The sequence below is a fragment of the Paenibacillus sp. JCM 10914 genome (assembly GCF_001315105.1).
GTDB lineage: Bacteria > Bacillota > Bacilli > Paenibacillales > Paenibacillaceae > Paenibacillus_AQ.
The window spans coordinates 57,672-390,695 of the sequence record NZ_BAZR01000003.1 but is presented as its reverse complement, the minus strand read 5'-3'; the positions used below and the strand labels follow the sequence as shown (position 1 = coordinate 390,695).

281 protein-coding genes, 25 pseudogenes and 1 other annotated feature (1 of these 307 cut by a window edge) are annotated in these 333,024 nt (G+C 47.7%); of the genes and pseudogenes, 74 read left to right on the top strand and 232 right to left on the bottom strand.

The features are described from left to right. Position 1 precedes the first annotated feature (1 nt). The 28 genes and pseudogenes from JCM10914_RS07240 to JCM10914_RS31705 all read right to left on the bottom strand — a co-directional run. Positions 2-1,204, bottom strand: a complete 1,203-nt coding sequence (locus JCM10914_RS07240) for a sugar MFS transporter (RefSeq protein ID WP_023959054.1) — start codon at positions 1,202-1,204, stop codon at positions 2-4. A gap of 25 nt (positions 1,205-1,229) precedes the next feature. Further along, positions 1,230-2,090: an ROK family protein gene (locus tag JCM10914_RS07235; protein ID WP_023959052.1), complete on the bottom strand. Its 861-nt coding sequence runs from the start codon at positions 2,088-2,090 to the stop codon at positions 1,230-1,232. A 369-nt stretch (positions 2,091-2,459) separates the two neighbouring features. Further along, complete coding sequence (locus JCM10914_RS07230) at positions 2,460-2,795, bottom strand: thioredoxin family protein (protein WP_036717290.1); 336 nt, start codon at positions 2,793-2,795, stop codon at positions 2,460-2,462. A gap of 52 nt (positions 2,796-2,847) precedes the next feature. Beyond that, positions 2,848-3,186 carry a bacillithiol system redox-active protein YtxJ gene (gene ytxJ / locus JCM10914_RS07225; RefSeq protein WP_023959048.1) on the bottom strand — a complete coding sequence of 113 codons (339 nt, stop codon included), beginning with the start codon at positions 3,184-3,186 and terminating at the stop codon, positions 2,848-2,850. A gap of 188 nt (positions 3,187-3,374) precedes the next feature. Then, a complete protein-coding gene (locus tag JCM10914_RS07220) occupies positions 3,375-4,124 on the bottom strand; it encodes a class I SAM-dependent methyltransferase (RefSeq protein ID WP_023959047.1) in 750 nt (249 codons plus the stop codon). Beyond that, complete coding sequence (locus tag JCM10914_RS07215; protein ID WP_052019670.1) at positions 4,093-4,608, bottom strand: hypothetical protein; 516 nt, start codon at positions 4,606-4,608, stop codon at positions 4,093-4,095. Before JCM10914_RS07215 ends, JCM10914_RS07220 begins: the two co-directional genes overlap by 32 nt. A gap of 52 nt (positions 4,609-4,660) precedes the next feature. Continuing rightward, positions 4,661-5,146: a hypothetical protein gene (locus tag JCM10914_RS07210; RefSeq protein WP_023959045.1), complete on the bottom strand. Its 486-nt coding sequence runs from the start codon at positions 5,144-5,146 to the stop codon at positions 4,661-4,663. Between the two features lie 221 nt (positions 5,147-5,367). Further along, positions 5,368-7,659, bottom strand: a complete 2,292-nt coding sequence (metE, locus tag JCM10914_RS07205; protein ID WP_023959044.1) for a 5-methyltetrahydropteroyltriglutamate--homocysteine S-methyltransferase — start codon at positions 7,657-7,659, stop codon at positions 5,368-5,370. 135 nt (positions 7,660-7,794) lie between these two features. Continuing rightward, positions 7,795-9,831: a glycoside hydrolase N-terminal domain-containing protein gene (locus JCM10914_RS07200; protein WP_023959043.1), complete on the bottom strand. Its 2,037-nt coding sequence runs from the start codon at positions 9,829-9,831 to the stop codon at positions 7,795-7,797. Then, complete coding sequence (locus tag JCM10914_RS31270; RefSeq protein ID WP_023959042.1) at positions 9,810-10,181, bottom strand: glycoside hydrolase N-terminal domain-containing protein; 372 nt, start codon at positions 10,179-10,181, stop codon at positions 9,810-9,812. Before JCM10914_RS31270 ends, JCM10914_RS07200 begins: the two co-directional genes overlap by 22 nt. Positions 10,182-10,210: 29 nt before the next feature. Next, positions 10,211-11,995, bottom strand: coding sequence for a sensor histidine kinase (locus tag JCM10914_RS07195; RefSeq protein ID WP_023959041.1), 1,785 nt, complete (start codon positions 11,993-11,995; stop codon positions 10,211-10,213). Then, positions 11,988-13,625 (bottom strand): response regulator, encoded by a 1,638-nt coding sequence (locus JCM10914_RS07190; protein ID WP_023959040.1) that lies wholly within the window; start codon positions 13,623-13,625, stop codon positions 11,988-11,990. Before JCM10914_RS07190 ends, JCM10914_RS07195 begins: the two co-directional genes overlap by 8 nt. Before the next feature lie 19 nt (positions 13,626-13,644). Further along, complete coding sequence (locus JCM10914_RS07185) at positions 13,645-15,108, bottom strand: extracellular solute-binding protein (RefSeq protein ID WP_158442463.1); 1,464 nt, start codon at positions 15,106-15,108, stop codon at positions 13,645-13,647. 336 nt (positions 15,109-15,444) lie between these two features. Further along, positions 15,445-16,488, bottom strand: a complete 1,044-nt coding sequence (locus JCM10914_RS07180; RefSeq protein WP_023959037.1) for a LacI family DNA-binding transcriptional regulator — start codon at positions 16,486-16,488, stop codon at positions 15,445-15,447. 109 nt (positions 16,489-16,597) lie between these two features. Further along, entirely contained in the window at positions 16,598-17,635 is a 1,038-nt protein-coding gene (locus tag JCM10914_RS07175; protein ID WP_023959035.1) for an ABC transporter ATP-binding protein, read from the bottom strand. Beyond that, complete coding sequence (locus tag JCM10914_RS07170) at positions 17,632-18,693, bottom strand: ABC transporter ATP-binding protein (RefSeq protein WP_023959033.1); 1,062 nt, start codon at positions 18,691-18,693, stop codon at positions 17,632-17,634. The genes JCM10914_RS07175 and JCM10914_RS07170 overlap by 4 nt, the downstream gene beginning before the upstream one ends. Before the next feature lie 21 nt (positions 18,694-18,714). After that, positions 18,715-19,845 carry an ABC transporter permease gene (locus tag JCM10914_RS07165; protein ID WP_036717220.1) on the bottom strand — a complete coding sequence of 377 codons (1,131 nt, stop codon included), beginning with the start codon at positions 19,843-19,845 and terminating at the stop codon, positions 18,715-18,717. Positions 19,846-19,862: 17 nt separating this feature from the next. Next, positions 19,863-20,861: an ABC transporter permease gene (locus JCM10914_RS07160; protein WP_023959029.1), complete on the bottom strand. Its 999-nt coding sequence runs from the start codon at positions 20,859-20,861 to the stop codon at positions 19,863-19,865. A 93-nt stretch (positions 20,862-20,954) separates the two neighbouring features. Next, on the bottom strand, positions 20,955-22,904 hold the full coding sequence (locus JCM10914_RS07155) for an ABC transporter substrate-binding protein (RefSeq protein WP_023959027.1): 1,950 nt from the start codon (positions 22,902-22,904) through the stop codon (positions 20,955-20,957). Between the two features lie 550 nt (positions 22,905-23,454). Then, positions 23,455-23,991: an HAD family hydrolase gene (locus tag JCM10914_RS07150; RefSeq protein WP_023959025.1), complete on the bottom strand. Its 537-nt coding sequence runs from the start codon at positions 23,989-23,991 to the stop codon at positions 23,455-23,457. 33 nt (positions 23,992-24,024) lie between these two features. Further along, a complete protein-coding gene (locus JCM10914_RS07145) occupies positions 24,025-25,029 on the bottom strand; it encodes a LacI family DNA-binding transcriptional regulator (protein ID WP_023959023.1) in 1,005 nt (334 codons plus the stop codon). A 120-nt stretch (positions 25,030-25,149) separates the two neighbouring features. After that, positions 25,150-25,959: a 5-deoxy-glucuronate isomerase gene (gene iolB / locus JCM10914_RS07140; protein ID WP_023959021.1), complete on the bottom strand. Its 810-nt coding sequence runs from the start codon at positions 25,957-25,959 to the stop codon at positions 25,150-25,152. Positions 25,960-25,974: 15 nt separating this feature from the next. Further along, the gene (iolG, locus tag JCM10914_RS07135; RefSeq protein WP_023959018.1) at positions 25,975-26,994 is read right to left on the bottom strand and encodes an inositol 2-dehydrogenase; all 1,020 of its coding nucleotides are present in this window, start codon (positions 26,992-26,994) and stop codon (positions 25,975-25,977) included. A 61-nt stretch (positions 26,995-27,055) separates the two neighbouring features. After that, positions 27,056-28,501: a CoA-acylating methylmalonate-semialdehyde dehydrogenase gene (locus JCM10914_RS07130; RefSeq protein ID WP_023959017.1), complete on the bottom strand. Its 1,446-nt coding sequence runs from the start codon at positions 28,499-28,501 to the stop codon at positions 27,056-27,058. Between the two features lie 38 nt (positions 28,502-28,539). Beyond that, positions 28,540-29,549: pseudogene (gene iolC / locus JCM10914_RS07125) on the bottom strand (5-dehydro-2-deoxygluconokinase). Next, positions 29,524-30,326 (bottom strand): annotated as a pseudogene (locus JCM10914_RS07120) (TIM barrel protein). Before JCM10914_RS07120 ends, iolC begins: the two co-directional pseudogenes overlap by 26 nt. Before the next feature lie 147 nt (positions 30,327-30,473). Next, the gene (locus tag JCM10914_RS31710) at positions 30,474-31,220 is read right to left on the bottom strand and encodes a thiamine pyrophosphate-dependent enzyme (protein ID WP_023959007.1); all 747 of its coding nucleotides are present in this window, start codon (positions 31,218-31,220) and stop codon (positions 30,474-30,476) included. Further along, positions 31,217-31,618 (bottom strand): annotated as a pseudogene (locus JCM10914_RS31705) (3D-(3,5/4)-trihydroxycyclohexane-1,2-dione acylhydrolase (decyclizing)); the annotation flags it as partial. The pseudogene JCM10914_RS31705 and the gene JCM10914_RS31710, both read right to left, overlap by 4 nt. Before the next feature lie 104 nt (positions 31,619-31,722). On the opposite strand from JCM10914_RS31705, the pseudogene JCM10914_RS31700 reads away from it, so the two are divergent. Then, positions 31,723-31,791 (top strand): annotated as a pseudogene (locus tag JCM10914_RS31700) (hypothetical protein); the annotation flags it as partial. A gap of 211 nt (positions 31,792-32,002) precedes the next feature. Here JCM10914_RS31700 and JCM10914_RS31695 read toward each other — a convergent pair. Beyond that, positions 32,003-32,314, bottom strand: a pseudogene (locus JCM10914_RS31695) (thiamine pyrophosphate-binding protein); the annotation flags it as partial. 171 nt (positions 32,315-32,485) lie between these two features. On the opposite strand from JCM10914_RS31695, the gene JCM10914_RS07110 reads away from it, so the two are divergent. Then, positions 32,486-33,160, top strand: coding sequence for a hypothetical protein (locus tag JCM10914_RS07110; RefSeq protein ID WP_023959003.1), 675 nt, complete (start codon positions 32,486-32,488; stop codon positions 33,158-33,160). 114 nt (positions 33,161-33,274) lie between these two features. Here JCM10914_RS07110 and JCM10914_RS07105 read toward each other — a convergent pair whose 3' ends face one another. Further along, complete coding sequence (locus JCM10914_RS07105; protein ID WP_023959001.1) at positions 33,275-34,246, bottom strand: alpha-L-fucosidase; 972 nt, start codon at positions 34,244-34,246, stop codon at positions 33,275-33,277. A gap of 128 nt (positions 34,247-34,374) precedes the next feature. On the opposite strand from JCM10914_RS07105, the gene JCM10914_RS07100 reads away from it, so the two are divergent. Continuing rightward, the gene (locus JCM10914_RS07100; protein WP_036717217.1) at positions 34,375-35,253 is read left to right on the top strand and encodes an AraC family transcriptional regulator; all 879 of its coding nucleotides are present in this window, start codon (positions 34,375-34,377) and stop codon (positions 35,251-35,253) included. Between the two features lie 30 nt (positions 35,254-35,283). Here JCM10914_RS07100 and JCM10914_RS07095 read toward each other — a convergent pair whose 3' ends face one another. The 13 genes from JCM10914_RS07095 to JCM10914_RS07035 form a co-directional block, all read right to left on the bottom strand. After that, entirely contained in the window at positions 35,284-38,379 is a 3,096-nt protein-coding gene (locus JCM10914_RS07095) for a glycoside hydrolase family 38 C-terminal domain-containing protein (protein WP_023958997.1), read from the bottom strand. A gap of 104 nt (positions 38,380-38,483) precedes the next feature. After that, the gene (locus JCM10914_RS07090) at positions 38,484-39,848 is read right to left on the bottom strand and encodes an ABC transporter substrate-binding protein (protein ID WP_023958995.1); all 1,365 of its coding nucleotides are present in this window, start codon (positions 39,846-39,848) and stop codon (positions 38,484-38,486) included. Between the two features lie 141 nt (positions 39,849-39,989). Beyond that, complete coding sequence (locus tag JCM10914_RS28270; protein ID WP_231638550.1) at positions 39,990-40,337, bottom strand: ABC transporter permease subunit; 348 nt, start codon at positions 40,335-40,337, stop codon at positions 39,990-39,992. Between the two features lie 625 nt (positions 40,338-40,962). After that, positions 40,963-41,859 (bottom strand): carbohydrate ABC transporter permease, encoded by an 897-nt coding sequence (locus JCM10914_RS07080; RefSeq protein ID WP_023958989.1) that lies wholly within the window; start codon positions 41,857-41,859, stop codon positions 40,963-40,965. Further along, entirely contained in the window at positions 41,856-44,027 is a 2,172-nt protein-coding gene (locus tag JCM10914_RS07075) for a DUF5696 domain-containing protein (protein WP_023958987.1), read from the bottom strand. Before JCM10914_RS07075 ends, JCM10914_RS07080 begins: the two co-directional genes overlap by 4 nt. 46 nt (positions 44,028-44,073) lie before the next feature. Then, complete coding sequence (locus JCM10914_RS07070; protein ID WP_023958985.1) at positions 44,074-46,089, bottom strand: YIP1 family protein; 2,016 nt, start codon at positions 46,087-46,089, stop codon at positions 44,074-44,076. Between the two features lie 28 nt (positions 46,090-46,117). Beyond that, a complete protein-coding gene (locus tag JCM10914_RS07065) occupies positions 46,118-46,984 on the bottom strand; it encodes a carbohydrate ABC transporter permease (protein ID WP_023958983.1) in 867 nt (288 codons plus the stop codon). Between the two features lie 2 nt (positions 46,985-46,986). Continuing rightward, entirely contained in the window at positions 46,987-47,850 is an 864-nt protein-coding gene (locus tag JCM10914_RS07060; protein ID WP_231638544.1) for a carbohydrate ABC transporter permease, read from the bottom strand. Positions 47,851-47,953: 103 nt separating this feature from the next. After that, entirely contained in the window at positions 47,954-50,908 is a 2,955-nt protein-coding gene (locus tag JCM10914_RS07055; RefSeq protein WP_036717214.1) for an extracellular solute-binding protein, read from the bottom strand. Then, on the bottom strand, positions 50,905-52,026 hold the full coding sequence (locus tag JCM10914_RS07050; RefSeq protein ID WP_023958977.1) for an ABC transporter ATP-binding protein: 1,122 nt from the start codon (positions 52,024-52,026) through the stop codon (positions 50,905-50,907). Before JCM10914_RS07050 ends, JCM10914_RS07055 begins: the two co-directional genes overlap by 4 nt. Positions 52,027-52,238: 212 nt before the next feature. Then, positions 52,239-52,577, bottom strand: a complete 339-nt coding sequence (locus JCM10914_RS07045) for a hypothetical protein (protein ID WP_023958975.1) — start codon at positions 52,575-52,577, stop codon at positions 52,239-52,241. 23 nt (positions 52,578-52,600) lie between these two features. Beyond that, on the bottom strand, positions 52,601-53,572 hold the full coding sequence (locus tag JCM10914_RS07040) for a family 43 glycosylhydrolase (protein ID WP_023958973.1): 972 nt from the start codon (positions 53,570-53,572) through the stop codon (positions 52,601-52,603). A gap of 77 nt (positions 53,573-53,649) precedes the next feature. After that, positions 53,650-55,332, bottom strand: a complete 1,683-nt coding sequence (locus JCM10914_RS07035) for a carbohydrate-binding protein (protein ID WP_023958971.1) — start codon at positions 55,330-55,332, stop codon at positions 53,650-53,652. 338 nt (positions 55,333-55,670) lie between these two features. Here JCM10914_RS07035 and JCM10914_RS07030 point away from each other — a divergent pair, with 338 nt between their 5' ends. Beyond that, the gene (locus tag JCM10914_RS07030; protein WP_023958969.1) at positions 55,671-56,453 is read left to right on the top strand and encodes a copper amine oxidase N-terminal domain-containing protein; all 783 of its coding nucleotides are present in this window, start codon (positions 55,671-55,673) and stop codon (positions 56,451-56,453) included. A gap of 551 nt (positions 56,454-57,004) precedes the next feature. Here the strand turns inward: JCM10914_RS07030 and JCM10914_RS07025 are convergent. The 6 genes and pseudogenes from JCM10914_RS07025 to eis form a co-directional block, all read right to left on the bottom strand. Beyond that, positions 57,005-57,445 (bottom strand): hypothetical protein, encoded by a 441-nt coding sequence (locus tag JCM10914_RS07025; RefSeq protein WP_036717211.1) that lies wholly within the window; start codon positions 57,443-57,445, stop codon positions 57,005-57,007. A 16-nt stretch (positions 57,446-57,461) separates the two neighbouring features. Further along, on the bottom strand, positions 57,462-59,369 hold the full coding sequence (gene thrS / locus JCM10914_RS07020; RefSeq protein WP_023958965.1) for a threonine--tRNA ligase: 1,908 nt from the start codon (positions 59,367-59,369) through the stop codon (positions 57,462-57,464). A 350-nt stretch (positions 59,370-59,719) separates the two neighbouring features. Beyond that, on the bottom strand, positions 59,720-60,484 hold the full coding sequence (locus JCM10914_RS07015) for a MerR family transcriptional regulator (protein WP_023958963.1): 765 nt from the start codon (positions 60,482-60,484) through the stop codon (positions 59,720-59,722). Between the two features lie 290 nt (positions 60,485-60,774). After that, the gene (locus JCM10914_RS07010) at positions 60,775-61,557 is read right to left on the bottom strand and encodes a GNAT family N-acetyltransferase (protein ID WP_023958961.1); all 783 of its coding nucleotides are present in this window, start codon (positions 61,555-61,557) and stop codon (positions 60,775-60,777) included. Positions 61,558-61,589: 32 nt separating this feature from the next. Continuing rightward, complete coding sequence (locus JCM10914_RS07005; protein WP_023958959.1) at positions 61,590-62,045, bottom strand: GNAT family N-acetyltransferase; 456 nt, start codon at positions 62,043-62,045, stop codon at positions 61,590-61,592. A gap of 20 nt (positions 62,046-62,065) precedes the next feature. Beyond that, positions 62,066-63,237 (bottom strand): annotated as a pseudogene (eis, locus tag JCM10914_RS07000) (enhanced intracellular survival protein Eis). 243 nt (positions 63,238-63,480) lie between these two features. Here eis and JCM10914_RS06995 point away from each other — a divergent pair. Beyond that, positions 63,481-64,023, top strand: coding sequence for an NADPH-dependent FMN reductase (locus JCM10914_RS06995; RefSeq protein WP_023958955.1), 543 nt, complete (start codon positions 63,481-63,483; stop codon positions 64,021-64,023). A 73-nt stretch (positions 64,024-64,096) separates the two neighbouring features. Here the strand turns inward: JCM10914_RS06995 and JCM10914_RS06990 are convergent, their stop codons facing one another. Together JCM10914_RS06990 and JCM10914_RS06985 are read right to left on the bottom strand one after the other, a co-directional pair. Further along, positions 64,097-64,978, bottom strand: a complete 882-nt coding sequence (locus tag JCM10914_RS06990) for a YegS/Rv2252/BmrU family lipid kinase (RefSeq protein ID WP_023958953.1) — start codon at positions 64,976-64,978, stop codon at positions 64,097-64,099. Between the two features lie 90 nt (positions 64,979-65,068). Further along, positions 65,069-65,938 carry a LysR family transcriptional regulator gene (locus JCM10914_RS06985; protein ID WP_023958951.1) on the bottom strand — a complete coding sequence of 290 codons (870 nt, stop codon included), beginning with the start codon at positions 65,936-65,938 and terminating at the stop codon, positions 65,069-65,071. 127 nt (positions 65,939-66,065) lie between these two features. Here JCM10914_RS06985 and JCM10914_RS06980 point away from each other — a divergent pair, with 127 nt between their 5' ends. Further along, positions 66,066-66,956 carry a DMT family transporter gene (locus JCM10914_RS06980; protein ID WP_023958949.1) on the top strand — a complete coding sequence of 297 codons (891 nt, stop codon included), beginning with the start codon at positions 66,066-66,068 and terminating at the stop codon, positions 66,954-66,956. A 305-nt stretch (positions 66,957-67,261) separates the two neighbouring features. Then, positions 67,262-68,080, top strand: a complete 819-nt coding sequence (locus JCM10914_RS06975) for a TerC family protein (RefSeq protein WP_023958948.1) — start codon at positions 67,262-67,264, stop codon at positions 68,078-68,080. A gap of 67 nt (positions 68,081-68,147) precedes the next feature. Here the strand turns inward: JCM10914_RS06975 and JCM10914_RS06970 are convergent. From JCM10914_RS06970 to JCM10914_RS06955, 4 genes and pseudogenes are all read right to left on the bottom strand, one after another. Continuing rightward, a pseudogene (locus JCM10914_RS06970) lies at positions 68,148-69,883 on the bottom strand (ABC transporter ATP-binding protein). A gap of 243 nt (positions 69,884-70,126) precedes the next feature. After that, positions 70,127-71,047 carry an NAD(P)/FAD-dependent oxidoreductase gene (locus JCM10914_RS06965; RefSeq protein ID WP_023958939.1) on the bottom strand — a complete coding sequence of 307 codons (921 nt, stop codon included), beginning with the start codon at positions 71,045-71,047 and terminating at the stop codon, positions 70,127-70,129. A gap of 56 nt (positions 71,048-71,103) precedes the next feature. Continuing rightward, positions 71,104-71,597 (bottom strand): annotated as a pseudogene (locus JCM10914_RS06960) (Rrf2 family transcriptional regulator). A 330-nt stretch (positions 71,598-71,927) separates the two neighbouring features. Next, on the bottom strand, positions 71,928-72,284 hold the full coding sequence (locus tag JCM10914_RS06955; protein ID WP_023958936.1) for a hypothetical protein: 357 nt from the start codon (positions 72,282-72,284) through the stop codon (positions 71,928-71,930). 370 nt (positions 72,285-72,654) lie between these two features. On the opposite strand from JCM10914_RS06955, the gene JCM10914_RS06950 reads away from it, so the two are divergent. Next, entirely contained in the window at positions 72,655-73,572 is a 918-nt protein-coding gene (locus JCM10914_RS06950; protein ID WP_023958934.1) for an aldo/keto reductase family oxidoreductase, read from the top strand. A gap of 69 nt (positions 73,573-73,641) precedes the next feature. Here the strand turns inward: JCM10914_RS06950 and JCM10914_RS06945 are convergent, their stop codons facing one another. The 6 genes from JCM10914_RS06945 to JCM10914_RS06925 form a co-directional block, all read right to left on the bottom strand. After that, positions 73,642-75,291, bottom strand: coding sequence for an FAD-binding dehydrogenase (locus JCM10914_RS06945; RefSeq protein WP_023958932.1), 1,650 nt, complete (start codon positions 75,289-75,291; stop codon positions 73,642-73,644). 194 nt (positions 75,292-75,485) lie between these two features. Further along, on the bottom strand, positions 75,486-75,614 hold the full coding sequence (locus JCM10914_RS29195) for a sporulation protein YjcZ (protein ID WP_197286832.1): 129 nt from the start codon (positions 75,612-75,614) through the stop codon (positions 75,486-75,488). 106 nt (positions 75,615-75,720) lie between these two features. Next, complete coding sequence (locus JCM10914_RS06940; RefSeq protein ID WP_023958930.1) at positions 75,721-76,479, bottom strand: hypothetical protein; 759 nt, start codon at positions 76,477-76,479, stop codon at positions 75,721-75,723. A gap of 20 nt (positions 76,480-76,499) precedes the next feature. Next, the gene (locus JCM10914_RS06935) at positions 76,500-77,243 is read right to left on the bottom strand and encodes a DUF4367 domain-containing protein (protein ID WP_023958928.1); all 744 of its coding nucleotides are present in this window, start codon (positions 77,241-77,243) and stop codon (positions 76,500-76,502) included. Next, positions 77,240-77,791 carry a sigma-70 family RNA polymerase sigma factor gene (locus JCM10914_RS06930; protein WP_052019668.1) on the bottom strand — a complete coding sequence of 184 codons (552 nt, stop codon included), beginning with the start codon at positions 77,789-77,791 and terminating at the stop codon, positions 77,240-77,242. Before JCM10914_RS06930 ends, JCM10914_RS06935 begins: the two co-directional genes overlap by 4 nt. Positions 77,792-77,970: 179 nt before the next feature. Beyond that, on the bottom strand, positions 77,971-79,338 hold the full coding sequence (locus tag JCM10914_RS06925) for a helix-turn-helix transcriptional regulator (protein ID WP_023958924.1): 1,368 nt from the start codon (positions 79,336-79,338) through the stop codon (positions 77,971-77,973). A gap of 324 nt (positions 79,339-79,662) precedes the next feature. Here JCM10914_RS06925 and JCM10914_RS06920 point away from each other — a divergent pair, with 324 nt between their 5' ends. The 3 genes from JCM10914_RS06920 to JCM10914_RS06910 are packed head-to-tail and all read left to right on the top strand — an operon-like array spanning position 79,663 to position 83,166. Further along, the gene (locus JCM10914_RS06920) at positions 79,663-80,997 is read left to right on the top strand and encodes a spore germination protein (RefSeq protein WP_023958922.1); all 1,335 of its coding nucleotides are present in this window, start codon (positions 79,663-79,665) and stop codon (positions 80,995-80,997) included. After that, positions 80,990-82,069, top strand: coding sequence for a GerAB/ArcD/ProY family transporter (locus tag JCM10914_RS06915; RefSeq protein ID WP_023958920.1), 1,080 nt, complete (start codon positions 80,990-80,992; stop codon positions 82,067-82,069). Before JCM10914_RS06920 ends, JCM10914_RS06915 begins: the two co-directional genes overlap by 8 nt. Positions 82,070-82,077: 8 nt before the next feature. Next, entirely contained in the window at positions 82,078-83,166 is a 1,089-nt protein-coding gene (locus tag JCM10914_RS06910; protein WP_023958918.1) for a Ger(x)C family spore germination protein, read from the top strand. A 106-nt stretch (positions 83,167-83,272) separates the two neighbouring features. On the opposite strand, the gene JCM10914_RS06905 is transcribed toward JCM10914_RS06910, so the two are convergent. The 4 genes from JCM10914_RS06905 to JCM10914_RS06895 form a co-directional block, all read right to left on the bottom strand. Beyond that, the gene (locus tag JCM10914_RS06905; RefSeq protein WP_023958916.1) at positions 83,273-83,506 is read right to left on the bottom strand and encodes a DUF2798 domain-containing protein; all 234 of its coding nucleotides are present in this window, start codon (positions 83,504-83,506) and stop codon (positions 83,273-83,275) included. 122 nt (positions 83,507-83,628) lie between these two features. Beyond that, positions 83,629-84,153 (bottom strand): RsiV family protein, encoded by a 525-nt coding sequence (locus JCM10914_RS31690; protein ID WP_023958914.1) that lies wholly within the window; start codon positions 84,151-84,153, stop codon positions 83,629-83,631. Next, positions 84,147-86,117: a WG repeat-containing protein gene (locus tag JCM10914_RS06900; protein ID WP_023958912.1), complete on the bottom strand. Its 1,971-nt coding sequence runs from the start codon at positions 86,115-86,117 to the stop codon at positions 84,147-84,149. Before JCM10914_RS06900 ends, JCM10914_RS31690 begins: the two co-directional genes overlap by 7 nt. Positions 86,118-86,288: 171 nt before the next feature. Next, the gene (locus JCM10914_RS06895) at positions 86,289-87,038 is read right to left on the bottom strand and encodes a phytanoyl-CoA dioxygenase family protein (protein WP_023958910.1); all 750 of its coding nucleotides are present in this window, start codon (positions 87,036-87,038) and stop codon (positions 86,289-86,291) included. A gap of 160 nt (positions 87,039-87,198) precedes the next feature. Between JCM10914_RS06895 and JCM10914_RS06890 the strand changes: the two genes are divergently transcribed. Beyond that, entirely contained in the window at positions 87,199-88,008 is an 810-nt protein-coding gene (locus tag JCM10914_RS06890) for an AraC family transcriptional regulator (protein ID WP_023958908.1), read from the top strand. A gap of 18 nt (positions 88,009-88,026) precedes the next feature. On the opposite strand, the gene JCM10914_RS06885 is transcribed toward JCM10914_RS06890, so the two are convergent. The 7 genes from JCM10914_RS06885 to JCM10914_RS06855 all read right to left on the bottom strand — a co-directional run bounded on the left by JCM10914_RS06885 (position 88,027) and on the right by JCM10914_RS06855 (position 92,874). Then, entirely contained in the window at positions 88,027-88,476 is a 450-nt protein-coding gene (locus JCM10914_RS06885; protein WP_231638549.1) for a DUF2269 domain-containing protein, read from the bottom strand. Continuing rightward, a complete protein-coding gene (locus tag JCM10914_RS06880; protein WP_023958904.1) occupies positions 88,361-89,113 on the bottom strand; it encodes a TetR/AcrR family transcriptional regulator in 753 nt (250 codons plus the stop codon). The genes JCM10914_RS06885 and JCM10914_RS06880 overlap by 116 nt, the downstream gene beginning before the upstream one ends. A 136-nt stretch (positions 89,114-89,249) precedes the next feature. Then, complete coding sequence (locus JCM10914_RS06875) at positions 89,250-90,485, bottom strand: MFS transporter (protein ID WP_023958902.1); 1,236 nt, start codon at positions 90,483-90,485, stop codon at positions 89,250-89,252. Between the two features lie 309 nt (positions 90,486-90,794). Continuing rightward, a complete protein-coding gene (locus tag JCM10914_RS06870) occupies positions 90,795-91,199 on the bottom strand; it encodes an NUDIX domain-containing protein (RefSeq protein ID WP_023958900.1) in 405 nt (134 codons plus the stop codon). A 1-nt stretch (position 91,200) separates the two neighbouring features. Next, positions 91,201-91,680 (bottom strand): DMT family transporter, encoded by a 480-nt coding sequence (locus JCM10914_RS06865; protein ID WP_023958898.1) that lies wholly within the window; start codon positions 91,678-91,680, stop codon positions 91,201-91,203. Positions 91,681-91,693: 13 nt separating this feature from the next. Then, positions 91,694-92,395, bottom strand: a complete 702-nt coding sequence (locus tag JCM10914_RS06860; protein WP_023958896.1) for a Crp/Fnr family transcriptional regulator — start codon at positions 92,393-92,395, stop codon at positions 91,694-91,696. Positions 92,396-92,448: 53 nt separating this feature from the next. Beyond that, the gene (locus JCM10914_RS06855) at positions 92,449-92,874 is read right to left on the bottom strand and encodes a DMT family transporter (protein WP_023958894.1); all 426 of its coding nucleotides are present in this window, start codon (positions 92,872-92,874) and stop codon (positions 92,449-92,451) included. A 222-nt stretch (positions 92,875-93,096) separates the two neighbouring features. On the opposite strand from JCM10914_RS06855, the gene JCM10914_RS06850 reads away from it, so the two are divergent. Next, positions 93,097-93,972 carry a pentapeptide repeat-containing protein gene (locus tag JCM10914_RS06850; protein WP_023958892.1) on the top strand — a complete coding sequence of 292 codons (876 nt, stop codon included), beginning with the start codon at positions 93,097-93,099 and terminating at the stop codon, positions 93,970-93,972. A gap of 25 nt (positions 93,973-93,997) precedes the next feature. On the opposite strand, the pseudogene JCM10914_RS06845 reads toward JCM10914_RS06850, so the two are convergent. The 3 genes and pseudogenes from JCM10914_RS06845 to JCM10914_RS06835 form a co-directional block, all read right to left on the bottom strand. Continuing rightward, positions 93,998-95,694 (bottom strand): annotated as a pseudogene (locus tag JCM10914_RS06845) (glutamine--tRNA ligase/YqeY domain fusion protein). A gap of 63 nt (positions 95,695-95,757) precedes the next feature. Then, positions 95,758-96,024, bottom strand: a binding site (T-box leader). A 100-nt stretch (positions 96,025-96,124) separates the two neighbouring features. Further along, positions 96,125-96,621, bottom strand: a pseudogene (gene infC / locus JCM10914_RS06840) (translation initiation factor IF-3). Positions 96,622-96,697: 76 nt separating this feature from the next. Continuing rightward, positions 96,698-97,450, bottom strand: coding sequence for a metallophosphoesterase family protein (locus JCM10914_RS06835; RefSeq protein ID WP_370570223.1), 753 nt, complete (start codon positions 97,448-97,450; stop codon positions 96,698-96,700). Between the two features lie 488 nt (positions 97,451-97,938). Between JCM10914_RS06835 and JCM10914_RS06830 the strand changes: the two genes are divergently transcribed. Further along, positions 97,939-99,891 carry a translation factor GTPase family protein gene (locus JCM10914_RS06830; RefSeq protein WP_023958886.1) on the top strand — a complete coding sequence of 651 codons (1,953 nt, stop codon included), beginning with the start codon at positions 97,939-97,941 and terminating at the stop codon, positions 99,889-99,891. A gap of 474 nt (positions 99,892-100,365) precedes the next feature. On the opposite strand, the gene JCM10914_RS06825 is transcribed toward JCM10914_RS06830, so the two are convergent. From JCM10914_RS06825 to JCM10914_RS06800, 6 genes are all read right to left on the bottom strand, one after another. Then, a complete protein-coding gene (locus tag JCM10914_RS06825) occupies positions 100,366-101,238 on the bottom strand; it encodes an NAD(P)-dependent oxidoreductase (protein ID WP_023958885.1) in 873 nt (290 codons plus the stop codon). Between the two features lie 29 nt (positions 101,239-101,267). After that, positions 101,268-102,479, bottom strand: a complete 1,212-nt coding sequence (locus JCM10914_RS06820) for an enolase C-terminal domain-like protein (RefSeq protein ID WP_023958884.1) — start codon at positions 102,477-102,479, stop codon at positions 101,268-101,270. Positions 102,480-102,506: 27 nt separating this feature from the next. Beyond that, positions 102,507-105,278, bottom strand: coding sequence for an alpha-mannosidase (locus JCM10914_RS06815; RefSeq protein ID WP_036717203.1), 2,772 nt, complete (start codon positions 105,276-105,278; stop codon positions 102,507-102,509). Between the two features lie 46 nt (positions 105,279-105,324). After that, positions 105,325-106,143 carry a carbohydrate ABC transporter permease gene (locus JCM10914_RS06810; RefSeq protein WP_023958882.1) on the bottom strand — a complete coding sequence of 273 codons (819 nt, stop codon included), beginning with the start codon at positions 106,141-106,143 and terminating at the stop codon, positions 105,325-105,327. A gap of 15 nt (positions 106,144-106,158) precedes the next feature. Further along, on the bottom strand, positions 106,159-107,052 hold the full coding sequence (locus JCM10914_RS06805) for a carbohydrate ABC transporter permease (protein WP_023958881.1): 894 nt from the start codon (positions 107,050-107,052) through the stop codon (positions 106,159-106,161). Between the two features lie 76 nt (positions 107,053-107,128). Next, positions 107,129-108,382: an ABC transporter substrate-binding protein gene (locus JCM10914_RS06800; RefSeq protein ID WP_231638548.1), complete on the bottom strand. Its 1,254-nt coding sequence runs from the start codon at positions 108,380-108,382 to the stop codon at positions 107,129-107,131. Positions 108,383-108,784: 402 nt separating this feature from the next. Here JCM10914_RS06800 and JCM10914_RS06795 point away from each other — a divergent pair, with 402 nt between their 5' ends. The 3 genes from JCM10914_RS06795 (at position 108,785) to JCM10914_RS06785 (ending at position 112,176) form a co-directional block, all read left to right on the top strand. Next, positions 108,785-109,897, top strand: a complete 1,113-nt coding sequence (locus tag JCM10914_RS06795) for a GntR family transcriptional regulator (RefSeq protein ID WP_023958877.1) — start codon at positions 108,785-108,787, stop codon at positions 109,895-109,897. 261 nt (positions 109,898-110,158) lie between these two features. Next, complete coding sequence (locus JCM10914_RS06790; RefSeq protein WP_023958875.1) at positions 110,159-111,028, top strand: cation diffusion facilitator family transporter; 870 nt, start codon at positions 110,159-110,161, stop codon at positions 111,026-111,028. 281 nt (positions 111,029-111,309) lie between these two features. Next, positions 111,310-112,176: a phospho-N-acetylmuramoyl-pentapeptide-transferase gene (locus JCM10914_RS06785; RefSeq protein WP_023958873.1), complete on the top strand. Its 867-nt coding sequence runs from the start codon at positions 111,310-111,312 to the stop codon at positions 112,174-112,176. Between the two features lie 59 nt (positions 112,177-112,235). Here the strand turns inward: JCM10914_RS06785 and JCM10914_RS06780 are convergent, their stop codons facing one another. Beyond that, entirely contained in the window at positions 112,236-112,550 is a 315-nt protein-coding gene (locus JCM10914_RS06780) for a DUF1904 family protein (protein WP_023958871.1), read from the bottom strand. Between the two features lie 178 nt (positions 112,551-112,728). On the opposite strand from JCM10914_RS06780, the gene JCM10914_RS06775 reads away from it, so the two are divergent. Continuing rightward, on the top strand, positions 112,729-113,643 hold the full coding sequence (locus JCM10914_RS06775; RefSeq protein ID WP_023958869.1) for a phosphotransferase: 915 nt from the start codon (positions 112,729-112,731) through the stop codon (positions 113,641-113,643). Positions 113,644-113,707: 64 nt separating this feature from the next. Here JCM10914_RS06775 and JCM10914_RS06770 read toward each other — a convergent pair whose 3' ends face one another. Continuing rightward, positions 113,708-114,106, bottom strand: coding sequence for a hypothetical protein (locus tag JCM10914_RS06770; protein WP_023958867.1), 399 nt, complete (start codon positions 114,104-114,106; stop codon positions 113,708-113,710). A gap of 293 nt (positions 114,107-114,399) precedes the next feature. Here JCM10914_RS06770 and JCM10914_RS06765 point away from each other — a divergent pair, with 293 nt between their 5' ends. Together JCM10914_RS06765 and JCM10914_RS06760 are read left to right on the top strand one after the other, a co-directional pair. Further along, a complete protein-coding gene (locus JCM10914_RS06765; RefSeq protein ID WP_023958865.1) occupies positions 114,400-115,644 on the top strand; it encodes an MFS transporter in 1,245 nt (414 codons plus the stop codon). Between the two features lie 479 nt (positions 115,645-116,123). Then, entirely contained in the window at positions 116,124-117,341 is a 1,218-nt protein-coding gene (locus tag JCM10914_RS06760; RefSeq protein WP_023958863.1) for an RNA polymerase sigma factor, read from the top strand. A 30-nt stretch (positions 117,342-117,371) separates the two neighbouring features. Here the strand turns inward: JCM10914_RS06760 and JCM10914_RS06755 are convergent, their stop codons facing one another. The 7 genes and pseudogenes from JCM10914_RS06755 to JCM10914_RS06725 form a co-directional block, all read right to left on the bottom strand. Next, positions 117,372-117,884 (bottom strand): VanZ family protein, encoded by a 513-nt coding sequence (locus tag JCM10914_RS06755; RefSeq protein WP_023958861.1) that lies wholly within the window; start codon positions 117,882-117,884, stop codon positions 117,372-117,374. 170 nt (positions 117,885-118,054) lie between these two features. Beyond that, a pseudogene (locus tag JCM10914_RS31685) lies at positions 118,055-118,504 on the bottom strand (D-alanyl-D-alanine carboxypeptidase family protein); the annotation flags it as partial. Positions 118,505-119,114: 610 nt separating this feature from the next. Next, a complete protein-coding gene (locus JCM10914_RS06745; protein WP_023958855.1) occupies positions 119,115-120,218 on the bottom strand; it encodes an ABC transporter permease in 1,104 nt (367 codons plus the stop codon). Then, a complete protein-coding gene (locus tag JCM10914_RS06740; RefSeq protein ID WP_023958853.1) occupies positions 120,218-121,501 on the bottom strand; it encodes an ABC transporter permease in 1,284 nt (427 codons plus the stop codon). The genes JCM10914_RS06745 and JCM10914_RS06740 overlap by 1 nt, the downstream gene beginning before the upstream one ends. A 14-nt stretch (positions 121,502-121,515) precedes the next feature. Next, entirely contained in the window at positions 121,516-122,448 is a 933-nt protein-coding gene (locus tag JCM10914_RS06735) for a daunorubicin resistance protein DrrA family ABC transporter ATP-binding protein (protein ID WP_023958850.1), read from the bottom strand. Between the two features lie 187 nt (positions 122,449-122,635). Continuing rightward, positions 122,636-123,268, bottom strand: a complete 633-nt coding sequence (locus tag JCM10914_RS06730; RefSeq protein ID WP_023958849.1) for a response regulator transcription factor — start codon at positions 123,266-123,268, stop codon at positions 122,636-122,638. A 15-nt stretch (positions 123,269-123,283) separates the two neighbouring features. Beyond that, entirely contained in the window at positions 123,284-124,420 is a 1,137-nt protein-coding gene (locus tag JCM10914_RS06725) for a sensor histidine kinase (protein ID WP_023958848.1), read from the bottom strand. Positions 124,421-124,886: 466 nt separating this feature from the next. Between JCM10914_RS06725 and qoxA the strand changes: the two genes are divergently transcribed. From qoxA to qoxD, 4 genes and pseudogenes are all read left to right on the top strand, one after another. Beyond that, positions 124,887-125,885, top strand: coding sequence for a cytochrome aa3 quinol oxidase subunit II (gene qoxA / locus JCM10914_RS06720; RefSeq protein ID WP_023958846.1), 999 nt, complete (start codon positions 124,887-124,889; stop codon positions 125,883-125,885). Positions 125,886-125,958: 73 nt separating this feature from the next. Next, positions 125,959-127,900: pseudogene (qoxB, locus tag JCM10914_RS06715) on the top strand (cytochrome aa3 quinol oxidase subunit I). Further along, on the top strand, positions 127,897-128,493 hold the full coding sequence (qoxC, locus tag JCM10914_RS06710) for a cytochrome aa3 quinol oxidase subunit III (RefSeq protein ID WP_023958843.1): 597 nt from the start codon (positions 127,897-127,899) through the stop codon (positions 128,491-128,493). The pseudogene qoxB and the gene qoxC overlap by 4 nt, the downstream one beginning before the upstream one ends. A 1-nt stretch (position 128,494) precedes the next feature. Next, complete coding sequence (gene qoxD / locus JCM10914_RS06705; RefSeq protein WP_023958842.1) at positions 128,495-128,782, top strand: cytochrome aa3 quinol oxidase subunit IV; 288 nt, start codon at positions 128,495-128,497, stop codon at positions 128,780-128,782. Positions 128,783-128,898: 116 nt separating this feature from the next. On the opposite strand, the gene JCM10914_RS06700 is transcribed toward qoxD, so the two are convergent. From JCM10914_RS06700 to JCM10914_RS06685, 4 genes are all read right to left on the bottom strand, one after another. Further along, positions 128,899-130,086, bottom strand: a complete 1,188-nt coding sequence (locus tag JCM10914_RS06700) for a cell wall-binding repeat-containing protein (protein ID WP_023958840.1) — start codon at positions 130,084-130,086, stop codon at positions 128,899-128,901. 165 nt (positions 130,087-130,251) lie between these two features. Continuing rightward, positions 130,252-130,590, bottom strand: coding sequence for an antibiotic biosynthesis monooxygenase (locus tag JCM10914_RS06695; RefSeq protein ID WP_023958838.1), 339 nt, complete (start codon positions 130,588-130,590; stop codon positions 130,252-130,254). A 116-nt stretch (positions 130,591-130,706) separates the two neighbouring features. Beyond that, entirely contained in the window at positions 130,707-131,099 is a 393-nt protein-coding gene (locus JCM10914_RS06690) for a rhodanese-like domain-containing protein (RefSeq protein ID WP_023958836.1), read from the bottom strand. Positions 131,100-131,245: 146 nt separating this feature from the next. Next, positions 131,246-133,165, bottom strand: coding sequence for an LTA synthase family protein (locus JCM10914_RS06685; RefSeq protein WP_023958834.1), 1,920 nt, complete (start codon positions 133,163-133,165; stop codon positions 131,246-131,248). Positions 133,166-133,354: 189 nt separating this feature from the next. Between JCM10914_RS06685 and JCM10914_RS06680 the strand changes: the two genes are divergently transcribed. Beyond that, positions 133,355-134,272, top strand: a complete 918-nt coding sequence (locus JCM10914_RS06680; RefSeq protein WP_023958832.1) for an NAD-dependent epimerase/dehydratase family protein — start codon at positions 133,355-133,357, stop codon at positions 134,270-134,272. Positions 134,273-134,362: 90 nt separating this feature from the next. On the opposite strand, the gene JCM10914_RS06675 is transcribed toward JCM10914_RS06680, so the two are convergent. Together JCM10914_RS06675 and JCM10914_RS06670 are read right to left on the bottom strand one after the other, a co-directional pair. Continuing rightward, entirely contained in the window at positions 134,363-135,424 is a 1,062-nt protein-coding gene (locus tag JCM10914_RS06675; protein ID WP_023958829.1) for a glycosyltransferase family 4 protein, read from the bottom strand. Between the two features lie 15 nt (positions 135,425-135,439). After that, entirely contained in the window at positions 135,440-135,775 is a 336-nt protein-coding gene (locus tag JCM10914_RS06670; RefSeq protein WP_023958828.1) for a hypothetical protein, read from the bottom strand. A gap of 193 nt (positions 135,776-135,968) precedes the next feature. Between JCM10914_RS06670 and JCM10914_RS06665 the strand changes: the two genes are divergently transcribed. Next, positions 135,969-136,598 (top strand): DUF1796 family putative cysteine peptidase, encoded by a 630-nt coding sequence (locus JCM10914_RS06665; RefSeq protein WP_023958826.1) that lies wholly within the window; start codon positions 135,969-135,971, stop codon positions 136,596-136,598. A gap of 90 nt (positions 136,599-136,688) precedes the next feature. On the opposite strand, the gene JCM10914_RS29190 is transcribed toward JCM10914_RS06665, so the two are convergent. The 6 genes and pseudogenes from JCM10914_RS29190 to JCM10914_RS06645 form a co-directional block, all read right to left on the bottom strand. Beyond that, complete coding sequence (locus JCM10914_RS29190) at positions 136,689-136,853, bottom strand: hypothetical protein (RefSeq protein WP_023958824.1); 165 nt, start codon at positions 136,851-136,853, stop codon at positions 136,689-136,691. Positions 136,854-136,870: 17 nt separating this feature from the next. After that, positions 136,871-137,890, bottom strand: coding sequence for a glycosyltransferase family 4 protein (locus tag JCM10914_RS06660; protein ID WP_023958822.1), 1,020 nt, complete (start codon positions 137,888-137,890; stop codon positions 136,871-136,873). After that, the gene (locus JCM10914_RS29855) at positions 137,841-138,098 is read right to left on the bottom strand and encodes a hypothetical protein (RefSeq protein WP_231638543.1); all 258 of its coding nucleotides are present in this window, start codon (positions 138,096-138,098) and stop codon (positions 137,841-137,843) included. Before JCM10914_RS29855 ends, JCM10914_RS06660 begins: the two co-directional genes overlap by 50 nt. 11 nt (positions 138,099-138,109) lie before the next feature. Next, a complete protein-coding gene (locus tag JCM10914_RS06655) occupies positions 138,110-138,826 on the bottom strand; it encodes a glycosyltransferase (RefSeq protein ID WP_023958818.1) in 717 nt (238 codons plus the stop codon). Between the two features lie 218 nt (positions 138,827-139,044). Beyond that, a pseudogene (locus tag JCM10914_RS06650) lies at positions 139,045-140,180 on the bottom strand (alcohol dehydrogenase catalytic domain-containing protein). A 106-nt stretch (positions 140,181-140,286) separates the two neighbouring features. After that, on the bottom strand, positions 140,287-141,204 hold the full coding sequence (locus tag JCM10914_RS06645) for a DMT family transporter (protein ID WP_023958814.1): 918 nt from the start codon (positions 141,202-141,204) through the stop codon (positions 140,287-140,289). Positions 141,205-141,284: 80 nt separating this feature from the next. On the opposite strand from JCM10914_RS06645, the gene JCM10914_RS06640 reads away from it, so the two are divergent. After that, entirely contained in the window at positions 141,285-142,637 is a 1,353-nt protein-coding gene (locus JCM10914_RS06640) for a TrkH family potassium uptake protein (RefSeq protein ID WP_023958812.1), read from the top strand. A 114-nt stretch (positions 142,638-142,751) separates the two neighbouring features. Here the strand turns inward: JCM10914_RS06640 and JCM10914_RS06635 are convergent, their stop codons facing one another. Next, positions 142,752-143,000, bottom strand: a complete 249-nt coding sequence (locus JCM10914_RS06635; protein ID WP_023958810.1) for a hypothetical protein — start codon at positions 142,998-143,000, stop codon at positions 142,752-142,754. A 129-nt stretch (positions 143,001-143,129) separates the two neighbouring features. On the opposite strand from JCM10914_RS06635, the gene JCM10914_RS06630 reads away from it, so the two are divergent. The 8 genes from JCM10914_RS06630 to JCM10914_RS06595 all read left to right on the top strand — a co-directional run bounded on the left by JCM10914_RS06630 (position 143,130) and on the right by JCM10914_RS06595 (position 149,565). Continuing rightward, positions 143,130-144,362: an aminopeptidase gene (locus JCM10914_RS06630; protein ID WP_023958808.1), complete on the top strand. Its 1,233-nt coding sequence runs from the start codon at positions 143,130-143,132 to the stop codon at positions 144,360-144,362. A gap of 168 nt (positions 144,363-144,530) precedes the next feature. After that, entirely contained in the window at positions 144,531-145,760 is a 1,230-nt protein-coding gene (locus tag JCM10914_RS06625) for an aminopeptidase (RefSeq protein ID WP_023958806.1), read from the top strand. A gap of 280 nt (positions 145,761-146,040) precedes the next feature. Then, positions 146,041-146,631, top strand: a complete 591-nt coding sequence (locus JCM10914_RS06620) for an RNA polymerase sigma factor (RefSeq protein ID WP_036717195.1) — start codon at positions 146,041-146,043, stop codon at positions 146,629-146,631. Next, positions 146,609-147,475, top strand: coding sequence for a DUF4367 domain-containing protein (locus JCM10914_RS06615; RefSeq protein ID WP_023958802.1), 867 nt, complete (start codon positions 146,609-146,611; stop codon positions 147,473-147,475). The genes JCM10914_RS06620 and JCM10914_RS06615 overlap by 23 nt, the downstream gene beginning before the upstream one ends. 16 nt (positions 147,476-147,491) lie before the next feature. After that, positions 147,492-148,055: a hypothetical protein gene (locus JCM10914_RS06610; RefSeq protein ID WP_023958800.1), complete on the top strand. Its 564-nt coding sequence runs from the start codon at positions 147,492-147,494 to the stop codon at positions 148,053-148,055. A 16-nt stretch (positions 148,056-148,071) separates the two neighbouring features. After that, complete coding sequence (locus JCM10914_RS06605; protein WP_052019661.1) at positions 148,072-148,317, top strand: DUF4367 domain-containing protein; 246 nt, start codon at positions 148,072-148,074, stop codon at positions 148,315-148,317. 60 nt (positions 148,318-148,377) lie between these two features. Beyond that, on the top strand, positions 148,378-149,211 hold the full coding sequence (locus tag JCM10914_RS06600; RefSeq protein ID WP_023958797.1) for a hypothetical protein: 834 nt from the start codon (positions 148,378-148,380) through the stop codon (positions 149,209-149,211). A gap of 153 nt (positions 149,212-149,364) precedes the next feature. Beyond that, on the top strand, positions 149,365-149,565 hold the full coding sequence (locus tag JCM10914_RS06595) for a hypothetical protein (RefSeq protein WP_023958795.1): 201 nt from the start codon (positions 149,365-149,367) through the stop codon (positions 149,563-149,565). A gap of 331 nt (positions 149,566-149,896) precedes the next feature. On the opposite strand, the gene JCM10914_RS06590 is transcribed toward JCM10914_RS06595, so the two are convergent. The 6 genes from JCM10914_RS06590 to JCM10914_RS31680 form a co-directional block, all read right to left on the bottom strand. Beyond that, positions 149,897-150,394 (bottom strand): hypothetical protein, encoded by a 498-nt coding sequence (locus JCM10914_RS06590; protein ID WP_036717193.1) that lies wholly within the window; start codon positions 150,392-150,394, stop codon positions 149,897-149,899. A 167-nt stretch (positions 150,395-150,561) separates the two neighbouring features. After that, the gene (locus JCM10914_RS06585) at positions 150,562-151,890 is read right to left on the bottom strand and encodes a hemolysin family protein (RefSeq protein WP_023958791.1); all 1,329 of its coding nucleotides are present in this window, start codon (positions 151,888-151,890) and stop codon (positions 150,562-150,564) included. A 415-nt stretch (positions 151,891-152,305) separates the two neighbouring features. Continuing rightward, complete coding sequence (gerQ, locus tag JCM10914_RS06580) at positions 152,306-152,740, bottom strand: spore coat protein GerQ (RefSeq protein ID WP_023958789.1); 435 nt, start codon at positions 152,738-152,740, stop codon at positions 152,306-152,308. A 60-nt stretch (positions 152,741-152,800) separates the two neighbouring features. Continuing rightward, on the bottom strand, positions 152,801-153,226 hold the full coding sequence (locus tag JCM10914_RS06575; protein ID WP_023958787.1) for a cell wall hydrolase: 426 nt from the start codon (positions 153,224-153,226) through the stop codon (positions 152,801-152,803). 217 nt (positions 153,227-153,443) lie between these two features. Continuing rightward, a complete protein-coding gene (locus tag JCM10914_RS06570; protein WP_023958785.1) occupies positions 153,444-155,633 on the bottom strand; it encodes an alpha-L-rhamnosidase in 2,190 nt (729 codons plus the stop codon). Further along, positions 155,620-156,123, bottom strand: a complete 504-nt coding sequence (locus JCM10914_RS31680; RefSeq protein ID WP_023958783.1) for an alpha-L-rhamnosidase N-terminal domain-containing protein — start codon at positions 156,121-156,123, stop codon at positions 155,620-155,622. The genes JCM10914_RS06570 and JCM10914_RS31680 overlap by 14 nt, the downstream gene beginning before the upstream one ends. Positions 156,124-156,286: 163 nt before the next feature. Here JCM10914_RS31680 and JCM10914_RS06565 point away from each other — a divergent pair, with 163 nt between their 5' ends. Then, positions 156,287-157,183, top strand: a complete 897-nt coding sequence (locus tag JCM10914_RS06565) for an AraC family transcriptional regulator (protein WP_231638542.1) — start codon at positions 156,287-156,289, stop codon at positions 157,181-157,183. A gap of 93 nt (positions 157,184-157,276) precedes the next feature. On the opposite strand, the gene JCM10914_RS06560 is transcribed toward JCM10914_RS06565, so the two are convergent. Together JCM10914_RS06560 and JCM10914_RS06555 are read right to left on the bottom strand one after the other, a co-directional pair. Further along, positions 157,277-159,838 (bottom strand): FtsX-like permease family protein, encoded by a 2,562-nt coding sequence (locus JCM10914_RS06560; RefSeq protein ID WP_023958779.1) that lies wholly within the window; start codon positions 159,836-159,838, stop codon positions 157,277-157,279. Further along, positions 159,835-160,587 carry an ABC transporter ATP-binding protein gene (locus tag JCM10914_RS06555; RefSeq protein WP_023958777.1) on the bottom strand — a complete coding sequence of 251 codons (753 nt, stop codon included), beginning with the start codon at positions 160,585-160,587 and terminating at the stop codon, positions 159,835-159,837. The genes JCM10914_RS06560 and JCM10914_RS06555 overlap by 4 nt, the downstream gene beginning before the upstream one ends. Positions 160,588-160,817: 230 nt before the next feature. On the opposite strand from JCM10914_RS06555, the gene JCM10914_RS06550 reads away from it, so the two are divergent. Together JCM10914_RS06550 and JCM10914_RS06545 are read left to right on the top strand one after the other, a co-directional pair. Next, positions 160,818-161,510, top strand: a complete 693-nt coding sequence (locus JCM10914_RS06550) for a response regulator transcription factor (RefSeq protein WP_023958775.1) — start codon at positions 160,818-160,820, stop codon at positions 161,508-161,510. A gap of 40 nt (positions 161,511-161,550) precedes the next feature. Continuing rightward, on the top strand, positions 161,551-162,852 hold the full coding sequence (locus tag JCM10914_RS06545; protein WP_158442461.1) for a cell wall metabolism sensor histidine kinase WalK: 1,302 nt from the start codon (positions 161,551-161,553) through the stop codon (positions 162,850-162,852). A gap of 154 nt (positions 162,853-163,006) precedes the next feature. Here JCM10914_RS06545 and JCM10914_RS06540 read toward each other — a convergent pair whose 3' ends face one another. The 4 genes from JCM10914_RS06540 to JCM10914_RS06525 all read right to left on the bottom strand — a co-directional run bounded on the left by JCM10914_RS06540 (position 163,007) and on the right by JCM10914_RS06525 (position 168,884). Beyond that, the gene (locus JCM10914_RS06540; protein WP_023958771.1) at positions 163,007-164,671 is read right to left on the bottom strand and encodes an ABC transporter substrate-binding protein; all 1,665 of its coding nucleotides are present in this window, start codon (positions 164,669-164,671) and stop codon (positions 163,007-163,009) included. Positions 164,672-164,702: 31 nt separating this feature from the next. Then, positions 164,703-165,599 carry a carbohydrate ABC transporter permease gene (locus JCM10914_RS06535; protein ID WP_023958769.1) on the bottom strand — a complete coding sequence of 299 codons (897 nt, stop codon included), beginning with the start codon at positions 165,597-165,599 and terminating at the stop codon, positions 164,703-164,705. Between the two features lie 15 nt (positions 165,600-165,614). Then, positions 165,615-166,526, bottom strand: coding sequence for a sugar ABC transporter permease (locus JCM10914_RS06530; RefSeq protein WP_023958767.1), 912 nt, complete (start codon positions 166,524-166,526; stop codon positions 165,615-165,617). Positions 166,527-166,679: 153 nt separating this feature from the next. Further along, positions 166,680-168,884 (bottom strand): helix-turn-helix domain-containing protein, encoded by a 2,205-nt coding sequence (locus JCM10914_RS06525; RefSeq protein ID WP_023958765.1) that lies wholly within the window; start codon positions 168,882-168,884, stop codon positions 166,680-166,682. Positions 168,885-169,253: 369 nt separating this feature from the next. Here JCM10914_RS06525 and JCM10914_RS06520 point away from each other — a divergent pair, with 369 nt between their 5' ends. Together JCM10914_RS06520 and JCM10914_RS06515 are read left to right on the top strand one after the other, a co-directional pair. Beyond that, on the top strand, positions 169,254-169,415 hold the full coding sequence (locus JCM10914_RS06520) for a hypothetical protein (RefSeq protein ID WP_023958763.1): 162 nt from the start codon (positions 169,254-169,256) through the stop codon (positions 169,413-169,415). 8 nt (positions 169,416-169,423) lie between these two features. After that, entirely contained in the window at positions 169,424-169,915 is a 492-nt protein-coding gene (locus JCM10914_RS06515; protein ID WP_036717187.1) for a hypothetical protein, read from the top strand. Between the two features lie 279 nt (positions 169,916-170,194). On the opposite strand, the gene JCM10914_RS06510 is transcribed toward JCM10914_RS06515, so the two are convergent. The 8 genes from JCM10914_RS06510 to JCM10914_RS06475 all read right to left on the bottom strand — a co-directional run bounded on the left by JCM10914_RS06510 (position 170,195) and on the right by JCM10914_RS06475 (position 179,781). After that, a complete protein-coding gene (locus tag JCM10914_RS06510) occupies positions 170,195-170,569 on the bottom strand; it encodes a GNAT family N-acetyltransferase (protein ID WP_231638537.1) in 375 nt (124 codons plus the stop codon). A gap of 128 nt (positions 170,570-170,697) precedes the next feature. Then, positions 170,698-171,783 carry a copper resistance D family protein gene (locus JCM10914_RS06505; protein ID WP_023958761.1) on the bottom strand — a complete coding sequence of 362 codons (1,086 nt, stop codon included), beginning with the start codon at positions 171,781-171,783 and terminating at the stop codon, positions 170,698-170,700. Continuing rightward, positions 171,783-172,397, bottom strand: a complete 615-nt coding sequence (locus tag JCM10914_RS06500) for a copper resistance CopC family protein (protein ID WP_231638546.1) — start codon at positions 172,395-172,397, stop codon at positions 171,783-171,785. The genes JCM10914_RS06505 and JCM10914_RS06500 overlap by 1 nt, the downstream gene beginning before the upstream one ends. A 195-nt stretch (positions 172,398-172,592) precedes the next feature. Continuing rightward, on the bottom strand, positions 172,593-173,720 hold the full coding sequence (locus tag JCM10914_RS06495; protein ID WP_197286833.1) for a glycoside hydrolase family 88 protein: 1,128 nt from the start codon (positions 173,718-173,720) through the stop codon (positions 172,593-172,595). Positions 173,721-173,722: 2 nt separating this feature from the next. Then, on the bottom strand, positions 173,723-174,619 hold the full coding sequence (locus JCM10914_RS06490) for a carbohydrate ABC transporter permease (protein WP_023958755.1): 897 nt from the start codon (positions 174,617-174,619) through the stop codon (positions 173,723-173,725). A 13-nt stretch (positions 174,620-174,632) separates the two neighbouring features. Further along, positions 174,633-175,595, bottom strand: coding sequence for a sugar ABC transporter permease (locus JCM10914_RS06485; RefSeq protein ID WP_023958753.1), 963 nt, complete (start codon positions 175,593-175,595; stop codon positions 174,633-174,635). An 84-nt stretch (positions 175,596-175,679) separates the two neighbouring features. Beyond that, positions 175,680-177,311, bottom strand: a complete 1,632-nt coding sequence (locus tag JCM10914_RS06480; RefSeq protein ID WP_036717182.1) for an extracellular solute-binding protein — start codon at positions 177,309-177,311, stop codon at positions 175,680-175,682. 160 nt (positions 177,312-177,471) lie between these two features. After that, positions 177,472-179,781 (bottom strand): AraC family transcriptional regulator, encoded by a 2,310-nt coding sequence (locus JCM10914_RS06475; protein WP_023958751.1) that lies wholly within the window; start codon positions 179,779-179,781, stop codon positions 177,472-177,474. Positions 179,782-179,989: 208 nt separating this feature from the next. Between JCM10914_RS06475 and JCM10914_RS29850 the strand changes: the two genes are divergently transcribed. Both JCM10914_RS29850 and JCM10914_RS06470 read left to right on the top strand, forming a co-directional pair. Continuing rightward, entirely contained in the window at positions 179,990-181,252 is a 1,263-nt protein-coding gene (locus JCM10914_RS29850) for a carbohydrate binding domain-containing protein (RefSeq protein ID WP_023958750.1), read from the top strand. Further along, entirely contained in the window at positions 181,138-184,161 is a 3,024-nt protein-coding gene (locus tag JCM10914_RS06470; RefSeq protein WP_231638545.1) for a discoidin domain-containing protein, read from the top strand. Before JCM10914_RS29850 ends, JCM10914_RS06470 begins: the two co-directional genes overlap by 115 nt. Before the next feature lie 66 nt (positions 184,162-184,227). Here the strand turns inward: JCM10914_RS06470 and JCM10914_RS06465 are convergent. The 7 genes and pseudogenes from JCM10914_RS06465 to JCM10914_RS29840 all read right to left on the bottom strand — a co-directional run bounded on the left by JCM10914_RS06465 (position 184,228) and on the right by JCM10914_RS29840 (position 190,831). Further along, positions 184,228-184,976, bottom strand: a pseudogene (locus tag JCM10914_RS06465) (SDR family NAD(P)-dependent oxidoreductase). Between the two features lie 72 nt (positions 184,977-185,048). Continuing rightward, a complete protein-coding gene (locus JCM10914_RS06460) occupies positions 185,049-185,450 on the bottom strand; it encodes a DUF2500 domain-containing protein (protein WP_023958747.1) in 402 nt (133 codons plus the stop codon). 175 nt (positions 185,451-185,625) lie between these two features. Then, the gene (locus JCM10914_RS06455) at positions 185,626-186,942 is read right to left on the bottom strand and encodes a hypothetical protein (protein WP_231638536.1); all 1,317 of its coding nucleotides are present in this window, start codon (positions 186,940-186,942) and stop codon (positions 185,626-185,628) included. Positions 186,943-187,614: 672 nt separating this feature from the next. Then, positions 187,615-188,487 carry a carbohydrate ABC transporter permease gene (locus JCM10914_RS06450; protein WP_023958745.1) on the bottom strand — a complete coding sequence of 291 codons (873 nt, stop codon included), beginning with the start codon at positions 188,485-188,487 and terminating at the stop codon, positions 187,615-187,617. Positions 188,488-188,506: 19 nt separating this feature from the next. Beyond that, a complete protein-coding gene (locus tag JCM10914_RS06445) occupies positions 188,507-189,364 on the bottom strand; it encodes a carbohydrate ABC transporter permease (RefSeq protein ID WP_023958744.1) in 858 nt (285 codons plus the stop codon). 118 nt (positions 189,365-189,482) lie between these two features. Then, positions 189,483-189,959 (bottom strand): hypothetical protein, encoded by a 477-nt coding sequence (locus JCM10914_RS29845; protein WP_023958743.1) that lies wholly within the window; start codon positions 189,957-189,959, stop codon positions 189,483-189,485. Beyond that, positions 189,956-190,831, bottom strand: a complete 876-nt coding sequence (locus JCM10914_RS29840; protein WP_023958742.1) for an ABC transporter substrate-binding protein — start codon at positions 190,829-190,831, stop codon at positions 189,956-189,958. Before JCM10914_RS29840 ends, JCM10914_RS29845 begins: the two co-directional genes overlap by 4 nt. Before the next feature lie 193 nt (positions 190,832-191,024). Here JCM10914_RS29840 and JCM10914_RS06435 point away from each other — a divergent pair, with 193 nt between their 5' ends. Continuing rightward, on the top strand, positions 191,025-191,357 hold the full coding sequence (locus JCM10914_RS06435; protein WP_023958741.1) for a hypothetical protein: 333 nt from the start codon (positions 191,025-191,027) through the stop codon (positions 191,355-191,357). A 93-nt stretch (positions 191,358-191,450) separates the two neighbouring features. Here JCM10914_RS06435 and JCM10914_RS06430 read toward each other — a convergent pair whose 3' ends face one another. After that, positions 191,451-192,338 carry an aldo/keto reductase gene (locus tag JCM10914_RS06430; RefSeq protein WP_036717244.1) on the bottom strand — a complete coding sequence of 296 codons (888 nt, stop codon included), beginning with the start codon at positions 192,336-192,338 and terminating at the stop codon, positions 191,451-191,453. Positions 192,339-192,527: 189 nt separating this feature from the next. Beyond that, positions 192,528-193,028 (bottom strand): GNAT family N-acetyltransferase, encoded by a 501-nt coding sequence (locus JCM10914_RS06425; protein ID WP_023958739.1) that lies wholly within the window; start codon positions 193,026-193,028, stop codon positions 192,528-192,530. Between the two features lie 164 nt (positions 193,029-193,192). Between JCM10914_RS06425 and xerS the strand changes: the two genes are divergently transcribed. After that, positions 193,193-194,275: a tyrosine recombinase XerS gene (gene xerS / locus JCM10914_RS06420; RefSeq protein WP_023958738.1), complete on the top strand. Its 1,083-nt coding sequence runs from the start codon at positions 193,193-193,195 to the stop codon at positions 194,273-194,275. A gap of 1 nt (position 194,276) precedes the next feature. Here the strand turns inward: xerS and mobB are convergent, their stop codons facing one another. The 8 genes and pseudogenes from mobB to JCM10914_RS06380 form a co-directional block, all read right to left on the bottom strand. Continuing rightward, entirely contained in the window at positions 194,277-194,777 is a 501-nt protein-coding gene (gene mobB, locus JCM10914_RS06415) for a molybdopterin-guanine dinucleotide biosynthesis protein B (RefSeq protein ID WP_231638535.1), read from the bottom strand. An 11-nt stretch (positions 194,778-194,788) separates the two neighbouring features. After that, a complete protein-coding gene (gene glp / locus JCM10914_RS06410) occupies positions 194,789-196,075 on the bottom strand; it encodes a gephyrin-like molybdotransferase Glp (protein ID WP_023958736.1) in 1,287 nt (428 codons plus the stop codon). Between the two features lie 195 nt (positions 196,076-196,270). Continuing rightward, positions 196,271-198,754, bottom strand: a complete 2,484-nt coding sequence (locus tag JCM10914_RS06405; RefSeq protein ID WP_023958735.1) for a DUF11 domain-containing protein — start codon at positions 198,752-198,754, stop codon at positions 196,271-196,273. A 145-nt stretch (positions 198,755-198,899) separates the two neighbouring features. Continuing rightward, a pseudogene (locus JCM10914_RS06400) lies at positions 198,900-199,648 on the bottom strand (DUF4247 domain-containing protein). A 10-nt stretch (positions 199,649-199,658) separates the two neighbouring features. Continuing rightward, a complete protein-coding gene (locus tag JCM10914_RS06395; protein WP_023958732.1) occupies positions 199,659-200,165 on the bottom strand; it encodes a DUF4178 domain-containing protein in 507 nt (168 codons plus the stop codon). A 29-nt stretch (positions 200,166-200,194) separates the two neighbouring features. Further along, positions 200,195-200,599, bottom strand: a complete 405-nt coding sequence (locus JCM10914_RS06390; RefSeq protein WP_023958730.1) for a DUF350 domain-containing protein — start codon at positions 200,597-200,599, stop codon at positions 200,195-200,197. A gap of 138 nt (positions 200,600-200,737) precedes the next feature. After that, positions 200,738-201,412 (bottom strand): PspA/IM30 family protein, encoded by a 675-nt coding sequence (locus tag JCM10914_RS06385; RefSeq protein ID WP_023958729.1) that lies wholly within the window; start codon positions 201,410-201,412, stop codon positions 200,738-200,740. An 84-nt stretch (positions 201,413-201,496) separates the two neighbouring features. Then, positions 201,497-202,525, bottom strand: coding sequence for an NADH:flavin oxidoreductase/NADH oxidase (locus tag JCM10914_RS06380; RefSeq protein WP_023958727.1), 1,029 nt, complete (start codon positions 202,523-202,525; stop codon positions 201,497-201,499). A 204-nt stretch (positions 202,526-202,729) separates the two neighbouring features. Between JCM10914_RS06380 and JCM10914_RS06375 the strand changes: the two are divergent. Next, positions 202,730-203,538 (top strand): annotated as a pseudogene (locus JCM10914_RS06375) (polysaccharide deacetylase family protein). A 74-nt stretch (positions 203,539-203,612) separates the two neighbouring features. On the opposite strand, the gene JCM10914_RS06370 reads toward JCM10914_RS06375, so the two are convergent. The 3 genes from JCM10914_RS06370 to JCM10914_RS06360 all read right to left on the bottom strand — a co-directional run bounded on the left by JCM10914_RS06370 (position 203,613) and on the right by JCM10914_RS06360 (position 206,676). Then, positions 203,613-204,341 (bottom strand): 3D domain-containing protein, encoded by a 729-nt coding sequence (locus tag JCM10914_RS06370; RefSeq protein ID WP_023958722.1) that lies wholly within the window; start codon positions 204,339-204,341, stop codon positions 203,613-203,615. A gap of 183 nt (positions 204,342-204,524) precedes the next feature. Then, on the bottom strand, positions 204,525-205,247 hold the full coding sequence (locus tag JCM10914_RS06365) for an amino acid ABC transporter ATP-binding protein (RefSeq protein WP_023958721.1): 723 nt from the start codon (positions 205,245-205,247) through the stop codon (positions 204,525-204,527). Continuing rightward, positions 205,234-206,676: an ABC transporter substrate-binding protein/permease gene (locus JCM10914_RS06360; protein ID WP_023958719.1), complete on the bottom strand. Its 1,443-nt coding sequence runs from the start codon at positions 206,674-206,676 to the stop codon at positions 205,234-205,236. Before JCM10914_RS06360 ends, JCM10914_RS06365 begins: the two co-directional genes overlap by 14 nt. A 224-nt stretch (positions 206,677-206,900) precedes the next feature. On the opposite strand from JCM10914_RS06360, the pseudogene JCM10914_RS06355 reads away from it, so the two are divergent. Then, a pseudogene (locus tag JCM10914_RS06355) lies at positions 206,901-208,642 on the top strand (alpha-glycosidase). A gap of 249 nt (positions 208,643-208,891) precedes the next feature. On the opposite strand, the gene glgA reads toward JCM10914_RS06355, so the two are convergent. Next, complete coding sequence (gene glgA, locus JCM10914_RS06350) at positions 208,892-210,322, bottom strand: glycogen synthase GlgA (protein ID WP_023958714.1); 1,431 nt, start codon at positions 210,320-210,322, stop codon at positions 208,892-208,894. Continuing rightward, positions 210,319-212,192, bottom strand: a pseudogene (glgB, locus tag JCM10914_RS06345) (1,4-alpha-glucan branching protein GlgB). The gene glgA and the pseudogene glgB overlap by 4 nt, the downstream one beginning before the upstream one ends. Positions 212,193-212,478: 286 nt before the next feature. On the opposite strand from glgB, the gene JCM10914_RS06340 reads away from it, so the two are divergent. Then, positions 212,479-213,690 (top strand): glucose-1-phosphate adenylyltransferase, encoded by a 1,212-nt coding sequence (locus JCM10914_RS06340; RefSeq protein ID WP_023958708.1) that lies wholly within the window; start codon positions 212,479-212,481, stop codon positions 213,688-213,690. Positions 213,691-213,726: 36 nt separating this feature from the next. Here JCM10914_RS06340 and JCM10914_RS06335 read toward each other — a convergent pair whose 3' ends face one another. The 6 genes from JCM10914_RS06335 to JCM10914_RS06310 form a co-directional block, all read right to left on the bottom strand. Next, positions 213,727-214,254, bottom strand: coding sequence for a GNAT family N-acetyltransferase (locus tag JCM10914_RS06335; protein ID WP_036717241.1), 528 nt, complete (start codon positions 214,252-214,254; stop codon positions 213,727-213,729). Between the two features lie 23 nt (positions 214,255-214,277). Continuing rightward, a complete protein-coding gene (locus tag JCM10914_RS06330) occupies positions 214,278-215,723 on the bottom strand; it encodes a cell wall metabolism sensor histidine kinase WalK (RefSeq protein ID WP_023958704.1) in 1,446 nt (481 codons plus the stop codon). Further along, positions 215,723-216,418: a response regulator transcription factor gene (locus JCM10914_RS06325; protein ID WP_023958702.1), complete on the bottom strand. Its 696-nt coding sequence runs from the start codon at positions 216,416-216,418 to the stop codon at positions 215,723-215,725. The genes JCM10914_RS06330 and JCM10914_RS06325 overlap by 1 nt, the downstream gene beginning before the upstream one ends. A 72-nt stretch (positions 216,419-216,490) precedes the next feature. Continuing rightward, entirely contained in the window at positions 216,491-217,756 is a 1,266-nt protein-coding gene (locus JCM10914_RS06320; protein WP_023958701.1) for a hypothetical protein, read from the bottom strand. A 53-nt stretch (positions 217,757-217,809) separates the two neighbouring features. Then, positions 217,810-218,529: a phosphonate ABC transporter ATP-binding protein gene (locus tag JCM10914_RS06315; RefSeq protein WP_023958699.1), complete on the bottom strand. Its 720-nt coding sequence runs from the start codon at positions 218,527-218,529 to the stop codon at positions 217,810-217,812. A gap of 84 nt (positions 218,530-218,613) precedes the next feature. Then, positions 218,614-219,900 (bottom strand): MFS transporter, encoded by a 1,287-nt coding sequence (locus JCM10914_RS06310; RefSeq protein ID WP_081739753.1) that lies wholly within the window; start codon positions 219,898-219,900, stop codon positions 218,614-218,616. 22 nt (positions 219,901-219,922) lie between these two features. On the opposite strand from JCM10914_RS06310, the gene JCM10914_RS06305 reads away from it, so the two are divergent. Then, positions 219,923-220,840 carry a helix-turn-helix transcriptional regulator gene (locus tag JCM10914_RS06305; RefSeq protein ID WP_023958695.1) on the top strand — a complete coding sequence of 306 codons (918 nt, stop codon included), beginning with the start codon at positions 219,923-219,925 and terminating at the stop codon, positions 220,838-220,840. Between the two features lie 21 nt (positions 220,841-220,861). Continuing rightward, positions 220,862-221,599: an HAD family hydrolase gene (locus tag JCM10914_RS06300; RefSeq protein ID WP_023958693.1), complete on the top strand. Its 738-nt coding sequence runs from the start codon at positions 220,862-220,864 to the stop codon at positions 221,597-221,599. A gap of 65 nt (positions 221,600-221,664) precedes the next feature. On the opposite strand, the gene JCM10914_RS06295 is transcribed toward JCM10914_RS06300, so the two are convergent. The 8 genes from JCM10914_RS06295 to pdhA form a co-directional block, all read right to left on the bottom strand. Then, the gene (locus JCM10914_RS06295) at positions 221,665-223,917 is read right to left on the bottom strand and encodes a type IA DNA topoisomerase (protein ID WP_023958691.1); all 2,253 of its coding nucleotides are present in this window, start codon (positions 223,915-223,917) and stop codon (positions 221,665-221,667) included. 93 nt (positions 223,918-224,010) lie between these two features. Continuing rightward, on the bottom strand, positions 224,011-225,498 hold the full coding sequence (locus tag JCM10914_RS06290; protein WP_023958689.1) for a glutamate synthase subunit beta: 1,488 nt from the start codon (positions 225,496-225,498) through the stop codon (positions 224,011-224,013). Positions 225,499-225,832: 334 nt separating this feature from the next. Beyond that, positions 225,833-226,330: a dihydrofolate reductase gene (locus JCM10914_RS06285; protein ID WP_023958687.1), complete on the bottom strand. Its 498-nt coding sequence runs from the start codon at positions 226,328-226,330 to the stop codon at positions 225,833-225,835. Positions 226,331-226,378: 48 nt separating this feature from the next. Continuing rightward, positions 226,379-227,173, bottom strand: coding sequence for a thymidylate synthase (locus tag JCM10914_RS06280; RefSeq protein ID WP_023958685.1), 795 nt, complete (start codon positions 227,171-227,173; stop codon positions 226,379-226,381). A 161-nt stretch (positions 227,174-227,334) separates the two neighbouring features. After that, positions 227,335-228,750, bottom strand: coding sequence for a dihydrolipoyl dehydrogenase (lpdA, locus tag JCM10914_RS06275; protein WP_023958683.1), 1,416 nt, complete (start codon positions 228,748-228,750; stop codon positions 227,335-227,337). Positions 228,751-228,754: 4 nt separating this feature from the next. Next, on the bottom strand, positions 228,755-230,077 hold the full coding sequence (locus JCM10914_RS06270) for a dihydrolipoamide acetyltransferase family protein (RefSeq protein ID WP_023958681.1): 1,323 nt from the start codon (positions 230,075-230,077) through the stop codon (positions 228,755-228,757). A gap of 29 nt (positions 230,078-230,106) precedes the next feature. Further along, positions 230,107-231,084, bottom strand: a complete 978-nt coding sequence (locus tag JCM10914_RS06265; protein ID WP_023958679.1) for an alpha-ketoacid dehydrogenase subunit beta — start codon at positions 231,082-231,084, stop codon at positions 230,107-230,109. Positions 231,085-231,171: 87 nt separating this feature from the next. After that, on the bottom strand, positions 231,172-232,239 hold the full coding sequence (gene pdhA, locus JCM10914_RS06260; protein WP_036717234.1) for a pyruvate dehydrogenase (acetyl-transferring) E1 component subunit alpha: 1,068 nt from the start codon (positions 232,237-232,239) through the stop codon (positions 231,172-231,174). Between the two features lie 255 nt (positions 232,240-232,494). On the opposite strand from pdhA, the gene JCM10914_RS06255 reads away from it, so the two are divergent. Continuing rightward, complete coding sequence (locus JCM10914_RS06255) at positions 232,495-233,226, top strand: esterase family protein (protein ID WP_023958675.1); 732 nt, start codon at positions 232,495-232,497, stop codon at positions 233,224-233,226. A 147-nt stretch (positions 233,227-233,373) separates the two neighbouring features. Here the strand turns inward: JCM10914_RS06255 and JCM10914_RS06250 are convergent, their stop codons facing one another. Further along, a complete protein-coding gene (locus JCM10914_RS06250) occupies positions 233,374-233,838 on the bottom strand; it encodes a low molecular weight protein-tyrosine-phosphatase (RefSeq protein ID WP_023958673.1) in 465 nt (154 codons plus the stop codon). Positions 233,839-233,882: 44 nt separating this feature from the next. Continuing rightward, positions 233,883-234,524, bottom strand: a complete 642-nt coding sequence (locus JCM10914_RS06245; RefSeq protein WP_023958671.1) for a trimeric intracellular cation channel family protein — start codon at positions 234,522-234,524, stop codon at positions 233,883-233,885. Positions 234,525-234,672: 148 nt separating this feature from the next. Between JCM10914_RS06245 and JCM10914_RS06240 the strand changes: the two are divergent. After that, positions 234,673-235,316, top strand: a pseudogene (locus JCM10914_RS06240) (thiamine diphosphokinase). A 267-nt stretch (positions 235,317-235,583) separates the two neighbouring features. Then, positions 235,584-236,081 (top strand): C40 family peptidase, encoded by a 498-nt coding sequence (locus tag JCM10914_RS06235; protein ID WP_023958667.1) that lies wholly within the window; start codon positions 235,584-235,586, stop codon positions 236,079-236,081. Between the two features lie 57 nt (positions 236,082-236,138). Here the strand turns inward: JCM10914_RS06235 and JCM10914_RS06230 are convergent, their stop codons facing one another. Further along, entirely contained in the window at positions 236,139-236,861 is a 723-nt protein-coding gene (locus tag JCM10914_RS06230; RefSeq protein ID WP_023958665.1) for a response regulator transcription factor, read from the bottom strand. Positions 236,862-237,088: 227 nt separating this feature from the next. On the opposite strand from JCM10914_RS06230, the gene JCM10914_RS06225 reads away from it, so the two are divergent. After that, on the top strand, positions 237,089-240,448 hold the full coding sequence (locus JCM10914_RS06225) for a discoidin domain-containing protein (RefSeq protein ID WP_023958663.1): 3,360 nt from the start codon (positions 237,089-237,091) through the stop codon (positions 240,446-240,448). 37 nt (positions 240,449-240,485) lie between these two features. Here the strand turns inward: JCM10914_RS06225 and JCM10914_RS06220 are convergent, their stop codons facing one another. The 21 genes and pseudogenes from JCM10914_RS06220 to metH form a co-directional block, all read right to left on the bottom strand. Next, a complete protein-coding gene (locus tag JCM10914_RS06220) occupies positions 240,486-241,535 on the bottom strand; it encodes a ThiF family adenylyltransferase (protein ID WP_023958661.1) in 1,050 nt (349 codons plus the stop codon). A gap of 102 nt (positions 241,536-241,637) precedes the next feature. Next, positions 241,638-243,191 (bottom strand): ABC-F family ATP-binding cassette domain-containing protein, encoded by a 1,554-nt coding sequence (locus JCM10914_RS06215; RefSeq protein ID WP_023958659.1) that lies wholly within the window; start codon positions 243,189-243,191, stop codon positions 241,638-241,640. Positions 243,192-243,314: 123 nt separating this feature from the next. Beyond that, entirely contained in the window at positions 243,315-244,304 is a 990-nt protein-coding gene (locus JCM10914_RS06210) for a hypothetical protein (RefSeq protein WP_023958657.1), read from the bottom strand. Further along, positions 244,291-244,845 carry a hypothetical protein gene (locus JCM10914_RS06205; protein WP_023958655.1) on the bottom strand — a complete coding sequence of 185 codons (555 nt, stop codon included), beginning with the start codon at positions 244,843-244,845 and terminating at the stop codon, positions 244,291-244,293. The genes JCM10914_RS06210 and JCM10914_RS06205 overlap by 14 nt, the downstream gene beginning before the upstream one ends. Before the next feature lie 5 nt (positions 244,846-244,850). Then, entirely contained in the window at positions 244,851-245,246 is a 396-nt protein-coding gene (locus JCM10914_RS06200; RefSeq protein ID WP_023958653.1) for a hypothetical protein, read from the bottom strand. 27 nt (positions 245,247-245,273) lie between these two features. Beyond that, a complete protein-coding gene (locus JCM10914_RS06195) occupies positions 245,274-245,732 on the bottom strand; it encodes a hypothetical protein (RefSeq protein ID WP_023958651.1) in 459 nt (152 codons plus the stop codon). Positions 245,733-245,759: 27 nt separating this feature from the next. Then, complete coding sequence (locus JCM10914_RS06190) at positions 245,760-247,838, bottom strand: hypothetical protein (protein ID WP_036717174.1); 2,079 nt, start codon at positions 247,836-247,838, stop codon at positions 245,760-245,762. After that, positions 247,828-249,663: an ATPase, T2SS/T4P/T4SS family gene (locus JCM10914_RS06185; RefSeq protein WP_023958647.1), complete on the bottom strand. Its 1,836-nt coding sequence runs from the start codon at positions 249,661-249,663 to the stop codon at positions 247,828-247,830. Before JCM10914_RS06185 ends, JCM10914_RS06190 begins: the two co-directional genes overlap by 11 nt. Beyond that, a complete protein-coding gene (locus tag JCM10914_RS06180) occupies positions 249,650-250,522 on the bottom strand; it encodes a hypothetical protein (RefSeq protein WP_023958645.1) in 873 nt (290 codons plus the stop codon). Before JCM10914_RS06180 ends, JCM10914_RS06185 begins: the two co-directional genes overlap by 14 nt. Then, the gene (locus JCM10914_RS06175) at positions 250,519-251,226 is read right to left on the bottom strand and encodes a hypothetical protein (protein ID WP_023958643.1); all 708 of its coding nucleotides are present in this window, start codon (positions 251,224-251,226) and stop codon (positions 250,519-250,521) included. Before JCM10914_RS06175 ends, JCM10914_RS06180 begins: the two co-directional genes overlap by 4 nt. Before the next feature lie 25 nt (positions 251,227-251,251). After that, a complete protein-coding gene (locus JCM10914_RS06170) occupies positions 251,252-252,352 on the bottom strand; it encodes an SAF domain-containing protein (RefSeq protein WP_023958640.1) in 1,101 nt (366 codons plus the stop codon). Positions 252,353-252,405: 53 nt separating this feature from the next. Continuing rightward, positions 252,406-253,862, bottom strand: a pseudogene (locus tag JCM10914_RS31675) (serine/threonine protein kinase). 159 nt (positions 253,863-254,021) lie between these two features. After that, a complete protein-coding gene (locus JCM10914_RS06160; RefSeq protein WP_023958635.1) occupies positions 254,022-255,098 on the bottom strand; it encodes an SAM-dependent methyltransferase in 1,077 nt (358 codons plus the stop codon). Between the two features lie 6 nt (positions 255,099-255,104). After that, positions 255,105-255,878, bottom strand: a complete 774-nt coding sequence (locus JCM10914_RS06155) for an ABC transporter ATP-binding protein (RefSeq protein WP_023958633.1) — start codon at positions 255,876-255,878, stop codon at positions 255,105-255,107. Then, positions 255,875-256,228: a thioredoxin gene (locus JCM10914_RS06150; RefSeq protein WP_023958631.1), complete on the bottom strand. Its 354-nt coding sequence runs from the start codon at positions 256,226-256,228 to the stop codon at positions 255,875-255,877. The genes JCM10914_RS06155 and JCM10914_RS06150 overlap by 4 nt, the downstream gene beginning before the upstream one ends. After that, positions 256,225-256,563 (bottom strand): cyclic-phosphate processing receiver domain-containing protein, encoded by a 339-nt coding sequence (locus JCM10914_RS06145; protein WP_023958629.1) that lies wholly within the window; start codon positions 256,561-256,563, stop codon positions 256,225-256,227. The genes JCM10914_RS06150 and JCM10914_RS06145 overlap by 4 nt, the downstream gene beginning before the upstream one ends. 19 nt (positions 256,564-256,582) lie before the next feature. Continuing rightward, positions 256,583-257,431, bottom strand: a complete 849-nt coding sequence (locus JCM10914_RS06140) for a deoxyribonuclease IV (RefSeq protein WP_023958627.1) — start codon at positions 257,429-257,431, stop codon at positions 256,583-256,585. Beyond that, a complete protein-coding gene (gene mutM, locus JCM10914_RS06135; RefSeq protein ID WP_023958624.1) occupies positions 257,421-258,239 on the bottom strand; it encodes a DNA-formamidopyrimidine glycosylase in 819 nt (272 codons plus the stop codon). The genes JCM10914_RS06140 and mutM overlap by 11 nt, the downstream gene beginning before the upstream one ends. Before the next feature lie 57 nt (positions 258,240-258,296). Further along, complete coding sequence (locus JCM10914_RS06130) at positions 258,297-259,088, bottom strand: TIGR01457 family HAD-type hydrolase (RefSeq protein WP_023958622.1); 792 nt, start codon at positions 259,086-259,088, stop codon at positions 258,297-258,299. A 293-nt stretch (positions 259,089-259,381) separates the two neighbouring features. Further along, positions 259,382-260,308, bottom strand: coding sequence for a ribonuclease Z (gene rnz / locus JCM10914_RS06125; RefSeq protein WP_023958620.1), 927 nt, complete (start codon positions 260,306-260,308; stop codon positions 259,382-259,384). An 85-nt stretch (positions 260,309-260,393) separates the two neighbouring features. Further along, positions 260,394-263,834 (bottom strand): methionine synthase, encoded by a 3,441-nt coding sequence (metH, locus tag JCM10914_RS06120; RefSeq protein ID WP_023958618.1) that lies wholly within the window; start codon positions 263,832-263,834, stop codon positions 260,394-260,396. 169 nt (positions 263,835-264,003) lie between these two features. Between metH and JCM10914_RS06115 the strand changes: the two genes are divergently transcribed. Continuing rightward, a complete protein-coding gene (locus JCM10914_RS06115; protein WP_023958616.1) occupies positions 264,004-264,540 on the top strand; it encodes a 1,2-dihydroxy-3-keto-5-methylthiopentene dioxygenase in 537 nt (178 codons plus the stop codon). Positions 264,541-264,759: 219 nt separating this feature from the next. Here the strand turns inward: JCM10914_RS06115 and JCM10914_RS06110 are convergent, their stop codons facing one another. The 5 genes from JCM10914_RS06110 to JCM10914_RS06090 form a co-directional block, all read right to left on the bottom strand. Beyond that, on the bottom strand, positions 264,760-265,164 hold the full coding sequence (locus JCM10914_RS06110) for a FixH family protein (protein ID WP_023958614.1): 405 nt from the start codon (positions 265,162-265,164) through the stop codon (positions 264,760-264,762). A 211-nt stretch (positions 265,165-265,375) separates the two neighbouring features. Beyond that, positions 265,376-266,167, bottom strand: coding sequence for an HAD family hydrolase (locus JCM10914_RS06105; protein ID WP_023958612.1), 792 nt, complete (start codon positions 266,165-266,167; stop codon positions 265,376-265,378). Between the two features lie 78 nt (positions 266,168-266,245). Then, a complete protein-coding gene (locus JCM10914_RS06100; protein ID WP_023958610.1) occupies positions 266,246-266,770 on the bottom strand; it encodes a hypothetical protein in 525 nt (174 codons plus the stop codon). A 148-nt stretch (positions 266,771-266,918) separates the two neighbouring features. Next, a complete protein-coding gene (locus JCM10914_RS06095; protein WP_023958608.1) occupies positions 266,919-267,128 on the bottom strand; it encodes a DUF896 domain-containing protein in 210 nt (69 codons plus the stop codon). A gap of 168 nt (positions 267,129-267,296) precedes the next feature. Beyond that, positions 267,297-267,683 carry a LysM peptidoglycan-binding domain-containing protein gene (locus tag JCM10914_RS06090; RefSeq protein WP_231638534.1) on the bottom strand — a complete coding sequence of 129 codons (387 nt, stop codon included), beginning with the start codon at positions 267,681-267,683 and terminating at the stop codon, positions 267,297-267,299. 157 nt (positions 267,684-267,840) lie between these two features. Here JCM10914_RS06090 and lexA point away from each other — a divergent pair, with 157 nt between their 5' ends. Then, the gene (lexA, locus tag JCM10914_RS06085) at positions 267,841-268,467 is read left to right on the top strand and encodes a transcriptional repressor LexA (protein ID WP_023958604.1); all 627 of its coding nucleotides are present in this window, start codon (positions 267,841-267,843) and stop codon (positions 268,465-268,467) included. 320 nt (positions 268,468-268,787) lie between these two features. Here the strand turns inward: lexA and glnA are convergent, their stop codons facing one another. The 4 genes from glnA to hflX all read right to left on the bottom strand — a co-directional run bounded on the left by glnA (position 268,788) and on the right by hflX (position 273,401). Next, positions 268,788-270,116, bottom strand: coding sequence for a type I glutamate--ammonia ligase (glnA, locus tag JCM10914_RS06075; RefSeq protein WP_036717170.1), 1,329 nt, complete (start codon positions 270,114-270,116; stop codon positions 268,788-268,790). 66 nt (positions 270,117-270,182) lie between these two features. Beyond that, positions 270,183-270,593 carry a MerR family transcriptional regulator gene (locus JCM10914_RS06070; RefSeq protein WP_036717169.1) on the bottom strand — a complete coding sequence of 137 codons (411 nt, stop codon included), beginning with the start codon at positions 270,591-270,593 and terminating at the stop codon, positions 270,183-270,185. 82 nt (positions 270,594-270,675) lie between these two features. Further along, positions 270,676-271,929: a methionine gamma-lyase family protein gene (locus JCM10914_RS06065; RefSeq protein WP_023958599.1), complete on the bottom strand. Its 1,254-nt coding sequence runs from the start codon at positions 271,927-271,929 to the stop codon at positions 270,676-270,678. 185 nt (positions 271,930-272,114) lie between these two features. Next, on the bottom strand, positions 272,115-273,401 hold the full coding sequence (hflX, locus tag JCM10914_RS06060; protein ID WP_023958597.1) for a GTPase HflX: 1,287 nt from the start codon (positions 273,399-273,401) through the stop codon (positions 272,115-272,117). Positions 273,402-273,852: 451 nt separating this feature from the next. Between hflX and JCM10914_RS06055 the strand changes: the two genes are divergently transcribed. Further along, complete coding sequence (locus tag JCM10914_RS06055) at positions 273,853-274,305, top strand: hypothetical protein (RefSeq protein ID WP_036717167.1); 453 nt, start codon at positions 273,853-273,855, stop codon at positions 274,303-274,305. Between the two features lie 50 nt (positions 274,306-274,355). Here the strand turns inward: JCM10914_RS06055 and JCM10914_RS06050 are convergent, their stop codons facing one another. The 17 genes and pseudogenes from JCM10914_RS06050 to JCM10914_RS05975 all read right to left on the bottom strand — a co-directional run bounded on the left by JCM10914_RS06050 (position 274,356) and on the right by JCM10914_RS05975 (position 294,261). Continuing rightward, positions 274,356-275,288, bottom strand: coding sequence for an AAA family ATPase (locus tag JCM10914_RS06050; protein WP_052019672.1), 933 nt, complete (start codon positions 275,286-275,288; stop codon positions 274,356-274,358). A 428-nt stretch (positions 275,289-275,716) separates the two neighbouring features. Next, positions 275,717-276,376, bottom strand: coding sequence for a YdcF family protein (locus JCM10914_RS06045; RefSeq protein ID WP_023958591.1), 660 nt, complete (start codon positions 276,374-276,376; stop codon positions 275,717-275,719). Then, positions 276,376-276,933, bottom strand: coding sequence for a DUF402 domain-containing protein (locus JCM10914_RS06040; protein ID WP_023958589.1), 558 nt, complete (start codon positions 276,931-276,933; stop codon positions 276,376-276,378). The genes JCM10914_RS06045 and JCM10914_RS06040 overlap by 1 nt, the downstream gene beginning before the upstream one ends. Positions 276,934-277,056: 123 nt before the next feature. Then, a complete protein-coding gene (locus tag JCM10914_RS29825; RefSeq protein ID WP_023958587.1) occupies positions 277,057-277,437 on the bottom strand; it encodes a hypothetical protein in 381 nt (126 codons plus the stop codon). Next, a complete protein-coding gene (locus tag JCM10914_RS06035) occupies positions 277,391-279,685 on the bottom strand; it encodes a transglycosylase domain-containing protein (protein WP_023958585.1) in 2,295 nt (764 codons plus the stop codon). The genes JCM10914_RS29825 and JCM10914_RS06035 overlap by 47 nt, the downstream gene beginning before the upstream one ends. Positions 279,686-279,874: 189 nt before the next feature. Further along, the gene (gene hfq, locus JCM10914_RS06030; RefSeq protein WP_023958583.1) at positions 279,875-280,114 is read right to left on the bottom strand and encodes an RNA chaperone Hfq; all 240 of its coding nucleotides are present in this window, start codon (positions 280,112-280,114) and stop codon (positions 279,875-279,877) included. A 52-nt stretch (positions 280,115-280,166) separates the two neighbouring features. Beyond that, complete coding sequence (gene miaA, locus JCM10914_RS06025) at positions 280,167-281,117, bottom strand: tRNA (adenosine(37)-N6)-dimethylallyltransferase MiaA (protein ID WP_023958581.1); 951 nt, start codon at positions 281,115-281,117, stop codon at positions 280,167-280,169. Then, positions 281,107-281,886, bottom strand: coding sequence for a class I SAM-dependent methyltransferase (locus JCM10914_RS06020; protein ID WP_023958579.1), 780 nt, complete (start codon positions 281,884-281,886; stop codon positions 281,107-281,109). Before JCM10914_RS06020 ends, miaA begins: the two co-directional genes overlap by 11 nt. Before the next feature lie 17 nt (positions 281,887-281,903). Further along, the gene (gene mutL, locus JCM10914_RS06015) at positions 281,904-283,889 is read right to left on the bottom strand and encodes a DNA mismatch repair endonuclease MutL (RefSeq protein ID WP_023958577.1); all 1,986 of its coding nucleotides are present in this window, start codon (positions 283,887-283,889) and stop codon (positions 281,904-281,906) included. Between the two features lie 44 nt (positions 283,890-283,933). Beyond that, positions 283,934-286,678, bottom strand: a complete 2,745-nt coding sequence (gene mutS / locus JCM10914_RS06010) for a DNA mismatch repair protein MutS (protein WP_023958575.1) — start codon at positions 286,676-286,678, stop codon at positions 283,934-283,936. 69 nt (positions 286,679-286,747) lie between these two features. After that, positions 286,748-287,992 (bottom strand): hypothetical protein, encoded by a 1,245-nt coding sequence (locus tag JCM10914_RS06005; RefSeq protein ID WP_036717165.1) that lies wholly within the window; start codon positions 287,990-287,992, stop codon positions 286,748-286,750. A 111-nt stretch (positions 287,993-288,103) separates the two neighbouring features. Further along, on the bottom strand, positions 288,104-288,670 hold the full coding sequence (locus tag JCM10914_RS06000) for an outer spore coat protein CotE (protein ID WP_023958571.1): 567 nt from the start codon (positions 288,668-288,670) through the stop codon (positions 288,104-288,106). Positions 288,671-288,811: 141 nt separating this feature from the next. After that, positions 288,812-289,780, bottom strand: coding sequence for an aromatic acid exporter family protein (locus tag JCM10914_RS05995; RefSeq protein WP_023958569.1), 969 nt, complete (start codon positions 289,778-289,780; stop codon positions 288,812-288,814). Between the two features lie 123 nt (positions 289,781-289,903). After that, positions 289,904-290,740 (bottom strand): ABC transporter permease, encoded by an 837-nt coding sequence (locus JCM10914_RS05990; protein ID WP_023958567.1) that lies wholly within the window; start codon positions 290,738-290,740, stop codon positions 289,904-289,906. A 5-nt stretch (positions 290,741-290,745) separates the two neighbouring features. After that, positions 290,746-291,519 carry an ABC transporter ATP-binding protein gene (locus JCM10914_RS05985; RefSeq protein WP_023958565.1) on the bottom strand — a complete coding sequence of 258 codons (774 nt, stop codon included), beginning with the start codon at positions 291,517-291,519 and terminating at the stop codon, positions 290,746-290,748. Positions 291,520-291,562: 43 nt separating this feature from the next. Then, positions 291,563-292,566: pseudogene (locus tag JCM10914_RS05980) on the bottom strand (ABC transporter substrate-binding protein). Between the two features lie 183 nt (positions 292,567-292,749). Then, the gene (locus JCM10914_RS05975) at positions 292,750-294,261 is read right to left on the bottom strand and encodes a carboxypeptidase M32 (protein WP_023958559.1); all 1,512 of its coding nucleotides are present in this window, start codon (positions 294,259-294,261) and stop codon (positions 292,750-292,752) included. A 126-nt stretch (positions 294,262-294,387) separates the two neighbouring features. Here JCM10914_RS05975 and JCM10914_RS05970 point away from each other — a divergent pair, with 126 nt between their 5' ends. From JCM10914_RS05970 to JCM10914_RS05950, 5 genes are all read left to right on the top strand, one after another. Next, a complete protein-coding gene (locus JCM10914_RS05970; protein ID WP_023958557.1) occupies positions 294,388-294,714 on the top strand; it encodes an iron-sulfur cluster biosynthesis family protein in 327 nt (108 codons plus the stop codon). A 58-nt stretch (positions 294,715-294,772) separates the two neighbouring features. Continuing rightward, positions 294,773-295,339, top strand: coding sequence for a carbonic anhydrase (locus JCM10914_RS05965; RefSeq protein ID WP_023958555.1), 567 nt, complete (start codon positions 294,773-294,775; stop codon positions 295,337-295,339). 210 nt (positions 295,340-295,549) lie between these two features. Beyond that, positions 295,550-296,095, top strand: coding sequence for a PadR family transcriptional regulator (locus tag JCM10914_RS05960; RefSeq protein WP_023958553.1), 546 nt, complete (start codon positions 295,550-295,552; stop codon positions 296,093-296,095). Positions 296,096-296,187: 92 nt separating this feature from the next. Next, positions 296,188-296,640 carry a hypothetical protein gene (locus JCM10914_RS05955; RefSeq protein ID WP_023958551.1) on the top strand — a complete coding sequence of 151 codons (453 nt, stop codon included), beginning with the start codon at positions 296,188-296,190 and terminating at the stop codon, positions 296,638-296,640. Positions 296,641-296,643: 3 nt separating this feature from the next. Beyond that, positions 296,644-296,922, top strand: coding sequence for a YxcD family protein (locus tag JCM10914_RS05950; protein WP_023958549.1), 279 nt, complete (start codon positions 296,644-296,646; stop codon positions 296,920-296,922). 304 nt (positions 296,923-297,226) lie between these two features. Here JCM10914_RS05950 and JCM10914_RS05945 read toward each other — a convergent pair whose 3' ends face one another. Beyond that, positions 297,227-297,463 carry a hypothetical protein gene (locus tag JCM10914_RS05945; RefSeq protein ID WP_023958547.1) on the bottom strand — a complete coding sequence of 79 codons (237 nt, stop codon included), beginning with the start codon at positions 297,461-297,463 and terminating at the stop codon, positions 297,227-297,229. A gap of 135 nt (positions 297,464-297,598) precedes the next feature. On the opposite strand from JCM10914_RS05945, the pseudogene JCM10914_RS05940 reads away from it, so the two are divergent. Then, positions 297,599-299,573: pseudogene (locus JCM10914_RS05940) on the top strand (beta-galactosidase trimerization domain-containing protein). A gap of 64 nt (positions 299,574-299,637) precedes the next feature. Here the strand turns inward: JCM10914_RS05940 and JCM10914_RS05935 are convergent. Next, positions 299,638-299,826, bottom strand: a complete 189-nt coding sequence (locus JCM10914_RS05935; RefSeq protein ID WP_036717162.1) for a hypothetical protein — start codon at positions 299,824-299,826, stop codon at positions 299,638-299,640. Further along, entirely contained in the window at positions 299,826-300,431 is a 606-nt protein-coding gene (locus tag JCM10914_RS05930) for a TetR/AcrR family transcriptional regulator (protein ID WP_023958537.1), read from the bottom strand. Before JCM10914_RS05930 ends, JCM10914_RS05935 begins: the two co-directional genes overlap by 1 nt. 163 nt (positions 300,432-300,594) lie before the next feature. Here JCM10914_RS05930 and JCM10914_RS05925 point away from each other — a divergent pair. From JCM10914_RS05925 to JCM10914_RS05905, 5 genes and pseudogenes are all read left to right on the top strand, one after another. Continuing rightward, positions 300,595-301,151 (top strand): annotated as a pseudogene (locus JCM10914_RS05925) (hypothetical protein). A 159-nt stretch (positions 301,152-301,310) separates the two neighbouring features. Beyond that, positions 301,311-302,702 carry a TraB/GumN family protein gene (locus JCM10914_RS05920; RefSeq protein ID WP_023958533.1) on the top strand — a complete coding sequence of 464 codons (1,392 nt, stop codon included), beginning with the start codon at positions 301,311-301,313 and terminating at the stop codon, positions 302,700-302,702. A 183-nt stretch (positions 302,703-302,885) separates the two neighbouring features. Continuing rightward, positions 302,886-304,724, top strand: a complete 1,839-nt coding sequence (locus JCM10914_RS05915; RefSeq protein ID WP_023958531.1) for a UbiD family decarboxylase — start codon at positions 302,886-302,888, stop codon at positions 304,722-304,724. A 49-nt stretch (positions 304,725-304,773) separates the two neighbouring features. Further along, positions 304,774-305,306, top strand: a pseudogene (locus JCM10914_RS05910) (GNAT family N-acetyltransferase). A 249-nt stretch (positions 305,307-305,555) separates the two neighbouring features. Next, a complete protein-coding gene (locus JCM10914_RS05905; RefSeq protein WP_023958525.1) occupies positions 305,556-306,155 on the top strand; it encodes a YjgB family protein in 600 nt (199 codons plus the stop codon). A 78-nt stretch (positions 306,156-306,233) separates the two neighbouring features. Here JCM10914_RS05905 and JCM10914_RS05900 read toward each other — a convergent pair whose 3' ends face one another. The 6 genes from JCM10914_RS05900 to JCM10914_RS05875 form a co-directional block, all read right to left on the bottom strand. Beyond that, positions 306,234-307,235, bottom strand: coding sequence for a phosphotransferase (locus tag JCM10914_RS05900; RefSeq protein WP_023958523.1), 1,002 nt, complete (start codon positions 307,233-307,235; stop codon positions 306,234-306,236). 21 nt (positions 307,236-307,256) lie between these two features. After that, positions 307,257-307,874 (bottom strand): TetR/AcrR family transcriptional regulator, encoded by a 618-nt coding sequence (locus JCM10914_RS05895; RefSeq protein WP_052019659.1) that lies wholly within the window; start codon positions 307,872-307,874, stop codon positions 307,257-307,259. Positions 307,875-307,910: 36 nt separating this feature from the next. Next, entirely contained in the window at positions 307,911-309,098 is a 1,188-nt protein-coding gene (locus JCM10914_RS05890) for a pectin acetylesterase-family hydrolase (RefSeq protein WP_023958521.1), read from the bottom strand. A 170-nt stretch (positions 309,099-309,268) separates the two neighbouring features. Further along, the gene (locus JCM10914_RS05885) at positions 309,269-309,709 is read right to left on the bottom strand and encodes a hypothetical protein (protein ID WP_148300183.1); all 441 of its coding nucleotides are present in this window, start codon (positions 309,707-309,709) and stop codon (positions 309,269-309,271) included. A 35-nt stretch (positions 309,710-309,744) separates the two neighbouring features. After that, complete coding sequence (locus tag JCM10914_RS05880) at positions 309,745-310,374, bottom strand: copper amine oxidase N-terminal domain-containing protein (RefSeq protein WP_023958516.1); 630 nt, start codon at positions 310,372-310,374, stop codon at positions 309,745-309,747. Positions 310,375-310,831: 457 nt separating this feature from the next. Continuing rightward, positions 310,832-312,292, bottom strand: coding sequence for a sulfatase (locus JCM10914_RS05875; RefSeq protein ID WP_023958514.1), 1,461 nt, complete (start codon positions 312,290-312,292; stop codon positions 310,832-310,834). 247 nt (positions 312,293-312,539) lie between these two features. On the opposite strand from JCM10914_RS05875, the gene JCM10914_RS05870 reads away from it, so the two are divergent. Continuing rightward, complete coding sequence (locus tag JCM10914_RS05870; RefSeq protein WP_023958512.1) at positions 312,540-313,331, top strand: AraC family transcriptional regulator; 792 nt, start codon at positions 312,540-312,542, stop codon at positions 313,329-313,331. Positions 313,332-313,362: 31 nt separating this feature from the next. Here JCM10914_RS05870 and JCM10914_RS05865 read toward each other — a convergent pair whose 3' ends face one another. The 14 genes and pseudogenes from JCM10914_RS05865 to JCM10914_RS05800 form a co-directional block, all read right to left on the bottom strand. Continuing rightward, entirely contained in the window at positions 313,363-313,959 is a 597-nt protein-coding gene (locus JCM10914_RS05865; RefSeq protein WP_023958510.1) for a bifunctional 2-polyprenyl-6-hydroxyphenol methylase/3-demethylubiquinol 3-O-methyltransferase UbiG, read from the bottom strand. Next, a complete protein-coding gene (gene shc / locus JCM10914_RS05860) occupies positions 313,956-315,872 on the bottom strand; it encodes a squalene--hopene cyclase (protein ID WP_023958508.1) in 1,917 nt (638 codons plus the stop codon). Before shc ends, JCM10914_RS05865 begins: the two co-directional genes overlap by 4 nt. A gap of 81 nt (positions 315,873-315,953) precedes the next feature. Then, complete coding sequence (locus JCM10914_RS05855; RefSeq protein WP_023958506.1) at positions 315,954-316,736, bottom strand: sulfite exporter TauE/SafE family protein; 783 nt, start codon at positions 316,734-316,736, stop codon at positions 315,954-315,956. A 20-nt stretch (positions 316,737-316,756) separates the two neighbouring features. After that, positions 316,757-317,883: pseudogene (locus tag JCM10914_RS05850) on the bottom strand (MBL fold metallo-hydrolase). Positions 317,884-317,941: 58 nt separating this feature from the next. Continuing rightward, positions 317,942-318,517, bottom strand: coding sequence for a sulfurtransferase TusA family protein (locus JCM10914_RS05845; RefSeq protein ID WP_023958500.1), 576 nt, complete (start codon positions 318,515-318,517; stop codon positions 317,942-317,944). 76 nt (positions 318,518-318,593) lie between these two features. Then, positions 318,594-319,079 (bottom strand): DsrE/DsrF/DrsH-like family protein, encoded by a 486-nt coding sequence (locus JCM10914_RS05840; RefSeq protein ID WP_023958498.1) that lies wholly within the window; start codon positions 319,077-319,079, stop codon positions 318,594-318,596. Positions 319,080-319,148: 69 nt separating this feature from the next. Continuing rightward, positions 319,149-319,379, bottom strand: coding sequence for a sulfurtransferase TusA family protein (locus tag JCM10914_RS05835; RefSeq protein ID WP_023958496.1), 231 nt, complete (start codon positions 319,377-319,379; stop codon positions 319,149-319,151). A 32-nt stretch (positions 319,380-319,411) separates the two neighbouring features. Further along, on the bottom strand, positions 319,412-319,672 hold the full coding sequence (locus tag JCM10914_RS05830; RefSeq protein ID WP_023958494.1) for a metal-sensitive transcriptional regulator: 261 nt from the start codon (positions 319,670-319,672) through the stop codon (positions 319,412-319,414). A 276-nt stretch (positions 319,673-319,948) separates the two neighbouring features. Then, positions 319,949-321,334 carry an MATE family efflux transporter gene (locus JCM10914_RS05825; RefSeq protein WP_023958492.1) on the bottom strand — a complete coding sequence of 462 codons (1,386 nt, stop codon included), beginning with the start codon at positions 321,332-321,334 and terminating at the stop codon, positions 319,949-319,951. Positions 321,335-321,651: 317 nt separating this feature from the next. Further along, positions 321,652-321,876 carry a hypothetical protein gene (locus JCM10914_RS05820; RefSeq protein WP_023958490.1) on the bottom strand — a complete coding sequence of 75 codons (225 nt, stop codon included), beginning with the start codon at positions 321,874-321,876 and terminating at the stop codon, positions 321,652-321,654. Between the two features lie 160 nt (positions 321,877-322,036). Further along, the gene (locus JCM10914_RS05815) at positions 322,037-322,411 is read right to left on the bottom strand and encodes a hypothetical protein (protein ID WP_023958488.1); all 375 of its coding nucleotides are present in this window, start codon (positions 322,409-322,411) and stop codon (positions 322,037-322,039) included. 272 nt (positions 322,412-322,683) lie between these two features. Then, on the bottom strand, positions 322,684-323,046 hold the full coding sequence (locus JCM10914_RS05810) for a hypothetical protein (RefSeq protein ID WP_023958486.1): 363 nt from the start codon (positions 323,044-323,046) through the stop codon (positions 322,684-322,686). Between the two features lie 139 nt (positions 323,047-323,185). Continuing rightward, positions 323,186-324,190, bottom strand: a complete 1,005-nt coding sequence (locus JCM10914_RS05805; protein ID WP_023958484.1) for a hypothetical protein — start codon at positions 324,188-324,190, stop codon at positions 323,186-323,188. Between the two features lie 31 nt (positions 324,191-324,221). Beyond that, positions 324,222-325,514 carry a DNA sulfur modification protein DndB gene (locus JCM10914_RS05800; protein ID WP_023958482.1) on the bottom strand — a complete coding sequence of 431 codons (1,293 nt, stop codon included), beginning with the start codon at positions 325,512-325,514 and terminating at the stop codon, positions 324,222-324,224. A gap of 446 nt (positions 325,515-325,960) precedes the next feature. Here JCM10914_RS05800 and JCM10914_RS05795 point away from each other — a divergent pair, with 446 nt between their 5' ends. The 6 genes from JCM10914_RS05795 to JCM10914_RS05770 form a co-directional block, all read left to right on the top strand. Continuing rightward, entirely contained in the window at positions 325,961-328,564 is a 2,604-nt protein-coding gene (locus JCM10914_RS05795; RefSeq protein ID WP_023958480.1) for a hydrolase, read from the top strand. A 236-nt stretch (positions 328,565-328,800) separates the two neighbouring features. Next, positions 328,801-329,073: an HU family DNA-binding protein gene (locus JCM10914_RS05790; protein ID WP_023958478.1), complete on the top strand. Its 273-nt coding sequence runs from the start codon at positions 328,801-328,803 to the stop codon at positions 329,071-329,073. A gap of 43 nt (positions 329,074-329,116) precedes the next feature. Beyond that, entirely contained in the window at positions 329,117-329,830 is a 714-nt protein-coding gene (locus JCM10914_RS05785) for a hypothetical protein (RefSeq protein WP_023958476.1), read from the top strand. A 39-nt stretch (positions 329,831-329,869) separates the two neighbouring features. After that, positions 329,870-330,640 carry a hypothetical protein gene (locus tag JCM10914_RS05780; protein ID WP_023958474.1) on the top strand — a complete coding sequence of 257 codons (771 nt, stop codon included), beginning with the start codon at positions 329,870-329,872 and terminating at the stop codon, positions 330,638-330,640. A 140-nt stretch (positions 330,641-330,780) separates the two neighbouring features. Beyond that, complete coding sequence (locus tag JCM10914_RS05775) at positions 330,781-331,248, top strand: hypothetical protein (RefSeq protein ID WP_023958472.1); 468 nt, start codon at positions 330,781-330,783, stop codon at positions 331,246-331,248. 42 nt (positions 331,249-331,290) lie between these two features. Continuing rightward, positions 331,291-333,024: the 5' portion of a phage tail tape measure protein gene (locus tag JCM10914_RS05770; RefSeq protein WP_036717158.1), read on the top strand. The gene runs 4,290 nt beyond the window's last position; only the first 1,734 of its 6,024 coding nucleotides appear in the window; its start codon is at positions 331,291-331,293; its stop codon lies off the right edge, out of view.

Sequence of the window (333,024 nt, the reverse complement as noted above, 5' to 3'; positions counted from 1 at the left end):
TTTAGACATGACGGCTTTTTCGTTGCTGCAAGATGTGGTTGACTCTCTCCGTGGATAGCATCATGATAAACACGAATATAAGAATAACGACCGGGAACCAGCCGATGCTCGTCTGCGAAGCAAGAACGCCGAATAGCGGCGGCAGCAGTGTCGTTCCAGTATACGCCACGGCCATTTGGTAGCCCATTAGTTTGGCCGAATGCTCCTTCCCGAATCGATCGGGAGTCTCATGAAGCAGCGCTGGATAGATAGGTGCGAGGCCTAAACCGATCAGGATCAAACCTGACATCAACAACCCATTCGGAACGGGAAGGAACAAGATAAGTCCCCCCATGATCGCCAAGAGCTGTCCGATTCGAATGATTGTACGATTACTCATCTTGAACGTGACAAACCCTGCAACAAACCGCCCGAGTGTAATTCCGCCAAAGTAGAGCGAGATCCAGCCTGCGGCCATTTCGGGCGTGATGGCCCTGGCTCCGACGAGGAAGCTTGCTCCCCATAACCCTACGGTGGTTTCAACGCCGCAATAGAACAGGAAGGCTGCCAGTGAGAACTTAACCCCTCGCAGGCGGAGCAGCTTGGTTGGCTTCGCATCTGTAATTAAGTCAGCCACATTGGCCGGTTCCGTCTCTTCTGTGGAAGGATGCTCTTTGGCTACTCGTTTCCATAGTGGCAGCGTAAGCAATAAAACCACTACAAGACTGAACTGAATGATCGCAACGGTTGTATATCCACTTCTCCATGAATTGTGATTGGCGATGAAAAAAGACATAATGATTGGACTCATCGTCGCTCCTACGCCCCAGAAACAATGCAGCCAGCTCATATGATGTGCCTTATAATGATTGGCAACATAATGATTAAGCGCGGCATCCACGGCTCCTGCGCCGAGTCCCAGGGGAATAGCCATTACGATCAGCCAGGCGAGGGAGGGAGACAAGGAAAACCCAAGCAAAGCCCCGGCAGTCAAAAAGCAGCTGATCAGTGTAATGTTGCCTGTTCCGATCTTCTTGACCAAACTTCCGCTGGCCAGACTTGAAACAATCGTTCCTCCTGCAATCACCATGGCCACAAGACCCGCCGAACCGATGGAAGCCCCCACATCGAAGCGCATGACAGGCCACGCTGATCCCAGAAGTGCATCGGGGAGCCCCAGACTAATAAAAGCCAAGTAAATAATAATTAGGAACCATGTTGCCATTCTTGCACATTCCTTCCGTGTTAATCTAATTTCCGCTGTTAACATTAGGGAGCGGGTCCAGTTGCTTCAGCGTAAGCCACCTCATCCCCATCTCGAAATCGTCATCTAAAGTGTGCGATACATGAATATCCGGGAGAGTTGGCATGGGATGCTGGGATATGTAAGCTTTCCATGCTTGGTGCAACTGCTCCACCTTCAGATTCTCACGATAAATAACGATTTTATCCGGTGCGAGAATCGCGTTCAACGTCTGTAGGACGGGACAAACCGTAGCTATGAACCGTTTGGGATCAAGCGGCTGGCTCCAATCGATGTTGAGTGGTAAGAACTTAATCTCACCAGCCATTCCTCTCCTGCCGCGAAATACTTCGCCATTCAGGAAGATGCCCGTACCCGGCGGATACTTCTCCGGAAAATAAACACCCAGTACGCAAGTATTCTGCCCTTCTTCTGCACGATGACAATACCCGCTAATCGCAGCGTTCACATCATTCTCCACAATGACCGGCAATTCAAAACGAGATGCTATCTCCTCATCCAATCGCAGTCCGATTAGTTCGTGATGACTGCTGACTGTAATTTCACCATCAACAGATTGGCCTGGAATGCCCAAACCAATCACCTTGATGTTTGGAAATTGAGTTATGATGTCTTCAATTAATGGATAGAGATGATCCGGACTAAACCGATCTAGGGGATGCTCTTCCCTCCAGCGTATCTCATCGCGCAAATTGACGACCGTGAAGAAAAGAACATCCTGTCCCTTCTTCTCGTTCATATGAATGACCAAAGCAAGGCTGTAGTCATAATAATAGCGGTAAGCCAGCGCTGGCCGTCCTCCGTTAGATGGAATGACCTGATCCTCACTGATCTCTCCTGATTCCATCAGTTCCCTTATTAACGAGGTGATAGTGACTACACTCAGCCAGTTAGCCCTGCCAGCTGAGGTTTGGTAGCAACCCCCAATCTTTTCATAACCCGACGCACATGATTCAGATTGATTTCTTTCATCAGATGTCCGTCTGCTCTCGTGGTATCCAATTAGATCACCTCCAAGACATGTAATCAACACTTTATAAAGACACTTTACTAAGTAAACAATACGTATCGATTTCTGTCAATGCTTTGCAAATAACTTTATTTCTGTACCATGATCCCGATAAATGAACCTGACAGAAATGCACACGGAGGATATATGAAGGATTCGTCATTTTAAAATAAAAGACAGGCCAGCATGATTGCTAGCCTGTCTAATCTATGATCGATATTCTTGGTACACACGAGTGAGCCTATCTTCCAGTTGCCGGAGTTGTACGAACCGATCTTCTCTTACATATTCTTTCCCATTCACAAACAGCATCATGATCGGAACGGTAAAAACAAGAAATCTTGATGCTACCTCGGCAACGTCTTCCGCATCGATATGTCCAAGACGAATGTCGGGAAACTTCTCCAACAGCTCACGCAGCTTAGGTAACACTGCATGACATACACTGCAACTCTCCCTAGATACGTAGAGAAAGGCAAGCGCGTGGTCATTGATAAAAGCTTCGATCGCATCAAGGGAATGGAGTGAATGCAGCTCTTTCAACAAGTTCACCCGCCTTTCCTTCCATCATGAAATTCATGAACCTCGGCTCAGCTTAGTCCAATACGGCTGTAATATGCGCCTGAGTAACCGACCAGTGCGAGGTTGTCCAATACTTGGCCTTGTCTTTCACATAGATGATCTGAGGCGACTCGTGCTTCACGTTCAAATCCTCTGCAATCTGATTGGATACGGGGCGGGATTCAATGACTTTAACCAGCGTGTAATCGATATCTGCATTGGGCGATTTGTCTAAGTATTGATCGAACTCGCTCAGCGCATTCGCACTAACCGGACAGGTGGTGCTGTGCTTCAAAATAACTTGTCCTCGCTCCGCCGACTTCTCCAAAATCTCGTTCCACTCTTCGATTGTTGTAATCTCTCTCCATTGCATATCTATTCTCTCCTTCTGTGTTCATGTTGGTTTGATATAATTCAGGTACATTCCATTATAACAGATTATGGAGTCTAAGCTCATGACGATTATCCTTATGCGTCGGTTACTGCTTGAAGTGCACGTTAGTGAGCCTTTTCGATCACTTGAACAACCATATGGGAATATGTCGCCAAGAGTTCGGCATCTCAATCCGCTGCTCTCTGGCCGTCAGATTTCTCCGCCAACATTATCAAAAAGTGCGGGTTCTGCATTAAATAATCGTACCATTTGTCTCTCCATATCGAAGAGGATGCTGACTCCACTTGAGCTAAGTTGGGTTGGGGTTCAACAAGCTTACAGACCTTAAATTCGGCCGCAGTTACACTTACAATCTCCTGCATCGGTCTACGATAGAAACTGACCTCGACAGGCCCTGCCTCTTGTTTGTTCCATATCTCACTTAGTAACTCGCGCGCGAAATAATCCGGTCTGTCAAAATGCTTAAAATCCATAAAGGGGTGATGAACGGAAAATAACAACCGCCCGCCTGGCTTCAATACGCGGGAGAACTCCTTAAACGTAGCCGTCCAATTCTCGATATAATGCAGTGTTAGTGAACTCACAATATAATGAAATGATGCATCCTCAAACGGCAATTCGTCTGTTAGATCGCAGGCGAGCAATCTCGCACGCTCCCCTACTCGCCTCCTGCATGCTTCCACCATCTCCGGACTCAGATCGATCGCCGTCACTTGAGCATTTCGGCGGATCATCTGCTCGGTATACCACCCTGCCGCACAACCGGCATCGAGTACGGACAATCCCTCCATCTGATCTGGTAAGAGCCTCATCATGGCCGGTCGTTCGTAGTAAGCATTAAATCCGCTTTGAGTATCCACGTGAAGCTCATAATCCTTAGCCAGTTTATTGTAGGTCTCCGTCAGTTTCTCCTTCACGTTGAACCTCCCTTTCTGCGATATGCTGCTGGATCAATTCATCAATCAGGGTGTTGTCATAACCATTGATAATCCGAAAGGTTTTTTCATATTTTCTGGGCATGCCTGACCCGCCCCAAATTTGAATGATATCGGGTTTGGTATAAGCAATGCTGAAGTTAGGGCCGTATTGAACGCCAATGTATATTCTGTACCATTCCCCACTCCCTCTTGACGTCGTAGCCCATAATTGAATATCCGAGAAATTGTTGATAATCTGGTCAATCGTAGCTGGATCGGTTATAACCAGTTGATCCTCCAAAGGTATATAATGAGCCTCTTGATGATCTATGTATATCCGCTCAATTGGTCGATCCGGCATCTGATCCAACACCAGCTCTTTGAATGAAGATTTCGACTGAATCAGATTCGTAATAAATCCAATCGCTAAGATCAGACCAACAATCGCGCCGAATATGTACCATCTTCGTGTCGTCATAATCATATGATGATCTCGCATCTCCTCTCATCACAGATCTAGTTAACATAATATATATTTAGTCGATAAGATATTCCTTTACATGTGGATCGGCTAAACTCTCAATCATCGTCTTGTCGTAACCACTTGTAATCTGATACGTTTTTGAATACTTCTTATTTACGCCATGACTGTTATTCACTCTCATCATATTGGGCTCGTAAAGATGTACAATGAAAGTCGCACCGTATTGAACTTTGAATATAACTGAAGTCATGTTCTCAAAGCTCCCTTTATCGTTCGTGCTCTTTAGCTTGACGTCAGAGAATTGGTCCATAATGCTTGCAATCATGGCTGTATTCGTAATCATAATATGGGTCTCATCTGGCTGCATGTAATGGTGCTGGATCCGAATCATTTCAACTGGGCGATTGTCCGGCAGATGGTCCAGCACAAGTGCTCTAAATGACGTCCTGGATTGCGTATAGGCCGTAAATAAGCTGAATAGCAGAAACAATCCGATAATGCCACCAAATATGCACCACCTTCGCTTCGTCATGATCATTTTCAGCGAACCTCCTTCATGACATGGGAGCAGCGTGAACTTCGACCGCCATCTATTGTAGCATAATACCATCATGAATTGACCTATATTATGGAAAAGACATGATAACATCTCTCACTATTAACAGTCGGAAGTCGCCAGCTTATATTAAAAAAAATGGCAGACACCGAAGTGTCTGCCTCATAACAATTCCCCTTGAATTAATGGAAAATCAATCTAATTTATACTTGAACCGCATGCGCATCGCGAGCAATTCTAGTCGCTTGAACCATATTGCGAAGGGCTGCCACGGTCTCATCCATTCCACGCGTCTTCAATCCGCAATCCGGGTTGATCCAGAACAATTTCGGATCGAGGACTCGCAGTGCGCGTTCGATCATGCTAGTCATCTCTTCCACTCTCGGAACACGTGGACTATGGATATCGTACACACCCAGGCCAATGCCGAGCGGATACGTATGAACCTCGAAGCTGTGAATCAGTTCGCCGTGACTGCGGGAAGTCTCGATCGATATCACGTCGGCATCCATCGCTTGGATAGAAATGATCATATCATGGAACTCGCAATAACACATGTGGGTATGAATTTGAGTTGTATCTTTCACCGTGCATGTGGTCATTCGGAAAGCCTTCACCGCCCAGTCCAGATACTCCGCCTGCTCTTTAAGTTTCAGCGGCAAACCTTCCCGTACAGCCGGCTCATCCACCTGAATCATGCCAATGCCGGCGCCTTCAAGTGCTTCGACTTCTTGACGCAATGCATAAGCCAACTGATAGGCAATCTTCTCACGTGGAATATCCTCACGAACGAACGACCAGTTCATGATCGTAATCGGACCGGTCAGCATACCCTTGACTGGACGATTCGTTTTGGATTGGGCGTAACTCGTTTCTTTGACGGTCATAGCTTCTTCGAATTCTACATCGCCATAGATGACCGGCGGCTTTACGCATCTTGAGCCATACGACTGCACCCATCCAAATTTCGTAAAGGCAAAGCCTGCCAGTTTCTCTCCGAAGAACTCAACCATATCGGTTCTCTCAAATTCTCCGTGTACAAGCACATCCAGTCCGATCTCTTCCTGAAGCTGAATCCAGACATCAATTTGTTCCCGGATGAAAGCTTCATACTGAGCTTGGTTCCACTCGCCTTTGCGCCAGCGCTGACGGGCTTTACGAACGTCCACCGACTGAGGGAAGCTACCGATTGTTGTCGTTGGCAACAATGGTAATTGCCATCTCTGTTGTTGCAAAGGATGCCGTTCAACGAACGGGAGATTCCGCGATGGATTCTGCGCGCTGACAGCCGCTACCGCTTGCAGCGTTTCCAGTCGATTACGTGCATCCGAACGCTGAAGATTTTGCAGCGCCTGCTCGCAGCGATCCAGCTCTACTGCAATTGCGTTAGCTCCACCAGATGTAACAGCTTTCTTCAGTAGGGTTAATTCCTCCAGCTTCTCATCGGCAAATGCGAGTGCTGCTTGAAGCTCGGATGGCAATTTGTCCTCTTGTTGTACAGTCACAGGCACATGCAGCAAGCTGCAAGAGGTCTGGATGATCAGCTTGTCATCGGCAACAATCTGACTAAGCTGCTCAAGCAGCGATACCTTCGCCTGAAGAGATGATCTCCATATTCCTCTTCCATCGACAACTCCGGCACCGAGCACTTTATCCTGGGGAAATCCATAACTACGAATAGCCTCTATGTTCCCCGCATAGCCATGAACAAGATCAAGTCCAATACCAGCAACCGGTAGTTGAATAATCTCTTCATACCGCTCAACCGACTCAAAGTAGGTTTGCAGCATCAGTTTAAGGCCAGGAACTTGTTTGGCGAAGGTCGAATAAATCGTCTGCAGCCGCTGAATATCGGCTTCATCTAACGAAGTCACCAAAGCAGGTTCATCGACTTGGACCCACTTAACGCCCTCCTCCTCTAATTCACGAAGGATATGTACATATAAAGGAAGTAAACGTGCCAGCCAATGATCCACTTCGGAAGGCTCATATCCCTTGGATAGCTTCAGGAACGTTAGCGGACCAATGATGACCGGTCTGCCTTCAATTCCAAGCTCGGCTTTCGCCTCACGGTATGCCGCAAGCGGTTTATTCTCGGTAATGACAGGCTCTACGCCTTGAAGCTCAGGTACGATGTAATGGTAATTCGTGTTGAACCACTTGGTCATTTCACTTGCAGCCGCATCGGTTGTGCCGCGTGCAATTCCGTAATAGAGTGACAGTGGAACACGTCCACCTTCATATTGAAATCGCTTCGGTATGATACCGAACATCGTAGCTGTATCGAGCACCTGGTCATAGTAACTGAAATCATTGACCGGAATGACATCGATGCCCGCTTCCAGTTGTTTACGCCAATGCTGGACACGTATTTCCTTCAATTCTTGCTGGAGATCATGTTCTTCCAGCTTTCCCGCCCAGAAAGCCTCGAGCGCTTTTTTCCACTCTCGGTTTGCCCCAATTCTCGGATATCCCAGTACGCTGCTTTGAGCCATCTCTATCAACACTCCCATGCAAATTGTTATTCACAAGATAGCACGGAACGATAGGTATCGTATAACTGGATTAAACTATATCTAGTTATAGCTAAAAGCTATATCGAGGATTTCCGTTCCTACATCGTCTCTATCTCACTCCGCGCGCAAGGAATAACAGCCACCGACAACCGTGTGCCAGTAAATATATCCATGATCTGTAACATCATAGTTTAACGGCCTTTCATTCTCCTCATTATCTAGAGAATACAGAACCAAACGATCACGCTGATGCTTATCATCCATACGTATCCGAATCTCACCTTCACGGGTCGCCTGGATATCTGCCTGCAGCAGCTTTCCCTCCTGCCAATGCAGATCGACCACATATCCTCCTCGAGCACGCAATCCCGTCACCCTGCCTTCACACCATGTAGACGGCAGGGCGGGTAGAAGATGTACGCACCCTGCATGGCTCTGCAGCAGCATCTCGCTGATCCCGGCAGAACCACCGAAATTGCCGTCAATCTGAAACGGAGGATGATTATCCAGCAGATTTGGCAACGTGGAATGGGCTAACAGCGATACCACATTCGTCAAGGCCTGCTCTCCATCTTCCAGTCGTGCCCAGAAATTAATAATCCAAGCACGACTCCATCCGGTATGTCCACCCCCACTGGCTAACCGCCGTTCCAGCGTTATTCGTGCCGCTTGTGCCCATTCAGGCGTCTCTTGCACAGTAAAGCGCTTTCCAGGATGTAAGGCGAACAGATGGGAAATATGCCGATGACCCGGCTCTGCTTCTTCATAATCATGCAGCCACTCCTGAATGCCGCCATGACTTCCGATCTCCGGCTCTGGCAAGCGTTCCCTTAGACTACGCCATTTGACTTGTTCCTCATCGTCAACACCCAGCACGCATGCTGCCTGTATACATGCCCCGAACAGCTCGTACAGGATCTGACTATCCATGGACGGTCCCATGCATAACACCCCAGACTCACCGCTAGGCAGAATATAAGTGTTCTCTGGTGAAACAGACGGGTTGGTCACCAACTGCCCATCTCCAGTCTCCGTCAAAAAATCATTAAAGAAAGCTGCCGCTTCCTTCAAAGTCGGATAAGCTTGAGTCAGGAACCTACGGTCTTGACTATATTCGAAATGTTCCCATAGATGCAGACTTAGCCAAGCTGCACCCATTGGCCAATACGTTGCAGGAACATAATGGTCCTGTGGCGCTGTATCTGCCCATATGTCCGTATTATGATGGGCAACAAAGCCACTTGCCCCGTACATGCGAGCGGCAGTAATCCGTCCCGGTTCACGCATCCGTTCGAGCAGGTCGAATAACGGTTGATGGCATTCTGCCAGATTACCGCTTTCAGCTCCCCAATAGTTCATCTGTGTATTGATATTGATCGTATATTTGCTGTCCCAGGGCGGCAGCATATGTTCATTCCATATACCCTGCAGGTTTGCGGGTAAAGACCCCGGACGACTTGATGAGATAAGCAAATAACGTCCGTACTGATAATAGAGTGCAATGAGTCCCGTGTCAGAATTTCCATCTTGTACCTCTTTCAGACGTTCATCTGTCGGCAATGTCTCCTTTCCATCATTCGCATCGCCAAGCTGGAGCTGTACCCGATCTGCCAAGTTCCGAAAATCGGCGACATGCCTGGTGAGCAGATCACCGCCAGTCGTAGCCTTATCCAGCCTCTCTATAACATACATCCGAGGTTCGGCCTGTCGGAACGTGGTTCCTGCTGACAGCAATAAGGTTGCCGAATCGGCCCCCTCTACAACGAGAAATTCCCCGATTACCTTGCAAGACCCTCCGTGAATCACAGCACGAAGCCCAATCGCAAACGCTGATCCGCCTTCACCTCCACACTGTCCGAACGCCCCTAGTGTACAGTCATCAATCCGTTCGATCCGATCCAAGTAACGATTATCCCCACGTTTCAGCCTGGCCTTGAAACTGATGCTTCCCGGTTGATCAGCCGTTATCTCCGTAACCAGCACCTCGTCTGGATAGCTTGCATAACTGACCCTTTCATACCGGGTGCCATTCACATGGTAAGCTACGGAGGACGTACCCTCCATTAGATTAAGATCACGCCGATACGAGGTTACCTCCCCATTGCCCGGATCCGCATAACGATAATCGATCAACAAATCACCAAGCGGCACATAATGACGCTGCTTTCCGGTACGCCAGACATAGCCATCACGGCTAACGCCTGCGCTTCTTGCAATCTGCCCTCCCTAAGCAATTGTTGAAGCTTAGGCAGGTTCGGAAGCGCATCCAAATTGTTGCGATCCCTTGGACCACCATACCACATGCTGTCTTCATTAAGCGCGATCCGTTCGTGATGCGTCCCGCCAAACACCATTCCGCCCAGCTTCCCATTGCCAATGGGCAGCGCCTCCTCCCATACGGAAGCAGGGCTGCGATACCACAGCATAGGATCGGTTGAATTTCCTGCTGCAGGCTGCTTGCTTATCGTCTTAGCGTGCTTTTCTTCAAGGTTCTGTATCATCGTTCATTGCCCCCATCGTTTGATCAATTTTATGGTTCTTGTTCCAGCTTCTCTTTCAGAATCGGATGCCGAATCGTAATCCGGGTTCCCTTGCCTTCCTCTGTCTCAATCTGCAGTTTATACTCTGCACCAAAATAGATCTTAAGTCGCTCGTTCACGTTACGCAGCCCAACCCCGGAGCGACCATTCGGCGCTGAATCTGCAGACTCGTATTCAAGCCCCTGAATGACACTCTCGGGAATGCCTTTTCCGTTGTCCGTAATATCGATCACCAAATCCTGATCTTCCATCCGTCCCGACAGAATCACCTTCCCATGTTCAAAGTTCCCGCGAATGCTGTGCTGGATCGCATTCTCAACCAATGGCTGCAGAAGCAGGCGCATGAAGGTCATATCGAGCATATCATCATCAAAAAAATACATGACTCGCACCGGCATTCCAATTCGGGCTTGTTCGATCTGAACATAGGCTTTCACTTGATCGATTTCCCGGCCAACCGTCGTAATATCCTTGCCCTGATTCAAGCTGAGACGCAGCAAATTACCCAGCGCAGACACCATCTCGCCAATATCATTACGGCCATGATTCTCCGCTTTCCATCGAATCGATTCCAGCGTGTTGTACAGGAAATGTGGATTGATCTGATGACTAAGCACCTGAAACTCCAGCTCTTTCTTGCTTCGTTCCGCACGCGTAGATTGCGCAATCAGATCCTCAATTTTGCGAACAATGCTGCCGAATCCGCGGAACAGCCACCCAATCTCATCCTTTCGGCTTTGATGCGGAATATGCATATCGAACTCGCCTTCCTCCAGCTTACGCATTAAACGTACCAAATGAAATACGGGTTGGGTAAAATTGCGGGTAAGATAGATGACAACCCCGATGGATACCAGCAAATACACAATAATAATGTAGACCAGCAGCTGATTCATCTCCGTTACCGGTTCCATTAAGGCAGCCATCGGCGTTAAACTGATAATCGTCCATGGCAGACTATCCATCCGGATAAACGTAATCAGATGCTCCTGATCATAGATGGATAACTGCTCCACACCTTCGTTCTGCATATTTCGCTTGGTCAGCAGCTGTGGGGAGGGCAGCACTTCCCCCGTCCATTCATTGCCAGCCGAGTCAAACAAAATGCTTCCTTCTTCATTAACGATCAGGAATTTCTGACCTTGCAGCCGCTTCGTCGGCGTAAAGAAGCGGCTCAGATGATTGTCCGCTAAATCGGTGATCATGATACCGCGAGGGGTCCGGCTATGCAGACTTGTAAACGTCTTGATATAAGACAACAACGGTCCGCGATTCGGGCCATCGCTCACGGACAATGTCCAGTACGGCACCGTGCTCTCCGCTGCATGGATGAACCATTCTTCCTTGCTCACCGACACGGATTCTTCCATGGCCCTCATATAGGTAGGATAGGCGCTTGGAATCAATGGATACACGCGCAACTGCAGAGCGTCCATCTGTTTCTTCTTCTGATAGACGATGCTAAGCATATCGACCGATACAGCTTCTTCTTCCATCGTGGTAAGCGGAGGCCGTTCTAGCAAATATTGCAGTGATTTATTGCCAATCAGGCTATTCATGTCATCGTTAAGCTGAGCTAAATAAGCTTCCACATTGATCTTGGCCTGTTCGAGATAACTCATCGAGAACGTCATGTTCGCCTGCTCGATTCCTTCCACCGATTTGGTATGGGCATAAGCCGAGAAGAGAATGAACGGTACAATCGTAATCGATAAGAAGATCAGGATCATGCGATTGCGGAAGGAAGAAGCGAGTCGAAAAAATGCTTTAATCATCCATGATTCCCCGTAATCTTCGGAATTCCTTAGGCGTTACCCCAACCAGTTTCTTGAATAGCTTGGAGAAGTGCACCGGATCTTTATATCCAACTTCGTATGACACTTGATAGATTTTGTACTTCATGTCCCCCAGCATATCCTTGGCCCGCATCATCCGGACGCCTGTCAAATCTTCCAGAAACGTCCGTCCTTTCTCCTTTTTATACAATTTGCTGAGCCAGATAGGGGTCACATGTACCATGGAAGCTACATATTGAAGGGAAAGATTCTCGTTATAACGCGTACGAATCAGCTTTTCCGCCTCCTGTACAATCTGACTGGAAGAGGTTTGCATCGCGCGAAAATTACCCGCCAATACAAGCAGACTCTCCTGAACATGCCTTTGAAGTGATTGGAGTGTATCGTATTGCTCCAACCGCTCCCAGAGGCCGATGGGATCACGCTCCCATGAACGATCTGGCCATCCGGAAGCTGCCGCCGCCCGGTAGATCTCCATCAGCCATTTAAATATCTGCTGCTGAATATCTTTCAAGCTCAGCAGCTCCCAGGACTTTACCATATCCTCGAAGCCTTTCATCGATTCGATAATGTCCGTTTCCGTCCCATAGCGGACCAAGTCAAGAACAGCATCCGGCTCCCGGATCGACATCTGTTCGTATTCACAATCCTGTCCATCCACAGACTCCGTAAATACGCGATTACCTCCATATATAACCTTTTGCTCTAACGAATCACCACATTCTACATATAAAGTATGAAGATGCTTGAGCTCCTTCGGAACAGGGCTTACGGCAATGCTCGCCTTGACCTTCACGAATTGATTGATCCGCTGCAAACAGATCTCAGCAACGGATAAGCACATCTTCATAATTTCTTGATCCAGACATTGGATCACGGCAACCCAGCGCTCGGTCGAATCCCTGAACAAGGCTGAAGGTACGCTTAGCTCTTCCGAGAGCGTCTGGCTAACGACATTGCCAATTCCGAATAAGACAAGTTCTTTCTCAGCTGTCAGCACCTGGCGGTTGGCAAGAGCCTTCAAATCGTCCCCTTCTACGACCATTAAGAGTAACGAGGATTCCTTCAACCATTCCAGATTTAAAGACTTCAGCCGATGCGCAATGCGCGACTCTCGGTACGGATCGTACTCATTCTCAACCATCTCTTTCAACAGCTCTTCTCTGAGCTTGGGCACGGCGAATTGAACTTGATAGACGATATTGGCTTTATTTTGCTGCTCCAGGCGCTCTTGCCTGATCTGATCTGTCGCCTTCCTTACGATTCTGTGCATCTCATCCATATTGATGGGCTTCAAAATATAATCAATTGCACCAAGATGGATGGCCTGCTTCACAAGCGAGAAATCATCATAGCCACTTATTAGTATCGCTTTCCAACCATTCGGCTCCATCATTTGCAGTTCATGCAGCATCTCAAGACCAGACATCCGGTTCATCTTGATATCCGTGATGATGAGATCCGGCTTTAACTCTTGCGCCATCTGCAGCGCTTCATCCCCATCCGATGCGGAATACACCGTATCGATACCATATTCACCCCATGGAAAACGCTTCCGCAGACCTTCACGGATTTCATATTCATCATCTACAATTAACACCTTCATCATGAAGCAAGCCTCCCGGAAGTTATTCAGATTGGGTAGACGCCAAATATAGATTGACTTGCCGCTGTATTTCGCCAATGACGACATCAAGCCCACTATCCTGCTGCTTGATTCGATAGGCGGTTATTTCTTTTTCCACGTCTGACACGAGTCCGTACTCGATGGAGCGCCCCAGATTCTCATATAGCTGGGCACGCTTCTCGACTTCCTTGCTTATCGCATAATCACTTAGCAGCAAGCCTTCTAAAGGTGAATCGATATTCATGGGCAGCTCGGCAAATCGAGCCTCTTCTCCCCAGAAATCACCCGGATATGTCTCTGTCGAACGTATGAATCGCGGATTCCAGAGCGCCCATTGACCACCCCAATCCATATAATTACTTGTTGATAAACTTAAATTGTCAGGATAAATGACCTGCTCCCCGTCCTTTTCATAGGTCTTACCCTCGATCCCATAAATGACCAGATCATATAACTTGCGATCGGTCTCCATCATATCGAGAAATCGCAGTACCAGCTCTGGATGCTCCGAGTTGCGGTTGATGGCCAGAACGTTTGAGATGGGACTGCGGTTCATCTGTTTCTTATCCGGATACAGAAGAGACATCTGCTGACGATAATTCGGATCAACGAAACCGAGATCGGCGGCATACGCCCATTCATGGGAAGTCAGCGTGAACAACACCTTGCCATTTCGCCATTGTTCCGCACTGTCACCTCTGTCGATAAGAGAATCCGGACTTAATATCTTGTTCTCATACCATTTCTTGCTCATTTGCGCCGCCTCAATGTAGAATAGCTGCTGCTCTATCGCCTGTACTTTGAATTCAGGATCATTCATATCGATGCCAAGTCCGTGAAAGCCCAGATCAAGCCATTCCTCTCTTACAACATAGAAAGGCAGCGCAGTTATACGGGATACTTTACTGTCCGGATAAGCATCCTTCAGTTCTTGAAGGAGAACATCTACATCCTCAACCGTCTTCACCGAATCCGGTGCCCGGTAAATACCAGCCTTCTCCGCAAGATCTACGCGCCATCCGGCGTAAGGGCGTTGATTCATCTTTATCGACCAGGGCAGACCTACGATATCGCCATTCATGGTTGTCGAACGTAAGTTGCCGTCCATTTGATATTTTCGATAAAGGCTCGGTGCATATTCCGGCAGCAATTTATCCAGCGCCATGTAGGAACCTCTGGAGGCCATCTGCCGGAAAGACCCCTCTGAATCAAAATTCAAATCCCAGCGGTCTCCCGCCGCGGCCATCACGAGCAGTTTCTCGTAATACTCTGGCCAAGGAATGAACTGGATGGAGAACTTCACGTTAAGTCCCTTGCCTTTGACATATTCGCTGACAGCTGCCCACACCTCGTCGGTTGCCGCTTTCTTCTCCCCGCCAAAATAAAACTTCAGGGTTGCTTCAGGTTCGTCCGTGGGTGTGACGGAAGTGAAGGAATCATGGATATCTGCACTGCGGTTCCCCAAACATCCGGACAATCCCCAAGCCATAACAAGACATGAAAGCCCAAGTACGAACCACCTCTGGAAATGGAAAAAGGACATGTTCCTTTCAAACCCCTTCTGCTGAAAATATTAATATTACCAGTATCTCAAGACTTGTCCGTTCCAACTGTCCGATTTCATTATTTAAATATACCCCCTCTCCGAAGGTCGAACAATGGATGATATATAATAAACACGGGATATCTTATCCTCTTTATTACGCAAAGAGAAATAACCGTTAGTCCTATGACCAACGGTTATTTGATGCTTGAATCAAGCGAGTCGTATGAACTTCGAGTTACATGAAATCTTGTCGGTTCAATCCGTGCAAAGTCTTGGGACGACCTGACAAGAACTCCTCTCAATCATATTGCTCTTTATAATCAAGTTGTGCGAAAATTCGCCCTCCAGCACGCCAAGTTTGTGCATGAGCAGCCTGACCGACTGCGCCCCAAGTTCCGAAGGCTGCAGATCCATGCCGGTCAACGATGGTGTCATTTGATGCATAATCGATAAATCGCCGCAGATGACGAACAGCGAGATATCTTCCGGCACGCTTAAGCCAAGATCCTTAATGGCATTCAGAGCGCTTAATGCCGTACGGTCATCATCGGCAATAATCGCCGTAACCTGCCTTTTCATTGTGCCTATTACGCGGAAGATTTCGTCGTAACCGTACGTCATATACTTTTCCGATTGTAGCTCCGGTTTGTAATGGATCATATAAGGTTTAACATCAATACCGTTCTCTTCCAATATATGGACAAATGATTCGGTACGCTCAATGGATACCGTCATTCTCTTGCCGGCATTCAGAAATACCATGTGACGGTGGCCCAGTTCGATGAGATATTCGCAAATGTCTCGTATGATCTGCTTGTTATCGTTGTTGACGGTGAGTTCATTTGGTAATCCATCGCTCATGATCTTGCCAACGGTAACGAACGGCAGTTGGTTCTGGTGGAGCATCTGAATCCGTTTATCTTCCACCGTAGGACCGAGCACGATCGCTCCGTCGATTGGATAACTAGCCAGTGACGGCGTTTTCACTTCCTCTGCTGCGATCATGTCAAGCAGCACCCGGTAGCCGTAGATCGAGGCCTCCAGTACAACGCCGTTGATGAACTGGTTATGGAAGACGCTGAAGAAAAAGTGACCGTGTGGAATCGTCAACCCGATGGCCATGGTCTTTTTCGTGACTAAGCTTCTGGCTATATGATTAGGGACATAATTTAATTCCTTCGAAGCGTTCAGCACCCTCTCTGTTACCTTTTTGCTCGTAGGGCGCTTCTGGCTGAATACATTCGACACCGTTCCTTTCGAAACACCCGCTAGCCGGGCCACATCATCAATCTTTGCCATAATACGGTCAACCTCTCCTAAATAACCAAATCCGTGCAACAATGCTGTGCCTCGCGGCTGCTTATCATATATCCGGTGAAGAAGAACTGAACATAAGTTTCAGATCGTGTTACTGAACGGCTGCTCTTCGTTCTTGCACACCCCTCAGGGTCAATTCCTCAGCATGATGGCAGGCCGTAAAATGATTATACCCTACCTCACGAAGCTCGGGAACTTCCTGGATGCACTTCTCCGTACGGTACATGCAGCGCGGGTGGAAGTGACAACCACTCGGCGGATTCGCCGGGTTAGGCACCTCTCCCTCCAGAATGATCCTTTCTTTTTTGTGACTCGGATCCGGTTGCGGGACAGCGGACATAAGAGCTTCGGTATAGGGGTGCTTGGGATGGGCAAACATCGAATCACTGGATGCCAGCTCAACGATCCTGCCCAAATGCATCACCGCCACGCGATCAGAAATGTTCTGAACGATGGAGAGATCATGCGATATGAAAATGTATGTGATCTTGAACTGCTCCTGCAAATCTTTTAACAGATTAATGATCTGTGCTTGGATCGATACGTCCAGTGCCGAAACAGCTTCATCGCAAATGATCAGTCTGGGCTGGGTAATCAGCGCTCTAGCAATCGCGATGCGCTGTCTTTGTCCCCCGGAGAAAGCATGCGGATAGCGGTTCAGGTACCCGACATTCAACCCCGTTTTACCTGCGATCTCCACTACTTTGGCTTCAATCTCCGCTCGACTGAGCTTAAAGTTAGCGATCAAAGGTTCCGCAATGATGTCGAATACGCTCATTCGCGGGCTAAGCGAAGAGTATGGATCTTGGAAGATCATCTGGATATCCTTGCGATACGTCTTTGCCTCTTTCCTGTTCAGGTGAAGAAAATCGATATCCTTGCCGTCTTCCGCATGATAAATCACTTGTCCGGATGATGCATCCATGCCTCTAACAATGCAGCGACCAAGCGTAGTCTTGCCACATCCGGATTCGCCTACAATACTGAGGGTTTCCCCCTCCAACAGTTCGAAGGAAATGTCGTTTAATACATGTACAGGGTTCGGCTTCTTGAACAGCGTCTTCTTCGACTTCACCTGAAAGCTCTTGTTCATGTTCACGACTTCCAATATGGGCATGAGCTTACTCATTGCACTTCACCTCCGCTTTGCTCGGAATACAAGAAGCATCGCACCGAGTGGTCATCGCTGATTTGCGTGTTTGGCACGGATTTGCTATTACACACTCCCTCAATGCGCTCGCTGCAGCGCTCGTAGAACCCGCACATTGGCGGCATATTGATCGGCATGGGGACGGAGCCTTCGATCGAATCAAGACGCTGGGTCTTGCTGCCGCCAAGTCGAGGCATCGACTTCATCAGGCCCCGCGTATACGGATGCTTAGGATTATCGAATATTTCCTTAACGGGTGCCTGCTCGACAATCTTGCCCAAGTACATGACCGCCACTTCATCGCACATTTCCGCAATGATGCCCAGATCATGCGTGACGAGCAGAATCGCCATGCCGAATTCAGCCTGCAAACTCTTCATTAGCTCCAGCACCTGTGCCTGAATCGTCACGTCCAGCGCTGTCGTTGGTTCGTCGGCGATTAATATTTCCGGATTACAGGATAGTGCCATCGAGATCATCGCCCGCTGCCTCATCCCGCCTGAGAACTCATGCGGATATTGGTCGAAGCGTTTCTCTTGATCGGAGATGCCCACCTTCGCCAACATCTCGAGCGTTAATTTCTTCGCTGCCTTCTTGTTTCTCGTCTGATGGATGCGGATAGCCTCCATGATTTGGTTACCGATCGTATACATCGGCGAGAAAGCCGTCATTGGTTCTTGAAAAATCATCGATATTTTACGGCCCCGAATGGAGCGGATCTGCTTGCCTGTCGGTTTCAGCGCCAACAGATTGGTACCGTTCAGATCCTTATCGGACGGAGAGTGGTAGACGATGCTTCCTGTCGTCTCACACTCCTTCGGATTAATGCTGATAATGGAACGGCTCGTCAAGCTCTTCCCGCATCCTGATTCACCGACGAGTCCAAGCGTTTTTCCTTTATAAATATTAAAATCCACCCCGTCTACGGCATTCATGACGCCACTATCCATCTTGATCTCGATTTTGAGGTCACGAACGGACAGGATGGGCTGCTCCGTTTGAGCAGCTTGTATTGTTGCTTTTGCTTGCGCTGTCATGTTATCCCCTCGCTTGCTTCATTATTTCTTGTACGGATCCGCGGCGTCGCGCATGCCATCACCAAGGAAGTTGTAAGTCAGCACTGTCAATACGACCGCACCGAGCGGGATCAGCTTCCAAGGATACAATGCGACATTCTCGATTTTCTGCGCTTCCTGGAGCAGTACGCCCCAGCTCGTAGCTGGTGAACGAACACCGAGTCCAAGAAAGCTCATAGCCGTTTCACCTAAAATCATGCCTGGAACTGCCAGCGTGGTCGCAACAACGAGATAGCTGATAAATCCCGGAAGCAGATGCTTCATAATGATTTTGGCGTTGCCCACCCCTGCGATTTTCGCCGCAACCACATAATCCTCGTTCTTGAGCGAGATAAATTTGCCTCGAACCACCCGCGCAAGATCAGTCCATCCGATAAACGCAAATATAATGACGATATACAAGTACATCGTAACCACCGGAATTCGCGGCGGTATGGCGGCGGATAGAGCCATCCACAGCGGCAAGGTTGGGAATGAACGGATGATTTCGATAATACGTTGAATAAGCGAGTCCACCCATCCGCCGAAATAGCCGGATATTCCGCCAAGGATAAGGCCGATCACGAAGCTGATCGCTACGCCGACCAGCGGAATGCTGAGTGAAATCTGACTGCCGAGCACGATCCGGGAGAACATATCCCGTCCCATGCCGTCTGTTCCGAGTAAGAACAGACGCCCCGGCTCTTCCACACCGAACAGATGGATGTTAGATGGGATGAGGCCCAGGAATTTGTATTCTTCGCCTTTGACGAAAAATTGAAGCGCATACTTCTGCTCCGTGTCCGGAACGAACACTTTGCGCATCGTTTCCGGGTCGCGCTCGGATTTCAGTTCATACACGAAAGGCCGAATGTGGAACTTCCCTTGCTCATCAATGAAACGTAATCCCATCGGTGAAGCATTGACATATTTGCTGTCATAGCTTTGCAGACTGTAAGGCGCGATGAACTGGGCAAACAGGGCGACAAAATATAGGAAGCCCAATATATACATGCTGATCCGAGCCAGCTTATGTTTCTTGAACCTGCGGTAGATTAGCTTCCACTGCGAGCTGTAATCTGCATCTTTGTTAGGTGGGGCTGAGTCACTGTCGTCTTGGGTTGTTTTAGAAATGGTATTGTTCTCATAGATTACGATCCCCTGAACTCTGTGCGGATTTTTGGATCAAGCCATGCCAGCAAGATGTCGGATATGAGTGTGCCGAGCACGGTAAGCAAGGCCATGAACAGCAGCCATGAGCCTGCCAAGTACATGTCCTGCCCTAATAAGGCGTTGTGCATGACTGGCCCTTGAATCGGAAGATTCAAGACGATCGCCGTAATGGTCGCTCCGGTAAAAATGGACGACAGTGACCAGCCAAACGTACTGACGATCGGATTGAGCGCGGCGCGTGTCGGGTATTTGAACAAAATCCGCATTTCCGATAGCCCCTTAGCTCTTGCCGTCACGACATTGGGGCGGTTCAGCTCGTCTAACATTTGTCCACGCATAATGCGGATCAGATCGGCTGTGCCGGACAGCCCGATGACAATCACCGGGATGATCATGTGCTGCATTAAATCCTTTACGCGGTCCCAGGACCATGGGGCATTGACGTATTCCGGTGAGAACAGCCCCAGCAGCGGATTTCCGAACCACTTATAGGACAGAAACATCAGAATGATCGCCAACAGAAAGTTAGGTGTAGCCATTCCGATAAAACTCAAACCGGAGAAAAAATAGTCCCCCGCGGAATATTGCTTCACAGCCGTGTAAATGCCGACCGGGATAGCGATGACATAATGGAACAGCATGGTGACGATGGAGACGACAAGCGTTAATCCCATATACTGCTGCACAACATCCAGAACCGGCTTGTTATAGTTAAACGAAAAACCGAAATCCCCGTGAAGTAAAATCTTTTTCATCCATACGTAATATTGCTCGTACACAGGACGGTCAAGTCCGAGATTTGCCCGCATTTCGTCCATTTCCGCTTGCGTCATGATGTCGCCGGATGCCGACATCTTCGCTGAATAGGACGAAACATAATCGCCTGGCGGCAACTGGATGATGTAGAAGACGATAAAGGAGATTATGAAGACAACGGGTATGGCCAGGATAATGCGCTTGATAATGTATTGAAGCATCTATTTCCTCTCCTCTGCAAACCGCTTGAATCGTGAAAGGAGGCATTAGCGGGAACCTCGATTCCCGCTAATCGCCTCTCTTGAAACTGTCGCCTATTTCTTGATAAAGAATTGGGCCGGATGTGCATGACCGAGTGAACGGTATTCATCGGACCAGATGCGGTCGTTCGGAATATTGCGTATGCTGTTAGAGGCTGTGACGAGTACAGGTGTAGGACCCGCATACCCGATGACCCATTGGTTCTTCTGATGAATCTTCACGATTTCGTTGCCAAGTTCATTGATTTCGTCAAACGAATTACTAGCTTTGAGTCGGTTCCATATCTCCATGATTTTCGCGACATCGCCTTCAGGCTCCACGCCTTCTTTACCGCCGGATTGTGAATGCAGCCCATAATGGCCGAACCAAGGCGTTAAGACGCGGAGTGGCACGAGCGCATCCGGACGAAATGCCACGTTGACGACTGAAATGTTCTCCGTTGTCATCGGTATTTTATTGGCGTACTTCATGTCAAAGTGCGTGCCGCCGTCAACGATCTTTACGTTCGTTTTCAGACCTAAGTCCTCATAGTATTTCTTGAGCAATTCAAGGAATGGGCCCGTATCCGTCGTTGACTCGATAATGGTGAGTGTCAAGTCGGTGCCGTCCGCATTCATTCGGAAATTGTCTTTATCCCTCTTCGTGAGACCAAGCTCGTCCAGGAGCTGATTAGCGCGTTCCGGATTGAATTCGGCCCATTGCTCAGCCCAGCCTTCTTGAAAGCCCTGGACCCCTTCTGGCACCGCAGCCTGAATCGGTTCGGCCAATCCGTTGGAGACGATCTCGGAGACCTGCCCGCGATCCACCCCAATTGAAAGCGCTTCCCTGAAACGCGCGTCTTGGAACAGCTTGCGCAGATTCGGATCCTCCGTCGTCTGGTTCAACTGAACGCCGGCACTCGACCATGCAGGCTGCGTCCATGGAATGATGCGGTAATCGCCTTTTTTCTCATTTTCCTTTAGAACGACGAATTCTTTGGCGTCGAAGATAACAAGATTATAGTCGCCCGCTAGCGTACCGAGCGTCTTCTGGCTAGGGTCCTGGATTTTCGTAGCTACGATTCGATCCATATAAGGAAGCTGTTTGCCCTCGGCATCCGTTTTCCAGTAGTACGGATTGCGGGCCATGACGAATTGATCGCCGTTCGGGTCATTGGTCGGCATCCATGCGCGGAGCGTTGGAATTTGGTAATGTAACCAATCCGTATAGCCAGTCTCCATTAGGAATACTTTCGGGTCTTCGTAGCCCCATTCTTTCGTAATTTCAAGCGTTTTAGCATCTCCAACGAACTCGGGAAGTATTGTTTTATGAAAATGCGCCGGTGCAAAAAACCATTTGTTGTCAATCGCTACGCGTTCGAGAAACAGGACGCTAGGGTATTTATGGGTTACCGTAAAGGTATAGTCGTCCACTTTATTTACCTCGGCAAGTGCTCTGTCGCCCGTTACGGGATCGACCGAGTAGTATGCGTCGTAAATCTTCTTGCCGAACGTTTCCTTGGTCAGCATGTGTTCCCAATAGAACAGAACATCGTCAGCTGTGAACGGCATGCCGTCCGACCATTTCATCCCTTCACGAAGATGGATCGTGAATTCGGTTGAATCTGCATTGACCTCGTAGCTTTTCGCAACGTTCGGTTCCACCTTGTTCCCCTCTTTGTTGAAGCGGAACAGCGCTTCTTCTGTCGGCTGACCTATGCCCCATTTGTCGGGAACGCCCGTCCAGGGCATGGTCCAATCGCCGCCGAACTGACCGATCTCTTCGACGACAGGTTCAATCATGATATCCTCTTTCTTCGGCAGACGCTCCTCAAGCGGCGGAAGTGCACCTTCGCTTACCTGTTTGGCCAGCATCGGCGCTTCCTTCGCTCCATCGTCAACCACGGTTACGTCCGGTGTATCATTTGGATTGTCCTCGGGCTTGTCCTGTCCCGACTTGGTGCAGCCTGACACGATAACGGAGATGAGAAGAACTAGAATGAGCAATAGCTTGGATCCCTTCAAAATTAACCCCTCCAAAATTGTAATTACGTACTTCTGCAAATCTGGCTGCTTTGTCCTGCGACGTAACCATCACCTCCTCGGTTGTTAAACCGGTTTAATCACGGGTTACAATAATATTCTCAATTTGAACCCGTGTGTTGTTTCAATGAATTAAACCGATTTAACAAATTATCAGGTTAAGCGCTTAATGAAAACGCTTTATTTGATAATACATGGCTTATCTTCCTTCTGCAACAACTATTTCACAAACTTGAATAAAATATTATGTACTGCCCTGCTCTTACTTAAACCGGTTTAAAGAATGTGCCCATCGGTTTCTTAAATGTTCGACCTATCTTCATCATAGAATATCTGTGTTATGTACGTATTAAAAAAATGATGGTATTCCGTAAACTTTCATGCGCTCTCTTATTCAAGGACGTGCTGCACATTACTATTCGGTTGTCATGGATCAAATAAAAGACCCTCCGGCATTCTAGCCGAAAGGTCTGATCATGATGGAGAAGACAGTCGTTCCGTTATGAAGCGTCTATATAGGTAACGAAACGGGCTATACGAGTTCCAGCTCCGCATTTAACCGACCAACCAGCTCGACGAGCTGCATCGGTTCTGCAATGGTGTAAACCGGACTTTCGGATTCGTCTGCCGGTTTATGAGGATAACGTGTCGTCCAGCTTAGAAAGACGCTTGTTATACCCAATGCGTTCGCGCCTTTGATGTCCCTGCTTAAATTGTTGCCGACCATAACCGTTCTCGCGAAATCCGCATCGGACAAATCCAGAGCACCGATCGCCGCTTTAAACATCCGCGGACTTGGCTTAGTCGCTTTAATCTGTTCGGATATAATTAACGCATCGAAATAATCGTGCAAACCGTGTTGATTAAACACATTTTTGAAGGATTGTGCGTCCCCGTCCGCTACAAGCGCAAGCGTATAACCAAGCCTATGCAACGTACTTACCATTTCGGCGGCACCCGGGATGAGGTCCGCACTCACCACGATTCCATCTTCATCCCGGATCTCCGACGATTCGTCGACCAGTGTATCCCCGCTATCCAAAAAAACGATCAGTTTCTTCTCATCCATGGTTTTTCATCTCCCTATTCATTAGAAATTCCACTATTGGAGAGTGCCGGTCGATTCCCTAATAACCAGCTCCGGCTGCATGATGATCCGCTGCTTGATCTCACTGCTTTCCGGTGGGTTCATCAGCAGATTAAAGGCCAATTGAGCCATCTGATCCATCGGCTGGGAAATCGTCGTCAGCGAAGGATTCGTAACCGTAGACAAAATCGTATCGTCAAATCCGACTACCGACAGATCCTCCGGCACGCGAACACCAGCTTCCTTAGCGGCTTGAAGCGCGCCGATGGCAAGCAGATCGTTACAGCAAAAGATCGCCGTCGGACGATCCTTGGACCGAAGCAGCTCCACCGTTGCCCGTTTCCCATCTTTAATGCCTGATCCGCAAGTTTCGATGTGTTCCTCGCCGAGCGTAATCCCCGCCTCGAAAAGGCCGAATCGGAACCCACGCACCCGTTCCAGACTACTCGTCACTCTCATATCCTCCGCCAACACGGCCATCCGAGTGTGTCCATGGCCCAGCAAATGCTCCGCCGCAAGCGTCCCACCCCGAAAATCATTAGTAACGACACTGTGCACCGCAATAGACGAAGCTTCCCTTGCGATCATGACGATGGCGAGATCCTTTTCCGCCAATTGCGCCAATATCTCGCTATTCTCCATGCCGGTACCGATTAAGATACCGTCCACATTTTTCTGCTCCAACAGCCTGATGTACTTCTCCACGCGCTCATCGCGGTTATCCGTGCTGCAGACGATCACGCTATACCCTTCGGAGTGCGCCAAGTCTTCCACTGTTCTGGCAATTTCCGCAAAGAAGGGGTTGGATACATCAGGTATGAGCAGTCCGATGGTATACGTCTTCTTTCCCATTAATGCTGAAGCGATGACGCTAGGCTGATATTTCAGCCGCTCCATCACCTTGAAGATTTCATCTTTCCTCTTCTTACTGACTTTGCCTTTACCGTTTATGGCGTTGGATACGGTAGCGATGGATACGCCCGCTTCTTTAGCCACATCATATATTGTTGTTGATTTCATAGACAAACCCCATCAATTCCGGATAGTTAAGGGATTAACCTGGACTTCCCTTATGATGTAATTATCCGCTGATTCCGTTGACTTTGCAACACGGTATCCGCTGTGAAGGATGGACTTGTCTTAGACCGGCTTGACGATCCATGCATGGTCCGGGTCGTTACAGAACTTCCATGCGCGTCTCGGCCCGGCCATGACATTCAAATAATAGACATGGTAGCCCGGGGGTGCCGATACAGGATGATAGCCTTTGGGCACAAGCACCGCCTCGCCGTTCCTAACGGACAGCGTCTCGTCAATCTCCCGATCATCCGTATACACACGCTGCACAGCAAATCCCTGCTCGGGCTGTACGCGGTAATAATACGTTTCTTCCAGAAGCGATTCTTCAGGCAATTGGTCCCGATCATGCTTATGCGGCGGGTAGCTGGACCAATGCCCCTGCGGCGTGAAGACTTCGACAACGAGCAAGCTGTCGGCAGGTTGATCTTCCGGCAAAATATTATGAATCTGTCGCTGTGTGACCCCTGCTCCCCTCGTTTCGACGCCTACATCACCTGGGGCGATAAGCCGGGAAGCGTGGTTTCCGTCACCCGGTGCTTTGCAAACGGCCAATTCCAGATCCGTTAATGCATTCACCTCGTATTGGTTCTCGCTGGGCACATAGATGGAATACGGCGGCGTCTGCTCGAATACACTCATGCGCTGCCCGATCTCGCTCCAGCTTCCGTCAGCCGTCGTTACATCGGCTATGCCGCTTAGAAGAACTAGACACACCTCTTGGTCTTCGGTTAGCTGACTTAGTGACTCGCCAGCTTGCAGAAGATATACTTCGAAGCCGACGTAGGTCCAACCAGCAGACTCCGGCGTTACCGAGATGACAGGCACTCCGCAGTCTGCCGATTTAACTGGGCTTACAATAAGATTCTTCATGTGTTACCACCCTTTCTAGCCGCTGCCGATAGGAGGCAGCTTCACTGGCCGTCCCTCTTGCAATGATAGCTTAGCAGCACGGGCTATTCGCTCTGCCTGCCAGCCGTCCAGTCCGTTCACAGGTACAGGTTCTCCGTTCAGCAAGCAATGGATGAACCTCTGAGTTTCCTCCACATAAGCCGCTTGATACCGCTCCAGGAAAAAGTGCAGCGGCTTATCGCTGATCACGCCTTCCTCCGTGCATAGTGCGGCCGTACTCGGAAAGTCGTTGGCAGCTGATGCGGAGCCTTTGGAGCCGAACACTTCGACACGCTGATCGTAACCGTAAACCGCTTTGCGACTGCAATCGATCACACCGAGCGCCCCGTTCGCGAAGCGAAGCGTCACGACAGACGTATCCACATCGCCGTACGCGGCAAACACGGGATCGATTAACACGCTGCCCTGCGCATATACTTCTTCTACTTCACTGCCTGTTAGAAACCTTGCCATGTCGAAATCGTGGATCATCATATCCATGAAAATACCGCCGGACACCTCGATATACGACGCTGGCGGCGGTCCGGGATCGCGCGAAGTAATCTTGATCACGTGCGTATCGCCGATTGCGCCTGTCTGTACATGCTCCCGCACTCGCTTGAAGTTATGGTCGAAGCGACGATTGAATCCAACCTGCAGCTGTACACCCGCTCGGTTTACCGCTGCGATAGCCTCCTGCGTCTGTTCGATATCCATGCTGAGCGGCTTCTCGCAAAAAATATGCTTCCCCTGTCCGGCTGCTATCTTAATGAGTTCTACGTGTGAATCCGTCGATGAACAGATGTACACCGCGTCGATGTCGTTACGGCTGAGTATCTCACCGCTGTCCCTTGTTACGTTAAGAATACCTCGTTGGTGCGCCCAAGACTCCAGACTCGGGTTTGCAAATAAATCGCTGATGGCAACCACTTCTGCTTGAGGATGCCTGATTAAGTTGTCGGCATGAATTTTGCCGATTCGGCCGGCGCCGATAATGCCGACTCTCACTTTATTCATGGTCGTCCGCCTCTCTATATTCCGATGCTGCTCAAAAAGCCTTTCCATTCGCGCGGCAACTCTACCAGCGGGAAGTTACCATTTTTTTGCGCGTATAGAATTCCACCCCGTCTCCGCCGTTAGCATGCAGATCACCATAGAACGATTTCTTAAAGCCCGAAAACGGGAAGAAGGCCATTGGTGCAGGGACGCCGAGGTTAATGCCCAGCATGCCGGCATCAATCGTTTCACGGAATTGACGCGCGCTGCTGCCGCTGTTCGTGAACAGGCATGCACCGTTTGCGTATTCGGAACGGTTCGCGATGGCAATGGCCTCATCGAGCGTATCCGCGCGCATGACGGAGAGGACCGGGGCGAATATTTCGTCCTTCCAAATCTTCATCTCGCTGATGACCTGATCGAATATCGTCGGACCCAAGAAGTACCCGACCGAGTGGGTCGCATCATCTTTGCGTCCGTCTCGCACCAACAAGGCTCCCTCCGCCTCACCGGCTTCGATATAACCGATTGTCTTTTCCTTATGAGTGTCGCGTATGACTGGACCTAGAAACGTTCCTTCTACTAGCCCGTTCCCGATCTTTAAGCTATCGGCCGCGGCGGCTAAGCGGGAGATCAGTTCATCCCCGATGTCTCCGACCGCGATGACAACAGCGCAGGCCATGCAGCGCTCACCAGCCGAGCCGAAAGCGGCATTGACAATTTCTTTGACCGTGAGATCCAGATCGGCATCCTCCAGGACGATGGAATGGTTCTTGGCACCGGCAAGAGCTTGAACCCTCTTACCATGAGCCGTTCCCGTCGTATAGACATACTCCGCGACCGGCTGCGATCCAACAAAGGATATCGCTTGGATGTCAGGATGCGCAAGCAATCCATTCACCACCTCATGGGCACCGTGAACGATGTTCAGCACGCCAGCCGGCAAGCCTGCTTCATGGAACAGTTCTACCAGGCGATTAGCCAAGAGCGGCGTGCGCTCGGAGGGTTTCAGTATGAACGTATTGCCGCAAGCGATCGCAAGCGGAAACATCCAGCAGGGAACCATCATGGGAAAATTAAATGGCGTAATACCGCCGATCACGCCGACCGGATACCGATACATGCCAGACTCCAGTCGCGATGCGATATCGGGCAATTGCTTGCCCATCATGAGCGAAGGCGCCCCGGCAGCGTATTCCACACATTCAATGCCTCGCTGCACCTCTCCGTAAGCCTCGCCGTAACTTTTGCCGTTCTCAATCGTAATGAGTCTCGCCAACTCTTCCCAATGTTCGACCAGCAGCTGCTGGTATTTGAACATGATCCGAGCTCGCCGCGGCACCGGCGTGCTGCTCCAGGCCGTAAAAGCTTCACGGGCGGTACCGGCTGCCAAGTTGACATCATCTGCCGTGGAAAGCGGCACCTGGGCAATGATTTCTTCAGTTGCCGGATTATAGACCGGGGTGTATTCGGCCGCGGTAGATGATACCCATTGTCCACCGATCCAGTTTTTCAATGTTACCGTCATTTAGGTCTCCCTCATTTCTGCTTCTAAGATGCCGGCGCTTAGCCGGCCGTAATTTCGCCGCGATTGCAGCGCTCCATATAATCTTCCACCTGCTGCCTTGTCGGCATTGCATCGGAGCAGCTGTGGCTGGAGATGACAATGCTCGCAGCCCCGCTGCCGAATTCCATGCTTTTCTCGATGGTCAGACCTGACATGATGCCGCTGATGAACCCGGCGGCATAAGAATCCCCGCCCCGAACGTCTTCACCACTTTCGCAGGAAACGATTTTGCACGATGCTCCTCCCCGTCGGCAGTGTAGGCAATCGATCCATCCTTGCCATGCTTGATAATGACGATGCGTGCACCGTGGCTGAACCATTTCGATGCGGTAAACGCGTCGCTGTGCTCCGAATTGTTATCAAAGCGCTCCATATTGTCAAACTCTTCGCGGGTGCCGATAATGATATCGCTCTTCTCAGCGGCAAGGTTACAGTACACGGCAGTCTCCTCCGCGGACTTCCAAGTATACGGGCGGTAATCGATATCGAGAATCACACGTGTACCGTGTTTGCGGGCATATTCTAGAGCCAGCAGAACGGCTTCGCGCGACGGGCTTGCGGCAAGTGCGGTACCCGAGACAAGCAGCGCTTTACTGTCCGCAATCAGTTCCTCGCTTACTTCAAGCGGGCTGAGCAATAGATCAGCGACATGGTCACGATACATCAGAATACTGCAATCCGTCGGGCTCTTGATCTCGGTAAAGGCAAGACCGGTCACTGCTCCCGTGTAATCGGTTATCACATTACGCGTCTCAATGCCTTCCTTCACCAAGTAATCTCGAATAAAGCGGCCCATCTGGTCGTCGGCGATTTTGCCGATGAATGCCGTTTTTTTACCTAGCCTGCTCATACCAATCGCAATGTTCGCGGGTGACCCGCCTACGTATTTCGTAAAGGTCATCGTCTGCTCCATTGGACGATGAATCTCATTTGCATTCAGATCAATGCACAGGCGGCCGATCGCCGTCATATCGAACGTCCTATCAACGGGAAACAGTGTTTTGGTCATCCGATCTACGCTCCTTTCGTTCGATAATGTCGCTTAGATAGCGAACCGCTCTCTCCGCATATTCCCGAGCTGGGTGCTCCTCGGGATCCTGCTCGCCTTCAAGCAAGGCCCAACCGCTGTAATTCCGTTCAACCAGTTCGCCGATGATCGGTTCGAAATCGATGCATCCGTCCCCCGGAACGGTGAATACACCTTTCCGGATGCAGGTGACGAAGTCCGAGCCTACGACCCGTTCTTCCGCAAGCCGATCAGGACGGACGTCCTTTAAATGGACGTAAGCGATCCTGTCGTAATGCTTGCGCAGCAAGCTTAGCGGGTCGGCACCTCCATACAGCGCGTGGCCAGAATCGTACAGAAGGTGGACGGCGTCCGGATCGGTCAGTTCCATCAGTTTATCGATTTCTTCAGGCTTTCTATAACCGTCCCGCCATGATGATGATAGGTCAGTTTCATACCATATTCGTTGGCAATCCGTCCGGCCTCGTTCAGCCCAGTCACCAAGCTTGACCAGCCTTCGTTATCGAGCGGTATGACGTCCTGCTCGTTCGGGGTGCGCCTTGGATCGAAATGCAGTGATCCGCCAACCTCGCATGTGCTGATTACCTTGCTGCCCATTTGCTGTAAAAACTCCGCATGGTTGCGAAAGGCTTCCAATTCCTGCTCACGGTACGCCGGATCAGAGAATAGTACCGACTTCCACTGCGACACAAGCTGGATATTGCGTTTGGATAGCTCTTCCTTCAACACCTTGGTGTCGACAGGAAATTTCCGCCCCATCTCCGTGCCCGTCAAACCCAGCGACTGGATTTCGTCGAAAATTTGCTCGTACGTCGTATGTTCACCATGCTCCTTGACGTCTTCTCCTACCCAATTGATGGGATGGACGCCAAGCTGAAAAGGAAAGTTCGGCATCGTTTCAACCTCCTAATAGACTCTGGCTTGGGCTAGCTTATTACGCATCTCTTGATGCGCCGCGTTGACCTTGTTACTCACGGATATTTCAGGCACGCCCACGTTCCACCACGATTCATATCCGTCCGTATTCGTTCCTGCCAAGACTGATATCTCGATTAGCGTCGTACGGGTTTCGGTCTTTGCGGCGAGCAAAGCCTCTCGCAATTCCTCGGCATTGCCGGCTTTATAGGAAGCGGCGCCGAGGCTTCTTGCATGGGCAGCGAAGTCAATCGTCAGTGCCTCTCCGGTGTAACGTCCGGTCTGCTCTTCAAGATAACGAAACTCGTTGCCGAAGCCGTCACTGCCATTAGCACGTTGCAGGTTATGAATGCATTGGAATCCGTGGTTATCGAACAACAAGATCGTAAACTTCCGGCCTTCCTGCAGGCTCGTGACCAGCTCGGAATGCAGCATCAAATAACTCCCGTCGCCTACAACGGCATAAACATCGCGTTTCGGCTCAGCCAGAGCGACCCCGAAGGCGCCGCTGACTTCGTAACCCATGCACGAGAAACCATATTCCATGTGGTACGTATTCGTCCCACCAGCCCTCCAGAGGCGGTGAAGATCGCCCGGCAGGCTGCCCGCTGCGCATACGATAACGGCCTCCTCGCCTATCGTCTCGTTAATCACGCCAAGCGCGTGCGTCTGGGCGAAACCGTCTTCCCTGTCCAGCGCGTACAGCCGATCAACCTCGCGCTTCCACTCCGCAGTCAAGGAACGGATCTCGTCTTCTTTGTATGAGGCTGTATAGCTCCATCTTTCAGGATGTTCTCTAACATCCGAATCGCTTCTCTTGCATCGCCAGCCAACGGAACACCCTCCAGCTTGGCACAATCCATCCGATTTACGTTCAAATTCAAAAATTGCGCATCCGTGCCGAACGCCGATTTAGAAGATGTCGTGAAATCCGAATATCTTGTGCCGATGCCAATCACCAAGTCGGCAGATTTGGCGAGCTTGTTAGCGGCCAGAGATCCCGTAACGCCAACCCCCCCAACATTTAGCGGGTGATCCCAAGGGAGCGCACCTTTGCCCGCTTGCGTTTCCGCAACCGGAATACCGAATGTTTTCGCGAATCTCGCTAAATCGACGGCTGCCTCGGCGTATTTCACACCTCCGCCAGCGATAATCAGCGGCCTGTGTTTTGATCGAATGAGTTCAACCGCTCTATGTAGCGCATCAGCAGACGGCTGCTGACGCTCGATGTAATGGACCCGCTTCTCGAAGAAGGAAGCCGGGTAATCGTAAGCCTCTGCCTGCACATCTTGCGGCAGTGCCAGCGTAACCGTTCCCGTATTCGCCGGATCGGTTAGAATCTGCATCGCATGCAGCAAAGAGCTCAATAGTTGCTCGGGCCGTACGATGCGATCCCAGAACTTGCTCACCGGTTTGAAGCAGTCCGTGGCCGACACGGTATAATCATGGCCGACTTCCAGCTGCTGCAGAACCGGATCCGGCTGTCTCGACGCGAAGTTATCGCCCGGCAGCAGCAGCAGCGGAATCCGATTAACCGTCGCGGTACCCGCAGCGGTGACCATGTTGAGTGCCCCGGGTCCGATTGAAGTCGTACAGGCATAGATCTGCCTCCGGTTCAACTGTTTGGCATAAGCCGTTGCCGCATGCGTCATCCCTTGCTCGTTCTTTCCCTGCACGAACGTCAAGGAGCCGGGTGTGCGCTCAAGCGCTTCCCCGATTCCAGTCACGTTCCCGTGACCGAAAATCCCCATTACTCCCTTGACGAACTTTGTTTCAATGCCGTCATAGGAAACGTACTGCCGATCCAGGAATTTCAGTAAGGCCTGTGCCATCGTTAAACGAATGGTATCCATCGTAACCTCCCGACGATTAGAGTGAAGCGCTTCTAGTAATATCGCTTTCATATTTGATATAATCGTTTTATAATAATAGGTAAAGCGCTTAATCAAATACTACAACGAACATCTTCGTAAATCAATCATTATTTCGAGGAGGAATCATGGATGTCTGCATTGGACCCACAGCACAACCTTTGGAACACCGCCCTTCGCATTGCGCCAATCCTGTATATAGACCGGTTGGAGCCGTTTCTACCTGTACGCGTTGGCCTAACCATAATGGCAGAGCCCGGCCCTTCCCCTTCATTCGACCGAGTAATCGATTTCGAGCCGGAACAAGTTGCACTCGTCATTGAATACGCGATTTATTGGGACTACGATATCCAGCATATCTATGATCTGGAACATGTATGGATTTATTTGAACCATCGGGGAGAGATTGCGAATTGTGAAGCCAGCTTCCACGGCCAATATCATGACGGTCTTCTTCGTGACCGGAGTAATCTGACCGAAGACGGTCGCGTCAAGCTATTTGTCCAACCAGGCAAACACGCCATGTCTCCACTGGAGGAGAACTTACGTCTACTCCCCAACGCTGTGAGCTGCTGCCAGGAGGAAGCCGGCAAGGACGGCGTGCTGGAGAATGAAATGTTTCGAGGACAGTTCAAGTTCGGTGAACAGGTCGATCAACTTGCGGAAGCCCATCTCCGTACATTTTGTTTCCGTCCTAGCTTCGACTACGTCCCGTATACATGGGCTGATGATACGTTTGTTCCTTGGGAGGAACTGCGTTCAGAAATTCCTGCACGGTTGAAGGCTTTGCTTGCTGAGTTGTCATGAAGCACAAAGAAGAGGTATAGGTTGCTGTTTAGAGCATGCCTATACCTCTTTTGCTATTTTCATCTTAACTTTCTCGTAGTTCTTGTAATTCCGTGGTTATCCTATAGCGAGTTACTACGATCTGGACAACCAGTTTGGAGGAATGATATCCAAATCAGCTGGTTTCTGGTATCGCTCACCGATTTCTCTGAAGCGTTCCAATACATTATCATCTAACAATCCGTGTTGATTCGGTGCCCCGTTCAATAAGAAGGTGACGTTGTGATCATTAGATTCCCGTATTTTATCCAAAGCCCAGTCGGCCGTGCGCAGCTTCATCGTTGTATCGGAAGTTCTCCAGAACCAAGTATTGGTCAGGACATTGCAGCTTGCACCAGGTCCCTCGAAGGTTTCTTCCACTTCCTGGCCCGCAGCATTCTCGTAGAATACAATATCCGTATGATCCAGATTGGATTCACAGCTTATATTCATTAATAAACAGTGCGGCTGCAGTTGTTTCACCCATCCATCGACTTCTTCGAAAGGAAGATCTTCATAGCTGGGGCCGCCCCAATGAGCGTTCCATCCGTCTATGATCAGAAATGGCAGTTCACCGTAACCTGTGAGCAATTCCTCAAGCTGATTTTTGATAAATTGTTTATCTTCCGGCGTACATTTCTTCCGTCCGATCTGATGGTGCAAATCCAGCATGGAGAAATATAACCCTGCTTCGATACCTTCCTGACGGAACGCATCAAGGTATTCCCGGACGACGTCCCGCTGCGAAGTAGCATTCCGTACGCAATGCTCCGTGTATTTCGTTGGCCACAGGCTGAAGCCCTCGTGATGCTTTGCCGTTAGTGCTGCAAAGGTCATGCCTGCAGATTTCGCTGCTTGGACCCATTGCGAGCAGTTGAGCCGGTCTGGGTTCCAATCCTTCGGATCAAAGACGAATCTGCGAGGTTCATCATTATTCTCATGTCCGTATTCCCAATCCTCGATTTCCGAATCGGCAAACTGGAACGTCGCGCTATTAAAGTGTATGAACATCCCTAACCGTTGATTGACAAACCACTGCTGTCTCACGACCAACTCTTTGTGATCCATTTATAAAACCTCCCCATATTGCTGTAATCATATGATATCTACCACTCTACTCAATAATCTTCCTTGGCACAGCTGACAATCCCGACTTCATATAGTACAATTTCTACATCTTGAAGGATGGTGATGAGATGCTTGTACTAGAATTCACTGTACCTCCGTTTCCGCTGACAGCCACGATCGGCCACACTGTATGGCAGGCGGGTGTCGTGCACGCAAGGCGACAATTTGACGCTTTCGATATGATCATTTGCGTCAAAGGAACATTGTATATGGAGGAAGATGGCGTTACATACGATTTGAAGGAAGGCATGGTACTCGTGCTGGAACCCGGCAAACTACATCAAGGCTACCGTCCGACAGAGAACGAAACCGAGGTGTATTGGATACATTTTCAATATCCATACTCCTCGCCGTCGATGCTGGTAGAGAAACACAATTGGCAGCAGCCTCTGCTGAATCGCACGGATCAGGATACGGAACCGCATCCTGCCTCCATCGATATTCCGAAATTTGCTACCGTGGATCTACGGATGATACTGCCGTTACTAACAGAAATGTTGTTGCTGCACAACGTGCTGACCCCATACCGTTCGTTCGAATTGCATATTCTGTTCGGTGAACTTCTCCGACAACTGCAGCTTGGCATGAGAAAAAGCAGTCCGCAAGCTCGATCGTATTTCCTTGGGGAGCAAGTAGCTGCCTACTTGGCGGAACGACTCGAGTTGCCCTTCGATTCCAAACAATTGGAGAACGACCTACATTATCATTTTGATTATTTAGCGCGCTGTCTAAAGCAATATTCCGGTATGAGTCCGTTACAATACAGACATCATCTGCAGGTAGACCGTGCCAAACGGCTGCTGTCACATACGGAACTCCCTCTATCCAAGATTGGTGAACAATGCGGGTTCCACGATAACAACTATTTCATACGTCTGTTCAAACGCCTAACTTCATTTACGCCTGGCGAATATCGAAAGCGATATCAGGTGTTTCGGATGGACTAGCATAGCTATGTTCATATACACCAACCTATACTAATAGAGTACCTTAATCGTCTTGATCTCAAATGGCTTGAATACAAGCTCCATATCAGCATCCATGCTGTCGATTGTCTCTTCCAGCATATTCGTTAGCTCCACTTCATTGGCGGAAACATTTAACTTCCACGATGTAATGGTATACGCGCCTTCAGCTTCATACATGCGAATGACAAAGCCTTTTTCATTACTTTCTAACGGTTTGATCGTTTCAACGAGAATATTATCAGCTTCTATCGATAACAGCCCGCTCTCCTGAAACTCCCCTTCAAATATTAGCGGCTTGATATTGAATTGATAAGCGGGTTGTATAACATTCTTGGCATTAAAGCTGCCCTCATGAGGCAAGAAGGAATAACTGCATTCATGTAAGCCTTTATCGCCGCGAGGGTCCGGTCGATTACCACCTTTATGCAGCGAGAGTTGCATGCTGGAATTCTCCACGCTGATTCCATATTTGCAATCATTCAATAAGGCGGCCCCATACCGTGCTTCGGACAAATCGGTGTATTTATGATTCACAACTTCGAACTTTGCCTTTTCTATAGAATTGTTTCTTGTTGTTGGACGTTCAATATAACCGAACTGGATTTCCTGTTTGGCTGTATTCGTAAAAAGCGATGTGTCAAATGCCGTTTTCAAGAAACGGTGTTCATTCTGCCAATCTATAAGGGTATCGAATCTCACTTCAGGACTGTGATGGTAGAACACCATATCTTGAACGATGGTGGTCTGCTCCGTTATTTGATAATTGCTGCGGATACGCAGTTCAACAGGACCGTTCGCGATCGCTTCCCTGGAAATCAGTTTGGCGGTATCTGCGAATTTGTACTGGCTGTCTACGTCCAAATCCCAATTGTCCCATGCGGTCGGAACATCCTCGGCTATAAGGAACGTATTGAATGCGTAGCCTTCACCGCGCAGCTCCCGCTTGGCTTTCTTGTCAAAGAATGATTCGATGTAACCCTTCTCATTAAAGCTGACTTTGACTAAAGGCGTTTCCAATTGATTTTCCTTCAGAGTAAATTCTGATGCACCTGCAGGTGTGCCTTCTTCCAGTGTCAACACGATGCTGGAGAACGCGGGTACGGTGACATATACGGCTAGTTTCTTGTTGCCATGTATGTCGGTCGTTACTTGCTGGCGATAGTCGCCTTGAACCTTCATGCCGTCAACATCATCCAGATAAACCACTTCACTCCGGTCAAAGGATAAGGTGTTCATAATCGTTCGGGATTGCGATATCTTATCTGTATTGATCAATTCACGGATATATTGCGCCGATTGTTCGATAATCGCCGTTGTCTCGGCCAGAGACTCATCATGCACCCTGGCTATGCTCGTGCCCGGCAAAATATCATGGAATTGGTTAACCAGCATGTCTTCCATAAGCGGACGGATTTTCTCGTCACTGGCTATGGTATGGTTTCGAATAGCTTCACGTACCGTCACATATTCCAAGTTTCTTAAAGCGATTTCGGCCAGCCTGTTATTCCTTTTAATATTATGCTGATTGGTCAATGTGCCGCGATGCAATTCCAGATAGAGCTCACCACTGAATGTGGATGGATCCGCTGCTGATGCTTCGAGCTCTCTCATAAACTCACTCACCGTAGTATGCTTCGCTTTGGGAATCCCTTCTAAATCCCTGACGCGGCGTGCCATTTCAATCATTTCGAATTGCGGACCACCACCACCATCGCCAAAACCGTATGCTAATAGCCTTTTGTTGGTGACCGATTTCTCCTTGATTGCCCTATGGTCTCCACCGGCAACATAATCCACCAAGCTTGCAGCATCTGGCCAGATATGTGTTCGATTAAAATGAACGAAGACTTTGGAACCGTCTAATCCTTTCCAAATAAACGTGTCATACGGGAATACGTTCGTGTCATTCCAGTCCATTTTCGTTGTCAGGAAATACTTGATCCCGCATCCCTTCATGATCTGAGGCAAAGAAGCGCTATAGCCGAACGTATCCGGTAACCAAAAACAATCCGATCGGTAATTAAAATGCTCCTGTGTGTATCGTTGTCCCCAGATAAATTGGCGTATTAAGTATTCGCCATTAGGTAAATTGCAATCGCTCTCGATCCATACCCCGCCATTGGGTTCATAGCGTCCTTTTGCCACCTGCTCTTTAATCCCTTCGAACACTTCCGGGTAATGTCTCTGTACCAAGGCCGTATGGTAGGCGGAGCTTTGAACGAATTTATATTCATCGTACTGTTTCATGAGATTTAATTGATTGGCATAGGTGCGTGTACATTTCTTCAATGTCTCGTCTTTATGCCACAACCACGCCGTATCCATGTGAGAATGTCCAATGATTCCGGCACTTGGCGCGGAAACGGAGTTCTGGTTTTTTAGTAGATCTTTTAGAATGGGTTGTGCTGTTCGTATGGCATTCATGAAGGTATCGTGATCCACATTATCGTAATCGTAATACAGCACTTTATGGACTTCGACGAGCCTTGCAATCATATTGCTTCGCACAAAGCTGTTGGCGTCCAATTTATGAACCACTTGATTGAGCGTTTTTAAATCAAAATAGAATTCGCATATTTCATCGTTCTTCGTGCAAATATCAACGCCTTCATAGATGTAAGTAAAGTTGCCTTGACTCTCCGTTTCCAGAGGCGCTACACCCGGGAAATCATGATGAGCATAAACTTCCAAAGCAATCTCGATGTTCTCTTCACCAGTGACATCTTGTTTCAGCATGTCACAGTAATGGTTACCATGGCTGTTCACAATGATTTTGGAGCAGAAAATGCCAGAGGGTACACCATCGACCCACATCATCATTTCATATCCGCCGATGTGAGGATACAAATATAAATGTTGACCGGCCAGATGAGGAGCTACTTGATAGCTTCCTTTAAACCAGCAGTAGGTTTTTTCTCCTGCCCATACATCCCCCTTCTTGCAATCCGTAAATTGCGAATCTTCAGGAATCGAATACAGGGATTCGGTAGTATGGAATTTTCGCATGGACACTTCATCCACTTTACTGAACATCAGGGGTTCAATCGTCTTGGTAAAGCGAACTAACTTCCCTAGCATTCGCTCCAACTGTATATCTGGCATCATATGAGGGTTCCTCCTAAAAATATGATTGTATGCATGAATCGTACTCAATACCAACAAGAACAACCGTTGATCCCAGGACCAACGGTTGTTCTTCGAACTTCAGATTACTTCAGTGCCTCACGCATCTCGTTTGCATTCTTGTTCCACGCTTCGGTTTCCGGGATGATATCGTTAATATCTCGGTCTCCGAATACGATATCATTTATGATGTTGTTGTAGTTATAATCTCCCCATCCCACAACGGTCAGACCAGACTGAATTCTGGCGTTCTGTTGGGCAATTTTTACCGCATCAATGTTCTTGCCTTCCCAGATTGGAGCATCATCGTAATAGGAGAGAATTTCCGGATCCATCACGGACGCATTCGCTCCTTGGTCGATCTTCCATTTCTGGGCTTCCGGCGTGAATTGGAAGCTGAGCCACAGGAATGCAGCCTCTTTTTGCTGGGAGCCGGAGAGCATGGCGAGCGGTCCATAGATGGAATAGCCCGGCTGGCTTACTTTCCCTTTAGGGAACGGAAGCACATCCCATTCAAACGGCGCTTTTTCCTTCAATGTTGGAAGGACCCAGTCCCCGCCTATCGCAAAGCCTGTCTTGCCGTTGATGAAATCCTTGCTTACATTGCCATCTGCTTCTGCAGCCGCTTCGCTCTGCATCGATCCGTCCTTGGTGACCAGTTCCTGGAACCATCTCACTTCGTTCATAATCTCCGGCGTGCTTAGCAAACTATGTGTCATATCTTCATTCATGTATTGGTGGTTCGCGGCATAACCATCGGCGATGGCTTTACTGGAGAGCATCCGCATTTGAATTTCCGGTTGCGTGGTTATTCCGTACTCTCCCGCATTCGGATCTGTGATTTGCTTGGCAACATTCCGGAAATCATCATAAGTCCAATCATTGGATGGCATATCAACGCCATGCTTCGCCAGCAAATCTTTGTTCACCAAGACCCACATAGGCACATCGACCATAGGTATGGCTAATCTCTTCCCGTTGAACGACATGGTGTCCAAAAAGCCGTCAGGAAACTGCGCATTCTGGAAGATGTCGCTGCTATCGATGTAAGGCGTAAGATCCTCGATGAGACCGCCTTGCTCAAACACAACCAGATCACTATCGATTTCGGTCACATCAGCAGGGGTTCCGGCCGCTTCAAGCGATGCTATGATTTCCATAATCGGCTGTGAATTGACCGGAATTTGCTCAATGGTAATCCAAGGGTATTTTTGGTGGAACAACTCATATAATTCATCGTACGAGCCATCTTTCCAGGAAATGAATTTCAGTGTAACCGGATCCCGGTTCTCATCTGCACCTGGCTCCGTCACCGCCGTGTCCGAATTCCCTGCTGGCGGTGGATTATCCGTGTTACCGCTCGTCCCCGAATTTCCGCTGCAGCCCGCCAACATAAATGTCAGTGACAGAATGATTGCCATGATAGATGTCGCAAAACGCTTCTTTTTCAAGCTACTTCCTCCCCAATTTGAACTTATTTTTGATATACCACAAGAAATACAGACCACCCGGGCAGCCGCCTCCGGCCGACATTCCCCCTTTCCAGTAAAATCCATCGATCTTCTGTATCAAGTATGATTCCATCCCAGGGTCTACTCCACGATTCCTGTACGCTCAATTCCGGTAATGAACCAACGTTGCAGGAACATAAAGATGAGCATTGGCGGAAATATAATCAGAAATGCGGCTGCCATCTTCGTCCCTTCCGTTACCGGATTCTGAACCGATTCCCTGTTGCCAAGCAGCGATGGATTCAGCACGGATTCCAGATTGTCAAGACGGATCGATAACGGTGTAAACCCTTTGGCCAAGAACATGGACGGCTCATAGTACATGTTCCAATACCAGATGAATGAGAAGAGAAAGACAACCAGACAGGCGGATTGAGCCAGCGGCAGCATAATACGGAAATAAAGTCTGCCTGCGGACGCACCGTCCAGCTTCGCTGCCTCTTCCAGGCTCGGCGCTGCGATTTGAAGAATTGACGGAAGATGAGTATAAATAACGCACCCTTCAACCCTTGCCCGAAGATCGCTGGAATCAGGAATACGAATAGTGTATTCAGCAGTCCCAGCTTACTGAAAATGACGTACAACGGAATGATGATCACCTGAGGCGGTATGAGAAATGTCAACAATACCAGTGCCGTAATCAATCCTTTGAACGGTACAGCCAGCCGTGCAAGCGCGTATCCGGTCATGGAACAGACCATTACCTGAACAATGGAACATGTAAGCGCTATGACGGCCGTATTTCGCAGTGCTTCCGGGTATTGCAGTCCTTCATAAGCTTTGGTCAGGTTCTCCCAGGTAACGACGCGGGGAATCCATTTAACGGCAGGGTCAAGCAGATCGCTAACCGTCTTTAACATGGTGGACACCATATAGAGCAGCGGCTGCAGATATAGATAAGCGACGATGGACAGCAATAAATAAATTACCAGTTTAGCCAGCAGCCCATCCGACAGGTTCCTGCCGAGCAGGGCAACCTTAACTCGCTGAGACTGTCTGCGCCATATCAGTTCCCTTGCATAATCTTTGGCTCGGTCCAGCCATATCTCTACTTTCATGCTCTTCTCCTCCTCTGACGCATGCTGCGACTGAACATTCCGAGTACGATGGCAATCAGAACAAAGATGAACCCGAAGTAGATCCATGCCAATGCACTGGCATAACCATACCCGGTATCTACTTTGAACATGTTGTCACGAATATGCTGCAGCACCGGATTGAGCGGGAAGGTAAAGAGGTCGATGATGGTATACAGAACATTTAAGCTAATGAACGGCACGCTGGCCGGAAGCGTAATCTTCCAGAAGCTGTCCCATGGCGATGCTCCATCAATCCGTACAGCTTCGTATATGGACGGTGAAATCGTCTGGAATCCAGCGATAAAGATCAAGATCTGAACCCCGGAATACCAGAGAATCAGAACTACCCTGCCGAGCACCTCCATAACGGTCTTGGCCATTTCGCCTCCGACATACTGCCTGACGATCGGTTCCAGATTGTATTGATCCAGAAATGGAATGTCGCCAGCTCCCTGCGTAAACAACTCGGACAGCACTTGGCCGGTGGCAAAGATAACAGGCAGAAAGAATAAAGCACGATAAATAAATCTGCCGGGGAACTTCTGATTGAGCAGCAGCGATATCAGCAGGGCAAAAATGACGATGATCGGGACCATCAGCAGCATTTGCTGGAAATAGGTGATCATCTCAATCGGAAACACGTTGTCTTTCAGGAACGCATCCCGATAGTTCTTCATGCCGATCCAATCATACTTGAACCCGCCAGGTACCACGGCCACTTTATGTAGCGACATGAACATGGACCAACCGATGGGGATCGCTACGAACACGCAAAAGCCAATCATCCAGGGCAGCATGAACAGCATGCCGATGCCATAGCGCTTGATGTGGTACTGAATCGCCTTCTTCTTGTGTTCCTGCAACTGGCTCATTGCGCTGCTCCCTTCTCCACTTTGAAGCTTCTGGCCGCATAATCCACCATCACGCGAGTACCATCCTCATATGTGGTCACATAACGTTGGTCACTCAGACGTTCATGATTAACGATTCGAAGCGAGTACAGATCACTTAAACTGTCAAAGTATTTGTACTCTTCAATGATCCGACTTTCCCACTTGTCGAACCTGCTGCTATACAGGCCGCGAACAGGGGTGTTTTTGAGCTTTCGGGAATCATCGTGAGTAACGAAGAACGAGGGAAGAGCACCATACTCGATCGCTTTCAAGAACTCCATGTCTTCATCATCACGCAGATTGCCTTCGCCGAAGGTGTATGGGACATAACCGTGCAGGGCAATCGGATAAAAGGGCACGGTTTCATCGATCATGAAATCGTAACTGGATGTAGAAGGCATTCTGTCAATGAAATCAGAGTTGCCCAGCACATAAGCATTGCCTCGCTCGACGCTGGCTTTCCCCATCTCATTGCGCGTATAGTCTAACAATCCGTTGTATACGGTCTTCGTATATTCCCTTGTTCGGATGCCATTGATCTCGTAATCATGAACTAATATCTCACCGAGCCCGCTATAATGGATCCCTTCCACGCCTACGTCTTTCAGTTTGGCGATGGTATTAGCCGCACTTGCAGCAGTATGCTTCGGCTTGGCTAAATACCACCCCTCCTCGTAATATGCTGTTCCGTCTATCCCGCGAATCGCATCGGTCTTGCCGGAAAAAGCGGAATTGCTGTCCACCCAGAGGAAGTCTTCATGAAACATCACTCCGCTTCCGGATTCCTTCATCGCGCTGACAAATGATTTGGCGCCGCTCTCGCCCCCAAGAGACTTCTCGATCGGGAAGCGTTTCCCCATGTTGTAATCCCCTTGATCCTGCCAGCCATAGAATATCGTTTGAAGCGAAGCGATCCCCTGTTGTTGCAGTCGCTCAACGATTTCGGTCGCCTGATCAAACGTCGTTGTAGCAACGTATTGAACTCGGCCGAAGGCATTTTCGTAATTACCGCCCATCAATTTCAGATAGAGGGGGATATGCTCCACCGGTTGCAAAGCCTCACCCAATTGTCCGGTTTCATGGAGGTAATCCCGATAAGCATTTGCCATGCCCACGTAGGAAGCTTGCACTCCACTCAGGAAGCGATACTCTACCTCACGGTCCATGTCCAGTATTCGCTTCTGAACTGCCCTGCTCGGTGTAGCCAGCCTACTCATTCGATAAAGATACTCTTCACGGTAGATCTGACTTGAGTACACATTAAAAAAAGAGGATCGTTGGCCCGGAGCCAAGGCGACCACATTCGCGGAATCCTCGCCTTTACTCATAACCGCCACAAATGCTTGATCTCCACGCTTCAGCCCGAATACCGGATAGGCGATATTTTCCCTGTTCATACCAAGCAAGTTATAATTACCAGCGTTCGTTAGCTCCTTGCCGTACACCTGATGCGTATACCCTCTTGACAGATTAGCGTGCGTCGTGTCATACCGGATCAATCCGCCGGGACCATCGGGTACAAATAGATATCCGTCCTCACTCGCCTGTGCGGAGCCGAAATGCGGCAGGACATCCAAAGTGAACATCACATGCTCTCCTTCTTCGCGGATGCCTGCAGCCGGCACTTTGACCTTCAAGCCATCTGTCGTCAATTCATACTGAATCGCAAAGCCGAGCTGTTTATCAGAGAACCAGTAATCAATCTGCACTCCATTCTCTTGACGGATCAGCGTGGTCTCCATGCTGGGTGATTTACTGTTCAATGACTCCCTTACGGTCTGATCCGCCCCTTGCGTGCGGACATGAGTCAATACGAACGGCGATTGCAAGTTATCAAGCAGCTGTCCCTTGACGGTCTCGCCGGCAAGTTCTTCATCCGTCGGATTACTGTTCCAACGGTAGCCGCTACCCTTATCCTGTACGAAGATTTGGGTCGTGATCGGATCGACATACAATGCATAATGATCATTCTCAACAGCGATCGCATATCCGTCCTGCCCGGGTGACGGGGACCAGGGTGCACTTGCGTAAAGCGGATCTTTCTCCGGTAACGCATCGCTGATGCCCGTGGCGGCAAAAGTTTCGGCCGTACTCTGCTGCCACGGCTTTACCACAAGCATGATCAGCATCAAGACAAGTACAAGCACAACAACGACGACCCATCCGGCTCTGCTCCATTTTCGTTTGTGTGTGTTATTGATAGATGTTCACCTCTTTGTAAAGCTCATAGAAAAAGTCGTACAGATTATAGGACAAACCGAAAATAATGAAACCGAACATCCAAATGGTCAGAATCGCCAAGACGGATAAGGTCGAGTTTTTGATCGTTTCCACAAATTCGAAGTTGTGGATGACCTGTGTCATTACAAAGAACATGGAGAGCATCCATAGCATCATCACCATATTGATCGCATGAATCAGGACCGCTTCATCCAGTGAGACAATATTGGACAGAATCAGCAATGGAATCGAGAAGAATACGTAAGGTGAGAGCGCATACACGCTTCCTTGGACAACTTCCCGGAATTTACCCTCACCGTCCTTGACGCTGCAGACCAGGTAATTGGCAATAATCCAGGTGACCCAAGGCAGTGCGAACAATCCCAATTCCTTCAATAAATGAATTTCCGATAACTCCACGGGGTGGAAGAGAAATCCCGTCCAATAAACTCTGCATATCTTAATCACGATGACGAGCAGCAGCAGTGCGATCGTAATCCATGGCGCGATTCTGGCTTCCTTGATTCGGTAGAACCCTTCGTATGGATGGAACATCACATATTTGAAATTCTGCAAATCTGCTAAAGGCTGCTTCCAGCTATCCGGAAGCGTTCGCTTTCGCAGGAACGCTTGGATGGCCCGTTTACCGAAGTGGAGTAACAGTACAACTCCGATCAAACTGAACACCAAGACGATAAAATGATTCTGGAGCCACTCCAATCGGAGTTGCCAGAAGGCTTTCGAATAACCGTCTGTATCAATGGCAGCCTTCATGAAGATCAGTGCCTCATCGTTACGCCCTTCATGCAGGAACACCTTGCCCAGGCCTTGAAAAGTACCGTTATACATATCATTTCGTGCATACACGGCTTCCCAATAGGGCTTGCTCTGTTCGTATTTTCCTTCCGCATACAGCGCCAACGCTTTCAGTACGTCCTGCCCAAAATCAGTTCGGACATACTTATGCACGGTATTGGTACCACTGTCCGATATCCAAATCGCGTGATCACTGTCTACTCCGATGCCTGTTGGATACCCTAATATCCCATACTGCTGTGTATCCTTACTGACAAGTCCAAAGGCAAACATCGCCTCTCCATTACGGTCGTACATATTGATGCGCATGGAATCCAGATCAATATTGTAGATAAAAGCATCCGGGTCGACGGCAACATCGACGATGCCGTGACCATTCTCCAGCGTCATGTTCTTGAACCTGTCGACGCCGCCGGCATTCAGCTTACGAATGGCGCCTTTACCTTCGCCGCCCGCAGTCGACGTATAGATGAAGCCGTCTTGATCCAGTGACACGTTCGTAATCGGTTTAGGCAGCGCTGCCTTCTCTTTGGCTAATTGTTCTTTATTCAGAACCAGCTTCTTTAACCAGTTGAGCATCGATTGATCCGCTTTATTGGCACCGAAGTACCCCATGAATTCACCCTGCGGATTTAAACGAACAAGTCCCTGATAGGATGAATTCAATTGAATGTACATCACGCCACGACGATCAACGACCAGTTTGACCGGTACAAAGTGTTCAGAAGCCATTAATGCGGTATCCGGCTTCTTGAATTCACGCTGAAACACGCCATGTTGATCAAATACGGCGATTCGTTGATTGCCTGAATCAGCAACATATACTTCATGTTCTGATGTCACGAATACACCCTCCGGAGAGGATAACTGACCTGTACCTTCCTCTTCGCCGATGGTACGGAGCAGGGAGCCTTCTTTATTCAGTACCACGATCCGGTTCTGCTTCTTATCCGCTACGTAGATGCGGTCGTCTGAAGCGACATGTAGGTCAACCGGTTCGCCAAAATCCGCTGAATAAGCGCCTGCCGGGCTGTAAATTGGCTGAATCCAGAACCAGTCTGCCTGGTTGCTGTCATAATACGCCGTTCGGTACGGAAGACTCGCCGAAGCTGGCTGCGGTAGAACACTTAATGCGATCAAGCCTATGAGTGCTATGCATAACCATTTTTTCATCGCGCTTCTACTTCCTTTGCTGATGACTTTACTTGATTCCGGAATGGACCATCGTCTCCAACACTTTGCGCTGGAAGAGCAGGAAGATGATCAAATTCGGGATAAATATGAGCAATCCGGCTGCGGCGGCCATGTTCTGTCCTGCTACATTGTTCTGCAGTCCGCTAAGCAAACTGTTCACATAGAACGGTAACGTACGCATCGCTTCCTTCTGCATAAACAACGTTGAAGTTTCGACATCGCCCCATACCCCTTGAAAGGTCAGGATGGATATGGTCGCTATAGCCGGAACGGATAACGGCAGAATGATTCGCCTGAATATACCGAAATGACTGGCCCCATCGATTTTAGCCGCTTCCAACAGATCATTCGGGATCTGCGAGATAAATCCAACCAACATGAACACGGCTACCGGCGATGCGAGCGACGGCAGAATATGCCCGAAGTACGTATTATTCAATCCAAGGCCACTGATAACGAGATAGCGCGGAATTGAAACGGTCTCCGGTGCAAACATCAGGGAAAGTGTAATCAATCCCATGATGAGCTGTTTGAAATGGAATTGATATTTGGCCAGCACATACCCTGCCATCGTGCTGACCATGATGACACTGATCAACGTAAGCGATACAACGACCATACTGTTAAACAAATAGCGCGTGAACGGAACCATCGCATTGGAAGCGTGCAGAAACAGTGTCTCAAAGTTATGCAATGTCGGCTGCTGAACGAAAAATTGTGGTGGAAACAAGAACAGTTCATTCTGCGGTTTAAAGGCATGGTTGAAAATAAATACAATGGGCAGCGACATAAATACAGCCAGACATGTAAACAACGAGATCAGAATAACGTCAAAGGATGATACATTTCGGAGCTTGCGCAATTTGGTGACCATGATTACTGCTCCTCCTTTGAGTTAAACAATCGATAAGCAAACCGCATGACAAAGTAGCTGAACAACAACAGCATGACGGACACCGCTGAGGCATAACCCAGTTCAAAGCGGATAAAGGCATAATCATCAACATGATTAATTATCAGATGACCCGCATACTGCGGAGTCACCGGCATGCCTGTTAGCTGCGTCGAAATGCTGCCAGCTTTGAGTGTTCCTACGATTGTCATCACGGCACTAAACAACATCTGCGGCTTCATGGAAGGAATGGTGATATAGAACACTTCCTGCAAGCGGTTGGAAATGCCGTCGATGCGGCCGGCTTCGTAAAGCTCGCGATTGACGGTCTGAAGCCCGGCAAGCATGGCGAGAAACCCGACGCTGAAGCTCATCCATAACGAGACGAGAATCATAATGGGAAGTAGATATTTAGGATCCTGCAGCCACGTAATCTGGGAATCAATCCAGCCCATGCTCAATAAGAAGTTATTAAGATAACCGACGCGATCTCCGCTGAATGCTGCTATCCATACCACCGTTAGTGCTATGCCGCCAGCCATGGAGGGGGCATAGAACACCAGTGTGTAGTAGTCCCGGACTCGAAGCGGCAGTTGGTGAATGAGCCAAGCGAAGAAGAACGACAGAATGTAGCCGCCTGGACCAACAATTAATGCAAACAAAAAGGTATTCGGCAGGGCTTTCGTCAGAAAGACGATATCCTGCGTAAATAAGGCAATAAAGTTGTCAAACCCGATAAAGTTCAAACTGCCGAACCCATCATAAGATGTAAAGCTGAGCGTCGCTGCCATGACGACAGGTATGACAATGAACACGAGAAAGCAGAGCAGGAAAGGCGCCAGGAACAAGTAGCAGAAGCGTCCTTTCTTAGGTCTTTCAGAAACCGTGTCCATCTCGTCGCCACAGGTGATGTGTTCTTGGGTGGTTGTACTGCGGGAACAAGCTCTGTTTTCACGATTCTGTTTCCTCCCATACGTACGGTTCTGTTATCTGCGGAACGTTTAAACTCCGTCCATTGATGCCGAAATTCCGCTGTCTGCGATCCATCTCTCTTTGTAGGGACAGATGTGCTTCTTCCAATGATTCGTCCGCAGGGATACCGTCAAACACGGTGCGATTCCAGGCAAATTCCATCTCACGTGCCAGGAAGTAATAACCTGGCACGTTCGGCATGTTCACGGCCCAACTCGCTTGTTCCCGAATCGCTTTCAAATCTTCCGATGGCCAGCTCAGGCTTTTCATCGCCTCCACATTAGCCGTGTTCCAGCGGTATTCGATCCCGTAATAAGATTCCATGTCCTCGGCATATCTTGCTTGCACGTCCCCGGAGGTCCACCATTTCAGGAATTCCCATGCTTTGTCTTTCTGCTCACTCTTCTTCATGATCATGGCAGCCGATAGACCTTGCGGAGACCAGCGCACAACCTCTCCGTCGTCCTGTTCGATTCCTGGCAGAGGCGCAACCTTCCAATGGCCCGTAATCTCCGGCGCAGCAACCTGTAATTGAACGTAGGTATTGAAGTCTGATATCCCGATCGGAATATCGCCGTCCCGGAAATGCTGGAAGAACGCCGGGATGTCGATCGGCAAATTATGCTTAGTAAACATCTCGGTCCATAATGTAAACGCTTGTTGAGCTTCTTCGCTGAACAGATTGGATTGCAATCCGTCTTCCGTATAAGGATCGGCTCCGTGCTCCAGGAACAACGTAGAGAAATCAGCCTTCGGCACATTCATCGTCATGCCGTTCTCTTGAAGCGTAGGCAGAATATCAAATACATCCTCCCAGGTGTCAGGAACCTTAAGGTTCAAACTCTCCAGAATGTCCGACCGATAGAATAGCAGTTGGAAATTCTGCACTTCCGGCAAGCCGTACGTGCCGCCATCATAAATCATGGCTCTCGTCACCCCGGGGATGAATTGACCCATCACCTCATCAAAGTCTGGATACTCGGATAAATCTTCAACTGCATTCCGCATCGCGTAATCAGCAGGTATCGATTCTCCTACGCCAAGCGCAATATCAGGAACTTCCCCTGCGGCATTACCTAGAATAAGCATGTTCGGATTCGGCATCAGATTGATGTTGACTTCAATGCCGGTCTTCGGGGTGAAATCTTGACTCACTAACTCCCGCAGCAGATCAACATAGTCACGACCGCGTCCTACCCAGATCGTTAGCGCCCCTTCCTCTTCCGGACCTCCAAGATCATAATCCATGTAGAAGGAACGGGAGAAATCGGCTAAGGAGTACGGTATCCGTGAGAGTGCAGTCGGTTCCTTGAGCCCGGTCTTGGCATCTGGTGCACGCACGACGATATAATCCAGCAGCAGCGGCTGCTGGGTCAGCGTTGACATCCAGGTGCCGATATTGGCCTGAATCGTAGAGAACTCATTCACCTTGCTCGGAATTTCATTCACGTCGGCCAGCATATCCTCGAGAATAGTAACCGATGCCTTGATGGCCTGGGATAAATCCGATTCCCTTTCATTCACAGAATTGGTGTAATCCCGAATCATGTTCAAGCGCTCCGTTATCGCTTGGAGCTTGGTCTCAACTTCGGGATCATATTTCTTCATCTCCCATGTTCGAGTCGAATCGATATTGGCATCGGACGCTTTCTTGCTGTAGTTCCCTGTGATGAGTCTCATCTCACGGTCAAAGGCAGCAATCTGAGATAGCGTATCCTTCAGAGCAATCAGTATTGGCTGCATAGACGATGAGTCCGCCACCATTCGAACCGTGTGTTTGCCTTGCTCCAGAAAGAATTGATAAGGCTCGCCCGCTTCATCAGCAAGCGTCGTAATTTCAAATTCCTTATGATAATCGATGCCGTAACTCAGCATCTCTTGGAAAGGGACTACACCGTCAATGGATAACGTGCGGTATGCCTTAAATCCGGAACGATAATTCTGAAAATTCTTCAGGTCAATCTCATAAAAGCCGTCCGTCGGCACCTCGATCTCCCACTCGACCCATTCTCCCGGTGACTTCCAACGGTTGCCACCGAGTACATTGTAGGTAATCCGTCCCTTGGGATCTGGAGATATGTATGGCTCTGCCCAACGATCAGTCTGAATCGAGAGATGTGATTTGCGAGCAAATTCCTCCGCTTCCCGGAACTGCACCCCCTCCGATTTTCCTGGTACAGCTGCATATTCTGCTTGATAATCCTTATAGGATGGCAAGGCCTCTGGCATGCGGAAGGTGATTTGGTGCAGCGCAAGTCCACCACGCTCACCATGTAGCCTGAGCGTGTGTTCTCCCTGCTCCAACTTGTATAACAAAGGGCGTGAGGAGGCCGAATAATCCGTTACGGCTTTACTTGTCCACTCGTTCAATTCCACCTGTTGCGGGCGAACTTCCATGCCGAGCTCATTGCGATCATACGGATATTTCGCATCCTTCCACATGCGTTCGAGCTCAATTCGCTCCGATTCTTCAAACGGATATGCTCCATCGATCATGACACCTCGGATAACGGAACTATTGCTGCCGGGAAGCGGTCTATAATCAAGATGCAATTCATACAGTCCCGTCTGCTCGACTTCAAACGTCCAGTCCACATAACCAGATTCGTTGTGCCAGTTCAACACAGAACGTCCGTCTTCATTCGATTCGCTAAGCTTGGCATCTGTTGAGGTTCCCGTATATTGCAAAGCTGGAATGGATAGCTCACTACCTGCTTGACCGTAACGTTCATCATCACTCACTTCTTGCATCATTATTGAATACGGAATTTTGCCTCCGGCCGGTTGAAATTGGAGCAATTCCTCGGCTGTTACTTGTCCGTATACAACGGGCTCCTCGGATGCCATCCACCGGATCGCACCGAAGAGCAAACCAACAATGATCACTATTTGAAGAGGTATCCGAAGATAGCGGGGAAATCGACGCTTCTTCATGCACCATCTCTCCCAATTACAACTTCCGTCTGCTCGTCAAAAAAATGCACCTTGTTCATTTGAAGCTCAACGGATACGATCTCGTCCGTATCGTATCTCGACACGGGCTCGGTTCTGGCGATCAAGCGAAAGGACCCAAGTTGGACATAGACGTAAGAGTCCGCTCCGGTCTCCTCCGTCATCTGCACAATACCCGGAATGAGCGACGGAGCTTCATCGATACGACCCCGATGAAGTGTGACATGCTCCGGACGCACCCCAAGAATAACGTTCTTCGTGGATACGGTTGTGCTTTGAAAGCGGGCTGCGCAGTAATCCGGCAGCAGTAACCTCATTCGTTTATTGGAGAAATAATAACTTCCCTCGCTTACCTCAATCGTCCCTTTCATGAAATTCATCTGCGGTGATCCGATGAAACCTGCCACGAATACGTTCGCCGGTTCATCGTACAGCTTCCTGGGAGCAGCGACCTGTTGGATAACGCCATCCTTCATCACAACGATGCGTGATCCCATGGTCATCGCTTCAACCTGATCATGCGTAACATATACCGTTGTTCGCTTCAAATCCTGCTGCAGCTTGATCAGCTCGGCCCGTGTCTGAGCCCTCAACTTGGCATCCAAATTCGAGAGCGGCTCATCCATCAGGAATACTTGCGGTTCTCGGGCGATGGCTCTGCCGAGTGCTACCCGCTGCTTCTGGCCACCAGATAGCTGACTTGGCTTGCGTTCCAGCAAATGTGATATCTCTAATATCGTGGCGACTCGCTTCACACGAGAATCGATCTCGTGCTTCGCCGTTTTACGCAATTTGAGGCCGAGCGCAATATTCTCGAGCACGGACAAATTCGGATACAGCGCGTAGTTTTGAAACACCATCGCGATGTCCCGATCTTTAGGAGATACATAGTTCATGAATTTTCCGTCCAGATACAACTCCCCGCTGCTGATTTCCTCCAAGCCAGCCAGCATGCGCAGTGTCGTTGATTTACCACATCCTGACGGTCCGACCAGCACCAGAAACTCGCCTTCATCAATCGTTAGATGAAAGTCATTGACTGCAGGGCGGGATTCGCCTTTATACCGTTTAAATACATGATCAAAAGTAATGCTTCCCACCTAATCTCACCTCTCGCTTTACTCATCTGCCGTTCTCTTCATAATGGTAGCGCATTCAAGTAGCGTCCTAAATGAGGGGGAATTAACCTTTGTAGTTCATTATTAATCTCTATCCCGCTGGGAATGGACATATGAACCGACCAAATCAAAAGCCCGCGCGATTACCATGATTACACAGTAATTCGCACGGGCTATAGAATGATTTCTTAAGCTCAGTCCACCAAGTATTTAATTTGCAATTCCTCGATGGCCACTTCCCCGTATCCACCCGTTAAGGTGATGACGTTCTCATTGCCCGGCTTCAACGTTACGGTAATGCCGGTATATCCTTCTCTGTTGTGTGTGCCTCCGGTGTTCAATGCATTCACGAAGGAATAATCCACGCCATTCACGGCGAATCTAATCTTGGCCAGAGGCTCTGCCGTTCCGTAAATGATCCCCACCTCTGCTCGGCCGCCTGTACTCCTGCCGTTCACGCCCTCGAATACACAAGCCGAATCTTCTGCACCCATCCCGACGACGACGGTTGTCCCATCTTCCTGCCGCTTCAACTTCGCTCCACCTTTAACTTCACCTACCGCTGCTCGGTAGATTTCAGTGAGGAATGAAGGGGGATTTGAGCCTTGTACTGGCTTAACGCTTCAAGGGTTTGCTGCACCGTTTGTATCGTGCCATCTTCATTGAAATGAAGCTCGTCAATACATACGCTTCTCAGGTTGCCTTCACCTGATATCGCCTGGTTGTGATAGAACAAATACCACTGTCCCTTAAACTCTGCTACCGATCCATGGCTCGTCGAACAGCCAGTAGGTTCCAGGAAGACGCCTTGATAGGTCCAAGGACCAAACGGCTGCTGACTGGTTGCATAACACATCCGATTCAGCCCCTCCAGATTATCCGAATAAGTCAGGTAATACAACCCATTGCGTTTGAATACCCATGTAGCCTCATGAAAATCCTCAAGGCCAACCATCTCCTGGACCTCGCCCTTGACCGTGACCATATCCTCGCCAAGTTCAACGGCCGCGCATACGCCTCCGCCCCCATAGTACATATAGGCCCGGTTGTCATCATCAATGAATACCGCCGGATCAATCATAGCGAAACCGCCAAGCCCCTCGATATATCCCTGATCCTTAAATCCACTGGTTGGCTTATCACTGGACGCTACCCCAATCTTCCACGTATCGTTCCAGTTCGACCCGCTCGGGTGCGGATAGTAGAAATAATAGGTTCCGTTACGGTAGGCACAATCCGGAGCCCACATGAATCCACCCTCAGGTCTGCCCCAGCTAACATCATCCGAGCTCAAGATCTCGCCTTCGTCTTGCCAGTGCACCATGTCCTCTGACGAGAATACGTGATAACGGTCCATCAGATCACACCCTCTGGCCGGATCTACATCATGCGATGCGTATATGTAGATTTTGCCGTCATCCCATACATGTGCAGAAGGATCCGCTGTGTAGATGCTGGTTATGACTGGGTTCATGGATGTTTTCTTGTTTAGACGATTCATAATTTGCAGGTTGCTCTTTTGATTCATGTTAGGTAGTCTCCTTCTCATTTCATTATAAAAGCCTTCGGAAGTCGGCTGACTTGCACGAAGGCTTGGCATTCGCATTACTGATGGCTGGTTGGATGGTTCACCGTTAATGGAATCTGTCCTTTGAATAGCCGGTTAATATCTCCGGCCAGTCGCAGATAGAAATCCGATGAGACCGCAACGCCGTCCGCGTCAAGTGTCAGGAAGTAATGATTCGTCGGAATCATGGAGCTATTTTCGGCTGCTTTGGCAATCGCCGTGCCTTCGTCATACTCGTCGAACATTGCAATGTATCCTGTCTGGATTCCAAGGCTCTTAATGTTATATGCCTGTCTCCACATAAAGTCGCCATGAAGACGGGGAACCTCATTTTTGGGCCCGCCATGTAGATTGGACCATGCAAATCCCGGGAACATAACGGGTTGGTATGCGATACCGTTCTGCTGTGTGTAAGTCAAGTCCGGTTGTAACACATTATTCTTGAAATCATCCGCCCCTTGCAGTGTACCAAAGCGTGCGATCGTCCAAGGGGATATCATATCCAGCTCTTTGTATGCGTTCATGAAATTCGGTTTGGAATCGTTAATCCCCGTTCTCCAATAAGTCGGAACGCCACCGATCACATAGACGCCTTGGTTCTTGAACCATTGAATCAGTTCAATGGATTCCGATAAGGTTCCGGGACGATCCGTGAAACCGATCCCCCAGATACAAACGACGAGTTTGCCATTTTGCTTGGCGTAGGCGGAAGACGTCGTAAGATTCATCGTATTTTTCACATTTTGAGTCCAATCATACTTCACGGCGTTCACCCAGTTGCTTGGATTCATACCGGTAATGTCATACATCACATAGAATTTACGATTGTACGATTCAGCTGCATTCTTCACTTTCACTGCCACGCTATCGCGGTTGGTCTTCCAGCCATTAGGCGTGTTGTTATCTTCTGCCCCAAATCGCTGCAATGCGGCTCCGTCGATATTATAAGCCTGCATCCATTCAAAATGTTTGTTCACCGTTTCCTGGTCATACGAGGAGAACAGTTTGGCAGGCGTTCCGTTGCCCAAGTTTGCGAGATTGGTCTGATACAGCTTCGAATACTCGCGAAGATCAGGGTACATCTCGAAGTTGACATTTCCACTCGTGGACGGTGCACTGCTATTCTTGGACCAATGGATCCAGCCGCCGTTCGGCGATCCGTCTCCGGCTGCGTTAAACCATCCCTGGTAGCCCGCGTAGAGCTTTCCGATCACATCCCCGCCCCCAGATGAAGCAGCGTTAAATTTGAACCAGAGCAGATTAAATAAATTGCCTGCACCGCCTGTAAATTTCAGATATACGGTATGAACGCCCGTCACAGACTGAACCGGGGCTGATTTCGTCTGCCACGTCTGCCATCCGCCCGTCCCCGGAACGGCAACGGTGCCGATTAAGGTTCCGTTCTGGCTGCCGAGACGTACCTCGATATTTCCGCCGCTAGTGTTACTGGCTACTCTGACATCAATCGAAGCAGCACCACTTCCAAAGTCTACATTGTTAAACACAATATAGTCTCCGTTATCGATAAAGGCTACGTTCTGACCACCTTCGCTGGCATTCTCCAACTGAACACCGAATTGACTGCTGTAACTGGAAGCCGAAGTCTGAACAAAAGCTGATGCGGCAGAGACATCTGCAGGAAATAACGGAATCACGAGCAGAAACATCATAAGTACAGCCAGCGCTCTGGCGAGATTCTTTTTCCACTTTGAAATGTACATAATACCCTCCTTCATCATTCAGCCGTTCTTAAAATTGTGGCTGCCTTGCTTGTATTCGTTCACGATGAGGACAGTCATGTTGTCAATTTCATTGCTATGTTGTCTAGAATCTTGGCGGCCATTTCAGGGTTTCGGAAACGTCCTACCTCCTTTCAATATTTGCGCAGAGTTCTTCCTACTTATGTAGCATACCGTGACCCCCGATCGACCTGCCATGAGTCATTCTTAAATTATGCAGGGTAAATTGGCTGAAAATGTCGGCAGGTGCAACAATGTAGCCTGATAGACCTTCTATCCATAAGAAGACTTATTCTAGCTGGTAATCAAGGAGGTTACACATGGTGAAGCGTATGACAGTAGCGATGACAACAGCCCTGCTCGCAGCGAGCTTGATTCAACCCTATATCGGATTTGCTGAGCAAGCCGCAGATCCATCCCCGTTCGTCGTCGATGGTCAAATCGTTGAAGGGCGTACATTGATACCTGTTCGTCACGTCGCCACTGGACTGGGCGCCGATGTGAATTGGAACCAAGCATCGCAGACCGTGACGATCCATCATCAAGGAACGACCGTGCAGTTCAAGATCAACTCCAATAAAGTTCAAGTCGGTTCCAACGAGATTACGATCGATGTACCCGCCCGGGTTGAGCGCGGTGTCACCTACGTGCCTGTCCGTTTTGTAAGTCAGGCGCTCGGAGGGAATCTCGGCTGGAATTCCGAGAATAAGACAACCACGATCTCTCTGAATAATAAACAAGTAATTGTTACGACAGAGGCCAGTTTTAATTATTCACAAATTCCCCAACAGCGTGTAAACACAATCATTCAACAAGCAAATATAGCAACGAACGTCTCAGGGATATCTCAAATTCGCGCACATTTCAAACCTTATTTCACCGATAAATTGATTAATCAAATCATTCGCGATGGCGGATTCTCCTACCGACATCAATTCATGAATCAAGCCTATACGCACGCGAACCAAAATACAGGCACAATAACACAAATCAGCACAGAAGCTTCGTCGACCGTATATGCCGTAGAACGGATGTTGAAGTTAGTCAAAGTGCAAGGACAATGGCTCGTTGATGATATTCATTTTGTGAACTTATACCCTTAAGAAAAAAATGCTTCCTAATTGGGTACCAGTCAGACCTATGTTCGTGACCGACTCGCGTGGACATAGGGTGGAATCGTGGTGGATGATCAGTAGATCGTCAGCAGATCTCTGACAATAGACCAGCAGAACGCCAGAAGACTACCAGTAAATCTCCAGGAGAGCGTCGGCAAAATGAAGGCAGAAAAAAATTCCTGCATATCTGCAGGAATTTATGACCTTAAGCGGTTATATTCAACAAAAGCTTGCAATACTGCAGGCTTTTAACATAAATCAGGCTAAATCGGAAAAATTGAGGATAAAAAGATGCACTTACGCATCTTTTTCCGCTAAAGGGATGAATTTGAATGGGAAAGCGTGCACATATGCATCCTTTAAGTTTTGACAGTGTGTTCACATATCAAAGTAGCGATGCCCGCATGATCTTCCCGGCACCGCCACTCTTTGTATTCGTTAATCTATTGGTCCAGTTCATGAAATGTTGACGTTGCTGCTACAATCTCATCATGTTGCTTCCAGCCGCCAGGTAGTAATACGCCTCATACGCCTCCTCTTTAATTCGCTTTCTGCTTCGGCAAGTAGTTGCGCAGGAAAATACCTAAAAGATATCCAGCCATGCTCATGGCATAGGCTATGAACAAGCTTACATACGCAAAGTGATCATAGGCTAGTTCCGGCAGAAATATTCTGAGTCCATACAAGGGACCTAAGAATATCATCATGACTGGAATACCAAGCAGCAGCTCTTCGGACATGTACCCGATAAAAGTCAGTAACAACGCTGTCAACCAATACAGAGTGGAGAATCGTAGAAATGTTGGTTTGCCGCATCTTCGATAAGATTCATTTCCTGCCCAAATCAACCAGAGCAACAGGAAGAAGATCGTACACCCTACTTGAATAGGTGTAGGTGCGGTTCCCTTCAAATAACTACCGAAGTTAATAAACGAGATCGGTATATTCATTATCAACGCTATCAGCAGCCTCACTAACATCCCGAATCGCCACCCCTCATTTTTTCATGGATATTTCCCGTCCCAACACTGCAAGCATTTCTTCGACCGTCCTTACGCCTACATCACCTTCACCACGTTTGCGCACAGCCACTCGGTCCGCGTCTCTTTCCTGCTCTCCCAGGACGAATGTGTAAGGAATTCGGTTAAGTCCAGCCTCGCGTATCTTGTATCCAAGCTTCTCAGTCCGAATATCCATATCAACTCTCATTCCGGCCTGCGCCAGAAGCTGCTTCACCTTTAACGAGTAATCCAGATCTTGATCCGAGACCGGAATGATCATGACCTGGGTCGGAGCTAACCACAGCGGGAAGGAGCCGCCATAATGCTCTGTCAGAATGCCAATGAACCGTTCCATGGAACCGAATATGGCCCGATGGATCACGACCGGCCGATGTTTCTGGCCGTCTTCACCGATATAAGAAAGATCGAATTTCTCGGGAAATTGAAAGTCCAATTGAATCGTGCCGCACTGCCAACTGCGCTTCAACGAATCGCGAATGTGAAAATCGATTTTGGGACCGTAGAATGCCCCATCTCCTTCGTTCAATCGGTACGAAAGACTCATTTGCTCCAGAACCTGCTTGAGCGATGACTCGGCCTGCTCCCACAGCTCATCAGAGCCCATGGAATCCTCCGGCCTTGTCGACAGTTCAATCGAGTACTCAAAACCGAAGACCTTATACACCTCACCAATCAGTTCGATCACTTGCTGAATCTCTTCCAGAATCTGATCGGGCCGTACAAAGATATGCGCATCATCCTGACATAATGACCGGACCCGCATCATACCGTTCAATGCGCCGGAGAACTCATGACGATGCACTTGACCGAATTCGGAAATTCGAATCGGCAGCTCCCGGTAGGAGTGCAGTGCATTTTTATAGATTAACATATGTCCGGGACAGTTCATGGGTTTTAACGCATACGCTGTCTCATCCACTTGTGTAAAGTACATATTATCCTTGTAATGATCCCAATGGCCGGATATTTCCCATAATCGCTGATTCATCATCAGCGGCGTGCGCACCTCATCATATTCGCGCTGGAATTGCAATCCTCTTGTGAATTGCTCCAATTCTGTCCGGATGATCATTCCCTTAGGCAGAAAGAAAGGCATTCCCGGTGCATCATCGGAGAACATAAACAATTCCAGCTCTTTGCCGAGTTTGCGGTGATCCCGTTTCTTCGCTTCTTCTAGCAGATGGAGATGCTCATCCAGCTGGCTTTTCTTCGGAAAAGCAGTACCATAGATGCGTTGCAGCATCTTACGGTCCGAGTTCCCCCGCCAGTATGCTCCCGCTACGCTCATCAGCTTAAATACCTTTAACTTGCCAGTGGAAGGTACATGCGGACCCCGGCATAAATCAACGAACTCGCCTTGCTCATAGATCGAGATGACTTCGTCTTGAGGCAATTCCCGAATCAGCTCCAACTTATACGGATCCTCTCGAAAGATCCGCTCTGCTTCGGCTCGGCTAACTTCCTTCCGAACGATAGGCCAATCCTCTTGAACGATCTTCGTCATCTCCCGCTCAATTGCGCTTAAATCATCAATCGTAATGGATTGCCCCAAATCCATGTCGTAATAAAATCCAGCCTCGATCACGGGACCTACCCCGAGCGACACGTAATCGCTGCCGTAAATACGCTTGACCGCTTGCGCCAACAAATGGGCTGTGCTATGACGATAGATGTGCAATCCTTCCTCGGATTCACGCGTAATGATGCTGATCTCAGCGTCCGCACACAACTTCGAATTCAAATCAACCAGCCTTCCATCGACCTTTGCGGCAATTGCCTGTTTCCTCAGCCCTGAATGGATAGCGTCCGCGATTTGATACATCGTCGTCTGTGCGGGATACTCCTTCTTACTTCCGTCTGGTAATGTAACTACGATAGACATTGATTATCCCTCCATCAAATTTTGGATTGAACGCAAAAAAACACACTGTCCCTAAGGGACGAGTGCGTTCAGCTCGTGGTTCCACCCTAATTTGACCCAGACTTGCCGACACTATCATCAGCGCGCTCACCCGGATCCTCATTCAGACATCCTGTAACGGGGATGAATCGGTGCTCTCTAATACCTCCAATGTCCAGAGGATTCAAGACCACAGCTACAAAGGGGTAATCACGGAATCCACTACTGAAGAAGCTCACACCACTCACTTCTCTCTCTGACAGGCCGATTCGATGATCATGTCTTTGATCGTTGCTGATTGCTATGTATCTTAAGACAGTTTTTTCTAATTGTCAACACGATCTATCCTCGGGGTCGTCCATAGCAGAAAGATAGGTATCGTAAGCTTGCTCTAACAAATCCAGCAATTCCTTATCCATCGGGTACATGCTCATCTGCGCAGATTGTTCAGGCGACCGCCTGATATCCCACAGCTTGTTAACGAATGATGCCTCATCCCCGAATTGTTCTATTCGCTTCTCATCCATTCGCCGTACGATCCTCTGAATCACGGGAGAATCCGGACTCGAATCCTTGTGGCGATTCAATTGTCCGACCAATGCAATCCATTCCAGCGAATCGGGGTCATCACGATTCATATTGGGAAGCTGCTGCAGCAGTTCCATCTCCCGCTCTTCAAACATATGTTGCCGAAACCCTTGTTTTATGGCGTGATTCTTACCCGATAACTGGATCAACTTCTGCATCACTTCCATGCTCGTTTCGCCTTCCAACACCATGCTGTGAAGCACGCCGCGTAAGGTGGATTCCATCTGTCTTAGTTTCTCTTGCTCTTGCTTTACATAGGCTAATTGATTCTTCAAACTAAGCGTCCAATTCCAATCTGGATTCGAGAGCATTTCCGAAATTTCCTGAAGGCTAAAGCCTAGCCCTTTCAAAAATTGAATCTGCTGCAGCTTCATGAGCTGCTTTTCGCTGTAGAGCCGGTGATTCCCTTCGGTCTTGGCCGATGGGATGAGCAACCCAATCTGATCATAATATCGCAGCGTTCTTACGGTTATGCCAGTCTGTCTCGATAATTGTTGAATGGGGATCATTCAACCACCTCTTTTCTTGGATTATGATCATGAGCATTATGAGTTCCTTATGCTTATAGTTCTGTCTTCGGAAATTTTCGATTAGATGATCAAAGAACTCTGGACGATTGGTACACGTGATAATAGATACACCCTCTGGTGTTTTCTGACTGCGCACTTGATCTCCTCTTTTCTCCCCAGCGTTGTCCACTATTGTATGAAATTGATAGAGAAGAGGTGATGGCTATTAGCGGATAGACCAAAAACCCGACTTCTCATCCAGAAGTCGGGTTGCCGGTAATTAACACACCTTACAGGTTGAATTTCACGATATACTGTTTGCATATTCGATCATATCCAATTGCGGAATATAATCTAATCGCGCGCTCATTCTCCTCTAAGACATTGAGATAGACGTAGGGCGACTGCGCCAAACCTTGGCGAGTAAGTGCAGCACTCACTTCTTTTCCATACCCAAGCCCTCTCCAAGACACACCCGCTACAATGTTACCAAGCTCTACATAATCGTCGCTATACACGTGATACCCGCCGACAGCAACTAACTGCTGATCCTGTATAACGCCATAAAAAGGGTACTGCAATTCTTCTTTAGCAAAAGCCATCGTGTTCCACTCGATCATTCTCGACTCAATCTGTTCCTTGTACGATTCGTCTAATAATAAGGCATGTCCACCTGCCAGAGGCAGCATATGCCGGTGAACATGCTTCATCAGAAGTAAGGCCTGCGGACTCTCCACCATCGAAATTCCAGGTCCGATTCGAGCAAGTTCGTCCTCGCTCACAATGAAGCTTCCAACAGTACCATCAAGCGGCAACCGCAGCTCGTGTTTCAAGACAGCCAAGATCGAGGGGAGCTGGAAGTCCTCTTTTATGGGATAGACAGAGAAAGCATGGAACGGGAGACCGCTCATATAGGCCAGCACGCCTACAAGATCCCCGCGCTCCGAGAACTGTCCGAAATGCACCGTATTCTTCTGACGGCACGTGAGATAAGAATAATATAAAAAATGCTGTTCTCTTTGAATGTGACTGCGAATAGAATCCATCTCGGTGGATGTTAATCTGCGAATCATGTGCGTACTCCCATGGATGATGTGATATTCGTTCACAGTACCTTAGTCATGAACGTACTGTTCGGATCTTCTTTGTAGTCCGCGAATGGCTGGCATTCTTCAAATCCAAACCGAGCGTACAGACTTCGGGCAGCTTCAAAAGCAGCCATCGACCCCGTCTCCAGACTCAGGCGTAGATACCCGCGGTGCTTAGCCTCCTCCAGGATGTGCTCCATCAGCCTTCCGGCAACTCCTTTTCTCAGGTGAGGGGTTGCCGTGCGCATCGACTTTATCTCTGCATGGTCCGCATCCAGCTCCTTCAGAGCACCGCAGCCCAACAAGATATCGCCATCCCACACACTCCAGAACGTAATCTCAGGCTGTCGCAGCTTCTCCAGACCGAGAGCGTGTATACTCTCAGGCGGAGAATGCAGCGTCATGCCGTGAAGGTGCTCGTAGATGAGCTGTGTTATTTCTGGACCGGTCAAATCATCAATCTTAATCTGCATTTGACATTGCCTCCTCCCTATTAGAAAAAGTCCATCAGATGAGTCTGCCCATCTGGAACAGCAGACTCTAACTGATCTACTTTGGCAGTATCACCAAGAATACGCTGCATCCGATATAACGCCTTGGGTCTTTTGTATCCCATAAAGAGTGCGGAGAGTGTCTGAATATCCGTCGTCAGATCAGAAACACCCTCTTCAGAATCCGCCAGTTTCTCAATATTCGCACCACCCGCTTCGTTAATGGCAAGCAACCATTGACCGTTATTCCATGGCGCAGCAGAATCTTCCACCCGAATGGTTAACTCCATCTGGCGATTCACTTCGAACGTGTATTGCGATATGAAGGCCTTCAGATCAACGATGCGCGCCATGAAATAAGGGACTTTCTCCTGTGTAAATCGTGGATCTTTAAGCATAAACGGCAGTTCATCATCACTTGGCACCATGGTCAACACGACTCGTTCGATTCGAGAATCGTGGTTCGCAAAGAACGTCCATAGCGCGCCTCGTGCCTCCTCGTTCAGATAGACGAACTCCCGACACACAAGTTCGCTATCCTTCAACTCGTACAATACATATCCTTGCGGAACGCCGTCTGCCGAGTAATACACCGCATTGAATCCATTCTGGCGAAGCACTGACTGTGACCACCAGGATTCATCTCGAATCAACGTACCGTTATATTGACTAGCATAAGCTTCATACATCGTATCCAATATGGAAATATCCTTCACATCTCGAATCACCCTTCCCGGAGATTCTAGCTTCGCCGGGAATTTAGACACAGGAATTATGTATTTCTTATATTCGGCATATAGCTCCCATCCAAACTTACGATAGAACGGTATTGAAAATGGGTGCAAAAAAGAAACGCTTTGCCCGTAATCCTTCATCTCTTGCAGCGCATGCTTGAGAAGTATCGTTACATGGCCTTGTCTGCGATTCTCCGGCCAGGTAGCAACACCGGCGATCCCCCCATATCAAGCTTGCGGCCTTGCAAATAGATTCGCAGCGGAAGAATCGTCAGCTTCGCTTGCAATTCTTCCTCGTCAAAGATCCCCCAGTATTGTTCGGGTTTAAAATTCGCTCGGCTCGCCTCTTTTTGCTCAGGCGTCATTGTATACTGAAAGGCATACTCGGATAGCGCTGTGCTGGCATCGAACTCGTCATTTCTAAGTTGCCTGATGTCCATGTTTCCACCTCATTGTTCGTCAAATTTAGTAATCCATATTCAGCTATAGTATAGCATCCTCAATGGCTTTAAGGTACTTGCCGTAGCATGTTATACACGATAATTAATGTGGTGAAATAAATAATTTAACAAACTTTTTGTAAGCTACTTGACATAACACACCTACGAATATTATGATAAGCACAGACATTTTACATCAGTCAGAACATAAATGAAGTCCAGATAAATTGGGAGGGAATTACCATGTCAAACTTGAATATCGGAATTATCTTAGGAAGCACGCGTCAAGGACGCCTGAGTCCACAAGTCGGGGATTGGGTGAAGAGCGTTGCAGATCAACGTGGGGATGCCAACTACGAAATCGTCGATATTGCAGACTTTAAGCTTCCACTGTTAGGTGAAGCGGATGCAACCGAGCAGGCTACTGCTTGGAACGCCAAGCTTGCTGAATTGGACGGTTTCGTGTTTATCGTTCAAGAGTACAACCACAGTATTTCGGGAGCCTTGAAGAATGCTTTGGATTTCGCTCGTGACCCATGGGCGAACAAAGCTGCGGGTATCGTAAGTTATGGCTCTGTTGGCGGTGCTCGCGCAGCTGAGCATTTACGCGGCATTCTTGGAGAATTGTCTGTTGCGGACGTTCGCGTTCACGCAGCGCTCTCCTTGTTCACCGATTTCGAGAACGGTGCCGTATTCAAACCAGCTGATTTGCACCTGGTGAACGTGAACGGTATGCTGGATCAAGTACTTGCATGGAGTGGAGCACTCAAGACTCTCCGCGCCTAAACATTCCATAAGATTACAAAAAGAACTGTACTTCGCAGATCATCCAGGATCTGATCGAGTGCAGTTCTTTTTCTCATGGCGTGAATACCTTCAGATGCCTTGGCAGAACCCGGAGATATAACGGCAATGGATCCCCTTCATCGCCATCCACGTTCGTGGTCAACTTGCTATTGGACGTGATTTCAAGCGTCCTGGTACTAATATATTCCACACCCGAATCCTCAATATGTTCTCCTCGAAGTACAGCCGCTGATATTTTAGCCAAATGAATAAAGGAGACGTCCTTGATAATGATGCATTTCAATTGTCCATCATCGATCTCCGCATCCGGGGCAATCTTCTCGAAGCCTCCAACCGAATTGGTTAACGTTGATAGAATGAGAATGGCATCGCCCTGCCACTCGCCTTGATCGTGAAGGATCCGGGTCTCGAAAGGATTGTTCGAAGCTAACGTCTTAATCCCTTCCATCAGATAAGCCAACGGCCCCAGATAAGTCTTCGCTTTAGGGGAAACAGAGAACGTGGCTTCCGCAATCTTGCCGACAGCCGCAATATTCATGAAATAGGATTCGTTAATCTTACCGATATCCACATCCCGTACGTTCCCGCTCGCAAGCAACTGAATCGCTTCCTTCCCATCCAGCGGAATCTGTAGCGCTCGTGCAAAATCATTGACCGTGCCCATCGGGATAATGCCAAGCTTTGGTCGATGTTCTTGTTCGGCAAGACCGTTCACAATTTCGTTCAGTGTACCGTCACCACCCATGGAGATGACCGCATCATATTGCTGCTCACAAGTCGTCCTGGCGAACAACGCGGCATCCCACTCCTTCTCCGTGTTGCGTATATGAACTTCATACCCTTTTCGCTGCAACAGCTCTTCAACTTCGAGAGATTGATTCTGAGCCAATTCTTTACCTGAACTCGGATTGACAATAATCATCGCTTTCTTCATATTTGATGTCCGCCCCCATGTTATAAATGATGTCTATAACAGTTAATAAACCCTGGTGATCTTTAAGAATCAAATACCTTTCTAACCTGCTTACAATTTAGGATAACTGTTAACGTAGTTCAGGAAGCGTTTGGTAGCTGGAGACACTTCTCGCATTGAACTAACTGCAATCCCGAGAGAACGATTTGACGGTTCTTTCAATTGGGCCAGCCGTATATTACGCTGTTGCCCGCGCAGTACAAGCTCTGGCAAAATACTAATTCCCAGCCCCTTCTCAACCATAGCCATAATGGCATAATCATCGCCCACCGTATACTTAATATCTGGTTTGGCGGCTACTCTCTCGAGCACCCGGTTTACATCATCATCCGAGCCTTTGCTCGGCATGATAAACGGTTCATTCTCTAGCTGGGACAATGTGATGAAGTCCTGACTAGCTAACGGATGGTCCAGCGGCAGCAACACCAGCATCGGCTCCTGATGGAGCGGTATGACATCAAATGTATCCCAGGTTGGCAACGAGAGGAATCCGCAATCGATTCTCCCTTCTGATATCCAATCCTCAATTTCACGATAATCCCCCTCGACTAGCCGAATCTCGATATTCGGATAATCTCGCTGGAAGTCCTTAATAATTCCTGGCAACCAGTGTACGGCAACACTCGTGAAAGTGCCGATATGAATAATACCGAGTTCAATCCCGTGTATAGCGGCAATTTCTTGTTCGAGATGCGCATTCCACTTCAATATTTCACGGATCGTCTTCAGTAGCTCCTCTCCGTTCGTTGTCAATCGAACGCCTGAGCGACTGCGGATCAATAAAGTTAAATTAAATTCATCTTCTAGACTGTTGATGATATGGCTGACACCGGATTGCGTAAAACCCATCTCTTCCGCTGCTCGGGTTAGACTGCCGAGTTCAACCACCCTCAGAAATACCTTGAATTTGTTGATGCTCATGCCGATTCCTCCTGATATTATTTACATTAATTTTCCTCATGTTAATTATAAGAAACATTTGTTTTACTTGTGTTAACTCCCTCAGTATACTGGATTCTGGGTCATGAATTGAAGGAGGAAATTGAAATTGAAACCGCTGAAAGCCGATCTGCTTATTTTGTTTGTCACCTTGTGCTGGGGCTCGTCATATTTGTTTATGAAAATGGGACTCAGCTCTATTGGAGAGTTTAATCTCATCGCCCTCCGCTTCGGATTGGCCTTTCTCCTTGCCGCCGTTATCCTGTATCCAAAATTACGTCAAATCGATGCAACAACGATTCGCTACGCCATGGTCGTCGGCGTGATCCTTTTCATCATGTTCACGGCGCTCACGTTCGGCCTGAAGACGACATCGACATCGAACGCTGGATTCCTGGTAAGCCTAACCGTGGTGTTCGTCCCGCTGCTACATACCTTCCTGTTCAAGAAAAGAATGGAGAAGAAAACCATGTTCAGCATTAGCCTCGCGCTTATCGGTATCATGCTGTTAACCGTTAAGCTGCCGTTGACGTTCAATGCCGGTGATCTGCTCTGTATCATCGCGGCTTTATGTTATGCGCTCCACATCAATGTGGTTAGCGTCGCAGCCCGCAAAGTGGACGCGCTGAATCTGGGAATCATGCAACTAGGATTCGCGGGACTCTATGCCCTCATCTTCTCACTCATCTTCGAGAATCCGACGCTGCCATCCACAAGCGACGGTTGGATCGCGATCCTGTTCCTTAGCCTGATCTGCAGTGGACTAGGATTTATCCTGCAGACCATTGCTCAGAAATATACAACTCCTGCACGTACGGGTCTTGTATTCTCGCTTGAGCCTGTATTTGCTGCGATATGCGGATACTGGTTCATGCAAGAAGTCATGAATTCCAGGGAGTTCCTTGGCGCAGCCGTGGTTCTGCTGAGCGTTGTGATTTCTTCGATCAATATAGAATTCAAAAAGCCTGCACCCGCTAAACAGCCCGCAGGTCACACCTGACGAAGATGGTGCATATCCACGATTAAAAAAAGCTTGACTTCCTGATCAAAACTATATATCTTTATATCACGGCGTAACCGATGACGATATCGGTTATGAGGAAGTGATTAAAGGGGAGTAGCTTTTACAGCAAAGTCGTCATTTCGGGATTATGGATTGATCCCCGGCTTTGTTGGCAACCTTCGGTTGTTTGCGAGACCTTTACCACACACTGTGGTGAAGGTCTCTTTATTTTTAGGGAGACCTTCACCGGCCGGTGAAGGTCTTTTTTTGGTACGTTCATAACTCAACTAGGAGGATGTTACATGGAATTATTGCTAGAGTACGGATGGGTACTGCTCGTACTCATCGCACTGGAGGGCTTGCTTGCAGCAGATAACGCGCTGGTCCTCGCCATCATGGTTAAGCATTTGCCAGAAGAACAACGAAAAAAAGCGCTGTTCTACGGCTTGCTCGGTGCCTTTGTATTCCGGATCGGATCACTCTTTCTTATCTCATTCCTGGTGGACGTATGGCAAGTGCAGGCAATCGGTGCGTTATACCTCCTGTACATTTCGGTCAATCACACCCTAAAGCACTTCATCAAAGGCAGGAAACCTACGGAAGATGCTGTATCGAAACCTGCTAAACCGAAGAAGCAATCCGGATTCTGGATGACGGTATTCAAGGTCGAAGTGGCCGACATCGCATTTGCGGTTGACTCGATTCTGGCTGCTGTTGCGCTGGCAGTTGCCTTGCCTGCCAGCGGTTTGCCGAACATCGGGGGATTGGACGGCGGTCAGTTCATCGTCATTTTCCTCGGCGGATTCATCGGGCTTATCATCATGCGATTTGCAGCCTCCTACTTCGTGAAGCTGCTGCAACAACGCCCTGGACTTGAAGTTGCTGCCTTCTTGATCGTAGGATGGGTCGGAGTCAAACTGGCCGTGCTAACATTGGCACATCCGGACGTAGCGATTATCGACCACCACTTCCCAGAGAGTTCTGCCTGGAAAGCCAGCTTCTATATCGTGCTCGTACTCATCGCTCTAATCGGATGGTTCGGTTCAACTAAGCAAGAGATCCCTGAAGAGGATAACGCCATCAAAGAGGTGGAGGAGCAACAACCAGGTAGTACAAATTAAGCAGCTAAACGTACAGAAGGCGATCCGTTTACCAGTGGAAACACCGGTTAACAGATCGCCTTCTTAATTAAATCTCTGACTGTACGTTATAGAGTCTTGCGTAACTGCCGTTATGAGCCATCAACTGCTCGTGCGTCCCCTGCTCTTCAATCCCGTCATCCGACAGAACGATAATTCGCTGGGCGTTTCGAACCGTGGTAAGCCGATGTGCGATCACGATCGTCGTACGCTTCCGACTTAACCGCTCAAGCGATTCCTGTACAGCCTTCTCGCTCTCATTATCCAGTGAGCTTGTCGCTTCATCAAAAATAATAATGGGCGGATTCTTCAAGAACACGCGAGCTATGCTCAACCGTTGCTTCTGCCCGCCGGATAATTTGACACCTCGCTGGCCGATATCGGTATCATAGCCATCCGGAAGTGTCATGATGAAATCATGAGCATTCGCTTGCCGTGCGGCCGCAATGATCTCCTCCATGTCCGCATTCATCTTCCCGTAACGAATATTCTCGGCAACGGTTCCCGCGAACAAATACACGTCCTGCTGCACCATGCCGATCTGCTGTCGTAATGACCGCTGAGTCACTTCACGAATATTATGACCATCAATCATGATGCTCCCCTCACTCGTTTCATAGAAACGGGGAATGAGCGAGCACAGCGTTGTTTTACCGACGCCCGATGGTCCGACAAGTGCAATGTATTCACCGGCTTGAATGTCAAGCGATACATTCCTCAGTACGTAATCGTAATTCTCTTTGTATTTAAAACCAACCTCACAAAAAGTCACACTTCCCCGCACTTGCCCGAGTTCCCGTGCATCCTTATCATCCTCGATAGCAGGCTCCACTTCCAGAATGTCCATGAATCGATCAAATCCCGTGATGCCTTCCTGATACAACCTGGCAAAATTCGCCGCTCGCTTGATCGGCTCGATCAAAATTCCGACGCACAGAAAGAATGTCAGCAGGTCAGCCAAGACGAGTGAAGATCCCACAATGGCAGCGCCACCGAACACAATCACCGCGATCGTAATCAGTTGGGTAAAGCCGACTAGCCCCTCGTGAAAATATGTCTCGCTCCTGTACCCATCCCGTCTACTGTCCACAAAACGCTGATTGGCGTAAACGAACTTGCTCTTCTCGACCTGCTCATTCGTAAAGGATTTCACTACGCGTATCCCGGCAAGAGAATCTTCGACTTGTGCGTTAATATCGCCGATTCGATCCTTACTCACTCGGAGTGCAACATTCATCTTCTGATTGAAGTAAAGTGCGAATATCACCATAATCGGCAGGAACAGAAAGACGATCAAGGTTAACTTTACATCTATATACATTAAGATGATAAAAGCACCCAAGAACTTCATGAGTGAAATCAGGATGTCCTCCGGCCCATGATGATACAACTCCGTCATAGCCAATATATCATTGGTGGTGCGGGTCATTAATTGCCCGGTCTTGTTCTCATCGTAAAAGCTGAACGACAGCTTCTGCAGATGATCAAACATTTCACTTCTCATGTCACTTTCCATGTAGCACCCATCATATGCCCTTTATAGGAAATAAAGATGTCACACACCGTATGAATGATGACCAGTGCTAGCATGACAGCACCCATGACATAGATTTGGCTTCGTGCATCAGGAGCGTTCTGCTCCAGGATATGAATCGTGATATAACGGATACACAACGGCAGAGCTAGCGTAATCGCCGATACGATAAATGCACATATCAGATCGGCCGTAAGAAGCCCGATATAGGGTCGATAATAAGAAAAAAACTTCCTCGTTCTTGAATTCAAATATCATTCTCCTCCGTAATATGGAGGGATCTATCTAAATGCTATATCCCTCCAACTAAATTGAGATGGGACATTCCACATTGTTCTCATTCCAAACACCCTTCCTGTTCGTTGTTGTTTCCATCATAGCCCAGTCTTTGGTGCGGCGTGTGTGTAAGATTCATTTATAATTAAAAAATCCCCCTGATCATGTAGATCGAGGGATTTTAATATGGTTGGATAACAACCCCAACCTGCTACGCTTTATTTACGATTCCAATTCTCCATGAGCAGTTCACTATTTAGTCCAGCAGCGGCCATAGAACCCATTGAAGCAGCCACAATAGCTTGGTACATCTCCGTAGCAGCATCCCCGGCACTATATACGCCTGGTACGTTGGTTTTGCCAAAGGAATCCACGATCACACTCCCAGCTTCGTTCAATTGACAGCCGATGGATGCCGGAAGATCGGAACCGGTAACGAGCTGCGGTGCAAAAAATATACCTGTACACGGCAAGCGAGTTCCATCCTCCAACACCACTTGCTGAACCAGACCATTGCTCGAATCGATAAGACGAATGGGGGTGTCGTATACCGGAATGTTATGCCGCTTGAGATCTTCCCGCTGCTCTGCCGTCATTTCGTCAGGACCGTTCGTGCAAATTGTATATCGATCACTCCAGCCAGCAATCACTTTCGCAAAATGCACCGCCCCCTCGCCCTTGGCTATGACGACCAGCGGCTGATCCCTGAGCTCCCATCCATCGCAATAGGGGCAGACAAACGCGCTTTTCCCGTACACGTCCCCTAAGCCCTCGATGACCGGCAGACGATCTTTCTTGCCTACTGCGAAGAGCAGCTTCTTCGCACGGTACACCTTCCCTTGACTTGTTGTTACTTGAAAATCCCCGTCAGAACCTGCAACGCTCACTGCTGATTCCTCCACAAAACGAACGGAAGGATACGCCTGTATCTGCTCCCTGGCAATACTCCGAAACTCAGCCGGACTAACTCCATCCCGCGTTAGAAAACCATGCGTCTCCCGAGTAACGTGATTCCGCGGACGTCCCTCATCCATAATCACGACATGCTTCCTTGCTCTTCCCAAGACTAGTCCCGCGCTTAACCCCGCAGGTCCTCCACCGATGATCATCGCATCATGGAGTTGTGTGTGTTTTGTCATGTTTAATATACCACCTTTACGGATCTTTTATATCTATAATCAGAACACAAGAAGGGTTACTTCTTGTTGGTTTCGTGGTACGCGCATTCGAAGGAAGCCGCGTCCAATACCGACTGAATCGTATGACGCTTTAAATAATCCGTCATTTGTTGCTCAGCGCCGTCCATCACCTTTTTGACCAAACATTGCTTGCTGTGTACGGAGTATCCTTGAGCTCTGTATCGCCAGACTTCGCTTCAAAAAATAACTGATGACGCTCCTCATCCATACTAAAACAATCATACAACCTCTGCCGGCCTTCAATAATCTGAATCACCTCAAGGAAGGTAATCTGGTCGGCCGACCGCGCCAGCTCGTAACCACCATTGACTCCCGTCACGGCTTTCACAATACCATCCTGCCGCAGCTTGGACATAATTTTGGATAAATAGCTCTCCGAAACACCAAGCAGCGCGGATAATTCCTTGATCCCCACGTTCTGACCACGCTCGGAACGCGCGAGATGAATCAATGCATGCAATGCGTACCCCGTGCTTTTGGAGAATTGCACAAGAATACCTCCTTTGTGCTTTACATCTGATGTCTTATTGCAGACTCTTCATATCCATTATAGATAAACAAAGTCTATAATTCAAGCGTTTAACTTTTAAGCATACTGGATGTGTCATTCATACCTTAAAATGGACTTCATAAAACCGCTCCAATATCATATGATTTTCCTTATTGTATTATTTTAAATAAACACCATAATCGAGCACCACGTTCCCCTTCTCATCTGCCGATGTGAAACGAGTTTCATGATATCGCTCAAAAAACCACGCGTTCTCATCCATCTGCCATCCTTGTTCATCGAACTTGGCCATGCATTGATTGTGCGGCTCTAGCCCGTAGAGTTCACCTGAGTCGCATTGCCATATATCCAGCAAATTCCCACATCAGCATCCGCCAAATCTGCGTGACGGAATCCTGCGGGAACTTCCGTGTCCTGCGGGAATAGCATACCGATCCAATATTCGAACTGATTCCCGGTCATCCGCATCATCCCAAAGGACGAACGCTGTACTTCCTGCAAAGTTCCCAGCTTCGCTATCTCCTCAAACCAATCATTCGCAAACCATGTTTGCCATTGATCTGCAAAGCTCCCCATTGCATTCCGGTCTTCCTCCGTATATCGCTTGCCAATCAGACGGGCAGGTGGAACATGCTCCTTGTACACCTTGATGATCTCTACTGTCATTACGAATAGCCTCCTCAACTTTTAGATATCAGACTTCCTGCTTCTTATGATTTCACATAGCATTGCTAATCCCCTTCTTTTTCCTTATAATAAATCCGAACATCAAGAACATAAGTTCTCATTCGCGATCTGTTAATGATCGGGCTGTGCAATAGTATTACATCATCATTCTGTAGCAGTACCTTCTTGTTTGAAGTCAGCCATATTCAGAATGAGCGGTTTATGCCGCGCAGGTTACATTATCAGCACGGTCGATTTCTTGGCAGTTCTGTATTCCTGACAAATTAAAGCTTGAACACCAACTGCCTGCATGTCACAATAAACAATGTAGTCGCATCATCAACCTATTATGAATGGGAGGCCTTTCATCATGAAAACGATCAAACTTGGAAGCAGTTCACTCGAAGTACCTGTTGTAGCCGTGGGTTGCATGCGCATAAATTCATTGGAAAAAGCGGAAGCGGAGCGCTTCGTACAGACCGCGCTGGAGGAAGGAGCTAACTTCTTCGATCATGCCGATATTTATGGCGGAGGTGCTTGCGAAGAGATTTTTGCAGATGCTATACATATGAACGCCGAGATACGCGAGAAAATTATTCTTCAATCCAAATGCGGCATTCGCCAGGGCATGTTCGATTTCTCGAAAGAGCATATCTTGAATTCCGTAGACGGCATCTTGAAAAGACTGAGCACCGATTACCTTGATGTCCTACTCCTGCACCGTCCGGATACGTTGGTTGAACCTGAAGAGGTTGCCGAAGCCTTTGATAAACTCGAAAGTTCCGGTAAAGTACGCCACTTTGGAGTATCCAACCAGAACCCGATGCAAATTCAACTCTTGAAAAAAGCCGTGAAACAACCACTCGTGGCAAACCAACTGCAACTGAGCATCACGAACTCAACTATGATACAGAGCGGGATCAACGTCAACATGGAGAATGACGCCGCCGTCAATCGTGATGGCAGCATTTTGGATTTCTGTCGACTCCATGATATTACGATTCAACCGTGGTCACCATTCCAATACGGTTTCTTCGAAGGGGTATTCCTCGGAAGCGATAAGTTCCCTGAACTTAATCAGAAGATCGATGAAATTGCGGAAAAATACAACGTTACCAACACCACGGTAGCGATTGCCTGGCTCCTCCGCCACCCTGCACAGATGCAACCTGTCATCGGAACGATGAATATCGACCGCTTGAAGGACTGCATTACAGCCGGTGATATAACGCTGACACGCGAAGAATGGTATGCCATTTACCGTGCAGCCGGCAACATCCTGCCATAAATCAAGTTAACGGGACCGTCCATGAGGGCGGTCCCTTCTCATATGAAACTGAATGAGCATCCCTTAAACCTACAACCGCGCAATCGACCTTCCGGCTTGCCTGCCCGTAAAAAGACAGCCGCCGAGAAACGTGCCCTCCAGCGCCCGGTATCCATGAACGCCACCCCCGCCGAAGCCAGCTGCTTCGCCCACGGCATAGAGTCCTGGCACAGGCTCCCCGGATTCATTCAACACTCGACCGGATAGATCCGTTTGAAGTCCACCCAATGTTTTGCGACTTAGTATGTTCAAGCGGACCGCGATCAACGGGCCGTTCGCCGGATCGAGAAATTTGTGCGGTTTAGCTACGCGCACCAGTCGGTCCCCTATGTAGTTTCTTGCTCCCCGAAGGGCCGTAATTTGCAAGTCCTTCGTAAACTTGTTATCCATCTCGCGATCTCTTGCCAACACCTGTCTTTCCAGATCCGCGAATTGTATAAGTTCTTGACCTGTAAGCTGGTTCATCTTCTTTGCAAGCTCCGCTAACGAGGCTGCCTGCACAAAATCCGCGCCTTGATCGAGAAAAGCCTGAACAGGTCCTGGAATACCAGCTCCAACCCTGGACAACACGCCGCGTATGCTTTTACCCGTCAAATCGGGATTCTGCTCTGACCCGGACAAGGCGAATTCCTTCTCAATGACTTTACGCGTCAAGATGAACCAGGAGTATTCAAACCCTGTATCCTGTATGGCCTTTAGTGTTCCCAATGTATCGAAACCCGGGAAATTCGGCGCAGAGAAGCGCTGTCCCCTTGCATCCAACCAAAGCGAAGAAGGTCCAGGCAATATCCGAATCCCGTGTAATGACCAGGCCGGATTCCAGTTCTCTATCCCTTCGGTATAGTGCCACATCCGATCCCGGTTAACGATCCTTCCCCCTGCACGCTCGGTAATGCCCAGCATGCGTCCATCCACATGATCAGGAACACCGGATAGCATCTTCTCTGGAGCTTTGCCAAGTCGTGACGGCCATTGCTGCCGGATTAACTCATGATTCGCGCCAATGCCTCCACTGGATACGACAACCGTCTCGGCATAATACTCATAGTCTCCGATCACCTCTCGCGAACTTCGTTCGCCACGTTGCACCGAGCTCGGGGTCAAGATGGACCCTTTCACACCAATTACGGCACCACTCTGAGTGATCAGCTCATCCACTTGATGTCTGGGGCGATAATCAACGCGGCCTGAATGGATCGCCTCTCGGACCCTCGTCTCAAATGGCTTGACGATTCCTGGTCCTGTCCCCCACACGATATGGAATCGCGGCACGGAATTCCCATGCCCTTCCGCGAGATAACCGCCTCGTTCAGCCCAGCCGACAACGGGAAAGAAGCGGATCCCCTGAGCGTGGAGCCATGACCGCTTCTCGCCTGCCGCAAAATCAACGTAGGCTTCGGCCCATTTTCTTCCCCATACATCCTCATCATCTTGCCTGTCAAACCCAGCCGAACCGAGCCAATCCTGCCAGGCAAGATCGCGTGAATCCCGTATGCCGAGTCTGCGCTGCTCGGGCGAATCAACAAGAAATAATCCACCGAATGACCACCATGCCTGTCCGCCGAGCGAGCTTTCCGGCTCCTGATCGAGCAGAAGAACGTTCTTCCCAGCATCGGCCAGTTCTGCGGTTGCCACCAAACCTGATAAGCCTGCCCCCACTACTATAACGTCATATTTCATACCGCTCCCCCAATCCAATTACGTTTTTCAAGTGTCTAATAAGATCATATTCGCCAGCCTGTAAACGTTTTCCTTCGGGAAAACAAATCTCTGGGTCTCAACATGATGTTTGGTTAGCAAGCAACAAGGCTGCCTCCCGGGTCGCAAATGACCCGAATGAGACAGCCTTGAATTTCTTAATTCATGTCAGAAAATTATACGCCAAATCCGAAACCAAATGCAGACACGATGATTACCAAAAGAATAAAGAGAACGAGTATTGCACCAATACCCTGGCCACCGCCGTAGCCGCCGTAGCCGCCGTAACCAGCAACTTCACCCATTCAGCATACCTCCTTTATATTTCCGACACATCACATTATATGTGGCTGGTTACAATGCGCTTAGACTCTTGGAAAAAAGTTTGTCAGAGAAGGCCTCCTTTCTTCCTTATTTCTTAATGAACCGCTTCCGCGAAGCGATCAGGATTCCGGCAATGATCGCGAGTGCTGCTGCAATACTGATCCATAGCGCAGCGTTTGATTGCGGAACCGTGCCAGCAACCGGTTCAACAGCAGCCTCTGCACCGTACAGAATCGCCTGCTCCCCTTCAACGACTTCAACCAGGTCACGCCCGAACTTGTCGTATAAGAAATTCGCGTGCTGTTCATTAAATGGTGTAATACCCACCTCAACCTTGTCTCCGACTACGCCCGTATGCGTAACCGAGAAACCCTCAGCTTCCATCTCGGCTTTTCCTTCACCAGCGACATAAGCATCAATTTCGCCTTGTTTAGCTGACCGTTGGTCCTCACTAGAGACAGGATCCTCGGTGGCACCAGTCGCCTGCAAAAGTACGGCTTGCTCTCCTTCTACAACAAGCATCTCTTCTTCACCTAACTGTTGATACAAGAAATCGGCGAACGACTCGTTGTAGGGAGTTATGCCAACTTCCACCTTATCACCAACTACTCCCGTGTGTGTGACAGAGAAACCTTGCTCTGCCATTTCATTTTTTCCTGCACCGGCAACATAGTCATCAATTTCCTTTTGTTTGTTTAGCAAAGCCTGATCCTCTGCCGCGATTTGAATCGTTACCCATTCCGCGTCCTCCGGCGCTGCCATCGCAGCGCCTGCAGCCATAACCATCATGCAGCTACCAATCATCAGTACCTTAACCCAACGTGTATTCCATACTTGATTCAACATGTGTGAATAACCTCCTATTATTAATCGTTATGGGTCTCGCTTCTCATCGAGCGAGCTATCCGAATGGCCTGCTCACCATCAATCAAACCGTTAATCATGTAATACGTCCCCTCCTCATACCAATGCAGTTCTACGTTTGGTATGAGGAGCTCCTCGCTTGTTATCGGCTCACCACCGATTAGAAATCCCGTAACACCGCTAAGATCAACAGCTTCACCTGTTTGCTGAATGGGGGCGCTTGATACGTGCTTCGTGAAAATACCAAACGAGCGATCATCTGCAACATAACTGAAGGCAGCCTCCACGGCTTTGCCGTTACGCGGACCTGTTACACTAATCTCATTCAGTGCGAACCCTTCCGGAAGCCAGCCTGGAATCTTCAGAGTAGAGCCAAACGCCTCGGCTGCTTCCTCATACCCCTTGAGCACCTGCAGTTCGTTATCTGATCCAGACGGCGACGGTGCTATTGGATCATCCGGCCCTACCAGAATCCCCGGAGGTGGATCTCCCGGAGATGTGATGACACCGTCTTGTGAGAACAAGAGGACTAGACCCGTCAAAGCAGCTGCAACTGTAATCCCGGCCCCGGCCAACCATCGCCTTTGCTGACTTCGCCTGCGACTCCTGCGGGATCGCTCACGATCCAGCTCCGCAAGCTCCCTCACGTTGCGCTGCATCTCGGCGTCAAAATGCATTCCTTCAAACAGGAGTTCATCGGCCTCATGCTTGATACGTTCCCGCAAATCTTCGTCTCGGGTTGTCATCGTGCGAGTCCCTCCTTTGTTAAATATTCGCCCAGAATTTCCCGGGCCCGATGCAACCTACCGCGTACCGTTCCTTCCGGCGCTCCAGTCGCTTCGGCAATCTCCCTCGTACCCAAATCCATGTAATAGTACAGGTAGATCACTTCATGGTAATGCACAGGCAGTTGTGCAATATATTTTAGAATCGTGGATTGATCCAGTCGCTCCATCGCTTCTTCCTCCACGCTGCGCAAGGCAGACTGCTTCATCAGCACGGGATCGGTTGGCTGTTCTTGTGACATTTTTAAGCCCAATCTATCTCGGCAAGCGTTAATTGCTATTTGGGTTAGCCATGTCTTGACACTACTATCCCCCCGAAAGGATTCCCAGTTCCGATAAGCCCGCAAGAATACTTCTTGACTGACGTCCTCTGCCATGTGCCGATCATTCAAATAAAAGTAAGCTGTACGCAGAATCGAATTCCCGTATTCGCTCATGACTTGTTCTAATGCCAGGGAAGGTTCTGGTGGATAGTTTGATTTATGATTAGGGCCGGCCGGCCTTGCCATCGGTTAACCACCTCCATACACTTTAGACGGGTCACCGCTGCGTTTCGCTACATGATATTTAAAAAAATATGCTTTTCATACAAATCACAAAAAAACCCCGGAGCCATTCGCTCCGAGGATGTTTATATGATAATTAATGAGTTGTGGATGTTCGAATCCTGTGCTGTCAACGTGAATCTTCACATGGCGAATTGTCCCTTTAGTCTCTGTGCTTGTTCGCTTAACCGTTCGAAAGCATTCCGAGATTCGGTATCAAACGAATGTTGATTTTGGGCAAATAATCTGGAGCATCTTAAAATGCCTGTGGAACTCAATATATGAATAGACTTTTCCATGCTTTGCAGAATATATTTGACACCTCGGTCAAATCGTCCTGAGTTTATATAATATTGCGCTAGTTCGTACCATAGACGAGCATAGCGTTCATTACTAACTTGATTGCTTATCTCACCAATTCTGCTTCTTTGTTGTCGATCGGAAATGTAATCATGATACTTATCAAGGATATCGTCAACCTGGAGCTGAAACCGGTTAGCCGCAATCATGATGTGATATAGTGCCGGGAGCATTTCATATGTCTTATCCGCAACGTATGCAATGTAGTCGTTAACTTTATCTGTTTGGCCGGACATCATCTGATATAAGAATCGATTAGCAATTGCCCACTCATGGAATTGGTCCACGATGAGTAGCTCTTCTTCGTCAGGCTCGATAACCCAATCTGGTGCTTCATATAAAGTTACATAGTAAAGAGCGCGATCATATTCATTTCGCTTATAAAATACATCTGCCAATACTAATTTGCTGAAAAGCAAATAAAACAGCAACGGCCTATCGTATTTCGGCCTTTTTTTTGTTGAAGGACCAGTGTGATACGCATGATATGCTTTTTTCTCCAGGCTGTTAGCCAGTTCTTCAACTTTGTCCCAACGGTGAAGTGAGGTATTGATATTAATTAAATGTCGTAAGGCATCAAATTGATATTGTTCGTCCAGTCGTTCAACAAACATCTCAAAATGAATTGCTTTCTGCAAATTAACTTCCTCGTCATCGCATAAACCGGATAAGAATAATCGATATTGACATAATGCTAGTCGTTCAGAATGTTGAAATCGTTCTGATTCCGCAATATTCTGATAAATTATTCTGGCTGCAGCGTACTGATTGTCATGATATAAGACTTCAGCTAAGTCGAACAACTGTGGTATATATGACAAAGAATCCATTGCTCTTTGAACTGCCGACTGTAAACAATTCAACTTGTCCAGCTCGGCACAACGGCGGATAAAGGCGCCCAATCTTCGCCAATCCGGCTTGGTATGAAAAATACACTCGTCAATGTATTGCTCATAATAAGAGCCTTCCGGGAGTTCCATCCCCATTGTGATCTGATCTAGCTGGTGCATGGATATCGGACGAACTCCATTAATAATAGCACTTAACGTTCCGCTATTCAGACCGGAATGCTGCGCAAACTGATTGATTGTCATCCCGTGATCCAACAAATATCGTTCCAATTGCTCATGAATTGTAACTTTCCTTAACAAATATACACCACCTCTATCCGAGCCTCGATCACCCATATTTTAGGATATATACGTATATTATCGATTGAAATCAGGAAGGTCAACACTTAATTAAGTCATTCACCATTCGAATAACCACCAATCTCATCATTCCCGGTTGAACTTCCATCTCGCATCAATGACTTAAATACGCGTAAATACATTTTGACACTCTAGTCTATTCGTTAAACTATCACCCAAGGGAAAACATAACTTCTCCAGCTCACGTCGGAGAGGAACTGTGCATAATTTCCAGTAATCATTGGACATGATAACGAAATCAGTGTTAATCCTGGAGGTGTTTAGGTGGGGTTAGTCGAGGACTTACGAGCGTATTTCAGTAACCATTCCGATTATACGAATATGGAGATTCATCTGCTTGGATATAACCTGCAGTTATTTGCACTGGACACATTGGTCGATATTCCGCAGACGATCTCGATGCTCAACACGCAAGTTCAGGACTTGAAGGGTCAGGCATCATACGTCGGAGCCCTTCTTCCGAAGATTGGTGATGCCATGAATGCGGATGTTTCAGCCATCGCGGCAGAAGTGTTACAGGGAAATCTTGTTTTGTTCGAACCAAGTTCTGAATATTGCTGTACACTGCAGCCCTTGCGAATTCACTTAACAAGGACCATTGGCATACCCCAGACCGAGAATGTGTTATACGGTTCAAGCAGCTCTTTTCTCGAAGATGTACAGACGAATATCGGCATCCTTCGCAAACACAGTACAGGCATTTCTTTGAAAACAGAGGCGTATACAGTCGGAGATCAACATCCCAAGACACTGCTGCTGTTCTATCTGGAAGATCAGGTTCATCCGCAGTTGCTCAATAACACAAGACAGCGCATTGAATCGGGTAAACATCAAGACATCAGCCATCTTCAGCATCTGGAGAAGTTATTGCAAGAGAGCCGGTGGTCTTTCTTAAGCAAATTTAATGTAACCGAACTGCCGCAGAATGCGGCCCACGCTCTTCAGCAAGGCAAAATTGTGCTGATGATCGATCAATTCCCGTTTGCCGTCATTTTGCCAAGCTTGGCGGTGGATATGTTCTGTATGAAAGACGATCATAATTATCCGCTGCCGATCATGTATCTCATTCGATTCTTGAGAATCATCGGCATCTTGTCTGCCACCATCATTCCAGGGCTGTATGTAGCACTCGTCTCTGTCAATCCGGAAGTCTTGAGACTGCAGCTTGCACTGTCGATTGCCCATAGCCGCTATGATGTACCCTACCCGGCGCTAGTTGAGACGATTCTCCTATTGATTGTGCTTGAACTCGTGCTTGAGGCGAGCGTTCGATTGCCCAAAAGCGTCGGTCCCACGATTACGATGGTAGGTGGAATAATTCTAGGTCAAGCAGCCGTCGCCGCCAAACTCGTCAGCAGTCTGTTAATCATCGTACTTGCAGGAACAACCATTGCTTCATCGGCCGTCGTCGGTTTTCAAAATTCGGTATCCATCAAAGTATTTAAATATGTCCTGATCATACTGTCAGCTATCTATGGACTGCTGGGCTTACTCACCGGCATCGTCGTCATCTGTGCCTACATGGCTTATCAACATAGTCTGGGCATCCCTTATCTGTCATGGCCAAGATTAAATCAGAAGGATGGACAGAATGGCTAATAACGGTCTGCAAGCAACAAACATCTATGTCGTATCTCATCTTGGACTCGTCTTCTTTCTATATCCGGCTAATCTGTTTGCAGGTATGGAGACGGGACACTGGATTGGCATCATCATCAGTTATGCGGTGCACTTTGCCATCCTATTTTTATATCTCAAGGGACTGCGGTTGGCGGGGAATATAACGGTAATCGATATCTTTCAGAATTTAAGCAAGGTCGCTGCCTGGATCTTGTTACTGCCTGCATTTGTCTACTTAATCGTCGCCTTCGTGACCACGGTCAGGGCCTATTCCGAAATGCTTACGTTAGTGTTCCTCTCTACTACCCCGCTATGGGCGATTATGATTCTCTTAAGTGTCGTCGCATTTCTTATAACTCTGCCCGGGGTGGCAAACATAGCCAGAACTTCCGTGCTGCTCACAATTCTGTTCACGCTCCCGATGCTGTTTGTCTTAGCCCTGGCCTTTCAGAATGTGGATTGGTACTACCTGCTGCCCATCGTAGATCCCGAGCAGACGTTTGCATTTTTAACCGATACGAATTTTCAGATCAGTCTGTTTGTATTTGCCGGCGGTTACTTTTATCTCGGACTGCTACCCAAGAGCATAACAGTCAACATGAAGCAAATATTGCTAAGCAGCCTCCTGCTGCTTCCGCTGTACATGCTTGCTGCATACCTGCCTCTCCTAACCTTCGGTCATGCAACCGCGCGATTATATGAGTTTCCGTTTCTAATGACGATTGATACCGTAAACGTGACGTGGCTCATGTTCGACCGGATTACGATTTTCTTCCTGCTCAGTTTGATGGCCTTTGCTTTGGTATATCTCGCGGTGACTCTTTGGGTTCTAACAACCTTGTCGAAACGGGCGATTCCCGCCATTCCTGGTCCGTATATGCTCATCGGTTTAACTCTTGGCTTATTTCTGATATCGCTGTATATACCGAATTGGGATTTTCTCAAGAACGTCCAGAAGTTGATCATTCCACTGCGTTTATATATCTTTCTGGTCATACCTCTCCTTGTATTTGTGCTCGGTTGGCGTCATCATCATGTTAAAACGAGGTGAAGGAAAAGATGTTCTTGAACCGTACCGCCGGAATCTATATGCGCTTCTGCTTGCTGCTGATCTTATGGATGGTGCTGATTCCACTCCTGAGCGGCTGCTGGGACAATAAAGATATCAATCACCGTTCCCTCCCTATCATCATGGGTGTGTCCTTAACGGACGATGACCGCTATAAGTTGTATCTGAACATCCCGGCCACGCATGATTCCAACACCATTACCGTCGTTTCCGACACCGGAGACACGATCAATGAGATCATCGACCATATGAGCATGAATATGGAATCCCAAGTGGATCTGCTGCATCTCAAAATTGTCATTGTAGACAAAGCATTCGCGCAACAAGGCATGGATGATCTCATCTCTTCGTTCAACCGCTCAAGAGACATCTCCAACAAGACCCTGATTGCCATCAGTGATCAGGATATGCAGCATTTTTTTGATGAGATGAAGGCTAAAACCGAGCGCAGTGGTCGCGTACTATACGATTTTTCGAAAAATGCGGGGTGGAACCCCCAGCTCGCAGATACGCGCATCTGGCAGATGTTCAGGAGCATACATTCCTACACCCATGACGTCATTGTTCCGATCATACGATCCGGCCAATCCACTAACATAGAATGCATGGGTGCAGCAATCATTAAGAACGGAAGAATGACGGGCCGCATCAGCCCGGGAGAGACGCTGGTGGCGAACGCTTTTTACGGAAGAAGTGCAAACGGCAAGATTGAGGTTATGGATATTGCAACCGTGCAGATTATTGGCAACAAACTTACGCACCGAAGTTGGGTGCAGAACAATCGTGCCTACCTGCGCAGTCATCTGAAATTGAAAGTAACGATTCTCGATGCCAAAGGCCATCCAAGCCAGAAAGAAATAACGGATAATCTCGATAAACTTATTACGGCCCGTTACCAGCAACTGATCAAAGAGACTCAGTCGGAACAGGCCGATATATTGGCGCTCGGTCAATACTTTCGCAATCACCTGACCCGCGACCAGTTGGAAGTATGGCGATCCGAGTACTACCCGAACATGGATTTCGATCTCAAAATCACGACCATCATTGAGAACAGAGGGAATCTGAAGAATCTTTAACGCGATACCTTCGGCCATTATAGCTCGATTCTCCGCGGGTAACAGCGCCATAAAATGCTGCAAGCATACAAAAAGACGACCCATGGCTTGCCAAGGGTCGTCTTGATTATTCAACAAATTGGATGCGCTTCATGATCTTGCGAATGGCTCGAGGCAGGTAGTAAGCAATCGGGAATGCCAGCATAAAGCCAATCAGCCATGAACGGAGCCACACCATCAGGAACATTTCCCGAAATCCGTAGTTAATGGAGATCATTACGAATGACATGAGTAACGACATGCCCACCGCCATAAAAAAAGTGAACACTACATGTTCATACTTCTTGTTCAGTTTCAACATTTTGTCTATCCATCTTCTTTCTCTAGGTATATGAATAACTTATTGTTACTATATAATATATAGTGAACGGTTAATCGTCAACCATAAGAATATGACATCAGCACATTGAGCGCGGATCATCATCAATGGAAAGATTGCCAGAACTCCCCTTCGGTATTCACGATATTCATGATGTCATCAAACGGGATAGTGAATTCCGGAAAGCCCACCGCATATGGGCCGATATCATACGGAGCAAATACGAGATGCAGCGCTTCATTCGTCACATAGAACAATTGATCCGCTTTGATCCCCGTATAACTCCCCGGGAATACGTAAGCGTACTGAGGGTCATTCTTTATCTGCTGCCCGACAAGCCGGCTTAATTCCTCGAGATATCGACTACCGGGCTTGAAGAGTTCCTGTAACGAGTACATATGTCCGTTACTCAGGTTGATGATAGCATACATTCGGGATGGCATGCCGTGTGCAGCACCAAACGGATAGTTGTAACCATTAAGTTCAAGTTCCAATAACGTCTTGTGGAAGAATACAACTTCATAATCTCCCGTATAGGTGTAATCTAGCGGCTGCTCGGGTAAGCGCTTGACCTGTGACATCTCCATTAACTTAGCGTTAACGATGCGTTCTGCAGCCTGGTTCACCATGCCATCACTTGCGGGTAATAGACCAAATAATTCGGAGACGGGTCATATTTCCCTTCTCGAACCATATAAGGAGGCCGGAGCGGTATCACTGTATTTTGCTGCCAAATAACCTCCCCTTGTTTCGTGATGTACATAAGTCTTAAATCCACCATTGCTTGAATCAGACCACCTGGCATCAGCCGTAATGACCCGCTACCCTTCACTTGCGGATAGCCGGCCGCAGCTTTACCAAAGCGATCAACAAAATACGTATACTGCCCGTCATAGACTGAAGCCAGACCATCGTGATAATCAGAGATATCATCGTATAGGAAATCCGTTAATCGCCCCCCATCCCAATTTGCGATCGCATAGATGGAGCCGATGTAGGGCTGATCTGCGTTTTTCGCCCGCCCAAGCGCGAAACGACCCTCACCGAGATCCCGGATGTCGTTATATTCCGGCTGCACGATGTATTGGCCCTGCCTATTAATCACTCCGTATTGGGACTTGAAATCTTCAGCGGTATTTACAATCGCCCTTCCGTCATGGAACGGGAAAGCCGATGTGTAAGCAGGTTCAATCACCGCCTTACCTCGCTCATCGATATACCCATATTTGCCGTCCGAAGTTTCTTGAAAAGCCAATAGCCCATCTCCTTGTGGTCCTACAAACGGATAAGGGTATGTGATGAGCTGCTGTCCCTGAAGTCCAATTAACGCATACTCTCTGTCGTTCATCTTCACGACCGCTTTTCCGTTCTTGTCAAAATCGTTAGCTTCTGCATATTGCGCCGGAATCGCTACACGCCCTTGCGCATCCAAATAACCATAACGACTGCTGCCACTATCCGTTGTCGAGGCAATATTGAATACGGCTCTGCCGTGCTGAACACTCGAGATATAGGGATATGCTTGCCGGGTCAAGACGTGCCCTTTCTCATCAATCAGTCGAAATCCTTCCGCATCCAATACCGCAGCACGATGTTCAGAGTAAGGACTAATGGATTGATAGATCGGTTCAACCACGTAACGCCCCGTACGATCGATGATGCCATACTTTCCCATCGTAGAAACGATGGCCAACCCGTTGGCTTGATAATCGTTAGCCTCCTCAAATTGAGGAGCGATGATCCATTGGCCCGCTTGATTGATATAACCCCATTTTGTGCCGCCGATGATCTTTACAGATGCAGGGAACAAATCGATGGATCTCCCGGATCTCGTCAGTTCGATAGCCTTTATGATTCGCGATTCCAATTCAAGCAAGGTCTCACGGGAAGGATAAGTTCCTTCAAGATGGATAGCGTTACGTACTGAGACGAGCCCTGCCACAGGGTCACCTGCACGAAGCTGGGCATCCGCAAGATAATACCAGTAATAAGCATAATCAGGGTGCTGCCGGGTCAGCCGTTCATAATACTTTACAACTACTGGATAATATGATTGATACGCGTCCGGAGCAGCTACAAACCTTCCATCCAGATAACGTAATACGTCCACACGGTATGCATCCCCTGTATCGTGAATCCATATTGCAATCGGGGTCTGGCCGCCCCCAGGTCCTGGTACATGAACAAAATCAATATAGCTGTAACTCATATCGACGGGGGTAGCATCCTGCAACCCCTCTGGCGTCCATGCATATACGGACAATTTGGACCAGATCGCACCGATTTGCCAGCCCACTACCAGATTATTCAGTCCGGCATGAATGATCGGGACTGCCGTCATTGAAGTAACTCCATATCCCTGTCCCCTCAGGTTGGCCGCAACCGTCCAGACACCGTGCCGACACATCAAGACGATCAGATATAACTCATCGTTCATGCGATAAATAGCTGTTAGCTCAGCGACCTGATCCCCGGTAATATCAGCCGCAAATACGGCTTTGTGCGGTTCTGGATCGAGGATCTGTATAAGTACAGCACCCGTTGGAAGATAGGATTTCAAGACCCGTTCAAGCGGTTGAATGTACGAACTCATCGCAACACCTCCCTTATTGCCCCACCTTATTCGCCTAAGCCTATGCATCGTCCCCACGGATATGCTATATTCAGCAATTCTCTATACAAAAAAAACTTCCCCATCGGCCTTGCTCAATAGGGAAGCCTTTGTTAAATTCCTGCCTATACGCATCGACGTTGTGTGAGCGACTTAATACAAGGGATATTTCTGACGCAGATCTTCACGATGAAGCACATTGGAATCCTCTCTAATATAATGGCAGACATACGAGCGGCGCCAACGATCCTTGCTCCGATTTTTGTTCGAAGAGTGAATCAAGAGCTCGCTAAAGAACAAGATATCCCCCTTCTCCATAATTACGGGAATTTGCTTGCTCGTATCAATCCCTTCCGTCTCCTCCGTCCAGTGCTCATGCTCCTCGACATTCCGAACAGCACCGTGCGGCAATAAGCCCAGCTTGTGCGTTCCTGGCATGACCCACAGACAACCATTCTCTTCATCGACCCGATCTTCCATGGCGGTCCAAGCCGCGATCATCGTCATCGGATCATTCTGAATATAATAATAATCTTGATGCGAGGCTTGCCCGGGCGAACCCGGTTCTTTATAAAAATACATGCTCTGCACGCAGACAGCCTCATTCCCCATCAATTGTCTAAGAGCGCCGCGTATGAACGCATGCTTCATGAGCTGCCTTGAGAAGCCATCATGCTGATGTGGATTGAATAAGCGAAGTGAATATTTCCTGGACTCGTCGCATGCTGCCCATTCCGGCATTGGAGATTGGTTACGGATATCATAGATGTGTCCGTTAAAGGCATCAATAAGATCAGATGTCATTCCTTGCTTCAAGAGAAAGAACCCGTTCTCTTTGAAAAAATCCAAGTCCTCCGCGGTAAGCGGTTGGCTTAACTCAGCTTTAACCTTATTCATTTCCATGTCATACACTCCTTCATCGATTGAGTGATTAATTAACTAATACAAGAGTACTTCAACCAACCATGACCCTCAATGGCTGCAGTTTACTATCCTGTATCTCTAATTGACATTTCATGAATTCAGCTTCACAATACACCTTAATCGCAAGGAGGGGAAGATCATGATTCATCTACTCAGCAAGCTATCGTTCGATTCCATCCTCAGCACAACAGCAGGGTCTATTGTATATCCTCCCGGGGGGAAGTTCGGACCGCGTATTCAGCAGGATATTCAACTCGTCCTGCTTTATACCGGAGAGATGGAGGTGACAATCGGTAACAGAATACTCCGCGTACAACCGGGGCATGTTGTCATTCTAAAGCCTGGACACGAAGAGTTCTTCACATTCTCCAGAACAGTTGAAACCTGGCATCGGTGGATTGCCATACATGTTCAGGGGCTGGATGAACACTCGCCGACTCTGCTGAACGCTCTGCCTGAATTTCTCCCATTAACCGAAGAAATGAACCGACTAACGGATTTGATCCTCCAGGTTCAGGAACATAATGCAGCCGAATCAGATCTGCTTCGCCATCTTGGCATGGCTGCCCTTCATCTCTATCCAGCGGAATGCACTCGCTCCCAAAGTCGACAGGAGAAGCACCCTGCCTTGTACGCAGCGCAATCCTGGATTCGCGAGCATTACATGGAACATGTTGACCTGGCCGCGATCGCACGTCACGCAGGTGTCTCTCCGGAGCATGTGGTGCGATTATTCAAACGACACTTGGAGTCCACGCCCATGCAGTATGTATGGAGCTATCGGGTCAATAAGGCTGCTGAGCTGCTAGCACATACAGGTCTTACCGTGACGGAGATTGCTTACCGCTGTGGATTCAAGACCTCCCATCATCTAGCAAGGCAAATGAAGAAATTCAAGGGTAGAACTGCATCTGAGATCCGTCAGAATTCATGGGAAGGCATACGTTAATGAGATATTATTTTGTCGCTAAAACGGCTTGCTGATCATGAAATACAATATGACAAGCGGCAGTAACGAAGCCGCTGTTCCAAAAATGGCCCAGTATTTAGAAGCCTTCTTGTAGGCATCTGAAATGATTCCACTTTCGATTGACTGCCGACTATGGCGGATCATCGCTTTTTGTAAAGGAATCAATACCCCGAGCCACAACAATCCGGTGGCGGCGAAGAGCAGCAGCGAAGCTGTCAGCCAGCTCATTCCTCCTAATGCATAGCCACCCTTGGCTGCCATAACAACACCTGAAATAATGAGCAGAAATAGGCCAGGCAAGGTAAATACATAATCGGCCAGCATGACATTTTTAGCCGCGCGATGAATGACTTCGGCATTGCCGCTCATATCGGCGCGTGCTTTCCAGAACGCTGCAGTGATAATATTGCCGAGGAATATTACGCTCCCGGTTATATGTAAGAACAACCATAATGTCATTGCGGTTAACCTCCTTTCTGATCGCGTTGCGGCTGTAGAATATCAGCAATGAAGCGAGCATACGCTTGTGAATCAAAACTTGGGCTGTCGATGCCAATAACGCTTCGTATTCGTATGCCCAGCGATAACAGTTCCAGCATCTCAGCGGTACGGTCTGCATGGACCGATGACGGGATGACGCCGGCATCCTGACCCGCCACAATCCATTTCTTAGAGGTGGCTGTAGCTTCCCTGTAATAACGGGCAATAATCTCGCAATCTCCGGTTGGTCGCTTCGGCCAATCAGATACATAAGGATCAGATTACTTACGTCAACTTGATTCTCCAGCGAAGGCAAAGCACCGGCAACAACGTTCATCGGTCCATCAAAATGCTTGTCAGTATGCTTCTGCTTACTAACCTCAGCCATGAACAACTCATGCTTCTGTGCAAGCTTGGCTTCCATGACCAGCACGTACAGCTCATCTTTACTTGATACATAATGAAAGATGGCACCCTTCGACATTCCTGTTCGCTTCATAATATCCTGAATGGTAGTCTTACTGCAGCCTTTCTCCTTGATCAACGCCTCCGTTGCTTCCAGCAGCTGTCGCTTCGAATACTCTCTTCGCTCTTCTTGCTTCATCTTGTCATCCTCCTTTGTTCATCATTTATTATATAAACCGACCAGCGGTTTGTAAATAAAAATGAAAGAAAACCATCTATATCGCTTAAGATTCGATGGTTTTCTTTTAGAATTGCATTTCTTAACAGCAATTCCCTCAGGATTCCTTATACATTCGGAATAACAGTACATAGAATACGATACTGATAAGTGCAGAGAGTAAAATGATACTGAAGATGCCGATTGGTGCGATCCAAGTGGATAGAAATACTGTCATCGGGGCCAGAAACCTGCCGATCGTAAACTGAAGGCTGTCTGCTCCCATATACTGCCCTCTTGCCTTCTCAGGCGCATAACGACTTATGAAGCTCTGCTGTACTGGTGATCGAACAATCTCTCCGAAAGTAAAGATAACGGTCACCAGGAGTAAGAACCAAATATTCGTGCTAAAGCCGAGTGCGAACGTACCGACACCTGATAACAACGAAGACAAGATGAACACGTTCCGTTCTTTCCAATTCCGGAACCATTTCGTGACGGGAAGAATCAAGAGCACGAACATAAGGCCGTTCAATCCGAGTACCCAGCCTAGAATTTCGGTACTTGTCAGCATCCACTGCTGCCCACCCCAGCTAAACAATGGTTGGGCTGGCACATAGTCAATAACATAGACGGCCAAGTAAAGATCTAGCTGCATAATCGTAATCAGCGCAAAGACGCCAGCCAATATGTAGACCAGAAATACTTTATCTCTAACAATGATGCCGTATCCTTGCCACTGCTCTCTAAACACAGAACCCACTGACTGAACGGGTCTTGTCTCCTTCCCTGTGGAAGGCAGCGTTTCGTGAACGATGAAATACATGGCAATCAAATACAACAACATGACCGAGGCACAAGCCCAGAGCAATTCTTGGCGATATTGGAAGAAGAAGATCGCCCCCAGTGCTGGCCCAAGAACAGCCCCCAAATTGTTCGCTGTTGCAAACGTAGCGAACACCTGTCGCCGATCCTGCAGCGGTACGAGATCGGCTACCATGGCGGAACTGGCCGGCCGATAGATGGCGCCTCCCAGACCGATACCGATGAACGCCACATAGTCAACCCAATGTGAAGGAGATACGGCAAAAACAGCGAACATGATGGTCTGCAGAGCAGCGCCCACCAGCATAACCGACCGTCTACCCCAGCGGTCAGCCAGAGCGCCTCCCAATAAGCTTCCCAGCATGCTGAATATCGGCGGAACGGCCATGATGATGCCGGCAATATGCGTACCAAGTGTTGCTCCAAAATAAACCGTGATAAACGGGAAGTACATCCAGAACAGCATATTGAATAATGCTTCCCCAGTTAGCCTTACTTTCAGATTAATGTCCCATAATCGAATCTGCACCTTGATCCCTCTTTCTTGTCAGAACACACGACTCGACTCGTCAGCCGTTCTATGGTCAAACACGAATCCCCGGCCGGGTACATCAAACTATAGAATATAATCCTGCCAAAATATAGACTTATATTATCAGCTGAATTATACTAATAATATGAAAATCGAATATACGTGTATTTAATTTGGATGACACAGAAATCGAACATTTGTTCCGATAAATCTAAGATATATATAAGATTCGCCTACATAGAGCACATTAAGAAGCCCTGCCATTGTTATAGATGGCAGGGCTTCTCCTATAAGATTCATGTTTAATTAATCACTCAATTTCTTGTTCACGTACAAATGATCGAAGATTTTCTGGCTTACTGCGGACACGCGCTCCCGGTCTTTATAAGTTAACCATACGACCTCTTCAATCTCGGAAGCGGGTTTCAGCTCGCCTTCGAATTCCCCGGTATAACAGGACATCGTCACAATGGTACCCTCTGACTTACCATGGGCCTTCGCTTCGAACGTTCCGAAGTGCTCTGCGGTACCCGGTAAGATCTGTACGGATAATTCCTCTTTTACTTCCCGCTTTAACGTCTCCAGATCCGACTCACCCGGCTCTCGCTTCCCTCCGGGCAAGTAATACATATCCTTCCCTTTCGAGCGAGCCCCCAAGATCCGCCCATCGAGTAAATACAACCAGGCAATTTTGTCGATATTCGCACTCATGTTATTTCCCCCTCGTGTTGTTTACGGCAACTTGCTGGTAGGCACGTCTTCCACCCAGCTTAAATATCACTATACCACCTACGATAATCACAACGCCAAGCAATTGATTGATCGTAAAAGGAACCTTCTCTAACCCCAGCCAGCCAAGAGAATCCCATAATAATGCGGTGCCCAATTGAGAGGCCATAACCACAGAGATAGCGAACGTTGGGCCAAGCAGCTTCGTTGCTCGTACCAGACAGATTACCACACCGACGCCGATCATGCCGCTGATCCAGTACCACGGCTTCATTTGATCGAAATGAAAAGCGCCTATTCCTTCCACAATCAGACAGATCGTCAGAGAAGCGATGAATCCCATACCTAATACCAGCGTAGTGGTAGACCACGATCCGGTTTTCACATTCACGCGATTATTAAATATATTTTGCAGGCTGACAAGCGAGCCTGCGATAAAAGCTAATAGCAACCCGGCAATCATGGGCCCTCTCCTCTCATTTCTCGTAAATATTACTGCCTGCGACATCGATTAAACCGTCTCGATTTAGAATCGTTAACCGTCCACGATGTCGTTTGATTAATCCATCCGCGCAGAACTTCTGAATGACGCGGTTCAAATGCCGATAACTTGTCCCAAGCAGGTTCGCAATATCCGTCAGATTAGAGCTCTCCATCGGATCTGTCTGGAGCGATTCGAGATCGTTCGATGACACGGACAACAGATAGCTTGCCAATCTGACCTCTACGGGATGCATCAGATTAAAACTCATGAAGTCGGATTTAGCATGAAATTTCTTGGTAATGATATGCAGCAAAAATCGCAGCAACGGCGGATATTCATTCCCATACAATCGAAGCCAGCGATATGGAATAGCTATCATGTATGTTGGCAGGATCGCTTGCACCGTATTAATTAACGGATTGCCTTGGATGTACTCGATATCCCCTATAACTTCTAGCGGTGTTTTAAAAGATATAATTAGCGCCTTACCTTCTGGAGAGGTAGTATAAATTTTGATCTTCCCGCTAACGAGTACGTACAACGTATCTGCTCTCTCCCCTTGCTTGCAGATCATGTCGCCTTGATTGTAGTGCATCAGTTGAACATAGGGCATCAAAGGATCGGGGAACACACCATCCAGCTCATACTCCTTCATATAGCTGGCAAACAAAGCTGAATCATGGATTTCTCTCATATCTGTCGTTCAACTCCCAGGGTTCCTGTTATTTCCTTATAGTATATCCCGAATCATAATTTTAGGACGATCACGCCGATAATCATCATGCCGATCCCAACAAATTGAATGGCGTTCATCTTTTTCTTGACGACGCCAAACCAGCCACGAATATCAATCAGAAGCGTCAGGGCGAGCTGAGCTATCAGCAGGGTCGCGATCATTAGCGTGACTCCTATCTCCTGGATCGCCGTTACCTCGCTGAAGATAATCGGCGCCGCGAGCGCCCCACCGAACAGATAGAGCGGCTTGACTTCCTTGATGCCCTGCAGATTGCTATCACGTACAAACATCAAAATAAGTAGCGCCAGCACAAATCCGGTAAACTGCGTAATCGTCGTTGCCTGCCATGTTCCCATATCTTGACTAATCCTTGCATTCGCAACGCCTTGCAACGTAATACAAGCACCGCCTAGGATGGCAAATAAAATCCCTCTCATTGTCCGTATTCTCCCTTTGCTCTCTATTTGGCCTGTTATTATTAAAAAGGATAAGGATGATACGAGAAAAGGACATATGTCCTAAACGAGAAATATGATTTTTCACAATGGTAGAAAACACTTAAATTCATGTTGGCATCTAGGTTCGTCGGTCCATATATTTTAAACTTGTTATATATCCATCTTATGTTTACGTTAGATATGAAAGGAGATTGTATTAGAATGTCAGATAGACAAGAACATGACCCGGTTACTTATGACAAGTTAGAACTGCAATCAGACTGCGAACGCTGCTTTGGACTATGCTGTGTAGCACTCCCCTTCGCGGCTTCAGCTGATTTTGCCATAGATAAAGATGGTGGAACGCCTTGCCCTCAACTGCAAACAGATTTTCGCTGTAGCATCCATAACGAACTTAGACAACAGGGCATGCGCGGCTGCACCGTATACGATTGCTTTGGAGCAGGACAAGCGGTATCGCAAATTACTTACGGCGGACGTGACTGGCGAGAGTACCCGCACACCGCACATGAAATGTTTAATGTATTACCGATTATGCGACAGCTGCATGAGCTGTTATGGTACTTACACGAAGCGTTAGCGATGCCAGCCGCCCGCAGCGTTCATTCCGAATTAAAAGAAGCTCTCGCCTGGACGAAATCGTTGACCTTGCTCTCACCCGAATCACTGTTACAGTTGGATGTTGATTCTCATCGCGCGGGAGTGAACGAACTGCTCCTGCGAACGAGTGAGTTCGTTCGAGATGCAGCAAGACGGAATCAGAGTGGCGGACATACTCGCCAGAAGATTGGTGGGCGCGGTGCTGACCTTATAGGCGCTAAGCTTAAAGGGGCCGACTTGCGATTCGCCAATCTAAGGGGTGCATATCTGATTGCCGCTGACCTTCGTAATGCTGACCTGCGTTCAGCAGATCTGATCGGCGCGGATTTCCGCGACACGGATGTGCGTGGCGCCAATCTGACCGACTGCCTCTTCCTGACTCAAGCCCAGCTCAACGCTGCCAGAGGAGATGCCAGCACCGTGCTTCCGCCCGGATTATCCTATCCGTCGCACTGGATCCACAACGACGAACGATAGGCATTCGATGCCTGTATGATTATCATCAAGATCCATCTGGCTCCCGTTCCGGCTGCTTCCATGAATCCTTCAACGATACGATGCGGTTAAACACCGGGCGGCTGTGCATCGAAAATTTCGAATCTACGCAGAAGTAACCGTGTCGGATGAATTGATACGTCCTATCCGGTACCGCATCGCGCATGGAAGGCTCCAGGATCGCCCCTTCTATGGTAATCAGGGAATTCGGGTTCGCAAGCTCCGTCCAGTCGTTATCCGATTCCAGCAATACGGCAGAAGCCTTCAACAATGGTTGATAAAGATGAAGTTCTGCCTTAATTCCATGCTCAGCCGATACCCAGTGCAGCGTCGACTTTACTTTTCTTGCATTAAATCCGCTCCCGCTCTTGGTCAGAGGATCATACGTGCAGTGGATCTCCAGGATATCTCCTGTCGTCTCGTCCTTAAAGACATGATCGCAGCGGATGAAGTATGCTCCCTTCAACCGCACTTCCTTGCCTGGCGACAGACGATGGAAGCTCGGAACCGGCTCTTCCATGAAATCCTCCCGTTCGATGAACAATTCTCGTGTAAAAGGAACCTCTCTCACACCCATTGCTTCATCACCTTCACGATGGGGCAGAAGTAACCTCTCCTCCTCATCAGGGTAATTGGTAAGGACCACCTTCAGCGGGTGCAGTACCGCCATTACGTTGTAACACCGTTCCTTCAAATCCTGGCGAATATAATGGTCCATCATCGCGGAATCGACCAGACTGTTATTGCGGAAGACGTCGAGCTCTCGCAGAAATCGCAGCAATCCTTGCGGAGTAACGCCTCTGCGCCGCAATCCCCGTAAGGTCGGGAGACGCGGATCATCCCATCCGTCCACGTAGCCAAGCTCAACGAGTTCCCTCAGATACCGTTTGCTTGTTACCATCCCGGAAATGTTCAAACGCCCAAACTCCCTTTGTTTCGGTGGTTCCACTGCACCTAGCTCGTGCAGTACCCACTCGTATAACGGCCGATGGCCCTTGAATTCAGCAGAGCACAATGAATGCGTGATGCCTTCGATCATGTCCTGAATCGGATGAGCAAAGTCATACATGGGATAGATACACCACGCATTTCCTGTACGATAGTGCTCAGCGTGAATGATGCGGTACAGAACAGGGTCTCTCAGATTGATGTTCGGCGAGCCCATGTCGATCTTCGCTCGCAGAACCCGGGATGAAGTGGCGAACTCTCCGGCTTCCATTCTTCTGAACAACGACAGATTCTCTTCAATCGTTCGTTCCCGATAAGGACTGCTTCTTCCCGGCTCCGTTAAGGTTCCCCGATATGCCGTAATTTGTTCGGGGGTTAGATCGCATACATATGCTTTTCCCTTACGAATCAGGTTAGTCGCTGCCTCCAAAATTTCAGCAGCATAATCCGAACCAAAGTAGATCTCCGGCTGCAATCCAAGCCATTCTATATCTTCCTTAATGGCATCCACATACTTCTGATCTTCCTTGAGCGGGTTCGTGTCGTCAAATCGCAGGTTAAAGGTTCCCCCGAACCGAAGGGCCATCGTGTGATTCACATGGATCGCGTACGCGCTCCCAATATGCAAGTACCGTTGGGTTCAGGCGGAAATCGCGTTGCAACGGGTCGCGTATACACCCCGCTCTCCATGTCCTCCTTAATCACTCTGCTTAAAAAATGCTCAGCTTCTCCCTTGCTCGTTCCTTCGTAATTCATGCAAATTCCCTCCTGAATTCAATATTAACAACGCAAAAAAATCCCGTCTCCAAGACCTTAGGTCTTGGGGACGAGATTGGTTCTCGTGATTGCCACCCCTTATTCGCCAATAGCTCGCACTATCAGCCTCATCAGGTACGGCCACCGCGATGCGGATGGATGATACCCTAGCTCTGTAACAGGAGCACCCGTCACACCATCCCTGATCATGCAGTTCCGATGTGCCGCTCAGAGGCTTGGTTCAATGAATGGTTTCCTGCTCCTTCTCAGCGTACCAGAGCTCTCTGTTCAAGAATCCTGTTCATCTACTCTTCTCGTCATCGCGTTTATAATTTGATCTATAGTATCATCCATTATCGAAAAAGTAAATCGGCTGATATTAACATTCTCTACGGGTTAACCCTGTTCACCTGTACATGTATAAACTAATTCACGCTTTGGACAACGGCAAGATTTTCACCGTGGCCTGTTTGCCGCTCACCTGTAGCCCTGTCTCCTTTTTCCCATATGTTGATAGATCGGCTACTAGGCGATCCAGCAGCTTCCGGGCAGCTTCCCCTTCCTTGCCTGGATGCGAATGACTGGCTGTACGGCTTTGCCCGCGGATAGAAGCTTTTGCATCTGCGAGAACTTCGTGTCGTAATCGTGCTCCTCTATGTGAACCGACAAACGGAATTCTTTTACCTTCACCGGCCCGGCAGTTGGCTTCTGTCCCTTCTTCTCCTGTGCCGCCTCCTGCTTCGCCATACCGCGACGAACCAGCTTGCACGGCGGCGGACTGCTGAATAACGAGGTACACACCAGATCCGCCTTGCTGCTCTTGGCAAGCGCTAGCGCTTCATCTCTCGTAACTATGCCCAGCTCCTCGCCATCGAAACCCGTGAGTTCGACTTCCTTTGCCTTGATCTTCTCATTCATGATGATCATATTAGCGTTTCCCCCTGTCCCTGTTGCGCTAAAATAAACGACGACCTCGAAAGATCGCCGCTTGCTGCTATGTAAATCATGTATTCGTATGTACATCATCTTCCGACTCATCCTGCAGCTTGCGTTTCACATAATACGCCTGATACGACTGATCATCAGACATCTCCAGGCAATTCAACTGCTTGCCATAGACACAAGCGCCGTCGATACCGATCTTGTCGCCTTCAGGACTGATCCAGATATGCTCTGTCTCATGGAGATTCAAGGTCGGCGTGTGCCCGAATACAACCGTCTTCGCCAGCCCCGTGGGATATAGGAAGAAAGGTTCGCGAATCCAGATGAAATCATCCTCCGGCTGTCGCTTCCAGTCCGGTACACCCGGATTGAGACCCGCGTGCACGAAAATATGTGACTCCGTCTCATAGTAAAAGTCCAAGACATCCAGGAATGCCAGATGGTGCGCATAATGCTCCATAATATAGGCTTTGCCTTCGGCATATTTCTCTGGCGTCATCTCGCCGCTCAGGAAATCTGAACCTGTATAACTTTCGATCGTGAGGCGAGCACCGTTACGAAGCCAACGTGAGTTGTGCTCAGGCGTATCCAGCAAAATCGCATCCAGCATCATCTGATCGTGATTTCCTCGCAGCGTAATTACCCCATAATTCGCCTTTAAGGCCATGACCTGCTCTACGACTTCCTTGCTCTTCATCCCACGGTCCACATAGTCTCCGAGCAGGATGAGTTTATCCGTGGACGGATCATACTTCACTTTGTCCAACAATTGGTTAAATTCATCGTAACAACCGTGAATATCGCTTATTGCCAATGTTCGAATGGATGATTCCTCCCATCATGATGGAATGACAATGTTCCCTGCTCTCCAGTTCTCCGTGGCAACTCTGTCGAATTAGATGATTCTAGTTAGACATTTTAGCACAAATCGCTCGACTTGATATAGACCTAAAAGATATTAATCTTGTCAATTGAAAATCAAATTAGCACATGAAAAGAGCATCCTAAACGCCATGTCGCAGATAGAATGCTCATCGTCATTTGGTATTCAATTAGTTTACCTTCCGATATAACTTCTGACTGACATCCATTTCTTCATAACCGTCTGTAAAAATAGCACAGATCAACGATCACATATAGAGAAAGTTTGCTTATAGCTATTCATTCCATATCCGACAACCCAGCCAGAACCATATAATGAGATGAGACGAAATGAATCGGAGGCGAACAACATGCGAAGAAATCTATCGAATATCTCAGTGAAAGGACAAAATCTGATGAATATAACGAGGCATCTAATATATGAAGAATATCGTAAATATCGGAGTGCTGGCCCATGTTGATGCCGGCAAGACCACATTAACCGAGCAGATTCTATATCGTGCGGGCATTCTGAAACAAGTTGGTTCTGTCGATCAAGGCAATACTACCACCGACTCGCTCGATATGGAGCGCCGCCGCGGGATTACGATCAAAGCAGCAGCGGTATCGTTCATGATCGGCGCGCTTAAGGTCAACCTCATTGATACCCCCGGACATGCGGATTTCATTTCAGAGGTCGAACACTCGCTGAGTGTACTTGATGGCGTCATTCTCGTCATCTCTGCTGTGGAGGGTGTACAAGCCCAAACGCGGGTATTGATGCAAACCTTAAAAAACCAAGGAATTCCCACCCTATTGTTCTTGAATAAAATCGATCGCATCGGTGCGGATTACGACAGAGTCTGCACCATGATTCGTCGTCAATTAGACGAACATATCTGTGAGATAGCTATCCCTTCAAATGAAGGAACAACTTCGGCTTCCGTTCGCATGGCAGACCCGATCGAGGCGAACTGGATCGACACACTTGCACTGCATGACGAAGATTTGCTGCAAGACTATGTACAGGACATCCCCATTAACAGCAATCGACTGAAGGATATATTGCATCAACAAACGAAGCTTGCTCACGTGTTTCCACTGTTCGTAGGCTCCGCCGCAAAGGGAGTCGGGGTGGAGCCCGTCATTCAGGCGTTGGCTGATTTATTTCCCGTTCAATCTGTGGAGGTGTTAACCCCCCTCCCTTTATCCGGGCTTGTCTTCAAAGTCGTGCGGCAGGAAAACGGGGAGTTAAGTGCATATGCCAGAATATTTGCGGGCAGCCTCCATACCCGCGAAGAGATTGTCGTACATGCTCAGGATGGAGAGACATCGTGGCTCAAAGTAAAACAACTGCATCGCCTTCACCTTGGACGGACGGTACCCGCTCCTGTGATAGAGGGTGGCGACATCGCGATTATAACCTCCACAGTGCTGAAAGTTGGAGACGTGCTTGGTTCCCCTTCAGAGAAGATTCGGGTAGTCCGGTTCCATAAACCGCCACTCCAAGTGAGGGTAATGACAGAGCGAGATGATGTTGATATGGTGCTGCACCAAGCATTAAGCACACTCACGATAGAGGATCCATTCCTTCAATATCATTACGACGCGGGAGCAAACGAACATATGATTCATGTCTTCGGCCGCGTACAACAGGAAGTACTGATGGAGACGGTTCAGACGTTATATGGGATTGAGATTCAATTCTCGCCCCCAACCGTGATGTGTATAGAAAAGGTAGTAGCCATAGGAGAAGCCACAGAGTCCATAAATGAAACCCAGAACCCGTTCCATGCAACGGTGGGGCTCCGGGTGGAGCCCGGTGCTGCGGGAAGCGGTGTAGAATACCGCCTGGAAGTCGAATTGGGTTCGCTGCCTTTATCTTTTCACAAAGCGATCAAGGAAACGGTCTATGAGAATTTGCAAGAAGGCTTATATGGTTGGCCTGTTACCGATATCCTGATCACATTGACGCACACGGGTTATTCAAGTCCGGTATCCACAGCGGGAGACTTCCGCAGCCTGACGCCCCTTGTATTCATGAAGGCACTGGATCAAGCAAGGACCGAAGTATATGAGCCTGTGAACAAGCTTTACTTCGCCATGCCTGAATCCAGCTTGAGCAAGGTGATGTCTCGATTGTCGACGCTGGAGGGTGCGTTTGCGGAACCACAATACCGTAACGGTCTGGTTCACCTTGAAGGCAGCATTCCTGTCCGCACCACAGATATACTGCAAGCCGAAGTCCATTCCTTGACCAGCGGCGAAGGCATATTGACGGTCCGGCCTGGAGGATATGCGAAAGTGCTCACCCGCTTCCCTGTCCATACACGCAGGCAAGTTAACGCACTTCATCGCAGCGAGTATATGATGCATCTGAACAAGATCATGTAATACCGGTTTGGTAGACGACTAAAGAACCATTCCAAGCAATGAGGGGGGCCGCTAGATGGGAGGAACCGTTCGAGCACGAAGCGCCTTCAAACAGCAAGAAGGGCATCTCGCTAGATCCTGGATCCTTTGAGATACCCCCCTCTTCTACTATTCATCCAGACCTTCGGCAGCAATCACCTGAACCGGCGTTAGCCCGAATCCAGAACAGAGCATCACCGTCATGATCGTGATCGATACAAATTGCCTGATAATTACCATTGCCGAACAATTTATTAATCATTCCTCCTATGCTTGATAGATGTTCAAGCTGCTAGAAAGCAAAGAAAGCAAACAGGAAGTTTAGACATCCTCATGTATGTATTCGCTTACAATCGGCAGCAAGCAAGAAGCGGACCATGATTAGGTCAGCTTCATTGAGCGGAACGTCAAGGCATCAGTCTAATTAACTCGGCCTTTCCCTCCGCCAGTAAACCACTATGATCCAGACTTTACGTCCACCTGCTTCCAAGAATATTGAGGCTTCCAATTAAGCCTTGCTTGGGCTCGTTCATTCGAGACGAAGGCCGTTAGCTTGTCGAGTATACCTTCCGCAATCTGCACCCCGGGGTAATGCTTGGCAGTAAGCTCCGCTATGCTGACATTACTGATAATATCGCTGGCGGTAATGTTCAGGCGGCATGCCACGCGATCATCGTTGCCTTCGGCTTCCAGCGCCAATCTGCAGGCAACGGCAGCGTCACGTGCATCAATGTAACTCCATAACGAGCGGTGATGCCTGGCTGTATGCTCAAATGCCGCGATTTCACGTTCGTACTCATTCGGTGCTACGACCATGGAGAATCGCATGGCGAAGACCTCCATATCTACCCGGCGAACAAACATATCACCCGTCTGCTCATTGACCTGCTTCGATAACCCATAGCTTTCTTGTGGCAGCAGATCATGATCCTCATTCACGGGCAGATAATCGGGCGCGAACGGATGCTTCGCCCAGCAGAACCCATATGCTGATTCGCTTGATCCGAATATCACACGCTTTATGCCCAGATTGGAGGCGGCCTCCATGATGTTGTAGGTACTCATCACGTTATTTGTAAATATCCTCTCCGGTGTATAACTAACGGGATTGGGTATCGCCGCCAAATGAATAACCGCATCCGCATCTGCCAGCAGTCCATATACCTCGCCTAATTGATTCAAATCCGCTTGGACATACCGGGCATAACCGTGACGTCCTGAAGCAGGACGACTGTCGGTGCCAAATACGGTGTATCCCGCTTGATTCAGCTCCTGAACCACATAGTGGCCCAGTTTACCTTCCGAACCCGTGACGATGACCTTGTTCATGATGTATCCTCCTCATTCAATAACCTATCTTATGGACGAATCAATGTTCCGTCCGGTTTGCGATCCAGCTTATACGGATTGTGATATGACTTCAATCCTTCGGGATCACGCAGCAACGCAGCCGCCTTGACCTCATCGATATCGATGCCAAGTCCCGGTTTATCGTTGACGTGCAGATGTCCTGCAACCAATTCCGCTAGTCCCGGAAACGCTTCTTGCTCCGGTGCACGGAAGTGATTGATCTCTTGTACGCCAAAACTCATGATCGCCATGTCGAGATGTACCGCAGCAAGTTGATTAACAGGATCGTTCTCTCCGCCCTCTTGCCAGGCTGTTCGTACACCGAAAGCCTCGCATACAGCTGCGATTTTCCGACAAGGTGTAATACCGCCCGCCTTCGATACCCGCATACGTACAAAATCAATGAGGCGTCCCTGCACCAGCGGCAGCCATTCCTGCGGATGAACGAATAACTCACCAACCGCTTGCGGCGTCGTGCTCGTCTCCTTCACCCGTCGATACCAATCCGTATGCTCCGCTTGCAATAAATCTTCCAGGAAAAACAAACGGTACGGATCAAGCAATCGGGATAATGTAACCGCCCCAGACGGTGTCAAGTGTTCATGCACATCATGAGTGAAAGCCAGATTCATACCAAATCGGACGCGCAGCTTCTCGAACATATCAGGAATCGCCGTTATATAGCTGGCTTCATCAAACCGGTTCGCCGGTGGAAATCGGGAGTCGTCCCTGGCAGGTACAAATCCTCCCCCTCCATAACCTCCGAGCTGACACCGAATAACGCCAAAGCCCTGTTCTTGAAAAGTTGCTACTTCCTCTTCCAGTTCTTCGTAAGTGTGCCCGTTAGCATGCGCGTAACAAGGAACGGCAGAACGGACGGCGCCGCCGAGAAGCTGATACACCGGCATGCCCGCCTCCTTGCCCTTGATATCCCAGAGCGCCATGTCGATGCCACTCATCGCTGTATGCAGCGTCGATCCGTTACGCCAGTAACCGCTCGTATACATCGTCTGCCAGATATCTTCGATCTGGCTGACATCACGACCGATCAAGAGCGGTGTGAGCAGTTCCTCCAGGATACTGACAACCGCCCCAGGCTGGTAGACATCGCTGGCCGAGCCAATACCATACAACCCGTCTTGATCCGTCAACACCTTCACAATAACCCAGCTTCCATCATGCCGGGTTCGGATACACCGAACCCCCGTTATTCTGGTCATTCATATTCCCTCCCTCAGCTAGCTCGTTCACACAGTTGTCGCTGCAGCCGCTACCTGAATCCCGATCGTCTGGATTTTGGCCGGTCCGACCTTAACTTCTCCACGCTGTGGATCTTCAGCCACCACCATCGGTTCGCCAGCATCCTCAACAATCGAACTTGCATACATGTGCTCACAGGCAAAGGATGGCGCAATGCACAACACGGTTTGATCGTTCGCTGACACATTGAAGACTCGGAAGAACAGATCATCGCTTGCTTCGCCCATCTTCAAAGCACTAAATGCCAAGTGATCACCTTCCCATGCCAGCAGTTCGTGTCTTGGCGGCAGTGTCCCGGCATGAATTCCGGTTTGCTGAACCGTCCAAGGCACTGGAAATTGATAGGCTTGCTTATAAGCCCCGGATTGGATGACATCATCGTCATGCACGATCAGTTCCATATCGAGCACATGCTGGCCCAGGCATTGGGCTTCAGGCGTTGCGAATACGCCCCAATCACCGAGTTCACGTACACCGCGCACCAGCGTGACCGCAAGGGTATTGTGCTCGGGCAGAACTTCATACTCATTCAGACCGATATTCGCGATGGTGAGTCCTTTGTGACCGTCACTGAGACTGATAAAAGCGTTCTGATGCTGCGTATTGCTCGGGTTGCTCCATTCACTTTCCGGTTGAACCGGCCGCTTCGCCAACTCATAGATGGAGTCTGCGATTACATGCTCGGCCTCAAGCCCGGTCTTGAACAGCATCCGCACGCGATGATCTTCGACGGTATTATCGATGACACTTCGGATACCCACGGATCGACTGCCGTGTTCAAGTGTCAGCTCGGTTACGATCTGAACTTCTCTCCGTTCAGTCACACGCTTGGATTTGCGATACCTGAATGGAACCATGGACCTTACTTCCTCATCCAAGAGCTCATCTGCCCGAATCGGTAATGCCCAGCGATGCTTGATCCGGTATACGACTTTCAATGGGCTCTGATGTATTCGGGTGATCTCTGCATTCAGCCCTTGAGTTGTGAGCGTCTCTTCATCGACAGGCTGTCGATACATATACTCGTTACCGATATCGCCGGTATCTTCATAGATGCCAAGTCCATCGTATTGATGCTCGGTCACTTTATCTGTCACACGGAATGATCCATCCGGAGCAATTTCGATTCTCAGATATTCATTCTCCATCTCATGCATGCCTTCAGACCTGAGAGTTGCGGATGAAGTTGATTCCGGAATAGGATTCAGATCATCTTTGCGCACCAGGGCAAAGGTATGGAAACCGATGCCTGGAATATCTTGAACGTACAGTTCTACCTGAACCTGGTATGACCAGTAAGGCTGTCTGAAGCGATCATCGGGCAGATCATAACCGAATACCGGACCCATACTCGTAACGACGGCAGTCACCACATGGCCATTATCGTCGGTTACGAGCCATTCATCCGGATTGAAATCGGCGTAATCCCGCTTCATCGCCTGAAATTTCGCATCCGGAGCTTCGTGATCGAAGTAACGACGCTCGATCTCGACCGTAGCCGTTACAACGCCGGAACGAAGATTCCCCGTCGTGTTGAATACGACGAAAGGCAGCGCTGATTCCGGATCGAAGCCTGTAGTGTCGATAGCATTAGCAACGAACCTTCCGCTCTCTTCGGCGATGACGCCTGCTACTTGTTGCGATTTGGCAAAGCGCGTCATCATCTCCCGATGGACTTCATCCACACTGCATCCGCAGATGCTATCATGCGGATGGTTCTGCAAGAGCGTCTTCCACGCATACAACAGTTCGTGACGCGGGTACGACTTGCCTGACAGACGGGCCATGACAGCCAGCGGTTCCGCTACCTTTTCCAGAAGAGTCTGGCTGATGACATTCTGCTGTTTCAGGTACACTCTGGCCGATGCCGTGTTGACAAGCGTAATCCAGCCGTCCGTCCACTGACTTCTTAATTCGCCGCGAATGACATCAAGCGTGTCTGGCTTTTGCTTGGTTAACGCCTCAATGTATTCAGGGAAGCTGGAAAGACGAAATGTAATATCCGGCTTGATCTCGCCCGCGATGTTCAGAGCTGCCGTCAAATCCTTCTGCAGCGGCTGATGATCACATCCGTTCATGAACAGCAATTCGGAGCTGGAGGCATATTCTTCGGCTGCGGCCAGCTTGTGCTTCCAATACACTTCAGCTTGCTTCGCATCCGTCGGAATTTCCATTCCGTTGTTGTACCAATTCGCGAAGAGAATGGCCAGCACACGCGATCCGTCCGGCGCTTCCCAGTACATCTCGGAGTATTTGGATGTGTGCGCATTCCCCGATTGGATCTCATTGTTGAAGCCTACCGGCTTAACACCTCGGCCATATACCGCCACATCGATGCCCGCTTGGGTGATTAATTGCGGGGCTTGCCCCATATTCCCAAAGGAATCGGGGAAATAACCAATAGCCGCGTATCCTCCCATCTGTTTGGATGCCTGTATGCCGATCAGCAGATTTCTTGCATTAGCTTCACTGCTGACGAGGAATTCATCCTGCAGAATATACCACGGACCTACGATAAGCTTCCCCGCTCTAACCAGAGCCTCAACTTGCTCCCGGCGATGCGGCATGATCTCCAGATAATCTTCCAGTACGATGAATTGGCCATCGAGATGAAAGCTTGTGAATTCAGGGTCTTTCTCGAATACCTCGATCAAATCTTCCATCAGCTGAACCAACTTCAGCCGATGTGTTTCATATGGTAAATACCACTCTCTATCCCAGTGTGAATGCGCAATCACGTGCGCTGTTTTTGTAGTCATCGATTTCATTCCAATCTTGTATGGTTTGTTTCGTATTCAGTTAGTACTACATTTTGACCGAGCCGACCGTCATCCCCTTGACGTACATTTTCTGCATGAACGGGAATGCCACCAGTATCGGAATGACCGTAATTAGAGCTCCCGCCATCAATTCATTCCACTTCTTGAAAGAGGACGAATCCAGGTACATGAGACCCATAGGCAAGGTGAACATATCTTGGCTGTCGATGATGATCATCGGCCATAGGATATTGTTCCAGCTTCCGATGAAATTCAGAATGGCGATGGTACCGATAGCAGGCAAGGCCAGAGGCAGATAAATTCGGTAATAGATTTTGAAGTTATCGCAACCGTCCAGCACGGCGCTTTCGTACAACTCATGGGATATGGTTCTGAAATAACTGGTGAATAAGAAAATGGCAAATGGTGCCGCCCCGTTGATCATTGGCAGGATCATGCCGATGTACGAATTCTGAAGTCCCAGATTCGTCATATTGATATAGAGCGGGATCAAGGTTGTCACACCTGGCACAAGCAGCAAGGCGATGAACATATAATAGATGAATTTTTTGCCGCGATAGATAAATTTGGCGAACGAATAGGCCATCATGGTATAGATGACAATTACGCCAATGATGACAAACGCACTTACAACTACGCTGTTAACAAAAAACTGATAGAAATTAAGTTTGTTCCATACTTCCCCAAAGGTCGACCATTCCGGTGCAGCCTGTGGAAATGGACTTTGCGGGTTTGCTAAAGCATCCTGTGATGTCTTAAGTGACGTGCCGATCATCCAGAGAAAAGGATACAGGCAGGTCAATCCATACAGGATTAGAACGATATGCTTGATAATTTTGACCATGGGTTCCCCTCCTCGTTAGATGTCAGCCTTGAATGAACGGATACTGAAGATGGCAATCGCGCCGGTGATCAGGAACGATACCCATCCAATCGCGCTGGCTAAGCCGTAATCATTATTTAAGAACGCGGTGCGATAGACAAGTGTACCGATTACCTCAGAGCTGCCGGCCGGACCGCCGCCTGTCATAATGAATACATTCTCGAACGCCTGAAACGCACCGTTTACCATCTGAATGACTGCTATCAAGGTGATCGGCTTCAGCAGCGGCCAAGTAATCTTGGCAATCATCGTTGATTTCTTGGCTCCGTCCACACTGGCAGCTTCGTACAACGTTGGATCAATCGAGGTTAACCCTGCGTAATACAGAATCAACGTGCCCGGTAAGCCACCCCATATGGAGGTCAAGATAATGCCTAGGAGAGAGGTCGAAGAACTTCCGAGCATCCCGCCAGGAACGGCAAGGAAATCGAGTCCGAGCCACAGGAAGAGCGAATTAAACGCGCCACTCGGCTCAAACAATCCTTTCCATACATAAAAAATAGCTACGCCGGAAGCGATCATCGGCAGGAAGTAAATCGTTCTATACCACGAGGCGGCCTTCGTATTCTGAAGAACGAACGCCAACACCAGGGCGGTAGGCACAACGACGGCGACCTGTGATACCGCTATGATCAGATTGTGCAGCAAGGCATTATAGAAATTACGGGTGACGATCGGATCGTCGCCTAATAAGAATTTCCGGAAGTTAGCGAGTCCTTCGAATCTGGCGGTGGAGAAATCAATCCCTGACCAGTTGAAGAAGCTCAGCATAATCGAAAAGCCGACCGAATACACGCCGATGGCTAGAAAAAGAAGTACACCGGGTAGTAAAAATAAATATGGCACCCACTTGTTTCTACTCTTTATCATGTACATTCACCTTTTTGCTTTTTAGTTTTGGCGATTGGCCGATCTATGGGACCTGCCAATCGCCTTATTCATATTCTTAGTTGCCGCTCGCTTTAAGGCTTTCCATCGTATCGTCAAACTTTTTCGCTACTTCTTCGGCAGACATCTTCTTCTCCATCATCGATTGCATCGATTGGGCGTAGACTTCCCATTCCTTATGCTTGCCGCGGAACGTATTGATCGCAGGGGATGCCTGGCTGTATGGTCCCGGCTCGGTGGAAAATGCGTCTGAAATCGCCTTCAAACTTGGTTCCAATTCTGCGGAACGGTCTCCCAGATTCAGTGCTGGAACGGTATATGCCGCATTCGCAAACGCAATCGCCGCATCCGGATCGGCTGTCAGGAATTTAATGAAATCAAGTGCATCTTCCTTGTTCTTCGAATCCTTGTTCACCGACATCATTGTTAAAGTAAATGGATCTGTCGTCCAGCTTGTGATCTTCGAGCCTTCAAGCGGCGGTACCGGGAATGCAATGATATCCTCCGGATTCATGCCCATCGCAAGCAGTGTTGACATGGTAAAGGATCCGCCAAGATCAAATGCAGCTTTGCCAGCTGCGAACGCTTGATCCGCACCATCGATATCCGTTGACAAGATCCCTGGCATAAGCAGATCCTTATCTGCCAGTGTCTCCATCGCTTTTACAACAGGCAAATTCGCAGGATCGCTGAGTTTGGAGTTACGTTCTAACAGATCGATATAACCTTGCGGCTCATTTAACATGATCGAAAGTGCTGAACCTGCCCAGTTCTCCCACAAATCCGGAAGCTTCGCACCGAATACCAATCCCGGTGTACCGGTCTTCTCTTTAATCGTCTCCATCATCGATACGAATTCTTCCCAGGTTTGCGGCGCCTCAGCGCTCAGTCCCGCTTCTTCGATAATCTTCTTATTGCCGTAGAAGGTAAAGAACCCTCCGATATCAAGCGGCAAACCGTAGAATTGGCCGGCCTTCAACGATTTCTGAATATTGGTTGCGTTCTTGTCTGCTTGCCATGAATCAACTTGACTTTGCGTGACAATAATCGGGTCCATGGCTGCACTGTAATACGTGCTCAGAATGTCATCACCGATCTCGCCAGACAGTTCAACGACTGAATTTTCGATCGAATCCCCTGCAGCTGCCCACCAGTTCATTACATCCGGTAGATTCTTCGAGTTAGCAGCGGCTTGGAATTTCTGACGGTACGTATCATCAGGGGTGAACGTCTCTACCTTCACTTTGATTCCTGTTTTCTCTTCATACAACTTGGCCGCGGCTCGATACCCGGCGTGTATGCCACTTTCCATGTCCACATCGTGAGCTCCTTATTTCCACCTGGATCTGAGCCTTCGGATTGACCACCACCGCAAGCGCTTACAATCAGTGAAAATGCAATGAACAGAGACATCATCATGCTTGCTTTTCTTTTCATCTGCTACCACCCTTTTCTTCAATTTGAATACCAAACTTTAGTAACAATATAAACAACATACTTTTTGATGTAAATGTTTATTTTTTGATACAACTTAATTGCAACTTACTTGTTTTAGCCCTATTATTAGTAATAAAATATATTACACGTTGATATAATTTCATCTTTTTTTATATTTCAACTTCAGCTGAACTTGTTCTGAACTTTTAATACTTGTATAAGTTGTATCGTTATAATATATTTATATACGGATTACCAATGGATTGGAGATAAGGCCATGACGAAGAAATTCATACCCATGTACAAGAAAATAGAAGCACATATTATCGAGCAAATCCGCAGCGGGAATTGGAGCCCGCGCACTCGCATTCCTTCCGAGAACGAACTCGCTGAGCAGTTCAGCGTCAGCCGCATCACCGTGAAGAACGCACTTACAGCCCTTGTAGATAAGGGCGTTGTTCACCGACTACAAGGCAAGGGAACATTTGTCTCCGATCATAATGCCGAGGATATCGAGGATATAACCTTATACGATAGAGAACATGAGAATCTGCCCACGATCGGCTTTCTCCTCCCACGTCTCGACAATCGATTTACGGCTAATCTATTAAGCGGAATCGAGGATGCTTTATCCAAGAACGGCTATCGTCTCTTGTTTGCCAAGACGAATGATTCTCAAGATGAAGAAATCTTGAAGATCCAAGAGATGAAACAGGCCGGCGTGAAGGGGCTCATCATTTATCCAGTAGAGGGCGAGCACTACAATAACGAGATATTGTCGCTGACGCTCAACCGCTTTCCCTTGGTTCTGCTCGATCGAAAGTTAAAGGGGGTTGAGACGAATTCGGTCAGTTCGGATAACTATGGCGCAGCTATCCAGGCCGTGAAGCATCTGCATGAACTGGGACATAGTCAGATCGGATTTATCTCTACTGTAGTCGAAGGAACCTCGAGCATCGAGGATCGTCTTGACGGTTACGAGCAAGCATTGGAGGATCATCATATCCTGATCGATCGGAGTTTGCAGATGACGCGTCTGATGATGAACAGTACCGATGAAGAAGTGATCAGCTTGATCCAACAATTCATACAAACTAATCCACATATGACTGCATTAATGTCCTCCAACTTCAGCCCACATGTGATTCAGGCAGCCCTCGGATTGGGCATGTCGGTGCCGGAGGACCTCTCTGTCATCTTCTTTGATGACGTTGAATTTCCCGATTTCTGCATGGTTCCTCCGACGGCGGTGGTTCAGCAGGAACTGGAACTCGGCCATGAAGCCGGCCAATTAATGATTCAACAGATCGAGAACCCAAGCAGCGAATATCACCAGATCAAGCTGCCTACTCTCCTGATACCGCGTCAATCAACCGCAAGCGTCCGATAAAATACAAATAGGGTAACCGGTAAGATCTTAAACGATCCTACCGGTTACCCTATTTTCTTTCCCCTTACTCTACTATTCACGTTCCTCGTTTGACCGAAGGAAGAAATGCAGAGTTCGACCACCATTCTTTGACCAGCGCAACTCTTTTAGCTACTAGTCACTTAGTAAGAGACAGGAAAAAACGTTGCTCTAGACCCACCCATATTGAGCTTGTTACTATAGTCAAGTACATTGTGGGGGATACGGAAGGAGTCGCTGGAATTGGAACAGGAACGCTATAATAATTTAAAATTAGGTGAAAAAGGTGCGATCATCAGCATCATCGCATATATATGTTTATCCGCTATTAAACTATGGATCGGAAATACCGCCAATTCCGAGGCTTTACGAGCCGATGGACTAAACAACGCAACCGATATTGTGGCTTCTATCGCCGTTCTGATCGGGCTTCGCTTATCGCAGAAGCCTGCGGATAGGGATCATCCTTACGGGCATTGGAAGGCAGAGACCGTCGCTTCGCTCATTGCCTCTTTCATTATGATGGCGGTCGGCATCCAGGTTCTGATCGGCGCGATCTCCTCCGTATTTTCCGGACAACATGAATCGCCTGACTTAATCTCCGCCTGGACCGGGATATTCTGTGCAATCGTTATGTACTTCGTCTATCGTTACAATAAACGGTTAGCTGTGCGAATCAATAGCCAAGCAGTAATGGCAACGGCCAAAGATAATCTCTCCGATGCTTGGGTAAGTGTTGGAGCCGTGATCGGTATCGTAGGGGCGCAGTTCGGATTACCTTGGCTGGATCCGCTGACTGCCGTTCTGGTCGGTTTCCTAATCTGCAAGACAGCTTGGGACATTTTCCGCGACGCTTCTCATCACTTAACCGACGGCTTCGATGAAGATACGATACGTGCTTATCGAACGACCGTGCAGCAAGTATATGGCGTCAAGGGTGTGAAAGACATCCGTGCCAGGAATTACGGCAGCAATACGGTTGTCGATATCGTCATCCTCGTCAAATCCAACCTGGATATCCGATTAGCTCATGACATATCCGATCAGGTGGAGCACGAATTGAAGCAGGTTCATGGCGTTTACGATGTTCATGTTCATATAGAACCGAATTAGCTGGACATGGTGGATGCGAGCGGGATATCCTTATCGTGTTGCCGAGATGACCGAGATGGCATTCAAAATGTCCATTAACGGAGCGTAAAAAATGAAACTCAGTTTATGAAATAAGAATATTTGTCCATTTCAATGAAATATATTATATTGAAGACGTTATCATATTTGCCGATTAATTCAGAAAGTGAAGTGGTAGAAATGAATGGTATACTCGGTGTTTCCGGACTTTCCTTCTCCTAGTCACCATGTTTACACCACTCCTCATATGGGGACTTCGAACATTGAAGCTCACTCAGCCGATCCGCACCGAGCTGCCTGCCGATCATCAGGCAAAGCGCGGAACACCGCTAATGGCGGGACTCATCCTGCTCATCGGGGTTGCCGTTTCACTGCAGTTCCATCCAGCACCGCTTACCGTCTTTCTATGCGCGACCTTCTTATTGTTCAGTTCGATCGGGTTCATGGATGATTTCAAAAAAGCCGCATGGCAGGATCCTTCCGGCATATCTGGGAAGATGAAGCTGGTTTTTCAATTCCTATTTACGGGTGCCTTGCTGCTCGTGCTGTTCCGATACTTCTCGCTAACCAGTGACATTGCGCTATTTCATGGATTTCAATTGAATCTACCGCTCAGCGTTTATGTTATTATCATGCTATTGTTTATCGTCGGCTCCGCCAATGCGATCAACTTCACGGACGGACTGGACGGGCTGTTAATCAATGTGGCTATACCTACATACTTTTTCTTCTTCCTCATCTCCGATCGACCTGAAGTTCAGACGTTCTCGCTGGTGATGATCGGTTGTTTACTTGGACTCCTGCTGTATAATATTTATCCTGCCAGAGCGTTTATGGGGGATACGGGTTCACTTGCGATTGGCGGCTCCCTCTCCTTCCTGGCCGTGATTGAGAAGGTTGAGATTCTGATTCCTCTGCTCTTCTTCATTTACTTAGCCGAGCAGCTCTCCGTCATTCTTCAAGTATGGTATTACAAGCGAACGAAGCTGCGATTATTCAAGATGGCACCAATCCATTACCATTTCAGTCTCAAATATGGCTGGAGCGAGAACAAGATTGTGATGATATTCGGTTTTGTCTCGTGGTTCATGGCTCTTGCTAGCTGGATAATCGCCAAATACGTTATGTAAATGACGAAAGCCTGTAAGCGAATGTCGCTACAGGCTTTCGTATCTCTTAACATGGCGGGTCATTCCAATGGCTTGCCTTCTTTGTAATATAACTTACGCTGCAATATAACGAAAAAGATATGTACGTTCGGGTACCCCTTCTCTAACAGCAAGCGGTGAATGCTGTCAGCCACCGCGTCATGTATCTCTTGCGGCCGCTCGAACATAAGTATCTCCACGGATAATGGTGTATTCGTAATAATCTGATAAGGAAGCAGCTCGATCTTCACGATTTCTTTAGGTACTTGAACAACCTTGGCAAATTCATCAACAATCCTTGGTGTGAGTTCTTCCAGAAAAACGTTCGAAAAACCTTTAAAACGCAAATATGGCACTTGAATCCCTTCTCTTCTTTTTTGTCTGTTGTGTATGGATAATAGCTGTAAATCAATCACCTCTTCATACTATACAATATTATAATTGTGAAAGGAATCACTATGAAGCAATTGGACGATTGGATACATCTCTGATATAGTAATAATCCACAAACGCACGAAAGGAGCGACTGATGAGATGGCTAAGCAACAGTGGGACGCGGATTGGACGATTAACGACAAATTGGTCGAGCATCTTATTTCAACACAATTCCCCCGGCTTACTTCACTTCCGGTCTGCTTGATAGGAAGCGGCTGGGACAACATGGTTTATCAAGTTGGCGATGACTATGTTTTTCGCTTTCCCCGAAGGAAGGCAGCCATTCCGCTGCTGGAGAAGGAGTCGCTGATCCTGCCTAAGCTGGATGCCTTTATTACACTACCATACGCCAAGCCGCTGTTCTTCGGTAACGAAACAGCCGATTATCCCTCTCCCTTCCTCGGATACACCTATTTATCCGGCACGTTCCCTATCGGTTTAAGCGATGAGGTCCGAGTTCGCTCAACTGGGAAACTCGCACATTTTCTGAAAACGTTACATACCTATCCTACTAATACCGCAGCTCAAGCCGGGTTATTGCATGACCAACGCAACCTCTTGGATCTGACCCGTCGCAAAGAACGAATGTATGGTTTTCTGACTAGTCTTGGCTCCTGCCTCTCAGCTGCAGACCGGTTGGAGATCGAGAGCTTCTTGGAGGAAATCACGCTAGACCGAGTCAACCCCAAGCACGTTCTGCTGCACGGTGATCTTCATTTCAAGAACATATTGGTTGATCATGATGGTATCATATATGGCGTCATCGACTGGGGAGATGTTCAAATTGGACACCCTGCTTGTGATCTGAGTATCGCGTACAGCTTCCTGCCGCCTGCAGCTCGGCAGCAATTCTTCGATACCTATGGAACTGTCGATGCACAGACCCATTTGCTTGCCCGAATGATGGCTGTCTATATCCCAATGCTCATAGGTTTGCAAGCGAAGGATACAGGCGATGAGCATACCCTGAATGAAACGCTCTCGATTATCCGCCGCGCGCTGGCGAATGAATAGTCCCGCTTGGCTAGAGCAACAAAGAAGCTTGAGCTGACTGCTCAAGCTTCTATCTCAATCATTATCAAATCTTGAACATGCTCATCAAGGGCATGATTGTTTTAATAACCTTCATCCCCATTGTAATATGCGGCATCATCTGGCCAATAAACCCAAATGCACCGCCGCCACCTGCCGCGCTTTGACCTTCTGCTCCTGCTTCACCCGCCGGGGCGTTGGAAGCCCCGCCGAACAGGAAATCGAAGAACCCTGAGATTTGAGCACGATCTCCGCTGTCGGCAATAGCCGTCGGCATTTTTTGATGTACCCTATATCCAGAGATCGTGACTTCCTGACCCTGTATGCCATTCAGCTCACCGATGTAACTGCTTCCGTCTTTGAGGATGATAACTACCGGCTGGCCAACCCACTGCTGTACGTCAGCATGCTTCGACTTTCTGACACGCCGTCTTCTAGAAGGCATCGACATCATCACCTCTCTTTCTCTTCATGTGATTGTCATATTATATGCAATCTGTACTATCTTTCTTGTGCGTTTATAAGGTAAGGTATATAAGATACTGAAATAATAGATGAACAACCAAATCAACAGAACTCATGATTTATCCCTCTAATCCAACATGTCAATCGTTTCACTGGCCACTTTACTTCACGATACTATGCATAAATAAGCCGCTTCACATTATAGGGAGGGATTAGCCCGTTGTAATACATATCTCTTATAAATCAAATTACATTTATAAAGAGGTATAAATCATGAAATCTACTCTCATATACAAGAACACGGACTTTCTCAAAATTTGGCTTGGCAAAATCATTCTGTTAACCGGTAATCAATTCAGCGCGCTTGTCATTCCGTGGATTGTGCTTCACCAGACGCATTCCCCGCTAACTACGGCGCTGATTACGATATGTTCCCAGATCGCTCCGGTGATATTCGCATTACCTGCGGGAACCTTCATCGAACGAAGAAATAAAAAACAAGTCGTCATATTATCCGATGCTGTCCGTGTGCTGACGATGCTCGTTATGATCTTCCTGGCCTATCACGATTGGCTTAGTATAACGGCATTGGCTGTCCTGATGTCCGTTCTCGGATTTGCGGGCCTGACTCAGCGGATCTCCTTTAATTCCATGATCCCCGCGCTCGTCGGACGAAAGAACTTATTAAATGCTCATAATTACTTGGAAGGAGCCGATGCAGTCAGCCTGCTGATTGGTCCCGTTCTGGCTGGATTGGTACTCACCCATTACGGTATCGTCTATACGTTATCGATTGAGATGGTGGCGATCACGCTATCGCTTCTCTCGGTCCTCTTGATTACGAATACAGCCCAGTACGATCCCCCTGCTGAGCTTCGGTTGATGACGAGGGGGATTAGAGGCTTTATACAAGATATCCATGAAGGATTCGGGTACATACTTAACCATCCAATCCAGCGGTTAATGACGATGTACCACTTCTCCTTGAATTTCACAGCCGTCTTCATATCACTGATGATCGTCATCTATTCGCAACAACAACTGAAGCTGGATGTGGTTCAAGCAGGGTTACTGATGACTGGGATGGGCATTGGCAATCTAATCGGGGTGTTCCTGCTATCCCGTATTCAACATTGGAACTGGCACCTGCTGCTTAGCTTAACGCTTGCGATATCCGGAATCGGTATAACACTCATTATGGTATCCCAACAATTTGCTGTTGCCTTTATCGGCGCCATGTTATTCGATGGCGGGCTGTCGATGGCCTTTGTTGTGCATGGCAGCCTTTCTCAGGCGATTACTTCAGATCGGTACCTGGCACGCATCAGCAGTACGCGGTACGTCATCTCCAGCATTGCTTCTGTCATCGGAACCGCAATTGCCGGACTCATCTCCGAATATGTCAGCAGTACGTTTGCCATGCTATTCAGCATCGTGCTTATTATGTTGACCGTGCTTCTCATCATGTTTAACCGGTTGAACAAGCAAGCTATTTCGGCACTAAAGCCGATTGACTAAATGAAGGCTTAAAAGGCTTAGGCAGCGTTATCGTGGCGTGTTTACGGAATACCTGCAATAGTGCAGGCTTTAGCAGAGCAAACATCACATTTCTACGAAATACCTGCAAAAGTGCAGGCTTTTAAGCCGGGTTAGGGCAAACTGGACGATATGAATGATAAAAACCTGCATATTTGCCTCTTTTTCCTCTAACGGGGTCAATTCCAACGTAAAAGCCTGCACATACGCATCCTTTCGCAAATTGAGCACCCCTTCATCGAGATTTACACCAAATAGAAGCCATCGTGGCGAAGGAATAACATCCTGAGACCGCTATGGCTTCTATTTCGTACACGAGCTGATACCAATACTCGCAGCGCAATTTCATATATGCCCAACCGACAATCAAACGCTAAATCGATGCTTATGAAATATCGTTGTGGCTTTTCTCCCCTCTCCGGTGTCTAATTAAGTGTAAGGTCAAGAGGAGGTTCTTACTGATGTCACGAGCTCATGACAAACTCCCTGAATATCCGGATGCTCAGGGAACCATTCACGATTTTGAACACACTTACCATCATTATCGAATGCGAATTCGCCACTACTTTGCACTGAAGGTCAATGAAGCCGCAGCCGAAGATCTGACACAACAGGTATTCCTCAAGGCGATGGAGAATCTTCATCGATTTCGAGGTAAGTCCAGCCTGTTCACCTGGATTTTTCGGATCGCTCAAAATGTGATGAAGAATGAATATCGGAGCAACTCTCGGAAGAGCGAGACGACGTATGACTTCATGGAATATGAAACACAGTCGATATCCGTTGATTTTGCCCGATATATCGATATTCGCATTGATATCAGTGTTGCTATGCAGCAGTTAAGCGAGTTGGATCAGCAAATTATTTCATTACGGTTCTTCGCGGATTGTACGCTAAATGAAGTATCCAAGATCGTGGGTATGCGGGAAAGCGCCGTGAAGAATCGATTGTATCGTGCGTTGGAGAAATTACGAGTAAATCTTAAAGAATGGGGTGCGCTAGCCATGAAGTCAATTCAAGATCTAGTAACGATTGAAAGCAAGAATATAACCGAAGATCAACATTCCCAGGTACATCGGGATATACTAAATGAACTGAAAAATAACGTGGAGCAGCTTGCAGCCAAGTATAATCACAAGCCTTCCAAGATTACAATCGAGATTTATCCTGACCTTCCAGCATTTCATCAAGCCGTGGGCGAAGACGATGCTCCATCTTGGTTCATGGGAACTTACAGTAACAACACGCTGCAAATCGTCTCTCCACTCAGCCCGGGTCCAGAGCATACGTATCATTCCATTCTACGGTCTACCCTTCATCTGTATGCGATGTGGTTGGTTAACGACATTAATCCAAATGCTCCGAAGTGGTTGTGTCAAGGCATCGGTGGTTATGAGGCACAGCAAATGACGCCGGATTTCATTCGGAATACTACCGCTGACGCGATAAAGAGCGGTTCGGTCCCCACATTACAAGAACTTAACGATGACAGTTGGCAGTTCGGGGAGCAAGGTTTTCAATTCGCTTATTTGCTGACGGCGTACATCCTTGAACAGTACGGACTGGAATCATTAAACAAGCTCATACGTCGTCCAGATGACTTCACCGGTATCTTCCAATGTACAGAAACGGAATTTCATGCCCGGTGGGTAAAAGCACTCTCGAATAAATATTCATAATCAAACAAGAGCGCGCGCAGGAACATTAACTCAGTTCCTCACGCGCTCTTTCTCTTGATGGATATGCTGCTCCCTCGTATAAATCCCGTCCAACACTATGAATATCACGTATCCTAAGATACCCCCAGCTGTATTTAGAATGAGATCATCTACATCAAAGCTGCCCATAGCAAAGAAAATCTGTGAACACTCCAGACCCAGGCTAAGCATGAACGAGCTCAGAAAAGCGGCGATGAAGCGATACTGCCGGAACATGAACCCCATGAAGACACCGTTTGGGATAAATATAGCGATGTTCCCGAAGAAATGCATCATGTGATGCGTATCCGATAGCCGACTCACATTCACTCTTATGGACTTGAATGGCGTGAAGTTTGCGCGATCCAGCCGATTATAAACGGAATCTGGATTGTCCAGCGCTTGGAACCATTGCTGCCACAGAAAGGATATATCCACTGCTCCGAACTTGAACAGAATCACTTTAATTAATACGTAGAGATACAATAGATACGTTGTCCACAGTAATCCTTTTAATAATCTCATTATTTCCCGTCAGTGCCCATTGGAAGAGTTATAATCAGTCCGCCTACATTATCGCCGGATACTTCATACTCTAGGCCGGATGGAACATCAACTCGGAGATCTGCACCCGTTGCCGGAATATATCGAATCTCATATGGCATACCTTTGACTTCTGTCGTATAAACCCCTTCTTGTCTCAAAAAGTCCAGATACTCCTCCAACGTGTAGTCAAGCTCATGCATAATCAGACTGTGAGGCAATCCAACATAGCGGAAATGCCATGGTTCGAATTGAATGCCGGTGATAGCCGTCTTATCTTCAGGATATCTCAGAATAAATCCGTATTCCCATGCATGACGTCGCAGCCATTTTCCTTCGGGTGATCGATCAATAGCCTTCTGCGTAGATCCTATATCCAATGACAAGCCAAGATTATGTTCGCTATGGCCGGCCGGCAGTGCGTAATCCGATCCTTTATCGCGATACAACTCCTCTTGCTCTTCATTATCCCGGTACCCGCTACTAATCATGAAATGGTTAACTCCATCTTGATCTGCCGCCTGAATCATGAGCTTAAACTGCTCGACCACATACCTGGACAGGCGAATCCTATTATCGAGCAGCACATAACCTTCGGTCATCTCTGGATAGTCATATAGATTAAGGATATCGTTAGGAACCGCCACAGGATCTATTGGATAATCCTTGTTGACCAGTACCAGGTTTCCGCGCGTTACTTGTTCCGAAGACAGCGATACCGTATCGTAATTTCCCGCTTCCTCTGACGGATTCGGAGCATCGGGTTCAACCTCTGAGGCTTGTCCCTCACCGCCTCCGCTCATCCCTTGATCGCGTGATATCAGCCCCGGGGCCGATTCGCAGCCAATCAACAGAACAATGACGAGTAATATCAAACATTTTTTCAACTACAACATCTCCCTCTCTCTTTGTATTCCAGTGTAACCACAAAAACTTAAGGAATATTAGGGATAATCTAAAGTTTTTCTTAAGCTGATTCTGCAATCCGGACTGCGGATGCCCTGAATTATTCCTCCATTGCTTCCCAACGGAGCAGAAAAAAGCCGCTCTCCTCTGGTACGGAAAGCGGCTGATGCCATAATGCAATTCTATTACGCGCTACGAATTCGGATCCAGTAGAATAACTGGACACGTCTGAAGCGAGGTATAGTACGAGATTGGCAACTTCATCCGATATCAAGTCCGAATCTAGCCCTGGCTTGCTTTGGTCATCTACACATGTTGACGCTCCATTAAATTGATACCGACCCCCATACACAGTACAGCAATGAGCATGAGCTTGGAGATCGGAATCCACACCTCTGACCATCCTGCACCGTACATAGAGACTGTAGTCAAAGCTTCCATCGCATGCGTCAACGGAATGATCTCTGCAATACTGAGCAGAATCGGATTCGTAATCAGTCCCGGTGGCATATAGACCCCGCTAATGAGCGGCATGATTGGAATAATGGAAGGGAACAACATGTTGAATTGTTCTGGTGACTGAAGGATACCCACAAGAAGCATCGACATCGCTACGATTGTCAAGATATATATTGCGATGATGAACAGCAATAGTCCATATCGATCACCGAAATGAAATCCAAAGCCAAACCGGAAGATCAACAATACAATAATCACCTGGCTCATCCCGATCAGAGTACTATAGATCAAATGACCTAGATACATCTCCGCCTTTCTCACGGGCGAAAGAATCAACCGATTCCAGATTCCCGACGTCTTATCCTTGGTAATCGTATTCACCTTGAAGCCAACCGTGAACATGACCAGAAACAGAGAGAAACCATAGAGCAGTTGCAAAGACATGTCATACTGGACGAGTTCTTCTCCTTCCGGTGTCAGCACATGCATTCTTAGAGGCGGAGTCTCCATGAAAGACTCCACGCTCTCACGAAAGTTCTTCTCATCCCCTGACATTACCGATAGGGCACGCAGTTGTATTTCTTTGGCAAAGACAGACTGAATATGCTGCTCTACTAAATGGACGTTCGAATTGTCGACTGCGACAATCATCCGATAATCATTTTCCATTAGCTTCACGGCTAAATCCGCACGGCCTTCCCGGACCTTTGTTCGTGCAGTTTGTTCATTCTGAATGTTGAATTCGAGCGTATCGCTCTCATTTAACAATTCGATCCACCTGGATTGCGATTCATTGAACGCTCCGCCTTCTCCAAAAACATCAATCTTCATTTTATTGTTTATGTTGCCACCGAACATCAAGGTCGCCACAATACTAAGACCAATAAACAGCAGGACCATCGACGGATTACGCTTGTCTTTCATCCACTGTGACAGCAATATGGGAAACATTAGATGTGCCCCCTTCTCGGGAAAATCCACAGGCTTGCTGCCATAACGACAACAAAGAAGGTGCCTAAGTATAGGATGGAGTTCCACATATCCTGGAAAGTACCTCCTTGAATCCATTGAATCAGGGATGTTAATGTTATGCCATTAGGCGTGACTCTGCCCACATTCATAACCCAATCCGGTAGTATATACATCGGCACTAGATTGCCGCCTACCACGCCTAACACAACCAGCAGAACGAATGCAAAGCCGATCGCTACATCCGCATCGTTCATTCGGAATAATAACGCCGTGAATAACGCGGAAAGTGCCGACACCGCGAAACATAACAATATGAGGATAATCGCCATTCCTACCCAAAAGGATAGCGAGCGACCCGGAAACAAACGAAAAATAAAATGCGAACAGACGATGATAACACTCAGTTGCATCAACGACATGCAGAACGTTGAGATGACCTTGCCCGTCAGGTAACGGTATGGGCGCATTCCGGCCAGCAGCATGCGCATGAACACTTGTTCCCGCTTTTCCGTAATAGATTTGGAAGCGGTCGTAGTCGATATGGATAAAGCAAAGAAAATACTGATTGCAATGGTGTAATATTGAAACGAGGTGATCATCTGCACCCCTTCGATCTCTTCAAGTCCGCCCCTCGGACTTTGCGTGATCGTCTCCGTAAATTCCGTTTGCGATGCACCGGATTGGCTTCCCATTGCATTCGTCACAGCCGCATGAAAGTTGACTTGATTCAGGTAACCGCTCAGTATATTGTGCAGAACGCTCACCTTTATGGAATCTTCTTGCGCGGTAATAGTTAATGCTGCGCCATCCCCTTCGTTTAGAAAAAGCTTATCGAGAGCAGCCAGAGTATAACCTTCTGGTATCGTAATAACGGCCGTCACCTTCTCAATATCGAGTGCTTCCATCGCAGTTGCTTCTTCCATCACAGAAACCTCGAGAAACCCTTTGACTTCCTCATCTTCAAACAATTGCATCAAGTGTGTTTTCGGATCGAATTCGGAAGCTGCCGGCCGTATACTCGCCATTTGTTCTTGGGACACTCGGCCCTCGAGGCTTTTCTGAAATGCTGTTAGTCCAGCACCATGTTCGTTGCTGTCCACTAGCGCAACCTTCATGTCCAGAGACTCGTTAGCATTCTCCACCCAATTTGGCATCGTGAATCCAAGGGTCAGGATGAGTGCGATCGGCAGGAGCAGCGCAATCAACATCTCTTTGCGGTCTCTCCAGTACACCAGAAAGTCTTTTTTGAAAAATACACTCAAAGTCGCGCGCCCCCTTAATCCCGTAACGTTCGGCCAGTCAAATGAAGAAATACATCTTCGAGACTAGGCGATTGGACATGAATGTTCAATATTTGTACATGATGGCGCTCTGCGGCCTGTACAATTCTTGACATGATCGGACTGTTCTTGATCACGATCAGCTTTAATCCCTGTTCAGTCTCTTCCACTTGTCGAATACTTTCAAATGACTCTAGCTCCTGCGTCAAGCCAAACTCTTTATGACTCAATTGAATGATGATGGTATCTTCGCCTGCGAGTATGTGCTGCAGTTCCTCACGGGTACCCGCGGCGATGATTTGTCCATGGTCCATGATGTACATTCTTTGGCACAGTTGCTCCACTTCTTCCATATAGTGACTTGTATATAACACCGTTGTGCCTTGCACCCGATTGAGCAACCTTACCGTCTCCAAGATATGGTTGCGAGACTGTGGATCAATCCCTACGGTAGGTTCATCCATGATGACGATCTGAGGTTCATGCAGAAGAGCTGCAACAATATTAATCCTCCGCTTCATGCCGCCAGAATACGTCTTGATCAGCTCTTTCTGTCGATCTCGCAAACCTACCATCTCCAGCAGCTCTTGAATTTTCTGTTCAAGCTCCTTTCCTTTCAAACCATATACCCGACCAAAAAACTTAAGATTCTCATACGCTGTCAATTCCTCATACAGCGCAATTTCTTGTGGGACCACCCCAAGCACTTTACGGATCGCTTGCGGTTGTTGGATCACGCTCTTTCCATGCAAGCGGACATCGCCGCTTGTCGGTTTAAGCAGCGAAGAAATCATGGAAATCGTCGTCGACTTCCCGGCACCATTAGGACCTATCAATCCGACGGACTCCCCTTGGTCCAAATACAGACTAACCTCTTGTACCGCTATTTTCCCCTTATACACTTTACGCAGTTCCACCGTTTCCAGCATATTACACGCTCCTATCCTACTCTGTTCAGGAATGCAGCCTTGCCCACTCCTCGGACTAAATATCCGTCACTGCCATTTAATATATATAGAAAAAGACAGTGTCATCACTGTCCTCAGTCATCCGTTATGAAGTAAACCATGACTTCCGTCATGTTAAATCGATATGTACGCTGCTTGAAGCAATTGTTCACACGACATTGTGCCTGATTGCATAAATCGCTAACTGCGTCCGGTCGCGAAGTTCCAGCTTATCCATGACCTGACTGACGTGATTTTTTACCGTGCCGATAGATAAACCCAATTCGAGGGCGATCTCGCGATTACTGCGACCTTCACCGATCAGTCGGATGATCGATAATTCTCGTGGCGTTATGGAAGGATCCACACTTATCTGTTTCTTCTCCTCAAGAAGTCTCGGAATGACTTTCGCCGCAACATGCTCCTGCAATGACAATCCGCCGTTCAAACAACTGCGAATGGAACGGATTAACGCATCCGGTTCCGCCTCTTTCAGCATATAGCCGCTAGCTCCGCTTCGCAATGCGTCCACCGCGTATTGATCATCGTTAAATGTGGTAAGGATTAGCACTTTGGTCTGCGGCCACCGAGCGCGGATGATACGAGCCGCTTCAAGTCCATCCATCTCCGGCATGCGGATGTCGAGGACAACCACATCGTATATATGCGATTCGCACAAGGCAATTGCCTCTCTACCGTTACAAGCTTCACCGGATACTTTCATTTCCGCGTCGCTCTCAATCATCATCCTCAACCCTTGACGAACCATGGACTGATCTTCTGCAAGCAATATGCGTATCATAGATTTCTCTCCTTATCATGGTTTCGACATGTTCAGTGTTCCACGTATGATAAACTGGCTGTCGAATTGTGCAATCTCCAATTGGCCGCCAGCTCCCTCCATCCGCTCGCGCATAGACTTTAATCCGAACCCTTCGGCATATGCCCCTCTGCTTCGGTTGCAGGGGTTCGTAACCTCAAAACGGAACAAACCGCCGCCTGGTGCTTCAAACAAGATATGCACTTCACGCGCACTTCCATGCTTCATCGCGTTAGTCATCGCTTCCTGGACTGCCCGGTATACGGCGATTGATTGCTTGTTGTGGAGCGGAGCCGTTAACGCACCATGCCGCGCGGTCAGGGTTACTCGTATCAGACTTTCGGATTCCAGTCGACGCAACAACCCCATGATCGCAGGTAGCCCGCCTGTTTCCTGTTGCTTTAGCGATCTGACCGCGTCCCTGGTGTCCTCCAGGCTTTCATTGGCCAATACTTTGAGTCCTTGCATAACTTCAGCCGTGCGATCGTCGCTCTGCATCCGGTGCATCTCCAATTGCATTAAGAGTGCCGTTAACTTATGTCCGACTGAATCATGAATATCCCGCCCGACCTGTGCCCGCTCCTCTTGGCGAGCATGCTGTTCTTCCGTGATGAGACGACGTTTCATATTACGATATTCGCTGAGAAGCGTTTCATTGCGAGCCGTGGTTTCTTCATACCGTGATGCGATGAATTTAAACAGAGTTAGCGCGAATCCGAGCATAAGCGAGTATACTCCGACGTACAGCCAAGGGAACCCTGTTAAACCTAACATGCCGGGCAGCATCGCCCCCATCGTGAGTACAACGCCAATCATAGCGGCATAGACTGGCGATAGTCGATAAACCGCTTTTCCTGCAAGAATGGAATATACAAGCAGTGCGTAAGGATTCAGATCACTCGAGCTCGATGGCCAAAGCGATATGATGGAACAGATCGAGGCGACCAATATAGTGACAAATAGCATAGCGGGACTCCCCCGGAATAATGGTACGATAAAGAAAGCTGCGAAGAAGGCAGCGCTGCTGCCAAGCCTCCAAGGCAGCTCACCTGGACTCGCACCACCCACCTCAGGAAGAAATGCACAGAGCCAACTAGCCATTAGAAATACGAGCCATATCCAGAATAAACGCACTCCCGTCGCCCTCACCTTCCGTAATCTTGCTCATTATTACCATCATATCATAAGAAGGAATAGGCAACTTATGAACCAGTGAAAATGGAAATGATTTTAGCCATAACATAATTTGTGAATTTATGTACATCCCCATTAATTCCTTGTCATTACTGGGCTTAGTCGCTCTCTTTAATCGAGATTCCACATAAAAAACAGCCCGAACTTGTGACGAAACTGGTAACTCTCGTGAATGTTTGAACAATGTATGAACTGCCTTAAAACCGCGTCACTACAATGATCTGCCTCACAATCGAACAACTTTGTAACAAATTGCACACATAAAGTTACGCACATCGTCATGAATATGGATTTAACTGTTATTTATGTTATCTTATGTGTTTTGCAAAGCGATTCGGAAATTTCTACTATAGAGGTGTCAAGTACACGGAATCGAAACAAGCCGTTTCAAGGAAAGGGGTACATCATGAACAGAAGAGGGCCGTTATTTGCAATTCTTATGAGCTTCACATTGCTTTTATCGGGCTGCAGCTCACTCACCGTATTAGATCCGAAAGGACCGGCTGCCAGAACCCTATCCGATACAATCATTTTCTCCATTCTAATGATGGTCGGGATATTAGTTGTCGTTTATGCGCTTTACATCTTCATGCTCACCAAGTACCGAGCCAGGAAATCCAACGAGGGTTATGAGCCTCCACACGAGGAAGGCAGTAAATGGCTGGAGATTCTATGGACGGCGATCCCGATTGTTATTGTCGCCATTCTTTCGGTCGTGACGGTCAAGACCACGGTGGCGGTAGAGAATGTTCCTGCCGGCTATGAGGATCAAAAGCCGCTCGTTATTTATGCTTCTTCTTCCAACTGGAAATGGCACTTTAGCTATCCGGAAGAAGGCATCGAAACCGTCAATTACGTGAATATTCCGACAAACCGCCCGATCGAGTTTAATCTTTACTCCTTCGGTACCATCTCAAGCTTCTGGATTCCTCAACTGCACGGTCAGAAGTACGCGATGAGCGATATGATCACGAAGCTGAACATGGTCGCAGAAGAGTCCGCATCGATGATGGGACGTAACGCGAACTTTAACGGTGAGGGATTTGCACATATGGAGTTCGAAGCACTCTCCATGCCGCCAGCTGAGTTTGAGAAGTGGGTCAAGGATGTCAAAGAGACAGCCCCGCCACTTACGGAGGAAGAATTCAATAAACTGCTGGACACCGCACATGTCGGCAGAATGAGCTTCTCGAATCATCATTTGGATTTCAGTCCTCCACCTGAAGAAGGTCATCATCATGGCGGTAGCAGCAACGAAGACCATGAGGAACATCAGGAGCATTACCCGGACCCGTCAACTACGGAAGAGTCGGAATTGGACAGCGAGACGAACGTGAATCCGAACGAGCCGCTGCCAAACTCCCCTGCCGAGGAGAGCCCGGCCCATGAACACGATGGACATTAAATGGGAGACCGCACACATCAGTGAATGCTCAATCCCGATCTATTTCATACATCCAGAAAGGAGCTAGGCCTTTATGAAATGGGACGAATTTTTCGTTACCGGCGATCCGTTGATCTACGGCGCCATGGTAAGTATCGTTCTCGTCTCGCTCGCGATTCTCTTCGGGTTAACTTACTACAAGAAGTGGGGTTATCTCTGGCGGGAATGGTTGACGACCGTTGATCATAAGAAAATCGGTGTCATGTACGTCATCGCGGCCTTGATTATGTTATTCCGCGGCGGTGTCGATGCACTGATGATGCGTGCACAAACAGCAGCCCCTGAAATGGAGTTTCTAACAGGGCAGCACTATAATGAGGTATTTACGACGCATGGCGTCATCATGATCCTGTTTATGGCGATGCCATTTATCTTCGGTCTGATGAATGTCATCATTCCGCTGCAGATTGGCGCGCGCGACGTCGCATTCCCTAAATTAAACGCGATCAGCTTCTGGCTTTTCTTTGCCGGTGCCATGCTGTTCAACATTTCATTTGTTATCGGAGGTTCGCCGGACGCAGGCTGGTCTGCCTACTTCCCGCTGGCTAGCATTGAATTTAGTCCGACCGTCGGTAACAACTACTACTCGCTGTCGCTTCAGATATCCGGTATAGGTACTCTTCTCACCGGTCTGAACTTCATTGTCACGATCCTGAAGATGCGTGCGCCGGGCATGACCTTGATGCGTATGCCGATGTTCACTTGGTCGATTCTGATCACGTGCGTCATCATCATTTTTGCCTTCCCGGTGCTTACGATTGCCCTGCTGCTTATGATGTTTGACCGCGTGTTCGGCTCGCAGTTCTTCACGATGACGAACGGCGGGATGGATATGCTCTGGGCCAACCTGTTCTGGGTATGGGGACACCCCGAAGTATACATCGTCGTGTTGCCAGCGTTCGGCATATTCAGTGAGATCATATCGACCTTCGCCAGAAAGAATCTGTACGGGTATACGTCGATGGTCATGAGTATGCTCGTCATTTCAGCGCTTTCCTTCTTGGTATGGGCTCACCATTTCTACACGATGGGTCAAGGCGCTATGGTCAACGGTTTCTTCTCCATCACTACGATGGCGATCGCTGTGCCAACAGGAGTCAAGATATTTAACTGGCTATTCACGCTCCATAAAGGCCGAATAAGTTTCACCACACCGATGCTCTACTCCCTGGCATTCATCCCGATCTTTACGATCGGCGGCGTGACGGGGGTTATGCTTGCGATGGCTAGTGCGGACTACCAGTACCATAATACGATGTTCCTGGTTGCGCATTTCCACTACGTCCTGATTCCAGGCGTTGTGTTCGGTGTCATTGCCGGATTCCATTACTGGTTCCCGAAAGTATTCGGTTTCCGTCTGAACGAGAAGCTCGGCAAGCTGGCTTTCTGGTTCATCGCGATCTCGTTCAACGTTACCTTCTTCCCGATGTTCTTCCTCGCTGATGGGAATGACGCGTCGTACGTACACCTATTCGGAAGAGACCGGCTTCGGGCCGCTCAATATGTTATCCATGGTCGGTGCCGTAGGTCTCGCTATCGGTTTCGTTATTCTGGTATACAATATCTATTGGAGTACCCGCTACGAGCCGCGAGACAAGACGGGAGATCCTTGGGATGCTCGTTCGCTTGAATGGGCGACGCCAAGTCCGGTGCCTGTATACAACTTTGCGGTAACACCTACAATCAAGGGCCGTGACGCCTTCTGGTTCTCCAAGAAGAACAAAGAACCGCTCATGGATGATAAGATCAAGAAGATTCATATGCCTAGCAATTCCGGCAAACCGTTTATTCTAGGTATCGCCTTCTTCTTCCTTGGCTTCTTCCTCGTCTTCAGTTGGTGGACGCCATCCATTATTGCAGGGATCGCCGTTCTGCTCGTCTTGGCATCCATGTCCTTTGATCGAGATGACGGCTATTACATTCCGGTCGAAGAAGTCGTTCAGACAGAACAAAAATTGCGGGGTGATACGGTATGAAAATAGATGCCACTCAGCCGCTTGAATACGGAACCGAGGAGAACCGCAATCGCATCTTTGGCTTCTGGCTCTTCCTCGGAGCGGAAATCGCGCTATTCGCCACATTGTTTACGGTCTACTTCGTACTCGTAAACCGCTTTGCCAGCGGTCCAAGTGGACCAGAAGTATTCGAGATCGCGCCTGTGCTCGTGGAGACATTCTTGCTCTTAACGAGCAGCTTCACCATCGGACTTGCCATCCATGCGATGCGGCTTGGTCTGAAGAAGCAGATGATGATCTTTATGATCATTACCCTGCTGCTTGGCGCAGGATTCCTGGCCGTTGAAATTTATGAGTTCTTTACCTATGTTCATGAAGGGCTGACACTCTCCACCAGCGCATTCGCATCCAGTTTGTTCACGCTTCTGGGTACGCATGGTGCTCACGTTGCCTTCGGTCTACTGTGGGGAATTGCCATCTTGATTCAGCTCAAGCGTCACGGGCTCGATCATAAGACTGCCAATAAATCGTTTATCTTTTCACTTTACTGGCACTTCCTGGACGTGGTGTGGATCTTCATCTTCAGCTTTGTATATCTGAAAGGACTGATGTGACATGTTGAAACAACTGTTTCCGATCAAGCACGTTGCAGGCTATATATCGTCCCTCGTCCTTTCGGCTGTTGCACTCGTTGTTCTGCTGGATATGCCCTCCGCGGCCAAAATGGGCATACTGTTAGTTACCGCCATAATTCAGGCTGCCGTACAGCTTGTACTGTTTATGCATATAGGCGAGGCAGAGGATAAGAAGTCGGTATATATCAACATTGCATTTGCACTGTTTGTAGGTCTGGTTACCATCTTTGGAACGCTATTCATCTTCGTATGGGGATGGTACGCCTAATACGTTTATGATCAAAAAGCCAACCGTATAACATAAATAGGGTCATCCCCCACGTCTGAATTTCATTCAGGCATGGGAGATGACCCTTTCTTTATTGCTGGCCCATCATGTTCAAATCACTTATTGGTAGATATCGTGTCTAACATACGATCCAGTTCCGTTTGGATACGGCTCGTAATGGTCTGTTCATCCCCGATGATCCAGGCGTGGCTGACCGGGGCATCCGTCTTAGAATGAAGATGCTGCTGTTGAATGGCATCAACGTATTTCGTCAGTGCACGGGGTACCCCATCGCGCTCCGTGAATAGCAGCGGAGCATGTTGTCCCATATGAGACAGCGGGGCGGCCGCGATTGATAACGCAGGCGCATCTGGCGTAGAGAAGGAGAAACTATACCCTGCACTCTGCATTCCCCAGCCAAAATCCGTATCTGCATCGTGGTACTGGGCGAACTGGATTGCATTGTCATAAGGGTCCTCTGCCGAGATTCGTTTGACGTTTCCGTATGGTCTCAGCATCTTCTCTACATCAGCGCTGACCACTTTCTCAGGACCAAGGATGTAGATATTCGCCCGCCCCTGCCGTTTCTCCAGAGCTTCCACCGTGGCAGTTGGAATCTCATGTGCACTTACATATAACAATGCCTCCGGGTTATGAGAAATCCAACTAATCGCCGGTAAAGTGTACTCTGCCCGGTCCAGGGAACCTATAATAACGGAACTCGACACGGTGCCTGTGACTGCTATTGAATACTCATCAATGGCCGCAGCTGCTCTCGCAGGATCCTCGGCAGTGATCGCATCGACTTTGTAGTCTAGTCCGCTTAGATCCTTCTTCACAGCATCAGATATGGGGCCAACCGTAATAATATCGATTCCTTTGTTGTTCTGGGACCCTTTGGGTTTCAATCGTCTTAGCTCTTCAAGTGTCTCCCTTGGTATTCCCTCTTCTTCAACATACAGGAGTGGACCCAGCGTATGCTGTAATAAATCTGTACTTGCTGCCGCAATCGCCCACGAACGGCTGTCCACCAGAATGACGCAGTCTGGGCGACTATGCGCGTTGTCAGATGGCCACAACGTTTTGGATGTTAGTATGGCTGCACGAACAGGATTAGAAGTATTTAGTCGAACCGTATTCTTCGTGGCCGACCATGGAACAGCGACGTCTTTAAGCAACTCTTTACTATGAACGGCTGAGGGAATAGTCGGCCCGGAATAGTTCTGAGTCTGGCTCCATGCCAGAATGCCCGCTGTGAGAAGTGCAAGCCCGAAGCCGGCAAGCATTTTCTTCACCCTGCTCATCCGATACACCTCCGATTATCGATTCCATCTGGTTTATCTATCCCCCCTACCTTTCCCCAAATTCTTCCTTCTTATCCCCTTTAAGTCCGCTCTAACCATCATACATGCATAAAAAAGAAGCGGCATATGCCGCTTCCTCGATTTCTACTTATGCAGATAGGACAATTATACTTCCTGTACAGGTCTTGGCCCTTTGGTAGCCTTCACTTCATACATATCATGAGTCGAGCTGACGATATGATCCGGTTGCGGTTTGCCCCGATTATCTCGATGTCCCTGAATATGAGCAGGACTTGTCTCCCACCGCTTCCAGGCTTCCTTGGACTCCCAGCGAATCATGACAATAACCTCTTCCGTTTCGTCACTACGCTTGGCGTTCTTTACAAGCACACTGAGATCAATAAAACCTTCGATCTCCTCGATCGGACCCGGCTGGCTGAACCGTTCTACTACGAGATGGGACGTACCGGTCTTTACGATGATCGTCTTCGTTTCGATTAACATGTAAATAAACACTCCTTTTACAATCTATGAAAACACCTATTTACATACTAAGTGATAATCATTATCATTGCAAACAAAAAAGGATCAACAGACTTATGGTCTGCTGATCCCTTGTATCAGGAGCGCACGGATGTGTGCTGCATCGCATGACATGTCCCGCAATCCTCTTGCAAATAAAATAATGAGGTGAAGCCAGCTTTTTTCAGCTTGCGTGCCGCCAGATACCCTTCTGAACGCCGAGGTGTCACAATCACAACATGATCCTTCGGGTCCAGCTCCATCTGCCACACGTAAGACAAGCGCCCCAGCGATATATTGATGCTCCCCTGCTTCGGGTCCGGCGTGAATTCCGACACATCACGCACATCAAGCATCTTAAGTTCCGGGCAAGCATCCTGAGCCTGATGAAGTTCGCTGCACTTCATCTGCTGCAGCCCTGAGAGCGGCACGTAACGACGGTACAATACAATCAATAAGCCACATATAACCAAAGCAGATGCAAACAGCACGCTACATGTCTCCTATCTAAGTTCGTTTAAGGAATCAAACCTTCATCTAGCGAGTACGGGTAAACTTCGTATCTCTACCCCTACGGGTATATACTAGGGGCATAATTACAAAATGTCAACCCGTGAATTGTTATGGTTAATCACGCTCACGGACTCCGTTTGGGCAACATCTTCACATACTCGTCAGACAACCTCATGAGCTGCAAGATATACTCGTAATCCGACCGATATGATGAGATATCCTCCACCGGCTGCATGGTTTCCAATGATACAGCCGTACCGTCTTCGAACCCGTCCCCCGGTACGAACAGAATATCATCGTTGAAGAATGATCCCGTTGGCAAATAATATCGCATGCCGATAAGGTTATGATCGATATTCAGCAGGTCTTGACCGAATGCCGTGAACTCCTCCTGCTCTAAAGAGATGCCCAGCAGGTTCGCGATCGTCGGCAATATGTCTACCTGTCCGCCGACTCTTTCAACGACCAGGCTTTCTTCGATGCCTGGCACATGCATAATCAGTGGGATATTAAACCGGCTGATCTGTTCATGATAAGGAATCTTAAGGCTTGAAGAAATCATCTCTGCATTAGCCTCGACTGGATTAATGCCGAAATGATCACCATATACGACCAGCAGCGTGTTGTCCCACAATCCGTTCTCTTTCAATGCATCGATCAACTTACCCAGAGCATAATCGGAATAATTAACGGATTGGAGATAATGGCCAAGGTGGGTTCCCTCTAGCTCTGCGGGCACTGTCATCTTGGCAAATTCCTCCTTCACGTGAAAGGGGGAATGATTGGATACGGTAATATAATGGGCATACACCGATTGATCTTGCTCATCCAATTCAAGCAGATGCTCCATACCGACACGGAACAGTTCTTCATCGGATGGTCCGAACTCGTTATATTGATCGTTGTTAAAATACGGCTTATCGTAATACTTCTGAAAATCCAGCGCCGGGTAGAGCTTGCTGCGATCCCAGAACTTCACGTCATTGACATGATAGGTGCTCGTAAAATAATCCATCTGATTCAGCAATCGCGGCAAGCCTGGCAGCTCCCGGCTGCCAAATCCGGTAGACATCGCTGTTGCCCCTGTAGGATAGATCGATGTATTTACGGCGAACTCTGCATCGGACGTGTTCCCTTGACCAATCTGCTGAAAGATATGCGGGAAATACAATCCTTCCTCCACCAATTGATTCATGACCGGAGTCAACTCTTGACCGCTTACGGATAGACCGATCGGGAAATTCTGCAACGATTCCATCTGGACGATCAGCACATGACTGCCTGCAGCCACCCCGTGATATTTATCTCTGGCTGATCCTTGCTCCACGTATGAATACGTATCTTGCAGGGCTCTGACCCGTTCCTTCGTCTCCTGCAGGTTCCCCTCAGCAATCGCACGATTCTCCTGTGAATTACGCAGCACCGTAGCCACTTGATAATTCAAGTATCCCATCTGCTCTGCGCGAGCGATCTCGTTATCGATCCCCCACTCTTTACGAATGATCAATCCGGAGGCCGCAACGGAGACCACGAGCACAATCAACATCGACAGCTTCCATGTCCGTGCTGTTCTCCATGAGGTACGCGAATACGAATGTAAAGTGCCGAAATGCAGACCTCTGCGTGAACGAGAACGAATCTTGAGTACGAGCCAAACGACCAGCATGATGACCAAATCAACGAAGAACAGAAAATGCTCTGGTTCAATTAATGCGACGATACTTGCCTTTACCTGATTGACTTGTCCGATTCCCGCCAACGTGGTATACGTCGGAATCGAACCGAAATGCACATTATAAACCGCCGATGCAAACATCATTAGCGACAAGATGAGATTAACACATCCATACACTAGCTTCTTCCCTTTATGAGGCAGGCACAACTCCAGTAAACTAAACAATACCGCCAAGGAAAGCGCGTCAGTAAACACCTTGGCCCAGGCTATACCGTTAAAGAGAAAATATCTTAACAGCATCAGCTTAAGCAACAATATAAAAAATAGCGGCAGTACGATCCTTAGTCTCTGCCCCAAGGTTCTCTCCATCCTTCATTCCCTCTTTTTGTAAAATGTCTTGGTATCGCAAACCTCATTATAACAGGATTGGATTACTCAATCTATTCCAGCGAAAAACCTGACGCCCATTCCTTGCCATCCGGGTCAACTGTCCAACGCATGAGACTCCTTCATGACGTAAGATAGAGCATCCCAATCAAAAGGCTGGAGGGTTAGCTCATGAAGATGGTTGTAACCGGCGGAGCAGGCTTCATCGGATCTCACCTGGTGAACGGACTCATTAATCAAGGGTACGAGGTCCATGTTATCGATAACCTGACAACCGGAGATCCAGGTCGCCTTCACAACGAAGCGATTTTACATGTAACCGATATAAACAGTCCGCAAACTTCGGCCAACATTTCCATGTTAAAGCCGGACGTTGTATTTCACTTGGCTGCCCAGGCGGAAGTGCAGTTATCGATCAAAGAACCTCGCAAGGATGTTGACGCTAACGTCATGGGCACCTTAAACATATTGGAAGCCTGTCGCAAGACCGGTGTTCGCAAATTGATCTTCGCCTCCACCTCCGGCGTTTACGGTAACTTGGAGAAACCTGAGCTCACCGAGTCCGATCCGGTTGACCCGATCTCATTCTATGCTTTATCCAAATGGGCCGCGGAGCGTTACATTCAGATGTATCAGCGACTGTTCGGGCTCTCCTATACCATCCTCCGATATGGTAACGTGTATGGTCCTGAACAAACCGCCAAAGGCGAGGGCGGTGTAGTAGCTATCCTCGGCAAAAAATTGCAGGAAGGAGCTTCGTTTCAAATCTTTGGCGATGGCACACAAACCCGCGATTTCATCTATGTGAAGGATGTTGTCGAAGCCAATATCGCCTCCATCCATAACGGTGACCAAGAAGTACTGCATGTTAGCACTGGGCGAAGCCAATCAATCAACACCCTCGTTCAACTTGTGCGTCAGGAGCATGCTGAAGAAATCATGGTCGAATATATGCCTGCAAAGAACGGTGATATCCTGCACAGCTGTCTGAATAACGGCAAGACCCGCAGCATACTCCCTTGGGTTCCAACTTACACGCTCGAAGAAGGCGTAGCGCAGACCTATCGGCATTGGATGCGTGAAGTCTGATAAGCATGAACAAATAGAGTGTCTCACAAGAAACAGCCTTCTCTCGCTATTCGCGAGAGAAGGCTGTTTCTTTATGGGGACGCCGAGATTTTATATATTTTGCAACATCCCCACAAAATTCATCGCATAGGTATGCGGATTGAAATTCTGCTCCACATGATGCTTCGCCGTGTTACGGATAATTTCACGCTGTTTATGATTAAACATCATGTCGAGAGCCTCATTCACGGCATGCTGAATATCACCCAGCACGTAGAATTTACCAGTAGCATCGTGATACACCGAAGTCGAGACACCATCCGAATTCGTGGTCAGCACCGGACAACGGCAGCTCATAGCCTCTAGCACGGCATACGGGGCTCCCTCTACCTTAGAGGTACAGCACAGCAAGCCGCCAGAATCACCAATCACGGAATAGTAATACGGCATGTCGGCATTAGGAATGTTGGAACGAATCGTCAATACACTTGAGAGTTCAAGTTCCTCAATCATGGTATAGAACTGCTCCCGCTCTTGTGGTTGGCTCAATTGGATATCCTCAAACATCCACATTTGTAATCCCGGAACATGCTCCCGCAATCGATGACCGATCTGCAGAAACTCCCGCCAGTTCTTGTTGTCTTCAATTCTGCCAAGCCAAGCGATGACAGGACTCGAAGGAGGTTGGTGACATTGATAGGTAAATTGCTGACTGTCGAAGCAGTTGTTGAAATTAAACTGCGGTTTATGCGGATACAGCTCCTGAAACAGGACTGCGATATGCGGAGTATTCGGATTTAATAATCCGGCAGCATATCGATTGATGTAGGGAGCCGCTTCCCTAAGCTGGGCTAAGGCGACATGCTTGGGACCGTAGCCTTGAATCTCAAGAATCATCTTGCCTTTGAAACCAAGCATTCGAAAACGGGCAAAGCTTGCATGATCCGTCGTAACCACAATCACATCATATTGATGCAGATCCAGTACATGCTTAATCTCAATATCGTTTTTTGTAACATAGATCGGATAGTCAGCGGCATTTTGCATGCCTGCACCCCATGCATAGTACAAGCAATGAGCCTCGATTCCTGCAAGACGAAGCGCACGGCATCGCTGTCTGTTCAATGTCTCGACCCCACCGCTCGGTACATAATATACGAACAGCACTTTCATGTCGTAACTCTCCTTTTACTCCAAAGTTTGAAAATCCGCTTGTGAATACATTGCAACAATCTGACCTTGATTCTTGGCGTGGAGGGTAATCAAGGTGGTATAGGAATAATTGATATTCGTAACGAGCAATAGACTGAAAGGTTGATTATGATTCGTAATATTGGGGATGACCGAAGTTAACCCGGGCGCAACATGAACAAGGCCAACGTGATAAACTCCATGCGGACTATAGCCGTGTATTAATACATCGAATTCATCCGGGCCGGCGTTCGTAATCACTAAATCAACCGCTTGAATATATCTTGCATCGATCTGACCGTACTCCGCGGCATCCAAACGAAAGATGGACATGTCTTTCCCTCCTGGCTATGGCAGTTTCACTAATATCAGGGTATGTCAAGAATCCAAGGCCGGTAAGGGCACATCCATAGGGCAATCATCCATTTGTAAGGCTCATCGTCATTCGGTCCAAGCCGCAGCATGCCAATACGCATTAAATATTACGTGGAATATTTCTTTCGACTGAAAGGTTCGGTGGTGATCGATGTTAATGTTGCCGGATATTAAAGGACCCTATCATGCGATATTCAGCCTCGGAAACAACTGCCTGCCAGGCATTGAACTGAGAGAGCATGGCTTGCGCAAATTTGCAGGTCCCATCGATTGGATGGGTACTCCGGTCTTGCCACAGATTTCAAGAATGCTGCGCAACCGATTTCAAGGCATGTTGGTCTATCCCAATCTGCAAGCCGTCAATGAGACCGCAGAAGGAATGTATAACGTCTGGGATAAAGAATATGATCTTTTTTTGAATCATGACTTCCATATGCACAGTAACTCTCCCCCCCATTTTCCGGCTTATCCGGATATCAAGGCAAAATATGACCGCAGGATTGCTAGATTCCTGGCAACCCTAGCAAGCGGGGGGAGAATTCTGTTCATTCGCACGGATTCGAACCGTGATGAAGTACAAGAGCTAGTTGATTCTTTGAAGCAGATATGTGTTGGTCCATTTCATGTCCTCGTTGTTAATCATGCACACGTTCAAGAGATTGAGATGATCTTGGACTGGAATATCGATCAGGTCTGTGCCATCAAGATGCCAGATCGCGATATTTGGATCAGTAACCGCTTCCGCTGGACTTTCGTGTTGCAAGGCATGTATCTCGTATGAATGCATACACAGACGCTTAGCATGAATAACGCGTAAGACGAAGCAGCGGTGCAGGAAACCTCCTGCACCGCTGCTTCGATTTGGTATTTGTTAAATGTTGGTCACAGCTTCATCAGGCAATTTATACTCCTTCGGAAGGGACTCCAGAATTCGATTCCACACCGCATAATCAACGAGGATATCCGGATTGGATATCTGTCTGACAAAAATACGGTTGTATAAGTCGCTCATTACAGTGAATGTGGGCTGGTTCATTGGTTGTCACACGCTCCTTACATCGATGATTTTTGAGCGATCGCTCCGTAGTACACGTTAAGAATACGCTCCACCATGAGATCCATCGACCAGTGCTCCCTTGCATATCGCTGAGCGTTCAGCCCCAGGAAGGCGCGATAATCGTCTTTTTCCAATAGAACTCTCAAATGCTCAGCCGTGCTGTAAATATTATCTACTGGCGAGATTAATCCGGTACGCCCGTGGGTCACCATTTCCGGTAACCCCCCTGCTGTCGTTACAACGGAAGGCAGCCCGGCCATTTGGGCTTCCATGACAGAGAAAGGCTGATTATCCTGGATGCAGGTGTGTACGAATATGTCGGCCTGCGACAATAATCCCGGCACGTTATTCTGCTCACCCAGGAAGAACACATCGTATTGCAAGGATGCTCTTACCGTCTGCTGCTCCAGCGCCCCCCGCATTTCACCGTCTCCAACGATCCAACACACCCAGTCACTGCGCATTTGCTTCAATATGGCTAACGCATCGAGCAAGATATGAACACCTTTCAGATAGACCAGCCTCGCCGGACAGATGATGACTTTCTTCCCTGCCGGTCGACGCAGCTGCGTCCCTTGATGGTACTTAGCATCAAACGATGCGGGATCCAGCCCGTATTGAAATACCGTGATCCGATGATCAGGAACCCCGCATTCGGTCATGAGTAAGTTCTTGGACCATTGATTAGCTGCGATAGTCAGATCCGATGCCATCGCTGCATGATATTCAAGCGCAGGAAAGTACCGCCATGCCGGACTGCCCTCTGTGACCCCCTTCTCTGGGTGATTGCGAAAGTGATCCATCATCTCCCGTGCAATCGATCCATGAACATGGGAGACCAGTGGAGTTCGCCTCGGTTTTACCCGGCTTAAGGAGCGGGTCGAGAAGCTATCCTGCGTATGGATGATATCATACGTTTCCAACCCGAAATATGCTGCGGCCAATTCCATGCAGTAACGCTCCAGCTCATAATGTTTGATCACAAAGTGCTGATTCATCTGTTGCCGCTTGGGCATTAAGCTTAGCCTCAAACATAGGTAACAAAGCTTCCTTTGATAATGAGATCCCTTTATTCACAATATGGATTTTACTGTAATCCGGACTATTACCGAGCATATCAACCTCATGTCCAAGCAACTCCAGTCGTTGCCCAAGCTGCTGCATAAAATTCCAGACCCCACCCACATGAGGGACTAACCAATGTGTTGCCAGTAGTATTTTCATGGTATCCCCCATCAAAAGCCAGTGAGCCGGGCCATATGTTCCAGCACGTGGCGATAGTTATTCTTGACCATCTGATATTCCTGGGCAATCTTCGCTTTATGGCGGACCGTCCCCATCTGTGAATGAACTCGGTACATGGTGAGCATATCCGGTAAGAAGCCAAACGTCGCGCCATGCATTAACAAGCGAATCCACATATCAAAGTCGTGGGTATACGGTAATTGCGAATTAAACAGCCCAACCTGATGCAGCAATTCTTTTTTGGCAATGACCGTACAGCCGTTAATCGGATTCGAGTATAACAATTGACGGGCTAGATCAGCCCGATTGGCCATCGGAATGCCTTCATATGGATGTGTAACTCGGTTATGCTCATCAATAATGGAAAAGCCAGTGTAGCTGACATCAAGATTTCGACTCCGCATAAAAGCGATCTGACGCTCAATCTTCTGCAAAGTAAAACGATCATCTGAACTTAGCCAAGCGATATATTCCCCTGACGCATGATAGATGCCATGATTCAAGGCGCTCGCCGTACCTCCGTTACTTTTGCCCAAGTAGTATATTCTGTTCGTGAATGGTGCGATCAGGTGGGTATTTTGCGTGGATCCGTCATCAACCACAATAATCTCTACCGCTGGATATGATTGATGAACCGCACTTTCCAGAGCTTGCTGTATATATTGACAGTTATAGAATGGTATGACTATCGTAACCGTCGGGATCATCCTCTGGACTCCTCCTTCTACCTATAGACTGGATTCGTGTTCTAAAATCACATGAATGGTTAGTACACCATATGCATTCGAGACTCCATACGAGCGGACCCCTGTCCCCTGACAAATGACCAATTCAATACAGATGAAACGCAAAAAAAGCTGTTCACGCCGGTTGTTCTCTCCGGGTTAACAGCTTGTCCATTCAGCATCAACACACTTTAGATCATCTATGGTTTCAGAATGACTTTAATGCAGCCTTCTTTCCGTTCATTGAACAACTCGTACCCACGCACAGCTTCCTCCAAGGGAATCCGGTGCGTGATGATATCCGAAGGATCCAACTTACCCTTCTTCAGCATTTTATACAGCCGGGGAATATAGTGGCTTACGGGCGTTATCCCCATTTTCAACGAGATGTTTCGCTTAAACAGATCCCTAGCGGGAACTGATTATAAAACAGCCCATATAGCCCCGTTAATTGAATCGTTCCATATTTGCGCACCATTCGTGTTGCCATTCGGAACGCCCCTAACGATCCTCCCTGGAGCTGAAGCATACTGCCAATCTTCTCAAGCCCGCTGCGTTTAGCGTCCAGGCCGACACAATCAATGACGACATCCGCACCGCCTTTGGTCAGCTGGATGACCTCCTCCTCCAACGCATTGATTTTACCGAAGTTGAAGGTTTCTACCCGGTTGGTTCGCTTGGCATGTTCTAGCCGATATTCTACATGATCTATGGCTATAACCCGGTCAGCGCCTGCGAGCCAAGCAAACTTTTGTGTCAACAACCCAATCGGCCCGCATCCCAGTACGATCACCGTATCGCCTGGCTTTACGCCGGCATTCTCCACGCTCCATAACGCAGTGGGCAGAGCATCAGATAACAGCAACAATGATTCATCTTCCAGCTCTGCATCCTCAGGAATCACGAATGGCATAAAGTTCCCATAGGGTACTCGCAACAGTTCGGCTTGTGCCCCTTGAAACCCACCATAAGAATCGCTATACCCGAAATAACCTCCGGTTTCCTTCGCTTCATTGGCATAATCGCATTGACTCTCCATCTGATTCTGACAGTACAGACATTTGCCACAGGCGATTACGAATGGAATAATAACGCGATCCCCCACTTTGACCCGGGTAACCTCAGGTCCCTTATCGACAACGACCCCCATCGGCTCATGCCCGATGATATAATCTTCTTTCAGCTGTCTTAGATCGCCGTTGTATAGGTGCAGGTCCGAACCGCAAATAGCGGTTGTCGTAACCCGGATCAGAATATCGTCACTATGTCTCAGCACAGCGTCCGTCATATTTTTCACTCGAATTCGATGACGCCCCTGATAGGTAACTGCTCTCATACAAGGAAACTCCTTTTTGTTGCCATCCTCGACCCACTTCATGGCGATATGATCACAGTGTATGCTGAATCAGCCATATCTACTCTAAACCTGGTCAGATTATCGATCAACCTGATACCTTAGGCTGAATATCCATCGGTTGTTCCTTCGATCGTCCCTTACGCAAGAACAAGATCAGGCCTAGCATAACCAGTGCGCCTCCTGCTGCCTGCAAACTATTCATGGACTCATTCAGCAGCAGAAATGCGAGCAGACTTGCACCTACAGGCTCTCCGAGCACGCTCATGGATACGGTTGAAGCTGAGGCATATTTCATCAACCAATTAAATAACAAATGTCCAAAAACCGTCGGAATAACAGCCAATAAGGCAAATATCCCCCATTCTCTCGCGGAATATCCCGTCAACGGTATTTGCAACATCATGTTGTATAGCGCTAAGATCAGGGCTGCTACCGCAAATACAAGCCAACTATACAGAAGTGAAGGTAAACGTCTCAATAACATCTGTCCTAGCAGCATATGGGCAGCCACGGCTACCGTGCCGAGCAATGACATGAGGTCTCCGGTCATATGGCCTTCAGCTCCGTCCAGCCCGGTACTTCCGATCAGCAGAAATACACCTATAAAAGCAATTGCCATCCCTCCCATTGCGGCGAGTGTCGTTCTTTCCTTAAACCAGAAGTAAGCGCCCATCATTACGAACACCGGCTGCAGAGCCAGGATAATGGTCGAACTGGCCACGCTGGTCCACTGAAGCGATCCCATCCAGAGCAAGAAATGCAGGGCAAGCATCGTTCCTGACAAGATTAATAGCCATACTTCATGGCGACGAATAGTCTTGATTACAGGCCGATACCTTACAATGAATGGCAACATGAACAAGAACGTGATAACAAGCCGGTACATGGCCTGAATCGATACCGGGCTCGCGGACCATTTAACGAAGATGGAGGAGAATGAAATTGCGATAATGCCGATAAATAAGGGAATAGCTACAGGTATAGGTGCGCGCTCAGCATTCATGATGATTTAATCATTCACCTTTCGTGTTATATTAGAGAGAATCGAAGAAAATTAACCATGTTCATAAAGGAAAACAACAAATGAAGAAAAAAGAACCGCGCAGCAAAATGACGCCTCCCAAATTTCTGGCGCTCGGATTTGCTGGCATTACTCTAATTGGTACCATCCTGCTGAAGCTGCCGATTGCTACGGCTGATGGCAGCTCCACACCGCTTATCGACGCCCTGTTCACGGCAGTCTCGGCGATCAGCGTCACCGGCTTGACGGTTGTCGATACCGGTACCCACTGGTCGGCATTTGGACAAATTGTCATGCTCATGCTGGTTCAATTGGGCGGACTCGGGTTTATGACCTCCGCAACCTGGATCGCTCTGATGTTCAATCGCAGAATCTCCCTCAAAGAGCGGATCATTCTGCAGGAAGCGATGGGCCAGTATCAAATTCAAGGCATTGTCGATTTGATTCGCAAGGTTCTCGTATATACCCTCGTTATTGAAGGAACAGGCGCCTTACTCCTGACGTTCAGATTCTCTGCGATTATGCCACTGTCCGAGGCAGCTTATCTAGGTATATTTCAGAGCATCTCCATATTCAATAATGCCGGCTTTGATCTGTTCGGCCGTATACATGGCCCTTTCTCTGGCTTTGCTACCTACGTAGCAGATCCGTTTGTCAACATCGTATTGATGGCCCTTATATTTCTTGGCGGCATCGGCTTCATTGTCATTTTTGATCTGCTGGAATATCCCAAGTCCAAGAAGTTATCACTGCATTCCAAAGTGGTCTTGACCGTCAGCTCGTTACTAATCGTCATCGGAGCCTTGATGATACTGGTGCTGGAGCACAGTAATCCGCGAACGCTCGGTCCGCTGTCTTATCCTGTGAAGATTATGGCATCCATCTTCCAGTCGATTACACCAAGATCAGGCGGTGTCAGCACGATCAACATTGAGGGTTTGGAGCAATCGTCCCAATTCTTCATGATTCTGCTGATGTTCATCGGTGCGGCACCTGGCTCCACTGGCGGCGGAATCAAAGTAACCACCTTTGCGGTACTCATTGGCGCTGTGGTTACGATGGTTCAGGGCAAAAAGGACGTGGTGCTGTTTCGCAACCGGATATCGCAATCCTTGGTGTATCGTTCCATCACATTGACGATTCTATCGCTGCTGTTGTTAGTCGGTGCCTCCATGTTCCTGTCCATCACCGAATCCGGCGAATTCCTGGCCATTCTGTTCGAAGCCGTATCCGCCTTCGGTACTGCCGGGCTGTCCATGGGATTGACCAATGATCTTACCGAGATCGGCAAAATCACGATTTCCATCATGATGTTTCTCGGTCGGCTCGGCCCCTTGACGCTTGCCTATGCACTTAGCCGCAAGAGTTATAAAGAGCTCTATCGTCATCCTGAAGGCAGAATTACGATTGGTTAATCGCAGGCGGCTATAACACTCAAACGTAGAAACAAACCGTACCCTCATGTCCTAAAAGGGTACGGTTTGTTATATGTGTATGGATCGTTCGCTATGTACTGAACTCGCTGGCATCTATCGCAGCATCCAACAGGTCATCAAACAATTCATTATCCGACTCCATTCGCTCGTCGATCTGCAGAAATTGCTCTTCTTGCCCAGCTCGCCAGCAAAGCTCAGACTATAATCCCAATCTCGCCCGTTCTTGCTAAGAAAGGTAATCTCATACGGGGATGAATGACCATCTATAGTAAATACGGTATAGCCTACGAATTGATCATCATCTCGCTTCATATCCGCACGCTCAATCCGGATTTCCGACACATTCTCACACTCCTTCTCACGTTATGCACCTATAGTATATCACTTTTGCGTTTAACTGATTATTGTTTTTCATATGTGATGTGATCTAGTATAATATGGTGGAACGATAATAGCATTGGAGGTTACCAAATGTCTGATTTCAATACATCACTGGACAAATATGCCGAACTGGCAGTAAGAGTTGGTGTCAACATACAAGAAGGACAAACCCTGCTGGTTCATGCCCCTGTAGAAGCAGCCGCATTCACTCGTCTGATTGCTGCCAAGGCTTATGAGGCAGGTGCCCGCCTTGTGAAGATTTTTTGGAACGACGAGACCATTACAAGACTTCAATTCGAGAAGGCTTCTGATGACGTCTTTACAGAAGCTCCGAAGTGGTATGCCGGAGAAGTTACCGAGTTTGTTGAGAACGGCGCCGCAGTCCTACATATCCTCGCCGAGAATCCAGATCTCCTGAGCGGGATTGATTCCGAGCGAATCGGTAATTTCTATAAGACCCGCGGGGAGGCACTTAAACAATATCGTGCTTATCAGCAGTCCGACAAGTTCAGCTGGTGCCTAATTGCCGTTCCATCTCCGGCTTGGGCGGCCAAGGTCTTCCCAGATGCACCAGTAGATGAGCAGGTCAGCAAGCTATGGGACGCGATTTTCCACACGGTTCGTGTCGACCAGGAAGATCCGGTGGCCGGCTGGAACCAGCACCTTGAAGTACTCGATGCCAAATCCGCTGTTCTGAACGCCAAGAAGTACAAGAAACTTCATTACATTGCCCCAGGCACGGATCTGACGATCGAATTGCCGAAAGGTCACATCTGGGCACAAGGCGACAGCATAAACGAGCGTGGACATTCCTTTGTTGCCAATATGCCAACCGAAGAGGTCTTCACGGCACCACTCAAAACCGGTGTTAACGGTACCGTTGCCAGCACCAAGCCGCTGAGCTATGCCGGCAACATCATTGACAACTTCTCCCTCACCTTCGAGAATGGTAAAGTGGTCAGCTTCACGGCGGAGACCGGTTATCAATCGCTGGAGCGTCTGCTCAATATGGACGAAGGTGCTCGCTATCTTGGCGAAGTTGCTCTTGTCCCACATCAATCTCCAATCTCTGAGTCGAATATCCTGTACTACAATACGTTATTCGATGAGAATGCTTCTAACCATTTTGCACTTGGCAGTGCGTATGCCTTCTGCTTGGAAGGCGGCAAAGAGATGAATCAGGAGCAGCTGATAGAAAGCGGCCTCAATACGAGCGTGACCCATGTCGACTTCATGATCGGTTCCGGTGAGATGGATATCTACGGCATCACGGCCGACGGCAAGCAGGAGCCTGTATTCCTCAAAGGAAACTGGGCATTCTAAAGATCAACCACAACAGCTCTCAGATCCAGAACCGTGGATTTGAGGGCTTTTTCACTCTCAATAATTGACCTGAGGTTGATTTACAAACGAGAAAATTATGCGATAATCAAAGGTAGCATTTCGGTAACGAGCAAAGAAAGAGTGAATATATGAATTGGAGGATCATACATGCTAAGCTTTGAACAGAAAATGGAACGCTACGCTGAGCTTGCCGTCAAAGTCGGCGCCAATGTCCAACCAGGACAGACGTTAGTCGTCAATGCCATGATCGAGGCTGCTTCGCTTGTGCGTCTTATCGTTAAGCACGCTTATCAAGCAGGCGCTAAGCTCGTTAAGGTTAATTATAGCGATGAAGTGGTTACTCGAATCCGGTACGATCTCGCCCCGGAAGAATCGTTCACAGAACCGCCAACCTACTTTGCGAACGAAGTCACCGAATTGGCCGAGCAAGGCGCCGCCTTTATTACCATTCTATCGTCTAATCCGGATCTGATGAAGGGCGTGGATCCAGAACGCATCTCTACCTATCAGCGTACATACGGCGCAGCTATGTCCAGATATCGTCAATATCAACAAGCTGACAAGATGAGCTGGAACGGTATCGCCTTTGCTTCTCCGGACTGGGCGGCCAAGGTATTCCCTGATGTGCCGAAAGAGCAGCAGGTCGCCAAGATGTGGGATGCCATCTTCCATGCCGTTCGGGCCGATTTGGAAGATCCGATCGGTGCTTGGGAGGATCATATCGATACATTGCAGCGCAAATCCGATGAACTGAATCACAAGAAGTACCATAAACTTCGCTTCACTTCAACAGGTACCGATCTGACGATTGAACTGCCTGAAGGTCATATTTGGGCCCAAGCCGGCAGCTATAATGAAAAAGGTGAGCGGTTCGTTGCCAACATTCCGACCGAGGAAGTGTTTACTGCCCCGTTAAAGACCGGAGTGAACGGTACTGTACGCAGCACCAAGCCGCTGAGCTACGGCGGCAACATCATCGATAACTTCTCGCTGACCTTTGAGAACGGACGGATTGTGAAATTCTCAGCCGAACAAGGTGAGGATACCTTGTCTCGACTAATCTCCATGGATGAGGGTTCGCATTATCTTGGAGAAGTCGCGCTCGTGCCCTTCCGTTCGCCGATTTCAGAGAGTGGAATCCTGTACTACAACACGCTGTTTGATGAGAATGCTTCATGCCATCTAGCCATCGGTAGCGCCTATGCCTTCAACCTTGAAGGCGGCAAAACTATGAAACCCGAAGAGCTTCAAGCCCGCGGCATGAACTCAAGCATTACTCACGTCGATTTTATGATGGGTTCCAAGGAGCTGAACATCATCGGTATTACCCATGATGGCAAGGAAGAGCCTGTCTTTATTGATGGGAACTGGGCATAGACACTTCATTGCAATCCCATGACTGACGAATGTACACACTAAGCGCGTGTAGAGGTATGAAAATTTCATACCAATCACGCGCTTGTTCGTTCTTCATCGTACATCTCTTCCTGCCGCCAACCCCTCTCTTCCTGCCCTGCTTATTAATAACATCCGATGTCAGGGCATAGGATGGTAGCATTGACCTCCATTGCTTGTTACTCGAATTTATAGGGCTTTTTAAGTTAAGATATTGTAAAATGGAAGGTATAGGATGGTTACACCAGAGAGGGGATTATCCGTGTCCAATCGACTACAACTCCTCCTTGCGGCAGATTTCGCTGATTTGAGCGATGCAATCCAAGAAGAGATTTATTATGAATTCTATGATCTTGTATACGGTCAGATATTATATATCGTACGGGATCATGCTGCTGTTGAGGACATTATTCAGGAATCTTTCATTAAAGTCATTACGAGCAAGCCCGATTTCGATCTGGAGAGCAAGATGCGGGGATGGCTCCGGGTCGTTGCCAAGAACTGTACCATGAATTATCTAAGAAAAAATAAAAAATACCGTAACCAAGTCGATGTTGACAGTGTTTTTATTCATGAAGACGATGTAGCGGTCTCATCACTGAATGTAGAGAATCAGGTTGAATCCAATCTGCTGGAGCAGTCGATTGAACTATACCTTGAGAAGCTGAAACCAGAATATCGTCTGTTGATCGAATGTCGATGGAAGCATGGCTTGAGCTATAAAGAGATTGCTGACTTGCTGGATACGCGTGAAGATATAGTGAAGCAGCGCCTATACCGCGCCAGAGAGTCCGTGAAGAAAATGATGTACAGAGAGTGGGGTGAATTGGATGAGCAACGGAAGATACGATGACGATCGGAAAGCGTCTTACAGCGAAGCGTTTGATGATGCATTTGACGAAGCTTTTGAGCATGCAGCTTCACGTTCCTCATACCCCATGAACGAAGAATCGAAGCGGCAATCCTGGCAGAAGATGAAGCAGCAGATCGATGGGATGAAGAAGCGCAGACGGCGCAGGCATTATATACAGATCGCGGGCATCATCGCTGCTTCCATGGCCCTCGGCGCAGTACTCTTTGCTCCGACGACCATGACCCAGGCTGTTACGCCGGTCTATCATGAGATCAGGGATTGGGGGAACGGTATCGTTGGCCAGGTATTCGGCAGAAGAACGCCGGAGACAGGCATCGCTCTAACACCTCCGCCTCCAGATTACGAAGCCGGACCTGTGACCTCTCCTGCTGATCAAGAAGCGGCACCGGATCATGATGTTCCCCCTGCGGAAGTTGTTGATGTGGATACCACTGAATTTATTGAAACAGACGAAGCATTGCCGGAATCGCGCAAACGTGCGCAATTCCAGATTCCTGTATTTGAATATATTCCGGATGAGTTTAAATTCTATGAAGCGAATGCCTTGTTAATAGGGGACAACTCTCAATTCGATGAATTGAATCTCCAGTACAAGAACAATAAAGATCAATTTCTACACATTAATATGCTAAGCCTTGAGGGCGACAAACAGCTTGGTGTTGGTGGCAAAATCGTGGATACGATCAAGCTGGATAACGGAAAGGCTGTCTATATTCGAGAACATGGCGTCACTTTGCTCCACAATAATGATCAATTGGTCGTCACGATCAATGGAGTGACAACAACTGATGAATTGATTAAAATCGCAGAAAACATGAAATAGAGTCTGGGGTGAGTGGTTGAGCAGCCAAGGATACAATCATGATAAGACCGAGCCTAATGATCAGGCATCTGAAACAGACCTCAATAAAGCCATCAATCATTTGGCCTCTTGCTCCTCTATCGAACCAAAGCAACAATCCTGGCAGCAATTGAAACAGCAGCTCGATCAGAGAAGGAAACGCAAGCAACGCAAATATCACTTCCAGATGGCCTGCGTGATCGCGGCTTCCGTGGCTCTCGGAGCTGTCCTGTTCCCCCCCTTGACCGCAACCCAGGCCGTAACGCCGATCTATCAAGAGATCAAGGATTGGGGAAATGGCGTTGTTGGACAGATTTTCGGTAGAGAGACGCCTATAACAGGCACCGCACTTACTAATCCTCCCCCTGGACCTACAATACCTGTTCCGGCAGAAGACGTACTGCCAGCAGAGGTCATTGATGTTAAAACCAGTGAGTTTATCGAAAAGGATGAAGCGTTACCAGAATCACGTAAACGTGCCCTTTTTCAAATTCCTGTATTCGAATATATTCCGGATATATTTACATTTCATGAAGCAAATGCTCTACTAATAGGAAGATAATCCTCGGTTTGATCAGATGTTGCTCCATTATAGAAATAATGAAGATAGATACTTTACCATCAGCATGGTTAGTCTTAAAGGTGGCAAGCAGCTCGGCGTAGGGGGGCGAGTCGTTGACACAATCAAGCTTAATGACGGGAAAACCGTCTATATACGAGAACAAGCCATCACTTTGCTCCACAACAATGATCAATTGGTAGTCATGATCAGTGGCGTACTGACGATCGATGAAATGCTCAAGATAGCAGAACACATGAAATAGATTAATATCTGACATAAACTGCTGTAAATTATGAATTACTGAGAACGGGGGGTGAATGGGATGAGTAGCCGAAGACACGATGATGAAATGAATGAGCATGATGATCAGTCGTTTGAAGATAACTTCAACGAAGCCTTCGATCAATCAGCTTCTCGCTCCTCTTCCCCTCTGAACGATGAATCAAAGCAGCAATCCTGGCAGCAATTGAAACAACAGTTAAATCAGATGAAAAAACGCAAGCAACGCAAATATCATTTCCAGATTGCCTGCGTGATCGCGGTTTCCATGGCTCTCGGTGCCGTCCTGTTCTCCCCTTTGACCACAACCCAGGCCGTAACGCCGGTCTATCAGGAGATCAAGGATTGGGGAAATAGTGTTGTTGGTCAAGTTCTCAACAAAAAATCTCCGGATAATAAGGTGGCTCTAACGCCTCCACCTCCAAACCATGAGGCTGGACCTGATCCTGAATTTCCACCAGCAGAAGTTATTGACATTAAGAACATTGAATTTATCGATAAGGATGAATCATTGACGGAATCCAGAAAACGATCTCTAATTTATATTCCCGAAGTTCAATATATTCCAGAAGACTATACTTTCGTTGAAGCTTACTCACTAGTAACGGAAGATAACCCCAGATTTGATCATATCACTCTTCTTTATAAGAACAGCGATGAAAAATTTTTATATATCGGATTTATTGGATTAAGTCCAGACTCGAGACTAGGAATTGGTCGCAATGTCATTGATTCGATTGTCTTAGAGAATGGTACAAAGGCTAACATAAGAGAAGGTGGAGGAATCGATTTTCTCTATGATAATGACCAGATAGTTGTGCATATCGGCCCATTACCAAGAGAAGAATTAATTACGGTAGCCAACCATATTAAGTAATTCCTTCTACAAGGGTACACCGTCTATATTCGAGAGCTAGCATGATGAGCAGAGCATTAAGGAACGGCGAAATGATTATTACTGCAAAGTGTATGAAATAGAGTAGGAATTTATATACCAGAAATACAGTATGTACCAGACGGTTACACTTTTATGGAAGCGTATGCTCTTGTAACTGAGGAAAATCCCAAATTTGATCAACTGGACGTTCACTACAAAAACAACAACGGTAACTATTTATTTGTAGGTTATGTAGGACTAAATGATAATAAACGTTTTGGAATCGGCGGAGAAGTCATTGATTCGGTTATTCTAAAAAATGGGACCAAGGCAAACTTAAGGATAAAGGTATAGACTTTCTTTACGATAACGATCAAATGGTCGTATATATCTCTGGTCTATTATCAAGAGAAGAATTAATCAAGATGGCTAACCATATTAAATAACTTCATGATTATCGTTTCCACCTCGGCTAATTTCCAAAGACACGCTCTGTCCGTTTTACGTTAAAAGATGCGTATATGCTGGTTTTATCACTTATTCGTCCGATATAGCCCTTCATTTAGTTAAAAGCCTGTACATTTGCAGCCTTAATGATCATATACGAAACAAAGGATCTGTTGACCGAAAGAAACACGAAGGGGCTGCCCAGAAGATTGGACAGCCCTTTCATCAAAATTTAACATTATGAGCCCATCAACATAGAATCCGTATAATAGGTCCCTTCTTCGTACGTACCACTTTCGTTAACCCAGTGAGTCGTTTTACCCCGATAATAGTATCCGGCTTGGATACTAAAATTTTTGTTTCCAACTAATGTGGAACGATTGTTGCCTAAATCATAGGCGCTGCCTGCATCCACCCATGCGGAACCCGTCCAACGCTGTAATATGTAATTGATACCGATCGAATCAACGGTTTGGGTGGCGTTGGTGGTTCCTTGTATATTTGCTTGCGTATTGCTTGCTCTTGAAATCTTTGAAATAAAAGTATAAAGATACTTATTCGCGACTAATGACTGCTCCACATTCAGGTTATGTTCAACCGGAGGCGGCGGCGTAAGGGCTCCCGGCTCCCACTGTTGTGCCGTATCGGCGTGGGCTTGGCCGAACACGGTAAGACTGACAAGAAAGCTGATGATAAGTGCGGATAAAATGCGTTTGGATCTGTCGATAAATGACATGATATCACCTTTCTCTCCTAAATTTGTCGATTGCACAACCATATATTAACATGCAGATTTGACGAATAAGTATCTAAAAGTTCTCGAAATGTTATAGTTTTCGCAACTTTTCTGCAAATAAAAAGAAACAGCGACATGAAATGTCACTGCTTCTTTCAGTATCCAGTTTAAGCGCCTGCTTCTTCATGAAACAAAGGCATCTGATATGGCTGCTGCTTCACTAGACGGATCCGAGAGATCCGTTTATTCTCGGTTTCCTCAATTACGAATAGGTAGTCTTCATATATAACCGACTGACCTTTGTGCGGGAGCAGCACTTCCAGGCGTGAGGAGAGCCATCCGCCGATGGTATCATAGTCTTCTGTATCCACGTTCAGGCCAAACTGACCATTAATTTCGTCAATCAGCATCAATCCATCGATGGAGTACTCATCCTCCCCCACCTGCTCGATTCCTGGCCGCTCTTCGTCAAACTCATCTTGAATTTCGCCGACGATTTCTTCCATGATGTCCTCTAACGTCACCAACCCGGAAGTACCGCCATACTCGTCGATGAGAATCGCGATTTGCGTCTTACTCCGCTGCATGCGGCGCAGCAGCTCACTAATCTTGATGGACTCGGGAACCGCAATAATTGGCCGGATTAATGACAGATAATCGTGAGCCATGCCTCGCATCAAGTCCTTAATATGAATGAATCCAATAATATGGTCCTTGTCTTCATCGCAGACAGGATACCGCGTTCGCGTTCCTTCACTGGCAATGCTCATGTTCTCTTCCAAGGACAGGTTATTGTACAGGCAGATGATCTCGGTTCTTGGAATCATGATCTCCCGAGCCGTCGTATCTGCAAATTCGAATATATTATCGACCATCGTCATTTCTTCGTTGTTGATCAGACCGATTTCGCTGCTCTCTTTCATCATGTCCCTGATCTCTTCCTCCGTATGAACGTTGCGTTCCACCACCGGCTTCATCCGGAACAGGCGCAGCAAGTTGTTCGACAGGCCATTCACGAACCAGATAAGCGGAAAGATGATTTTATAAAATACACTAAGCGGTCCTGCGGAGAGCAAGGTAATGCGTTCCGCCTTGCGCACGGCGACCGTCTTCGGCGCCAGTGCACCGAACACAATATGCATTATGGCAATCAGTACAAACGCAATCACTAGCGAAACCGTATGAATCGCCGAATCGCTCCAGCCCATTCCTGCGAACCATGGGGTAATGGTAGAGGATATCGCCCTCTCGCCGATCCATCCAAGACCGATGGATACGATCGTAATGCCGAACTGGCATGCAGACAAATACCCATCCAGATTCCGCAGTATGTTTTGTGCATATTTTGCCGAGCGGTGCCCTTCTTCAACCAGAGCATCGATTCGACTGCTCTTCACTTTCACGAAAGCAATTTCAGCCGATACAAAGAACCCATTCAACAGGACTAACAACAATACCAAGGCCAAGCTTATCAAACTCGGTAAGGGGTCACTCAATCGTTCTCCTACCCGCCATACGAGGTGCTATGACGAATAGGAACACCTCCTTCGGTTATTAAAAATGTGTGGTGCCATCAAGCATAACAGCGTGTTCCGAGAACGCATCAACTTCCCAATGGGCTCATCTCCTTATCTTATTCCGTCGTATACAAGCTATATAAGTAATTATATAATACTACGTTACACAGTCAAACTTTGTCTTATGACAGGAATACGCCTTGTTAGGCGTTATAATTTGATTCTCGCCCGGAAGCACCCTTTTCCGAGGGAATGGTACATTCTATGAATAACCATGCAAATTCGTTATGAAAAAGGGCCTTCTTATAGTTTCATAGCCACTGCTTGCATCCATTTCATGCTGAAGAACCTCCATCTACTATACAGTAGACGGAGGTTCGCACATTCTGGTGTATTATCTGGCGGTTGGAGGTGGATTACCAACGACGCCTGGATATTGATAATGCAGCGGCTGATCGAATACAACATAATCGAGGTTCACCATGAGCAGGATTACGCGACGTCCCGTAGATTTTTCGCTGATGATGATATGATCGCGACCCGCAGCCTCGATCGTCCCTGTAAACACTTTTGCATTCCACTGGGAGTTGTTCTCATAGGTCATGTAAAAAGTAGCTTGATGCCCGAGGTTCAGACGCAAAATATTCTCGATGTAGGATTGCTCGAATTGCGGCGGTGCTGGTAGGACCGTTCCTCCTGGCGTAATGGGACTGCCGCTTGGTACTTGCGGCGGAACATTCGCTGTGTAGCCGGCGTTTCCACGGAAAGGAACCTGCGGATACCCCACTCCATTCATAAAGTTCACCGGGGGCACACCTTGATTATACATAAGTATTTCCTCCTTATAATGATATCCCCGCCAATATTGGCAGGCAGTATATAGGGTGAATCAATAATAAACTAACGGACAATCGTCATACGTCGGAGCGAAGAAACAATGTGCTTTGAACCGTCCGGTATTCTGCTGATCGTACCATGTCCCCGGGCAGCCTCCAGAAGGACGGAAGAACCACAACGCATTCGTCGCAGGCCATGTGCGCTCACCGTTGATCACCCGCTCTGCAAGCCGTTTATCCGCTTCCCTGGCTCTTTGGTAGAAATAACCCTTCTGTGTCGCCTCAAATCCACCGGGACTTTGAAATACCATATCGTTAATATTGCGAATATTCATAAAATCTAAGCAACTGGATAGAACCCGGTTAACTCCGACATTGCCGACCATCAGCATGCCCAGTTCACCCTCGCCTTCCGCCTCCGCACGGAGCAATCTTGCCAGAAGATCGACATCACTTGAGTTTGTTTTAATGACTGCCACAGCTTTCCCCTCGCTTCCCCTTAGATCACCCTCTATCCTATGTGCATTCGCCCATAATGGTGACGATGAAGACACGAAAAAAAGCATAATCACCCAATCATTGTATTGGATGACTATGCTGATTAGACCAGGATACAAGCAGTTATTTCGACAAATGAACAGGAGAAGCCCCTTACTCACTCGTTAGAGCGTGTACACTGTATGTTTTGAAGTCAGATCAGACCCCAATTAATTGCTTGAGGTATTGGTAACTGAACGTGTACGAACCAGAACCAACTTGCAGGACGACCTCAGCCCCCGTGTTCTGAATGTCAGTAATGCCGATGGCTTCGCTGAGTGGATTTCCATTCTCCGTAACACCGGATATCGACGCAACTCCTGGCAGCCGGATCTCTGCCGTCGTATTAGCGGGAATCGTTATCTCTAGCTTCAATACGCCATCTGAACCATAACTCCAGTAGGAGCGGATCTTCCCGTACATTGTCTCAAGCTTGCCCTCAGCCCAAGTCAATTGTTCTTTAGGCACGGGAGCAATAACCATATGTTTATAACCAGGGGAGCGCTCGATAGGCTGAATACCCGCAACCGTACGATATAACCAATCTCCGATTGCTCCATAAGCATAATGATTAAACGAGTTCATGTCTTTGCTCCAGAAGCTGCCATCCTCCTTAATGCCATCCCAATGTTCCCAGATGGTCGTGGCTCCTTTGGTGACCGGATACAGCCAAGACGGGAAGTCCTGTTGGAAAAGGAGTTTATATGCGGCTTCATGCAATCCATGTTTGCTCAGGGCATGACTGATATAAGGCGTGCCTACAAAACCAGTCGTCAGGTGATGATTGCTCTCTTCGAGCAGACGACTCAATCGTTTAGCTGTGCGCTGCTCAGCCTGTTCATTCAGCAGATCGAACATTATCGCCAATACGTGAGCAGTCTGCGTAGAAGCCGCAAGTCGACCGGATGGCGTGACGAATTCTTCACGGAACGCTTCAATTACATTTTGTTTTAGCTCTGCGTAATGCTGTGCATCCTGCTCCTGACCAAGAACAAGCGCGGTACGATGGACCAAATCAACCGAATAAGCATAGTACGCCGATGCGATGAAATCACGCTCTGTTGCACCCACGTAATCACCGGATTTGGCGTCCAGACCGAGCCAATCACCGAAGTGAAAGCCCGTATTCCACAAATATTCCTGCTCCCCTTGACCACGAATATAGCCAACCCAACGCTTCATACTCTCGTATTGTCTTTCCAGGATGCGAGTATCTCCATAACTCACATATAACGTCCAGGGGCAGATAACAGCCGCATCTCCCCAAGCGGCTGATCCGTACTCCCCCTCGCCGAGAACATGTGGGACTACGTGAGGGACAGCCCCGTCAGATCTTTGATCTGCCCCCACATCGCCAAGCCATTTGGTGAAGAATGGAGCAATATTGGAGAGATAAGCTGCCGTTTGGATGAACATCTGTGCATCCCCGGTCCAGCCTAACCGCTCATCGCGCTGCGGACAATCGGTCGGAACGTCAAGGAAATTACCTTTGAGTCCCCAGCGTATATTGCTCTGAAGCTGATTAATGAGCGGATCCGAGCATTGGAAATCCCCCGTCGCCTCCATGTCGGAATGCAGGACGACCGCTTCGAATTCTGCCTGATTCAGTACATCGTCAGGTCCTGATATTCGTACGTATCGAAATCCCTGAAAAGTAAACCGTGGTTCATACGTCTCACGACCATCCCCTTTGAGCGTATACTGAATGCTCTGCTTCGCGGTTCTTAAATTGTCGATATAGAAATTCCCCTCCGCATCCAATACTTCGGCATGCTGAAGTGAAACTGTGGTACCTGCTTCACCCTGGATTCTGAACCGGACCCAGCCAACCAGATTCTGACCGAAGTCGATTACGCGTTCGCCCTTCGGCGTCGTAATCCATTCCACGGGCTTGACGGTCTGAATCGCACGTACTGGTTCATTGATCTGTGGCACTAAGGTATCAAAACCGCGCGCCAACACCTCTACTTCTGACCAATTCGCATCATCGTATTCGGTTGTACTGAAATCGTTAATCTCCAACCTCGCATCATAGATTTCCCCATGATACAGTTCCGACATCAAGATCGGTCCGAGCGAAGAACGCCAATTCCGATCGGTAACGATCCTCTCTTCCCTGCCATCCTCATAAGTAACGTGGAGCTGAAGCAATAACGCCAAGCGATCACCATAATACTCCTTCTGTCCGCCCCAGCCCAGATTTCCTTTGTACCATCCATTTCCGAGCCATGCCCCGATGGCATTGCTGCCGGGATGCAGCATGGATGTAACATCATAAGTTTGCGTTTGAATCGTGTGATTATAACTGGTCCAGCCCGGTGTGAAATACCGATCATCAACGCTGCCCATTCAGCTCTAATTCGTATAGCCCGAGTGCCGTCGCGTAGATTCGTGCCTGCTTGATTGCAGAGTCGATCTGGAAGCCTCTTCGCAGCAACGGCGGTTGGGTCGAAGCTTCCGGGATTAGCGAACTCGGCGTTGTGATCCATTCTCCGACCCAAGTTTCGCCGGCCATAATCCCCATTTCCCAGAACGCCGTATCGGACCAATCTGATTCCTGTCCTGCCTGGCTTATTACGCGCACCCGATAATAATAACGCTTACAAGACTGGGCCTCCACTTCATTCAGCTCGACATGAACCGATTGAGAAGAAGTTACTGTACCCGAACTCCAAATGAGACTGGCGAATTGATCATCTTCGGCAACTTCAATCTCGTAGGCAGACTGGGAAACCGCTCTTTCATCCGATTGAAGCTTCCAGCTTATTCTGGGATGCCGCTCGCCTATACCAACAGGATTAGACTTATACTCGCATCGCAGATCCGTAACTTTGACCATATCATTACCTCCATTTTCTGATACTGATTTCCGATATCACCCGACATACTGACAGGCTCCCAATAACTTCATGATTTCAACTATATTATAAGAGAACAATTGAATTATATTATGGGTATAATGGACAATATCATTAGGTATATCGGACATAAGGGAAAGAGGTGTGCTACTTTTGAATCGACCGATGGAAACCTATCGTGGCGAACATTTTTTTCATGACGGCAAATTGGTTTATATTAACCGGAACATGGAGAATTTCGAGGGTCTATATCATAACCATGATTTCCTGGAGATTGCATACATTGCAGAAGGAGAAGGATTCCATCATATCGAGGATACGGTCCAAAAGGTGCGCAAAGGGCATATTTTCTTTATTCCGCTAGGAGTATCACATGTGTTCAGGCCAACCTCGGCCCAAGCGCAACCGCTAATTGTGAACAATTGCATCTTCTCCAGCCTGCTGCTGCCTAAACTGATCGCATTCGTGACTGATCCGGACACCACTGCCTTCTTGAAGCGAATGGAAGAAGGTTCTCTCGGATTTGAGTCGGCCGTCGACCGTAATGACCGATTTGAGTTCATATTTCGTGCTCTCTACGAGCAGAATGCGCTGTCCCTCGAAGGATCTGAAGATTACCTCCATGCCCTGCTGCTGCAGTTGATTATTGAATTCAGTCGAGCAACGCTCCAACTGCCGGAGAGCAAACGCACCGAAACGCAGAATTATACTTTTCAAGATGTGCTTGAATACGTCGAGAAGCATTACATGCATGAGCTGACGTTGTCCCACCTCGCACAGATCAGCCGTTTCAGCGAACGCCATATCCAGCGTCTCTTCCGCCGATTTACCGGGCAGAGCTGGCATCATTACCTGCAATCGGTTCGAATTCGTAGAAGTAGGCAGCTGCTTCGGAATTCTTCCGACAAAATCAGCGTCGTTGCCGAACGTGTAGGCTACAAAGACATTCATTCGTTTAATACGGTATTTAAACGTAATACCGGACTTACACCCGGGCAATATCGGAGAGAGGGTAGAGATTCAACCACGTTGAACGAATAGCTCTGGAAAAAAGGACTGCCCCAAAAAATCATGGAAATGACGGGGGCAGCCCTGCAAGGTTCTTATTGGGTGGGGGTCATACCCCCTCCTCTACTATTTTAAGTGACGTAATATGTCCTTGTTCGAAGCCCACATCGATGGAACAAGCAGAGCGATTACCCCCAGAATCGGAGCCAATAATAGCAACAATACGATTAACGTTGTAGGCATTGACACGCTCGAAGCTCCTAATGATAAACCGATATGCATGGAGATCCACAGCGAGAGAAGCAGAGATACGCCCCCACAGATCGTAGTGATGATCAGCCCTTCAAATAACAGGCTATACCTTTGGGTTTTCTTGCTCAGCCCAATTACCCGCAGTACTGAAAATTCAGGCAGCCTCTCTTTTATGCTACTGATTGAACTATTCATGATCCCTACAAGCGAAAGTGTAATTAAGATCAGCACTGCGATGAGCAATATGAACATGCGCTGGTTAAACTGTTCCACGAATTCGTTCAACGCCTCATAGCGGTCAAATATCGCCAAATCACCTTCTAACCCTAAGTCGAGAATAAGTTGATCGATGTGAGATAGAACATCTTCAAGAACGTTGTCCCCCACATTGACTCTTAACTCTTCATGGTTCTTAATGCTAAACCATGCCTCCATATTTCCAGTGTTGGTGAGCAAAAGAACGTTACTGTCCTCACCCAAGATGTCTAGATTCTCGATGATGCTCGCCACTTCAAATTGAACAGGCTCATCGTAACCTTCTTCATAAACGATTAATTCAACGACATCCCCAATATGGTATCCAAGATATTCCGCAGCCGCTTGTGTGATTACTGCCTGATCTGCTGCTATACGGCTTGGATTTGTTTCCCCTTCAATGACAGCTCCATGATCAAAAAGTTTGCTTAAGTCAGTGCCGGTTAACCGTAATAGAACTTCCTGCGTTTCATCCATCGTATTTGAAGCACTCTCAGGGGGGAGATTATTAATTTTAGAAAATATTGATTTTGTGAAAAAAAGTGAATATTCCGATACCCCTTCCACTTCCATCAATTGTTCATATAGTTTCTCTGTAAAGCCATCGGCTTGAAACTGATAATTGCCGTAAGCCGCTTGTACGATGCGAAGGTCTGACGGTTTCTGATTAAACATATTTGCTATGCTTTCACGCTTTACCGTATCCAAAGTCGTATAACCGAGAACCGCCAAGGAGAAGCTGGCAATGACAATAGCGGCAATCTGTGTGTTGCGCTTGATCTGCCTAAGTGCATTTAAAGGCGCGATTCGATAAAAACGTTGATTTGAAAACAGATCGATCAACTGAAGAAAGCCCAGTATGCCCCACTTTAAGAAAAAGGGAATGCCATAAATCAACAAAGTCAAAAGCATAAAAATCGTAACAACGTGTAAAATCCAGTTATTCATGATCAAACTAATGCTGGATACAACCAAAGAGGCCATTATAAGAATTACAAAATAAATAGAGTTCATTCTCTTCGACACGGGCTGCAGCACTGCTGTTTGATAAGCTTCAATCGGTGGCGCTTTGCTTGCTTGATAAGCCGGAATTGTCACGGCAGCCAATATGAGTAAAGCGTAAATGAGCACATAAGTTGTAAGGCCGCGCCAAGGAATCGCAATATCGGTGATAGGTACATTCATCAAGCTATCGATTTGGTTTAGGATCACAACAGGCACGATGAAACCGACTATGGAGCCAACAAATAAAGCAAGTCCTCCAATGATCGCGGATTCGAATACGGTCATGCCAAAGAGGAAGCGTCTGGAAGCGCCAAGAATTCGAAAGACGGCTAGCTCCTGCTGTTTTTCCTGTATGGAAATTTGCAAAATGCTGATTAACAGCAGACTGCTTACAATTAATACCGCCACATTTAAGCCTGTCAAAATCGGGTACATCCCGCCAATATTTTCTCGATGTTCGTCCGCTTCATCCAGCGTGTCCACTCTTAATGCCGGATCGATCTGCTGCAGGATTTCGGACTCGACTTTTGATTTCGATTCGTAGGTGTCCAGTTTAAGCATTAAAGCCGTAGGTCCTTCTTGCGTTACTGATTCCAACCAATCATAGTTAAAGATCATGACCCGGTTAAGGTATTCAAAGTCTTCAAGTAAGCCCACCACCTTGATCTTGTGATTTGGACCCGGCGGGAAAGGCAATTCGATGATGTCCCCCACCTCTATGTTGTGCAGATTTGCATATTGCGGGGACACGATCACCTCTCCAGGGCCTGGCAGCCGTTGCTCTCCAATTTCGACCATGGTGCTTTCGTAGGCCAAAGGCTCGTCATTAAACCCCACGTATACCGTATCCCACATATTATATTCTGCTTCTTTTCCCAAATAAGGATAGAGCATAGGCGTGGAATCTTCGACATGGTCAAGAGAAGAAATCCTCTGCACTTCATCAGCAGAAAGAGGTTGGTCGGGGTCATCCTCAAGAGATAGTTGATAACCTACATACATATCCAAATCTCCGTACAATTCTTTCACAGAAGCTTCATTCGATTCTTCAATGGAAGCAATCAAAATCTGAGATGAGGTGATGATAATGGCTCCCAGGCTAATACCTATTAATACAAAAAGATTTCGCAGCTTTTGCGATACGATCATGCGATACATCATCTTGAAGTGTCTCATACGCTTAACCCCTGAGCGATGTCGTTCAGCAGTTGTGTACGCTCTTTATGAGAAGTACCTTCACCAGGTGAAAAGTCCTCCACGATTTGGCCATCATGCATAAATAGAACCCGATCGGCATAAGCCGCTACACCGGCATCATGTGTGACCAGAATAAGGGTATGCTTGAAGGAATCGCTCAACAACTGCAAATGTTCCATTACAAGCTTGGAAGTATTAGAATCGAGACTTCCCGTAGGCTCGTCTGCCAGGATGATATCCGGATCGTTAATCAGAGCCCTGGCTATCGCAACCCTTTGCTGCTGTCCTCCAGATAACTTAGATGGAAATGAATGCGCCAAATGGCCAATTTCCAATCTTGAAAGAAGCTCGAGCGCTTTTCCCTCCAGATGTTCGTGTTTCCCTTTGGAGAACATGCTTGGGAGCGTAACGTTTTCCAGCACATTCATCATAGGAATTAAGTGAAAAAATTGAAAGATAAAGCCGAAGTGCCGATTCCTTAACTCGGTCAATTTCTTATCATCAAAAAGGGAGATGTTCTCCCCCTTTAAATAAATCCCGCCTTCCGTCGGATGATCCAGGCCAGATAAAAGATTAAGTAATGTTGATTTACCGGAGCCGCTTGTTCCCATAATGGCGGTAAACGACCCTTTTTCAATCTGTAAGTCCACCCCTTTTAAAGCAGTAATCGTATGATCCCGATCATTTCCGAAACGTTTCGTCACTTGTTGAACAGATAAAATGGTCATATGTCATTCCCTCCCTGATGAACAGTATACAAACCGTTTATCAATGACCGATATCCAACGAATCAATGGCGTATATACGTTTTATAAATTTTTGTTTATACTTCGGCGGAGAATGGCTTCAAAGGCTTTTACAGCAAGGGATGGATGGCTGCGAAAGGGAATTTGCGTATCATTGTGGTCTTAAAATCATTCCGATATAATCAATAAGAAATCTGAATCAGGGGGATTAGATGAAATTCCAACATATTTTACTCGTAGATGACCAGCCTGAAATCATAGAGTTAATGACGGACTATTTAGAAGCCAGTGGATATACGATCTTTACAGCTTCGAATGCTGCAGATGCAGATCAATGGATCCAAGAAGAAAAAATCGATCTTATTCTGCTGGACATTATGATGCCGGGCGAAGATGGATTTAGCTTCTGCAAGAGAATTCGAGAACACTATGCGATGCCGATTCTATTTTTGAGTGCAAAAGAAAGTGATGCCGATAAAATAAGAGGATTGACTATCGGAGCGGATGACTACATTGTTAAATCAGCGAGCCCGGCCGAGATCGTAGCTCGAATAAAAGCCATGGATAGAAGACTTTCTTCCTTCGATACAGAAGTGAATACAACCGTTTCAGGGATTCATGTGGATGAAAAAGCTATGGAAATCAAAATGGAAGGTCAACCGCTTGATCTGACCTTTATTGAATACAAACTGTTTATGTACTTTTATGATCATTTGGAGCAGGTATTGACGTTTGATCAAATCTTATATCGTGTCTGGGGCCATGATATGTACGATTACCAAAACATCCGTGTTTATGTCGCCAAGCTGAGGGAGAAATTATCTCCGTATTCCCAAATCGTTCAACTACATAATGTGCGGTCGGTCGGCTATAAACTATCCAAGGTATCGAACCATGCAACATAAATCGATGCCGATGTACCTTTTTTTCATTGGGGCGGCGTGTTTGATTCTAATTGTTCCCGTCGTTGCAGCCCAACTGATCGACCGGTTCTTCTATTCTACAGAGCCTAATCCCATAGATGATCCGTCCGAATGGGTCGAGACTGTGTTTATGGATGCGGGGGATTGGGGAACGGAGAGCTGGAAAGCTCAATTGGATGAGCAGCTGAGATCTTACGATATGCATGTGTTGGTTACGTCCCCGGAGCAAACATCGATTTATCAGTATCATACAGACCAACCGAACCATTCGGACGGATTGATTGAAACTTACACCGAAACAGCATATAAAACGAATGTATACCATGATGAGGAATGGTTAGGTTCGGTCTATTTGTCTTTCTCACAACCACGACTAGTTCCGGCTGAAAACACGTCAGACCATGTAATCCTGAAGTCTATGTTCGCCATCATCGGATTGCTGCTGCTTGTCTTTTTGTATTTGATTCGTCGGCAAATCTTGAAACCGATTCAATCTCTAATTCAAGCCTCGAACAAAGTTGCTGCGGGACAATATGATGCCCAGCTTGCCACGTCGAGTATTAAAGAACTTCGAGCAGTTTCGGAGGCTTACAGTAAGATGAGCACCAGTCTAGCGGAGCTGGATAGCCAAAGACAAGAACATGAAGCCGATCGGCGCTTTCTTATCTCCTCCATTGTCCATGATTTGCGCACACCGCTCTTTTCCTTGAAAGGTTATCTCGAAGGAATTACGCAGGGAATTGCACAAACAGAAGCAAAAAAAACGCAATACCTTGATCGATCCATCGAGTTGACTCATCGTCTGGAAGGGCTAATCTCCATGTTGTCCCAATACAGCGAGTCGTTATTATCGGCAGAAGAACTAAACCTGCGCTCTGTAGAGATGACATCCTTTATGGATCAAGTCATCCAAGGATTGAATTACCCATTGGAACAAAAACAATTAACCATTGTGAAAAAGTACGCCGTTACACAAACCGTGAACATCGATCAGGCTTTGATGCACCGCGCATTCGAAAATGTGTTCATCAATGCGATTCGATTTAGCCCTAAACAAGGAAGTATACAAGTGATCATCGAACAGCAGCATACGAACGGCATACGCATTTGCATTCAAGACGAAGGCCCCGGGTTCCCTGAACAGGATCTAGGCGAAGTATTCAAACCTCTATATCAAGCAGACAGGTCAAGAGGTCCGGAGCATCCTGGCATTGGATTGGGCCTTGCGATAAGCAAGACCATCATCGAACGTCACCATGGGAGAATCCACGCTTTAAACCGTCCACATCAAGGTGCTGCCCTCGTGATTGAAATAAGGCAGTGAAAATAAACTTCTTTCGATTTGATATACAACCGTAATAAAGACTCCTACAAAGTAAAAAGCAGCTTCATGAGAAGCTGCTTGAGGTTGAATTGATTGTATTGAATGACGATAACGATGACGCTATGAGAAAACAGTCGCACCGACAGGCCCAAATTTATTTTTTATATTTACTGTCATATGCTTCTTGATAAATAGATAAGTATTGATCTACATTCATTTTTTTCAAATTATCAATGTAACTGTCCCATTCTGTATCGAGATTGGCATCCCCTGTTGTGAATCGCGCTATCATTTCTTCCACATAGTCATTAATCGTTTTAGATAAATCTGCAATCTCAATCGCTTGATCATTCGAGAAGAATAGTGGAGGCAGGACATTCTCGAGATTTTGCTGATAGGGTTCGTAATTATTTTTGGCCTCATCATACATTATTACCTCAAGTGGTTTCTCGGAGTTGGCCACTTCACCGAGCCTAAGTTCATTCGTTCGCAACGAAGGTCCCGTCTGACCCCAATTCACATTTTGAACGGTTCCCCAATCCATGACTTGCTTCCACTTGGCTGGCTGTCCGTTGATACCTAATTCATCCGCTTCTGCCTCTGTCCATTCGATTCCTGGACGGCCGATCGTCGAACGGAGAGTTACTTCTTCATTATACAAATAATCTGCTAATCGAAATGCCGCTTCAGAGTGCTTACTGGACTTCATAATCAAGTACTCCCCGCTCCCGACCAAATGGTACGCTTCTCTAGGAGCAACCTGAACTCCATTAGGACCCTTTAGAGGGGGTATTGTCTTGTATTCTAGCCATCTGTTACTAGCACCGTAAAACTCGCTAAATACGCCCATATGCATTGCGGCAGTAGATCCTAGTATAGCCGTATCTGGATTTTCTCCCAGCCGTTTCAACTGATCTCCGTCCTGAGTCAACGACTGTGGATCTAACAGCTTTTCCTTATACAGCATATTCAGATAACGCAGACCTTCACGCCATTCCGGTTTACCGTACGGTACAACCACCTGATCATTCTCCAAATACACTCGATCACCGCCTGGATTGTAGATGAAGGCATTCATGATGAAAGAGTCAATGCCCGTGTAAAATCCTGTAGGGGACCCAGAAAGCGGAATCTCATCGGCTTTTCCATTACCGTTCGGGTCATTCTCTTTAAAAGCCTTCAGTACCTGATAGAATTCATCTGTCGTAGTAGGCATGGTCAAGCCCAATTCATCCAGCCAAGGTTGATAGATCCACATTCTGCGCGGCAAAGTGCAATGAAAGCATTCATTGGTATGAGGCAAGGAATAAATATTGCCATCCGGGGCTGTAATCGATTCTTTCACGATCGGTAATTTCTCAAACATTTTTTTCGTCTCAAAACCGTATTGCTCCATAAGATCATTTAGGGGAAGGATTATCCCTTGGCTCCCGAAAATCATTTGCTGTGAATTCGACATCCCGAATCCCATAATGACATCAGGTAAATCATCTCCACTGGAGAGCACGAGGTTTAGCTTCTCCGCTGCCGATGAACTAGGAATAACATCCCAATCAATGTGAATATTCGTCTGCTCCTCTAAGTATTTCGTAAATTCATTCGTTGCAAAATCTTCTACAACGGCATTATCAGGAACCATAATACGTATCGTTGTTTTCTCATCCGTGATTGGAAGCTGTCCGGCTGGTGAAACCGCATATTGAGGGTCCTCATTTTTTGTCTCCGATGTATTGTTGTCTCCTTTGGAACATCCACTTAAAATTCCTGTAGTTAACATTATGATTGTAATCACGATTCCCATAAATCTTCTAATCTTCATGTATTCAAACCTCCTAAGTTCATCATAGTTACTATCCTTTAAGTGATCCAATCATGACACCTTTAACAAAATGCTTCTGTACGAACGGGTAAACCAACATTAATGGCAGAGTAGACACAACAATCAGCGAATACTTCAAGAGGACCCGCAGAGCTTCCCTTTTTGCTGTATTTTCGATATCAGCGAGCATGAGTGCATTTACGTCATTCTGAATCAGGATGTTCCGAAGAATGATTTGCAATGGATACATGTCCTGTTTGTTTAAATAAATCATCGCGTTAAAATACTGGTTCCAGTGGCCAACAGCGTAATATAACGTCATAACAGCGATGATCGGCCCAGATAGCGGAATCACAATTTTCCAAACAAACTTGAAATCGTTACAGCCATCCATTTGAGCTGCCTCGAGCAATTCAGGAGGAAGAGAAGTTTGAAAATAGGTACGCGTAATAATGACATTCCAGACACTCAGCGCCCCCGGCAAAACCATGGCCCAAACGGTGTTCAACATGTTCAAATCCTTGACAAGGAGATAGCTTGGAATTAGCCCTCCCGAAAACATCGTGGTGAACACAAATAGAAACATAATTACATTTTTCCCATACAAATCTCTCCGTGAAAGAGGATAGGCTGCCAGAATTGTCATTACGATATTAATAGCCGTCCCAAAAAAGGTATAGTAGATCGAATTAAGAAAACCTGAACCGATCAATTTGTGTTTGAAAACGGCTTCATAACCCATCAAATTGGGCTTAACGGGCCATAACCATACCTTCCCTGCAACAACGGCGGATGGATCGCTGATGGAAGCGCTTATAATATAGATTAATGGATACAAGACCATCAGAAAAAATAACGACATCAGCGTATAAATAAACCATGAAAACATACGATCGCCGATAGATAATTTGGTTTGGAAATTGTCCATTGTATGAAGTCCTCCTTACCACAAGCTGGCTTGGTTGGTTTTACGTGCAATTTGGTTAACCGTGATAATAAGAAGGAAACCAATAACCGATTTGAATAATCCAATTGCGGCTGAATACGAATAGTTCATGGCCTGAGATGCCAGGCCAACCTTATATACATAAGTATCAATGACCTCAGAAGTACGCATATTTAGCGGGTTTTGCATAAGAAGAACTTTCTCGAATCCTACATCCAGCATGCTTCCCATATTTAAAATAAGTAGAATGACAGCCACCGGAATAATGCTAGGCAAATCGATATGCCACATTCTTTGACGCTGACTTGCTCCATCGATCACGGCTGCTTCGTGGAGGGATGGATCCACACTTGAAAGCGCTGCCAAATAAATGATGCAACTAAAACCTGCACTTTGCCAAATACCAGACCATACATAAATGGACTTAAAGAGGTCCGGGTTGCCCATAAAATTGATCGGATCAAAGCCAAAAGCTCCAAGCAACGTGTTAACAATCCCGTTACGTGTATCAAGCAGTTCGAATAACATCCCCACCATGACGACCGTAGAAATGAAATGAGGAGCATAGGTTACCATTTGCACAGTTTTTTTGAACCATCGAATACGCACATAATTGAGACCAAGTGCGAAAAGTAACGGGAAAGGAAATCCGGCGATCAGATTATATAAGTTTAGAAGCAATGTATTCTTTATAATCTTTCCGAAATCGTAGGATTGAATAAATCGACTAAAGTGTTTTAGTCCAACCCATTCACTTTCCCAAATGCCTTTTGATACGGTAAAATCCTTGAAAGCAATCAGTGCCCCATACATAGGGACGTACTTAAATACAACGATGTAGATCATTGGAAGAGAAATCAGTACATATAGTTGCCATGTATTGATTATCTTATCGAGCCTTTCCCTCATTGGTTTCCCCCCTTCAATTGTTTCTAAAGTGTAGCGTGAAGGGTGGAATGAGAATATCTCCACGTGGTTTGAACGTATCCATCTGTTAACATCCGTGCTATTCATTTGCTTTAAGACCGTGCACATATTAATATTTCAATGGAATTCATCTATTTATTCCGAGAAATTATCCCGATACATCGTCGGATTTATACCGTGTATCCTCTTGAAGGCTCGAGAGAATGTATTCGTTGAACTGTACCCGCTCTGTCTTGTGATTTCACTGACCGTTATCTCCGTTTCCCGCAGCATAGCGCAAGCTTTCTCCATCCTTAAGGATTCTAGGTAATCCGAAAAATTGGTATTGGTCTGTTCTTTAAAAAATTTGGAGAGGTACACTCGGGATATCCCTACATGGTCAGCAATGGTATCGAGATTTAAATTTGGATTCCCGTAATGGTATTGAATATATTGTTGGATGTTCTCCATTAATTGAACATTTCTACTTTTTTTACGTAGTAGCAGCTGTTTTGATATCCAGGTGTACCGTTGTCGCATAAATCGAAATACTTCAACTGTGTTATCCATATCGATCATTTGATGAAGTAATGTATGGACGTGCATTTCATCTTCCAGTGACAATTGTTCTTTTAGTTTCAACAGGCTTCCCGCCATCTCATAAAGGAGCAGCTTTTGAATGGAAGGGGACACATTCCGTTTTCGGAAGTTCTCATCATAAATATTATCAAGCAACATTTCTACCTCATCGAAGTTCCCCGCCTTTGCGTTATTCATTAGCTGGTTTTCGATTTCATTCGGATAGTAGTGAGTATCGGATAGATCGGGAAGCTCATGAAACCATTTGATCCCTTGCTGTTGCTGCCGATTTAAATAGTTTAGTGCCTGCTTCGCTTCTCCATAAGAACGGGAAACATCGATCAGCATTGCATAGATCCCTCCGACCGCTATATTGACAGAAACGTTTGGTTCAGAAGCAGTGAGGTTTGTCATCATTTCAAAGGTTCGTTCCATTTTAAAGACACATTCGTTTGGATCCGCATGATGTTCCATAAACAATAGAACGAGAGTATCCTCAGCGGCATCATAAAAATGAACCGAAGCTATTTTACAAGAACGATGGACTCCTTTTAAGAGAACCCTCAGCCGATCCAAATCTTTCAAGCGATGTTCTTCCGAACCATTCATTGGATGAATATGGACAATAGCAGTTGCTACGAATGATATATGAGGTGGCAAATGAAGATGTTTCATCATGCTTTCCATCATGCTTCCACTTACGATGTCCCCATTCAACAGCCTCTCAATAAAGCTCGACAATAAAAAAGGTTCCTGATTTTTAATTTCTTCCTGTAGTGTCAGATTATTTTCCAGCACGTTTGATACTTTCCGACTATTTCGTACTGTAAACAAGTAAGCCAAAATCATACCCATGATCAGAAAAACGATTGCCATACTAATCGTAATTCGTTTGATATAATCGACCTTTTCAAGCACGATATGCGGGGATTGGGCGAGTACGTAATACCAACCATTTTCATCTGAGCGGATATGTGTAATCATATTCCCATTAGTTTGAGCGGAAGGGGGGATGAAATCAGAACTGTTGTCCAAAAAATTCGGATCAAACTCGATATAATCGCCTATCGAGGATATGACATTGCCATTTTCATCTGCAATATATGCCCATCCGTTATGGTCTGCAGCGAGACCTTTTAGCAATTGATTTACTTGTTCGTTGTCAATCAGCACAACCACGCTTCCCTGCGCTGCAATAGGACTAGACCCCAATGGGTAACTATATGTAACGATGGAACGAGACTTATTTTTGTAGATCGCTTGCATTGCAGGTAGAAAGCGCTTACAACAGTTCTCTTCAAAAAACACACGATGCCACTGCTCATAGCTCAGCTTATCGTAATTTAGAATCAGTTCATAAAAGGCATCTGATTTATACAGGAGCGAAGGTGCGATAACGACGTCGCTGTTACGGTAAACAACCAAATAATCCAGAATGAATGTATTAGATACACTAAAATTATATAGACTCTTCCTTGCAGCCAATAGTTTAAAGGTATTCGTGTGCTCAAATGGTTCCTTGATTTTCTGTAATTGAACAAGTTTCGGATCATTAGCCACTTGCGTAACCATGGTATCGATTTCTGCTAATCTTCCATCCAGTGTCGATCTCACCTGCTCTAGCATATGCATATTATTGTTCCTTGCTTCCTCGCCAACTAATGAGAGGGTTTGTTGATAAATCATCCCTCCCGTTGACAATGCTAAAATTACGATGAGGACATACGGTATAAGCAAACGTATAAACCAGTTGTTTTCACCAATTATTCTGTAGTGTTTCATTAGCTCGTTCTCCTTTCCAAAGAACTTGTTTATGGCGCGAAACCATGTGTTCCTACGAATGCATACAAGAGCAAAATCTTGTAAGTATATCTTATCCTCTTCCATACCCGGGGGCAGCCTACAATGGCGACATCCTATAGTACGATTTCTACATACTTAAGCATGAAATCGGGGTCTAATGACGCGAGTATGACGTCAAAGGGGGGTTCTTCGTATGGAGCCTAGGGAGAAGCCAAAGATTTACTATTTGATCGATATCAAGTATATTAGAACCAAATCATAGTTAATGAAGCGAAGAACGCCTCGTAGGTTCCAGTAGGAATCCTATGAGGCGTTTTTTGTTTACTCATGGGAAGGGGTGTATTCGTAGTGACAGATTTTGAAGAAAGCTATCATCTATTCTTAAAAGAACAGAAAGAAAAGGCTGATGTCCGTCGTTATGAAATGCTGGAGCGGGATCTAACAGGACCAAAGCAATGCTCCGCAATGTCTTATTGCCTGTTCTTGGATCTTATCAAGGTTTGGAGTTAGAATACCGGATGACAAATTCCACAGGAGTCTCTTTGTTCATTGACGTCTATTATGCACCGCTACGTCTTGGATTTGAGTGTGAGGGATTCAGCGCTCATGCCGAAACGATTACGCGCGAACGCTTTAGTCTGGAGAAAAGCAAAGTACGCTCCATGCTAAGGTTTGGTATTTCGTACGTTCCTTTCAGTAAAGATGAACTGGACAAACGGCCAGAGGCTTGCCGGAACTCGCTCTTAGAGATACTGGATTTCTGTGGACATAAGCCTCTGTTGCACCATTTAACCATCTATGAACGAGAAACACTGCGTTACCTATATACGTTATTTAGACCATTTAATCTTGCGGATGTACGTACACACTTGGGGGTATCACGAAACCTTTCTATCAAAGTACTGAAGGGATTATTAACTAAACAACTGATTAGACCTTTAAATCCAGAGGCTCAACGCTACTATCACTACACCGTGGTGGTGGAAGAAGCGATTCATTATATTAGATAGACGTTCAATTGCAAGTCCCTCTCAGGGACTTACCACCCCACTTCAGTGCGTTTCCCGTTCCACAAGTCCCTCTCAGGGACTTGTTCCCCCACTTCGGTGCGTTTTCCGCTACACAAGTCCTTCCCAGGGACTTGCTGCCCCACTTCGCCGCGTTTTTTGCTCCACAAGTCCCTCGCAGGGACTTGCTGCCCCACTTCGGCGCGTTTTCCACTCCCCGTTTAACGGTGTTTGAGCCGCTTCGTCATCATCACTTCATCATCTTGAACATAACCTGACTTCTCATAAGCACCGATCGCCGGAACGTTGTCGTGACCAGTCAGCAGCTTCACGGTTCCACCCACGCTGTTGAAGCTGCCGCTCCAGAAATTCAATCAGCATTCCCGCCAGTCCTTGCCTTCGCGCAGACTCTCGTATATACATTTCCGTAATTTCGCCCATCGCCTGCCCGTAACAGAAAGACTGAAACAGCTGTGCGCATGCAAACCCTGCCGGTTCATCGCCCAGATAAGCAATCGCCACGATCTCATGAGCTTGCTGCAAACTGCGCTTCACCGCTGCGAGTGGCATGACGACTTCGTTAAATTCATGATTCAATTGAATCAATACAGACGCATCTGTTGGAGATGCTAGACGAACCCTTTTTTCACAACCCATATTTCCCATTAAACCTCCATATTGATGATCTACTTATGAAGTATACCACCAAGATCCAACCCGCTACATAGCCCCCGCTACACCAAAAGGGCTCTCCCGTATCCACGGAGAGAGCCCTTTGTAACAGACTAACCAACAACCGAAAACATAAGACCACAATAGATCAGGACAACTGCACCCAGCGCACTAATCAGTCCACTTACCGCGCCCATGTTCTTCCGAAACGCCTGAATCACGTTTAGCAGCAGCCCGAGTCCAATGATCAAGCTAATCATCCCGATCCAGCTCCAGGTCCAGGTGAGATCTCCACCGGTGAACCCTGGGTGGAACCAGAGGAACGTAGTCGCCGGACCATACACTGCAAGCGTATCGGTCACTTCATGGGGGGCGGGCTGCTGATTCATATAACCGGTGACGATATAGATCAGCCAGATCAGAACAGCTTCGCTTCGCGCCCAACTTACCGGAGAGTAGCCAGCTTCCCGCTGAAGCTTCCGCTTGACCAGATAACCGTTGACAAAGGCAAAGATCAGCAGCGGCACGATCAGGATGTGCTTCATCAGCAGTGCCTGTCCGTAAGATAGCGTCCAGCTATCGACCGGCTTCGGCGTTACGCCCGTCATCAGAAACAATCCAGAACCAATAACGATAACGACACAGACAATGGCCAGCGGATGGAACCATTTCAGAAATGCACGCCAGCCGTTAAGATCTCTGGTGAACCAGCCGGTGATCAGCAAAGTACCTGTCCACACCGCCATCGCTACAAAATGACCAAAAAAAGCGATCTGGCCAACACTATCGAACAACGATGCGGCATGATTAAACGACGACATGGCAGCGGCTATGCCTAACAGCGCCAATGGCATTAACCAGCGAGCATATGAGCCTGGTCTTCGCCTAACCACGACGGTTAAAGCAGCGAGCAGAATGGACAGTACCAGAATCCAGGCATAACGCTCGCCTTCGCTAAATTTGAACATGATGCTGTTAAAGGATGACCAGAAACCGATATCATCTTTAAAGAACATAATCAACTGCAGCAGCGGAATAAATCCGCAGATCGCAACCACAGCGGCTGATACCGGACCCAGCCAACCGGGTATGGATAGCTCAGGCTTGTATCGTTGCGGCACGAGCGATAGAACCGCAATCCCTGCTAACACAGCATATGCCAGATATAGAAAGGGTTCCGTCAACCAATAGTAGGACATTATTTTCTCTTCCGCGAAGCTTTAATTCCGAAATATCCAGCGACGAAAGCTACGACAATGATAATAATAATCCAGGCGGTAGAACCGCTATTCTCGGCAGGCTCTGCTGCTGCGTTATCTTGGTCTTGCTCGTTCTCCGCCGAAGCGTTATCCGCATCATCCGTTACCGTATCATCAGTAGACGTAGGTTCCTCCGCTGCATCATCTGTATCGGTAACTGGTTCTTCCGGATCAGCTGCGTCCGGTGCTAGATCTGGCGCATCCACTTCAAATGCATACGTTCCATCCACAGGATGGCCGTCTCCTCCGACGATTTTCCATTCGACGGTGTACGCCCCCGATGAAAGCGGCGATGCCAAGGTACCTGACAGCGTCTGTCCCTCCACCTGAACACTGGAGACTTCGACTTCAGTCCCTTCTTGATCCAACACCTTCAGCGTGCTCAAAGTCTCATCAATATTTTCATTAAATGATAGGCTCACTTCACTAACACTTTCCGTCAGCTTCGAATCTGCTGCAGGAATGCTGGTTTCAAGCTTGGAATGGGCCGAGGTTACCGTCGGAAACACCAGTACAAGCAGGAGACCCAGGGTTAGTAAAATGGCTGATTTCATATGTCTCAACACACAAATCTCCTCCAATCAAGTATCTCATTTTTAAATCACCATCATCATAACAAACCCATTCGGACAATACCAATGAGTATATTGTGAACGTTCCACCCCCTCTGATCCGGTAAAAACAAAAGGAGATGCTGGTATCAACCAGCATCTCCGAAATGAATAATCATTATAGCAGCGGACCTAACGCTAACCTCGCTCATACCAGTAACCCGGTACCTGTTTGGTCAAGCGCAGCAAGGCTTCAAGATAATAATAGTCGCCCCAAATCATGTAATCATCAGGTCCCATGCCGCCTCTGACGTAATAGGATCCATGCTTGATAAGGCCTTCCTCCGTATCTTGTCCCATAGTAGAATAGTTGGTTACCAAGGACATCATGGACCGCTCAATTGCTTCTGTCAATAGCCCTTTATTGTCATTATCGTCATCCAGGTGCTCCAGGATCTCCAGCATCCCGCACGCAGCAATAGCTGAGGCCGAGCTATCGCGTGGCGTGTTCGCTTCAAGCGGAACGTCAAAATCCCAGTAAGCGACATGATCTTCCGGTAGATGATCGATAAAAAAACGGGCGGCGCGAATGGCCGTTTCCAAGTATTTCACATCACGGGTATAACGATATGATAACGCAAAGCCGTAAATAGCCCATGCCTGACCACGCGTCCAGGTGGAGCCGTCATGGTACCCTTGATGTGTTCCGCCGCCGATTGGTGTTCCATCCGAAGGGTTGAAGTAGAAGGTGTGGTAAGAAGAGTCATCCCCGCGCATCAGATACCGCCGGCTCTTGTCGGCATGGGCCACAGCCACGTCCCAGTATCGCTCGTCGCCCGTCTGATTGTAAGCCCAATACAGCAGCGGGATATTCATCATGCAATCGATGATAATGCGCCCGCCGTTCTTCTCGTCTCCTTTTTTCCCCCAGGCTTGAATATATTGTCCCTCTTCCCGCCAACGCAGCATTAGATGATCGGCTGCCTTAAGCGCAAGCTGCTTGCCTTCTTTATGTTGATCCACAATCCACGATGCCAACGCGGAAGGGAGATAGAGGAATCCGATGTCGTGATGATCCAGATGCCGCTGTTCCTGCAATCGCTGTGCATAATCCGCTACATGAGCTAGTGCCGTCTCCTTGAAAATGGACTCCTCTGAATACTCATAACAAAGCCAGATCATTCCCGTATAAAAGCCCTCGATCCAATCGTTGCTTTCTCCCCAGTCATAGCGCTTCTCCGTCGTAATATGCGGAAATTTCTTCGGGAATCGGTTTATATTGGACTTCGTCTTCCTCATCGCATCCTGAATCGCTTGCTCCCACATCATCACTTCACATCACTCCTATTCTTTGATGCTCCAATCATGACGCCTTTGACAAAGTATTTTTGCAAGAACGGATATAAGAACAAAATCGGCAGCGTGGCAACCATGATCGTTGCATACTTAATGGTTTCGCCGACCGGCATCCGGTCTCCTCCCCCTACGGAGGTCATCATGCTGCTCGTGTCATTCTGGATAAGAATCTCACGCAGTATGAGCTGCAGCGGGAACAAATCCCGTTCTCTTAGATAGATGAGGGCGTCAAACCACTTATTCCAGTGCCATACACCATAGAAGAGGACCATGACCGCTATCACCGGGAGAGAGAGCGGTATGATGATCCGCAGCAAAATCGTCCAGTCATTCGCCCCGTCGATCCGCGCAGATTCCTCCAGCGCACTCGGAACCGCCTGAAATGCCGTTCGCATAATAATCAAATTCCATGTCGTCATGGCACTTGGAATAATCAGTGCCCAGTACGTATCAAGCAGCCCCAAATTACGTACCAATAAATATTTGGGAATCAGCCCGCCATCGAAAAACATCGTCATGACGATCAACATCATGATCGTGCCTTTCCACATCACATTTTTCCTGGACAAGCCATACGCACCAAGAGCCGTCATCGCTATATTCAGCGTCGTACCAACGGTTACATACAGAATCGTGTTCAAGTAACTGCGAATGATGTTCGGATTCTCGAATACCATTCGGTAAGAATCCAGCGAGAAGCCTCTGGGCCATAACAAGATGCCCCGGTGCTGCACGAATTCAGCCGGCGTACTGACCGAAGCGAATAATACATAGATGAACGGGTACAACGTTACGATCGATAACAGGCATAACAGAATCACGTTCGTATAATCAAATAAGACTTCACTGACCGATTTGGAAGTTCGCATAGCTGTCTCCTCTCTACCACAGCTTCGTGTCCGTAAACCGCTTGCTGAGATAATTAGCCCCAATGAGCAGGGCAAAGTTAATCAGGGAATTGAACATGCCGACCGCCGCGCTAAAGCTGTAACTCGCTTCCAATATCCCCTTGCGGTAGACGTAGGTGCCGATGACATCCGCCGTCTCATAAATCATCGGATTATACATAATCAAGATTTTCTCGTCCTGTAGCGCCATGAAGGACCCGATCCGGAGAATTAGCAAAATGATAACGGTTGGCAAGATGCCCGGCAACGTAATCTGAAGCATTTGCTTCCAGCGTCCGGCTCCGTCTACTTTCGCCGCTTCATACAAGGATGGATCGATATTCGATATGGCTGCGAGATAAATGATCGACCCCCAGCCAATTCCCTGCCATATAGCGGACGAAGTATAGATCGTGCGGAACCATTCCGGCAGTCGCATGAACGAGATGGGTTTGCCGCCGAAATACGACACCAACTGGTTAATCAATCCGTCGACGGACAGGAAATCGACTAACATCCCCACCACCACCACAACCGATATAAAATGAGGAATATATGTGATGGACTGCACCGTCCGTTTCAACACGCGATGCCGCACCTCATTCAACAGCAGTGCCAGTATAATCGAGGCAGGAAACACGAAGATGAGGTCGTACGCGCCGAGAATAATCGTGTTGGATACCACCCGTTCGAAGAAAAAGCCATTAAAAAAATCGTTGAAATGCTGAAACCCAACCCATGGGCTGTTCCATATCCCGAGTCCCGCCGAGAAGTTTTTGAAGGCGATCTGCAGACCATATAATGGACCGTAGTGAAATACGGCATAGAACGCCACAACCGGAAGCAGCATCAGGTAGATCATGGAATTGCGGCGAAAATCTTTTGCTGCTCTCACCCTGAAGCTCTCTTGGCGGTTCTGAATCATCACGCGGTTTGTCATCTCTTCCTTGAGCTCCATCCCAATGCCCTCCTCTGATACAAGATCGAACACGCATGGAGGGAAGAGACTTCCTCCCCCTCCTGCCACGTGCTTGTGCAACCGTTAACGGCTGTTGAACCGGTCCAATGCTGCTTGTTGAATCTGAAGTGCCTCTTCAATACCCATCCCCTGAACGGTTTGCACAAATTGGTCAAATCCGCTGATGGGCTCCACTCCCATAATGAATTTGTTGACCATCTCTTCGTAATACGTCTGGATATCATTCATGATTGAAGCATATCTAGTGCTCTCTTCCGCCGTTGGCGAAATAATCGGCATCAGACGTTCATTGTCCGCTTGCATCCATGTCTCAATGGCCGCTTTTTGCTGCGGTAGCGCGGAATATTGTTCAATATACCGGCGATCCTGCACAAAGGGACCAGAGTAACTGGCCAGATTGTATTTGGACATCGCCTGTGTGATCGAAAGTCCTTCTGGATTCTTCATCACTTGCTCGGTGTAAGTCGGATAGCCTTCCTTCATATCGTAGCTAACGCCCTCTACCCCAAAGTTAAATAGCATATGGCCTTCTTCTCCATACTTATGATCCAGCCACTTCACCGTCTCCACCGGGAACTTGTTCGCTTTGGTAATGGCTGCCCCGACACCGGTGAACGCGGAATCCTTCTGCCCTAGAATTGGAGTATCCCCCTTCTTCAGTACGACGTTAGGCGCACCTACCAGCTTGACGTCCGGATTGGTCTTGAGCATTAATTCAGAATATCGCCCCAGACTGCTACCCATATATCCAGAGAAGGCTCCAAGTTGGTTGTTGGTCACTTTGGCATCCTTGAGCGTGCCGTCCGTTGCGGCATAATCCTGATCGATTAATCCTTCGGCATACCATTTGCTCATCGTCTCCAAATACGATTTAAACTCAGGTTGAATCGGACCATAGTTCACTTTACCGTCAACCTGGTAAAATCCAGTCGTTATCCCCCACGCTCCAATAAACGCATGGTTTAGGTTCGTCATATCGAGATCCAGCAGAAGCGGGATTTCATCAGCCTGCCCGTTCCCGTTAGGATCGCCGGTCTTGAACGCCGTTAACACCGTGTACCACTCGTCAATCGTTTCCGGTACGGAGAGCTGCAATTTCTCTAGCCAATCCTCACGCAGAATAATGCCGTTGTACGTCAGTAAATACTCATCCCCACGAATAAAAGGGAATACGTAAATATTTCCCCCATCCGTGCTAATCAGTTTTTGGTATTCTGGGTGTTCGTTCAAGAGCTTCGATAAATGAGGTGCATGTTCTTCGATCAATTCATTCAGGCGAATGATGGTTCCATCGGAGATCGCCTTGTCCGGCCCGCCGGATACATTAGCCCAGCCATACTCTACGACATCGGGCAAGTTGCCGGATGAGACCATAATATTGAAAGCGTCCGTCTCCTGACCTGCAGACGGATGCTGAAATTTCAACTTGGTCCCTGTGAGCTTCTCCATTTCCTGATAGGCCGCAATGCCGTTCATATCCTGCATCGTGGCGGATGCGTTCGGGTTAAGCGATACCCAATAGGTTAATTGTGCCGGGTAACCCGGCTCTCCGTTCGCAGCAGCACCGGTTCCTTCTGCACCTGTACTGCCTGTAGGCTGCTCGACGCCCGAGCCTCCCCCGCTGCATCCTGCAATCATAACCACGACGAGCATAGAGATCATCAGCCTAGCTACACGTATTCGGATTGTTCTCAAATTACGACGCCTCCCTTTTTCCTAATGTGAAAGATGGACTGATTCCATCGGGACTGTTCTTGACGTCCCTGACTCAAATTCTAGGCTCAACGTGCATTTGCCGTATATCATACACATTCGTGATTCATGAACAGGGATTAAGAATGAAGATGATCTTTTCTTAAGGTCGATGATAGAGAATGCAAAGTTTCCTTATATTTGCCCGGCGTGATGCCTCGTATTTTTTGAATACCCGGATAAAACCGACGTCGCTTGTATAACCGACGGAGCGGGCGATATGCGAAATCGTATTTCTCGCATCCCTCATCATTTCCTTGGCGTGCTCGATCCGAATCTTCGCCAGATAATCCGTCAGATTGGTACCGCTGTTCTTCTTGAAAAAGGCCGATAGGTAGGGTGGCGTAATGTTGAACTGCTCCGCAATGGAAGCAAGGCTGATCATGGTATCGTCATGATGATCCGTAATGTAACGCTGGATCTTCTCCAGCAGCAGCGAAGAGGAATCCCCTCGCTGGTTCCGCACGTAATGACAGACCTGGCCAAACCTCCACTTCACTTCCTCGTAGAGTTCCTCGACCGTACCGCCTACCGTTATATGCTCAATGGAGCTTCCAGCTGTGCCGAAAATATCTTCAAATTTCAAATTCAAAGCATTCAGCAGTTTAAACATGGTACTGAGGAGATTGGAGAACATAAGTCTTCCCAGTTCAGGCGAGATCGATTTTCGCACAAAGTTGTTATGGTACAAGCATTGAATGAGATCCTGAACCTTGTCGAACTCCCCGCTCTTCACGGCATTGATGAGCTTGACTTCCGTTTCAATGGGGAAATCATAATACGCCTCCGTCTGTTGCTGCATTTCACGGTAAAACAAAATCGGCTGGCAAGCTGTGAATATCGAGTATTCCAGTGCCTTCTGGCTCTCGCTGTAACCGCTGGACAAGCCTCCGGGACCGATATGAATTCCGCTAATCCCAATTGTGGTTACGGTTCTGAAACGCTGCTCGATTACCTGTTTCACCTGCTCCGCCCAGTCGTGCATTCCGACTTCAATGTTCTCTAGCGGCTCGGGTACATTTACGATCAAGGCTACGAGATTTTTCTCCATTTCCACGGCATAAGCGGTATACGGGTGGATCTCTTCGGCGACCTTGCCAGTAACGAAACGAATGAGCGCCCATTCGCTTTCACGCTCGTTATGGATGAATCCGCTGGCATCTCGAAGTTCAATCAAAGCAACAGCAAATCCCGGATACGGGAAGGTAAGGCCCATGAAAGCCATGGCATGGTCGGACATATCACTCTCATCCACGCTTCCCTTCAACAGACGCTGCAGAAAATTGGAACGAATGACCGGGGTTTGACGAGATAGTTGTTCCTTCATCATCGTCTGCTTGCCAAAAGAATCTACCATCGTCGATTTGATAAATTCATATTCATTTCGCACCTCACCATCGCGTGCAGGGTGAGCTTGGATAATGAAACGAATAATGTCACGAAGCGGATGGTAAGCACGGTACGTCATGTACGCGCAAGCGGCAATCCCTGCAGCAAGACAGATCGCCAGGACGCCGGCGGCCATTCTTTTCACCATGTTGACCTTCTCCATGAACACATGCTCGGGCACAACGGAGATATACTCCCACCCGCTTCTCGCCGAGATCGTCGAAACCGTCAGCATCGGATGATCCCGTTCGGTTCTCCAGGTGCTGCTCTCTGCGGATTCGCCGGCACTGAGAATGACCTGACCGCTCGCGTCCTTAATGTAGATCGTGCCATGATTGGATTTCACGATCTCTTGCAGCAAGCCGGCAATTTGCTTCTCTTCAATCAGCATGATGAGCGCACCTTTAGGATTTCTCTTCTCCCCGAATGGAAGCGTTTGCATATATGTTAACATCCGTTTCTGATTCAATCCTTTGCCAACCTCCGTTACAGGCATATAACGATTCAGATGAATCCCGTGCAGAATATCCGACTGATATTGGTTATAGTTCAAATTGGTGTATCCATAAATATCCGAGAAGAGGATACTTGACGTCGTCTTAAGGGTTGGACTGAGAACGATATCGCTTTCTCGCAGATACACATAAAAGTCCGTAATGAAGCTGCTACTGTTACGATATCGCTGCATTTCCTGAATAAAGCTGTAATAACTATAGTTCTCAGCCCCGTTCTGAGGCGTGCTTGCCTTCAGCAATACGTCCAGCTTCGGATGTGAAGTGATGTTCCGGGAGATCAGGTGCATCTCATCCAGTCGGCCGTCCACCACCTGCTTCGCTTGCTCGATCAGAGCCATATTGGCGTTGTTCGCATTCTCAATCATTACCTTCTCGATCCGGGAATACAGTCCGCCGAATACAATGACCGGGATCAATAACACCACAAGATAGGACATGAGCAATGTAACGAAAACGGAAACACGATGGGAACGCTCCCCGCTTGCACTGACCGACGTCAACCTCCTCATCCCCTCACCCTCCAGTTCTTTGGTTAATGTATCTTCCGTATTTACATTAATTACATCATACTGTTTTTATTTAACATGAACAGGCTTTCTTCAAAAATGTTAATCGATCACGAATTTGTATCATACTCGAATGGATCAGCTTCCTCTACGATAGAAGTGTTCCGGTCTAAACAACCGGAAACTTGTATACGACTTGGAGGGAAATGATGTGAAACGGACAGCTCTGATCATGCTCATACTGATTACGGGGCTTCACGGCTTCTTGCCACCGACGTCCGTATGGGCCATGATGGAAAATGACAATGTATTCGCACAGGAGGTTTTGATTGTGAATGGTGGATTCGAATTAACGGAGACAGGTTCCCAATGGTTAGATGGCATCCGACCAACAAACTGGGGGCAGTGGCTGCCTGTAGGATCGCCCATACTCAGGGTAGATCAGGAAACTTTCAGATCCGGTCAACAATCAGTCAGCATAGAAGGACCTGCCGGAACATCCAGTCGCGCGGCCATTACGCAGTCCATCCCTGTCCAGATAGGGCATACGTACCGGATCAGTGGCTGGGTCAAAACGGATTCCGTCAGTAATGCAGCACTTATTCGCTATCAAATGAAACGAAGCGGTACAAGCAATGTGTTGATCCAGCTCGGGTCGCTGAAGGGAACACAGGACTGGACTTATATGGAGAAATTGTTCACCGTACCGGACAATGCAGCTACACCGCCAACGCTAACCGTTGAACTGTTTTTGGAGACCGGTACGGGCCAAGCTTGGTTTGATGATGTGTCCGTTGATGAAGTTATTCATTCGATCACGCTCGAACCGGAGCTTGCTTATCTAGCTACAGACCAGGCCGTAACCCCTGCTCTTCATTATGAACCGGCTTCGGCACCTGTTCCGGATCTGCAATGGTCGGCATCAAACCCGGATATCGTGAAGGTAACGAATCAGGGTCAGATTACGGGACTTGATACAGGATTTTCAACGGTTACGGCATCAACGTATGATCATGCGCATACTGCATCGATATTCGTGAGCGTTAATGCTCCTGATACCCTTCAGGTTGAATCTTACGAAGGCGAAGTTGATCAGGACCGTGCCTTGCAAGATCAGTTGTCCGCAACGGACAGCACGGATGCAGGGCTGGAATACGTTCTCGTCTCTCCGCCAGCGAACGGCATAATGAATATGAAAGACGATGGCAGCTTTACTTATTATCCCAACCATGGTTACAACGGTACGGATAAATTCACGTTTGTCGTTCGCCAAACGGCTTCCGGCGGCGTCAGATTCGGTCAAGGCCAGATCGTCGTTAACAAGACGAATACTGCCCCTATCCTCGATTTGGCATGGGGATATACCCCGATGGATACGCCCTTATCATCCAACTCTCCAAGGCCGAAGAGCCGGATGGAGATACGATCTCTTGGAGCCTTGTCGCTCCTCCCTCGTACGGTACCGTACGAGTAGACGAAGAAGGGACCTATCAATATACACCGATAAATGGTTATTTGGGTTATGACCAATTTCGCGTAGCAGCAGAGGATGATCACGGCGGGCGTACCGAGAGCGATATGCTGGTCTATGTCGGACCCACAGCGGAACATTTGGCTGCCTCACTTCGAATTCAGGATGGTCTTGACTCGATTTCGGGAGGGCGTCATCCGCGTCTTCTCGCATCTACCGAGGATTTGAACCAATCCAGGCTATGGCTGGACAACGGGGATCGTTACATGAGTGAATGGATGGATCGCTTAAGACGACAAGCGGATCCTGTCCTGTCTACAACACCTCTATCTTATTCGCCTAACGGCGGCAACGTTTACATGCTGCGCGATCGTTTGATCCCGACCGCGCTCATGTACCGCTTCACCGGCGAGTCCCGTTATGCACAGCGCGTATGGCAGGAGCTTGAAGCGATGACACATTATGAGGATTGGGGCGGCAGAACCAATAACATCCTGGCATTGTCAGAACTCTCGTTCGCCGTCGCACTGGCCTATGACTGGATTTATGACGATCTGGATCAGTTGCAGCGAGCTCAATTAAATACAGCAATTAAGGATCATGCACTTGCGGTTGCACTCGATTGGTACCGCGGCGAGTTCCGCCATAACGGGGAGCACAATAATATTAATCTCGTCGACAATGGCGGCCTCGGATTGCTTGCTCTGGCCGTTGCGGATGAACCTGAGACTGAGGCACAAGCGCTGGAAGTCATTCAGAGCACCTTCCAGAAGCTGCAATATGCATTGCGGCATTATACCGAGGACGGCGCATGGCCCGAGGGTCCGGCATACTGGCACTATGGTGGTCAATATCTCGCCATGTACATCCAGGCCTTGAATACAAGCATGGGAACCGATTTTGGTCTATCCCTGCTCCCGGGATATGCGGCTTCGGGAGCCTATCCGTATCATTTGCTCGGAGAAGGCGGGTTCTTCAACTTTTATGATGGCAACATCAGCTACAATATGTATGAATCGCTCTGGTTCGCTTCGTTCTTCGACAAGCCGGAATACGCTTGGTTCATTGGAGATTTGTATAATCGAAAAGGCTACTTCCACCCGCTTTATATGGTGTTTTACAAGCCCGGCATGTTTGAGCAGGTACCTACTCAATTAGATCGGTTCTTCACCGGTATTGAATCAGCCTCCATGCGCAGTGCCTGGGATGACCCTTATGCGCTGTTCGCTTCGATCAAAGGCGTGAACGAAACGATGCGAAGCCACAACGATCTCGATGGTGGCACCTTTGTGTTCGACGCACTGGGCGTTCGATGGGCATCCGATCTCGGAAATGAAAGCTATAGCCTGCCCGGCTTCTGGGATTACCAATACCAACGCTGGACGTATTATCGCAAGAAAACCGAAGGTCACAACACGCTCGTCATCAATCCAATCGAGCATCCGGTTATACAGCAAGAGCCTTACGGCACAGCTGTGACGCTAAAGAAAGAATCAAAGCCAAGGGGAGCTTACACCATTCTGGATCTGTCCGATCTGTACCGGAAAGATGCAAGTGAGATGCTACGAGGAATGAAGCTCTCATCCGACAGACGCGAACTGGTGATTCAGGATGAGATCCAACTGAAACAGCCTTCCGAACTGTACTGGTTTATGCACACCGGGGCGGAAGTTGAAATTACGGAAGACGGACGTGCTGCCATCCTTTATGAACAAGATAAGCGATTATATGTGCAGATGACGGAGGCACCGACTGGCGCTCGCTTCTCGGTTATGGACGCACGACCGCTGGCCACTTCACCGAATCCGGAAGGTCAATCGAGCAATGAGGGCATGCGGAAGCTAACCATCCATCTCCAACAGGTTCAAGATATCGATTTGTCTGTTCGTATGATTCCGCTTTATGCCCATGATCCGCTGCCTAATGATGAAACAGACCATATCGCACTGCTGGAATGGTCCATTCCCGACGGTGAACTTCCTGAAGTTCCTGCGCTTCCGGTGGCAACGGCTCTGATGCTGGACGGGGTACCGCTTCAAGACTATCGACCGGAGATCACGTACTACGAAGCAGGACTACCGTTCGATGCTCCGCAGCCCCCGCTGGTGTCTGCCGAAACCGAGCATACTGTCACCATCAATCAAGCGAGCTCGATACCTGGAAGTGCTACTATAACCATCCAGGACAAGGATAACCCGAAGCTGAGTAATCGATACACCCTTCATTTCACACGCAATCCAGCGATAGGTGAACCGCCGAATCACCTCAAATATCAAGTACAACAAGTTACGGCAAGTAGCGTTCCGGAATCAACAAACATCCCGGAGCATGTCATCGATGGCAATCTAGACACCCGCTGGTCTGCATCAGGCAAGGAGTACGTTCAGCTCGATCTTGGAGAACCGAGATCAGTTGGTGCTGTTTCTCTGGCTATCTACTTAGGGGATACCCGCAAGAACTTATTTGATGTGCTTGCTTCTGTCGATGGCGTGGAATGGTCAACCATTTATGAGAACGGACTGACCTCCGGCACCACCCAGCAACCGGAAACATTTCTGGTAGAACCAACAACAGCCCGTTACATCCGAATATTAGGTAAAGGAAATAACGTCAATCCGTGGAATAGCTTCACTGAAGTGGGAGTATATCCACTCGCCCCTATCGTACTACGGATAGAGGCGGTCCCTGAACTCAAGCTGGGTGAATCGAAACAAATGAATGGTTGGTATGGCTTCCCGGGCGGGAAACGTGAACAGGCAGAAGCATTGACTTACATCTCAGACGCCCCCGATGTTATTCAGGTTAGTGCTGCTGGAAGATTAACGGCTATCACACCGGGAACTGCGATAATTACCATACAAGACTCCGTCTATGGGCTTACAGAAACCGTTAAAATCACAGCCCAACCTTGAGCAAAAATCAACTTTCAAAACACAAAGAAGTGTCTCCGCCAGGAGACACTTCTTTGTGTGCATCAGTTATGGCTCATAAATCATCTTTCGAGTCATTCCTCCGTCAACGACCAAGTGAGCACCCGTGACGAAATCGTTATCAGGGTCTGTGAAATAGAAGCAGGCTTTGGCGATATCTCTTGGAACTCCTACCCGTCCTGCGGGATGCTGCTTATGGTCTTCTGAACGCAGCTCCTCATAGGAGCCGGTCTCGATCCAACCCGGACTAATGCAGTTTACGCGAATTCCATCTGGACCTAAGCTGATGGCCATAGCATGGCTTAAGGCAACAATCGCTCCTTTCGAAGCAGCATAAGCTTCTGAATTCGGCTCGGACATGATCGAGCGTGTAGACGAGATGTTAACGATAGCCCCACCTTTACCCGTCTTTTTCATATATTGGGCAGCCTCGCGAGAGGCAAGAAAACAGCTTCTGGCATTTGTATTCATGACATCATCCCAATCCTGCACCATTAGTTCGTACGGTGACTTCCATCGGGATATTCCTGCATTGTTAATCAGGATATCGATGTCTCCTCCGAACTCTGCCGCTTGCTTCATCAAGCGTTGAATATCGGATTCCCCTCTAACGTCACATGGGACGAATACCGCCTGTAATCCCTGCTGCCTTAATTCATCTGCCACTCTCTTTCCTTGCTCTTCATTGACGTCACTCATCACAACCCGTGCTCCATTCAGTGCGTAGCTTCAGCTAACCCACGCCCGATCCCATTGGCGGAACCCGTAATCACTACTGTTGTATTCTCAAATTTCATGCCCAGCCCCTCCTTCTCCTCTATAATATACCACCGGAGAAGACAAGCTAACTCATGATATTCTTGATTCTCCTATCTTTGTATAACTCCGAGTTCAGCCTTGGGATGCCGCACAAACCCATAATATCGCGTCCCTTGAAAACGCAGTAATCCCTTGTCTCCTTCGGCACACATTCCAAACTCCTCGCCATTTACAATAAACTCCATTCGATCCCCGCTCTCCACTTCGAATGTGAGATAGTAGGTGGTGCGTGTTCGACTCGACGTCGGATCATCTGTTGGCTGGGTGTGTTTCACTTCCGTTCGCTTGCTGACAATCTTGGAATCGACCGCTAGCAATGGCTGTCGGTTGTTCTGGCTCCACTGTAAAATTCCCTTCCCTGCCGACAGCAGTATGATCCCGATGACGACGATGAAAAACACGGGCATAACGCTGCCGAAAAAATCGAACATCCAATCTGATCCCGATCCCATACGGCTCCCCCCTCCACCTTGTCTTGGAATATGTATATGCTTAGATTCAGACAATTTAACTCTTTCGCTTGGAAAGTTTGACTGAAATTTTATAGAGTTTGTCCTTTCTTGAAGCCAATTCAAAAAGCCGGCATCTGCGTCAGCAGAGCCAGCTCCAATAATGAATAGCCGATTATTATATTCCTTGCCAAGTAACGCCTCCGTCCGAACTCTTCATCAATCGGGAGCGTTTCTTGTCATCCGTCTCAATCAGCATCCATCCGACATCCGAAGAGACGAACTGCAGCTTGACTACGTTCGGATAATTGGCCAAATTGTCTGCCAAAAGCTTACTTCTAGGATATGCCTTCCACGTTCTTCCCATATCGCTCGAATGCTGAATAATGCCATTCACCATCCGATGACCGTCATACACTCGGCGAAATACAGGTTGCAATGAACCCTCACGAGCGATCCCCTGGTTTGGGAATGACACCAGATTCCATGATTTTCCTGCATCGCCGGTAAAATACCCAAAGTAACCGGACTGATCATTCTTCGCGCAAGTAACAGGTATATACACCTCGATTGAATTTCCTCGTCCACCCAGTAACTTGGGTGCGCCTGTTGTAACGTTGCCGCAGGCATCTAGCTGCTTATTCTTAAACACTTGTCCGGATGACTTCCATTTCTCGCCGCCGTCACGGGTAATGTACAATTTGGAAGACTGTATCTCGCGTATCGTGGCAAACCCAACCGTAGCATCCGTGAACGTCAAACCGATCACGGAGCCTGTACGAGGAATCACCGATCCCGGAACGCTAGCAGATGAATACTCCGAATTCTGCATGATTTGATTCCATAGGCCACCGCTATTCGTCGTGCGATACAAGGACTTCTGTTCCGACCCTCTGGTCAGATCATCCGTTGATAGAATCCAGCCTTGCTGTGGGGAAACGAAAGAGAGCGCCGTGACCTCCCCGGTCCCTGGAATAGAAGAGATCTTCCAAGACTCTCCACCATTCGATGTATTCAGAAGTACAGTTTCAGCCGAGCCTTGCTTGTTGCGAATAATCCAGCCATGATCTTTGTCAGTAAACACGATATCTTTTCCATACACAAGCTTGCCGCCGAACGGAACGTTTGAGGAAGGAGAAATGTCAACCCATGTCTCTCCATAATCCTGCGTCCGGTATAATCGCAGGGCTGCATCGGTAATCCCCCATGCAACACCGGTAGACTCACTCAACAAGTGAAAGTCCGTCAATCGTGTATGTATCTGGTATTTACTTTTCTCCTCCGGTGCTTTCATCACCGTGTCGGGGGTCACTAAGGTTATCGTCTGACCCTTATCTATATCTTCTTGCGCTTCTTCTTCAATCACTTCCGGAGGTTCTTCATCTGAAGAAAGCTGCTGTTGTTTTATAGATTCTGAGGTACAGGCAGCTAACAAGAAAGCCATCACCACCAGCATGCAGAACCAGAATATAAAACGTCTTGATTTCAAGAACACTTCCTCCTTATTACAACAATCTGTGCTGACTTATTATCCGCTTTTTTCGACATTATAACACATTACTACAGACAGATAAGTACAGTTCTGACTTACAATATTTACAATGCTGTAGCTTTTCTACGATATGAATCATCGGAAATGTTCCTGGTCTTGATTGCTCCAGAGAGTCTGGCTTGTTCAATAGGTGCTCGGCCTCGGTATGAAATGACTCTGGCTTCTCTTGAATTCGAGCTTTGGGTTTCATCCGAATGTGTGGACATGACAGCTTGCGATATAATCTGCGCCACATTATATATTAACACATGTGAGAGGGCTGCAGGACATTCTTCGAATATGACCCTTATAACAGTGGTCTATGTAGATCAACGGGGGAAAATCTTGTGGACGATGTAAAGTGTCTAGGTAGAGCTAGCATGTGTTTTTCTATTATGAATTTTTCATATATTGAAATTGTATAATTAGTTCGTTGATGTTCGTCCTTCGTTCATTCACCCAAGCTTCCTTTACCCTAGCCTTATATTTATTATTGTGAATTTTTCAGGTGTTGAAATATTCTTTCGAACAATAATGAACCCTGTCATTAATATGACTTAACAACGAATAGGCAAGTCAACCAGGTGACGATCACGTCCCCTCTTGACTTGCCTATTCGTTGAATTCCCTGTCCTCTTACCCTTTGACAGCTCCTTCGGTCAAACCTTTCTGAATATATTTCGAGATGAACAAGTACACAATCAGCACCGGAATAACCGTCAGCGAAACGGCTGTCGCCATCAGACCGAAATCTGTTCCGTATTGCGAACTGATCTCATTCAGCAAGGCGACGATCGGGCGAACATTCTCCTTGTTCACGAAGATCAAAGCCGAGAACAAGTCATTGTACGACCACATGAATACAAAAATACTGGCCGATGCAAAAACAGGCTGCGAGATCGGCACAAAGATTTTAATAAACATTTGCCAGCGATTACATCCATCCATAAATGCGGCTTCCTCAAGCTCTTTCGGAATCGTAGCCATGTACCCCGCAATAACCAAGGTCGCAAACGTCAGATTCCCTGCTGTCTGCGGGAAGATCAACCCCCAATACGTATTGACCAAACTCGTCTTGATCAGCAGCTCATATACGGGTACAACCGTAGCAAAGGCGGGAATGAGTAATGTCGCATACAGAAGAGAAAAAATCGCACGCTTGCCCTTGAAATTAAACCTCGACAGCACATAAGCTGCGAGTCCACCAAGCAGCAGCACCAAAAATACCGTACTAAAAGACATAATCAAGCTGTTCATGTAACTTCGCCCAATATTGATCCGGTCAAACGCATTCTGATAGTTGACGAACACCGGGTCCCACGCAATTCCGAATGAGTTATTCATGACATCGCGCGAAACTTTAAACGAGTTATTCACGATCCAGAATAATGGATAAATCGTTGTCAGTGACCATGCGGTCAGAATGATGTACATGATCGCTGAGCTAAGACTGAACCGGCTCTGCTTGATGCGCTGCGTTTTGTGTTCAACAACGATAGTTGGTTCCATAACAGTACACCCCTAAAACTTAATATGTAATCTCGTCTCGCTTCAATAACCGGTTGGCAATTAGTGCAAGCACCACCCCAAAAACAACCATGTAAATGGCAACCGTTGAGCCATAACCGAAGTTCTGGTCGACCATGGCCTTCTTGTACATATAGGTTCCCAGCACTTCTGTACCGTTCTGACCTCGGGTAATGACCCAAATGAACTCGAATACCTTGAGTGTGCCTGTAATTGCAAGCGTGATGACGACCCGAATATCGCTCATGATAAGGGGAATGGTCAACATCGTTGTTTTCTTGAAGCCGGTAATGCCCTCAAGCTTCGCGGCTTCATAATAATCCGCCGGAATTTTCGACATAGCAGTCAAGAAGAGGATGAAATAGAATCCAACATAGTGCCATACGTTCGGAATTGATACGGCCCGGAGAGCATTTTTCTCATCCAGCCATAACACCTTCTCGATATTGAAACTGGCAAGCAGATGATTCAATAATCCGAAATTATAGTTATAGAACAAGACGAACAATAATGAAATGGCTGTGCCCGAGATCACCACGGGGAAGAAGAACACCGTCCGATAGAACCCTTTGAGCTTGGAGATGTTATCGACCAGGACAGCAAGCACAAGAGCGATACCTACTTGAAACACGATGACATAGAGCATCATTTCTAAGGTGTGCAGTGTCGCGGCACCCAGCAATTTATCCGTAAAGAGACGCTCATAATTCGCCCATCCCACGAACTTCTTATCAAAGAAGCCGTTCGTGCGATAGAAACTGAGGTACAAGCTCTTGAAGAACGGATAATATAGAAAGATTGTCATGATGGCGGCTGCCGGTAACAGGAACAGCACGATATATTTGCGATCACCCTTCATATTTATCACCTTTGATGAGTATTTTTCTTCTGGCTTTTGCCAAAATGACGACGCCGCCCGAAAGTTGAACTAAAGGGGCGGCGTTCATCACTTCTATTACGACCGAATGTTACGACAATTATTTCCGATTGTCATCTTCGGTTTTCTTCGCTTCTGCGATCGCGTCTGTCGGTGATTTCTTGCCTTCTACAACGGGTTGTACGCTGGCACGAAGATTACCGAATGTCTCTTGTGAAACTTTACTGTCCACTGGAGCACTAATGGAATCTGCTTTAGCAGCCATCGCAAATCCGTCCAATGCCACTTGCGCCAAACCAGTTACTTCTACATCAGCAGCCGGAGTACCACCATTAGCGGAAGCGATTTTTTGGATAGAAGCTGGAGAAGTCAGATGCTTTAACAATTCAACCGCTGTATCTTTCTTAGCGGCATCGTCATAAGTCGACTTGGACAGGTAGAAACCGGAACCGAAACCACCAACGATATCGTTACCACTACCAGCACCGCCAGGAACTGTCGGGAATGGAACCACGGTCGAATTATCGCGCGTGTCTTCATTCCATCCGCCTACTGCCCAGGATCCTTCAAGAATCATGGCGGCAAGCCTTCACTGTAATAGTTGCCTGTCATCGACAAGTCGATAGTAGCAGCATCTTTAGGGAATGCACCAAGGTCGTACAGTTCTTTCATTGCTGCGAAGGCTTTTTCCCAGTTGGGGTCAATACCGTCAAGCAGGCCTTTATTTTGTCCTTCTGGACCAGCAGCTGACAGAATGGCATGCTCTATCAGGTAGTGTGATTGGTCAAACGGAACGGACAATGGAATGATACCTTTAGCGGAGAGCGTCTTAACAGCGGTGGTCAGCTTATCCCAATTTGTCGGAAGCTCCAGACCATTCTCTTCGAAGATCTTCTTGTTCACGAACAACCCTTCGTAGAAGCCAGTCAGCGGAGCAGCATAAATGTTGCCGTCTTTTTGTCTGGCAAGTTCAAGTGCATCAGGAATGAAACCGTTCTTCCAGTCTGCGTTCGTTTCGAGGATATCGTTCAATGGTACAACCTTGCCTGCATTTACGAAGCCTTCAGCGTCAGCGCCGATGAAGTAGAACAGCAAATCTGGTTCGTTGCCGCTGTTCATGTCCGTGTTGACTTTGGTTCTGAAACCGTCGTCATTGGCAGACATCGTATCGTTCTCGATGGTCACGTTCGGATGGGCTGCCGTGAACTCATCAAGGGCAGCCTGGAAAGCTTCACGAGCTGCATCCGTACCGCCGAAGGTGGAGAACACGCGAAGTGATACCGGAGCAGCTTCTTCTTTCTTCTCTTCTGCTGGCGGAGTCGTTTCCGTCTTTGGAGTCTCCCCATCAGCAGCCGGAGTCGGAGTTGTGCCACCATTGTTGCCGCATGCCGCGAGGAACATGGTCAGTAACAACAGAACACTCATCAATAACATCGAAGACCTTTTCATCCCTAATCCCCCTAAGTATGTTTTGTTAAGCTTATGTAAACCCTTGCTGTCTACCAGAATTTTATTCCATGGCTTGCTCCTTAAAAAGGGGTACATTCATCTTTAATAGGGGGAAATTTTTCCATGTCATCTTTTAGCGTCCTGTTTCCTACGTTATACTTGAATCAAGTATCATCACGAGAGGGAGGCGCCGATGGTTGCAATTAATCGCATCTTTAGGTTTCTATGGGTGGTTTGCCTGTTGTTATTGTCGGCTTGTCAGAACGAACGGCCCTCTATTCAAGAAGCCACTGGATCATCCTTGGCTCATATAGTGGAGCGTTCGAAGACAGGTGAGTTATGGAGCTGGGCTGATTTTGAGGATTACCCTTACGAAGATATCGGGTCAGGCCTGTATGTCCGTCAATATGAGCTGGATGGGCACTACCGATTAATTGTCTCCGGCCGAAGTTTGAAGGAGAACCCCTCGCGAATTTTCCTGATTAATCAAGATGGTGATGAAATCGATCTGCAAGTCGGACGTTAGAATATCAACGGTCAAGCACACCACATTGCAAAAAAAAGCACACCGATCCGAAAGATCGCTGTGCTCTATTACATATACCAACGTTTATCTCGCTTATACCTTGCCTACCCAGTCCGGTCCGGCCACTTCGTTCCACCGATTGCGAATTTGTTGATACGCGCCTTCATTAAGCGGTCCGTTGGCCAGCAAACCCGCATTCTGGGCCCAGCGGTCCGGGTTCGCCGTGCCCACGATTGCCGTGGCAACACCAGGTACGCTTAGCGCAAACCTTAGAGCCGTCTCCACATCCTTCTGTACATCGGACAGGAACGGATATTGCAGTTCTTGAAGACGCACCCAATATGGATAAGCATACTCTTCTTTGCCCATGGACTCGTTCTTCCAGGCTACGTTGGCTACAGGACGCTTGGCAATAATACCGAGCCCTTGCTCTATCGCCACAGGAAGTGTCAAATCAATCGCCTCCTGATCTGCGATATTCAGCGAGGTTTCGAAACTATCGAACACCCCTGTCTGCAGGGCATACAAGGCATCGGATGAATCACCGCTGTAACCGATATATCGGGTCTTCCCGTCTCTCTTGGCGCGCTCTAACACTTCGATAACGTCGCCTTGACGAAGGATTTGTTCCGAGCAACTATGGAGATGGATCACGTCGACATGATCCACGTTCAGCCGCTGCAGGCTTCGATCAATGCTCTGCGCAAGGACTACCGGGTCCCAGTCCGCGCCCTCCAGTCCAGAAGCGTGTCCACATTTCGTGAACAAGTAATAATCATCGCGTCGTCCAGCAAGTGCATTTCCAATGAGTTCTTCACTATTCCCGTAGCATTCTGCTGTATCGATCATGTTCAACCCTGCATCGAGGGCGCTATGTAACAGTTGATCCACGGTCTTCTGATCAGATCGCCCAATCTCTGCTCCACCAAACCCGAGAATACTGACCAACATATCCGTACGTCCAAATGATCTGCGTTCCATGTTCTCCTTCCACTCTCCTCCCTGTAGTAACATCGCATCCCTCTTCATTACCCAATTCTCACCCGAAGATAACTTATGTATTGGATTCATGTTGTACATGGTTTAGCATCCGCGCCCATATCATCTCCCACATTTGGTCAGATGAATCAAGGCAGCTACACAATGCACCTCCTCTACGTTACCAAATAGCTAGGAATTAAAAAATTGCGAAGGGTTATCGCGCACCGGATCAATGAATTCCTCATATCTGCCCCCGGTATAACGCTCAATCACCATGCGCCAGAACGCTTGCGCTGGTACATTCGTACTCACCTGCGTCACCTTCCAGCGCCCTGGGTAACGATCGAACAACTGGGTGGCAGCCCATGTTCCAAGACCCGTGCGCCTGTATTTTTTCATCACAAAAAACTCCGTCATATAATAATCCGCCTCATGGGGATCATCCAACTTCTCAATGAGCGCAAAGCCGGCCGGAATCTGATCAAACGTGATCAAGTATGGGAATCTGCGATCCCGCTTTTTCCAGAAGTCATCCAACTCCGGATATGGGAGAAATAACCCCTGCTCGTTCACGGAAATATCCAGGTACTGCGTAAAATCATAAAAATACAACTGCATCAGATTGTAAATGACAGCCTGTTTTCGTTTGGGAACAAGTTCTATCCCCATTCGCGCTGTTAAATCTGGCATGGTGCGGCCTCCCCGATACAACTTGTTTACAGCTACATTCATCATATTATTTATTACACGCTAAATACAAGCAAGTATTATCCGCCTGGCTCCAAGTCAACAAGAAATATTCACCCTCCATATGATACACTTGAACTTAATCAGAAACGGGGGTGGCGAATAACATGAATATTCAAAAAGAAATCGACCGCGCCAAGCTTGACGAGAAGTCTCCCGCTATGCCGTGGTTTGTAAGGCAATTTATCGACTACAAACTCCCGGACCTATCGCCATCGACCCTGCTCGAGTACGTCCGCGATTACGAAACTTTCTTCCAATGGCTGCGCGTTGAAGGCCTGTCCCACGCGGAAGCCAACGATGGCGTTACGCTGGAGGAGCTTGAGAAACTGCGAATGGACAGCATCACGAACTATCGGCTTCATCTCACAACTCGCAGAGAGAGTACCAACTCCAGAATTACTGTATCCCGCAAGCTTTCTTCGCTCCGTTCGCTGTTCCACTATCTAAGCCAAATTGCCGAAGACGAAGATTTCTATCCGCTTCTCAAACGCAACATCATGGCCAAGGTGGAAATTAAACGGATCCATAAACCGAAAGACACGGCTGCCAAGTTGAAGGGCAAGATTCTGGAGGAAGAGGAACTGCAGGATTTCATCACCTATATTCATGAAGGCTACGGTCATGACGTGGAGAATAACAAGCAGGCGTTATACGCGCATCAACACAATAAAGTAAGGGACGCTTGTATTGCGAGTCTGATCCTGAACTCCGGTCTGCGTGTATCCGAGGTCGTTAACCTCAATCTCACGGATGTCGATCTCGGGAACAAGATGCTGCACGTTTTCCGCAAGGGCAACAACGACGAGACCTTTAAGACGCCCGTCTATTTCCGGGCGCAAGCCAAGGACGATCTGGAACATTATCTGGAGCAGCGTCAGTCGCGTTATAAAGTACCCAAGAAAGAGAAGGCTTTGTTTGTCGCGCTGCGCAACGGCCAGCAAGAGGGACAGCGCATGACCAAACGCGCCATCCAGGCGATGATTATCAAGTATGCCAAACGATTCGGCAAACCGTCACTTACGGTGCATAAACTGCGACATTCCTTCGCAACGGACTATTACTTACAGAATGATATATATAAGACCAAGGAACAACTCGGCCATGCCTCTACTGAGACAACCGAAGTCTACGCACATCTGACCGACAAAACAATGTCCCAGGCGATTGAACGGCGCACGGAGGAATGAACTAGTCCCGTTCCATGCTTGCCACAATCCACCGCATAATCTGCTCTACATCGTCCCAGGCATATACCGGAACCGGCAGCTTCTTCTGAACCTCCAGTAGTTGTGCCGGTTTGTTACATAGCTCCCGTGTTACCACGATCCCTCGTACATCTACCAGTTCGTTAAGGAGCGCGAGATCCTGTAGCTTACGCAGCATGACAAGCTTTGGATACTGCTGCTGTTTGAACCCTTCCACGAGGATGAGGTCCATACTGTCCAGTCCTTCCAGCAGATCACCAAGCTCCGAGCCCTCTTCCCTGATGATCGCCGTTCTCGCCGCAGAAGTAATAGCGATACTTGCGGCCCCCGCTTCCCGGAAACGGTACGTATCGGTACCGGGATGATCCATATCGAACGAGTGACCATCATGCTTGATTACGCCCGTTCGAATCCCGCGCGCTTTCAGCATGGGCAACAGTGAGGAGATTAAGGTTGTTTTTCCGCTGTTTTTGTATCCGCACAACTGCAGAACCCTCATGACCATATCCCTGGAAGCACAAGCACCTGGACTTCCTGTCCACGAGCAGCCCCTCTTAACTCCGGCGGAATGATAATCAGACAGTCGCTGTCCTTGATCGTGATCATGACACTGGATTCATCCAATACGGCGGGCGTCGCCACCAATCTTCCATCCACGGCCTGTAAACTTCCCCTTACGAATCTCGTAAAGTTATTCACCTTGTTGTAGTCTGCTCCCAGAACGGCTGTTACCTCTGTCAAAAAAAGACGCTCCATCCCCAGCATCTTCCGTATGGCTGGCCTAACAAACAATAGAAAGCCCACATAACAAGCTCCGGGATTACCAGACAATGCAAACAACAGCTTCCCGTCTTTCACCGCAGCCGTCGTCACACTCCCGGGACGCATCGTCACTTTGTTAAACAGCATGTCCAGTCCACTTGATGTCACAAGCTCGCCCATAATATCATAATCGCCAACCGACACGCCGCCGGTCGTTACAACGATATCGTACTCGCGGAGCGCATCCTCAACTTTCATTCTGGCAAGCTCCACATCATCAGGGATCGCTTCCATGATGACGGGCACGCCTCCTGCCTCGCGTATTTGAGAAGCCAGCATATAGGTGTTGCTATTGCGAATTTTCCCAGGCTCAAGCGGTTCATCAATATCGAGCAATTCTGAACCTGTGGAAAATATGCCCACCTGGGGCTGACGGTATACCTCGACCATGTGAACACCGAATGTGGCCAGCACTGAAATTTCTCCCGGTCCAATTCGTGTTCCTTCTTGAAGAATCAAGGCCTCTTCCTGTAATTCGAATCCACGTGGTGTTATGTTCTTGCCAGGCTCGATGGAACGCTTCAAACCAACATAATTCACACCATTCTCGACCCGCTGCTCCGTCGCTTCCAACATCACAACGCAATCTGCTCCCTCCGGCACTTGAGCACCGGTCATGATCCGAGATGCCGTCCCTGACTCAATACGTATGGATGATACATATCCGCAAGGAATCTCATCCACTACGTGAAGCCATACGATCTCGCCTTGATTACATATATTCAAATCCTCTGATCGTAACGCATATCCGTCCATGCCCGAACGTGCAAAAGCCGGATATGGATGGGGAGCCGTTACCGGTGCCGCCAGGATGCGCCCATCGCTCGCTTGAAGTCTTAACGATTCCGCTGCTCCTCGTTTGACATAAGACACAGCCAGTGACTGGGCATCGGTTACTTGCAGTGCACGGCGATTAAACTTATCGTTGTTGATCTTAGCTTGATGTTCTGAATTGTTCACGAGTGGTATTCTCCTTCTTGCTTTTCATTTGAATCCGATCTACCTAACTTTACTATATTCCATACAAAGTTCAAGCCGCTTGTCCCAAGCAGCCTAGAAGAAGTAAATATGGATGTACTCATCGATTCGACAAGAAAAAGCAGGGTTGTTCCACAACGGGTTCATGTGGAACAACCCCTCAGTGACGCAATGCTGCTACTCTTCTTCCTCCAGCACATCATAAATAACGATATTCGAATCTACTTCAATTGTCTCACTTGATCCCTCAGGGACAAATGTGACATGACCTTGATTTTGTGCCCTCTCTTCATTCGGCAGACTCGCTTGGAGAACTTGAAAGGACACCCGAACGGTGCTGCCAGGCTCTAGCGAACCAAGCCGTATCCCCCTCTCCGGGTCCGCGTCAGGTTCAGGCTGATTGTTAATGATGACGCTACCTGCGTCCAAGCGGGCGCCAGAAGGCAGGTCATCAAATAAAGTGACTTCGTTCAAGCGCGTCGGGCCGATATTCGTCACCTCGAGTGTACCCGTCATATTCGTAATCGTAAAGGAGAAGGTCAGCATGTTCCCGGGCTCGACAACGATAGGGAAGACAGCTTTCTCTACATTCAGCGGAGGTTGACTCGTAACTCTGACGGATGCCTGTGCTCGAACCGGCCCTGTTTCATTCGATATCGCTTGTGCGGTATTAGAAATGACCGTGCCAACTGGCGTATCGCCCATAACACCGTATTCGGCAACAAGGACGACGGATTCATTCGGATTCAGCGCAGGGATCAGTCGGTCGAGAGAAAGTAGCGCATCGGTTACTCTAACAGCGGTCAACCTTGCTGTTCCCGTATTGGTTACCCTGATGCGATATGCTATCGTATCCCCTGAGCGAGTGACTGTTCGATCTGCTTCTTTCGTAATTGAAAGCTGAAAGCTGGGTGTCACTGCTGCTGGAATTACTGTGACCGCAGCCTGGGCACTAACACTCGCTGTCTGATCCGAGACAGCAGTTGAGGTGTTCGTGATGACCGTACCGACACGCGTACCTGCTGGAATCGTGTAAGTGCTAGTTATCACGGTTCTTTCCCCAACAGGCAAGATAGGAATAACCTCCTGTATACCAAGCAGAGGATCGTTAACCACGACATTGGTTAACTGAACATCTCCACTGTTCACAACCACAAGTTGATAGCTCACTGTTTGGCCAGGTGCGGCAGTGGTCGGAGAGACGCTCTTGGTTAAACTTAGTCCCGGAGCGAATACCGGTGTCAGTACCTCGTTGGAAGGAATATCCCCGGTAAAAATCGGACCATCCGTTATGCTCTGATATTCAAAGGTCACCATGGCGTTATTGGCGATCACGCCGTCTGGCGGGACCGAAGTCACTCTTACCTGATACGTCACAACGACCGTATCGCCTGGAGTCAGCGTCCCGAGCGATACGCCGGCAACCGGATCCGCATTCACGCTTGGTAGCGAATTGATCGTAACACTGCCGGGGATGAGTTCACTATTGTTCGGCAAGTTGTCGAACAACAATGAAGCCTCAGCTGGCACCGTCCCGCTATTCTCGATGACGACCGTATACGTCAGAATTTGTCCCACACTGGCCACTTCTGCGTCTACGCTCTTGGAGACCGTAATTCTTGGAGAATTAATTTCGATGTATATCCCTACTGCTAAGACACTATAACCATCCCCACCGGTTCGCAATTGAAATACCGCCGATGACTGATTATTGACGAGTGTTTGAGAGATATCTACGTTGGTGATATCCCAAGATTGTCTTCCCCCCACGATCTGAGTCCCTGGTTGGCCACTGATCTGATTCCGATCGCCAAATGTACCGCTCGTATCGAGTAGTCCGTTATCATCGTTAATTTGTGAAGCAAAGAAATTATTGGGAAAGTTATTCGGTCCTTGGAGCACCGTAAGATCAGCTTCTGTCGGTCCGAATAATACCTGATCGCCTGTCTTGTTCGCGTCACCGTCTTGTGCGCAAAGCGCCATTCGTCCCGAGATTGAACCTGAAGTCGGCGTGGCGAATCCAACTAATTCCGTGGTGAGCTCCGGAATGCCAGCAGCAATCTCTTCGATCCCAACATTGAGGCTCAGATTACGAAAGGGCATGGCCGGATCCTCGTAGACTACGCAGAGCGTCCAGCCGCAGTTATTCGCCGTACTATTGCCCAAATCCAGATTCCCGACAACTCCACCAACCGTGTAACTCCCGGCACCACCGCTTTGGATTTGAGTCGTGACATTGGCCGATCTGAAATAATTGTAAGTTGCGTTGCGATAAGAGGTCTGTGCTGTGATCGGATCTGGAGCGATACTAAACGAAGTTCCTTGCGGCGTCGTTAACGATACCGACTTGTCGATAAATTCAATATAGTTGTTGGTTCCCCCTGATACCCGATAGGTTCCAGCCCATACCAGTTCTGCATACAACACGGAGCTGCCTGCAGGAAGTCTTAGAATCGCACTTGCACTGTTCAGATTGAAGTCCGCTGTCGTTCCTGCCGGATAACTTCCGAATTGCATGGACGTATCCGTCGAAGTAAAAGCGCCGATGTAATCAAGAGTTCCTGGAACACCGGTTGTGGTAGATCGACTCAACCCCAATGTATTCCCTGTAAAAGTGATCGCTCCAGTGTCGTTGTCACTGAAACGGAGTACAAACGGCACATAGATCCCTCCTTATTCAAATAGATATAGATGATTTATTCAATATATGTAGTCTTGGCTAGGCTGGTTAACCTTCGCAGAATTTCACAAAAAAAAGCGCATGTCTGATAAATCAGACATGCGCTTACTTTGTTCAACTTGAAGTTTACCTTCGTCCTCTTCGGAACACCTTACCCGAGCCCATTCTCGTCTTAGGCTTATTGTACGATTTCTTCGGAGAATCGAACAGTCCGCCCCCGCTCTCCCCGCGTTTAATTGTGCCGCGGCTGCTGTTGCCGGCCGAATCCGGATCTCGCTTAAATAGGCTACCGCCGATGCCGGTTCGCGTTGAATCGCCTCCACGTCGTGTAATCTTACCACTGCGATCCACCGTCATCGGAGGAGCTATTTTCTTATCCTGATTCGTCGGCTTCTTATAGTTGCCAGCGGCTGGCTTATGCACATCTTTACTCGTATAGCCGCGATAATTGCCGCCACTTCCGCTCATGGAATCGAATAAATTGCCGATTAATACGGCCGTCAGATACCCTTGCAGGAAGCTTGAATCATAGTTGCGTTGCACATACTCCTTGGAATCAATCTCAATCAATGTATCCGCAGGCTGTTCCGGATCCTGCTGCAAATGATAATACTCATCGCCATACACCAGAAACATCCGCTGCGTATCCGGAGGAGACGACTGATCTGGCGTTTGACCGGACATCAGCTCATCTGCGACATCCGTCACGCTTTTATCCGCAGCACGATAGACGTAAGACGTTGCATTCCCATCCCGATTGACCGATTCAAGCGGGTACGTATCTTGAATATTGGGAGCGCCACAGCCGCTAAGCAAGGATACGAATAGCTGAGCGCCAATATGATTTTTATGGATAGAAAAGAGCGTTCTTTCATGCCACCACTCCTAAGTTGCCCGGATCACACGAACATCTCCAGGGATCACTTTGTCTCCTTCGTACAACATAAATCGTCCATTCTGCCATTCGATGCGCAGCAGTTTATAGTCATCGGACTGATATTGCCACACATGCTGCTCCCCACTTTGGGTAAAAGCCGTCTTGCCTACGATGGCTACATGTCCACCATACTCCTCTTCCAAATGAAACACGTGCTCATCAAGTTCGATGATGGAAGGCACCTCATCAGGAGAATCCAACCTTCCGTCGATCGGGGTATACATCGCATATCGAATCGTTTCTCGTTCTTCGATATGGAGGTAAGCCATGCTGCTACCGTCCTGCAACGTAAGGACAACCGCATTCCGACTTCGGTTATGTACGCGTCCTGTCACCTCATACGTCACAAGCGATACTTCGCATATATCGCCAGGCGCTAGCTGCAGCATGCTTTTCTCTGCTTTCGGCGGTTCTGGCTTGGCAAACAAATTGCTGATTCTCTTCCACATACTCATCTTTCCGCGCTCCTATCCCTATTATGCGATTATAAGCAAGCAGTAATTATTAAGGCGCCAACTACATGAAGCGAACCTGCGAATAACCCGTAACCCGTCTTGCCCTCACGAGTACCCTTATCAAGATTCAGCTTGGCGAAATTGCGAAGCATCATTTCCGTTAGCGCTTCCAGCACGAATAAAATGACAAAGGAAACGACCGAAACTATAATCGCCTCGAGCAAATGATATGATGTACCGATCGATACAGACAGAATGTAGCCTTGGGCGAATAACTTCAGAATAAGTCTTGTCGTTACCGCCATATTACCAGCCTTAACTTCTTCCAGATCATTGTATTTCGTGAATAGGGAATCCACAAACATGAGAACAAACAACAGCAATCCGCCGACGGCTGTCCACAGCAATACCCGCAATATCATATCAAAATCCATCAATTATCCCCCACATTCAGATGTCACGTCTACTTCTTGTCATACAAAAGCGAAGGAGAAACAACGCTTTACGCAAGCCCTGTCATCCTCCCTCGCCACCAATTCATATGCTGTTACAATGACTGACTTATACGAGTATTAGGACTGCTTATCGTCGTATTGCTTCATCAACGCTGCCAACTCGTCTTCAACCGCTTGGTCCTTACCTAGGCTCTCAAACTCCTCGTCAAGCGACTTCTCCCGCTTGGTCATTTCATTGCTAGCCTCAGCACGAGCTTCCATCGCAAGCATCTTCTCTTCCATACGCTTCAGGCCTGCTGAAGCGTTGTCCGAGCCGAAGCCGTTCATCGCTTTGTTAATCTCGGTCTGGGCTTTGGCAGCATTGTAGCGAGCAACCAGCGTTTCACGTTTGTTCTTCATCGCTGTCAGCTGCTTGCGCATCTCTTCCAGTTTACCCTTTAGATTATCTGCAGCCAGCTTGTTCTGGTCGTAACTTGCTTTGTACTCATCGCGCTTCGCTTCAGCCGCCTTCTTCTCCTCCAGCGCTCGTCTTGCAAGATCAACGTTCTGCGCCTGAGCAGCCGTATGGGCTTGCTGGGTGCGTCTCTCGACGAGTGCGGACTGTTCCTCATAAAGGGCCTTGAAACGCTTCTCAATCGCGATCTGCGAAGCGACAGCCTTCTCGGCGTCTTCTAAGTCTTCCGTCATATCTCGAATATACTGATCTGTCATCTTGATCGGATCTTCTGCTTTGTCGATAATGGCGTTAATATTGGACATGGTCAAATCGCGTAATCGTTTAAATATGGACATGGTTCTCTTCCTCTCGCTTTCACATGAAATTAACTCGTTATGATTAATACTTACGTGGCTCGATGCAAAACGTTTCAAAAATTATTAATATTTATATCCGCGTTCATAAGGCTTAGGAACTTTCTGTTCCCCATCCAGCGCCTTCGCCGCATGTACCGCCCAATAAGGGTCACGGAGCATCCCTCTGCCAATCGCAACCAAGTCAGCCTTACCTGATAAAATAACGTCCTGCGCAATATCGTAATCCTCAAGAATGCCGACCGCGATAACCGGAACATCTAGCAATTCCTTAAACTCTGCTGCCAGTTCCACTTGATAACCCGGCTTTGCCTCTGGCCCTCCGTTCGAACCGACGTGGCCTTCCCCACCAGAGGAGATGTGAAATATATCCACACCCGCTTCTTTATAACGCCTGCAGAAATCGGCACAGTATGCTATATCATAACCACCATCAACGTACTCGCGCGCGGAAACACGCATAATGATCGGCATACCTTCGGGCAGCACTTCCTTTACAGCCTGAACGACTCGCTCTCCGAAGAGCGGCAGATCTTGACCATATTCATCCGTGCGGTGATTCGTCAATGGCGAGTGAAACTGATGAATCAGGTAACCATGGGCACCGTGAATTTCGACCGTATCGAATCCGGCTGCAACGGCTCGTCTTGCGCTGTCCTTAAACGCAAGGATTAAATCTTCGATCTCGCTGCCTGACAGTGCTTTCGGCATTTTATAATGCGAACTGAACGGAATGGCTGAAGGGGCGACGGAAGGCTCGGCATCCTGTGCCTTTCTACCTGCATGACCGAGCTGAATACCGATCTTCGTACCATAAGAATGTACCGCGTCTATAATCCGACGGTAAGCAGGAATCTGCTCATCATCCCACAAGCCGGTATCCTGATTTGTGATCCGTCCATCCGGGTGTACCCCTGTCATCTCCACTATAATAAGACCCGTGCCTCCGACGGCACGGCTGACATAATGCACAAAGTGCCAATCATTCGGGACACCATCCTCAGCCAGCACGGAATATTGGCACATCGGTGGCATGACAATTCGATTCTTAAGCATCAAGTTCTGAAAGTTGTAAGGCGTAAATAAATCAGCCAAGTAAATGTCCCCTTCCCTTATTCAAAGACGATTATGTGATTATTACGGGTTATTATACACCTTTCATGGTCAAAACTAAAAAGTAAATGTAATTTACCAGATGAAGGATATTTGGACTACAACATGGGAATACCATATTAAAAGTGAAAGGGGTCGAGCCCATTGTTTACAAGAACGAAACTAAGAACCTTCCTTATAGCGATCATGCTGCTCTTTGTACTACAGCCGGATTTGCATGTAAGTGCTGCAAACTTTGACAACGGAGCACCGGATAGCAGCGACTCTTCCGTGCTATCGGAGTCCATCCAAGTCTCGGATCACTCCAAGGAAGGCAAATCCCCCCGGCCACGGAACCCACTGACACTTAGTCAACTGCTGCAAAAGTACCCTGATACGTTTCGGGCGAGCGGTCCAAGAATCAAACAGATTGCCTTAACCTTCGATGATGTACCGGATCCCCGCTTTACGGGCAAAGTGCTGGATATCCTGAAAGAATATGATGTACCCGCGACTTTCTTCGCCGTTGGAGAGCGGAGCAAGAAACATCCCGATCTCGTGAAGAGAATCCATGAGGAGGGGCATGCAATCGGGAATCATTCTTACAACCATGCCCAATTGAATAAATTGAGCTTAGACAAGTTTATAGACCAGATTGAGCGCACGAATGGCATTTTGAAGAATATCACCGGCATTCATCCGCGGTTGATCCGTCCACCGTATGGCGATATTAATGAGGAACAGCTCCAATGGGCTCGCAGGAACGGTTACAAGGTCGTGAATTGGAATGTCGATTCCCTTGATTGGAAGGGACTTAATAAAGAGGAAGTCAAGCAGAATATCCTCTCTGCCGTCGGTCCCGGCTCTATCGTGTTGCAGCATGCCGGAGGCGGTTCCGGGTCTGATCTAAGCGGAACGATTGAGCGCTGCCTGATATTATTACAGAGCTAAGGAATCAGGGATATACGTTTGTTACCTTACCGGACATGCTTGGTGTATCCGAGTCCAAGTCCTGAAATTACAATAAAAGGCTCCGGTTCGGTGTAAATACCCGAACGGAGCCCTTTTTTATTACGAATAATATATAGAATTAGTCAATGATATACAGCTTGATATCTTGAATACCAAATTGGCGTACGGATGATTGCGAACCGGGGATAAAGATATCAATTTTGTTCCCTTTGATCGCGCCGCCGATATCACGTGCTTCAGCGACGAACGCTTTCTTAGGAAGTCCTGGATGCGCATGCCCCGTTACAAGTACCTTGGTGCCAAGTGGGATTACTTTCGGATCAACCGCAATCGTTCCAAGTTCCAGCGCGTTGCCAAAATAATCGACTGCTCCCCATCCACCGTTCTCGCTGGCTGCTGCGGAATAGGCTGTGGCTTTTACGGACAAGGTCTTGCTGTAATTGAAATTTTTGCCCCAAGCTTCGACCATCTTCTGTTCAGGATACACATTCAAGCTCGGTGTGAATACTGGTGTTCCATTAGATATCGGCTTAGCGGTTGATGCTTGATTCGTTGATACGGTTCCCGGAATCTTAATCGAAAGGCCCGGATAAATATTGGTCGCTTCGATCGTAGGATTGGCGTTCATTAATGTATTTAGATTCACACCGTATTGTTTTGAAAGAAAGTAGAATGTATCGCCTTTTTTGGCGGTATGGGTTGAACTAGCTTGAGCATCATAGCCACCTGTGCCAAACGTAAGTCCGAGCGCAACGGCGGTTACGGTTAATAATCTCGCTGTTTTCCCAGCTGTTTTATGAGGTTTAAGTCCGAGATTCTGCTTCCATGATTTCCATTGTTGTATCATCTAAGATGCCTCCTATGTAGGATTTGAGTTAGGATGTAAATATGTCAACGCCAATGAATATATCACAAATTTGTAACCTATACCGCAAGCAATTGTTACCAATGCATAAAAAAAGCAGCGTCAACCCCTGAGATAATCAGGGTTAACACTGCTTTGCGGCAACATAATCGAGTTATGAATAAGTTACAAAACCTTGCTGAGAAATTCCTTCGTGCGGCTATGCGTCGGAGCTCCAAAGATCTGCTCCGGTGCTCCCTCTTCAACGATCTTGCCACCGTCCATAAACAGAATGCGATCGCCGACTTCGCGGGCAAATCCCATCTCGTGTGTCACGATGACCATCGTCATTCCACCCTCGGCAAGCTTTTTCATGACTTCCAGCACTTCACCTACCATCTCAGGGTCGAGTGCGGAGGTCGGCTCATCAAACAGCATCACGTGCGGTTGCATCGCCAAAGCCCGGGCAATGGCAATGCGCTGCTTCTGGCCGCCAGACAGCTGGGAAGGATAAGCGTCCTTCTTGTCCAGCAGTCCGACGGATTTCAACAGTTCACCCGCAGTAGCCTCCGCTTCTTTGGTGGATACCCCTTTAACTCGAATCGTGGCAAGCGTAATGTTCTCCATCACTTTCATATGCGGGAACAGATTGAACTGCTGGAACACCATGCCCATCTTCTCGCGTGTAGCGTTAATGTTATGGTTCTTTTTCGTAATCAGCTCGCCTTCGAACGTAATCTCGCCGTTCGTAGGCAACTCCAGCAAGTTGAGGCAGCGCAGAAAAGTACTCTTACCCGAACCGCTCGGCCCGATGACGACTAAGACTTCTCCCTTGGCTATATTGATATCGATTCCTTTGAGAATTTCCAGCTTACCAAACGATTTATGCAGATTTTTAACGGTTATCACTTGCGCTTAACTTCCTTTCCCAGACACCCAGCAATTTCGAAAGAATGAATGTCATTATAAAGTAAATCATGGCTGCGACCAGCAGCGGATTCAAAGGTGCGAAGGTCATCCCACGCAAAATTTGGGCTTGATACATAATATCAAATACACCGATAAAGGATACGATCGAAGATTCCTTGATGATGACAACGAATTCGTTACCGATCGCCGGCAGTACGCCCTTCAAGGCTTGCGGCAAGATAATATGGCGCATGGCTTGTCCTCTTGTCATGCCCAGTGACCGCGCAGCTTCAAGCTGCCCCTTATCCACGCCCTGAATCCCTGCCCTGAAAATTTCTGCAAGATAAGCGGCACTATTGAGCGAGAGCGTTAATATACCGGATTGTATGGGTGTGAACTTAATATCGAATGCCGCCAAGCTGTAATGGATAATGAACAACTGCACGAGCATCGGAGTTCCCCGCATCACTTCTATATAAGCTGTCGATAGAAACTTCAGGATCCGCACGCCGGACATTCGCATTAACGCGATGACAAGTCCGAGAATAAAACCGAACAATACACCTAGTGCAGAGATCAACAACGTAAATTGAATACCCTTCACATAGTAATCACGATATTTCCAGAAGAATTCGAACACATTCAGATTCTCTTTGGTTCGGCCGGCTGCGAGATCGCTCGCTTCGTCCACGAACTGCTGGATCTTGTCGTCTGCCTTCAGGCGCGCAAGCGTCGCATTAATGCTGGCCAACAACTCTTCGTTGCCCTTGCGTACGCCAATCGCGTACTCATCGTTCTCAGCCGTTGGCTTGGCTGCCGTAATAGCCATCGTGGCCTCGTTCATATTGGTTTTGGCTATTGGATATTCAGCGATGACCGCATCGACTCGCTCGGAATCGAGTTGCAGGAGCAAATCCGGGATTTTATCAAGCGACACAACGCTCGCATTCGGGATTTGTTTGGCAATTGACTCCTGAATGGACCCTTTCTGTACGCCAATTCTAGCTCCATGCAAGCTTTCCATCGTCGCATATTTCAGTTCATCCTCCATGCGAACGACAACGGATTGTTCAGCCGCATAATAAGGATCTGAGAAATCGATGCTATTGCGGCGTTCCTCCGTTGGATTCATACCGGATATAACAAAGTCCACGCGCCCGCTGGTCAGCTCTGGCAGCAAGGCATCAAACGATGTATCTTGTATAATTAATTCCGCATCAAGATCCTTAGCAATCTCTTTGGCAATTTCAATATCGAATCCGACGATCGTATCCACGCCATCTATAATCTGATGGAATTCATAAGGTGCATAATCCGCACTCGTACCGAGGATTACCGTCTTCTTCTCTCCCTCTGCATGAACCATACCGCCGAATGCAAGCAGTATCGCCATGAACAAGGTTAAGCTCGCTGTTAATTTTCGCTTCATGTGTTTCGATTCTCCTCTAACTATGCTATTAATGAATGCTCTGAATCAGTGCAACTGAGCCATTATAAAACAGCTTGCATGAATATGCAATCCCTTGCGCAATCCCTGCATCTTTTGATGTATAATCTGTCCGAACATGTCTCATCTTATTAGAGCTAACATGCTGGTTTAAGGCTATTCGGCTGGTTATGAAATAGCTATACTTAGAAATAGGAGGTGTTACCATGTTGTTAGAAGCACTGTATCATGTTCCTCGAGATAAATGGGCATACGCTTATGATTCTTATACCATCCATCTGCGAATTCGAACCAAGAAGAATGATATTGATTCAGTCGTAGCCATGACCGGCGATAAATACGATTGGGAACAAACTTACTTCGAGATTACGATGGACAAAGCTGCTTCTGATGACATGTTTGATTATTTTGAGTGCGGGGTCAGACCGAAGTTCAAGCGATTATCCTATGGCTTTCGAATTCATGCTGGCGATGAGACAGTATATCTAGTGGATAACGGAATTATGTGGCACTATCCCAACCCGCCGGCTGGATATTTCGAATTTCCATACATACATGAGATTGATGTGTTTAAAGTTCCCGAATGGGCTAAAGAAGCCGTTTTTTATCAGATCATGACAGAGCGCTTTGCTCAAGGTAACCCGAAGATTGCCCCGCAACATGCTGAGCCCTGGGGCGGTGCACCGGCACTTGATAATTTTTTTGGCGGAGATTTGCAAGGGGTGCTGAACCGGCTGGACTACTTGGTCGATCTGGGCATTAATGCGATTTACTTCACACCGCTCTTCCTCTCTCCTTCGAACCACAAGTACGATACCGTTGATTACACCAAGGTAGATCCTCATTTTGGCGATAACGAACTGCTTAAGAAAGTCGTGGAAACATGCCATAACAAGGGCATCCGCGTCATTCTTGATGCCGTATTCAATCATTGCAGCGAAGAGTTCCCCCCATTCCAGGACGTCTTGGAGCATGGCGAGCAATCCATCTATGCCGGCTGGTTTCACGTCAACCAATTCCCTTGCGAGATCAAGAATGGCATTCCAACTTACGATACTTTCGGCTTCTATGGCAATATGCCGAAATTTAATACGGCTCATCCCGAGGTCAAGCATTATTTGTTGGGTGTGGCCCAATACTGGATTAAAGAAATCAAACTTGACGGCTGGCGTCTGGACGTAGCCAATGAGATTGATCATCACTTTTGGCGCGATTTTCGGCAAGTAGTAAAAGAAGCTAACCCGGAGGCCTATATCGTCGGTGAAGTCTGGTCGGACTCCCTGATCTGGCTGCAGGGAGACCAGTTTGATTCGGTTATGAATTATCCGTTCGCCGATAAAATGCTGGCCTTCTTCAACGGCGAAATGGATGGCATGACGTTTGCCAACCGGATCGGCTCCATCCTCATGCGTTACCCGCAGCAGACCAACGAAGTTGTATTCAACCTGCTCTGCAGTCACGATACACCGCGATTGTTGACCCGGGTAGGGGGCGATATCAGGAGGATGAAACTAACCGTATTGTTCTTGTTCACCTTTACGGGAACCCCTTGTATTTTTTATGGCGATGAGATCGGATTGTCCGGAGACGGCGATCCAGATTGTCGTAAGTGCATGGAGTGGGACCCTGACAAACAGAATCTAGAGCTGCGTAGCTTCTATTCAAGCATGATTGCACTGCGAAAGAGGTATAAGGCGCTAAGGCAAGGGCGTTTTCGATTCCTTCGAGCACACTGGCAAGACGCCAACATCCTATATGAACGGGCGGACGAGCAGCTGCATTTTTTAATCTGGATGAACAACAGTCATCACCGCAGAACGCTGTCGCATCCGATTGTCACTTCCGATTGGCTGGATGCTTTCACCCACGAATCGGTCAAGCCGATTCATGGATGATGAACATCGAGCTTGAGCCCTTTGGCTACCGCATTTTGTATCGGCATTTGTGACCACCCAGGGAGACGCTCCGCGTACGAATAGTTCCTCCCCTCGCTGTTGCTCTCGCTTGTCCGGAATCGATTCGTCCTCTCCGCTAGGCCGTGCAGATGCTCTACTTTTTAAGACACAAAGAAACCGTTCTTTGGTAAAATGGAGCTGTGACCCAAACCATTTACGAAAGGAACGGTTTCTTTGTACATTCCATACAGCATGGACCAACTTCATCTTTACTTCTAAGATGGCCCCTTGCGTTGACAACATCACAGCTTAATTTGACGATAAATCTCCTGATATTGACCAGCAGAGACATTCCAACTATAATCTCCGCCTAAGGCGTTCTTGGACACCTTGCGCCAATGCTGCGGATTAGCATAGATCGAGGTAGCCCGCCGAATGGTATTCATCATATCGTGCGCATTGAAGTCTTTGAAGGAGAAGCCGTTGCCTTCACCCGTGTATTCATTGTATGAATGAACGGTATCGTTCAAACCGCCTGTTTCTCTAACAATCGGTACGCTGCCGTAACGCATAGCGATTAATTGGCTTATCCCACACGGCTCGAATTTGGACGGCATCAGAAACAAATCGCTGCCAGCGTAGAAGCGGCGGGATAAAGATTCACTGAACCGGATTTGAGCTGACATTTTGTGAGGGTAGCGGTTTGCCGCTTCCCGGAACCAATGTTCATATGACGGATCACCTGTACCGAGGACAATGAATTGTATCTCATCATAATACAAGAGCTCATCCAGCGTACGAATGACAAGATCAAGTCCCTTGGAGTCCACCAGCCGGGTTACCATGGATACCAGCGGAACATCGGGTGCGATGGGCAGGTTTAATTCTTCCTGCAGAGCGGTTTTATTCTCGATTTTTTTGGCAAGACTGCTCCGATATTTGACGGCTAGATGAGGATCCGTTGCAGGATTGTAACTCTTCGTGTCGATTCCGTTCACGATCCCGCTCAAGCGAGCTCCTTGTGATGATAATAACCCATCCAGTCCATAACCGTAGTAACTGGTCTGAATTTCATGCGAATATGTCGGACTGACCGTTGTCACATGATCCGAGAAAATAATTCCGGCCTTCATGAAGTTCACGTTGCCATAATACTCAACCCCATCCGGCGTGAAATATTGACTATGAACGCCTAACAGATCCACCAATACCTCGATCGGATATACGCCTTGGTACAATAGATTGTGTATCGTGAACACAGTTCTTATGGCTTGGTAGTAAGAATCGTGACGATAAACGTCATAAAGCAACAGCGGAATCATCGCCGTATGCCAATCATGACAATGAAGCACATCGGGTTGAAATCCGATGACCGGCAGGATGTCGAGCACCGCCCGGTTAAAGAAGGCGAACCGCTCTCCATCATCCATATATCCATAAATACCTTCCCTGCCGAAATAATATTCATTGTCCACAAAATAAATCGTCACACCGTCCACTGTTAGTGAAGACACGCCACAATACTGCTCTCTCCACCCTACACGAACCCGGGTTTCACCAATATGCTGCATACGCTCCCGATATTCCTCGGGAATGCTTGAATACTTCGGGAGAATCACCCGTACGTCATCCCCCATACTCTTAAGCGCTTTGGGTAAAGCAGCAATAACATCCGCCAAACCGCCTGTTTTGATGAATGGCCCGCATTCTGAAGCTGCAAGTAACAATTTCATAACTGCTTCCCCTTTCTGCTTGTTTTGGTGGTGTCCCCATTCTGATTCGTCCGGCGCTGCGGCCGCTGCTTACGCAAGACCACCATACTTAGCGGCGCTAATTGGATGCCAAGACTATGCGTCTGATTATGCCAGGTTATCTTCTCGGCTTTCATACTCTCTTCGTTCAGCATTCCGGTGCCGCCAAAGTCAAGATGATCCGAATTGAATACTTCTATATATCGACCTGCTCGCGGAATCCCGACCCGATATTCTTCATACGCTCTTGGTTGAAAATTAATGATCACAATCAGCGATTCACCCGGTTTTGAACTGTTCCTCACATAGGAAATAACACTCTGGTGATTATCATCGGCACTTAACCATTGAAAACCTTCCAAGTCATGGTCTCGCTTCCATAGCGCTTTCTCTTCCAGGTACAATCGGTTTAGGGCAGCGGTATAAGCAAGTTGTTTACGATGACTTTCATAATCCAGCAACAACCAGTCCAATTGCTCCTGATCTTTCCATTCGATGAATTGACCAAACTCACCGCCCATGAACATTAATTTTTTCCCAGGCTGAGTGAGTTGATAACCGAGCAATAATCGTAGACCAGCGAATTGCTGCTCATAGCTGCCAGGCATTTTGTTTAATAGTGATTTTTTGCCATGTACAACCTCATCATGCGACAACGGCAACGCAAAATTTTCCGAATAGGCATAACAAATGGGGAAGGTTAGTAAATTATGTTGGTAAGGACGCTCGCTGAAATCCAGCTCCATGTACGAAAGCGTATCATTCATCCATCCCATATTCCATTTGTAATTAAAACCGAGCCCGCCTTCATGAATCGGAGAAGTAACCCCGTTCCAGGCGCTCGATTCCTCTGCCATCATCAGCACATTCGGATAATAGCTAAAAACGGCCTTGTTCAATTGACTGAGGAACTCAATGGCCTCGATGTTTTCAAGTCCACCTTGGTCATTGGGGCAATACTGGCCTTCCTTCTTCTCAAAATCAAGCCGAATCATGCTGGTCACCGCATCAACACGCAAACCGTCGATGTGATACATATCCACCAAAATAAGGCATTGGAGATAAGGAATGAAATCACTTCCGGTTTGGCATAATCGAAAGAAAGCGTGCCCCAGCCTGGTCTTTCCGCTTTCATGGGGTCCGTATATTCGTACAGCGGTGTTCCGTCGAATTGACGAAGTCCATGCGCATCTTTGGCAAAATGTGCGGGGACCCAATCCAGGATGACGCCGATACCTGACTGATGAAGTTGATCCACCAGGTACATGAAGTCGTGCGGGCTGCCATAACGGCTTGTCAGCGCAAAAAATCCGGTTCCTTGATAACCCCATGACAAGTCGTAAGGATGCTCCGCAAGGGGCATAAATTCAATGTGAGTATAATTCATATCAAGTAAGTAAGGTATGAGGATTTCGGACATCTCATGGTATGTATAATAAGAACCGTCATCTTTTTGCCGCCATGTCCCGAAATGCATCTCGTAGATTAACATTGGCTTCCTGTAAGGATTGCGGTTTTTTCGTCTCCAGCCAGCATCGTTCCATTGGTACCCTTTCAGTGTCGTGACCACCGATGCAGTAGCCGGCCTCACTTCAGAGCGGAACGCGTAGGGATCTGCCTTGAGAAAAGTTTCTTTGTTCGGGCCTGTAATCTGATATTTGTATAAAGTTCCAACCTGCATCCCAGGAAAAAAGCGACTCCAAATTCCCGAATCGGGCATCCTATATAACGGGTCTTTGGAACCATCCCAGCCGTTCCAGTCACCTGCTAGTCCAACCTGAGCAGCATGAGGAGCCCAGACGGTAAAGCGTACACCTATCGCACCTTCTTCTTCATCAGGATGTGCACCCATATAGCGGTAACTGTGATAAGACGTACCTTCATGAAATAAATACACTTGCTCGGTTGTCAGATTTCCTTCCCAAACCGCTTGCTTCAATAGGATTCACCCGCTCCATCTTAAAAAATGCAATATTATTACACATTATTAACCCATTCTAACCAGGTTGAAAATAAAAAATGTGCCTGAAAAATAATTTTGTAATTTTCAAGTTAGTTTTTCAATATAATCGTTTCAAACCCCGGGAATGTCGGTTATCTAAGGTACATCATTGAAAATACTTTGGGAGGGAAACGTGATGAAGAGAAAAGATTGTATTGCTATGCTTCTAGCTGGGGGCGAAGGTAAAAGATTGGCCCCACTGACGTCGAAGCTGGCAAAACCCGCCGTTCCGTTCGGCGGTCGCTACCGAATAATCGATTTTCCTCTCAGCAATTGCGTGAACTCGGGAATCGACACCATTGGTGTTCTTACGCAATATGAGCCCGAATCTCTGCACAGCCATATCGGCCAAGGCGAGCCTTGGGGTCTAACACATACTGAAAGAGATGGGATTGCCCTGCTTCCATCCCAGCTAATAACGGAGGAAGGCTATCTGGGAACTGCAGATGCCATATACAAAAACATCCAATACATCGATCAACAAAATCCAGAGCATATACTTATTCTCTCGGGTGACCACATATATCAAATGGACTATCGGGAAATACTGGATGCCCATAAGAAACATGGTGCACCTGCAACCATATCGGTCATGGAGGTTCCTTGGGAGGAAGCCAGTCGATTTGGTGTGATGAGCGTTAACGAACGTTATGAGATAACGGAGTTTGCCGAAAAACCAGCCGAACCTCAAAGCAATCTCGCATCCATGGGCATCTACTTGTTCCGCTGGGACTTCCTGAAACAACATTTAATGGAAGATGCGGCGGACCCGAATTCCAGCCACGACTTCGGGAAAGATGTGATCCCTAAAATGCTGTCCGGCCAACAGTCCCTCCTGGCTTTCCCATTCCAGGGTTATTGGCGTGATGTCGGTACGGTGGAGAGCTTGTGGGAAGCCCACATGGATATTTTGAATCAGACAGAGTTCGTTCTCGAACGCGAAGATTGGCCAATGTATACGCGCCCGCTCATGAACAAACTGTCACCAACTCTCGTGCGCAACATGGAGCATACCGACAGCCTGATCGATGATCAGTGCAGCTTCGAAGGCAAAGCGAAGAGCTCCGTGATTTTCTGTGGGGCTGAGATCGGCAAATATTCAATCGTGAAGGATAGTGTCGTAATGCCCAACGCCAGGATCGGCAAGGGTACGCAAATCGAGCATGCCATTATCGGTGAAGGTGCAATCATTCGCGATGGCGCTGTTGTCAAGGGATCTCCTGGCAACGTCATCGTAGTCGGTCCTTATGAAACCATTCTTCCGAAACCGACAGTCCGCACGCAGCCAACGCGCCTGCTCCAAGAGGTGTACGAAGGACGCTTGCGAGCCAATGTATCTTCATCTTGAACAAAAAGCGATCCGCATCCGGATCGCTTTTGTTGTTCATGCTGAAAAAACCTTCTGATATAAGTTGACAAAGCGACCACCCATGTCTTGTTCTGCGACAAATTCGAAACCTTGACGTGTATAGAACGCATTGAGACTTGGTAAATGAGATACACAATCGAGCCGGAATCCAGTCATGCCTTCGCCGCGTAAATAGGACTCTGCAAAATAAAGCATCTTGGTGCCCAAATTCAGCCCCCTATACTTCGGCCGAACAGTCAAGCGATGCAAATAACCGAATGAAGCATCATCCCGCTCTCCCCAGTAGGCCGGGTCCCCAGCTTGAAGCGTGAACATTCCGACCGCTTCATGCTCCGCCATTAGAAGGAATACTTTCCGTTCAGCCAAATATTGCTGCATAAGCTCGATACTAAAGATCGATGGTTTCCACTGTTTAAGCCCTTGCTGCTCCATAACTTCAGCAGTCTCAATCAGCATGGAGAGCATGATGTCAGCATGCTCATTCCGTGCCAAACCGAGTGTGAATTCGCCTTGCTCCGTCGCTAATGTTTCCAATACAGTCATGCTCACGCCCGGTTTCCCCCCTCTTACTCGGTTTGCTCGACTTCTCCATTTTCTAATCCGCCAGCCATCGGAATTTTCCCTTCTGGTAATGGTAATCGAACGATCACGGAAGTTCCTTGTCCCAGTTCACTTTGCATATCCATCGTGCCACCATGCAGCTCAATCAGTTGCTGTGTGATCGCAAGGCCAAGACCCGTTCCTCCATTCAGCGGATTGACCTGGAAGAAACGATCCTTCACCCGCCTTAAATGCTCATCTGATATGCCAATCCCGTTATCGCTCACGGTGACTCGGACGAATTTCTCTTCTATTGTGAACGAAATATTAATAACGCCATTCTCGTGGGAGAACTTAACTGCGTTATCCACGATGTTCAGGAATACCTGCTTTAACCGATTCGCATCTCCATAGATGATCGGCTTTTCCTCGGAGTCGAGTTTAATCTGAATCCCTTTTTTCTCCGCCTTGGTCCACAAGTTAAGGATGATCTCTTGAGACAGCTCTCTCAGGTTGACAATGCCCTTCACCAGCTTCATTTCATTCTGCTGCAGCTTGGAGAAATCAAGCAGTTCCTCAACAAGACCAATCAGGCGGTCCGTTTCCTTGGAAATAATCTGCATCCCTACCTTTGTCTCGTCAGGATCATACCCACCGGAATCCAGCGTTTCGCTCCACCCTTTGATCGAGGTCAGTGGCGTTCGCAGTTCATGTGAGATGGATGAGATGAAATCGTCCTTCACCTGATTGCTTCGTACAATTTCCTGGGCCATGTAATTCAAGGTTGACGATAGCTCACCGAGCTCGTACTTGTAGTCGCCTTTAATGCGAACATTAAATTTCCCTTTAGCCATCTGCGCTGACACCGTTGTGATATTATTGATCGGCTTGACGATGGAGTTCGCCAGTCCAATACTGAACGCAAGTACAAGTGCCAGAACGGCAGCCCCAATGCCAACCGCGAACATCGTCATCCTCATCAATTTCTCGTTAATGGTCTCGAGCGAGGTCACGTATCGAAGAATATACGTATTGTCGAAGCCATTCTGAACCGTCTGCGATACAGCCATCACGATCTGACCGGTACCCTGTTGTTTACCGACCCAGCGACTCGTATTGCCAGCAAGGGCTTGCGTCACGTCACTGCTCTTAATCGTCTGATCCAGTTGGAAGCCGGTGGAAGTGGTAAGCACCTGCCCGGCTTGATTCAGAATCTGAAACTCCGTATTGTAGAGCTCGAAGTGCCTTACCATCACACTTAATTGATTCACATTATTCGACGATGTCAGCCGGAAAGGCTGATAAAATTCATTGGCCGTACGGATATGATTACTTATATGGTTGTATACCGTATCGTAATAGTATGTTCGCAGAGCGATGAGAAAGATGACTTCAATCAACAGCAAGGCGATGAACACCACAAGGAAGTAGTGCAGCACGATCTGCCGCCGAATGCCTTTTTTGATGATCATTATCCCTGACCCTTCCATTTATAGCCGTGTCCCCATACCGTCTGGAGGTATTCCGGCTCGGAAGGATTGCTCTCGATTTTTTGGCGCAGTCTTCGAATGTTTACATCCACAATTTTGGGGTCGCCCATATATTCCTTGCCCCATACGTGATCCAGCAATACATCACGGCTAAGCGGCGTGTTCTCTTTCTCCAGGAAAAACTGCACCAGCGAGAATTCCGTCGGCGTAAGTTCCACAGGCTGACCGTTCTTCTTAAACAGCTTGGAGATGAGGTCGAGCGTGAACGGACCTGACTGGAAGGATACTTTCGCCGTTCCCGCCCGCTGTACGTTCACGCGACGCAGAAGTGATTGCAAACGCGCGATCAGTTCCGTTGGACTGAACGGCTTGCTCACATGATCGTCTGCTCCTACCGACAACGCGTATACCTTGTCTTGCTCCTGTACCTTCGCAGTAAGGAATATAATCCCGATTCGTTCATTCGTCTCCCGTATTCTTCGGCATACTTCAAACCCGTCAATACCAGGAACCATCACATCAAGCAGCGCAATATCGATATCCGGCGTTGTTTGCAAAATCCGAAGGGCATCATTGCCATTCTCCGATTCAAGCACATCGAAGCCGTTTCGCTTGAGGTTGATTACAATAAAACTGCGGATGGATTCCTCATCCTCTAAAATCAGCACTTTACTCAAGAGTTAATTCCCCCTTCTATCGATTGATTGGAGCCACATTGTTCGTTGGCTTTATCTCTTTTTTGCTTAATTTCAGATCACCATGCTGCGATAAGCGATAATCCGGCTCTTCTCTTTAACGAGAACCTCCCAGCCTGCTTCCGCCTCCGCCCATTGAGCCAGAGTGAAGAATTTAATCTCCGCTACCGATTCCCCGGTCTCCGTCAGCACAAAGTTTAGATATGAATTTTTGTTGGATTCCGGCGTGATCGTGATCTTGTTGAACATATCGGGCGGGAAGTCCAGGAAGAAGCGATTGGTCATATCATAATAACGCTGCAGTTGGAATTGAAGTCCTTCCTGCTCTCTAGCTTCACGGATAATCCCATCCCATTGGTAATAGGTCGTGAAGAACGGAATTTGATCCATGTCAAAGCGTTCCTCCCATCCCGCCGGCTTCGTCAACATGCCTATTTCCAGAATGCCGTCATCGTTCACATCCTCGCTCTCAATCGGCAGCTCCTTATAGGTCAGCAGCTCATCCTGTAGTACGTCGATGAACTGATCGTTCTCCATAATGATCACCTTTGAATAGGAGGAATCGGATACAACGGATGCATCCAGAATGATACCTTCTTTGTCTTTAGCCACTTTACCTGCGACAACATTGTAATAACTTTCAATACTTGTGCCGAGGTCCAGCTTATCCAATTCTATAAAGGCTCCTTCAAATTTGTCGTACTGGTAAGTGCTGATATATGACATTTCTTTTTGCTGCAGAAAAACAACCGTGATATCCTTCGTCTTGTCGCCGTTCATATCCCCGATATCAAAGTGAGTGTAAGGAATTGGTGCAGACTTCTCCAGCGAATCACCACCAAATGAATAGACGGTAAGCAGATTCTGAAGATTCTCGTCTCCCCGGGAGAAGCCGGCTACGATATCTACGGAACCATCGTTCCTAAAATCAACGAAATCGAACGATTCCAGCACCGTGCCCTCTCCTTCAAAATCCAACTTCTTCACCCAGGTATCCCCTTGCTGCTGCATAATCATCCCATGAATCTTCACTTCTTCATCCGGGGTTTGATAGAAGACGACCGCCTCCATGATCCCGTCGTTATCCAGATCATGAATCCGGATCGAACTGCTGTCGACGTCACTCCGCGGCCGGATGATCGAGCCAGAAGCCAGTTTCTTCTTCTGCAAGGCACTCTGTATTGCACCGTGAAGCGTCGCTTTATCCGTTGGCAGCTCCGGCCGTTTCATTAACGAAACCGGATCCTGAATAAAGGTGCAGCCGCTCAATATGAATAGTAGCAAGCCTGACAAGATGACTTGTACGAATCTAAGCTTCAATCAATATCAACTCATTTCTATGCCATAACCCTAGCACACACGTACATGGTTAATTACAGTCTTGTCTTTTCTCCATGTGTTAAACGTCGACCCGTTACATCAACCACAAGCTGACCGCCGGACAACCCCATGATTCGCGTGCAATATTTCTCTGCCAGCTCCAAAGGGATGACGGTAAACACGGTTAGACGCTCTTCCTCACATAAATTCTTCAAGGTCTTCAGCACATGCTCCGCCGAACCTGGATCAAGACCCGTAACCGGCTCGTCCGCCAGTACGACCTTTGCACCGTGTACCAGAGCACGAGCTATGGCGATACGCTGCTTCTCACCACCGCTTAGTTCCCCTGCTTTGCGATGTGCCTTATCGAGCAAGCCAAGATGTTCGATGGTGTCCATCGCACCCATATAATCATCAGATCGAACCATCCCTGTCACCATTCGCCAAACCGGAGTTTGACTGGACTGTCCGATGAGTACATTTTTTAATGCCGTACGATTCAGGTTTAATGAAGGATTCTGTTCAAGATATGCCCATTCCCGGCGAACCTTCCGTTTTCCTGAAGGATTCATCATGTCCTCGCCATCGATTACCAATTTGCCGCCATCCCATTTATGCTGCATCGACAGACAGCTCATCATTAAACTCTTACCGCTTCCGCTTGCACCGATCAGTCCGATCATTTCCCCGTGCTCCATCTGAAAGGTGATATCTTTTAACACGGGCGTTCGTTCAGGGCCTATATTTTTCTTCAGCCGATCCACTTTAATCATGTTATCGTCTCTCCCCGTCAAGTGCTTATTCCTACTCTCTAGTTTAGAAGAAAGCGGAGGCAATTGCCATGAGAACAAACGTTCTTAATTCTGCTCCGAAACCGACTTGGCCCTAAACCATAATCCCATGCATGCAAACAGAATATACAAGCCGCCAAGCAGCAGGAACATTCCACCGTTCCAGCCCGTTTCGAGCACGGCTCCGCCGGCATTGGGTCCGACTATGCTGCCCGCATTAAAGTGGAACGAGGCCACTACATTCGCCGCAGGCAGCAGCACTCTCGGTAATATATCCGCAGCATATGCGAGACCAAGGGAGAAGAAGGAACCTACCATACCGCCAGCAATGGTCAGTAGAATCAGGAGTGCAACAAAATCCGTTCCTGCCGCAGGTATCAACATAAAGCACCCGCCCCCGATAATCCCTGCGAACATTAGCACTCGCTTGCGTCCAAATTTATCGCTCCATATGCCGAGCGGGAGCTGCAGCAGCAGCCCGCCAATCCCTACGAATGGCAGCAATATCGAAATCTGCTCCAGTGTGAGCCCGCTTCTGAGCCCATACACCGGGAAGTTGCTGTTAATCCCCGCCTCCATGTAGCCGTATAAGAAGGCAGGAATCAAAGCAAACCACGCCAGGCGGTAACTTGTACGGTAACGTCCCTTGGGTTGCTGTATCCCTTCCGCGCTTCGTTCCGGCTTCCAATTAGGAAGCTTGACGATCACGATCAGAAGTATTACCAAGAACAAAAAGGACAGTACGATAAACGGCACAGCTTCGCCGTACTTTAGCAATGGAATGCCAAGCGGTCCTATACTAAATCCTAATCCATAGGACATGCCGTAAAAGGAGATACTTCTTCCCCGATTCTTGGAGTTTGACATCATGAGCACCCATAGTTGCGCCGCATAATGCAGTGCGCTATCGCCTATGCCGACAAGCACTCTAAGGACAAACCAGAACAGTACGCTCGGGATTAACGGAAAAGCCAACAATGACAACATGACCAGCACCAAGCCAGACACGATCAGTTTCTTGAATCCAACCCAGCCAAGCACCCTCTCGGCTACCAAGGTCATGGCAAAGGAGCCGACATACAGCGCTGCGGCATTTAATCCGTTCATGGATGAGGAGATCCCCATCCGCTCCAGAAATATAGCCAGAACCGGCAACAGCAGTCCTTGACTTAAACCGGCCGCCACCACGACGGCGATTAATATGAAATAATGAGTTCTCCCTTGCGGGGATTGTGCGACTTCGGTCACTTTAGTATGGTCCTCCTCTAATATGAAAACGATGAAATCAACAGCCAAATGAACATTATAGTGGACAAGCCTGATCGATACAAGCGATAATAATATTAATGCCATCAATTGGGAGGGTATCTGTGTTATGAAATATAAAGTAAGCATTGACGTATCCACGGTGTATGAGCTGTTAGGCAGCTTCATGATATATGCAACCAGAAAATGGACCGACAACCTGGATATCGGAAAGCAACTGATTACCGATATGGATGAACGGTTACCGCAGCATGTGCGAGTACAATTCAGTAACGCTCGGATCTGGCCGCTGGCGGATTATGACGTACTCTATGCACTGATTATGCTTCGGGGCGAACAGCAAACGATTCCTGATTTTTTGAAGTGGATCGAAACTTCGCCCGTTGAGCAATTGCATGAGCGGCTAGTACTTCATCTTCCGTTACTGACACGGAATGAACTCTCAAGAATTCGCGAACACTATTCACCATTAATGAAGCTTTGGTACGAATATTACTTCAAAACCGTAGAACGTGATCTCAGTCAACTTCTGGAAGAAGATGCTGAGGAGAAGAAGGCACTGCTCCCGAAGATGGATGATGAGAACCTGATCGAGTATGCTTCCGGCGGCGTCATTCTGGACAGCGTCCCCCAGGAACATGTTATCCTGTTTCCTGGCACCCACTTCCGTCCCATTAACACATATTGCTTCTACGAGAACACGTTGCTTCTACAATATCCGATCGACGTACCGGAAGAGGATGAGGATGAGCCGCCGGTTGTGCTTCTGCGCATGACGGAAGCGCTGGCTGATCCCGAGCGATTGCGACTGCTACGTTATATAGCCGATGATCCCAAGGCCGTATCTGAGATGGCTGCTGAACTGGGGCAGCCATACGAAGAGCTGATGCACCACTTGATGATCCTGCGCGCAGCCGGGCTTCTCCGCTCTCATCTGAAGTCCGAGAACAATGAGCGTTTCAGCCTGCGCCCCGATGGCGCATCTGAACTGCAAATGTTCTTGGAGAACTACATCCGTCTTTCATAGCAATAATCAAAGGAGCGTATCATGCCTACTACACCACAGCACATTATTTTTGATATGGATGATACACTCATTCACTGCAACAAGTATTTTGACCTGATTCTTGGCGATTATCTGGAATGGATGACGAAATGGTTTCAAGCATACGAGGTGACAACTGAGGCTATCCGCACCAAACAAGCAGAGATTGATGTTGCCGGAGTCCATAAACTTGGTTTCGCGAGCGCAAATTTCCCTCAGTCCTTGATCGATACTTACCACTATTTCAGTTCGACTTACGGCCGGGCCCAATCTGCCCTTGAAGAGCAGCAGGTTTATGCGCTGGGCCTGAGTGTATATGAACAAGAAATTGAAGCGTATCCGGGTATGGTGGAGACTCTTGCCCAGCTTCAATCCGGCGGGCATCATCTGCATTTATATACTGGCGGTGAGTCTTCGATTCAGGAACGCAAGATTGAACAAATGAAGCTTGCGGGCTTTTTTGAGGACAGGATCTACATCCGTCAGCATAAAGATATCGAAGCGCTTGAAGAAATCTTAACGCTCGGTTCGTTTAACCGAACCGACACCTGGATGATCGGTAATTCTCTTCGCACCGATGTTGTACCAGCCTTACAAGCTGGCATCAATAGCATCTATATTAAACAGCAGCGTGAGTGGCACTACAACTTGGTGGAGCTGAAGGAAGAAGCTCATAACATATTGTATACAGTGTCCCTACTGACTGAAGTACCACGTATCATTGAGAAGCATTTATCGTGATTCATAGAACGAGCCCACCCTATGATTAAAGGGTGGGCTCGTTCTATATCGAGTACATATAAAGACTAGGTGGCTGCGGTACCTGAAGTTTCAGGTTCAACCCTTAGCTTGCCATTACCCTCAGGACTTAGTATGATCCTGCCCTTGAAGGTGCTCCCATCATTGTTCTTAAACGAAAGCACTTGTGTTTTGCCTTGGGACAGGAGTGATTTCAACATCGCTTGCGATACTTTCTTGCCAGCGAACTCCTTCCAAATGACGAATTTGCATCCTGTCTTAAAATTCGCGCATCCATAGCCCTTGTTGCCCTCGATGATATGACCGTCACAGCCTGGTCTTGGACAACGGCCCAAAGATGTGCGGACAGCAGGCGCCTCAGATGAACGGGACGGAGGAGTACGTTTGGCAGTAGGTGCAGCGGACTTCCTCCCTGCCCCCTTTGCTCTTGACTTCTCTTCATCCCCACCGAACAATGAGGAGGGTGCCTGCGGCTGTGAGGACACCTTGTTAATAATCGATATAGTGAACTTCTGTACATTCTGCATGAACACGTCGACAGAAGCTTCGCCTTTGGAGATTTGATGCAACCTGCGTTCCCATTGACCGGTCATCTCCGGAGAAGCGAGCAGTTCAATGCCAGCCAGCCGTATCAATTCGATGGCTGACCTTCCCTTCTGGGTGACGGTAATCTTCTTGCCCTGCATCGTAATATAGCCAACCTTTTTCAGACGCTCTATCGTCGAGGCACGTGTGGCCGGCGTACCCAAACCGCTGTCTTTCATCGCATCGCGCAGCGCTTCATCTTCGATCGACTTGCCTGCGCTTTCCATCGCTTTCAACAGCGTGCCTTCGGTGTAACTCTTGGGCGGCTGCGTCGCCTTTTCCTTAGCCTCGGATTTCACGCAGTGCACGGGTTGATCGGCGACGATATCAAATGAGCGGCCACTCCACTCTTGATCTTCTTCCTCTTCGTCATCCTTGCCTTTCTTGGTGACCGATTTGGACTTCTTCTCTTTATCTTGCGCAATCAGCACCTTCCAACCGAGTGAAAGCAATTCCTTGATACCCGTCTTGAATGTCTCCCCTTCAACTTCTGTTAGCACGGTGTGCTGCTTATAAACAGCCGGAGGATAAAAGTGAGAGAGGAAGCGCGTGATGACCAAATCGTAAATATGTCCCTCTTCTTTGCTTAACGTCCCCGGACGCTTAAGCGTCGGCAAAATGGCGTGATGATCTTCTACCCGCCCGGGATTACACACGGCTTTGTTGTTTTTGTGCACGCGACCCGGGTCTGCTCCTTCTGCCATGGATTTGTACGAAGTCGATTTCAGCATATGCAGCGCCTTGTGCATCCCGTCGATATTCTCTTCATTCACATAGTTCGAGTTGGTACGCGGATAAGATATCACTTTATGACGTTCGTATAAAGTCTGAGCCAGGTCCAATGTTTTCTTAGCTGAATAACCATACTTCGCATTGGCCTCACGTTGCAACAGCGTTAGATCATAGAGTTTAAACGGATACTCTTTCGTTTCTTTCACTTCATACTTGCTAATTGTTCCTGGTTTGTCCATAACCTTAGCCGCAATAGCTTCGGCTTTCTCCTGAGAGGTCAGACGTTCACCCTGCCATGTACCTCCGTATTCCAACTGCTCTTGCTTAAAAACAGCTTTCACGTCGTAGAACGTCTGGGATTCAAACGCCTCGATTTCCTTCTGACGATCATAGATCAGCGCCAGCACCGGCGTCTGCACGCGTCCAACCGATAGCAGCGTCTGGTGACGGGTCGTAAAAGCCCGCGACGCATTCATGCCAATCAGCCAATCCGCTTCGCTCCGTGCTCTTGCGGCATGGGTTAAATATTCAAAATCGGCCCCATCCTTTAATTCCGCAAAACCTCTGCTAATACTCGCGGCTGTCAGATCGGAGATCCATAACCGCTTCACAGGCTGTCTTAACTTTAACTGTTGCTGTATGAGAGCGAAGATATACTGTCCTTCTCTCCCGGCATCGCAAGCGTTTACGATCTGATTGCAACGCTTTGCTACTTCACCGATGGTTTTCAACTGATCCTTGGTCTTAGGATTAGGAATGATTTTGAACGACTCCGGAATAATCGGCAGATCTCTTAAATTCCAGCGCTTGTATTTTGGATCATAAGCATCTGGCTCAGCAAGTCCGACCAGATGTCCGATTGCCCATGTGATGATATATTGTTCACCTTCGATATAGGTACGGTTATTCTTCGCTTTAGGCTCGATCACCGCGGCGATATTCCGACCCATATCCGGCTTTTCGGCAATGACCAACGTCTTCAATTCACAAGCCCTCCCCAGTCTAACTTCAAAAAAAAGACTTCGCGCACCGCGAAGTCCTTCATCTGTAACATTATATCATATTCACTGTCCAAATTACACCAGAACCGTAGCACCCATCAAATATTTGTCAACCTCACGTGCTACCTCACGACCTTCATTGATTGCCCACACGACCAAACTTTGGCCGCGACGCATATCTCCCGCTGCGAATACTTTATCCACGTTGGTTGTATATTTGCCATATGGTGCTTTAATATTGGAACGACGATCCGTCTCAAGACCAAGCTGTTGTGCCAAGGTCTGCTCAGGTCCGTCAAAGCCGATCGCGATAAAAGCCATCTGCGCTGGGAAAGCCTTCTCCGTGCCGGGAATCGGCTGATATACTTTACGCCCGGTTTCATCTACGATCCGTTCGATTTGTACAGTGTGAAGTTCTTTCAGGTTGCCCTCATCGTCACCGACAAACTTCGTTGTCATAATGGAGAATTCCCGCGGATCATTCCCAAACAGCGCCTTCGCTTCCTCATGTGCATAATCAAGCGTATACACATTCGGGAACTGCGGCCATGGGTTGGCAATCGGATCACGCTGCAGCGGAGCTTGCTTATGCGTACCGAATTGCGTAATACTGCTGCAACCATGACGTAAAGCTGTAGCCACGCAGTCAGAACCGGTATCGCCGCCGCCGATTACGATGACATCCTTGCCTTCTGCCGAGAGATAATTGCCATCCTCGAGATTGGAATCCAGCAAGCTCTTAATCGTGCCGTTAAGATAATCCATCGCATAATGAATGCCTTTGAGATCGCTACCCTCTATGTTGAACTCACGCGGTTTCGTTGCACCGCCACAGAGTACGACAGCATCATAATCTGACTTCAATTGTTCAGCAGGGATGTCTTTGCCAATCTCCGTGCTCACGACAAATTCGACCCCTTCTGCCGCCAGCAGATCTACACGACGCTGCACAACACCTTTATCAAGCTTCATCGAAGGAATACCGTAAGTCAACAATCCACCAATACGGTCGGCACGTTCGTAGACGGTTACGGAGTGACCGGCCTTATTCAATTGGGCTGCAGCCGCAAGACCAGCAGGTCCAGAACCAACAACGGCTACACGACGCCCTGTCCGCTTCTCAGGTGGTTCCGGTACAACCCAACCTTCTTCGAAGCCCTTATCGATAATAGCTTGTTCAATCGATTTAATCGTGACCGGTTGACCAATCAGACCAACGGTACAAGAACCCTCACAAGGGGCAGGACACACACGTCCTGTAAATTCAGGGAAGTTGTTGGTTTTGTGAAGCCGTTCAAGCGCTTCTCTCCACAAGCCGCGATAGACCAGGTTGTTCCATTCAGGGATCAGGTTGTGAATCGGACAGCCCGATGTTCCTCCGACCATATCAATTCCTGTATGACAGTATGGCGTACCGCAGTCCATGCAACGGGCCCCCTGGGTCTGGAGCTCTTCTTCTTCTAAATGTTTATGAAACTCTTCCCAGTCCTTCAGACGCTCTTCCGGACTCCGATCTGCCGGAAGCTGACGCTCATATTCCATAAATCCTGTTGGTGTAGACATACTGCTTTACCCCCATCCGTTCTATCCAAGCTGATTACCATGTATCCATTATCATACCATAAATCATCCACAATCTAATGTTAATAGACAACAGAAACAGCATTCAACCTGATTTATTTTTTCTATTTATGACAAAAAAACTTTTATCAGTGTGCAAATCCCTACATTCTGTGACTATTTAAGCACCTATTTGTATAAACATTAGAAATATAGTAGCATTTCGCTTTTCGCCTGTTAAATGGACTATATGCATGATCATTTGTATTATCACGATATGAAAGCGTGTACAACGCCTAGATAGCTGAGGATCTGAATCGAATTTTTATTTGTACTATTAAACGGATCCCTTGCGTTCATAGGTCACGAAGCGATACGAATAGGGATTCTTCTCGTCCGTAATCCCCGGCACTTCTTCTATGATCTTCCACTTATCCCAGTCTACCTCAGGAAAGTAGGTATCACCTTCAAAGTCATGATCAATAAATGTACAATACAATCGATCCGCCCTTGACAGCATAAGCTCGTATATCTGCGAGCCTCCAATGACCATTAACTCGTCTGCCTCTGCGTATGGTAATGCATCTTCAATATCATGAATGACGACGCCTTGGTCCTCCATTAATCGAAAATCAGGATCCCTTGTAAGGACGATGTTCGTGCGGTTCGGGAGCGGTTTACTGCCAAACGATTCCCAAGTTTTACGCCCCATGACAATCGGTTTATTCAGTGTCATTTCTTTGAAAAATGCCATATCACGCGGTAGACGCCAAGGCATCGTACCGTTAAGGCCGATCACTTGCTCGTTGCCCATCGCCCAGATCATCGATATCATAAAGCTGGCTCAACTCCCCTATTGTTGTACTTCTCGCACCCTGTTCTTCTACACGGCCACCGTTGCTTTTATCGTCGGATGGTATTGATATCCTTCAAACTCAAAGTCCTCGAAATTATAATCGAAGATACTATCAGGCTTCCGCTTGATAACCAATTGAGGCAGTCCGTACGGTTCTCGTTCCAACTGCGTCTTCACCTGCTCCATATGATTGGCGTATATATGCACATCGCCGCCTGACCATATAAACTCGCCCGGCTCCAAACCGCATTGCTGCGCAACCATATGCGTTAGCAGTGCATAGCTGGCAATATTAAACGGCAACCCGAGGAAGCTGTCAACCGAACGCATCGTTAACATGCACGATAATTTGCCGCCAGCGACATAGAACTGGAAGACGAAGTGGCACGGTGGCAGCTTCATCTGTTCAATCTCTGCTACGTTCCAGGCGCTTACGATATGTCGTCTCGAATCGGGGTTGTTCTTGATCGATTCAATTACGTCCGTGATTTGGTCAATGTGACCTCCATCCGGCTTCTCCCACGCACGCCACTGGGAACCATAGACAGGGCCGAGATCTCCATTCTCATCCGCCCACTCATCCCAGATCCGTACTCCGTTCTCCTTGAGATATCGTATATTCGTCTCACCGCTCAAGAACCATAACAGTTCATGAACGACCGATTTCAGATGAATTCGCTTGGTGGTCATCAGGGGAAAGCCCTGCGATAAATCAAATCGCAATTGACGACCGAATACCGATAAGGTTCCCGTTCCGGTGCGATCTTCCTTCTGCTCCCCGTGCTCCAGGATATCTTGTAGCAATTCCAAGTATTGTTTCATTCATGTCACCCCATCTATAAATCTCATATATCCAGTCTATCATGTTCACTACCTCTTGGGCAGTTGCAAATTAACACCAAAAAAAACAGGAGACAGATACCGCCTGTTCGCGTTTCTGCCTCCTGCTTAATATTCTATATAGTCATCCCCGAGAACGAATATTAACGGGCAATGATATGAATTGGATGACCCATAACGAGTTCTGCAGCTTCCATTACGATTTCACCCAGTGTTGGATGTGCGTGAATGGTCAATGCCACATCTTCAAGCGTAGCACCCATCTCGATTGCAAGACCAAGCTCTGCAATCAAGTTGGAAGCTTCCAAACCAACGATTTGCGCTCCAAGGATCAAACCTGTTCCTTCTTCAGCCACGATCTTCACGAAGCCTTCAGGATGATTCAAGGATACGGAACGCCCGTTACCTGCATAAGGGAATTTGCCCGCTTTTACTTTGTGGCCTTTTTCCTTCGCTTGCGCTTCGGTATAACCAACGCTGGAGCACTCAGGATCGGTGAATACAACCGCTGGAATGCACTTGTAATCCACTACGGAAGGCATGCCGGAAATCGCTTCAGCAGCCACTTTACCTTCGTAGGAAGCTTTGTGAGCCAACGCCAGACCGGACACGATATCTCCAATCGCGAAGATATGTGGGATGCTGGTACGGCCTTGATGATCGACCTTCACAAATCCGCGCTCATCCATGTCCAGACCGATCAGATCCAGACCGAGTTCGCCATCGGTATTCGGACGACGGCCAACGGTAACGAGCAGGTAGTCTGCTGTTACTTCTTTGGTCTCGCCATTAACGGAGTATTTCACCGTAACTTCTTTATCGTTCTGCTCAGCACTTTCAGCTTTAGCACCTGTAATGATGTCGATACCGGTTTTCTTCATGTTCTTCGTAACGAGACTTGTCATATCCTTGTCGAAGCCAGCAAGAACGCTGTCCAGACCTTCGATAATCGTCACCTTGGAACCGAATTTGGAATACATTTGTCCAAGCTCAGCACCAATGTAGCCACCGCCGATGACAATCATGCTCTTCGGTACTTCTGGCAGGTTGAGTGCTTCTGTTGAAGACAAGATACGTCCTCCGAATGGGAAAGGCTTCAATTCAATTGGGCGCGACCCCGTTGCGATAATGCAGTTCTTGAAGCGGTAACGCGGTGATTCATGATCGTTGAAAACGCGAGCTTCGTTCTCGTTGATGAACATGCACTCACCATTGAAAACTTCGACTTTATTACCTTTCAACAAACCGGATACCCCGCCGGTCATTTTTTTCACAACGCCGTTCTTGAATTCCTGAGTCTTCGTGAAGTCAACCTTCACGTTCTCCACGGAGATACCGAAAGCGTCAGCGTGCTTCGCAGCTTCGAACTGATGAGCAGCCGCGATCAGCGCCTTGGATGGAATACATCCACGGTTCAGACACACGCCACCGAGTTCCGATTTATCAACGATCAGTACTTTCTGGCCCAGCTGGGCGGCACGAATCGCCGCCACATATCCACCAGGACCTGCACCAATGACTAGAGTGTCAATATCTAAAGAAGCATCTCCTACTACCATTCGATTATACCTCCATCACGAGCAACTCAGGGTTCGAGAGCAGCTCTTTAATATAATTCACAAAATTCTGAGCCGTGGCACCGTCGATGATGCGGTGGTCGAAGCTCAAGGACAATGCCATAACAGGTGCTGCTACAACTTCACCGTTCTTAACAACCGCTTTCTCACTAATACGTCCGGTACCCAGAATCGCAACTTCAGGGAAGTTAATGATCGGAGTAAAGAACATACCGCCTGCGGAACCGATGTTCGTGATGGAGATCGTGCTGCCCTTCATCTCGTTAGGAGCAAGCTTTCCTTCACGTCCACGAGTCGCCAGATCACGAATGCTGTCAGCAATCATCCAGATGCTCTTACGATCAGCATCCTTGATCACAGGCACGATCAGACCGTTGTCTGTATCCGTGGCGATACCGATATTGTAGTATTTCTTGTACACGATCTCGTTCGCTTCTTCGTCGATCATCGCATTAAGTTCTGGGAACTTACGGCTTGCCGCAACGAGCGCCTTCACGATAAATGGCAAGTAGGTAACTTTCGTTCCCTTCTTCTCAGCAATCGGCTTCATGCGTGTGCGGAACGCCACCAATTCTGTCACGTCAACCTCATCCATCAAGGTAACATGTGGTGCAGTATAAGCCGATTTAACCATCGCATTGGCAATCGCCTTACGGATTCCCTTGAATGGTACGCGCTCTTCTTCTGCGCGAGGGTCCACCGCAGACGCAGATGTTACTGGAGCCGCTTTAGCTTCGGTTGCTTCTGCTTGAGCAGGAGCCGCCGCTTGACCGCCGCCGTTCTTAAACGCTTCTACGTCTTCACGCGTTACTTTGCCATTGTTGCCGGAGCCTTGAACTTGGCCAATATCAACGCCTTGCTCTCGCGCGAATTTGCGAACGCTTGGAGTAGCCAGCACTTCACGGTTCGGAGCTGCCGGTGCTGAAGATTCACCTTTGCCGCCTTCCTTGGCATCAGCCGGAGCGTCTTGTGCAGGAGATGAGGTTGTATCCGCACTTCCTTTTGCAGTATCCGCTTCTTGAGCCGCTTGCTCGTCGGCATGACTTTCTTCTTGCTCAGGAATGTCGCCTTCGGCATCAATGATCGCTACCACTTCGCCTACGCGGCAAACTTGGCCGTCCTTGGCAAAAACTTCTTGAACTGTACCATTAACGGGACAAGGAACTTCTACGACCGCTTTGTCGTTCTGTACTTCCATGATGATGTCGTCATCTGTTACTTTGTCGCCTGGTTTGATGTGCATTTTGATAATTTCGCCTTCATGCAGACCTTCACCCAGCTCTGGAAAACGATATTCGAATTTTGCCAACTGTATAACCTCCCTAGATATTGCTGCGATTAGAAATTCATAACTTTATTAACGGCCTCAACGATACGGGCCGGAGTAGGCAACCAAGTATCCTCGATTTGAGCGAATGGATACACCGTATCTGGAGGTGTAACGCGCAGCACTGGTGCTTCCAGATGCAGAATCGCTTTTTCGTTAATTTGTGCAATTACCTCCGCTGCAACGCCTGCGGACTTCTGTGCTTCTTGAACGACGATCGCACGGTTTGTCTTCTTAACAGAAGCCAGTACCGTATCGATATCAATCGGGGCAATCGTCCGCAAATCGATGATTTCAGCTTTGATGCCGTTCTTCTCCAGCTCGTCAGCAGCTTTCGTAGCCGTATGAACCATCATACCGTAAGCGATAATGGTGACATCTGTACCCTCACGCACGACATTTGCTTTACCAAGTTCAACCGTATACTCGCCTTCTGGCACTTCTGCACGGAATGCATGATACAGGTTCAAGTGCTCCATGAAGAATACAGGATCATTATCGCGGATAGACGCGATCATAAGACCTTTTGCATCATAAGGATTGGAAGGAACTACAACTTTAATACCCGGGGTTTGCGTAATGAAACCTTCAAGCGCATCGGTGTGGAGCTCAGCTGCCTTCACGCCGCCGCCAAATGGCGTGCGGAATACGATAGGCGAATTGTAACGTCCGCCGGAACGATAACGCATACGCGCAGCCTGAACCACGATTTGATCCAGTGCCTCAAAAATAAAACCAACGAATTGAATTTCGGCGATCGGACGGAAGCCTTGAATACCAAGGCCAACAGCCATACCTCCAATTGCAGATTCAGCAAGAGGTGTATCGAATACGCGCTCTTCCCCAAATTCTTTTTGAAGTCCTTCCGTTACACGGAAGACACCGCCGACATTACCTACGTCTTCACCGAAGATGACAACGTTAGGGTCACGGCTTAACTCAACGCGCATGGCGTCGCGAATCGCTTCTTTCATGTTCATTTGTGCCATTGCTTCATTTCCTCCTTAAGAATTACAGTTCACTAAGCGTTTTGAATGGACAAGCTTCTTGCAATCTATCGTTACTCAAGCCTTTATTTATTGAAAATCCGCTTTTTGCTCTTCAAGATGCTTCGGCGTTTGCTCGAACATACTGTCGATCAAGCCAGGTACGGTCATTTTCTCCGTTTGCTCCGCTTTCTTGATCTGTTCGTTCACCTTCGCCTTTGCTTCTTCCTTCACGCGAGCTGTATCTTCTTCTGTCCAGAGGCCTTTCTTCTCCAGGTACTTCGCAAGACGAGCAATCGGATCCTTCTCGTTCCACTCGCCTTCCTCTTCCTTCGTACGATATTTCGTCGCATCATCGGAGAGGGAGTGTGGACGGAAACGGTAAGTCAGAGCTTCAATCAGGGTTGCACCTTCACCGTTGCGCGCACGCTCTGCAGCATCACGAACAGCTTTGATAACAGCGAATACGTCCATACCGTCAATCTTGACACCTTTAATACCAGCGGCAACAGCTTTGTGCGCAATGGACAAGGCAGCCGTCTGCTTCGAGAACGGAGTCGTGATCGCATAGCCGTTGTTTTGTACGAAGAAAATAGCAGGCAGTTTGTACACGCCGGCAAAGTTCAAGCCTTCATAGAAGTCGCCTTCGGAAGAACCGCCATCGCCTGTGTAGGTGATAACCACTTGCTTCTGTTTCTTCAATTTGTAGCCCATTGCAATACCCATAGCGTGCAGGATCTGAGCACCGATAATAATCTGTGGCATCAGTACGTTCACGCCTTCTGGGATTTGCCCACCATGCTGATGACCGCGCGAATACAAGAACGCTTGGTACAGCGGCAAACCATGCCATACGATCTGCGGCATGTCACGGTAGCCCGGGCAGATAAAATCGTCTTTCTCAAGTGCGAATTCACTGCCGACCATAGTCGCTTCCTGACCAGAGACAGGCGCATAGAAACCGAGACGCCCTTGACGGCCAAGATTTACGGCACGATCGTCCCAAGTACGGGTAAATACCATACGGTACATAATTTCTTTCAGTTGATCATCCGACAGTTCAGGAAGAAGATCTTTGTTTACAATTTCGCCATCCGGGGAAAGTACAGATAGAGCCTCTACTTCCTCGGTATATACTTCATAAGGAACCTTGGTCATTTTTTTCACCTCAATAAATATTTGAATATCAAGTTCCGCTGTTATAGAATTATTATACACCTGTTTTACTGCATTCGTCAAAGAAATACCTCATAAAATTTCAGATTTTTCGACGTTTGTATATATAACAGAGTGTGAATAATACTATAACAGTATGACAAACATCATAGAACAGCAGGCGTTAAGAGAAGACTAGGGCCATTGTAACTTAATGCATCTCTTATTTCAAAAAACGAACAGAAAAGGTGACGTGCCATGACGAATGAACGATTATTGAAGCGAACCATCGTTAAAGAAGTGATCGAGAGCCAATTTTTGCAGGAGAATCGAACATTGCGCATCTATCTTCCGCCGGGATACAACGAAGTCCTCAGTTACCCCGTCGTATATTGCCAGGACGGTGAAGAATTTTTCAATTTCGGGAGAATCGCGACCTGGGCCAACCAGTTGATTCTGGAGGAAGGCGTTGAGCCGTTCATTATTGTAGGCGTTGAAGTCAACACCAAAATCCGTACTGAAGAATATGCGCCTTTCGGTAACCGGTTTGATGCGTACCTTTCATGCTTTGCCGAAGAAATTATTCCCTATGTCGAGCAAAAATATCCCGTTCGTCGTGAAGCTTCCGAGCGCGTGTTGGCCGGTGATTCGTTAGGCGGAAGCGTATCGGTCCACCTTGCCCTCCGTTATCCCGAGTTATTCACACGAGTAATCAGCTTGTCCGGCGCCTTCTATGAGATGTCCCAGGATATCATTCAGAAGGAACACGATTTGTCGTGGCTGAACATCTATATGATTGTCGGTCTACAGGAAGACAACTTTACCACCGATACAGGGGTGTATAATTTTGTAGAGCTCAATCGCTCGGCCAAATCCTTGTTAGAGCAACGGGGTGCTACCGTTTCATATCATGAAAAAGACGGTCGACACATCTGGGGCTTCTGGCAAAAAGAACTGCCTGCTGCGCTTATGTACTTCCTTGAATCATGATTTCTTCGTAAAAAAGATGAACAATCGCGCATTTTTTATGGAATGTGCATTTGTTCATCTTTTTAGGTTCAGGCTCTCGCATCGTGGTATCGCTTTCAAATCATGTCCTTTGAACAGGCGATGAGCGACACCGCCTGTCGAGAACGATTATAGCTTTTCTTGAATGATTTTGTCCAGTAAGATGTCGCACCCTGCGTTGATGAGTTGATATACCTCTTCGAAATTACCGGTGAAGTATGGGTCCGGAACTTCTCGCAGCTTCTCATCAGGAAGCAAGTCCATAAATTTCAGGATAACCGCTTCGTCGCCCCCAGGAAGCTTGCGCAAGTTAGCCACGTTCGAATTGTCCATACCAATAATATAATCGAAATCTTGGAGATCCTGACTAACCACCTTACGTGCAGCCATTCCCTCATAACTTATCTTCCAGCTATCCAACAACTTTCTCGTCCCCTCATGCGGAACACTGCCAATATGCCAATCCCCCGTTCCTGCGGAATCGACGCTAATGGAGCGAGCAAGCCCCTTTTGGACAACTTTATGTCTTAATACTGCTTCTGCCATAGGTGAACGGCAAATATTCCCCAAACATACGAATAACACGGATACCATGAACTTCTCTCCTCTCGCTGGAAATGGACTACCCTCAATAGTGACTAGGAACTCATGCTCTTGCTTTCGGCAGCTTCTTTTCTTTCCTGCAGCATTCTTCGTGGTAACCTCCATTTATAATGAACAGACAGCATTCTGAATGCAATTACGATGACGAACAGTATCAACAACTGCCAGGTATGTGCTGCTAGTCCAAGCCCGATCATGCCACCCGCTACCATAGCCCATACCGCATAGATCTCATCACGCAGCACGAGTGGCTTTCGTCCGGCCAGCAGATCGCGAACCATTCCACCTCCGCTACCCGTAAGAACGGCCGCAACGATGACGGCAATCAAGGGATGATTCATCTCGGTAGCATAGAGTGCTCCCTGAATCGCAAATGCAGATAATCCGATGGCATCAAACAAAGCTTCGGTTTTCTTCCAATGCTGAATCCATCCGAGCGGCAAAACAAAAGCAACAAAGATTGATATCATAGCCAGTAAAATAAGATGTCCCTGCGACCACAAGCTCGTGACAGGTACCCCGATCAATACGTTTCTAATGATACCTCCGCCAAAGGCGGTCACCAAGCCCAGCACGGCTATTCCCAAAATGTCGTACTCTTCTTCCATGGCTACAAAAGCTCCGGACATGGCAAACGCAATGGTACCAATGATGCTGAAAATATCAAATACATGCATGTCCAAAATGATGATTTCCCTCGCTCCCCCTCAAATTCACATCTTACATTGTAGCCGGGGCTGCTCAAATTGTGCAAGCATGAAAACTGATTTATACTAGAGTCTTAGTATTGGTTGGCAATTCTTTCAAACAAAGGAGAGCTTAATTATGAATCCTCATCGCGTCCTTATCTTTACCGGAGGAGAATTGTCCGTGCCTTATTGGATGAAATCCGGGAGGGAGACTTCATTATAGGGGCAGATCGCGGGGCTCTGTTTCTTATTGAACACGGGGTTCATCCAGACCTCGCGGTTGGCGACTTTGACTCTGTAACTTCCGATGATATGAGTCGCATTCATGCAGCAAGCAAGCAAGTCGTCGAATGCGATCCGATTGACAAAAACTTAACCGATACCGAACTGGCCATGGAGCTGGCGATCGAGAAATCACCTGAATCTATACTTATTCTGGGCGCAACCGGTACTCGGCTGGATCATACGTTGGCGAACATTCATATGTTAATTCGCGGGCTTCATCATCATATTCCTTGTTCCATATTAGATGAAAACAATTGGATCAGCCTTACGGGTTCCAGTTGTACGGTTCACAATAAAGGCTTCACTTATGTATCCTTACTGCCGCTCACAACCGAAGTTTCCGGGATCACGCTCGAAGGATTCGAATATCCACTCAACCATGCAACTCTTCGCTTGGGACAATCCCTTGGCGTGAGCAATAAGCTAACTGAAGATCGCGGCATGGTTCATATCGAGGGTGGTTTGTTACTAATTATCCAGAGCAAAGACGCCTAAACATTACTTTTTTGTCATCTTTCAAGTTCCATTGTTAACAAGATATTAACAAGCAAAAAACCCTTGATATTCAAGGGTTTTTCTTCTGTTCTCATGATACGAAAATCCTGAAATCTTAATTTTTTGTAACTTTTAATCGTTTTTTAATAAAGAAGACCTATGCCTTGGGGCCCATGGGTTTACGGCGATTATCCAAATTATAGACGGTTTCAAATCTGATATACTCGGTTCATCGCAACAAACAAAACTGCTTGGAGGTAATACAACATGAATCGACAGAATTGGATTAAGAAGGCCGTAGTTATCAGCTTGAGCGCAACTTTAGGTGCAGGAGCGGTGCTTACAGTAGCCCCAGCAACACCAGTAGAAGCCGCATCCGTAAGCAAAGGTTCGCAAGTTGTGAACTTCGGTAAACAATATATGGGAACACCTTATAAATTCGGAGCATCTACATCCACAACGAAGGTATTCGATTGCTCTTCGTTCATGAAGCATATCTTTGGTAAATACGGCGTGAACCTGCCACGTACGGCAGCTAACCAATCCACAATGGGTAAAGCCGTTTCCAAAGCAAACCTGAAGGCCGGAGACCTCGTCTTCTTCTCTAGCGGAAGCCGCGCGAACGGTAAAAACGTGACGCACGTCGGTGTTTACATGGGCAGCGGCAAATTCCTGCACACTTATGGCAAACCAGGCGTAACCATCTCTAATCTGAACTCAGGCACATGGAAGAACACCTACCTGAAGGCTCGCAGAGTATTGTAGTTCTCTAATATTATATTACACATTCGGCTCCGTCTGAATCTAAGACCGACTTCCGCTTCATGGAAGTCGGTCTTTTTGGCTAGTATCTAACTCTTGCTGGGATATCAGCTTGTAACCCGCCCCCCGAATGGTGCGCAGCAGTTTAGGACGCCTTCCTTTATCGATCTTTTCACGCAGGTGCAATATATAGACGTCCACCACGTTGGTACCCGTATGAAAATCGTAATCCCACACTTGTCGCAATATATCTTCGCGTGTGCAAACCTTCCCCGAGTGCTTCGCCAGATATAATAACAGATCGTACTCGCGTCCCGTAAATTCCAGCACCGTTCCGTCGCGCATCACAACCCGACTTACTGGATCGATTACCAAATCACCTACGATAATATTCGCTTGTAAGTCCTGCATCTTAATCTGAAATAATCGCGACAAGTTGGAGATACGAGCAAGGATCTCCCTTTCATTTCGATCATCAGGGATATAATCATGTGCTCCTGACTCGAGCGCTGTAATGGCAAGCTCAGGTTCAAGGTTACGGCCCATTACGATAATGGGTATCATTTCTTTCTTGCTCGTAATCCTCCGAATAAGATCAAACCCTTCCATTCCGGACAAATCACTATCGATTAGCAGCATATCCGGATTCTCGGTTTGCATTAATGAGAGCACGTCTGTTGCATGATGAGCAGGAATTATGGAATAGCCGGCCGATTCAAGCGTAGGAGTCAGCAACTCCACTCGCTGTATGTCATTGGCCGCGACGACGATGGATTTGTTCATGGCTCCTCCCCACCTTCACTGCATGATACTTTAAGTATGTCTGATTTGCTCACCTTTCACTCCTTAGGAACACATTCAAACATGTTGATATCGCATATCATTTCCGTAGAAATACCTCTTATGTCATGTCATGTTTATTTCTTATAATCCTCTTAATGAAAAGAAAAGGAGGTTGAACTTTCAGCGTGTATCGAATTACATCGGTTTAAATTGAGAGGAGGAATACAATGAACAGAAAGTTTATGGCATGGTCACTTGTGTTCACCATGCTGGTCTCCACCTGGTTTGCCACGGCGGTTGCCCCTGATACCGTCGCCGCAGCCGCCGGAACCAATCTGGCGTTAGGTAAAGCGGTAACTGCCAGCGGACAATCCCAGACTTACAGTCCGAATCATATCAATGACAACAACCCCGGAACGTATTGGGAGAGCGCCAACCACGCTTTTCCACAATGGGTCACGGTAGATCTTGGAACAAGTCAAAATATTAACAAGGTCATATTGAAGCTTCCAGCTAGCTGGGAACTTCGTACACAGACATTAGCGATACAAGGCAGCAATGACGGTTCGAATTTCAGTGATATCGTCGCTTCGGCTTCTTATCTATTCAATCCTCTCGCTTCTGGCAACACAGTTACCATAGAATTTAATACAACCAGCACGCGCTATCTCAGGCTTCATTTTACAGCCAACACGGTCTGGCCAGCTGCCCAGCTATCCGAGCTTGAGATCTACGGCCCAGACATAACAGAGCCGGAGCCTCCGATTCCTCCGGTTGGCAGCAACCTCTCCATCGGCAAACCAATTACGGCTTCTTCCAGCACATTCACGTATGTGGCTGCTAATGCCAATGATCAAAATATCAATACGTATTGGGAAGGCGGTGCCAATCCAAGCTCATTGACGCTGGACCTTGGCGCGAACCACGACATCACTTCCATTGTATTGAAGTTAAATCCTTCGTCAGAATGGAGCACGCGCACGCAGACAATTCAAGTGCTCGGTCATAACCAGAACACCACATCATTCAGCAATCTGGTTTCTGCTCAGCCGTACACATTTAATCCGGCATCGGGTAATTCGGTCACGATACCGGTGACGGCAACGGTCAAGCGCCTGCAATTAAATATAACAGCTAATACAGGTGCATCTGCCGGGCAGATCGCGGAATTTGAAGTATACGGAGCAGCTGCCCATAATCCGGATCTCACCATCACGAATATGTCGTGGACGCCATCCACTCCATCAGAGACGAATCCCATCACGCTGCGCGCTACCGTTCAGAATATCGGCAGTGCGGCTTCTACAGCTACTACAGTCCATTTTTATTTAAATAACACGTTGGCGGGAACGGCTCCCGTTGGTGCACTTGCTCCAGGCGCCTCAATCACGGTGTCGGCTGATGCCGGAACCAAAGCCTCAGGCTCCTATTCGGTAAGCGCCATCGTGGATGAGACGAATCAGAATATAGAACTGAACAAAGAAAACAACCGGTACGCCCACTCAGTTCCACTCGCGGTCAATCCAGTGGAGAGCGCCGATCTGATCGGGACTGTTAACTGGACACCGGGTAATCCGGTTGCAGGGAATGCCGTAACCTTCAACGTGAGCCTCAAGAACCAGGGTAATAAAGCGACGACCAGTGGTCCTCATTCCATTACGGTTGTCCTAAAGGATGCCGCAGGTGCAACACTCCGCAGCTTAACAGGTTCTCACAACGGAGTCATCGCAGCAGGTGCGAGTGTCAACGTTCCTATTACCGGTTCCTGGACCGCGGTGAACGGCAGTTACAATGTCACGACGACGGTGGCGCCTGATGCTAACGAATTACCAGTTAAACGTGAGAATAACGTAAGTTCCACCAATTTATCGGTTTATTCATCTCGTGGTGCGAGCATGCCTTATAAACGTTACGATTCTGAAGATGCTGCACGTGGCGGTGGTGCTGTTGTGTACGCTGCCCCTACGTTCGATCAAGCACTTACGGCATCGGAAGCTTCCGGACAGCGGTATATCGGGCTTCCGAGCAACGGTTCCTACCTGCAATGGCAAGTTCGTCAGGGTGAAGGCGGGGCAGGCGTTACGATGAGATTTACGATGCCTGACTCCTCCAATGGCATGGGGTTGAATGGTTCCCTTGACGCCTACGTCAATGGCACGAAGGTAAAGACGATACCTTTGACTTCCTACTATAACTGGCAATACTTCTCCAGTGATCACCCGTCTGACGAACCTGGAGGCGGCCGCCCGCTGTTCCGGTTTGATGAAGTGCACTTTAAATTGGATACGCCATTAAAACCAGGCGATCTCATTCGCATTCAAAAAAGCGGAGCGGACAATTTAGAGTATGGTGTTGACTTTATTGAGATTGAGCCTGTGCCTACGGCGATTCCAAGACCAGCCAATTCCGTAGCGGTCACGGATTTTGGCGCAATAGCCAACGATGGCCAAGACGATCTTCAAGCGTTCCAAGCGGCTGTCACGGCTGCCGTCTCTTCGGGCAAGACCTTGTATATTCCTGAGGGCACGTTCCATCTCGGCAATATGTGGACGATCGGTTCCGTCAGCAACATGATCGATGACATTACGATCATGGGTGCCGGCATCTGGCATACGAACCTCCAATTTACCAATCCAAACGCAGCTTCAGGAGGTATCTCGCTACGCGTAAAAGGGAAACTGGATTTCAGTCATGTCTACCTTAATTCCAATCTGCGTTCCAGATACAATCAGAACGCCGTCTATAAAGGATTCATGGACAATTTCGGTAAGAATTCCAAAGTCCATAACGTATGGGTCGAACATTTCGAATGCGGCTTCTGGGTAGGTGATTATGCCCATACCCCAGCGATTATTGCGGATGGCTTAATCATTGAGAACAGTCGAATTCGCAACAATCTGGCAGACGGCGTCAACTTCGCCCAAGGCACGAGTAACTCCACAGTTCGCAACAGCAGTGTCCGCAATAACGGGGATGACGGACTTGCCGTGTGGACCAGCAACGTCAATGGCGCACCAGTGGGGGTCAACAATACGTTCTCATACAATACGATTGAGAATAACTGGCGGGCAGCTGCAATCGCGTTCTTCGGCGGAAGCGGTCATAAGGCTACTCATAATCTCATTGTTGACACAGTAGGCGGTTCAGCGATCCGAATGAACACCGTATTCCCCGGCTATCATTTCCAGAACAATACAGGTATTGTCTTCTCCGACACAACAATTATTAACAGTGGTACCAGTAAGGATCTGTACAACGGGGAACGAGGCGCTATCGATCTCGAAGCATCCAACGACGCCATTCGGAACGTAACGTTCACGAACATCGATATTCTAAATACGCAGCGCAGTGCCATTCAGTTCGGCTATGGCGGCGGATTCCAGAATGTCGTCTTTAACAATATCAACATTAACGGAACCGGTCTTGACGGTGTAACCAGTTCCCGATTCACCACTCCGCACCCGGGTGCTGCGATATACACGTATACCGGCAACGGATCAGCGACTTTCAACAACCTGACTTTACAAAATATCGCACACCCGAACGTACACTTCGTTCAACCCGGATTTAACTTGACAATTCAATAAACCATAAGAGGCGAGCGTGCAAATGCACGCTCGCCTCTTACCCTCCGACGAACTTATGATATATCGATCTGGCCTCGGCTAGGTCTGAAGTGCCGTGAATCAGCGCCCGACCATCGGCAAAAATAACGAGACGATGATGCTGATTCTGATAAATAACCATATAAGGCGTGAGCGTCGCAGTTCCATCATCTAGCTGATTTAACCTTTCGGCCAACAGTCGAAGTTCCAACTGTTTCGTGCTGGCGGGTCTGATTTGAACCGTATCCCTGCCACACAGAACCTCGCTTTTCTCTACATTTGCAGCAGACAGATACGGATAGTCGGGACTCCCCCCGCAGGTCGGACAATCTTCTTTCTTCGCTTTATCCACCCGAAACGCCACCTGCTCGTTACGCCACACATCGAAAGAGATCATGTTGTCTCGAAGCATGTGCTCTTGACCTGCCAACCATTTCATGGCTTCCATCGTTTGATGCGAAGTGACCATCTGTACCGCCTGTGGCAGAATGCCGTTCACATCACATGTATCACCGCCCAGCGGAATATGACCAAGCAAGCAGTTCAGGCAAGGCGTTGCACCAGGGCGAAAGGTAAAACTCACACCTGAACTACCGACACACCCCCCATAGATCCAAGGAATCCTGTATTTATAGCTAAGATCATTCACGATCAGACGAGTTTCGAAATTATCCGTGGCGTCCATGATCAACTGAACGTCTTGGCACAACTGCTCCAATTCATTTGCACGTGCGTCCATGACACTGACGTGGATCCGGCATTCCGAATTGATCTCACGCAGCCGCTGGGCAGCCGCAATCGCTTTGGGTAAGCGATGAATAGCGTCGTTCTCTGTATATAATTGCTGTCGTTGCAGATTGCTCCACTCTACATAATCCCGATCGACCATTGTTAAGGTGCCCACACCAGCGCGCACGAGTGTTTCTGCTATCGAACTTCCGAGCGCACCAGCACCAACAACAAGAACATGGCTTGCACGAAGACGTGCCTGTCCCTCCTTGCCAAATGGGGCAAATCGGATCTGCCTTGAATAACGGTCGACACGTATCTGCTCAGTCTCCTCATTCATGTCCGTACCCCCTAATAATATGAAGCCCATCCTGATGCAGGATGGGCTTTCGGTTTATTCAGCGAACTATCCGCCTTGTTCATGGATTCGTGCCTTTGCCACTTACGAATTTTGTAAAGACCAATCTTCAACATTCCATGTTTTTGTGACCCAGTCTTCATAGAATTCCGGTTCGTGGGAAACCAGAAGAATAGTGCCTTTGTACTCCTTGAGAGCCCGTCTCAATTCTTCTTTGGCGACAACATCCAAGTGGTTCGTCGGTTCGTCAAACAAGATCCAATTGCTCTCGCGCATTAACAACTTGCACAGACGTACTTTCGCCTGCTCACCACCACTAAGCGCCTTCATCTGGCGTGTGATGTGTTCGTTCTTGAGCCCGCAGCGAGCAAGCGCTGCCCGAACCTCATGCTGATTCATATGGGAGAACTCATTCCACACGTCGTCAATCGGGGTCAGGTTCCCAGGACGTACCTCCTGCTCGAAATAAGCAGGAACCAGAAAATCACCCTGATAGGTTTTCCCGCTAATCGGCGGAATTTTACCGAGTATCGTCTTGAGCAGCGTTGATTTACCTACGCCGTTGCAGCCTACGATAGCAATCTTCTCGCCTCGTTCTATCGTGATATTCATCTTCGGCAGCAACGGACGGTCATAACCAATCTCGAAATCGATTCCTTCAAATACCGTCTTGCCGCTAGCTCTTGCTTCCTTGAAGTTGAACACGGGCTTGGCCGCTTCTTCCGGACGATCGATTCGATCAATGCGATCAAGCTGCTTCTCACGGCTCTTCGCACGTCCTGATGTAGAATATCGTGCTTTGTTCCGCTGAATGAAATCCTCTTGCTTCTTGATGAATTCCTGCTGCTTCTCATACGCTTCAATATGCTGATTCTTATTGATATCGGCCATCTCCAGAAATTTCTCATAGTTGGCCGTATACCGGGTCAATTTGGCAAATTCCAGATGATAGATCACATCAACTACTTGATTCATGAATTCCGTGTCATGGGAAATAAGCATGAACGCATACGGATACTGTTTCAAGTATTGCGTCAGCCAGTCGATGTGCTCAACATCCAAATAGTTCGTAGGCTCGTCCAGCAGCAGAACGTTCGGCTTCTCCAGAAGCAGCTTGGCTAGCAATACCTTCGTGCGCTGTCCACCGCTTAAAGTGGCTACATCGCGATCCAGACCGATAACGGACAAACCAAGTCCGTTAGCCATCTCCTCTACCTTAACGTCAAGCATATAGAAATCACCAATATCTAGCTGTTCCTGAATTTCACCCATTTCTTCAAGCAATTGCTCCAATTCTTCCGGTGAAGCGTCACCCATCTTATTGGTGATTTCCATCATTTCCTTCTCGAGCTCAAGCAAGGGCAAAAAAGCATCCTTAAGCACGTCTCGCACGGTTTTTCCTGGTGTCAGCTTCGTATGCTGATCTAAATAACCGTAACGAATCTTCGGCGTCCATTCTACCTTGCCGCTATCTTTCAATAACTGCCCCGTCAGGATATTCATCAAGGTTGATTTTCCAACACCGTTTGCGCCGACTAATCCTACATGCTCGCCCGCCAGCAAACGAAAAGATACGTTCTTAAATAGAGTACGATCCCCGAAGTTATGTGATACGTTCTCTACAGTCAATAAACTCATGGCTATAGTAACTCCTGTCTGTATGAAATATCTGATATCATGTTAAATTAGCGTGTTATACACAGTCAAGAATTTATTGTATCACAACGAGGAGCATAGCTGAAACTACAACTTTTCAAGGGTTCATAACACCCCTGGATTAACACAACTTTTCTCCAGATATCCCGCGGCCGCCGCTTGCTTGGCACTTGGAAAAACTTCTAATATGGCGTCACCAAAAGAACATACTTCACGGTAATAGTACCTAATACCTCTGTGATCCATACTTCCATAGTAGACCGGGTTCTTAACCAATCGTCCCCCTCCCAGTGCATAATTGTTGTAATATTGATCTCCAATTGGTAAACCTTGTATAAACGCAAGCAGTCCAATATCATCTATCGTGTTAAGCCATTCCTCTTGCGCGATGTAGGGCAACATAAAGTTGTATGATATACCGTTTCGCAGAGCCCCTTGATTATGTCGTTGTATATAATACGTTAAGTGTTCCTGAATCTGGTTCACAATCGTGATACGTCTCATTTGTTCGAAGGTATCCTCATTATCTAATAACCTCACCAACGTTCTCCCCGATAACTCTTTCTGATAACCTCGCTGCCACTGCCTGGAAGCTGATTCATAGACGTTGACGTAAGAATCTAGCGTGAAATGCACACTGTTCCCTATACTGTCCGTCCACGCATACGGAATTTTGGGTGACCAGACATGCTGCAGCACTTCTTCACCCGCGTCGGATTCATAGCTTTGCAGAGCATAGATGTAATAACCGTCATAATCGATCACAACGAGTGCCGGGATATACCACCACAGTGCTGCTTGTGCAGCTGGATCTTCAGCGATACCCATATTGATATAAAGCGTCTTGGCGAACGATTCCAAGGCTAATTCCTTATCGGCATTCATAAATTTCAATGAATCATATGCAGGTTCCATCCCCTGACTCGCATTGACGTTAAGCATAAAGCCAGCATCTTGCGCCGCTGTACGCAAAGCTGACGAATACTTCAACTCTACATATCGAATATCCTCCAGATTCTCCGATCTGAATCCCAATATAATAAACATTGGAAGGAAGATAGCCGTAAATATAATAGCCAGATCAGTAATCTTCATTCAAGACCAGTCCTCCATACGGAAATGCGATGGCTGCTTTCCCTGCAGAATTCGCACCGGTTAAGCTATCAAATAACGTCATGCCTGACGTTGGATTCAAACTGCGAACACTGACTTGAAAGTGATCACCGATTACAAGATGATATCTACGGGTGTCGTCATCTTTCGGAGCTGAAGAATCAGGGAACAAATAAGCCAGCACATCATCCTGGTAATACGTGTCATAGAGTACAACATACCGATTCCGGAACGTGGCCGGATCGGCTGGATCATCATAATCGGGATGATACTTCTTATGATGATGTTCCATCTGGACATCGTACTCATTCCCCGTCGCGGCTAATTCCTGCAGGAATCCTTGATACATGATCGGTGTAATGTATCCTTTGGTCCTTACACTGTCCACGAACTTGGTCACCGACTGATAGACTACAAGTCGAGAAAGATCGTCCTGCCTTCTGGACACCTCACCCAGTGGAACAAGATAGAGCAGCAGCAAAGCCAGGAAAGCTGCGAACCATTTCGATAAAGCGTTGGACATTGTTGCTACCTCACTTTAATAAACATCATTCGGGTCACCATGCCAGCAGCGTTACGCTCGTAATTTACGTAATAATTCGCTTGTCCATCAATCATGGATACATCGATTTGTTCAGGATCACTGCCAGCATAGAATGGTATTCCATCAATAAGTACATCATACCGACCGACTTGAACTTCCCGTAACGTGAACAACACGGCACTGCCCTTATATGTATGAGTTTCATCTTGATTCACTTTATCTACAGTCGCTACACCGCCATGCTGCTCCTGAGTCGTGATCGCAACGTTCCGGATCCCCAACTCCACCGTTTGCTGGATAGCAAGAGCATGAATACAAGCTCCGAGAAATAGCGCCAGAGCTGCTGCCAAATGGAGTATGCTTTCGGTTTGTTCACGCATAATGGCACTCCCTGGTCATCCAGACCATCACTGATCGAACTTGATCCCACGGATGACGTTGGAATTATCCTTCACAATGCTTGCCTTGAATTTACCGCTTGGATTGACGTATTCCACACTGCTCTCGTCCATCACTAAGCCGATATCCCCCTGGCGCGAATTCGGGTTCGGTATCGAACCGTCCGTATCCAGAACATTGCCGTACCACTGGCCAGTTTTATTTTTTCCTGTTGCAATGAAGATACCGAACTGATCCTTATCCTTGTACTTTCTTAACGCGTTGGTCACTTGTGAGCCGCTGATCGTCGTACCGTCATAGACGGTAAAAGCAGCTTGCGACAATTCGGTTTGGATGTCGGAGAAGTTATTTTGGGCTGTCTTGGTCGCCTCTTGTGCTGAAATGAAGAGAATCACTACAATCGTAATCAAAGCAATCGTTAAAAAAATGCCTGCTGCAACTTTTAATGCAGAAGATGCATTATTCATGGGCCCATTCCTCTTTTCTTATATTTTCTAAAGTCTTTGGATTTGCTCGTAATAGCTCCCCATTTGCGTGAAGCTCATACCGATCAGCGGTATGACGAGATACATAAATATGAGGGCATACATCGGCGCAAAACCGATCATTCTCGCCCATGCTGCCTTCGTGTCTATCATCGCTTCATATTCCTGCTTACGCTGCTCGAAGCTGAACAACATTTCACTGTCCAAATCGTCAAACACCTCTTGAATCGGAACCTTATCCAGAGCCAGCTGCAGCTTGTCGATCAGCCGTTGAAAATCCGAAAACCAGACGTCTTCCTTAAGCTCCTCCAATGCTAACTGCGCACCGTGTTCATAATGCAGCAGACACTTCTGGATCGGCACCTTAAAAATGACAGCAAATCGATTAAGCCACTCCAATATCCCCTCTACGGAGATTCGCTCCATCCCCCGTAGAATGGAGATGACGGTCTGAAACTGATAGACTTCATGGCGCATCTCCATATGACGCATTTTCCGGTGGAAGTACAAGAACCACAGCGGAGCCATATACGCGATCATCCCTGCCGCCAGCGACAACAAGAGTTCCCACCATTTCACATACTCGCTGTTGTACTGTGCAAGCTTGGTAATAATCCGATCTGCCGTAATGTCCAGTTGTTCTTTGGTCAATTCGGTCTCATATTGTTCTGTAACGACCCGTTCAACCTGTTGTCTACTGGCCTTATTATCCATCTCCAACTGCTGTATGACAGAACGATCTCGATCAACAATATGTTCAGCCTGCCGTCGTTCCACGTCATTCATCTGTCCGAATAACGTGTTGTTCATGGAGACAGGCATATGCAGCAATTGAAACCTGGCCTGCATATGAAGACCGATACAAAGAGAAAGTGTCATCACAATCGTCGTTATGAGCAACAACAGTCTCCGAACATATAGCCACTCAAATTTAATCCGGGCATTACTTTCTTTAAGTAATAACAACTGCCTTTCATATGTAGCTGACCCGGCAACAGGCGCTGCTAACCTTACGAGTCGCTGCACCCATCGCAGCCGGTATATTCTCTCCTCCCATGACATCTTCGACTTCTCCAACCCCGCACGATAATCGGTATCGCGTTGATGCTGAAGCCTCTGCAATAGCAAGTAAGCGATAAGAATAATGACATAAATCGAAATTTTTGTAATAAACCCGAGCTTGCTCATATAAAATTCATCCATCGCCGGAAAGCTCATTCTTGCCCAACGTTCGATCGGTTTAGTGAAAAACACCGGAACTAGAGCAATGACATTCAAACCTTTCATCAGGTAATCGAGTTTATCTCTGCGAAGCAGCTCCAGCCTAATTTCTTTGCTGATTCCACTCAATCCGTGCAAATAGATCGAGCTTTGGCTTTTCTTGTGATCACCAAACTCCATGACAAGATGTGATATTCCCGCGAAAGCTTTCAAATACCGATTCGGCGCGACCTCATAATAACGTTCCAACTCCTCATCCGGATCGCTTGATACCAATGCGTTGTAAATTACTTGAGCTTGAATGGATATTTCATGTCCTGCAGCCTCCGCACTTTCATAAATCGCTTCTTCAACCATACCGTGTTGTTGGTAATGATGCCTGACATATGAAAATAGCTCTAAAGATTGGAGGAGCAGCTTTCGCTCAAGCCGATGAATGAACATCTCGATTAGCATATTATGAATGACAATGGCTGCAAGAAATCCGATGAGAATAAAGCTGAGACTCGGGTGAGTCCAGATCAGCAGGAGTAACGCAGTCCCTAGCACACTGATGATAACAACGATTAACTTCATGGTCTCATATCGGAGTGCAATTTCATCGAAGGGATGAATCATTGCAATACGGCGCCTGATCCTTTGCACGTAAGCTCCGGCAAGCGGCAATTTAACGACCTGAACGTAGGCCCACTGAAACCCTCTGCGAACGTGGTCTCTCATTGAATGATTAGAATCTGGTCGATCTATCCGATTGACCCGATCCCGATCGCCCGACTTCCTGGAAAACCATACGATGCCGAGGTAGGTTAGCATAAAGAGTCCCAGCGAAAGTAGGAGTACGAGAACAAAAAGATCTTTAGGTGTCATATCTCTCCCCCCACCCACCTTGAACAAAGGATTCAAAGCTTGCTGCATCTTCAGGTTGCATCTGCTCTGTCATTGCTTGAATCGTCTGCTCTGACATACTGGCAATAGCAACATAGCGTCCCGACTGATATTCGATTATGTTGCGGGCGGTATAGGGTTTGCCGCTAGGTCCCTTTTGTAATCCCGTATTGTCGTCCCACGGAATACATTCGGTTATTCGCTCAATATAACGGTTGCCGCTAGCGTCTTTCTTGAGATGAATATCAAAGTTAATGCTGCTTATTACCTGCTGCTCGGCGATGTGCTCTTGTCTGAATACTCCGCTTTTCAATAATGAGTTACGAAGCGACTGAACCAAATCGTTGAATGTCTTTGCATGATGTGTAAACACCGTGAACAAACTGGCTACCTGAGACATTTGAATCATCCATGACGCGACTTCGTCACTGGCAACCTCGCCAAGAATGTTAACCGTACCATCCGTTTTCTTTTGAAGATCGAGTCCTGCTTGCCCGCTAATATGCTCCGTTTCTTTGAAGCTGAGGATGTTCCTTCTGTTGTAGAGCTTTCTAAGATGCAATTCAAATGCCATTTCCTGAACCCTGAGCGTATAAGACGCATAAATATGTCCAACCATCGCCATTAACAAAGTGGTTTTCCCTGATCCTTGAGCACCGGTGATTGCCGTAATTCGGCTTCCCTTCATTAGGTACTTCAACATCTCGATGACCAGCTCCGAACCGTCACCCGTAACGAGTTGATCCAATGCAGCTTTGGGCAGATCGAATTTCCGAACAAAGAAGGCCCACGACTCCGCGAAAGGCGGTCTCACCACAACGACGCGCGAGCCATCCTTCATCTCGTTGACTTTGTAGCCGCTCGCTTCTGACAATTGACCCGGATGATTGTATTTGTAAATATTTTGGCAGACTCGTTTGAGTTCCAGCATGCTGCCAAACGAGAGGAACCCAAGATGCATCGATATCCCACGATAGAATATCCACACACTTTCGTAACCGGTTGCCGGCCCTCGCTCTGGATCTTGTCCTACGCTCATCAAGTCTACATCATGCCTGGACATCTGATATGGATCCTCCAACTCATGGATTACGCCACTGACTCCACCACTTACTCCGTCAATCCGTTGATCCCGGATCTCATCAATGACCGAGAATCCCTTGTACTGCTGATATATACGCTGGACCACAATCTCCAGCTTCTCCTCGAACGCAAGCTGCCGCTGCTCAAGCTCATAAATATAATCAATATCTTCAGCCGTCACCGCGTAAACGCTGTCTTCGCCGTATCCAGACAATATTCGTGGACGCGCAAGATCATACGTTTCGAGCAGAGTGGATAATCCATCTTGTCCATGCCGAAGTTTATACAAAAATAAGATGATTTCGAATTGATCCTGTGATGTCAGTTCACTTCGATTATCAAATGGTATCGCCGCGTTAATGTTCGACTCGTTCAAGCCCAGATTGCTTACCAGCAATCCCTTCAGATAATCCTTCACATAAATCTTGTCGAGTACACCGCCAGAAACGCAGCCTTTTAGTGCACGTCTAAGCTCACTCCGCTTGTTGAGCCTTCGTCTGTACTCCTCCGCGTGAAGGCCCAAATCCGATAATTGACTGTGCGTTAGTTGATGCAGCGTATCTTTGACATAAGAAGTCATGGCACTGATCGAATAGGGCTCACCCTCTCTCAACACGGACACAACAGGCTTCCTTCTGTCCTTATAACGTAAATAGAGTAGTAACGATACGAGCAGCAGAATAATGATCATCCATACGGTATTCAGAGAGTTACCCAAGTACATGCGTGCCTCCTGTGGACGGTACACCTCTCAAGAAGCCGAGCTGTTGTGCTACACCATCCCCTGTCTGTCGCAATGTAGCGTAGAAAGGATGTGTCCGTCTGCCATCCCCGCTGCCTCTTAAGCGCTGAAGGTAGGATAGAACGGCACGCCTATTCCAGGCATCTGTCATACCAGAGCAATATGGAATCCCGTACACGCCCGTCTTCAGACCATAGCGCCGTTTGATATTCTGTAGTGTGCAATGGCTCTCGGGGTCGTATTTCCCAATGACGTAGATGCAATGTTTATTCTTTATTTCTTCAGGAAGTTGACTTCCGATCGCACGCTCTAACACGTGCATGTTCTGGTTCAAACCAATAACGACAAGCTCAGCTGAACCAAGTATTGAACGATCAGATTCCCCAGGCCATCCGTTACCTGCATCGGCTATAGTGATATCATGGCTGATCTTCGATGCCTGCATCACACGAGACATCAATGTCTCACCAGTCGGCGCTTGATCCTTCAGTTTCTTAATTGCATCCTGCTGTGTCTGCACAAATCGTGAAGCTCCACGAAGAAGATCCAGCCGATCAGACAATAGAGGAGACGTATAATTACGCAGGGCTTCGGGATTCAGTCTGCCACTCGTATTGAGTCGTTCAAGTGCGTCCATCCCGTTATCCTGAAACGCGATCACCCGATCCATCGTTTCTCTGGCATATGCCAATCCTTGCTCAACTCGTTCGCCTGCGCCCCCTCCGTGAGTAAGGAGCACTTTGACCTGATACTCATAGGCCATCATAATAGCCAGATTAGTAGCGAACATCGTGGCGCCGCTGCCACTTCTTAGCGGGCTCCATACCGCAATAACACTCATGCATATCTCCTCTCCGCTTGCTTTAGTGCCCGTCGGATGTAGCGCAGCTCCATATTGGACAATCTGCAGATCAATTCGGTCAAAGACCGTTTATATTGCCTCGATAACGGCTTGATTCCCAGCCTTCCGGCATGTTCGTTCTTGATCTTCAAGGTAATAAACAACTCGTCCCAAGGCATAATGACCGGTGGTCCTAACCACTGCAACCGGTCTTCCGCGATAAAGCTATCAATATATGACTCGTCCGAGAGTTCTTCAACGATATGTACGTATACGCGGTGAAATGAAGGCAATCCCGCTTCTGGTCTTGTGGCTTGCAATTCATCCAGTAATATTGAACTTTTCTTCAATCCTGAAACCTCCAACCCACTAACCCATACATAAGCATCGGCAGCTTCCCATTGTTCGGCGTTCAGGAATTGGGCCTTCTCCACATCAAGTACGATATAGTCGTAGTCATCCTCGACGGAGCTCTCCAGAAATTGATTCAGTATGGTCAAGTTCTCGAAGCCGGTAGCCACATCAAATCCAGCGAATTCAACAATGGGTAGTTGAGGATGTAGGGCACCGATACAATGTTTGTATTTCGCATCCAATGCGCCGTCGACAAGCAATACTCGGTGATCTCCCTGCGCCAATATTTTGCACATATACAGAAGCAAATCGCTTTTGTCACACACGCCTGTAAAGATCCAAGTCTTCATCTCTTACCACTCCTTTCACATAAATTTAAGGGCTAGAAAATATCAACTCATCATCAAGCTGATCCTCATGGGTCGACTGTGTTTCGCTCGTTGAACTTGTTCCTCCCAAGATTTGCTCTGCCTCCCGGTCCGCGTCTTCCCTCGCTTTAGCTTGGGTTCGCGTTTCAGGCTCGTTGTATTCCTCCGCTCTCCCTGCGGCAGAATAGGAAGGATCCAGTGGCAAGCTGCTTGCAGAGCTCCATGAATCGGGAGTACGCACACTGTTGTTGATCGACGAGTGGATAGGCATATCCGAGACCTGTGTATGTGAACCTTCTCTGCGTTCACCAAGATCAGACTCCAGTAGTTCACGAATCGCGATCTCCAGTCCTCGCTCTGCTTGCTTCACTATATTCGGATTGTTTGCAATCAATCGGGTAACCTCTGCATTCGGCGGATAGTTCGGAACAGCCCTGTTCTGAAGCTGAGGTTCAACATATTGGAGTGCATACAACGTTGCCTGATGTAAATGAGCATCAACTAATGCACTTGAGAGTAGGAGTATTTCCTGCTCACTAATTGTTGTCCAGAATGCCGGACTTTGAAGTTTGTCCACCTTCTTCTTGGACAAGACAATATAGTCCTGGCCCGTTGGAAATTGAATGCGAACGTCCACCATATCTCCTTGCTTCATACTGCTTGGCAGATAGACGGCCCTCATCTCCCGATGCCGCAAATCCGCTGGGGTCGGCTCCTCCTGAAACAACATCCCAGTTGTTATGGGCGTTCCTTTCGAAAGTGCTATCTTGACACCTTTGCCTGCAATGTCTTTTTTGCCTACCGGCAGATCAGCCGGCATTCCGTCATAAGAAAGTTTGACCTCCATCAAATCCTTCTCTGCGATCATGTGACCTGGAGGTATATCACGCAGAGGTGCCCAAGCCACTCTTGTTGCTATCTGTTGCTCCTGTTGAATTTGCTCCAACTCCGTAATCCGCTGTTCGTATTCCGTGCGCTGTGCACGATGCTGATCCTGGTAACCACTTATGTAGTAGATCGTAATCCCGGTGCATAACGCCCCTGCCACGGCTGCACCGGCAAGCCCTGCATATATCAGCTTGCGGCTGCGCCGTTTAATAATCGGCATTTTGTCATCTCCTTCTCCTCGCTTGCGATACTTCCTGTGTTTACTTGATCGGCTTAGCTTTTGCGAAATCTGAACCTGCGTCTTGGCTCTGCCGCAGGCAAATAATCCTGTAGCATCTGTGCGAACGCTACTTGACTATCATCATTCATCTCGAACGGATCTTGTTGTAATGGCAGGCTAAACACTTTACTCGTGCCCAGCACTTGTCGCATCTCCCGAACGGGATTCGCGCCAGCCATCGGTAATGCATACAGCCGATTCGTTTGAGGATGCCTTGCCAACATGCGTGCCAATGTTATGAGATCGTGCTGCCTCCATTCCGCAGCTGAACCGATGACAATCGGCAGATCTGCACGCAGAAATTCCTCCAACCGCTCACTGTCGCGGTATGACCCTAAATCAAGAACGACTGCGTCATAACTTCCCCCAAGGAGGGGTATCACTTCATTCCTCGCGGTTTGACGCCAGAAGTGAATCCCATTAATCTCAAATTGTCGATTGGATCCTAATTTGCTGCCTTCGGCAATTTCCTGAATACGGCTAAACGCTGTCGACTTAACGCTGAGTTCGACTACAGCCACTTTTCCATACCTCGAGCCGAGAAAGTGCCCTAATGCGATACAGCTGTGTGTAGTCCCTACCCCTGCTGAGGCACCCAGCACAGCAACAACCAATGTACCCGCTCCTGTTCTGACCGGAGATGGTCCAGTTGTTCGCAGATCATGCTCAGTGCCGTTCTGACCTCCATCGTGGATTGATATCGGTGCTCTGGCGCATATTGCAGCAGCTTCCGGATAACGGGTACCATCTCTCTAGCCAGATCGCCGCGAATATGTCGCTCCACACCGGTAATCCATTCACTGAATTTGCCACCTGTCGCGAGGTAAAGCAGAATGGCGCCCAATCCGTATAAATCCGCTCTCTCATCACTTTGCCGCCCGCCATATTGCTCCGGCGCTGCAAACCCTACCGTGCCTAGCTTGACCGTGTCCTCTCCGCCCTCCTGCCTATAGCTGCGAGCAATGCCAAAATCAATCAATCTTACTTCGAGTTGTTCCGTCAACATGATATTGGAAGGCTTCAAATCACGAAAAACAACCTGGGGCTCATGTCGGTGCAAGTATTCGAGTACATCCAGCAATTGCTCTGTAAGACTGAACAAAAAATCAGGCGTTATCTTATCGCGGTGCCCTCGAAAATACTTCTCCAGCGTCATCCCTTGAATGTAATCCATGACAAGATAAGAGTATCCGACGGCAGATAGATGAAAAAAATCGACAATCCGAGGTAATCTCGGATGACTGAGCTTGATAAGAAGTTGGGCTTCATCATGGACCGTACGCTGCATGCCTGGTTCAGACACACTTTCTTTAATCGCCCACTTCTTGCCGGGCAGCTTCGTATCGTCCGCCAAATATACGCGGCTCATTCCCCCCTCACCAATCATGCGGTCAATCACATACCGCTCTCCTAATACTTCCCCATGCACCAATAAGTGAGCATGTTTCATCCGCCTTCTCTCCTGTCATACAAGCACACAACAAAAAAAGGAAAGCATTCCGCCACATCATATAAAATGATGTATGGCGGGATGCTTTCCCAATAGTTGTTGTTTGGTTAATTTTGGAATCATTATAAAATATAATCTTTTATTTTGTAAAGTCTTTTTTTAGTATTTGATCATATAGAGCGTAATTTCATCCCGGTTATGAAACAGTTGTTTCGCACCCTGAATTTGCATTCTGGCTGCTTCAAACACCAACATCATTTCATCGATCAGCGCCATCGGTTTCTTGGTCAACAGCTTCACCGTCACGACAGCGGTACCTCCCATCTGAAGGCAGTGAAGCAGCCCGGTTACAAGCTTCGCCATTTGCTTCGGACTCCAGCTCATGTCACAGACCAGCAGATCAAACTCGTGCTCACGAAACTTCACTTCTCCCGCATTCTTGGAAATCACACGCAGATTGCGATGATCTTGAAGTGAAGGGTGCATTTTGGCTGGATCGATGGCTGTAACACGCATCCCCCGCTCAAGCAGAAACGACGTCCACCCGCCTGGTGCTGCTCCAATATCAACGGCATTGCGGAACCCTTCAAAAGCGATACCGAACTGCTGCTCAGCCTCAAGCAGCTTAAACTTTGCCCTCGAAATTTGACCTTCTTCCCGTTGAAAGCGAATAGCGCCACCGTTCCAATCCGACAGATTGTCCGCAGGACGAGATACCCCTACGTACCAAACCTTGTCCGCCGCGAACAACGAGATGATCCACTCCGGATCCTGCACGGAATAACCGAGCTCAAGCGACGCCAGCCGTTGCTGAATTTCATCTCGCAGCGCCGCCGGGTTAGCGGTCCAGGAACTGCCTTCGGTTTTTCGGACCTGAATGGATACTTGCGTCTGTTCCAGATACGCTTGCTGGGAAAGATGCTGTTCGATTACGCGCAATGCTTCATCCGCATCCTCTGATGGAACCTCAAGATGAACAGGGAACAGATGCCGCAAAAATATAAGCGGTCTTGTAGTAATACGCTCAGTCGCTTCTCCCATGTCCTCCTGTAAAGTCGTCACGAACACTTCACCAGGAATGAGCACCGAGCTTTTCAGGCTGCCAAATCGGCGCCGCAGTTCCTCCTGCGCATAAGGGGCAAACCCGTGGTTGGCAGTGCATACGAACTTGCAATGTACATCCTTCTGCAGTTGTTGATCGTTATGCTGTTCATTGCTTACAATTAATTCATCCAAAACGGATTAACCTCCAGAGTTAACTTTGATCCAGGGACGTCCGCTATCCCATGCCAGCTGAGCCTCGATATCATAAGTTTGTTTAATAAGTTCATTGGTCAACACTTCTTCCTTCAATCCCGCCCCCGTCAAGCGACCATTCTTAATCAAAGCAACATGTGTAAATAAAGGGACGATTTCCTCAATATGATGCGTGACATAAACAACGCCGATATCCCGCTGTCTAAGGCGTTCAATCTCCAACAGCATGTTCTCCCGCTCATATAAATCAAGGCCTGCACAGGGTTCATCCATGATCAGAAGACGGGGTTCAGCCATCAATGAGCGTGCCAACATCACTTTCTTACGCTCTCCTTGCGACAGAGTCCCAAGAGGTTGCTCAGCAAGATGAGCTAGATTCATCTCTTCTAACAGCTGGTACGATTGCCTCCGAACTTCTTCGGGAATATCCTGATAGAATCTCAGAAAAGCGTACGCACCCGTAGCGACAACTTCCCACACCGCATCAACGAATGCCAGCTTCTCAAGCAGAGATTGGCTAATATAGCCGATTTGCTTTCGAACTTCACGAACATCACATTGACCGTATACATTCCCTAATACTTCAACTCGACCACTGGAAGGGAACATATAGCCTGTCATCATTTCCAGCAGCGTCGTTTTTCCCGAACCGTTCCGCCCAAGTATAACCCAGTTCTGTCCTGGAGACATTTCCAAGCTGACGTCGTCAAGAATATATCGTTCATCCCTGATCAAAGTCAGATGGCGCATGGAGATCATCCCTTCACACTCCTCACAAAATCCAAAATGTCTTGCACAGACCCCATACGGTACAGCACCTCATATTGCTCCGGTGCCGTAGCCTTCGGATTGACTGCGAGAATGGCAGGAACGCTACGGATCTGATAGCGCTCTACCGTAAGCGGCAGAAAATTCACATCGGCTTCCAGCAGTTCCGATTCTGTAAGCACATGCTCGGCAACGTTGATCATCTTTCTGGCAGCGGCGCAAGTCCCACATAAAGGTGTGGTCAGGAACACAATGATCGGATTCATTATGTTATCGCGCTTCGCCAACCGTTCCTGCCAGTCGATTCGCTCCAGCAGCTCTCGTTCGGTGACTTCAATCATCTCTCACCCTTAGCAACTGCAGCTCGGAGCTCATCAGGCATCGGTCCGTTATGAACAATGACCTCTTCAGGCATATGCTTATATAGTAACTCGTACATCACTCTGCGACCGGATGGACTTGACGTGTGCAGATAGATTTCCTTGGCGCGAAGTCCTTCGGAAATGATCGCCGACACGACCTCCCCGCCGTTCATTTGGCCATGCCCCAGCTCGTAATCAAGTGACAACACGTCAACTTCACACTCACGCAGTAGCAGCAGACACTCTTCCCCGTTACGAGCTAGCGTGAATCCTTTCGGATTCGGTCTCCAGTCGTCTAAGTATAGATGAATCATACTTACACTCTCCCTTGATTCAGGACCAGGACTGCACCGTGGCAACGTCTTCGCGATGCGTGCCATCGTCCCCTTTTTCACTTTCCAACACGAATATCTTGTTCCTGAGTTCCGCTGATAACACCAATGATTTCAGCGCTTCCATTCCGATCATGCCTTGGCCTATACGGGCATGTCGGTCTTTTCTTGAACCGGCTCCATATTTGGAGTCGTTCAAATGCACAGCTTCCAATGCGTCCCAATATGCCAGCGAACGGCCACGTGCGAGAAGTTCATCCGTACGTGCAACATTCCAGCCTCCTGCAGCAAACAAGTGGCAGGTATCGAGGCAAAAACCTATTTTCTCAGGAAAGTCTGCCAACTGCCTGACTTTTGCGCATTCCTCAAGCGTCATCCCCATTGAGCCATGATCACCGGCCTGATTCTCGATCAGCAACTTCGCCACGCCATGCCAGTCTTGCAGGACATCATTCATGCAGTGAATAACGTTCTGGTAACCTGACAGTATGTCCTCACTCTTCAGATACCCGAAATGAACAACAATACCAAGCGAGCCGCAAGCCTCTGCAATCAGCAAGTCGTTCTTCAGCGACTCTACCGTCAATGTGTAAAGTTCCTTGCCACGCGTCAAGCCAACCGCCATGTTCGTGGGATACGGCGTATGAGCAATCGATGCGATCCCGTGTTCACGACAATAAGCAGCGCATGCTGCGGCATCGTTTATATCCGGATTTTTTAATTGGAGGCCGCGCGGATTCTTCGGAAAATATTGATAAGCGCTCGAACCGATCGCTGCCGCGCGATGGGCTGCTGCAAGAAATCCGCCCTTGGTGCTAACATGACTGCCAATTCGAATGTTATGCTTCATGCTGGCAGTTCGGACAATAGAACACCTTGCGAGAGCTATGCTCGGCCTTCACTATCGGCGTCTGACAACGCACACACGGTTCACCTTCCCGATCGTACACCTTGCACGCATCATTATACGCCCCGGTCAACTGGTCGCCTTCCTGGAACGGCATTTCCATATACCCGCCGCCGTCGGTAGCCTTGTTTAACACCTTCACGGTGCTGTCATACAACTGTTCCAACTGCTCATCCGTCAAATCCTGTATCTTGGTTAACGGATGAATCCGCGCATCGAAGGTGATTTCATCAGCATAACAATTGCCGATTCCCGCCACAACGTGTTGATTCACGAGTGTGTTTTTAAGAGCGCCTCTTCTTTTGCCAATCAATTGCATGAATCTGCTCTTGTTCATTCGCCTGTCCAGCAGTTCGGGGCCAAGTTCTTTCAAGGCTTCATCCGTATCTCTGGCTGAGAGCAAATGCAGATAACCAAGTCGCAGTCCGATAAAATACAGCACATGATCGCCAAACGTAATTTCGATTTGGGTGGAGCGAGACGGTCGTTCCTCGTCTGTTCTGCCCAAGTACAACAGTCCTCCTAGCATGAGATGTAACAGAAGCCGTCCACCATTATGAAGATGGAATATCAGATGTTTGCCTCTACGCTCGACGAATATGATCTTCCCGCCTTGAAGAGCGGACTGAAACTCATCCACAGCCACATTTAACGATTTCTCTCGATTGACCACCACATTCGTAATCGGTACGTTAACGATGCTCTGGGATAAACGTTTTCGGTAGTTTTCCATTTCCGGTAGTTCCGGCATGATTCATCTTCCCTTTCGTCAATACACAAATTTATGTATACCATTTGATAGTAGTGATTATGGGCACAACAGCTTGGTCACTTCACTCAGATCCTGACAAATATAGTCTGGTTTTACCCCAGTTGATTCCAGGTGCTCGTTCATATTCAAGGTGGTTGTAATTCCGGTCATGACAAGGATCGTCTGGCAGCCGGCATGCGCTCCTGCGGCGATATCGGTACGAATATTGTCCCCAATCACCGCGATTTCCCCCGGTACGAGTCCGAGGCGATCAGAAGCGTACTTCATCAGTACGGAGGAAGGCTTGCCGATAATGATTGGCTTTATCCCGGAAGCAGCTTCAATGGCGGCACCGATAGATCCAGCACCTGGCATCAGACCCGTATCGGACGGCAGCTGCAAATCGGGATTCGTTAGTACCGATATTGCGCCTTCCTGTATCCAGCGGACCGCGAGCGTTAATTTATCATAATGAAAGGAACGATCAATTCCTTGGATTACATATTCAGGTGAATCTTCTACGATACGAAGACCTGCTGCATTTAGTGCCTGCATAAGCCCTTCCTCTCCAATCATGGCAACCTTTGCCCCTGGAGACTCCTCGGCTACATACTGTGCCGCAGCAAGCGATGATGTAACTACTTCTTCAGCGAGCGCGGGAATGCCCATGCCCTGCAAATGGATTGCAACTTGTTCTGGTGTTCGTGATGAATTGTTCGTGACATATAGATACGGGATGGCTTGATCTTTCAGACTGTTAATCAGTCGATCCGCGCCTGGAATTCGATGGCGACCATGATACAGCGTGCCGTCCAAATCAATTAATAATCCTCTCGGTTTAACTAACACATCTTACACCTTCTTCAGTTCTGTCCTTTATAAATTAAATATTTCATAGAATGAAGTATAAGCAAAGTAACGGCATCTCATTACATTTGATTCATATTCAATATGTAATTCGCTTAACCTAACGATCTTATTGTAAAGAAGGCTATCGTCCGATGCAAGGCTTCGGCCTGTACCTCTCTCTACGGCGAGCGGTCGAAAGTTAGCGAAGGGTGTCCAAGCAAGACTTATTCTCATCCGGTTTGTCGCATCCTGCGCTTTCCCGGAAAATAATTCAGCCGCCATTTCCCAAGCGATTAGCTGCGTTGAACCGGATAAAGGCCGAAATCCTCGGCGAGCTTCGTGTTACCAAATATAGCCTTCGCTTCATTTAGAAGCGGCTGCAAATGCTCGACATCTTTATAACGCGAGCTAAAATGAGTCAGGAACAATGTTTTCACACCGGCACGTGCTGCGGCTTCAGCCGCCTGCTTAGCTGTACTGTGATAGTATTCGTGGGCCAGCTCCGTCAAATCCTCCATAAACGTCGCTTCGTGCACCAACAGGTCGGCGCCTGCAGCAAGCTGCTCTACTCCAGAGCATGGGCGTGTATCGCCAAGGATCGTGACGATTCTTCCCTTCTTCGGGGCCAGTAGTACTTCCTGCGCATGAATCCATCTGCCTCCACCCAGGTCAACACTTTCTCCTCGTTTAAGCTTCCCATACAGAGGCCCTGGCTTTAGCCCATATGCTTCTAGCCGTTTCAGATCGAGACTTCCTGGCAGGTCCTTCTCCACGATTCGGTACCCGTAACTCTCGGCACGGTGATCGAGCAGAGCCGATTCTACTCTGAAACTATGGTCTTCAAATAATATACCGCCTGTATGCTCGATAATCTCCATTGTATAAGGAACGCGGGATTGGCTTATGCCAAGTGTGGTTTCTACGAAGTTCTTGATCCCAGGCGGTCCATAAATCATCAGTGGGAGTTTTACCCCTTGAGCGCCGCGGCTGGAGAGCAAACCAGGCAAACCAAAAAGATGGTCACCATGCAAATGAGTAATGAATATCTTTTCAAGCTTGGACAGCTTAAGTGGGGATTTCAAAATTTGATGCTGCGTGCCTTCTCCACAATCGAATAACCACAGACTTCGCCGTTCTTCCAGTAATCTTAGCGCGATCGAGGTTACATTGCGCTGCAGCGTCGGAACCCCTGCGTTCGTTCCCAAAAAATAGAGTTCCATCCCTCTTCTCCCCTTTCGGTCAAAACCGGAGAAATCCTCCGAAACAATCGGAGGATTCCCGTCCAGTACACCGGTATCGTAAACGTTAAGCTTTATCTACATTAAAATAATGAGCTTCAGGATGACTAAATACCATTGCCGACACCGAAGCTTCCGGCTCCATCATAAAGCCTTCCGTGAGGTTGACTCCGATATCCTCCGGCTGCATCAATCGGAACAACGGTCCCTGATCTTCAAGATCGGGACATGCCGGATAGCCAAACGATACCCTGATTCCTTGGTATCTTGCCCCTAATCGTTGCTTCATCGTCATATCAGCCGGATCAGGGTAGCCCCATATATCCCTCATCATATGATGAACCCGCTCTGCCAAGCCTTCCGCTGTCTCCAAGGCAACCGACTGCAGTGCATGAGAACGAAGATAGTCTCCTTTATCCTTCCATTCACCGGACAATTTACCGACACCGTGGCCGGCTGTAACCACCAAAAACCCTACATAATCCATGACGCCACTATCGACTGATTTTAAGAAATCGGCCAAACATAAATACGGCTCCACTTGCTGCCTCGGGAACGTAAACGTATGCAGCACACGGCTTGTATCCTTGGGATCGTAGATTAAGATGTTATTTCCTTGCGACTGTGCCGGGAAGAAGCGATACATGCCATGAGCTTGAATAATGCCGGATTGAACAGCTTCTTCGAGAATGGCATCAACCGTTTCTTTAAGCGACACCGCTTTCGGGTCACCGGCTTTTAATAACTGTTCTACTGACCCTTTTAACCCCAAATGATGCCCTAGCAGCATTTGCATATTAATGTATGGCAAAATATGCGAAATCGGATAGTTGCGCAGTACGTGACGTTCCAAGTCTGGCGGAATATAGACCGTATGATCAGTTGATATTTTGGAACGCAATCCTTCCGACAACTTCGGCATTACTTTAATCACGGGGGCTGCATTGGCTTCCGCTTCCTGCTCCGCCCTGATATCCTCTGCCAGCTTCGAGCGCTGGGAAGGATCGCTTAGCCGATTCGCAAGCGCCAAACCATCCATAGCGTCCTTAGCATACAAGACCATTCCGTCATATTCGGGACGTATCCGGGTCTTAGTAAACTTACGAGTAAGCGCGGCCCCGCCAACCATAATCGGAACATTGATACCCGCATTCTTCAAATCCTGGGCCGTCAATACCATTTGCTGTGCTGATTTCACCAGCAATCCGGACAGCCCGATCGCATCCGGCTGTTCACGGCGATAAGCCTCAATAATTTGCTCCGGTGGTACCTTTATACCCAAATTGACAATATCATAACCATTGTTAGCCAAGATGATTTCCACCAGATTTTTTCCGATATCGTGAACGTCTCCCTTAACGGTAGCAAGCATGATTTTACCTTTAACAGAGGTCTCATCCTTCTCCATAAATGGTTCCAGATAAGATACCGAGGCTTTCATGACTTCCGCGCTCTGCAGCACTTCAGCCACGATCAGCTCATTATTGTTAAACAGGCGACCTACTTCCGTCATGCCCTCCATCAATGGGCCATTGATCACTTCAAGTGGACCATACTTGGTTAACGCCTTGTCCAGATCAGCTATGAGGCCTTCCTTCGAACCTTCTACCACATAAGCAGCCAAGCGTTCCTCCAGCGTAAGGTTAGAAACCACTATCTTCTTCTCGACCTTTTTATTCCGAAAAGCAGCCACGAAGGCAGCTAGCGTATTATCATCTGTGCGATAGATGAGATCCTCAGCCAATCGGCGCTCTTCTTCCGGGATAGAGGCGTAGCGTTCAAGCTTTTCTGTATTTACGATTGCGTAGTCCAGTCCGGCCTTGGTGCATTCATACAGATATACCGAGTTGAGCACTTCCCGCCCCGCTTCCGGCAAACCGAATGATACGTTACTGATCCCTAGTATAGTGTGCACCTGCGGCATGGCTTCCTTAATAACACGGATACCCTCGATGGTTTCCTTCGCAGAACCGATGTACTGTTCGTCCCCCGTGCCCACCGGAAATACGAGCGTATCAAAAATAATATCCTCCGGCGCAAGTCCGTATTTGTTAACGAGCAGATCATAGGATCGCTTGGCTACCTTCAATTTGTCTTCACGATGGATGGCCTGACCGCTCTCGTCAATCGTACCTACCACCACGGCAGCTCCATATTTCTTGACAAGCGGCATGACCAACTCGAATTTCTCTTCACCATCTTCAAGGTTAATGGAATTAATAATCGCCTTACCTTGCGAATATTGAAGTGCAAGATCGATTACCGCCGGATCGGTCGTATCAATCATTAACGGAACTTTCACCTTTTTCACGACCAGCTCCAAAAATTCAACCATATCTTCCGCTTCTTCACGATCCGGATCCTGCACACAAACGTCTATGATATGAGCACCGTTCTTCACTTGCGCTCTAGCTATTTCGGAGGCTTCTTCATACTTACCTTCCACAATTAGACGCTTGAACTTTCGTGAGCCCAATACGTTCGTTCGTTCGCCAACCATATAGGGACGATTCTCTTGTTCAACATAGACGGGCTCAATTCCTGATAATGCCGGCAAATGTGTGCCTGCAAGCGGTCGCGGCTGAAATTGGTCCATTTTTTGCTTCAATGCTCGAATGTGATCCGGTGTCGTGCCACAGCATCCCCCGGCAATATTAATCCAACCCTTCTCGGCAAAAGCACCCATCTTCTGCGCCAGAGAGTCCGGTGATTCATGATACTGGCCGTTCTCATCGGGCAGTCCTGCGTTCGGATAACAGCTTATCGCGCTTTTGGACATGTCAGACAAGGATCGAATATGATCCCGCATAAATTCTGGACCGGTAGCACAGTTCAATCCGATAGAAATCGGTTGAAGGTGCTCCAATGAAATGTAGAAAGCCTCAATATTCTGACCTGCCAGTGTAGTCCCCATCGGTTCGATTGTACCGGATATCATAATGGGAAGATGGATACCCGTCTTCTCAAACGCTTGTCTTATGCCAATGCTGCCTGCCTTCACATTCAATGTATCCTGCGATGTTTCAAGCAGCAAAGCATCTACTTCTCCTTCTATTAAAGCAATAGCTTGCTCTTCATAGCTGTCGATTAATTCCGCGAACGTAACCCCACCGGTTACCGATAGAGTTTTGGTAGTTGGCCCCATTGCCCCCACCACGTAGCGCGGGCTATCTGGTGTCGAATATTGATCAGCAGCAGCCTTAGCCAGTCTGGCGGCATGTAAGTTAATCTCCCTAGCCAGCTCGGGTATATCGTATTCAGCAAGCACAACGCTCGTTGCGCCAAACGTATTAGTCTCAATCAGGTCGGCCCCTGCTTCAAGATACTGTTCATGGATTTTCTGTATCAATTCTGGCCGGTGTATAACCAGCATTTCATTACATCCATCCAGTTCATTTCCGCCAAAATCCTCAGGTGAGAGGTCCTCCTGCTGGATCATGGTACCCATGGCACCGTCAAGAATTAATATTCGTTCTTTCAATACTTCTTGTAAGCTAGGTTTGCTCACCTCATAAACCTCCCCTGAAAACGTTAAACCTTAGTGTATCAGAATATTTTTCAATAGAAAAGCCGAAATATTGCGCCACCACTGGTATTAAACTACATAAACAGATGACAAATGCCGGGATGAGGTCTATAATACATATTAATCCAACGGGAGAAAGAGGGTTAAGATCATGGCAGAGATTGTGATTCGCAACACGAACGAACGAATTATTGGCGAAGAGAACGTTCGGGAATTCCTGAATAACCAAGAGGTTGTTTATGAGCATTGGAATATGGAGAAGCTCCCGGTAGATCTTCAAGAAAACTTTACGCTTACGGATGACGACAAAGCACGAATCCTGGACATCTATGATGAGGAAATCCGTGATCTCGCTGCAAGACGCGGCTATAAGATTTGGGATATCATTACATTGTCGGAGTCCACGCCGAATATCGAAGATCTGTTGAAGAAATTCGAGCAGGTGCATACTCACTCCGAAGATGAGATTCGTGCAATCGTGGGCGGCAAGGGTATCTTCATTATTAAAGGTTCAGACGATGTAGGTTACTTCAATGTTGAGCTTGAGCCGGGTGATGTTATATCTGTACCGGAAGATACGCCGCATTTCTTTACGCTAATGGACAATAAGAAGATCGTCGCTGTACGTCTCTTCATTGAAGAGAACGGCTGGGTGGCCACGCCGGTTGAAGATCCTCAATTTCAATAGACACTGTAATTTATTACTCTCAATAGCTTCTAAACAAGCGGGAATCCCAAACGATCTTTGATCTGGCGGGGTCCCCGCTTGTTCTGTATAGGGAAGATCTGTGTGTCAATAATATCATCATTTGTCATACGCAAAGAAACCGCTTCTTCTTTAATGGAAGTACAACCCACCATTGATGAAGGGAACGGTTTCTTAGTCGATTCAATTGTCATTGCAAGACTATTCGGTTACCGTCAGTTCCTGCAATGGCATAGAATGCTGGCCTCTCGCGGTTACATGCGAAATGATCCTGTAGGTACCTGCTTCTTTAAAGGTCTTCTCCATCTGATAGATCCCGCCTTGATCATGCTTAACTGGAACCTTCACCGGAAGTCCCCCTCCTTCAAGGGTTACCTCAAATTCCACATCATTTGCATCTTCCACGGGGCTGCCTCCCTGCGTTACTTTCGCTTGGATCAAGACCTTCTCACCGATGGTTATCGTCTCTGGCGTCACGGTAAGCTCTACGATAATAGGGTCTGGGAGTTCATCATCATTGGTCTGTGCTTTTGTGTCACTGCAAGCGGCAAGGGCAACAGCAACGAGCACCATCGCCGCGAATAGCGCTACTTTCTTGCTTCTCATGCTATACACCTCTTTACGATAATTTACATATGTATAGGTTCAACGGCGGTGCGGACTGATTCCCGTAACTTTAACCTTATTATATCGTATTGACCTTTTTTTTCTATCTCATTCAGCTTACAATTATGTGACGTTTCTTCTCACATGAAAGTTATGCAAAAACAGCTTCGATGTTAGCGAACTAATCATCGAAGCTGTTTCTATGTAATCATCAGAGCTCTGCCATGATACGATGCAGTTCTGACAAATGCTGAATCTCATAATCTGGCTGTATTTCCGGATCATGTGGCCGATCCACTCGATTAATCCATACGGTATGCAGGCCGGCTGCATTTCCGCCTTTAATATCCGTAGTCAGTTTGTCACCAACCATTAAGGCTTGATCAGCTGGAACCTCAAGCAAGTTAAGCGCGTGCTCAAAGATCGTTACATCTGGCTTGCCTTTGCCGAAGCTTCCTGAGATAACAATTTGATCAAAATACGGAGCTAGCTCTGGTACGCCATCCAGCTTCTCCTGCTGCAAATCGGGACTTCCGTTAGTAAGAAGCAGTAACTTCACCTTGCCTTGCAATTCTCCAAGCACCTCGAACGTTTCTTCATAAACATACGGTCGCTGCCTGCGTTCGGCAGCAAAGCGCTCAGCCAGTGTGCTCGCCAACACCTCATCATCGACGCCCAACGACAATAAACCGCGTCGCCATGATTCTTTGCGATACACAGGCGCTAGCTCCTGTAACTTGCGGAATTCAGGCTGGTCTCCAGCCGTAAAGTTCGCCCATAAGCCTTCAAATGGATTGATTCCAATCAGCTTCGTGAAAGCGAACGTGTCATATGATTCATACAACGCTCTGGCTGCTTCACGTACAGCCGCTAGCAGTTCCGAGGCATCTACTCCGGACGACTCGGCCCCGACTTTACATGTCACCTGAAATGCTTCTTCTACACTTCGTTCGTCCCATAATAACGTATCATCCAAATCAAACAATACAGCAGCTACTGCCATCCCAATCTCCACTCCCAACTTGTCTTCTTTATCTATACATGTATTATATCTTCAAATGGACATCTTGCGCTTTATGCGCTAGTCACGGTCTACTGGAATTTGATGCGCTTTAGCGAACTCTTCCAGCCTCTTCCCCATGGCATCGGTATCATACAAATTCATCATACGTGAGAACACCCAATTACCAGCCTTTCCTTTCCCTTGGATAACAACGGACCCTTGAGCCAGTTTGATCTTCTCGATATCCGTTACGGCCAAGCGCCGCTCACGGTTAAACTTCATGGTCGACACGGAAGAACGTTCGATCTTCAGATAAGGCTTACGCAAAAAGATCATCAAGGCCAACAAAATGTACAAACTGACCCCAATCCAGTTCAACACCTCATTGCCGCCCCCAGCGGCATTCGAAGTTGCCGTTCCTAACAGCGCATACAATCCAGCCAAAGCAAGCAGTACAAGCGGCAATACATATTTGCGTCCTTTAAAAATATCATTATTGGCGGAGATAGCCCCACCCTGATATGAGGACATTCCCTGCTTTTTTCGCTGCTTGTTCAGTTGCGCCATATTTTTGTTTACTTTTCTTTCCCATGATCGAGACATACGTGTTCCCCCTGTAATTTCAATTAATATCAACCATATAAAACACGGGGCAACTGTCATCCATTCTTCCGAACAGCCGTCGCCCCATGCGTGATACTTGTTCATTCTATTTATCCGTTGATCGCCAACGGTTGAAAGCTAGACCTCATTAATGCTTTAAGCGAGGTCCGCCTTTGGGTTGATTGTCCTCATCCACAAATTCGATGGTTTCCAACTGTTGGCGGAAATTATTGCGAATATTGTTAAGATAGATTTCACGAAGTTCTCCACGTTCTTTCAACTCCGCTTCGGTCAATCCTTCACTCTTTTGCTTTCTTGCTAAGGCATTAATGCGTTCAACCAAAGTATCGATATCCATGACTTCTCCTCCAATTCAATATCATTATAACTTAACCATGTGAAAAAGAGCTTGTCAAGGCGGCCCCGCCCTTACAAACTCTGAGATATGCCTATAAACTCTCGCACCTCTATGGATATGAATCATATACTCTTCAAACTCAAGAAAAATCTACGTTAATCAAGCTTATCACCACACCGGTAAAGATAACACTTCACCAGCCTGAATATCGGGTCCTTTAATCGCATTTGCTCTTCTAATGCTATCAAGATATACGCGTGTATCCATATCAGCTGGCTTGTGAAGAGAAGCGATCTGCCACAAGGAATCTCCGGCTTGTACAATGACAAGCTTAGTATCGGTCGGCTCATCAAGCCCTCCGGCGAACACAGAAAAAGCACCTTTGAAACAAAAGGCAGCAATCAGCAGAACGAACATCAGTTTAACAAATGGAAAGGATTTAAGTATAGTTCCTATATGGTTATCCTTCATATTGCAATCATGAGGGCTTGCTTGATCGTTATCATAAATACTTTGGTAGGTACTGTATCTCAACATGGATTCATCATCTCCCAAACAAGTGTTCTGTTATGGATTTATATTAACACGAACATTTGTTTGTTTCAATACTCTAAAGAACATTTGTTCTATTTTATTTTAGAACTTATGTTTGTACGAACGGTAGTTCTATGTTATAATTTTCCCAAACGTTACTAAATGGGGTTGATACGGCATGTCGAAAATATCCAGCCGCCAGCTGGCAATTCTAGAGTTTATCCGCAATGAAGTACGAAGCAAAGGGTATCCGCCTTCTGTACGGGAGATCGGAGAAGCAGTCGGACTAGCTTCCAGTTCAACGGTTCATGGTCATCTTGACCGTCTGGAGAAGAAAGGCTTGATCCGCCGCGACCCTACGAAACCGAGAGCGATTGAATTGCTCGGACAAGAAGAATCCGAGAGCAGCAACTTGTTCACACACACGATCGCCAGAGTTCCTGTGGTAGGTAAAGTTACTGCAGGTGTCCCGATTACGGCCATGGAGAACATCGAGGATTATTTCCCTTTGCCACAGCACTATGTGGGCGATGACAAGGTATTCATGCTTTCCGTTATCGGTGACAGCATGATTGAAGCTGGAATTCATAGCGGTGATTACGTTATCGTTCGTCAACAACAGACCGCTGACAATGGCGATATCGTTGTCGCGATGACAGAAGAAGACGAAGCAACCGTGAAGACCTTCTATAAGGAGAAGGATCATATTCGCCTCCAACCCGAGAATCCAACATACGAGCCACTTCGTTTGAACCATGTTAGTATTCTAGGTAAAGTCATTGGCCTTTTCCGCGACGTGCATTAAACTTCATACATTCATGAATAAGAGGTTACCCTGCCATTTAAGGAGGGTAACCTCTTATTCATTTATTTTATGCACCCTGTGACGAAGGAAGTTCATTTAGCAGTTGCTATCTCACTCGTCTGGATCAAAAGCTTCTGTTTAAGATTAAGATCAAATGTCCTTGTTGCAACAAAGTCCGATGCACCTTCGCCGCCTGGTCCTGCGGTTGATTCCAACAATTTTAGAGCCCTTATCAGTTTAAAAGTTACAAGAAAAGTAATATCGGATGCCTGTGCGAACAAAAAAAACCCTCACGCCTTACGGCGCAAGGGATTACTCTATTAATACATGGTGATATATTGATCGCGTTCCCATTGGTGAACTTGCGTGCGGTACATATCCCACTCAATTTCCTTGAGTTCATAGAAATGTGCCAGTGCATGATCGCCGAGCGCCTCGGAGATGACTTCACTGCGGATCAGCTCATTGAGTGCTTCCTTGAGGTTTGCTGGCAAGCTTGGGATACCTTCCTCGATACGCTCTTCTTCCGTCATCACATAGATATTACGGTCGATCGGCGTTGGCAGCGAAAGCTCACGCTTGACTCCGTCCAGACCAGCTTTCAGCATCACAGCTAGAGCCAGGTAAGGATTCGCAGCCGGATCCGGGTTACGCACCTCGATCCGAGTGCTGAGGCCGCGGGAGGCCGGGATCCGAATCATTGGACTCCGGTTACTTGCTGACCATGCCACATAACATGGAGCTTCATAACCAGGTACCAGACGCTTGTATGAGTTCACAGTCGGATTCGTGATAGCCGCAAAAGCACGTGCATGCTTCAGCATACCCGCCATATAATGGCGAGCGGTCGTGCTCAGGCCAAGCTCGTCTGATTCATCGACGAACGCGTTCTCTCCGCCTTTAAACAACGACTGGTTACAGTGCATACCCGAACCGTTCACGCCAAACAGCGGTTTAGGCATAAAGGTTGCAATCAGACCGTGCTGACGTGCGATGGTTTTGACAACCAGCTTGAAGGTTTGGATCTGGTCAGCTGCCTTGATCGCATTCGCATACTTAAAATCGATTTCGTGCTGACCAGGAGCAACCTCATGGTGAGACGCCTCAATTTCGAAGCCCATCTCTTCCAGTGTCAACACGATATCGCGGCGGCAGTTCTCGCCAAGATCGGTTGGAGCCAGGTCGAAATATCCACCCTGGTCGTTCAGCTCCATCGTCGGGTTACCCTTCTCGTCGGTTTTAAACAAGAAGAATTCAGGCTCTGGACCCACATTCATCGAAGTGAAGCCCATCTCTTCCGCTTCCTTCAGCGCTCTCTTCAAAATTCCACGCGGGTCGCCATCAAACGGAGTGCCATCCGGCATATAAATATCACAGATCAAACGTGCAACGCGATCCTCGGATACCCAAGGGAAGATCATGAAGGTGTCAAGGTCCGGATACAGATACATATCCGATTCTTCGATACGTACATAGCCCTCAATCGAAGAGCCGTCAAACATCATTTTATTATCAAGCGCTTTGGGCAGCTGGCTTAATGGAATCTCCACATTCTTAATCGTTCCGAGCAAGTCTGTGAATTGCAAACGGATAAATCGAACGTTTTCTTCTTTCGCAATACGTAGAATGTCCTCTTTCGTGTAACTCACTTTATCCTCTCCTTTTTGAATAGAAACTAGATTTGAAGAATGGAAGAATCGCACGCAAGGCAATCCTTATTTATTAAAAAACCGGGATAATTCCCCTTGAATCAATGAAACCTGACCCGGTCTTTTAGCAGTAATCAGTTCTTGCTTCAGCAAGCGGCGCAGCTGCGACTCCGACATCTCGCGGCGTTTGTGTTCGGTATCCGCTGTAATGACGGTCGCTTCTTCGGATTCTTTTGTGACAGGGTTCATAACCTGCTTGATTCCGGCAATATTAACGCCCTTCTCAATTAAAGCTTTAATCTCGAGTAACCGCTCCACATCATTGAAGGAAAACAATCGTTGGTTGCCCGACGTACGGGCAGGGACAATTAAATTATGCTGCTCATAATAGCGAATTTGTCTGGCAGAAAGATCCGTAAGTTTCATTACAATACCTATCGGAAATAACGCCATATTCCTCCGAATCTCGTCACCCATATCTCATCAACCTTCCAAGTGGTCTATTCTGATCTTATTGTACATTTCCTGATCAGCCGCGTCAACCGTATGTAAGGATAACTCACAAAAGACCACGATCTTTCATGCTCTGAAGTGACATAAGTACGCCATATTTGACATGAGAGTAGGTTAAGCCGCCTTGCATATAGCCGATATAAGGCGCGCGAATCGGCGCATCCGCAGATAACTCCAGACTTCCGCCCTGTATGAAAGTTCCCGCCGCCATGATAACTGGATGTTCGTATCCTGGCATATCCCACGGTTCTGGCACGACATGGCTGTCAACCGCAGCCGCTCGTTGAATACCTTGCACAAAGGCTACCAATTGCTCAGAGCCGGGAAAAGACACAGCCTGGATCAAGTCGGTTCTGGGGTCTTGCCAGCTCGGTTTCGTCGTAAAACCAACGGCTTCGAACATAGCGGCAGCAAAAACACTCCCTTTTACAGCCTGTCCGACGGTGGAGGGAGCTAGAAACAACCCCTGATAGATGCCTCTCGTCGTACCGAGCATAGCACCGACTTCCCGCCCAATGCCAGGAGCCGTCAGCCTATATGCCGCCTGATCCACGTACTTCTGCTTGCCGCAGATGTATCCACCCGTCTCCGCGATGCCGCCCCCAGGATTCTTGATCAAAGAGCCTGCAATCAGATCTGCCCCAACCTCCGTAGGCTCTAATTGTTCTGTAAATTCACCATAACAATTGTCCACGAACACAATGAGATCCTCCCGAATCGCCTTGATCCGCGTAACCATTTCCCCTATTTCCGTAACAGTGAAGGAAGAACGCCAATCATAGCCACGGGAGCGCTGGATACCAATCACTTTCGTAGCCGGCGTTACTCTCTGTTCGACAAGTTCCCAGTTGATTCCTCCTGCCTCGGTAAGAGCAACCTCATCGTAGTCGATGCCGAAATCTTGGAGTGAGCCCGTTCCATCCTGATGCTCGCCTATGACCTTATGGAGCGTATCATAGGGGCGTCCGGTTATATACAATAACTGATCCCCAGGTCTTAACACACCGAATAGAGCCGTAGAGATCGTATGTGTTCCCGATGCAAAATGCGGCCGAACCAATGCGGACTCCGCTCCAAACACGTCGGCATATACCTCGTCCAGTATCTCCCGGCCACGATCGTTATACGCATAACCTGTCGACGCCGCAAAATGAAAATCGCTGACTTGATGCTTCTGGAAAGCATCAATCACTTTCCACTGATTAAAATCTACCGTTTGATCGATTTCTCGCAACCTTGAAGCGATCTGCAGCTCGATGTCTCTGCTCAATGCTTGAATATCCTGTGAAAATCTAGCCATTGCTAACTACTCTCTCCTCTATTACACATAATGTCTCATATCTTAACACACTTTTTGCGTTTACAAAGACTTGCCGAAGGTTTGCAAAGAAATGATCTTGTTAGAGCGAAAATCCCCTAGACGCACAAATATAAGCCCCATTGGGGCTCATATTCACACTTCATTCTGTAAATAAATTTCCAGAATTATTGCTGTACATAGTCTTTCAGCATATAACCCAGCTTATCATAATCAGCTTTGTTGATGCTAACCTCGTACAAGATATCCGTCTCGTCAAAAGATTGCTCCAACACATCGCCGACACGGTATACCACCGAGTTCAAATCCCCGCGATCCGCCGGGATACGGAAAGTGAGATTGCCGCCGGACAAACGCTCCTGAATCGCTTCACGAACCGCTGCCAGATCCTGATCCTGATACGCGCTGATTTTAAGATATCCGTCGCCGGATGGAAGCATTTCGAGCTGCTCCGGACTACAAGCATCTTTCTTGTTGAAGAGCACAAGCTGCGGTTTATCCGCCGCCCCAAGCTCCCCTAGAATGTTCTCTACCACCTTCATCTGCTCTTCTCGCATCGGAGAAGAGGAGTCGACGACATGCAGAATGAGATCGGCCTCATTGGCTTCTTCCAACGTTGCACGAAATGCGGCGACCAGATCATGAGGAAGGTTCTGAATAAAGCCTACGGTATCGGTAAGCACCACTTCTTTACCGCTAGGCAGTTCCAGCACTCTTGATGTTGGGTCCAACGTAGCGAAGAGCTGGTCTTCGATATACACTTCCGCATCCGTTAGCCTATTCAATAATGTAGACTTTCCGGCATTCGTATAACCGACCAATGCGACCTGAACCGCCCCACTCTTCTTCCGGCGCTCCCGATGCAGATTGCGGTGTCGCGTTACCTCATCCAGTTGACGCTTCAGATCGCTTATCCGATCACGGATATGTCTGCGATCCATCTCAAGTTTGCTCTCTCCGGGACCACGGGTACCAATCCCCGCCCCAAGCCGCGACAGGTTCTTACCATGACCGGATAATCGTGGCAGCAGATAAGTAAGCTGCGCCAGTTCCACTTGTATAATACCTTCGCGGGTCTTCGCACGCTGTGCGAAGATATCCAGAATAAGCTGTGTTCGATCAATGATCTTCACATCGAGCGTTTCTTCGAGATTACGCACCTGTGCCCCTGAAAGCTCCTGATCGAATATCGCGGTTGTTGCTCCCAAGCCATCGATGGCCATCCGAAGCTCCTCTACTTTCCCCTTGCCGATGAACCATCTGGAGTCCGGGGTTTCCTTGTTCTGCGTAATTACATCCAGCACTTCAACGCCGGCTGTTTCAGCAAGCTGAACCAGCTCTTGAAGTGAATGTTCGGGATTGATCCCTGAGCGCTTTACTGCGTCTGTAACTAGACTGACCAGCACCGCCTTATCTTCGATCTCGGTCCGGGTATCATGTGTTATATTCGTCATATATCCAACTCCTCATAAACGTTAACGTTTCATCTAATGATAACCGCTGCACCTGTTATGAAACAACACAACTGGTTACATCCTACCCTTTCATTATGGCCTGAGATCGGCAAAAAATCATTGTAATTTTCCGTTTAACTTAAAATCCTCCGATCACAGCCATCAATTTCAATATCGATATGAGTTATTCCGGTTTATAGTCCGGAAACTTCTAATTGTCAGGGGAAACCTAATTTCAAGTGTTATCATAGGGTGCGGTATGACCGATCCCGTAAAAGAGGAACCGCTCTTAGTAATACATATATTAGGAATAAACACTATTAATTCGTTGTTAATTATATGAATTAGTAATATAATGTAGATAATGTTAAATAATTCATTGTGGCCACTTTAGTTTTTTAACATTTAATTTCATTCTCTGTGACCTCGAAAATGAAGGGAGTAATAGATCATGAAGAACAAATTGTCTGCAGCCTTTATCGCCTTCGTCTTATTAACCACTACTCAAGTACATGCTGATCAACTAGAACCGTCAACAACTCCAACCAATATCGATGTACCGAGTCCTTCAAAACTTTCTACTAGTAGCATTGCAAATATGATTACATATGAATTCGGAGCAACTACTTTCAGCAATTTTGTTTGGGTAAACGGAGGAAATGTATTTAATGGCTCCTTTGATTATTTTGATGCCGAAGTAGCAAGTGGTTGGGCTACTTTCGATATTGAATACTATAACAGTAAAGGAGAATTTCTCTACGCAGATAGCATTGTTGAGAAAGCACATTGGGTTACAAGCAGCTATGTTCCTGTTGGTTACAAGAACATCAAGATTCGACTTGTAAACAAAGGGAAAGATCCGGTTAAATTAAAATGGGGTAGCGTTGGATATTACCCTCTTTGATAAAACTAAAATGCCCCACATCAGGATGATTCCTTTTGTGGGGCATTTTTTCATGAGATGGCGTTTTCCGGTTTAAGATTATACTCGATGTCAGTGATAAAATCTCTAGGGAGAATACTCATCAGATCATGCTTAGAGGGTTTGGCATGCTTGCTCATTAATCTGACCGCTTGCTGTCGTATGGATTTTTCAATAACGTTACGCACAAACCTTGCGTTGCTAAAATTGATTTCATTGATCTTTTCATCCAAGATAATTTCTCTAAGTTTCCGGTTCGTCTCAGGAACCATAATATAATCTCTTTCCCTAGCCATTTTATCAGCGATTAGGGTTAACTCATCAATTGAGTAATCCTGAAAATCTAATTTGATCGGAAATCTTGATGGAAGGCCAGTGTTTGTCTCCAAGAACGTATCCATTTCATTCGGATATCCGGCTAAGATGATAATAAAATCATCGTTCCTGTCCTCCATTACTTTGACAAGACTATCCACTGCTTCCTTACCGAAATCCTTCTCTCCGCCTCGCGCTAGGCTATAAGCCTCGTCAATGAACAAGATACCTCCCATTGCTTTCTTCACCAGTTCCCGCGTCTTCTGCGCGGTATGTCCAATGTACTCCCCGACAAGGTCGGCTCGTTCCACTTCGACTAAGTGCCCCTTACTGAGAACCCCCATCTTCTGGAACAGTTTGGCTACGATACGCGCAACGGTTGTTTTACCTGTACCGGGATTCCCCTTGAACAGCATATGATAAGATTGAGAACTTACTTTGAGTCCCATTTCTTTTCTTAATTTTTCGATCTGTAAAAAAGCATAAATTTCATAAATCAGATCTTTAACTTTATCCAATCCAACCAATCCATTAAGCTCTTGAAAAATGTGGCTAATCGATTCCATCTGTTCAGAATTAGCTTCAGAAATTTCTATCGCTGTATCGCTGATCTTTGCTGATTCTTCCTGATTTTTAAATGTAATGTTCATTCTGGAATCATTGATCGTAATTTGTCTTAAGCTTCCACTCAACTTTATCACCTCGCACAAACATTGTATGCTAATGCTGACGGTTCAATGAGATAGGCATCCAGAGACACTAGAAATGCCCTAATATCAATTTTCACGCTTTGGGGTTATCTCCATTATCCCTGTGAAAACCTTCGCTTAAAACCAGCTTAGAATAGGCAGGATTGTATCCCTGCTTGTTATCCATTTTACTGAACGACGATTTGATTGGATAGCTCCAGGAATTGACTGTGCACTACAGATTGATCTGACTAGATGGCCTCCGTCCTTCAGAGCGGCCGCTTGTGGCCGTTACACGCCCGTTCACTACTCCTCACCTCGTTATCCAAAGGGCTGACTATCTATTCCAATGTATTCTATCTACAGCCTGCTTATTAGAAGTTTCGTCCTCATAGAAGGCCAATGGCAATGAGCAATCGATCCGCCGTCCATTTCGTGTACGCCAACACCTCGCGTGACTTGTGCTTGATCATGGGCAGAACCGTAGATTCTGTTAGAGAAATCGAAGGATTTGCATAATGTAAAGTCTTGGCAATCTCCATGGCCCTCGCTCCATGATAATCATGCGTAATAATGAGCGCTGTTTCGTAATGATGTTCATTCATAATCGTTTGGCTGAACAACAGGTTCTCGTAAGTACTGGTCGCTTCATTCTCCAGCAAGATGCGCTCTTCCGGGACGCCTGCCTCCACCAAATAGTTGCGCATCCCTTCCGCTTCCGTGTAATTATAATGAGGTCTGTCGAGCCCTCCGGAGACGATAAACGTATCGAACCGTCCGTTATGATATTCTTCAAGTCCATGTTCCAGCCGTTCACGAAGTCCCGGACTCGGATGGTCTCCCCACATCGATGCGCCCAATATGATCCCTACATCTACATGCTCGGGAGGATTACTCTCAGCACTCTCGATTTGCCAATATACGTAACCGCTCCACAATCCGCCTAAGACGACAAGAGAGAGCAGTATACACAGCCCTCTCTTGATCCACGCATTTTTTTTCGGACTCACTTGCGACTTTTCATGGTTCTTATGTATTTGCTGACGCATTATTTATTCCTCCTGAATTCTCCGTTATGGAACAATTGATCACGGTGTTTCAGAGACATCATAAAATACGGAAACTCATGTGCGTCAATCGCACGAAGCAACCCCCGTGCCGTTACCTTCGCCAACCGATAATCATCTCGTGTGATGTCATTCCGACGAAGTGCATCTTCAAGCTCGTCTTCGTCCAGCAAAAAAACTTCTCCATTCTTGACGACTACAACGTCCAAATACAAATCGTCAAACCAAGGGACACCTTGATCTGTGACACCTTGCTTCTTGCAAATATCAATATACCATTGCACAATGTTGCGCTTGTCATCAAACATCGCCGTTACGATAAAATGGCTGTCCTTCGGGTAATATTGTAACCAGGAATATCCCCTGTCAGCAATGCGGTATGTATGTTGGCCATATGTCTTCCACAGCGGCTCTTTCAGACCATATATGGTATATAAGGTGAGATAACCTGTGAATTGCTCACATTCCACATAACGGGAAGTGAAGTGTCGGCGAGTGATACGGCGCCAATTCGCCCGATCTCCGAATTTACGTTTCATGGAACTTTTCCTCCCCATATCGTATTCCCAGCTTACCACATTTGCCTTTCACACTCAAAACAAAGAAGCCCCCCTTAGATGCGGGGGGCTTCCCGGTTTCTTACGGGTTATCCAACATACCCATTACGGGCTATCTTGTGGTGCGTCGTTCGAGTTGGAAGCTGGTGGTTCAACAATGGTTCCAGGTACCGATGGTGTTTCCCCGTTATCCGGGTTATCTCCACCAGTGACGGGTGCTCCTTCATTGGAGCCATTCCCAGGCGGCTCCTGACCATTGCCCGGCCCACCATTGCCATTCTCATTTCCGTTGCCTGGCGGTGGCGTATTACCCTCTCCATTACCCGGCTCCTCGCCACTTCCTGGTGTACCTGGCGTCCCTGGTTCACCAGGACCGTTTCCATTTCCAGGACCTTCATTGCCTTCGCCGTTATTCCCTTCATCCGGCGGCGTCGGTTCTTCACGTCGCCTGGATCCTGCTCCACCTCTTCCGGCGGCAGTCTTCACCCAGAGCGGCGATAGAGAGTACGTTTGAACGATCGGACTCTTCATTCGTAGCTGGATTATACGCGGTCACATAATACTCGTAGTTCAAGCCCTCCATTGCGCTCATATCATCAATGGATGTACCATTCAGCGCATCCAATATGCGGCCGAAGTCGGCTTGCGAACTTTCCTTACGATACACGCGATATTGAATATTATCGCCTGGAACCGGATTCCAGCTCAAGGAAACCTTCTGCATCTCGCCGTCATACGAGCCCGTCAAACCTGTAACGGCACTTAAGGCCGGCTCTTCCACCGGTGGTGGTGCGGCATTGGTGTTAGGGAAGCTCTTCGGATCATAACTTTGGACAGCCTTCTCCATTACCTTGCCCCACAACGCGGCTGAGATCGAACTGCTTCGCTTCAGCAAATGCTCGCGGTCCGGCGTATCATAACCCATCCAGACCGCAGCCGTTAGTTCCGGTGTATACCCGACAAACCATACGTCACGGTTGGAACTGACGCCTTTATAACCACTTTGCGTCGTGCCGGTTTTACCGGCTACCGGACGGCTGATTCGTGCGTTCTTACCCGTACCGTCCTGCACCACGCGCTGCATCATCTCCGTCATCTGCGCAGCCGTGGTAGGCTCCATTACTTTCTTGCCTTTGCTGCCTTTATTCTCATGTACGACTTTGCCATTATTGTCCTTAATTTGCTTAATCGCATAAGCTTCCTTCAGTTGGCCACCATTAGCAAACGCGCTAAACGCTTGCGCCATCTCGAACGTGTTCGTGCCCGTGTTCATACCTCCAAGGGCAAGTGACAGGTTCGCATCCTCCTGGGTCATTCGGATACCCAGGCTTTGCGCGAAGTTAACACCCGTCTTCACACCGATCTGATTCAACAGCCACACAGCCGGAATATTCTCCGAGCGCTGAATGGCATCCGACATGCTGATGGTCTCCGAATAGCCATGCAGGTTGCCCGGACAATAGTCTCCAAAGCACTGTTTCTGGTTGCTCAACCTGGAGTCTTTACTGAAATTCCCGGATTCGAGTGCAGGGGCGAACGAGACGATCGGCTTCAGCGCCGAACCAGGCTGCCTGCGACTGTCCGTGGCTCGGTTAAACCCGCCGCGCATATACTCTCTGCCACCTGTTAAAGCTACAATTCCGCCAGTCTCCTGGTTGATGATAACCATCGACCCTTGAACCGGAACGTCATCCGGACTCTCTTCAAAGTTGGACGGATCATTAAACTCATCTTCTACTGCCTTCTGTGCATTGGCATCCATCGTCGTGTAGATTTGATATCCGCCGATATTCAAATCGTCCTCGGTGAGGCCCCACATCTCTTCGGCTTCCTCCATCACATAATCGATGAACGCCATATATTTCTGTTGTCTTTCCGGTGGCGTATAGTCATAATCCACCTCTTTGGCTTTCGATGCCTCATCTGCCGTAATATACCCTTGCTGTTCCATCAGCGTCAGCACAACAGCGCGGCGCTCTTTGGACAGGTCTGGGTTCCTCAGCGGATTATATCGTGAAGGACCTTTAGGCATGGCCGCCAGCGTAGCCATCTCCCACAATTCCAGATCATTTAGATCGGACTTGCCAAAATAACGGATGGACGCTGTCTTAATGCCATAATATTGACCTCCGAAGTTAATTCGGTTCAAGTACATTTCGATAATTTCTTGTTTCGTATGCTGACGTTCGAGTGCCAACGCAATCGACATCTCGGTTGCTTTACGGAAGAACGTCTTGTCCCTCGTCAGGAAAATGTTCTTGGCAAGCTGCTGCGTTATGGTACTGCCGCCCTCTACCATCGAACGTGCCATAATATCCTTAACCGCCGCACGGCCGATCGACCATACATCCACGCCGTTATGTTCAAAGAATCGTTTGTCCTCCGTAGCGATAAAGGCATCCACCAGCAATGGCGGAATATCATCAAAATCTACCGGGTCACTCTTCTGAATAGAGAGTTCACCCATGATATTTCCTTGTCGATCGTACACCTTCGAAGTCCCATATGCCGTCAGCTTGTCTCCGTTCTGTTCCAGCAGTTTCTCACCGCTGATCAGAATAAACAAATAACCGCCTAAGGCGCAAAATATCGCTATCACTGCAGTAAAGAACAACGCCCAGGCAATGCGTTTCCCTCTGCCTTTTTTCTTTTTCTTGGACTTTGATTTACCGGATGCCTTGCCATCATCTTTGTTTCTATGGATTCTTGACATCTCATTATCTTTTCCTGCCATATGTCCCCCTCCTTACTCCCCAAACGGATGAAGCTTGCTGTTTCCTCACAAGAAAAGCTTCGGAAAGAAAAGAACAACCTTCACAGGTTGCTCTCTGCACTCCTTATTTACTAAACGAATTATAAACCAAAAAGTTTCAAAATAATCATGCACGGTATGATTTTTGCTCTCTATGATTGCTTATAAAGTCTATTGTTCGTTGTTGTTATCCTGCATCAGGGACACATTGCGCTGCGGCATGAACGTGGAGATGGCATGCTTGTACACCATTTGCTGACGGCCGTCGCTGTCAATCACGATCGTAAAGTTGTCAAATGCCTTGATCGTTCCACGGATCTGAAAGCCGTTCGTCAGGTATACCGTGGCCGGAATGTTCTCTTTGCGCAGTTGGTTCAAGAACGTGTCTTGGATGTTAATGGACTTGTTCATTAGCCGTACCCCCAATGGTTCATTTAGATTGTTTGGAACTATATTCAAGATTTCAGTGAAACTTTCCTGCTATTATAGCACGGATTTTTTGATAGTTTGCAGAAAAATTTCCCGTGTCGGTCAGATCGACCCACTCGATGTCCTTCATATGACGAAACCAGGACAGCTGTCTCTTCGCAAACCGGCGCGTATCGCGCTTGAGCAGAACAACCGCCTCCTCGTAACTGCATTCACCCTGAAGATACGACACGATCTCCTTATAACCTAGTCCTTGCATCGAGACGAGCCCTGGTGCAAGTCCCTTGTCCATAAGCGCAGTAACCTCAGCAACAAGTCCCTGATCCAGCATGAGGTCAATTCGTTCTTCAATACGGTTATATAGCATTTGCCTGTCCATTGTCAAACCGATCAAACAGAGATCATACGGCGACTGCTTAGTTTGAGGTGCCAACTGCTCCGATAACCTGACTCCGGTAACATGAAACACCTCCAAGGCACGCACGACGCGTCTGAGATCGTTAGGATGCAGCCTCTCTGCGCTCACAGGATCCTGATCTGCCAGCTTGCGATGAAGTGCTTCCGCCCCGAATTGCTCCGCAAAGCGGAATTGCTCATCGCGAAAAGCCTCATCCGCCCCACTCTCGCTAAACCGATAGCCATAACAGACTGACTCCACATACAGCCCCGTTCCGCCTACGATGAACGGCAGACGTCCCCGCTCGGTGATCTCCGCTATCAGTCGCTGACTCTGCTCTTGGAATTCCGCCACCGAATACGGATGATCCGGCTCGTGAATATCGATCAGATGGTGCGGCACTCCGTCCATCTCATCCGTCGTAATCTTGGCCGTCCCAATATCCATTCCCCGGTATACTTGCATGGAATCGCCGGAAATGATCTCGCAATTAAATTCCTTGGCGAGTTCGATGCTCGTTCTGGTCTTGCCTACCGCCGTTGGTCCGATCAAGACCAACAACTTCGGTCTGGTTGTTTCATCTGTCAATGGATATCACTCCGTACGTTATTTTCGACTGGGTCCGTTCCGTCATCGTAAATCCAAGTCGCTCAAATTCACCGCTATAACGCGATTCCTTTAAAACCACCGACTTACGTGCTACACGGATCGCCTCCCCCACGCTTTCCTTATCCAGCGGTTCGCCGTTCGCGTATAACCGTAAAGGGTTAATGGATGCCGAGTCCGTTAACGGCTCGCGAAACATTGGATCAAAATAAACGATGTCTACGCTTCGATCCGGCTGCAGTCTCAAATAATCCAAGTGATGACCATGCCGAACCTCGATCCGCCTCATTGCCTGATCGCTGGCCTCCAAATGACTCCCGTAAGTACGAAGCCCTTCTTTTAACAAAGCGTATAAGGGAAGAGAACTTTCCAGTGCAACTATACGGCTGTTCACGCCGCCCTTACCGGAGAAGACTAGTGAATCCGCACCTAGCCCAGCCGTGCAATCCAGCACGGAGTCACCCTCTTCCATCTGCGCAGCATCGAGCATGGGGTCCGGCTTGCCGCGAAGAACCCGCTTAAGCCTGACAAATCCCATACTCGGATGAAACTCCATCGGCGGTCCTGCCGGGCCGCTTAAACGCACATGTCCGTTCAGAACGACGAGGACATCGTCGTCCCCGGCTTTGCTGGCCAATTTCCTTAACGACATACCGCCTCGCTGAACATAACGACAACCGATCTCCCTTGCTAGCCGCTTGGCCCGTTCTACAATATCAGGCGCTTCCGCTTCGCCAGTTGTAATAATCATGAAGCTCCTCCTTGCTGTTACATCACGCGTTTAAACATTTTTTCCAAATCATAGGCCGAGAAGGAGATGACGATGGGACGGCCGTGAGGACATGTATACGGCTGTCGACATGCCGCCAGCCGAGAAATCAGCGTCATCGCTTCCTGATCGGTCAGCTTCTGGTTTGCTTTGATCGATGCTTTGCAAGAGCACATGATCGATGAAGTCTCCCTCAGCTTGGCGATATCAATACTGCGCTCGCTCAGCACCCATTCCGCCATTTCTTCGATCAGTTCTTGCTCGTCTCCTTTGGGGAACCAGAAGGGATGGGATCGCACAAGGAAGGTTTGTCCTCCGAAATGCTCCATATACACCCCCACCTTCTCGAACCAATGCAGACGATCCTTCACTTTCTCCGCTTCCGCTGGAGTAAATTCCAGTGTGATCGGCAGGAGCAGCTCCTGCGAAGCATCCGCCGGATTACCAAACTGTTCATAATAATACTCATAATTAATGCGTTCATGGGCTGCATGCTGATCAATCAGGTACAGTCCCGTGTCATTCTGTGCGATCAAATACGTTCCGTGGTGCTGTCCGATGAGCGTCAACTCCGGGAACGGAGGGATTTGCGCCGCAGGCCCGGATACCGCTTCGAGCCACCCCTGCGTAACCTCCGGATTACGGATTGAGCTTCGCCCTTCGAAGCGTTTGTCACTGCGATAATCGGCGCCTGCCGCTGTCTCTCGCATCGGGATTGGTGAAGAAAACCGTTCCGCAGCTCCTTCGTATGTGCGCGATGGCATGACGGCTCCAGAAGTTGTAGAGCCTGCTGCCTGCTCGTTCCAGGCAGACGGTTCTGGTAATGGGATACGTGCTCCGTCATCACGTCCATGATGGCTGTGGTCATGAACAGATGGCTGCTTGGAATCAGGATTCGTCTCCTCATCCATACGCGATGCCGAGAACTGCAGCTGCTCTTGGATAAAAGCATTCCCATTCTTGCCAAGCGACTGCTTCGCTGGCTGTGGAATCAACACTTGCTGCTGCAGCAGTCTGCGCACCTCTTCCTCAATGAAGGCAAACAACTCCTGCTCCTTGCTGAAGCGAACCTCCAGCTTGGATGGGTGGACGTTGACATCGATGAGTGAGGGGTGCATCGATAGCTGGAGCACCACAAGCGGAAACCGATTAATCGGCAGCAACGTGTGGTACCCCCTCAAAATCGCTTGCATCAGGCCGTAATTCCGAATGTACCGACCGTTCACAATCAGGGACATCGCATTTCGGTTCGCTCTCGTATAATCTGGCTTGCTGACAAATCCGCTCAGCGTATAATCCATATTCTCCGCTTCCAGCGGTAGCATCGCTTTGGCTGACTGTGTGCCGTAGATGGCTGCAATCACTTGCAACGCGTCCCCGTTACCAAGCGTCTGCAATAGTGAATTGCCATTATGACGCAGTGTAAAGGCGATATTCGGGCGGGAAAGTGCCAGACGATACATGTAGTCCGAAATATGCCCCAGCTCCGTTTGGATCGTCTTCATGTACTTCAGCCTTGCCGGCGTATTGAAAAACAATTCCCGTACCAGAAAATCCGTTCCTCTGGGAGCGGCGGTATCCTCATTCTTACGCAGGTTCCCACCTTCAATCTCAAGCAGTTTGCCGCGGCCATCGGCTGCGTTCGAAGTCACGAGTCGAACCTTTGCTACCGCCGCAATCGATGGCAAAGCCTCCCCTCTGAAGCCAAGGCTCGTGATCTGGAACAGATCGCGCCCTTCCGTGATCTTGCTGGTGGCATGGCGATAGAACGCTGTCTCACAGTCTTCCGGGTCGATGCCGGCTCCGTTATCCGTCACACGGATGCTGTCGAGTCCACCTTCATCAATCGTAACGTCGATCTTCGTACTTCCCGCATCAATCGCATTCTCAACGAGTTCCTTGACGACCGAGGCTGGCCGCTCTACCACCTCACCAGCCGCGATCTGGTTCGCGATATGCTCGTCCAATATACGAATCTTCCCCATACTCTCTTCGGCCTCCCTTCTTCTAAGCAACTCTGTCGACAGCTTTACATGTCTTTCGCTTGCAGCTTCAAGTCATTCAGGAACTGCATCGCTTGCAGCGGCGTCATATTCATGACGTCCACCCCTTTGACCGCATCTACCAACTCCTTGACCGCCGGTGCAATTGAAGGCTCCTGCTGTGGAGCACTCGCGGCCTCCTCCGGGACAGATACTTCTTCTTCATCAAAAATCGAGAGCTGTACGACTCCGTTCCGTGCTCTCTCGCTACCGCCTGTTGTTATGGCGATCTCATTATGCTCGCACACGGACACGTCCTCTTCTGGCAAGGCATCATAACGGGTCGTCACAGCTGTCTCTTGACGTGTAACAGCGCTTGACTCAGAAGCAACGGCTGCCAGTGATGCTTGCTCCAGACCTTGAAGCAGTCCATAAGCACGTTCGATAATCCCGCCCGGCAAGCCGGCCAAACGCGCGCAATAAATGCCATAACTGCTGTCAGCTGCCCCAGGAATCAGCTTACGCAGGAAGTGGACCTTGTCTCCGCTTTCCTGCACGGCCATGGAATAGTTGCGTAATCCGGCCAGGCTGTCTTGCAGATGGGCAAGCTCATGAAAATGCGTGGATACAAGCGCCTTACAACCGATATGGTCATGGACGTATTCAATTACCGCTTGCGCGATGGCCATTCCTTCGCTGGTGGAAGTTCCGCGGCCAAGCTCATCGATAATGATGAGGCTTCGCGGCGTAGCCTTCTCGGTCATGACCTGAATATCAGCCATTTCGACCATGAACGTACTTTGACCGCCAATCAGGTCATCCGCCGCCCCAATTCTAGTGAATATTCGATCCACCAACGGAACCACGGCTCGCTGTGCCGGTACGAAACAACCGATCTGTGCCAGAATTGATAGTAAAGCGACTTGGCGCATGTAGGTGCTTTTTCCCGCCATATTAGGCCCGGTAATCAGCAGGATCGAGGAGCCATCTTGATGCAACTCGGTCCCGTTAGAGATGAACGAGGCATCCTTCAATACGGCTTCAACCACCGGATGACGCCCCTCTTCCACGATATAATCATATCCATCGCTTAGCTCCGGCTTGACGAACCGGTATTCCGCACTGACGGCAGCCAGGGATTGGTACACATCGATCTCGGCAATCTTTTCGGCAAGCTGCTGCAACCTCGTAATCTGGGTGTTCAGCTTGTCCCGCAGCTCGGTGAAGAGGCCGTATTCCAGATCCACCATCTTCTCTTGTGCTTCCAGAATTAAGCTTTCCTTCTCCTTCAGTTCAGGTGTAACAAACCGTTCCGCATTAGCCAGCGTTTGCTTCCGTTCATACCTACCCTCTGGCAGCGACATCAGATTCGATTTCGTGACCTCGATAAAATAACCAAACACCTTGTTGTAGCCGATTTTAAGTGATTTGATGCCTGTAGCTGCACGCTCCCTGGCCTCAAGCTCTGCAATCCACCGCTTGCCGTTCGTGCTGGCTTCTCGCAGTTCGTCCAGCCGCTCATGGTAGCCAGGTTTGATGATACCCCCGTCTCGTACCGAAACCGGCGGTTCATCCACGACTGCGTCGTCGATGAGTTCGCACAGATCATCGCATACATCCGTCTGGGCAGCAACTTCGCGTAGCGTCTGGGAATCCGACGTTTCACATAGCTCTTTCAGCGCGGGGATTTGACGTATTGACAGCTTCAGGGCGTTCAGGTCCCTGCCGTTCGCACTGCCGAATGCGATCCGGCCCACCAACCGTTCCAGATCGTAAATCTCCTTCAGCGCCGACCGCAAATCTTCTCGCAGTATGTACTGGTTATATAAATGCTCCACCGCCTCTAACCGTTCCTCGATCCTACTGCGGGAGAGCAGCGGTTTATCGATTCTGCGACGCAGCAGCCTTGCTCCCATCGAAGTCTCCGTACGATCGAGCAGCCATAGCAACGAGCCTTTCTTGGACCGCTCGCGCACCGTCTCCACAAGCTCCAGATTGCGGCGAGTGAACGGATCCAGAACCATATACTGCCCTGGCTCATAGGAGGAAATTTGGGTCAGTTGTCCAAGCGAGCGCTTCTGCGTCTCACTTAGATAAGAGATTAGCAGCGACACGCAAGCACGGCGCTCCTCTTCCAGACGTGCCCAGGCGGGCTCACCAAACTGGCTTTTGACCCGATGATCCTCTCTTCGGTCCCAGGCCGTGTACAGTACCGCTTTAGCCCCAGGCAACGCATGGGAGGATATGATCTCCAGCAGTGACGCATCCCCGATAATCTCCGAAGGCTCGTAAATGTTGATCTCGTCTCTCAGCCACTCTTCCGAGGATGGAACAGATGTGACATACAACTCACCGGTAGATAAATCGCAGGCGGACAAGGACATTAGGCCGGATGACTCCGTAATGCAGACCATATAATTGTTGGATTTATCCTGGACCACCTTGCCGTCCATGATCGTGCCGGGCGTTACGATCCGGACGATTTCGCGGCGGACCATGCCTTTCGTAACCGAAGCATCCTCCATCTGCTCGCAGATCGCAACCTTATAGCCTTTTTCAATCAAGCGCTGTATATAACCTTCCGCTGAATGGTAAGGAACGCCGCACATCGGAATCTTCTCGTCGCCACCGCCTTCGCGTCCAGTCAGTGTAATCTCAAGCTCCTTGGATGCCAGAATGGCATCCTCAAAAAACATCTCATAAAAATCGCCAAGGCGGAAAAAAAGAAACGCATCCCGCGCTTGTTCCTTCACGTTCAAATATTGTTCAATCATCGGCGTATATTTAGCCATGAAAATACCTCCATGCCGTTTGTAGCTTGACCTCTATTATAACAGAAATTAAGCTTTAGGCATCCTCGGCTACAAGGGAATATTCCACAGCTTCCGAATATCTCTCGATTCATCCCAGGTACGTCCTTCTTCGATATAATTCAGACACAACTCAATTTCGCGTGCATAATCCTTGTATTCCGGTAACGATGATACATCCCGATGCCACCCAGGGATACACTCCATGAGCACCGCCTTATCTCCTTCGTAGTAGGCACGATGATACCGTTCCGTACTTAGAGGTCTTGCCAGCAAGCGATCGCTGTAGCGGGCAACCAGATAGGCAAGATAAAGCGATACCTTCGTAATCAGCGGAGAGATCAGGAAACTTGGCAGCGTCCGATATTCAAAACCACCATGCGGCTGTCTTCTGAAATCGCCGAGAAAGCCATATCTCGGTCTGCGCTTGCTCCCTCGCGGGTCCTCCAGCATTACGAGTGGCAGCGCCACGTAATTATCCAGCGCCTGCAGCAGTGATAATCCAAGCGGAACCCCGCTGAAATGAATATGACCGCCTAACGGAAAAGCCGTATGGGGAAGCGCACCTGCTCGCCATGACAAGGAACGATTCGTAATGAGTCTGGACGCCTCACGCATAGCCTTCTGCAATTCGGTTACTGCTTCCTTCGGCGTTGGCTTCGGGTCCGGCCTCAGCTCGGCTATAGGATGGATCACTTCGCCTTGATAACGAACGACATCGCTTCCGGCAACGCCCCCGCGCTCCATAAACTCCGAAGCATAGACCAACCTGTCGTCTTCTTGCATCAATACAAACTCAGGATCCATACCGAGCAGCAGCCCATCAGGAACTCTATCCTCTATAGAGGCGCGGGCTCCATCAGCCAAATTTACAAGGCCCTTAGCGCTCATGACGGCCTTAACCTTACTTCGGTCGAAAGATATTCCATCAATCACATACCCGCGACCAGATTTGGCCGTCATGACAACTTCTCCCTCATCCGTGCCAAGCGTATAAAGCGTCCGGACAGCCGCCTTCTCCAGACGGCGATGGAGTCCATCCTCATATCTTCCGCCTACCGGATCAGGATCAAATTGCATGCCCGCGCCGCCAAGCCGGGGTTGCTTGATATGAACAGCAGCCAGGTCGCGCACAATAACACGATATTGCGCCGCAAACGCCTGATCCGCTGCCTCCACAGTTAATTGACACGGCACGCCAGCTCTTAGAAGTCGAGCCCTCACCGCGACAGCGCTTGATCCACTGAGAGCTGTATAATCGTGTGTTTTATCCTTACTGGTCGCTGAAAGAGCCATCACCCGAAAGCCTCCTCATAAAAAAAAATAAAAAAGAGGGCATCCGCCCTCCGCAAAGCTGCCCTCACTGCATATGCTAAAATCATATCCATTACCTGTTGGAGGGATTACTTACAGTTCATCCTCCAGACCCTCAAAATCAAGGTCTTCGTAGTCGTCGGCATTGTCCCCAAGGACATAGTCGAACTCTTTGTCTTCGTAGTCACCGTGATGATGTTCGCATACTTTGACTACGACTTTCGTCTCAGCAATCAGTTCGACCGCAAATTCTCTTTCGACACGGATGATCACACTCGTGCCATTTGAGGATACGCTGGCCTCAACACAACTCGGTTCCTGTGTCGCTTCCGCCGACACTTCTACCGTGGACGCGCGATGCTTCGGATCCAGATAAGAGAGAGGCACGCGCTCTACATACGATACCGTTTCTTTCGCCACATCGGTCTGCGAATTTTTGTCATAGGAATACCAGATGTTAACATCGTAAGTACCAATAACTTCAATTCCGTCTCCGGCGGCAACCGCCTCGTATTGATGCTGTATAATCCAGGCCCCCAAAATGCTGGTCGGATTATTAGGCGGAGTCACGGTATGTGTTACGGTAGAGAACTTACGACCTTTGCCGCAAATCGCTTTGGTAATGATTTCTCTACATTGGTGTTTATGACTCAATGACATCTTCGAACCTCCTCCATACAATCATTCCATACATGTGTATGCACGACATGGGCGAATGTTGAATGAAGTGGTCCAAATAAATTCATATGATGCTAAAAATATCAAAAAAAATGTTACCCAGAAGATAAAATCGCCCTGAAATCAGCTGGATCTAACCATTCTTTTGGCAGTGGGTGCTTTGTATTTCTTCGAAATATTAAGATAGTAATCCAGCTCATGACATAGTTGCAGGATTGCCGCTCTGACCTCGAACTCTTCACGTGTGGTAGGGAGCTCCATCGCCTTGAACTCTCGTTCCAGCTCATGCAGCAGCGACTCCGCTTTTCCGGTGTAACCCTCGCTCATGACATCCTCGCTTAGTTGATCGAACACTTCCGCTGCAAGCACACCATGGGGAAGCTGCTCATACACCTGCGATATCTGATGCATCATGCTCTGAATATTCTCCATCTGTTCCTTGCGCATATAAAAATAAATATTCCACGCACCATCCGGGTGAATCATCTGATTCTCCGAAGCTCGCTTGGCTTCTTCTATCCCCCGATCAATCTGCCGATTCGCTTCAATTAGTTCTTTTCCATCCCAGATATGTTCAGGATCTCGCAGCGTAAGCGCGTAATGATTGAAAATAGTCGCAAACAACCCATCGACCTTCCTCCGAATCTCAATCATCGCCCCTTCGCTATTAGGCATATAGATCAAGTTCACAAGCATCGCTGAACCGAGGCCAATGATTAATAGCTCTACCTGGGTTAGAAAGATATCGAAACCAATCTCCTCCCCTTGAAACACCCGGAATACCACGACGGAACTCGTGACGATACCTTCCTTGAAATTCGCCTTGGAAATAGCAGGGAAAGCCAAAAGAATATACAGGGCCAGAACCCAATAGTGGAATCCGAGCAAATAAAAAAGCAGGCTCGCCAGCAGCAGTCCAAGTACGGAAGCAAAGAATCGGGCCGAGATGGAGCGCACACTCCGTTTGCGGGTGACATCCACCCCGAGAATAGCAAGAAGACCGGCGGACGTAGCCCCCGGTATGTTTAAAGCATCTGTAATTAATATCGCCAGCAGGCTCGCTGCTGCTGTTTTGATGACACGAAATCCCATGTGATGAAGCGCCTCCGGCAAGATGTTAGATTATGAATGTTTCGCAATATTTCATCTTCATCCTAGCCTATTTTTATCACATAAACAACTATAGCAGAGGTGTCTTGAAGCTTTGGATCGATATTAACGATGGGTCAGCAGCTTTCTTTCAACATAGACAACGATTTGGTACATGGCGGTCGCTACGACGGCGATGATGAGCAGGCTCGACAGGACAAGCGTAAAGTTGAACACCTGAAACCCGTACATGATCAAATACCCAAGCCCGGCCTTGGCCACCAAGAATTCCCCGACGATGACGCCAACCCAGGCCATCCCCACATTCACTTTCAAGGTAGATACGATAGCCGGATAGGATGCCGGCAGGATGACGCGCTGAAATACCTGGCGCTTGCTTCCGCCGAATGTGCGGACGACCTTGATCAGATTGGAATCGACTTCATTAAAGCTGTTGTACACGACAAGCGTCGTCACGATGACCGTAATGGACAGTGTTGTAACAACGATTGCCGTAAAGCCTGCACCGAACATGACGATAAAGATCGGTCCGAGCGCCACCTTAGGCATACTGTTGAACACAACCATGTAGGGGTCCAGCACTTTGTTCAGAAAAGGCGACCACCAGATCAAGATCGCGAGCAAGGTACCAACGAGCGTTCCCAGCAAGAATCCAACAACGGTCTCACCAACGGTTATTCCGAGATGTGCCCACAGTTCACCGCTTACGATATTGCTCCAAATGTTTGCAAAGATTTTCGAAGGATAACTGAACAGCAGCACGTCGATCCATTTCAACCTGCCCGCGATTTCCCACCAGGCAAAGAAGAGAACGAGCAGACTCAACTGTACGGTCAGCACTTGGTTACGAATTCTTCTCTTTCTGTTCTTGTGTTGAAGAAAGATCTCCTGCAGCCAACCCTCGGTAGAGGAAGCCGGTGTTCGCTCATGCCTTGATGTCATACGCTTCACTCCTTCCCGATGGACTGCATTTCGCCCCATATTTCATGAAACAGCTCATTAAAGCCAGGTTCTTTGCGTGCATAAAACGGCTGTGCTTGCTGGATGTTCTCCGGAACATCGAAGAATCTGTGAACCCGCCCCGGATTGCGGTTTAGCAGCACGACACGATCGCTCATGGCGATCGCCTCTGACAGATCATGCGTCACGAGGATCGCCGTCTTCCCCCGCTTCTTCAGCGTCTCCCCGATCAAATCTTCCAGTTGCAGCTTGGTCTGGTAATCCAGCGCAGAGAACGGCTCATCAAGCAGCAGCAATCCGGGATCGGTCGCCAGCGTTCGTACAAGCGCTACGCGCTGCCGCATTCCGCCTGAGAGCTGCGACGGATATAATGCCCCGCTGTCACCGAGGCCCATCTCCTTTAGCAGATTCTGGACGTTGCCGCGCGTATCCGCGTATAATCTCTCGGTCAGTTCCAGTCCGATCAATGCGTTATCCATAATCGTACGCCACGGGAATAAGTAGTCCTGCTGCAGCATGTAACCTACCTCCGGCGATGGTCCCGTAACGGGTCTTCCATTCACGCTGGCTACTCCTTTGGAGGGCTGCAGCAGGCCGGCGATGACCGACAGGATCGTGGTCTTGCCGCATCCGCTTGGTCCAACCAGGCTGAGAAACTCCCCCGGCTCCACCTTTAACTGAATTCCTTCCACAGCCAGAGAGGCTTCCCGATCAGTGACATATACATGTGCGATATCGTTCAATTCGACTACCGGTTCCATTGGTGCTCTCTCCTTTCGTTCTATGGATCAGGACTACAAGTTGTTATTTCGATGCTTTGGCTTGCTCGGCAAAGCTGTTATCGACGATTTTGTCCGGAGCGATCTTTTCCTTCAACTCACCGGCTTGGTCCATAACGTCCAGAAGATTGTTCCACTCGTCTTCGTCGACGATCGGATCGGTCGCATAGCTACCTTGCTCTTTGTAGCGTTTGACCGCCGATATGACGATATCCCGGTCGCTGTCCTTGAAGTAAGGCAGGATGGCGTCTGCGATGTCTTCCGGACTATTGGTATCCACCCACTGCTGCGCCTTATAGAGCGCATTCGTAAATTTTTGAACCGTATCTTTGTTTTTGTCGATATAGCTTTGCTTGGTCATAAAGACGGTGTATGGCAGATGCCCGCTCTCCACGCCGAAAGAAGCCACGACCTTGCCGCGCCCTTCCTTCTCAAAAATCGAGCTTGCGGTTCAAAGAGCTGCACGAACTCGCCAGTGCCTGAAGCATAAGCTGAGGCGATATTGGCAAAATCGATATTTTGAATCAGCTCCAGATCATTGCGGGGATCAATGCCTTTTCTGTTCAATGTAAATTCGCCGGCCATCTGCGGCATGCCACCCTTACGCTGACCCAGAAACACCTTCCCCTTTAAGCTGTTCCAGTCGAAATCGGCCGAACCGTCACGAGCCATCAGAAACGTTCCGTCCGTCTGCGTGACCTGGCCGAAGTTAATGACCGGATCATCCGAACCTTGCTGGAACACATAGATAGACGTTTCGGAGCCGACCAGCGCCACATCGATAGCGCCTGAGAGCAGGGCGGTCATCGTCTTGTCACCGCCAGGCGTCGTCTGCAGCTCGACATCCAATCCTTCTTCCTTGAAGAACCCTTTCTCCAGCGCAACATACTGCGGTGCGTAGAAAATAGAACGCGTAACTTCACCGATCATCACTTTCGTATCCGTTCCGCTGCTGCCGCAGCCTGCGAGCGATACGCTGCATATTAGCAGCGCAGACCATACGAGGCCCCACCAATTGCGAGTCTTCATCGTAACCCTCCATTCCTTTGAACATACGTTTCTTATCACCATATGCATTCGTCTAACTAAAGGTTAAAGGCCTATTCCTTCCATTTATGTTCAGTGCATCCAGCACAGCACAAAGCAGCCGCCCCTCGATGTTATCAAGGGGCGGCTGCTTACATTCGTATGTTTCAATCAAATGAACTAGAGCTAATAGATTTCCTTGTATTTCGCTTCCAAATAATCTGCTAGGTAATCAGGGTTCAATTCTTCCCCTGTGACGCGAAGAATGATCTCTGACGGCGTCTCGGTCTTTCCATATTTATGAACCTTGTCGGTCAACCATTCCTTAATCGGAAACAGGTTTCCTTCCTCGACGAGTTGGTCCAAGTTCGGGATCTCCTTACGCATAGTGTTGACGAACTGGGCCGCATACATGTTCCCGAGCGAGTAAGAGGCAAAATAACCAAAATCGCCACCGGACCAATGCACATCCTGCAAGACGCCAACCCCGTCATTGGGCGGCATGATTCCAAGATACTCTTTATATTTCTTGTTCCATGTCTCAGGAAGATCTTTAACCGCTAGTCCCTCGTTGAACAGCATCTTCTCAATCTCGTAACGGATAATAATATGTAGGTTATACGTCAGCTCATCCGCTTCAACTCGAATCAAAGAGTTCTCTACCTTATTGGCGGCGAGATAAAATTGTTCGACGTCCACATCCTTCAATTGTTCGGGGAAATGCTGCTGCAAATCGGCGAAATAGCGGCGCCAGAATGGGCGGCTGCGACCGATCATGTTCTCCCATAGTCTCGACTGAGATTCATGAATTCCCATCGATGTCCCGCTTGCCAGCGGCGTACCCGCAAGGGCCATATCGATGTTTTGCTCATACAGGGCATGTCCGCCTTCGTGCAGGGAGCTGAATGCTGCGCTTAACACATCATCCGGAAGATATTTCGTCGTGATGCGAACATCTCCAGGATTCAGGCTCGTGGCGAATGGATGAACGCTCTCATCAAGCCGTCCGGCTTCGAAATCATATCCCATCTGTTCGAGCATGAACATGCTGAATTTCTCCTGCTGTTCACTCGGAAACAGCTGTTTCAGAAACTCAGTGTCAGGCTTGTAAGGCGATTCTTGAATCGCATGGACAAGTGGAATCAACCGTGATTTCAGCCGTTCGAAAATTGCATCGACTTTCTCTACGGTCAAATCCGGCTCATACATATCCAAAAGCGTATCGTAACGGGTATCCTTCACGCCCCAATACTCGATAAATTCTTGCTTAAACGCCACGATCTTCGTTAAGAACGGTTCAAAGCCTGCAAAATCGCTGTTCTCTTTCGCATCTTCCCACTTCGTCTCCGATTGGGCTGCAAGGGTGGCGTATTCCTGATAGCGTTCTGCCGGGATGTTCTTGCTCTGATCGTATGATTTGCGCAATTCAGCTACCAACCGGCGTTGTACTTTGTCAAGCTTATCCTCATGTTCGGGCTTCGCGAAATGCTCGAGCAGCTGCCCCATTTCCTCCGATATCCCCAGCTTGAACGCTTCGGTTGATAATATCCCAATCGTCTCAGAGCGTACATCCGTACCTTTGCGCGGCGCTCCGGTCCGTAAATCCCAATGAAGTAAGCCGACAGCCTCGTAGTAACTCATGATCTTGCGGACGAGTTGATTAAATTGCTCCCACTGCTGTGAATGCTGTTCTCCCATATCGACACCTTCTTCTTCCTCATAATAGATTTCATCTACTCTATTGATGATACTTTTTACTAGGTATATAATCAACTTCCAGAAAGATTAAATCATACTGCGCTAAAAAGGGAGTGTCGAGATGCCGTGAACATACATGTAACCGAACAGGCTGAGGCAATACTGAAGGAGAAACTTGCGCACAAGCCGGGCATTATTAGGCTGATCTATGACACGGAGGGCTGCGGCTGCGCGGTGAACGGCGTACCGGGACTTCGGATCATTGAAGAAGTTGCAACGATGGATGTCCCTATCCATACGGACAGTACCCTATCTTTCGCCATCCATCAAAAGCACGGGATTTTCTTCGAGGAACATTTAAAGCTCAGCACTACACCAGACTCCTGCTCATTCCGACTCGAAGGACGGGAACAGAGCTACGGTACCCATGTTCAACTAATCGATATCCGCTGAATGCATTCACCGATATCATCATGAAATTACAGCATCAAATATAAAGGAGAGATCTTCGATGGAAAAACATTTGGACAGCATTTTGGAGCACAACCGCAGCTTTGTGGAGAATAAAGAATACGAATCTTACCTCACCGGTCGTTTTCCTGAGAAGAAAATGGTCATCATCACCTGCATGGACACCCGGCTCGTGGAGTTGCTTCCCAAAGCTATGAACTTCAAGAACGGCGACGTCAAAATCATCAAAAACGCCGGTGCCATCATCTCCCAGCCATTTGGGAGTGTTATGCGAAGCGTAATGGTTGCACTCTACGAGCTGCATGCGGAAGAGGTCGTCGTGGTCGGTCACCATGAGTGCGGCATGGCCTCGCTTAACGCTGAGGTTATGATTCAGCATATGAGAGATCGCGGAATATCCGACGAGGTCCTGTCCACGCTGGAGAACTCCGGCATCCGCTTATCCAAATGGCTGCGCGGTTTCGATAACGTGACCGATGGCGTTCGCAACACCGTTAGCCTGATTACCAACCACCCCCTGCTCCCGCCGAACGTTCCGGTTCACGGCATGGTAATCGATCCAAACACCGGGGCGCTGGATCTTGTCGTTAATGGATACGAAGAATAAAACGACCCCCTAAATCACTAAATAAAGCACAAGCGCCGCGGCGTTTGTGCTTTTTTGGTCACAATTTTGTCAAAAACAAAAGAGAAAGAACCCACCTGCTGTTGTCAAACCATACAGTTTCAGTGTACACTTTTTATCAATCGGACTGATAGGTAAGTAGCAATCGAACCTTCATGATCCACGATATGCGTTTCAAAGGGAGTTATGTCCATGAATACGTTGTCATACGGCTTGTTAGGATTACTAGCTAGAAAAGAATCATCAGGATATGATTTGATGCTTCGAATACAACCTTTTTGGCAAGCTAAGCACAGTCAAATCTATCCACTGTTGTCTCGCATGGAGGAGAAGCAGTTCCTATCCTCACACTGGATTCAACAAAGCGATAAACCGGACAAGAAAATTTATGCGATCACTGAAAAAGGCTTACAGAAGCTGCGTGAATGGATGTATCAACCGATCGCTCCAGCTGTCACCAAGGATGAGCTTGCGCTTCGAACCTTCTGCCTGTGGCTGACGGAGACCGGAATTGCCATCGACATTTATGAGGATCGCCGGATCGTGTACCTCGAGAAGAAGCGTTATTTCGAACAAATTTTAAGCGATATCCCTGAAGACGGCCGGATCTTTGGCAGTCAAGCCTTTAGCAAGTATATACTTGCCACTAAAGGCTTAATGATGGCAGAGACTGAGCTGAAATGGTGTGATTGGGTGCTCGATTTGCTGAAGCAGCATCAGCGTGCCACAACATCTTAAGAACACTCGCAAATTTTTTGAAACCTTATCGTGACTCGTCCGTATTACCGAAGTACATTCTAAATTTCTCTTGGGAGGTTCGACAGAACACGATGAAAAAAGTATTAGCTATCCTTGTAGTGTTTACGCTGTTTTTCGTAACGCTTGCACCAGATTCCGCTGACGCAAGAAGAGGCGGCGGTGGCTTTAAATCCGGAAACAAGAGTTTTACGAATACGCCGAATAAGAACAACAATAGCAGCAATAACGTGCAGCAATCGAACAACACACGTAACAACAACACAAACGCAGCCAACACCGGTAACCGCGGATTCTTCAGTGGCGGTGGCTTGATGAAGGGTCTGATGATCGGTGGTTTGGCCGGTCTGCTCTTCGGCGGCATGTTCGCTGGTATGGGCTTCATGGGCGAAATCATGGGCTTGTTGATTAACCTGATTGCCATCTGGGCTCTCATCATGGTCGTTATGGCTGTTGTTCGCGCCGTTAAGAATCGTCGTCAAGAAAACGAACGCCGCGACAACAACAACAATAACAACCGGTACTAATCCATGATTCTGAGTATGGATGAAATCGTTAATGCGGTCTGCCTGCACCAGGCTGAACGCAGAGGCGTTAAACCGACAGACGTATCATTGGAGCTAAGCTGGGATGAGGATACAGGTTACACTGCTGAGGTATGGGTTAGTGGCAGAACGATCTATCTGATTGAGGCTAACCTCATTGAGGCGATTCTCCGCTATCTTCATTCCGAGTACGACATCCGCGCCTACAGCGAGCAAGTCAAGCTTGAGTTGGAAGATGAAATAATCGCCGTAGTGCAGCAATAAGGTTATGAATCAAGAAAGCAGCCTCTTCGCTATTACGCGAAGGGCTGCTTTTTGTTTACGGATGCCATAAAGTCATGATTAACTTCGAGCAGTGCCCTTTCCTGCGTTCTTACCCGGATTAGGCGACTCCAGCTCTTTCCGCTTGCTTGCCTGCCTTATGCCATTCTTCATACTTTCCACCGATCTGACTCATCCGGCGTCGTAATCAGCCCGGAAATCGTGCTGCCTACAAAGAATGATTTCGAAAAAGATGGTATCAATTACGAAGCAGCTTAGTCCTTATGTATGATCCGTCTGTACTCCCTTAGACTGTTCGGAATATGTACTGCCGCAAATAGGTAGCAACCGGGTCCAGCATCATCCCCTGCCCGATCTCGTATTTAACTTCGTTCTCTTCCATGTACAGCATCCCTTTGACGCACACGTTCATCTCAAATGCCGCAAATTGCCGCTTGGCGTGAACAACACCCAGATGCCATACCGTTTGGTCGATCGTGGCCAGCAGCGGGAATGGCGGAACCTGCAGCTCCAGTACAAGCATCCCATCACCTACAATTAAATATGTAGAGACTGTACTATACGAAGTCGGCATTGTCAGCTGTATCAATGACACTCATGATTTAAAGTGGTAGACATCATATGATTCCTTCATTGAAGGATAAGGAGGACAACAAACATGAGGTTTCGTCAGGTTCACCTAGACTTTCATACGTCAGAGGCCATCAAGGGTATCGGTAGCCAGTTTAACAAACGACAGTTCCAAGACATGCTCCGAACCGGCCACGTCGATTCCATTACGGTGTTTGCCAAGTGCCATCATGGCTGGCTTATCACCTGACAACAGCCAATGAAATGCACCCCCATTTGTCTTATGATCTCCTTGGTGCCCAGATCGAGGCAGCACACGAAATAGGCGTCAATACACCCGTTTATCTGTCGGCTGGGCTGGACGAAAAGCTGGCCCGCAGACATCCAGAGTGCTGATTCGAGATCAGCAGGAACAAATAAGCTGGGTCTCCGATTTCATGACCCCGGGTTATCATCAATTCTGCATGAACACCCCTTATGCAGACATACTCGCTGCTCAGGTACGGGAAGTGGTGACCAACTATAAGGCAGACGGCATATTTCTTGATATCGTCGGCGTACGCGAGTGTTACTGCCAGCATTGCATTGCCGAAATCCGCAGACGCGGCTCCGATCCGCGCAATCGCGATGACATGAAATCCATGTGGGAGGACACCTACTTCCGATATGCCCAAAAAATGAATAACGCCGTCCATGCTATCCGGCCCGGTTTGCCGGTGTTTCACAACAGCAGCCATGTAGATCGCGGCCGTCGCGACCTGGCACAGGTCAACACGCATCTGGAGTTGGAATCCCTCCCGACGGGTGGCTGGGGGTATGATCATTTTCCACTTTCGGCGCGCTATGCCCAAAACCTTGGCTTGGATTATCTCGGAATGACTGGGAAATTCCATACTTCTTGGGGGGAGTTTGGCGGTTTCAAGCACCCTAACGCCCTCCGCTATGAGACGGCGCTAAGTCTCGCAAACGGTGCACGCTGCTCGATTGGCGACCAACTGCATCCTACCGGCATCATGGACTTAGCCACCTACTCCTTGATCGGAGAGGCCTACAAGGAAGTCGAAGCGAAGGAAGGATGGTGCCGTGACACGACGGCCGTATGCGATGTCGCACTATTATCGGTGGAAGCTGCGTATCATGCGTCGGGAAGCCCGCCTACAGGGCATAACCATGCCGATACCGGTGCCGTTCGGATACTTCTTGAGGGTCACTATCTGTTTGACGTGATCGATGCGGAAGCCGATCTGGCACCGTATAAAGTGATTATCCTTCCGGATGACATCGCCATCACCGGAACGCTGCAAACAAAGCTGAAATCCTTCCTCACCGAAGGAGGTAAGGTGCTGGCAACCGGCCGATCAGGCCTTAAGCAGGGCGGTACAGGTTTTGCGCTGGACTTTGGCGTGCAGTGGCAGGGAGCCTCCGAATTCAAGCCTTCTTACTTCAAACCGTCGTTCGAGATCCCGTCGCTGCGTTCATCATCATTTGTTATCTATACTGAATCCCAGGACGTCTCACTTAACCCAAACGGCACGGTTACGGGCAGCAAGGAGAACCCTTATTTCAACCGCGCTCTGTTTACTTTCTGTTCCCATCAGCATACCCCTTCGGAACTGCAAGCTGCCGGTCCCGGCATGGTTGAAGGTCCTGACGGTATTTATCTTGCATGGAATGTCTTTGAGGATTATGCGCTAAAGGGAAGCCTTCCCGTAAAAGAGATCGTGATGCATGCGCTGGATCGACTGCTGGGGCAAAAGACGCTGTTCACCAACCTGCCTTCCCAGGGCGTCACAACACTGCAGGCGCAGAAGGGACATAACCGCTGGATCCATCATGTATTGTACGCGTCTCCGGTCCGCAGAGGGAAAAATGTGGAGGTAATTGAGGATCTGCTCCCTCTTATCGATACCCGGGTGAGCATCGCAGCCGCTGAGCCTGTACGGGAGGTGTATCTCGCTCCACAGCGGATCGCCCTTCCATTCCAACAGGAGAACGGTACTGTCAGCTATGAGATTCCGACATGGGTTTGCCATCAAATGGTTGTCATTCAGTTCGGAGAATAATTAAAGGGAGTCTTGAGCCTGAACGGGCCCAAGACTCTTTCTTACAAATCAACATGCTGCTTGCTCACAATATCAATGGCTTATAATTAAGTGCTTTTTCAACGATTTCCTCTGGCGTCAAATCCTCTTTCCGCCAATAAAACAAATTGCCGATGTCAGGATGGGGCCCATACCGCCGCAGACAATTGATCCATTCCCCCGCCTCTTCCTCGCCGCCTTCTCCATTTGCTCCCACTAGAAATGACAAGGACATCAATCATTTTCACTTTTTATTTGTCCCACCAAGCCATAGAAAAACAGTTGCATCAAGGTCTCCGTGCTACCGAAATCGTATTCACGGTTCGTCGAATCCCATCGTCGGGCCAGCTCATTCATGAACATCGTGAAGTACAGCATCGTAACCTCTTCGGTTTGGTCCTTTTGAATATAACCTTCTTGTTTCCCGAGCGCGACATACTTCATGAAAAAGCGTTTCACCTTCTCTTCACTGTACTGTTGGACTGTCTGACTCATGCCGTGCTCCTCAGCGGTTTGCGTTCTCCGGAACTCTTCCGACAAGAAGGTCAGATTCTTAGCCTCTAACAGCATGATTTCCTTGGTCTTCTCTGAGAATGAAAGCTCGGATTCCAGGATAAGGTCATACTTCTCGAATTGCTTGTCCATCCAATTCATGATCATATCGACGTAGAGCTGATCTTTGGTTCCGAAATAATTATATATCGTTGCGGGAGAGACTCCTGCCTGTTGGGCGATTTCGTTAACGCTAACCTTTTGGTAACCGTGCCTTGAAAAAAGCTGGAAAGCGGCATCGAAGACCTGTTTGATTTTTTTGTGCTTTCTTCGTTCATACCCGTTCATGTATTCTCCACCTCAAATGAAGTATATATCAAGTTTTAGAGTGATTCAATCATATAACTACAAAATAATTGACTAATCTAATTTTGAAGTTATAATGATTTGTAGTGTATTAATTTATTTACTATAAAACTTTATAAAATTACAGAAGAGAGTGAGATGTGAAATGAAATCAATACGGATTCCTTCCATTCTGCATGATGTTTTTGGTGAAAAGCAGTCTATCAGCTCTATTCTGGTCATACTGCTATTCGGTGGACTTCTTACCACGCGATGGGCCTCATTTTTCCTGAAATCACACATTCTTTACCTTTATGGCGCAGTGCACTTGCCTTATTACTCATCTTCGATATATTCTCCGGCTGCATAGCCAATTTCACAATCTCAACCAGTAATTTCTACGCGGCTCGTAAAACGAATCGGACAGTGTTCATTGCAATACACGTTCATATCATCATCATTGCGCTTCTATTGAATGCCGATATTGGGTATGCAGTCGGTATATGGGCTTATACGATCGCTGGAACTTTTATCGTAAATGCGCTGATCGGGAAACCTTCGCAACGATTTGTTGGAGGCTTACTCCTATCGATCGGCATAGGCTGCACTTTCTTGCTGTCCAACATACAGCCCTATATGTTAACCGTAGGTACAATGTTTATGCTGAAAGTATTATTTAGCTTTGCGGTTGATCATTATGGTGAAGCTGTAGAGAAAGCATGAACACTTCATATAGAATATCCATGCTGACCAAATCGGGAATCTCGGCATGACCCTAACCCTGTATTGCAAGTTCTACACAGAAATAACTCTCCGATATGGTATAATCTACTATCGTGGTGACTATTCCCACGAATCATAGATTGAGAGGAGAACTTTGTCATGCAAGAACGAAAACGATGGAGTCGGCTTAAACGCTTTATTGGAACCGGAGCACTGAGCACAGCCATCCTGATAGGAAATGTGTTGCCTCTTCATGCTGCTGAAGCGAATGTGGCCGTTCCCGACATTAGTCCTTGGTCCATCGCGACGCTGAACGAAGGTGAGAAATACGGGATATACCCGATGGACTGGTACTATGATGGGACGTTTAAGCAAACCATCACATCCGAGAAATTCAGCTCGCTAATCAACGCAACGGAAAAGAAGCTGGATGGACTCGGGTTTACTAAGAAGTACGACTCGCTCACCATGCCCGCTTCAGAGGAAATCACACGGAGCATCGTCGTCGACACCCTATACCAGCTGCTGGATCGTTACGAACTGCCGGAATCCTTTGCAATAACGGGTGTTTCCCCTGCCTCGTACTTGCAGCAGAAGGGCATTATTAAAGGCAGTGGCGGCAATACGGGGCTTCAATTAGACCATCCGGCGAGCGTTGAGCAAGCGGTCGTCATGGCAAGCAGACTCGTTGAGTATACGTATGATACGGCTGACGCCGGTGCCGAAGGACTCATGTGGAAAGTGACCAATGACAACAATACCTTATATTTGCTCGGATCGGTTCACATGGGAATCGCCGAGATGTATCCGATGCATAAAAGCATTCGCGAAGCGTTCTCCGCAGCCGACGATCTGTGGGTCGAGCTGGACATCGTTAACGGCGATATGACTTATCTGCAAGAGAAAATGGTCTACAGCGACGGAACCCAGTTGCAGGACCATATCGCCCCGGCCACTTATGAGAAGCTCCAAACCGTGCTTAAACAATTGGGGCTGCCGCTCGATACGTTCAACAGCTTTAAGCCGTTTGCGATTTCAACCACGCTCACTTCGTTTGCTTATTTCGAAGATCCGGCCGACAGCATATTCGCGATGGCTGCCGGCATCGATCAGTACTTCATTACAAACGCGCTCCTGACAGGCAAACCGATTCATGAGCTGGAGGGTGTAAAAGTGCAGGCCGACGTGCTTGGTGATGTCTCCGCGGAAGCCCAGGAGCAAGAACTGGTCGACTTGCTGGACACCCTTTCGTCCAAAGAAGCTTCTGCCAAAATCGCCACAAACTTGAAGCAGATGCAGCTTGAGTGGGTTGCCGGAAATGCTGATGGCCTCAAGGATCAATTAATGGCAGACGGACAGCTTACACAAGGCGAGACGAACCAAAAACTGCTTGGTGAGCGCGACAAGAACATGGCACTTAAACTTGCCGAGCTGTTAGAGCAAGATGGCAAGCATACGTCCTTTGTCGTTGTGGGCGCAGCCATTACGTTATGGATGGCATGGTCATTGACCTGCTCAAAGAAAAAGGTTACAACGTACAACGAGTGTTGAAATAATCCCGAATTCATACCCATCATATCCTGTTGAACATATCTCCTTGCTCCTGAACCGGGGCAGGGAGATTTTTTTGTTAGAAAGACGTAACATCCCCTCGCCTAACCCTAATTGACCTTGGCTGGCAGATTACCGATAATGGTATAAACGACATTATCTTTACAGGAATGGAGCTATGTAATGAGATATCAGAATCTGGAAGAATGCATTTTGGATTTGGAAAAGCACGGTCAATTGATTCGCATTCATGAAGAGGTCGATCCTTATCTCGAAATGGCCATGATCCATATGAAAGTTTACGAAGCAGGCGGGCCTGCGCTGTTATTTGAGAATGTGAAGGGCTCTAAGTACCGGGCCGTTTCCAATCTATTCGGAACGATAGAGAGAAGCAAATTCATTTTCCGCGATACGCTGGCGTCGACCCAGGACGTGATTGCGCTGCGCAACGAGCCGATGAAAGCACTCAAGAATCCTTTTAAATATGTGGGGACTGGATTTGCAGCGAAATCGGCCCTGCCCATCAAGAAATCCAGCGGCCTCCCTGCCGACTTTCAGGAAATTCAAATATCGGATCTGCCGCAGATTCAATATTGGAAGGACGATGGCGGCGCGTTCGTCACACTCCCTCAAGTCTATTCCGAAGATCCGGACAAGCCGGGGATCATGAATTCCAATCTAGGAATGTATCGTGTACAGTTGTCCGGCAATGAATATGATATTAACCGCGAAGTCGGCATCCATTACCAGATTCATCGTGGCATCGGCATTCATCAAACCAAGGCCGTGAAGAAGAACGAGCCGCTAAAAGTCAGCATCTTCATTGGCGGTCCTCCCGCTCATACGATCTCGGCTGTCATGCCATTGCCTGAAGGCATGAGTGAATTGACCTTCGCCGGGCTGCTCTCAGGGCGTCATTTTCGCTACAGCTATGTCGATGGCTATTGCATCAGCCACGATGCTGATTTTGTCATTACGGGCGAGATTTATCCGAACGAGACCAAGCCTGAAGGGCCATTCGGCGACCATCTCGGGTATTACAGCCTGGTTCACGATTTCCCGGTCATGCGCGTTCATAAGGTATACGCCAAGCAGAATGCTATCTATCCATTTACCGTTGTCGGCCGACCGCCGCAGGAGGATACGTCCTTCGGCGAGTTGATTCACGAGCTGACAGGCGGGGCCATCAAACAAGAGATTCCTGGTGTCAAAGAAGTCCATGCGATTGACGCTGCCGGCGTGCATCCCCTGCTCTTTGCAATCGGCAGTGAGCGCTATACGCCTTATCAGAAAGTGAAACAACCGGCTGAGCTGCTTACGATCGCTAATCGAATTCTCGGTACTGGCCAATTGAGTCTGGCCAAGTATTTGTTCATTGCTGCTGAAGAAGATCAGGAGATCAGCACGCACCGGATCGAAGATTTTCTAACTTATATCTTGGAGCGTATCGATCTGCAGCGTGACCTTCACTTTCAGACGAATACGACGATCGATACCCTCGATTATTCCGGGACCGGACTGAATACGGGCAGTAAAGTGATATTTGCGGCCGTTGGGGATAAGAAACGAGAACTGTGCCGTGACGTACCGCAAACATTGAACCAGCTTCCAGGCTATTCACCTGCCAGACTCATTATGCCAGGCATCGTGGCGATCCAGGGGCCAGCCTTTACAAGCTACTCAGCGGTTGAGCAGGAAATGGCTCACCTTAAAGATGCCTTACAAGACCAGGCCTCTCTCTCCTCTTGTCCACTGATCATCCTCTGTGATGACAGCCAGTTTATGAGTGCGACGACCAACAATTTCCTCTGGGCTACATTTACGCGCAGCAATCCGTCGCATGATATTCACGGGGTGAACGTGACTTACAGTCACAAACACTGGGGCTGTGATACGGTCATCATCGATGCTCGAACCAAGCCGCATCAAGCGCCTCCGTTGATTCCGGATGACAACGTGGAAGGCAATATTAAGCGGTTTTTCACTGAAGGCGGCAGCTTGAGCAGCGTTCCGATCCAGTAATTCTCAGGTCCTTGACAGGTATTTCATTTCGTTAGAGAGGGGAATGCTGATGTTTCCTGTAATAGAAACGGAGCGTTTAGTGTTGAGGGAAGTGACACAGGACGACATGGAGGCAGTCTATCGCTGCTTCTCTAGCGACGATGTTACCCGCTATTACGGGCAGGATTCGTTAACTGATCGAGAGCAGCTCGCCAGATTATCGCTTTTTTCCACCAAAGTTACGTGGACAAGCGCGGTGTTCGTTGGGGAATACAACGGAAAGAGCAGCCAGAATTGATCGGAACGATTGGCTTTAATGCCTGGTCGCCGAAACATAAGCGGGCCGAGATCGGCTATGAGCTTCATCCCAGCTATTGGCATCAAGGGTATGCCCGTGAAGCGGCTTCCGCCGTCATTGCCCACGGTTTTGAAGAACTGGGTTTAACACGGATTGGCGCTATCGTATTCTTGGAGAACGAATCGTCGCACGCTCTGCTCACTACGCTAGGATTTACATCAGAGGGCGTTCTGCGGCAGTACATGGTTCAAAACGGCGTTTCGTTCGACACGAGGGTGTATTCGCTGTTGAAGCCCTCCATGTAATCACGCGTCATGACCAAGTTGTAACCTGTGTCTTTACCGCATTCATACGCAAACATGGTATCTTTCTCACAAAACATCCGCAAAACCCATATGTTAACAATAACATAAATGAAATTTCTCTTCATGGATTCGTAACCCAATTACACTGAGGTCCATTATCATGTAGTTATTGAGAGGTCATTGAGAGGTATACGCTGATTAAATGAAATGATATGTGGTAAATACATAGATACAAGGAGATGATTCATCATGGCGAGCAAAAGAACAATTCGGCATGGGGTGGTCGCCCTGACTACTGCAGGGGTGGTTGGATTAGGTGCGATCGGCGTGCCGTCAGTGCTGGCACAGCAGCAACTATCCGCCGCGCCAGCACCTGTAGCTAAAGCCAACGATTATGCAGCCGAATCGGCACTGAACACGTTGATGAGCTTTTATAAACCGGCTCTGAAGGGACAATTCCCCGGAGCAGTCAGCGGATTGACCGTTGGTGCGAGCACCAAGCAGGACGTCTTCAAGAAGATCGGCGAGCCATCCGTTCCTGGCAAGCATGCTGATGATTTTGACCAGTATGGAGCTAATATGGGCAATCCGGGTTATGCCTTCTCTTATAAACTGAACAAACTTCGCGAGATGCGATATTTCGGTACAAATGTGGAACGGCAGACGAATATTGGCGGAATAACGATCAAGATGCTGAAGCAGCACTGGTACGCGCCAACGTCGCAAACGACATTCAAGAACGGTAATTCCAAACAGACGAAGATCACTTATGATCGCGGAGCATATAAGCTGGAGTTCATCTTCAATAATAGTACAGATCTGGATCATATTAATTTGTTGAAGAAATAATGCATACCTGCCATGACCAAAAAAGGGCATCCAGAAAGATCTAAGGATCTAACGGGATGCCCTTTTTTTCGGTAGTTATCAAACCAAATACTGCTCCATCAGCGCCTCGACCCATACACTGCTTTGATCAAGCCGCTCAAAGCTTCCTGCCAATATGGAAATCTGCCTTCGTAATACCGAAGCATCATCGATGCCTTCCAGGTAACGCGTCGTAAAGTGCAGGAATATATCCACCATCCGCAGGCGTATCAACACTGGAATCGCTTTAAGCTCCTCAAGCGTCAGCCGCATATGGCTGCCAAATCCTTGACAGAACATCCTTACAGCCTCAATCTCAACCTCACTCCCTAGCAAGCCTGAGATAATAACAGCCGGCTCCATCGCCCTCACATCACGTGTGCAGAACTCAAAATCAAGTAAGGCCGTTACGTTCCCCGGCAATTGCGGGTCCACCAGCAAGTTCGAGTAGTTCAAATCACCATGAACGAGCTGCTGGGGCAGATTTCTTAATAGGTCAAGCTTGATCATGATATGAAGGTACGCTGCCTTTAAAATTCCAAGCTGCTCACGTAGATCACTGAATTCGGGTGCTGGATGGTCGCAGAAACCACGAATAAATGCTTCAGTACATGCCGGGTAGGACCGCAGCAATTCATAATACGGCGGATAGACAACCGGGTTAGCCACACGAATATGAGCCAGCGCCTGTACAAGCTCTCCTGATTTTTCTCCAAGCGAGTAAGCGGCTTGAACGTTGCTCGCTTCCGGGCGCTCCCCTTCTATGTATGAGAATAAAACAGCATAGCGCTCGCTCCCATCCTGAATCTGTGCAATCTGTTCACCAGACGCTGTTCGGAGCGGTAACGGAACTTTATAACTGAGCGGCAACTGCCGAAGCGAAGCCAGCACAGCTAATTCAAACTCTATTTTTGCCTTATCGCGATGTGTATTGTAGATTCGAAGTACGGTTTGTCCACTAGGATGATCAATAAAATGAGTGGTGTTGTTCCATCCGCTGGGACCGCTTCGAATCTCGCCCTTCCAAGCCGGCCAGAACTCTTGCAGAACACGCTCAATCATGCTTGTCTCACTCCTTGTTGATTATCCGTTGCTTACGGCAACCATAATAAAATCCTTAAATCTCCGGTCGGTTTCATAGTCAGCTTCTGTAGGCGCTGCTCCACATTGGCGTGAGACAATGACCGCCTTCTGCAGGTACGTGAACAATAAATGTGTCGAATGATACAGTTTCTCGAGCCAAATCGCCTGAACCTCTGATGAAATATCGTCTTGACTTAACTGCATGAGCTTACTGTAAGCTGCATTCGTCAGTTGCTTGTATTCTGGCAAATCTGCCGGATTCTTGGAGAGGGTACTGAAGTATACATTAAAAATCGCATCATAGTAGAGAAGTGATTCGGACTGCTGCCGAAGGAGTAGATATCGATTCAATATGGTGTCGAGCGACTCTAACGGCTGCTCGAACCGAAAACTCGACGCCAATTCTCCAAACATTACACTTAGATTCTCAATGTAAATCTCCGCAGCCAGTGCTTCCTTATCCTTGTAATGGTAATACAGCGTTCTTCGGGCAACTCCAGCTGCCCCGGCAATCTCGGCCATATCCGTCTGTTCGATCCCATGGCGGCAAAATAGCTCCAACGCTGCTTGCTTGATCGCCTCACGCGTCATTTGCATCTGCTGCTCTCGTTGTGTCATACGCTGATCATCTCCATCCTAAAGGCTCGCATCTGCCTACTTTTCCCCTTCTTCTAACTCGTTAATGAACATACTCCCCACAGAATACCGCTCCTCCTGATTGATGATATCATCGAGCCACCGCAGTAATGTAATACCATCTTCCTCTGCATCATAAAAAGTATCTCTCGTAGCAAACGTATGCCCGGTCATCCCCGTCTTGTCGTTCATTCCGTAATCCGTTAGAAAAAAATAATAATTCGGTACTGTATCAGCTAACGTTCGAACCGATTGCCGAAGCCGGCGTGTCCACTCTTCAATCTTCTGCCCATCTAGTGGACTATCCATGTCATTAATCCGGTCTTCAAAATGAATCAGAACTTCATCATATACAGAGTAACTCTGCAATAACACCGTATCGCCAGGCATCCGATCGCTGTTGCCCTTGAATGCTGCTCCAATCAAATCTGCCTCAGCAGGGAATCCAAAATTCAGCTCAACATCAGCATCCCATTCCTGATCCAAGATATCCGGCCACTTGTCGCTATATAAAAAAGCACTATCCGAATATTGATAAATATCTGTGGTAGGATAATGCTCGGAAATCTCCCCGGCCCAAAAGGCAGAACCGAACCCTCCCGCGCTTTCCCCGGCAATGAGCAGCTTCTCCGGATCTTTCACATTGGCATACACCCACTCTAAACTCCGCTCTACATTCGTTCTGCCATTATACTCCATCGTAAAGCTGCTTCCGTCCGGCTTGTCATATGCTGCACTGCGATTACCAATATGAAAATCACCCGTGGCATATGGGACATATACCATGTTCCACTCTCTAAACGGGTTATCCTCGCGCTTAGAGTTCATCATGCCGTCCAGAATCGTAAGAAGGTAAGGAGGAATATTGGCGAAGTAATTCCCCAAGTCTTTGCCTGTAAAAAAGTTCATGACCTTAATGGGTTGTGCCGCACTCTTGCCATCCCAGCTGACTCCGCCCCCGGAAAAAAAGATGACCCAGCGATCGCTGGCTCCCTTCTTGGTCAACAGATAGTATGCCGATCCATCGCTGGATTGAACATCGTTACCTAAGTCCACTTTACGCCATGTAAAGGGTTTGGCTTCTGCAAGATCTTCCAGAACGATAGGTTTTCGATTCAACAATAGATACACTGTAGCAATGACTCCGATGATGATTACACCTAGACTAATCCCGATGATCTTTATTACCTTGGCTCGTTGGTTCATTCAGCTCACCCCTTATCAAGTATACCTAAGGGAAACTCATTGCACAATGTGTGCAATGAAATGTTTTTTAGCCATTTCTCATCTTCAAACACCTTGCTTTACGATTTATGCCAAAACAAAAGCCGCCTCTTGGCTAGAGGCGACTTATTCAACGATCTGGTCTTTGAAAATCACTTAGGTGTCGCGGCCACTTTGATATCGTTGTAATACAAGGTGGTCAAGCCTTCAAATCCGGAATCCGTACCTATCAACAAGTAGATCTCGCCTTGTGCATTGGAAGTCACGGTAGCGCTGTAATCAAAGTCTACCCGTTGAAATCCCGCTTTATCTGGATTAGGCTTGGTAATATCTCCGATGACCTTCGCGTCTTCTCCGCTAATGGATTGATTGCCGATATCCACATTCATTCGGTAGTATGGGGTCCCTGCTTCTTCAACCACCACCGCTCTCGGCTCCTTATTCACGATGCCAGCCTTCACGAAGACGGATTCAGCCGGAGCTCCGCCAATACCGACCATACCCCCTTGCTGATCGGTGTACATCGCAAAACTCATCTTCACATCATACGTGGTGTTGGGCGTAAGCCCGCCTACGTTCCGCGATAGGAACATAAACAAATCGTCACTGCGGTTTACCCCGGATAACTTCAGTCCATACTGCTCCTTGCCATCTTCAAGCGGAATAAGTTCCTTGTGTGCTCCAGTTCGTAGATGTCCGGGTCGTAGTCTACCGGCAGGTCGGAGAACCCACCTTTCCAGCCTTGCTTATCAGCAGCAAAATTGTAGCTTCTTTGAATGTGATTCGCTGCATCGGAAGGCTTCGTAACGGTGACGGTGCGAGTGCCGGATTCCCACTTCAATTGCGCCTTCATTAGTACAGCCATACTTCTAACCGGCACGAATACGCTGCCCTTCACCAGCGTCACACGCTCAGGGAGCTTAATTTGTCGTCCGTCAGCATCAATCGCAATATTGGAGTTTACCGTAAGTTTAATATCATCATACGAGGGTCCTGATAACGTCGTGGTCTGATTAGATTGATTCCATGATACATTCGATCCGAGTGAAGTAGCCAGCGCACGAAGGGGTACCATAGAATGACCTCGCAGCTCGTATGGAGCCGTAGTCAAAGCATGTTTACCTGAATCATTCGAATACGATAATTGATTCATCTGAAATTGTACCGATTGCGTGGTTGCTGCCTCTAACGGAGGAGTGAACATCATTGAGGCAGCCGTAGCGGCAATAAGTCCTGATAAAGCTATTTTTTTGTTCATAAAGCTTATGCACCATCCTTTGCTGTGTTATGTTTCAGACGGGGGCTTGTCTGCAGATGTTGCAGTATTTACCTAATTCTCCAATAGAAAAAAGACACCTCATTAAGAAATGTCTTCTTCCATGTCAGGGTACTCTATACATTAACCTGCTTAGTCGGATCTAACACGGTTATTGGAAAATCACTCTGATTTCTGAAGATGCACTCATCCAAAACCCGTTTCCTCTGTCTGTGCAACAATAACCTTAACACCGCGCTCCTTCACCCGCTCGATGGCTTCCGCATCAGCTCTCGTATCAGTAATTAACGCGTCCAGGTCTTCTACATTGCCCGCCTTGGCAAAACCGTCCTTACCGATGACATTTAATCATTTTTTTGATTTTTCTACGTAATCAGACATATCAAAAGGGGCAACCACGTTCTCAGTGGCTGCCCCTCTTCTTTCTTCACTCGTTACTTTACGCAAATTCACGCGGATGACGACGCATAAGCTCTGGGACCGCTTCGCCGCGGCCCGTATTCTTCAAACGTTCGATATACTGCGGCAGATGACCTTTGGCATGATATGGCCCCCCTTCCTTCATCACCGTCCATAACGGATCCACATCGAACGGCATGCTTGCCATCATCTCATCATGCCACTCCATCAGCATATATACAGCCTCCCTGCAAAGATCCGGTCGCGTTGACGCCAGATTATGCTGTTCATGCACGTCCTCCGATATATTAAACAACATTTCTTTATCGAATAGATGATAACCGTCGTGATACGTTCGAATATAGAGCCAGTCCCCAAACCGTACGCTTCGCTGGCATACATGCGCGCATTGGGATACCACGAGATAATCCCGACCTTGCTCCTTACCCGTTCGCAAGCTTTCGGCATAACTCGTACCATCCCAGCTTGGCGCAGGTGCAACATTCATCATATCCGCCATCGTGGGCAACAGGTCCAGATGATAATGCAGTCCTTGATCCGTCAAGCCCGACTTGATGCCTGGTCCACGAATGATCATCGGGATACGGCAGGTTCCCTGATCTGCCGTTCCATGCTCTCCATATATGCCAAGCTCACCCATGTTCTCCCCATGATCGGCGGTAATGATAACGGTCAGGTCCTCCATTAATCCCTTATTGTCCAGCAGGGAAAAGATTGCCCCAATGTGCTCGTCCATATGACGTATGCCGCAATCGTAACCATCGATCATCGTTCGCAGATCATCCAGCGTCCTAATCTCCCCAGGGTGGCGCGGATACTTTGGCGTTACTTCGCTATCGTACATATTGATTTCGTTAACGCCATGCGGCCCGACCTTTCTCTGATGTGCCGCCAGCACTTCTTCATGAATCCAATCGGGAAGAGGTTCATGCTGGAAGGGGTTACCGAACGATTCCGGTGCTCGATACGGTGTATGCGCGTCCCAGAAGTTCACGTACAGCATCCAATTATCCTCATCCGCATTGCGTTCGAGCCAATCCAGCACAACCGGCGAGACCTCCTCTGCCGATTCCAAACCGCCCTTGCCGGTATTGTACATTTCATTAAAACCTGCAAAGAAGGTCCACGCCGAGTGTCGTTCACCGAATGGACTGATCAACGCCATCTTCATGCCTGCCCGCCTGAATAATGCCGGAAAACTCTCTGCAGCCAACTTATCTCGAAAATCCCGCGTTATTCCTTCATGGCGCACGTCCGCAGCCGTACCCCCATGACCAACGACACCGTTATGAATACCGAATTTCCCCGTCATTAAGGCGGTTCTGGAAGGAAAGCATGGGGCATCCGAAGTGTAGTAATGATCAAAGCGAATACCCTCCGCTGCGATCCGGTCAATGTTAGGCGATGTATTACGGTGATAGCCGTAACATCCCAGATGATCCGGTCTTGTCGAATCCAAATCCAGCAATAATACTCTCATATCGCATCAGATCCTCCCTTCTAGCTTCAGTCTGTGTGCGCTTCCACAATCATACCGCCTTGACTGAAATTATAGAGACTGCCACTGGCGAAGTCGATGTACATTTCCGATATTCATTGTACATTTCTACAACGAACTAACACTAACGCTTCCGTGCATTTGCACTATTTCTATGAACATAAGTGATGTAAGTATGCTAGGCTATAGGTATAAAATCACGGCGGGGTGTTACTAGGTGATCCAATTAATGAGCGTGAACTTCGACGATTACATTCCGAACTGGCGGACACAACTCGAGACGATTGCTTACAACGTCTTAGTCGTGGTGCGGGAGGGAAAGGTACGTTACGAGCTGAATGGGGAAGAGGTCCTTGCAGTCAAAGACGATGTGCTCTTTATACCGCAAGGAACAAGGCGAAGCGGTCAGAATTGGTACGGAGCTCCACACCAGAAGCACACGATTCTGTTTACGCTGGCTCACCACGAAGCTACAGGCATTCCGTATCTGGACAAAGGAAGCTACTCAAAGTTCACATTGTCTTCTACTCCATATGTATTTCATTGCTGTGAGCGTCTATATGAGGAGATGCGCGGGGTTAAGGGTTATCGCACCCAGATCTGTCAAGGCATCCTGCAGGAGTTGCTTGGAATGCTCGCTCGCGAGTTCGAAAAAACGGAGCTCCCGCCAAGCAAACGGAAATACGCAGATACCATCCGAACGTATCTATTGGAGCATTATCGGGACCCAATTGAAATTGAATCGCTGGCGAAGTTAATCCATCGCTCTCCCAACTATGCTACGGCTCTCTTTAAGGAAGTATACGGTCATTCACCCATTCGATATATGCACCAGCTCCGCATCATGGAGGCATGCAGCCTGCTGCTTCATTCGGGTATGAGCATCGCTCACATCGCGCAATATCTCGGTTATTATGACACGTCCTATTTTTATCGGATATTTAAGAAGCATACCGGTCTATCGCCATCGGACTATGTGCTGCAAGGGGATCCGCTCGATCTGTCGAAGCTATTCACCTAATGCCATTCTCATTCTATTATCTTTAACCTGTTTAAGGCTTCTGACCGGCAAACTGAATGACATGCGACAATCCTTGATGACCCTGACCTTCTTCGCGAACGACCTCACCCATGAAAAAATGGACAATTCGCCAATCGGCAAAAGGTTCGAGCAGGTCTGCCGGAGTGTATAGAAACGCCTCATCCTTCGGTCCTCCGCTACCATAAGGAATCTGATAGGTAGAGTACACCTCGGTGAGAAAATAACCCCCCGGTTTCACGGCTTCCTTCACACCTGCCAGCGTCTTCGTTCTTAGTTCCTTCGGAAAATGTCCGAACACGCACACAACTTCATCCCATTGCTCCTTCGTCCAGCGTGCCTCGTTGAGATCCACCAGCTCCGTATGAATCTTAACACCGCTTACATCAGCGAGCTTATTCGCTTTGTTCAGACCAGACTCAGCGTAATCCCACACCGTAACGTGCATGCCTTCACGAGCCAGATACACGGCATTCCGTCCCTCGCCCTCAGCAAAGGCCAGTGCATGACCGGACAGATCTAGTTTCTTGTGCATCTCGGCGATAAACACATTCGGTTCTGTTCCGAATACGTACTCTTCTGCTTGAAATCGTTCATGCCATGGATTCATGAATGTAACACTCCTTGTTTACCATATTTCTGCTTATAGTGCCCTAAGGCCAGCAATGACCAGATATAACGGTAGCTGTGGTAATGGGTATAGAAACTGCCCGGAAGTCCGGCGCCCATTGGATATTCGGTCCTCCAGTCGTTAACGTGCAGCAATTCAATCAGAGTGCCCATGCCTTTAATTACGGCCGGGGATGGTTCTGACTGAACTGATATCAGCGCATCTAGCGCCCAAGCCGTTTGTGAAGGATTACTTGCCCCAAGCGGAACATACCGCATGAGGCGGTCACTGGTACACGATTCTCCCCATCCGCCATCCGGATTTTGGATGTGTAATAACCAGTCTGCCGCTTTTCGAATCGTGGGATGATCGGCTGGGATTCCTGTTGCCCTTAAACCTGTCACTGCTGCCCAAGTACCATAAATGTAGCATATTCCCCATCTTCCATACCAGGACCCGTCTTGTTCCTGATTCGAAATCAGCCATTCGGCGCCTCGCTTTATGAACAGATGTTCCGTGCTGAAGCCACAGAAACGGCCGAGATATTCAAGTGTTCGACCGGTTAGGTCTGCCCCCGACGGATCAATCGCAGCCGACTTCGCTCCGTCAATCGCGAGCCAGGTGAGCATCTCTTTGTCGGTGTTTTTTTCGAAAGCCGGCCAGCCTCCGTTCTTATTCTGCATCGATATCACCCAGTTCAATCCGCGACTCGCTGCATGCTGATAGACTTGATCCGGATCGTTGTATGATAAGCCATGAATCGCTCTTAATGCTGCCGTCGTATCATCCACATCTGGATTTAGGGTATTACTCTCCGAGAATCCCCATCCGCCAGGAACCGTACCCCGGTTATGAACACTCCAATCCGCCGTCTTGTCATGCTGCCGTGCCAAAAGATAGTCGGCTGCACGCCTTACTGATGGATGATCTTCCACGATCCCCGATTCCTGCAATGCATACGTAATCAACGCCGTGTCCCAGATCGTGGAAGGGGAGTTCTGAATTGTGGTAGCCTTGAAATTCAGCCGAAACTGTAGTGAGGTTAATCCTTGCACTGCCCTCATAATGACCGGATGCTGCTTATCATAGCCCAAGGCAAGCAAAGCCAGCACCATAAGAACCGTGGTGCTTGCATAGCTATACAGCGTGCCGTCCGATTCGATGCGATCCAGCATGAATCGTTCTGCCTTGCGTAGCGCAGCTTCATGAATAGACCGTGGCGAACCGAGAAGGCGCCGAATTCCAACCCGAATGCTGTCTATGATCTCCCGATGTTCTTGATGCTCCTCCTCTTCTTCAATATGACGAGAAATTTGCAGATCAGACAGGTCCGGGGCCCACTCTGACGTGATGGAGAAGTTCAGGTCTGCCATGATGAGCATGGGGATCAGATGAACGCGCGAATAGCCTGAGAACTCATACAGATTGATGGGCATATAGTCCGGAAAAAGAACGAGTTCCACTGGAATTACCGAAATTGATTTCGGCCATGTTCGCTGACCGGTTGCGGCAAGTATCGCTTTGGTCAGTACACCGGAGGCTTTTGCCAGTCCGCCTTGCGACTGAATGTAACGCCTGGCCCGCACCATGTGTTCGTCCTCCGGTCGGCTATATCCAGAATAGAGCAGGGCATGATATGCATCGATGGATGCGGATAAATTGCCTTCATGCTCATCATAATACCAACGCCAATCCCCACCTGGCTGTTGTTCAGCCATAACACGATCATGCAATTGACGAACGAGTGTTTCATTTTGTATATCCAGTATGCGAAAGAGCATCAAGACGTACGCATCCACCGCGACCCCATTCTCAAAACAAAAATGCCATGACCCATCACGTTGCTGCTTCTGAATCAAAAAATCCGTTAACTTATAAATCTCCGCTTCAACTGCGACGTGCATCTCATCCATAACCTCTACCTCCACCTCACCGTCATGATGAACGTTATCAGTATATGAACGAATCGCTGGTGAAATGATGTCCGGTGTATGTTATAAGATGTCCAACCAGATCTTGATCGCCGTTGCCAGGATCAACACCGCCAGCATGATTCGAAGCACCTTCGTATTCATTTTTTTACCCGCGGCAGCACCCATCGGCGAAGCAATCAAGCTGGCGATTACCATAATGAGTGCGGGCATGTAATCGACCTGTCCTGTCATCAGCTTCCCTGCCATCGAACCGATCGATGAGATGAAGGTAATTGCAAGTGATGTGGCAATGGTCATCCGAGTCGGTATCTTCAACACAACCAGCATGATAGGGACGAGCAGAAACGCACCCGCCGCGCCAACAATCCCTGCGCCGATTCCGACAACAAGCGCTAACACAGCAGCCAGCCACTTGTTGAAAATCACTTGATCCAGGGGGATATCGTCAACACCTCTCTTCGGAATGAACATCATGATGGCGGCGATGAGAGCCAGGAGTCCATAGATGAGATTAATGCCACTCTCGCTCATCAGTTTTGAGCCGAATCCGCCGATGAAGCTCCCCAACAATATCGCAAAGCCCATGTAAATGATGAGGGTTTTGTTTAAGTAGCCGCCTTTGCGGTAGGCCCACACCCCACCGATCGTTGCAAAAAACACCTGTACGGCGCTGATGCCCGCCACTTCATGCGCCGTAAATGCCGCAAGTCCGAACAACGGCGGAATATAGAGCAGCATCGGATATTTAATGATCGAACCGCCGATGCCAATCATACCGGAAATATAGGAGCCGATGAATCCGATAAGAAAAATCGTCATAATGAATGTAAGACTAAGTTCCATCGTGCTGCCCCCTTACACCATCAGCGTACCGCACAGCGGTTCGGTCCAATCTCCATTTCGCGCTGCCGATCGACGTCCGGCGTGATGATTCCCATATTCGTGTGACGGATTTCTTGATAGCTGTTCGGCTGCGGCGGCAGATTTTTCGTGACCATGTCTCTGAACTCCGTTTCGTTCGAAAGATTGAGGCCATGATTATCGCGATACAGTTCGCCCAGTTTCCTGGCTACCGTGCCATCTTCGTTCAACTCGTCCATGACCATATAATGTGCCGGCAGCACAATCAATTCGTGCGAAAGATCGGCATAACGACCATACAGCGTCTCTCGCAGATCTTCCACCCAATCCTCAGCCATACCCGCCAGATCCGGGCGTCCAATGGAATCGATGAAGAGGATATCGCCCGTTAATAAATACCGGTCATCCAGTACAATTGAAGTTGAACCAAGGGTATGGCCTGGAGAATGTAGCGCATCCATACGGATGGTTGTATTGCCGATCATGACCACGTCCCCACCTTCGAGCGGTTCATACTCATATACGACCTCACCTGCATCTTTCGGCGGCAGCCAATAGGCAGCACCTGTCTGCTCGGCGATCGTTCGTCCTCCCGAGATGTGGTCTGCATGCAGATGCGTGTCAAACACATGCTTGATGTCAGCGTTGACGCTTTGTGCGAATTCAAGATAGACATCCGTCATGCGCGTAACATCAAACAGGGCTGCTTCGCCGCTCGACACAGCCATGTAAGACAAGCATCCTTTTCCGATCCGGACGAATTGATATAGCTCACCACCACCTGACAAGTTCCCGACCTTCAACGGTACAAGATGTTCGCTCCAGCTTTCATACCGCCCTTTAGATAAGCAACACTGCGACCTTGCTCGGCCAGCATATCAGCTACCATGATCGAAGAGCCTTCCTTGGCGCATACAACGAGCACCTCCAGCTCTGACGGGATCTGGTCCAGAATTTCCTCCACCCCATCGATCAAATCGAAATACGGGATATTGAGCAGCTGAAAATTTCTCCCTTCGATCTTCCACTCTTCAAAGTCGGAAGGATTACGTACATCCAAAATAAACAGCTCTTCCCTATCAATCGCCTTCATGGCAACCTCTTGCGCATGCATTTCTCTTGCGGTCATGGTGCAGTCCTCCTCGCGTATTGTCATCTTTGATCCATCGCTTATATTTGTAGCGGGCTTATTCATTAAGCCCTTCGGTTTGTCCGCTCCATTCGCTCATACCAGGTACGACGTTCCACACGTTCGTAAATCCGCGTGCGGCAAGCTTCTGTGCTGCCATGTCGCTGCGACTGCCTGTGCGGCAGATCACGTAAATGATGTCATCTTGATTCAACTCCTTGATCCACTCTTCAAGATCTCCAAGCGGAACGGATAGAGCATGGGGAATATGATTGAATGCATACTCCGCCGCCTCTCTCACATCCAGCACAACGCTCGGCGCAGCGGATTGCAGATTCTGCTCCAGTTGTGCGTTCGTGGCGACGTTCGGAAAGGAAACAACCCCGATTTCCTCACTTGTTGATTTACGGATATAGTGCTTCAGCACACTGCCTTCTTCTATGGTTCCGAGATACTGGTGACCGGTGCTTTCCGCCCATGCCTTCATATCCGCCGTAGACCCTTTATCCGTCGCTTCAATCTCCAGCACATGCCCGGCTTCAAGGTCCTTCATGATCTTCTTCGTTCGGACGATGGGCATCGGGCAGGCCAACCCTTTGGTGTCTAGTTGTACATTGGATTCAATTGCTGTCATTTCACATCAGACCTCCACATCTTCTTTTTATACCACACGGGGTATATTAGACTCTAAAAAAATATCTCCAGGTTATTTATATAAACAAGTTTACATTCCCATCCTGCGCATCACCCAGGTAAGCGGCAACGCCCGCATATTCTATGCCATCCAGCAGTTCTTCCTGTTGCAAGCCCAGCAAATCCATCGTCATCGTGCATGCAACCAGCTTAATCTCCTGCTCCTGAGCCATCTCGATGAGTTGAGGCAATGGAACCGCATTATGCTTCTTGATAACATCCTTGATCATTCTAGGTCCCATGCCGACAAAGTTCATCTTGGACAGCCCCATGTTATCCGCGCCGCGCGGCATCATTTTCCCGAACATCTTCTCCATGAAATTCTTCTTCTTGGGCAGCAGCACATCCTCGTCCTTACGAAGCGCATTCAACCCCCAGAACGTGTGGAAGATCGTCACCTCATGGTCATACGCCGCCGCACCATTGGCTATAATGTAGGCGGCCATGGCTTTATCATAATCACCACTAAATAATATGATGGTCGTCTTTTTTGGCTCCGTCACGCTATCAATCCCCCTGTAAATAACTTCATACTCCTATATACCCATAGGGTATAAATTCGATTAAAAAAATTACCCTTTCTTGATCCAAAATTTCAACACGCCGTCTTCTTCTCGATCCTCAAGCCATTCATGGCCTGACGACTTCGCCCATGCGGTCAGATCCCTCTTCGCGCCTTGGTCGGTTGAGTGAATCTCCAGCACTTGACCAGGATTCAGTTCCTTCATTTCTTTCTTCGTTTTTACGATTGGCATGGGACATGCCAGACCTTTAGCATCCAAAACTTTATCCGCGTTCAACATAATTCCTCCTTAGAATGATGGTCTCTATTCGTTTATCTGCTTCGCACAAGCAGGTTAACCGCTTCGACTACAAGCTCCTCTGGATCCTGCCCACTCTCCTCTGCTCTCTGTACACAGTCTACAAGGTTTCTACTAACTACGACGCCGATGGTGCGATCGATGGCCGTGCGTGTTGCAGACAACTGGGTAATTACATCTCTGCAGTCCTTGTGCTCCTCCATCATCTTCAGGATGCCGCGCAATTGACCTTCCATGCGTCTCACACGATTCTTCATCTGTTCGTTGTAATTCATATACGCCCCCCTGTCTTCTTAAGAATCATATATAGCTTGTTTGGGTAATAGGTTCATGCATGAATACATCATATACCCCCATGGGTATATTGTCAAACTGCTGAGCAACGAGAGATCGCCATTTAGGTAACGCAAAAAAACCAAGGAACCTATGCAGACTGCATAACTCCTTGGTTTTCAACCGGTTTGAGAGATAAATTACCTTGTATAAATGAATTGACCCTAATGGCGTATTTTAACGGATACTTTCCTTCGCCTCGCTAAACCAATAGCAAACTAAATCAGCTTGTGTGCATACCACTTCTTCCCGCGGAATCGCCACCAGAAGATAGCCCCTCTCACGCCCCATTCGCAGTTCATGGCGAGCCAGACACCGAGAATGCCCCAGCCAAGCACGACCCCCATAACATAACCGAGAATCACTCGGAACAGCCACATCGTCATCATCGACGTTAGGGACGTAAACTTCGAATCGCCTGCGGCACGCAGTGCAGAAGGGAGAATGAAGCTAATTGACCAGAGAGGCACTTGAACAAGCGTATTGATCAACAATACAATGAATAAATCCTGCACAATCTCTGGCGGCGGGTTGAACAATCCCACCAGCGGCCGATAGAGCGGCATCAGAATAAGTCCCATCAAAGCTAGCGATATCGCGCCCAGCCACAAGAAAGATTTGATGAAGCGCCTCGCATCCGCAATATTTCCCCGACCGATACACTGACCAACAACCGTGACAATGGTAAGCGACAACGCACTCGCCGGAATCTGGAACACTCCAGCCAAAGATGATCCGATCGCATTGGTGGCAATCGCATACGTTCCCAGACTTACGATGAACACCTGCGTTAGCAGTTTGCCGCCATTGAAGAACATTTGTTCTGCCGCAAAGGGCAACCCGATAAACATGATCTTGCGCAGCATCGAAATTGGAAAATGAAACAAGTCTCGCAGACGCACATGCAGAGTCGCATCCACACGGAATAAATAATAAAGAGCACACGCTGCACCAACAAAACGAGCAATATTAACGGCCAGAGTCATACCGAACACACCCATGTTCAACCAAGTAATAAACATGATGTTCAGCACAACATACAGCAGGTTCATGATCAGGGATAATGCCAGCGAAGCCCTCGTCTTTCCTATACCTCTCAAAGCTCCGCACACCGCCTGCACGATCGCGATCCCAATGAACGAAGTACTGCTGCCAATCAGGTAGATTCGAGCACTCTCCAGCACTTCAGGCGAAGCAGAGCCGAAGAGCAACTGCAGCACCGGCTGGTGGAACCCGATCATCAGCAGCGCAATCGCGAAAGCGATCATCGCCACCGAAGTCACTGTCGCGGCCGAGGCTCTGGACACCATCGGGGCGTTGCCGCTTCCTTTATACTGTGCGACGACCACGGTTCCACCGGTAGCCACCGCTACAAACACATTAATGAGAAATATATTAAGGGCGTCAACCATGTTCACGGCGCTGACCGCCGCTACGCCGGATGAGCTGATCATCGCGGTGTTCACCAAGTTCAATCCGATAATAAAAGCCTGGTCAATCAATATAGGGAAGAATAAAGCAAAGATTTGACGGTAATCCATCGTCTCCCCGGTAAAATATCGTTCCAGCAAGCCGTTCATTCGGGTTCGCATTCGAACCAGCATTTGTCATCACATTCTTTTCCTTATAGTACACGCTTCTTTCCGGACATGAAAAAAACTCTTCTTCCGAAGAGTTGCAGTTAGCGGTATATATTCCTGCTGCCGTAACCGACCTCTTAAGGCGGGGAAACCCCTCCCCGTGTTTGATTGGAGAATACCACCGCCCCTAAGTTCTGTCAATGAATGTAAAGCACAGGAAATGCCCGAAAAGTGTTGATAAGTGAAGCTTCCTATGAGGTTCTATGACTATATCCCTATATTCTCAAATGAGAACACGTTCACGGCACTGCAAATTGATAAACGATTGAAGTTTAGATGATTCACATATAGAGTCGAACACTACACACCGCAAAAACAGATTCATTTTCTTTCCCTTCATCATCCACAATATATGCTTCACCATGCACAAAAAGCTTATTAGCATAATTCCGTTCGATCTTATACATCCTCCCTTCTTGAACCTGGCAGCCCCGGTTGAAGAATCGGTTTGCTTGTATAAAGACATACCTTGCTTTGTCCAAATCCTTTGTTGCCTTAAGTTTCATTTAATCTACCTCAGTTATTATTTTATGTTTGTAAACGAGCGTTACATATATTGCTCATAACTAAAATGACATATATATAAACAAAAACCAATTCACCATTATATTTACTTTATACGCCTTGTTATTATTGATTACGCTATATTACTACTAGTCGAATCGATCAGACGATCATAATGAATCTCATAAACCTTATATGTGGCTGAGTACTATGTATTTTAAAAATAAACCTGGGATCTTCGATTTTTAATTTAGACAATTTCGCATCATTTAGCGGCTCTTGAAACAATTTCTCCAGTGCGGATTTATGATCTAATTGCCAGTCCTTCACGAAATCCTCCATATCATAAAGTCTATTGGAAATAATGTCTCTTCGTGTCCGATTCACATATCGATTAATTTCCCGGCCCTCTTTTCCTTCGCAATCTTCAAATAACTTCTGCTTGTCATCAGCCAAAGTAAATAAAAAATTGATGATGGATATTAATTCCACAGCAGCAGGACTTATTTGCAGTTTCGTAAGTAATTCATCATTCATATATATTCTCCTTCAATCTTCTTGTTGTAAGAATCATACTTGTCCGTCATGTTCCATATTATAGCGTATGGTAAATTAATACAATGGTATTAGATTGCCTTTGAAATGTTCTTGACTTCACAATGAACAGAAAAAAGAGTAGTTGTATATGTCGTTTTATGTCGAAAGAATTATTTTAAGCGAACATTTGTTCCTGTTTTGATTATACGATTTATTTACTTGTGAAACAAGATAATTTTCCCAACTAAAAATTAATATATTTTGTTTATTGATTATTTTTTATGCCGATGCATATATTGCTTCAGAAGTTTTAATTTTGAATTCGCTATAGTTACAAAGCTTTTGTATCTCTGATAAAAGATCTTTCTTGCCTCATAATCAATTACGATTTCTTTTTTTAAATTTGCCATTCTGCCGCGATCTGTGATGAGAAACCCGCTTTCTTTTGACAAGAGCTCCACGATTTGATCGTTCGTAGTACAATATACAAACTCACCATTATCCGTATGCAGAACTGTTCGTATCTCTCCCCTAATTTTTTCTGGCTCTGAAAAATTGACATCTTCGATGTTAAGCCACTGCGCTTGATCATGGAGTACCTTACCCTCTCTTCGGATTACAACAATCGATTTCATTTTTGAACACTCCCCCGTAAATTTTGCTTCATTGTTGCCGTCTCACTGAGATCATGGCTACTTAATTATAGTATTAATAAAATAACAGGGAGGAAGATATCACCACGTGCACAAAAAAAAAAGAATAAGCTCACTAGACTTATTCTTCTCCATAAATTTCAATTATTTTATCAATATTCAGAAAGTCGTTTCGAATTCTTGATGCATTATAATCGCTGCTATTTTTGATTTTGGATATGTTATATCGATCACATACCATATCAAATGTTTCTTTATCGAACTTTCCAGTTTCTTGCCTCAATCGGTTTGCAGTGTAAACCATGCCAGAATTGCGGATGTTTATAGCCGTAAGGAAGGGCTGTTGATACCACTCTCCTATTTTTTTTAATCTTCGGAGAATCAAATGCGAGTCTGCTTTGCCATCGGCCTTCGTATTTAATATGGCACTGCGAAACACGTAATCGTTACTAATTAATTTTGATGTTGGGGCCTTTAGATTCGATGCTGGATTGCCGTTATTCTTATAATAAATCTCTTCTCTATATGCCATGTTCAACATGGATATAAGCTCACCCGAAACCTCTAATTTACGTTCCGACCAAGTATTGCTTTTCGTATTATTTCTCAGTAATACGCTCAGATTTTCATTATCAATATCATGAATAGTCAAATTAAGTACTTCACTATACCCCTTCCCTAATATCCCTTCGAATATAGAATGAATTATGGCTGAATCTTGAAAGTTAACTAGGCCCCCTGTCATATCATCTATCTCCTCTTTGGAGAAAATAAGCTTGTTCGTTCTATCCACGAACTTCGAATAGTACTCTTGCCCGAATATCGCGTCCAGTGGGTTCAGATTATTTAATCTTAAGTCCTCTTCGATCGCCCATCGAATATAATTCTGAATAATCGACGCAGATGACAGCACCGAGTTCATGGTTCTCGGATTCAAATAGCTGATCAAGTGTTCAATCTCATAGATGTTAAAATCGTATAGGTCCTTTCCAAACTGCTCTTCAAGCATTTTGGCTCTATTTAGTACCCTTGAGAAGGTTGATAAAGTGTTCGGTGTTAACCCTTTTAGGAACATTTGCTTCCGTTCTTCGTTATAAAAGCCGCTTTCGTATATTTTATTAGACACTTCGTCACCCTCTTATCAACGATTAATAAAATCAACTGAAATAATGCATTATTGCATTGCGATTTCTATTATTATTCATTCCTCTTCGATCTTGCAGGATCTCTATCAGGCCATGATCATGAAACTCGATCTCTTCTACCCTATCTTTAATTTTATTTAAATCAATTCCTTGTTCCTTAAATTGTTTAGCAATCTGAATATAAGCGGCAAACATTAACGGATGATTAATATAGCTCTCACGGTACTCATTAGGATTTAGTATAAATTCCTGAGCAAATAAACCAGATAGATAGTTAAAGAAATCGACAAGATATTTGGAAAGTTCTTTCGCTTCTAGCGTAGTCTTGGGTTCAAACACCTTATCAATGGCGTATGATAAAATATCAAAAGTTGTCAACTGACCGGCAATTTCGCTGATCTTCGAACTGGAAGCAATTCTGCCTTTCAAATCTGAATTCTTTTGAAGATCCTTAACAACAATATCAGAGTAACTTTGCGACTTCAGTTCCTTTAAACGTTGAGGTTTCACTACATTTATGGTGTTAATCTGCCCAAAATATTTCTTAGCCGTGTCGGTATCATAACTTCGAACAGATAAAATCATATCCAGATCTAAATCTGGATTAATAGCCACGGCTCGCACACCACCTTGAAGCCTGTGGAATCCATCCAGAATAGAGATTATAGCCCCCTTATTAATAGTTAAAGTCTTGTTCTGTCTGTTAAACAGAATAGGTTCGACCTCTGTAGAATACACATTCAAGGTTAACATATCAGATAAATAGGTTTCACTTAACATATGCTGAGAAATATCCTCAACACTTTTCTTATTGATATCTGGCACAGGCAGAACACCACTCTTCGTGCTTTTAAATTTAGGACTTCTTTGCGTTTCATAATCGTATGTTATCAGTTGGGAATGATACATTTGGACAAGATCTGACATTTTCACTTTCGTGATATAATGATCCAATTCAAGCATGATTACATCTTCCAATTGAATTGGCAACTTAAGGACCTGATTGGTTTGCAAACGACCAGAAACCTTCTTGGATTCCTCAACTTCTCGCTCGGAAAAATATTCATATGGGGATATTGAATGAATACCGGTAATGGTATGTACGGCCAAGCAAATTAAACACAACTTGGCAGTTTCTATAGAGGCGATTCGCTCGTGACCACGGGCAATGGAATTGATGGTACCGTTCGTAACGCTATATTTCTTCAGTTCGCGATTGACCAATTCTAATATTTTTCGATCATGTTTTATTTCTTCCAGCACAATAAGCAAGGATTTCTCCAACTCTTCACGATCCCTGAACAAAACCTTTTCACCTCACACGGACTTGGCTGATTTTTCCCTATCTTTTCTATTATACACAAAAAATAAAAATAATACATATTTCAAATTGGTATCAATATACAAAAAGTATCATATGCATCTATTACCGATATTTCAATCCTATTGCTCGTCTACAGTTCTGATTATTTCATTAAACTCAGCATCAAATATTCTATAACCATGGGTTAAAAAATTGTCAAGCACCTGTGCGCTGTGTGAAGAAACACTAGTATCTTTCCACACCTCGAGCCTTTCGATCGGACAGTCGACAATAAGTTTTTGTAATCTATATCTCCGTTTCATCATTTACACAACCTATACTTTAAAGATAAGAGGTACATTCCGAATTTATATTAACATAAATATAATAATGATGATATAATCAATTTCGATTAACTAGATTAGATACACATAGGGGGATACATTAGATGGATGCACAAGTTTTTATTTATAGTGTAGACACAAGTTTGTTCTATACGGATCAGGAATACAAACTACATCGAAGACTCAATAAACGTTATCGAGTCAGAAAGATTCTGTTGAGACTGAAAACACAATACTCAGCCGGTAGCGATTATCATAGTAAAATCACTCAACTTCTGACAAAAATAAATACGAATATTAAAACACTTAAAGAATCTTTAAAAACGCTTATCGCAAGTGAACAGAAAATCAGATATCTACGTAAAGAGCTATTAAGCAAAAAAAATATCATATCCGTATTCGAATCAACCTTAACCAGAACACTATCGATGCAGCACAATCAACTGACTGAGGATATCATGGTTATTCAGACTTATTATTTTGAGGTATTAAAAAGCTTGATCTACAACGGTTTTATGTACAACGGTCATAAATACATATGCTTCACTGCCAGTGCTGGTCAAATCCGCACGAAGAAAACGTTATTCATCAAAGAAAGTGTTTTCGAAAATCACCGTCATTCTCTCATGTGTGGATTAACCACAGATAAGATCAATCTGCAAGGTGGAGTGAATATCAATAAATACTTAGCCTATCTAGCATTATGTAATAGTGCGACAGACCAATGGCATGAATTTAATATACACAAAGCCATCGTGGTCGATGATATGGAGACAACACTGCGGAGCACGGTTGATTTTATTGACGATCAAACATATAAAATAACAAGACAAGAGATGGATATTGCTATTGAGCATACAGATGGCTGTGGTATGATGCTGCCCAAAATTAGCAAAAAAAGCATGATGATCAGACTCCCCTGGGTTAAGGGCCTCCTTGTTCCTTTCCCATTCGATAAATTTATCCGCGAAGCGAATAGAAAAGGATCAAAATGCGGGATTGTGACTGATATCTACGGGAAACAATACGATATTTTGAAAGATGACATACAAATCATTTTTACGAAAAGTCAATTTAAGATGTGGAAATATTATAATTCATGGAGCGATTACAAACAGCTGTTTGTACAACATCAATGTCATGCTAGCAAATGCAACGAGGAAGAGGATCGGATTGCAAATGCAAAGTCCAATTATCAAATATTACAGACCTTGACTGACTGCACAAATGAAGAATTGATGGAATTAAGCAGCAAAACGCGAGAGAAGATTATAAATATCGGTACGGATCGCAAAACTATGCTCAAGATTTTAGGTGTAACCGATACAAACTCGAACAAGAATTATTTTCAGCAAGCCCTGGAGGTTTATCCAGAACTACTGAACGATGCATACAGCCGAGAAGTTTTAAAACAGGTCAAAAGGAGCATGGTCAAAAATGCCCGGGCAGGAAAGATGGATATTGACGGGAAGTATACTTTTATTAGTCCAGATCTATATGCCTTCTGCGAATATTTATTTCTTGGCCATAACCATCCTAAAGGCTTATTAGGAAATGGCGAAGTATTCTGTTCTCTATATCATGATGAAGAGTATCTTGATTGCTTAAGAAGTCCTCACCTTTATCGCGAGCATGCAATCAGAAAAAACATCGTCAACAAAGAACTGCGTCGATGGTTCACTACCAGTAATCTATATACTAGCTCTCATGATCCAATCAGTAAATTGCTCATGTTTGATGTCGACGGCGACAAAAGTCTCGTATGTAACGATAAAACTTTGGTCAAAGTGGCGCAGCGAAATATGAGCGATATCTATCCTTTATATTATAGAATGGCGAATGCGAACGCAGAAACGATTAATAAGGAGAATATTTACCGTGGTCTCACGGCTGCTTATACCGGAGGGAACATTGGAGTTATAAGCAATGATATATCGAAGATCTGGAACAGCAATGCCATCAATCTCGATGTAATTAAATTGTTGTGCATGGAGAATAATTTCACCATTGATTACGCCAAGACGCTTTATAAACCAGAAAGACCCACAGTGATTAAAGAATTAATTACAACGTATACCGCTGCAAAGGTCCCTCATTTCTTTAGATATGCCAAAGACAAATTGCCCGATCTTGTTGATGACGTTAACAAAAGCACAATGAATAGACTAGCTGAGTTAATCCCTAACCCCAGGCTCCAGTTCAAGGCCTTAAACTTAGGACAATTCAATTACAAGATGCTACTCCATAATAACAAGACGGATTCTATCATTCTTAATGAAGAAATTATTAATCGGTATACCGAGCTGGACCTTCAGAAAAGATTCATGGAACTCGGAACATTTGACCATTATGATTCTGCCGAAAATCTATATATATATTTGGACATTCGTGAGCAGCTCCTAGAAATAAACAGCAACCCACAGGAACTGGTTGATATTCTTGTCGAATATCTATACCAATACAAGAAGAGTAGCTTTAAAACTACATTGTGGTCGAGTTTCGGAGATATTTTGGTTCAGAATTTAAAAAACAATCTGAAAGCAATTTATACGAACCATTTCATACTTTGCGATCACTGTGGTATAAGAATCAAAGCTGACCATCACCGAAAAGCCTACTGTGAATCCTGTTCGATAGAGAAAGAAAAATTACGAAAACGAATGGCATGGCATAAAAATAAATATAATAACACTAGCGATATTAAATAATGTCTGTAAACCCTTATCCTTTATGGGTTTTCGATACCTGAGAAGATGCGCACATTCTATACTACGATGCACTAAAACGCCGTACTACAGGGAATTTATTAAATTCTCTTCATTTTCGTAATCGTATTTAAGGGAGAGTAAGTGACCTTTCGAAATGATCTCCATATTTTCGAACACTTACTTTTCCTTTATCATATATGCCACATCATCATATTAGAAAGGAGGCTTAATCCATTGTGAACAAAAAAGATCTGATTCACGCTGTAGCGTCACATACCGAATATCCTAAAAAAGATATCGAAGGTATCGTCAATGGCGTTTTTAATGAAATTACCAATGCCCTATACTATGGCGAGGAAGTCAACATTGCTTCATTTGGAAAGTTTATCGTAAAGAGAAGAACGACCAGAAAAGTCCGTAATCCCCAGACGGGAGAAACGATGAATATTCCCGCTGCTAACGTACCTGTATTTAGACCTGCACAAAAGCTCAAGAGCGCAGTCCTTTAGCACCCCCTTCAATAAAATAAATATATTATAACGAGGAATCGTGATGATTGATCGTCTCAATGCATTTCTTGGCAAGCCTCATATATTCAACTCAGAATTCCCGGTATACTCTCCCACCCTTTCAGACATCGCAGACATTGGAGAAATTGAATACTCCATACATATCACCCTCTGTTCATTCAATATCCACACGATTCTCGTTAACCTCTTCGGTCTTTCTGAAACGGATATCATGAACCTTATGGATGAAAATCCTTATGACTTGCTTACAAGCCATCCCTCGATCCCTGCGTACATCTCAAAAGCCTACTCCTTCTTTGTCAAAGATAATGTTTCTTATCATTCGGTTGCTAAAACCTTTAACATAGGTGACAAAGTTCTGGTGAACTCCGACAATTATAAGGATATGTACAACGTTATCAAAGAACTAAATGGTCTACAGGATTCAAAAGAGTCACCTAGAAAATTCAAAAATAGTAAAGCCAAAGAATTATTTGAGAAAATGAATGCCCTTAAATCAAAAAATGCAAAAAACACAGGATTGGATATCAAAGATATCCTCTCCATTATTTGCTGCGCAGAAGGCAACGGCATTCATATATTCAATGTTTCTAATCTCACCGTTTATCAAATGTATGAACATTTTGAGCGCATTAACTTAAAAGAAAACCATAACAGGCTTCTACCCGTCTGGGCGAACGGTTATCTCAAAGAAAATTCCCAACTGCCTGAATGGTTAGTTAGAACAAAATTCTAAATTAAAAAATCAATTTATGATCCCTAGGAGGAAACAACTATGCTAAACCTTGGTAAATACGGTTCCCGTGATATTCTAAAACTTCAAATCTTCGATTACGCTACAAAGAAACCAATTATGACGTTTGACTATGCTAACACCGCTTCGCAAGAAATGACTTCTTCTCGTGTTTATGCGATGGGCGCTGGCGCACGTCGTATCGCCTGGGATGGTGAGAAAACGGCAAAATTGACCATGGAAACCCAGCTCTTCTCCATGCAGCATCTTGCAATGTTGGCAGGCGAGGAAATTCGTAAAGGCAAACAAAACATTTATAAAACGGAAGTAATTACTGTCCAAGACGATGGTACGGGTACCAAACAAGTAACGCTATCCAAACCACCGGTTGGTTCCGTTAATGAAGTCAGCGTGCACCCTTATATCAATGGAATTAGCACGGAGGTTTCCCAAACCGTTACTTCAGTCACCGGAAATGTTGTAGAACTCGATGCTTCTGCAACTGTAGCAGTTGGTGATGAAGTTGAGGTGTACTACCAATTCGAAGCAGCAGAAGCGAATACACTCTCCTTTACTGCTACCGGCTTCCCTAAATATGTCTATATGGTCGGGGATACTTCATACACGGACGAAGTCACTGGTGAAGTTGTTGGTGCACAAATCGTGTATCATAAAGCCAAAATTGATCCTAACTTTACCATCAGCATGTCGGCAACAGGCGATCCTAGCTCACTGAGCCTGGTATTCGACCTCTTCCCTAAGAAGATTGAAGATGTGGATACCATCATTGATATGGTAATTTACGAAGACTAATCATTTTATTGGGAAGAGCCAAGGCAAATGCCGTGGCTCTTCCTTTATTTATAAGACATTTCATAGAGTCTTCTTCGAACAAGAACACTGTACCAATGTCTTAACAGACACCACCATTAACCATAAGGGAGAATGATACCATGACAGTAAAAAAACCTATTAAAAAACTAACAACTCAGGCGTTAAAGAGACTTGAGAGTGAGTTGAACGCGAATAAAACGATCTCGATTCTGAATAACTCTTACGAGGTCAATATCCAGCAGGTTTTTCGGGAATCTCGCGTGGAAGCCGTTGTCATTCAATATCTTGCACTCTTGCAAGAGTTGAAAAATCGGACTGATTTGAACGACATGCTTATTGCGGGAACGATCGGACTATTGAATAGTCTCATAATCAAGGAATTTACAAGTATTCCTTACCCACAATGCAAATCTATTGAAGATCACATTAAAGTATCGCATGTTCTTCTCGACACTGGAATCATGAATGAAGTGTTCAATGCATTTAACCCTGAAGAGCTTCAAAAAATAGAGGAGAAATTCAAATCAACCAATCAAAATTTAGGAGAAATTCTTGGCGAGTTAGCCCTTACCTCCTCCCTTGAATAATCGTCGATATTCATTTTTAACGAAGGAAGTGAACATGCAATTATGGCTGATGACTTGAAAACTTTCATTTATGCACGCCTCAACGTAGATAAATCTATAACCGATATTAACAGTCAGATTCTTTTATTAGCTCCAAAATTACGCAAATTAAATATCGGTGTATCGGTCGATAACTCGATTGTAAAAACAATAAACAACATTACAAATACAACTAACCACTTCAATAAAACACTAATCACACAAAATAAAATCATTTCAAACAACGTATCTGTTTATGTGAACAACATGAACACAAAAATGCGTTCTCATATTGAATTGATTCGGCAGTCAGAAAAAGCAAGTATTTTAAATAAAAATGCGGTGCAAGCTGAGACTTCCCAGCAAGAAAAGCAAAAACGCACATTACAAGCGTTAGATAGACAAACGCAACAGCTAGTGGCCACCCGAAGAACCTTAGCTAACTCACCTGCAATGCATAGTTCGGCTCCGGGTCAATCTTCTGCCAAAAACTCCGATAATCAAGGTGGAATCGTCCAAAACACAGGACCATCGCTAGTGAGAAGAATGGAAAACTGGAACATTGTGACGGCGGCGCTTAGAGCTCCACTGCAAATGTTACAAAGCGGAGCCCAATACGTAAATGAATTGGATACCGCCATGTCCAATTTATCCAGAGCCACCAACGGTTCTTCCACAGAAATTCAACATTTTCTAAAAGACGCTAATGCGGTAGCTAATGAAATCGGCGGTCTTACTGTAAATGTAATCAATTCAGCCACAGAATGGGCGAATCTAGGTTATTCCATTAATCAGTCTAAAGCTCTTGCAAAACAAACACTGGTACTGCAAAATGTCGGGGACTTTGACTCGGCCGAGCAAGCTTCCAAAGCTCTTCTGTCCACGATCAAAGGTTTTGGGATTGAAGTCGACAATGAAGGAAAGAACGTAGCGAATATCGTTGATATCTACAATGAAGTCGGAAACAAATTTAGTATCAGTTCTCAGGGCATCAGCGAAGCCATGAACAGCTCGGCAACAAGTCTGAACTCCGCTGGCAATACAATTGAAGAATCCGTTGCCATGATTGCAGCAGCTAACTCTTCTATTCAAGATCCTGGAAAGATCGGAGAAGGATTAAATACCATCTCGAATCGGTTAAGGGGCGTCGGCGAGAATGGTGAAACGTTGACAGAGATTCTCCCTTCGCTTGATTCCAAATTTGCTTCCATTGGTCTCACTTTGAAAAAAAGCGACAACACCTACAAAAGTACGTTCGATATTTTTCAAGAACTCTCTTCTGTATGGGATCGCCTCTCCTCCACTGAACAAATTGAAATTACGCAGCTCATAGGTGGAGATCAGCAGGCGGTTGCTGCAAGTATCCTTGCTAATTGGCAACATGCGCAAGGAGCTTTACAAGCAGGACTTCATTCATTTGGCAGCGCTGCTCGTGAAAATGAAATTTACTTGGATTCGTTACAAGGACGGATTGCTGCCTTTACAAACGCTGCCCATTCTTTTTGGAGCAACAGTATATCTTCGGACTTTCTCAAAGGTGTCGTGGATGCAGGAACCGGATTAATTAAATTTTTAGATAATTTGGGTAATACAACCGCATTGGTTACTGGACTCCTACTAACCTTCAGGCATAAAGCCCTCGGAAATTTAATCGTAGGCGCCGGACAATCTGTTTTAGCCCTGTTCGGCGTTCGCAAGGCGATGGAGACCACTGGAGTCGCCGCCAATGTAGCGGCCGTTGCACTAACTGGAATGCAG

Excerpts from the sequence above, each read along its gene's own strand:
- JCM10914_RS06860 (WP_023958896.1), bottom strand. The coding sequence starts at position 92,395 with ATGAGAGAAATCCATGATTCAGCTTTGTTTGCCAGCTATATGAAGGAG.
- JCM10914_RS06515 (WP_036717187.1), top strand. The coding sequence starts at position 169,424 with ATGACAAATTCCACAGGAGTCTCTTTGTTCATTGACGTCTATTATGCA.
- JCM10914_RS05835 (WP_023958496.1), bottom strand. The coding sequence starts at position 319,379 with ATGTTGAACGCGGATAAAGTTTTGGATGCTAAAGGTCTGGCATGTCCC.
- JCM10914_RS06985 (WP_023958951.1), bottom strand. The coding sequence starts at position 65,938 with ATGAGCATCAACAAATTCAAGGTATTTCTGAGGGTGGTTGAACTCGGC.
- JCM10914_RS06425 (WP_023958739.1), bottom strand. The coding sequence starts at position 193,028 with ATGCCAGATTTAACAGCGCGAATGGGGATAGAACTTGTTCCCAAACGA.
- shc (WP_023958508.1), bottom strand. The coding sequence starts at position 315,872 with ATGGATGAGATGCACGTCGCAGTTGAAGCGGAGATTTATAAGTTAACG.
- JCM10914_RS07190 (WP_023959040.1), bottom strand. The coding sequence starts at position 13,625 with ATGATGAAGGTGTTAATTGTAGATGATGAATATGAAATCCGTGAAGGT.
- JCM10914_RS29855 (WP_231638543.1), bottom strand. The coding sequence starts at position 138,098 with ATGAAAATACTACTGGCAACACATTGGTTAGTCCCTCATGTGGGTGGG.
- JCM10914_RS06505 (WP_023958761.1), bottom strand. The coding sequence starts at position 171,783 with ATGTCCTACTATTGGTTGACGGAACCCTTTCTATATCTGGCATATGCT.
- JCM10914_RS06300 (WP_023958693.1), top strand. The coding sequence starts at position 220,862 with ATGCCTACTACACCACAGCACATTATTTTTGATATGGATGATACACTC.
- qoxD (WP_023958842.1), top strand. The coding sequence starts at position 128,495 with ATGTTGAAACAACTGTTTCCGATCAAGCACGTTGCAGGCTATATATCG.
- JCM10914_RS05825 (WP_023958492.1), bottom strand. The coding sequence starts at position 321,334 with ATGCTGGTTCGAATGCGAACCCGAATGAACGGCTTGCTGGAACGATAT.
- JCM10914_RS05955 (WP_023958551.1), top strand. The coding sequence starts at position 296,188 with ATGAAAAAAGTATTAGCTATCCTTGTAGTGTTTACGCTGTTTTTCGTA.
- JCM10914_RS07195 (WP_023959041.1), bottom strand. The coding sequence starts at position 11,995 with ATGATTAAAGCATTTTTTCGACTCGCTTCTTCCTTCCGCAATCGCATG.
- JCM10914_RS06660 (WP_023958822.1), bottom strand. The coding sequence starts at position 137,890 with ATGCCCAAGCGGCAACAGATGAATCAGCACTTTGTGATCAAACATTAT.
- JCM10914_RS06435 (WP_023958741.1), top strand. The coding sequence starts at position 191,025 with ATGGTTGCAATTAATCGCATCTTTAGGTTTCTATGGGTGGTTTGCCTG.
- JCM10914_RS06645 (WP_023958814.1), bottom strand. The coding sequence starts at position 141,204 with ATGAATGCTGAGCGCGCACCTATACCTGTAGCTATTCCCTTATTTATC.
- JCM10914_RS05845 (WP_023958500.1), bottom strand. The coding sequence starts at position 318,517 with ATGACAGCAATTGAATCCAATGTACAACTAGACACCAAAGGGTTGGCC.
- JCM10914_RS06870 (WP_023958900.1), bottom strand. The coding sequence starts at position 91,199 with ATGAGTGCGAATATCGACAAAATTGCCTGGTTGTATTTACTCGATGGG.
- JCM10914_RS06100 (WP_023958610.1), bottom strand. The coding sequence starts at position 266,770 with ATGTCTCGATCATGGGAAAGAAAAGTAAACAAAAATATGGCGCAACTG.
- JCM10914_RS06850 (WP_023958892.1), top strand. The coding sequence starts at position 93,097 with ATGTCAGATAGACAAGAACATGACCCGGTTACTTATGACAAGTTAGAA.
- JCM10914_RS06755 (WP_023958861.1), bottom strand. The coding sequence starts at position 117,884 with ATGAGATTATTAAAAGGATTACTGTGGACAACGTATCTATTGTATCTC.
- JCM10914_RS05900 (WP_023958523.1), bottom strand. The coding sequence starts at position 307,235 with ATGATTGAGCGTGTTCTGCAAGAGTTCTGGCCGGCTTGGAAGGGCGAG.
- JCM10914_RS06880 (WP_023958904.1), bottom strand. The coding sequence starts at position 89,113 with ATGAAGCAAGAAGAGCGAAGAGAGTATTCGAAGCGACAGCTGCTGGAA.
- JCM10914_RS06615 (WP_023958802.1), top strand. The coding sequence starts at position 146,609 with ATGAGCAACGGAAGATACGATGACGATCGGAAAGCGTCTTACAGCGAA.
- JCM10914_RS06430 (WP_036717244.1), bottom strand. The coding sequence starts at position 192,338 with ATGGAACGCAGATCATTTGGACGTACGGATATGTTGGTCAGTATTCTC.
- JCM10914_RS07170 (WP_023959033.1), bottom strand. The coding sequence starts at position 18,693 with ATGACAGCGCAAGCAAAAGCAACAATACAAGCTGCTCAAACGGAGCAG.
- JCM10914_RS06655 (WP_023958818.1), bottom strand. The coding sequence starts at position 138,826 with ATGATCCCGACGGTTACGATAGTCATACCATTCTATAACTGTCAATAT.
- JCM10914_RS06335 (WP_036717241.1), bottom strand. The coding sequence starts at position 214,254 with ATGACTGTATTGGAAACATTAGCGACGGAGCAAGGCGAATTCACACTC.
- JCM10914_RS06765 (WP_023958865.1), top strand. The coding sequence starts at position 114,400 with ATGAAATCTACTCTCATATACAAGAACACGGACTTTCTCAAAATTTGG.
- JCM10914_RS06285 (WP_023958687.1), bottom strand. The coding sequence starts at position 226,330 with ATGATATCGATGATCTGGGCGATGGGCAACGAGCAAGTGATCGGCCTT.
- JCM10914_RS05830 (WP_023958494.1), bottom strand. The coding sequence starts at position 319,672 with ATGAATTACAACGAACAGATGAAGAATCGTGTGAGACGCATGGAAGGT.
- JCM10914_RS06955 (WP_023958936.1), bottom strand. The coding sequence starts at position 72,284 with ATGACAGTAGAGATCATCAAGGTGTACAAGGAGCATGTTCCACCTGCC.
- JCM10914_RS06045 (WP_023958591.1), bottom strand. The coding sequence starts at position 276,376 with ATGCGTCAGCAAATACATAAGAACCATGAAAAGTCGCAAGTGAGTCCG.
- JCM10914_RS06475 (WP_023958751.1), bottom strand. The coding sequence starts at position 179,781 with ATGAGGAGGTTGACGTCGGTCAGTGCAAGCGGGGAGCGTTCCCATCGT.
- JCM10914_RS06730 (WP_023958849.1), bottom strand. The coding sequence starts at position 123,268 with ATGATACGCATATTGCTTGCAGAAGATCAGTCCATGGTTCGTCAAGGG.
- JCM10914_RS05890 (WP_023958521.1), bottom strand. The coding sequence starts at position 309,098 with ATGAACCAACGAGCCAAGGTAATAAAGATCATCGGGATTAGTCTAGGT.
- JCM10914_RS06245 (WP_023958671.1), bottom strand. The coding sequence starts at position 234,524 with ATGCATGTATTTGATATTTTCAGCATCATTGGTACCATTGCGTTTGCC.
- JCM10914_RS06900 (WP_023958912.1), bottom strand. The coding sequence starts at position 86,117 with ATGAGTTCGTACATTCAACCGCTTGAACGGGTCTTGAAATCCTATCTT.
- JCM10914_RS06305 (WP_023958695.1), top strand. The coding sequence starts at position 219,923 with ATGAAATATAAAGTAAGCATTGACGTATCCACGGTGTATGAGCTGTTA.
- qoxA (WP_023958846.1), top strand. The coding sequence starts at position 124,887 with ATGAACAGAAGAGGGCCGTTATTTGCAATTCTTATGAGCTTCACATTG.
- JCM10914_RS06995 (WP_023958955.1), top strand. The coding sequence starts at position 63,481 with ATGTCAAACTTGAATATCGGAATTATCTTAGGAAGCACGCGTCAAGGA.
- JCM10914_RS06915 (WP_023958920.1), top strand. The coding sequence starts at position 80,990 with ATGGCTAATAACGGTCTGCAAGCAACAAACATCTATGTCGTATCTCAT.
- JCM10914_RS06550 (WP_023958775.1), top strand. The coding sequence starts at position 160,818 with ATGAAATTCCAACATATTTTACTCGTAGATGACCAGCCTGAAATCATA.
- JCM10914_RS06625 (WP_023958806.1), top strand. The coding sequence starts at position 144,531 with ATGCTAAGCTTTGAACAGAAAATGGAACGCTACGCTGAGCTTGCCGTC.
- JCM10914_RS07110 (WP_023959003.1), top strand. The coding sequence starts at position 32,486 with ATGTCTGCATTGGACCCACAGCACAACCTTTGGAACACCGCCCTTCGC.
- JCM10914_RS06370 (WP_023958722.1), bottom strand. The coding sequence starts at position 204,341 with ATGATACAACAATGGAAATCATGGAAGCAGAATCTCGGACTTAAACCT.
- JCM10914_RS06250 (WP_023958673.1), bottom strand. The coding sequence starts at position 233,838 with ATGGTATCCGTGTTATTCGTATGTTTGGGGAATATTTGCCGTTCACCT.
- JCM10914_RS06155 (WP_023958633.1), bottom strand. The coding sequence starts at position 255,878 with ATGATCTCCATGCGCCATCTGACTTTGATCAGGGATGAACGATATATT.
- JCM10914_RS05960 (WP_023958553.1), top strand. The coding sequence starts at position 295,550 with ATGAATACGTTGTCATACGGCTTGTTAGGATTACTAGCTAGAAAAGAA.
- JCM10914_RS05870 (WP_023958512.1), top strand. The coding sequence starts at position 312,540 with ATGAGCGTGAACTTCGACGATTACATTCCGAACTGGCGGACACAACTC.
- JCM10914_RS06065 (WP_023958599.1), bottom strand. The coding sequence starts at position 271,929 with ATGGCTAGATTTTCACAGGATATTCAAGCATTGAGCAGAGACATCGAG.
- JCM10914_RS06395 (WP_023958732.1), bottom strand. The coding sequence starts at position 200,165 with ATGAGTATGTGGAAGAGAATCAGCAATTTGTTTGCCAAGCCAGAACCG.
- JCM10914_RS06005 (WP_036717165.1), bottom strand. The coding sequence starts at position 287,992 with ATGGCTCTTTCAGCGACCAGTAAGGATAAAACACACGATTATACAGCT.
- JCM10914_RS06315 (WP_023958699.1), bottom strand. The coding sequence starts at position 218,529 with ATGATTAAAGTGGATCGGCTGAAGAAAAATATAGGCCCTGAACGAACG.
- JCM10914_RS05895 (WP_052019659.1), bottom strand. The coding sequence starts at position 307,874 with ATGACACAACGAGAGCAGCAGATGCAAATGACGCGTGAGGCGATCAAG.
- JCM10914_RS05920 (WP_023958533.1), top strand. The coding sequence starts at position 301,311 with ATGCAAGAACGAAAACGATGGAGTCGGCTTAAACGCTTTATTGGAACC.
- JCM10914_RS06110 (WP_023958614.1), bottom strand. The coding sequence starts at position 265,164 with ATGAGAAGCAAGAAAGTAGCGCTATTCGCGGCGATGGTGCTCGTTGCT.
- JCM10914_RS06865 (WP_023958898.1), bottom strand. The coding sequence starts at position 91,680 with ATGATTGCCGGGTTGCTATTAGCTTTTATCGCAGGCTCGCTTGTCAGC.
- hflX (WP_023958597.1), bottom strand. The coding sequence starts at position 273,401 with ATGACGAATATAACACATGATACCCGGACCGAGATCGAAGATAAGGCG.
- JCM10914_RS29195 (WP_197286832.1), bottom strand. The coding sequence starts at position 75,614 with ATGGGTGAAGTTGCTGGTTACGGCGGCTACGGCGGCTACGGCGGTGGC.
- JCM10914_RS06700 (WP_023958840.1), bottom strand. The coding sequence starts at position 130,086 with ATGAGCAGGGTGAAGAAAATGCTTGCCGGCTTCGGGCTTGCACTTCTC.
- JCM10914_RS06390 (WP_023958730.1), bottom strand. The coding sequence starts at position 200,599 with ATGGATTTTGATATGATATTGCGGGTATTGCTGTGGACAGCCGTCGGC.
- JCM10914_RS05915 (WP_023958531.1), top strand. The coding sequence starts at position 302,886 with ATGAGATATCAGAATCTGGAAGAATGCATTTTGGATTTGGAAAAGCAC.
- JCM10914_RS07100 (WP_036717217.1), top strand. The coding sequence starts at position 34,375 with ATGCTTGTACTAGAATTCACTGTACCTCCGTTTCCGCTGACAGCCACG.
- JCM10914_RS06070 (WP_036717169.1), bottom strand. The coding sequence starts at position 270,593 with ATGGGTGACGAGATTCGGAGGAATATGGCGTTATTTCCGATAGGTATT.
- JCM10914_RS05880 (WP_023958516.1), bottom strand. The coding sequence starts at position 310,374 with ATGAACAAAAAAATAGCTTTATCAGGACTTATTGCCGCTACGGCTGCC.
- JCM10914_RS06670 (WP_023958828.1), bottom strand. The coding sequence starts at position 135,775 with ATGTCCATCTTTCGTTTGGATGCCGCGGAGTACGGTCAGATCGATGCA.
- thrS (WP_023958965.1), bottom strand. The coding sequence starts at position 59,369 with ATGTCTATCGTAGTTACATTACCAGACGGAAGTAAGAAGGAGTATCCC.
- JCM10914_RS06990 (WP_023958953.1), bottom strand. The coding sequence starts at position 64,978 with ATGAAGAAAGCGATGATTATTGTCAATCCGAGTTCAGGTAAAGAATTG.
- JCM10914_RS07030 (WP_023958969.1), top strand. The coding sequence starts at position 55,671 with ATGGTGAAGCGTATGACAGTAGCGATGACAACAGCCCTGCTCGCAGCG.
- JCM10914_RS06115 (WP_023958616.1), top strand. The coding sequence starts at position 264,004 with ATGGCAGAGATTGTGATTCGCAACACGAACGAACGAATTATTGGCGAA.
- glgA (WP_023958714.1), bottom strand. The coding sequence starts at position 210,322 with ATGAAATTGTTACTTGCAGCTTCAGAATGCGGGCCATTCATCAAAACA.
- JCM10914_RS05935 (WP_036717162.1), bottom strand. The coding sequence starts at position 299,826 with ATGTCCTTGTCATTTCTAGTGGGAGCAAATGGAGAAGGCGGCGAGGAA.
- JCM10914_RS29845 (WP_023958743.1), bottom strand. The coding sequence starts at position 189,959 with ATGATTCTTGAAGGATCCTGGGCAGTAGGCGGATGGAATGAAGACACG.
- JCM10914_RS06385 (WP_023958729.1), bottom strand. The coding sequence starts at position 201,412 with ATGTCCATATTTAAACGATTACGCGATTTGACCATGTCCAATATTAAC.
- JCM10914_RS06535 (WP_023958769.1), bottom strand. The coding sequence starts at position 165,599 with ATGGACAATTTCCAAACCAAATTATCTATCGGCGATCGTATGTTTTCA.
- JCM10914_RS07150 (WP_023959025.1), bottom strand. The coding sequence starts at position 23,991 with ATGGATGAGAAGAAACTGATCGTTTTTTTGGATAGCGGGGATACACTG.
- JCM10914_RS07035 (WP_023958971.1), bottom strand. The coding sequence starts at position 55,332 with ATGTACATTTCAAAGTGGAAAAAGAATCTCGCCAGAGCGCTGGCTGTA.
- JCM10914_RS06510 (WP_231638537.1), bottom strand. The coding sequence starts at position 170,569 with ATGGGTTGTGAAAAAAGGGTTCGTCTAGCATCTCCAACAGATGCGTCT.
- JCM10914_RS05930 (WP_023958537.1), bottom strand. The coding sequence starts at position 300,431 with ATGAACGGGTATGAACGAAGAAAGCACAAAAAAATCAAACAGGTCTTC.
- JCM10914_RS06965 (WP_023958939.1), bottom strand. The coding sequence starts at position 71,047 with ATGACAAAACACACACAACTCCATGATGCGATGATCATCGGTGGAGGA.
- mutL (WP_023958577.1), bottom strand. The coding sequence starts at position 283,889 with ATGGGGAAGATTCGTATATTGGACGAGCATATCGCGAACCAGATCGCG.
- JCM10914_RS05865 (WP_023958510.1), bottom strand. The coding sequence starts at position 313,959 with ATGAATCCATGGCATGAACGATTTCAAGCAGAAGAGTACGTATTCGGA.
- JCM10914_RS05985 (WP_023958565.1), bottom strand. The coding sequence starts at position 291,519 with ATGGAACCGGTAGTCGAATTGAACGATATCGCACATGTATATGTCACT.
- JCM10914_RS06525 (WP_023958765.1), bottom strand. The coding sequence starts at position 168,884 with ATGAAACACTACAGAATAATTGGTGAAAACAACTGGTTTATACGTTTG.
- JCM10914_RS06205 (WP_023958655.1), bottom strand. The coding sequence starts at position 244,845 with ATGTCCAACGCTTTATCGAAATGGTTCGCAGCTTTCCTGGCTTTGCTG.
- JCM10914_RS06800 (WP_231638548.1), bottom strand. The coding sequence starts at position 108,382 with ATGGAAAGTGGCATACACGCCGGGTATCGAGCCGCGGCCAAGTTGTAT.
- JCM10914_RS06905 (WP_023958916.1), bottom strand. The coding sequence starts at position 83,506 with ATGTTGAAACTGAACAAGAAGTATGAACATGTAGTGTTCACTTTTTTT.
- JCM10914_RS06940 (WP_023958930.1), bottom strand. The coding sequence starts at position 76,479 with ATGTTGAATCAAGTATGGAATACACGTTGGGTTAAGGTACTGATGATT.
- JCM10914_RS06330 (WP_023958704.1), bottom strand. The coding sequence starts at position 215,723 with ATGATCATCAAAAAAGGCATTCGGCGGCAGATCGTGCTGCACTACTTC.
- JCM10914_RS05950 (WP_023958549.1), top strand. The coding sequence starts at position 296,644 with ATGATTCTGAGTATGGATGAAATCGTTAATGCGGTCTGCCTGCACCAG.
- JCM10914_RS29190 (WP_023958824.1), bottom strand. The coding sequence starts at position 136,853 with ATGAACCAGCCCACATTCACTGTAATGAGCGACTTATACAACCGTATT.
- JCM10914_RS06170 (WP_023958640.1), bottom strand. The coding sequence starts at position 252,352 with ATGCCGATTATTAAACGGCGCAGCCGCAAGCTGATATATGCAGGGCTT.
- JCM10914_RS07180 (WP_023959037.1), bottom strand. The coding sequence starts at position 16,488 with ATGGCAAAGATTGATGATGTGGCCCGGCTAGCGGGTGTTTCGAAAGGA.
- JCM10914_RS07025 (WP_036717211.1), bottom strand. The coding sequence starts at position 57,445 with ATGTTAGTGAGGCTGCTGATAGCGTTGATAATGAATATACCGATCTCG.
- JCM10914_RS06930 (WP_052019668.1), bottom strand. The coding sequence starts at position 77,791 with ATGGCAAGGCCGGCCGGCCCTAATCATAAATCAAACTATCCACCAGAA.
- JCM10914_RS06035 (WP_023958585.1), bottom strand. The coding sequence starts at position 279,685 with ATGGCAGGAAAAGATAATGAGATGTCAAGAATCCATAGAAACAAAGAT.
- JCM10914_RS06195 (WP_023958651.1), bottom strand. The coding sequence starts at position 245,732 with ATGAATAATGCATCTTCTGCATTAAAAGTTGCAGCAGGCATTTTTTTA.
- JCM10914_RS06935 (WP_023958928.1), bottom strand. The coding sequence starts at position 77,243 with ATGACAACCCGAGACGAAGATTTGCGGGAACGTATCAAGCATGAGGCC.
- iolB (WP_023959021.1), bottom strand. The coding sequence starts at position 25,959 with ATGAAGAATCTTATTGTAAGCCCAGTTAAATCGGCAGACTGCGGAGTG.
- lpdA (WP_023958683.1), bottom strand. The coding sequence starts at position 228,750 with ATGGTAGTAGGAGATGCTTCTTTAGATATTGACACTCTAGTCATTGGT.
- JCM10914_RS06310 (WP_081739753.1), bottom strand. The coding sequence starts at position 219,900 with ATGGCATTAATATTATTATCGCTTGTATCGATCAGGCTTGTCCACTAT.
- JCM10914_RS05855 (WP_023958506.1), bottom strand. The coding sequence starts at position 316,736 with ATGGAACTTAGTCTTACATTCATTATGACGATTTTTCTTATCGGATTC.
- JCM10914_RS06530 (WP_023958767.1), bottom strand. The coding sequence starts at position 166,526 with ATGAGGGAAAGGCTCGATAAGATAATCAATACATGGCAACTATATGTA.
- JCM10914_RS06560 (WP_023958779.1), bottom strand. The coding sequence starts at position 159,838 with ATGAGACACTTCAAGATGATGTATCGCATGATCGTATCGCAAAAGCTG.
- JCM10914_RS05785 (WP_023958476.1), top strand. The coding sequence starts at position 329,117 with ATGATTGATCGTCTCAATGCATTTCTTGGCAAGCCTCATATATTCAAC.
- JCM10914_RS06055 (WP_036717167.1), top strand. The coding sequence starts at position 273,853 with ATGAAGAACAAATTGTCTGCAGCCTTTATCGCCTTCGTCTTATTAACC.
- JCM10914_RS06770 (WP_023958867.1), bottom strand. The coding sequence starts at position 114,106 with ATGCCTTCTAGAAGACGGCGTGTCAGAAAGTCGAAGCATGCTGACGTA.
- JCM10914_RS06105 (WP_023958612.1), bottom strand. The coding sequence starts at position 266,167 with ATGGCAGTAGCTGCTGTATTGTTTGATTTGGATGATACGTTATTATGG.
- JCM10914_RS06605 (WP_052019661.1), top strand. The coding sequence starts at position 148,072 with ATGTTGCTCCATTATAGAAATAATGAAGATAGATACTTTACCATCAGC.
- JCM10914_RS06040 (WP_023958589.1), bottom strand. The coding sequence starts at position 276,933 with ATGAAACGTAAATTCGGAGATCGGGCGAATTGGCGCCGTATCACTCGC.
- JCM10914_RS05815 (WP_023958488.1), bottom strand. The coding sequence starts at position 322,411 with ATGAATGATGAATTACTTACGAAACTGCAAATAAGTCCTGCTGCTGTG.
- JCM10914_RS06490 (WP_023958755.1), bottom strand. The coding sequence starts at position 174,619 with ATGCGAACTTCCAAATCGGTCAGTGAAGTCTTATTTGATTATACGAAC.
- JCM10914_RS06555 (WP_023958777.1), bottom strand. The coding sequence starts at position 160,587 with ATGACCATTTTATCTGTTCAACAAGTGACGAAACGTTTCGGAAATGAT.
- JCM10914_RS06140 (WP_023958627.1), bottom strand. The coding sequence starts at position 257,431 with ATGAAGCATAACATTCGAATTGGCAGTCATGTTAGCACCAAGGGCGGA.
- pdhA (WP_036717234.1), bottom strand. The coding sequence starts at position 232,239 with ATGACCAAGGTTCCTTATGAAGTATATACCGAGGAAGTAGAGGCTCTA.
- JCM10914_RS06735 (WP_023958850.1), bottom strand. The coding sequence starts at position 122,448 with ATGCTGGAAACGGTGGAACTGCGTAAAGTGTATAAGGGGAAAATAGCG.
- JCM10914_RS06445 (WP_023958744.1), bottom strand. The coding sequence starts at position 189,364 with ATGAAGGGTGATCGCAAATATATCGTGCTGTTCCTGTTACCGGCAGCC.
- JCM10914_RS05795 (WP_023958480.1), top strand. The coding sequence starts at position 325,961 with ATGGATGCACAAGTTTTTATTTATAGTGTAGACACAAGTTTGTTCTAT.
- JCM10914_RS06150 (WP_023958631.1), bottom strand. The coding sequence starts at position 256,228 with ATGATTGAAGTCACCGAACGAGAGCTGCTGGAGCGAATCGACTGGCAG.
- mutM (WP_023958624.1), bottom strand. The coding sequence starts at position 258,239 with ATGCCGGAACTACCGGAAATGGAAAACTACCGAAAACGTTTATCCCAG.
- JCM10914_RS05775 (WP_023958472.1), top strand. The coding sequence starts at position 330,781 with ATGACAGTAAAAAAACCTATTAAAAAACTAACAACTCAGGCGTTAAAG.
- JCM10914_RS06540 (WP_023958771.1), bottom strand. The coding sequence starts at position 164,671 with ATGAAGATTAGAAGATTTATGGGAATCGTGATTACAATCATAATGTTA.
- JCM10914_RS06680 (WP_023958832.1), top strand. The coding sequence starts at position 133,355 with ATGAAGATGGTTGTAACCGGCGGAGCAGGCTTCATCGGATCTCACCTG.
- JCM10914_RS06145 (WP_023958629.1), bottom strand. The coding sequence starts at position 256,563 with ATGATTCATCTATACTTAGACGACTGGAGACCGAATCCGAAAGGATTC.
- JCM10914_RS06855 (WP_023958894.1), bottom strand. The coding sequence starts at position 92,874 with ATGAGAGGGATTTTATTTGCCATCCTAGGCGGTGCTTGTATTACGTTG.
- JCM10914_RS06215 (WP_023958659.1), bottom strand. The coding sequence starts at position 243,191 with ATGAGTTTATTGACTGTAGAGAACGTATCACATAACTTCGGGGATCGT.
- JCM10914_RS07040 (WP_023958973.1), bottom strand. The coding sequence starts at position 53,572 with ATGAATCAAAAGAGCAACCTGCAAATTATGAATCGTCTAAACAAGAAA.
- JCM10914_RS06485 (WP_023958753.1), bottom strand. The coding sequence starts at position 175,595 with ATGGAGCTCAAGGAAGAGATGACAAACCGCGTGATGATTCAGAACCGC.
- JCM10914_RS06910 (WP_023958918.1), top strand. The coding sequence starts at position 82,078 with ATGTTCTTGAACCGTACCGCCGGAATCTATATGCGCTTCTGCTTGCTG.
- JCM10914_RS06945 (WP_023958932.1), bottom strand. The coding sequence starts at position 75,291 with ATGAAATATGACGTTATAGTAGTGGGGGCAGGCTTATCAGGTTTGGTG.
- JCM10914_RS07175 (WP_023959035.1), bottom strand. The coding sequence starts at position 17,635 with ATGAGTAAGCTCATGCCCATATTGGAAGTCGTGAACATGAACAAGAGC.
- JCM10914_RS06255 (WP_023958675.1), top strand. The coding sequence starts at position 232,495 with ATGACGAATGAACGATTATTGAAGCGAACCATCGTTAAAGAAGTGATC.
- JCM10914_RS06095 (WP_023958608.1), bottom strand. The coding sequence starts at position 267,128 with ATGGATATCGATACTTTGGTTGAACGCATTAATGCCTTAGCAAGAAAG.
- JCM10914_RS06975 (WP_023958948.1), top strand. The coding sequence starts at position 67,262 with ATGGAATTATTGCTAGAGTACGGATGGGTACTGCTCGTACTCATCGCA.
- JCM10914_RS05995 (WP_023958569.1), bottom strand. The coding sequence starts at position 289,780 with ATGGGATTTCGTGTCATCAAAACAGCAGCAGCGAGCCTGCTGGCGATA.
- JCM10914_RS06210 (WP_023958657.1), bottom strand. The coding sequence starts at position 244,304 with ATGAAGATTACTGATCTGGCTATTATATTTACGGCTATCTTCCTTCCA.
- JCM10914_RS06825 (WP_023958885.1), bottom strand. The coding sequence starts at position 101,238 with ATGAACAAGGTCATCGTCACGGGTTCGGAAGGTAAACTGGGCCACTAT.
- JCM10914_RS05885 (WP_148300183.1), bottom strand. The coding sequence starts at position 309,709 with ATGTTCCTATCGCGGAACGTAGGCGGGCTTACGCCCAACACCACGTAT.
- JCM10914_RS05990 (WP_023958567.1), bottom strand. The coding sequence starts at position 290,740 with ATGACATCAAGGCATGAGCGAACACCGGCTTCCTCTACCGAGGGTTGG.
- JCM10914_RS06775 (WP_023958869.1), top strand. The coding sequence starts at position 112,729 with ATGGCTAAGCAACAGTGGGACGCGGATTGGACGATTAACGACAAATTG.
- JCM10914_RS05965 (WP_023958555.1), top strand. The coding sequence starts at position 294,773 with ATGGAAAAACATTTGGACAGCATTTTGGAGCACAACCGCAGCTTTGTG.
- JCM10914_RS07105 (WP_023959001.1), bottom strand. The coding sequence starts at position 34,246 with ATGGATCACAAAGAGTTGGTCGTGAGACAGCAGTGGTTTGTCAATCAA.
- JCM10914_RS06820 (WP_023958884.1), bottom strand. The coding sequence starts at position 102,479 with ATGACCAGAATAACGGGGGTTCGGTGTATCCGAACCCGGCATGATGGA.
- JCM10914_RS07010 (WP_023958961.1), bottom strand. The coding sequence starts at position 61,557 with ATGATTCGCAGATTAACATCCACCGAGATGGATTCTATTCGCAGTCAC.
- JCM10914_RS06265 (WP_023958679.1), bottom strand. The coding sequence starts at position 231,084 with ATGGCACAAATGAACATGAAAGAAGCGATTCGCGACGCCATGCGCGTT.
- gerQ (WP_023958789.1), bottom strand. The coding sequence starts at position 152,740 with ATGTATAATCAAGGTGTGCCCCCGGTGAACTTTATGAATGGAGTGGGG.
- rnz (WP_023958620.1), bottom strand. The coding sequence starts at position 260,308 with ATGGAACTCTATTTTTTGGGAACGAACGCAGGGGTTCCGACGCTGCAG.
- JCM10914_RS07210 (WP_023959045.1), bottom strand. The coding sequence starts at position 5,146 with ATGATCATGACGAAGCGAAGGTGGTGCATATTTGGTGGCATTATCGGA.
- JCM10914_RS07015 (WP_023958963.1), bottom strand. The coding sequence starts at position 60,484 with ATGATCCCCATTCAACAATTATCGAGACAGACTGGCATAACCGTAAGA.
- JCM10914_RS07240 (WP_023959054.1), bottom strand. The coding sequence starts at position 1,204 with ATGGCAACATGGTTCCTAATTATTATTTACTTGGCTTTTATTAGTCTG.
- JCM10914_RS07160 (WP_023959029.1), bottom strand. The coding sequence starts at position 20,861 with ATGCTTCAATACATTATCAAGCGCATTATCCTGGCCATACCCGTTGTC.
- qoxC (WP_023958843.1), top strand. The coding sequence starts at position 127,897 with ATGAAAATAGATGCCACTCAGCCGCTTGAATACGGAACCGAGGAGAAC.
- JCM10914_RS06190 (WP_036717174.1), bottom strand. The coding sequence starts at position 247,838 with ATGACACCTAAAGATCTTTTTGTTCTCGTACTCCTACTTTCGCTGGGA.
- JCM10914_RS07235 (WP_023959052.1), bottom strand. The coding sequence starts at position 2,090 with ATGGAATCAGGAGAGATCAGTGAGGATCAGGTCATTCCATCTAACGGA.
- JCM10914_RS06675 (WP_023958829.1), bottom strand. The coding sequence starts at position 135,424 with ATGAAAGTGCTGTTCGTATATTATGTACCGAGCGGTGGGGTCGAGACA.
- JCM10914_RS06895 (WP_023958910.1), bottom strand. The coding sequence starts at position 87,038 with ATGGAAATGAATAAGGTTAAAGCTGAGTTAAGCCAACCGCTTACCGCG.
- JCM10914_RS07130 (WP_023959017.1), bottom strand. The coding sequence starts at position 28,501 with ATGACGGTAACATTGAAAAACTGGATCGGTGGACAATGGGTATCATCT.
- JCM10914_RS06450 (WP_023958745.1), bottom strand. The coding sequence starts at position 188,487 with ATGGAACCAACTATCGTTGTTGAACACAAAACGCAGCGCATCAAGCAG.
- JCM10914_RS06280 (WP_023958685.1), bottom strand. The coding sequence starts at position 227,173 with ATGAAACAATACTTGGAATTGCTACAAGATATCCTGGAGCACGGGGAG.
- JCM10914_RS06760 (WP_023958863.1), top strand. The coding sequence starts at position 116,124 with ATGTCACGAGCTCATGACAAACTCCCTGAATATCCGGATGCTCAGGGA.
- JCM10914_RS05780 (WP_023958474.1), top strand. The coding sequence starts at position 329,870 with ATGCTAAACCTTGGTAAATACGGTTCCCGTGATATTCTAAAACTTCAA.
- JCM10914_RS31270 (WP_023959042.1), bottom strand. The coding sequence starts at position 10,181 with ATGATACAGAACCTTGAAGAAAAGCACGCTAAGACGATAAGCAAGCAG.
- JCM10914_RS05875 (WP_023958514.1), bottom strand. The coding sequence starts at position 312,292 with ATGAGAGTATTATTGCTGGATTTGGATTCGACAAGACCGGATCATCTG.
- JCM10914_RS06340 (WP_023958708.1), top strand. The coding sequence starts at position 212,479 with ATGAAGAGAAAAGATTGTATTGCTATGCTTCTAGCTGGGGGCGAAGGT.
- JCM10914_RS07065 (WP_023958983.1), bottom strand. The coding sequence starts at position 46,984 with ATGGTCACCAAATTGCGCAAGCTCCGAAATGTATCATCCTTTGACGTT.
- hfq (WP_023958583.1), bottom strand. The coding sequence starts at position 280,114 with ATGAACAAGTCCATTAACATCCAAGACACGTTCTTGAACCAACTGCGC.
- JCM10914_RS06020 (WP_023958579.1), bottom strand. The coding sequence starts at position 281,886 with ATGATTATTACAACTGGCGAAGCGGAAGCGCCTGATATTGTAGAACGG.
- JCM10914_RS07215 (WP_052019670.1), bottom strand. The coding sequence starts at position 4,608 with ATGATTATGACGACACGAAGATGGTACATATTCGGCGCGATTGTTGGT.
- JCM10914_RS07095 (WP_023958997.1), bottom strand. The coding sequence starts at position 38,379 with ATGATGCCAGATATACAGTTGGAGCGAATGCTAGGGAAGTTAGTTCGC.
- JCM10914_RS06815 (WP_036717203.1), bottom strand. The coding sequence starts at position 105,278 with ATGACTACAAAAACAGCGCACGTGATTGCGCATTCACACTGGGATAGA.
- JCM10914_RS06235 (WP_023958667.1), top strand. The coding sequence starts at position 235,584 with ATGAATCGACAGAATTGGATTAAGAAGGCCGTAGTTATCAGCTTGAGC.
- JCM10914_RS06630 (WP_023958808.1), top strand. The coding sequence starts at position 143,130 with ATGTCTGATTTCAATACATCACTGGACAAATATGCCGAACTGGCAGTA.
- JCM10914_RS06590 (WP_036717193.1), bottom strand. The coding sequence starts at position 150,394 with ATGTCATTTATCGACAGATCCAAACGCATTTTATCCGCACTTATCATC.
- iolG (WP_023959018.1), bottom strand. The coding sequence starts at position 26,994 with ATGAATAAAGTGAGAGTCGGCATTATCGGCGCCGGCCGAATCGGCAAA.
- JCM10914_RS05810 (WP_023958486.1), bottom strand. The coding sequence starts at position 323,046 with ATGAAATCGATTGTTGTAATCCGAAGAGAGGGTAAGGTACTCCATGAT.
- JCM10914_RS06600 (WP_023958797.1), top strand. The coding sequence starts at position 148,378 with ATGAGTAGCCGAAGACACGATGATGAAATGAATGAGCATGATGATCAG.
- JCM10914_RS06570 (WP_023958785.1), bottom strand. The coding sequence starts at position 155,633 with ATGGGCAGCGTTGATGATCGGTATTTCACACCGGGCTGGACCAGTTAT.
- ytxJ (WP_023959048.1), bottom strand. The coding sequence starts at position 3,186 with ATGCAATGGAGAGAGATTACAACAATCGAAGAGTGGAACGAGATTTTG.
- JCM10914_RS07005 (WP_023958959.1), bottom strand. The coding sequence starts at position 62,045 with ATGCAGATTAAGATTGATGATTTGACCGGTCCAGAAATAACACAGCTC.
- JCM10914_RS05905 (WP_023958525.1), top strand. The coding sequence starts at position 305,556 with ATGGCGAGCAAAAGAACAATTCGGCATGGGGTGGTCGCCCTGACTACT.
- JCM10914_RS31680 (WP_023958783.1), bottom strand. The coding sequence starts at position 156,123 with ATGGTCAAAGTTACGGATCTGCGATGCGAGTATAAGTCTAATCCTGTT.
- JCM10914_RS06460 (WP_023958747.1), bottom strand. The coding sequence starts at position 185,450 with ATGGGATCGGGATCAGATTGGATGTTCGATTTTTTCGGCAGCGTTATG.
- JCM10914_RS06180 (WP_023958645.1), bottom strand. The coding sequence starts at position 250,522 with ATGAGTGTTATTGCGGTATGGAGCCCGCTAAGAAGTGGCAGCGGCGCC.
- mutS (WP_023958575.1), bottom strand. The coding sequence starts at position 286,678 with ATGGCTAAATATACGCCGATGATTGAACAATATTTGAACGTGAAGGAA.
- JCM10914_RS07145 (WP_023959023.1), bottom strand. The coding sequence starts at position 25,029 with ATGAAATCAACAACAATATATGATGTGGCTAAAGAAGCGGGCGTATCC.
- JCM10914_RS05945 (WP_023958547.1), bottom strand. The coding sequence starts at position 297,463 with ATGCTTGTACTGGAGCTGCAGGTTCCGCCATTCCCGCTGCTGGCCACG.
- JCM10914_RS06695 (WP_023958838.1), bottom strand. The coding sequence starts at position 130,590 with ATGTTAATCGAAACGAAGACGATCATCGTAAAGACCGGTACGTCCCAT.
- JCM10914_RS06290 (WP_023958689.1), bottom strand. The coding sequence starts at position 225,498 with ATGTCTACACCAACAGGATTTATGGAATATGAGCGTCAGCTTCCGGCA.
- JCM10914_RS06360 (WP_023958719.1), bottom strand. The coding sequence starts at position 206,676 with ATGAAGCGAAAATTAACAGCGAGCTTAACCTTGTTCATGGCGATACTG.
- xerS (WP_023958738.1), top strand. The coding sequence starts at position 193,193 with ATGAATATTCAAAAAGAAATCGACCGCGCCAAGCTTGACGAGAAGTCT.
- JCM10914_RS06830 (WP_023958886.1), top strand. The coding sequence starts at position 97,939 with ATGAAGAATATCGTAAATATCGGAGTGCTGGCCCATGTTGATGCCGGC.
- JCM10914_RS05820 (WP_023958490.1), bottom strand. The coding sequence starts at position 321,876 with ATGAAACTTAAGGCAACAAAGGATTTGGACAAAGCAAGGTATGTCTTT.
- JCM10914_RS06805 (WP_023958881.1), bottom strand. The coding sequence starts at position 107,052 with ATGATAAAGAGTAGAAACAAGTGGGTGCCATATTTATTTTTACTACCC.
- JCM10914_RS06640 (WP_023958812.1), top strand. The coding sequence starts at position 141,285 with ATGAAGAAAAAAGAACCGCGCAGCAAAATGACGCCTCCCAAATTTCTG.
- JCM10914_RS07070 (WP_023958985.1), bottom strand. The coding sequence starts at position 46,089 with ATGAAAAAATGGTTATGCATAGCACTCATAGGCTTGATCGCATTAAGT.
- JCM10914_RS06495 (WP_197286833.1), bottom strand. The coding sequence starts at position 173,720 with ATGTGGGAGCAAGCGATTCAGGATGCGATGAGGAAGACGAAGTCCAAT.
- lexA (WP_023958604.1), top strand. The coding sequence starts at position 267,841 with ATGTCGAAAATATCCAGCCGCCAGCTGGCAATTCTAGAGTTTATCCGC.
- JCM10914_RS29840 (WP_023958742.1), bottom strand. The coding sequence starts at position 190,831 with ATGAAAAGGTCTTCGATGTTATTGATGAGTGTTCTGTTGTTACTGACC.
- JCM10914_RS06225 (WP_023958663.1), top strand. The coding sequence starts at position 237,089 with ATGAACAGAAAGTTTATGGCATGGTCACTTGTGTTCACCATGCTGGTC.
- JCM10914_RS06230 (WP_023958665.1), bottom strand. The coding sequence starts at position 236,861 with ATGAACAAATCCATCGTCGTCGCGGCCAATGACATACAGCGAGTGGAG.
- JCM10914_RS06000 (WP_023958571.1), bottom strand. The coding sequence starts at position 288,670 with ATGTCATTGAGTCATAAACACCAATGTAGAGAAATCATTACCAAAGCG.
- JCM10914_RS07080 (WP_023958989.1), bottom strand. The coding sequence starts at position 41,859 with ATGAGCCAGTTGCAGGAACACAAGAAGAAGGCGATTCAGTACCACATC.
- JCM10914_RS06595 (WP_023958795.1), top strand. The coding sequence starts at position 149,365 with ATGGAAGCGTATGCTCTTGTAACTGAGGAAAATCCCAAATTTGATCAA.
- JCM10914_RS06185 (WP_023958647.1), bottom strand. The coding sequence starts at position 249,663 with ATGTACTTGGGTAACTCTCTGAATACCGTATGGATGATCATTATTCTG.
- JCM10914_RS06890 (WP_023958908.1), top strand. The coding sequence starts at position 87,199 with ATGATTCATCTACTCAGCAAGCTATCGTTCGATTCCATCCTCAGCACA.
- JCM10914_RS31690 (WP_023958914.1), bottom strand. The coding sequence starts at position 84,153 with ATGGTGAACCAGGCTGCAGAACGCATCGTTAACGCTAAGTTAATGGAG.
- JCM10914_RS06200 (WP_023958653.1), bottom strand. The coding sequence starts at position 245,246 with ATGCGTGAACAAACCGAAAGCATACTCCATTTGGCAGCAGCTCTGGCG.
- JCM10914_RS06745 (WP_023958855.1), bottom strand. The coding sequence starts at position 120,218 with ATGTTTCCCATATTGCTGTCACAGTGGATGAAAGACAAGCGTAATCCG.
- metE (WP_023959044.1), bottom strand. The coding sequence starts at position 7,659 with ATGGCTCAAAGCAGCGTACTGGGATATCCGAGAATTGGGGCAAACCGA.
- JCM10914_RS05975 (WP_023958559.1), bottom strand. The coding sequence starts at position 294,261 with ATGGGAGAACAGCATTCACAGCAGTGGGAGCAATTTAATCAACTCGTC.
- JCM10914_RS06050 (WP_052019672.1), bottom strand. The coding sequence starts at position 275,288 with ATGAACATTACATTTAAAAATCAGGAAGAATCAGCAAAGATCAGCGAT.
- JCM10914_RS06950 (WP_023958934.1), top strand. The coding sequence starts at position 72,655 with ATGAAAACGATCAAACTTGGAAGCAGTTCACTCGAAGTACCTGTTGTA.
- JCM10914_RS06220 (WP_023958661.1), bottom strand. The coding sequence starts at position 241,535 with ATGAATGAGGAGACTGAGCAGATACGTGTCGACCGTTATTCAAGGCAG.
- JCM10914_RS06810 (WP_023958882.1), bottom strand. The coding sequence starts at position 106,143 with ATGGTCAAAATTATCAAGCATATCGTTCTAATCCTGTATGGATTGACC.
- JCM10914_RS06500 (WP_231638546.1), bottom strand. The coding sequence starts at position 172,397 with ATGAAATCAGCCATTTTACTAACCCTGGGTCTCCTGCTTGTACTGGTG.
- JCM10914_RS07055 (WP_036717214.1), bottom strand. The coding sequence starts at position 50,908 with ATGAAGAAGCGTCGATTTCCCCGCTATCTTCGGATACCTCTTCAAATA.
- JCM10914_RS06665 (WP_023958826.1), top strand. The coding sequence starts at position 135,969 with ATGTTAATGTTGCCGGATATTAAAGGACCCTATCATGCGATATTCAGC.
- JCM10914_RS06685 (WP_023958834.1), bottom strand. The coding sequence starts at position 133,165 with ATGGAGAGAACCTTGGGGCAGAGACTAAGGATCGTACTGCCGCTATTT.
- JCM10914_RS06795 (WP_023958877.1), top strand. The coding sequence starts at position 108,785 with ATGACGAAGAAATTCATACCCATGTACAAGAAAATAGAAGCACATATT.
- JCM10914_RS06175 (WP_023958643.1), bottom strand. The coding sequence starts at position 251,226 with ATGAAGACTTGGATCTTTACAGGCGTGTGTGACAAAAGCGATTTGCTT.